The organism is Aeromonas sp. FDAARGOS 1407 (assembly GCF_019048725.1).
Classification (GTDB): Bacteria; Pseudomonadota; Gammaproteobacteria; order Enterobacterales; family Aeromonadaceae; genus Aeromonas; species Aeromonas enteropelogenes.
Genome location: NZ_CP077399.1, coordinates 3,839,305 through 4,299,280, shown reverse-complemented (window position 1 = coordinate 4,299,280; position 459,976 = coordinate 3,839,305). Strand labels below are relative to the sequence as shown.

Annotated in this window: 411 protein-coding genes, 1 other RNA gene and 8 pseudogenes (1 of these 420 cut by a window edge); 234 read left to right on the top strand and 186 right to left on the bottom strand. The window is 59.5% G+C overall.

All coding sequences use genetic code 11. The annotated features are described in order from the left end of the window. The first annotated feature begins 16 nt into the window (after nt 1–16). From fliO to I6L37_RS19960, 29 genes are all read left to right on the top strand, one after another. Complete coding sequence (gene fliO / locus I6L37_RS20100) at nt 17–400, top strand: flagellar biosynthetic protein FliO (RefSeq protein WP_042024823.1); 384 nt, start codon at nt 17–19, stop codon at nt 398–400. Then, nucleotides 387–1,136, top strand: coding sequence for a flagellar type III secretion system pore protein FliP (gene fliP, locus I6L37_RS20095; RefSeq protein ID WP_042024824.1), 750 nt, complete (start codon nt 387–389; stop codon nt 1,134–1,136). The genes fliO and fliP overlap by 14 nt, the downstream gene beginning before the upstream one ends. Nucleotides 1,137–1,163: 27 nt before the next feature. Further along, nucleotides 1,164–1,433: a flagellar biosynthesis protein FliQ gene (fliQ, locus tag I6L37_RS20090; RefSeq protein WP_042024825.1), complete on the top strand. Its 270-nt coding sequence runs from the start codon at nt 1,164–1,166 to the stop codon at nt 1,431–1,433. Further along, nucleotides 1,430–2,227 (top strand): flagellar biosynthetic protein FliR, encoded by a 798-nt coding sequence (gene fliR / locus I6L37_RS20085; RefSeq protein WP_201976925.1) that lies wholly within the window; start codon nt 1,430–1,432, stop codon nt 2,225–2,227. Before fliQ ends, fliR begins: the two co-directional genes overlap by 4 nt. Then, on the top strand, nt 2,220–3,350 hold the full coding sequence (gene flhB / locus I6L37_RS20080) for a flagellar biosynthesis protein FlhB (protein WP_026457795.1): 1,131 nt from the start codon (nt 2,220–2,222) through the stop codon (nt 3,348–3,350). Before fliR ends, flhB begins: the two co-directional genes overlap by 8 nt. A gap of 107 nt (nt 3,351–3,457) precedes the next feature. Next, nucleotides 3,458–5,560, top strand: coding sequence for a flagellar biosynthesis protein FlhA (gene flhA / locus I6L37_RS20075; protein WP_124240498.1), 2,103 nt, complete (start codon nt 3,458–3,460; stop codon nt 5,558–5,560). A gap of 16 nt (nt 5,561–5,576) precedes the next feature. After that, entirely contained in the window at nt 5,577–7,001 is a 1,425-nt protein-coding gene (flhF, locus tag I6L37_RS20070) for a flagellar biosynthesis protein FlhF (protein WP_216992790.1), read from the top strand. A gap of 1 nt (nt 7,002) precedes the next feature. Next, entirely contained in the window at nt 7,003–7,878 is an 876-nt protein-coding gene (locus I6L37_RS20065; protein WP_185378279.1) for a MinD/ParA family protein, read from the top strand. Then, nucleotides 7,871–8,590 (top strand): RNA polymerase sigma factor FliA, encoded by a 720-nt coding sequence (locus I6L37_RS20060; protein WP_042024829.1) that lies wholly within the window; start codon nt 7,871–7,873, stop codon nt 8,588–8,590. The genes I6L37_RS20065 and I6L37_RS20060 overlap by 8 nt, the downstream gene beginning before the upstream one ends. A 111-nt stretch (nt 8,591–8,701) precedes the next feature. Further along, nucleotides 8,702–9,085 (top strand): chemotaxis response regulator CheY, encoded by a 384-nt coding sequence (gene cheY, locus I6L37_RS20055; protein ID WP_026457229.1) that lies wholly within the window; start codon nt 8,702–8,704, stop codon nt 9,083–9,085. 12 nt (nt 9,086–9,097) lie between these two features. After that, nucleotides 9,098–9,838 carry a protein phosphatase CheZ gene (locus tag I6L37_RS20050; protein ID WP_026457228.1) on the top strand — a complete coding sequence of 247 codons (741 nt, stop codon included), beginning with the start codon at nt 9,098–9,100 and terminating at the stop codon, nt 9,836–9,838. Nucleotides 9,839–9,849: 11 nt separating this feature from the next. Further along, on the top strand, nt 9,850–12,060 hold the full coding sequence (locus I6L37_RS20045) for a chemotaxis protein CheA (RefSeq protein ID WP_216992789.1): 2,211 nt from the start codon (nt 9,850–9,852) through the stop codon (nt 12,058–12,060). 32 nt (nt 12,061–12,092) lie between these two features. Continuing rightward, nucleotides 12,093–13,211 (top strand): chemotaxis response regulator protein-glutamate methylesterase, encoded by a 1,119-nt coding sequence (locus I6L37_RS20040; protein ID WP_216992788.1) that lies wholly within the window; start codon nt 12,093–12,095, stop codon nt 13,209–13,211. A 2-nt stretch (nt 13,212–13,213) separates the two neighbouring features. Next, entirely contained in the window at nt 13,214–13,951 is a 738-nt protein-coding gene (locus I6L37_RS20035) for a flagellar motor protein (protein WP_042024832.1), read from the top strand. Between the two features lie 2 nt (nt 13,952–13,953). Then, nucleotides 13,954–14,871: a flagellar motor protein MotB gene (locus I6L37_RS20030; protein WP_216992787.1), complete on the top strand. Its 918-nt coding sequence runs from the start codon at nt 13,954–13,956 to the stop codon at nt 14,869–14,871. 4 nt (nt 14,872–14,875) lie between these two features. Next, nucleotides 14,876–15,670 carry a ParA family protein gene (locus I6L37_RS20025; RefSeq protein ID WP_026456541.1) on the top strand — a complete coding sequence of 265 codons (795 nt, stop codon included), beginning with the start codon at nt 14,876–14,878 and terminating at the stop codon, nt 15,668–15,670. Further along, nucleotides 15,667–16,533, top strand: coding sequence for a chemotaxis protein CheW (locus I6L37_RS20020; RefSeq protein ID WP_216992786.1), 867 nt, complete (start codon nt 15,667–15,669; stop codon nt 16,531–16,533). The genes I6L37_RS20025 and I6L37_RS20020 overlap by 4 nt, the downstream gene beginning before the upstream one ends. A gap of 69 nt (nt 16,534–16,602) precedes the next feature. After that, the gene (locus I6L37_RS20015; protein ID WP_026456542.1) at nt 16,603–17,091 is read left to right on the top strand and encodes a chemotaxis protein CheW; all 489 of its coding nucleotides are present in this window, start codon (nt 16,603–16,605) and stop codon (nt 17,089–17,091) included. Nucleotides 17,092–17,109: 18 nt separating this feature from the next. Continuing rightward, the gene (locus tag I6L37_RS20010) at nt 17,110–17,496 is read left to right on the top strand and encodes a DUF2802 domain-containing protein (RefSeq protein WP_026456543.1); all 387 of its coding nucleotides are present in this window, start codon (nt 17,110–17,112) and stop codon (nt 17,494–17,496) included. 165 nt (nt 17,497–17,661) lie between these two features. After that, nucleotides 17,662–18,297: a cytochrome c biogenesis heme-transporting ATPase CcmA gene (gene ccmA / locus I6L37_RS20005; protein WP_201976933.1), complete on the top strand. Its 636-nt coding sequence runs from the start codon at nt 17,662–17,664 to the stop codon at nt 18,295–18,297. Nucleotides 18,298–18,301: 4 nt separating this feature from the next. After that, complete coding sequence (gene ccmB, locus I6L37_RS20000; protein ID WP_026456545.1) at nt 18,302–18,970, top strand: heme exporter protein CcmB; 669 nt, start codon at nt 18,302–18,304, stop codon at nt 18,968–18,970. A gap of 170 nt (nt 18,971–19,140) precedes the next feature. Continuing rightward, nucleotides 19,141–19,881, top strand: a complete 741-nt coding sequence (locus tag I6L37_RS19995) for a heme ABC transporter permease (RefSeq protein ID WP_026456546.1) — start codon at nt 19,141–19,143, stop codon at nt 19,879–19,881. A 2-nt stretch (nt 19,882–19,883) separates the two neighbouring features. Further along, nucleotides 19,884–20,090 (top strand): heme exporter protein CcmD, encoded by a 207-nt coding sequence (gene ccmD, locus I6L37_RS19990; RefSeq protein ID WP_005298845.1) that lies wholly within the window; start codon nt 19,884–19,886, stop codon nt 20,088–20,090. Further along, nucleotides 20,087–20,578, top strand: a complete 492-nt coding sequence (gene ccmE, locus I6L37_RS19985) for a cytochrome c maturation protein CcmE (RefSeq protein ID WP_026456547.1) — start codon at nt 20,087–20,089, stop codon at nt 20,576–20,578. Before ccmD ends, ccmE begins: the two co-directional genes overlap by 4 nt. A 76-nt stretch (nt 20,579–20,654) precedes the next feature. Then, a complete protein-coding gene (locus I6L37_RS19980) occupies nt 20,655–22,610 on the top strand; it encodes a heme lyase CcmF/NrfE family subunit (RefSeq protein WP_216992785.1) in 1,956 nt (651 codons plus the stop codon). Then, nucleotides 22,607–23,137: a DsbE family thiol:disulfide interchange protein gene (locus I6L37_RS19975; protein WP_026458715.1), complete on the top strand. Its 531-nt coding sequence runs from the start codon at nt 22,607–22,609 to the stop codon at nt 23,135–23,137. The genes I6L37_RS19980 and I6L37_RS19975 overlap by 4 nt, the downstream gene beginning before the upstream one ends. Nucleotides 23,138–23,148: 11 nt before the next feature. Beyond that, the gene (locus tag I6L37_RS19970; protein WP_042072145.1) at nt 23,149–23,628 is read left to right on the top strand and encodes a cytochrome c-type biogenesis protein; all 480 of its coding nucleotides are present in this window, start codon (nt 23,149–23,151) and stop codon (nt 23,626–23,628) included. Then, a complete protein-coding gene (gene ccmI / locus I6L37_RS19965) occupies nt 23,625–24,890 on the top strand; it encodes a c-type cytochrome biogenesis protein CcmI (protein WP_026455808.1) in 1,266 nt (421 codons plus the stop codon). The genes I6L37_RS19970 and ccmI overlap by 4 nt, the downstream gene beginning before the upstream one ends. Before the next feature lie 83 nt (nt 24,891–24,973). Then, nucleotides 24,974–25,783: a VacJ family lipoprotein gene (locus I6L37_RS19960; protein WP_026455807.1), complete on the top strand. Its 810-nt coding sequence runs from the start codon at nt 24,974–24,976 to the stop codon at nt 25,781–25,783. A 122-nt stretch (nt 25,784–25,905) separates the two neighbouring features. On the opposite strand, the gene sodB is transcribed toward I6L37_RS19960, so the two are convergent. After that, nucleotides 25,906–26,490, bottom strand: a complete 585-nt coding sequence (gene sodB / locus I6L37_RS19955) for a superoxide dismutase [Fe] (protein ID WP_026455806.1) — start codon at nt 26,488–26,490, stop codon at nt 25,906–25,908. A 287-nt stretch (nt 26,491–26,777) separates the two neighbouring features. Here sodB and I6L37_RS19950 point away from each other — a divergent pair, with 287 nt between their 5' ends. Continuing rightward, nucleotides 26,778–27,122, top strand: coding sequence for a Grx4 family monothiol glutaredoxin (locus I6L37_RS19950; protein WP_026455805.1), 345 nt, complete (start codon nt 26,778–26,780; stop codon nt 27,120–27,122). A gap of 62 nt (nt 27,123–27,184) precedes the next feature. On the opposite strand, the gene I6L37_RS19945 is transcribed toward I6L37_RS19950, so the two are convergent. Further along, nucleotides 27,185–28,396, bottom strand: coding sequence for an RsmB/NOP family class I SAM-dependent RNA methyltransferase (locus tag I6L37_RS19945; RefSeq protein WP_026455804.1), 1,212 nt, complete (start codon nt 28,394–28,396; stop codon nt 27,185–27,187). Between the two features lie 210 nt (nt 28,397–28,606). On the opposite strand from I6L37_RS19945, the gene I6L37_RS19940 reads away from it, so the two are divergent. The 5 genes from I6L37_RS19940 (at nt 28,607) to I6L37_RS19920 (ending at nt 33,140) form a co-directional block, all read left to right on the top strand. Then, nucleotides 28,607–30,592 carry a reprolysin-like metallopeptidase gene (locus tag I6L37_RS19940; protein ID WP_216992784.1) on the top strand — a complete coding sequence of 662 codons (1,986 nt, stop codon included), beginning with the start codon at nt 28,607–28,609 and terminating at the stop codon, nt 30,590–30,592. Continuing rightward, nucleotides 30,589–30,918: a hypothetical protein gene (locus I6L37_RS19935; RefSeq protein WP_042072138.1), complete on the top strand. Its 330-nt coding sequence runs from the start codon at nt 30,589–30,591 to the stop codon at nt 30,916–30,918. Before I6L37_RS19940 ends, I6L37_RS19935 begins: the two co-directional genes overlap by 4 nt. A 156-nt stretch (nt 30,919–31,074) precedes the next feature. After that, nucleotides 31,075–31,713, top strand: a complete 639-nt coding sequence (pdxH, locus tag I6L37_RS19930; protein WP_216992783.1) for a pyridoxamine 5'-phosphate oxidase — start codon at nt 31,075–31,077, stop codon at nt 31,711–31,713. Nucleotides 31,714–31,755: 42 nt separating this feature from the next. Then, nucleotides 31,756–32,370 (top strand): glutathione S-transferase family protein, encoded by a 615-nt coding sequence (locus I6L37_RS19925; protein WP_216992782.1) that lies wholly within the window; start codon nt 31,756–31,758, stop codon nt 32,368–32,370. Between the two features lie 233 nt (nt 32,371–32,603). Then, a complete protein-coding gene (locus I6L37_RS19920; protein ID WP_216992781.1) occupies nt 32,604–33,140 on the top strand; it encodes a GNAT family N-acetyltransferase in 537 nt (178 codons plus the stop codon). A gap of 45 nt (nt 33,141–33,185) precedes the next feature. On the opposite strand, the gene I6L37_RS19915 is transcribed toward I6L37_RS19920, so the two are convergent. From I6L37_RS19915 to rimO, 12 genes are all read right to left on the bottom strand, one after another. Continuing rightward, nucleotides 33,186–33,593 carry a hypothetical protein gene (locus I6L37_RS19915; RefSeq protein WP_216992780.1) on the bottom strand — a complete coding sequence of 136 codons (408 nt, stop codon included), beginning with the start codon at nt 33,591–33,593 and terminating at the stop codon, nt 33,186–33,188. Nucleotides 33,594–33,837: 244 nt separating this feature from the next. After that, nucleotides 33,838–34,968: a cupin domain-containing protein gene (locus I6L37_RS19910; protein WP_216992779.1), complete on the bottom strand. Its 1,131-nt coding sequence runs from the start codon at nt 34,966–34,968 to the stop codon at nt 33,838–33,840. A 179-nt stretch (nt 34,969–35,147) separates the two neighbouring features. Continuing rightward, nucleotides 35,148–36,518: an adenylosuccinate lyase gene (purB, locus tag I6L37_RS19905; protein ID WP_216992778.1), complete on the bottom strand. Its 1,371-nt coding sequence runs from the start codon at nt 36,516–36,518 to the stop codon at nt 35,148–35,150. Between the two features lie 121 nt (nt 36,519–36,639). Further along, on the bottom strand, nt 36,640–37,251 hold the full coding sequence (gene hflD / locus I6L37_RS19900) for a high frequency lysogenization protein HflD (RefSeq protein ID WP_026455796.1): 612 nt from the start codon (nt 37,249–37,251) through the stop codon (nt 36,640–36,642). Nucleotides 37,252–37,422: 171 nt separating this feature from the next. Continuing rightward, nucleotides 37,423–38,529: a tRNA 2-thiouridine(34) synthase MnmA gene (gene mnmA, locus I6L37_RS19895; protein WP_026455795.1), complete on the bottom strand. Its 1,107-nt coding sequence runs from the start codon at nt 38,527–38,529 to the stop codon at nt 37,423–37,425. 157 nt (nt 38,530–38,686) lie between these two features. Further along, on the bottom strand, nt 38,687–39,154 hold the full coding sequence (locus I6L37_RS19890; protein WP_042024848.1) for an NUDIX hydrolase: 468 nt from the start codon (nt 39,152–39,154) through the stop codon (nt 38,687–38,689). 26 nt (nt 39,155–39,180) lie between these two features. Further along, nucleotides 39,181–40,017, bottom strand: a complete 837-nt coding sequence (gene rluE, locus I6L37_RS19885) for a 23S rRNA pseudouridine(2457) synthase RluE (protein ID WP_216992777.1) — start codon at nt 40,015–40,017, stop codon at nt 39,181–39,183. Nucleotides 40,018–40,093: 76 nt separating this feature from the next. Further along, the gene (locus tag I6L37_RS19880; protein WP_216992776.1) at nt 40,094–40,861 is read right to left on the bottom strand and encodes a PTS sugar transporter subunit IIA; all 768 of its coding nucleotides are present in this window, start codon (nt 40,859–40,861) and stop codon (nt 40,094–40,096) included. Beyond that, a complete protein-coding gene (locus I6L37_RS19875) occupies nt 40,861–41,166 on the bottom strand; it encodes a PTS fructose transporter subunit IIB (RefSeq protein WP_216992775.1) in 306 nt (101 codons plus the stop codon). Before I6L37_RS19875 ends, I6L37_RS19880 begins: the two co-directional genes overlap by 1 nt. A gap of 231 nt (nt 41,167–41,397) precedes the next feature. After that, nucleotides 41,398–42,804: a hexose-6-phosphate:phosphate antiporter gene (gene uhpT, locus I6L37_RS19870; RefSeq protein WP_124238625.1), complete on the bottom strand. Its 1,407-nt coding sequence runs from the start codon at nt 42,802–42,804 to the stop codon at nt 41,398–41,400. Nucleotides 42,805–43,263: 459 nt separating this feature from the next. Further along, on the bottom strand, nt 43,264–45,171 hold the full coding sequence (locus tag I6L37_RS19865) for a fructose-specific PTS transporter subunit EIIC (RefSeq protein ID WP_216992774.1): 1,908 nt from the start codon (nt 45,169–45,171) through the stop codon (nt 43,264–43,266). 666 nt (nt 45,172–45,837) lie between these two features. Beyond that, nucleotides 45,838–47,166 carry a 30S ribosomal protein S12 methylthiotransferase RimO gene (rimO, locus tag I6L37_RS19860; RefSeq protein ID WP_042072122.1) on the bottom strand — a complete coding sequence of 443 codons (1,329 nt, stop codon included), beginning with the start codon at nt 47,164–47,166 and terminating at the stop codon, nt 45,838–45,840. A gap of 244 nt (nt 47,167–47,410) precedes the next feature. Between rimO and I6L37_RS19855 the strand changes: the two genes are divergently transcribed. Next, on the top strand, nt 47,411–48,535 hold the full coding sequence (locus I6L37_RS19855; RefSeq protein WP_216992773.1) for an HD domain-containing phosphohydrolase: 1,125 nt from the start codon (nt 47,411–47,413) through the stop codon (nt 48,533–48,535). A 79-nt stretch (nt 48,536–48,614) separates the two neighbouring features. Here I6L37_RS19855 and I6L37_RS19850 read toward each other — a convergent pair whose 3' ends face one another. From I6L37_RS19850 to I6L37_RS19825, 6 genes are all read right to left on the bottom strand, one after another. After that, a complete protein-coding gene (locus I6L37_RS19850; protein ID WP_026457974.1) occupies nt 48,615–48,800 on the bottom strand; it encodes a hypothetical protein in 186 nt (61 codons plus the stop codon). After that, nucleotides 48,782–49,330: a NifB/NifX family molybdenum-iron cluster-binding protein gene (locus tag I6L37_RS19845; RefSeq protein WP_216992772.1), complete on the bottom strand. Its 549-nt coding sequence runs from the start codon at nt 49,328–49,330 to the stop codon at nt 48,782–48,784. The genes I6L37_RS19850 and I6L37_RS19845 overlap by 19 nt, the downstream gene beginning before the upstream one ends. Beyond that, a complete protein-coding gene (locus tag I6L37_RS19840; protein ID WP_216992771.1) occupies nt 49,320–49,640 on the bottom strand; it encodes a DUF134 domain-containing protein in 321 nt (106 codons plus the stop codon). Before I6L37_RS19840 ends, I6L37_RS19845 begins: the two co-directional genes overlap by 11 nt. A 186-nt stretch (nt 49,641–49,826) precedes the next feature. Next, nucleotides 49,827–51,008, bottom strand: a complete 1,182-nt coding sequence (locus I6L37_RS19835) for a dicarboxylate/amino acid:cation symporter (RefSeq protein WP_216992770.1) — start codon at nt 51,006–51,008, stop codon at nt 49,827–49,829. Between the two features lie 191 nt (nt 51,009–51,199). After that, entirely contained in the window at nt 51,200–51,679 is a 480-nt protein-coding gene (locus I6L37_RS19830; RefSeq protein ID WP_216994219.1) for a bifunctional 2-polyprenyl-6-hydroxyphenol methylase/3-demethylubiquinol 3-O-methyltransferase UbiG, read from the bottom strand. A 124-nt stretch (nt 51,680–51,803) separates the two neighbouring features. After that, on the bottom strand, nt 51,804–52,445 hold the full coding sequence (locus I6L37_RS19825; protein ID WP_216992769.1) for a TetR family transcriptional regulator: 642 nt from the start codon (nt 52,443–52,445) through the stop codon (nt 51,804–51,806). A 140-nt stretch (nt 52,446–52,585) separates the two neighbouring features. Here I6L37_RS19825 and I6L37_RS19820 point away from each other — a divergent pair, with 140 nt between their 5' ends. The 6 genes and pseudogenes from I6L37_RS19820 to I6L37_RS19795 all read left to right on the top strand — a co-directional run. After that, complete coding sequence (locus I6L37_RS19820; RefSeq protein ID WP_042024877.1) at nt 52,586–53,767, top strand: efflux RND transporter periplasmic adaptor subunit; 1,182 nt, start codon at nt 52,586–52,588, stop codon at nt 53,765–53,767. Between the two features lie 17 nt (nt 53,768–53,784). Further along, nucleotides 53,785–56,934 carry an efflux RND transporter permease subunit gene (locus I6L37_RS19815; protein ID WP_216992768.1) on the top strand — a complete coding sequence of 1,050 codons (3,150 nt, stop codon included), beginning with the start codon at nt 53,785–53,787 and terminating at the stop codon, nt 56,932–56,934. A gap of 606 nt (nt 56,935–57,540) precedes the next feature. Further along, a complete protein-coding gene (rfbB, locus tag I6L37_RS19810) occupies nt 57,541–58,611 on the top strand; it encodes a dTDP-glucose 4,6-dehydratase (RefSeq protein WP_216992767.1) in 1,071 nt (356 codons plus the stop codon). A gap of 108 nt (nt 58,612–58,719) precedes the next feature. Then, a complete protein-coding gene (locus I6L37_RS19805) occupies nt 58,720–60,072 on the top strand; it encodes a flippase (RefSeq protein WP_302056864.1) in 1,353 nt (450 codons plus the stop codon). Between the two features lie 126 nt (nt 60,073–60,198). Further along, a pseudogene (locus tag I6L37_RS19800) lies at nt 60,199–60,384 on the top strand (IS4 family transposase); the annotation flags it as partial. Nucleotides 60,385–60,800: 416 nt separating this feature from the next. After that, nucleotides 60,801–60,971, top strand: a pseudogene (locus I6L37_RS19795) (transposase family protein); the annotation flags it as partial. Between the two features lie 13 nt (nt 60,972–60,984). Here the strand turns inward: I6L37_RS19795 and I6L37_RS19790 are convergent. Further along, nucleotides 60,985–62,021: pseudogene (locus I6L37_RS19790) on the bottom strand (IS630 family transposase). Nucleotides 62,022–62,155: 134 nt separating this feature from the next. Between I6L37_RS19790 and I6L37_RS19785 the strand changes: the two are divergent. The 20 genes and pseudogenes from I6L37_RS19785 to I6L37_RS19695 all read left to right on the top strand — a co-directional run bounded on the left by I6L37_RS19785 (nt 62,156) and on the right by I6L37_RS19695 (nt 82,466). Then, nucleotides 62,156–62,434 (top strand): ISAs1 family transposase, encoded by a 279-nt coding sequence (locus I6L37_RS19785; protein ID WP_216992764.1) that lies wholly within the window; start codon nt 62,156–62,158, stop codon nt 62,432–62,434. Between the two features lie 425 nt (nt 62,435–62,859). Next, nucleotides 62,860–63,987 (top strand): ISAs1 family transposase, encoded by a 1,128-nt coding sequence (locus tag I6L37_RS19780; protein ID WP_216992763.1) that lies wholly within the window; start codon nt 62,860–62,862, stop codon nt 63,985–63,987. A gap of 21 nt (nt 63,988–64,008) precedes the next feature. Further along, nucleotides 64,009–64,212 (top strand): annotated as a pseudogene (locus I6L37_RS22115) (ISAs1 family transposase); the annotation flags it as partial. Nucleotides 64,213–64,289: 77 nt separating this feature from the next. Then, nucleotides 64,290–65,786 (top strand): hypothetical protein, encoded by a 1,497-nt coding sequence (locus I6L37_RS19775; protein WP_216992762.1) that lies wholly within the window; start codon nt 64,290–64,292, stop codon nt 65,784–65,786. Then, complete coding sequence (locus I6L37_RS19770) at nt 65,783–66,691, top strand: glycosyltransferase family 2 protein (protein WP_216992761.1); 909 nt, start codon at nt 65,783–65,785, stop codon at nt 66,689–66,691. Before I6L37_RS19775 ends, I6L37_RS19770 begins: the two co-directional genes overlap by 4 nt. Then, the gene (locus I6L37_RS19765; RefSeq protein WP_216992760.1) at nt 66,688–67,857 is read left to right on the top strand and encodes a polysaccharide pyruvyl transferase family protein; all 1,170 of its coding nucleotides are present in this window, start codon (nt 66,688–66,690) and stop codon (nt 67,855–67,857) included. Before I6L37_RS19770 ends, I6L37_RS19765 begins: the two co-directional genes overlap by 4 nt. Further along, a complete protein-coding gene (locus I6L37_RS19760) occupies nt 67,829–68,944 on the top strand; it encodes a glycosyltransferase (RefSeq protein ID WP_216992759.1) in 1,116 nt (371 codons plus the stop codon). The genes I6L37_RS19765 and I6L37_RS19760 overlap by 29 nt, the downstream gene beginning before the upstream one ends. Then, nucleotides 68,889–69,995 (top strand): GDP-mannose 4,6-dehydratase, encoded by a 1,107-nt coding sequence (gene gmd / locus I6L37_RS19755; protein ID WP_216992758.1) that lies wholly within the window; start codon nt 68,889–68,891, stop codon nt 69,993–69,995. The genes I6L37_RS19760 and gmd overlap by 56 nt, the downstream gene beginning before the upstream one ends. 4 nt (nt 69,996–69,999) lie before the next feature. After that, the gene (locus I6L37_RS19750) at nt 70,000–70,965 is read left to right on the top strand and encodes a GDP-L-fucose synthase (RefSeq protein ID WP_216992757.1); all 966 of its coding nucleotides are present in this window, start codon (nt 70,000–70,002) and stop codon (nt 70,963–70,965) included. After that, nucleotides 70,949–71,446, top strand: a complete 498-nt coding sequence (locus I6L37_RS19745) for a GDP-mannose mannosyl hydrolase (protein WP_216992756.1) — start codon at nt 70,949–70,951, stop codon at nt 71,444–71,446. The genes I6L37_RS19750 and I6L37_RS19745 overlap by 17 nt, the downstream gene beginning before the upstream one ends. A gap of 4 nt (nt 71,447–71,450) precedes the next feature. Continuing rightward, nucleotides 71,451–72,857, top strand: a complete 1,407-nt coding sequence (locus I6L37_RS19740) for a mannose-1-phosphate guanylyltransferase/mannose-6-phosphate isomerase (protein ID WP_216992755.1) — start codon at nt 71,451–71,453, stop codon at nt 72,855–72,857. Further along, nucleotides 72,857–73,612, top strand: a complete 756-nt coding sequence (locus tag I6L37_RS19735; RefSeq protein WP_254203516.1) for a glycosyltransferase family 2 protein — start codon at nt 72,857–72,859, stop codon at nt 73,610–73,612. The genes I6L37_RS19740 and I6L37_RS19735 overlap by 1 nt, the downstream gene beginning before the upstream one ends. Continuing rightward, the gene (locus I6L37_RS19730; protein ID WP_216992753.1) at nt 73,605–75,029 is read left to right on the top strand and encodes a phosphomannomutase; all 1,425 of its coding nucleotides are present in this window, start codon (nt 73,605–73,607) and stop codon (nt 75,027–75,029) included. The genes I6L37_RS19735 and I6L37_RS19730 overlap by 8 nt, the downstream gene beginning before the upstream one ends. A gap of 55 nt (nt 75,030–75,084) precedes the next feature. Next, nucleotides 75,085–76,146 (top strand): UDP-N-acetylglucosamine--undecaprenyl-phosphate N-acetylglucosaminephosphotransferase, encoded by a 1,062-nt coding sequence (gene wecA, locus I6L37_RS19725; RefSeq protein WP_216992752.1) that lies wholly within the window; start codon nt 75,085–75,087, stop codon nt 76,144–76,146. Then, complete coding sequence (rfbD, locus tag I6L37_RS19720) at nt 76,115–77,017, top strand: dTDP-4-dehydrorhamnose reductase (RefSeq protein WP_216992751.1); 903 nt, start codon at nt 76,115–76,117, stop codon at nt 77,015–77,017. Before wecA ends, rfbD begins: the two co-directional genes overlap by 32 nt. Next, the gene (rfbA, locus tag I6L37_RS19715; RefSeq protein ID WP_216992750.1) at nt 77,017–77,940 is read left to right on the top strand and encodes a glucose-1-phosphate thymidylyltransferase RfbA; all 924 of its coding nucleotides are present in this window, start codon (nt 77,017–77,019) and stop codon (nt 77,938–77,940) included. The genes rfbD and rfbA overlap by 1 nt, the downstream gene beginning before the upstream one ends. An 8-nt stretch (nt 77,941–77,948) precedes the next feature. Beyond that, the gene (gene rfbC / locus I6L37_RS19710) at nt 77,949–78,530 is read left to right on the top strand and encodes a dTDP-4-dehydrorhamnose 3,5-epimerase (protein WP_254203515.1); all 582 of its coding nucleotides are present in this window, start codon (nt 77,949–77,951) and stop codon (nt 78,528–78,530) included. Continuing rightward, nucleotides 78,523–79,593, top strand: coding sequence for an LPS O-antigen chain length determinant protein WzzB (locus I6L37_RS19705; RefSeq protein ID WP_216992749.1), 1,071 nt, complete (start codon nt 78,523–78,525; stop codon nt 79,591–79,593). Before rfbC ends, I6L37_RS19705 begins: the two co-directional genes overlap by 8 nt. Before the next feature lie 140 nt (nt 79,594–79,733). Then, nucleotides 79,734–81,452, top strand: coding sequence for a PglL family O-oligosaccharyltransferase (locus tag I6L37_RS19700; RefSeq protein WP_216994217.1), 1,719 nt, complete (start codon nt 79,734–79,736; stop codon nt 81,450–81,452). A gap of 606 nt (nt 81,453–82,058) precedes the next feature. Continuing rightward, a complete protein-coding gene (locus tag I6L37_RS19695; RefSeq protein ID WP_061475545.1) occupies nt 82,059–82,466 on the top strand; it encodes an H-NS family nucleoid-associated regulatory protein in 408 nt (135 codons plus the stop codon). A gap of 410 nt (nt 82,467–82,876) precedes the next feature. Here the strand turns inward: I6L37_RS19695 and I6L37_RS19690 are convergent, their stop codons facing one another. The 6 genes from I6L37_RS19690 to I6L37_RS19665 all read right to left on the bottom strand — a co-directional run bounded on the left by I6L37_RS19690 (nt 82,877) and on the right by I6L37_RS19665 (nt 91,797). Beyond that, a complete protein-coding gene (locus tag I6L37_RS19690; RefSeq protein ID WP_216992748.1) occupies nt 82,877–84,241 on the bottom strand; it encodes an efflux transporter outer membrane subunit in 1,365 nt (454 codons plus the stop codon). Between the two features lie 2 nt (nt 84,242–84,243). Next, nucleotides 84,244–86,202, bottom strand: a complete 1,959-nt coding sequence (locus I6L37_RS19685) for a MacB family efflux pump subunit (protein ID WP_216992747.1) — start codon at nt 86,200–86,202, stop codon at nt 84,244–84,246. Then, nucleotides 86,199–87,362 carry an efflux RND transporter periplasmic adaptor subunit gene (locus I6L37_RS19680; protein ID WP_216992746.1) on the bottom strand — a complete coding sequence of 388 codons (1,164 nt, stop codon included), beginning with the start codon at nt 87,360–87,362 and terminating at the stop codon, nt 86,199–86,201. Before I6L37_RS19680 ends, I6L37_RS19685 begins: the two co-directional genes overlap by 4 nt. Nucleotides 87,363–87,568: 206 nt before the next feature. Continuing rightward, a complete protein-coding gene (locus I6L37_RS19675) occupies nt 87,569–88,459 on the bottom strand; it encodes a manganese-dependent inorganic pyrophosphatase (protein ID WP_216992745.1) in 891 nt (296 codons plus the stop codon). A gap of 221 nt (nt 88,460–88,680) precedes the next feature. After that, complete coding sequence (gene recN / locus I6L37_RS19670) at nt 88,681–90,345, bottom strand: DNA repair protein RecN (RefSeq protein WP_216992744.1); 1,665 nt, start codon at nt 90,343–90,345, stop codon at nt 88,681–88,683. A gap of 138 nt (nt 90,346–90,483) precedes the next feature. Further along, on the bottom strand, nt 90,484–91,797 hold the full coding sequence (locus tag I6L37_RS19665; RefSeq protein WP_216992743.1) for a 6-phospho-beta-glucosidase: 1,314 nt from the start codon (nt 91,795–91,797) through the stop codon (nt 90,484–90,486). A gap of 162 nt (nt 91,798–91,959) precedes the next feature. On the opposite strand from I6L37_RS19665, the gene I6L37_RS19660 reads away from it, so the two are divergent. Then, nucleotides 91,960–92,892 carry a LysR substrate-binding domain-containing protein gene (locus tag I6L37_RS19660; protein ID WP_216992742.1) on the top strand — a complete coding sequence of 311 codons (933 nt, stop codon included), beginning with the start codon at nt 91,960–91,962 and terminating at the stop codon, nt 92,890–92,892. On the opposite strand, the gene nadK is transcribed toward I6L37_RS19660, so the two are convergent. Further along, entirely contained in the window at nt 92,889–93,773 is an 885-nt protein-coding gene (nadK, locus tag I6L37_RS19655; protein ID WP_216992741.1) for an NAD(+) kinase, read from the bottom strand. The two genes, I6L37_RS19660 and nadK, sit on opposite strands and share 4 nt — an antisense overlap. A 281-nt stretch (nt 93,774–94,054) precedes the next feature. On the opposite strand from nadK, the gene grpE reads away from it, so the two are divergent. From grpE to I6L37_RS19615, 8 genes are all read left to right on the top strand, one after another. Further along, a complete protein-coding gene (gene grpE / locus I6L37_RS19650) occupies nt 94,055–94,630 on the top strand; it encodes a nucleotide exchange factor GrpE (RefSeq protein ID WP_026457546.1) in 576 nt (191 codons plus the stop codon). A gap of 311 nt (nt 94,631–94,941) precedes the next feature. Then, nucleotides 94,942–96,870: a molecular chaperone DnaK gene (gene dnaK / locus I6L37_RS19645; RefSeq protein ID WP_201940254.1), complete on the top strand. Its 1,929-nt coding sequence runs from the start codon at nt 94,942–94,944 to the stop codon at nt 96,868–96,870. 106 nt (nt 96,871–96,976) lie between these two features. Next, a complete protein-coding gene (gene dnaJ / locus I6L37_RS19640) occupies nt 96,977–98,119 on the top strand; it encodes a molecular chaperone DnaJ (protein ID WP_042028402.1) in 1,143 nt (380 codons plus the stop codon). Nucleotides 98,120–98,383: 264 nt separating this feature from the next. Then, complete coding sequence (locus I6L37_RS19635; protein ID WP_216992740.1) at nt 98,384–99,874, top strand: carbohydrate porin; 1,491 nt, start codon at nt 98,384–98,386, stop codon at nt 99,872–99,874. A gap of 112 nt (nt 99,875–99,986) precedes the next feature. Then, the gene (locus tag I6L37_RS19630; protein ID WP_216992739.1) at nt 99,987–100,943 is read left to right on the top strand and encodes an aminoimidazole riboside kinase; all 957 of its coding nucleotides are present in this window, start codon (nt 99,987–99,989) and stop codon (nt 100,941–100,943) included. Between the two features lie 81 nt (nt 100,944–101,024). Further along, entirely contained in the window at nt 101,025–102,389 is a 1,365-nt protein-coding gene (locus I6L37_RS19625) for a sucrose-specific PTS transporter subunit IIBC (RefSeq protein WP_026456407.1), read from the top strand. Then, a complete protein-coding gene (locus tag I6L37_RS19620; protein ID WP_026456406.1) occupies nt 102,389–103,804 on the top strand; it encodes a sucrose-6-phosphate hydrolase in 1,416 nt (471 codons plus the stop codon). The genes I6L37_RS19625 and I6L37_RS19620 overlap by 1 nt, the downstream gene beginning before the upstream one ends. Before the next feature lie 27 nt (nt 103,805–103,831). Further along, nucleotides 103,832–104,860, top strand: a complete 1,029-nt coding sequence (locus tag I6L37_RS19615; RefSeq protein ID WP_061475539.1) for a substrate-binding domain-containing protein — start codon at nt 103,832–103,834, stop codon at nt 104,858–104,860. Nucleotides 104,861–104,947: 87 nt separating this feature from the next. Here the strand turns inward: I6L37_RS19615 and I6L37_RS19610 are convergent, their stop codons facing one another. The 3 genes from I6L37_RS19610 to I6L37_RS19600 all read right to left on the bottom strand — a co-directional run bounded on the left by I6L37_RS19610 (nt 104,948) and on the right by I6L37_RS19600 (nt 106,804). Beyond that, nucleotides 104,948–105,676, bottom strand: coding sequence for an MgtC/SapB family protein (locus tag I6L37_RS19610; protein ID WP_216992738.1), 729 nt, complete (start codon nt 105,674–105,676; stop codon nt 104,948–104,950). Between the two features lie 207 nt (nt 105,677–105,883). After that, on the bottom strand, nt 105,884–106,258 hold the full coding sequence (locus I6L37_RS19605) for a hypothetical protein (RefSeq protein ID WP_216992737.1): 375 nt from the start codon (nt 106,256–106,258) through the stop codon (nt 105,884–105,886). Between the two features lie 360 nt (nt 106,259–106,618). After that, nucleotides 106,619–106,804: a DUF2892 domain-containing protein gene (locus I6L37_RS19600; protein ID WP_124238345.1), complete on the bottom strand. Its 186-nt coding sequence runs from the start codon at nt 106,802–106,804 to the stop codon at nt 106,619–106,621. Between the two features lie 107 nt (nt 106,805–106,911). Here I6L37_RS19600 and I6L37_RS19595 point away from each other — a divergent pair, with 107 nt between their 5' ends. Genes I6L37_RS19595 through I6L37_RS19575 form a run of 5 tightly spaced genes read left to right on the top strand, consistent with a single transcriptional unit; the run spans nt 106,912 to nt 112,289 of the window. Further along, complete coding sequence (locus tag I6L37_RS19595) at nt 106,912–107,226, top strand: metalloregulator ArsR/SmtB family transcription factor (protein ID WP_042028406.1); 315 nt, start codon at nt 106,912–106,914, stop codon at nt 107,224–107,226. Further along, nucleotides 107,226–107,639 carry a YeeE/YedE family protein gene (locus tag I6L37_RS19590; RefSeq protein ID WP_201940246.1) on the top strand — a complete coding sequence of 138 codons (414 nt, stop codon included), beginning with the start codon at nt 107,226–107,228 and terminating at the stop codon, nt 107,637–107,639. Before I6L37_RS19595 ends, I6L37_RS19590 begins: the two co-directional genes overlap by 1 nt. A gap of 13 nt (nt 107,640–107,652) precedes the next feature. Next, nucleotides 107,653–108,087 carry a YeeE/YedE family protein gene (locus I6L37_RS19585; RefSeq protein ID WP_201940244.1) on the top strand — a complete coding sequence of 145 codons (435 nt, stop codon included), beginning with the start codon at nt 107,653–107,655 and terminating at the stop codon, nt 108,085–108,087. A gap of 40 nt (nt 108,088–108,127) precedes the next feature. Further along, nucleotides 108,128–109,153, top strand: a complete 1,026-nt coding sequence (locus tag I6L37_RS19580; protein ID WP_216992736.1) for an efflux RND transporter periplasmic adaptor subunit — start codon at nt 108,128–108,130, stop codon at nt 109,151–109,153. After that, nucleotides 109,116–112,289, top strand: coding sequence for an efflux RND transporter permease subunit (locus tag I6L37_RS19575; RefSeq protein ID WP_216992735.1), 3,174 nt, complete (start codon nt 109,116–109,118; stop codon nt 112,287–112,289). Before I6L37_RS19580 ends, I6L37_RS19575 begins: the two co-directional genes overlap by 38 nt. Nucleotides 112,290–112,363: 74 nt before the next feature. On the opposite strand, the gene I6L37_RS19570 is transcribed toward I6L37_RS19575, so the two are convergent. Then, nucleotides 112,364–114,847 carry a diguanylate cyclase gene (locus I6L37_RS19570; protein WP_216992734.1) on the bottom strand — a complete coding sequence of 828 codons (2,484 nt, stop codon included), beginning with the start codon at nt 114,845–114,847 and terminating at the stop codon, nt 112,364–112,366. Nucleotides 114,848–115,312: 465 nt separating this feature from the next. On the opposite strand from I6L37_RS19570, the gene I6L37_RS19565 reads away from it, so the two are divergent. Both I6L37_RS19565 and I6L37_RS19560 read left to right on the top strand, forming a co-directional pair. Continuing rightward, nucleotides 115,313–116,329 (top strand): lipoate--protein ligase A, encoded by a 1,017-nt coding sequence (locus I6L37_RS19565; RefSeq protein ID WP_216992733.1) that lies wholly within the window; start codon nt 115,313–115,315, stop codon nt 116,327–116,329. A 189-nt stretch (nt 116,330–116,518) separates the two neighbouring features. Beyond that, complete coding sequence (locus I6L37_RS19560) at nt 116,519–118,213, top strand: pyridoxal-dependent decarboxylase (protein WP_216992732.1); 1,695 nt, start codon at nt 116,519–116,521, stop codon at nt 118,211–118,213. 113 nt (nt 118,214–118,326) lie between these two features. On the opposite strand, the gene I6L37_RS19555 is transcribed toward I6L37_RS19560, so the two are convergent. The 4 genes and pseudogenes from I6L37_RS19555 to I6L37_RS19540 all read right to left on the bottom strand — a co-directional run bounded on the left by I6L37_RS19555 (nt 118,327) and on the right by I6L37_RS19540 (nt 121,604). Beyond that, nucleotides 118,327–118,956, bottom strand: coding sequence for an NAD(P)H-binding protein (locus tag I6L37_RS19555; RefSeq protein ID WP_216992731.1), 630 nt, complete (start codon nt 118,954–118,956; stop codon nt 118,327–118,329). Between the two features lie 65 nt (nt 118,957–119,021). After that, nucleotides 119,022–119,360, bottom strand: a complete 339-nt coding sequence (gene bamE, locus I6L37_RS19550) for an outer membrane protein assembly factor BamE (protein WP_026457574.1) — start codon at nt 119,358–119,360, stop codon at nt 119,022–119,024. Between the two features lie 144 nt (nt 119,361–119,504). Beyond that, a pseudogene (gene yiaY / locus I6L37_RS19545) lies at nt 119,505–120,569 on the bottom strand (L-threonine dehydrogenase); the annotation flags it as partial. Between the two features lie 240 nt (nt 120,570–120,809). Beyond that, entirely contained in the window at nt 120,810–121,604 is a 795-nt protein-coding gene (locus tag I6L37_RS19540; protein WP_234781335.1) for a helix-turn-helix transcriptional regulator, read from the bottom strand. Between the two features lie 432 nt (nt 121,605–122,036). Between I6L37_RS19540 and I6L37_RS19535 the strand changes: the two genes are divergently transcribed. From I6L37_RS19535 to I6L37_RS19340, 40 genes are all read left to right on the top strand, one after another. Then, nucleotides 122,037–124,250, top strand: a complete 2,214-nt coding sequence (locus tag I6L37_RS19535) for a DNA-binding protein (RefSeq protein ID WP_216992730.1) — start codon at nt 122,037–122,039, stop codon at nt 124,248–124,250. A 42-nt stretch (nt 124,251–124,292) separates the two neighbouring features. Continuing rightward, nucleotides 124,293–125,015, top strand: coding sequence for an AAA family ATPase (locus I6L37_RS19530; protein ID WP_058059563.1), 723 nt, complete (start codon nt 124,293–124,295; stop codon nt 125,013–125,015). A 45-nt stretch (nt 125,016–125,060) separates the two neighbouring features. Next, nucleotides 125,061–125,666 carry a hypothetical protein gene (locus tag I6L37_RS19525; RefSeq protein ID WP_216992729.1) on the top strand — a complete coding sequence of 202 codons (606 nt, stop codon included), beginning with the start codon at nt 125,061–125,063 and terminating at the stop codon, nt 125,664–125,666. Further along, nucleotides 125,650–126,201 (top strand): transcriptional regulator, encoded by a 552-nt coding sequence (locus tag I6L37_RS19520; RefSeq protein WP_216992728.1) that lies wholly within the window; start codon nt 125,650–125,652, stop codon nt 126,199–126,201. Before I6L37_RS19525 ends, I6L37_RS19520 begins: the two co-directional genes overlap by 17 nt. A gap of 64 nt (nt 126,202–126,265) precedes the next feature. Continuing rightward, nucleotides 126,266–126,508, top strand: coding sequence for a hypothetical protein (locus I6L37_RS19515; protein WP_016350110.1), 243 nt, complete (start codon nt 126,266–126,268; stop codon nt 126,506–126,508). 11 nt (nt 126,509–126,519) lie between these two features. Next, complete coding sequence (locus tag I6L37_RS19510) at nt 126,520–126,699, top strand: hypothetical protein (protein ID WP_103243497.1); 180 nt, start codon at nt 126,520–126,522, stop codon at nt 126,697–126,699. A 10-nt stretch (nt 126,700–126,709) separates the two neighbouring features. After that, on the top strand, nt 126,710–127,330 hold the full coding sequence (locus I6L37_RS19505) for a DUF3164 family protein (RefSeq protein WP_103243496.1): 621 nt from the start codon (nt 126,710–126,712) through the stop codon (nt 127,328–127,330). A 12-nt stretch (nt 127,331–127,342) separates the two neighbouring features. Further along, nucleotides 127,343–127,537, top strand: coding sequence for a hypothetical protein (locus I6L37_RS19500; protein ID WP_103243495.1), 195 nt, complete (start codon nt 127,343–127,345; stop codon nt 127,535–127,537). Nucleotides 127,538–127,544: 7 nt separating this feature from the next. Then, nucleotides 127,545–127,614: hammerhead ribozyme type II (locus tag I6L37_RS19495), an RNA gene on the top strand. Between the two features lie 44 nt (nt 127,615–127,658). Beyond that, complete coding sequence (locus I6L37_RS19490) at nt 127,659–127,895, top strand: hypothetical protein (RefSeq protein WP_103243494.1); 237 nt, start codon at nt 127,659–127,661, stop codon at nt 127,893–127,895. After that, nucleotides 127,882–128,052: a hypothetical protein gene (locus I6L37_RS19485; RefSeq protein WP_182721786.1), complete on the top strand. Its 171-nt coding sequence runs from the start codon at nt 127,882–127,884 to the stop codon at nt 128,050–128,052. Before I6L37_RS19490 ends, I6L37_RS19485 begins: the two co-directional genes overlap by 14 nt. Next, the gene (locus tag I6L37_RS19480) at nt 128,049–128,663 is read left to right on the top strand and encodes a gp16 family protein (protein WP_103243493.1); all 615 of its coding nucleotides are present in this window, start codon (nt 128,049–128,051) and stop codon (nt 128,661–128,663) included. The genes I6L37_RS19485 and I6L37_RS19480 overlap by 4 nt, the downstream gene beginning before the upstream one ends. Then, entirely contained in the window at nt 128,653–129,084 is a 432-nt protein-coding gene (locus I6L37_RS19475; protein ID WP_103243492.1) for a Mor transcription activator family protein, read from the top strand. Before I6L37_RS19480 ends, I6L37_RS19475 begins: the two co-directional genes overlap by 11 nt. A 145-nt stretch (nt 129,085–129,229) precedes the next feature. Next, nucleotides 129,230–130,414 (top strand): hypothetical protein, encoded by a 1,185-nt coding sequence (locus I6L37_RS19470; RefSeq protein WP_115545105.1) that lies wholly within the window; start codon nt 129,230–129,232, stop codon nt 130,412–130,414. 99 nt (nt 130,415–130,513) lie between these two features. Continuing rightward, on the top strand, nt 130,514–131,089 hold the full coding sequence (locus tag I6L37_RS19465; protein WP_216992727.1) for a glycoside hydrolase family 108 protein: 576 nt from the start codon (nt 130,514–130,516) through the stop codon (nt 131,087–131,089). Next, nucleotides 131,086–131,403, top strand: coding sequence for a hypothetical protein (locus I6L37_RS19460; protein ID WP_103243489.1), 318 nt, complete (start codon nt 131,086–131,088; stop codon nt 131,401–131,403). The genes I6L37_RS19465 and I6L37_RS19460 overlap by 4 nt, the downstream gene beginning before the upstream one ends. Then, entirely contained in the window at nt 131,396–131,617 is a 222-nt protein-coding gene (locus I6L37_RS19455; protein ID WP_103243488.1) for a hypothetical protein, read from the top strand. Before I6L37_RS19460 ends, I6L37_RS19455 begins: the two co-directional genes overlap by 8 nt. A gap of 21 nt (nt 131,618–131,638) precedes the next feature. Continuing rightward, on the top strand, nt 131,639–131,866 hold the full coding sequence (locus tag I6L37_RS19450; RefSeq protein ID WP_095592516.1) for a TraR/DksA C4-type zinc finger protein: 228 nt from the start codon (nt 131,639–131,641) through the stop codon (nt 131,864–131,866). After that, complete coding sequence (locus I6L37_RS19445; protein ID WP_005345918.1) at nt 131,847–132,161, top strand: DUF2730 family protein; 315 nt, start codon at nt 131,847–131,849, stop codon at nt 132,159–132,161. The genes I6L37_RS19450 and I6L37_RS19445 overlap by 20 nt, the downstream gene beginning before the upstream one ends. Then, nucleotides 132,158–132,454: a hypothetical protein gene (locus I6L37_RS19440; protein WP_005345917.1), complete on the top strand. Its 297-nt coding sequence runs from the start codon at nt 132,158–132,160 to the stop codon at nt 132,452–132,454. The genes I6L37_RS19445 and I6L37_RS19440 overlap by 4 nt, the downstream gene beginning before the upstream one ends. A gap of 2 nt (nt 132,455–132,456) precedes the next feature. Further along, nucleotides 132,457–133,032, top strand: a complete 576-nt coding sequence (locus tag I6L37_RS19435) for a DUF3486 family protein (protein WP_058059546.1) — start codon at nt 132,457–132,459, stop codon at nt 133,030–133,032. Beyond that, nucleotides 133,032–134,600 (top strand): terminase family protein, encoded by a 1,569-nt coding sequence (locus I6L37_RS19430; RefSeq protein ID WP_216992726.1) that lies wholly within the window; start codon nt 133,032–133,034, stop codon nt 134,598–134,600. The genes I6L37_RS19435 and I6L37_RS19430 overlap by 1 nt, the downstream gene beginning before the upstream one ends. After that, entirely contained in the window at nt 134,600–136,177 is a 1,578-nt protein-coding gene (locus I6L37_RS19425; RefSeq protein ID WP_216992725.1) for a DUF935 domain-containing protein, read from the top strand. Before I6L37_RS19430 ends, I6L37_RS19425 begins: the two co-directional genes overlap by 1 nt. Then, the gene (locus I6L37_RS19420; protein ID WP_216992724.1) at nt 136,177–137,646 is read left to right on the top strand and encodes a phage minor head protein; all 1,470 of its coding nucleotides are present in this window, start codon (nt 136,177–136,179) and stop codon (nt 137,644–137,646) included. Before I6L37_RS19425 ends, I6L37_RS19420 begins: the two co-directional genes overlap by 1 nt. A gap of 19 nt (nt 137,647–137,665) precedes the next feature. Continuing rightward, nucleotides 137,666–137,866: a hypothetical protein gene (locus I6L37_RS19415; protein WP_076495061.1), complete on the top strand. Its 201-nt coding sequence runs from the start codon at nt 137,666–137,668 to the stop codon at nt 137,864–137,866. Further along, nucleotides 137,866–138,312, top strand: a complete 447-nt coding sequence (locus I6L37_RS19410; protein WP_216992723.1) for a phage virion morphogenesis protein — start codon at nt 137,866–137,868, stop codon at nt 138,310–138,312. Before I6L37_RS19415 ends, I6L37_RS19410 begins: the two co-directional genes overlap by 1 nt. Nucleotides 138,313–138,535: 223 nt before the next feature. Then, complete coding sequence (locus I6L37_RS19405) at nt 138,536–139,672, top strand: phage protease (protein WP_216992722.1); 1,137 nt, start codon at nt 138,536–138,538, stop codon at nt 139,670–139,672. Nucleotides 139,673–139,716: 44 nt separating this feature from the next. After that, the gene (locus tag I6L37_RS19400; RefSeq protein WP_216992721.1) at nt 139,717–140,625 is read left to right on the top strand and encodes a Mu-like prophage major head subunit gpT family protein; all 909 of its coding nucleotides are present in this window, start codon (nt 139,717–139,719) and stop codon (nt 140,623–140,625) included. A gap of 103 nt (nt 140,626–140,728) precedes the next feature. After that, nucleotides 140,729–141,190 (top strand): Rho termination factor N-terminal domain-containing protein, encoded by a 462-nt coding sequence (locus tag I6L37_RS19395; RefSeq protein WP_216992720.1) that lies wholly within the window; start codon nt 140,729–140,731, stop codon nt 141,188–141,190. Then, nucleotides 141,156–141,605 (top strand): gp436 family protein, encoded by a 450-nt coding sequence (locus I6L37_RS19390; protein WP_254203514.1) that lies wholly within the window; start codon nt 141,156–141,158, stop codon nt 141,603–141,605. Before I6L37_RS19395 ends, I6L37_RS19390 begins: the two co-directional genes overlap by 35 nt. Next, complete coding sequence (locus I6L37_RS19385; protein ID WP_216992719.1) at nt 141,602–142,048, top strand: hypothetical protein; 447 nt, start codon at nt 141,602–141,604, stop codon at nt 142,046–142,048. Before I6L37_RS19390 ends, I6L37_RS19385 begins: the two co-directional genes overlap by 4 nt. Continuing rightward, a complete protein-coding gene (locus tag I6L37_RS19380) occupies nt 142,048–142,797 on the top strand; it encodes a hypothetical protein (protein ID WP_216994216.1) in 750 nt (249 codons plus the stop codon). Before I6L37_RS19385 ends, I6L37_RS19380 begins: the two co-directional genes overlap by 1 nt. Nucleotides 142,798–142,941: 144 nt before the next feature. After that, nucleotides 142,942–145,776 carry a tape measure protein gene (locus I6L37_RS19375; RefSeq protein ID WP_216992718.1) on the top strand — a complete coding sequence of 945 codons (2,835 nt, stop codon included), beginning with the start codon at nt 142,942–142,944 and terminating at the stop codon, nt 145,774–145,776. Beyond that, nucleotides 145,773–146,141 (top strand): hypothetical protein, encoded by a 369-nt coding sequence (locus I6L37_RS19370; RefSeq protein ID WP_216992717.1) that lies wholly within the window; start codon nt 145,773–145,775, stop codon nt 146,139–146,141. The genes I6L37_RS19375 and I6L37_RS19370 overlap by 4 nt, the downstream gene beginning before the upstream one ends. Continuing rightward, nucleotides 146,138–149,755 (top strand): curculin (mannose-binding) lectin protein, encoded by a 3,618-nt coding sequence (locus I6L37_RS19365; RefSeq protein WP_216992716.1) that lies wholly within the window; start codon nt 146,138–146,140, stop codon nt 149,753–149,755. The genes I6L37_RS19370 and I6L37_RS19365 overlap by 4 nt, the downstream gene beginning before the upstream one ends. 86 nt (nt 149,756–149,841) lie before the next feature. Then, the gene (locus I6L37_RS19360) at nt 149,842–151,053 is read left to right on the top strand and encodes a hypothetical protein (RefSeq protein WP_216992715.1); all 1,212 of its coding nucleotides are present in this window, start codon (nt 149,842–149,844) and stop codon (nt 151,051–151,053) included. A gap of 3 nt (nt 151,054–151,056) precedes the next feature. Further along, nucleotides 151,057–152,289, top strand: coding sequence for a LamG domain-containing protein (locus tag I6L37_RS19355; RefSeq protein WP_216992714.1), 1,233 nt, complete (start codon nt 151,057–151,059; stop codon nt 152,287–152,289). Between the two features lie 2 nt (nt 152,290–152,291). After that, nucleotides 152,292–152,696, top strand: coding sequence for a hypothetical protein (locus tag I6L37_RS19350; protein ID WP_216992713.1), 405 nt, complete (start codon nt 152,292–152,294; stop codon nt 152,694–152,696). A 12-nt stretch (nt 152,697–152,708) separates the two neighbouring features. After that, nucleotides 152,709–154,661, top strand: a complete 1,953-nt coding sequence (locus I6L37_RS19345; RefSeq protein ID WP_216992712.1) for a hypothetical protein — start codon at nt 152,709–152,711, stop codon at nt 154,659–154,661. Next, entirely contained in the window at nt 154,658–154,882 is a 225-nt protein-coding gene (locus tag I6L37_RS19340) for a hypothetical protein (protein WP_216992711.1), read from the top strand. The genes I6L37_RS19345 and I6L37_RS19340 overlap by 4 nt, the downstream gene beginning before the upstream one ends. Here the strand turns inward: I6L37_RS19340 and I6L37_RS19335 are convergent. Further along, nucleotides 154,879–155,100 carry a hypothetical protein gene (locus I6L37_RS19335; protein WP_216992710.1) on the bottom strand — a complete coding sequence of 74 codons (222 nt, stop codon included), beginning with the start codon at nt 155,098–155,100 and terminating at the stop codon, nt 154,879–154,881. The genes I6L37_RS19340 and I6L37_RS19335 overlap by 4 nt on opposite strands. Nucleotides 155,101–155,492: 392 nt before the next feature. Here I6L37_RS19335 and udp point away from each other — a divergent pair, with 392 nt between their 5' ends. Further along, entirely contained in the window at nt 155,493–156,248 is a 756-nt protein-coding gene (udp, locus tag I6L37_RS19330; protein ID WP_042072075.1) for a uridine phosphorylase, read from the top strand. Nucleotides 156,249–156,377: 129 nt separating this feature from the next. Here udp and I6L37_RS19325 read toward each other — a convergent pair whose 3' ends face one another. Continuing rightward, entirely contained in the window at nt 156,378–157,073 is a 696-nt protein-coding gene (locus tag I6L37_RS19325; protein ID WP_216992709.1) for an RluA family pseudouridine synthase, read from the bottom strand. Between the two features lie 198 nt (nt 157,074–157,271). Between I6L37_RS19325 and rihA the strand changes: the two genes are divergently transcribed. Together rihA and I6L37_RS19315 are read left to right on the top strand one after the other, a co-directional pair. Continuing rightward, nucleotides 157,272–158,207 (top strand): pyrimidine-specific ribonucleoside hydrolase RihA, encoded by a 936-nt coding sequence (gene rihA / locus I6L37_RS19320; RefSeq protein WP_216992708.1) that lies wholly within the window; start codon nt 157,272–157,274, stop codon nt 158,205–158,207. Between the two features lie 33 nt (nt 158,208–158,240). After that, on the top strand, nt 158,241–158,711 hold the full coding sequence (locus I6L37_RS19315; RefSeq protein WP_026456773.1) for a hypothetical protein: 471 nt from the start codon (nt 158,241–158,243) through the stop codon (nt 158,709–158,711). 86 nt (nt 158,712–158,797) lie between these two features. Here I6L37_RS19315 and I6L37_RS19310 read toward each other — a convergent pair whose 3' ends face one another. The 3 genes from I6L37_RS19310 to I6L37_RS19300 form a co-directional block, all read right to left on the bottom strand. Then, nucleotides 158,798–159,094, bottom strand: a complete 297-nt coding sequence (locus I6L37_RS19310; protein WP_026456774.1) for a helix-turn-helix domain-containing protein — start codon at nt 159,092–159,094, stop codon at nt 158,798–158,800. Then, complete coding sequence (locus I6L37_RS19305) at nt 159,091–159,621, bottom strand: DUF1523 family protein (protein WP_216992707.1); 531 nt, start codon at nt 159,619–159,621, stop codon at nt 159,091–159,093. The genes I6L37_RS19310 and I6L37_RS19305 overlap by 4 nt, the downstream gene beginning before the upstream one ends. 169 nt (nt 159,622–159,790) lie before the next feature. Further along, the gene (locus tag I6L37_RS19300) at nt 159,791–161,413 is read right to left on the bottom strand and encodes a methyl-accepting chemotaxis protein (protein WP_216992706.1); all 1,623 of its coding nucleotides are present in this window, start codon (nt 161,411–161,413) and stop codon (nt 159,791–159,793) included. 231 nt (nt 161,414–161,644) lie between these two features. Here I6L37_RS19300 and I6L37_RS19295 point away from each other — a divergent pair, with 231 nt between their 5' ends. Next, nucleotides 161,645–162,277, top strand: a complete 633-nt coding sequence (locus I6L37_RS19295; protein WP_216992705.1) for a LysE family translocator — start codon at nt 161,645–161,647, stop codon at nt 162,275–162,277. Between the two features lie 64 nt (nt 162,278–162,341). Here the strand turns inward: I6L37_RS19295 and I6L37_RS19290 are convergent, their stop codons facing one another. The 3 genes from I6L37_RS19290 to I6L37_RS19280 are packed head-to-tail and all read right to left on the bottom strand — an operon-like array spanning nt 162,342 to nt 166,463. After that, a complete protein-coding gene (locus I6L37_RS19290) occupies nt 162,342–163,553 on the bottom strand; it encodes a cation:proton antiporter (RefSeq protein ID WP_216992704.1) in 1,212 nt (403 codons plus the stop codon). A 39-nt stretch (nt 163,554–163,592) separates the two neighbouring features. Beyond that, complete coding sequence (locus I6L37_RS19285) at nt 163,593–164,696, bottom strand: beta-N-acetylglucosaminidase domain-containing protein (RefSeq protein ID WP_042028430.1); 1,104 nt, start codon at nt 164,694–164,696, stop codon at nt 163,593–163,595. A 39-nt stretch (nt 164,697–164,735) separates the two neighbouring features. Continuing rightward, nucleotides 164,736–166,463: a potassium/proton antiporter gene (locus I6L37_RS19280; protein ID WP_216992703.1), complete on the bottom strand. Its 1,728-nt coding sequence runs from the start codon at nt 166,461–166,463 to the stop codon at nt 164,736–164,738. A 354-nt stretch (nt 166,464–166,817) separates the two neighbouring features. Here I6L37_RS19280 and I6L37_RS19275 point away from each other — a divergent pair, with 354 nt between their 5' ends. Then, entirely contained in the window at nt 166,818–168,089 is a 1,272-nt protein-coding gene (locus I6L37_RS19275) for a GGDEF domain-containing protein (protein WP_216992702.1), read from the top strand. A 98-nt stretch (nt 168,090–168,187) separates the two neighbouring features. Here the strand turns inward: I6L37_RS19275 and I6L37_RS19270 are convergent, their stop codons facing one another. From I6L37_RS19270 to I6L37_RS19250, 5 genes are all read right to left on the bottom strand, one after another. Then, nucleotides 168,188–168,334, bottom strand: coding sequence for a hypothetical protein (locus I6L37_RS19270; protein WP_124240348.1), 147 nt, complete (start codon nt 168,332–168,334; stop codon nt 168,188–168,190). Then, nucleotides 168,331–169,020 (bottom strand): M15 family metallopeptidase, encoded by a 690-nt coding sequence (locus tag I6L37_RS19265; RefSeq protein ID WP_216992701.1) that lies wholly within the window; start codon nt 169,018–169,020, stop codon nt 168,331–168,333. The genes I6L37_RS19270 and I6L37_RS19265 overlap by 4 nt, the downstream gene beginning before the upstream one ends. Before the next feature lie 52 nt (nt 169,021–169,072). Next, nucleotides 169,073–170,200, bottom strand: a complete 1,128-nt coding sequence (gene dapE / locus I6L37_RS19260; protein ID WP_216992700.1) for a succinyl-diaminopimelate desuccinylase — start codon at nt 170,198–170,200, stop codon at nt 169,073–169,075. A 22-nt stretch (nt 170,201–170,222) separates the two neighbouring features. Beyond that, nucleotides 170,223–170,573 carry an ArsC family reductase gene (locus tag I6L37_RS19255; RefSeq protein ID WP_042028437.1) on the bottom strand — a complete coding sequence of 117 codons (351 nt, stop codon included), beginning with the start codon at nt 170,571–170,573 and terminating at the stop codon, nt 170,223–170,225. Between the two features lie 218 nt (nt 170,574–170,791). Next, the gene (locus I6L37_RS19250; RefSeq protein ID WP_042072059.1) at nt 170,792–171,106 is read right to left on the bottom strand and encodes a hypothetical protein; all 315 of its coding nucleotides are present in this window, start codon (nt 171,104–171,106) and stop codon (nt 170,792–170,794) included. A 285-nt stretch (nt 171,107–171,391) separates the two neighbouring features. Here I6L37_RS19250 and dcuC point away from each other — a divergent pair, with 285 nt between their 5' ends. Next, a complete protein-coding gene (gene dcuC, locus I6L37_RS19245) occupies nt 171,392–172,768 on the top strand; it encodes a C4-dicarboxylate transporter DcuC (protein ID WP_216994215.1) in 1,377 nt (458 codons plus the stop codon). Between the two features lie 104 nt (nt 172,769–172,872). Beyond that, nucleotides 172,873–174,012 (top strand): M20 family metallopeptidase, encoded by a 1,140-nt coding sequence (locus I6L37_RS19240; RefSeq protein ID WP_216994214.1) that lies wholly within the window; start codon nt 172,873–172,875, stop codon nt 174,010–174,012. 78 nt (nt 174,013–174,090) lie between these two features. Here I6L37_RS19240 and I6L37_RS19235 read toward each other — a convergent pair whose 3' ends face one another. The 3 genes from I6L37_RS19235 to asnS form a co-directional block, all read right to left on the bottom strand. Further along, a complete protein-coding gene (locus I6L37_RS19235; protein WP_216992699.1) occupies nt 174,091–174,747 on the bottom strand; it encodes an adenine nucleotide alpha hydrolase in 657 nt (218 codons plus the stop codon). A gap of 125 nt (nt 174,748–174,872) precedes the next feature. Continuing rightward, nucleotides 174,873–176,216, bottom strand: a complete 1,344-nt coding sequence (locus tag I6L37_RS19230) for an anaerobic C4-dicarboxylate transporter (RefSeq protein ID WP_042025567.1) — start codon at nt 176,214–176,216, stop codon at nt 174,873–174,875. A 366-nt stretch (nt 176,217–176,582) separates the two neighbouring features. After that, the gene (gene asnS, locus I6L37_RS19225) at nt 176,583–177,983 is read right to left on the bottom strand and encodes an asparagine--tRNA ligase (protein ID WP_216992698.1); all 1,401 of its coding nucleotides are present in this window, start codon (nt 177,981–177,983) and stop codon (nt 176,583–176,585) included. Nucleotides 177,984–178,171: 188 nt separating this feature from the next. Between asnS and I6L37_RS19220 the strand changes: the two genes are divergently transcribed. After that, nucleotides 178,172–178,516, top strand: coding sequence for a hypothetical protein (locus I6L37_RS19220; protein ID WP_042072055.1), 345 nt, complete (start codon nt 178,172–178,174; stop codon nt 178,514–178,516). On the opposite strand, the gene I6L37_RS19215 is transcribed toward I6L37_RS19220, so the two are convergent. Both I6L37_RS19215 and bioA read right to left on the bottom strand, forming a co-directional pair. After that, on the bottom strand, nt 178,513–179,328 hold the full coding sequence (locus tag I6L37_RS19215; protein ID WP_216992697.1) for a HAMP domain-containing protein: 816 nt from the start codon (nt 179,326–179,328) through the stop codon (nt 178,513–178,515). The two genes, I6L37_RS19220 and I6L37_RS19215, sit on opposite strands and share 4 nt — an antisense overlap. 142 nt (nt 179,329–179,470) lie before the next feature. Further along, nucleotides 179,471–180,745, bottom strand: a complete 1,275-nt coding sequence (gene bioA / locus I6L37_RS19210; protein WP_216992696.1) for an adenosylmethionine--8-amino-7-oxononanoate transaminase — start codon at nt 180,743–180,745, stop codon at nt 179,471–179,473. A gap of 187 nt (nt 180,746–180,932) precedes the next feature. Here bioA and bioB point away from each other — a divergent pair, with 187 nt between their 5' ends. From bioB to htpX, 5 genes are all read left to right on the top strand, one after another. Beyond that, complete coding sequence (gene bioB, locus I6L37_RS19205) at nt 180,933–182,030, top strand: biotin synthase BioB (RefSeq protein WP_216992695.1); 1,098 nt, start codon at nt 180,933–180,935, stop codon at nt 182,028–182,030. Next, nucleotides 182,027–183,223: an 8-amino-7-oxononanoate synthase gene (gene bioF, locus I6L37_RS19200; protein WP_216992694.1), complete on the top strand. Its 1,197-nt coding sequence runs from the start codon at nt 182,027–182,029 to the stop codon at nt 183,221–183,223. The genes bioB and bioF overlap by 4 nt, the downstream gene beginning before the upstream one ends. Further along, nucleotides 183,216–184,037, top strand: a complete 822-nt coding sequence (bioC, locus tag I6L37_RS19195; RefSeq protein ID WP_216992693.1) for a malonyl-ACP O-methyltransferase BioC — start codon at nt 183,216–183,218, stop codon at nt 184,035–184,037. The genes bioF and bioC overlap by 8 nt, the downstream gene beginning before the upstream one ends. 71 nt (nt 184,038–184,108) lie before the next feature. Then, entirely contained in the window at nt 184,109–184,786 is a 678-nt protein-coding gene (gene bioD / locus I6L37_RS19190; protein WP_124240368.1) for a dethiobiotin synthase, read from the top strand. 109 nt (nt 184,787–184,895) lie between these two features. Then, complete coding sequence (gene htpX / locus I6L37_RS19185; protein ID WP_042025577.1) at nt 184,896–185,768, top strand: protease HtpX; 873 nt, start codon at nt 184,896–184,898, stop codon at nt 185,766–185,768. 60 nt (nt 185,769–185,828) lie between these two features. Here htpX and I6L37_RS19180 read toward each other — a convergent pair whose 3' ends face one another. After that, complete coding sequence (locus I6L37_RS19180) at nt 185,829–187,541, bottom strand: methyl-accepting chemotaxis protein (protein WP_042072046.1); 1,713 nt, start codon at nt 187,539–187,541, stop codon at nt 185,829–185,831. Nucleotides 187,542–187,770: 229 nt separating this feature from the next. Continuing rightward, nucleotides 187,771–189,591, bottom strand: a complete 1,821-nt coding sequence (locus tag I6L37_RS19175) for an MOSC N-terminal beta barrel domain-containing protein (RefSeq protein WP_254203513.1) — start codon at nt 189,589–189,591, stop codon at nt 187,771–187,773. Between the two features lie 363 nt (nt 189,592–189,954). Between I6L37_RS19175 and I6L37_RS19170 the strand changes: the two genes are divergently transcribed. From I6L37_RS19170 to yciA, 5 genes are all read left to right on the top strand, one after another. Then, entirely contained in the window at nt 189,955–191,601 is a 1,647-nt protein-coding gene (locus I6L37_RS19170; protein ID WP_216992691.1) for an NAD(P)-binding protein, read from the top strand. Beyond that, nucleotides 191,598–195,173, top strand: a complete 3,576-nt coding sequence (gene nifJ, locus I6L37_RS19165) for a pyruvate:ferredoxin (flavodoxin) oxidoreductase (RefSeq protein ID WP_216992690.1) — start codon at nt 191,598–191,600, stop codon at nt 195,171–195,173. The genes I6L37_RS19170 and nifJ overlap by 4 nt, the downstream gene beginning before the upstream one ends. Nucleotides 195,174–195,403: 230 nt before the next feature. Then, complete coding sequence (locus I6L37_RS19160; RefSeq protein WP_216992689.1) at nt 195,404–196,738, top strand: P-loop NTPase fold protein; 1,335 nt, start codon at nt 195,404–195,406, stop codon at nt 196,736–196,738. A gap of 131 nt (nt 196,739–196,869) precedes the next feature. Beyond that, nucleotides 196,870–197,703 carry an NAD-dependent epimerase/dehydratase family protein gene (locus I6L37_RS19155; RefSeq protein ID WP_216992688.1) on the top strand — a complete coding sequence of 278 codons (834 nt, stop codon included), beginning with the start codon at nt 196,870–196,872 and terminating at the stop codon, nt 197,701–197,703. A gap of 60 nt (nt 197,704–197,763) precedes the next feature. Beyond that, nucleotides 197,764–198,168 carry an acyl-CoA thioester hydrolase YciA gene (gene yciA / locus I6L37_RS19150; protein WP_042025585.1) on the top strand — a complete coding sequence of 135 codons (405 nt, stop codon included), beginning with the start codon at nt 197,764–197,766 and terminating at the stop codon, nt 198,166–198,168. On the opposite strand, the gene I6L37_RS19145 is transcribed toward yciA, so the two are convergent. Beyond that, on the bottom strand, nt 198,169–198,393 hold the full coding sequence (locus I6L37_RS19145; RefSeq protein WP_026458683.1) for a hypothetical protein: 225 nt from the start codon (nt 198,391–198,393) through the stop codon (nt 198,169–198,171). A 96-nt stretch (nt 198,394–198,489) separates the two neighbouring features. Between I6L37_RS19145 and I6L37_RS19140 the strand changes: the two genes are divergently transcribed. Together I6L37_RS19140 and I6L37_RS19135 are read left to right on the top strand one after the other, a co-directional pair. Further along, nucleotides 198,490–199,335, top strand: coding sequence for an endonuclease/exonuclease/phosphatase family protein (locus tag I6L37_RS19140; RefSeq protein WP_216992687.1), 846 nt, complete (start codon nt 198,490–198,492; stop codon nt 199,333–199,335). Nucleotides 199,336–199,476: 141 nt separating this feature from the next. Continuing rightward, entirely contained in the window at nt 199,477–200,898 is a 1,422-nt protein-coding gene (locus I6L37_RS19135) for an IS66-like element ISKpn15 family transposase (RefSeq protein ID WP_032495448.1), read from the top strand. 83 nt (nt 200,899–200,981) lie between these two features. On the opposite strand, the gene I6L37_RS19130 is transcribed toward I6L37_RS19135, so the two are convergent. The 9 genes from I6L37_RS19130 to I6L37_RS19090 all read right to left on the bottom strand — a co-directional run bounded on the left by I6L37_RS19130 (nt 200,982) and on the right by I6L37_RS19090 (nt 212,077). Next, the gene (locus I6L37_RS19130; RefSeq protein WP_026456982.1) at nt 200,982–201,245 is read right to left on the bottom strand and encodes a GrxA family glutaredoxin; all 264 of its coding nucleotides are present in this window, start codon (nt 201,243–201,245) and stop codon (nt 200,982–200,984) included. Nucleotides 201,246–201,464: 219 nt separating this feature from the next. After that, the gene (dacB, locus tag I6L37_RS19125; RefSeq protein ID WP_216992686.1) at nt 201,465–202,898 is read right to left on the bottom strand and encodes a D-alanyl-D-alanine carboxypeptidase/D-alanyl-D-alanine-endopeptidase; all 1,434 of its coding nucleotides are present in this window, start codon (nt 202,896–202,898) and stop codon (nt 201,465–201,467) included. A gap of 87 nt (nt 202,899–202,985) precedes the next feature. After that, nucleotides 202,986–204,746, bottom strand: a complete 1,761-nt coding sequence (locus tag I6L37_RS19120) for a DEAD/DEAH box helicase (protein WP_216992685.1) — start codon at nt 204,744–204,746, stop codon at nt 202,986–202,988. Nucleotides 204,747–204,861: 115 nt separating this feature from the next. Beyond that, complete coding sequence (locus tag I6L37_RS19115; protein WP_216992684.1) at nt 204,862–205,899, bottom strand: HlyD family secretion protein; 1,038 nt, start codon at nt 205,897–205,899, stop codon at nt 204,862–204,864. Nucleotides 205,900–205,902: 3 nt separating this feature from the next. Continuing rightward, complete coding sequence (locus I6L37_RS19110; protein ID WP_026457466.1) at nt 205,903–206,241, bottom strand: DUF3302 domain-containing protein; 339 nt, start codon at nt 206,239–206,241, stop codon at nt 205,903–205,905. Between the two features lie 207 nt (nt 206,242–206,448). Further along, the gene (locus I6L37_RS19105; RefSeq protein WP_042072036.1) at nt 206,449–207,870 is read right to left on the bottom strand and encodes a carbon starvation protein A; all 1,422 of its coding nucleotides are present in this window, start codon (nt 207,868–207,870) and stop codon (nt 206,449–206,451) included. A 140-nt stretch (nt 207,871–208,010) separates the two neighbouring features. After that, a complete protein-coding gene (gene btsR, locus I6L37_RS19100; RefSeq protein WP_216992683.1) occupies nt 208,011–208,715 on the bottom strand; it encodes a two-component system response regulator BtsR in 705 nt (234 codons plus the stop codon). Between the two features lie 94 nt (nt 208,716–208,809). Continuing rightward, nucleotides 208,810–210,480 (bottom strand): sensor histidine kinase, encoded by a 1,671-nt coding sequence (locus I6L37_RS19095; RefSeq protein ID WP_216992682.1) that lies wholly within the window; start codon nt 210,478–210,480, stop codon nt 208,810–208,812. Between the two features lie 352 nt (nt 210,481–210,832). Next, nucleotides 210,833–212,077, bottom strand: a complete 1,245-nt coding sequence (locus I6L37_RS19090; RefSeq protein ID WP_201977025.1) for an HD-GYP domain-containing protein — start codon at nt 212,075–212,077, stop codon at nt 210,833–210,835. Between the two features lie 215 nt (nt 212,078–212,292). Here I6L37_RS19090 and I6L37_RS19085 point away from each other — a divergent pair, with 215 nt between their 5' ends. Next, nucleotides 212,293–213,909, top strand: coding sequence for a phosphoethanolamine transferase (locus I6L37_RS19085; RefSeq protein ID WP_216992681.1), 1,617 nt, complete (start codon nt 212,293–212,295; stop codon nt 213,907–213,909). An 83-nt stretch (nt 213,910–213,992) separates the two neighbouring features. Here I6L37_RS19085 and I6L37_RS19080 read toward each other — a convergent pair whose 3' ends face one another. From I6L37_RS19080 to nagB, 3 genes are read right to left on the bottom strand one after another with little or no spacing between them, the layout of a single operon-like run. Beyond that, nucleotides 213,993–215,207, bottom strand: a complete 1,215-nt coding sequence (locus tag I6L37_RS19080) for an ROK family protein (protein ID WP_042025596.1) — start codon at nt 215,205–215,207, stop codon at nt 213,993–213,995. A gap of 4 nt (nt 215,208–215,211) precedes the next feature. Continuing rightward, complete coding sequence (nagA, locus tag I6L37_RS19075) at nt 215,212–216,357, bottom strand: N-acetylglucosamine-6-phosphate deacetylase (RefSeq protein WP_216992680.1); 1,146 nt, start codon at nt 216,355–216,357, stop codon at nt 215,212–215,214. A gap of 9 nt (nt 216,358–216,366) precedes the next feature. Next, nucleotides 216,367–217,167: a glucosamine-6-phosphate deaminase gene (gene nagB / locus I6L37_RS19070; protein ID WP_026457909.1), complete on the bottom strand. Its 801-nt coding sequence runs from the start codon at nt 217,165–217,167 to the stop codon at nt 216,367–216,369. Between the two features lie 273 nt (nt 217,168–217,440). Between nagB and nagE the strand changes: the two genes are divergently transcribed. The 3 genes from nagE (at nt 217,441) to glnS (ending at nt 223,703) form a co-directional block, all read left to right on the top strand. Next, nucleotides 217,441–218,919 carry an N-acetylglucosamine-specific PTS transporter subunit IIBC gene (gene nagE / locus I6L37_RS19065; RefSeq protein ID WP_042025599.1) on the top strand — a complete coding sequence of 493 codons (1,479 nt, stop codon included), beginning with the start codon at nt 217,441–217,443 and terminating at the stop codon, nt 218,917–218,919. Between the two features lie 122 nt (nt 218,920–219,041). After that, on the top strand, nt 219,042–221,705 hold the full coding sequence (locus I6L37_RS19060) for a beta-N-acetylhexosaminidase (protein WP_216992679.1): 2,664 nt from the start codon (nt 219,042–219,044) through the stop codon (nt 221,703–221,705). Nucleotides 221,706–222,041: 336 nt separating this feature from the next. Then, on the top strand, nt 222,042–223,703 hold the full coding sequence (gene glnS / locus I6L37_RS19055; protein WP_026457718.1) for a glutamine--tRNA ligase: 1,662 nt from the start codon (nt 222,042–222,044) through the stop codon (nt 223,701–223,703). Between the two features lie 116 nt (nt 223,704–223,819). On the opposite strand, the gene fur is transcribed toward glnS, so the two are convergent. Further along, entirely contained in the window at nt 223,820–224,248 is a 429-nt protein-coding gene (gene fur / locus I6L37_RS19050) for a ferric iron uptake transcriptional regulator (protein WP_026457520.1), read from the bottom strand. Between the two features lie 240 nt (nt 224,249–224,488). On the opposite strand from fur, the gene I6L37_RS19045 reads away from it, so the two are divergent. Then, complete coding sequence (locus tag I6L37_RS19045; RefSeq protein WP_026457521.1) at nt 224,489–224,968, top strand: DUF4442 domain-containing protein; 480 nt, start codon at nt 224,489–224,491, stop codon at nt 224,966–224,968. Between the two features lie 69 nt (nt 224,969–225,037). Here I6L37_RS19045 and fldA read toward each other — a convergent pair whose 3' ends face one another. From fldA to I6L37_RS19025, 4 genes are read right to left on the bottom strand one after another with little or no spacing between them, the layout of a single operon-like run. Further along, nucleotides 225,038–225,562 (bottom strand): flavodoxin FldA, encoded by a 525-nt coding sequence (gene fldA / locus I6L37_RS19040; protein ID WP_026457522.1) that lies wholly within the window; start codon nt 225,560–225,562, stop codon nt 225,038–225,040. 39 nt (nt 225,563–225,601) lie between these two features. Continuing rightward, nucleotides 225,602–225,898 (bottom strand): LexA regulated protein, encoded by a 297-nt coding sequence (gene ybfE / locus I6L37_RS19035; RefSeq protein WP_026457523.1) that lies wholly within the window; start codon nt 225,896–225,898, stop codon nt 225,602–225,604. A 20-nt stretch (nt 225,899–225,918) separates the two neighbouring features. Then, nucleotides 225,919–226,140 (bottom strand): DUF2788 domain-containing protein, encoded by a 222-nt coding sequence (locus tag I6L37_RS19030; protein WP_005334296.1) that lies wholly within the window; start codon nt 226,138–226,140, stop codon nt 225,919–225,921. Between the two features lie 55 nt (nt 226,141–226,195). Continuing rightward, entirely contained in the window at nt 226,196–226,960 is a 765-nt protein-coding gene (locus I6L37_RS19025) for an alpha/beta fold hydrolase (RefSeq protein WP_216994213.1), read from the bottom strand. A gap of 292 nt (nt 226,961–227,252) precedes the next feature. On the opposite strand from I6L37_RS19025, the gene seqA reads away from it, so the two are divergent. Further along, complete coding sequence (seqA, locus tag I6L37_RS19020; protein WP_026457525.1) at nt 227,253–227,762, top strand: replication initiation negative regulator SeqA; 510 nt, start codon at nt 227,253–227,255, stop codon at nt 227,760–227,762. 57 nt (nt 227,763–227,819) lie between these two features. After that, complete coding sequence (pgm, locus tag I6L37_RS19015) at nt 227,820–229,469, top strand: phosphoglucomutase (alpha-D-glucose-1,6-bisphosphate-dependent) (protein ID WP_216992678.1); 1,650 nt, start codon at nt 227,820–227,822, stop codon at nt 229,467–229,469. A 124-nt stretch (nt 229,470–229,593) separates the two neighbouring features. On the opposite strand, the gene I6L37_RS19010 is transcribed toward pgm, so the two are convergent. Further along, nucleotides 229,594–230,172 carry a TetR/AcrR family transcriptional regulator gene (locus tag I6L37_RS19010; RefSeq protein WP_216992677.1) on the bottom strand — a complete coding sequence of 193 codons (579 nt, stop codon included), beginning with the start codon at nt 230,170–230,172 and terminating at the stop codon, nt 229,594–229,596. 112 nt (nt 230,173–230,284) lie between these two features. Here I6L37_RS19010 and I6L37_RS19005 point away from each other — a divergent pair, with 112 nt between their 5' ends. Next, nucleotides 230,285–230,950 carry a peroxiredoxin-like family protein gene (locus I6L37_RS19005; protein WP_216992676.1) on the top strand — a complete coding sequence of 222 codons (666 nt, stop codon included), beginning with the start codon at nt 230,285–230,287 and terminating at the stop codon, nt 230,948–230,950. Nucleotides 230,951–231,050: 100 nt separating this feature from the next. On the opposite strand, the gene mltB is transcribed toward I6L37_RS19005, so the two are convergent. From mltB to I6L37_RS18955, 10 genes are all read right to left on the bottom strand, one after another. Beyond that, nucleotides 231,051–232,142 carry a lytic murein transglycosylase B gene (mltB, locus tag I6L37_RS19000; RefSeq protein ID WP_201977034.1) on the bottom strand — a complete coding sequence of 364 codons (1,092 nt, stop codon included), beginning with the start codon at nt 232,140–232,142 and terminating at the stop codon, nt 231,051–231,053. An 85-nt stretch (nt 232,143–232,227) separates the two neighbouring features. Next, nucleotides 232,228–232,842 (bottom strand): CDP-alcohol phosphatidyltransferase family protein, encoded by a 615-nt coding sequence (locus tag I6L37_RS18995; protein WP_026457892.1) that lies wholly within the window; start codon nt 232,840–232,842, stop codon nt 232,228–232,230. A gap of 11 nt (nt 232,843–232,853) precedes the next feature. Further along, the gene (locus I6L37_RS18990; RefSeq protein ID WP_216992675.1) at nt 232,854–233,498 is read right to left on the bottom strand and encodes an ATP-binding cassette domain-containing protein; all 645 of its coding nucleotides are present in this window, start codon (nt 233,496–233,498) and stop codon (nt 232,854–232,856) included. 16 nt (nt 233,499–233,514) lie between these two features. Continuing rightward, nucleotides 233,515–235,188, bottom strand: coding sequence for an ABC transporter permease (locus I6L37_RS18985; RefSeq protein WP_216992674.1), 1,674 nt, complete (start codon nt 235,186–235,188; stop codon nt 233,515–233,517). Further along, nucleotides 235,188–236,372: an ABC transporter substrate-binding protein gene (locus I6L37_RS18980; RefSeq protein WP_216992673.1), complete on the bottom strand. Its 1,185-nt coding sequence runs from the start codon at nt 236,370–236,372 to the stop codon at nt 235,188–235,190. Before I6L37_RS18980 ends, I6L37_RS18985 begins: the two co-directional genes overlap by 1 nt. A gap of 17 nt (nt 236,373–236,389) precedes the next feature. Then, complete coding sequence (locus tag I6L37_RS18975; RefSeq protein ID WP_216992672.1) at nt 236,390–238,540, bottom strand: FAD-dependent oxidoreductase; 2,151 nt, start codon at nt 238,538–238,540, stop codon at nt 236,390–236,392. After that, nucleotides 238,537–239,124, bottom strand: coding sequence for a carboxymuconolactone decarboxylase family protein (locus tag I6L37_RS18970; RefSeq protein WP_201977039.1), 588 nt, complete (start codon nt 239,122–239,124; stop codon nt 238,537–238,539). The genes I6L37_RS18975 and I6L37_RS18970 overlap by 4 nt, the downstream gene beginning before the upstream one ends. A gap of 2 nt (nt 239,125–239,126) precedes the next feature. Continuing rightward, entirely contained in the window at nt 239,127–239,819 is a 693-nt protein-coding gene (locus I6L37_RS18965; RefSeq protein ID WP_216992671.1) for a DUF1499 domain-containing protein, read from the bottom strand. Between the two features lie 321 nt (nt 239,820–240,140). Next, a complete protein-coding gene (locus I6L37_RS18960; protein WP_216992670.1) occupies nt 240,141–241,139 on the bottom strand; it encodes a DASS family sodium-coupled anion symporter in 999 nt (332 codons plus the stop codon). 24 nt (nt 241,140–241,163) lie between these two features. Beyond that, nucleotides 241,164–242,081: an IS5 family transposase gene (locus I6L37_RS18955; protein WP_216991975.1), complete on the bottom strand. Its 918-nt coding sequence runs from the start codon at nt 242,079–242,081 to the stop codon at nt 241,164–241,166. A gap of 1,527 nt (nt 242,082–243,608) precedes the next feature. Between I6L37_RS18955 and tssB the strand changes: the two genes are divergently transcribed. From tssB to I6L37_RS18845, 22 genes are all read left to right on the top strand, one after another. After that, nucleotides 243,609–244,112 (top strand): type VI secretion system contractile sheath small subunit, encoded by a 504-nt coding sequence (tssB, locus tag I6L37_RS18950; protein ID WP_042028451.1) that lies wholly within the window; start codon nt 243,609–243,611, stop codon nt 244,110–244,112. 37 nt (nt 244,113–244,149) lie between these two features. Continuing rightward, entirely contained in the window at nt 244,150–245,631 is a 1,482-nt protein-coding gene (gene tssC / locus I6L37_RS18945) for a type VI secretion system contractile sheath large subunit (protein WP_026457012.1), read from the top strand. Between the two features lie 6 nt (nt 245,632–245,637). Next, nucleotides 245,638–246,069 carry a type VI secretion system baseplate subunit TssE gene (gene tssE, locus I6L37_RS18940; protein ID WP_042028453.1) on the top strand — a complete coding sequence of 144 codons (432 nt, stop codon included), beginning with the start codon at nt 245,638–245,640 and terminating at the stop codon, nt 246,067–246,069. A gap of 3 nt (nt 246,070–246,072) precedes the next feature. Then, a complete protein-coding gene (gene tssF / locus I6L37_RS18935; RefSeq protein WP_216992669.1) occupies nt 246,073–247,839 on the top strand; it encodes a type VI secretion system baseplate subunit TssF in 1,767 nt (588 codons plus the stop codon). After that, nucleotides 247,803–248,801 carry a type VI secretion system baseplate subunit TssG gene (tssG, locus tag I6L37_RS18930; RefSeq protein WP_026457015.1) on the top strand — a complete coding sequence of 333 codons (999 nt, stop codon included), beginning with the start codon at nt 247,803–247,805 and terminating at the stop codon, nt 248,799–248,801. Before tssF ends, tssG begins: the two co-directional genes overlap by 37 nt. Before the next feature lie 40 nt (nt 248,802–248,841). Continuing rightward, a complete protein-coding gene (gene tagH / locus I6L37_RS18925) occupies nt 248,842–250,077 on the top strand; it encodes a type VI secretion system-associated FHA domain protein TagH (protein WP_216992668.1) in 1,236 nt (411 codons plus the stop codon). Continuing rightward, a complete protein-coding gene (gene tssJ / locus I6L37_RS18920) occupies nt 250,077–250,592 on the top strand; it encodes a type VI secretion system lipoprotein TssJ (RefSeq protein WP_042028457.1) in 516 nt (171 codons plus the stop codon). The genes tagH and tssJ overlap by 1 nt, the downstream gene beginning before the upstream one ends. Nucleotides 250,593–250,594: 2 nt before the next feature. Then, the gene (gene tssK, locus I6L37_RS18915) at nt 250,595–251,929 is read left to right on the top strand and encodes a type VI secretion system baseplate subunit TssK (protein ID WP_026458012.1); all 1,335 of its coding nucleotides are present in this window, start codon (nt 250,595–250,597) and stop codon (nt 251,927–251,929) included. 23 nt (nt 251,930–251,952) lie between these two features. Beyond that, the gene (icmH, locus tag I6L37_RS18910) at nt 251,953–252,732 is read left to right on the top strand and encodes a type IVB secretion system protein IcmH/DotU (protein WP_042028462.1); all 780 of its coding nucleotides are present in this window, start codon (nt 251,953–251,955) and stop codon (nt 252,730–252,732) included. Nucleotides 252,733–252,753: 21 nt separating this feature from the next. Beyond that, nucleotides 252,754–255,390: a type VI secretion system ATPase TssH gene (gene tssH / locus I6L37_RS18905; RefSeq protein WP_216992667.1), complete on the top strand. Its 2,637-nt coding sequence runs from the start codon at nt 252,754–252,756 to the stop codon at nt 255,388–255,390. Between the two features lie 2 nt (nt 255,391–255,392). Beyond that, on the top strand, nt 255,393–256,931 hold the full coding sequence (locus tag I6L37_RS18900; protein ID WP_216992666.1) for a sigma-54-dependent Fis family transcriptional regulator: 1,539 nt from the start codon (nt 255,393–255,395) through the stop codon (nt 256,929–256,931). After that, entirely contained in the window at nt 256,931–257,530 is a 600-nt protein-coding gene (vasI, locus tag I6L37_RS18895; RefSeq protein WP_216992665.1) for a type VI secretion system-associated protein VasI, read from the top strand. Before I6L37_RS18900 ends, vasI begins: the two co-directional genes overlap by 1 nt. An 8-nt stretch (nt 257,531–257,538) precedes the next feature. Next, nucleotides 257,539–258,978 (top strand): type VI secretion system protein TssA, encoded by a 1,440-nt coding sequence (gene tssA, locus I6L37_RS18890; protein WP_216992664.1) that lies wholly within the window; start codon nt 257,539–257,541, stop codon nt 258,976–258,978. Between the two features lie 41 nt (nt 258,979–259,019). Beyond that, nucleotides 259,020–262,505, top strand: a complete 3,486-nt coding sequence (tssM, locus tag I6L37_RS18885) for a type VI secretion system membrane subunit TssM (protein WP_216992663.1) — start codon at nt 259,020–259,022, stop codon at nt 262,503–262,505. A 44-nt stretch (nt 262,506–262,549) separates the two neighbouring features. Then, complete coding sequence (locus tag I6L37_RS18880; protein WP_216992662.1) at nt 262,550–263,980, top strand: VasL domain-containing protein; 1,431 nt, start codon at nt 262,550–262,552, stop codon at nt 263,978–263,980. Nucleotides 263,981–264,269: 289 nt separating this feature from the next. Then, nucleotides 264,270–264,557 (top strand): type VI secretion system PAAR protein, encoded by a 288-nt coding sequence (locus I6L37_RS18875; RefSeq protein WP_042028472.1) that lies wholly within the window; start codon nt 264,270–264,272, stop codon nt 264,555–264,557. Nucleotides 264,558–264,567: 10 nt separating this feature from the next. Further along, on the top strand, nt 264,568–266,655 hold the full coding sequence (locus tag I6L37_RS18870; protein ID WP_367948770.1) for a type VI secretion system tip protein VgrG: 2,088 nt from the start codon (nt 264,568–264,570) through the stop codon (nt 266,653–266,655). Further along, nucleotides 266,631–267,440: a DUF4123 domain-containing protein gene (locus tag I6L37_RS18865; protein ID WP_216992661.1), complete on the top strand. Its 810-nt coding sequence runs from the start codon at nt 266,631–266,633 to the stop codon at nt 267,438–267,440. Before I6L37_RS18870 ends, I6L37_RS18865 begins: the two co-directional genes overlap by 25 nt. Further along, the gene (locus tag I6L37_RS18860; RefSeq protein WP_216992660.1) at nt 267,434–270,541 is read left to right on the top strand and encodes a hypothetical protein; all 3,108 of its coding nucleotides are present in this window, start codon (nt 267,434–267,436) and stop codon (nt 270,539–270,541) included. The genes I6L37_RS18865 and I6L37_RS18860 overlap by 7 nt, the downstream gene beginning before the upstream one ends. Continuing rightward, nucleotides 270,538–271,521: a tetratricopeptide repeat protein gene (locus I6L37_RS18855; protein WP_216992659.1), complete on the top strand. Its 984-nt coding sequence runs from the start codon at nt 270,538–270,540 to the stop codon at nt 271,519–271,521. The genes I6L37_RS18860 and I6L37_RS18855 overlap by 4 nt, the downstream gene beginning before the upstream one ends. A gap of 234 nt (nt 271,522–271,755) precedes the next feature. Further along, on the top strand, nt 271,756–273,123 hold the full coding sequence (locus I6L37_RS18850; RefSeq protein WP_216992658.1) for a tetratricopeptide repeat protein: 1,368 nt from the start codon (nt 271,756–271,758) through the stop codon (nt 273,121–273,123). 433 nt (nt 273,124–273,556) lie between these two features. After that, on the top strand, nt 273,557–277,372 hold the full coding sequence (locus tag I6L37_RS18845) for a DEAD/DEAH box helicase (RefSeq protein ID WP_216992657.1): 3,816 nt from the start codon (nt 273,557–273,559) through the stop codon (nt 277,370–277,372). Nucleotides 277,373–277,460: 88 nt separating this feature from the next. Here the strand turns inward: I6L37_RS18845 and I6L37_RS18840 are convergent, their stop codons facing one another. Next, nucleotides 277,461–278,354 (bottom strand): DNA replication terminus site-binding protein, encoded by an 894-nt coding sequence (locus I6L37_RS18840; RefSeq protein WP_201941043.1) that lies wholly within the window; start codon nt 278,352–278,354, stop codon nt 277,461–277,463. Between the two features lie 513 nt (nt 278,355–278,867). On the opposite strand from I6L37_RS18840, the gene I6L37_RS18835 reads away from it, so the two are divergent. Next, nucleotides 278,868–279,077, top strand: coding sequence for a DUF1127 domain-containing protein (locus tag I6L37_RS18835; protein WP_026458132.1), 210 nt, complete (start codon nt 278,868–278,870; stop codon nt 279,075–279,077). A gap of 253 nt (nt 279,078–279,330) precedes the next feature. Beyond that, nucleotides 279,331–280,356 carry a succinylglutamate desuccinylase gene (gene astE, locus I6L37_RS18830; RefSeq protein WP_216992656.1) on the top strand — a complete coding sequence of 342 codons (1,026 nt, stop codon included), beginning with the start codon at nt 279,331–279,333 and terminating at the stop codon, nt 280,354–280,356. Between the two features lie 79 nt (nt 280,357–280,435). Here the strand turns inward: astE and I6L37_RS18825 are convergent, their stop codons facing one another. Further along, entirely contained in the window at nt 280,436–281,992 is a 1,557-nt protein-coding gene (locus I6L37_RS18825; protein WP_216992655.1) for a LysM peptidoglycan-binding domain-containing protein, read from the bottom strand. Nucleotides 281,993–282,062: 70 nt separating this feature from the next. Further along, nucleotides 282,063–282,827, bottom strand: coding sequence for a hydroxyacylglutathione hydrolase (gene gloB, locus I6L37_RS18820; RefSeq protein WP_216992654.1), 765 nt, complete (start codon nt 282,825–282,827; stop codon nt 282,063–282,065). A gap of 72 nt (nt 282,828–282,899) precedes the next feature. Here gloB and I6L37_RS18815 point away from each other — a divergent pair, with 72 nt between their 5' ends. Next, nucleotides 282,900–283,622, top strand: a complete 723-nt coding sequence (locus I6L37_RS18815; RefSeq protein ID WP_216992653.1) for a methyltransferase domain-containing protein — start codon at nt 282,900–282,902, stop codon at nt 283,620–283,622. Here I6L37_RS18815 and rnhA read toward each other — a convergent pair. Next, nucleotides 283,610–284,074, bottom strand: coding sequence for a ribonuclease HI (rnhA, locus tag I6L37_RS18810; protein ID WP_042069971.1), 465 nt, complete (start codon nt 284,072–284,074; stop codon nt 283,610–283,612). The genes I6L37_RS18815 and rnhA overlap by 13 nt on opposite strands. A 75-nt stretch (nt 284,075–284,149) precedes the next feature. Here rnhA and dnaQ point away from each other — a divergent pair, with 75 nt between their 5' ends. Together dnaQ and I6L37_RS18800 are read left to right on the top strand one after the other, a co-directional pair. Next, the gene (dnaQ, locus tag I6L37_RS18805; RefSeq protein WP_216992652.1) at nt 284,150–284,884 is read left to right on the top strand and encodes a DNA polymerase III subunit epsilon; all 735 of its coding nucleotides are present in this window, start codon (nt 284,150–284,152) and stop codon (nt 284,882–284,884) included. After that, nucleotides 284,881–286,131 (top strand): TIGR03503 family protein, encoded by a 1,251-nt coding sequence (locus tag I6L37_RS18800; RefSeq protein ID WP_216992651.1) that lies wholly within the window; start codon nt 284,881–284,883, stop codon nt 286,129–286,131. Before dnaQ ends, I6L37_RS18800 begins: the two co-directional genes overlap by 4 nt. A gap of 96 nt (nt 286,132–286,227) precedes the next feature. Here I6L37_RS18800 and I6L37_RS18795 read toward each other — a convergent pair whose 3' ends face one another. Next, entirely contained in the window at nt 286,228–287,745 is a 1,518-nt protein-coding gene (locus tag I6L37_RS18795; RefSeq protein WP_216994212.1) for an HD domain-containing phosphohydrolase, read from the bottom strand. A 329-nt stretch (nt 287,746–288,074) separates the two neighbouring features. Between I6L37_RS18795 and I6L37_RS18790 the strand changes: the two genes are divergently transcribed. The 6 genes from I6L37_RS18790 (at nt 288,075) to I6L37_RS18765 (ending at nt 295,046) form a co-directional block, all read left to right on the top strand. Then, the gene (locus I6L37_RS18790; RefSeq protein ID WP_216992650.1) at nt 288,075–288,878 is read left to right on the top strand and encodes a siderophore-interacting protein; all 804 of its coding nucleotides are present in this window, start codon (nt 288,075–288,077) and stop codon (nt 288,876–288,878) included. 281 nt (nt 288,879–289,159) lie between these two features. Then, nucleotides 289,160–291,133, top strand: coding sequence for a TonB-dependent receptor (locus I6L37_RS18785; RefSeq protein WP_216994211.1), 1,974 nt, complete (start codon nt 289,160–289,162; stop codon nt 291,131–291,133). 71 nt (nt 291,134–291,204) lie between these two features. Beyond that, entirely contained in the window at nt 291,205–292,221 is a 1,017-nt protein-coding gene (locus I6L37_RS18780) for an iron ABC transporter permease (RefSeq protein ID WP_216992649.1), read from the top strand. Nucleotides 292,222–292,228: 7 nt separating this feature from the next. Beyond that, on the top strand, nt 292,229–293,266 hold the full coding sequence (locus I6L37_RS18775) for an iron chelate uptake ABC transporter family permease subunit (protein WP_216992648.1): 1,038 nt from the start codon (nt 292,229–292,231) through the stop codon (nt 293,264–293,266). After that, on the top strand, nt 293,266–294,069 hold the full coding sequence (locus I6L37_RS18770) for an ABC transporter ATP-binding protein (RefSeq protein WP_216992647.1): 804 nt from the start codon (nt 293,266–293,268) through the stop codon (nt 294,067–294,069). The genes I6L37_RS18775 and I6L37_RS18770 overlap by 1 nt, the downstream gene beginning before the upstream one ends. Nucleotides 294,070–294,128: 59 nt before the next feature. After that, entirely contained in the window at nt 294,129–295,046 is a 918-nt protein-coding gene (locus I6L37_RS18765; RefSeq protein ID WP_216994210.1) for an iron-siderophore ABC transporter substrate-binding protein, read from the top strand. A gap of 74 nt (nt 295,047–295,120) precedes the next feature. Here the strand turns inward: I6L37_RS18765 and I6L37_RS18760 are convergent, their stop codons facing one another. From I6L37_RS18760 to I6L37_RS18690, 15 genes are all read right to left on the bottom strand, one after another. After that, a complete protein-coding gene (locus tag I6L37_RS18760) occupies nt 295,121–295,483 on the bottom strand; it encodes a copper-binding protein (RefSeq protein WP_216992646.1) in 363 nt (120 codons plus the stop codon). A gap of 34 nt (nt 295,484–295,517) precedes the next feature. Beyond that, nucleotides 295,518–298,667: an efflux RND transporter permease subunit gene (locus I6L37_RS18755; protein WP_216992645.1), complete on the bottom strand. Its 3,150-nt coding sequence runs from the start codon at nt 298,665–298,667 to the stop codon at nt 295,518–295,520. 73 nt (nt 298,668–298,740) lie between these two features. After that, nucleotides 298,741–300,255 (bottom strand): efflux RND transporter periplasmic adaptor subunit, encoded by a 1,515-nt coding sequence (locus I6L37_RS18750; protein ID WP_216992644.1) that lies wholly within the window; start codon nt 300,253–300,255, stop codon nt 298,741–298,743. A 265-nt stretch (nt 300,256–300,520) separates the two neighbouring features. Further along, nucleotides 300,521–300,964, bottom strand: a complete 444-nt coding sequence (locus I6L37_RS18745) for a hypothetical protein (protein ID WP_225634514.1) — start codon at nt 300,962–300,964, stop codon at nt 300,521–300,523. 210 nt (nt 300,965–301,174) lie between these two features. Beyond that, nucleotides 301,175–304,285: an efflux RND transporter permease subunit gene (locus I6L37_RS18740; RefSeq protein WP_216992642.1), complete on the bottom strand. Its 3,111-nt coding sequence runs from the start codon at nt 304,283–304,285 to the stop codon at nt 301,175–301,177. Nucleotides 304,286–304,294: 9 nt separating this feature from the next. After that, on the bottom strand, nt 304,295–305,494 hold the full coding sequence (locus I6L37_RS18735; RefSeq protein WP_216994209.1) for an efflux RND transporter periplasmic adaptor subunit: 1,200 nt from the start codon (nt 305,492–305,494) through the stop codon (nt 304,295–304,297). 205 nt (nt 305,495–305,699) lie between these two features. Beyond that, nucleotides 305,700–306,452 (bottom strand): energy-coupling factor ABC transporter ATP-binding protein, encoded by a 753-nt coding sequence (locus I6L37_RS18730; protein WP_139473797.1) that lies wholly within the window; start codon nt 306,450–306,452, stop codon nt 305,700–305,702. Beyond that, nucleotides 306,439–307,257 (bottom strand): energy-coupling factor ABC transporter ATP-binding protein, encoded by an 819-nt coding sequence (locus I6L37_RS18725; protein ID WP_139473798.1) that lies wholly within the window; start codon nt 307,255–307,257, stop codon nt 306,439–306,441. Before I6L37_RS18725 ends, I6L37_RS18730 begins: the two co-directional genes overlap by 14 nt. Then, a complete protein-coding gene (locus I6L37_RS18720; protein ID WP_216992641.1) occupies nt 307,254–307,955 on the bottom strand; it encodes an energy-coupling factor transporter transmembrane component T in 702 nt (233 codons plus the stop codon). Before I6L37_RS18720 ends, I6L37_RS18725 begins: the two co-directional genes overlap by 4 nt. Then, nucleotides 307,955–308,533 carry an ECF transporter S component gene (locus I6L37_RS18715; protein WP_104014385.1) on the bottom strand — a complete coding sequence of 193 codons (579 nt, stop codon included), beginning with the start codon at nt 308,531–308,533 and terminating at the stop codon, nt 307,955–307,957. Before I6L37_RS18715 ends, I6L37_RS18720 begins: the two co-directional genes overlap by 1 nt. Nucleotides 308,534–308,541: 8 nt before the next feature. After that, on the bottom strand, nt 308,542–308,973 hold the full coding sequence (locus tag I6L37_RS18710) for a PPC domain-containing DNA-binding protein (RefSeq protein WP_075114411.1): 432 nt from the start codon (nt 308,971–308,973) through the stop codon (nt 308,542–308,544). A gap of 144 nt (nt 308,974–309,117) precedes the next feature. Beyond that, nucleotides 309,118–309,924 (bottom strand): exodeoxyribonuclease III, encoded by an 807-nt coding sequence (gene xthA / locus I6L37_RS18705; protein ID WP_005353222.1) that lies wholly within the window; start codon nt 309,922–309,924, stop codon nt 309,118–309,120. Between the two features lie 115 nt (nt 309,925–310,039). After that, the gene (locus I6L37_RS18700; RefSeq protein WP_005353221.1) at nt 310,040–311,002 is read right to left on the bottom strand and encodes an ion channel; all 963 of its coding nucleotides are present in this window, start codon (nt 311,000–311,002) and stop codon (nt 310,040–310,042) included. 66 nt (nt 311,003–311,068) lie between these two features. Further along, on the bottom strand, nt 311,069–312,715 hold the full coding sequence (locus I6L37_RS18695; protein ID WP_216992640.1) for a tetratricopeptide repeat-containing response regulator: 1,647 nt from the start codon (nt 312,713–312,715) through the stop codon (nt 311,069–311,071). Nucleotides 312,716–312,869: 154 nt separating this feature from the next. Continuing rightward, the gene (locus tag I6L37_RS18690) at nt 312,870–313,916 is read right to left on the bottom strand and encodes an FAD:protein FMN transferase (protein WP_197064526.1); all 1,047 of its coding nucleotides are present in this window, start codon (nt 313,914–313,916) and stop codon (nt 312,870–312,872) included. Between the two features lie 292 nt (nt 313,917–314,208). Here I6L37_RS18690 and azu point away from each other — a divergent pair, with 292 nt between their 5' ends. Next, nucleotides 314,209–314,649 carry an azurin gene (azu, locus tag I6L37_RS18685; protein ID WP_026457528.1) on the top strand — a complete coding sequence of 147 codons (441 nt, stop codon included), beginning with the start codon at nt 314,209–314,211 and terminating at the stop codon, nt 314,647–314,649. Between the two features lie 76 nt (nt 314,650–314,725). Here azu and I6L37_RS18680 read toward each other — a convergent pair whose 3' ends face one another. From I6L37_RS18680 to I6L37_RS18615, 14 genes are all read right to left on the bottom strand, one after another. Then, complete coding sequence (locus I6L37_RS18680; RefSeq protein ID WP_216992639.1) at nt 314,726–315,283, bottom strand: HutD family protein; 558 nt, start codon at nt 315,281–315,283, stop codon at nt 314,726–314,728. Nucleotides 315,284–315,364: 81 nt separating this feature from the next. After that, the gene (locus I6L37_RS18675) at nt 315,365–316,024 is read right to left on the bottom strand and encodes a YceH family protein (RefSeq protein ID WP_042069951.1); all 660 of its coding nucleotides are present in this window, start codon (nt 316,022–316,024) and stop codon (nt 315,365–315,367) included. A gap of 127 nt (nt 316,025–316,151) precedes the next feature. Further along, a complete protein-coding gene (locus I6L37_RS18670) occupies nt 316,152–318,290 on the bottom strand; it encodes a diguanylate cyclase (protein ID WP_042069950.1) in 2,139 nt (712 codons plus the stop codon). Then, complete coding sequence (locus I6L37_RS18665) at nt 318,287–319,480, bottom strand: extracellular solute-binding protein (protein ID WP_042070061.1); 1,194 nt, start codon at nt 319,478–319,480, stop codon at nt 318,287–318,289. Before I6L37_RS18665 ends, I6L37_RS18670 begins: the two co-directional genes overlap by 4 nt. A 162-nt stretch (nt 319,481–319,642) precedes the next feature. After that, the gene (locus I6L37_RS18660; RefSeq protein ID WP_026457390.1) at nt 319,643–319,861 is read right to left on the bottom strand and encodes a YdcH family protein; all 219 of its coding nucleotides are present in this window, start codon (nt 319,859–319,861) and stop codon (nt 319,643–319,645) included. A gap of 266 nt (nt 319,862–320,127) precedes the next feature. Next, nucleotides 320,128–320,739 carry a hypothetical protein gene (locus I6L37_RS18655; protein WP_042069949.1) on the bottom strand — a complete coding sequence of 204 codons (612 nt, stop codon included), beginning with the start codon at nt 320,737–320,739 and terminating at the stop codon, nt 320,128–320,130. Nucleotides 320,740–320,750: 11 nt separating this feature from the next. Further along, nucleotides 320,751–322,097, bottom strand: coding sequence for an MATE family efflux transporter (locus I6L37_RS18650; RefSeq protein ID WP_042069948.1), 1,347 nt, complete (start codon nt 322,095–322,097; stop codon nt 320,751–320,753). A 131-nt stretch (nt 322,098–322,228) separates the two neighbouring features. Continuing rightward, nucleotides 322,229–324,052 carry a SulP family inorganic anion transporter gene (locus tag I6L37_RS18645; protein WP_042069947.1) on the bottom strand — a complete coding sequence of 608 codons (1,824 nt, stop codon included), beginning with the start codon at nt 324,050–324,052 and terminating at the stop codon, nt 322,229–322,231. A gap of 70 nt (nt 324,053–324,122) precedes the next feature. Beyond that, nucleotides 324,123–324,713: a nucleotidyltransferase family protein gene (locus I6L37_RS18640; protein WP_042069946.1), complete on the bottom strand. Its 591-nt coding sequence runs from the start codon at nt 324,711–324,713 to the stop codon at nt 324,123–324,125. Next, the gene (locus I6L37_RS18635; RefSeq protein ID WP_026457815.1) at nt 324,700–324,960 is read right to left on the bottom strand and encodes a GNAT family N-acetyltransferase; all 261 of its coding nucleotides are present in this window, start codon (nt 324,958–324,960) and stop codon (nt 324,700–324,702) included. Before I6L37_RS18635 ends, I6L37_RS18640 begins: the two co-directional genes overlap by 14 nt. 144 nt (nt 324,961–325,104) lie before the next feature. After that, complete coding sequence (locus tag I6L37_RS18630) at nt 325,105–326,289, bottom strand: iron-containing alcohol dehydrogenase (RefSeq protein ID WP_201941063.1); 1,185 nt, start codon at nt 326,287–326,289, stop codon at nt 325,105–325,107. A 17-nt stretch (nt 326,290–326,306) separates the two neighbouring features. Then, nucleotides 326,307–326,825, bottom strand: a complete 519-nt coding sequence (locus I6L37_RS18625; protein WP_042069944.1) for a hypothetical protein — start codon at nt 326,823–326,825, stop codon at nt 326,307–326,309. After that, on the bottom strand, nt 326,806–327,396 hold the full coding sequence (locus I6L37_RS18620; RefSeq protein WP_042069942.1) for a TetR/AcrR family transcriptional regulator: 591 nt from the start codon (nt 327,394–327,396) through the stop codon (nt 326,806–326,808). Before I6L37_RS18620 ends, I6L37_RS18625 begins: the two co-directional genes overlap by 20 nt. Before the next feature lie 14 nt (nt 327,397–327,410). Next, nucleotides 327,411–328,853: a coniferyl aldehyde dehydrogenase gene (locus tag I6L37_RS18615; RefSeq protein WP_042069941.1), complete on the bottom strand. Its 1,443-nt coding sequence runs from the start codon at nt 328,851–328,853 to the stop codon at nt 327,411–327,413. 212 nt (nt 328,854–329,065) lie between these two features. Between I6L37_RS18615 and I6L37_RS18610 the strand changes: the two genes are divergently transcribed. Together I6L37_RS18610 and I6L37_RS18605 are read left to right on the top strand one after the other, a co-directional pair. Further along, the gene (locus I6L37_RS18610; RefSeq protein ID WP_026457877.1) at nt 329,066–329,359 is read left to right on the top strand and encodes a hypothetical protein; all 294 of its coding nucleotides are present in this window, start codon (nt 329,066–329,068) and stop codon (nt 329,357–329,359) included. Nucleotides 329,360–329,577: 218 nt separating this feature from the next. After that, the gene (locus I6L37_RS18605) at nt 329,578–330,552 is read left to right on the top strand and encodes a nucleoside hydrolase (protein ID WP_042070059.1); all 975 of its coding nucleotides are present in this window, start codon (nt 329,578–329,580) and stop codon (nt 330,550–330,552) included. 38 nt (nt 330,553–330,590) lie between these two features. Here I6L37_RS18605 and fliB read toward each other — a convergent pair whose 3' ends face one another. Next, on the bottom strand, nt 330,591–331,781 hold the full coding sequence (gene fliB, locus I6L37_RS18600; RefSeq protein ID WP_216992638.1) for a flagellin lysine-N-methylase: 1,191 nt from the start codon (nt 331,779–331,781) through the stop codon (nt 330,591–330,593). A 170-nt stretch (nt 331,782–331,951) separates the two neighbouring features. On the opposite strand from fliB, the gene I6L37_RS18595 reads away from it, so the two are divergent. Beyond that, entirely contained in the window at nt 331,952–332,287 is a 336-nt protein-coding gene (locus I6L37_RS18595) for a DUF3634 family protein (protein WP_026457869.1), read from the top strand. A 145-nt stretch (nt 332,288–332,432) separates the two neighbouring features. Continuing rightward, nucleotides 332,433–332,801: a DUF805 domain-containing protein gene (locus I6L37_RS18590; protein WP_201981346.1), complete on the top strand. Its 369-nt coding sequence runs from the start codon at nt 332,433–332,435 to the stop codon at nt 332,799–332,801. A gap of 62 nt (nt 332,802–332,863) precedes the next feature. Here I6L37_RS18590 and tauD read toward each other — a convergent pair whose 3' ends face one another. From tauD to I6L37_RS18545, 9 genes are all read right to left on the bottom strand, one after another. Then, nucleotides 332,864–333,715: a taurine dioxygenase gene (gene tauD / locus I6L37_RS18585; RefSeq protein ID WP_216992637.1), complete on the bottom strand. Its 852-nt coding sequence runs from the start codon at nt 333,713–333,715 to the stop codon at nt 332,864–332,866. After that, nucleotides 333,712–334,551, bottom strand: a complete 840-nt coding sequence (tauC, locus tag I6L37_RS18580; protein ID WP_216992636.1) for a taurine ABC transporter permease TauC — start codon at nt 334,549–334,551, stop codon at nt 333,712–333,714. Before tauC ends, tauD begins: the two co-directional genes overlap by 4 nt. Continuing rightward, nucleotides 334,548–335,315, bottom strand: coding sequence for a taurine ABC transporter ATP-binding subunit (gene tauB / locus I6L37_RS18575; RefSeq protein ID WP_216992635.1), 768 nt, complete (start codon nt 335,313–335,315; stop codon nt 334,548–334,550). The genes tauC and tauB overlap by 4 nt, the downstream gene beginning before the upstream one ends. Before the next feature lie 23 nt (nt 335,316–335,338). Continuing rightward, nucleotides 335,339–336,313, bottom strand: a complete 975-nt coding sequence (tauA, locus tag I6L37_RS18570; protein WP_216992634.1) for a taurine ABC transporter substrate-binding protein — start codon at nt 336,311–336,313, stop codon at nt 335,339–335,341. Between the two features lie 368 nt (nt 336,314–336,681). Then, complete coding sequence (locus I6L37_RS18565; protein WP_216992633.1) at nt 336,682–337,785, bottom strand: YdcF family protein; 1,104 nt, start codon at nt 337,783–337,785, stop codon at nt 336,682–336,684. Nucleotides 337,786–338,038: 253 nt separating this feature from the next. Then, nucleotides 338,039–338,791, bottom strand: a complete 753-nt coding sequence (locus I6L37_RS18560; protein ID WP_026456721.1) for a DNA/RNA non-specific endonuclease — start codon at nt 338,789–338,791, stop codon at nt 338,039–338,041. Nucleotides 338,792–339,031: 240 nt separating this feature from the next. Beyond that, nucleotides 339,032–340,738: a PTS fructose transporter subunit EIIC gene (locus I6L37_RS18555; protein ID WP_254203512.1), complete on the bottom strand. Its 1,707-nt coding sequence runs from the start codon at nt 340,736–340,738 to the stop codon at nt 339,032–339,034. A 41-nt stretch (nt 340,739–340,779) separates the two neighbouring features. Then, nucleotides 340,780–341,867 (bottom strand): IS3-like element ISAs22 family transposase gene (locus I6L37_RS18550; protein ID WP_088821966.1). Its coding sequence is split into 2 segments (ribosomal slippage): nt 340,780–341,615 and nt 341,615–341,867, totalling 1,089 coding nucleotides; the frame shifts between segments, so codons are not numbered across the junction. A 49-nt stretch (nt 341,868–341,916) separates the two neighbouring features. Then, nucleotides 341,917–342,123 carry a PTS sugar transporter subunit IIA gene (locus I6L37_RS18545; RefSeq protein WP_216992632.1) on the bottom strand — a complete coding sequence of 69 codons (207 nt, stop codon included), beginning with the start codon at nt 342,121–342,123 and terminating at the stop codon, nt 341,917–341,919. Nucleotides 342,124–342,643: 520 nt separating this feature from the next. Here I6L37_RS18545 and I6L37_RS18540 point away from each other — a divergent pair. Beyond that, nucleotides 342,644–342,793 carry a hypothetical protein gene (locus tag I6L37_RS18540; protein ID WP_167335316.1) on the top strand — a complete coding sequence of 50 codons (150 nt, stop codon included), beginning with the start codon at nt 342,644–342,646 and terminating at the stop codon, nt 342,791–342,793. Nucleotides 342,794–342,886: 93 nt separating this feature from the next. Here I6L37_RS18540 and I6L37_RS18535 read toward each other — a convergent pair whose 3' ends face one another. From I6L37_RS18535 to manA, 4 genes are all read right to left on the bottom strand, one after another. Beyond that, on the bottom strand, nt 342,887–343,405 hold the full coding sequence (locus tag I6L37_RS18535) for a hypothetical protein (RefSeq protein WP_254203511.1): 519 nt from the start codon (nt 343,403–343,405) through the stop codon (nt 342,887–342,889). Between the two features lie 51 nt (nt 343,406–343,456). Beyond that, nucleotides 343,457–343,828, bottom strand: a complete 372-nt coding sequence (locus I6L37_RS18530) for a hypothetical protein (RefSeq protein ID WP_052445706.1) — start codon at nt 343,826–343,828, stop codon at nt 343,457–343,459. A gap of 281 nt (nt 343,829–344,109) precedes the next feature. After that, nucleotides 344,110–346,788 (bottom strand): GH92 family glycosyl hydrolase, encoded by a 2,679-nt coding sequence (locus tag I6L37_RS18525; RefSeq protein ID WP_216992631.1) that lies wholly within the window; start codon nt 346,786–346,788, stop codon nt 344,110–344,112. A gap of 805 nt (nt 346,789–347,593) precedes the next feature. Further along, complete coding sequence (manA, locus tag I6L37_RS18520; protein ID WP_216992630.1) at nt 347,594–348,805, bottom strand: mannose-6-phosphate isomerase, class I; 1,212 nt, start codon at nt 348,803–348,805, stop codon at nt 347,594–347,596. A gap of 129 nt (nt 348,806–348,934) precedes the next feature. Here manA and I6L37_RS18515 point away from each other — a divergent pair, with 129 nt between their 5' ends. Continuing rightward, nucleotides 348,935–349,810, top strand: a complete 876-nt coding sequence (locus I6L37_RS18515) for an AraC family transcriptional regulator (RefSeq protein WP_042069926.1) — start codon at nt 348,935–348,937, stop codon at nt 349,808–349,810. 166 nt (nt 349,811–349,976) lie between these two features. Further along, nucleotides 349,977–351,230, top strand: a complete 1,254-nt coding sequence (gene icd, locus I6L37_RS18510; protein WP_042069925.1) for an NADP-dependent isocitrate dehydrogenase — start codon at nt 349,977–349,979, stop codon at nt 351,228–351,230. An 82-nt stretch (nt 351,231–351,312) separates the two neighbouring features. Here icd and I6L37_RS18505 read toward each other — a convergent pair whose 3' ends face one another. The 4 genes from I6L37_RS18505 to I6L37_RS18490 all read right to left on the bottom strand — a co-directional run bounded on the left by I6L37_RS18505 (nt 351,313) and on the right by I6L37_RS18490 (nt 355,158). Continuing rightward, nucleotides 351,313–352,767, bottom strand: coding sequence for a SulP family inorganic anion transporter (locus tag I6L37_RS18505; protein WP_042069923.1), 1,455 nt, complete (start codon nt 352,765–352,767; stop codon nt 351,313–351,315). A gap of 397 nt (nt 352,768–353,164) precedes the next feature. Beyond that, nucleotides 353,165–353,341 carry a hypothetical protein gene (locus I6L37_RS18500; protein ID WP_124240153.1) on the bottom strand — a complete coding sequence of 59 codons (177 nt, stop codon included), beginning with the start codon at nt 353,339–353,341 and terminating at the stop codon, nt 353,165–353,167. A 293-nt stretch (nt 353,342–353,634) separates the two neighbouring features. Then, nucleotides 353,635–354,087 carry a C40 family peptidase gene (locus tag I6L37_RS18495; RefSeq protein WP_042028559.1) on the bottom strand — a complete coding sequence of 151 codons (453 nt, stop codon included), beginning with the start codon at nt 354,085–354,087 and terminating at the stop codon, nt 353,635–353,637. A 162-nt stretch (nt 354,088–354,249) separates the two neighbouring features. Continuing rightward, nucleotides 354,250–355,158 carry a hydrogen peroxide-inducible genes activator gene (locus tag I6L37_RS18490; RefSeq protein WP_042028560.1) on the bottom strand — a complete coding sequence of 303 codons (909 nt, stop codon included), beginning with the start codon at nt 355,156–355,158 and terminating at the stop codon, nt 354,250–354,252. A 145-nt stretch (nt 355,159–355,303) separates the two neighbouring features. Here I6L37_RS18490 and I6L37_RS18485 point away from each other — a divergent pair, with 145 nt between their 5' ends. Next, on the top strand, nt 355,304–355,906 hold the full coding sequence (locus tag I6L37_RS18485) for a peroxiredoxin C (protein ID WP_026457190.1): 603 nt from the start codon (nt 355,304–355,306) through the stop codon (nt 355,904–355,906). 144 nt (nt 355,907–356,050) lie between these two features. Here the strand turns inward: I6L37_RS18485 and I6L37_RS18480 are convergent, their stop codons facing one another. The 6 genes from I6L37_RS18480 to I6L37_RS18455 form a co-directional block, all read right to left on the bottom strand. Next, nucleotides 356,051–357,016, bottom strand: coding sequence for an alpha-L-glutamate ligase-like protein (locus I6L37_RS18480; RefSeq protein ID WP_124240150.1), 966 nt, complete (start codon nt 357,014–357,016; stop codon nt 356,051–356,053). Nucleotides 357,017–357,019: 3 nt separating this feature from the next. Next, nucleotides 357,020–358,558, bottom strand: a complete 1,539-nt coding sequence (locus tag I6L37_RS18475; RefSeq protein ID WP_026457188.1) for an inactive transglutaminase family protein — start codon at nt 358,556–358,558, stop codon at nt 357,020–357,022. A 3-nt stretch (nt 358,559–358,561) separates the two neighbouring features. After that, nucleotides 358,562–359,320, bottom strand: coding sequence for an ATP-dependent zinc protease (locus I6L37_RS18470; RefSeq protein ID WP_026457187.1), 759 nt, complete (start codon nt 359,318–359,320; stop codon nt 358,562–358,564). A gap of 82 nt (nt 359,321–359,402) precedes the next feature. Further along, on the bottom strand, nt 359,403–360,380 hold the full coding sequence (cmoB, locus tag I6L37_RS18465; RefSeq protein WP_216992629.1) for a tRNA 5-methoxyuridine(34)/uridine 5-oxyacetic acid(34) synthase CmoB: 978 nt from the start codon (nt 360,378–360,380) through the stop codon (nt 359,403–359,405). Then, complete coding sequence (cmoA, locus tag I6L37_RS18460) at nt 360,377–361,126, bottom strand: carboxy-S-adenosyl-L-methionine synthase CmoA (protein ID WP_216992628.1); 750 nt, start codon at nt 361,124–361,126, stop codon at nt 360,377–360,379. Before cmoA ends, cmoB begins: the two co-directional genes overlap by 4 nt. Before the next feature lie 321 nt (nt 361,127–361,447). Further along, nucleotides 361,448–362,296 (bottom strand): DUF72 domain-containing protein, encoded by an 849-nt coding sequence (locus tag I6L37_RS18455; protein ID WP_201941079.1) that lies wholly within the window; start codon nt 362,294–362,296, stop codon nt 361,448–361,450. 163 nt (nt 362,297–362,459) lie between these two features. On the opposite strand from I6L37_RS18455, the gene I6L37_RS18450 reads away from it, so the two are divergent. The 3 genes from I6L37_RS18450 (at nt 362,460) to I6L37_RS18440 (ending at nt 365,341) form a co-directional block, all read left to right on the top strand. After that, nucleotides 362,460–362,711: an FmdB family zinc ribbon protein gene (locus tag I6L37_RS18450; protein ID WP_005337686.1), complete on the top strand. Its 252-nt coding sequence runs from the start codon at nt 362,460–362,462 to the stop codon at nt 362,709–362,711. Between the two features lie 32 nt (nt 362,712–362,743). Beyond that, nucleotides 362,744–364,510, top strand: coding sequence for an aspartate--tRNA ligase (gene aspS, locus I6L37_RS18445; RefSeq protein ID WP_201941080.1), 1,767 nt, complete (start codon nt 362,744–362,746; stop codon nt 364,508–364,510). A 90-nt stretch (nt 364,511–364,600) separates the two neighbouring features. Then, nucleotides 364,601–365,341, top strand: a complete 741-nt coding sequence (locus tag I6L37_RS18440; RefSeq protein ID WP_042069917.1) for a YebC/PmpR family DNA-binding transcriptional regulator — start codon at nt 364,601–364,603, stop codon at nt 365,339–365,341. A 376-nt stretch (nt 365,342–365,717) separates the two neighbouring features. On the opposite strand, the gene adhE is transcribed toward I6L37_RS18440, so the two are convergent. Further along, entirely contained in the window at nt 365,718–368,384 is a 2,667-nt protein-coding gene (gene adhE, locus I6L37_RS18435; RefSeq protein ID WP_216992627.1) for a bifunctional acetaldehyde-CoA/alcohol dehydrogenase, read from the bottom strand. A gap of 969 nt (nt 368,385–369,353) precedes the next feature. Between adhE and I6L37_RS18430 the strand changes: the two genes are divergently transcribed. The 7 genes from I6L37_RS18430 to I6L37_RS18400 all read left to right on the top strand — a co-directional run bounded on the left by I6L37_RS18430 (nt 369,354) and on the right by I6L37_RS18400 (nt 377,175). Beyond that, the gene (locus I6L37_RS18430) at nt 369,354–369,989 is read left to right on the top strand and encodes a YchE family NAAT transporter (RefSeq protein WP_042028570.1); all 636 of its coding nucleotides are present in this window, start codon (nt 369,354–369,356) and stop codon (nt 369,987–369,989) included. A gap of 280 nt (nt 369,990–370,269) precedes the next feature. Then, entirely contained in the window at nt 370,270–371,889 is a 1,620-nt protein-coding gene (locus I6L37_RS18425; protein ID WP_061476080.1) for an ABC transporter substrate-binding protein, read from the top strand. A gap of 101 nt (nt 371,890–371,990) precedes the next feature. Next, on the top strand, nt 371,991–372,911 hold the full coding sequence (oppB, locus tag I6L37_RS18420; protein ID WP_042028574.1) for an oligopeptide ABC transporter permease OppB: 921 nt from the start codon (nt 371,991–371,993) through the stop codon (nt 372,909–372,911). A gap of 14 nt (nt 372,912–372,925) precedes the next feature. After that, a complete protein-coding gene (gene oppC / locus I6L37_RS18415) occupies nt 372,926–373,837 on the top strand; it encodes an oligopeptide ABC transporter permease OppC (protein ID WP_216992626.1) in 912 nt (303 codons plus the stop codon). 118 nt (nt 373,838–373,955) lie between these two features. Beyond that, nucleotides 373,956–374,936, top strand: coding sequence for an ABC transporter ATP-binding protein (locus I6L37_RS18410; protein ID WP_042028576.1), 981 nt, complete (start codon nt 373,956–373,958; stop codon nt 374,934–374,936). After that, entirely contained in the window at nt 374,937–375,932 is a 996-nt protein-coding gene (oppF, locus tag I6L37_RS18405; RefSeq protein WP_216992625.1) for a murein tripeptide/oligopeptide ABC transporter ATP binding protein OppF, read from the top strand. A gap of 298 nt (nt 375,933–376,230) precedes the next feature. Further along, on the top strand, nt 376,231–377,175 hold the full coding sequence (locus tag I6L37_RS18400) for a TerC family protein (protein WP_061475733.1): 945 nt from the start codon (nt 376,231–376,233) through the stop codon (nt 377,173–377,175). Nucleotides 377,176–377,237: 62 nt separating this feature from the next. Here the strand turns inward: I6L37_RS18400 and alr are convergent, their stop codons facing one another. Further along, nucleotides 377,238–378,464 carry an alanine racemase gene (gene alr / locus I6L37_RS18395; RefSeq protein ID WP_042028580.1) on the bottom strand — a complete coding sequence of 409 codons (1,227 nt, stop codon included), beginning with the start codon at nt 378,462–378,464 and terminating at the stop codon, nt 377,238–377,240. 163 nt (nt 378,465–378,627) lie between these two features. Between alr and I6L37_RS18390 the strand changes: the two genes are divergently transcribed. Then, nucleotides 378,628–379,077 carry an isoprenylcysteine carboxylmethyltransferase family protein gene (locus tag I6L37_RS18390; protein WP_216992624.1) on the top strand — a complete coding sequence of 150 codons (450 nt, stop codon included), beginning with the start codon at nt 378,628–378,630 and terminating at the stop codon, nt 379,075–379,077. A gap of 70 nt (nt 379,078–379,147) precedes the next feature. On the opposite strand, the gene tapW is transcribed toward I6L37_RS18390, so the two are convergent. Then, a complete protein-coding gene (gene tapW / locus I6L37_RS18385) occupies nt 379,148–380,287 on the bottom strand; it encodes a type IVa pilus ATPase TapW (protein WP_216992623.1) in 1,140 nt (379 codons plus the stop codon). A gap of 59 nt (nt 380,288–380,346) precedes the next feature. Beyond that, nucleotides 380,347–380,703 (bottom strand): DMT family protein, encoded by a 357-nt coding sequence (locus I6L37_RS18380; RefSeq protein WP_005337656.1) that lies wholly within the window; start codon nt 380,701–380,703, stop codon nt 380,347–380,349. Between the two features lie 114 nt (nt 380,704–380,817). On the opposite strand from I6L37_RS18380, the pseudogene I6L37_RS18375 reads away from it, so the two are divergent. The 3 genes and pseudogenes from I6L37_RS18375 (at nt 380,818) to I6L37_RS18365 (ending at nt 383,427) form a co-directional block, all read left to right on the top strand. Then, a pseudogene (locus tag I6L37_RS18375) lies at nt 380,818–381,557 on the top strand (substrate-binding periplasmic protein). 102 nt (nt 381,558–381,659) lie between these two features. Further along, a complete protein-coding gene (gene btuC, locus I6L37_RS18370) occupies nt 381,660–382,667 on the top strand; it encodes a vitamin B12 ABC transporter permease BtuC (protein ID WP_216992622.1) in 1,008 nt (335 codons plus the stop codon). Then, complete coding sequence (locus I6L37_RS18365; protein WP_216994206.1) at nt 382,654–383,427, top strand: ATP-binding cassette domain-containing protein; 774 nt, start codon at nt 382,654–382,656, stop codon at nt 383,425–383,427. Before btuC ends, I6L37_RS18365 begins: the two co-directional genes overlap by 14 nt. 212 nt (nt 383,428–383,639) lie before the next feature. Here the strand turns inward: I6L37_RS18365 and I6L37_RS18360 are convergent, their stop codons facing one another. Further along, nucleotides 383,640–384,704 carry a 3-deoxy-7-phosphoheptulonate synthase gene (locus I6L37_RS18360; RefSeq protein WP_010675196.1) on the bottom strand — a complete coding sequence of 355 codons (1,065 nt, stop codon included), beginning with the start codon at nt 384,702–384,704 and terminating at the stop codon, nt 383,640–383,642. A 141-nt stretch (nt 384,705–384,845) separates the two neighbouring features. On the opposite strand from I6L37_RS18360, the gene I6L37_RS18355 reads away from it, so the two are divergent. After that, nucleotides 384,846–385,226: a diacylglycerol kinase gene (locus I6L37_RS18355; protein WP_052816484.1), complete on the top strand. Its 381-nt coding sequence runs from the start codon at nt 384,846–384,848 to the stop codon at nt 385,224–385,226. Nucleotides 385,227–385,304: 78 nt separating this feature from the next. On the opposite strand, the gene serA is transcribed toward I6L37_RS18355, so the two are convergent. From serA to I6L37_RS18335, 4 genes are all read right to left on the bottom strand, one after another. After that, a complete protein-coding gene (gene serA, locus I6L37_RS18350) occupies nt 385,305–386,537 on the bottom strand; it encodes a phosphoglycerate dehydrogenase (protein WP_039040384.1) in 1,233 nt (410 codons plus the stop codon). Nucleotides 386,538–386,802: 265 nt separating this feature from the next. Beyond that, nucleotides 386,803–387,456: a ribose-5-phosphate isomerase RpiA gene (gene rpiA, locus I6L37_RS18345; RefSeq protein ID WP_039040383.1), complete on the bottom strand. Its 654-nt coding sequence runs from the start codon at nt 387,454–387,456 to the stop codon at nt 386,803–386,805. A 143-nt stretch (nt 387,457–387,599) separates the two neighbouring features. Further along, nucleotides 387,600–388,196, bottom strand: a complete 597-nt coding sequence (locus I6L37_RS18340; protein WP_039040382.1) for a 5-formyltetrahydrofolate cyclo-ligase — start codon at nt 388,194–388,196, stop codon at nt 387,600–387,602. A gap of 104 nt (nt 388,197–388,300) precedes the next feature. Next, on the bottom strand, nt 388,301–389,647 hold the full coding sequence (locus I6L37_RS18335) for a Na+/H+ antiporter NhaC family protein (protein ID WP_216992621.1): 1,347 nt from the start codon (nt 389,645–389,647) through the stop codon (nt 388,301–388,303). Nucleotides 389,648–389,963: 316 nt separating this feature from the next. On the opposite strand from I6L37_RS18335, the gene dapB reads away from it, so the two are divergent. The 4 genes from dapB (at nt 389,964) to leuA (ending at nt 397,965) form a co-directional block, all read left to right on the top strand. Further along, nucleotides 389,964–390,776, top strand: a complete 813-nt coding sequence (gene dapB / locus I6L37_RS18330) for a 4-hydroxy-tetrahydrodipicolinate reductase (RefSeq protein WP_010675190.1) — start codon at nt 389,964–389,966, stop codon at nt 390,774–390,776. Between the two features lie 659 nt (nt 390,777–391,435). Continuing rightward, nucleotides 391,436–392,572, top strand: a complete 1,137-nt coding sequence (gene carA, locus I6L37_RS18325) for a glutamine-hydrolyzing carbamoyl-phosphate synthase small subunit (protein ID WP_216992620.1) — start codon at nt 391,436–391,438, stop codon at nt 392,570–392,572. 16 nt (nt 392,573–392,588) lie between these two features. After that, nucleotides 392,589–395,825: a carbamoyl-phosphate synthase large subunit gene (carB, locus tag I6L37_RS18320; RefSeq protein ID WP_216992619.1), complete on the top strand. Its 3,237-nt coding sequence runs from the start codon at nt 392,589–392,591 to the stop codon at nt 395,823–395,825. Nucleotides 395,826–396,306: 481 nt separating this feature from the next. Continuing rightward, nucleotides 396,307–397,965 (top strand): 2-isopropylmalate synthase, encoded by a 1,659-nt coding sequence (gene leuA / locus I6L37_RS18315; protein ID WP_216992618.1) that lies wholly within the window; start codon nt 396,307–396,309, stop codon nt 397,963–397,965. 65 nt (nt 397,966–398,030) lie between these two features. Here leuA and I6L37_RS18310 read toward each other — a convergent pair whose 3' ends face one another. Next, a complete protein-coding gene (locus tag I6L37_RS18310) occupies nt 398,031–399,059 on the bottom strand; it encodes a sterol desaturase family protein (RefSeq protein WP_042070054.1) in 1,029 nt (342 codons plus the stop codon). Nucleotides 399,060–399,300: 241 nt separating this feature from the next. Between I6L37_RS18310 and I6L37_RS18305 the strand changes: the two genes are divergently transcribed. Further along, nucleotides 399,301–400,461 carry a DUF1615 domain-containing protein gene (locus tag I6L37_RS18305; protein ID WP_216994205.1) on the top strand — a complete coding sequence of 387 codons (1,161 nt, stop codon included), beginning with the start codon at nt 399,301–399,303 and terminating at the stop codon, nt 400,459–400,461. A gap of 70 nt (nt 400,462–400,531) precedes the next feature. Here I6L37_RS18305 and I6L37_RS18300 read toward each other — a convergent pair whose 3' ends face one another. The 4 genes from I6L37_RS18300 to I6L37_RS18285 form a co-directional block, all read right to left on the bottom strand. Continuing rightward, a complete protein-coding gene (locus I6L37_RS18300; protein ID WP_216992617.1) occupies nt 400,532–401,149 on the bottom strand; it encodes a Type 1 glutamine amidotransferase-like domain-containing protein in 618 nt (205 codons plus the stop codon). A gap of 37 nt (nt 401,150–401,186) precedes the next feature. Continuing rightward, nucleotides 401,187–402,047, bottom strand: a complete 861-nt coding sequence (locus I6L37_RS18295; RefSeq protein ID WP_216992616.1) for a nuclease-related domain-containing protein — start codon at nt 402,045–402,047, stop codon at nt 401,187–401,189. A 39-nt stretch (nt 402,048–402,086) separates the two neighbouring features. Next, nucleotides 402,087–402,548: a hypothetical protein gene (locus tag I6L37_RS18290; RefSeq protein WP_026456558.1), complete on the bottom strand. Its 462-nt coding sequence runs from the start codon at nt 402,546–402,548 to the stop codon at nt 402,087–402,089. A 190-nt stretch (nt 402,549–402,738) separates the two neighbouring features. Continuing rightward, on the bottom strand, nt 402,739–403,692 hold the full coding sequence (locus I6L37_RS18285; protein WP_216992615.1) for a hypothetical protein: 954 nt from the start codon (nt 403,690–403,692) through the stop codon (nt 402,739–402,741). 280 nt (nt 403,693–403,972) lie between these two features. On the opposite strand from I6L37_RS18285, the gene I6L37_RS18280 reads away from it, so the two are divergent. Together I6L37_RS18280 and I6L37_RS18275 are read left to right on the top strand one after the other, a co-directional pair. Beyond that, nucleotides 403,973–405,946 (top strand): methyl-accepting chemotaxis protein, encoded by a 1,974-nt coding sequence (locus I6L37_RS18280; RefSeq protein ID WP_124238807.1) that lies wholly within the window; start codon nt 403,973–403,975, stop codon nt 405,944–405,946. A 69-nt stretch (nt 405,947–406,015) separates the two neighbouring features. Beyond that, entirely contained in the window at nt 406,016–406,891 is an 876-nt protein-coding gene (locus I6L37_RS18275) for an OmpA family protein (protein ID WP_185377951.1), read from the top strand. Nucleotides 406,892–406,954: 63 nt separating this feature from the next. Here I6L37_RS18275 and gloA read toward each other — a convergent pair whose 3' ends face one another. The 9 genes from gloA to I6L37_RS18230 form a co-directional block, all read right to left on the bottom strand. Continuing rightward, nucleotides 406,955–407,368, bottom strand: coding sequence for a lactoylglutathione lyase (gene gloA, locus I6L37_RS18270; protein WP_026458785.1), 414 nt, complete (start codon nt 407,366–407,368; stop codon nt 406,955–406,957). Nucleotides 407,369–407,518: 150 nt separating this feature from the next. Further along, on the bottom strand, nt 407,519–408,160 hold the full coding sequence (gene nth, locus I6L37_RS18265; protein ID WP_061475723.1) for an endonuclease III: 642 nt from the start codon (nt 408,158–408,160) through the stop codon (nt 407,519–407,521). Nucleotides 408,161–408,174: 14 nt separating this feature from the next. Further along, a complete protein-coding gene (locus I6L37_RS18260) occupies nt 408,175–408,927 on the bottom strand; it encodes an electron transport complex subunit E (RefSeq protein WP_216994204.1) in 753 nt (250 codons plus the stop codon). Nucleotides 408,928–408,953: 26 nt separating this feature from the next. After that, nucleotides 408,954–409,586: an electron transport complex subunit RsxG gene (rsxG, locus tag I6L37_RS18255; protein WP_216992614.1), complete on the bottom strand. Its 633-nt coding sequence runs from the start codon at nt 409,584–409,586 to the stop codon at nt 408,954–408,956. Nucleotides 409,587–409,626: 40 nt separating this feature from the next. Next, on the bottom strand, nt 409,627–410,679 hold the full coding sequence (gene rsxD, locus I6L37_RS18250; protein ID WP_042069891.1) for an electron transport complex subunit RsxD: 1,053 nt from the start codon (nt 410,677–410,679) through the stop codon (nt 409,627–409,629). A 29-nt stretch (nt 410,680–410,708) separates the two neighbouring features. Continuing rightward, nucleotides 410,709–413,378, bottom strand: coding sequence for an electron transport complex subunit RsxC (gene rsxC, locus I6L37_RS18245; RefSeq protein WP_216992613.1), 2,670 nt, complete (start codon nt 413,376–413,378; stop codon nt 410,709–410,711). A 2-nt stretch (nt 413,379–413,380) separates the two neighbouring features. Then, nucleotides 413,381–413,947 (bottom strand): electron transport complex subunit RsxB, encoded by a 567-nt coding sequence (gene rsxB / locus I6L37_RS18240; protein WP_026458166.1) that lies wholly within the window; start codon nt 413,945–413,947, stop codon nt 413,381–413,383. Between the two features lie 2 nt (nt 413,948–413,949). After that, the gene (rsxA, locus tag I6L37_RS18235; RefSeq protein ID WP_042028612.1) at nt 413,950–414,531 is read right to left on the bottom strand and encodes an electron transport complex subunit RsxA; all 582 of its coding nucleotides are present in this window, start codon (nt 414,529–414,531) and stop codon (nt 413,950–413,952) included. A 196-nt stretch (nt 414,532–414,727) separates the two neighbouring features. Further along, nucleotides 414,728–415,183, bottom strand: coding sequence for a very short patch repair endonuclease (locus I6L37_RS18230; protein WP_216992612.1), 456 nt, complete (start codon nt 415,181–415,183; stop codon nt 414,728–414,730). A 68-nt stretch (nt 415,184–415,251) separates the two neighbouring features. Between I6L37_RS18230 and I6L37_RS18225 the strand changes: the two genes are divergently transcribed. From I6L37_RS18225 to I6L37_RS18200, 6 genes are all read left to right on the top strand, one after another. After that, nucleotides 415,252–416,835 carry a DNA cytosine methyltransferase gene (locus I6L37_RS18225; protein ID WP_216992611.1) on the top strand — a complete coding sequence of 528 codons (1,584 nt, stop codon included), beginning with the start codon at nt 415,252–415,254 and terminating at the stop codon, nt 416,833–416,835. Between the two features lie 69 nt (nt 416,836–416,904). Next, nucleotides 416,905–418,383: an ATP-binding protein gene (locus I6L37_RS18220; protein ID WP_216992610.1), complete on the top strand. Its 1,479-nt coding sequence runs from the start codon at nt 416,905–416,907 to the stop codon at nt 418,381–418,383. Next, nucleotides 418,380–421,037 (top strand): Z1 domain-containing protein, encoded by a 2,658-nt coding sequence (locus I6L37_RS18215; protein ID WP_216992609.1) that lies wholly within the window; start codon nt 418,380–418,382, stop codon nt 421,035–421,037. Before I6L37_RS18220 ends, I6L37_RS18215 begins: the two co-directional genes overlap by 4 nt. After that, nucleotides 421,003–422,007: a PD-(D/E)XK motif protein gene (locus I6L37_RS18210; protein ID WP_254203510.1), complete on the top strand. Its 1,005-nt coding sequence runs from the start codon at nt 421,003–421,005 to the stop codon at nt 422,005–422,007. Before I6L37_RS18215 ends, I6L37_RS18210 begins: the two co-directional genes overlap by 35 nt. Beyond that, entirely contained in the window at nt 421,995–424,070 is a 2,076-nt protein-coding gene (locus tag I6L37_RS18205) for an AIPR family protein (RefSeq protein WP_216992608.1), read from the top strand. The genes I6L37_RS18210 and I6L37_RS18205 overlap by 13 nt, the downstream gene beginning before the upstream one ends. 259 nt (nt 424,071–424,329) lie before the next feature. Then, nucleotides 424,330–424,698, top strand: a complete 369-nt coding sequence (locus I6L37_RS18200) for a VOC family protein (protein ID WP_216992607.1) — start codon at nt 424,330–424,332, stop codon at nt 424,696–424,698. Between the two features lie 17 nt (nt 424,699–424,715). On the opposite strand, the gene I6L37_RS18195 is transcribed toward I6L37_RS18200, so the two are convergent. Beyond that, a complete protein-coding gene (locus tag I6L37_RS18195) occupies nt 424,716–424,925 on the bottom strand; it encodes a DUF3955 domain-containing protein (RefSeq protein ID WP_216992606.1) in 210 nt (69 codons plus the stop codon). A gap of 177 nt (nt 424,926–425,102) precedes the next feature. Continuing rightward, on the bottom strand, nt 425,103–426,449 hold the full coding sequence (gene gdhA, locus I6L37_RS18190; protein WP_216992605.1) for an NADP-specific glutamate dehydrogenase: 1,347 nt from the start codon (nt 426,447–426,449) through the stop codon (nt 425,103–425,105). 566 nt (nt 426,450–427,015) lie between these two features. Here gdhA and rluF point away from each other — a divergent pair. After that, nucleotides 427,016–428,056: pseudogene (gene rluF, locus I6L37_RS18185) on the top strand (23S rRNA pseudouridine(2604) synthase RluF); the annotation flags it as partial. A gap of 98 nt (nt 428,057–428,154) precedes the next feature. Here the strand turns inward: rluF and rsmS are convergent. The 4 genes from rsmS to I6L37_RS18165 form a co-directional block, all read right to left on the bottom strand. Next, entirely contained in the window at nt 428,155–428,310 is a 156-nt protein-coding gene (rsmS, locus tag I6L37_RS18180) for a pleiotropic regulatory protein RsmS (RefSeq protein WP_201941101.1), read from the bottom strand. A 61-nt stretch (nt 428,311–428,371) separates the two neighbouring features. Next, a complete protein-coding gene (locus tag I6L37_RS18175; protein WP_201941102.1) occupies nt 428,372–428,842 on the bottom strand; it encodes an acyl-CoA thioesterase in 471 nt (156 codons plus the stop codon). Between the two features lie 20 nt (nt 428,843–428,862). Beyond that, on the bottom strand, nt 428,863–429,162 hold the full coding sequence (locus I6L37_RS18170; protein WP_216992604.1) for a hypothetical protein: 300 nt from the start codon (nt 429,160–429,162) through the stop codon (nt 428,863–428,865). After that, nucleotides 429,159–430,010, bottom strand: a complete 852-nt coding sequence (locus tag I6L37_RS18165; RefSeq protein ID WP_216992603.1) for a DMT family transporter — start codon at nt 430,008–430,010, stop codon at nt 429,159–429,161. The genes I6L37_RS18170 and I6L37_RS18165 overlap by 4 nt, the downstream gene beginning before the upstream one ends. Before the next feature lie 62 nt (nt 430,011–430,072). Between I6L37_RS18165 and I6L37_RS18160 the strand changes: the two genes are divergently transcribed. Further along, nucleotides 430,073–430,723 (top strand): tellurite resistance TerB family protein, encoded by a 651-nt coding sequence (locus I6L37_RS18160; RefSeq protein ID WP_201941105.1) that lies wholly within the window; start codon nt 430,073–430,075, stop codon nt 430,721–430,723. Between the two features lie 36 nt (nt 430,724–430,759). On the opposite strand, the pseudogene I6L37_RS18155 reads toward I6L37_RS18160, so the two are convergent. Continuing rightward, nucleotides 430,760–431,062: pseudogene (locus tag I6L37_RS18155) on the bottom strand (PLP-dependent aminotransferase family protein); the annotation flags it as partial. A gap of 95 nt (nt 431,063–431,157) precedes the next feature. Beyond that, nucleotides 431,158–432,264, bottom strand: coding sequence for an MFS transporter (locus I6L37_RS18150; RefSeq protein WP_216992602.1), 1,107 nt, complete (start codon nt 432,262–432,264; stop codon nt 431,158–431,160). Nucleotides 432,265–432,569: 305 nt separating this feature from the next. Here I6L37_RS18150 and I6L37_RS18145 point away from each other — a divergent pair, with 305 nt between their 5' ends. Next, on the top strand, nt 432,570–433,577 hold the full coding sequence (locus I6L37_RS18145; RefSeq protein WP_216992601.1) for an HAD family phosphatase: 1,008 nt from the start codon (nt 432,570–432,572) through the stop codon (nt 433,575–433,577). A 121-nt stretch (nt 433,578–433,698) separates the two neighbouring features. Here the strand turns inward: I6L37_RS18145 and dkgB are convergent, their stop codons facing one another. The 7 genes from dkgB to I6L37_RS18110 form a co-directional block, all read right to left on the bottom strand. After that, entirely contained in the window at nt 433,699–434,505 is an 807-nt protein-coding gene (gene dkgB, locus I6L37_RS18140; RefSeq protein WP_216992600.1) for a 2,5-didehydrogluconate reductase DkgB, read from the bottom strand. A 96-nt stretch (nt 434,506–434,601) separates the two neighbouring features. Further along, nucleotides 434,602–434,898 (bottom strand): putative quinol monooxygenase, encoded by a 297-nt coding sequence (locus tag I6L37_RS18135; protein ID WP_216992599.1) that lies wholly within the window; start codon nt 434,896–434,898, stop codon nt 434,602–434,604. Nucleotides 434,899–435,054: 156 nt separating this feature from the next. Further along, a complete protein-coding gene (locus I6L37_RS18130; RefSeq protein ID WP_201941110.1) occupies nt 435,055–435,645 on the bottom strand; it encodes a HEPN domain-containing protein in 591 nt (196 codons plus the stop codon). Nucleotides 435,646–435,803: 158 nt separating this feature from the next. Further along, nucleotides 435,804–436,040: a hypothetical protein gene (locus tag I6L37_RS18125; RefSeq protein ID WP_216992598.1), complete on the bottom strand. Its 237-nt coding sequence runs from the start codon at nt 436,038–436,040 to the stop codon at nt 435,804–435,806. 41 nt (nt 436,041–436,081) lie between these two features. After that, nucleotides 436,082–436,444, bottom strand: a complete 363-nt coding sequence (locus tag I6L37_RS18120) for a VOC family protein (RefSeq protein ID WP_216992597.1) — start codon at nt 436,442–436,444, stop codon at nt 436,082–436,084. An 82-nt stretch (nt 436,445–436,526) separates the two neighbouring features. Further along, nucleotides 436,527–436,763 (bottom strand): hypothetical protein, encoded by a 237-nt coding sequence (locus I6L37_RS18115; protein WP_216992596.1) that lies wholly within the window; start codon nt 436,761–436,763, stop codon nt 436,527–436,529. Nucleotides 436,764–436,767: 4 nt separating this feature from the next. Further along, the gene (locus I6L37_RS18110) at nt 436,768–437,148 is read right to left on the bottom strand and encodes a DUF6404 family protein (protein ID WP_201941113.1); all 381 of its coding nucleotides are present in this window, start codon (nt 437,146–437,148) and stop codon (nt 436,768–436,770) included. A 195-nt stretch (nt 437,149–437,343) separates the two neighbouring features. Here I6L37_RS18110 and I6L37_RS18105 point away from each other — a divergent pair, with 195 nt between their 5' ends. After that, nucleotides 437,344–438,246: a LysR family transcriptional regulator gene (locus tag I6L37_RS18105; RefSeq protein ID WP_216992595.1), complete on the top strand. Its 903-nt coding sequence runs from the start codon at nt 437,344–437,346 to the stop codon at nt 438,244–438,246. Between the two features lie 203 nt (nt 438,247–438,449). On the opposite strand, the gene glpK is transcribed toward I6L37_RS18105, so the two are convergent. Both glpK and I6L37_RS18095 read right to left on the bottom strand, forming a co-directional pair. Continuing rightward, a complete protein-coding gene (gene glpK / locus I6L37_RS18100; RefSeq protein WP_042028651.1) occupies nt 438,450–439,952 on the bottom strand; it encodes a glycerol kinase GlpK in 1,503 nt (500 codons plus the stop codon). Between the two features lie 29 nt (nt 439,953–439,981). Next, nucleotides 439,982–440,836, bottom strand: a complete 855-nt coding sequence (locus tag I6L37_RS18095) for an MIP/aquaporin family protein (protein ID WP_042069858.1) — start codon at nt 440,834–440,836, stop codon at nt 439,982–439,984. Nucleotides 440,837–441,346: 510 nt separating this feature from the next. On the opposite strand from I6L37_RS18095, the gene glpT reads away from it, so the two are divergent. The 9 genes from glpT (at nt 441,347) to I6L37_RS18050 (ending at nt 451,226) form a co-directional block, all read left to right on the top strand. After that, nucleotides 441,347–442,702, top strand: a complete 1,356-nt coding sequence (gene glpT / locus I6L37_RS18090) for a glycerol-3-phosphate transporter (protein ID WP_042028653.1) — start codon at nt 441,347–441,349, stop codon at nt 442,700–442,702. Between the two features lie 102 nt (nt 442,703–442,804). Next, a complete protein-coding gene (locus I6L37_RS18085; RefSeq protein WP_026456932.1) occupies nt 442,805–443,563 on the top strand; it encodes a DeoR/GlpR family transcriptional regulator in 759 nt (252 codons plus the stop codon). 269 nt (nt 443,564–443,832) lie between these two features. Next, nucleotides 443,833–445,320, top strand: a complete 1,488-nt coding sequence (gene glpD, locus I6L37_RS18080) for a glycerol-3-phosphate dehydrogenase (protein WP_216992594.1) — start codon at nt 443,833–443,835, stop codon at nt 445,318–445,320. 93 nt (nt 445,321–445,413) lie between these two features. Continuing rightward, on the top strand, nt 445,414–446,502 hold the full coding sequence (gene glpQ, locus I6L37_RS18075; RefSeq protein WP_216992593.1) for a glycerophosphodiester phosphodiesterase: 1,089 nt from the start codon (nt 445,414–445,416) through the stop codon (nt 446,500–446,502). Between the two features lie 207 nt (nt 446,503–446,709). After that, nucleotides 446,710–447,192 (top strand): serine protease inhibitor ecotin, encoded by a 483-nt coding sequence (eco, locus tag I6L37_RS18070; protein WP_026457944.1) that lies wholly within the window; start codon nt 446,710–446,712, stop codon nt 447,190–447,192. Nucleotides 447,193–447,490: 298 nt separating this feature from the next. Further along, the gene (gene maoP / locus I6L37_RS18065) at nt 447,491–447,856 is read left to right on the top strand and encodes a DUF413 domain-containing protein (protein WP_042028657.1); all 366 of its coding nucleotides are present in this window, start codon (nt 447,491–447,493) and stop codon (nt 447,854–447,856) included. Further along, complete coding sequence (hdfR, locus tag I6L37_RS18060) at nt 447,856–448,731, top strand: HTH-type transcriptional regulator HdfR (RefSeq protein WP_216992592.1); 876 nt, start codon at nt 447,856–447,858, stop codon at nt 448,729–448,731. Before maoP ends, hdfR begins: the two co-directional genes overlap by 1 nt. A gap of 218 nt (nt 448,732–448,949) precedes the next feature. Further along, nucleotides 448,950–449,891, top strand: a complete 942-nt coding sequence (locus I6L37_RS18055) for a hypothetical protein (protein WP_216992591.1) — start codon at nt 448,950–448,952, stop codon at nt 449,889–449,891. Between the two features lie 144 nt (nt 449,892–450,035). After that, nucleotides 450,036–451,226 (top strand): amino acid aminotransferase, encoded by a 1,191-nt coding sequence (locus I6L37_RS18050; protein WP_216992590.1) that lies wholly within the window; start codon nt 450,036–450,038, stop codon nt 451,224–451,226. 86 nt (nt 451,227–451,312) lie between these two features. Here I6L37_RS18050 and I6L37_RS18045 read toward each other — a convergent pair whose 3' ends face one another. The 3 genes from I6L37_RS18045 to I6L37_RS18035 form a co-directional block, all read right to left on the bottom strand. Continuing rightward, entirely contained in the window at nt 451,313–452,821 is a 1,509-nt protein-coding gene (locus I6L37_RS18045; protein WP_216992589.1) for a helicase HerA-like domain-containing protein, read from the bottom strand. A gap of 126 nt (nt 452,822–452,947) precedes the next feature. Continuing rightward, nucleotides 452,948–453,442, bottom strand: a complete 495-nt coding sequence (locus I6L37_RS18040; RefSeq protein WP_216994202.1) for a DUF2062 domain-containing protein — start codon at nt 453,440–453,442, stop codon at nt 452,948–452,950. Continuing rightward, nucleotides 453,436–453,954 (bottom strand): DUF2062 domain-containing protein, encoded by a 519-nt coding sequence (locus I6L37_RS18035; RefSeq protein ID WP_026457808.1) that lies wholly within the window; start codon nt 453,952–453,954, stop codon nt 453,436–453,438. The genes I6L37_RS18040 and I6L37_RS18035 overlap by 7 nt, the downstream gene beginning before the upstream one ends. 27 nt (nt 453,955–453,981) lie before the next feature. Between I6L37_RS18035 and I6L37_RS18030 the strand changes: the two genes are divergently transcribed. The 5 genes from I6L37_RS18030 to kdsB all read left to right on the top strand — a co-directional run. Continuing rightward, the gene (locus I6L37_RS18030; RefSeq protein WP_216992588.1) at nt 453,982–456,183 is read left to right on the top strand and encodes a DNA internalization-related competence protein ComEC/Rec2; all 2,202 of its coding nucleotides are present in this window, start codon (nt 453,982–453,984) and stop codon (nt 456,181–456,183) included. 103 nt (nt 456,184–456,286) lie between these two features. Further along, nucleotides 456,287–458,056 carry a lipid A ABC transporter ATP-binding protein/permease MsbA gene (gene msbA, locus I6L37_RS18025; protein ID WP_216992587.1) on the top strand — a complete coding sequence of 590 codons (1,770 nt, stop codon included), beginning with the start codon at nt 456,287–456,289 and terminating at the stop codon, nt 458,054–458,056. Then, nucleotides 458,053–459,057, top strand: a complete 1,005-nt coding sequence (gene lpxK, locus I6L37_RS18020) for a tetraacyldisaccharide 4'-kinase (protein ID WP_216992586.1) — start codon at nt 458,053–458,055, stop codon at nt 459,055–459,057. Before msbA ends, lpxK begins: the two co-directional genes overlap by 4 nt. Before the next feature lie 128 nt (nt 459,058–459,185). Beyond that, complete coding sequence (locus I6L37_RS18015) at nt 459,186–459,374, top strand: Trm112 family protein (protein WP_026457119.1); 189 nt, start codon at nt 459,186–459,188, stop codon at nt 459,372–459,374. Beyond that, nucleotides 459,371–459,976: the 5' portion of a 3-deoxy-manno-octulosonate cytidylyltransferase gene (gene kdsB / locus I6L37_RS18010; RefSeq protein ID WP_042028670.1), read on the top strand. Its footprint extends 156 nt past the window's final position; 606 of the gene's 762 nt are visible here — the first part of the coding sequence; the start codon lies at nt 459,371–459,373; its stop codon lies off the right edge, out of view. Before I6L37_RS18015 ends, kdsB begins: the two co-directional genes overlap by 4 nt.

Here is a 459,976-nt window from a genome sequence, read left to right as displayed (position 1 = left end):
GGATCAAGAAACTCAAATGATGCGCCTGCTCCTGTTACTGCTGTTGCCCTTGCCCGCGCTGGCCGACGTCGGGGGGGCGGCCAATCCTCCCAGCCTGAGCTCCTGGCTGCTCTCCAGCCTGATGGTGATCGGCCTCATCCTGGTGCTGGGCTTTCTGCTCAAGAAGAGCAAGATTGCCAACGCCATGGGGGGCGGGCAGATGCGGGTCATCGCCAGCCTGCCGGTCGGCTACAAGGAGAAGCTGATGGTGGTCAAGGTGGGGGAGCAGCAGCTGCTGATCGGGGTCACCCCGCAGCAGGTCAATTTCCTCTATCGTCTGGAGGAGCCGCTGGACGAGAGCCAGCCCCAGGCGTTTTCCCAGCAGCTCGGCAAATTGATGGGCAAGCATGAACAAAGCTAACTGGATCTGGCTGCTGGTCGGCCTGCTGTCACCCCTTGCCATGGCCCAGGACGGCGGCATGTCGGCGGTGACCGTCAAGACCATGGCGGACGGCAGTCAGGAGTACAGCCTGACCCTGCAAGTGCTGGCCTTGATGACGGCGCTCTCTTTCCTGCCGGCCATGGTCATCATGATGACCTCCTTTACCCGCATCGTCGTCGTGCTCGGCATCCTGCGCCAGGCCATCGGTCTGCAGCAGAGCCCCTCCAACCAGGTGTTGATCGGCATCGCCCTGTTCATGTCGTTCTTCATCATGTCACCGGTGCTGGATCGCATCAACAACGAGGCGCTGCAGCCCTATCTGGCGGAGACCATCCAGGCCAAGGAGGCACTCGAGCGAGCTCAGTTGCCCATCCATCAGTTCATGCTGGCCCAGACCCGGGTCAAGGATCTCAATACCTTCATGGAGATCGCCAACGTCCAGGTGGCCAAACCCGCCGACGTGCCGCTGCGGGTGCTGATCCCGGCCTTCGTCACCAGCGAACTCAAGACTGCCTTCCAGATCGGCTTCATGCTGTTCCTGCCGTTTCTGGTCATCGACCTGGTGGTAGCCAGTATTCTGATGGCCATGGGTATGATGATGCTCTCCCCGATGATCGTCTCCCTGCCATTCAAGCTGATGCTGTTCGTCATGGTGGATGGCTGGAACCTCATTCTGGGATCGCTGGCCAACAGCTTCGGACTGGGTGCCGGCTAAGCCGGCCAAGCGCAAGGAGCCCTGCATATGAGTCCGGAAACCTTTGTCGACGTCTTTCGTGAGGCGCTTTGGCTGGTGAACATCATGGTGAGCGCCGTGATCCTGCCCAGCCTGTTCGTCGGCTTGATGGTGGCCATCTTTCAGGCTGCCACCTCCATCAACGAACAGACCCTGAGCTTCCTGCCCCGTCTCATCGTCACCCTGTTTGCCCTGGGAGCGGGGGCCCACTGGGGCCTGCAGAGCCTGATGGACTTCTTTACCCTGATGGTCAGCCAGATCCCCGAGGTGGTGGGATGACCTACACAACCGCTCTTATCATGGAGTGGTTGTCTTCCATCCTTTGGCCACTGGCGCGGGTGAGCAGCCTCCTGATGGTGATGGCGGTGTTCGGCAGTCGCCTGACGCCGGCGCGCGTGCGCATGGGGCTGGCGCTGGCCATCACCTTTCTGATCTCGCCGCTACTACCCAAGATGCCGCCGGTCGAGCTCTTCTCCGTCGGCAGTTTTCTGGTGCTGGCCCAGCAGCTGCTCATCGGTGTGGCGCTGGGTCTGATGACCCAGTTTCTGATGGAGAGTTTCGTGATGGCCGGCCAGGTCATCGCCATGCAGACCAGCCTGGGTTTTGCCACCCTGGTGGATCCCATGAATGGCCAGTCGGCCCCCGTAGTGGGCCAGTTTTATCTGATGCTGGCGACCCTGGTCTTTCTCGCGGTGGATGGTCATCTCATCATGCTGCGCCTGGTGATCTTGAGTTTCGAAACCCTGCCGGTGTCGGACACCGGGCTGTCGCTCCCCTCCATCCGGACCCTGATCGGTTTTCTCGGGGTCATGTATCAGGCCTCTCTGGTGATGGCGCTCTCCGCTATCGTCGCTCTGCTCCTTATCAACTTTGCGTTCGGCGTCATGACCCGGGCGGCCCCCCAGCTCAACATTTTCAGTATCGGCTTTGCGGTCAGCATGATGTCGGGTCTGCTGATCCTTTGGCTCACCATCGGCGGCTTCCTCGGTCATTTCGATACCATGTGGGAGAGGGTGCAGGAGGTCAGCTGCGAGCTGATCGGCACCCAGTGCTTCGGAGGCACCCATGGCTGATACCGATCAGGAACGTACCGAACAACCCACGGGCAAACGACTGCAACAAGCCCGTGAAAAAGGGCAGATTGCACGCTCCAAGGAGCTGGGGACCGCCAGTGTGCTGCTGGCGGCCGTGTTCGGATTGCTGATGATCAAGGCTTCCCTGGCGACCGCCATGATCAAGGTGCTCACCATGGGCTTCACCCTGGATCGGGATCAAGCCTTTGACCCTGCGGCCATGATCGCCATGGTGCCGGCCCTGTTGTCGGAATTGATACTTCCCTTGGGGATGCTGTTTGCGCTGGTGGCCATCGCCGCCTTCGTCGGCAATATCTTGATGGGGGGGATGAACTTCTCCACCGAGGCCATGATGCCCAAGTTCAGCAAGCTGAGCCCCATCAACGGCTTCAAGCGGATGTTCGGCGTGCAGTCTCTGATTGAATTGGTCAAGTCCATCGCCAAGGTGGTCTTCATCAGCCTGTTCGCCTGGTGGATGCTGTCGAGCCAGTTCAACCACCTGCTCAACCTCTCCCTGGAGGGCTTCCCCGGCGGCATCATAGATGCACTGGAGCTGTTTTTGTGGATGCTGATCATCCTCTGCTGCGCCCTCATTCCCATCGTGGCCATCGACGTGCCGTTCCAGCAGTGGAACCACATGCGCCAGCTCAAGATGACCAAGCAGGAGGTGAAGGACGAATTCAAGGACAGCGAGGGCAAGCCCGAGGTGAAGGGGCGGATCCGCCGCCTGCAGATGGAGATGGCGATGCGCCGCATGATGGGGGAGATCCCCAAGGCCGATGTGGTGATCACCAACCCGACCCACTATTCGGTAGCGCTCCAGTATGAGGCGGGCAAGCCCGGTGCGGCGCCCAAGGTGATCGCCAAGGGGACTGACGAGATCGCGATGAAGATCCGGGAAATCGCGCGGGAATATGAAATTCCCATCATGCCCTCTCCCGAACTGACCCGGGCCATCTATCACTCCACCGAGCTTGGGCGCGAGATCCCGGAAGGGTTGTTTGCCGCAGTGGCTCAAGTGCTGGCCTATGTCTTCCAGCTCAAGAAATTCCGTCGTGGCCAGGGGCGTCGTCCGCAACCTCTGGCCAAGGATCTCCCCATCCCACCTGAATATCGCAAATGACAAACTTCTGACGTCGTCAAAATAAAATCATTCAAAATCAATACATTGAATTGTTGGCTCAATGTTTGCTTTAATTTGCCATCTGCGAGTTGAAATTGAGAATGGCGATGGAATTCAAGGCATCATTGGGCCGCTTAAAAGAGTACAGAGGGCTGCTTGGCAAAGGGTTTGGCACCCCCTTGCTGGTACTGGCATCCCTTGGCATGGTGGTGCTGCCCATCCCGCCGCTGATGCTGGATATCCTCTTCTCCTTCAACATCGCCCTCTCCATCGTCGTGTTGCTGGTGGCCGTTTATACCCGGCGCCCCCTGGAATTTGCAGCCTTCCCGACCGTGTTGCTGGTGGCTACCCTGTTGCGACTGGCCCTCAACGTTGCCTCTACCCGGGTGGTGCTGCTGGAAGGTCATAACGGCAGCGCGGCGGCAGGCCATGTGATCGAGGCCTTCGGCAACGTGGTGATCGGTGGCAACTATGCGGTCGGCATCATCGTCTTCCTGATCCTGATGATCATCAACTTCGTGGTGGTCACCAAGGGTGCGGGACGGATTTCAGAAGTTAGCGCCCGCTTCACCCTGGATGCCATGCCCGGCAAGCAGATGGCCATTGATGCCGACTTGAACGCCGGCCTGATCAATCAGGAAGAGGCGAAGAAGCGCCGTCAGGAGGTCACCCAGGAAGCGGACTTCTACGGCTCCATGGACGGTGCCTCCAAGTTTGTGAAAGGGGATGCCATTGCGGGCATCATGATCCTCTTCATCAACATCCTGGGTGGTTTCATCATAGGGATGGCCCAGCACAATCTGACCTTCGGCGAATCGGCCGAAATCTATACCCTGCTCGCCATCGGTGATGGCCTGGTTGCCCAGATCCCTTCGCTGCTGCTCTCCATCGCCGCCGCCATTATCGTAACCCGCCAAAATACCGATCAGGACATGGGCACGGCCGTGCTGGGCCAGCTGTTCGATAATCCCAAGGCGCTGATCATCTCCGCCGCCATCCTGTTGATGATGGGTCTGGTGCCCGGTATGCCGCACTTTGCCTTCCTGAGCCTGGGCGGCCTGGCGGCGCTGGGGGCCTGGTGGCTGCTGCGCCGCGAGAAGCTGGCTGCGGCCAAGGCGGCCAAGGGCGAGCTGATGCCTGCTACCGCAGAGCAGCCCCACGAGCAGAAAGAGCTGAGTTGGGATGACGTAATGCCGGTGGACATCATCGGTCTCGAGGTGGGTTATCAGCTCATCCCGCTGGTGGATCGCAATCAGGGCGGGGAGCTGCTCAACAGGATCAAGGGGGTGCGCAAGAAGCTCTCCCAGGAGCTGGGCTTTCTGGTGCCGGCGGTACACATTCGCGACAACCTGGATCTGGCACCCAACCAGTATCGCATTACCCTGATGGGGGTCAGCACCGGCGAGGCCAATGTCTACTATGACAAGGAGATGGCCATCAACCCGGGTCAGGTCTTTGGTCAGGTGCAGGGGATTGCCACCCGGGATCCCGCCTTCGGGCTGGAAGCGGTCTGGGTCGCCAAGGAGCAGGTCTCCCATGCCCAGACCCTGGGCTATACGGTGGTGGATACCGCCACCGTGGTGGCGACGCATCTGAGCCAGATCCTCGCCAACCATGCGGCCCTGCTGCTGGGTCATGACGAGGTGCAACAGCTGCTCGACATGATCGGCAAGCATCAGAGCAAGCTGGTGGAAGGGTTGGTGCCTGAGGTGATCAGCATGGGCAACCTGGTGAAGGTATTGCAGAATTTGCTCAATGAGGGCGTGCCAATTCGCGACATGCGCACTATCCTGCAGACCCTGGTCGAATACGCGCCGCGCAGCCCAGATCCGGAAGTGCTCACGGCCGCCTGCCGGATTGCCCTGCGCCGCCTCATCGTCCAGGAGATTGCCGGTCCGGATCCCGAGCTGCCGGTGATCACCCTGGCTCCAGAGTTGGAACGTATATTGCATCAATCACTGCAGGCAGGTGGCGGCGATGGTGCAGGGATTGAACCTGGCTTGGCGGAGCGGATGCAGCGCTCGCTGGTGGAAGCAACACAACGGCAAGAGCTGGAAGGTCAGCCAGCCGTGCTTCTGACATCGGGGATCTTGCGCAATACCCTGGCCAAATTTGTCAAGAATGCCATTCCTGGATTACGTGTTCTGTCTTATCAGGAAGTGCCTGACGACAAGCAGATTCGCATCGTCAGTGCGGTGGGACAGAACTAGTTAGCGGAGACGACGGGTGAAGATTAAGCGGTTTTTTGCCAAGGACATGCGAACGGCTCTGGCCGAGGTCAAGGAGACTCTCGGGCCCGATGCCGTCATCATGTCCAACAAAAAGGTCACCGGTGGGGTGGAGATAGTCGCGGCTGTCGATTATCAGTCCCAGGTACCGGGGCCCAAAGATGCGCCAGTTCGCCGTCAGTTGAACGATGAGAGCGTCAATATTTCGTCTGCCGCGCGGCAGATGAATCGCCCCGAACCTGCCCAGCCTCAGGGGCAGAACGAACATTATGCCGATACCCTGGCCGCCCTGCTGGCCCGCCAGCAAAAGCTCAAACCGGCCAGCCAGGCACCTCTTGGTGGCCAGCAGTCCGCTGGTCTGGCGGCGGCCAGTAGTGCACCCAAAACCCTGGCCGAACAGGGACAGTGGGGGGCGGCTCCCGAGCCTGCCAGACCTAGGCCCCGAGTGGCGGCCGGTGGGCGTTCTTCTCAGCCTGCCCAGCGGGATCAGGAGATGGAAGGGATGCGCAAGGAGATGGCCAGCATCCGCAAACTGCTGGAGCACCAGATCTCCGGACTGATGTGGCAAGAAGTGGAGCGCCGCGAGCCGATGCGGGCCTTGCTCATCAAGGAGCTCAAGAAAATGGGCTTTGATGACGCTTTTGCTGATCAGCTGGCAGGCCTCATCCCGGAAGATATGCCCATTCATCAGGCGATGGCCCAGCTGGCCGAGGTGCTCACCGCCCAGCTCAAGATCAGCGAAGACGAGATCTTGCGCCAGGGCGGGGCCGTGGCCCTGCTTGGCCCGACCGGGGTGGGCAAGACCACCACCATCGCCAAACTGGCGGCCCGTTTTGCCATGAAGTATGGCGCTGAGCAGGTGGCGCTCATCACCACCGACAACTACCGGATCGGTGCCCATGAACAGCTGCAGACCTATGGCCGCATCATGGGCTGCCCGGTTCGCCAGGTGCGGGATGCCGAGGAGCTGGCCAATGCGCTCTATCAGTTCCGTCATCGTCGTCTGGTATTGATCGATACCGCCGGGGTTGGCCAGCGGGATGTGCGGTTGACCGAACAGCTCGATACCCTGGTCAAAAACGCCAAGGTACGGATCCGCAACTATCTGGTGATGTCGGCAACCTCACAGCGTCGGGTGATGCAGGAAGCGGTAGACCATTTCCGGCGGATCCCGCTCAGCGGCTGCATACTTACCAAATTGGATGAAAGTCTGAATCTGGGCGAAGTGATTAACGTGTGTATCCAGAACGCCTTGCCGATCAGTTACATCACTGATGGCCAGCGGGTTCCGGAAGATATTCAGGTTGCCGATGCGGCGCAGCTCGTCGGCGCGGCCATGGGTTCGCTGGAGCGAGAAACGCAAGAGCCCTATTTCTGGGGCGCGGGCTTTGGCGAAGCCGAAGATTCGGAGTTTTATGAGTAACATGTATATGGATCAGGCAAGTGGTCTGCGCAAAATGCGTCAAAACAATCGAGTGAAAGTGATCGCCGTGTCCGGCGGCAAGGGTGGCGTGGGTAAAACCAACGTGACACTGAACGTGGCGGGCGCCATGGCGGCACAAGGCAAGCGGGTGATGGTGCTGGATGCCGACCTGGGTCTTGCCAACGTCGACGTCATGCTGGGGCTGAGGGTGCATCGCAACCTCTCTCACGTATTGGCCGGCGAGTGCACCATAGACGACATCATCGTTGAGGGGCCCTACGGCATGATGATAGTGCCGGCGACCTCGGGTACCCAGTCCATGGTAGAGCTTACGCCGGTGCAGCATGCCGAGCTGATCCGTGCCTTCAGCGAGATGAAGACCCAGGTCGACGTGTTGCTGGTGGATACCGCAGCCGGTATCTCTGACATGGTGCTGAGTTTCACTCGTGCGGCCCAGGACATCATGGTAGTGGTGTGTGATGAACCCACCTCCATCACGGATGCCTACGCTCTCATCAAGATCCTCTCCAAGGAACACGGGGTGTTCCGCTTCAAGGTGGTCGCCAACATGGTGCGCAGCCTGCGGGAAGGACAGGAACTGTTCGCCAAGCTGACCCGGGTGACGGATCGCTTCCTGGATACCTCACTCGAGCTGGTGGCCTGCGTGCCTTATGACACCAACCTGCGGGCTGCAGTGCGCAAGCAGAAGCTGATTGTCGAGGCGTTTCCGAAGTCGCCGGCCGCCCTGGCCTTCCGGGCCCTTGCCAACAAGGCCGCCAGTTGGCCGGTGCCGAACCAGCCGGGCGGTCACCTGGAGTTTTTCCTGGAAAATCTGTTGCAAAAACCGGCCACCACACAGGAAGGTTCCCGTGAATAAAGCCCAAGCGTACTTGCGTCATCAGGATTCCTATGCGCTGGTGGAGCGTCACGCTCCCCTGGTCAAACGGATTGCCCAGCACTTGTTGGCTCGCCTGCCAAGCAGTGTCTTGCTGGATGACCTGATCCAGGCAGGTATGATTGGGCTGCTTGAAGCCTCCCGAAATTTTGACGGCAGCAAGGGCGCCAGTTTTGAAACCTATGCCGGGATCCGCATCCGCGGCGCCATGCTCGACGAGATCAGGCGTGGTGACTGGGTGCCTCGCTCCGTGCATCGCAACAGCCGGGCGATCGCCGAAGCCATCGAGAATGTGGAGCAGTCGCAGGGGCGGGATGCGCGTGATACCGATGTCGCGGCTCATATGGGGGTCTCGATCAACGAGTACCACGCCATGTTGCAGGATGTTTCTTGTGGAAAAATTATCGGTATCGAGGATCTCGGGGTCAGTGAAGACGTGATCGGGCAGCCCGATGATACTCCTGCCGGATCCGGATTCGATGAATTGGCCGCAGAACGATTTCAGATTGAATTATCCGAGCAAATTGGTCGCTTGCCAGAGAGAGAAGCCCTGGTTCTCTCTCTTTACTACGACGAAGAGCTGAATTTACGCGAGATTGGCGAGGTTTTGAGCGTCAGTGAGTCCCGGGTGAGCCAGATCCATAGTCAGGCAATGCACCGACTGCGCGCCCGTTTGCGAGATTGGCATCTATAAGTGTCTGTACTGGCTACACTGAGGTGAAACACTAAGGCATAATCCGCAGGACACAACCCGTTTTTAGCATCATGTAAGTGAGCCGCCGAGGCGGCTATTTAGGAGGGAATTTTGGACAAGAACATGAAAATCCTCATTGTTGATGACTTTTCAACGATGCGCCGGATTATCAAGAACTTGCTGCGCGATCTGGGATACAACAATACCCATGAGGCGGATGATGGCAATACCGCATTGCCGATGCTGAAAAATGGTGATTTCCAGTTTGTGGTAACCGACTGGAACATGCCCGGCATGCAAGGTATCGACCTGCTCAAGGCCATTCGTGTCGATGACAAACTCAAGCACCTGCCGGTATTGATGGTAACGGCGGAGGCCAAGCGTGAGCAGATCATCGAAGCCGCTCAGGCTGGGGTCAATGGCTATATCGTCAAGCCTTTCACTGCTGCGACGCTCAAGGAAAAGCTCGATAAAATTTTTGAACGCATTGGCTAAGGGGTGGCAGGGATGATGGCCAAAACGAGAGCAATGATTTCGCTCGACCAGGCAAGGATGCTTGTTGCTCATCTGGAGCAAGGCGAATTTGAGTTGGCCGACGATTTGCTTGCGCAAGTGTGTGCCCCCAATGCCTCCGATCTGTTCGACAAGGTCGGTCAGCTGACACGACAACTGCACAATTCCCTGCAAGAATTTCGTCTCGATCCCCGTATTCCCGATCTGGCTACTCACGAAATTCCGGATGCGCGCGAGCGCCTCAGTTACGTCATCGACATGACGGACAAGGCTGCCAACCGCACTATGGATGCCGTAGAAGCCAGTTTGCCGATAGCGGATCGCCTCAACGACAATATCCAGCTGGTGTTGCCAAACTGGAATGCATTGATGTCCCGTGACATGAGCGTGGGCCAGTTCAAGGCGTTATGTCACCAACTCGATGATTTTATTAAGGCTTCTGAGGCTGATGCCGATAAATTACGGCAACTGCTGACTGAAATTCTGATGGCACAAGATTTTCAGGATTTGACCGGGCAGATGATCCGCAAGGTCATCAAGCTTGTTCAGGAAGTTGAAACAAAATTAATAGAAATGCTGACCATGTTTGGTGAAGCCTCTGCCGAGCATTCAACTCGTAGCCTTCCTGTCAACGGGATTGAAGCAGAAGGTCCCATCATGAACCCGGAAGCGCGTTCCGATGTGGTTAATGGTCAGGATGATGTGGACGATCTGCTGTCTAGCCTGGGATTCTAATGGAGTGACGCATGGCCTTCGAAGTTGATGAAGACATACTGCAAGATTTTTTGGTCGAAGCCTCCGAAATATTGGAACAGTTGTCTGAGCAGCTGGTCGACTTGGAAAAACGGCCAGATGACAAAAACCTGTTAAATGCCATCTTCCGCGGTTTCCATACCGTGAAAGGGGGCGCCGGGTTCCTGTCGCTGGGAGAACTGGTTGACGTATGCCACGGTGCGGAAAACGTCTTTGATATTTTGCGCAACGGCAAACGTACCGTCACCGCAGAGCTGATGGATGTCATTCTGCAGGCACTGGATGCGATCAACGTTATGTTTGCCCAGGTCCAGAATCGCGAAGCACCAAGCCCTGCCTCCGACGATCTGCTCCATGACCTGCATGAGCTGTGCAAGCCTGAAGGGGAAGAGCAGTTGATCACTTCGGGTGGTGCTGCTGTGCCTGCTGTGGCAGAACCGGAACCCGTAGTAGAACCTGAGCCCGTTATGGCTTCAGAGCCTGACGTCGCGGCTCCCATGGTTGACGATAATGAACCCGCACCGGTCAATGGCGGTGGTTCAATAGATGAAATTTCTGCGGACGAATTCGAACGTCTGCTGGATGAGTTGCATGGTGTCGGCGGAGCACCGACCAAGGTCGTTTCGGCCTCGGCCCCCGCTCCCGTTGCCAGCGATTCCGGTGATATTACCGATGATGAGTTTGAAGCTCTGCTGGATCAGCTTCATGGCCAAGGCCAGCATATTGGGGCGCCAGACATCAATCCGTTGAAATCGGTTCAAAAGGAAGTCGATGAACTGATTGATGATGACGAGTTTGAGCGCCTGCTGGATGAGCTGCATGGCCGCGGCCAGGGGCCGCAGAGCACAATGGCATCTGCAGCCAAGACCTCTTCACCTGTAACATCATCGGCGGCGCCTGCACCTGCTGCACCGACACCTGCTCCAGTCGCCAAACCGACTCCAGCCGCTCCGGCGAAACCGGTCGAGACGCCCGCCAAAGCGGCACCTGCGCCTGCGAAGGCGGCTGCGCCGGCTGAAAACAGCGCGGTACAAAGCGATACCACGGTACGAGTCGACACCAAGACCCTAGACGTCATCATGAACATGGTGGGAGAACTGGTGCTGGTGCGCAACCGCCTGGTGAGCCTGGGGATTGCCAGCAATGATGAAGAGATGTCAAAGGCGGTCGCCAACCTTGATGTCGTGACTGCCGACTTGCAGGGGGCGGTCATGAAAACCCGCATGCAGCCCATCAAGAAGGTGTTTGGCCGCTTCCCCCGAGTTGTGCGCGATCTTGCCAGAACCCTCAAGAAAGAGATCGAACTGGTGATGGTCGGCGAAGATACCGACCTGGACAAAAACCTGGTTGAGGCGCTGGCGGATCCGCTGGTGCACCTGGTGCGCAACTCTTGCGATCACGGCGTCGAGATGCCGGATGTGCGCGAGAAAGCGGGCAAGCCGCGTCAGGGCACCATCACCCTGAGCGCTTCCCAGCAGGGAGATCATATCCTGCTGTGTATCGAAGATGATGGCGCAGGTATGGATCCCGAAAAACTCAAGTCCATCGCCATCAGTCGTGGTGTGCTTGATGCGGATACCGCAGCCCGCATGAGCGATAACGATGCCTATAACCTGATCTTTGCCCCCGGTTTCTCGACCAAGTCGGAGATTTCCGATATTTCCGGTCGTGGGGTCGGCATGGACGTGGTGAAGACCAGCATCGTCAGCCTCAATGGCTCCGTGCATATCGATTCCACCTGGGGCAAGGGCACCCGTCTTGAGATCAAGGTGCCACTGACACTGGCCATTCTGCCGACCTTGATGGTAGAGGTTGGGGAACAGACCTTTGCACTGCCCCTTGGTTGCGTGAACGAGATTTTCCATCTGGATCTGAACAAGGCCAACATGGTCGATGGCCAGCTCACCATCATAGTGCGCGAGAAAGCTATTCCGCTGTTCTACCTGCACAAATGGCTGGTGCGGGGGCCCAACAAGCGTTCCCGTCAGGATACCGGCCATGTAGTCATCGTCCAGATCGGTACCCAGCAGATCGGCTTTGTGGTCGACAGCCTGATTGGTCAGGAAGAGGTGGTCATCAAGCCGCTGGACAATCTGCTGCAGGGGACGCCGGGCATGGCAGGGGCTACCATCACCAGTGATGGCGGTATCGCCCTGATCCTGGACGTGCCGAGTCTGCTCAAGGCATATGCGCGTAGACATTAATCACCCAGCTCCGAGGAGTTAGAAAAATAACAATGGCAGTCAAGGTATTAGTTGTCGACGACTCGAGCTTCTTTCGCCGTCGAGTGAGCGAAATCATCGCTCAGGATCCCATGCTGACGGTGATCGACACGGCCCAGAATGGCCGTGAGGCGGTCGAGAAGGCGATGTCACTGCGTCCTGACGTGATCACCATGGACATCGAGATGCCCGTGATGGATGGCATCAGTGCGGTGCGGGAGATCATGGCCAAGTGCCCGACTCCCATTCTGATGTTCTCCTCACTGACCCATGAGGGTGCCAAGGCGACGCTTGATGCCCTGGATGCCGGTGCGCTCGATTTTCTACCGAAGAAATTTGAAGATATCGCCCGGGATAAAGATGAGGCGGTCAGGTTGCTGCAACAGCGGGTAAAAGAAATCTCCCGCAAGCGTTTCATGATGAGTTCGGCTGCTCGTCCCAAGGCTCCCGAGCCTGCGACTCGCAGTCCGCTGGGCGGGGTTGCTCCGACTCGTGGCATTGAACGTCAGGCGGAGCCGACCCGCGCAGCTCCCGCAGTGGCGTTCAAACGCAGTGGCAAGAGCTACCAGCTGGTGGCCATCGGCACCTCGACCGGCGGGCCCGTTGCTTTGCAAAATGTCCTGACCAAGTTGCCAAAGGATTTCCCTCATCCTATTTTGCTGATCCAGCATATGCCGGCGACCTTCACCGCCGCGTTTGCTGCTCGTCTCAATGGGTTGTGCCAGATTGGCGTCAAGGAAGCCGAAGATGGCGACGTACTCAAACCGGGACATGCCTATCTGGCGCCGGGTGGCCGACAGATGCTGCTGGAAGGCCGAGGTGCCGGCGCACGCATCCGGATTGTCGATGGCAATGACAAGGTCAACTACAAGCCTTGTGTCGATATCACCTTTGCCTCCGCCGCCAAAACCTATGCTGACAAGGTATTGGCCATCGTCCTGACCGGGATGGGTGCCGATGGCCGGGATGGCGCACGCCTGCTCAAAGAGCAGGGATCCACCATCTGGGCTCAGGATGAAGCGTCCTGCGTGGTGTATGGCATGCCCCAGGCCGTTGCCAAGGCAGGCATTGCCAGCGAATCACTCCCTCTGGACAAGGTGGCTCAGCGTATTCTGGTCGAGTTGGGGCGCTGATCATGGGCCTGCTCGGTCTGCTCCTTGCGCTGGGAGCCATTGCCATTGCCCAGGTTTGGCATGGTGGCTCCCTGCTCACTCTGGTTGACGGACCCGCGTTTCTCATCGTGGTGGGCGGCACAATCGGTGCCGTGACACTGCAGACTCCCGCAAAATACATCATGCTTGCCATCCGGCAGACGTTATGGATGTTTTCCCCGCCCCATCAGGATCTCGCAACCCAGGCCGAGCGGTTGCAATCCTGGGCTGCATTTGCTCGGCAACAGGGATTGTTGGCGCTTGAGAACCAAGCGGAGCAGGAAGAGGATGAATTTACCCGTCTGGGGCTCGGCATGATAGTCGATGGGGTCTCGACGGAAGATATCCGCATGTTGCTGGAGGCGGATATCGATATCGAACAGGAACGCAACGAGCATGCCGCCAGAGTGTTTGAAGCCATGGGGGGATACAGCCCGACTATCGGCATCATAGGTGCCGTCCTTGGGCTTATCCAGGCCATGTTTCATCTGGAAGAGCCGTCAGCGCTGGGGGCGGGCATCGCGGTTGCGTTCGTGGCGACCATCTATGGGGTGGGGTTTGCCAACCTGATTTATCTGCCGCTCGCCAACCGGCTACGGGCTTTTCATTATCATTACGCGCTGTTCCAGGAGCTGACCCTGGAGGGGTTGATTGCCATTGCCCATGGTGAAAACGGCCTGCAGGTTGAACGGCGCCTCAGGGCCTATCTGAAAGGAGAGTAGCCATGCGCAAGCGCTATCGGTTGCACTTGCAGGGGCGTGAACACCTCGATCGCTGGCTGGTCTCCTATGCCGATTACATGACGTTGATCTTTGCCCTGTTCGTGGTGCTCTACTCGGTCGCTCTGGTCAACAAGGACAAGTATCGCGCCGTCATCGATGGCATGAGCCAGGCATTCAGTGTCATGCAATCTCCCACAGATGGTTTGCTGGAAAGACAAGGGGATTCACTGCTCTCCAACCCCGTTTCTGCGGCCCCCTCCATTCTGGATGGCGCCACGGCGCCAGCTCCGTCGCTTGCGCCTGTCTCGGGTGTACCGATACTGCAGGATGGTACTACGCTGGCCAAGCTCGACCTGCAACTGCAGGAGAACATGGGCTCTCTGGTGGACGCGGGGATCGTCAAGCTGACTCAGGATGAAAACTGGCTGACCATCGAATTGAGTGCCGGGCTGCTGTTTGGCAGCGGTAGCGCCTTTTTGGGCACAAATGCGGCACCCGTCATCAATACCATCTCAAGTATTCTCAAACCGGTCGATAACTATGTGAGAGTCAGGGGTTATACAGATAACCAACAGATTCATAATGAAATTTTTCGTTCAAACTGGGCTCTCTCAGCCGCCAGGGCCGAAGCGGTACTCAATGGGCTGATTGCCAATGGCATCGCGCCCGAGCGGCTTGCTTTCGAGGCATATGGCGAGTTCTCACCGTTTGCCGACAATGGTAGCGAACAGGGGCGAGTGCAGAACCGCAAGGTGGTGGTGGCAGTATCCAAGTTTGCATGGGTACCGCCCGCACCGGCCAAGGTCTCGCCGAGGACCGTTGAACCCGTGCCAGAGGTTCAGAAGGCGGTGGATGCAGGAGAGGTCAGGGTGATCGCCTTGCCCGGTGGCGGCATACGTATAACAACAAGGCAGGATTGATACAGTGATTGTTTGGACGGTTGCCAACCAGAAAGGCGGGGTGGGAAAAACCACCACAGTGGTCTCGCTTGCCGGGATCCTGGCCCAACGTGGCCAACGAGTGCTGCTGATTGACACCGATCCGCACGCCTCACTGACATCTTATCTGGATTATGATTCCGATCGTCTGGATGGCACTCTCTATGAACTCTTCCAGTCGGTGAAGCCGACCGCCGAGCTGGTCAATAAACTGACACTCAGGACCAAGTTCGAGAATATCCACCTGTTGCCGGCCTCCATCACGCTGGCGACTCTGGACAGAGTCATGGGCAATCGGGAAGGGATGGGGCTGGTGCTAAAGCGGGCTTTGCTGCGCATTCAGGATCAATACGATTACGTGTTGATCGATTGCCCGCCCGTGCTGGGTGTCATGATGGTCAATGCGCTGGCGGCCTGCGATCGCATCCTGGTGCCGGTCCAGACCGAATTTCTTGCCCTCAAGGGGCTGGAGCGCATGATGAAGACATTCGAGATCATGCAGCGTTCCAAGCGGGACAAGTTCCGTTATACCGTGATCCCGACCATGTTTGACAAGCGTACCCGTGCCTCCCTGATGACCCTGAAATCGATCAAGGAGCAATACGGTGATGCGGTGTGGAACGCGGTGATCCCCATCGATACCAAATTCAGGGATGCCAGCTTGCTGCATATTCCGCCCTCCATCTATTCACCTGGCAGTCGGGGAACCTATGCCTACGAGACACTGCTCAACTATCTCGATGCCCTTGAACGGCAGCGGGCGCAGGAGGTGATGGCATGAGAGACACCATTCAAGTCCGTGCTATGGACGACTATTTCCACTCCCTGCTGCTGGATGAAGCCCTCTCGCTGGATGAGGCCGACGAGCCTGAGCTGGCTCCCGTGATGCAACTGCAGCGCCAGAGCGTGGTTGAACCACAGGTCGAGGCCGCTCCTTATCTGGAGGCGGATACCCGCCTGGCCCAGTTGAGTGAATTGCTGGCGCAAGTGGGTCAGGTGCAGTTCGAAATTGACGCCCTGTCCCATGAAGAACCCGCCAGCGAGCCGCTTGAAATCGTCGCCGAAGAGTCCTTGCTGCCCGTCGAGCCTGCCTGGCCTGAAGAGGTGGTGGAGGTCGCGGAACCTGTGACCACTGTCATCACCGAGACGGCGGTGGAGCTTGCCCCCGAGCCGGCCCCCGAGCCGGTCAGCTGGCAGAATATCGACAGCGGCAATGAGTTTCAGGCCCTGTTTTTCGAAGTTGCCGGGGTGACTTTTGCGGTTCCCCTGACCGATCTTGGCGGGATCCACCAACTGGGGGAGGTGACCTCCCTGTTTGGTCAGCCATCCTGGTACAAGGGGTTGATGACTTCCCGCGAGCAGAAGATGAATGTGGTCGATACGGCTCAATGGGTCATGCCGGGTCAGCATCTTGAGATGGACGAATACAAGTATTTGATTATGCTTGGACAATCCCCCTGGGGCCTCGCCTGTCATCATCTCAGGGGAACCGAGCTGCTGCACCGGGATCAGGTAAAATGGCGCCATCAGGCGGGCAAGCGCCCCTGGCTGGCGGGCATGGTCAAAGAGAAAATGTGTGCCCTGCTGCATGTCAGCGAATTGCTCCTCTTGCTGGAGCGCGGGGTCAACATAGAAGGTCGCTGATAACTTCTGCAGTCGAGTTGTTTTATTGCTAGTTTTTAGCAGTAGACGTTTATATAAAAGGAATAAAACATGACAGAAAAGCGCAATATTGCACAGAATCTGGCCGAAGATGAAGTGCTGCAATGGGTAACCTTCCAACTGGAAAACGAGACCTACGGCATCAACGTGATGCAGGTTCAGGAAGTGTTGCGCTATACCGAGATCGCGCCTGTGCCTGGGGCTCCGGATTATGTGCTCGGTATCATCAACCTGCGTGGCAACGTGGTGACTGTCATCGATACCCGTTCCCGCTTCGGTCTGCCGTCCGGGGATGTCAGTGAAAACTCCCGTATCGTCATCATCGAGGCTGAAAAGCAGGTGATCGGCATCATGGTGGACAGCGTGGCGGAAGTGGTTTATCTGCGTTCTTCCGAGATCGATGCCGCCCCGGCGGTAGGGACCGAAGAGAGCGCCAAGTTCATCCAGGGGGTGAGCAACCGTGATGGCCAGCTGCTGATCCTGGTCGATCTGAACAAGCTGCTCTCCGATGAAGAGTGGGACGAGATCGGTTCTCTCTAACAAGAAGGTGATGTTTTGATCATTGAGATTGTTGCCTTGGGGTTGTCCCTGATTGCACTGGCGTTTGCCTGTTTCATCTGGTTCAGGAGCAAACGAAGCAAGCAGGAGTCCGAGGCCAGCGTGGCGGCGCTGCAGGGCCAACTCGAGAGTCTGCGCAAGCAGATGATGGAGCTTCATACCGGGGCCATCGGCATGGGCCAGCGGTTGCAGTCGGTGGAAGGATCAATGCAGCAGATCAACGATCGTCAGCAGGAGCTGACCCTGCAGGATCCGGAACGTCGGCTTTACAGCCGTGCCGCCAAGATGGTCGAGCTGGGCGCCGATATCGACGAGGTCATGAGCGAGTGCGAATTGCCGAAGGCAGAAGCTGAGCTCCTGATTTCATTACGAAAAGGGCGCTCTTGATGAGTCAGGAAGGCAACTGCCTTCCTGATTTGTTTTGGCCGTTTTTCTAAGCGTTTGTGGCGCGATCTTCGCCACAAATCCTGCTGATTATTGGCATCTTTGAAAAGACCCCCTCCAATACTGTGTTAATATGCAGGCCGCTTCTTTCCACCTGACAACATCCTCATGCTGCTTCAAGTCAACAATCTGAGCTGCGTGCGTGAAGATCGCACCCTGTTTGAACATCTCTCCTTTACGGTAGCGCCTGGCGATCTGCTGCAAATCGAAGGTCCGAACGGAGTCGGCAAGACCAGCTTGTTGCGTCTGCTGACCGGGTTGTCACAGCCATTTGCAGGCGAGGTGTGCTGGAATGGAGAGAACATTCGCCACTGCCGCGATGAATATCATGCCAATCTGCTCTATCTGGGCCACCATGCTGGGGTCAAAGCGGCATTGACACCGTTTGAAAACCTCAAGTTCTATCAGCAGTTGCATCACCCTCAGCAACAGGACAGCGACCTGTGGCAGATCCTGGCCCGGGTGGGACTTGCCGGTTTCGAGGAGAATCCAACTGGCCAGCTCTCTGCCGGTCAGCAGCGTCGGGTCGCCCTGGCCCGCCTGTGGCTATGTGACAAGCCATCACTCTGGATCCTGGATGAGCCGTTTACCGCCATCGACAAGCAGGGGGTCAAGGTGCTTGAGCAACTGTTCCTGGCCCATGCGGAGCGGGGGGGCATGGTGATCCTGACCACCCACCAGGATCTCACCTTGATGCAGGGACGTTTGAAAACCCTGTCGCTGACCCCTCTGTTGCAGGAGTAAGCCCATGCTGCGCGCCGTTATGCACCTTATTCACCGTGAACTGCTGATAGCCTTGCGCCAGCGCTCCGATATTCTCAACCCGATCTGGTTTTTCCTGATCGTCATCACCCTCTTTCCCCTTGGCATAGGGCCGGAGCCCAAGTTGCTGGCCCGTATTGCCCCTGGGATCATCTGGGTGGCGGCCCTGCTGGCGGCCATGCTGTCGCTGGAGCGGCTGTTTCGCGATGATTTCAGCGATGGTTCGCTGGAGCAGATGATGTTGATGCCTCATCCACTCGGGCTGCTGGCGCTGGCCAAAGTGGTTGCTCACTGGCTGTTGACCGGCTTGCCCTTGCTGCTGATCTCCCCCTTGCTCGCCATCTTGTTGTCTCTGGACATGAACACCTATCTGGCGGTGGTGGCGACCCTGGCACTGGGTACTCCAGTACTGAGCCTGCTCGGCGCAGTCGGGGTAGCCCTGACTGTCGGTCTGCGCAAGGGCGGCGTCCTGCTCAGCCTGCTGATCCTGCCGCTCTATATTCCGGTACTGATCTTTGCAACATCGGCCATCGATGCGGCTGGAATGAGCTTGCCCTATGGCGGCCAGCTCGCTATTTTGGCCGCCATGCTGGTGGGGGCCCTGACCCTGACCCCGCTGGCGGTCTCGGCAGCCCTGCGGGTCAGCCTCAACTGACTTCACAGTTAGTCAGATTGCAGAAGTCCCGAATGGGACGCTGTTTGAAAAAATTAAGTTGCGGTGGATCAAGGAGAGGCTCGCTTATCGCTTTCGGGGTATTTGATGTAAACCCGTGACAGGTATGGTAGGCCTCGCCAAACGATTAATAACAAAAGGTTTTGTGAGCTATGTGGAAATGGTTGCACCCTTACGCCAAACCGGAGCGGGCCTACCAGCTGGCTGGTACCCTGTTGCCCTGGTTTGCGGTGATTAGTCTGCTCTCGTTTATCATCGGCACCATCTGGGGATTGGCATTTGCCCCCGCCGATTATCAGCAGGGGGATTCGTTCCGGATCATCTATATCCACGTGCCTTCCGCGATCCTCTCCATGGGGGCTTACTCCACCATGGCCGTCGCTGCCTTTATCGGACTGGTATGGCAGCTGCGCATGGCCGACATGACGGTGGCCGCCATCGCGCCGGTCGGGGCCGTGTTCACCTTCATCGCGCTCTTTACCGGTGCCGCCTGGGGCAAGCCCATGTGGGGCACCTGGTGGGTATGGGATGCTCGCCTCACCTCGGAGCTCATCCTGCTGTTCCTCTACCTTGGTGTCATCGCACTCTACAACGCCTTCAGCGACAAGGTGCTGGCAGGTCGCGCCGCCGGTATCCTGGCGCTGGTGGGGGTGATCAACCTGCCCATCATTCACTACTCGGTGGAGTGGTGGAACACCCTGCACCAGGGCGCCACCATCACCAAATTCGACAAGCCCTCCATTTCGGCCGAGATGCTGTGGCCCTTGCTCATCATGATCCTGGCATTTGCCACCTTCCTCGGGGCCTTGACCCTGATGCGTTTTCGTAACGAGCTCTTGATGCGGGAGTGGCATCGCCCCTGGGTCAAAGAGATTGCCGAACAGGAGAAGTAAGCATGCACTTTGCCTCTTTCAGTGACTTTCTGGCGATGGGCGGCTACGCCTTTTACGTCTGGCTCTCCTTCGGCCTGACCCTGCTTTGCCTGGTCGGTATCGTCATTTCTACCCGTATGAAAACCCGCAGCCTGCTCGGCGAATTGCGCAGCAAACAGGCACGCGAGGCCCGTCGCAAGGCGGCCCAGCAGATGGAGAACACCCTATGAACCCGAGACGCAAGAAACGCCTCACCATCATCCTCGCCATCACCCTGGGACTGGCGACCGTGAGCGGCCTGGTGCTCTATGCCCTCAGCCAGAATATCGATCTCTTCTATACCCCGAGCGAATTGGTTGAAGGGAAAGGACCGGACAAGATCAAGCCGGAAGAGGGGCAGCGTCTGCGCATCGGGGGCCTGGTGGTGCCCGGTTCGGTGAAGCGGGATCCCCAGAGCCTCAGAGTGGCCTTCCAGCTGGTGGACAACGGCGGCCATCTGGTGACGGTCGAATATGACGGCATCTTGCCGGACCTGTTTCGCGAGGGGCAGGGCATCGTCGCGCAGGGCACCCTCAAGGATGCCACCACGGTGGAAGCCTTCGAAGTGCTGGCCAAGCACGATGAAAACTACATGCCGCCGGAAGTGGCGGAAGCCACCAGCGGCATGCACTACAAGCCGGAATATACCGACGCGCAGTTGAAGGGCTCCAAGCAATGATCCCCGTCGCTTTCGTTTCATCGTTTCGTCTCCGTGCCCCTGTCAGGGGCACGGCTCACCAGAAAGGAACCCGTCCATGATCCCGGAATTAGGACAGTTTGCTCTGATCATGGCTTTTGCCACCGCCCTGCTGCTGGGGAGCTACCCGCTGCTTGGCGCAAAATGGGGCCGTCTTGGCATGATGTCGGCGGCTCGCCCGCTCGCCTATGCCCAATTTTTGCTATTGCTGTTGTCGTTCCTCTGCCTGACCTGGGCTTTTATCGACAATGATTTCACCGTGCAGTATGTGGCCACCAACTCCAACAGCCGCCTGCCTCTGGCTTATCGCATCTCCGCCGTGTGGGGCGCCCACGAGGGCTCCCTGCTGTTGTGGGTGCTGACCCTGGGGGGCTGGACCGCGGCCGTTGCCCTGTTCAGCCGCCGTCTGCCGCTGGATGCGGTGGCGCGTGTGCTCGGCGTGCTCGGCCTCATCTCGGTCGGCTTTACCGCCTTCGTGCTGTTCACCTCGGATCCCTTCACTCGCACGCTGCCCTACTTCCCGGTGGATGGGCGCGATCTCAACCCGCTGCTGCAGGATCCTGGTCTCATCTTCCATCCTCCCATGCTCTATATGGGATACGTGGGCTTCTCGGTCGCCTTCGCCTTCGCGATTGCCTCCCTGATGACCGGGCGCCTTGATGCTACCTGGGCCCGCTGGTCCCGTCCCTGGACCATGGCGGCCTGGGTTTTCCTGACGCTGGGTATCGTGCTCGGCTCCTGGTGGGCCTACTATGAGCTCGGCTGGGGTGGCTGGTGGTTCTGGGATCCGGTAGAAAACGCCTCCTTCATGCCCTGGCTGGCGGGGACCGCACTGCTCCATTCGCTGGCGGTGAGCGAAAAACGCGCCACCTTCAAGGCCTGGACCGTGCTGTTGGCCCTGTCGGCCTTCTCCCTGAGCCTGTTAGGTACCTTCCTGGTGCGCTCCGGCGTGCTGGTGTCGGTGCATGCGTTTGCCTCTGACCCGACCCGCGGCCTGTTCATTCTCGGCTTCCTGCTGGCGGTGATTGGTTCCTCCCTGCTGCTATTTGCCTTCAAGGGCTCCCATGTGAAGAGCCACGGCAAACACGAGCTGTGGAGCCGCGAGACCCTGCTGCTCGCCAACAACATCATGCTGGTGGCGGGTCTGCTCACCGTGCTGCTGGGCACCCTGTTGCCGCTGGTACACAAGGAGCTGGGGCTTGGCAGCATCTCCATCGGGACGCCCTTCTTCAACCACATCTACAGCTGGCTGATCATCCCGTTTGCCCTGCTGCTGGGGGTTGGCCCGCTGTTTCGCTGGCGCCGTCAGGAGCTTGGCGAGCTCAAGGGCAAGGTGATCCTGGCCCTGCTGCTGAGTCTGGCGGCCGCCTTGCTGTTGCCGCTCGCTTTTGCCGAGGCATTCAAGCCCTGGGCTGCTGTGGGCATTGGCCTGGGTGTCTGGATCATTGTCACCAGTGCCCAGGAAACCTGGGCCCGTGCCACCCATAAGCACAGCTTTGCAGTCGGTGTGCGCCGCCTTGGCAACAGCCACTGGGCCATGATCCTGGGTCACGTGGGCCTTGCGGTCAGCATCATCGGCATCGCCTGTACCCAGAACTACAGCATCGAGAAGGACCTGCGGATGCAGGCCGGAGACAAGGTGCAGTTTGCCGATTACGAGTTCGTCTTTACCGGCATTGCCGAAAAGAACGGCCCCAACTACGACGGCTTCAAGGGCGTGCTGGAAGTGCACAAGAACGGCAAGCATGTCGGTACCCTCAAGCCCGAGAAACGGGTCTATACGGTGAGCCGCATGCCGATGACCGAAGCCGCCATCGATGCCGGCGTGACCCGGGATCTCTATGCCGCGCTCGGCGAGCCCCTCGACAACGGGGCCTGGGCGGTACGCATTTACTACAAGCCATTCGTTCGCTGGATCTGGTTCGGTGGCGTCTTCATGGCCATCGGTGGCGTGCTGGCGATGCTCGACAAACGCTACCGCTTCGGCCGTCGTGAAGAGGAGGTGAAAGCATGACTCGCAAGACCTGGCTGTTTCTGATCCCCTTCGTGGTCTTCCTGTTGGGGGCTGTGTTCCTGTTCAAGGGGCTCTACTCCGATCCCACCAAGCTCGAATCCGTGATGGTGGGCAAGGAAGTGCCCGAATTTACCCTGCAGGACATCTACGATCTCGACAAACGGTACGATCGCAACATCTTCAAGGGGCGCCCCATGCTGCTCAATGTCTGGGCGACCTGGTGTCCGACCTGCTACGGTGAGCACACCTACCTCAAGCAGCTGGCGGGGCAGGGGATCACCATCGTCGGCATGAACTACAAGGATGAGCGGGACAAGGCGATCAAGTGGCTGGAAGAGCTCGGTAACCCCTACCAGATCAACCTGTATGATCCCGATGGCATGCTGGGGCTGGATCTGGGGGTGTATGGCGCGCCGGAAACCTTCTTCATCGACAGCCAGGGGATTATCCGCTACCGCCACGTGGGGGACATCAATCCCCAGAACTGGGCCTCGACCCTCAAACCCATCTTTGATGCCATGAAGTGAGGGCGCCCCGGATGAGAGTATTGATTGCATCCCTGTTGTTGCTGCTGGGTCTGGGCGTGCAAGCCCCGGCCATGGCCGCCATCGATGTCTACACCTTCGACAACGACAATCAGGAGCAGGTATTTCGCGAGCTGACCAAGGAGCTGCGCTGTCCCAAGTGCCAGAACCAGGACATCGCCGACTCCAACGCCGGGCTGGCCAAGGATCTGCGTGACAAGACCTACCAGATGGTGCGCGAGGGCAAGGACAAGGAGGAGATCGTGGACTACATGGTGGCCCGCTATGGCAACTTCATCCTCTACAACCCGCCGTTGATGGCCTCCACCCTGATCCTCTGGCTTGGCCCCCTGCTGGTCATCGTCATCGGCCTTGCCGTGGTGGTGATGCGCAGCCGCCGTCCCCCCGTGGCCGACAAGCAAGTGGATAATCACCTGAGCGAAGAGGAGCAGCGCCGCCTGGCCAAGCTGCTCAAAGAGGAAGAGAAACAATGACCGCCTTTTGGATAGTAATCGCGGCTCTGCTGGTGCTGACGAGTCTGGCGCTGGTACTGCCCCTGTGGCGCGGCGAGGGCAGGCAGAGCATCAGCCGTTCGGCCCTCAACAAGCAGCTTTATCGTCAGCGTCTGCTGGAAATTGGCGAAGAACGGGAACAGGGGGTATTGGCGGAGGAGCCGGACTCGCTGGTCGAACTGCAGCGCAGCCTGCTGGACGACATTCCCGATGTGGAGCAGACCGCCCGGGCTGGCAAGAGTCTGATCTGGATCCCCGGTGTGCTGGTGCTCCTTATCGTGAGCCTGGGACTTTACTACAAGCTGGGCGCCTGGCAGGAGGTAGCCCGCTGGCAGGATGCCAGCAGCCGCATCGGTGAGCTCAGCAATCGCATTCTGGTGGAGCGCAATGCCGAGGTGACCGAACAGGATCTGCTGGACTTCACCCTGGCCCTGCGCACCCGCTTGAAAGACGAGCCGAACGATTACCGCGGCTGGCTGCTGCTGGGTCGCCTGTCACTGGATGGCAACGATCCCGAGATGGCCCGTGAGGCGCTGGCCCATGCCTATGATCTGGCACCCCAGAAAGCCATGGTGGCGGTACCTTACGCTCAGGCCCTGATGATGACCGGGGACGAAGCCCAGGCTGATAGTCTGCTGAAGGCGGCTATTGCCGAGGAGCCGGGCAATATCGAGGCGCACTCCGTCTATGCCTTCATGGCGCTGCAAAAAGAGGATTTCCAGACCGCGCTGGCACGCTGGCAGGCCATGTTGCCGCTGATGGAAAAAGGGACGCCTCGCTATGTGATGGTGGAGCGCTCCATGGAATACGCCAGGGCGCAGCTCAAGGCGCGTGGTATCGCGGCGGCGCCAGTAGCCGAATCTGCCGGGCAGGCGCAGGCTTCCCAGAGCCAGGTGAAGGAGGGAGAGTTCCCCCTGCACATCACCCTGGCCGAGGGCATTCAGTTGCCGCCTGATGCCCATCTGTTCGTGTTTGCGGTAGTGCCCAACGGGCCGCCCATGCCCATCGCGGTGAAGCGTATCGCCGGCCCCTCTCTGCCTCTTACCCTCTCCCTCGGGGACGGGGATGCCATGATGGAGGGGAGCAAGCTGGAAGCCTATCCCGAGCTGCAATTCAAGGCGCGCCTCTCCCGTGGCGGCAACGTCATGAACAAGGAAGGGGCCTTTGAAGGGAGCTCTGCTCCGGTCAAAACGGCGACTATCCCATCAGCGCCGATTGACATCCGTATCGATCACGCCCTCTAATATACCTCTCTACCCGGCTCCCATCATGGGAGCCGGGTTGCCTATAATTCTGATTAATCAAAATAAAAATCTAGGACTTCCATATGTATCTGCGTTCAGGGGCCGTGCTGGCAGCCCTCTTGATAACAGGTTGCGCCGGCGGGCCGCCCAAGCCTGGCCCCGAGAGCCTGGATCTCAATCCCGGCATGAATGTGCCGGGGGCAACCAGTACGGCGGCCGATCCCCGCGACCCTTTCCAGGGGGCCAACCGGGCGATGTGGGCGGTCAACTACGACGTGCTTGAGCCTTATGTTGCCCGTCCCGTGGTGCATGCCTACGCCAACTATGTACCCGAGCCGGTCAAGGTTGGCATCGAAAACTTCGTGGAAAACTTCAACGAGCCGAGCAGCATGGTCAACCACCTGCTCTCGGGCGATCTGAAGGGGGCGGGCACCAACCTGGGACGCTTTACCCTCAACACCACAGTGGGTCTGTTGGGTATCTTCGATGTGGCCAAACACGCCGGGCTTGAGCGTGACAAGCTGGAGCTCTCCACCGTGTTTGGGCGCATGAACATTGGCGAAGGGGCCTATGTCATGGTGCCCGTCTATGGCCCCACCACCACCCGCGAGATAGTGGGGGATACCATAGACGTGCTCTACTTCCCCTACGCACTGCTCACCTTCCCGCTCAAGGTGGCCCACTGGGCGCTGGATGGGCTGGGTTCCCGTGCCAAGTTGATCGATCAGGAGCGGATCATCGACAATGCACTCGACCCTTACGCCCTGACCAAGGACTTCTATCTGCAATACAACGAAAACAAGGTCACGGGCAACCAAGGGGCTCCCAAGCAGAATGAAGCCAGTGGCGATGATGCCAATCTGGACGAGTATCTGGATGAAATAGATCAGTAACTGTACATACTTGAACACATGTACAAAAGAGGGCGCCTCCAAGCGCCCTCTGTGTTTTCATCGCTGGATGTCAGACATAAAAAAACGCCCTGCAATGCAGGGCGTTTTGGCAAGAGCGGCTATCAGGCAGCCAGATTCTTGGCCACGAATTCCCAGTTGACCAGGGCCCAGAAGGTTTCCATGTACTTCGGACGCAGGTTGCGGAAATCGATGTAGTAGGCGTGCTCCCACAGGTCGACGGTCAGCAGCGGGGTAGTACCGGCTTCGGTCAGCGGGCAACCGGCGTTGGAGGTGTTGACGATGGCCAGGGAGCCGTCAGCCTTCTTGACCAGCCAAGTCCAGCTGGAACCGAAGTTGCCGATGGCAGACTTGGTGAAGGCATCTTTGAACTCGGCGAAAGAGCCAAAGGATTTGGTAATGGCGTCGGCCAGGGCGCCAGTGGGCTCGCCACCGCCGTTCGGGGAGAGGCAGTGCCAGTAGAAGGTGTGGTTCCAGATCTGGGCTGCGTTATTGAAGATACCACCGCTGGAGGTCTTGATGATCTCTTCCAGAGACTTGCCTTCAAACTCGGTACCCGGCACCAGGTTGTTCAGGTTGACCACGTAGGTATTGTGGTGCTTGCCGTGGTGGTATTCCAGAGTTTCCTGGGAGATGTGCGGTTCCAGAGCATTGATTGCATAGGGCAGAGCGGGAAGTTCGAATGCCATTTTCTACTCTCCATTGGCTGGACCGTGCGAAAGCGACGGTTGCAAGACATTGCGTGCTCTTTTCTTATTTGAAAAGAGATGTTTATAAAATGATGAGGCAGGATAGCCCAAAGCCAAGGGATTGTAGCAGCATCAAAGATGGGCTAACAACTCCTGATTGGCGCCATGATCGCGATCAATGCAGGTGCAATTCTCTGTGCAATTCATATGCACATTTCCCTTTGTGAGTTTGTGCTCAGGCCAGATTGCAGTAGAATGGCCGCCGAAATCGCTCTAGTGAGGCATCTATGGAAACTATTGAAAAGATTAAGCAGCAGCTGGCTGACAACCCCATCATCATCTACATGAAAGGGTCTCCCAAGCTGCCCAGCTGTGGCTTCTCTGCCCAGGCCTCCCAGGCGCTGATGTCCTGTGGCGAGCCGTTTGCTTATGTCGATATCCTGCAAAACCCGGATATCCGTGCCGAATTGCCGAAATTCGCCAACTGGCCGACCTTCCCCCAGCTGTGGGTCGAAGGCGAGCTGATCGGCGGCTGCGACATCATGATCGAGATGTTCCAGGCCGGCGAGCTGCAGACCCTGATCAAGGAAACTGCCGCCAAGTACAAGAAAGATGACGCGGCCGCCGAATAAGGCTGCTTCAGTATCATGAAAAAGGGGAGCCAATGGCTCCCCTTTTTATTGTGGCGGTGCTATCAGGCGATCCGCTCGATACGCGCCATATAGAAGCCATCGAAACCAGTGGCGGCAGGGCTCACGGTGTGATCGTCACGCAGCCGGAAATTTTCGTTGGTGGCGAGGAACTTGTCCACCTGCTGGCGGTTCTCCTGGGGCAGGATGGAGCAGGTGGCATAGACCAGCAGACCGCCGACCTTCACCATCTGGCTGTAACGCTGCAGGATCTCTTCTTGCAGGGCCACCAGCACCGGCAGACGCTCGGCGGTGTCGCGCCACTTGGCATCCGGATTGCGCTTGAGTACGCCAAGACCGGAGCAGGGCACGTCGAGCAGGACGCGATCCGCGCTCTCTTTGAGGCGCTTGACTGTCTTGCTGCTGGTGATGACCCGGGTCTCCACGTTGTGAGCCCCGGCGCGGCGGGCGCGCTGCTTGAGGTTCTCCAGCTTCCACTCTTCCACATCCATCGCCAGCAGTCGGCCCTTGCCGTTCATCATGGCGGCCAGATGCAGGGTCTTGCCACCGGCACCGGCGCAGGCGTCGATGACGCGCATGCCCGGAGTGACCTCCAGGGCGGCAGCCACCAGCTGGGAGCCGGCATCCTGCTGCTCGAACCAGCCATCGGCGAAGGCGTTGGTGCGGAACAGGGCGGCATCCGAGGTGACCTGCAGGGCGCTCTCGACCCCTTCTACCGGGACTGTGGTGACATGTTCTTTCGCCAGTGCGGCCTGCAGCTCATCCTTGTTGCACTTGAGGGTGTTGACCCGCAGGTAGCGCTTGGGCATGGCGGTAAGGGCGGCACGCTCGGCAGGCCAAGCTTCGCCCAGTTGCTCGCTGCCGAGTTTTTCCAGCCAGCCAGGGCAACCATCCATCAACACCGGATTCTTCTTGGCCTCGGCCAGACGACGGCGAAACGCCTCTTCGTTGAAGCGATCCAGAGTCGGATGGTTGGGTTGGGCAATCTTGTGGAAGGCGTGCCAGCTGTGCAGCAGCGGCCAGACGTTCTTGGCGGCCTGACGGACCTGAATGCCGGTCAGGGCGCAGTAGAGACTGAGACGACGCAGCAGGTCGCCGGTGACCAGGGCAATCCTTGCCTGTTCTTGCGGTTTGAGATCGATGCCGGAGAAGTGACGGGCATAGGCGCGATCGAGGGTCAGGCCCTGCGCCAGTACATCGTCAACGATGGCAACGACCAGATCCCCGAAACGGGGCAACAGTGGGGATTTGAGCATGAGATTAACCTTGGCCAGATAAGGATGAACCGCCTTCTCGCGAGCGCGGTTCTAAAACGGATAAATCCGCGCAATGATAGGGGTTAGATCAAGTTGGTGCAACTCTCCCCGTTTGGGAAATATACTGGTCGCCAAACTGGTTCAATTGGGCCAGTGACAAAATAAACTAGATTTCAGTTCAGGCAGATGCATTTAAAAGGATTACAAAAGATGCAGTTGATAAGACATTCCTCCCTGGCGCTAATCGTCGCTACCCTGATGACGTCGACCAACCTGGTGGCCAAAGAATGGGACACGGTGGCGGCACGCGCCACCGCAGCAGATGGCTATGAAGTAAGGGCCAACCAGTTCCGGGTGGTCAAGGTTTCTCTTGATTACATTAGTGGGCTGGTTGCCGGGGAGCGCCAGCTGAAGTTGCCGTTGCCCGACGGGGGAGAGGTGACGTTCGTTCTGCAAGCCTACGATCTGTTGCCTGCGGACCTGGCGGCCAAATATCCCGATATCCAGACCTTCAAGGGACACAATCCTGCAGCGCCGCAAGAGACGGGGCGGTTTGACCTCGGTCCGCAAGGTTTCCATGCCATGTTCAGCCATCAGGGCAAGACGGTGTTTGTCGATCCGTTGCGCAATGCAGAAGGCTACGCCGTCTATTACCAGCAGGATGCCTATAGCCGCCTGGATGAAGAGGCAGACAAGGTGATTGGCGGGGAAGCCAGGAGCCTGGTGCGCAAGGTGCAAGTTGAGGGCAACGTGCGCAAGCATTACACCATCGCCATCTCGGCGGCGGGAGAGTATACCCAATACCACGGCGGTACGGTTGCGTCGGGTCTGGCTGCCATCGCGACCCTGCTCAACCGGGTGAACGAGGTGTATCAGCGTGACGTGGGGGCCGAATTTCAGCTCGCCAGTGGCAACGACACCATCATCTATACCGATCCGGCTAGCGATCCCTTTACCAATACCGATACTGATGTTGATATCAACGGTACGGTACAGACCAATGCGCAGAACTTGCCCAGCGGAGCCTTGGGACCATTCGACATCGGCCATATAGTCAATACAGGTGGCGGTGGATTGGCTGGTCTGGGTGTGCTCTGTACTGCAACCAAATCGGACGGCATGACCGGCTCACCCAACCCGGTGGGGGATGCCTTCTTTATCGACTATGTGGCACACGAGATCGGCCACCAGTTTGGCGCCGAACATACCTTCAACGGCACCACCGGCAGCTGTGGTGGCGGGAACCGGGCCGCCAGCCAGGCGTGGGAGCCCGGTAGCGGCAGCTCCATCATGGCCTATGCCGGGATCTGCGGGGAAGAGAATATTCAGGCTCACAGCGATCCCTACTTCCACAGCAAATCCATCGAACAGATGCGCGCGCACATGGCCACTGTGCCTGGTTGTGGCACCACGTTGAATCTCACCAACAATGCGCCGCAGGCAGTGGCCGGCGCCGACTACATCATTCCGGCCAATACACCGTTCATGCTCAAAGGCGCCGGTGCCGATCTGGACAATAACCCTCTCACTTACACCTGGGAGCAGATCGATCTGGGGAACGCGTCCAGTAGTGCGAGCGAAATGATCGACGACGGTACTCGTCCGCTGTTCAGGTTTGTTTCGCCGACCAGCTTGCCGGAGCGGATCCTGCCCAGTCTGGCATCCCTGTTTTCGGGGACTCTGGCCAAGGGCGAAGCCTGGCCAACCACCAACCGGGATCTCAACTTCCGGCTCACAGTGCGTGACGGGCAGGGCGGAGTCGCCAGTGACGACATGAAGGTACAGGTCGTCAACACGGGCACGGCTTTTCGCATCATCAGTCCGATAGGAACCCCGGTCACCGCGGGGGGCGTGCAAACGGTCAGATGGGAGGTGGCCGGTACGGATCAAGCCCCCATCAGCTGCCGCAAGGTGGATCTGCAACTGACCCGTGATGAGGGGGCCAGCTGGGTGAGTCTGGCCAGCGCTCAGCCCAATACGGGCTCGGCCAATGTCACATTGCCGGCCGGTGCCAGTGGCACAGCCCGTTTGAAGGTGGCCTGCAGTGACAACATCTTCTTTGCCATCAGTCCGTTCCGCTTATCCGTGGTACAAGGCGGTGAAAGCTCGGGTGGTAGCAGCGGTGGTGGCGGTGGTGCGCTCGGTTTCTGGACATTGGCGCTGGCCCTGCTGGGCTGGCAGCGGAGGCGCAGATGAGGATCAGCGGCTTGCTGTTATTAACCCTGCTTGGCGGATGTCAGGCCGATGCCGATACGCTGGAGCAGGCGATCAGTGCCAGTCTGGCCAAGCAGGATTATCGGCTGATAGTGCGGGCTGGGCGCGGTGAGGTGGCACCCGGCATTGCGGCCAGTGAGCAGGAGGCGGCCAAGGCGCGCTGTGGCGTGCGTTATCTGGATGGTCTGGGTGATGTTATCAAGCCAGAGCAGAAAGAGGTCCACGCCAAGCTGAGCGCCTATGCGGCCGAGTATAACCGGCGCATGCTGGTCCATTGTCCGCAAGTTCCGGCCGGTCACCAGCAATGACTGGTGGCTGTTGGTTTGTAAAAGGGAGGCTTGTGCCTCCCTTTTGTTTTCCCTGGGGCTAATTGACCTCTCCGAGACTTGTACCCATGGCGTGCTCGTCGCACAATGCCGCATGCATCGCCGCGTTCTGGCGGAAAGTACAGAAGGAAAATCAAGATGATGGATGTGGCTGATCTGCGCCGCGAATATACCCGGGGCGGATTGCACCGGGCCGATCTGCCGGCCGAACCACTGGCGTTGTTCGAGAAGTGGCTGGCTCAGGCCTGCGAGGCCAGATTGACGGATCCGACCGCCATGGTGGTGGCTACCGTGGATGCCGATGGCCAGCCCTGGCAGCGTACCGTACTGCTCAAGCACTACGACGCCCAGGGGATGGTGTTCTACACCAACATGGGCAGTCGCAAGGCACATCAGCTGGAGGGTAATCCCCGCATCAGCCTGCTCTTCCCCTGGCATCCCCTGGACAGGCAGGTGCACGTGACTGGCCGGGTGGAGAAGCTTGGCACCCTCGAGGTAATGAAGTATTTCCACAGCCGTCCCAAGGACAGCCAGATAGCCGCCTGGGTCTCCAAGCAGTCGACCCGCATCTCGGCACGCGGCGTGCTGGAAGCCAAGTTTCTCGAGCTCAAGCAAAAATTTGCCGGCGGTGAAGTGCCCCTGCCGAGTTTCTGGGGCGGCTACCGGGTGGTGATCGACACGGTCGAATTCTGGCAGGGGGGCGAGCATCGCCTGCACGATCGTTTCTACTACACCCGTGAGGGGGATGGCTGGCACATCGAGCGTCTGGCCCCCTGATTATTCAACCTGGTTTCAACCCCCGTTTCACAAGGAGTGTGTATGCGTCTGTATGGTGATTTGCGATCCGGCAACTGTTACAAGGCATGGCTGCTGGCCCGCTGGCTCGAGTTGCCCCTGACCTGGGTCAATGTGGATATTCAGGCGGGGGATACCCGAATTCCCGAGTTTCTGGCGCTCAATCCCAACGGCAAGATCCCGGTGCTGGCCATCGGTGAGGGGGACGCACTGGCCGAGTCCAATGCCATTCTCTTTTATCTGGCGCAGGGCTCCGCGCTCTGGCCATCGGATCCTCGCCAGCAGGCGGAAGTGCTCAAGTGGATGTTCTTCGAGCAGTACAGTCACGAGCCCTATATCGCGGTCGCCCGTTTCATCGTCCACTATCTGGGCCGACCGGAATCCCAGGAGGCGCGACTCGATGGCCTCAAGGCTGGCGGTGAGAAGGCACTGGCGGTGATGGAGCAGCAGCTTAAACAAAGCCCCTATCTGTGCGGCGAGGCGCCGACCATCGCCGATATCGCTCTCTACGCCTACACCCATGTGGCGGAGGAGGGGATTTTCTCCCTGCAGGGGTGGCCGGCCATTCGCGCCTGGATCGACCGTATCGAGTCACTCCCCCGCCATCTGAGCCTGCCGGCTGCCTGTCAGGCAGAGTAAGGCGAGTCTGACAAAACCATCGGGCGCACCCAGGGTACGCCCGGCATTTCTATCTCATCCCTTTGTGTGGAAGAGCCTGGCCACGGGTCGATCCGCGTTCACTTTCTCTCCCTCGTCAGAGGTATGCCAATCGTTTTCCTGAGTGCACACTCCCATTTCTGGATAAAGGCGCTCAGGCCGCTCGCCACTTGTGTGGAATAATGGCCGCTCCGCTGTACGAGGAGTAACGCTGTATGTTGAGAACCGAGCGCCCTGGCGACATGTTGCCGGTCTATGAGCTGGTGAGCGCCGCCTTTGGCCGTTGCGATGAGGCCGAGCTGGTCAACCGTCTGCGCGAATGCGGCGCCGCCGTGGTGACCATGGTCGAGGAGGAGGAGTACGAGTTCATGGGGCACCTGATGCTGAGCCCGATCACCATTGCGGGTGAGGAAGGTCCCTGGCTCGGGCTGGCTCCGGTGGCGGTACATCCCGACTGGCAGGGGCAGGGCATAGGTTCGGATCTGATCCGCGAAGGACTGGATACGGCGCTGGAGATGGACTGGAAGGCGGTGGTGGTGCTCGGTGACCCGGCCTATTACAGCCGCTTCGGGTTTCGTCCGGCCAGCGAGTTCGGCCTGCACTGCATCTACGAAGTGCCCGCCGACTGCTTCATGGCGATGGAGCTGCAACCGGGGGGCCTTGCGGGCGTTGCCGGGGAAGTGCTCTACCACCCCCTGTTTGATGAACTGCCTGATGACGTGGCGGAAAAACACCAGGAAGCGTGTGAATAGCAAAAAGCCCTCAATGAGGGCTTTTTTCATCTGCATTGATGGGGATCAGGCCATGATGTCGAGCAGGTTGCCCCGCTTGTCGCCTTGGCCGACCATCTCTCCCATCTGCTGGCCGAGGGGGCTCTGCCTGAACTGCAGGTAGTCGCCGAGCTGCTGTTGCTGCTGGTGGCGCTCTTCCATCCGGTAGATATCGGCGGCCGTCGGGGCGCTCTGCCCGTCGCTCTCCTGGCCGCTGGCTTGCAGATAATGATCCACCGCGGCTTTGTCCTGCTGCTGCTCGGTATAGGAGACGGCCAGAGTGCGGCGGGTAGTCTCCTTCTCCTCCTGCTTTGCCACATACTCATCTTTCTTGTCCAGTGCCTTGTCGCGGCCCTGGCTGATCTGCTCCGGGGTCAGCTTGGGATAGGCGTTGTCATAACCGGGCAACGGCATGGGACGAGTGCTGATCTGCATGGGATACCCTCTCTTCTAAACCTGTCTGCTTGAGCAATGACCGCATGATACGGGCTTTCACTTGTGCAAAAAAGCATCATCAGGTGCGCCGTCAAGAGTGGGTTCAGCTTCGAAAGTCGGTTGTGGAGCAGGCAAGAAGTGAAAAGAGCCGCTGGGTCGGCCTGGTTGGCAGCAGATGATGTGAAGTCGGTGACCACAGAGATAAAAAAGGCGCCCGAAGGCGCCTTTTGTCACAGCGAGAGGATCAGTTGAAGAACCAGTAACCGCGGTTGACCAGACGGGTCAGCAGCTGCAGGAAGCCGGCCTGATCGGCAAGTTCCACCATGTCGGCCTGGGTGACCATGTCCTTGTCGCACAAGAGCGAGATGGCCGCCGCATCCTCGCTCGGCAGGCTCCAGGCTTCGCCGTCGATGTAGCAGGTCTGGCTCTCGCCGCTGAACCAGACAGAGCGCAGCCCCGGCACCTTGATGGCGGGCTCGCCCTGGGTCAGCAGATCGGCCACCTCGTCGGCGCTGTAGTCCGGCTCCACCGGATTGACGTCCAGATCGTGCTTGGCCTCGGAGATCATGGTACCGAACCACTCCTTGAACAGGGTCTCGTCATCGAGGGCCTGTTGCATCAGCTCGCGCAGACGGTGCAGCTCAAAGGGCTGGATTTCGCCGTGGCGGGCGCGGGGCTTGAGGTCAGGATCACCGTAGCGCTCGGTACGCAGGTCGTTGTCGATCAGGTGATCGGCGAAGGAGGAGATAAGCGCCTTGGCGTCCGGTGCACGGAAGCCCACCGAGAAGTTCAGGGAGGGCTCAATGGCGTAGCCCTCGTGGGGGAATCCGGGCGGAATGTAGAGGATATCGCCCGGCTCCATGATGACGTCGATGATCGCCTCGAACGGCTCGCAGTGCAGCAGGGCGGCATGGGCGGCGAACTCATTGCGCGGTGTGGCATCGCCAACCCGCCAGTGGCGTTTGCCCTGACCCTGGGTGATGAAGACGTCGTAGTTGTCGATATGGGGGCCGACACCGCCATGGGGGGTGGAGAAGCTCACCATCACATCGTCAAAACGCCAGCCCGGGATGAACTGGAACGGCAGTGCCAGCTCGTTGACCTCGGGCGCCCAGTGGTTGCAGGCCTGCACCAGAATGGTCCAGTTCTCCTCACCCAGGTGATCGTAGGATTCGAAGGGGCCGTGGGCTGCCTCCCACTTGTTGTTGAAGCGGGTGACGAGGCGCGATTCAATCACCTCTTCCATGGCCAGACCCGCCAGCTCGTCCGGGCTGATGGGATCCTGAAAGTCGGTGAAGCCGCCCTTGATAAGGAGCGGGCGCTTCTGCCAGTAGTGCTCAAGGAAGTGAGCGATATCCAGATTGAGTTGGTACATGGTGCTTCTCGTATCTTGTGAGAGAGGGCTTGCCCAAGACGGGCTTGGGCAAGGCCACTCGGTTGAACATAACTACGTAGTTGAACATGGCTGCGTCGTTGAACAAAGTGACGCAGGTCGAAAATAACAGGGGCCCTGTGGCAGAGCATGCACAGGGCCCCTGTTCATTGGTTATCAGCTTATTTCAGCAGATCGACCAGACGCTGGGCGTCGCCGATATAGTTGGCCGGAGTGAGCTTCTTCAGCTCAACCTTGACTGCCTCGGGCAGTTCGAGGGTGTCGATAAAGGTACGCATGCCTTCGGCATCGACGCGGCGGCCACGGGTCAATTCTTTCAGCTTCTCATAGGGCTTCTCGATGCCGTAGCGGCGCATCACGGTCTGGATCGGCTCGGCCAGCACTTCCCAGTTGGCGTCCAGATCGGCAGCCATGGCGTCCGCGTTGGCTTCCAGCTTGGAGATGCCCTTCAGGGTCGCCTGATAGGCGATAAGCGAATAGCCCACCGCCACGCCCAGATTGCGCAGCACGGTCGAGTCGGTCAGATCACGCTGCCAGCGGGAGATGGGCAGTTTGCTCGCCAGGTGTTGGAACACGGCGTTGGCCAGCCCCAGGTTGCCTTCGGAGTTCTCGAAGTCAATGGGGTTGACCTTGTGCGGCATGGTGGAGGAGCCGATTTCGCCCGCGATGGTACGCTGCTTGAAGTGGCCCAGGGAGATGTAGCCCCACACATCGCGATCGAAGTCGATCAGGATGGTGTTGAAGCGCGCCATGGCGTCGAACAGCTCGGCGATGTAGTCGTGCGGCTCGATCTGGGTGGTGTAGGGGTTCCAGGTCAGGCCGAGGGAAGTGACGAACTCCTCGGAGAACTGGTGCCAGTCCACATCCGGATAGGCGCTGAGGTGGGCGTTGTAGTTGCCCACGGCGCCGTTGATCTTGCCAAGGATCTCGACTGCCATGATCTGCTTGAGCTGGCGCTCCAGACGGTAGGCAACGTTGGCCATCTCCTTGCCCATGGTGCTCGGGGTGGCCGGCTGACCGTGGGTGCGCGACAGCAGCGGCATATCGCGATACTCATGGGCCAGACGCTTGATCTCGCTGATGAGCTTCTCGCAGTAAGGCTTGATCACCTCTTCCCGGGCGGTTTTCAACATCAGGCCGTGGGAGTTGTTGTTGATGTCTTCGGAGGTGCAGGCGAAGTGGATGAACTCGCTGACGGTGGCGAGCTCAGGGTTCACTTCCACCTTCTCTTTCAGGAAGTACTCCACCGCTTTCACATCATGGTTGGTGGTGCGCTCGATCTGTTTGATGCGCGCGGCGTCGGCTTCGTTGAAGTTGCTGACAATACCGTCGAGCAGGGCACTGGCGGCCGCGCTCAGGGCAGGGACTTCCGGGATCCCGGCGTGGCTGGCCAGTTTCTGCAACCAGCGCACCTCGACTTCGACGCGAAAACGCAGCAGGCCGAATTCGGAGAAGATGGGACGCAGGGCATCGGCCTTGTCGCCATAACGACCGTCAATCGGGGAAACAGCAGTCAGCGCTGACAGCTCCATGTGGTGAACTCCTGATGTGTGTGGGGGATTCGAATCCACTCGCGCGCTTGCAGTGGTTATCAAGGCTGATGTGCGGCTGTTCACCTTGATGTCGACCTCTCTGCCCGGGCGCGAGCGATGATTAGTAACGTTTGGCCAGTTCGACCATCTTCTTGCGGGCGAAGATGATCTGGGTGCGGCTGCCGCCCAGCTGGCGCCACAGCACCACGGCGCGAATACCGGCCAGCAGCAGGGCGCGCACCTTGTGCTGCACCAGCGGCTGTTGCAGGAACAGCGGGGTGCCCGCTACCTGGATGCGCGGCCCGATGGGGCTGATAAGATCGCTGTAGATGCTCGCCATGTTGGCCAGGATCTGCTCGTCGAGCAGATCGAAATGCTGTTGCTGACGGCCAATCTGGCTGATCCGCTCGCCCAGCATATTGAGAATGTCCTTGCGCTTGGCCAGCTTGCGCTCCAGCGCAATCAGACTCACCACGTAGCGGGTCAGCTCGGCGTTCTTCTGGCTGCCGTCGGCGCCCAGCTGGTCGACCAGGGCGCGGTAGCCGTCGCGAATGGCCAGGTGATTGCCGAACACGTCCAGTGGCTGCTTGGGATCGGTAACCAGGATGCTTTGCAGGCTCTCGCGCAGGGAGGCCTCGTCGCAGGTACCGTCACGGGCCACCTTCTGTACCAGATAGGCGGCCTGGCAGATGCCGGCGAAGGCCATGGTTCTGTCTTGGAATTTGTCGCTCATAAGTTCACGGCCCTATTTCATTCGTTCACTGGCTGATACCGCAGCAGGCCATGATCCGGCCTTGGAATTTGTCGCTCACGTATGCTGCCTTCTATTTGTGCTGTTCAACCGGATGACGGGTTTCGGGGCGCTGGCGCCAGGCGCTTTGCCCCGAAACGGCAGTCTCATCCCTTAGACCGGATGGCTGAAACGTTGTTCGATAATGCCACCGCCCAGGCACACTTCCCCGTCGTAGAAGACGGCGGACTGGCCCGGGGTGACCGCTGCCTGCTTCTCGTCGAAGATCACCCGGATGGTCTCGTCGTCGATGGGCTGGATCAGGCAGGGGATATCCTGCTGGCGGTAACGGGTCTTGACGGTGCAGCGGCGCGGCTCGCGAATGGGGGTGCGATCGACCCAGTGCAGCTGGCTCGCGATGAGGCCGTCGGAGTAGAGACGGGGATGTTCGCCCTGGGCGACCACCAGCACATTGCGCTCCACCTCTTTGTCCACCACGTACCAGGCCTCTTCGGTGGCATCCTTGCGGCCACCGATGCCGAGCCCCTTGCGCTGGCCCAGGGTGTGGTACATCAGCCCCTGGTGGGTGCCGATCACCTTGCCATCCACGGTCTCGATGTCACCGGGCTGGGCAGGCAGGAACTTGGCCAGGAAGTCCTTGAACTTGCGCTCGCCGATAAAGCAGATACCGGTGGAGTCCTTCTTCTTGGCAGTAATGAGATCCAGCTGCTCGGCGATGCGGCGCACCTCCGGCTTCTCCAGATCGCCGACCGGGAACAGGCTTTGGCCCACCTGCTTTTCACTCAGGGTGTAGAGGAAGTAGCTCTGATCCTTGTTGGTGTCGAGACCGCGCAGCAGGCGCGGCCGGCCGGTGCTGTCGTCACGGCGCACATAGTGGCCAGTGGCGATGTAGGTGGCACCCAGCTCTTCGGCGGCAAACTCGAGGAACGCCTTGAACTTGATCTCCTTGTTGCACAGGATATCGGGGTTCGGCGTGCGGCCAGCCTTGTACTCTTCCAGGAAGTGCTCGAACACGTTGTCCCAGTACTCGGCGGCGAAGTTGATGGTGTGGAGTTTGATCCCCAGCTTGTCGCAGACGGCCTTGGCATCAGCCAAATCCTGGGCGGCAGAGCAGTACTCGTCCGTGTCGTCTTCTTCCCAGTTCTTCATGAACAAGCCTTCGACCTGATAGCCCTGCTGCTGGAGCAGGTAGGCCGAGACGGAAGAATCCACGCCGCCGGACATGCCGACGATCACCTTGATTTGGCTGTTGTCTGTCATTAGTCGAAGTTACCAGTTCGTTTAAACGGGGCGTATTCTACCAGAGTTTTGCGCCCCCGGTCACATCTCCATACCGCCGTTCCCATCAGGAACCGTGCAGTAGGAAATCGTTTTTCCCTCCATTGCCTCACGAGTCGGCAATCGGCGTCAAATGGCCTCAGATAAAGGCCTTGAGCGCAGAGAGGGGCAAGCGGGTGCCCGCCAGATAGTCCTGGATGCACTGCCACACCAGGGGGCTGCGCAAAGAGGATTTGCACTCGCCAAGCTCCTCTAGTGTCAACCAGTGGCAGGCCAGCACGTCGCCGTCGGGATCCTCTGGATGGTGCTGCCCCGGGGCTTTTTCAAGGTCGAACACCATTGCGATGCGCACATAGGTGGCCTCGCTGTCCGCCGGCTTGTAGAGATAGGTCCCCAGCCAGGCGGTGGGGCTGGCGATGAGCCCGGTCTCTTCCTTCAGCTCGCGGCAGGCCGCTTCAAGCAGGTTTTCCCCCGGCTCCACATGGCCGGCAGGCTGGTTGAAGCGTCGCTGACCCCTTATCTCCTCTTCTACCACCAGAAAACGGCCCTGCCAGTGCACCAGGGCGGCGACGGTGAGGCGGGTGGGCAGCGGTGGATGATCGCTCATAGGGACTCCTTGTCTCGTTGATTCATTCAGGATTGGCCGCCGCGGGCCGGTCGGCGCGCGGTGCCCCGGCCACCGCTGCGAGGCTTGTTGCCGGCAGGGGCCGGGTTTGTAGCTTGAGTTTGCCCGCCTGGTTTGCTGCCTGCGGGGCGCACTGCCCGGGGGTTATGCGGTTTGCCGGTCTGGCCGCTGCGACGGGGCGGTGGGTTAAGGGGAGCCAGCTCCGGCACCGGCAGGCTGCGGCTCTCGCCGGGTGCCAGATCATCGAGGGTCCAGTCGCCGATGGCGTAGCGGATAAGACGCAAGGTGGGGTGGCCGATATGGGCGGTCATGCGCCGTACCTGACGGTTGCGCCCCTCGATGATCTTGATCTCGAGCCAGCAGGTGGGGATCTCCTTGCGCTCGCGAATGGGCGGATTGCGTGGCCACACGTCGGGCTCATCCATGATGCGCGCCCCGGCGGGCAGGGTCATGCCGTCGTTAAGTTCCACACCGGCGCGCAGGGCCTTCAGTGCCGCTTCGCTCGGCACTCCTTCCACCTGCACCCAGTAGGTCTTGGGAGTCTTCTCCCCCGGCTGGGTGAGGCGTGCCTGCAGCTTGCCGTCATTGGTGAGCAGCAAGAGCCCCTCGCTGTCGCGGTCGAGCCGGCCTGCGGCATAGATGCCGGGCTCTTTGATGTAATCCTTGAGGGTCTCGCGGCCCGCCTCGTCGGTGAACTGACAGAGCACCATGTAGGGCTTGTTCAGCAGCAGCAGCTTGCGATCGGCCGGGGCCACCTGTGGCTTGCGAGGCGCGGAGGAGACTCGGTGCCCCTTGTCACGAGGTGGGCGCGCAGAGAGGGAGAGGCGGGAGCGGGCAGATTTCATCGGATACACACGTCAAACAAACAATGACAGCGAGTGTATCACAGGGGCTTGTCGGCGAGATGAACGGGGGCGCTTTTCAGCCGAGCAGGCTCTCGACGACGATGGCTTGGCGGGCAGGGGCTGAACTTGCTTTGAGCAGGGCGCTGGCGATGACGTCGTCCAGCATGGCGCGGGCCAGCCGGGTGAGGGGAAGCAGGGTCTCGCGCGGGCTACCGGCGGGGATCGCCAGCAGGATGAGGGTCTGCACCGGCCCTATCCGGGAGCCCCACTCGATGGGGGCCTTGCTGGCCAGTAGGGCCAGCGCGGGCCGGGTCACCCTTGCGCTCAACACATGGGGCATGGCCAGCCCCGGGCGTATGATGGTGGCGGCGATCTGTTCACGCGAGGCAATCTCGTCGGCCAGCCCGGCGCTGTCGGTGACCAGCTGCGCAGGCAGCAGATCGATAAGCTGCGAGAGGGCCTGGGCCTTGTCCAGCCCTGTCTGGCAGTGGCCAAGCTGGGCCAGGGTAAAGAAATAGTCGGGCAGGGCGCCAGCCAGGCGCTGCTCGGCCAGGGCGGCGGTTGCCGGGCGCACCAGTGGCTGGCCCAGCTCGCCGCACCAGCAGGTAAAGGCCATGTGGGCCAGCTCGGCGTCGTTCCCCTCTATCTGCAACTGGCAGAGATCCCCGGGCTGGATGGCCAGGGTGAGCAGGGAGAGCTGGTTGCTCACCGTCACGGTTTGGCGGCGGGTGAGATTGGCGCCGCGAATGCAGGATTTGAACATCCCCGCCAGCCGACTCAGTTGCTTGGCCTGGGTGACGCTCATGCCATGATGGCAGTAGAAGGTGATCTCGCGGGTCAGCATCAGGCCTGCAGCGGCAGCCCCCTGAGCACGGCCTGGGCATTGAGCAACACGGTCTCGAGGCGCACCTGATGGGTGCGACAGCCGAGAAAGCGCTCTTTTTGCTCGATCTCGATGTCCGAGGCGATCAGCACCAGTTCGGCGGCGGCGATGTCCCGGGCGGTCAACATATTCTCCATCCCCATGGCTCCCTGAGTCTCGACCTTGATCTTGAGACCAAGGGCGGTAGCGGCTTTTTGCAGGGCCTCGGCGGCCATGTAGGTGTGGGCGATGCCGGTGGGACAGGCGGTGACGGCGACGATCTTCATCAGCTCTCTGTTTTGTTGGCAAAAGGGTGCCACAAGATAGCGCCAACTCCGGACGCTTGCCAAAGGCGGGGGCTGAAAATGGGATCTGGAGTGGGACCTGACCTTGTGTCTGTACACGTAGTGTGCAGGGGCGGGGTCATTTGATGATGGCAAAGACTGATAAAAAAACGGCCCGTCAACTGGACGGGCCGGATGGACACAAGAGCGTGTATGGAGTAGGAACTTTGTCCCTTAGGCGGACTGGGTCGCCAGCTCGGCGGCTTTCAGCTCGCGCTTGAGGCGGCGGATCTTGCGCTCTTCCGCGATGGCCACGCAGGCCATCAGCACCAGACAGGCGGCTGCGGCCATGTCGAGCGCGGCGAAGGTGCCGCTCCAGCCGGTCAGGCCGAAGATGGGGGTACCGTCGGCGATCATGCCCAGACCCAGTTTGGCGAAGCTGTCACCGATGAGGTAGGCGAAGGTACCCTTGACGCCATCGGCCACACTGATCCCCTGCTTGGGTACGAAGCCCACGGCGGCCACGCCGATCAGCAGTTGCGGACCAAACACCAGGAAGCCCAGCAGGAACAGGGAGCCCAGGAACATGAACTGGGTGGTGGCGTGCTGGTAGAGCCCCAGGGTGGCGATGATGAGCGCCAGCGCCACGCAGGCCACCAGACCACGGCGACCGTTCGCCAGATCGGAGAGGTAACCCCACATCAGGGTGCCGACCAGAGCGCCCACTTCGAAGAAGGTAAAGCCCTGGATGGCCACGTCCTTGGAGAAGCCGAGCTCCTGGTGGGCATAGACGGTGGACCACTGGTCGATACCGATGCGCACCACGTAGAGGAAGATGTTGGCAAAGCAGAGCAGCCAGATCACCTTGTTCATCAGCACGTACTTGACGAAGATCTGCCACTTGGTCAGCTTCTGCTCTTCGGTGGCGACGTCCTCTTCGCTCGCCGCTTCGTCAAACAGCTCTTCCACCTTGCCAAGGCCGTAGGCTTCCGGTGAATCACTACCAAAGCGCAGGCCGATGAAGCCGACGATCAGCGCAATGATGGAGGGGAAGATGAACATGCCGAGCACGTTGCCATCGAACAGGTAGTTGGCACCAAACAGCGCCACACCGGCCGCACCGGCGCCACCCACGTTGTGGGAGAGGTTCCACATGCCCAGATAGGTGCCGCGCTTGTTGCGGGGGGTCCACTTGGTGATGGTGGAGTAGCTGCAGGAGCCGCCACAGCTCTGGAAGAAGCCGCTCAGGGCGTAGAAGAAGATCATCAGGTAGAGGCTAAAACCTGTGCCACCCATGCTGGCACTGAAGCCCAGCATGCACAGGGCGGAGAGGATCAGCATCAGCGGCAGGAACTGCTTGGTGTTCTTGCCATCGGCATAGTAGGAGAGGATGGTCTTGCCCACGCCGTAGGTGATGGAGAAGCCGAGGCCGATCATGCCAAGCTCGGTCATGGAGAGACCGTAGGTCTGGATCATGTCGTTCTGCGCAATGTTGAAGTTCTTGCGGATCAGATACATGGTCAGATAGCCGATGAATACAACCAGATAGGATTGCATAAACGGCTTGAACCAGAGTTTGCGCCGGGCTTCGACCGGCAGATCCAGGGTGGGCACCCGGACCTGTTGGAGCAGTTTCAACATCTTCGTTCATCCTCTGCGAGATAGACGCTATTTCCGCCGTGCCTCCCGCCTGTTTATTGGTCGTTGTTCAAGCGTTGGAAGAGGTCACGTCATGAAAAGGGGTGGCAAGCGAGGCGTTCGGCCGCCGCTTTGTCCATATGAACCCGGGCCTGCACGGGAGCTGCGGGGCTTTCGCCACGCGCTGTGCGGGTCACGACATCAGGTGAGCTGACTCTAGTCAGGGGGGAAATAAATGGCTTGAGAGCCATCCCTAGCAGGGGTAGGAAATTTTCCTAGTTTTGTCCGATTTCGCAATCAAGCGTGAAGAGGATCACATTGCGCCAAGGGCAATCGGAGCTGCGCGGGCCGGGATGAGTAGAGGGCGCAACCATTTTTGTTTGAGCCGTTTGTCCACTGACGCAAAGAGGCCACCCTGGGGTGGCCTCTTGTTATGACTGACGGTCACTGACGGGGGAGCGCTCAGGCCGCTTTGGCGAGCATGGCCTCGTCGCTCTTCTTCATGCGCAGTTTTTTCAGGGCAACCGCCACCACGCCGGTGACGATGGCGCCGCAGATCATGCAGAGCAGGGCCAAGAGCGGCTTGTTGATTGCACCCAGCAGGGCCACGATCGGGCCACCATGAGCGACGCTGTTGGTGATGCCAAACAGGAAGGCCATCACGGCGGCGGTCATGCTGCCCAGTACGTTGGCCGGAATGACGGCGAGCGGGTCGCGGGCGGCAAACGGGATGGCACCCTCGGAGATCCCCACCAGACCCATGGCACCGGCGGCCTTGCCCGCTTCGATTTCGGAGGCATCGAAGATGCCTAGCTTGCGACCGAGCACGGTGGCCAGCGACATGCCAAGGGGGGCGACCGGGATGGCGCAGGCCATGGCACCCATGAACTGGGTCTGGCCGGAGGCGATCATGCCCACCGAGAACAGGAAGGCTACCTTGTTGACCGGGCCACCCATGTCAAAGCCGGCCATGCCACCGAGCACAATCCCCAGCAATACCAGGCTGCCACCGCTCATGGAGAGCAGCATGGCGTTCAGACCCGTCATCATGTCGGCGATGGGGGCGCCGATGATGAAGATAAAGACGGCGGCGATAAAGAGCGATCCGACGATGGGGGCGATCAGGATCGGCACCAGCGGCTGCACCATCTTGTGGTACTGGCGGGTGGCAATCCAGCGCACCAGATAACCGACCAGGAGGCCCGCTATGATGGCGCCGATAAAACCGGTGCCGGCGTCGGCGCCGTAGAAGCTGCCGTTGTTGGCGATCCAGCCGCCGATAAAGCCAGGCGCCAGCGCCGGACGATCACCGATGGCGTAGGCGATATAGCCGGCCAGAATGGGGATCATCAGGGTAAAGGCGGCCACGCCCACGTTGAGGATCTGGTTCCACATGCTCCCTTCCGGGATCTGCATGCCGCTCGGGGTCGGGTTGCCGCCGATGGCGAGCGACAGGGCAATGAGCAAGCCCCCCGTGACTACAAACGGGATCATATGGGAGACGCCATTCATCAGATAGCGGTAGAGATCCGAACTGCCGCCGGCACTCTTCTCCTCGCTCTTGCGCTCATCCTTGTCCGCAACGAAGGCGGGGGCCTTCAGGGCCTGCTCGATCAGCCCTTTGCCATCCTTGATGGGCGCCTTGACGCCGGTTTTGATGAGCGGCTTGCCATTGAAGCGGGCCATGTCCACCTGCTTGTCGCAGGCCACCACGATGGCGCTGGCGCGGGCGATTTCGGCCGCAGTCGGGCTGTTCTTGACGCCGATGGAGCCGTTGGTCTCCACCTTTACCTCAAAGCCCAGCTCCTTGGCGGCGCGCTCCAGGGATTCTGCCGCCAGATAGGTGTGAGCGATGCCGGCCGGGCAGCCGGTGACGCCAATGATCAACCCCTTGCTGCTGGCCGTAGTGACGGCTTGCTCCTCTTTTTTCTCAAGCAGCAGCGCCAGTGCCTCGGCCGGACTCTTGGCCGCCAGCAATGCATCGATAAAGCCCTTTTCAATCAGCTTGGCGGAGAGCTCGGCCAGCACCTCGATATGGTGATTGGCGCCCCCGTCAGGGGAGGCGATCATGAAAAAGAGGTGGGAGGGCTTGCCATCCTCGGCGCCGTACTCGATGCCGGCGCGGCTGATGCCGATGGCCACCGCCGGGGTGCTCACCGCCGCGCTCTTGGCGTGGGGCAGGGCCACTCCTTCCTCGAAGCCGGTGTTACCGAGTTCCTCACGGGCCCACAAGTCCTTGATAAAGGCCTGCTGGTCGCTGACCTTGCCTTGCGCCGCCAGCAGGGCGGCCATCTCGTGGAAGACCCCCTCCTTGTGCGTCGCTTTCAAATCGAGATTGATCAGATGTTCATTGATCAGTGTGGTGATCATGGCGCTCTCCCCGCTTCCTTGATGGAGCTGTTGGTATGCCGCTCTTGTGCGGTCGGCATGCAGACAAAACTTGACCCCACCATTATCGCGCCGGGGAGTCAGTCACCCTATCGGACAAATGTGCGAATAACTGGATTTTTGTGCGGTTATGGCCTGAGTGTGACCCTGATCTCACCGCAGAGCAGCTGACAAAATGGGGCTGGATTGAATCGAAAGGACGATTTTTGTGATTAAAAATCAATATATTGTTGTTTTTATCATCAGCGCGTATCAGGCGTGGTGGGTGCTGTCACTTGGGGGATGGATAGTGCCTTTCTATAAATTTGTGAGGTAATAATGAGAGGTGTGGTGTGAGCCAACGCACATAAATGGAGGTGATGGGGGAGGTGAAATGGAAAACAAGATAGGGGAAAGGTGGAGAAATGGGTTGAGCCGTCGGAGCCTGACAGCTCACCACAACGCGTGAGTGAAACCACAGGTATGGGCGTCGTAGTCGTAGGGGGCAATGAACGAAGTGAATTGCACCGCTTGTTTGGGCAGGCAAATGGAGATATGAGAGGGGATTGCAGGAAAGATTGAGGTGATGACGCGAATGTCCGAATGAATCGCCACCGACAGCAGACAATAAAAAAGCGCCCTCGGGCGCTTTTTTATTGTGAGAGGGGGTTAGCCGATCAGGCTGGCCCACAGGTCATATTCGTCGGCTTCGTCGATGCGAACCTTGACCATGTCGCCGGGCTTGAGGCTGGTTTCACCGTTGAGGTAGACCAGACCGTCGATCTCGGGGGCATCGGCGGCGGAGCGGCCGGTGGCACCCTCTTCATCCACCTCGTCGATGATGATGGTCATCTCCTGGCCGACCTTGCGGGCGAGCTTGCGGATGGAGACCTGCTGTTGCAGCTCCATAAAGCGCTGGAAGCGCTCTTCCTGTACCTCTTCGGGCACGGGATCCGGCAGTTCGTTGGCCTTGGCCCCTTCCACCGGGCTGTATTTGAAGCAGCCGACCCGATCCAGTTCCGCTTTGTCGATAAAGTCGAGCAGCATCTGGAAATCTTCCTCGGTCTCGCCCGGGAAGCCGACGATAAAGGTGGAACGCAGGGTGATCTCGGGGCAGATCTCGCGCCACTTCTGGATCCGCTCCAGGGTGCGCTCGACGGTGCCGGGGCGCTTCATCAGCTTCAGGATGCGCGGGCTGGCGTGCTGCAGCGGGATATCGAGGTAGGGCAATACCTTGCCATCGCGCATCAGGGGGATGACGTCATCCACGTGCGGATAGGGGTAGACATAGTGCAGACGCACCCAGATATCGAGCTTGGCCAGCTCTTCGCACAGGGCGACCATGCTGGTCTTGACCGGCATGCCGTCGTAGAAGCCGGTGCGGTGTTTTACGTCGACCCCGTAGGCGGAGGTGTCCTGAGAGATCACCAGGATCTCCTTCACGCCGGCCTCTTTCAGGCGCTTGGCCTCGGCCAGTACCTCGCCGATGGGGCGGCTCACCAGATCCCCACGCATGGAGGGGATGATGCAGAAGGTGCAGCGGTGGTTGCAGCCTTCGGAAATCTTCAGGTAGGCGTAGTGACGGGGGGTCAGCTTGACGCCGTGGGCCGGCACCAGGCTGGTAAAGGGGTTGTGTTGCGGCTTCTCCACGTATTTGTGAACGTGGCCCAGCACCTCTTCATAGGCGTGGGGACCGGTGATCTCGAGCACCTTGGGGTGGATCTCGCGGATCTGGTTCTCTTTGGCGCCAAGGCAGCCGGTGACGATCACCTTGCCGTTTTCGGCTAGAGCTTCGCCGATGGCTTCCAGAGACTCCTGCACCGCGCTGTCGATAAAGCCGCAGGTGTTGACGACGACCAGCTCGGCATCGTCATAGCTGGGCACCACGTCGTACCCTTCGGTACGCAGCTGGGTCAGGATGCGCTCGGAATCGACCAGGTTTTTGGGGCAACCCAAGGAGACGAATCCTACTTTGGGGGCCTGTTTTGTGTTGGACATCGCTCAATCACTCTTAGGTGGCTTTACTTCAAGGGCGCGGATTTTACCTAAATGGCTAACCAAAAACTATACAGCTGACACACTGGAGCGGAACTATCTCTGTCATCCGGGGTGATAACGGCGCGGTGCGCGTTCCCCGTGATGACCCGGTGGCACAGATATCTTGTTGAGCCATATGTTATTTGAGCCGGGAGAGTAGAGTAGATTCACTATACTTCCAGCAGATAAAGGGATGGGGGAAGGAATGGACAACTCATTTGGTGATCGCATGCAGAGTATGCACGCCACCCTGCGCCAGCGTTTTGACAAGCTGAGCCGGGTGGCCATTGCGATCTATGATCAGCATACGGATCAGCTCAAGACATTCAGCCACAGCACCGACGGTCCTTCTCCCCTGATGCAGTACGAGATCAAGTTGAGCGACGTGCCCTCCCTGAATTATTTGGCCACTCATCAGCAATCCCGCGTACTCCATACCCTGGCATCCTTAAAAGGCTCCCCTGCGGAGCACAGCCGCAAGCTGCTGGAGGCGGGGTTTGCCTCCAGCTATACCGAGCCGCTGCTGTTCAATGACAGGCTGTTCGGCTTTCTGTTCTGCGATGCCAGGGAGCCGGATTATTTCAGTGTTCCCCTGTGCAACGAGCTGGCAGCTTATGCCCAGATGCTGGCGGCCATCATAGCGGTGGAGTTTTTCTCAATTCAGACCCTGAACGGGGCCCTGACCACGGCGCGGGAGTTCAGCCGCTATCGGGATGAGGAGACGGCCAACCACTTGCGGCGGATGTCGGCCTATGCCCGCCTGATCGCCAGGACCCTGGCCCCGAGCCATGGTCTTAACGATGAAGAGGTGGAGTTCATTCATCTCTTTTCGGAGCTGCACGACATCGGCAAGATTGCGGTGCCCGATGCCATCTTGCTCAAGCCGGGCAAGCTGACACCGGAGGAGTTTGCTGTCATGCAGACCCACACCCTCAAGGGGGAGGAGATGATAGCGCTGATGATCAAGGAGTTCGGCCTCGATGGCATTCATCACATCGACATGTTGAAGCACATCATCACCCATCATCATGAGCGTTTCGATGGCACGGGCTATCCCTATGGGCTGAGCGGCGAGGCCATCCCGCTGGCCGCACGGATAGTGACGGTGGCCGACGTGTTTGATGCCCTCACCAGCAGGCGCCCCTACAAGGATCCCTGGGATTTCGACACGGCCTTTCATTATCTGGAAGAGTATGCCGGCAGTCAGTTTGACCCGGCTTGCGTTGCGGCAGCGCTGCATAACAAAGCGGCCTTTCTTGCCATCCATCAGCAGTATCAGGATCCGGCCTTCACGCTCGGAAAAACGGTAGAGCAGGCCAATCCGGCATGATGAAAGGGGGCACTGTCAGGTGCCCCCTTCTCCTTTCTCTATACGGCCTGTGCCGGTTGCCCGATAACCTTTGGGGACATCAGGGTTTGGGCGGCGGTTCGCTTATCTGATGCAGGTGATCCGCGCAGGCGCTCGAGCAGCCGCAGGGGCGTACCTCTTTATCCCCCCGCTTTTGTGCCAGTTTGTACTGACGCCACCAGATGATGGTGCCCATGGCGACGATAAGGACAAATGAGGCGAGCAGGCTCAACAGCCAGATGGACATGATTTCTCCTCCCTGTGGTGGCAGCAGGGGTGATCAACTCCCCGGCCCTTGTTTTGAGTATTGCGGCAATGGCCATGCGCCGCCCCGCTATTTCGCTGGCAGGCGTGTCCCCCCGGCTGTTGACCGGTGGGACGGATCCCGTGGATGGCTGGTGCTGCTTGATGGTGTCGTGACGGGCGGCCCTGACTTGCCTCTGTCAGTTGCATCAAGTTGGCGGGAGCCAGCAATGCAGGCAGGGGCAAACGGCCCGAGCGACACTGCATGACCCGGATGCCGGCAGCCAGCAGGCGGCCCAGCATCTGTTGGCCGATGTTGCGTACTATCACCTGGTCGACGCCATGCTCGGCCAGCGTCGCCAGCAGCGCCTGTTTGCCGCCGCATCCGGCCGTGGCCGCCGGATTGGCCAGCGTAGTCAGTACGGCTCCATCAGGGCCCAGGATTTGCAACTGTTCGGCACGGCTGAAATGGCCGGCCAGCAGGCCCTGGCTCAGCATGATGGCACTGTTGCCGGGGGTTGTTTCATGGTTCATCACGATCTTCTCCACTGGTTTCGTGGTCGGGTTCGGCAGGCTGCATCATCAGCGCCTTGCCCAGGCTCAGACATTCCACCACCTTGTAACGGCCTTTTTTCAGGATATTGGCCAGGGTCTGGCGGGAGACGCCCATCACCTGCGCGGCCTCCTGTTGCTGCATTCCCTGCAGGTCGACCAGTCGCAGGGCCTCGAATTCATCGGCAGCCAGGGCGACTTGCTCCAGCTGGTGCATGGGGCGGCCATTGGGTTTGAAGCAGCTGTTGGCGGGGCGGCCACAGATCTGGCGGGCAATCTTGGGTCTTGGCATGACGGCTCCTAATTGGCATATGCCATTTATACGCCTGTAATTGGCATATGCCAATTATTTTGTCGGATTGCGTCATGGATGACGTCTTTGCGAAGAGGGAAGAGAGATGCATGAAGAGGGAGAAACAACACGGGCCCAAACCGAAGTTTGGGCCCGTGGGGGCATGTCGGGATTTTCGCCGCTTGCTTACGCGGCTTCAGATTGGCGAGTCACCCCGGTGGCTTCATTGCCATTGGCGAAACGGTCGGCCCACAGGGCAATGACGCCATCGCCGGTCACGTTGCAGGCGGTACCGAAGCTGTCTTGCGCCAAATAAAGGGCGATCATCAGGGCGACGGAGGCCTCACTAAAGCCGAGCATGGAGGTGAGCAGGCCCAGAGCCGACATCACGGCCCCCCCCGGTGCGCCCGGTGCGGCGATCATGATCACCCCCAGCATCATGATGAAAGGCAGCATGGTGCCATAGCCCGGGATCGCCAGATGCTCGGAGAGGAACATCACGGCGGTGGCGCAGGTCACCAGGGTGATGGTGGAGCCGCTCAGGTGAATGGTGGCGCACAGAGGTACGGTGAAGTTGGCGATCCCCTCGCTCACCCCGTTGTTCTTGCTTGAGCGCAGGGCGACCGGGATGGTGGCCGCGCTGGACATGGTGCCCAGGGCTGTGAAGTAGGCGGGCAGCATGTTCTTGATGAGGGTGAGCGGTGAGCGGCCAAGGGCCAGACCGGTACCGATGAAGAGTACGGAGAGCCAGATCCAGTGCATCAGGATGGCCATCACCAGCACCACGCCAAAGGTCTTCAGGGTGGCGAACACAGTGCCGACTACGGTCATTTCGGCGAAAACACCGGCGATGTAGATGGGCAGCAGCGGGATGATCACCTTGGCCAGCAGGCGGTCGATGATGTCTCGGCCCTGATCGACTACTTTACGCAGGTCGGTGGCCTGGGTAGCACTGATACCGATGCCGAACACAAAGGCGGCGACTAGAGCGGACATCACCCCGAAAAATGGCGGGATCTCCAGATTGAGGTAGGAGGCGAGCTCGGTAGCGGTTTCTGCCGTAGGCTCGGCGGCGTTGGTCAGCTGCGGGATCAGGTGGCTGGCCACGGTGAAGGCGAACAGACCCGCGAGTATGGTGGAGCCGTAGGAGAGGGCAACCGTCTTGCCCAGCAACTTGCCGGAGTTTTTCGGCAGGCTGGCGATGCCGCTCATGATGAAGAACAGGATGATGAGCGGGATGGTGAAGGTGATCAGCTGGCCAATGACTGTCTTGGCCGTGAACAGCACGCGTGCCACCCACTCAGGGGCATAAAGACCGAGCAAGAGACCGGCAAGGATGCCAGCAATGAGTTTGAGGACAAGTTTCATAAGCAAATCCGCCTGAATGTGTATTGTCTGATTTGTTATTTAATTTTGATATTAATCTCGGTTTTTAACATAGATTCCGTGCTATGTCTGCCATTGCCATCCAATTACCGAGTTAAATATTGCCAACGGTTCCAGATGCCGAGCGGAACGCTTTGGACTCGGTTGCCGGAAATGTGTGATGAATTAATCCGTTAGGGCATGGGTTGCAGGATCCGCTGCAGACAGAGGGTGGCAGCCTGCTGCCCGTCAGCAGAGAAGGGCAGATCCCGAAGCGGCAGGCCTGCTTGCTGAATGGCCATCTGCACCAGCCCCCTGGTGTGAGTCAGGGCATCTTGTGGCAAACGGATGCACAGCAGAGCCCCCGGTTTGAGCAGGCTTGCCAATCGCTGCAATTGGGTGGTAAGGGTGGAAACATGGTAGCCAAACTGGCCACTGATCCAGATGCCGTCATAGGGCAGCACAGAATGTATCTGCTCGATATGACAGACGCGTACCGCTTGTCCGATTTGTTGCGAGGCGAGCTTGGCTTGTACCAGTCTGGGCTCGCAGGCGGTCACCACATGGCCCAGTTGGCGAAAATGCGCCAGATCTTCGCCGCTGCCGCAATTGGCGTTGAGCAGGTGAGCCTGTTTGGGCAGGGCGGCGAGAAAGTGGGCGCACACCGTCTGCATTTGGGCAGAATATGGCGCCGACAAGGGGCTGACGGGGTGTGACACTGAGGGACCTCCAACAAAGGGGGGCATACTCTAGCAAACTTGGCTGTGACCAGCCAAAGGTTGTGGCGTCAGGGGAAGGTTATGGGCGGGTGCTGGCCGGGCCGTCAACCAGCTGCAACATGGCGAAGATACTGTCGAGCAGGAAGTCCGCTTCCTTTATAAGGTCAATTCTGGCCGGAAAGTGCAGCCAGTTGACTATGTAGCCATCCAGGGTGCAGTGCACCAGAGTGGCGGCCCGCTTCAGATCCAGGGTCGCCGGCAATTGCCCCTTGCGGATGGCATTGGTGAGGGCCGTCTCCAGATCCTGAAAGAAGTTGCCCGACTCGCTGCGGATGTGTTCGCGCAAAGAGAGCGTCTCGCCATCGAGCGATTCCAGATTGAACAGTATGGTGAACATCTGTTGGTGAGCCGGATCCGTGGTGATACGGACAAGGACCCCTTTGAGAAAAGTTCGCAGTTTGCCCAGGGGGTCGGGCTCCTGCTCGGAGATGCAGGCATCAAGTTGGTGGGAGAGCTGCTCGCACAGCTCTTTCCACAGTGAGAAGAAAAGCTCTTCCTTGTTCTTGAAGTGCCAGTAGATGGCACCGCGAGTCAGCCCGGCGGCCTTGGCGATATCGGTCAGGCTGGTTCTGGCCAATCCCTGGGCACAGAAGAGCGCCAGTGCGGTCTTCATGATATGGCAACGGGTCTGCTGCGCCTCTTCTTTGGTTCGTCTGGCCATGGGGTGATGCACCTCGATATAAGCAAAAAGCCACTTACATACATTTATGAATGTATGTATATTGCCTCATCTTCCGATTTTTTTCCAACGGGGCCGTCTGGCCCTGCCTGTTCATTGACTGGCTGAGATTAAGGTGTTTCATGCATAAACATATTCTTGCTCGTTCGGTGGGCCTTGCCTTGCTGGCAACGGGCCTGCTGGCAGGTTGTGGTGACAAGGACGGGATGCCGCAAGGGCAGGGGGGCATGCCTCCGGCTGCGGTCGATGTCGTCACGCTGCAAAGCGGGCCGCTGCAACTGACCACAGAATTGACCGGCCGCAGCGCAGCGCTGCGCATCGCCGAAGTTCGCCCCCAGGTGAGCGGTATACTGCTCAAGCGTCTCTTTACCGAAGGAAGCGACGTGAAGGCGGGCGATCTGCTTTATCAGATCGATCCGGCCATCTACCAGGCGGAAGTCGCCAGCGCCAAGGCCAACCTGGCCAAGGCCGAGGCCAATGAGCGCAGCGCCCGCCTCAAGGCCAAACGTTATCAGGAACTGCTCAAGGTCAAGTCCATCAGCCGTCAGGATTACGATGATGCCGATGCCAGCTGGAAGCAGGCCCAGGCCGAGATCATGGCGAGCAAGGCAGCCCTGCGCACCGCCGAGATCAATCTGGGCTACACCCGGATCACGGCGCCCATCAGCGGCCGCATCGGCAAGTCCGCAGTGACCGAAGGGGCCCTGGTGACTGCCCAGCAGGCCAGTGCACTGACCACCATCCAGCAGCTCGACCCCATGTATGTGGACGTGCGCCAGTCCACCGCCGATCTGCTGCGCCTCAAGCGGCTGGTGGCCGAGGGCAAGCTGACCCAGGACGAGCAGAAGGGAGCACGGGTAAATTTCCAGCTGGAGGATGGCTCCAGTTACGGGGAAGCAGGTTCACTGCAGTTCTCCGATGTGACCGTGGACGAGAGCACCGGCATGGTGACCCTGAGGGTTATAGTGCCCAATCCTCACCAGTTGCTGCTGCCAGGCATGTTCATGCGCGCCACCTTGCAGGAGGGTGAGCGGGCTCAGGGGCTGCTGGTGCCGCAGACTGCCGTCAGCCGTACCCCCAATGGCGGCGCGACCGTGCTGGTGGTAACAGCCGACAACAAGGTCGAGCTGCGCAATGTCCAGCTGAGCCGGGTCGTCGGCAGTAACTGGGTGGTGGAGTCCGGCCTCAAATCAGGCGAGAAGGTGATCGTCGCCGGTCTGCAGAAAGTGCGTCCGGGTGCCGAGGTCAACCCGACTGAGCAGGCGGCCACTGTGTCTGCCGCCCAGACTCCGGCCAACAAGTAGGATGGAGTAGTCACTTCATGGCTCGATTTTTTATAGACAGACCCATTTTTGCCTGGGTGATTGCGTTGGTGATCATGCTGGCGGGCAGCCTGGCCATCATCAAGTTGCCGGTGGCCCAGTACCCGAGCATAGCGCCACCGGCGGTGAGCATCTCCGCCAGCTACCCCGGCGCTTCCGCCAAGACGGTGGAAGATTCGGTGACCCAGATCATCGAACAGAACATGACAGGGCTGGATCACCTGCTCTACATGTCCTCCCAGTCTGACTCCGCCGGCCGGGTGTCGGTGACCCTGACGTTCCAGCCGGGTACCGATCCCGATATCGCCCAGGTGCAGGTGCAAAACAAGTTGCAACAGGCGATGTCACTGTTGCCACAAGAGGTGCAGCAGCAGGGGATCCGGGTCCAGAAGACCTCCAGCAGCTTCTGGATGGTGGCGGCGTTCATCTCCAGCGATGGCAGCATGAACAACGACGACCTGGCGGATTATGTGGTCTCCAACATCAAGGAGCCCCTGAGCCGTCTGGATGGTGTGGGCGAGATCACCCTGTTCGGTAGCCAATACTCCATGCGAGTCTGGCTCGACCCGCACAAGCTCAACCGGGTACAGATGACCCCGGGTGACGTGCAGGCCGCCATCAAGGCGCAAAACGCCCAGGTGGCCTTTGGCCAGCTGGGAGGCACCCCTGCGGTCAAGGATCAGCAGTTCACCGCCACCATCATGGGGCAGACCCGCCTTTCAACCCCCGAGCAGTTCAACAATATTCTGCTGCGGGTGAATCAGGATGGCTCCAAGGTTCGTCTGAAAGATGTGGCACGGGTCGAGTTGGCGGGTGAGAGCTATGATGCCGATGCGCTCTACAACGGTCAGCCGACCGCCGCCATCGCCATCAAGCTGGCGACCGGTGCCAACGCGCTGGATACCGCCGAGAAGGTGCAGGCCAAACTGGATGAGCTCTCCGAGTACTTCCCGGCCAACATGGAGATCGTCTATCCCTACGACACCACGCCGTTTGTGAAGATCTCCATCGAGGAGGTGGTGCAGACCCTGATCGAAGCGATCATCCTGGTGTTCTGCGTCATGTACCTGTTCCTGCAGAACTTCCGCGCCACCCTGATCCCGACTATTGCTGTGCCCGTGGTGCTGCTCGGTACCTTCGGCGTGATGGCAGCCTTCGGTTTCTCCATCAACACCCTGACCATGTTCGGCATGGTGCTGGCCATCGGCCTCTTGGTAGATGACGCCATCGTGGTGGTGGAGAACGTGGAACGCCTGATGAGCGAGGAGGATCTCTCACCGCTTGAGGCGACTCGCAAGTCGATGGATCAGATCACCGGCGCCCTGGTGGGGATTGCTCTGGTGCTGTCGGCGGTGTTCGTGCCCATGGCATTCTTCGGCGGGTCGACCGGTGCCATCTATCGCCAGTTCTCGCTCACCATCGTTTCGGCCATGGTGCTCTCGGTGCTGGTGGCCCTGATCCTGACGCCAGCTCTGTGTGCCACCCTGCTCAAGCCGCTGAAACATGGCGAGTTTGCGGCCCAGCGCGGCTTCTTCGGCTGGTTCAACCGGGCCTTTGATGCCAGTGCCAGCCGCTATCAGAACGGGGTACGCAAAGTGATCAAGCAGGGCGTACGCTACAGCCTCATCTATGGCGCCATGCTGGTGGTGCTGGGTGTGCTGTTTATGCGGATGCCCACCTCCTTCCTGCCTGAGGAGGATCAGGGGGTCGTCATGTCCATGGTGCAACTGCCGGTCGGTGCGACCAAGCAGCGTACCGAGGTGGTGCTGGCCCAGATGCGCGATTATTTCCTCGAGAACGAGAAGGACAATGTGGAGTCGGTGCTGACGGTGGCGGGTTTCAGCTTCGCCGGTAGCGGTCAGAACGCCGGCATGGCCTTTATCAAGCTCAAGGACTGGAGTGAGCGGGAGAGCCCGGATCGCAGCGCCAATGCCATCATTGGCCGCGCCATGGGGTATCTGTTCAGCATCAAGGAGGCGCAAGTTTTTGCCTTCAACCTGCCGTCGATCCCGGAGCTCGGAACGGCCACCGGTTTTGACTTCTATCTGCAAGATCGTGCGGGACTGGGCCACGAGAAGCTGATGGCGGCGCGTAATCAGCTGCTCGGCATGGCGGCGCAAGATCCGAACCTGGTGCGGGTACGCCCGAACGGGATGGAGGATACTCCCCAGCTCGATATCAAGCTCGACTATGAGAAGGCATTGGCGCAGGGGCTCTCCATTTCGGATATCAACAGCGCCCTGTCGACGGCCTGGGGCTCTTCCTATGTGAACGACTTTGTGGATCGCGGTCGGATCAAGAAGGTCTACATGCAGGCCGATGCCCCCTTCAGGATGAATCCGGAAGATCTCAAGCTGTGGTATGTGCGCAACAGCGCCGGCCAGATGGTGCCTTTCTCCGCCTTTGCCACGACGGAGTGGAGCTTTGGCTCGCCGCGCCTCGAGCGTTACAACGGTGTGCCGGCCATGGAGATCGTCGGTGAAGCAGCGCCCGGCAAGAGTACCGGTGATGCCATGGCGGCTATCGAACAGATGGTGAAACAGCTGCCGGAAGGGGTGGGTATCGAGTGGACCGGGCTCTCCTTCCAGGAGCGCCAGGCTGGTTCGCAGGCCCCTGCGCTCTATGCCATCTCCCTGCTGGTGGTGTTCCTCTGTCTCGCGGCCCTCTATGAGAGCTGGAGCATTCCGTTCTCGGTGATGCTGGTGGTGCCGCTCGGGGTACTGGGTGCCATTCTGGCGGCGACCCTGCGCGGGCTGGAGAACGACGTCTACTTCCAGGTGGGCCTGCTCACTACCATCGGCCTGTCGGCCAAGAATGCCATCCTGATCGTCGAGTTCGCCAAGGAGCTTTATGACAAGGGGATGGGGCTTGGTGAGGCGGTGGTGGAGGCGGCACGTCTGCGTCTGCGCCCCATCCTGATGACCTCTCTTGCCTTCATCCTCGGCGTATTGCCACTGGTGATCAGTACCGGTGCCGGCGCAAGCAGCCGTAACGCCATCGGAACCGGCGTGATGGGGGGGATGATCAGTGCTACTGTCCTGGCCATCTTCTTCGTGCCGTTGTTCTTCGTGCTGGTGATGCGCTACTTCACCAAACATTCTTCAAAAGAGGCGCGTTTGGCTGCGGTGGGTGAGACGAAACATGACTGATGGATGCTAGTTGGTTTGAACTGACAGGTGGCTAATAAATCACCATAACTGTCAGGTTTAATTGGTCTTTCAACAGGGCAACCTCAGGGTTGCCCTGTTTTTTGCTCTGATTAAGGTATCAATTGGTTATCAATCGCAGTTGTTTGTGGCATGTGCGTCAAGTTTGTTCAATTGAGCGTGTTCTCTATCGAATCCTTATTGAAAGCCCTCATAGTGAGTAGTTTTTACTGTTCAGTTTGGTCTGAAACGGGATAGAATCCGGACTCCAATCGGGCTGAGACTGTTGGGGATATTACATTCCTCATGAGAATCCTCTTGCACATACTCGAGGGGGGAGCGTACCGACAGTCAGTACAACAAGAGATGCTGGAGGACACGATGACCAACAGCAGACACAATCTGGTTAAAAGCAGCAAACTGGGGGCTGTAACTCAGGGGCGGTAGCCATCATTTTTTGTAATAAATACAATGAAATGAGTTGCTGGCGAGTATCGCCTGCTGTGGATATATTAATCCAAAATTGAGTGTTTATTACGCCGCATGGATACCTTCGGTTTGATTCAGTCCGCTTTTTTCGTCCAATTCCTCGCAAGAGATACCACATCTATGAAAATTCTCATCACCGGTGGCGCAGGCTTTATCGGGTCTGCCGTTGTGCGCCATATCATCCGTGATACTCAGGATGCCGTTATCAATCTTGATAAACTCACCTATGCTGGCAATCTGGAATCGTTGGCTGATGTATCGTCAAGCGAGCGTTATGCGTTTGAGCAAGTGGACATCTGCAATCGCGCCGAGCTGGATCGGGTGTTTGCCCTGCACCAGCCGGATGCGGTGATGCATCTGGCCGCCGAGAGCCATGTTGACCGCTCCATCACCGGCCCTGCTGACTTTATCGAGACCAATATTGTCGGCACCTATATGTTGCTGGAAGCAGCTCGCGCCTATTGGAACAGCCTTCCTGATCCGCGCAAGGCGGCCTTCCGCTTCCACCATATCTCCACCGATGAGGTGTATGGCGACCTGCCCCATCCGGATGAAGTGGCTGCTGGTGAGCCATTGCTACTCTTTACCGAAACCACCCCTTACGCCCCCAGCAGCCCCTATTCTGCCTCCAAGGCCTCCAGCGACCATCTGGTGCGTGCCTGGTGCCGTACTTATGGCCTGCCAACTATCGTCACCAACTGCTCCAACAACTACGGCCCGTACCATTTCCCCGAGAAGCTGATCCCGCTGGTCATTCTCAACGCGCTGGATGGCAAGCCGCTGCCGGTCTATGGTAAGGGCGACCAAATTCGTGATTGGCTTTATGTAGAAGATCACGCGCGCGCGCTCTACAAGGTGGTGACCACGGGCTTGGTCGGGGAGACCTACAACATCGGTGGCCACAACGAGAAGCAGAATCTTGATGTGGTGCATACCGTATGTGATCTGCTGGACGAGATGGTGCCCAAAGCGGGCTCTTATCGCGATCAAATCACCTATGTGGCGGATCGCCCTGGCCACGATCGCCGTTATGCCATCGATGCGACCAAGATGAGCCGTGAGCTCGCTTGGCAGCCGCAAGAAACTTTCGAGTCGGGCATTCGCAAAACCGTGCAGTGGTATCTGGATAACCAGCAGTGGGTCAAAATGGTCCAAAACGGGTGTGTATCAACAAGTGTGAATAAAAAGTGATTATTGCTTAGTTCATCAATGCTCTAATCAATAGTCATTTTAAAAATTGGGGTTTTAAGGATTAAATTAAAACTACAAAAACATTGCATTAAAATATAGGGAACTGTTTTGTCTGTTACACCTAGTTCACAACCAAGATGGCTCAAGATATTACCGACGAAGTTATCGCAACGACTATCTGGAAATCACAATCTGCTAACTGCTATTAATAACAGTAGTTGGTTGATGTTTGATAAATTAATTCGGTTACTGCTTAGTTTGTTAGTTAGTGCATGGGTTGCACGTTATCTTGGCTCTGCACAATACGGTGAACTGGCTTATGTGTTGGCGTATTTGGCATTCTTTCAAGTGGTGGCCGTGCTGGGGATGGATGGCATAATCGTTCGTGATATTGTCAAAGATAAAACCAATGCGGGTGAGATACTTGGCACCGCATTTATACTGAGACTTTCAGCAGGCCTCTGTTGTTGGTGCATCGCTATCACTAGCATGGGGTGGTTTAATGGTTGGCAAGATCGCAGTGTTTATATTACGTCTCTTGCCGGGGCAAGTTTAATATTTCAAGCGGCAGATACGATTGATCTATGGTTTCAGAGTCAGAGTCAAAGTCGGCGGACTGTGATGGCTAAACTGTTAGCATATATTATTGCTAATGGATTAAGAATATTGCTAATTGTTAATCAAGCACCACTACTTGCCTTTGCAGTGGTGATGTCTATAGAGTTTTTTTTGGCAGCCTTGGCGTTGGTATATGCATATCGAAAATTTACCTGTCAGCAACCGTGGCAAATATTTAAAATTCGAGTTGTTATTTTATTGAAAGAATCTTGGCCTTTTATATTAAGTGGCTTGTCGATCGTGGTATATATGCGCATCGATCAAATCATGATTAAAGAAATGTTAGGCGAAGCTGAATTGGGTATTTATGCTGCTGTTTTACCATTGGCCATGCTCTGGACATTTATTCCTATGACAATTTCCGTAAGCTTGGCACCTATGTTAGCAAGGGTTAAACAACAGAGTGAACAGGCATATTTGGTATATTTGAGTAATATATTCCGTGGTTTTGCATTGTTAGGTTGGGTAGTTTGCATTCCTGTCGCAACACTATCAAATTACGTGGTCGAGTTATTGTTTGGTAGTGAGTATGCCAGTGGCTCATCAGTGCTTGCTATCGTGGTGTTTTCCAATTTATTTATTAACATGGGGGTTGCTCAAAATCTGTGGATTTTAAATGAAGGCAAATCAAAAATCAGCTTATATAAAACGATTGTTGGAGCGGTGGTTTGTTTAATTGCAAATGTAATATTAATGCCTCGGTTAGGAATTATCGGTGCCGCAATCAGTGCTGTGCTGGCGCAATTCAGTTCGACGACATTGGCTAACATTATATTTTGTCGCCAAATTTTTATACTGCAAATAAAGAGTCTAGTTCTAATAAAACATATTTATGCCAAATGAGGCGCTATTCCAGAACCGTATTGGTGGCAAGAGCTATACTTTTTTCCTTAGCCATCCCCTCATATGAGCGAGGCGTGCGCGGCTTTCAGTGTATGATCGTCGGTATTAACCGAGCGACAGCCCACCATGTTCAATCACGACATGCATTCCAAGCACGCCTTATCACTGGCCAACGCTACACTCGGCGTTATCGAGTTTGGTTCGTTGGCTATTCATGCCATCGGTAATGGACTCTCGCTCGCCAATGGGCTGGAGCTAAATCATGCTGTCAAACAGGTAGATCGCCTGAATCTTGCGCTGAGCAAGTGGGCAGACGTCATAGCAATAACATGAAAACTCATTATTTTGCAGATACTTAGAGACTACATTTTGAAAAAACTTTCAATCATCCTTCAGTTGTGATCTAAAGCATTGCTTTGTCGATGAAGCAAAGACATGAACGCATCCAGTCTGTTTGAACACATTTCTATCATCCAAGACCCACGTCAGAGTTGGAAGGTTGAGCATAACCTCTTCGACATCTTATTGTTGACGGTCTGTACCGCAGGGCGAGAGCATGAGTAGATTATTTGTTAAAAAACAATACTCATATGCGTAAAGTAGCCCGCTTTCGGCAGATCTTTCATCGTATACCTTGTGTGTGATGTACGAAAAACAAACACCGAAAACTGTTAGAGCCGAGCTTAACTGTGAGCCAGTGTGGTGAAGTTAACATTTTCATAACTTATGATCTCGCCCTGGTCTGTACCGTGATTGCGGGTGCTGAAGGATGGGAAGATATCGAAGAATTTGGCAAAGAACGGCTTGATTGGCTCAGACAATATGGTGATTTTGCTAATGGTATCCCAGTGCATGGCACCATTGCTCGGGTGATGAGTCGGGTCAATCCCAAGCAATACTAAATAACTGATCCTAATTCCGCTCCAGTTGCATAAGCCCATGTCCGTTGCCAGGGAATGGCGCGGCATTATCCAGAAAGTAGCGCACTCGATGTAACAGCTCATCCAATGTTCGGCATTGGTGGTTCCGGGTGATGGTTTCATGGAGGGCATGCCACAGGCGCTCAATCCGGTTTACCCATGGTGAATACACCGGCTGGAATAGCACGATGAACTTCGGATTGCTTGCCAGCCAGCGCTGCGCTTTCTTGCTCTTGTGGATGATGTAGTTGTCCAAAATCAGCGTGATGCTCTTGGCGCGCCGATAGGTTCGTTTCAGCGTCTTGAGCAGTGACAAGAACAAGTCCGTGTCTTTGCTATCGCTCGCCACATAGGTTACGTTACCGGTTCCAGCATGCAGGGCACCGGCGATGTAATGCTTGCGATTTTGGCCCGGCGTCACCACTTTCTTCTGCTTTCCGCGAAGCATCCAGTCCGCACCCAGTTTGGGGTTGAGGTGGATATCCACCTCATCTTCATAAAACACTGGGTGGTCGATACTGCAACGTGCCAAGGCCTTGTTGATCTCCGTCATCTTGGCCTCTTTGTTTGGATCGCGAATGCGCAAAGTGGGCGCCGGTCGGCGCCAAACAATCCCGAGTCGGGGCAGCCAGTGCCGTATTGTCGAAGCATGCAATGACAGCTGCCAATTCCGCTTTAGTTCAAGCGCATCAGTTCGGTACTCCAACGGGAGCGCTGATACCCCAGCTCCTGTGGTGAGAACTGGACCAACAATCGCAACAGGCCAGCGATCTGCACGAATGGCAGCACGGGCTTACGGCCGCGAGGCTCACTTTCAAGGCCTTCCAGCCCGTACAGTGTGTACCAGTTAACCCAGCGGTTGATCGACGAACGGGCGGCGGCAGTGAGTCGGGAAACTGCCGAAACACTATGGCCATCGGCCAGTAGCAAGATGACGTTGAGTCGCCGGCAGTGCTCTTTATCTTTGGTCCGGTGTATCAAATTGATGATCCGGCGTCGCTCAGCTCGGTCGGGGAGTGTTAGCATCATTTCGGGCTCGGATCGTTTGTCGTTTGGTTGGTTTTGCGATTGATCAGATCGCACAAACGACGCCGAGTTCCCTTCTTCCCCGAACAAATGATCTACATTTCGGAACGGTTATTTAGCAAAGCACTCAAGCTTGGATGAGCAGTTGCCATGAAGCCACCCCAGGTGATGTCGTGGCAATAGAAGGTAAGACGGTACGGCGCTCGTTCGACAAAGGAAAGAAGCAAGGTGCGATACACATGGTGAGTGCTTTTGCCACGGCCAATCAGGTGGTGTTGGGCCAAGTGAAGATCGAGGCAAAATCTAACGAGATCACAGCCATCCCAGAGTTGCTTAAGCTATTGGAAATTAAGGGCTACATTGCCACCATAGATGCCATGGGGTGTCAGAAGGATATCGCAAAAGCGATATTATAACGCGAAGCAAACTATCTCTTGGCCGTAAAAGGTAATCAGGGACAGTTGGAGGCGGCATTTGACAAGCACTTTCCACTGTACAGCCTGAAGAACTATGAAGGTGATTACTACAACAGTGAGGACAAAGGCCGTGGCCAGATAGAGACGCGTTTGCACGTGGTCAGCGAAGTATTCGGTGATTTTTTCGATCTTAGTTTTGAGTAGCCTGAGTTGCAAACACTGGGCGTAGTGATTTCATTTAGGCAAGCATAGCGACCCGAGCGTGCACTATTACATCAGCTCAGCCAAGTTAACGGCCAAGTAGTTTGCTAATGCCATCCAGGCGCACTGGCAGGGCAAGATCATGAACGTTTTTTAAACAAATGCAGCATATTTTGACCTGGGGATCGGATTGTGATCTGATGCTCCCTTTTGGGAGCACGTTGATGCAACTCGATGCCTTTTCTGAAGTTTTCTCCGATCTCCACGACCCGCGCCAGTCGGCAAAAATTGCTTACCCCTTGTTCGACATCGTGTTCCTGACGGTGTGTGCCATCATAGGTGGTAGTGAAGGCTGGGAAGACATTGAAGACTTTGGGCAGGCTCATTGCCGCTGGTTCCAGGATAAAGGCTTGTTTCCCAATGGGCTTCCTGTTCACGACACCATTGCCAGAGTGATATCCCGGCTGGCGCCAGACGAATTTCAGACATGTTTCCTCAAATGGATGAAAGTCGTCCACGCGCACGCTAGCGGCGAGCTGGTTGCCATTGATGGCAAGGTTCTACGTAGTTCGTATAACCGGGAGGATCGGCAGTCCACCATTCACATGGTCAGCGCGTTTGCCAGCGCCAATGGTGTAGTGCTGGGACAGATCAAGACGGACGCTAAGTCCAATGAAATCACGGCCATTCCGGAGTTATTGGCGTTGTTGGATATCCGGGGCTGTTTGGTTTCCATTGATGCTATGGGCAGCCAAACCGAGATCGCCGGCAAAATAGTCGACAACGGGGGCAACTATCTACTGGCAGTCAAAGGCAACCAAGAAACCCTGTATAGCGCAGTACGTGAGGCCATGTCACCACAGGCACGGGAAGGGAGCCTCCAGGGCACGATAGAACGCTCACGAGGGCGAATAGAGATCCGTGAGTACCATGTCATGCCAGCGGGTGCGATAGTCGAGCAATTCCCGGCCTGGAAAGGCTTGTCCACCTTGGGGGTAGCCATCGGTTATCGGTGTGACAGCAAGGGGCATGAATCGCTGGAGTACCGTTACTACATCAGCTCGGCGGCCCTAACCGAAGAGCAATTCGCCAATGCGGTGTGCAGTCATTGGGGCATCGAAAATCAGCTGCATTGGGTTTTGGATGTCACCATGAAAGAGGACGCTTGTCCGATCTACAGGGGTGATGCTGCTGAGATACTGGCCACAGTGCGGCATATGGCCCTGAACATGCTCCGGGCGGAAGAAGGGAAACGAGCCAGCATCCGCCGCAAACAGAAGATAGCAGCTATGAATAGCGACTATCTGGAACAGGTGCTTTTGGCTGGAATTAGAGCGACGAACAAAAACTGAGCATTCATGCTCTTACCCTGGGCGCACTGGCAGATAGAAGCGCAATTGCACTGGAAGTTGGATATCGGTCTGCGAGAGGATGAGTGCAGGATCCGCCGAGGCGATGCGGCAGAAAACTTGGCAGGAGTGAGGCATATAGCGATGAATCTTTTGACGAACGAGAAGAGTCTGAAGGCGGGAATAAAGCGCAAGCAATTAAAGGCGGCGCTGAGTACTGAGTATTGAGTACCTGGGCAGAGTCCTTGCGGGATAAGGTTTTTTAATGGTCTTGCCCTGCATTTAATACATGGTTAATAGCAGTAATGCTCGATTGGCTGAAGAATAAATTTTCAAATATTATATGTCAGGCTAAATTTAACATGTTTATTAATTTTTTGAATAAAAAACCAGTAGATGCTAATGTATACCTTTTTTACAAGCTTATATTTACATCTTTGATTGTCGCAATATTATCTTCACTAAATAGCTATTTAGGAATAATATTCTTGTTTTTGATTGTATTGTTAAGTATAAATAAATTTAAATTTATTGCTTATCTATCGATACTATGTTCAGGGTTTCATGGCATTCTTCAGTTAAATGGATTGTCACCGATTTCTAGCGCTATTGATGTGGTGTTCACGATAATTCTTTACATGCAGTTGATGCTTTACCTTATAATAAAAAGACGTGTTGAAGTTATGCTGTCAAACAATGTGTATATGATTATAGGATTGTTGGCAACAATGACGTTTAGTGTGCTTTTATCAAAATATAATAATGACTACATATTCTTGCTTTTATATTTGAAAGATTTTTTTATACCATTGACTGCTTTCTTCTATTTCTACATACTTATTCGAGAGAAAATAATAGACTCAGAAGATGTAATCAAATTTTTATATTATGGCATATTGATAGTTTCAATTTTTTCTTTATTGCATTATATGTTCAATATAACTGATGTTTTTGATAGATATGTACCAAGACGTGGTTTAAAAGGTGATGAGTTTGGCTCAGTAAGAGTTGTAATGGGTGTATCAATTACTAGAATGAACTCATTATTTGTATTGTCGACGCAAGGTGCTTCATCTTGTCTGTATGCAATAGGCTTATATTTATCAATTTTTGAAAATAAATTTTTGAAAATTAAGAGGATAGTTGCATTGCTATATGCCACTATTTTCTTGCTGTGCGGTATTTTTGCGGTTTCATTTTCATTTGTTTTAACATTTATTATAATTACACTAACAAATGCAGTAACATCAAGTAGTGTTTATTTAAAATTAATTTCTGTGATAACTGGGAGCGGTGTTCTGCTTCTCGCGTCATTGTTTTTATCAGTTGATGATGGAAACCGTTCAGTTAGTTTAATTCCTTATGCTTGGGATGGATTTATTAGACCTGCTATCGGTGTCTTGGATAAAATGAGTTTTGGTGATTTTATTTTTGGTTTTGGTTTAATACCCAAGCTTTACTATAATGAGTATCTATCTTTAGATGCAAAAAACTTTTTAAGTAACGTTATTTATGATAATTGGCTCCTAGGGGCATTTTTGCAAGTGGGTTTTTTATATGTATTAATATCAATACTGTTGTTAGTGTTTGTTTTTCATCGATTAAATACAACAAAAAATAAATCAACTTTTTTATCGGCTTTGATTTTTCTCTCATTAATAGGATTCTCACATGGTTTTTTCTTATTAGATCGTTTGTTTATATTTAAAGCCACATTGTTATTGGCAATCATTTTTAATGATCATGTAAATGTAAAGTCAGATACGATGTTGAAATATATCAAAAGGAAGTTTTTTGGATGAACTATTCAATCATAATACCATCTTATATAAGACCAGTTGAGCTTGAAAGATGTATCAATACATTGATTGATATATTAAATGATAATCTAAGATTGGTTGTTATTTTAGATGGTAGCCCAAAGTTTATTTTTGATATGGTAAGAAGTTTTAAATCGAAATACATTCACCTTATAGAAGGTGATGGAAATCTATTCTGGGGGGGGGCTATCAACTTGGGTATGGCTTATTCCTTCGAACATTTGGCGGCAGAACGTGTGATTTGGCTAAATGACGATACTTTTTTTACTGCTGATAATGTTATAAGTTTTATTAATACTACTTATGAGAAACATGCTATAGTTGGTGCGAGGCTTATTGGTAGAAACGTTAATAAAAATATCTATGGAGTAGAAGAATATTCAAACTTAGTTCCAGTGAAATTTTTAAATGGAAATTTTACCTCTATTCCTCGTGAGGTTTATAACCACTTTGGTAATATTGACAATAATAAGTTCCCTCACTTTGCTGATGCCCCTTATTTAGAGAAAATTGTAAAAGATAATAGATTTAAACTATTTGTAAATAGTAACGTATCAGTCGACATTCATTATGATGTACTTCGTCATTTATCGGCTTATGAGCAATTTGCAATAAGGGACAAAAAAATAGAATTTATTCGATGGTCATTTTTCGATATTCGCTCCAAGTGGTATTTTATTTATCGAAAAAATTATTATTTAAACAAATTTGGAGTGGCAGGTTATCTATTTTTTTTGGTTGCTTTTTTTAGAGATTGGGCTCGTGTTATTTTTACCTGTCCATATATTTTCTTTTGTGAAAAAACAATAAAAACAAAAGTAATTAAAAGTTTGAAATATAGGTTGCCTGAACAAGAATTTAATAGCCTTTTGGATGAAATAAAATGAAAATAGTTGTTTCCAATGTATTTGGACCACTTAATCTAGGTGATTTTGAATTATTTAAGAAGCTTGTAAATATGATCGAATCTGATGCTGCCCAGATCACGGCTATTGCAAGAGAACCTGAGCTTTCCTCCTATCATTTCCCAAATATAGAGTTTTGTGAACAGCTGGGGAAAGCAAATACATGGTATTTGAGATTTATATATTTATTTTTTTCTTTTATCTATCTGTTTAGTCCCGCGTTAACAAAGATGGTTTTGCCTAAAAGTCAGTATCGTGCTTTGATGAATTTGCGTGATAGTGATATTACTATAGCTTGTCCTGGTGGTTTTTTAGAGGACTCTACATTTTCATTTTATGCACACTTAGTCCAAATTTTTTTGGCAAAAAAACTGTCAAAAAAAGTAGTTCTAGCACCAATGTCAATTGGACCAGCACGATCAAGGATTAATAAATTTTTTCTAAAGCGAGTACTCAACGAAATAGATAGGATATATGTTCGTGAATTAGTAAGTGCCAAACTCTGTGAGGAGTTAAATATAAATTATGTATTGAGTAATGATCTTGCTTTTGAGTTAAAAGTAGAATCTACCACTCAAGTCATTAAAACAAATAGAGCTTTATTTACAATTATTAATTGGAACTTCCCGACGAGTGATGATCCAGTTCATCAGCTGAACAATTACATTAATTCATTGGTAAATGCCGCCTTACATTTGCACTATCAATATGGATTTGATATTGGTGTAATACAACAGGTTGCTAGTGATAAACCTGCCATTGATAGATTTGTTCGCGAGTTGGCTAAAAAAAATATTCCAGTTACGATTGAAGGCGATGGTTATACACCAGAGAAAATAATGAACTTGATCGCATCTGTTAAAGTAGTGGTTGCATCCCGCTTTCATAGTGCAATATTTTCACTGAATGTTAAGACACCAGTTGTGCCTATAAGTTATTTACCAAAAACATCAGGGATGCTAGAATTGTATAATTGTAAAGACATATGTTTAGATATCGTAGATTTAGATAGTAATGAACTTGTTATGAAGCTCAACAAATTACTTGATGAGCCTGAATATTATGCCGAAGTTCTTAAAAGATTGAGCTCTGCGCTAAAAAATCATAAGGCATTCGAGAATGATAGTTTTAACTGTTGGTCCAAATAAAACGCCTGTTACGGGGCAATCAAAATGCTATAACCATTTTATAGAAAACACTAAGCATGAGGTTTTAAATATTTACTGTAACGGTTATAGTAAACTATACTTTTTCAAATACATCTATTTGATTGTTTATCATAGATTATTTTCTAAATATGAGGCAATTTATTTTACTTCCTCAAGAAGCAAGCTTGGTTTTATCAGAGATTTGGTTTTAGTTGCTGTTAACTACAATCGTAAAAACTGTTTGATAGTGAATCATCTCCATGGAGCTGATTTTAAAGAGTTTTATAATACATCTAATTTTTTTTTTAAAAAAATAGTTGATTTTGTTTATTTTAGAATTGATATATCTATTGTGCTAACTAAAGGAATGAAAGAACAATATTTAAGATACAAACATATGAAGTTGGAAGTGGTGGCAAATTATTATGATGATAGTGATATTGGTGCTATTAGGGAATTTAAAGTTAATGAGCCTTTAGAAATCCTTTTTCTTTCCAATTTAATACCATCAAAAGGTTATCAAGAGTTAATAAATACGGTCAATGTTATCAATTCCATGTATGACAGTCGGTGTTTATTACACTTGGCGGGGGCGGCTTTTGATGCAAACTCAAGACGTTTGATCTTAAATACTGATCTCGGTCACCATGTTAAGTATCATGGTGTTGTGTCTGGTGAAAAAAAAGTTGAACTACTAAATCGAGCTCATATATTGGCTTTGCCTACCTATTACCCAACCGAAGCTCAGCCGCTTTCTTTGATAGAGGGTATGGCATCTGGTTGCTATCTTATTACCACAGATCACAATTATCTTCCAGAATTTGTTGGTAGCAAAAATGGAAGCATTTTGAATGTCCAGAAGGATTCTTTTAATAAAATCGATGAAAGTCAGTTGTTGCTACATATAAAATCAGCTATTGAAGGGGATGTCATTTTAAACGATGTAATGAATTACAATTATCTCTATGCTAGAAAGCATTTTTCAAGTCTAGTGTATATTAGTAAAATTGATGAAATTCTTGAGGGTAAATATGAAAAAAGCACTCATCACCGGCATCACAGGCCAAGACGGTTCTTATCTAGCTGAGCTGTTGGTTGAAAAGGGTTATCAGGTTCACGGTTTAATCCGCCGCGCGTCTTCTTATAATACCAGCCGCATCGATCGCCTGCGCCAATTAAGTGACAATATCACTCTGCACTATGGTGACTTGTCCGACAGCTCCAACCTTAATCGATTGATCAAAGAGATAGCGCCTGATGAGGTGTATAACCTCGGAGCTATGTCCCATGTGGCAGTCTCTTTTGAATCTCCTGAATGTACAGCCGATGTCGATGCCCTCGGCACCCTGCGTATTCTTGAGGCGATTCGAGTGAATGGTCTGGCGCAAAAGACCCGTTTCTATCAAGCCTCTACCTCTGAGCTTTATGGTTTGGTGCAAGAGATCCCGCAGCGCGAGACTACCCCGTTCTACCCACGTTCTCCCTATGCGGTGGCCAAGATGTATGCCTACTGGATCACCGTTAACTACCGTGAATCCTATGGTATGTATGCCTGTAACGGTATTCTGTTTAACCACGAATCGCCACGTCGTGGCGAGACCTTTGTGACCCGCAAGATCACCCGTGCGATTGCCAATATTGCCCAAGGCCTCGAAAGTTGCCTGCATCTGGGCAATATGGATGCTCTGCGTGATTGGGGCCACGCCAAAGATTACGTACGTATGCAGTGGATGATGTTGCAACAAGAGCAGGCCGAGGATTTCGTCATCGCGACTGGCAAACAAATTTCGGTGCGTGAATTTGTGCGTATGTCAGCCCTTGAGGCCGGTATCGAGTTGGTCTTCAGCGGTGAGGGCGTGAATGAGATTGCAACCGTAACGGCAGTAAACGGTGACAATGCGCCGGGTGTGACGGTGGGTGATGTGATTGTTCGCGTCGATCCCCGCTACTTCCGTCCGGCTGAAGTTGAAACCTTGTTGGGCGATCCGGCCAAGGCCAAGGCCAAGCTGGGTTGGGTGCCGGAGATAACCGTCGAGGAGATGTGTGCCGAGATGGTAGCTGCGGACCTCGACAAGGCCAAACAGCATGCGCTACTCAAGGCCAATGGTTTCGATGTATCCCTGTCGGTTGAGAACTGATCCTATGAGCAAGAAACGTGTTTTTGTCGCAGGACACAGAGGGATGGTCGGCTCGGCCATCTGCCGTCAGTTAAGCCAGCGTGCGGATGTGGAACTCGTGATTCGCAGTCGCAGTGAGCTGGATTTAACCTCTCAGCAGGCAGTGACGGCGTTTTTCCAACACGAGCGCATCGATCAGGTCTATTTGGCTGCTGCCAAGGTGGGTGGTATTCACGCCAACAATAGTTATCCCGCCGAGTTTATATACGAGAACTTGATGATGGAGTGCAATATCGTCCACGCCGCGCACTTGGGGGGGGTACAAAAACTACTGTTTTTAGGTTCATCGTGCATTTACCCCAAGTTGGCGGAGCAACCGATGACCGAAGCGGCCCTGCTGACAGGCACGCTGGAAGCCACCAACGAGCCCTATGCGATTGCCAAGATCGCTGGTATCAAGTTGTGTGAATCCTATAACCGCCAATATGGTCGTGATTATCGCAGCGTGATGCCCACCAATCTGTATGGCGAAAACGACAACTTCCACCCGGAAAATTCCCATGTCATCCCGGCCTTGATGCATCGTTTCCACGAAGCCAAATTACGTGGTGATAGCCAAGTAGTGGTGTGGGGCAGCGGCACTCCAATGCGGGAGTTTTTGCATGTAGATGATATGGCCGCCGCCAGCATTCATGTGATGGAGCTGGCCGATGACATTTATCAGGCCAATACCGAGCCGATGCTGTCACATATCAACGTGGGCACCGGGGTGGATTGCACCATTCGTGAATTGGCAGAGACCCTGGCCAAGGTGGTCGGCTTTGCCGGCGCGGTGGTGTTTGATACCACCAAACCCGATGGCACGCCGCGTAAGTTGATGGATGTTAGCCGGTTGAATAATTTGGGTTGGCGTTACACCCACTCGTTAGCAGCAGGCTTGACCTTGACGTATCAGTGGTTCCTGGAGCACCAAGATGACTTTCGTAAATAAAGAAGTCGTGAGTCATCCGAGTCATTGGTTAGATAACGCACAATTTCAACAGGTAGTGGCGGCAACGCCACTTATCTCGATTGATCTGATTGTGCGAAATCAGCAAGGACAGATATTGCTTGGCCGACGGTTAAATCGTCCGGCGCAAGGTATCTGGTTTGTACCCGGTGGTCGGGTGCGCAAAGACGAGCGATTGAATGCAGCTTTTTTGCGTTTAACCCAAGAGGAGTTGGGCTTTGCTACGAGCCGCGAGCACGCCTCTTTCCTAGGCCCCTATGAACACTTTTATGCAGATAATTTCTCGGGTGAGAGTTTTTCAACTCATTACGTGGTACTGGGGTATGAACTGGCGTGGCAGGGGCAACATAATACGCTGCCGGTGAGCCAACACGACCAATATCGCTGGTTTGACGTGGATGAGTTGTTGCAAGAGAGCTGTGTGCATCAACACACCAAAGATTATTTTTTAGAAAGGACGTAATGCCATGTTATTGCCAGTAGTAATGGCCGGGGGCTCGGGCACTCGGCTTTGGCCTTTATCACGCACCCTGTTCCCCAAGCAGTTTTTATCGCTCACCAGCTCGGCTACTATGCTGCAAGAGACGTTGCTGCGCTTAAGCCCGTTGGCGCATCAGCCGGCTTTCATCATCTGCAATCAAGAGCACCGCTTCATCGTGGCTGAGCAGCTTCGCAAGGGTAATTTGCAGCACAGTGGCATCGCCCTTGAGCCATTTGGCCGTAACACGGCACCGGCAGTGGCTATTGCCGCCCTGCATGCTTGCGCACAAGGTGACGATCCCTTATTGCTGGTGCTGGCCGCAGACCATGTGATCGCCAAACCTGCGGCATTCTGCCAAGCGGTGCAAGCTGCTATTCCCTTGGCCGAACAGGGCAAGTTGGTCACCTTTGGCATAGTACCCACCGCGCCAGAAACAGGTTATGGCTATATCCAGCAGGGGCGTGACGTGGGCCACGGCGCCAGTATGGTCGCAGCATTTGTCGAAAAACCAGACTTGACCACCGCTCAGCAATATCTGATCGATGGTCGTTATCTGTGGAACAGTGGTATGTTCTTGTTTAAAGCCTCTGTATATCTGCAAGAGCTTAAACAGCATAACCCCGCCATGTTGGCGGCCTGTGAGCAAGCGCTGGCCCTAGCGCAAGATGATCTGGATTTTATCCGTCTTGATCAGGATTCTTTTGCCGCTTGCCCGGATGATTCCATCGACTATGCGGTGATGGAAAAAACCGCCAATGCAGTGGTGATGCCGCTGGATGCCAACTGGAGTGATGTCGGTTCTTGGTCTGCCCTGTGGGAAGTAAGTGACAAAGATGCGCAAGGCAATGTGCTGCACGGTGATGTATTGACCGAGCAGACTCACAACAGCTTTATCTATGCCCAACACCGCTTAACCGCTACGGTCGGCATTGATGATGTGGTGGTCATTGAAACCAAAGATGCGGTGTTAGTGGCGCATAAAGACCGAGTGCAAGAGATCAAAGGCATCGTCAATCAGTTAAAAGCAGCTAATCGTCCCGAACAATTGCAACACCGCGAAGTGTTTCGCCCTTGGGGTAGCCACGATGCAATTGCCGATGGGTTACGTTATCACGTTAAACAGTTGATGGTGAAACCCGGCCAAAAAACAGCGATGCAAATTCACCACCACCGCGCTGAACACTGGATTATTGTTTCTGGTACGGCACGGGTGACGCGAGGTGAAGAAAGCTTTTTGTTATCCGAAAACCAATCTACCTATATTCCACTTGGAGTGGCGCACGCCATTGAAAACCCAGGTAAAATCCCGCTTGAGATGATTGAAGTTCGTAGCGGCATTTATCTTGGGGAAGATGATATTGTGCGTATTCCATCTACCGGAGTGGGCTATTGATGAAGGTCAGTATTATTACTGCAACGTATAACAGTGCGGCCACCATTCATGATACTCTCACGTCATTAGAGAGCCAGACATATCCAGATATTGAATACATCATTGTCGATGGCGCCTCCAAAGATAATACCCTTGAGGTGATTAACAATAACTGCACCAGAGTAAGCAAAATCATCTCTGAGCCCGATCGTGGAATTTACGATGCGCTCAATAAAGGTATTGCAGCTGCAACCGGCGATATAGTGGGTTTTTTGCATTCGGATGATCTACTAGCTTATCCAGAAGCGATTGCAGATTTGGTTCATGTATTCAACGTCGGTGAGTATGATGCTGTCTATGCTGATCTTGAATATGTTCAGCAAAATGATATCAGTAAAGTGGTACGTCTTTGGCAAAGCGGTAATTATAAAAAGCAAAAACTAAAATATGGTTGGATGCCGGCTCACCCTACGTTTTATATGCGTCGCCGTTGCTATCAAAAATTTAATGATTTTGATTTAAGTTATAAAATCGCTGCTGATTATGATTCAATTTTACGCTATCTTTGGCGTGAAGATGTCCGAGCTGGTTACTTGCCTCAGGTGTTAATAAAGATGCGTGTAGGTGGCATCAGCAATCGTTCGCTAAGCAATATATTGCGCAAGATGCGTGAAGATATTCAAGCAATGCGCAACAATGGACTATTTTGGCCGGTGACGCTTGCATGGAAAAACCTGTCTAAAATCCCGCAATTTTTGGTTAAAAATAATGATTAATACTCAATCTATTATTTCACAAAGTGGTATTGCCTTTGGCACCAGTGGTGCCCGTGGCTTAGTAGTCGATTTCACGCCCGAAGTGTGCGCGGCTTTTACTCATGCTTTTGTTACCGTGTTACGCCAGGAATTCGCTCCTAAGCAGCTGGCGTTGGCAATCGATAACCGCCCGAGCAGTTATGCTATGGCTCAGGCGTGCGCTGCAGCCTTGCTGCAAGCGGGGGTTGAGCCGATCTATTACGGGGTGATCCCAACCCCCGCATTAGCCTATCAGGCGATGCAAGACAATATACCATGTATCATGGTGACCGGGAGCCATATTCCATTTGATCGTAACGGATTGAAATTCTATCGACCCAATGGCGAGATCACCAAGGCTGATGAATTGGCAATTTTGGCGGCTGAGGTTGAGTTTGACACCTTGTCCGTGTTGCCTGAGTTGATTGCCAGTCCGTGGGCGGCCGAAAGTTATTGTGCTCGTTACGCCTCTTTGTTTGCTGCCGATATGTTGGTGGGTAAGCGCATCGGTATTTATGAGCACTCCAGCGCCGGTCGTGAACTCTATGCCCCATTATTTAAATCTTTAGGGGCAGAGGTTGTACGTATCGAGCGTAGCGATCAGTTTGTGCCGATCGATACTGAAGCGGTAGGTGAAGAAGATAAAGCCAAGGCAAGGTTGTGGTCTGCCCAATACCAACTGGATGCAATCTTCTCTACAGATGGTGATGGTGATCGACCTTTGGTGGCCGATGAAAATGGCCAATGGTTGCGCGGCGATATTTTGGGTCTGTTGTGTGCCAGTGCTTTAAACATCGATGCCTTGGCGATTCCGGTTAGCTGTAATACCGTGATTGCCAGTTGTGGGCGCTTTAACAAGGTACAATTAACCAAAATTGGTTCTCCGTATGTGATCGCCGAGTTTGCTCAGTTAGCCAAGCAGTATTCCCGCGTAGCAGGCTTTGAGGCCAATGGTGGATTCTTGTTAGGCAGTGATATCGAGGTAAATGGCCAGTCACTGGCTGCCTTGCCAACCCGTGATGCGGTGTTGCCATTCTTAATGCTGCTTGCTTCAGCAGGTCATGATGCTATTTCTTCATTAGTATCTGCTCTTCCACAGCGTTTTACTCATTCTGATCGCATAAAAAATTTCCCTATAGAATTTAGTCATGCACTAATCTCTGAAGGAAAAGAGGACCTCGGTTTGCTGCTGAATAATCTGGGTTTATACGACAAATGTGCTGCTCATTCTGATTGCACAGATGGCCTTCGTTTATTTTTAACTGATGGCTGTATCGTTCATCTTCGTCCATCAGGTAATGCGCCAGAACTAAGGTGTTATGCAGAGGCCAATACATATGATGAGGCAAAAAAATTAGTGGATGTTTCACTGGAACGCATTTCTTTCTTAGCAGTATAAACATTTGATGTTTAGATTTTTCCTTGGTCGATTATAACTGATAATATGGTGTTATATGGAGTACTTGGTATTTTTTCTTACCGCGTTAATCATGTTGTTTATACTTCGCAAGGTGGCAAAGAAAATAAATTTGGTGGATCGCCCCAATGAGCGCAAGCAGCATCAAGGTCTGATCCCATTGGTGGGGGGCATCTCAATATATATTACTTTGATGTTGGCGCTCTGGGCGAAACCTGAACTGCTAGTTGGTTCTGACATCTACGTGCTATGTGCATCAGTGTTAGTACTTATGGGGGTTATCGATGACAAATATGATGTGGATTATAGAATTCGTCTTGTCATTCAAATCCTGATTTCTTGTGCGATGATCTTCGGCGCAGGGTTATCTCTTAAAAGCTTAGGGGGATTAGCTTTTGGTCATGAGTTAGTACTGGGACCGTTGGGTTACATTGTGACTGTTTTTGCAGTTTTGGGAGCTATTAACGCCTTTAATATGGTTGATGGGATTGATGGGCTGTTGGGTGGGCTCACCATAGCCACCTTTGGTGGGCTTGCGTATATCAACTATATTGATGAGCAGATGTGGTTGGCACGATTTTGCTTATTGATGATGATTGTTGTGCTCCCCTATATCATTCTCAACCTTGGTTTCCCCTTTGGTGTTCGTCGCAAAGTCTTTATGGGCGACGCGGGCAGTATGTTAATCGGTTTTACCGTGATATGGGTTTTGTTGCAAGGCACACAGGGGCCAAAAGCCCAGATGTATCCTGTTACTGCGTTGTGGCTTATTGCTATACCCTTGATGGATATGGTTACCATCATGGTTCGTCGCGTTCGTAAGGGGCTCTCACCTTTTAAACCTGATCGGGAACACCTTCACCATATCTGTCTGCGGGCTGGGTTGTCCTCTCGTCAAACCCTTTTCTTTATCTGTCTTTTGGCGATATTGCTTGCCGCAAGCGGGATAATGCTTGAGGCACTGAATGCTCCTGAAATAATTAGTTTGTTATTGTTTATGGTGGTTTTCTCGCTGTATTTCACTGGGGTGAACGCCATCTGGCGTATATTGGCCTGGTTGCGCAAACGTGGAGTTATTTCATCCTATGAGGCCACTTAACCTATTTTTTTATGGGGCGAGTGGTCAGCTTGGTCAAGGGTTTGAAAAAATCTTCACCTCGCGCCATCAGCGATACAAAGTGACACCAATACGTGCAGTTTTGGCTGAAACGAGTATCGTTCAGGCATCACATCGAACCCCTGCCGTCATCCTCAACGCCGCCGCATACACGGATGTGGCGGGTGCCGAGCTCGCACCCGCGCAGGCGATGCGGGTCAATGGCGAGGGGGTCGCTCGGTTGGCAGAATTGGCCAAGCAGCATAATGCCTTGCTGGTGCATTTTTCGACGGATTATGTTTTTGACGGCACTGGCAATCATCCCTGGAGGGAATCAGATAAACCTGCGCCATTAAATGTTTATGGACAGAGTAAATGGGCGGGGGAGCAGGCGATCATCGCCAGTGGCTGCCGTTATCTGATCATCCGCACCAGCTGGTTGCATAGTCCATGGCGCACTAATTTCCTCAAGACCATGTTGCAGCTCGCACACTCTCGTGACGAGCTGCAAGTGGTGTGTGATCAGATCGGTGCGCCTACCTCTGCGTCGGTGTTAGCCGAGGTGACATTGCAAGCGATAGAGAGCACCTTGGCAGCACCTGAGCTCGAAGGGCTCTACCATGTGACGGCGGCTGGCGCTGTCAGTTGGTTCGATTACGCCTGTTTTCTCTTGAAAAAGGCGAGAGCTATGGGGCTGATTGAACGGGTCCCCAGGGTTATTCCGGTTGTCAGCCACGACTATCCAAGCCATGTGCTACGTCCCTTGAATTCCAGACTCGATACACAGCTTTTTCAGCAGACGTTTGGTGTACGCTTGCCGGATTGGCGAGAGGGTGTCACATCAACGTTGCAGTCATTATTGGAGGAGCAATAATGACGCATCTATTGTGTGATCTCCCTTCTCGTAAAGGTGTTATTTTGGCTGGCGGAACGGCGACACGTCTTTATCCAGCTACGCTGGCCGTAAGCAAACAATTGTTGCCTGTCTATGATAAGCCGATGATCTATTACCCCTTGTCGGTGCTGATGTTGGCCGGGATCCGCGAGATTTTGATTATCAGTACGCCCGCCGATCTGCCTCGCTTTCGCCAGTTGTTGGGGGATGGCAGTCAATGGGGGTTAATGTTCTCTTATGCCGAGCAGCAGGTATCGGCGGGGGTGGCGCAGGCACTGCTGATTGCCGAGCCCTTTTTAGCAGGGGCGCCCGTCAGCTTGATCTTGGGTGACAACTTGTTTTATGGCGCCGAGTTGCCTGCGCAGTTACGTCAGGCGATGATGGATGATCAAGGGGCCAGGGTGTTTGCCTATCGGGTCGACGATCCGGCTCGTTATGGGGTATTAACGCTCGATGAACAGGGCAAGGCCTTGGCGATCACCGAGAAGCCTGCTCATCCCGCCAGCCATTATGCGGTGACCGGCCTCTATTTTTTTGATGCGCATGCCGTCGAGTTTGCCAAGCAGTTAACCCCTTCGGCTCGGGGCGAGTTGGAGATCACCGACATCAATCGTCGTTATTTGGTACAGGGGCAACTGCAAGTGACCTTTTTAGGCCGAGGTTGTGCATGGTTAGACACGGGCACTCCGGATAGCCTGCAAGAGGCTGGGCAGTTTATTCAGACGCTGGAAAAACGGCAGGGGTTAAAAGTGGCCTGTCCCGAAGAGATCGCCTGGCGTCAGGGATGGATTAATGATGAACAGCTGCGTGAGTTGGCCATATTATTAGCGAAAAATAGTTATGGACATTATCTACTCCGTTTACTTACCCCTCACTTTGGCACCACCCATCTCAACCGTTGAGCCTAACCGTGATTAAGAGCCGCAATGCGATGCGATATGAACCTTTGGCAATACCCGATGTGGTGCTGATCCACCATGCGCCTCATCTCGATGACCGAGGCATGTTTTTTGAAGCGTTTAGGAAGGCTGACTTTGCCCGTTATTGCAGCGAGGTAGCGTTTGTGCAACAAAACGTGAGCCATTCGCAGCAAGGGGTATTAAGGGGGTTGCATTACCAGCAGGTGAGACCGCAGGGTAAACTCATTCATGTGCTGGCGGGCACGTTGTTCGATGTGGTGGTCGATCTGCGCCCGCACAGCCAGGGCTATGGCTGTTGGCTGGGGCAGTGGCTCAGTGCGGAGCAACCCGCTGCCTTGTGGGTCCCGCCCGGTTTTGCCCACGGCTTTTATGTAACCAGTGAGTCGGCCACCCTGTTTTATCAATGCTCCGATTACTATTGCCCCGAATACGAGCGCACTATTCATTGGGCCGATCCCGCTCTGGCGATTGACTGGCCTTTGGTAGACAATATTCCGCCATTACTGTCAGACAAAGACCGTCAGGCCGCGTTTTTCGATTTCTCTCTCAACAAGCAGAAGCAATATGACTGACAACACTAACATTCCCCCCTCTACGCCGGTTCCGCAGGGCTGGCAAGCCGCGCCGCAAAACGAGATCGATTTGCGTGAACTGGTCTTGGTGCTGTGGCGACAAAAAATCGTGATCATGCTCGTGACCCTCGTCTTTGCACTGGCGGGCGTCGCTTATGCCTTGCTGGCGCCGCAGGTGTGGTCGGCCAAGGCGGTTATCATTGAGCCAAAGAGTGAAGATACGCTGCCGCTGCGGCAGGTAGCGTCGCGGGCCTCGGAGCTGGGGCTGGATGGTTTTCCTAATGGCAAAGCGCTTTATGATCAATTCTTGCTCAATTTTAACACGCTTGATAACCAGCGTGCTTATCTGCGGCAAACGCCGCAATTTAAGGCGGCAGTGCAAGAGCAGCAGCTGGATGCGCGAGGGCAAAGAATGTGGGTGAACGAGTGGAGCAAGCTGATTGCCGCTGCACCGGTCGATAAAAAAGGGGAAAAACCGGGCACTCAGCTGACCCTGTCGGCCTCTTCTGCCAGCGATTCGCTTGCGATGTTAAAGGGTTATATCGATGACCTTATTGCGATTCAGCGTGCCGAGTTAATTGCAAACTTTGAGAGTGAACGGGCGTTGAAGCTGTCGTCACTTCAGCAGCGCTATGACCTGTTGCTGGAAGATACCCAGCGCAGTATTGCACGGGAAATCACTACAACGAGCTTGTCCGATAGCTTGGCAAGGGCGGCCGGGGTAACGGCTCCGCTGGTTAACTATAACCAGAATGATGCTTTTCCAATCACGTTAGGGACCAAGGGTTTACAAGAGAAGCTGGCGTTGCTCAAGTCGATCGATGTGGCCGTCTATCAACCTAAATTGGCTGATATGAAGGTGCAGATGGCGCGTTTGCAGCAGGTGTCTCTGGATAAACTTGCGTTTCGCCCGTTCAGTTATATGGACGAACCTCATGAGCCGATGACTCGTGACAAGCCCAAGCGCCCTTTGGTGGTGGTTCTTGCGACCCTGCTTGGTGGTATGCTTGGGGTGGGGATCGTTTTGGTTCGCCATGCGTTTCGGCGGCCTGAAGACGTATAATGATGTGTGAATATGTAAAGGGGGCCGCTTGCCCCCTTTTTTGATCTGGGCCTTTCACCTCAGTGACCGGTTAACAAGGTCACAGGGGCGGCAGGCTGGGTAGTGTCATAGCAAGGAGCAGGGCAGTGACATTAACACGAATGATGATGGGATTAACTGCGCTTTACTGGTTAGGGGGCATGCATTTTTTTATGCACAATCCCGGTGGTGCCGGGCTCTATCTGCCCTTTAATGCATGGGGATGGGTTTTTGCCAGCCTGATGATTGGTATGGGGTTGTGGCAGGTGACTCTGCGTCAACATATCACTTTTTCTCCATTGCAGGCTGCACTATGGTTTGGGGCCTTGCTGCTGCTGTTGCCCATGGTTTACCCGGGATTTGAGCTGAAAGATTATGCCATTCCCCGTTTACTGGGGTTATATGCTGGCCTTCTGTTTCTATTTGGCCTTTACCAGTGGAGATTGACGCGCCCGCAGCGTGATAGCTTGCTCTATCTCATATTGATTGCCATAGCGATAGAGGCGCTGCTAGGGCTTGTTCAGTTTTATCTGCTGACACCCGGAAACTGGATTGGGTATGACACCAAGGTAAATCGTCCCTACGGTATTTTCCAGCAACCTAATGTGATGGCCAGTTTTATGGCAACGGGGATGGCTCTGGCGATCTGGTTGGAGTTACGAAGTGATGACTCACGAGTACTGATGGGTTTGCGTTATGGTGTCATATTCTCAACTGTATTGCTGTTGGTGGTGTTGCAATCTCGAGTAGGCCAGTTGGGTGGATTTTTGGCGCTGCTTATGTTGCTGCCACAACTTAGGCAACAACGAAAAATTAGACTCATATTGGGCCTTGTGTTCCTGGGCATTATTTTAGGCCTTTTATCCCAGTATTTGATGGCAGGCGTAAAGCGTGGGTTGGAGATCTACCAGTCTGGCGGAATGCGCTCTATTTACTGGCCCTACGCATTGAAGCTGGTGAGTGAACAACTTTGGACAGGATGGGGCTACGGTAGCTTCGAGTCCGTTTTTCTCCATCATTATATGGCCGATAAAGCAGTGAATCCGGCCATGGTACAAATTGAGTACAACCTGGATCATCCCCACAATGAATTCTTGTATTGGGCTGTGGAGGGAGGACTCGCTCCTATGCTCGGTATGCTGATAATGGGGGGAGCGTTGTTATGGCGTCTTTCGTGTGCACCGGGGAAAAATGCCATGGCCATGCTGGCTCTGGTGACTCCTATTTTGCTTCATTCCCAGACTGAATACCCCTTTTACCATGCCATCGTATTGTGGTGGTTGCTATTGACGCTTGTCTATTTAATTGATGTTGAAGTGGAAGAGGTGAATATAGCAACCAGAAGCCAAACAACTTGGTGGGAGTGGGCTTATCGGCCCTGGTTCTTGCTGCGTTTTGTGGCGATTACCATCCCTTTATTGATTGTTCCCTTTATGCTAACAGCTCTGCATACAGCCTGGGTGGTGACCAAGTATGAAAGAGGGGGCTATAAGGAACCGACTCTGCTGCTGGATATCGTCAATCCCATGGCGTGGTTGACTCGGGTCGAATTTGACGTCAATTCGGTGCGGTTGATGGTGGGTCTGCAAACCAATAACAAGGCTGAACTGGAGGCCTATCTGGAGTGGGGGCTGGCTTTTGTACGACATACGCCACGGGCCAATATTTACGCCAACATGGTGGTTGCCCTTAATGCCCTCGGGCGTACGGATCAAGCAAACACCATGCGTCGGGAAGCACTGCAACTCTATCCTGATGATCCTCTGCTCACAAAATCAGCGGCCAAGTCGGTGATCACCGGCGTTGATCAGCCTGCAGAAAGTGACGCCAGGGCTAAATAAAGTAATTGTTGAGCTACCAAAGCCTGCTTCTGTCAAGAGCAGGCTTTTTTTGTTGCCGTGCTTGAGGGGCGGCTGCCATATTCTTCTGGTTGGGATGGCTGTGTCGGGTAATGATGCTTGATGCCTGCCATTAATCGCAAAGGTTACCTCAAAAGGAGTGGGTGAGTATTCAACAGATTGATTTTAATCGGTTATTGCCAGGGTTTCATTTGGTTGCTATATATTAAGGCTCCGCCTCGCAATAGCGGCATGCAAATCAGAGATAAGCAAAACACAGGTGTTTAATATGCTGGTGATGTTAAAAAGGAGCTGTGTTATCTAGGGCGAATGATTGCCTGGCATCTGTTGTTACATTGCTTCAGCGCCCCTGTGGCTATGCTGAATGGAGTATTAATGGGGTATGTAATAGTGTGCTTTGCGATGAATCCGATGCTCATTTCTGATTGACGCCGAGCTTTTTTTTCTATGGTTTTGTTATCAATCGTGGTTGCTGTCGATAGACTATGGTAAAAATGGACTCTAATACAGAAAAACTGTATGTCGTTATGAATTGTCCATGCTATTCTGAAACTGTTATCCCTGTGATCGATTTTTTGTGAGGAAATAATGAACGAGTTTCTGAAAGTTCTGCTGAACATTCGCAGTCTGCGTGCCGCTATTCGTGAGCTGCCATTTGAGCAGCTGCTGGAAGCTAAAGAGAAGTTTGATCTGGTTTATCAAGAGCGCGCCGACTCTGTTGAGCAGGAGCGTGCCGAGCAGGAAGAGCGCCAGCGCAAACTGAATGAATTCACCGAAATGCTGCAGCAAGCAGGTATTGATCCCCGTGAATTGCTGGCTACTGCGGCTGCTCCGGCTGCTACTGGTACCACCAAGAGCAAGCGTGCTCCGCGTCCGGCCAAATACAAGTATGTAGAAGATGGCCAGGAAAAAACCTGGACTGGCCAGGGCCGTATGCCTAAAGCCATTGCAGCTGAAGTTGCACTGGGCAAAGATCTGAGCGAGTTTCTGATCTAATTCGTTGCGCCAAGCAATCTGATAATGCCGCCTTTGAGCGGCATTATTTTTGTGCGTTATTAATGTTAACCGATGTCTCTATTCGTTATTTGATTCTCTCTTGACTCCTCTGCATTCCTTTTCTTTCGGCTTTTCCTCCCCAAGATAAATATCTGTGTCGTGATTAATTTCATGATGCGTTCCGGTATCGGCGAACCATGTAGTTTTGCAGGAGACAAGAGAAGCTGTACATTCGTAGCCATTAGCGCTTGCGTCTATTGCACGTTATCTCTGACTTTTTTGATGGGGTTTGGTAGAAGAAAAAAGGATGGGATGTTGAAGAACCGGCACACTCGCCAAGGATAATGAGTAATGTGCGGGGGAGTGGCAATAATAAGGCCCCGATCTGGCAACAACGCGGGGCCTTATGTTTATTGGGCGAGTGGGGCGTCTGTGCCCCCAATGGCCTGGTAAATTCTGGTCATCACGTTGAGTAGCTCTTTTTGTTGGGCGAGCAGGCTCTGTTCTGCCTCCCACAAGCGATTCTGCTCATCCAGCCAGGTCTGCACACCGGTGGCGCCCGCCTCGAAGCGCGCTCGGGCCAGCCGTTCAGACTCGTTGGCATAACCCAGCTGTTCCTGGAGATAGGCGAGTCGTTGCTGGCCATGATGGCGGGCCGCCAGATTGTCTTCGACTTCGACCAGCGCCGTATAGAGCTGCTTGCGAAACTCGGTCTCGGCGATCTGGTAATCAAGAGCTGAGCTGTCGATAGCGAGCCGGGTGCGGTTGTACTCAAGGAAGGGAAGAGCCAGGCTTGCCCCTAGCGTCCCGACCGGATTTTGCAGCACCTGAGCCAGCCTGTCCGACGCCGTGCTGGCGTTGCTGGTCAGGGTCAGCGACGGGTAGAAGCTGGCGCGGATCTCATCCCCCTTTGCGAAGGTCTTGCGCAGTCGCAGCTCCGCCGCTCTCACATCCGGGCGACGGGCCAGCAGATCGGCGGGAATGCCGACAGCCAGTTCGGGGATAGGCTGAAGTGCAAGGCGGGTGGGGGCATACGCCAAGGGGCCGCTGTTACGCCCCAAGAGCAGCCTCAGGGCGTTGCTGGCCTGCTCTTGCTGGGTTTTCAGCGACGCCAATTCGGCGCGCTTGCCTGCAACCTGTTGACGAGTCTGGGCCAGATCGAGCCGGGTTATGGCGCCGGCGCGGTATTTGGCCTCGGTCAACCGTTCGGTGCGCACCAGGTTGGCCAGTTGCTGCTCGCCAAGGGCGATAGCCGAGCCGAGATAACCCAGTTGCCAGTATTGTTCCAGCGTCTTGCCAATCAGCATCAGACGGGTGCTGGCCAGATCCTGTTCGCTGGCGGCCGCCTCCCAGCTTGCCTGATCCCGCACCGATGCCAGCTTGCCCCACAGGTCTACCTCATAACTGAGGCCGAGAGCGGGCCCCAGTGTGCTGCTGGAACTCCCCGTCTTCAGGTTCTTGTTAGCGCTGGCATCAAGGCTGCCAGTGACCGAGGGGGTGAGGTTGGTATCTGCCTGCTCTGCGCCAAGCTGCGCGTTTTTGAGCTTGAGTGCGGCGACGTGCATATCCGGATTGGCGGCCAGCACGGCCTCGACCAGGCGGTCGAGCTGAGGGTCATGGAATCCCTGCCACCAGGCCCCTGATTGTGCCAACTGCTGGGTGTCATACGCCTGTTGCCACTGGGGCGCGATAGCCAGCTCGGGTCTTTGATAGCTGCTGTGCTGGCTGCAGCCGCCGAGGGCCACGCAGAGGGCCAACCAGGATAATTTGTACATTGTTATTCCCTCGCCAGTGCGACCACGGGGTCGAGCCGCGCCGCATTGCGCGCCGGCAGATAACCGAACAGGATCCCGATGAGTGACGAGCAGCCGAAGGCCATCAGGATGGAGAAGAGCGAAAACTGCATCTGTATGGTGTCGACCAGCAGGGAGAAGACCACACCAATGCCGAGCGCGAGCGCGACGCCGAAGATGCCCCCCAGTAGGCTGACCATCACGGCTTCGATCAGGAACTGCTGCAAGATGTCCGATTGACGTGCCCCCACGGCCATGCGAATGCCGATCTCGCGGGTGCGTTCCACCACGGAGACCAGCATGATGTTCATTACCCCCACACCGCCGACGATCAGCGAGATCACGGCGATGGCCGAGACCATCAGGGTCATGGTGGCCGTGGTTTTCTCCACCGACTTGATGATGCTGTCGCTGCTGAAGGTGAAGAAATCCTTCACTCCGTGGCGCTTGGTGATCAGCTCGATCACCGCCTGTTCGGCCAGCGCCGGCTGGATGCCATCCTTGACCCGTATGGTGATCTGGCTGAAGTGGCGCTGGGAGATGAGGCGGCTCATCACGGCGCTATAGGGGAGCCAGACATTGACCGACTGGCTGCTGGGGCCAAAGCCGGTCTCCTGGGTGACGACCCCAATGATGCGTACCGGCAGGGTGCCGACCAGTACCACCTTGCCGATGGGGTCATCCTTGCCGAGCAGGCTGGGAATGCTCTTCTGGTCGACCACGGCCACCGCCGAACGCTGTTGTATGTCTCGCCATTCCAGTAAGCGACCACTTACCAATGTCATGCCCTTGACCTTGAAGTAGTCGTTGCCGACCCCGGTTACGTTGCCGCTGCTGGTCTTGTTGCGATAGCGAAGTTGTCCCGAGCTGATGATCTCCGGGCTGGCACCTGCCAGATAAGGTTGTCCCAGCAAGGCATCGAGATCCCCCTGGTTGAGGGTCTGGATGCTGGCCATCTTTTCATCTCCCCACCCCTTGCCCGGGAAGATCTCTATGGTGTTGGTTCCCATCGCATTGATCTGCTCGATCACCTTGGTGCGGGCTCCCTGGCCGAGGGCCACCACGCTGACGACCGCCGCGATGCCGATGATGATGCCCAGCATGGTGAGAAAGGTGCGCATCCGGTGGGCCAGCATGGCATGCAGGGCCATCCGGCCAGCTTCCCGATAGCGATCACAGTCAAGGCTGGCTCCTCCCTGACTGGCAACGGGGAGGGGGATGGTCGATGGGGAAGCCTGTTCGCGCTGACCACTGTCCTGCTGAATGCAGCCATCCTTGAGGGTGATGATGCGATCCGCATGGTTGGCGACCCCCATGTCGTGGGTGACCAGTATGATGGTGTGGCCCAGGGCATGAAGCTCCTTGAGGATGGCCATCACCTCCTTGCCGCTCTGGCTGTCCAGCGCACCGGTCGGTTCATCGGCCAGGATCACCTCGCCACCATTGGCCAGCGCCCGGGCGATACTGACTCGCTGTTGCTGGCCGCCGGAGAGCTGTCCCGGGGTATGGTGGCGACGCTCGTCAAGACCCAGTCGCTCCAGCAGCTGCTTCGACCTGGCCTGACGAGCCTGACGTTCGGTGCCGGCATAGACGGCGGGGATCTCCACGTTGGCTGAGGCGTCCAGATGAGGCAGCAGGTGATAGCGCTGAAAGATAAAACCGAAGTGATGGCAGCGCAGGCGCGCCAGTGCCAGGGCATCCAGGGTCGCCGTGTCCTGGCCACGAAACAGGTACTGGCCGCTGCTGGGCCGGTCGAGACAGCCAAGCAGATTCATCAGGGTCGACTTGCCGGAGCCGGAGGCCCCGACGATGGCGATCATCTCGCCAGCCTGAATGGTCAAGTCGAGGGGATGGAGCACGGTAACTTCCTGCTCGCCGCTCTGGTAACGGCGTTCGACCCCTTTTAGCTGGATCAGGGGCGGCTGGTTCAGCGGCTCGCTCATAACATCATGCCTTCTTCTTTGTCCGCTACGGGCGCGCCGTGGTTGAGCTGCACTTCGTCCTGCTCCGTCAGCCCGCTTACCACCTCAATGCGGATCTCGTCCTTCATCCCGGTCTTGATGCGGCGAGTTTCACCGGGAGCGCCGTCCCTGACCAGGGTTACCTCATATTCGTCGTTAGCCACCTGCTTGCCGAGAGCAGTCTGCGGCAGAGTGAGCACCTGCTTGCGCTCGCCGAGCACTATGGTCACCTGGGTGGTCATGGCCACGCGCAGAGCATGATCCGGATTGGGCACATCAAACAGGGCGTAGTAGTAGACGGCGGCATTGCTGGTGGTACTGGTGGTGGTGGCCTGTTCGTTGATATTGGTGGGGGCCAGCTCCACGGCTCGCAGGGTGCCCTGATAGCGGGTGTCCGGATCGCCTATCAGGGTGAAATAGACCGGCATGCCCGCTTTCACCTTGGTAACGTCGGCTTCCGAGATCTGGGCCTTGACCGTCATGGTGTCGAGATTGGCCAGTTTCAGCAGGGTTGGCACCGTCTGGCTGGCGGCCAGGGTCTGACCCTGACGGGTGACTATGCTGATGACGGTGCCATCCATGGGGGCCAGGATCTTGGTGTAACCCAGCTCGGTCTGGGCTCGCTCCACCTTGATACGGGCACTGTCGATATTCGCCTGGCTGTTTTGCATCTCGGCGCGTGTGACGGCGAGTTGGGCTTCTGCACTCTCCAGATCGGCGCGAGAGCTGGCCTCCTGCCTGAACATCTCTACCTGACGGCGCCAGGCCAGCTCGTACTGTTTGAGCTGGGCTTGCTTGATCTTGAGTTGGGCGAGGTTGCTGGCGAGCTCGGCTTCGGCCGTTTTCAGATTGTTCTGGGCGATGAGAGGGTCAATCTCGGCCAGTAGATCTCCCTTGTTGACCAGAACGCCATCCTCGACGGCCAGGCGGGTCACCTGACCGGAAACCTGTGCCCCCACATCCACCTGCTCGATGGCCTGCAACACGCCGCTAGCCAGCACGGTTTGGCTAATGTCTTCCCGGGTGACTTTGGCGGTGAGCATCTCGGTGGCCGGTTGGCTTGGCCAAGCCAGCCAGCCGATGAGGGCCGCGGCGAACAGAGTAGAGAGCGCCAGGACTGTGCGCTTGGGACTTGGGGTCATGGATCACCTGACTGAAAACGGAATAAGAGAAGTGCCGCGAGTATCCTGCAGCAAAGCCTCGCCAATGAACAGCCAGAAATATGTAAGCAAAATTATGCGCTTATCTGTCAGTAAGCGAAGTAATTGGGAAGGGGAAGCTGATAGACGGGGATTGAAAGAAAAAAGCCCCGCCATCAGGCAGGGCTCGGGAGAGTTCAGGCTGTGGCTCAGGCCTTGGCCAGCAGCTCCATGACCCAGGGCAGGCCCTGCTTCTTGCGGCTGACGAAGCCCGGATGGAAGCAAGATTCGGTGGGGACCTTGGGATGGGCGGTAAAGTGAATGCGGCTGGCGGCAGCGGTAAGATCAGTCACCATCAATACGAAGAAGTCGAGCCCTTCGCTTGCCACGCGCGCGGCCATCTCTTGCTGCAGTGCCGGGAGATGTTCGGCCAGCTGCTGCTCACTGCCCACCTCGATCTGGCTCATGATGAAGCTGCAACCTTCGGCCTGGAACGCTTTCTCGTCCTGTTGCAGCAACTGAGCCGGAGTCAAGCCGCTCAAATCGGTCTTGGCTATCAGCAGCTGCTGGCCGAATTCGGCCAGAGAGACCTCGGCCAGCTCGGCCAGGCGCTCGCAGGCGACCTTGTCCTGCTCTGTGGTGGTGGGGGAGGTGAGGCAGAGGGTGTCACTCATGATGGCACCCAGCATCAGACGGGCCTGGCTGCGGGTCACCTGACCCTGTTGGCTCAGCAGCTCGAAGGCGATGGTGCAGGTGCAGCCCACGGCGCGGATCCAGGCATCCAGCGGCGACTGGGTGATCAGGGTGCCGAGGCGGTGGTGATCCACCAGGCCCAGTACGTTGGCCTGTGCCAGGGTCGCGGGGCCCTGTTCCAGATCACTGAAATCCACCAGCCAGACATCTTCACCGGCAAGATCCCGAGTCAGCAGTTCGGGTTCGGCAACGCCAGCCTGCTCCAGGATGAAACGGGTTTCGGTGCGCAGGTCGCCCAGGCGCCATGGGGTGGCTTGACGCCCCTGGGCTTTGAGCCAGTCGGCGATGACCAGGGCGCTGCAGATACTGTCGCTATCAGGATTCTTGTGACCAAAAACGTGGATCATAGACAAAGCCTCACAATGGGATACCCAAAAAGGGGGCGGGTACTATGCGAAATCCCGGAAATGAAGGCAACCTGAACCCCCTTGGATGTTGCTGCCTGCTTGGCCTTACTCGCACTTTCATTGATCTGGGTCGGTGATCCGGCGACTCAGGGTCGTTGTGAACAGGCACCATGACGCCCCTTGGCGCGGATTGTCATGGTGTAGGGAGGAGGAGAGCTGTGTCAGGCTCGCAACAACTCGCGCGCATTGGCCAGGGTAATGTCGGTGATCTGATCGCCCCCCAGCAGGCGGGCCAGTTCATTGAGGCGGGCCGACTGATCGAGGGCACACATCTGGGTTTCGGTGGTTTTGCCATCGGTATGCTTGCTCACCACCATGTGCTGGTGGCCATTGCCCGCTACCTGGGGCAGGTGCGTGACCACCATCACCTGGGTCGACTCGCCGAGCTGGCGCAACAGGCGCCCTACCACGGCGGCGGTCGGGCCGCTGATCCCCACGTCTACTTCATCGAAGATCAGGGTGGGAGTGGAGACCTTGCGGGCGCTGATCACCACGATGGCGAGGCTGATGCGCGACAGCTCGCCGCCGGAGGCCACCTTGCCAAGGGGCTGGATGGGCTGGCCCGGGTTGGTAGTGACCATGAACTCCACCCGATCGATCCCCAGAGGCGAGAGACTGCTCTGGGCATCGGGGCGCACCTCGATGGCGAAACGGCCATCTGGCATCGCCAACTCGTGAATGCTGGTGGTGACCTGGGCGGCCAGCTCCTGTGCGTAGCGCTGGCGGCTCTGGCTCAGGGCCTCGGCCGACTGCAGAAACGCCTGGCGGGCGGCGGCCAGTTCATCTTCCATCCCTTCCAGGCGCTCCTCATCGGAGTTGAGGCGGGCGAGATCGCAGGCCAGCTCCTGATGGTGCAGCGCCAGATCCGCCGGTTTGACATGATGCTTGCGGGCCAGGTTGATCGCTCTTGAGAGGCGGGTCTCCAGCTCGTTGAAGCGCTCGGGATCCAGCTCCAGCCGATCCAGATAGCTGCGTAGCTCGCTATGGCTCTCCTGCACCTGGATGAGAGCATTGTTCAGCATCTCCAGCACCGGATTGAGGCGGCTGTCCATGCCGACCAGCCCTTCAGCCTTGTCGACAGCGACCTGCAGCAGGCCTGCGATGGTGGTGTCATCGTTGTCATAGAGCAGATCAAGGCAGAAGCCGCACTCCTGCATCAGCTCGGTGCCGTTGGCCAGACGCTGGTGCTCTTCCTCTATCTCTTCAAACTCCCCCGGTTGCAGGGCAAATTCATCGAGCTCCTGCACCTGGTATTCGATGAGCTGGCGGCGGGCTTCCCGTTGCTGCTGCTCAGCTTTCAATCGGTTGAGCTCGTTTTGCAGCTGGCGCCATTGCTGGTAGTGCTGGCGCACCTCGTCGAGCAGCAGGTGATGGCCGGCGTAGCCATCCAGCAGGGCGAGCTGGTAGTCCGGCTTGAGCAGCAGCTGGTGGGCATGCTGGCCGTGCACGTTGACCAGCAGTTGGCCGAGGTTCTTGAGCTGGGTGAGGGGCACTGGCACCCCGTTGATGTAGCTGCGCGAGCGCCCCTCGGCGGAGATGACCCGGCGCACTATGCACTCCCCTTCGTTTTCCAGCTCGTTGGTGGCAAGCCAGGCGCGGGCGGCCGGGTTGCCATCGAGCTGGAAGCGGGCACTGACTTCGCTTTTGTCGCTCCCCGGGCGCACCATGCTGGCCTCGGCCCGCTCGCCAAGGCACAGGCCGAGGGCGTCGATGGCGATGGATTTGCCGGCGCCGGTCTCGCCTGTGATGCAGGTCATGCCCGGTTGCAGATCGAGTTCGAGAAACTTGACGATGGCGAAGTTGTTGACGGTCAGCTGGGTCAGCATGGTCTCATCCTGTATGGGTCAACATTACTGTTTATGCATCCAGTATATACTGGTCTTATATACAGTAAAGAGGCGTTGCCATTTTTAACAGGACAGGCCACCAGACGGGTGGCCTGCGGGATTGCAGAAAGGTGAAGATTAGTGGAAGGCTGACATCAAATCTGGGTGGGCTGCGATCACCTCGTCCAGTGCCTGTTCCAGTCGGTGGCCGCTGGTAATGAGGGGATTCAGTACCAAGGCACGCCAAGCCGTATGGCGATTGCCGGTGATGGCGGCCTCGATGGTGAGCTGCTCGAACTCCTTCATCAACTGCAGCAGGCGCAAGGTGTCTTGCGGGAAGGGGGGCACATTAAGCGGAAGCGGACCCGACTTGGTGATGAGAGAGCTCACTTCCACGGCACTCTCGTCCGGCAGACCGCCGATAGCGCCGTTGTTGCGGATGTTGACGTGCATGATGATACGCTTGTCGTTGTGGATGGCACTCATCAGCTCACACGCGGCCTCCGAGTAATACTGGCCGCCGCGTCCTTCCAGCGCTTTGGGCTTCTCGGTGAGATCCGGGTTGCGATAGAGCTCGAACAGCTGCTGTTCGATGGTCTTGACCACCTCACCCCGGGTGCCTTCGCCGCTGGCCTCCCCGAGCTCCTGTTTGAGGATATCGTCGCTCATGTAGTAGTAGCGCAGATAGGCACAGGGGATCATGCCCAGATTGGCCAGCAGATCCTTGGGCCAGGCAAAGGGGGGGATATTGCGCGGTACCAGCGGATCGTGCCCTTGTGCGATCCGGGCAATCACCTCGCCGAGTTTGTTCTCGCCCTGATGCTGAATCTGGCGCACGAAGATGAAATGGTTGAGTCCGGCCACCTGCATGATGAACTCCTGCTCGTCATGACTCTCCAGCAGAGTAGCGACCCCTTTTTGCATGATCACTGGCACGTTGCACAGCCCAACCGTCTTTATCTTGCTGTGGCGCAATACGGCTTCGGTCACCATGCCCGACGGGTTGGTGAAGTTGAGCAGCCAGGCATCGGGGCAGAGGCGTTCCATGTCGGCGGCGATCTGCAGAGCGATGGGGATAGTCCGGCAGGCGTTGGCAAAGCCGCCCAGTCCGTTGGTTTCCTGGCCGATCAGACCGTATTTCAACGAAATCCGCTCATCGCTGATGCGCGCTTCCAGGCAGCCGGCGCGAAACTGGGAGCAGACGTAGTCGGCGCCGTACAGTGCCTCTTCCCGATCCAGCCGGGTTTCAACCCGTACTGCCAGCCCAGCCTTGGCCAGCATGCGGCGGGTGAGGGCTGCGATGATCTCCATTTTCTCGCGGCCATCGTCGATGTCGACTAGCCAGAGTTCGTGCAGCGGTAACTCGTGCTGACGCTGGATCAACCCTTCGATCAGCTCCGGGGTGTAGCTAGAACCTGCACCTATGATCACAATCTTGAGTCCGTTTTTCATTGTTCACCTCATGAACAGGGATAGGGATGGACCCTATTAAAGGGGGAGCCTGGCGGGCGGACAAACGAAATAAGGGGTGGTATGGATTAGCCTGTTTAATGCATAAGGAGAAATGTCATACTGATGACCTGCGTCGCAACACGCGTCATTACGAGGTTATCCATGCTGGTACAACAGAATACCCTGGCCCTGCTGCACACTTTCGAGAGCACGGCCCGTTACCTCAGTTTCACTCGTGCCGCCGAGGAGATGAACCTCACGCAGGGGGCCATCAGCCACCGCATTCGCCATCTAGAAGGGTTGTTGGGTTTTCGTCTGTTTATTCGCCTGACCCGCAAGTTGGAGTTGACTGAAGAGGGGGCACGACTGCTGGCGACCCTGAGCCATTCTCTGCGCCAGATCAACGAAGAGATTGAAGATATCCGGGCTCAGGATCTGCGAGGGACGCTCCATGTCGGTGTTGCTCCGACGCTGGGGCTCAATTGGCTGATGCCAAGGCTACCCCGTTTCCAGCAGCGCTGGCCCGGGCTGAACGTGATGATGCGGGTTCGGGCCGGGGCGGTGGATTTCAACGAGGAGCGGGTGGATCTCGCCATCTACTACGGTGCGATCCGCTGCAGTGATCTGCACCGTGAGCTATTGATGGAGGAGCGTCTGGTACCCGTCTGCTCCCCTGCCTATGCCGAGCGGCTGGGGTTGCAGCAGGAACCGGCACGGTTGGCTGAGGCCTGTTTTATCCACGCCTCGGAATCGACCGATGTGCAGCAGCTCTTCTCGGAGTGGCGCCTCTGGTGCGATGGTTCTGGTATGACATTGCCCTACGATCAGTGTCACTACGGTTTCAATCACTATCAGATGGCTCTGCAGGCGGCGCAAGGTGGCATGGGGGTCGCTATGGGGAGGGAGGTACTGGTGCGCAACTTGCTGGAGCAGGGCGTGCTGGTGGCGGTAGGAGGCCCGGCGGTGGCTGCCGGGCGTAATTACGAGCTGATCTCTCCATTGGAGAACCGCGAGCGACCGCGCTTTCGTGCCTTTAGCGACTGGCTGCGCAGTGAAGTGGCGCTCAGCCAGTCAGCTCATGACCTTGCCCTTTAAAACAGCTTGCTGCCCCAGCCGAGCTTGTTGCGCAGTACGTGGAAGTAGCTGTAATCGAGAGGGTGCACCAGATGCAGCTGGTGGTGGCTCTTCTTGATGAGGATCTCGTCCCCCGGGTGCACCGCCAGGGTGACCTGGCCGTCGCAGCCCACCTGCATGGCGTCATCCTGATTGTCGGGCGAGACCAGCAGGCGCACCTCGCTGTCGGCGTCCAGTACGATGGGGCGGCTGCTCAGGGTGTGCGGGAACATCGGGACCAGCGTGATGGCGTTGAGCTTGGGGGTGAGGATGGCGCCACCGGCCGAGAGTGAATAGGCTGTGGAACCGGTTGGAGTGGCCACTATGATGCCATCCGAGCGCTGGCTGTACATGAAGCTGCCGTCGATATAGACCTCGAACTCGATCATGTGGGCGATCTTGCCCGGGTGCAGCACCGCCTCGTTCACCGCCAGGTTGCTCGACTTGCGCTCGCCGTGGCGATAGACGGACGCCTCCAGCAGGAAGCGGTGCTCGCTCTTGTAGTGACCGGAGAGCACCTGCTCGAGGGGCAGCAGGTAATCCTGGGGGGAAAGATCGGTCAGAAAGCCGAGGTTGCCCCGGTTTACCCCGATCACCGCCACATCGAAGCGAGACAAGACCCGGGCCGCCCCCAGCATGTTGCCGTCACCGCCGACCACGATGGCGAGATCCGCCTGCTGGCCCAGCTGTACCAGATCCATCACGTCCTCTTCGAGGATCGAGAGGGTTTGGGCGACCCGGCTCTCGACCAGCACCCGGAAACCGCGGGTCGTCAGGTATTGATGCAGGCCGGTCAGCGTCTGGTTGGCTCCTTCATGATGGGGTTTGCCAATCAGGGCGATGGTTTTGAACGGAGAATCCATAGTCTGTCTGATCCACAGGGGTATTGCGGGCCAGTATACAGTGGTTTGTCCCGCTTGTGAGCCGCCCATATGGGATGGCGGGTCTCTATCCCCTTGAACCAGATGGCGAAAGCGTGAACGGGGTCGCAAGGAAAGGCGCACATCCGGCGCCATGAATGACCTTTTTCCCTTGAAAGCCGGGGATCCATCCCCATAATAGCGCCAACATAGTCGGTCTGTTGCCGTCTGGTCGCTCAGCCAGAGGTCAGGCCCTCATAAGTAACCCCGCAATTGGAGATGTCATGAACCACGAAGAGCAAAAGGTTGAAGCGATGGAGCAAGTTGAAGCCCAGCCAGTCGAGCCGACCGATGTAGACAGTGAAGTGACAGCCGAGCAGGCACGTATTGCCGAACTGGAAGCGCAGCTGGAAGCGGCCCAGCAGGCCTCTGCCGAAGAGCGCGAGCGTGCCATTCGTGCCGTCGCCGAGATGGAAAACCTGCGTCGCCGCGCGGCCCAGGATGTCGAGAAGGCACACAAGTTTGCCCTCGAGAAGTTTGCTGGTGAACTGCTGCCGGTACTGGACAACCTGGAGCGCGCCATCGAGCTCGCCGACAAGGAAAACGACGCCCTCAAGCCGATGATCGAAGGTGTCGAGTTGACCCTCAAGTCCATGCAGAGCGGCGTGGCCAAGTTCGGTCTGGTGGCGCTGGATCCGACCAACCAGCCGTTTGACCCCAATGCTCACCAGGCCATGAGCATGGTGCCGAGTGCCGACGTGGCACCCAACACCGTCATCGCCGTGATGCAAAAAGGCTACGAGCTGAACGGTCGCGTCATCCGTCCGGCCATGGTGATGGTGTCCAAGTCTGCTGACTGATCATCGTATCCTCACCAAGCCCGCCGCTTGGCGGGCTTTTTGTTTGTCGCGACGCTGTTGCTGGTCGCCAAGGGTATCGGCAAGCCACCCCTGGCAACGAGCAAGGCGTTCACAGCGGATAAAGAGTACGGTTTTTTAGGGAGAGGGGCTTGAAGCGGCATCTGGCGACCCCATATAGGGAACAAGGCCACGGCGGCACAAAAAATTTGATGCCGGGAGCTTGAAAGCCGAATTGGCAGCCCCCACCTAGCCGTTAACGCATTGAGGCGAGTCTCTCGCCGGTTTATTCAAAGTATTTGGAGATTTCTCAAATGGGTAAAATCATCGGTATTGACCTGGGTACTACCAACTCCTGCGTCGCTATTCTGGATGGCGACACTGCTCGCGTGATCGAAAACGCAGAAGGTGATCGTACTACTCCGTCCATCATTGCCTATGCCGATGATGGCGAGATCCTGGTTGGTCAGCCGGCCAAGCGTCAGGCCATCACCAACCCGAAAAACACCCTGTTCGCCATCAAGCGTCTGATCGGCCGTCGTTTCGAAGATGACGAAGTACAGCGTGACCTGAAAATCATGCCTTATGCCATCGCCAAGGCCGACAACGGTGACGCCTGGGTCGAGGTGAAAGGCAAGAAGATGGCACCGCCGCAGATCTCTGCCGAAGTGCTGAAGAAAATGAAGAAGACCGCCGAGGACTACCTGGGCGAGCCGGTGACCGAAGCGGTCATCACTGTTCCAGCCTACTTCAACGACGCCCAGCGTCAGGCCACCAAGGATGCCGGTCGCATCGCGGGTCTGGACGTCAAGCGCATCATCAACGAGCCGACTGCGGCTGCGTTTGCCTACGGCGTGAACAAGGTCAAGGGCGAGCGCAAGGTTGCCGTATATGACCTGGGTGGCGGTACCTTCGATATCTCCATCATCGAGATCGACGAAGTCGAAGGAGAAACCACCTTCGAAGTACTGGCGACCAACGGTAACACCCACCTGGGTGGTGAAGACTTCGACAACCGCGTCATCAACTACCTGGTTGACGAGTTCAAGCGCGAGCAGGGTATCGATCTGCGTAACGACCAGCTGGCTCTGCAGCGTCTGAAAGATGCCGCCGAGAAAGCCAAGATCGAGCTCTCTTCTGCCCAGCAGACCGACGTGAACCTGCCGTACATCACCGCAGACGCCACCGGTCCGAAGCACATGAACATCAAGGTGACCCGCGCCAAGCTGGAATCCCTGGTGGAAGACATGGTGAAAGACTCCCTGGAGCCGGTTCGTGTCGCCCTGAAAGACGCCGGTCTGGCAGTTGGCGAGATCGACGACGTCATCCTGGTGGGCGGTCAGACCCGTATGCCGCTGGTTCAGAAGACCGTTGCCGAGTTCTTCGGCAAAGAGCCGCGCAAAGACGTCAACCCTGACGAAGCCGTGGCCATGGGTGCTGCCATCCAGGGTGCCGTACTGTCCGGTGACAAGACCGACGTACTGCTGCTGGACGTGACCCCGCTGTCTCTGGGTATCGAGACCATGGGTAGCGTGATGACTGCGCTGATCGAGAAGAACACCACCATCCCGACCAAGAAGTCCCAGGTGTTCTCTACTGCCGAAGACAACCAGTCTGCCGTGACCATTCACGTGCTGCAGGGTGAGCGCAAGCGCGCCAGCGACAACAAGTCCCTGGGCCAGTTCAACCTGGAAGGCATCCGTCCGGCACCGCGCGGTCTGCCGCAGATCGAAGTGACCTTCGACATCGATGCCAACGGTATCCTGCACGTCTCCGCGAAAGACAAGGAGACCAACAAGGAGCAGAAGATCACCATCCAGGCTTCTTCCGGTCTGTCTGATGAAGAGATCGAACGCATGGTACGCGAGGCCGAAGCCAACGCGGCCGAAGACAAGAAGTTCGAAGAGCTGGTGCAGACTCGCAACCAGGCTGACGGTCTGGTCCACTCCGTGCGCAAGCAGATCACCGAAGCCGGTGATGCCCTGCCTGCCGACGACAAGACCAAGATCGAAGCCGCGGTCAGCGAGCTGGAAGCTGCCCTCAAGGGTGACGACAAGGCTGCCATCGAAGCCAAACAGCAGGCTCTGCTGGAAGCGTCCCAGAAGCTGATGGAAATTGCCCAGCAGCAGGCTCAGGCACAAGGCGCCGCCGGTGCTGATGCCGGTCAGTCCTCCTCTTCTGCCAAGGCTGACGACGACGTGGTCGACGCCGAGTTCGAAGAAGTGAAAGACGACAAGAAGTAAGCCCTACCCAGATGGGCGAGGTCCGCTTCGCCCATCGGCTTAAGTCTATGAATTCACGGGCGTTGGGTGACCAACGCCCGTCTGCATAACTGCTAACAGGATGAGTATGTCGAAGCGCGATTTCTATGAAGTGCTGGGGGTATCGAAAGATGCCGACGAGCGCGAGATCAAGAAGGCGTACAAGCGTCTGGCCATGAAGTATCACCCTGACCGTAATCAGGGCGATGCCAATGCTGAAGAGAAATTCAAAGAGGTCAAGGAGGCTTACGAGGTCCTGACCGATGCCAACCTGCGTGCCCGTTACGATCAGTATGGTCATGCCGGTGTCGATCCGAGCCAGGGTGGCGGCGGCCACGGTGGTTTTGGCGGCGGCGCCGATTTCGGCGACATCTTTGGCGATGTGTTCGGTGACATCTTTGGTGGCAGCCGTGGCGGTGGTCGTCGCGGCCCGGCCCGTGGTGCCGACCTGCGCTACACCATGGAGCTGACCCTGGAAGAGGCGGTGCGCGGTGTCTCCAAAGAGATCAAGGTCCCGACTCTGGTCCACTGTGAGGTGTGTAACGGCTCCGGCGCCCACACCGGGAGCTCTGCCCAGACCTGCCCCACCTGCCACGGCTCCGGCCAGGTACAGATGCGTCAGGGTTTCTTTGCAGTGCAGCAACCCTGCCCGCACTGTCACGGTCGCGGCAAGATCATCAAGGATCCGTGCCGCAAGTGCCATGGCGAAGGGCGCTATCAGAAGACCAAAACCCTGTCGGTCAAGATCCCGGCTGGCGTCGATACCGGCGATCGCATCCGTCTCTCCGGCGAAGGGGAAGCGGGGGAAGCCGGCGCACCGGCTGGCGATCTGTATGTGCAGGTGCACGTCAAGGAGCACGAGATCTTCGTGCGTGACGGCAACAACCTCTACTGCGAAGTCCCCATCAGCTTCACTGCGGCAGCCCTGGGTGGCGAGATCGAAGTGCCGACCCTGGACGGCCGGGTCAAGCTCAAGGTCACCCCTGAGACCCAGACCGGCAAGATGTTCCGCATGCGTGGCAAGGGCGTCAAATCCGTGCGCTCCGGCCAGGTGGGGGATCTGATGTGCAAGGTGGTGGTCGAGACCCCGGTCAAGCTGACCGAGCAGCAAAAAGAGCTGCTGCGTCAGCTGGACGAGTCGTTTAGCGGTGCCGCCGCCAAGACCCACAAGCCGAAATCGGAAGGCTTCTTCGAAGGAGTGAAACGCTTCTTCGACGATCTGACCAGCTGATGTTCGCGACCCAGATATAAAGAGCCGGCCCTGTGCCGGCTCTTTTTTTGCCCCAGCTTTAGCAAGATCCCCGCTTATTGAGTGGATCCCGATGAGGGATCTTCCTCACAACTTCCACCTCTTCCTGCTGTGCAAATGTTATCCCGCTCACATTTGAGCTGAAACGGTTTAGCTGGCATATTGAGTTAGCTAAAGCGGTTTAGCTATGCTCAGCCCGTCGATAACAACAGCGCCCGGACGGGCGACACATGACAGGTGAGGAAGATGACGATGTTCAAGAGCAAGTTGGCGCTGGCCGTGGCGCTGGGATTGGGGATGAGCAGCCCGCTGTGGGCGGCGGATGGCGGTATCGAGGCCCGTCTGGCGGCGCTGGAGGCACGGGTGCAGGCGGCCGAGGCGCGCGCCACCGCGGCCGAAGCGAGGGCCGATGAGGCCCAGAGCAAGGCGAGCGAGGCCCACGAGACCGCCGCCGTGGCCAAGGCCCAGAGCGAGAAGGTGGACAAGCAGACCGCCGCGGCCCAGGGCTTCGAGTTCCACGGCTATGCCCGTTCGGGCCTCCTGGTCAACGGCAATGGCAACGGCGGTCGCGGCGGTCCCTACATCACCCCGGCCGGCTCGGTGGGGGGGGCCGTGGGGCGTCTTGGCAACGAGGACGACACCTACATGGAGGCCAACCTGTTGAAGACCCAGACCTTCGACGATGGCAGCTGGGCCCGCTACAAGCTGATGCTGGCGGACGGGGTGGAGACCAGCAACGACTGGACCGCCAGCGATTCCAGCCTCAACACCCGCCAGGTGTTTGCCGAGATCGGCGATCTGGCGAGCTTCGACGGCCCCTTCAAGCACGCGGTGCTCTGGGCGGGCAAGCGCTTTGACCGGGACAACTTCGACATCCATTGGCTCGACTCGGACGTGGTCTTCCTCGCCGGCACCGGCGGCGGCGTCTACGACGTGCAGCTGGCCGACAACTGGAAGGCGAACTTCTCCCTCTACGGGCGCGACTACGGTGACATCAGCGCGAGCGGCCTCTCGGACATCGAGAGCTACATCCTCACCATGAACAACCGCGTCGGCAACTGGCAGTGGATGCTGAACGGCCTGTCCGCCAAGGACAACGAGGAGCGCATCAACGACGGCGGCGCCGGCAGCGAGGCGGCAAACAAGGGCGCCCACACCCTGGTGGCCTACCACGCCGACAGCTTCTTCGGCCTCAACCCCGGCTTCTCCAAGGCGGCGCTGCTCTACGGCCATGGCCTCGGGGCCGAGCTCAAGGGGCTGGGTTCCGACAGCGAGCTGCTGGCGGACGCCGATGCGGTGCGAGTCGCCCTCTTTGGTGCCACCGATCTCAGCCCGGGCTGGCGCTTCGCCCCGGCCCTGCTGGCGGAGCAGAGCCAGGATCGCTACGTGAAGGGGGACGAGTACCGCTGGGCCACCCTCAACACCCGGTTTGCCCAGGTGCTGAGCCAGAACGTCGAGCTGGTCTACGAGGCCACCTGGCAGTACATGGACTTGGATCCCAAGGGCTACAAGGGACGCCAGGCGGTGAGCGGCGACTTCACCAAGCTCACCTTCGCCCCGACCTTCAAGGCGCAGACCGCCGGCTTCTTCGAGCGGCCCGAGTTGCGGGTATTCGCCACCTGGATGGACTGGTCCTCCGAGCTCGACCACTACGCCAGCACCGACGCCATGGGCCAGAACGACTTCACCGCCGGGGGCGAGTGGAACTTTGGCGTGCAGATGGAAACCTGGTTCTAGTTCGTTATCCCGATCACAAAAATGGCAGCCGGCGTCGGGATCTGTTGGTTAGCTAAAACGGTTTAGCTGATAATGCGAACCAAGAGATCAGGGCCCGGCTCTGGCAAATCCTGTGCAGCAGTGGAGTAGCAAGGTGACGAATCGTGTGTGGGTAATGGGGGATGCGGTGGTGGACTTGATCCCGGAAGGGGAGCAGCACTACCTCAGGTGTCCGGGGGGCGCGCCGGCCAACGTGGCGGTCGGGGTGGCCCGGCTTGGCGGTGAGTCGGCCTTCATCGGCCGGGTCGGCGCCGATCCCTTCGGCCGCTTTATGGCCGATACCCTGGCCAGCGAAGGAGTCGACATTCGCTACCTGACTCTGGACCCGGCCCATCGCACCAGCACAGTGCTGGTGGAGCTCGACGCCGAGGGCGAGCGCAGCTTCACCTTCATGGTGAGGCCCAGCGCGGATCAGTTCCTGACCCCCGCCGATCTGCCGGTCTTCCAGGCCGGGGAGTGGCTGCTGACCTGCTCCATCGCGCTCGCCAACGAGCCGGTGCGTGGCAGCTGCCTGCAAGCCATGGCGACCATCCGGGCCGTCGGGGGGCGGGTTTGCTTCGATCCGAACCTGAGGCCCGAGGTGTGGGGCAACCCCGCCGAGATGCTGCCCGTGGTGCGCGAGGCCATCGCCCTCGCGGACGTGGTCAAGCTCTCGGTGGAGGAGCTGCAACTGCTGAGCGGTCTGGACGATCTGGCGGCGGGGCTCGCCACCATTTCAGGCCCGGCCCTGGTGCTGGTGACCCGGGGGGCGGCCGGCGTGGTGGCTCGTCTCGGCGGCGAGCTGCTGGAGTGGGTGGGGCCCAAAGTGGTGCCCATCGACACCACGGGGGCGGGGGATGCCTTCGTTGCCGGTTTGCTGGCGGCCTTGGCCGAACGGACCTCGCTGCCCGCTCTGGATGAGCTGCCCGCCATCCTGGCCCGGGCCCACGGCTGCGGGGCGCTGGCTACCACCGCCAAGGGGGCGATGACGGCGCTGCCGAGTCGCACCGAACTGGATGCCTTTTTGCGATCAGGTGCAAGCGGCTGTTGATCCGCGGCTAGAGCCGCGGGTCGACAGACCCTACTCTCATGTGACAAGGGCCTGCCGATGGCGGGCCATAAGAGGAAGAATATGAATATCAGTGCGATAGCCAAGGATCTGGTGCCCCTGCTCGGGGGCAAGGAGAACATCGTCAGCGCCGCCCACTGCGCCACCCGGCTGCGGCTGGTGCTGGCGGACGACAGCAAGGTGAACAAGGCCGCCATCGACAAGCTGGACGGGGTCAAGGGGTGCTTCAGCAACGCCGGCCAGATCCAGGTGATCTTCGGCACCGGCCTGGTCAACAAGGTCCATGCAGAGTTCGTGGCCCTGACCGGAACCGGCACCGCCAGCAAGGCGGAGCTGACCGACCTGGCGACGGCCAAGCTCAACGTGGCCCAGCGCCTGGCACGGACGCTCTCCAACATCTTCGTGCCCATCATTCCGGCCATCGTCGCCTCCGGCCTGCTGATGGGGCTGCTCGGCATGGTGCGCACCTATGGCTGGGTCAACGCCGACAGCGCGCTGTTCATCATGCTGGACATGTTCAGCTCGGCGGCCTTTGTCATCCTGCCCATCCTCATCGGCTTCACCGCGGCGCGGGAATTCGGCGGCAACCCCTATCTGGGGGCGACCCTTGGGGGCATCCTCACTCACCCGGCCCTGACCAACGCCTGGGGCGTGGCGGGGGGCTTCAAGACCATGGACTTCTTCGGACTGGACGTGGCCATGATCGGTTATCAGGGCACCGTCTTCCCGGTGCTCTTGGCGGTCTGGTTCATGTCCCACCTGGAGAAGCAGCTGAGAAGGCGCGTCCCCGATGCCCTGGATCTCATCCTCACGCCGTTCCTGACCGTCATCATCACCGGCTTCGTGGCGCTGCTCTTCATCGGCCCCGCCGGGCGGGTGCTGGGGGATGGCATCTCGTTCGGCCTGAGTGCCCTCTATGAGCAGGCGGGCTGGCTGGCGGGTCTGGTGTTTGGCGGCACCTATTCGCTTATCGTCATCACCGGCATCCACCACAGCTTCCACGCCATCGAGGCGGGCCTGCTGGCGAACCCGGCCATCGGCGTCAACTTCCTGCTGCCCATCTGGGCCATGGCCAACGTGGCTCAGGGCGGCGCCTGTCTCGCGGTCTACTTCAAGACCCGGGACGTGAAGATCAAGGCCATCACGGTGCCGGCGGCCATGTCCTGCCTGCTCGGCATCACGGAGGCGGCCATCTTCGGGGTCAACCTGCGCTACATCAAACCCTTCCTGGCTGGTCTGTTCGGCGGGGCCTGCGGCGGCGCCTACGTGGTGGCGGCCAAGGTGGGCATGACGGCGGTGGGTCTGACCGGCATCCCGGGCATGGCCATCGTCCAGCCCATGAGCCTCATCCACTACGTCATCGGCCTGGTGATCGCCTTTGGCGCCGCCTTCGCCGCCTCCTACCTGCTCAAGTACAAGGTGGAGTGATGAAGGAAAGCCATCTCCTCAAACAGGTTGTCCGGTCCCTGCTGGCCGGCCAGCTCAAGGCGGCGGCCGATCCCCATCGGCCCCGCTGGCACCTGGCAGCCCCGGTGGGGCTGCTCAACGACCCCAACGGCTTTATCGAGCACGGCGGGCGCTATCACCTATTCTACCAGTGGAACCCGCTGGGTTGCGCACACGCCAACAAGGGCTGGGGCCACGTCACCTCCAGCGATCTGCTGCACTGGCAGCACGAGCTGCCGGCCCTGCTGCCGGTGGAGCCCTACGAGCAGAGCGGCTGCTACTCCGGCTCGGCGGTGAGCGACGAGCAGGGGCGCCTGACCCTCATCTACACCGGCAACGTCAAATACCCGGACGGTAGCCGTACCGCCTACCAGTGCCTGGCCCGCGCCGACGGCATGGGCGGCTTCGAGAAACTGGGGCCCGTGCTGGATCTGCCCGCAGGCTACAGCGGCCACGTGCGCGATCCCAAGGTGTGGCACGACGGTCGGCAGTGGCTGATGGTGCTGGGGGCCCGTACTTTGGACGATCGGGGGGCGGTGCTGCTCTATCGAGGTGACACCCTGGATGGCTGGACGCTGGTCGGCCCCATCGCTGGCAGCGGGCGCGGTGGGCTCGGGGAGTTCGGCCATATGTGGGAGTGCCCGGACCTCTTCCCTCTGGCGGACCGCCATGTGCTGATCAGCTGTCCCCAGGGCATAGACCCCCAAGGGGAGGATTATCTCAACCTCTACCAGTGCGGCTGGCTGGCGGGCGACTTCGATGGCACTCAGTTCGAGCACGGGGCCTTCCACGAGCTGGACCGAGGCTTCGAGTTTTACGCACCCCAGACCACCCAGGACAGCCAGGGGCGCCGCCTGCTGTTCGCCTGGCTGGGGCTGCCCGAAGAGAACGAGATGAGTCAGCCCACCGTCGGGCACGACTGGATCCACCAGATGAGCTGCCCGCGGGAGCTGTTCTGGCAAGGCGAGTGGCTCTGCCAGCGGCCGGTGGCGGAGATTTCAGCCCTCAAGGGGGAGCCGACCCGCTTCGAGGGGGCGTCGGGCGAGCTGCCTGCCCTGGCCATCGACTCGGCCTGGCTGGACCTTGCCTTGAGCGGGGAGGGGCGCCTCGGGTTCGGCGCCGTGGCTGAGTTGGTGTGGCAGCCGGGACGCCTTGTCCTGCGCCGCAAGAACTGGCAGAGCGGGGAGTGGGAGGAGCGATCCTGCCCCTGGCTGGGTGGCAAGGTCACCGTCTTGTGCGATCGATCCAGCCTGGAGTGTTTCGTGGATGGCGGTCGCCAGACCCTGTCTACCCGCTACTTCCCCGGTGAAAACCCAGTACTTTCCGCACGTTGTGACGGTGATGACAGCAAAATTTGCCTCGATCACTGGCCGCTGGCGGCCTGCCTTGTACAATAGCCCGGTGTCAGTTTGCCGGGAGGTCAGGTGGAGAAGAAGAAACGGATCACGATTGCCCAGATAGCCACGCTCGCGGGGGTCTCCAAGGCCACCGCCAGCCTGGTGCTCAACGGCAAGAGTGCGGAGTACCGCATCGCCGACGACACCCGCAAGCGGATCCAGGCGGTGGCGGACGAGTGCCACTACCAGCCGAGCATCCATGCCCGCTCCCTGCGGGCGGTGCGCAGTTACACCTGGGGACTGGTGATCCCCGACCTCACCAACTTCGGTTTCGCCAGCATCGCCCGCGCCCTCGAGGCCCACTGCCGGGAGGCGGGGATCCAGCTGCTCATCGCCTGCTCCGAGGATGACCCCACCCTGGAGCAGCGGGTGGTGGACAACCTTATCAGCCGCCAGGTGGACGGCCTCATTGTCGCCTCCAGTGGCCACAGCGACGACATCTATGCCCGCATCCACGACCGCCTGCCGGTGGTGCAGCTCGACCGCCACATCGGCGAGTCGCGCCTGCCCATGGTGATCTCGGATGCCTGCAAGGCCACCGCCGAGCTGGTGCAGGACATGGCGGCCGGCTGCGGGGAGGAGATCTACTACTTCGGCGGCCTGCTGGATCTCTCCCCCAGCCGCCACCGGCTGGCGGGCTACGAGCTGGGGTTGCACCGCGCCGGGCTGGAGGCCACATCAGACCGGGTTCGTCACCGCGACTACCAGCCAAGCTCGGGCTATCAGCTGATGGCCGAGCTGGTGGCCGAGCTCGGGGCGCCGCCGAAGGGGCTCTTCACCGCCTCTTTCACCCTGCTGGAGGGGGTGCTGCGCTACCTCAACGAGGCGGGGCTGATGGAGACTGGGATGCGGCTGTGCACCTTCGACGATCACGACCTGCTCGACTGCATCCCCATGCGCATCGACTCGGTGGCCCAGGATTGCCCGGCCCTGGCCCGCGCCGCCTTCGAGCTGATGCAGCGGCTGATTGCGGGCAATCCCCCCACCCAGACCGCCCAGGTGATCAATCCGCGCATACGCTGGCGAAGCCGCCGCCAGGCAAGCCACACTGCCTAGTCTGTGTCACTCGACTGGCGCCCAAGACACAAAAGCCCCGCCAATATTGGCGGGGCTTTTGTGTCTTGGGCGGTGGGACGGCCGGTGTCAATCTGCGGTGCTGGCATGCCAGAACACCTGCTTGATATGAGGGTGAATACTCAGCTTTTGCATCAGGGCATCGAGCTCGTCGCCGTCGATGGAGGTGGCGAGCAGCACCGCCGAGATCTCCAGGTCCCGCTCGCCGAACGGCGCTATATCCAGCTCGCTCAAGGGGTAGTCGGCCCGCTCCAGCATCTCTTCCAGCCAGTGCAGCACCTCTTTCTGGTGCTCGCGGGAGGTGAGCGCCGTCACCTTGCAGGTCACCTCGGTATCGAGATTGTCTACCGGGCGGCGGTTGATCTGGTTGACCAGAGGGCGCAGCAGGGTGTTGGCGGCCAGAACGAACAGGGCGCCGAGTACCGCCTCCATGGCGAGGCCGGCACCGCAGGCCGCCCCGACGGCGGCAACGCCCCACAGGGTGGCCGCCGTGTTGATGCCGCGGATGTTGCCCGATTCGCGCATGATGACGCCGGCGCCGAGAAAGCCGATGCCGGAGACGATATAGGCCACTACATGAACCACGCCATAAGTACCGCCATGCAGGTCGTGGATACGCTGGGCCAGGTTGACGAACAGGGCCGCGCCTACGGCGACCAGCACGTTGGTGCGAAGGCCGGCGGTACGCTGGCGATACTGGCGCTCCAGCCCCACCAGGCTGCCCAGCATAAAGGCCAGCAGCAGGCTGGCTAGGGTATCGCCCAGGGCGATCACATCGAGTTGTTGCCACATTCTCATGGTGTGTTCCTTTTGGTAGCGGATGGCCATGCCTGTTGGCAAGTGACTCTGTTGAGCGCTCTTATTACCAGCAGCTGGCCGTCTCGTGCGCCAGCGACCATGTCGTCGTGAAAAGGGCACACGGATACGAGACCTGCCCATGGAGGATGCAAGCGGGTCGTTGGAATGGATGGAAAGGGGCCGACAGGGCCGGCCCCGGATGTCAGGTCAACTGAACACGGTCTCGGAGTCGCGACGGGGACGCAGCTCCCAGCGAACCGGATGCTGAACCCCGACCTGATGCACGAACTGCACCAGATAACGACGCTGGGGCGGGGTGCAGTCGAGGCTCAGCACCAGCTCCCGGCTACCGCCGCGTCCCGGTCGCAGAGACTGCAAGGGATGCAGGCCCGCCGGTTGCAGGGTGTGATTGACCATGTCGAGCACCTGCTCCATATCGGCGCGATCCTGGCAGCGGATCTGCAGCCGGTAGTGATGCTGGCGCCCCTTGCCACGCAGCCAGAGCGGCAGCAAGCCGCGGCCCAGTCTGCTCAGCAGGGGGTGGATCCGGACGGTGACAGACGATGTTGAAACAAAACGCATAGCAGCCTCCTTGTGGGAAGCAGAAACTATGCAGGCAAGGTGTCCCGGCCTTGGCCCGGTCACCTGACGTCAAGTGTAAAAAGAGAAAGGGGAGTGGATTTCCGCTTCTCGCAGGGCTGCGAGCAAGCGGCAGAGGAAGACCTGCGGCTAGCTCGCGACCCGGGTGCCGACGACGAGGGTCGGTCTACAACTGTCACTTGATGAGTTGCCCACTGATGGTCTCCGCTATTGATAAGAGGCAGGGATCATAGCCAACTAACCAGGCCGGGTAAACCTTCAGGCTCTTTTGGCAACATCTTGCAACAAATCGGGCGTTGCCAGGGCCATGCCTGCCTCTTCATGCGGCACCTCGGATCCAGGCTATTTAAACCCCATTCGCTTGAGGATCATGGCCGCCGGGCAGAACCCGGTGAACGCGCTCTGGATCAGGTTGACTCCGACGAAGACGCTCAACCAGACAAAGCCCGGGTGAACCCAGTGGGTCAGTGCCAGCGACAGCAGTAGCATGCAGCCTGCGACTATCCTCACGCCATTGTCTACCGTCATGTGTTGCTCCTTTCCTTGGTGGTGGCTGAACATTAAATTAGGTATTGCTAATTTAGTTTTTATTTATAGAATAAAACCAAATATAAGCAACTACTAATTTACTGCTTATGACACAGTTCGATGAGATGACCCGCCACGCGAGCGCGGCGGCTGCGTTACTCAAGGCCCTGGCTCATCCGGAGCGGTTGATGGTGCTCTGTCAACTGGTGGAAGGGGAGAAAGGGGTCGGCGAACTGCTGGCCCACAGCCAGCTGGGGCAGTCGGCCTTCTCCCAGCAATTGTCGGTATTGAAGCGCCAGGGTCTTATCCGCTCGCGCAAGGTCTCCCAGCAGATCTACTACTCGCTGGTGAGCGAGGCCGCCGTCGATGTACTGGCGGCGTTGCAAACCCATTTTTGTCACTCTGAAAATAAGGAATCTTGATGATGGAAACGCAATGGCTGCTCTCCTTGGGCGGGGGCATGCTGGCCGGATTGGCCGCTCTGATCCTGTTGTTGTGCAACGGCCGGGTCGCCGGGATCAGCGGCATTCTGGCGGGAGCCCTGCAACAAAAGCAGGCCTGGCGCTGGCTCTTCTTGCTGGGACTGGGGGCGGGAGCCTGGCTGGCCCTGACCCTGGGGTGGGCCAAGATGCCCGACTTCACGGCCCTGCCTGGCTGGCCGCTGGTGCTGCTGGCGGGTCTGCTGGTCGGCGTCGGTTCCCGCCTTGGCAATGGCTGCACCAGTGGTCACGGCATCTGCGGCATGGGGCGCCTGTCCCGCCGCTCCATCGTGGCCACCGTCACCTTTATGACGACCGGCATAGTGACCGTGTTTTTGACTCACCATTTCTTCTAAGAGGCTGATTGCCATGAATTTGCTGACAAGTTTGCTCGCCGGTTTGCTGTTTGGTCTGGGGCTGGCTATCTCCGGCATGGTGGATCCGGCCCGGGTCACAGGGTTTCTCGACCTGGCGGGCAATTGGGATCCCAGCCTGGGATTTGTGATGGGGGGCGCCCTGCTGGTGTTTACTCCGGGTTATCTGCTGCTGGTCAAGCCGCGGCGCCTGAGCCTGCTGGGCAATCCCATCGCCGTGCTGCCCAAGCCGGTGCTGGATCGTCGTCTCATCGGCGGTTCGGCCCTGTTTGGTATCGGCTGGGGATTGGTGGGGATTTGTCCCGGGCCAGCCTTGAGTCTCATTTCCAGCGGCCAGCCCATGATATTGTTGTTCATTGCGGCCATGGTGGCCGGGATCTTGCTGGTCGACAAGGTATGGGTGAGGGCGAGCCAGCCTCGCATTGCCTGATGACATAGCGCGAATCACCATCCAGGGAAGGAGGATTATCATGGGCAACATCCGTTTGCTGGGGGCCGTACTGCTGGCCATGACATCTCCCCTGGCTGGGGCCGCCGAGGCTGGTAGCGCCGAGGTGCTGACCGTCTCTCCTCGCCAGATCAGCGACTGGCTGACGCTGGATGGCACCGTCAGCGCCATCAATCAGGGCACGGTGGCGGCCCAGACCAGCGGCCGTGTCTCCCGCATGCTGGTGGATGTGAACGATGAGGTGCAGGCCGGGCAGCCTCTGCTCGAGATCAGCGGCAAGGAGCAGTTTGCCGCCGTCACGGGTGCGCAGGCGCGACTGGCGCGGGCACAGGCCCAGCAGGTGGAGGCCGAGCGTCAGCTCGCCCGCTTCCAGGCCCTCATCGCCAAGGGAGTGATCACCCGCGCCCAGCTCGACACGGCCCAGGCCAGCGATCGCGCCGCCCGCGCCGAGGTGAATGCCGCCGAGGCGGCCCTCACCCAGGCCCGCGAGGCCTATGGTTATACCCGCATCCTGGCGCCCTACGCCGGGGTCGTCACCAAACGGTTGGTGGAGCTGGGGGAGACGGTGGCTCCCGGCACCCCGCTGCTCTCGGGCTTCTCCCTCGATGCCTTGCGAGTGGAACTGGAGCTGCCCCAGTCCGCCCTCGCTCTGGCCGGTCAACCTGTGGATGTGCAGGTATTGCTACCGGATGGCAAGGCCGTTACGCCCCTCAAGCTGACCCGCTTCAACTACGCCGACAACCAGAGCCACGCCTTTCGCCTGCGCCTCGATCTGCCGCCAAAAACCGCCGGGGTACTGCCCGGCATGTGGCTCAAGGTGCAGCTGAGGCGCGGTGAGCGCCAGGTGCTGCAGCTCCCGGCCCAGGCCCTGCTGCGCCAAGGGGAGTTCAATGGCGTCTACCTCAGGCAGGGAGAGGGCTGGGCCCTGACGCCGGTGCGGGTCGGCGATTGCTGGCAGGGGCAGTGCGAGATCCTGGCCGGCCTGCAAGGGGGTGATCGGGTCGCGGCAGATGCCTGGGCGCGCCAGCAGGAGGTTGCTCATGAGTGATCACAAGCTGGGACCGGCCGGGCGACTGGCGGCGCTGTTTCAGGGCTCGGCCATCACCCCGCTGCTGGCGCTGGTGGGGCTCTTGCTCGGCCTCTTTGCGGTGCTGGTGACTCCCAAGGAGGAGGAGCCGCAGATCGATGTCACCTTCGCCGATGTCTATATTCCCTTTCCGGGCGCTAGCCCCGCCGAGGTCGAATCCCTCGTCACCACCCCTGCCGAACAGGTTATTTCCCAGATAAAGGGGATAGACACCCTCTACTCCTTCTCCCGCCCCGACGGCGCCCTGCTGGTGGTGGTGTTCAAGGTGGGGGTGAGCCGCGAGCAGGCCATCGTCGATCTCAACAACCAGCTCGATTCCAACCGGGACTGGCTGCCCCAGGGGCTTGGCGTCGGTCAGCCGCTGGTCAAACCCAGGGGGATCGACGATGTGCCCATCGTCAGCCTGACGCTCTGGAGCAAGCAGCTGGGGGCCGCCGAGCTGACCCGGGTCGCCCACGAGCTGGAGAGCGAGCTCAAGCGCCTGCCCGGCACCCGCGATATCTACAGCCTGGGCAGCCAGCGCGCCGTGCTGGGGGTGATGCCGGATCCGGCCGCCCTCAGTGCCCATGGCATCAGCTGGGGGGAACTCAACCAGCGTCTTGCCGCCGCCAACCAGGTGGGTAGCGAGCAGGCCGTGGTGCAGGACAACCGGGAGATTAAGGTACAGGTGGGCCAGTTCCTGCAAAGCGAGCAGGAGGCCCGCGAGCTGGTGGTGGGGCTCCATGAAGGCAAACCTGTCTACCTCGGCAATGTGGCCCGAGTGTCGCTTGGGGAGGAGACCCCGACCCAGCGCAGCTGGATGGGGCAGGGGGATCGCAGCTATCCGGCAGTGACCCTGGCCATCGGCAAACAGCCCGGGCAGAACGCGGTCGAGGTGGCCAAGCGGGTGGAGGCCCGGGTCGATAGCCTCAAGAACCGGCTCATCCCGGCCGGGGTCGAGGTGACGGTGACCCGTGACTACGGTGTCACCGCCGAGACCAAATCCAACACCCTGATCGGCAAGCTCATCTTCGCCACCACCGCGGTGGTGCTGCTGGTGCTGGTGAGCATGGGCTGGCGCGAGGCGCTGGTGGTGGGCATCGCCATCGTTATCACCCTGGCGCTGACCCTGTTTGCCAGCTGGGCCTGGGGCTTTACCCTCAACCGGGTGTCGCTGTTTGCGCTGATCTTCTCCATCGGCATCCTGGTGGATGACGCCATCGTGGTGGTGGAGAACATCCACCGCCATCGCGGTCTTGGCAAGGGCTCCCTCAAAGCACTTATTCCGGGCGCGGTGGACGAGGTAGGGGGGCCGACCATTCTCGCCACCCTTACCGTCATCGCGGCCCTGCTGCCCATGGCCTTTGTCAGCGGTCTGATGGGCCCCTACATGAGCCCCATCCCCATCAATGCCAGCATGGGGATGCTTATCTCGCTGCTGGTGGCTTTTATCTTCTCCCCCTGGCTGGCGGGCCATCTGCTCAAGAGCGAGGGGCATGTCGCCCACGGCGAGGCCAGGGCCGGCCTCTTTCACCGACTGATGACCCCCTTCCTGATCGGTGACGGCGCCAGGAGCGCGAGACGCAAGCTCTGGCTGGTCATCCTGCTGCTGGTGGCGGGCGCCGCCACCATGCCCATGGTGCAGTGGGTGGTGCTCAAGATGCTCCCCTTCGACAACAAGTCGGAATTCCAGCTGGTGCTCGACATGCCGGAGGGGGTGACCCTGGAGCAGACCGAGCGTACCCTGCTGGCGGTGGGTCGGGAGCTTGCCAGGGTGCCGGAGGTGAAGGATTACCAGATCTACGCCGGCACCGCCGCCCCCATCAATTTCAATGGCCTGGTTCGCCACTACTTTATCCGCAGCGGCGCCAATGTGGGGGATATCCAGGTCAATCTGCTGAACAAGCATGAACGGGATCGCAGCAGCCACCAGATTGCCCGGTCGGTGCGGGCGCCGCTGCAGGCCATCGCATCCGCAGCTGGCGGCAACCTCAAGGTGGTGGAGGTGCCCCCCGGCCCGCCGGTCTGGTCACCCATCGTCGCCGAGGTGTATGGCCCCACTCCGGATCAGCGTGAGGCGGCGGCCCGCGCCGTAGAGGCCCGCTTCGTGGCGACGGCGGATCTGGTGGATGTGGACATCTATCTGACCAACCCTCAGCCCAAGTGGCGGCTGGTGGTGGATCGCAGCAAGGCGGCCCGCTTCGGGGTCAATCTCGGTGATCTGGTGGCCACCCTCAACGGCGGCGTGGGCTATCAGGATGCCAGCTGGCTGCACGATCAGGGGGCCAAGTACCCGGTACCGATCCGTGTCGAGCTCGCCCCCGGCGACAAGCGGGATCTGGCCGGCATCCTGGCGCTCAAGGTGCGCAGCCAGAGCGGCCAGCTCATCCGTGTCTCCGAGCTGGTGGGCCGCCGTGACGAGGTGGCGCCCAGCTACATCATGCACAAGAACATGCGGCCCATGGTGATGGTGGTGGCCGACATGGGGGGCCATGCCGACAGCCCGCTCTACGGCATGGTTGCCGCCGGAGCCGATATCACTCTGCCCCAGTATTACGTGCAGCAGCCGGATAAATTGGGGGAGGTGGCGCTGTTGTGGGACGGGGAGTGGAAGATCACCTACGAGACCTTCCGCGACATGGGCATTGCCTACGGAGTGGGGATGATCCTCATCTACCTGCTGGTGGTGGCCCAGTTCCGCTCCTATCTGGTGCCGCTTATCATCATGGCGCCCATCCCGCTCACCCTGATCGGGGTGATGCCGGGCCACGCCCAGCTGGGGGCCCAGTTCACCGCCACCTCGATGATCGGCATGATAGCCCTGGCCGGGATCATAGTGCGCAACAGCATACTGCTGGTGGATTTCATCGAGCAGCAGCGCAGCGCCGGTATGGCGTTCGAGCAGGCGGTGATCGGCGCCGCTCAGGTGCGGGCCAAGCCCATCCTGCTGACGGCGCTGGCGGCCATGATCGGTGCCCTGTTCATCCTCGATGACCCCATCTTCAACGGGCTGGCCATCAGCCTGATCTTCGGCATTCTGGTCTCCACCCTGCTCACCCTGGTGGTGATCCCGCTGCTCTACTACAGCCTGATGTCAGGTCGTCATCAGGAAACCTGAACAATCTGCAAACCGAGAGACGAAGGGAGGTCCCATGACCTCCCTTCGTCTCTCTTGCGCTTGCGCAGTCGGCATTACGGGGTGGCGAAGACCAGGGTATCGCCGTGCAGGTAGAGGTGCGCCTTGACCTGGGCGAAGTAGCTGCGATCCGTCTTGTTCATGTGGCCGACCACCAGTTCCTGCAGGATGAAGTTGAGGAAGGCGTGGTTGTCCAGCTCCTCCATCGATGCATCCGCCAGCGCCTGGGCCTGGGACAGCAGGCGTCTGTGCTCCTCCTTGTGCTGGACCTTGTCATGAAAATCGATGGCCTCGAGCAGTGTCTCTTCAAAGGCGAAGTGGCGGCGGGTGGCATCAAACAGCGCCTGCAGGGCCTGCCTGAATGCCTCCGGCTCCTGCTCGCGGGTTTTCATTCGCCTCAGCAGCCGGTTGGCCAGCACGAACAGCTGGTGGTGTTCGGCATCGATGCGGGGATGCCCGCACTGGTGGCTCGCATTCCACTGCAGGGCTCCCTGATCGAGCGCCAAATCCGGCGCATAGAGGCTCACCTGGCCGCGCCCGCCGTGCTTGGTCTGGTACATGGCCAAATCGGCGTGGTGCATCAGCTCCCTGGCCGTGCGGCCATGCTCGGGATAGAGGGCGATCCCTATGCTGTTCGAGATCCGCAGCTCCCGGCCGCAGCTCAGATAGTAGGGGGCGAGCAGATCTCGCTGGAGTTGCTCCGCCCGCGGCAACGCCTCGGCCCCCATGCCCGGCAGCATGATCACGAACTCGTCCCCGCCAAGGCGGGCCACGATTCCCCCCTTGCCGATAAGCCGGCTCATCCGCTCGGCCACCATGATCAGCAGCGCATCCCCCACCTCGTGGCCCAGGGTGTCGTTGATCGGCTTGAAGTGATCCAGATCGATAAAGAGCAGGGCCAATGGCTGGGCCCGATGCTCCGTCAGCGCCTGATTGAGCCGTTTGTGCAGCAGGCGGCGGTTGGGCAGGTTGGTGAGGGGATCGTAGAAGGCCAGACGCTCCATGGTCTGGGCGGCGGCGGCCTGCTCGGTGATGTCCCGGGTGACCCCTATGATGGCATCGGGCTCGCCCGCCTCGTTGCCATGCAGGGTGGTGACCGTTTCGGTCGTCAGGCTCTGCCCATCCTTGTGGTGAAGTTCGAGGCGGATGACGCGCCGGGTCTGGGCATGCTCCCCCCGCTGCCAGGCCGCCAGCGCCAGATCCAGCTCCTCGTCCAGGCGCTTGATCGACGCCTCCGGCATCACCTGTGGCAGAGAGAGGCTCATGGCCTCTTCCCGGTTCCAGCCACAGAGCTGGCTGATGGCCGGGCTCAGGTAGTTGAAGCGGCGGGAGCTCACCTCCATGGTCCAGATCACGTCGGCGCTGTGCTCCGCAACGAAGCGGTAGTGACGCTCGCGCTGCGCCAGTCGCTGGGTGAGTTGCTGGCGTTCACGGCTCTCCCGGCGCAGCCTCAGGTAGAGGTAGCAGAAGACGCTGACCAGGGTCAGCAGGGAGAAGCCGATCAGCAGGGCAAGGGAGATGCGCTGCTCCAGTTTGCGCAGTTGCCGGTTGTCCTGGGCCTTGTCCGGGTTATAGAGGAAACGGCCCAGATCAGGCTGGTTGGCGATAAGGCCGAGATTGAGATAGGTGTGGGCAATCTGCTGCCAGCGTCCCTTGTACATGTAGCCTATCTCCACCAGATTGGGCTGGAGCAGCCGTTCGGTTTCGTCGGCCTCGAAGGCAAGTTGCTCGCGACCTGAGCCGCTGGGATGGTGGCTGAGCAGCCAGTTGATCACCTCTTCCTGATGATCCATGGCGTAGCGCCATCCCTTAAGGCTGGCCTGATGAAAGGCCAGCACCCGATCCGGGTGCATCTGGAGTTCGCGCTCAGAGGTAAACAGGATATTGCCGTAGAAGTCGATCTCGCTGTCGATGGGACGCAGGAGGCGGTAGGGGAGCCCCTGGTGTTGCAGCTGGTAGGCATCGTCTGTGCCGTAAGTGGCGATGGCGTCAGCTTCCCCTTGCAGCAGGGCAGAGCTCCCCTTTTGGTAGGGCACCAGGGTGGGTGCGGCATCCGGATAGCGGGTGTGCAGATAGGCGATCAGTTCCCTGGACGAGGGATCCGGGCTCACGCGTTTTTGTGCCAGATCGGAGAGGTGCAGGATATTGCTGTCCGGCAGTGTCAGGATGGCCAAGGGGGAGTGCTGCATCATGGCCGCCAGGGCGACGACCGGTTTGCCGGCGACGCGGGCCAGCAAGAGATCGCTGTTGCCAATACCGTAACCGGCCTGGCCCGAGAGCACTGAGTCTGTGGTGTCCATGCCGGGCTCTCCTTCGCGCAGTTCGACCTGCAAACCGGCATCCCGATAGAAACCCTTGAACTGGGCGGCATAGTAACCGGCGAACTGGAACTGGTGATGTCCGTTGAGCTGCAGTGTGAGCTGTTCGGTGGCGAACAGTTGAGGGGAAAACAGGAGAAGAGTGGTGGATCCGAACAGCAGGCGGACAAACCGGGAACATCGATGCCAGGCAGGGAAAAGGAGGGCGTGGGCTCGAGTCATACAGGGGTCCCCTCGATAGCGGCTGCTATCGCCAGAGTAATCAATTCCATTGGGGGGGGATAGGGGGCAGGCGCACCTTTAGGAGCAAAATGAGACTGCCAATATGTCGTTTTTGTGTCGTTCATCACGATTGGAGTTGGAGTATCGTTATTATGGCTACAAACGGACCCCTTAAAGGCCCGATTGCAGGCCTCTTGTTGTTCAAGACTGGTGCGTTTGACCCTGATTTTGCGCTGACTTTGTACTGAATGACGCTTTTTTTCAAGTAATCCGTCAATAAATGAGCGAACGGGGCGAGATAGTCATTTGAGTGTTGTTTGCCTGTGTCTGGCATGTTGACCGAGTGTAGAAAAAATGGAGTGAAATGAGCCCGTAACGACACCGCAAGCCGGGACGGGATAGGGGGGCAAAGGAGAGGGGCCGGGTGGTATCATGGCCCTCTCTTTTTCGTTACGAGGCAACGGCATGGCTACTCTGCGTCTGCTTATCTCCGATTCCCACGATCCCCACTTCAACCTGGCGGTGGAGGAGTGCATCTTCCGCCAGATGGACCCGCACCAGCGGGTGCTTTTCCTGTGGCGCAACGCCAATACCGTGGTGATCGGCCGCGCCCAGAACCCCTGGAAGGAGTGCAACACCCGCCGGATGGAAGAGGACGGGGTGACCCTGGCCAGGCGCAGCAGCGGCGGTGGCGCCGTGTTCCACGACCTTGGCAACAGCTGCTTCACCTTCATGGCGGGCAAGCCCGGCTATGACAAGAGCATCTCCACTGCCATCGTGCTGGATGCACTCAAGCGGCTCGGGGTGAGCGCCTTTGCCTCCGGCCGTAACGATCTGCTGGTGGCCACCCCGGACGGGGATCGCAAGGTGTCGGGCTCGGCCTACCGGGAGACCCTGGATCGCGGTTTTCACCATGGCACCCTGCTGCTGGACGCCGATCTCGGCCGGCTTGCCAACTACCTCAATCCCGATCCCAAGAAGCTGGCGGCCAAGGGGATCACCTCGGTGCGCAGTCGGGTGGCCAACCTGAGCGAACTGCTCCCCGGCATCGACCATCAGCAGGTGAGCCAAGCCCTGTGCGAGGCGTTTTTCAGCCATTATGGTGAGCAGGTTCAGCCCGAGCACATCTCCCCCGAGCGGATGCCAGACTTGCCGGGGTTTGCCGAAACCTTCGCCCGCCAGCGCAGCTGGGAGTGGAACTTTGGTCACGCCCCGGCGTTTACCCATCTGCTGGAGGAACGCTTTGGCTGGGGTGGGGTGGAGCTGCATTTCGATGTGGAGAAGGGGGCCATCAGTCGTGCCCGGCTCTTTGGCGACATCCTGGACCCGGCCCCGTTCGAGCTGCTTGGCGAGCGTCTGATCGGCTGCCCCTATCAACCCGAGGCGCTGGAGGCGTGCCTGCAACCCTGGCTTGCGGCCTACCCGTCCCGGCACGATGAGTTGGCCGAGTTTGTCACCTGGTTGCGGACGGCGCTGCGTTGATCGACTTGTCAGCCAAAATGTGAGCCAGGTAACAAAACGTGAAGGGGTGCTCAAAAGGCCCCTTTCTGCCAGCCCCCGTCATCACTCATGCATGACAAAAAGTAGGGGAGCCCATTAGATATTGTCGCTGTTGATGGTGTGATCCGAGCGGTATAAGAACCGCACACTTGCAGTACTAATGGTATAAAAATGAGTGACCTGGTTTATCTGAAAGATGAAGGCGTCAACGCCGTTCCCCCCGATTTTGCTGCCCGTTTTGCCACCGTCAAAGCCAATTTTTTCTCACGTGATCCCGATCTCTGGCCTGTGTTCCGCGAACCCGGTTTTGCCACCCTCAATGAATTTCGTCGTCGCGGTCTGGCCCCCGATGCCCGCTTGAATGCCTGGCCGGACGGCCGCGCCCGCCTCGCCGATCTGTGCGAGACCATGCCGGTGCCGGCGGCCATGCGCACCCCGGGCGAGCCCATGGCCGAACTGCTGTTTGCCGGCGCACTGTCCAAAGACTGGGAGAACCCCTCGAGCGTCGAGAACGTCATCACCATGTCGGCGGATCCCGCCATCTACGGTGCCCAGATGGGCATCCTCGCCAACCCCAACCTGGTCTACTCCGAGTACGCCGGGGTGGCCGAGGAGCTGGAGAAGAAGGTGGTGCGCCAAATCGCGCTGCTGGCGGGTTACGATTCCGAGCGCGCCACCGGCATCTTCACCCAGGGGGGAACCTTCTGTAACCTCTACGGCTACCTGCTAGGCATTCGCAAGAGCCTGCCCGAGGCCAAGCACAAGGGGCTCGGCCACTATCAGGACTACCGCATCATCAACTCCCAGGGCGGCCACTACTCCAACATCACCAACCTATCCCTGCTCGGGGTGGACATCGAGAACAAGACCATCCGCATCCAGGTCGGCGAGAACAACGACATCGATCTGGTCGATCTCGAGCGTACCCTGACCGCCTGTTTTGCCTTGAAGCACGTGGTGCCCACCATCATGCTCACCATGGGCACCACCGACACCTTCGGGGTGGATCAGGTCAAACCCGTGGTGGACCTGCGGGATCGCCTGTGCGAGCGCTTCGAGGTGGCGGTCAAGCCCCACATCCATGTGGACGCCGCCATCGGCTGGTCGATGATCTTCTTCCTCGATTACGATTTTGCCGCCAACCCGCTGGCCATCAACGCCGCGACCCTGGCAGGGATCGAACGCAACGTGGCACGCTTTGCCGAGCTCAAATACGCCGACTCCTTCACCGTCGACTTCCAGAAGTGGGGCTATGTGCCCTATACCTCGAGCCTGGTGATGATCAAGGAGCAGGATGATCTCAAGGCGATGGAGAACGACCCTGAGAACTTCTCCTATTTCGAGCGCGACATCCAGGGTCACACCCACCTGCAGTCCACCATAGAGTGCTCCCGCGGGGCGAGCGGCCTGTTCGGCGCCTACGCGGCCCTCAACTACCTGGGGGTCGAGGGGTATCGCACCGTGCTGGCCCACTGCCTGCAAAATGCCAACTACTTCCGCTTCCGTCTGAGCCAGCTTGGCAACGTCAAGCTGGTGGCCCAGGAGAACCAGGGACCGAGCGTGGGCTTCAAGATCTACAACCCCGAGTGGGTGCAGGATCCGGAGGCCGAGTTCGCCTTCGAGCTGGCGCGCAGCACGGACCCTGCCTACAAGGCGCGGCTGGCGCGCAACACCGACTGGCACCGCCAGATCTTCAAGGGGCGCGGCAAGGTGGGGCTCTACACCAACTGGGTCGAGGCGGTGGCCCGCTCCGATTACGACGCGCGTGGGCGTTACTCCTACATTGCCGGGGAAAAGGCGGTCTTTATGAACCCGGCCTGCGGCCGCGAGCAGATCGACGCCTTTATCGAACACCTTCGCGGTTAAGCAGGGGGCGTTATTGCTGGTCACACTGGCTGGCAGCGGGCTGCGTCGAAAACGCGCCAAGTAAAAAAGGGCAAGCCAGTGGCTTGCCCTTTTACATTGTCGTAGTGCCGGGATCAGAGGGCCAGCAGCCGCTCGTTTTCGACGATCTCGATCCCTGCTGGTTGGCGGGCGAGCATGAGCATGGCGTGAGCCACCTGATGGGCCTCGATGGCGCGCCAGCGGGTCAGTTTGCCCCGCAGCAGCGGGCGAAACAGCGGGTAGATAGCCTGAAAGCACTGCTCCGAGAGGCGGGGAGGGGAGCGATGGCCGAGCAGCATGGCGGGGCGCACGATGGCAAGCCGCTGCCAGGGCAGGGCTAGCAGGGCCTGCTCCATCTGTCCCTTGGTGCGCGGATAGAGGGCCGGGGAGTCTGGATTGGCTCCCAGGCTCGAGACCACCACAAGACGCTGACAGCCGTGGCGACGGGCTAGATCGGCAAATGCCAACACATAGTCGAGATCGACCCGGCGAAACGCCTCGGCAGAGCCTGCCGCCTTGCGGGTCGTGCCCAGGGCGCAGAAGGCGAGATCCACCGGTTGGGGCAGGGTCACTTCGGCCAGCTTGTCGAAGTCCACCGGCAACCAGTGGTGGGGGGCCTCCCCCGGTTTGCGACAGAGCAGGGTCAGCTCATGCTCGACGGGCATCTGCTTTACCAGCTCGCGGCCGATCAATCCGCTGGCCCCGGCTATCAGAATACGGCTCATGGCGTTCTCCCTGGCATCATGCCTTCACTAAAACAAAACCGGCGCGAGGCCGGTTTTGCGATATATCAGAGCGGGGTATTGAAGGCTGCGGGCAGCGGGAAGTCTCCCGTCACCGTGGTGAGCCTGTCATTGGCGAAGGTCAGAGTGAGCTCCTTGCGCTCTTTCTCGCCGCGCCCCGGCTGGAATTCATAGAGATAGTACCAGGTGTTGGGATCGAAGCCGTCGCGCAGCATGGGGGTTCCCAGTACATAGCTGACCTGCTCGCGGGTCATGCCCTGGCGCAGTTTGTCGACCTGTTTTTGTTCCACATAGTTGCCCTGGGGAATATCGATACGATAGACCAGGCTGCAACCGGAGAGGGTGAGGGCGGTCAGGGCCGCGGCAATCAGGTGTTTCATCCGCATATCGAGTTCAGATCATCCATACAGTCTTTTTTGGCTCGGCAAATCATACCGACTCCCTCCACGGAAGTAAAAAGCCATTGATCCATCAGCCAATAAAAAGGGCCGCATTGCGACCCTTGATGGCATGGCGCAGTGATGGCCCGGTTACATGGCGGCACGGAAGATGGCGACGATCTCCTCGTGGCTCGCCTGTTTCGGGTTGGTGAAGCCGCAGGCATCTTTCAGGGCGTTGTTGGTCAGGGTGTCGAAGTCATCGACCTTGACGCCGAGCTGTTCGAGGCCGGCCGGGATCTTGACATCACGGGCCAGGGCCTTGATCGCCTCGATGGCGGCGGCAGCGCCCTGCTCGTCGCTCATGGCGCTCACATCCACACCCATGAAACCGGCCACATCCTTCAGACGGGCGGCGCTCACCTGGGCGTTGTAGGCCTGAACATGAGGCAGCAGCACGGCGTTGCAGACCCCGTGTGGCAGGTCGTAGAAGCCGCCGAGCTGGTGGGCCATGGCGTGCACGTAGCCAAGGCTTGCGTTGTTGAACGCCATGCCGGCCAGGAACTGGGCATAGGCCATCTGCTCGCGGGCGTGCAGATCATCGCCCTGGTTGACGGCGGTGCGCAGGTGCTTGGCAATCAGCTGGATCGCCATGACGGCGCTGGCATCGGTCACCGGGGTAGCGATGGTGGAGACATACGCCTCGATGGCGTGGGTCAGGGCATCCATGCCGGTGGCTGCGGTGAGGCCAGCGGGCTTGGCCAGCATCAGCTCGGGGTCGTTGACCGACATCAGCGGGGTGACGTGCTTGTCGATGATGGCCATCTTCACGTGACGGGCCTCGTCGGTGATGATGCAAAAACGGGTCATTTCGGAGGCGGTGCCGGCCGTGGTGTTGATGGCAATCAGCGGCAGTTGCGGCTTGGCGGAGCGATCCACCCCTTCGTAGTCCTTGATGTTGCCGCCGTTGGCCGCCACCAGGGCGATCCCCTTGGCGCAGTCATGGGGGGAGCCGCCGCCCAGAGAGATGACACAGTCGCAGCCATTGGCCTTGATCATCGCCAGACCCGCTTCCACGTTGGTGGTGGTGGGGTTGGGCTTGGTCTCGTCAAATACCACGCTGTCGATGCCGTTTTGTGCCAGCAGGGCGGTGAGCTTGGTCACTACGCCGATTTGGTTGAGGATCTTGTCGGTGACGATCAGTGCCTTGCTGTAACCCACCACCAAGAATGAAAAACCGGGAGCAGCCGAAAGTAAGTGGGAGTTCGTGGGACAAACTCAAGGATGAACAAGGGTTAGACGGCGATCGGAGGGTACCAGGCGCGCGCGGCGCCAAAATGAAAGATTGCGCACGACTCAAAGAAACAATGCGCCAAAAATGAAAACTAGAGGTGGGGTCTCGGCAACGCATTTTGGGGTTTAATCTGGTGTTTAAACCCCAAAATGAAGCGGGGGTGGTTAAAAAAAATCATGCCCGAGCCAAACCACCTTGCCAATGATGCTCAACGAGTCCAGCTCGTTCGGCATAACCGCCAGGGTGTCGTATCCGGTTTTATTGTCGCTGATGATGTTCACCCCGCCATCAACCCGCTTCTGCAGCCGCTTGGCATAGAGCTCATCCCCCAGACGAAGCACGAACAGGCCGCCATCCTGGATCTGGTTGCGGCTTATATCCACCAGGATAGAGTCGCCAGAATGGATGGTTGGCTCCATGCTGTCCCCCTTGGCAAACACCACTACCAGGTTATCTGGGTTCAACTGGCGGTATTTGAGCCACTTACGGCGGAACGCCAGCCTGCGTTTAACACTATGGTCATCATTAAACGCGCCATGCCCGGCACTCACCGAGATGTGGTAGCCGTCGATCAGCACATACTCTTCATCAAACTCCTCCCATTTGTAGCAAATAGAGGGCTCTGATATCACCTTGATATTGTTGTCTTTTTTATATTCTTCGTTGAGCGTGTGAGTCGAGGGATTAGCTGATGCTGGCTCATCGGCTGAGCTACCTGACAGCAACCAAACCAAATCCACGCCTTTTGCCCGCGCGATGGCGAGAGCGTCATCAGCTCTGGGAATGCGGCCTTTTAAAAAGGTGCGGACAGCGCCCTCTGAGAGTCCGATCTCTTCTGCGAATGAGCGCACGCTTTGGGTACCAATGACCTCAGTTAAACGCTCAGGGAAGGATCCGATCCCACTCCTAAGAAACGGATCTGCATTTCCGATCTGGTTCTCGTTTTCCGATTCCATCATATCCCTTTTAAATCAAGCAGTTAAAAGCGCATCTCATTATGCGTACATTTGTGAGTGTCGGAAACGTACATTTATCATTTCTAGTGATTGACGTGCGTACGAAACGGATCAATAATCACGAATGTTCGCAGTGCGTATAAATGTAAAGTGTACGCAATGCGAATAACCAACGGATATTAACACGGAATGAACCGATGGAAATACGAAGCGCGAAACACATACATGCACACCTTGTAGCCAAAGGCTCAAGCTGTCGTGCATGGGCCCTGTCTCGTGATTACAACCCACGAACAGTCCAGCTGTATGTTCAAATGTACGCGCCTGACACTAACCGGTTACCACGGGATGGATCCCTTGCCGACAGGATCATGAAAGAGCTGTATGAGTTCATTGGTTACCAGCAAGGGGCCGAGTCAGGTGAGGAGCATGACCATGAGTGAGTGGTTTACTTCGATTAAACTGGCCGGTTTGCCTGGTCTGCCTGCAACAGATCGCGCAATTCGGATCCGGGCTAGCAAAGAGAATTGGAAATCCAGGCCAAGGGAAGTAGGTAAAGGCAGCGAGTTCCACATCAGTTCACTGCCAGCAGAAACCCGTCGTTATCTGGCGGAGCAGGCTGTGGCTGAGCAAGGTCAGGCCGTGACCGATCACAGTGCTGGCGGCAAGGCGATGGCCAAGCTATTGGAGCGGGAGCGCCCGGTCAAGCCTGATGCTGGCCGCAAACTGCTGACCCTGAGCGAAGCCCCACGCAAAAAAGTAGATGCCAGACTGCTGATTTTGCAGGCCGCCGATATCTTTCTGGCGCCCTATCACGCCTGCCAGCAAGGGGAGGTTGGTCGCCGGATCTTTATCGAGGCATACCGTACCCGCAGCCTGCAGTTGCCAGCCAGCGTCTATGAGCGGCAAAAACCGTTCAGCCTGATCACGTTGCGCCGTTGGCAAAGCTCGCTGGCTAATGAAGGCCCAGCCGCACTGGCTGGCAATTATCAGCGTGAACGGCCCTCAACCGTTGAGCAAAGCCCTGAGTTGGCCCAGTTCCTCACTGCATTGGTGACGGCCAAGCCACACCTGGCCAACAAGTGGGGCGCTCTGCATGAGCTTGCCACCGAGTACAACGAGATGAACAAGCTGGGATGGCATATCCCCAGCCAGTCATCCCTGCGCCGCTGGATGGTCAAGTGGTTGGCTGAAAACAAAGTGGCCTTTACCTATGCCACCAACCCGGATGCCTACAACAACAAATACCGCACAGCCATCGAGGAAATGTATCCCTGGATGGGTCAGCCGAACGATGTGTGGGAGTTCGACAGCACTCCCGTCGATGCCATGTTGGTGGATGGCCGTCACAGCATTATCGCGGTGATCGACGTGTATACCCGTCGCGTTCGTCTGCTGGTGGCCAAGAGCTCATCCAGTGAGGGGATCTGCCTGTTGCTGCGCAAGACCTTGTTGGCCTGGGGCACCCTCAACGACAACGGTGTGATGCGTACCGATAACGGCTCTGACTACGTGAGTCAGCGTGTCATGTCGATCTGCACCCTGCTGGATATCAATGTCAGCCGCTCCAATGCCTATTCGGGTTGGGAAAAGCCCTTTATCGAGCGATTTTTCCGCACCCTGAGCCACGGTCTGATCGAGTTGTTGCCCTCCTATATAGGCCACTGCGTGGCTGACCGGCAGGTGATTGAAGCCCGCAAGAGCTTTGCCCAGCGGTTGGAAGAAAAGCGCAAACCGGATGCGGAAAAAGAAATTTATGAGTTGGCGATGACTGCCCAAGAGCTGCAGACCCTGCTCGATAACTGGCTGGATGCCCGTTACCACAATAAAAAGCACAGCTCACTGGGGATGACCCCAAACGAGAAGTACCAGAGCGCCCGTTATCAGCGCCGGGCCATTACCGATGAGTCTGCGTTGGATCTGCTGCTCAACCATATCGGTGAGGCGACCGTTTCCAAAGGCTTTATCAAGGCCGGTAGCCTGAAATACAGCGCCCCTGAACTGTTGGAGCATACCTGGAAGGGCCAGCGGGTCAGCGTGTTTCTCGATCCGAACGATGTGGGTCGCGCCACCTTGTACCGCACCGGAGATTGGGGAGAGCGAGTGGAGGCAATCAATACCGAACTGCTCGGCAATGGCATCAGTCCAGACGCATTCCGTGCCGCCAAGCGTGAGGATGCCAAGGTGCTGGCCCGCTTCCGCCGCGAGATGCGCAATGTGGCCAAGACATTTGGCATCGACCAGCTGCACCAGGATGTGGTCACTCACTTTGTTGAGCAGGCCAAGGATGTGGCCCAATTCAAGCGCTCGGATCTGAACCTCGACAACCCGGCGCTTGCCGCCCTGACAGGGGTTGCGGCATCCAGTGATCCGGTCGGGTTCAGCGCGGCAGAATTGGCCGCCATCGAAGCAAGACGCGAGGAGAAAGCCAAGCGAGTAGAAGCCACGGCAGGGCAGGAGTCTCGGGCGCTAAAAACCGAATACGAACAGGCCATCCATTTGGCCGAAAAAGAATTGGATTCACCGCTGACCGAGCGGGAGAAGGAGTGGCTGACCAAGTATCTCTACAGCCACAAGCTGATGGCAAAACGGATAAATCGCCATCTGGATGAAGTGAGGGCCACACGTCAGAACCAAGCCAATGGATAACGTGCAGCCCTGTTTAAACCATAGATAAAGGACATAAACACTATGAAACACAAGATCGTTGAAGTCAAAAACATGATCAAGACCGAGCAACTGCTCGATAACTTGCTCAACCGCTCCAGCATCGTGCCGGGCATTGGCCTGATCCACGGCCCCTCCGGCTTTGGCAAGACCACAGCCGTGGAGTGGCTGTTCAACCAGGACGAAGTAAACGGCATCTATGTCCGCTGCTACAAGGCCGACACGGTGACCAGCCTGCTGGAGCAGATCGCCAAAGAGATTGGCATTCCCCAGCGCCATAACCTGCGGGCCCAGGTCGATAGCATTGTCGAAGCCGTGCGAGCCGAAGAGTTGGCCATCTTCGTGGACGAGGCTGATTACGTGGTCGGCAATGCCCGCATCATGGAGACCCTGCGCGATATCTACGATGCCACCGAACAACCGCTGATCCTGGTCGGGATGGAAGAGATTGCCCGCCGTATCAGCCAGCGCAAGCAGCTGTTTAACCGTATCTCCCAGTGGATCGAATTCAAACCGGCTGATCTCGATGATGTGTCCCTGATTGCCAGCGAAATGCTGGAGGTGGATGTGGAAATTGATGATGCCTTGCTGGATCTCATCCGCAAACGTTCCAACGGGGTGGTTCGTACCATCGTCTCAGCCCTCGACAAGATCGAGAAGATGGCCATGGCCTCTGACGCTCGCATCATCCGCCTGGAGGATGTAGACGCCAGCGAACTGCTGCATGACGTGCGCCGCAGCCGTTAGCTGCCAGATATACCCCAATAACAACAAAGCACGGGAGGGATACCAGTGGTTGATATGAGTGGTAAATCCAAGACGGAAGAGGCTTGGTTGTGGATGTGTAAGCAGGACTCTTTCGATCTTCGTGAGTTGTTGGCCGCGACGGAAATAAAGCAGGCGAATGTTTACGCCTTAATGCGTCGCTGGCTGGCTAGTGGGCATATTCATTGTGTCGTTGAGGGGAAATTACGTCAAAGGGAGGTCTTTGGCTGCAATCGTTATCAAGTTTTGGATCTGAGTAATTCACCGAAATTTGGAACCAACCAAAGCCCTGTTAAATCTCGCGTGAAGCGGAAAAGTCGGCGTAAAACCACTCAGCAGAAGATGTGGAACACCATGAAGATTAGCCGCGCATTTACGTTGAATGAGCTGGCTATGACATCAAATTCAACCAGCAACCATGCCGCGATATATACCAAGGCACTGACTAAAGCGGGTTATGTGAAAGTGCTGGCGAAGGCAATGCCCCACCTTGGGGAGGTTGCCAAATACCGGTTGCTAAGAGATACCGGCCGCCACGCCCCAATTGTTCGCAGAAATGGCTGTTGGGATCAGAACCAGCAACGGCTTTATCCGTTCCTGGTTGAGGAGGGTGAACATGGAAACGTGGCTTGAGGTGTTAAAGGCAGAGGTCGCCGCCACTTCACTGGCGGTGGTGGCTGAAAAGCTCGGCTTGTCGCGCACCCTTATCAGCCAGGTGTGTAACGAGAAATACCCAGGCGATTTGGCGCGGGTGCAGATGCTGGTTGAGGGCAACCTGATGGGTCAAAAGGTGATTTGCCCAATTCTTGGCGCGATCCCTGTTCATCAGTGCCTTGCCCATCAGCGCCGTGGCCCCAGTGACGTGGGCAGCAGCCCGATGGATATCAAGCTCTGGAAGGCTTGCCGCTCAGGTTGTCCCCATAGCCAGCTGACGGAGGAGCAACAACTGCGCCGCCCGATGCGGTTATCGGTAGAGCAGGGCAAAGGGTCACAGAAAACGGCTCGCTATGACGCCGAGGCCACCCTCTCCAGGTTACGCCGTCAGGCCAAGAGCGATGGCGAGAATGCCAGTTCGTCGCTACGCATCCTGAGTGAGCTGCTGGCGGAAGAACTGAAAATCATGGGTATCAAATACAACCGACTGCTCGACAAGCAAGAAGGCAAATAACGGTTGGCAGGGGTTGGGCTCGGAATAAGCAGTGGGCCCGGTGATGAATCACAAGGAGAACGGGATGAAAAAGAATCTGCGCAGCAATTTGCACAAGACTGCCGAACAGCTCAGCCACTGGTTGACGGCCAGAGGATATGAAGTCCGCACCAGCCAGGTGCGCCACACCCCGCTGCTGGCCGTCACTGGCCCTCTGCCACAAGCAATGAAGGCCCGCGCCGTATTAAGCCGCGAATGCCTGGCTGGCGTGGTTCGGGAGGTCGCCCTGGTGCGCTTTGGCGGCTGCCTGCTGCACTGGCGCCAATAAGGAGAATGGAGATGGCCAAGATAGAGCTCGATATCGAAGACGAAGCACTGGCCAAGGTCGTGCTGCGTCAATTACCCAAGTTCCTCGAATTTTGCCGTGCGACTCACATGGAAGAGCAGGTACTCGGCCCAGTGAAACAGCAGGCTGCCGCCGTGTGCTATCAGATGCCCGGCAGCAACAAGATCCATTAAGGAGAAGCCCATGCAAGAAGCACAAACCAGCAGTACAACCCCGATGCGCCAGAACGCCCAGGGGCACTGGGTACCGGAAAACCTGATCGCCCCGGCTGACAAGCTGCGCGATGAAGTGGTGATGGGTGTCATTGCTGCTGCCCGTGAGCAGCGTTCGCAGCTGGCCGCCTTCAAGATTAGCGCCATGCAGCAGATCAACGACTTTATTGACCTGTCATCCGAGCAGTACGGCGTGGCGTGGGGCGGTACCAAGGGCAACGTGACCCTGCTCAGTTTTGATGGTCGTTACAAGCTCATTCGGGCGGTGGGGGAGCACCGCAAATTTGATGAACGGATCCAGGCCGCCAAGGTACTGATTGACCAGTGCATCGCGCGCTGGAGCGATGGGGCTGATGCCAAGCTGCGGGCCCTGGTTGACCACGCTTTTCGGGTCTCCAAGGCGGGTCATATCGACGTGAACCAAGTGCTCTCCCTTCGTCAGCTCAACATCGAAGACGCCGACTGGGAGCAGGCCATGCAGGCGATCGCCGATGCCATTCAGGTGACCGGTACCAGCCAATATCTGCGGCTCTATGAGCGTGACGCCCAGGGGCGTTACATCCAGATGAGCCTGGATCTGGCCAAGGTATAGGGAGGAGGTGTGATGGAAATCAACGTGGAAAAAGCCGAAGAGCAACTGCTGCTCTGTGATCAAATCACCGAAACCGAGGGTACCTGCTACCCCGACGACACCTATGAGGATGGCATCAAGGCCGCCTTGCTCTGGGCGCTGGGGCTGGGGCCTGCGCCCCTCAATGCCGAGGAGCATCAAGAGGTGACGCCACTGCAGTTCGAGTAATAGCCCGATGCGAAACAGGGCGGCACTGCCGCCCTGTCTATCCGGTGTGGTGGCCGGGTACTGATGAGCAACCAAACGATCTGGGCCCAGGTCTTCACCGCCTCGATAAAGGAGCACGGCGATGACTAAAACAGAGATGGATATTCGGCTTACCAAGATATTCAGCACCGCAGCCATTGCACTGGAGGCCGCTGAAAAACGGGCTGTGTGCAAACAGCTCAAACAGTTTATTAGAGAGGCCCGCGCCCAGGGGTTATTTGCCCTGGCGGGGGAAGCAAGCCAGATGCGCTGGCAACTGGTGGCTGAGCTGCAGCAAGCCAGAACGGCGGCGCTGGAGGTCAGCCATGGCCATGTCTAACTGGCAACGACTGCTGGCCTACGTAATGAAGTTTGGCAACCTGAGCCAGCAGCAGGCTGAGCAGTGGCTCGATAGCCATTGTCCTCAGTGGCGCAGTGGGCCGGATGTGGTGGCTGCTGGGCAAATCTGGATGAAAAAGACGGGGAGGGGGAATTGAACACCTTAGCTAACAATCAGCCAAATGCTGCGCAGAGTGGTGATCGTACCCGCCTGATCCGTCTGGTTCAGGTTGGCAGGCGCACCCTGGGGCTCGATGAGGAGACCTATAGGGCGTTGCTTGAGCTGCAGAGCGGCAAGCGTTCGGCGGCCGAGTTGACAATCCAGGAGCTGGACAAGGTGCTGCTGGCCATGAAGGGGGCAGGGTTTAAACCGACGGTTAAACGCCCTGTTAAAGCGGGAGGGATCAAGCGTTTAAGCCCAGCCCGTGGGGCCCATGCCAAAACCGCCGAGATAAATGTGATCAGGGCAGTATGGATCACCATGCACCGCCACGGCCTGCTGCGCGATGGCAGCGAGACGGCCTTGAATCACTATGTTGAGCGGCAAACAGTACGGCTTAACAACGGCATCGGCGTTGCAGAGGTGGCCTGGCTCACCGATGGGTTGGCTTACCAGGTGCTTGAGTCGCTGAAAAACTGGCACAAGCGGGAGATGGTTGCCCGGCTTGTCGCGGCCAAGAAAACCGTCCCCACCAATGGGAAGTCCGGGCGAGTGGCCGGGTATCAGGCCGTTGTGGCGGCGTTTGAGGAGATGAGTGATGGACGTTAACGCTGAGAATCTGGACTTGTTCGCCGATGATCATGAGTCGCTGGGGCAGCTTGTCGATCGCCTGGATCAGATCCCGACCACCGAACTGACGGCCAAATGGCCAAAAGCCCTGAGTGAGCTGGTCGATGTGCTGACCTGCGAATTGGTCAGAGGGGGGATGGAGCCGGATCTGGCCAAGGCTCAGGCCCGCAAGTTGGCGCTGGTACAGGCCCATTACATGGGGGGGCGTGCCTACTACATCCCCACCGGGGATCATCTCAAGGCCGCGCTGCGTGATCGGGCCATCTGGGATGAGTTTAACGGTCGCAATATCGACCAGCTGGCGCGCAAGCATGGCCTGTCGGTGCCGCAGACCTATGCGGTGGTGGCGGAACAGCGGCAACTGACTCGACTGCGATATCAGCCAGACCTGTTTAGGTAACTGAGGTGGCTGTCAGTAAATTGCGTACTTCATCACAGATATGAAAGGACCTCATTTGATGAGGTTCATTTTTATGGCTGGCTTATCAGTGTTCGGATGCCGTATGGATTAAGTTACTCTCCGTACAAGAGTTGATGATTAGTAAATGAATCAGGTATTAGGGGATGCAATGCTTAAAAAAACTCAGATAGCATTATTGGTGTGTTCAATATTTATCCTTCCAGCTTGTAATGAGCAAAGAACTTTGACCCCACAAGAGCAAGAGTTAGTCAATCAGCTTAAACAGGAAAGGGGTGAGTTGGAGCAAGAAATCGAGACTGTTACTGGCGAAATTGCACAGTACAACGGTGGACTGATTAAGACCATCAAGCAGGTTCGAGAAGAAACACTGAAGTTGAGCAGAGACATAGTTAACCAGCGCATTCAAGCTATTGAAACTGGTGCAAAGGTGACAGTCATTGCACCTACCAGTCAACCTGACCCAGGACGTGCTCAGTCACTGCAAAGTGAAATTGAGCAGGTAAAACAGCAATTGGTTGAGGCTAAGGCGAAAGCGGCCATGTATAGCGGTGGTCTTATTGCAGCAATTAGTCAGTCTACGGTCGCAACTCAAGAACAGACATTGGCGATGTTAGAGCAGCAACATTTGGTTGCGAAATATGGATTATCAATGACTATCGGAACCTCCGTGGAGTCAGCACCAGCAACTAAACCTATTGAGACCACTACAGCAACCCAAACTAATACAGTAGTGTCAGCACCAGCACCGGAGTCAATAGCTGATGATAATCCAATGCTTGTTGCCGACGGCCCATTTGGCTTGGCCATGGGTATGACAACGGAGATGTTTAAAGGGCAGCTTAAACCGGCCGGTAAAGGGGTTTATCTGTTTGATAATCCACCCAAACCTCACCCTCAATTTGAACAGTATGCAGTGAAAATATCTGACAAATCAGGACTCTGCTGGGTTAAAGGGATTGGAAAAGATATCATGGCAAATGGTCACGGCGTTCAATTAAAGAGCCAATATGATGATTTTGAAAAAAAATTAGATGAAAGATATGGCTCCCACAAGAGAACTGACTTTTTAGTCGCTGGTTCAATATGGAAGGAGCCTCAGGATTGGATGATGGGTTTACATAAAGAGGATCGTTACCTCTTCAGTGTTTGGGAGGGAGGGAAGAAGTCATTGCCAAATGATCTATCTCAAGTCGCCCTTGTGGCCAATGCAACCAATGGACAAGAAGGGTATTTGTCGCTCGAATATAGCTTCTCCAATAAAAATATCTGTGACGAAGAAATTAAAGAACATAATGATGCTGGACTTTAAGAAGCACCATTCACACTAACTTGAAGTAACCCACCATAAACCCCAGCCATAGAGGCCCCTCGGTACGCTGCTGATAACGCAGTTCACCGAGGGGCCTTTATGTTATCACTCGCTCTTAAATGGCTGCTCCGTCCCGATGTGGAAGGGGGCGAAGTCAACCATCCCGCCGACCGTGGTGGTCATACCAAGTACGGCATTGCCGATGCCGCCGATGGCAAGAAGGACGGCATGGCCGACCTCGATCGGGATGGGGTACCCGATATCGCTATCGGTGATCTGACCCCCGCCCATACCGAGCCATTTTACCGCCAGAACTACTGGGCTCCCGCCAGCTGTGACCTGATTGCCAGCTTAAGCCCGGCCCTTTCTATCGCCGTGTTTGATGCAGCGGTGCATCACGGGCCGAAACGCGCCATCCAACAGCTGCAGCAGGTCTTGGGGGTGATGGCAGATGGCCGCTTTGGCCCAGTGTCGATTGGTAGGCTCAAGCAGCAACTGGGCGCCAAGGGCGAAGGCCAGTTGTTGCTGGCGCTGATGATGCAGCGGGCCAGCTTCATGCACGGAATTGTGCGCAAAGACCCGAGTCAATGGGCCAATGCCGATGGCTGGATCAACCGGCTGCTGCGTCTGCAGAGCTACCTCCTTTCCGACGTGGTTGGCGAGGTGGTGGCATGAGCGTGCTGTCCATCAAGCAACAGAAGGTGGCGGTCGCGATCCAGGCTGCGGGCTACTTTGGCATTCCTGAGCTCAAGAACCCCCGCTATCTCGCTTGCTTCAAGGATGGGCGCAAAGCCCATCTCAAGGCCGCCTTGGCCAATCAGATCGCTGACCCGAAGGCGATCCCGCTCTATAGCCACCACCAGACCCTTCAATCCCTGTTCGAGAAAGGGTGGCGTTCGGTGACCGAACTGGATCGCCTGCGGGCCCGTGCCCGTCATTGCCAACCTCCGTTATTTCACCCCAAAAAGAAGGAAGTCCATCATGCCTGATTCCCTGTTACCTCAAACGAAATCTGCCTTCAAAAGCCGCACCGTGATCGGTGGTGTGATTGCCGTGGGGGCCGGTATTGCGGGCCTGTTCGGTGTGCCGGTCGATGCGGGTACCCAAGCCAGCTTGGCATCCACCCTGGTGGATCTGGCCAGTGCGGTGGGTGGCCTGCTCGCCATCTGGGGCCGCATCAAGGCGACACATACCGTCCGTTAGTAGCCATACGAGAGAGGTCATGTGACAAACCTCATAGACCGCGCCCAGCAGGCCGATGCCGATCGGACTGGGCGCATTATCGAAGCCCACCAGAACAGGGCAAGGCCACACGGTGATGGTATCTGCTGCGATTGTGACGAAGCCATCCCGCCCTCCCGCCTTGCCGCCGAGCCTGGTGCCGAGCGCTGTATTGAGTGCCAGACCCTGTATGAGCGCAAGGAGGCGACCCGTGTGGGATTTCATCGTTAAGAACTGGGGCCCGCTCTATGCGTTGGCCAGCCTGGTGGGTCTGGTGGTCATCATCTTGCTCTCCAAAACCTACGCCAAGCGCGAAGACCTCACTGCCCTGGTGCAGAGAGTCCAGCGGGTGGAGCAGGTACTGGCTGATCTGCCGAGCGAGCGTGAGCTGCACAAGCTGCAGTTGGAGATCAGCGAGTTGCGGGGGGAGTTGCGGGAGGTGAAGCCGGAGCTGCGCCAAGCCCGTCGCCTTGCCGATCTGCTGTTGGAAAATGAGCTCGCCGCCGTACAGAAGGAGAAGCCATGAGCATTCAACAAATATTGGACGCCCAGCAGCGGCTGGTGATCCTGCGCTCCCTGCTGGATATCGGTGGTGCCGCCAACGAGTCAATCCTCAATGACTGCCTCGACCAGCTGGGTACCGGCCGGGTGACGCGGGATCGGGTGAAGACCCTGCTGGCCTGGCTGGAAGAGCAGGGGCTGGTGCGCATCGAGCGACTGGCCACGGTGCAGGTGGCTCACTTGACCGGTCGTGGGCAGGACGCGGCAGAGGGCCGTGCAACGGTGCCCGGCGTCAAGAAGCCCCGAGCGGAGGATTAAGCATGGCCGAGAAACCGACCCGAGGCCGCGCCAGCAAGGTGTGGCTGCTGCCTGAGTCTATCCGCAACGCGCTCAACGAGATGCTGCGGGACAAAGGCAACAGTCAGGCCGCCATCCTGGATGAAATCAACGGTCTGATCGAGGAGGCGGGGTTGCCCGATGATCTCAAGCTTTCCCGCTCCGGGTTAAGCCGTCATGCCAGCCAGGTTGAACAGGTCGGCCAGCACCTGCGGGATTTGCGTGAAACCACGGCCGCCTTGACCTCTCAGCTTGGCGACAAGCCGATGGGGGAGACCACCAAGCTCATTCTGGAGCTGGGCCGTTCCCAGTTGTTCAAGGCGATGCTGGCTCAGGTACAGAACCCGGAGGAGGCGGTGGATATCGACATGCTGAAAAACGCCATGCTGGCGGCTCAGCGGCTCGAATCCACAGCCATGCAGAGTCATAAGCGGGAGAAAGAGATCCGCCAGGCATTTGCCGAAGAGATCGCCGCCAAGACTGAAGCCATCGTAACTCAGGCGGGCTTGAGCGGTGAAGCCGCCGCCGAGATACGCCGCGAAATCCTGGGGATTGCCTGATGACCGCCATTGCTCAGACCCCTATCGCCCAGCAGTTAGCCCAGACCCTGGGTACCGAATACAACTCCGACGAGGTGTTGCTGCCGTACCAACGGATCTGGATTGCCGACGAGAGCCCGCTCAAGATTGCCGAGAAGAGCCGCCGTACCGGTATCACCTGGGCTGAGGCGGCCGACGCTGCCCTGACGGCCTCCAAGACCAAGACGGCCGGGGGTTGCCACCACTTTTATGTGGGCAGCAACAAGGAGATGGCCCGCGAGTTTATCGATGCGGTGGCGATGTGGGCCAAGGCGTACAACAAGGCGGCCGGTGAGATCCAGGAGGAGGTGTTCACCGACGATGAGGATAAAGCGATCCTCACCTTCGTGGTCTATTTCGCCTCTGGCTTCAAGGTGCAGGCGCTCTCCAGCAACCCCTCCAACCTGCGGGGGATGCAGGGCAATGTGACCATCGACGAGGCTGCTTTCCACGACCGACTGGCCGAGGTGTTGAAGGCCGCCATGGCGCTGACCATGTGGGGCGCCAAGGTGCGCTTGATCAGTACCCATAACGGCGTCGATAACCTGTTTAACCAGCTCATCAACGACAGCCGAGCGGGCCGCAAAGAGTATTCCATCCATACCATCAGCCTGGACGATGCTTGCCGCCAGGGGCTCTATCGCCGGATCTGCCAGGTCAAGGACGGCCTTTGGACACAGGAAGCAGAGGACGCCTGGAAGGCGGGGCTGCTCAAGGCCACCGCCACCGAAGAGGATGCCCTTGAGGAGTATTTCTGCGTACCCAAGCAGAGCAGCGGCGTCTATATCAAGCGCACCCTGATCGAGCGGGCGATGCAACCGGATATCCCCATCCTGCGCTTTACCGCCCCCAAAGACTTCGAGCTCTCGAGCGAGGAGACCCGCAAAGCAGTGGTGGATATTTGGTGCGAGGAGAACCTCAAGCCCTGTCTGGAAGCGCTCGATCGCAATTGTCGCCATGCGTTTGGAGAGGACTTCGCCCGCAAGGGGGATTTGTCGGTGTTTGTGCCGCTCTCCCTCTCCACCAACTTGCGCAAACGGGTGCCCTTTGTGGTGGAGCTGGTCAATGCCCCCTATGAGAGCCAGCGCCAGATCCTGTTTTATTTGCTGATTGGGCTGCACCGTTTCACGGCGGCAGCCTTCGATGCTACCGGTAACGGCGGCTATCTGGCAGAGGCTGCCAGACTGCGCTGGGGCGCCAGCATGATCGAGTGCGTGATGCTCAATGACCCTTGGTATCGGGAGTGGATGCCCAAGCTCAAGGCAGAATTTGAGGATGGCAACCTGACCATCCCGCGCCATGCAGATGTGCAGGATGACTTGGGGAAAATCCAGGTCATCAACGGCATCCCCAAGATCGACAAGGGCAAGAACACCGGCCAAGGGGGCCAACAGCGCCACGGTGACTTTGCGGTGGCCTTGGCCATGGCGGTGCGGGCCAGTTGGATGGAGGGGGGCGCCATCGAGTTCACACCACTACCAGGTAAACGTGATGACCATGGCAGCGACAACAACGATGACTATCACAGATATGAGCGAGGAGCCTGGTAATGGGCAGGATCATTGATATCCATGGCAAAGCCATGAGCCTGGAAAAAGAGCCGCAGACCGAGAACGATGCCAAGTTGGCCCAGCTGCGCCGTCACTACAGCGATCACCCGACCATCGGGCTGACCCCAGGCAAAGCGGCTGCTGCGTTGAAAGAGGCCGAGGAAGGGGGTCTGATCGCTCAGTGCGAGCTGGCCGAAGACATGGAGGAGAAGGATGCCCACCTGCAGAGCGAGCTCGGCAAACGCCGCCGAGCCCTGCTTGGGGTGAGCTGGACAATCGAGCCGCCCCGCAATGCCACCCCAGCCGAGAAGCGCGATGCCGAGCTTATCCGGGAACTGCTAGAGGACTTCACCTGGTTGGATGATGCCATCTTTGACGCCACTGACGGGATCCTCAAGGGGTTCAGTGCCCAGGAGTTCAGCGGCTGGGAGATGGTCGAGGGGCTGCAGATCCCCAAGGGTATCATCTGGCGCGATCCCGCCTGGTTTCAGACCCACCCGGACGATCGCAACCAGCTGCGGTTGCGTGATAACAGCCATGAAGGGGTAGCACTCAACCCGTTTGGTTGGCTGTTGCACAAGGCCAAGTCAAAATCGGGGTATCTGGCCCGCACCGGCCTTGTCCGCACCCTGGTCTGGCCGTTCCTGTTCAAGAACTACAGTGTGCGGGATCTTGCCGAGTTTCTGGAAATCTACGGCCTGCCGGTGCGGCTGGGCAAATACCCGGAAGGCGCGACCGAGAAAGAGAAGGCCACCCTGCTGCAGGCGGTGCTCTCCATCGGTCATAACGCCGGGGGCATTATCCCGCGCGGGATGGAGATTGAGTTCCAGAACGCCGCCAGTGGTCAGGCTGATCCCTTCGTGGTGATGATGGATTGGTGCGAGCGTTCCATGAGCAAGGCCATTCTGGGGGGCACTTTGACCTCACAAGCCGATGGTAAGAGCTCGACCAATGCCCTGGGCAATGTCCATAACGAGGTGCGCCAGGAGGTACGGGATGCCGACCTGCGCCAGTTGGCCGCTACCCTGACCCGAGATCTGGTCTATCCGCTCTATGCCCTGAATGGCAAGAGCTACCAGGGCCCGCGCCGCTGCCCCCGGTTGGAGTTTGATGTGACCGAGCCGGAGGATATGCGCGATTTGGCCTATCCGCTGCGGGCCCTGGTGGGGATGGGAATGCAGATCCCGGCGCAGTGGGTGCGGGATAAGTTGCAGATCCCGGCCCCCAAGGAGGGGGAGCAGGTACTGATCATCGTGGACAAGCAGGCCGGGCAGGGAGAGGCCGCGCTTAAAGCAAAGGGACTGGCCGCGCTGGTTGCAAGTAAAGGTGAGGCCGACAAGGGGGATAACAACGATGCCCAGTTGGCCAGGCTGCAGGCCGAGGCGGCCCCTCTGCTGGCGGGGATGACCGATGCTGTCCAGGCACTGGTGATGCAAGCCACTACCCTGGAAGAGATCCGGGATGGCTTGTTGGCGCTGGAACCAGAGCTCAGCCATGACGAACTGGGTGCGCTGATGGCGCAAGCCATCGCCGCCAGCGAGCTGCTCGGGATGCTTGAGATGGAGGAGGGCCGCTGATGCCCGTTCGCTATGGTTCCTTGCCCTTTGCCGAGGCGATCGCCTTCTTTCGCCAGAAGCTCGATATGCCGAGCGAACGCTGGGCCGATGTGTGGCGCGATGCCCATAACCGCGCCTTTATGGTGGCGGGGGCCACCAAGACGGATCTGCTGGCTGACCTGCGCGGGGCGGTAGACAAGGCGATCAGTGAAGGTCAATCCATCGGGGCCTTTCAGAAGGCGTTCAAGGAGATTGTGGCCCGCCACGGTTGGGAGCATACCGGCCCGGCGTCGTGGCGTTCCCGCGTCATCTTCGAGACCAACCTGCGCCAGAGCTATAACGCCGGGCGTGAGGAACAGATCCAGCGAATCAAGCACAAACGCCCCTATGCGCTCTATCGTCATGGGGACTCCGAGCACCCCAGGGAGTTGCACCTCAAGTGGAACAACCTAGTGCTGCCGGTGGATCACCCCTGGTGGGAGACGCACAGCCCCAGCAATGGCTATGGCTGCAAGTGCAAGAAGTTTCTGCTCTCCGAGGCAGACCTCAAGCGGCGTGGCTTGGTGGTCGGCAAGGCCCCGGACGATGGCGAATATGAGTGGGTGGACAAGGCCACCGGGGAGTTGCACAAGATCCCCCGAGGTATCGACCCCGGCTTTGATTATCGGCCCCAGACCCCGGCCGACCTGACCAAGGTGGTGACCAAGCGCGAAGCGGCCAAGCCTGCGTTGGCCGAGCGCCTGCCAGAGCGGATAGTGGAGAGCGCCTTCTCCAGCGTCAAAGGTGTCACCGCCCAAGGTTTGAGTGATCTGCTGACCCAGTTGCCAGCTCCCCAGCGCGAACCCTTGGCGGCGTTCCTCAAGGCACATCCGGTCAAAACGCTGTTTATCAAGCAGGCCGAGATGGGGAAGGGGGCGGCCAGCCTGAAGGTAGCGCCAGCGATAGGTGAATATCTGGGGATGGATCCTAACAGTGTCAGGGCTTGGTATACCTTGCGTGGAGCAACCAAGACCAACGGCTTTACCTTTGCTCAGGCCGACCATGTGGTGATTAAAGTGGCTGCCAGAGACAAGCTGGGTGGTGTGGATATGCAGGCAGTACAGGCGGCGGTTGCTCAAGTTATCTCGGATGCCAAGGCTAACCAGGGCCCACGAACCTGGCAGCCACGCGGTAGCAGTGGGGACTCGTTCCGCTTACACTGGAGTATATCGTCTAATGTTGGTGACACCCTAGGGCCCGCTGCCCAGCGCATCTCTACCTGGTTGCATGAGCTTGGCCATCAAGTTCACTTTTGGGCAGGAGAGCCGGATCTTAGCAGGCTGGGATTGCTGACTGAATATGGCGCCAAGAGTCGCCGTGAAAAGGCTGCAGAAGCATTTGCCGCGTGGGTTCTGGCCAGAGAGCAGTTGATGGAGCACTACCCAGAGCTGGCAGCACAAGTCGAAGCCATGCTGACAAAGGCCGCCCAGGCTACCACCAAATCCAAATGACGATGGCAAGGAGTGAACAATGAAGCTATTGGAGCAAGCAAACGCCTTGTTTGAGTCGGGTGATCTGCTAACGCTGGATGATGTCAAAACGCTGGCATCGCTTTGTGCCAAGGCATCTGGCAAAGAGGCAGAGTATCTGGGGGATCTCTGGTCTGCTGCGTTGCTCAATGCCGATGAACAGGCATTCGCCTACATGATAGGGATGGAGGATGATGCCTGATGGCCGGTAGCTTTATTGCCATCAGCCACCATGGGGTGGCTGATGCCCACGAACTGCTGGCCAAGCTCTACCAGCAAACCGGTGATCTCAGTGAGCCGCTGGCCGATATTGGCGAAGGTCTGCAGCTGTCGCACCGGGATCGCTGGGATGCCCAAGAGAGCCCGGAAGGGGAGCCCTGGGCCCCGCTCTCGGAGAAGTACCGTGCCCGCAAGCCGCGTCATGCCGATGAGATACTGCGTCTGAACGACGATCTGCGCGATACCCTCGACTATCAGGTGGATCCCCGAGCCCTCTACTTTGGTTCGCCCATGGAATATGGTGCCGCCCACCAGTTCGGCAGGGAGGAGACCCACCTGCCTGAGCGACCCTATCTGGGGCTGTCAGAAGAGGATAAACAGAGCGTGCTGGAGACGCTGGAGGGATATTTAGTCATCGAGGCTCCGTGAGCTTCTGGGCGCTTCTGGTGCCCCCTTGCGGCTACGATGGCATGTCTACCCTCTGAACAGGTCAGGAAAATGGCGTTTAAACACCATTAAACAGTATCGCCGCCCCCCAGCTTACCCTCCGATCCATCCCGTGATGCAGTAACCCACCATAAACCCCACCCAATTCTCAGTTCGATGACACTGGCCGCAATGAGGTTTGCTGTGACCAGCCGGAGTGAGAGTGATGCCCAAATCAGCCATTGCCGTGGCCATCTTGAATGCAAGACCAACCGCCCTGGGGTTGGCAGTGCTCGATGCAGCCCTTGGCCCGAGCGACGACGGTTGGCACCAGTTGCTGCCGGTCGGCCCGTTCAAGGCCCGCGATGGCCGCCCATTTGATGTTCCTGGTGGTCACTGGCAGCTCGACAAGAGCATCGCCACCACCCTGATCAATCGAGCCAAAGCGCTCGGGCAAGACATCCTGATCGACTACGACCACCAGACCCTCCATATCGAAAAAACTGGCAAGGAGGCCCCGGCCGCCGGTTGGTTCAGCGGTGACGAGATCAAATGGCGCGAGGGGCAGGGCCTCTTTATCAAACCGCGCTGGACGGATCGTGCCGCTGCCATGGTGGCTGCCAAAGAGTACCGATTCCTTTCTGCCGTCTTTCCCTATGACGCCCAGGGCCGCCCGCTGGAACTGCGGATGGCCGCCATCACCAATGATCCCGGTGTGGTGGGTATGCAGGCTCTGGCGGCGCTCAGTGCGCTACCCGCTTCCCAACCTGGCCAGCTGGCCAACCCCTCCAAGGAGACATCCATGAATGAACTGCTGAAAAAGCTGCTGGCCAAGCTCGGCATCGAGCTGACCGGCGATCCCACTGACGAGCAACTGCAGAAGGCGCTCGCCGAGCTCGACAGCCTGCAGGCCAGCGCCAAGAAAGCACCGGAGCTGGAGGCGGCACTCACTGCCGAGAAGGCATCGCTGGCCGCGCTCAAGGCTCTACCTAGTGGCCAGATTGACCTGGCCAAGTACGTACCGGTGGAGACCTATAACGCCCTGGTAACTCAGGTGGCGAGCTTAAGCGCCAAGGTCGAGACCACGGATGCCGCGACCCTGATCAAGGATGCCCGTGCCCAGGGCAAGGTGGTGGCCGCAGAAGAGGAGTATTTGACCGCCTATGCCGCCCAGAAAGGGGTGGCTGCTCTCAAGGCGTTGCTGGAGCCCCGTCCGGCGATTGCCGCACTGGCTGCCAGCCAGACCACTCAGGTGACCCTGCCCGATCGAGCGGGGAATGCGGTGCTCTCGGCGGATGACAAGTATGCCGCCGACCAGCTCGGTATCAGCCACGAGGAGTTTGCCAAGGCCAAGCAGGCTTAAACGCAGACCCTACCACGCCATTTATCCAGAGAAGGAACACCCGTATGGCCATGATTACACCCGCGCTGTTGCAGGCCCTCTTCACCGGCTTCAAGAAGAACTTTGAAGACGCCAAGAGTGAAGCGCCAGCCCAGTACACCAAGATCGCTACCGTGATCAAATCGACCACCAAGTCCAACACCTATGGCTGGTTGGGCAAGTTCCCCAATCTGCGCAAGTGGGTCGGTGATCGGGTGATCGAGTCGATGAAGGCGCACGGTTACCAGATCGTCAACGAAGACTTCGAGGCCACCGTCGGCGTCGATCGCAACGATATCGAAGATGACGAGCTGGGTATCTACGCGCCGATGTTTGCCGAGATGGGCCGTTCGGCGGGTATTCACCCCGATGAGCTCTGCTTTGGTCTGCTCGGTGCTGGCTTCACCACGCCTTGCTATGACGGCCAGTATTTCTTCGACACCGATCACCCGGTCTATCCCAAGGCCGATGGCACAGGTACCCCTGTCTTGACTGCCAACGTGGTGGTGGATGCCGGTTATCAGGGGGAGCCCTGGTTCCTGCTCGATACCAGCCGCGCCCTCAAGCCGGTCATCTTCCAGGATCGCAAGTCACCGCAGCTGATTGCCATGACCAAGGTCGATGACGAGGCGGTATTCACCCGCAAGGAGTTCCGTTACGGGGTCGATTGCCGTGATGCCGCAGGCTTTGGCTTCTGGCAACTGGCCTTTGCCAACAAGCGGGCGTTGACCCCCGACAACCTGTGGGATTCTTTCTCCAAGATGCGGGAGTTTCAAGCCGATGGTGGCCGCAAGCTTGGGGTGAAAGCGACTCTGCTGGTGGTACCGCCCTCTCTTGAGAAGTTGGCGACCCAGATGCTGGAGCGAGAGCTGGATAGCAGCAGTAGCAACGAGCTGAAAGGCAAGTTGGAGCTGGTGGTGGCTGACTACCTCTAACCCTGCGTTATGCCTGTTTAAAGCGGGGTTAAACAGCTGCCATGCACTGTTTAACCCCCGGTTTAAACAGCCTCTCTATCAGATACGACGAGGAAAACATGAGATGGAACAAGAGATGGAACTGGCTATTCGAGTGGGGATTACGTCAACAGTTCGTCAGGTCTATTTTCGCGCGGGCCTGCCGATTGTACCGGGCAAGTCTGAGATGGTTGTGTCGCCTGAGCAGTGCGCGACCTTGGAGAACGACCCGCGTCTGGTGGTCGTCCGGTTGGTTGAAGACGCCAGCCTTCAGGCAGGTGATGCACCATCGGCGCCTGGGGATCTGGACGCAACACTGGGCGTCCTGACCGGTTCGGGAAATCTGGAGGGAGTCGCTACCCTGGCGGGCAAGGTCACGCCGCTGGCCGAGATGAAGGTCGATGACCTGCGCTCGCTGGCGGTGCAGATGGGTATCCCGGATGCGGCCAAGCTCAAGAAGGCCGAACTGGTGACGGCGATCGCAGCGACCGAAGTGCAATACCAGGTCAAGGATGAGCAGTCATCTGGCCAGAGCGGAGAGCAGTGATATGTATGCCAGCGTCAATGACATGGTGATCCGCTTTGGCGAGGCCGAGTTGCTGCGCCTGGCCATGACGCCGACCGGTGAGCTGGATCAGGCGGCCATCACCATCGCCCTGCAGGATGCAGGCGCCTTGATCGATGGCTATCTGGCGGGTCGCTATCCCTTGCCGCTGGCCCATATCCCGAGTGCCCTGGTACCTATCTGCGCCGATATCGCCCGTCACCGTCTCTATGGTGAACAGGCCCCGGAGCAGATAGCCAAGCGTAATGAGGCGGCCCTGGCCTTTCTGAAATCGGTTGGCAAGGGGGAGCTGGCGCTGGGGTTGGCATCCGATGGCGCCACCCTGGAGAGCCAGAATCTGGCTCAACTGCAGTCGGATGGGCGGGTGTTCGGGCGGGATAAGGGGGGCTTTCTATGAGCCAACCCGCCAACCAGTCTGGCACCGAACTCGACTACCTGCAGGCGGGTGAACGGCTGCGTGAGTTGCTGGCCCCCCTCAAACCTGCGGGGCTCAAGGAGGTGTTTGTGGCCACCGATGTGGCAGCCATCGCCAATCTGGGCCAGCACAGTCCGGCGGTGCATGTGGTCTATCAGGGCGAACGTGAGAGCGAAGGCACCCAGTCAGGCCGGGCCAGCAGCTTTGATCAGCTCTGGTTGCTGGTGCTGGTGCATCGCGCCAGCCCCAGGGAGGTCAGTGCCGGAGTGTGGCTTGCCCGCATCCTGCAGGCCGTCAGTGGGCGAGCATGTGGTGACAGTACCTTTCGCCGCGAAACCCCACCGGTCAAACCCAGTTACAGCGGCGGTGCGGCTTATTTGCCGCTTGCCTTTACTACCCGAGTGAAATTCAAAGGAGAGCGATGATGAGCGAAACACTGCACCTGGAAGGGGATCTCTTTATCGAGACCTTTACCAACGGGGTCTCGGCCGGGGTGATTGGCCCCATCGATGTGGATAGCCTGGAAGTGAAACCCGACAGCCAGAAGATCTCGATTCCCAGCAAGCGCAAGGGGCAATACGGTCAGGCGCGGGAGAACTACCACATTCCCAAGCCTGCCATGGTCACCATCAAGACCACCGAGATCCCGCCCGTGCTGCTGGCCGCTGCCTTTATGGGTCTGGAGAGCCCCATCAATCAGGGGGCCGGGACGCTGACAGATCTGCCGGTCGTGCTGCCCGCCTGGCCGAAGTGGGCCCAGCTGGGCAAGAGCAATATTGCCTCGACTGGCCTGGCCATCAAGGAAGGGGTCACCGCGCTGGTGGTGGGTACCGATATCGAGGTCAACTATGCGCTCGGGCTGGTACGGGCGATCAAGGAGGGCTCGGTAGCGGATGGCGGTAGCCTGACGGTCAGCGGTACCTATAACGCGGTGACCGGTACCCGCATCGCGGGCAACATCCAGCCGGAGATCAAGGCGCGGCTGCTGCTCGATGGCCGCAGTATCGTCAGCGGCGAGGCCATCAAACTGACGGTGCCCCGTGCCAGCTTGTCCCCCAAGAAGGCGGTGGACTTTATGAGCGATAAGCCCATCGAGATCGAGCTGGAGGGGGAACTGCTGGCCGTGGATGGCGAGACCGCCCCCTTCTATGTGGATCGACCGGTCACCGTTTAACCCCTGCTTGTTGTTCAACCGACGCAAAGGCCCCGATCTCTCGAGGCCTTTGCTTATGACTAATCCGCCATAAACCCGCCCCTCCCTGCCCATCCTGCACCATATGGCAATCGGCCCAGTAGCCTTATGAGCGCAGGAAATCTGATGAGCACCAACACCACCCTCAAACTTGCCCTGGAGCTGGCGGCTAAAGTCACCGGTCGGGAAGACCTGGCCGCGTTGGCGGGTGAGGTGCAGGAGCTGGGCCCTATCTCGGACGAGACGGCCGCTGAGACGACACGGCTGGCTGAAACCCTCGAATCGCTAAGCAGCCAGCAGGCGCTGATCCAGCAGTTCAATGACTCCAAAGCCGCCCTGACCCAGCTCGAACTGGCGACAGTGCTCAGCCGTGACAAGCTGGAGCAGTTGCGCCGTGAGCAGCAAGCAGGCGCCGGTGATGCCAAGGCGCTGGCCGAACAAGAGCGGTTGCTGGCTTCCGAGGTCAAGCAACTGGAGCGCCAGCTGGTCGCTCAGTCCGCCAGTCATACCCGCCTGCACGCAGGGCTCAAGCAGTCCGGGCTCGATACCAAGAACCTTGCCCAGGAACAGCAGCGCCTGCAGCGTGAGCTGAGCAAGAGCGTCGCCCAGACCGAGCGGCTGGGGCGCGAACTGAGCCAGGGCAGCCAGCAGGCTGGTGGCTTTCAGGGGGCTATCGGTAGCCTGACTGGGCGCCTGGTGGCGCTGGCGGGTACCTGGTTCGGTATTCAGACCCTTACCACTCAGCTCACGGCTATGTTCCAGACCGGCGATCAGGCCGAGCGCCTCGATGTGCAGCTCAAGGCGGTGATGGGGTCGATTGCCGGTGGCAAAGAGGCGTCAGCCTGGATCCAGGATTTTGCCAAGAACACCCCCCTGCAGCTTGATGAGGTGACCCAGGTATTTGTGCGCCTCAAGGCGTTCGGCATCGACCCCATGGCGGGGGCCATGCAGGGCATTGTCGATCAGGCGTTCAAACTGGGTGGCAGCTTTGAAGAGGTGCAGGGCATCTCCCTTGCCCTTGGCCAAGCCTGGGCCAAGCAGAAACTGCAGGGCGAGGAGATCCTGCAGTTGATTGAGCGCGGTGTGCCGGTGTGGCAATTGCTGGAGCAGGTCACCGGCAAGACCACCGCCCAGTTGCAGAAGTTGTCCGAAACGGGTCAGTTGGGCCGCGACACCATTGCCGCCCTGATGAACGAGATCGCCGCCCAGTCTGCCGGGGCTGCCGCCGACAATATGAGCCTGCTCTCCGGGCTTATCTCCAATGCCCAGGACAACCTCGCCAAGTTCTACCGGATGGTGGCCGAAAGCGGGGCTCTGGCTTGGCTGAAAGACCAGCTGGCCAGCCTGAACGCCGAGTTTGAACGGATGGCCAATGATGGCCGTTTGCAGGCATGGGCCCAGCGCCTTTCCGATGGCTTTATCGCCATGGGGGAAACCCTCAAGTCGCTGATCCAGACCCTCTATGAGTGGCGTACTGCGCTGACCGTGTTGGCCCAGGCTTGGATCGGCCTGAAAATCGCGGGTTGGATTGGTGATCTGCGCAGTCTCTACGCCCAGTTTATTGCCATGCCAGTGGCGACAGCGACAGCGGCAGGCGGCATGACCACTGCTGGAACTGCAGCGGCAGCGGCCTCGATCGGTGTTAGGGCCCTGGGCTTGGCCATCAAAGGCTTGCTGGCCGCCGTGACGGTTGAATCGATATTCCAGATCATCCGTCTGGCCACTGCCCTCAAGGAGTGGATGCAGGCCGAACTGGCACTCCGAGAGTCCCAGGCTCTGCGCGCGCAAACGCAAGCCCAGCTCAATGGCCAATTGGCAGCCCTTTCTGCGCAACTGGGTATTGCCATTACCAGTGTGGAGGACATGGATAAGGCGATCGCAGATGGCAAGGTGCATTACGACGAAGCCACCGGAAGCTACCAGCGCGGTGCTGCGGCCCTCAAGGATATGGGAGAGCAGGCCAAGAGCACCCGTGACTATCTGGCCGAGATTAATGCTGTGGCCAAGCAAACGGCGACAGATGGTCCGGCCAAGTTGGCCAAGGCGTTTGAAGAGTTAGGGCTCGATTTCGAACGGGCCAATGGCCGTATCGGTGCGGGCTTTCAGAAGACCCTCGGCGCCCTGGATGTGCTGGTGGCGCACACCGGCGCAAGTAGTGCCGCCATCGAGGAGGCGCTGGCCGCCGCCTACAACAGCGCCAAGACCACCGCAGAGATCGATGCGGTGATCGAGCGCCAGAAGCAACTGGCCGCCCAGGGCAAGATCACCGGGGATGCGCTGGCCCGCTCCATGGCTATCGCCGCCGATGCCATGGCCAAGGTCAAAGGGGGGAGCGGCGATACCAAGCAGGCAGTCGCGGCCATTGGTGATGGTTTTGACGAAGCGGCAGCGCGGGCCAAAGGGGCCACAGATGCGATGCGGGCTAATCTGCGCGGCGTGCAGGATGAGGCCAAGCAGACCCAGGCCAGCCTTGCCAGTAGCGGCGGGGGCGGTGGTCGAGGCGATATCACTCGCACCGTGAATGCCGGTTCTTTCTACTACAAAACCGTGGATATCAATAGCCTGCGCGGTAATGCCGATGCCCTGGCCAACACGCTTGCGGGGGTGGAAGAGGAGCTGGCCAGCTACAGCCAGAAGGTCAGGGACATTCCAGCTTACAGCGAGTGGAGCAAGTATTACGGTGAGAAGTTCCAGAAAGAGATGGAGGCCATGCAAGCCCGTCTCAAAGAGGAACTGAGTAAAGCCCAGGCCAAGGAGGCAACCAAGGGTAACGCCACTGAACCACCGCCTCCTGCAGAACAACCCACAAGAGGTTCCTCCGCTTCGGGAATACGCCACCCCATAGCCGAGCGGATCATCATCGAACTCAAAGGGGCGGGGGGCTCGGCCGAACTGCAGGCCGATGAAGCCAATGCCAACGCCTTTATCAACCTTCTTAAACAGCAAGGACTGCGGCAATGAACGTGACCTTAAACAGCGTGCTGCTGCCAGATGATCTGGTCTGGCGCGATGAATTCGAGTGGGCGCCGGTCGAGCAGGTGGTGACTCCGACCCTGAGCGGCGCCCTGCTGGTAGAGGAGACAGCCAAGCCCGAGGGGCGGCCGCTGACCCTGAGTGGGCATTGCTCCCGCGCCAAGGTGCAGGAAATCAAAGTGCTGGAGGCTCAGGTGGCCCAGCTGATGACGTTGACCCTGCTCGACGGGGTGGCTCGAACAGTGGTCTGGCGCCGCCCTGGCGTGGTAGCCACGCCCTTGTATGAGTTGGCTGACCCAGACGGTGATCACCCTTACGCCCTGACCCTGAATTTGACCGAGGTAACCCCATGACCATTCTATCTGGCGATATCAAGCTGATGGCCAGTCAGCGGATGACCGACACCGAGGATGGTGGCGGGCGCATCACCGGCAAGGAGATCGTCAGCGGTGAACATAACAGCATGTTTCCCGATGTCAGCGATCTGGATCGGGCCTATGGGGTGGTCAACCTGCGCAAGGCGTTTCTGGCCGTGCAGACCGACGCCACTGACACCTACTATGGCGCCAATGCCACCGTGCTGTTGCCGCCAGCAGACCAGAACGTGGGCCTGTGCCTGATGACCACCAAGGATCATCACGACACCCGCAGCGATGCCCGCGACGTGGTGGAGCGCTATCTGGCCCGTGGCCCGAAGTGGCAGGGCTTTCTCTACGATACCCAGCTTGAGGGACAAAGAGCAATCCGCTTCTTCCAGCGGGTCGAGGCCCGCCTGCCGGAAGTGGGGGAGACCATGGTGCTGGTCGGCAACGAGAACAAGGCCGGGGAGTTCGAGCAGTATGTGCGGGTACTGGACGTGACCCAGAAGCTGACCAAGTTCCAGATCCCTGGTGTCCCCGAGTTCACCCGCAACGTGGTCACCGCCACCCTGGCCGACCCCTTGCGCTACACCTTCGAGGGGGAGCAGCCGACCCCCTATGACGTGGTAACCAACCCCAAGACGGCGCTGCGGGAAACCGTGGTGGCCGATGCGGCCAACTACTACGCCACCACCAAGTTGGCCGACGATGCCACCTTTGGCGCAATGCAGGTTCGGGCCAAGACCATTTTCACCCAGCTGGTGCCCGCAGCCCGCAGCGAAACCCCGGCGGTGGATCTCACCGCTGCCGGTGAGCTGGCCGCCCTGGTCGATTCGGGGCACGGTCTGGTCACCATCAACACGGCGGCAGTGATCGCCCCCAGTCGCGGCCTGTTCCTGGGCAGCGGGGCCAAGCCTGGCACCGTGGCCATCACCATCGGCGCGGCGGTGATCACCGATAAGGGTGGCGAGTTGGTTGTGGCCGGTTCCGTGGTCGGCTCCATCGACTATGGCCGTGGTCAGCTGGAGTTCAATGCCCAGTGCCCGAACTACGGCACCCAGAGCAAGACGGTGGCGTTTTGGCCTGCGGCCAGACCAGCCCGCATCGCCGACACGGCGCGGATCGAGGTCAAGGCCAATAACCGGGGCTATGCCTACACCATCACCCTGCACCCGACCCCGGCGCCAGGCACCACCACCATCAGCTTTATGGCACAGGGGAAATGGTACGACCTGAAAGACAACGGGCGCGGGGAGCTGCTGGGGCTGGATCGTTCTTATGGCTCTGGCACCATCAACCTGGCCACCGGGTCGGTCATGCTGACCCTGGGCGCCCTGCCGGATGTGGATACCGCCATCATGTTCAGCTGGGCCACCCCGGTGAACTACACCAACCGCAGCGGACAGGCCATCAGCATCGGCAAGAGCGCCTGGCAGCTTCCCCACACCGGGATCACCCCCAAGAGCCTGATCCTGACCTGGGGGGATGGCAAGCAGGCCACCGATGCGGCTGGGGATGGCAAGATCCGAGGCGATATCACCGGCATCATCAACTATGCCGATGGGATCATCGACCTGGAGCACGTCACCCTGCCAGCCCTTGGCCAGGAGTACGCCGCCCAGTACCAGTATGGCGAGCCGGTGACCGAGCACCATATCGAGCCCAACCGCCTGACCGGCGCCGGGGTCGAGGGGCACCTGTCCATCGTGCTCGATGGCAAGGATGGCGGCGGCGCCCATAACCTGACGCCGGGATCGGTACGGGTCAAGTTCAACGCCCTCTATCACAAGTTCGACGTGGACGATCAGCAGCTGGTGATCCAGACCCGCGATCCCATCATCACCCTGCGCGATGACGGACTGGGCAAGCTGATCGACGCCAGCGGCAACGTGCTGGGGGCCATCGACTACGCGGCAGGCACCCTGCACTTTATGCCGGATGGCTCCAGCCCCCTGCCCAAGCCGAAATATGCCTGGGTGACCGTGGGCACCCGCTGGGAGGGTAACAGCGAGATCGCCACCCAGCGCTGGACGATGACCGGCATCGAGTACCACAACACCGCCTATACCTTCCCTGACGGCGAGCAGGGATGGGTGGATGTGACCTACCGCAACAACAACAGCGCCGAGGCCCAGAATGCCACCCTGACCGCTCAGGCGCTGCGTATCGACGTGACCCCAGGCTTTGCCGAGGCAATCCTGGAGGGGTCGCTGCGCTTCACCCTGGGGGGCTCTACCTACGTTGACCGGCAGGGCCTGATCTACCGCAACCCGGATCCCGAGACCGGGGCGGGCATTCAGGCGGGCACCATCGACTACTCCAACGGGGTGGCAGTGCTGGCCGACTGGGCGGCGGGGGCGAGCGCCCAGCCATCGCTCCAGAGCCTGGCCACCTCGTTCAGCGCCCAGTCGGTGGATGCCGTGACGTTCCGCACCCCCGGCGCCCCGCTGGCACCGGGCAGCCTCTACATCAGCGCCAACACCGCGAGCGGACGGCGTATCGAGGCCACGGCGGACGGGGACGGCTTTTTCACCACCACCGACATGGATGGCAAGGTGAATTACCAGACAGGCATCGTCACCGTGCGCTTTGGCCGCAAGGTCACGGCGGCAGGCAACGAAACCCAGCCCTGGTATGACGCCGAGCAGGTGGGGGAGGATGGCAAGATCTGGAAGCCGACCAGCGTGGTGGCGGACTCCATCCGCTTCAACTGCGTGGTGTTCAGCTATCTGCCGCTCGATGCCGACATTATCGGGCTGGATCCGGTGCGCCTGCCGTCTGATGGCCGGGTGCCCTTCATCCGCAAGGGGCAGATCGTGGTGGTGCATAGTACCCAGCGCGGCGCCTACCCGATGGGGGTGACGGCTGGCCAGCAGTTCAACACCGGGCGCCAGCGACTGGCTTACTGCCATGTGGAGGACAAGAACGGCAAGCGGCTCGATCCCGCGCTCTACAGCGCCAATCTGGATAGCGGCGTGGTCACTATGGCCACCCCGTTGAACCTGACCGGCTATGCGGAGCCGCTGACGGTGGTGAACCGGATTGAGGATATGAGCCTGGTCACCGATGTGGAGATTTCTGGCCGCCTGGTGCTGGCCCGCCCCCTGTCTCACGCCTATGACGCCGCCGACACCCTGGTATCGTCGGCCCTGATCATGGGTGACCTGTGGGCGCGTTACACCAACCTGTTTGACCAGCGCACCTGGACGAACAAATGGCAGGACTTTGTAGACGGTGACCAGTCAACCGCCCAATACAACGATACCGATTTCCCCATCGTGGTGACCAACCGCGCCACCCTGGAGGAGCGCTGGTCCATCATCTTCCAGTCGAGCACCAGCTTTGTGCTGGTCGGGGAGCATGTCGGCCAGATCGCCCTGGGGGACGTGAATACCGACTTTGCCCCGATCAACCCCAACAACGGCCAGCCCTATTTTCGGCTGGACAAGCGCGGGTGGGGGGCCGGTTGGGCGAACGGCAACGTGCTGCGGTTCAACACCAAGGCAGCCAATTACCCGATCTGGGCGATCCGTACCGTGCTGCAATCGGTGGCGGCCAGCGAAAGCGACCGCTTTGAGCTGCAACTGCGCGGCAACGTCAACCGCTAACCGGGTGGGGCACCGTGCCCCACCCCATTTAATTTTCGTGGGGCACTCTTTTTAAGAGCGGCGCCCCGCTAATGGAGAGCTATCAGATGGCTGTTTATCCGGTGAAGTGGTACGCAAGCGAAATGCAAGGCGCCCCGAGCCTGGGCGATACCGCAGACGGCGCCCTGGCTGCGCTGCTCAAGGCGGTGCTGGTGACCGGCTTTGGCACCCTCAGTATCAATGCCCTGTCGTTCGATGCCGCCAAGGGCTGGGCGGTGGCCACGTTCAGTGGCGGCCATGCCTATCTGCAAGATTCGGTGATCCAGGTTGAGGGGGTATCGCCTGCCGCCTACAACGGCGAACACCGTGTGATGCAGGTCAGCCCCACCCAAGTCTGGTTTGAGCTGGATGGCGGCAATCCGGGGGCGGCGGGCAGTGGCGCGGCCATGACCATGAAGGTGGCGCCGCTGGGCTGGACGATTACCCACGAAAGCGCAGACGGCAAGGTGTTTATCGTGCGCCCGACCAATGTCAGCGAGTCGGGTAACGTATCGTGGCGGATTGATAACAGCGCGTTTAGTGGCTGGACTGGCACTAATGCATATGGTGTTCCATCCTATCTGGCCAAGATCTCCATGGTAGAGGATGTGGTGGATATCAATACCTATACCACCATTTATGAACACCGTTGGCCAGCGACCCAACGATACGCATCAAAAGTCTGGGATCTGATAGGTGACCAGCAGATGCTTTACTGGTTGCCAGCGATTGGAAACCTCAGCTATCAAGCCGTTTATTGCGCGGGCTATATCCGCTCCATCAGACCCGGTGATCGTTATCATGCTGTACTCTGTCACTATGCATCAACCAGCGCTGCTGATAACAACATACGATGGGATACCAGAGAAGGTGTAAGCCCAAATAACTGGGGTACGCCACTCACTGCCTTCGACCAGACTGCGCAGCGAGCGATAGCCCGCCCCTATCATCAGCTATTTGGTTCAACATCTTGGTTGTTAAAAGGGCTGTTTGGGCGATTTGGGGCTGGTTTGTTAGTCCCTAATGGCCCTGACAATGGATTCTACTTGTCCACCGACCCCTGCATGGTGTTGGAAAACGGCCCCCATCTGCGCGGTTATATGCCGGGGTTTATTGTCCCATACGGTGACACTACCGCTTGGCACCGTAAAAACTTTGGTGACTTGCCAGCACTGCCTGGCAAAAAGGTGCGTTTTATCCGTGGCCTGTATCAGGCAAACGTCTACAACGCCGATCCGCGCTCACTGATTGGGTTCGATATCACTGGGCCGTGGAGGTAAATCATGGATCCCCTGGCTGATAAGGTAAAACTATATTGCTCATTTGACACTAGCAGCACACCACCTGGTCTCATGCCAATTGATAACCGTGTGGTCAATCAAATTACTTCGGTGGATCTGGCCAGTGTAGGGCTGTCCGCCCCGTTATTTGATTCAGCTACCAAGTGGAAGGGGTCAGCGGCTCTTGATGCAACATTTCCACCCAACGGGCGGATTGTTGACCAGGATTCAGCTGCTTATGGGTTAACGCCAGCAAACCCAAAATTAACGGTTGAATTTTGGGCATATCGAAAAACTGCCGCCGCCACACTGACGATAGGTAAGTCAGGTAAAGGCAACGTTTCATATACAAACTGGGGCATCGGGTTCAAAAACAATGGCGCGGTATATGTCAGCCTGGGGATATCTGGCTACATGTACGGCACCTCCCTTGGTGGGCTTGAATCGGCAGCTAACATAGTGCCAATAGGGGCATGGACACATATTGCCTTGGTCATGGATGGCCCCAATGCCAAGATTTATATTGGCGGGGTATTGGCGGTAAATTACACCGCTGGTCAGCACCCTGGGGATAATTACCCATTGCCATTTTATATCGGTTGCGAAGATGCCCAAACAAGCTCCTTTACGGGTTATCTGATAGATGACCTGCGGATCACGGCAGCAGTGCGATATACCGGGCCATTTACCCCGGCAGATTACAGCGTGGACTATCCGCCATTTATTGGCGGTGGAGTAGCTGCCAAGTTACACCAGAACACTGCAATTGCTGCCAACCAGGAGCCCCGCAGCCAGTTCCAACCGCAAGATGTGGTCTGGCGCGGCACCCCGCCGATGTATGCGGGGCCGGTCAATCTCCAGCAACAGACCCAGTACCCGCTCTGCAAGGGGCGGGATTACTATTGGTGGCGTGATGGGGTGCGCAATGTGGAACAGGGCTATATCGAGAGCACGGTGACCATCAGCGGGGTGGGGGTGCGGCGCCGGGTGCTCTGCTTTACCCAGGATGGCGAACTGGTTGGCGAGACCTACAGCCGCGCATCGGATGGGGTCTATCGGTTCGATCTGCTGTGGCTGAACAAGCGTTATATGCTGGTCGCCCAGGACGATCCCGCCTTTGGCCCCGCCGACTATAACGCCGTGGCCGCCGACTACCAGGCACCGAAACCCTACCCGCCTGGCGGGGGTGTGGCCCCTGCGCCGTTCCCCATGCTGGCCCCGCTCAAGAGGAAATAGCCATGCTCACCTATGTGGACACGCTGCGCACCAGCCGCGCCCAGCTGCTGGCAATGGCCATCGACACCGGCAGCGGCCCCAGCGCCACCCTGACCGTCTACACCGGCACCAGACCGGCGCCGGGGGCGGCCATCACCGACCAGCTGGCTCTGGTGGTGCTCAAGTTTACCCACCCCTGTGCCAAGACGGTCAGCGGCGGGGTGCTGACCCTGAAACCCCTGGCCGAGCAGATGGCCACCGCCAGCGGCGCCCCCACCTGGGGGCGCATTGTTGACCGGGATGGAACATTCGTGGCGGATCTCGATGTGGGGGTGCCAGGCAGTGGCGCCGATCTGGAGATACCGGCCAGCGAGTTTTTTGCCGGAGCCCTGATCCGCATCAACAACGCCACCATCACCGAACCGTAACCGGGGGGCCATATGGCCAGAAAGGATGCGAGCTTAGAGCTGCGCAAGGCCCGCAGCACCACCGGCCAGCTGGAGCTGAACCAGGCCGAGGTGGTGCGCTATGAGGCGGTGCTGCGTGGCGCCGCCATGCCGCCGAGCCTGGCCGTCTCCCCCGACCTGCTGACCCTGCCAGCAAGCTGGGCCAGCCAGCCAAACCGCCCCATAGCCGCGCTGGGCGCTGCCGTGGTGCTGGAGGGGAGTCTCGCCAGTACCACCGCACCAGATTGCGCCATGGTGGGCGCATTCGTCATTGAGTGCGGCATGACGGTGCAGGCTCAACAGCCGATCCCGGTACTGGCCGGGGAGTACGATATCAACGTATTCCGAGGCCCGAGCCATGACGCCGCCAGCGACTGGGATCGCGCTGGTCTGGTCACCAGCGGGGTAGAGAGCAGCTGGCAGCGGCCCGATCTGGTTCGCGCCGTCAATGAGGGGGATTGGCAGGAGGCCGCCCCCGCCAGTGTCGAGTTGGTCGAGCATGGCGCCATCATGCCAAGGCGCTATGAAGTGGCGGCATCCCGGTTTGAGGAGGGGGCCGCCGTTGGCCACCACCACGGCCAGCAGGTCGAACACCTGGCCCCTGGCCATGCCGTGACCCGCACCCTGTGGGTCGAGGGGCAACAGGCCAGCGCCTGGCAGGTGAGCGGCTATCGCAACCCGCCGCGCTTTGACCAGGTTTGGCAGGCCGACCAGTGGCAACAAGGGGATGCCATTGGCCGCACTCTGACCGGCCAGCGCTGGCACCCTGGCTTGCCGCTGTGGAAAGGGTGGCGGGATCATTGGGAGGAGGGGGCGCAACCCGCTCCAGGTGAAAGCCCGGATCCCAAGCCGCCGATCATCCCGGAGCGCCCAGACAAGCGCACCCTGCGCCTGGAGTTTGGCCGCAAGCGCGGCGATGCGGCGCTGGAGTTCGTGTGGCAAGGCAGTGAGGCAGCAATCGTCATTCCAACCAAGAGGGTTTATCTGGTGAGCAATACAGCAAGTATCGTGCGGGTACGGGATGGGCTCGATATTCCTGCCACGGCGGTAAGTATCGAGCTCGATACCGACTCCTGGGCATGGCAGTTCAGCGCCCAGATCCCCCGTATCGCGGCGGCTGCACTGACCGATGAGGAAGAGGTCAGCATTCATATCAACGGTCAGCAATGGGACTGCGTGTGCGATGGTTGGCAATCGAGCCAGAGCTTTGGCCGCGAGTCGGCAACGCTGACGGGACGCTCTCGCACCGCTTACTTGTCACCGACCCATGTATTGGCGCAGGCGGTAAGCGAGCCTGCTGCCGCGACCATGGCCCAGCTGGCTGCTGCCGTATTGCCGGTGGGTTGGACGCTGGATTGGCAAGCGGCTGACTGGTTGGTGCCTGCCGGGTTCTTTAGCCTGGATAACCAGACCCCGATCGAGGTGGTCAGGTACCTGGCCGAGGCGGCCGGTGGCTTTGTGCTGCCACACCAGCGCAACCGCCATCTGGTCATCAAACCGCGTTACCCCACAGTGCCATGGCAGCTTGATACTGCAGAGGCCGATGTGGCGATCCCCCGCGCCATCATCACGACGCTGGGCAGTGACTTCCAGCCGGGTCATGCCGCCAACGGGATCTGGGTAAGCGGTGGCCATCAGGGCATCAGTGCGCGGGTGGTGCGTCAGGGGACGGCTGGCGAGCAACAAGCGCCGACCATCACCCACCCGTTGGTGTGTGATGTGACGGCTGCCCGTGCCCAGGGTGTGGTGGGGCTGGCCAAGACCATGCCCAAGCGTACCCAGACCATTGAACTGCCGTTGTCAGCTGATACCGGCTTGATCCTGCCGGGTGCGCTGCTCGCCGTGGACGGTTGGAAGGGTTACAACCGGGGCGTCAGGGTATCTGCTGCGCTGCAGAACAGGGCCATGACGGTGCGCCAGCAACTGAGTGTGGAGCGATTTGTATGAACCTGTTTAAGCGATTCCTTGAGCTGGTACCGGGTGCTGATCCCTTGTTGGTTGGTACCGTGACCGCAGTAGGTACCACGACCACCACTCTCAGCGCGTTGGCGGGTGGAACAGTCACAGTACGTGGCACAGGGATAGCTATCGGCAAGAAGGCGTTTTACAGGGGAGGGGAGCTGGCAGGAGAGGCGCCGGATTTACCGACCTATGAGATAGAGGTTTAATGCCGGTTTAACTGGCTTATCAAACTCAGTGATTCCGTGCCATCAAGTTTGATAAATTTACCGGCCGGTAGTTTTTCGTTTTCGGTGAACATCTTTTTCATTTTCGGCGGCGGGCTACACTTGCGGTAGCCGTAACCCTTGATGTCGGCCGCAGCCTCTTGCAGACAGCCTGCGCCCATCAGGTTGATCGCGGGGATATAGAACTTGAATGTTGCCATGATGGAATTCCTGTCGTTAGCCATTAAGTGGTATGCGGGCTTCAACATAGCACCCAGAGAGGGGATGGAAAGGGGTCAATGGTATCTGTTTTACAACTTTATGGACTCGATCACGTACTGGCGAAACGGGGTACGACAGGGATTGACAAGGGGGAGAGACAAATGGCGACGCGAAAAACGTTTTCTAATTAATTCATCAAGTTAGCAAACGTTTTGCGCGCAATTTGCGGCTGTCAATGCATGGAAGTGTGAGGCGCTTCAAGGAATTGGCAGACGCTTTCGCCCATAGTTGGCCCTTCCCCGAACAGGGGAGCAGGCTTGAAACCTATTATTAAGAATCATCTTATCGTGCGCCCGGACCATGTTTGGCAGGGGGCAACCAGGAGTCCACTATGTCTGATGTTTTTCACTTGGGTTTGAAAAAGGCTGATCTGCAAGGCGCCACCCTGGCGATCGTCCCCGGTGATCCCGAGCGCGTGAAGCGCATCGCCGAGCTGATGGACAACCCTGTGCTGCTGGCCAGCCACCGTGAATTCACCACCTGGCGCGGCGAGATGGACGGCAAGGCCGTCATCGTCTGCTCCACCGGCATCGGTGGCCCGTCCACCTCCATCGCCGTGGAAGAGCTGGCCCAACTGGGGATCCGCACCTTCCTGCGCATCGGCACCACCGGCGCCATCCAACCGCACCTGAACGTAGGCGATGTGATCGTCACCACCGGCTCCGTGCGTCTCGACGGTGCCAGCCTGCACTTCGCCCCGATGGAATTCCCGGCCGTCGCCGACTTCGAGTGCACCACTGCACTGGTCGAGACCGCCAAGGAGCTGGGCTCCAAGCTGCATGTGGGCGTCACTGCTTCTTCTGACACCTTCTACCCAGGTCAGGAGCGTTACGACACCTTCTCCGGTCGCGTGGTACAACGCTTCCAGGGCTCCATGAAGGAGTGGCAATCCATGGGCGTGCTGAACTTCGAGATGGAGTCAGCCACCCTGCTGACCATGTGTGCCAGCCAGGGCCTGCGAGCGGGCATGGTGGCCGGTATCATAGTGAACCGCACCCAGCAGGAGATCCCGAACGCCGAAACCATGGCGAAGACCGAATCTGATGCCATCAAGATCGTGCTGGGCGCTGCCCGCAAGCTGATCTGATCGCCCTCTTTGTAACGAAGAGTACCGAGTGGGGGGTGGGGGCCGTTGCGAAAGCGCGGCCCCTATCTTTATCCGCCGTTTCCCTGTTCTCCCGTCCGCTCGCCGTTCACCTTCCCATCCACTCGCTTGTCAGAAGGGGCAGGCACACCTAGCCGCCATGGGCTCACCGCTCACAGGGTGGACAAAATCGAGTTCGCTGGCGTGCAGCATCAGCCTTGGCGCCGTTTGTGTGCCGGGTCGTTCCATGCCGCCATAGAGATCGCAGCCGAGGATAGGGTGGCCCAGCCACTGGCTGTGAATGCGCAGCTGGTGGGTGCGACCCGTCTCCGGTACCAGTCTGACCCGGGTCAGGGGAATGGCGCCCTGCTCCCCCTGGCGCACCAGGCGCTCCACTACCTGAAAGCGGGAGCGGGCCGGTTTGCCGCTGTTATCGCAGATCGTCATCAGGGGAAAGAGCGCCGGATCCTTGGTGATGGGGGCTTCGATCACCCCCTCGTCTGCCGCCAGATGGCCGCACAGCAGGGCATGATAGGCCTTGCTTACGGCGCGCTGGCTGAACTGGTGGCAGAGTGCGGCATTGATAGCCTTGTTCCTGGCCACCACCATGATGCCCGAAGTGCCAAAGTCTAGGCGGTGCACCAGGGTACAGCCGGGATACGCCTGCACCAGCCGATGGTGGACCGAGTCGAGGTTCTGCGGGTTCTTGCCCGAAAGGCTCAGCAGGCCGCTCGGTTTGTTGATGAGCAGCAGGTGCTCGTCTGCAAACAGGATCTCGATGGCAGCCTCGCAGGGCGGGGCGATAAAGGTATCGACGATAACGGACATAAGGGATGCAGGCAGGAAAAGGGGGAGGGCATCATACCCGAACGGACGGCGTGCGGCGAATCGGGGCGGGCACACGCTAGATCACGATGCTAACTGCTTGATTAGTCGGGAGGGAGCCATTTTGTGACTCCCTCCCGAGTTAATCCGGCCGCCGCTTGTTAAGGTATGGCTCCCTGTCATGTTGTAAGGAGTCTGTCCATGGCGTTGCCCGTTATTCTCGATTGTGATCCCGGCCACGATGATGCCATCGCCCTCATTCTGGCGCTGGCGAGCCCCGAGCTGAAGGTGCTGGCGGTGACCACCAGCGCCGGCAACCAGACGCCGGACAAGACCCTCAACAACGCCTTGCGCATCCTCACCTTGCTGGGCCGCCACGACATTCCGGTGGCGGCGGGGGCGCCAAAGCCTTTGGCCCGCGAGCTCATCATCGCCGACAACGTGCACGGGGAGTCGGGCCTGGATGGCCCGAAATTGCCGGATCCCGCCTTTGCCCCACAGGCGATGACGGCACTCGAATTGATGGCCAGGTGCCTGCGCAAGAGTCCCGAGCCCGTGACCCTGGTGCCGACCGGACCGCTCACCAACATAGCCCTGCTGCTGGCGGCCCACCCCGAACTCAAGCCCAAAATAGCCCGCATCGTGCTGATGGGGGGCGCGACCGGACCGGGCAACTGGACCCCGGCGGCGGAATTCAATATTTATGTGGACCCAGAAGCGGCCGATATGGTGTTCAACTCAGGGATCCCCATCACCATGTGCGGCCTCGATGTGACTCACGAGGCGCAGGTGATGGACGAGGATATCGAACGGGTGCGCGCTATCGCCAATCCGGTGGCCCAGTGCGTGGCCGGTCTGCTCGATTTCTTCATGATTTACCACCGGGATCCCAAGTGGGGATTTGCCGGTGCCCCGCTGCATGATCCCTGCACCATCGCCTGGCTGCTGGCCCCCGAGCTGTTTCATGGCATCGAATGCCGGGTCGATATCGAGACGCAGGGGGCACATACTAGCGGCATGACGGTGGTGGATCGCTACTGTCTCACCGGCAAGCCGGCCAATGCGCTGGTGCTGCTGGGGCTGGATCGCCCGGGCTTTATCGACTTGCTGGTCACGCGGCTGCGCGCTTTTGACTGAGCACAGACTCACTCTCAACAGAAGGGACAGGGAATGTGGAAGACAGGGTTGGCACTGTTGGCCGGGTTGCAACTGACCGGCTGTGCGTCGCCGTTCGAGCGGATGTGGCAGGGACTGGCCACCTGCGATCTCGCCGAGCTCTATGTCGATGGCGAGACCGGGCAGGCGGCCAATGCGCAGCTCAGGAAGTACATCCCCTACAAGGTGAGCGACGGCTTTGCCTGGTACAAGCTGCATGAAGAGTTGCACGGCTTGCCGGTGGTCGGTTTTATCGTGCCGGCTTCCACCTTCGAGGTGCACGCCCTCTTTATCGATACCCCCATCGCCAACGCGCGGCGGCTGACCCACAACGCCTATGGCAGCGAGTTTGCCGATGAAACTCTGCACGACGAGGGCAAGGCTCCCCTGCTGCTGCGCGACCCCAACAACCCCAAACGCACCATCATCGACTGCACCCGTGGTGAGTCGGAAGGGGAGCAGGGGGATGCGACCCTGCCAGAATAGGGGCAATTCGGCGCACAAATCCGGCGTACAAAAAAAGAGGGGCCAGCCCATCCGGCTGGCCCCTCTTGTTATCTTTTAGCCCAAGCTCAGGGATAGCTCAGGGTCTCCTTGATGACCGGCAACCTCGCGGCAATCCACTCGGGATTGATGGGGCCCCAGTCGCTGATGCGGTAGTGCCCCTGCAGATGGCGGGCCCCCTCGGTTTGCTCGAAGCCGCAGCAGATATCGAGATCCGCCAGCGCCGCCAGGGTGTCCTGGGCAGTGCGCCGCGGCATGCCGGTGGCCGCCATGATGGCGGGGACAGTATCCGTGCCCTGGCTGATCAGCCAGGCCACGTAGAGGCGGCGGTAGAAGCTGGTGCGGGTCTTGCTCGATTCCGTCATATCTTGTCCTCGAGGCGATCGAAGTAGCGCCAGGTGGCCAGCGCCGCCTTGCCCATCACCAGGGCCCAGACACCGAACCAGAACCAGCGGAAGAAGCTCCAGGTGGAGGCGTCGGGCTCTGTGCTCTCAATCTTGGTGACATTGGGGAACATGGAGAACATGTTCACGCGCCAGCCGTAGGAAGTAATGATGGCCAGGCGCTTTTCGAACTCCATGGATTTGGCCTTGGCCTGGACGTCGGCGGCGTTGAACTTGAAGTAGAAGGGCCAGCCCCACTCGGTATCTTCGTTGCGGAACACCCGGATCTGCTCACCGGGACGCTCGGTGTAGATGTAGTAGACGTCGGTGGTGGGGCCATCGGCCGGGTTCTTCTTGCTGATGGGGCCATCCTTGTCGGTACGTTTCACCTCGACCCCGGTGATGGTGGCGATGGTGTGCTCCGGCAGGTAGTAGTCGAGCCAGGTGGCAGAGAGCAGGGCGATCAGGCCCAGCAGAATAAAGGCGGGTTTCTTGAATTTCAGGCTCATGGATGTGCTCGCGTGAGGGGGAGTAACGTGCCTCTACCATACTCACATTTGGCGGAGCGGCCTAGCCCCTTATGGCACCACAAGCCAAAAAATGGCGTTTAAAACAGAAACAAACCCTTCACCTTGGCAACAAAAAAGGCCCTTGCGGGCCTTTGAAAACGGATGGCTATTACAGTTGGAATTGGGCAAGTTGCCTGCGCTGCTGCTCGGCCAGCTGGGAGAGCTCCTGGCTGGCGCTGGCGCTCTGGCTGATCCCGGCAGAGCTCTGGCTCACTATCTCGTGAATGTTGGAGATGTTGCGGCTGATGTCCGCAGTGACGCAGGACTGTTCCTCGGCGGCGGTGGCCACCTGGGCGTTGGCGTCATTGATTTGCTGCACCGCGCCGGTGATCCCGCCAAGCAGGCTCTGTACCTCGGCCGCGAGACGCTGGTTGTGCTCGAGGATGGTCAGGGTCTCCTGCACCCCCTGGTTGGCAGAGAGGGACTGGCTCTGCAACTGCTCTATGATGCCCTGGATCTCCTTGGTTGACTCCTGGGTGCGGGCTGCCAGCATCCGCACCTCGTCGGCTACCACCGCGAAGCCGCGACCGGTTTCCCCGGCGCGGGCGGCCTCGATGGCGGCGTTGAGGGCCAGCAGGTTGGTCTGCTCCGAGATGCCCTGAATGACTTCAATCACCTTGCCGATCTGCTCGGACTGGGACTTGAGCCGGGCCACTACGGCGGCGGCGCTCTCCAGACTGCCCGCCATGCGATCGTTGGCGGTTACGCTCTCGCCAAAGAGAGTGAGCCCCTGCTCGACCCGGCTGTTGGCATCGCGGGCCAGATCGTCGGCCACGGCGGCGTTGTGGTTGACGTTGTCGGCGGTGCTGGAGAGTTCGGTGACCGCCGAGGCAACCTGCTCGATCTCGCCACGTTGCTGCTGGGCGTTCGCCTCGGCCTGGGTCATCACGGCGGCGAGCTCGGTGGCGGCGGAGGCCACATTCTGGCTGATGCCGGTCAGGGTCTGGATGGTGTTGCCGAGCTGGCTCAGGGTGAGGTTGATGTCCCGCGCCAGGTGGGTCACTTCGTTGTTGCCCTCTTCATTGGCACGGACGTTGAAGCGGCCCTGGGCCATGGCGCGCATCACCCCCTGCAGCTGGCTGATAGGTTGCACGATATGGCCTGACAGCCACCAGCCGCAGGCCAGGGCCGCGATCAGGGCGGCGGCCGTCAGCAGCAGGGCATGAAACAGCGCCTCATCATAGTGTTTCTGCTCCCGGACCAGTTCACCCTGGATCAGCTGGTTGATGTGGGCGGACATGCCGTCGATTTCCTTGTTCAGCTGCTCGCCCAGCTGGCGGAAATGGAGGCGGGCCGCCTCAAAGGCAACCGGATCCGCATTGCCCTGATGTTGCAGTGCCAGCAGCGGCATCATCTTGCCGCGCAGATGATCCAGATAGGCTTGCAGTGCCGCCATTACCTGGCGGTTATCCTGTTCGGCCCCCTCGATCACCAGACGGGCGAGAATGCCCCGGATCTCTTGCTCGGCTGCGTTGAGACTGGCGGGCAGCTCGGCGAATTGCTTGGCGTCGTAGAGGCCGTAGATGGCATTGGTGCGCATCCGGTAGGCGGCATGGATCAGGGTGGCAATGTCATCCTTGTGGCGGATCACGCTGGCGGTGGTGTCATTTATCTCCCGAATGGCGTTGTCGACTTCCTGTTTGCTGAATCCGGCGGTGATGACCATCAGCAGACTGGCAAGGAGTAATGGAACGAGAACTTGAAGGCGAATTGATAGATTATTCAATGACATAAAAGGCTCTAATCGGAAGAATGGCAAAGTTTGGCATCTTACACAGACGCGACAAGGATTGTCACAGACTTTATTGCCGACGTTGGAGGTAGTTACAGTTTTTTCTTGTGGTAAAAGAGCGAGATAGACGACACTATCTGGCCAACTTGGTATCAGTTCGACCAATCCGATTGGATTGGGTCTGTCAGTTCCCGTTTTGTCCCTGTTCTATGCGTTCCATGGAGGTGTTGTGTGTCCAGCTGGATTGATCCGGCCATTCTGGCGTTGTTTATTCCCACTTTTTTCTTTGTCTCCGTGACCCCCGGCATGTGCATGACCCTGGCGATGACCCTGGGCATGAGCCTGGGGGTGCGCCGGGCCCTGCACATGATGTGGGGGGAGCTTATCGGGGTGGGGCTGGTCTCGGTGCTGTCGGTGATCGGGGTGGCGGCCATCATGCTCAACTACCCGGGGATCTTTGCCGCGTTCAAATACGTGGGGGGCGCCTATCTGATGTGGCTTGGCATCCAGATGTGGCAGGCCAGGGGCAAGATGGCCATTCCGGCGGATCTCTCGGCGGGCCAGCAGAGCAGCGCCATGGGGCTGGCCATGCAGGGCTTCGTGACTGCCATCGCCAACCCCAAGGGGTGGGCCTTCATGATCTCCCTGCTGCCTCCCTTTATCTCGGCCAGCAAGCCGATGGCGCCGCAGATCTCGGCGCTGGTGGCCCTTATTCTGCTCATCGAGTTCTCCTGCCTGCTGCTCTACGCAAGCGGTGGCCGCACCCTGCGCCACTTTCTCGCCAGGAGTGGCAACGTCACCCTGATGAACCGCATCGCAGGCACCTTGATGCTGGGGGTCGGCGTCTGGCTGGCGCTGGGCTGATAGAGATGTCATGAAAAATGCCCTCCTCTTTGGCAAAAAGAGGGGGGCATTTTTGTGGGGTGCGTCAGGCCTTGCGGGTGAAGCGTCTGACCCAGGGATTGGCGCTCACCCCGTGCAGAATGACGCTCAAGATGATGGTGCAGAGCACGGTGGCGATGACGGGTAACTGGCCCGTCAGGGCCGGCTGATGCTGCAGCACCATGACGGCGAAGACGATGCTGGCCAGCCCCCTTGGCCCGAACCAGCCGATAAAGAGTTTGAGTTCCAGGGATTGACCCGTGCCCAGCAGGCTCAGCCAGACCGGCACCATGCGCAGCAAGGTGAGGCTGGCGGCGCCATAGAGCCAGTACTGCCATTGCAGCAGGATGGGCAGCAGCGGCATCATGATGGCGCCAAATACCATCCAGATCACCACCGAGAGCAGATCTCCGTACCCTTCACAGCTGTCCATGTAGGCGTGCTTGTGCTCTCCCAAGCGATGGCCGATCAGCAGTCCCCCGACAAAGGCGGCGATAAAGCCGCTGCCACCCAGAGTCTGGGCCAGGGCAAAACAGAGCAGGGCCAGCCCCGGCATGGTGAGCTGGCGCCACAGCGGCAACTGCCAGCCATTGAGATAGGAGAGTTTGAGCAATCGGATGGTCAGGGTGCTGAGCAAGAAGGCCACCAGCACCCCTATGCCTATCTCTTCCAATAACAGGGTCACGGCCAGGGTGGCGGTGCCTGCGTGTTGTTCGGTGGGGGCGATCAGGGCGAGCAGCAGAAGCAGAACCGGTACACAGATGCCGTCGTTGAGGCCGCTCTCCTGATTGAGCCCCTCCCGCACCGCTGCCGGTACCGCCGGATTGCTCACCACCGCCTTGCCGAGCGCCGCATCGGTTGGAGCCAGTATGGTGGCGAGGATCGCCACCTCCAGCAGTGGCAGTTCGGGAAACAGCAGGCGGCCGAACAGGGTACCCGTCAGCAGGGTCAGGGGCAGGCCGATGAGCAGCAACCGGACGGGGAGCTGGCGGTTGGCCAGCAGCACCTGCCAGTTGGTGTTGGCAGCGTCGTTGAACAGCACTATGACCAGGGCCAACTCGGCCAGCAGTTTGAGCCCTTCACTGTCGATATCGAGAGAGAGCAGGCCCAGGCCGCCGGTACCCAGCACGCCGCCCACCAGCAGAAACAGCAGGGGGCCGTTGATGAGCTTTGACTCGAAGCGTCCGGCAATCAGGCTGTAGAGCAGTAAAAAGGCGGCGAGCACTGCCAGGTTCTGGTAGATCACAGACGCTTCCATGGGCTCTCCTCCTCGTTACTCCCTGCCATCATAGGGACGTCAATCGGTCAGGCAGTCCGGATCGAACACATATTTCCCCTCCAGCCAGCCCACGATCTCGTCGACGCAGGCCTGGTCGCGAAACGGCAGATAGCGCGCCTTGAGGTGGCTTATTTGTTCCGGGGTGAGCTGGGCCAGGCCTATATCCTGGAAAAGCGGCAAGTCGGCGTCGATCATCGCCGAGATCTGCGGACCGCAGGTGGCGTTGAGGGAGGCGTGCAGCGCCTTGTCCGGATCATACTGCTTGCCGAGCCGATAGCTCATGGGCAGGGTGGCGAGCGGCAGGGCCGAGAGGGCGGCCTGCTTCATGGGATTGACCGCATGACCGCTGACCAGATCCGCAAGCTCCGCGGGGCGGTTTTCGAAGGCGCGCAGATGCAGGAAGTTGCTCGCCTTGCTGCCATCGTTGACCGGGTAGTTGTCCCACAGGAAGGGCTTGCGCCCGAGCAGCCCGGTCACCTGTTTAAGGTGCGCCGCCGGGTATTCGCTCGAGCAGACCCTGGGGCCGGTCCAGAAGATCTCGAAGCGGCGGTCGAGCTGCTCGCCGATATCTTCCAGATAGCGGGGAGGCATGGCGCCAAACACCTTCTCCAGCACGGGATCGGTCGAGTAGTAGCTGGGGCAGAAGATGAGCCGGCCCGCCTTGCTGTGAGCCGCGATGTCGTGGGCGATGGTGAGCTGATGATGGGCGAGATCCGGGGTATCCCCCTTCATGTCATCAAACAGCACCGCCAGAATGTCGGGCTGGAGTGTCTCTTCGATGAGGCGCACCTTCTCGAGCAGCGCGGGACGCTTTCGCTCGTAATCGTGGTGGGCCCCCATGGGGCTCAGGCCCACCCCGAAGGCGAGACCGTTGTCACGGCACTGCTGGGCGAGGCGGGCCAGGTCTGCCAGATGTTGCTCTGGCCAGGGCTGGGCCCAGTGCTTGCGCAGATAGCCATCCTCTTTCGGGGCATAGATATAGAAGCCGTAACCGTGGCGAGGCAGCCACTGGGCATAACGGGCGCGTGCCTGCCAGCTCCATCCCTTGCCAAAGAAGCCTTCGATCACCCCCAGATTGGGGAAGGGGGCTTGGGGGCCGGACAGCATGTTTTGATATGGCATAACTTCTCTCCCTTCTCGTTTGGAGGTCGGGACCCGGGGTTACACCGGATCTTCTTCCTGGAAACGCACCCCGATTTTGCTCGGCACGCTCTCATCCATCTCGGCCACGGTCCAGATCAGGCCCTGCCATTCGATGTTGTCACCGACCACCAGATTATCGCCCAACAGGGAGGCAATAAAATCCCCCAGCGTCTGATCCGCCACCTCGCTCACATCCAGCCCGTAGAGGGGGGCAAGATCGATGAGGCGGGCGGAGGCTTCCAGCAGGAAGTCACCGAAGAAGCGCGGGCCCAGATCCTGCTCCGGCGCCTGGCTGAACAGCTGGCCGAGGGCAGGGAGATCGTGCTCGTGACCGATGACGCAGAGGATGTCATCGGCTAGCAGGCAGGTACTGCCCGAGGGGTGCAGCAATTCGCGGCCGCGAAACAGGGCGCTGACCCGGGTGCCGGCGGGCATCTTGAGATCCCTCAGCGGCGAGCCGATGCACCACTTCTCGGCTCCCAGCCGGTAGACGAAGGTCTCCCACTGGCTGTCGAGGTCGATCTCGAGGCCGGAGCGGTTGATGGGGGACGGGGGCGCCGGCACCTCGACTCGTGCCAGCCTGGAGGCCAGCGGCAGGGAGCTGCCCTGCAGGATGAGGGAGACCAGCACCACGAAGAAGGCCACATTGAAATAGAGCTGGGCATTGGGCAGCCCCGCCATCATGGGGAAGACCGCCAGAATGATGGGCACGGCGCCGCGCAGCCCCACCCAGGAGATGAACCAGCGCTCGCGGGGGGCAAAGTTCTTGAACGGCAGCAGACCAACCCAGACCGAGACGGGGCGGGCAAACAGGATCATCCACATCGCCAGCGCCAGGGCCGGCAGGGCGATGGGCAGCAGCTTGTGGGGGGAGGCGAGCAACCCCAGCACCAAGAACATGCCGATTTGGCTGAGCCAGGTCAGGCCGTCCAGCACCGACAGCGTAGTGCTGCGACTGCGCAGGGCGAGGTTGCCGAGCAGCAGACCGGTGAGGTAGATGGCGAGGATGCCACTGCCCCCCACCGCCGTGGTGAGAGCGAAGATCAAGAGGCCACCGCTGACGGTGAGCAGGGGATAGAGGCCGGGAGCCAGTTTGGCGTTGTTGATGAGCTTCCACAACAGCCAGCCGCCGGCCAGGCCGATGCCGGCCCCCATGCCAAATTGCTGGAGCAGTTGCAGCAGCAGGAAACCGGCATCCAGCCCCTGCTGGGCGGTGGCCAGCACCTCGATCAGGGTGACGGTGAGAAACACCGCCATGGGATCGTTGCTGCCCGACTCTATCTCCAGGGTCGCGCTGACCCGCTCGTTGAGGCTGCGCCCGCCAAGCAGGGAGAAGACTGCCGCCGCATCGGTGGAACCGACGATGGCGCCGATCAGCATCCCTTGCAGCAGATTGAGGTCAAACAGCCAGGCGGCAGCGAGGCCCGTCAGGCCCGTGGTGATGGCAACGCCCACGGTGGCAAGCGACAGAGCGGGCCAGAGTGCCACCCGAAACGAGGAGACCCGGGTGCGCATGCCGCCGTCGAGCAATATGATGGCCAGCGCCAGGTTGCCCACCAGATAGGCGACCGAGTAGTCGGCGAACTGGATGCCACCGGGTCCATCTTCCCCCGCCAGCATGCCGACGGCGAGAAAGATCACCAGGATGGGGATGCCGAGGCGGGAAGAGAGAGCACTCAGCAAGACGCTGGCTCCCACCAACAGGGCACCGATGAAGAAGAAACTGTTGATGGCGACGGCATCCAAGGGCGAACTCCTTCCTGGCTGGTGTAAAGTAGGCACATTATATGCAGCAAATGTGACAATGTGGCGATTTTGTGTCTCGAATTTGCAATTCATTACATTTCTCCGCCTCTGGCCGGACGCAGTCTGTCGGTATGCCTATGAATCCCTTTCCTCGACCCCGCCGACATCCTGCCATCCCGGAAGCGGTTTTTGTCCTATTTCTTTCCCCTCTCAATTCGCGTCGTCCGCCCGATATGTGCCCCCCGTCCGGTTTTCGAGATGACTACTGCTTGAAGTGTTAATAAAAAACCGTTTTCTCAACGAACTGAGGTATATTCCGGCCATGATGCAATTGACGCTTGGATCGGAATAATAATGTTACAACTCAGACGGTTATGGTGGCTCCTAGCCCTCTTGATGGTGACCTCGCTGCTCCTGGTCGCACTGTTTGAGTGGGGCCCCAGACGCCATCTGGTGATAGTGCCGAGTGACAAGTGGGAGGTCGCTACCATCGACGATCGCCCCACGGGGGGCGACTCGGTAGCAACTCTGGCGGCGCAAGGCACCGGGATGACGTGCGAGCTGGGGAGCCAATACCGCTGGCCCTACTGCGAACTGGCGATCACCCTCACCGCCCCCGAACAGGGGATCGATCTCTCCGATTTCGATAACCTGATCCTGCAGCTGGAAGGAGAGGGTCCGAGTGACGCCGCCTGGCGTATCTATCTGCGCAACTACCACCCCGACTATTCCCGGGCCGGGGATCCCGTCTCCCACAAGGTCAACGCCATCCTGTTCGACCCCAAGCAGTACCCGGGGCGGGTCGAGATCCCCCTCAAGCTCTTTACCCCCACCACCTGGTGGCTGACCGACTACGACATTCCCCTGATGCAGCAGGGCCAGGATCTGAGCCGGGTCTTCGCCATCGAACTGGCGACCGGCTCGGGAGCGGCGCCGGGCCACTATCAACTCAAGGTGGAGACGCTGATCTTCGAGGGGCCCTGGATGTCGCCCACCCTCTTTTATCGGGCCCTCTTCATCGGCTGGAGCCTGTCGGTGATCTCCCTGCTGCTGATGGATTATCTCGGGATGCGGCGGCGCCTGGCGAAGTTAAGCAGGCAAGCCAGGCAGACCATGGCGCGCAACCGGGATCTCGAGCTGGAGTACCGGATGGCCAGCAACCAGGTGCGATATGACCCCCTGACCGGGGCATTGAGTCGCTATGAGGGGGAGTCCAGGCTGGTGCACCACGGTGGCGAGATGACTCTGGTGTTTATCGATATCGACCACTTCAAGCAGATCAACGACAGTCATGGTCATCCGGTGGGTGACGAGGTGCTCAAGTGCCTGGTGAGCGAGTTGCTGCTGCAACTGGAGGATGGGGACATGCTCTGTCGCTGGGGTGGGGAGGAGTTCGTATTGCTGCTGCCCGGGCGCTCATTGGCCTGGGGCCGGGCCCTGGCCGAGCGCCTGCGTCTGGCGATGGTCGAGAGTCGCAACTGGCCGCTTGGGGTGGCAGTCACTGCCTCGTTCGGGGTGGCAAGCCGCCGGCCTGACGAGCCGCTGCTCAAGACGTTGCAGCGCGCCGACATGGCGCTCTATCGCGCCAAGGGGGCGGGGCGCAACCGGGTAGAGGTCGCCGACTGAGGCGGATAAAAAGCGGCGGCCAGTCTCTGCTGGCCGCCTGTGAAGCGTGGTTGTGGCCCGGGATGCCGCCATCCATCGGACCGGGTTTATACGCGAAGTCAGTCGTCCTCGTCATCCTTCACTTCGCGGATCTTGTCCTTGTACTTGGGCAACTGCTTTTCCAGCTGTTTCATGTCCTTGATGGCATTGAGAAACAGCCCGAGCAGGAAGAGCAGTGGCAAGCCTATCCAGAGCCATAAATTCATAATGTCGTCCTCTCGTCACTCTCGATAGTCACATAACGGGCCAGGATCTCGTCGAGATGGGCCAGTATGGTCTCCTTGCCTTCAATATCCGCCTGTTGCAGGCAAAGTGCCAGCGCATCCGGTTCGAGGCGCAGCTCCCGCGATTCGGGGGCAAAACTCAGATGCCAGGGTTCATAGGCAACGCCCTGGCCAGCCCCGACCGGTTTGTCATACGGCAGGAAGAAGCCAAAATCGTTCATCCGTTCGCCGAGCCATTCGCTCAGGTCGGCAAACCAGCCCCCCTCCTCGTACTCCCAGGGCTCCAGCGCCAGCTTGGTATTGGCGGGCAGGCAGTCCGGATCGTAGATATCGAGATCCGTGCCCCAGTGATGGCGGCTGGTGCCCGGCAGGGCGCTCCAGCGCAGGATGGCGTGCAGCCGCTCCTCGTCGCTCAGTTGCAGGGCGTCGATGGGCTGGCTGGCGGCATCCAGCAGCGGCCGCTCGCCGCGCCACTTGCCGTTCCAGATGGCGAGCTGGCGCTCGAAGCTGCGCCAGCTGGAGGCCGCCTGCAGGTTGAAGCCGTCGTGGGCCGCTGCCACCTGCATGTCGTTGAAGGCCGCCGCGGTGGCGGCGGTCAGGCGATGGGGCCCGCGCCCCATCAGGATAAGATGGCTCTCGTCGAGCCCCAGCAGTTGATCCTGGGTCATATCACAGTCCCTCCGATGGGTCTTGGAAGAGAAAAGCGTTGCTGGTCCGGGTTCACGCCAGCAACCGCGTCAGTACCCCTTGATACATGTCCGCCAGGAGATCCAGATCTTCGGCCTTCACGCACTCGTTCACCTTGTGGATGGTGGCGTTGACCGGACCCAGCTCAATGACTTCCGCCCCGGTGGGGGCGATAAAGCGCCCATCGGACGTTCCCCCCGTGGTGAGCAGAGTCGGCTGCTGGCCGTTGACCTGCTCGATGGCGCCCACGGTCGCCTCAAGCAGCGCACCGGTGTCGGTGAGGAAGGGCTGGCCGGAGAGGGTCCACGTGAGCTGGTAGTCGAGGCCGTGTCGGTCCAGCAGCGCTTCGACCCGCTCGCGGATATCCGTGTCGGAGAGTTCGGTGCTGAAGCGGAAGTTGAACTGGACGTGCAGCTCTCCCGGAATGACGTTGGAGGCGCCGGTGCCGGCCTGGATGTTGGCGATCTGGAAGCTGGTGGGGGGGAAGTAGGCGTTGCCCTCATCCCACACGGTGGCGGCAAGTTCCGCCAGCGCCGGCGCTGTCTTGTGGATCGGGTTGTCCGCCAGATGGGGGTAGGCCACGTGACCCTGCACCCCGCGCACCAGCAGATCGCCGGTGATGGAGCCGCGCCGGCCATTTTTCACCACGTCGCCCACCTGATTGGTGGAGGAGGGCTCGCCGACGATGCACCAGGTGATCTTCTCCTGGCGCGCCTCCAGGGTGTCGATTACCCGGGTAGTGCCGTTGATAAAGGGCCCCTCTTCATCGGAGGTGATGAGAAAGGCAATCGACCCCTGGTGATCCGGATGTTCGGCCACGAAGCGCTCGGTGGCCACCACCATGGCGGCCAGTGACCCCTTCATGTCGGCGGCGCCGCGCCCGTACAGCACACCATCTTGAATGGTCGGCTCGAACGGCGGGGTGTGCCATTTATCGAGCGGCCCGGCCGGCACCACGTCGGTGTGACCGGCAAAACAGAATAGCGGCCCTTCGCTGCCACGTCGTGCCCACAGGTTGGTGGTGTCCTCGAACACCATGGGTTCGATGACAAAACCAAGACGAGCGAGGCGCTCGCTCATCAGGGTTTGGCACCCTTCATCCAGCGGGGTAACGGAGGGGCGGCGGATCAGATCCTTGGCCAGTGCGATGACGTCCGACATCGGTGTTCCTTAAAAGCAGAGGTTAACGAGAGAAGAGGGATTGGTAGTGGTCAGCCTTGAACCCCAGGGTCAGTTCGCCGTCGCAGTCCAGCAACGGACGCTTGATCATCGCCGGGTGCGCCAGCAGCAGGGCACGGGCCTTGTCGTTGTCGAGCCCCTGCTTCTCCTCTTCCGGCAGGGCGCGGAAGGTGGTGCCACGGGTGTTGAGCAGGGCTTCCCAGCCGAGTTTGGCGAGCCAGCCATCCAGCGCAGCCGGATCCAGGCCATCGGCCCTGTGGTCGTGAAAGCGGTAGTCGACACCAGCCTCATCCAGCCACTTGCGGGCTTTCTTGATGGTGTCGCAGTTTTTGATGCCATAGAGGGTGGTGGCCATGGGGAGTCCTTGTCTGCGGGCACGGGCCCTGAAATCGGAAACTTGAGATCGATACGGGAAATCAAGGAGAGGCACGATTCTGGCATTGTGGCGATCCCAAGGCAATCACTGGGGCGCGTCAGTTGGCCGTTGCAGAGGGGAAAATGGCGGGTAGCCAGGGGGCTGATAGCCAAAACGCGCCTTCGGGCGCGTTTTGGAGGAGGGAAGGAGCGGCAGGATCAGTGCAGCGTGGTCCACTCGTGATCAAAAACCCGGGCACGTTCCCAGGGAGCATCCGGCAGACTGGAGGAGAGGCCGGTATATTTGCCCACATCGTCCACCACGATGGCGGAGAGGATCGGCAGATTGTTTTCGGTGCAGTACATGCGAATACGCTGCAGCAGGGTGCGCAGCTCGTCCTGGCACTGTTCCAGCCCGGCCTGTCTGGCCAGTTTGGAGTAGCGAATGGTGGTGCGTTCCCTTGCAGACTCGATGAGGATGTCCCACAGCTTGTAGTCGCAGCTTGAAGTCTCTGCGGTGGCTTGGCTTGTCATAACTCTCTCCGGTGCGAAATGGTCGCTAGGTGTCGATGCGCATCTTGGCGGCTTCAGGGCTCTCTGATGTTGATCCAACGCAAAAAAGAGACCAGTTATGTCGCACGATTCGTGAATAATCTCAGGCAATATGCATGAATCAGTTTAAATATCGAAATTTTGTTAACTGACCGACATATTATGCTGCTAAATGGCGGCGAGTTCACCTTTATTGATGGGGATCAAAGGCTGCTGGCAGAGGGCACACTAGATTTCGCTTTTCGATAAATCTGTCAGGAGTCTGTGTTGGAACTTCTATTCGTCCTGTTCGTCCTGGTGGCCGTGGTTTACGGCATCATCAAGGATTACAACCCGCAAGCCGTGCTGGCGCTGGCGGGCATGGCCATTTTCACCCTGGCCTACTGGCTGGGACTGCACCCCATACTGCCTGCCGACAAGAGCACAGGCTTCGCCCTGTTCGACCTGTTCGAGGTGTTCAAGGGGATCTTCTCCTACCGCGCGGCGGGCCTCGGTCTCACCATCATGGCGGTAGCCGGCTTTGCCACCTACATGTCCCATATCGGCGCCTCCCAGGCGCTGGTGCGGGTGGCGGTCAAACCGGTGGCGGGCATTCAGTCCAGCTACCTGATGCTGACCATCTGCTACCTGGTGGCGGTGTTCGTCTCCCTGTTCGTCACCTCGGCGACCGGCCTTGGCCTGCTCTTGATGGTCACCATGTACCCGGTGATGCGCAACCTCGGCATCAGCCCGGCCTCCGCCTGCGGCGTCATCGCCACTTCCCAGGCGTTCGAGATTGGCCCGACCCAGACCAACGCCATCTTCTCGGCCGGCCAGTCTGGCATGGATCCCACCAGCTACTTCGTCGACTACCAGATCTGGCTAGTGGCCCCCATGCTGCTGGTGACCATGGTGCTGCACTTCTTCTGGCAGCGTCACTGCGATCGTAAAGATGGCTGGGATCCTGCCTTGCATCGCGGCGAGCACGCCGAGCTGGACGAGAAGGGCACGGACGAGGTCAAGGCGCCGACCTGGTATGCCCTGCTGCCCATCATCCCCTTTGTGCTGATGATGACCTTCTCCAAGCTGCTGGTGAGCGACATCAAGATGAGCGTGGAAGTGGCTATGCTGCTGTCGGTCTTCATCGGCATGCTGTGCGAGCTGCTGCGCTCGCGCTCGGTGCGTACCTCCTTCGCCGGCCTGTCGAGCTTCCTCGACGGCATGGGCAAGGTGTTCGGCCCGGTGGTGGCGCTCATCGTCTGCGCCGAGCTGTTTGCCGAGTCCCTCAAGGCCATCGGTGCCATCGACACCTTGCTGCATTCGGCCAGCGACGCCGGCATCGGCAGCGGTTTGATGACCCTCGTTATGGTGGGCCTCATCATGGTGGCAGCCGTCATCATGGGCTCCGGCAACGCGGCCTTCCTGAGCTTCTCGACCCTGGCTCCCGCGGTGGCGGCCAAGTTTGGCGTGCCGGCGGTGACCATGTTGCTGCCGATGCAGCTGGCCTCCAGTATCGGGCGCAGCATCTCCCCCATCGCGGCCGTGGTGATCGCCTGTGCCGGCATCGCCAAGGTGTCGCCCTTCGTGGTGGTGAAGCGCACCAGTGTGCCCATGGCGGGGGCGCTGATCACCGCCCTGACACTCAACTACCTGTTGTTTATGTAATGGTTTTTTGACGGTATTGGCGAGGCGGGCAGCCAGGCTGCCCGCCTCTTTCACTCTGTTGCCGACGATGACCCCCTCATGGGGGTCGTTGCATGGAGAAGATGATGACCGATGTAAAAACACCCTTTTCCCTTGAGACCTATCTGGCGGATCTGGCCCCCCTCATCAACCTGGATTGCGGCACCCGCACCCCGGCCGGGGTGGCCAGGGTCGCCGACATCATGACCGAGAAATTCGAGTCCATCGGTTGGCAAGTGCGCCGTCACCGGTTCGCCGCCGAATGTGGCCCCTGTCTCGAGATCACCAATGTGCCGGGCGCCGATCACTACGATGTGATGCTGATTGGTCACATGGATACCGTCTTCCCCGAGGGGACGGCGGCCAAGCGGCCGCTGAAAATCGAAGGCAACCAGGCCTTTGGTCCCGGGGTATCGGACATGAAGAGCGGCCTGCTCTCCCTCTGGTATGCCCTCAAGGGGATGGACCCGGCTGTATTGGCCAAGCTCAGGGTGCTGGTCTGCTGCAACTGCGATGAGGAGATTGGTTCACCCTGGTCGAAAGAGTGGCTGGTGGAGAGGGCTCGTCAGAGCGCCTGCGTGCTGGTGGCCGAGGCGGCGCGCCCGAACGGGGATCTCATCAGCGCCCGCAAGGGCAATGCCAAGTACCGGATCACCTTCCATGGCAAGGCCTCCCACGCGGGTTCTGCACTGGCGGAAGGGATCTCGGCCATCACCGAGCTCGCCAACTGGGTGCTTGCCATCAACCAGCAGGTCAACATGGAGACGGGCACCACCATGAACGTCGGGGTGGTACAGGGGGGCACCGGGGTCAATGTGGTGCCGGATTATGCCGAGGCCATCGTCGACCTGCGTTTCTGGAGCAATGAAGAGGCGGCCGCCGTGCACGACAGGCTCGGCTTTATGGCCAAGAACCCCTTCCTGCCAGGTTGCCGGGTCGAGGTGGATCGCCAGACCTTCAAGCCGGCGATGCGCCCAAGTGGCGACACCCAGGCGCTAATGGCACTGGTGGAGGCGGCGGCCAAAGAGGAGGGGATCCCCTTCAACTGGCTGGAGGCGGGCGGCGGATCGGATGCCAACTTTACCGCCGCGGCCGGAGTGCCGTCGCTGGATGGCTTTGGCCCCATGGGCGGCGGTTTTCACTCAGAGGCCGAGTTTTTGCTGCTCGATAGCATAGAGCCGCGCATTCGCCTGCTGCAGCGGGTGCTGGGCAAGCTGGCCAAATAGCCCTGCGCAAGGACCATGAAAACGGGAGGCGGATGCCTCCCGTTTTTTATCTCTGCGATTGGCCAAGAGGGGCGTGGCTCACGTCTCCTCTTCGGCCAGATAGGCGAGGTTTCCCTCCTGCGCCACCTGCCAGCGACCGAGCCGCACGGGGGTGCTGAACCCGGGGCCATCGGTCACCATGGTATGAAACTCCCCCTGTTCGCCGCAGGCGTCGAAGCCTTGGCTTGCGGCCAGTTGCTGCAATTCGGCGATGATTTCACCATCGAGTACCCGGCCGACCCAGTCGGGCGTCAGGAAGCGGGTATCGACGCAGGAGAGGTGAGCGACGATGCCGCGTGCCAGCAGATCCGCCAGCAAGTCGTCGCGGGATTGTTGCCAGAGCGGGGTATGAACCGTTATCCCGAGCGGGCGGCAGCGCTCGCGGATCCAGTTGCTGGCGCCCCCCACGCTGTCGATATCGCCGGTGACCACCCCATCGATGGCCCACTCCCGGCGCAACTGGGCCAGCGCATTCTCATAGCCTCGCTCGAACGGCGCTTCGATGGTGACCAGCCGGTGGGGGAGCGCGAGGGCGGCCGCCTGGCGGCGAATCTGATGCAGTGGATGGGCGAGAAAGCGGGGTTCGGGCGGCGCAAAGGTCACCAGTGCCGCCACCTGATGGCCCTGTTCACGGGCATGGCAGAGGGCCTGCATGGCATCTTTGCCGCCGCTCCAGAGCAGGATGACGCGAGACATGGGGTTCCATTTTTGTGAAAAAAGAGAGGAAGCATGCTACTAGGGCGTCGACTGCTTGGCAAAGCAGCACGGGCCCAAAATGACAAGCCCCCGATGACGGGGGCTTGCGGGATGGGAGTGTCCGGTTACAGCAGTATGCTGGTCAGGATATAGCCCAGGGTACAGGAGGTGATCACCCCGATAAGACCCGGGATGATGAAGCTGTGGTTGATGATGAACTTGCCGATGCGGGTGGTGCCGGAGCGGTCGAAGCCGATACAGGCCAGATCGCTCGGATAGGTCGGCAGCACGAAGTAGCCGTAGCTCGCCGGCAGGAAAGCGATCAGCAGCTTGGGCTCGACACCCAGCGCCAGACCCATGGGGGCGATGGCGGTGAGGGCTGCGGCCTGGCTGTTCACCAGCTTGGAGATGAGGAACAGCACCAGGGCGTAGGTCCAGGGCTGGGCCTGCACCACGTGGGCCAGGGTCTCCTTGAGCAGCGGCATGTGGGCCTGGAAGAAGGTTTCGCTCATCCAGGCAACCCCGAATACGGAGAAGATGGCGACCATGCCGGCCTTGAACACGGCACCGTTGGAGATCTCGCCCGGCTTGACCTTGCAGACCATCAGGATGAAGGCGCCGGCGATCAGCATCATCATCTGGATCACCAGGTTCATGGAGAGGGGACCAGTCTTCTCCTTGATGGTGAAGACGGGACGCAGACCCTCATAGGCACCCAGCATCACCACGGCTGCGATGGCGGCGAAGAAGATCCAGGTCGACCAGTAGGCCTGTTTCGGGAACTTGGTATTGAGCAGGGTTTCACCGCCGCCATAGATGAAGGCGCGCTGTTCCGGATCCTGGATCTTGGCCTGGAACTCCTCGTCCTTGTCCAGATCCTTGCCGCGACGCAGGCTCCAGAGGGCGGCGACGATGACACCGGTCAGGGAGGAGGGAATGGCGACCATCAGGATGTCCAGCAGACCGTATGCCTGGCCGATGCCGTGGGCCGCCGCCAGGATGGAGACCATGGAGACCACGGCCACCGAGACCGGCGAGGCGCAGATGGCCATCTGGGAGGCAACGGAAGCGACTGCCATCGGACGCTCGGGGCGGATGTTCTTCTGCAGCGCGATGTCGGCGATGATGGGGAACATGGTGTAGACCACGTGGCCGGTACCGCACAGGAAGGTGAGGGTCCAGGTGGTGAGCGGAGCCAGTATGGTGATGTATTGCGGGTGACGGCGCAGCAGGCGCTCTGCCACCTGCATCATCAGGTTGAGACCGCCGGCGGTCTGCAGGGTGGCGGCACAACCGATCACCGCCAGAATGGTCAGCATCACCTGCACCGGCGGCTCGCCCGGCACCAGACCGAACACGAAGGTCAGCAGGAACAGACCGATACCACTGATGAGACCGAGTCCCATGCCCCCAAAGCGGGTACCCAGCAGCAAACAGCCGAGTACTACCAAAAATTCCATCAAGATCATTCCATTACCTCGTGTAATTGAATCCATGCCTGAGTTGTGTCGGGCCTCATGGATCTGAATTGCCCGTTTTTTATTTAGCCCTAAAGGGTTAGTCGGTATTTTGCCCGCCGGAAAAGGGCAAAAAATTGAGATACTTCAATAAGTCGACGTTTTCTGATTTAACGCCTTAAAAACCACGTATTAACTTAATTGTCATTTTGCTGTGCCGGGGCCGGTACGTATGACCCTTGTGGTCTGGTGGAACGTGGATAAATACCGTGCGACATTGCAAAACCCAAGGACAGGATGGGGTCAACGGCCGGGTAGGGGAGAAGCAGATAGCAAAAAGCCGACCCTGGGGTCGGCTTTGTCGGCAAAGGCCTGTAATCAGAACTCTGCGGTGCGCGGGGTACGCGGGAAGGGGATCACGTCGCGCACGTTGCCCATGCCGGTCACGTAGACCACCAGACGCTCGAAGCCGAGACCAAAGCCGGAGTGTGGCACGGTACCGTAGCGGCGCAGGTCGCGATACCACCAGTAGTCTTCCTTGTTCAGACCCATCTCGGCCAGGCGGGCATCCAGCACGTCCAGACGCTCTTCACGCTGGGAACCACCGATGATCTCGCCGATGCCCGGGGCCAGTACGTCCATGGCGGCAACTGTCTTGCCGTCGTCGTTGAGACGCATGTAGAAGGCCTTGATGTCTTTCGGGTAGTTCTTCACCACCACCGGAGACTTGAAGTGCTCCTCGGCCAGATAGCGCTCGTGCTCGGAGGAGAGATCGATACCCCAGGAGACCGGGAACTCGAACTTCTTGCCGCAGTTTTTCAGCACTTCGATGGCATCGGTGTAGTCGATCTGGGCGAAGTCGGAGGCGACGAAGCGCTCCAGACGGCCGATGGCGTCCTTGTCAACGTGCTGGGCGAAGAACTCCAGATCGTCGCGGCGCTCGGTCAGCACGGCGTTGAAGACATACTTCAGCATGGCTTCGGCCAGGGCGGCGTTATCTTCCAGATCGTTGAACGCCACTTCCGGCTCGACCATCCAGAACTCGGCCAGGTGACGGCTGGTGTTGGAGTTTTCGGCGCGGAAGGTCGGCCCGAAGGTGTAGACCTTGGAGAGGGCGCAGGCATAGGTTTCGGCGTTCAGCTGGCCGGATACGGTCAGGAAGGCCTCTTTGCCGAAGAAATCTTCGTTGTAGTCCACCTTGCCGGCGTCGGTACGCGGCAGGTTTTCCAGATCCAGGGTGGAGACGCGGAACATCTCGCCGGCACCTTCGGTGTCGGAGGCGGTGATGAGCGGCGTGGCAACCCAGACGAAGCCCTGCTCGTGGAAGAAGCGATGGATGGCTTGTGCCAGGCTGTTACGCACCCGGGTCACAGCGCCAACGATGTTGGTGCGCGGACGCAGGTGGGCTTGCTCGCGCAGGTACTCGATGCTGTGGCGCTTGGCGGCCATCGGGTAGGTGTCCGGGTCTTCGACCCAGCCGACCACCTTGACCTCGGTGGCCTGCAGCTCGAAGGCCTGGCCGCTGCCCTGGGATTCGGCAACGACGCCGGTCACTTCCACGGAGCAGGCGGTGGTCAGACGCAGCACTTCATTCTCGTAATTGGCCAGGGTATTGGGGACGACGGCCTGTACCGGATGGAAACAGGAGCCATCGGAAATGGCCAAAAATGAGATCCCCGCCTTGGAATCACGGCGAGTCCGGATCCACCCTCGTACAGTCAGGGTGGTGCCAACCGCATGTTTACCGGTCAGCACATCTACTACGGATGCGTGCGTCATCGAAATATTGTCTCCAGCTTGTTCTTGCAGCGCTATGGGTCTGGCCCGGGCATTCAAGGGCCCATCATGGCAGACTAAGCCGTTAATCTTACCCGTGCAGGTTTGATAAACAAGCAAAAATGTCGGACTCTGCTGGGGTTTGCAGCATGTTTTGCGCGAGACGAGAGCCATCAACGCAGGAGAGGCGGGTGAAAGAGCGACGACGTGGACCGGATTGGCTGACCAGGGTATTGCGAGGGCTGGTGGTGCTCTGCTGGGGGGGCTTTATCGTGCTGCTCTCCCTCTATCACTATGCTCGCCCCGAGATAGCCTACGGCTTTTTGGTCTATGGCGGCATTGAAGTGCGAAACTACTGGGAGCCGGCGTTGACCCCCTGGCTGGTGTACGGATTGTGGGGATGTTGCGCCCTCACCCTAGGGGTCTTGCTGCTGGAGCGCAAGCGCAGCCGGCGTCGGGACGATGCCCGTCATATCAATCTGGCCATCCTGCTGCTGATTTTGCTGGCCAGCCTGCTTTTTTATTACGTCGGTTAGCCTGCTGCCCGGTCGTTCTCTTCGTCCGGCTTCTTGGGGCGCTTGCCCAGCTGGCGCTCCACGCTGTCGAGCATCTGGTTGTAGGCGAGCGCCACCCGGCCAATCTCGTCACCGTCGTCCCCCTCCAGGCGGTGGCCAAAGTCGTGCAGATCGGTAGCCTCCTCCATGGAGCGGGTCAGCTGGTTGAGGGGGCGAACGATCCAGGTGCGAATGACCCAGAGGGTGAGCAAGAGCCCCAGGCCGAAGATGACTGTGAGGCTCAGGGCCGAGGTGAGGATGTTCTGCTCGACCCGGGTAAAGAGGGAGTCGAGGGAGTAGTCAAAGCGCACCGCCCCCAGCACGCTGTTTTCCGCCACCTGGTGGCAACTGGTACAGTCGGTGCCGCGAAAATCCTTTCTGGCCAGCAGCGGCTGGGTCACCACCAGCCGGCTGTGCATGCCGTCGTGTACCACCTCCAGACTGCCTTTCCCCGCCAGTGCCAGCTCATCGAACCTGTCTTTGGGGTGCTCGCTCTCGAAGCCGGGGCCATACTGCTTGCTCACCCCCTCGCCGCGTACGATGCGGGCATCCTCCACATGGGCGTGCTCCAGAAACTTGGTGCGTAGGGTATCGCGGGCATCCATCTTTCCGGTCAGCATCAGCATGTTGAGGCCGTCGAAATAGGCTTCGGTTTGCTCGCGGCTCTGCTCCTTGATCAGGGTCAGGATGAGGTCGCGCTCGCGCACCGCCTGATAGGCCGCGGAAAAGACCAGCACCATGGAGAAGATGAACAGCAGGAAGAAGTTGATTTTGGCAGCAATGGAGAGGCGCATGGAGAGTCGATCTGTATGGTAAAACCGCTACAGTCTACCCTCCCGTGCGCCTCAGGTCTGGTGTTTTGCTCACATTCTGGCTAATGGACCCAGATTAAGTTGCCATTGCAATGCAACAAATGGCGATGCTCGTCCGTCAGCCTCAATACTCACCCTGATGGATGGCCTCATGAATGGCGCGGGTCAGCACGCCGAGCTCTTCAGGAGTGATGACAAAGGGCGGCATCAGGTAGATGAGCTTGCTAAAGGGGCGGATCCAGGCCCCAAGTGACACGAACTTGCGCTGGATGCGCGCCACGTCCACCCGCTCCTTCATCTCCACCACGCCGATGGCGCCGAGTACCCGCACGTCCGCCACCGCCGGGTGCAGGGTCAGTTCCACCAGTTCGGTGCGCAGTTGGTGCTCGATGGCGCGCACTCGCTCCTGCCAAGGCGAGGCCAGCAGCAGCTCGATGGAGGCATTGGCGACCGCACACGCTAATGGATTGCCCATAAAGGTGGGGCCGTGCATAAAGATCCCCGCTTTCCCGTCGCAGATAGTGCGGGCGACATGTTCGGTGGTCAGGGTCGCCGACAGGGTGAGGTAGCCCCCGGTGAGCGCCTTGCCCAGACACATGATGTCGGGGCTGATGCCGGCCCAGTCGCAGGCAAACAGTTGGCCGGTGCGGCCAAAGCCGGTGGCAATCTCGTCGGCAATCAAGAGCACGCCGAACTCGTCGCACAGGGCGCGCACCCACTGCAGATAGCGCGGGTGGTAGAAGCGCATGCCGCCCGCCCCCTGGACGATGGGTTCGAGCACGATGGCGGCGATTTCCTCATGGGTGTCTGCCATAAGCGTCGCCAGCTCCACCACGCACTGCTCGTCCCACTCGGCGTGAAAGCGACAGCTGGGGGCTTCCACGAAATAGTGCTCGGGCAGGAAGCCCTGATAGAGCTCGTGCATGCCGCCACCCGGATCGCACACGCTCATGGCGCCGAAGGTGTCGCCGTGATAGCCACCGCGCAGGGCGACAAATTTGGCCCTGGGCGTCCCTTTGGCGTGCCAGTACTGCTGCGCCATCTTGAGCGCCACCTCCACTGCCACCGAGCCTGAGTCCGCCAGAAACACCCGATCCAGCCCCTTTGGGGTGATTTCCACCAGCTTGCGGCAGAGCTCCACCGCCGGAGCATGGGTCAGGCCGCCAAACATCACGTGGGACATCTTGCCGAGCTGGGCAGTGGCGGCGGCGTCGAGCTCCGGCACCTGATAGCCGTGGACGCAGGCCCACCAGGAGCTCATGCCGTCCACCAGTTCACGGCCATCCGTCAGGGTAAGGGTCACTCCCCTGGCACTGGCCACTTCATAGCAGGGCAGGGGATGGGTGAGGGAGGTATAGGGGTGCCACACATGGTGCAGGTCGAATTCCTGGTTGGTCATTTGTTGTTCTATTGTCAATTTGTTTGATCTGGTCGGTGTTGACAGTCTACGCCTGCTCTCTACACTAGCCAACAATTTCAGCTACTTGGCCCTGCGCGCACTTTTGCTCGCCCGGGCCCGGTGGCGGATTTTGCACGCACTCTAGGGAGGCGCGCAGGATCCCACCAATAACAACCGGAAGCCATGTATGAATGCTCTCACCCGGGGCGGCCACGCCCTTCGTCACGACTGGACCCTCGCCGAGGTTCAGGCCCTGTTTGCCCTGCCATTCAACGATCTGCTGTTCCAGGCCCAGACGGTGCACCGCGCCCATTTCGATCCCAACGAGGTGCAGGTGAGCACCCTGCTCTCCATCAAGACCGGCGCCTGCCCGGAGGATTGCAAATATTGCCCCCAGAGCGCCCGCTATCACACCGGGCTTGAGGCCGAGCGGCTGATGGAGGTGGAGAAGGTGCTGGAGCGGGCCCGCGAAGCCAAGGCCAACGGGTCGTCGCGTTTTTGCATGGGGGCGGCTTGGCGCAACCCCAAAGAGAAGGACATGCCCTATATCTTGCGGATGATCGAGGAGGTGCGCGGGCTCGGCATGGAGACCTGCATGACCTTGGGCATGCTCACCGCCGATCAGGCGGCGCGCCTCGGCGCCGCCGGCCTTGATTACTACAACCACAACCTCGACACCTCACCGGAGTTTTACGGCGACATCATCACCACCCGAACCTATCAGGACAGACTCGATACCCTGGAGCACGTGCGCAGCGCCGGCATGAAGGTCTGCTCCGGCGGCATCGTCGGCATGGGGGAGCAGGCCAAGGATCGGGCGGGCCTCTTGATGGCGCTGGCCAACCTGCCGCGCCACCCGGAGAGTGTACCCATCAACATGCTGGTCAAGGTGAAGGGGACGCCGCTGGAGAACCAGGAAAACCTGGATCCGTTCGAATTTATCCGCACCATCGCCGTGGCGCGCATCATGATGCCGGCCTCCCATGTGCGCCTCTCAGCCGGACGGGAGAAGATGAACGAGCAGATGCAGGCCATGTGCTTTATGGCGGGGGCAAATTCGATTTTTTATGGCTGCAAGCTGCTGACCACCCCGAACCCGGACGAAAACAGCGACATGCAGCTCTTCAAGCGGCTCGGCATCCGCCCCGCCCAGCGGGCCCAGAAGCCGGATCAGGTACAGGAAGAAGAACTGCTGGCCGAGGTGAGTCGCCAGAGCGAGCCAAGGGATCTCTTCTATGACGCCACCAAAACGAAGACCCCCAGTACCAGCGGCGTTCGCTCATGAACGCCCCCGTGGTAAATAGCCCCTTTGCGCTAGGAGAGGTGCTGGCAACGCGTGAGCAGGCCGCCCTGCTACGCAGCCGCGTTGCCACCGACGGGGCGAGCGGTGGGCGACTCAGGGTGGCGGGGCGAGAGTACCTCAACTTCTCCGCCAACGACTATCTGGGGCTTGCCGGTCACTCCGCCATCAAGGCTACCTTCAAAGAGGGAATTGAGCGTTATGGCGCGGGCGCGGGCGCCTCGCCGCTGGTGACCGGCTACAGCCGCGCTCATCAGCAGCTGGAAGAGACGCTGGCTGACTGGCTTGGGCTGGAGGCGGTACTGCTCTTCAACTGCGGCTTTTCCGCCAATCAGGCGGTGCTGAAAGCCTTGCTCGGCAAGGATCATCTGCTGTGGCAAGACAGGCTAAACCACGCCTCCCTGCAGGAGATGGGCAGCCAGCTTCCCTGCAGGATGAAGCGCTTTGGCCACAACGATATGGCGGCCCTTGAACGTCAACTTGAGCCAAACCGTGGGCTCATCGTCTCGGAAGGAGTGTTCAGCATGGACGGGGATCAGGGACCCTGGCGCGAGCTCGCAGCCCTGGCCACCCAAAGCGGCAACTGGCTGATGATTGACGACGCTCACGGCCTCGGCGTGCTGGGCCCAGAGGGGCGCGGCACCCTGGCGGCGCAGGGGGTGGATCCTGCCCGTGTGCACATCCAGATGGGGACCTTCGGCAAGGCGCTCGGGGTGGCCGGCGCCTTTGTCGGCGGTAGTCGTGAGCTGGTGGAGTATCTGGTCAACTTCGCGCGCCACTATGTCTACAGCACCCATATGCCGGCCGCCCAGGCCTGCGCCGTGAGCCAGAGCATCGAGCTGGTGCGCGGGGCCGATGAGTCCCGTACCCATCTTGCCCGCCTTATTGCTCGTTTTCGGCAGGGAGCGCAGGCATTGGGCTGGCAGCTTGGCGCGAGCGATACCCCCATCCAGCCGCTGCTGGTGGGGGAGAGCGGTGCTGCCCTGCGACTAGCCGAGCGGCTGCGGGGGTGCGGCGTCTGGGCCGGTGCCATCCGTCCGCCCACTGTGCCGGTCGGTACGGCGCGTCTTCGCATCACCTTGAGCGCCGCTCACAGGGATGAGGATATCGATCGGCTGCTTGATGCTCTTGGTTCTTGCCCCTTTGTCTACAGCGCGGGAGGCACCCAGGATGCATGAGCGTTTTCAGTCGGTCGACAAGGCCCGCCTCGCCCGCCGCTTCGGCGCCGCCGCCCGACACTACGATGCCCACGCCCGCTTTCAGCAGGAGGTGGGGCAGGCGCTGCTGGGGTTGATGCCGCAGGGGGCTACCAGTCTGGTTGGCTGTGATGTGGCCTGCGCCGGGCTGGATCTCGGCTGCGGCACCGGATATTTTCTGCCCGCACTCGCCGATCGCTGTCAGAGCCTGGTGGGGCTGGATCTCGCCCCCGGCATGCTGGCCCGGGCCGCGGAGCGCGGCAGCGGCGCCCGCCTGGTGTGTGGCGATGCCGAGCAGTTGCCTTTTGCCGACAACGCCTTTGACTGGGTCTTTTCCAGTTTGGCGTTGCAATGGTGCGAGCGGCCGGCCCAGGCCTTTGGCGAGCTGATGCGGGTGCTCAGACCCGGTGGCCAGCTCTTTTTCTCCATCCTGCTGGACGAGTCGCTCTGGCAACTGCGCACCGCCTGGCAACAGGTGGACGGCCGTGCCCATGTCAATCGCTTCCTCAGCCTGCCACAATTGGAGCAGGCGCTGGCGGCGGCCGGGGTCACCGCTCCCCGCTTGCAGTGTCAGACCTGGGATCTTGCCTATCTTGACGTGACGCAGTTGCTGCGCGATCTCAAGGGGATCGGCGCCAATGAGGTCAACGACAACCAGGTCAACAGCGGCGTGGGTCTGAGCGGCCGCGCCCGCTTGCAGCGTCTTGGCCAGGCCTACGAGGCCTTTCGCCAGCCGGATGGCCAGCTGGTCGCCAGCTATCGGGTCTGTCTTGGCCGGATCGACAAACCGGTCTGACGTGAAGCGGATGTTGGAATTGCGGCGTGGCAGGGGCAGTGAGCTCGCTGTCACGCCAGGGAGAGAAGAAGATGAAATCATTTTTTATTACCGGCACCGATACCGACGTGGGCAAGACCCTGGTGGCCCGGACCCTGCTTAGGGAGTTCAGCGCCCAAGGGATCCGTTGTGCAGGCTACAAGCCGGTGTCGGCGGGTTGTGCCCGCACCCCGGACGGGCTGCGCAATCTCGACGCCGTGCTCTTGCAGGAGGCGGCGAGCCTTGCGCTGCCTTACGATCTGGTCAATCCGTTTGCCTATGAGCCCCCCATCGCCCCCCATATCGCCGCCAGCGAGGTGCGCCAGCCCATCGACATGCAGGGGATCAGCGAGGGGCTGCGCAAGATTGAACAGGCCGGGGCCGAGCTGACCGTGGTGGAAGGGGCGGGAGGCTGGTATCTGCCGCTGGATCGCCAGCATCTGATGTCGGACTGGGTGAAGCAGGAGAACATGGCGGTGATCATGGTGGTGGGAGCCAAGCTGGGCTGTCTCAACCATGCGCTGCTCACTTTTGCCGCCATTCGCAACGACAACTTGCCGGTGGCGGGCTGGGTTATCAACCGGCTGCATGGCGCCATGAGTCACTATCAGGAAAATCTGGACACCTTGAGAGGCTTGATACCTGCTCCGTTTTTGGGTGAAATCCCCTTTGTAAACAATCCACTTGAAGCGAATTTGCAGGGACGGCTGGATATCTCCCCACTGCTGTGACGACACATTCAGCGAACATTCATCGAATTTTCCTAGAATGTGGGCATTAACATGGGCAGGAGAGATCCGTTTTCCCCGCCCGTGTCCCTTATTTTCACAAGGAGTCTATATGAAGCGAATAATGCTATTCCTGGTGACCAACCTGGCCGTCATGCTGGTGCTGGGGGTGGTACTCAACATCCTGTTCTCGGTTCTGGGGATCAACAAGTCCAGCATTTCCGGTCTGTTGGTATTCTGTGCCGTGTTCGGTTTTGGGGGCTCCTTCATCTCCTTGCTGATGTCCAAGTGGATGGCCAAGCGCAGCTATGGCGTCCAGGTCATCGAACAGCCCCGCAACGAGACCGAGCACTGGCTGGTGAGCACGGTGGCCCGTCAGGCCCGTGAAGCCGGCATCAAGATGCCGGAAGTGGGTATCTACGACTCCCCCGAGATGAACGCGTTCGCCACTGGCGCCCGTCGTGACGACTCGCTTGTCGCTGTTTCGTCCGGCTTGCTCTACAGCATGAGCCGTGACGAGGCGGAAGCCGTGCTGGCCCACGAGGTGAGCCACGTGGCCAACGGCGACATGGTGACCCTGACCCTGATCCAGGGGGTGGTGAACACCTTCGTGATGTTCTTCGCCCGCATCGTGGCGGGTGTCATCAGCAACTTCTTCAGCTCCAACAATGAGGAAGAGAGCAGCAGCACCGGCGGTTTTGCCTACATGATCACCGTGTTCGTGCTGGAGATGGTATTCGGCGTGCTGGCCTCCATGATCGTCATGTGGTTCAGCCGTCAGCGTGAGTTCCGCGCCGATGCCGGCGCCGCCAAACTGGCCGGCCGTGACAAGATGATCGCCGCCCTCGAGCGCCTCTCCCGCGGTGCCGAGCCGCAAATGGAAGGCGCCATGATGGCCTTCGGTATCAACGGCAAGCGCTCCATGAGCGAGCTGTTCATGAGCCACCCGCCCATCGAGCAGCGCATCGCCGCCCTGCGCGGTTAAGCGACCCTGCCATGAAAAACGGCTGCCCTCGGGCAGCCGTTTTTCTTTTAGGCCCTGGGCTCAGAGCTTGAAGTGGGCCATCTCCTGGCGCAGCAGCCGTGACAGCTGCTTGAGCTTGGCCGCCTCCTGGGAGACGTGGCGTGCCGCCTCGCCCGACTGTTCGGAGAGGGAGGTGATATTGCCCACGGTGGAGACCACCTCGTTGGCGGCGGTAGATTGCTCGCGCAGGGTGTGGCTGATCTCCCCCATCAGTCCGGTCAGGTTGGCGGCGTGGCTCTGGATGCTGGCGATGGCTTCACCGGTCTGGTTGGCCAGGCTTACCCCGCGCGAGACGTTGTTGACCGTGAGCTCCATGCTGCGGATGGAGGTGTCCGCCCCGCTCTGGATCTTGCCTATCATGCCGGTGATCTGCTGGGTCGATGCCGCCGAACGGCTGGCGAGGTTGCGCACCTCGTCGGCCACCACGGCAAAACCGCGCCCCTGCTCCCCGGCCCGGGCCGCCTCGATGGCGGCATTGAGGGCCAGCAGGTTGGTCTGATCGGCGATGCCGCGGATCACCTCTATGATGTCGGAGATCTGCTGGGTATGGTTGTTGAGGTCGGCAAGACTGCTGGCCGCATCCCCCACCGTGCTCGAGATGTTCTCTATGCTGTCTAGGGTCTGTTTGATGACGCCGGCGCCCTGTTCCAGGGTATCGGCGGAGACCTTGCTCAGCTCGTCGGCGTGGGTGGCGTTGTCGGAGAGGTGGCTGATGCTCACCACCAGCTCTTCAATGGCGGCCGCCATGGTCTGGGTGCTGCTTTGCTGGGAGGTGGCGAAGTGGGCTGTCTGCTCGGCAATCTGGGCAATGCTGTCGGCCGACTCCGACAGCTCGCCGCTGGAGTGGGAGACCTGGGCAATGATCCCCTTGAGGGTGGTCTGCATGCCGGCCAGCAGCGCGATCAGGCTATCTTTGGCCCCATTCGGTACCTTGATCGGGCGGGAGAAATCCCCCTGTGCCAGGTTGTTCAACTCGCTTCTGAGCTGATCGACCGAGGTGCCGACCAGATCGAGCAGCGCCTTGTAGGTTCGCCACAGGAAGAACATCAACACCAGACCCAGGGCGATGAAGAGGTAGCGCAACATGGTCGCGAGGCTTGCCGCGTCATCCACCGCCTGCTGGGTGCGGGTCTCCATCAAGACGTAGAAGTCGTCGATGGGAGACATGATGCGCCCCTTGTTCTGGTGATAGGCCTTGTCATGCATCATGGCGATCGCCTGTTGCTGGTTGGCGGCCAGATCCCCATCCTGTTGCTGCACCAGCTTGAAGGCGGCCACCTCGGTGTTGACCAGGGCATCGGAGTTGTTTTTGGCCTCGTTGAGTTTGGCCATCTCCTCTTCGGTAAAGCCGGTGTCCTTCATCAGATCGATGAGGCTGCGGCGAAGCCCGCTGTCGGGGCGCGGGTTCTGGCCCGTGGCGGCGACAAAATCCCAATAGATGCGGTTGTAGCCTTGCGGCCGGTTCTGCTCCCCGTTGCGAATGGCCAGGATCCGCATGTACTGCTGTTCGTAGGCGGGATCCTTGGTGATCACATAGGTGCGGGCCAGCCGGGTCAGATCGTCGGAGGATTGCCGCAGCTCGTCGGCCAGCAGATAGGATTGGTAGCGTTGTTGATAGTTGTGTTCGAGCCTGCTTTCCGACCAGCTGTAGGCAAAAAATACCAGTGACAGCAGGATCAGGGTGACAACCGACAGCAGCAGGTTGAGCTGAAAGGCGGGTCTGTTTTGTTCCATGGTCTGAGCGTTCCTTATTCGCGCCAAAGATACCCCCTTGGGCAGACGGCAGAACCCGCTGTCTTGATGGGGTTTTATTTTTGTTGTGAGTATAGGTGGCTGGTCGGACGGAGCAGGGCGCAGGCCAAGAAAAGCGATGTGACGCCGAGAGAGAGATTACGAAGCAGGGAGATAAAGAGGGAACGCAAGCGGAACAAGGGGGCCGGGAGCCAGGCTCCCGGCCTTGTAATTAACGGGGGCCGATCACCAGATCGGTGAGCGGCACGGCGCAGCAGGTGAGGATCTTGCCTTCGGCCCGCTCGGCGGCCGTGATGGCGGGGGCATCCGGGTGCTCCACCTCGCCCTCGATCAGGGTCTGCTTGCAGCTGCCGCAGATCCCTGCGCGGCAGCTCCAGGGCAGCTCCACTCCCTGCTTATGGGCCTGATCCAGCACGGTCCCCTGATTGTTGCCGGCAAAGGCGCGCTCGCCGATGCGCAGCTGCACCGCCTGATGGGGGCGAGCGACCGAGAGAATGGCGCCACCAAAGCTCTCCTGCTTGATGCGTTCGGCGGCAACGCCCAACTCCTGCAGGCGAGCCGTGGCATCGGTCATAAAGCCGTGGGGACCGCAGACAAAGACGTCGCGTCCTGCCAGTTCTTTCACCTGTTTGAGGTGTTCATCGGCAAGCCGTCCCTTGAGCCCCTGCCAGTGCTCATCGGGTTGGCTCAGGATCAGGGTGAGGGTCATCCCCTGGCGCGCCATGGCGTGCAACTCGTGGGCGGCCGGAATGTCCGCCTCGTTGCGGCACAGGTGCATAAAGTGAACATCCCCAAGCTCCCCGCGCAAGCCTAAGGTACGGGCGATGGAGAGCATGGGAGTGACCCCCGAGCCTGCCGAGAGCAGCAAGAGATTGCGATCCCGGCCCAGATGAAATTCGCCGGCGGGGTTGGCGGCCAGCAGACGGTCACCCACCTGCAACTGCTGGTGCAGCCAGTGGGAGATGCGGCCGCCCCCCACCTTCTTGACGCTGATGCTGTAACGCTCCGGCTGCTCCGGGGTGGAGCTCAGGGTATAGCGACGCTGCAGGCGCTCGCGCCGCAGACCCAGGCCAATATCCAGGCTGATGGGCAGGTGCTGGCCAGGCAGATAGTCGGGCAGGGGCTCACCATCGGCCGCCTCGAACCAGAAGGTCTCCAGATCCCGTGCCAGCGGCTCGCGGGCCACGCACACCAGCTCCCTTTTTTTCGGGGCCGCGTTGGGGTAGACAGGTGCGCGGGCGCGCTCCAGCACCTCTATCTCGCTGCCCGCCTCGATCCAGCCCTCGTTCAGGGCCACCAGGTTCTGACCGAAGTAGACCTCGCCATCCTCGCCGCGCCGGTAGCGGGTGAGGGTGGCTAGCGGCTCTTTCAGGGCATTGAAGCGATCCGTGCCCGGCTCCACCGTGGTCATGATGCAGCGGCTGCAGGGCTTGGCCACCAAGAACTCCACCTCGCCGATGCGGATCCGCTTCCAGCCGTCCTCCTCGAAGGGGAGGGTGCCGCTTGCCACCAGGTTGGTGCGAAACTGGCTCATCTGGTGCAGGGCATCGGATCTCAGGTTGAGATCTTCCAAAGACGCCTGGCTTATCAGCAGCAGGGGGTAACCATCGGCAAAGCTGACCCGGGTGCCGGTCTTCTCCCGAAAGCGGTTGGACTCTTCGCCGAGCCAGAGCAGCTGCACCCTTTCCCCTGCCACCCGGCTTAGCCATGCATCGGCCAGGGCGTGGGTATGCAGGGCATTGAAGTTGTCCTTCCAGACGCCGGTGGCCTGCGGAGTCAGGCTGAACTCGGTCTCCAGCAGGGTGAGCGGCTCGAACCCCGGATAGCGCAGCAACAGGCCGCCATCAATGGGGGTGGCCTGCACTTGTTGCAGCTGGGGGTGGGTGCGGGCGGTGATGAAGGTGCCGTCCGGTTTTACCACCATGTAGCGGCGATCCCCCAGCAGACCCTCCTCGGTGACCAGGGCGCGGGTCAGCGCCATGCCTGCGGTCGATTTGACGGGATAGAGATGAATGCTGTCGAGGGTTGGCATGTCCGGCTCCTTGTGACGTGGCTGCGTTGCCCGGGAAGAGGGCAACATAACGGTTTATGGCGTGAGCGGCAATTGCGGCAGGTTGCGGATTTTGGGGCTGGCGATGGCAGGCCGCTGGTGCGTTCACGATGACGACCCGTTTGCATGGGTGCTACATGGGTCACAATTCGGATGCGATTGCCCATAAAATGCAACATTTTTTGATCCCGATCGGCCAAGGCGTACAAAAAACAGTCCACTATCGGGTCAGCTTCCAGTTTCTGACGCTTTCGCTTCTTCCCCCTCCGGCCACCGTCTGCCCAGGCAAAACGGTATCAAGCGCATTCGGATGGGGCCTGTCCCACAACAAGAAGAAAGCAATGTATGAGCAAACAACTGGATATGACCCCATTGCCGGATCTCTCCCTGAAAACGGGAACAGGCCCGGTGCGTACCCGGCTACCCGTTTGGCGGCCGGCCCTGCCACCCTGCAATCACGCCTGCCCGGCCGGTGAAAACATTCAAGCCTGGCTCTCCCTGGCTCAGGCCGGGCGCTTTGAAGCGGCCTGGCAGACCCTCATCGAAGAAAATCCTCTGCCTGCAGTCCATGGCCGGGTCTGTTATCACCCCTGCGAGAGCGCCTGCAACCGCGCCCAAGTGGATGAAGCCGTCTCCATTCACGCCATCGAACGCTTTCTCGGTGACGAGGCGCTGGCCCGGGGCTGGCAGCCTGCGCCCCCCGCGCCCGCCAGCGGCAAGAAGGTATTGATCATAGGCGCGGGCCCCTCCGGGCTTTCTTGCGCCTGGCACCTCAATCGGCTCGGTCATCAGGTGGAGATCCGCGAGGCGGGCCCGCTCGCCGGCGGCATGCTGCGCTTTGGCATTCCCGCCTATCGATTGCCCCGCGACGTGCTGGATCGGGAAGTTGCCCGCATCCTGGCCGCCGGGGTGACGCTGACCCTCAACCACAAGGTGGAGGATGTGCTGCGTGAGCGCGACGAGGGGGGCTTTGACGCCGTTTTTATGGCCATCGGCGCCCATCTGGCCAAGCGGGTCGATATTCCGGCCCGGGAGGCGGGCAAGATCCTCGATGCGGTGAGCTTTCTCGAGCAGGCGAGCCTGGCCGAAGAGCAGGGGCTGCCGCTTCCCAAGCTGGGGCGGCGGGTAGCCATCTATGGTGGCGGCAACACAGCCATGGATGCGGCCCGCACCGCCCGCCGGCTCGGGGTGGAGGAGGCGATGATCATCTATCGCCGCGATCGGGATCATATGCCGGCCCACGCCTTCGAGGCTGACGAGGCCGAGGAGGAGGGGATCAAGATCAACTGGCTGCGCACCATTCGCCAGCTCGACAACACCAACATAGAGGTGGAGGTGATGGCGCTGGATGCAGAGGGCAAGCCGGTGCCCACCGGCCAGTTCGAGACCTTGGAGGCGGACTCCCTCATTCTGGCGCTGGGTCAGGAGGTAGATCTCTCCGTGCTGGAGAGCATCCCGGGCGTGCGGGTCAACCGGGATGGGGTGGTGCAGGTGAGCGAGAGCCTGATGACCGACGTACCGGGCCTCTTTGCCGGCGGCGACATGGTGCCCTCCGAGCGCACCGTCACCATTGCCACCGGCCACGGCAAGAAGGCGGCGCGCCACATGGATGCCTGGCTGCGGGGGCGCCACTACCAGAAGATGCTCTCCTATCCGCTGGTGGGGCCAGAGCAGTTGCAGCTCTGGTTCCAGACCCATGCGCCCGCCAGCAGCCAGCCGGTGAAACCGACCTGGGCGCGGGACGACTTTGGCGAGATCATCGGCGGACTGGACGAAACGGCGGTCCGCTACGAGGCGGCGCGCTGCTACTCCTGCGGCAACTGCTTCGAGTGTGACGGTTGCTACGGCAGTTGCCCCGAGCAGGCCATCGAGAAACTGGGGCCGGGCCACGGTTATCGGGTGGATGCCGAGCGCTGCACCGGCTGTGGCGCCTGCCACGACCAGTGTCCCTGCCACGCCATCGAGTTGCGCCAACCGGAGGAGTCCCTATGAAACACGAACTGATCATGGTCGATGGCAACGAGGCCGCGGCCCGGGTGGCGTATCAGCTGAGCGAAGTGTGTGCCATCTATCCCATCACCCCGAGCTCGACCATGGCCGAACTGGCCGATGCCTGGGCGGCCGAGGGGCAGACCAACCTCTGGGGCAACATCCCTACCGTGGTGGAGATGCAGAGCGAAGGGGGAGCGGCCGGCACGGTACACGGCGCCCTGCAGGCGGGGGCGCTCGCCACCACCTTCACCGCGAGCCAGGGGCTGATGCTGATGCTGCCCAACATGTACAAGATCGCAGGCGAATTGACCTCGGCGGTGTTCCATGTGGCGGCCCGATCCTTGGCGGCCCAGGGGCTCTCCATCTTCGGTGACCATCAGGATGTGATGGCGGCGCGCAGCACAGGTTTTGCCATGCTCGCCTCCGGCTCGGTACAGGAGGCGCAGGACCTGGCCTTGATTGCCCACAGCGTCACCCTGCAGTGCCGGGTGCCTTTCGTCCACTTCTTCGACGGTTTTCGTACCTCCCACGAGGTGAACAAGATCACCGCGCTGCACAAGGATGAAATTCGGGCGCTGATCGACAACGACTGGGTGCGTGCCCACCGTGCCCGGGCGCTCAACCCGGATCATCCGGTGATGCGCGGCACCGCCCAGAACCCCGACACCTATTTCCAGTCCCGCGAGAGCGTCAACCCCTTCTACGAGGCGGTGCCGGCGCGGGTGCAGCAGTGCATGGATCGGCTCGGCGAGCTGACTGGCCGCCACTACCGGCTGGTGGAGTATCACGGCGCCCCCGATGCCACCGACGTTATCGTGCTGATGGGCTCGGGAGCGGCCACCGCTCGCACCACTGTGGATTGGTTAAACCAGCAGGATCGCAAGACCGGGGTCCTGGTGGTGCGCCTATATCGCCCCTTCCCGGTGCAGGCACTGCTCGATGCCTTGCCCGAGAGCGTGCGCCGCATCGCCGTGCTGGATCGCACCAAGGAGCCGGGCGCTGGCGGCGAGCCCCTGCTGCTGGATGTGCAAAGTGCGATTATCGATGGCTTGCAACGAGGCCTTGTCAAGCGGCTGCCCTGGCTCAGTGGCGGTCGCTATGGTTTGTCTTCCAAAGAGTTCACTCCCGCCATGTGCGCCGCCGTGTTTGAGGAGCTCTCCTCCGATGCGCCGCGCCCGCGCTTTACCGTGGGCATAGTGGATGACGTCTCCGGTCTCAGTCTGGCCTGGCACCCCATCGGCGATCTGGAGCCCGCGAGCCGGGTGCGGGCGCTCTTCTTCGGCCTCGGCGCCGATGGCACGGTCGGCGCCAACAAGAACAGCATCAAGATCATCGGTGAGCTGGAGGGCTTCCACGCCCAGGGCTACTTCGTCTACGACTCCAAGAAGTCGGGCTCGCGCACCGTCTCCCACCTGCGCTTTGGTCCCGAACCCATCGACGCCCCCTGGCTTATCGAACAGGCGAGTTTTATCGGCTGTCACCAGTGGGGCTTTGTCGAATCGGTAGACTTGCTGGAGTTCGCCGCCGAAGGGGCGACCCTGCTGATCAACGCCCCCTATGAGCCCGACCGGGTCTGGGCCGAGCTGCCCGAGCGGCTGCGCGCCCGCATCCGGGCTCTCGATATCCGCCTCTACTGCATCGACGGCGATCGGGTGGCCGAGCGCAACGGCATGGGCAATCGCATCAACACCATCATGCAGACCTGCTTCTTCGCCCTGGCCGGCATCTTGCCGCGGGACGAGGCGATTGCGCTTATCAAGGAGAGCATCGAGAAGAGCTATGCCCGCAAGGGGCCCGAGGTAGTCGAGCGCAACTTCGCGGCGGTGGATGACACCCTGGCCCACCTCCATCAGGTGGTCATCCCGGCTGGTGAGGAGCAGATCAGCGACTATCCGCTGCCACTGGCTCCCGGCGGCAGCGAGTTTGTCCAGCGGGTCACAGGTGAGATGCTGGCAGGGCGCGGCGATTTGATCCCCGTCTCCATGCTGCCGGTGGACGGCACTTACCCCACCGCCACCAGCCGCTTCGAGAAGCGGGATATCGCCCGCGAGATCCCGATCTGGAATTCGGACATCTGCATCCAGTGCGGCAACTGCGTCTTTGTCTGCCCCCACGCGGCGCTGCGGGCCAAGTTCTATCACCAGGACTGGCTGGCGAGCGCCCCCGAGGCGGCCCAGTCGGTGCCGGTGACCGCGAGGGGCTTTCCCGACAGCCGCTACACCTTGCAGCTCTATCCGGAGGATTGCACTGGTTGCGGCCAGTGCGTGCAGGCCTGCCCGGTGCGGGCCGGGGCTGATGAAGAGCACGAAGGCGAGCGCGCCATCGTCATGATGGACAAGGCGCCGCATCTGGCTGGCCAGAAGCAGGCGCTGCACTGGTTCGAAAGCCTGCCCTGGCCTGCCCGCGAGCGGGTGGATTTTTCCACGGTGCGCGGCATCCAGTTCCTCGAGCCCCTGTTCGAGTTCTCCGGCGCCTGCGCGGGCTGTGGCGAGACGCCCTATCTGAAGCTGCTGACCCAGCTGTTTGGCGATCGCATGCTGGTGGCCAACGCCACCGGCTGCTCCTCCATCTATGGCGGCAACTTGCCGACTACTCCCTGGGCCAAGAATGGCGAAGGCAAGGGGCCGGCCTGGTCCAACTCCCTGTTTGAGGACAACGCCGAGTTTGGCTTTGGCTTCCGTCTCACCGCCGATCAGCACCACGCCCAGGCGGTGGCGGCGCTGCAGACCATGAAGGGGGATCTCGGTGAGGCACTGGTCGACACCCTCATCAACGCCCCACAGCGGCTGGAGTCGGAGATCCGCGCCCAGCGGGGCCGGGTGGCGCAGGTGCGCGAGCGACTGGAGGAGGTGCGATCAAGCCGGGCCCAGGAGCTGCTCTCGCTCATCGATCAGCTGGTGCGCCGCTCGGTCTGGATCATCGGCGGTGATGGCTGGGCCTATGACATCGGCTCGGCAGGGCTCGATCACGTGCTCGCCTCCGGGCGGGATGTGAACGTGCTGGTGATGGATACCGAGGTCTACTCCAACACCGGCGGCCAGATGTCGAAATCGACGCCGCTCGGTGCCGTCGCCAAGTTCGCGGCGGGGGGCAAGACGTTGGCCAAAAAGGATGTGGCATTGCAGGCCATCTCCTACGGCAACGTCTATGTTGCCCGCATCGCCTTTGGCGCCAACCCGCAGCAGGCGCTGCAGGCCTTGCGCGAGGCCGAGGCCTATCCCGGCCCATCCCTTATCATCGCCTACAGCCACTGCATCGCCCACGGCATCGATATGGAGCAGGGGCTCACCCAGCAAAAACGCGCCGTGGCCTCCGGTCACTGGCCGCTGATGCGCTACAACCCTGTGTTGCGCAGTGCGGGGCAGAACCCCTTCAGCCTCGACAGCCTGCGCCCCTCCATTCCGCTTGCCGACTACCGGGCCGAGGAGACCCGTTACCGGGTGCTGGCCCAGAGCCACCCGGAAGAGGCGCAGCGGCTGATGCAGGTGGCACAACAGGTGGCGTGGCAGAAATGGGCCACCTACGAGGAGATGGCCACCCGCGAGGCCAGTCATTTCCATCCGCCGGTGTGAGGATTGGGTTAACTCTGCATAAAACGAAGCGGGCCACTGGCCCGCTTTTATGTATTGGAAATTCACGAATGGTTCACAGGGAAAACGCTTCTTGTTCGATGGAAAGTACAGTTAGGGAGCCATCAATATATTGATGTAACTAACAAAATTATTGATGTGAGCGATCGAAGTGGGCATTATGTGGCGTTAAATAATTTTAATGTATTTATGATTTTATTCGGGGGAAGTTTATGAAATTAACAGTTCCAGAGCTAATAATTAGTGAAGAGGACGGATTCTCTAAAGATAAAGACCTGTTCAATCGAAAGCAGTTTGGTGATAGACTTTATAACTTGATTGTTAATTCTGATGAGAATTTGGTGTTGGCATTGGATGCGCAATGGGGGGAAGGTAAAAGCACATTTATAAAAATGTGGTCTGGTGAGAACAAATATAAGCAAAACCCTCCTCTTGAAACAATATATTTTGATGCATTTGAAAATGATTATCAAAAAGAACCATTCTTAGCTCTCGCCTCAGAAATATATGAGTTGCTAGAGGACAAGGATGAAAATAAGAAAGTAGAGTTCAAGCAAAAAGCAGCTCAAGTTTTTAAAACTTTTAGTCGAGGGGTGATTAAAGCTGGCATTCGGATAGGTACTGCTGGTCTACTTGATGGGCCGATACTCGGACAAGCTGAAAGTGATATTTCTACATTGGTTTCTGAGCAAGTAGATTCAGTTATTGCCTCAAAGTTTGAGAGTTCTAAAGCAGACAAATTAGCATTGAGCAATTTCAGAGAATTTTTATCAGACATAGCGATCCATAATACACCGGGAAAACGTATAGTTTTCGTTATTGATGAACTCGACCGTTGCAGACCTGACTTTGCATTAGATCTACTGGAAAATATTAAACACTTATTTTCAGTGTCAGGTATCACATTCTTGCTTGTTATGAATAGAAAACAATTGGAGGAATCGGTCAAATGTCGATATGGTGATGGAATTGACTCTGTCACATACCTACAGAAATTTATTAATGTTTGGCTCTCGCTGCCGCGAGCGACTGGTAAATATCATCAAGATGATGGCGTCAAATATCTAGTGACAGCTTTTAAGTTAATGAGTGATGGGAGTTCTATAAATAATGATGAGGCTGTAGAAACACTAAAATTATTAGTTGAGCATTTAAAACCTTCATTACGTGATATAGAGCGAATGTTAACCTACTTCGCGATCATTGAGAATTCTCTTAGCACAAGCATGGAGAGTTATTATCAAGATGTAATGGCAACAATTTGTTTTATGAATGTTGCTAATCCAAGACTGCTGGATGCAGTGATTAGTAAACGTGCAGGCAGTCAAGAGTTATTGGAGTTTCTCCAAATGTCTGAAAGTTCAAATTACTCTGAAAAGTATGCTATTGAGCACTTGGCTGCAGTGATAGAGTTTGATCTTGCTTCGGAAGAACGTAGGCAGGTCATGCAGGATACCAGATTGGTAGAGTTCAGATTCGGACGATTGCCGAGTCAAGTATTCGACTATTTCTATCGGCTCTTAAATAACATTCAACCTGTGCGATGAGTTACACAGTTAGTAATTCAAGATATGTCGTTTAGAAGGAAAATAGTTTTAGACATTTACGGCCTTAGCTTTCTTTTCCTACCAAGGCAGGTAAGCTGCGGGCCAAATATCGTCAAGCAGGAGAAGGGACGATGACAGAGCAACATATCGCCGGGACGATCGGCATTCTGGGTGCGGGCTGGCTCGGGCTGCCGCTGGCGCGGGCCCTGCTGGCAGCTGGCAAACAGGTGGCGGTGACGGTGAGCTCGGCCGAGAAGGCAGCCCGTCTGCAGGGGGAGGGAATCCATGCCCATCCGCTGACGATTTCTGCCGAGATGTCTGTCGCTGATAAAAAAGAGCAGTGGCCCATCCCCTGCGAGACCCTGGTGATCTGCGTACCGCCCAGCAAGACCGACGACTATCCGCAAGCGGTGGCGCGGGCCTGCGCACTTGCCAAAGCAAGCGGCACCCGGCGAGTGCTATTTGTCAGTGCCACCTCGGTATGGGGCGCAGGCCAAGCGGAGGGGGAGCAACCCAAGCCGCGTCATGCCCGCGGCGAGCGGATGCTGGCGGCGGAGCAGGCGGTGCAGGCGGCCGGTTTTGAGTGCGTGATGATAGTGCGCCCCTCTGGTCTTTATGGCCCCGATCGCCATCCGGGGCGCTTTTTGGCCGGCAAGACCCTGGAGGGAGGCGCCCAGGCGGTCAATCTGGTGCATCTGGACGATGTGGTGGCCGCCTGCCTGCTGCTGCTTGAACGGGGCAAGGATGGGGATGCCTACAATCTGAGCGCGCCGGTTCATCCGCGCCGCGAGCAGTTCTACCCCTTTGCCGCGCGCCAGCTGGGGTTGCCCGCGCCGCTGTTTATCGAGCCTGCCGGGGAGTTTTTGCCCATCGACGGGCTGCGCATCTGCGAGCAACTGGGATTCAACTATCGCTGGCCCGATCCGGCCCACTGGTTCGCCGAGCTGGCGACCCGTGGCAATTGAGGTTTGCCAAGGGACAGATCGCCCCCTATCATGCCGCCCATCCATGAGAGAGAGGCAGTAATGATGGTAGATACACAACGTCACCCCGATGGGGAGCTGTTGCTGAGAACTCTGGCGATGCCAGCCGATACCAACCCCAATGGCGACATCTTTGGTGGCTGGATCATGTCCCAGATGGATATAGGTGGGGGCATCATGGCCAAGGAGCTGGCAAAGGGACGTATTTGTACCGTATCCGTCGAGGGCATGACCTTTCACAGCCCGGTTAAAGTAGGGGACGTGGTCTGCTGCTACGGCCGCTGCATGAAGATCGGCCGCAGCTCCATGAAGCTCAAGCTGGAAGTGTGGGTCAAGCCGGTGCTGCGTGAAAACGACGCCCAGCGTTACTGCGTGACCGAGGGGGTCTTTACCTACGTCGCCATCGACGAAAACGGCAAATCCCGCCCGGTTCCGGTGAGCGAGTGATCAGAGCAACCGGGCATTGATGATGGATATTTCCTGCTCAAGCCCGGTTTTTTGCCGTATCATGCGTTCCAGCATCTCTTCCGACCCGACGTACTGCAGGGTGTCAAACAGGCAGAGATCGCACTGCGGGTCCCGTCTGATCTGGTAGACGGTGGCAAGTTCCACTTGATGACAATTTCCTTGTTGATCATAAAACGTCACGTTGTACCTGAGTTCTTTCGCCATAGGGACGTCTCCTCCTGGTTGAGCGGAACGGGAACTTATCAGCTTAGTCGGCACTCATGACGTTTGTGATGGTCACAGCACAATGCAAAGTAGCCAATGAAAAATAGTTATCGCATTCTGGGTACCTCTCTGCTGACCCTGGGGTTGGTGGGCTGTTTCGACGTGCCGGATCAGAACCATCTGGTGACCGCGCAAGGAATCGTGCCGGATCTCGATTGCCAGCGCCCGCCATTGGTGGCGCTGGCGACCACGGCGCTGCCGCGCGAATTCGGCATTACCGTGTGGAATCTCTACAAGGGGCAGCGCAAGAACTGGCGCGAGGGGATGGACCAGTACGCCAAGGGGCAGGATCTGGTGCTCTTGCAAGAGTCGGCGACCCGCCCCGAGATGCTCGACTGGCTGCGCGCCGGGAATTTCCAGTGGCAGCAGTTGCAGGCCTTTACCCAGGGTTCCGTTTCGTTTGGCGTGATGACGGTGGCCAAGACCCCGCAGGCGTTCGTCTGTGGCGTGCGCTCTCCCGAGCCGCTGCTGCGTATCCCCAAATCCGGGCTGGTGAGCCTCTATCCGCTGCAGGGCGATCCTGATGGCGTGCTGGTGATCAACCTCCATGCGGTCAACTTCGAGCTGGGGATGGCCACCTTCCGCGAGCAGCTCAACGATCTGACCGCTCTGGTGCGCCGCCATCAGGGGCCGGTGATCCTGGCCGGGGATTTCAACACCTGGAGCGACAAGCGCCAGTTCTGGCTAAACAAGCTGGTGGACGAGCTGGGCCTGCAGGAGGCCGTGCCCGTGCCCGACTTGCGCCGCACCGCCTTCGGCCGTCCGCTCGATCACCTCTACTACCGCAATCTGGATCTGGTGGAGGTGAGCTCGCCCGCGACCGATTCCTCCGATCACAATCCCATCGTTGCACGCTTCGCGGCCCAGTCGCTGATCCCCTGACAAGGGATGATGTGCGAGTTTTGCCCATAAAAAATCCGTAAGTATTCACCGGAACAGTATTGACACAGGAAAAATGAGACGATCGTCTCTTGATCCCACTTTCCTGCTTGCTTGATCCTGCTCCTTAGATACGCTCCCCCCATGAGCAAAAACACCATGCATTCCGCGGGAATGCCCACCACTCTGGAGCAGGCCAACGAGCTGATTTATAAGCTCCTCGACCGCATCGCCGAGCTGGAGGACCGCCTCAATCAGCACAGCGGCAACTCCTCCAAGCCGCCTTCCAGCGACGGCCCCGGTGCACCGCCGCCGGCCCGCAAGCGTCCGGCGTCCGGCAAGCAACGGGGGGCGCAGCCCGGTCACAAGGGACATCGCCGCGAGCGGCATCCGCTTGATGCCCGCCTGACCCTGGTCCCGCATTACCCTGCCGCCGATTGCGCTTGCTGTGGCGGGGACATGGTGGCCCATGCCAAACCCTATCAGGTTCATCAGGTGTTCGAGCTGCCCGAGGTGAGCTATCTCGTCACCGAACACCAACTGTATCGTGCGACCTGCTCACGGTGTATCGGCACGACCCAGGCCGCACTGCCAGACAACGTCAGCAGCAGCCAGATGGGGGCCAATCTGCTCAGCTACATCGCGCTGCAAAGCGGCCAGTTTCACCAGAGCGTCAGCCAGATACAGCAGCAGCTCAAACAGCATTTCGGCCTGAGTTTTAGCCGGGGCGCCATCAGTGAGGCGCAGGGGCGGGTGAGTGCCATGCTCACCCCGACCTACCAGGCCATCAAGCAGCAGGTGCAGACGGCCACCCACGTTCATGCCGATGAGACCCGGCATCAGCGGGGTGGAGAGCGCCGCTGGATGTGGCTGGCGCTGAGCAAGATAGCCGTCTGCTTCATGACGGCCTATGGCCGTGGTCAGGAGGCGGCCAAGCGGCTGCTGGGCGCCGAGTTTGACGGGGTGCTGGTGACCGACCAGTACGCCGGCTACCGGTTTATCGACGCCGACCAGCGGCAACTGTGCTGGGCCCACGTGGCCCGCAATCTCGTGGCCATCGCCGAGAGTAGCGAGCAGTGCAACCAGCCCATCGGTGCCCGGTTGGTCTTGCTGGCGGATGCGGTGTTTCGTACCCGGCACCGTTGGGAAAGCGGTGCGTTGAGCAAGCAGAAATACCTGCGCAGGCTCGCGCGTTACCGGCAAAGCTGGCGAAGCCAGTTGGAGCGCGGCGCCCTGTTGTGCAGCAAACGCTACCGTGGACGATGCCAGTTGCTGCTGCGGGATGACGAGATGCTGTGGCGGTTTATGACTGACGACGAAATAGCGCTGACCAACAACGAGGCGGAGCGGGCGCTGCGTGGCTATGTGCTCTGGCGCAAGGGTAGCTACGGCGTGTGGTCTCACCGGGGCGAGCTGTTTCGCCAGCGCATCCTGTCGTTGGTGGAGACCGGCAAGCGATTGGGCCGCTGCCCACAGGAGTGGTTGAGGGCCGTGGTCAGGGCGTGCATCGAGAAGACAGATTATCCCATCCCGGCAGAACTGATGCCGTCAACCCCGTCCTGGTGAATAGATACAAAAATCCGGCGCCATTGGCGCCGGATTTTTTATGGGCTGCTGGCGGCTTGCCAGCACGGGATGACCCGCAGGAATTACTGGTAGAGGCCCAGATGCTCTTTGGCGTAGGCTTCGAAATCGGTGCAGCCACCGATGTGCTGCTCGTCCAGGAAGATCTGCGGCACTGTATTGACCGGCTTGCCGGCGCTCTTGGCCAGATCTTCCTTGGTGATGCCTTCTGCATGGATATCCACGTAGCGGAATTTGAAATCGTCGCGCTGCTCGACCAGCTGCTCGGCGATCTGCTTGGCGCGGACACAATAGGGGCAACCCGGGCGACCAAAAATCACTGCAAACATTTTATCTCTCCGTTATGGGGTCGTTAATTGAGGCTGGGCCCAGCATAGCCTCGCCTCGTGCTGACTTAAAGCTGAAATTGTCGATACCCTGCTGCGAGTGGCTCTATCGGCTCAACCCTGTGTGGCGAGCCATCGAGAAGCGCTTTGGCTCGCCGTATCAAGCCGGGCTGGGTGTTATCGGGACAGCCTGACCGCTGCCCCCTGTTGTGACTGGGTCTGTTACTGGGCGGCAATCTGGATGGGTTGCTGCTGATAGATGCTCTCCAGCACGCCTTTTTCGAACAGGGTCCAGGGCCAGGGTGCCTTGCTGGCACGATAGCGCTCGTGGGTGGCCGGATCCTGCGACAGGCCGCGCTGGAAGATGACGAAAGCCTTGCGTTGGCCACCGGCGGTGTCGATAAAGCCCGCCAGGTTGGAGGTGCCCGTGATGGTGCCGGTCTTGGCATGGACCTTGTTTTTCATCATGGGGGCAGTGACGCTGCGTCGCCAGGCCAGGGTGCCATCGACCTGGGAGCTTGGCAGCAGCTTGATGAAGTCGAGCTCGGCATCATTTTTCTGGATGAAGTTCAGCACCGACAGCATCTGGCGGGCGCTGATGAGATTGTGAGCAGAGAGGCCGGAGCCGTCGGCCAGGGTGGCGTTGCCAAGGTCAATGCCGTGCTTGGTGAGGATGGCGCGCACCGCCATGGTGCCGCTGCGATAGCTGCCCGGCTTGTTGTAGTAGTGGCGGCCAACGGTTTTCAGGAAGGTGTCGGCGTAGAGGTTGTCCGATTTCTTCAGCATCTTGGCCAGCATGATGGGCAGGGAGACCGAGTAGTGGGTCGCCAGGGTCTGGGCACCGACCGGTGCCTTGTGGGTGATCCGCAGCAGACCGTCGTGCTTGATGCTTGCCCTGTCCATGGCCCAGCGGATGTTGTCCCAGCCCCAGGCCTCCACGTCATGGATGGCAAAGCGCAGCCCCTGCGGCTCCTTGTTCGGGGTGATGCAGCCCTTGAGCTCATAGAAGTTGCCCTTGGCCATGTCCACCTCCAGAGCGCAGAACTGGCGTGCCATGTCGCCATAGCTCATCACCTCCACGTTGTCGGCCCCGACGCCGATGGCGACGCCTTTGGCGACATTGCCCACCGCCGGCTTGCCGATCTGGGTGGCGGTGATGGTGGCGTAGGCGCAGTTCTTGTCGATGATGACGGAGGAGACAGGCGCTGCGAAGCAGAGGGTCTGATCCCCCCACGACCAGCCATTGCCGCGCTCGTAGCCGTTGTAGGCGCCGGTGTTGACGTAGACGTTGCCATTGATGCGGTTGATGCCGAGCTGCTTGAACAGGGCCAGCAGATCCATTTTCGACAGGGTGGGGTCGCCGACGAAGTTGATCCAGATATCGCCGTTGATGGCATTGCCCTGTTTGGCACCGGGCTCGGCCTGGATATCGGTGGCGAAGCGGAAGTCGGCGCCCAGCTCCAGGCGGGCGGCCAGGGCGGTCAGCACCTTCATGGTGGAGGCGGGGGCAATCATGTCATCCGCGTTGCGGGCAAACTCAATGCCGTTGTTGCCCTGCACTATAATGGCGTACTGGCCACCCTTGGGCGGGGTGAGCGGGGTGGCGTGAACCGCCATGGAAACGAGGGCGCAAAAACCAATCAACAGCCGCAGCATAGGATCCTCAAACTTGATGAAGGGCGTCGGCAGTGGAGTACCGACTCTGATAATCGACGATGTTCATCTGCCGACCGGCGCTCGTCCTCAATAGAGGGCGTTGGCAGTTCGATACCGGCCGTCATAATCAAAAATTTTCTCTTTCACCCGCCAAAAACGTCCTGACTTGCGCGCGATGACGAAATCCGGGTGACGGAACTGGCCGGATACGGCCAGCACGCTCTCCAGGGTGGCAAATTCGGGCTCCAGTCCCGGGGCGGGCCAATGATGACGCACAAAGCGCTGTTGAAACAAGCGCCGTGCGCCGGTGGAGTGAAAAGCGAAGTATTCGCAGAGGGTGAGGCCATCCTCGTCGTGATAGGTCACCTCCAGTCGCTCCCCCTGTTTGCCACGGCCAGCGGCCAGAGTGAGGCCGGCGCAGCGGATCACCATGCAGTCCTTGAGATTGAGCGCCTCTTTAAGCTTGTCGTCCGGATCCACCAGCAGCTGATCGCAGCTCTGGCAGCGGCGGGCGGCGATGTCGTTTTCGGCGCCGCAGGCAGGGCAGATCTTGGCACGAAAGCGGTAGTCACACTCCTCGCGGTGGCCCTCGTCATCTTCAAACAACCCCTGACAGCGGCGGCCGTAGTGCTCGATGACCTTGCCCTCTTCGTCTGTCTTGCCCCAGAAGGTGTTGGCAAAGCCGCAGGCGGGGCAGGGCACCTGCACCGGCTCGGTGCCGGCGTGGGGCCTGGGTTCCCCCACTTCGGGGGCAAACAGGTTGAAGTTGTTGCCGGCATAATCGAGCACCAGGCAATCGGTCTTGCCCGGTGACAGGCGCAGGCCGCGCCCCACTATCTGCTGGTAGAGCGATACCGACTCGGTGGGCCTGAGCATCACGATAAGATCGACATGGGGGGCGTCAAAGCCGGTGGTGAGCACCGCCACGTTGACCAGAAACTTGAGTTCGCGGGCCTTGAAAGCGCTGATGAGGGCATCGCGTTCCGGCCCCGGGGTGTCACCTGTGATGAGGGCCGCCTGTTCTCCTCTGGCACCCAGCAGGCCGTGAATTTCACGGGCGTGTTCGACGGTGGCGGCGAAGATCATCACCCCCTGGCGTTCGGTGGCATACTCCAGTACCTGGCTCAGGATATGGGGGGTGACCCGCTCCTGGCGCTTGAGCTCGCCGTTGAGATCCGCCTCGCTGAACAGGCCGTTTTCCCGCGGTACCAGCTTGCTGAAGTCGTAGTGGACTATGGGGGCATCAATCAGGCGCGGCGGGGTCAGGTAGCCGTTTTTCACCATGAAACGCAGGGGCAGCTCGAACACGCAGTCGCCAAACAGCCGATCCCCGTGGCTGCGCACCATGCCGTGGTAGTGACGCCGGTAAATCCAGCCAAGGCCGAGCCGGTAAGGGGTAGCGGTGAGACCCAATATCTTGAGTGCCGGGTTGGCAGCCTTGAGATGGTCGATCACCTGATGGTACTGACTCTCGTCATCGAGCGACACCCGGTGGCACTCGTCGATGATAAGCAGGGAAAACGCGCCATCGAAGGCGTCCAGATTGCGCGCCACCGACTGCACCGAGCCGAACACCACCTGGGCGCTGGCCTCCTTGCGAGACAGTCCGGCGGCGAAGATGTCGGCCTTGAGCCCCCAGGCCTCGTACTTGGCGTGGTTCTGCTCCACCAGCTCCTTGACGTGGGCCAGTACCAGCACCCGGCCGCGGGCTATTCGCGCCAGTTCGGCGATCACCAGACTCTTGCCGGCCCCGGTGGGCAGCACGATGACGGCGGGATCCGGATGTTTGCGAAAGTGGCTGATGACGGCGTTGACGGCGTCGGTTTGATAGGGTCTGAGAACGAACATGGGGAGACTGGCTGCTGCAAGATGGCGCCATTATAGGGATTCGGTTTTTAAATGTCTGGCTTAAAAACAGAGGGCCGGCAAGCGCGGCCCTCTGGACAGGAGGTGGCAACGAAGCTTAGTGGAAGGGGAACAGGTAGTTGAGCCAGCTCGCCATCCGCAGCAGCACTTTGCGCATGATGGAAACATGGTGGAAGTGGTGGGTGTTGATGGCCGCCTGGCCGCTGGCACCGGCGATCACCTGATACTTGGACCACTCGGGGTCGGTGATCTTGATGGTGACCGGCAAGCGGCCCGGGCGCTGGGCCGTGCTCTGGTCCAGCAGACCGGAGTTGGCCTGTACGTTACCGGCGGCGATGGCGGGCACCACGACAGTGACTTCGCCCTTGAAGATCTTGCCGGGAATGCCGTCGATCACCACTTCGGCCTCGTCGCCGACTTCCAGTCGCTGCATGCTGTTTTGCCAGAACCAGCCCACGTAGTAGTTCTCGCTCTGGTGCACGAAGGTCATGACGGGACGATAGAGGTAGGGGGTGGCAATCATGCCCGGGCGCAGCGCCAGTTGCAGCACGAAGCCGTCGGAGGGGGCAAGCACCACCGTCTGCTCGAGGTCATAGCGGGCCTTTTCCAGCTGGGCCTGTACGTCGTTGACCAGGGCGCGCTGCTGATCGAGCTGGGAGACCAGATCGTCGACATTGGCCTGGCTCACGTCGAGATCCCGCTGCTTGCCGATGCCGCGGCGCAGCAGCTCCTGGGCGCGGTCACGATCCAGCCGGGCGGAGCGCAGGCGTGCGTCGATGGACTTGATGTGATCCTGGTTTGACTGCAGGCGGGCCTGCAGGCTGGCAACCTGCTGCTTGAACGGCGTGTCGTCGATGCGAAACAGCACGTCCCCCTGTTTGACCTGCTGGTTCGGTTTGACGGGCACCTCCACGACGCGCCCCTTCACCAGCGGCACTATAGGGGTGGAGATATAGTAGTTGCGCGCCATTTCGGAGTAGGGGTGGTTGTAGTTCATCAGCATGATCAGGGTGCCGATGATCAACACGCCCCCGAGTACCGCCGTCGGTACTGTCCACTTGTTGAGCGGGATACGGAAGATTTTGAAGATGGCCACACAGATGGCCGTGTAGGTCAGGATCAGTAGCAGGTCCATGGCTTATCCCTTTTGTTCGCTCTGTTCGATATGGTTGAGGCGGTTCTTCAGCTCGGCCAGCTCCTCCCTGAGGGCGGCGAGTTCCTCTTCATCCTTTGCCAGACGCTTGTTGAAGCCCCAGCCGCGATCGGGGCGGTAGAGGGTTGCCCAGATCCAGAGAAAGGGCCAGAGGACATGGAGGGTGAAGAGGCTGACCCAACCGGCGACATGAATGGCGTCCTGATGGGGGTGGTCGCGGTGCTTGGCTATCTCGTAGGGAATATCGTGGATCACGATAATGCCGTAGAAGATGACCAACCCGACAAACACGAGCAGACCGAGTGCAAAGTAATCAAGGGACATGTAGACCTCCGGCGGCTTGAGCACCCATTGATAATTGGTTTTTGTTGCCACTAAAGCAATTAATAATCACATCGTTAACGTGATATCGTCCGCCATCATAATGCGGAAAGCCTGATTTTGGATGGGGTTTTCAAGGAAGGGCGTTAATATTGTTTTCATCAAAAAGGGGGCCGCACGGGCCCCCTTTTGATTCAGGTGTTATTTGCGTCAACTTTCGCTGGTCTGGCTCACCAGTGGCTGGCGGAACTTGATCAGGAAGGTGGCGGTGATCACGGCGGTGGCGACCAGACCGATGATGGTGGAGATACCCATCTCCAGACCAAAACCGATGGGGGCGTTGGCCAGGTAGGTGAACACCACGGCAGTCATGAACATGGCCGGGATGGTGCATACCCAGTGCAGCTTGCCCTCCTTGATGAGGTAGGCGGCAGCGGCCCACAGCATGATGACGGCAGTGGTCTGGTTGGCCCAGCCGAAGTAGCGCCAGATCACCCCGAACTCGGCCTTGGAGATGATGAAACCAAGGACAAACATGGGGATGGCGATCAGCAGACGCTTGGCCATCGGCTTCTGGGTCAGGTTCAGGAAATCCGCCACGATGAGGCGGGCGCTGCGAAACGCGGTGTCACCCGAGGTGATGGGCAGGATCACCACGCCGAGGATGGCCAGGATGCCGCCAACGGTGCCGAGCAGGCTGGTGGAGACTTCGTGTACCACGGCAGAGGGACCGCCGCTTGCCAGAGTGGCGTTGAGCGCTTCAGTGCTGTCGTAGAAGGAGAGACCCAGGGTGCACCAGATGAGGGCGATGATGCCTTCACCGATCATGGCTCCGTAGAAAATGAAGCGGCCGGATTTTTCGTTCTGCATGCAGCGCGCCATCAGCGGGGACTGGGTGGCGTGGAAGCCGGACACAGCACCACAAGCGATGGTGATGAAGAGCAGCGGCCACAGGGGCAGATCGGTCGGGTGCAGGTTGGAGAAGTCCATCCCTGTGTTGTAGAAGCCCTTGCCGGAGACGATGAGGCCGATGATGAGGCCGACCGACATGAATACCAGCAGTGCGCCGAAGATGGGGTAGAAGCGGCCGATGATCTTGTCGATGGGCACTATGGTCGCCAGGATGTAGTAGGCGAAGATGGCCATGATCCAGTAGACCAGATCGGTGGAGGTCAGGTTGGCCAGCAGGCCCGCCGGGCTCAGCACGAACACCACGCCCACCAGCATCAACAGGACTACAGCGAACAGGTTCATGAAGTGCTTGGCGGCGTTGCCCAGGTGCTCACCGACCACGGTCGGCACCGAGGCGCCCTTGGCGCGCACCGACAGCATGCCGGAGAAGTAGTCGTGTACCGCACCGGCGAAGATGCAGCCAAACACGATCCACAGCATGGCGACCGGACCATACAGGGCACCCAGGATGGGGCCGAAGATGGGGCCGACGCCGGCGATGTTGAGCAGTTGTACCAGATAGACTTTCTTGTCCGACATGGGGACATAGTCAACCCCGTCCGCCATGGTGATGGCGGGGGTTTTCAGCTCGGGTTTCGGGCCAAATATCCGTTCGATGAATTTGCCGTATACGAAATAGCCGGCTACGAGCAAGCCGACGCATAGGAAGAACCAGACCATTGTTACGCTCCTGCATTGTTATTCTTTGATGTGCATGAGCAGTCTAGCGGGGATGGGCGCTGCCGGCAGTGGAAACGAGGCGAGCGGCGCCATGGCGCTGCGAGTGGTTGGCGCTTGTGATCAGGCGCACACAAACGGCCTTACTCCAGACCCAGCCTATCCTTCAACTCCTTGAGGTAGCGGCGGCTCACCGGCACCCGGGCGCCGCTCGGCGTGACTATTTCCGCCAGCTGGTTTTCCAGCAGCTGGATCTCGAAGATGGCCTCGGGGGCGATCAGATACTGGCGGTGACAACGCAGCAGCGGGCTCTTCTCCTCCAGGGATTTGAGGGTGAGCTGGGTATGAAACAACTCACCCTGGCAAGCCACATGGACGCCGCCGAGATCGGAGAAGGCATACTCCACCTGATTGATGGGCAAGAGGCGCACCCGGTTGTGCAGATAACCCGGAATGTGGTGAATGGCGGGGGCCAGCGTCTCAATCGGTTGCGGGCTGATGTCCTGGCGCAGGCGGGCGATGGTCTTGGCCAGCCGGGCGGGTTCCACCGGTTTGAGCAGGTAGTCGAAGGCGTTCTCCTCGAACGCCTGGATGGCGTACTCGTCGAAGGCGGTGACAAACACGATGCGGGGCAGGGGATCGAGCATGGCCACCAGCTCCATGCCGCTGAGCTTGGGCATCTGGATATCGAGAAACACCACTTGTGGCTTGAGCTGCTGGATAAGCGGCAGCGCCTCGATGGCGTTGGCCGCCGTGCTCAGGATCTCGATGTCGGGATAGCCGGCCAATTGCTGGGCCAGCTCTTCACGGGCGTAGGGCTCGTCATCGACAAGCAGGGCGCGGATCATGATTTCCTCCTATCAAACATGAATGGGTGCATGGGGTCGGGCACAGGGCCGGCGCTATCTCCTGCTGACGCCAGAACAGAGATAACGGCCTGCATCAGGGAGCCACTTTTGGAATGGTGCAGGAGACCCGGGTCCACTGCTCCGGCTCGCACGCAACGCTCACCCCGTAGCGCTCGCCAAAGGCGCTCTTGAGGCGCCTGTCCACTATGGTCATGCCCAGGCCATCGCCAGCCGGCTGGGGTTGCCAGGTGCCGGCGTTGTCCTCGACGTGGATGGTCACGCTGTCAGCGTGCTCCTCGGTATAGAGGCGGATCCGCCCCTGCTCCAGCAGGGTCGAGATGCCGTGCTTGATGGCATTTTCAATCAGCGGCTGCAGGGTGAAGCTCGGCAGCTGCAGGTCGGCCAGGTGGGCCGGTATCTCGTTGATCACCGTCAGGCGATCGCCAAAGCGGGCGAGCTCTATCTCCAGATAGGATTGACAGTGCTCTTGCTCCTCCTGCAGGGTGCTGAGGCCGCTGTGGCGCTTGAGGTTCTTGCGAAAGAACAGGGATAGGTGCAGCAATAGCTCGCGCGCCTTGTCCGGATCCCGCCGGGTGATGGCACTGATGGTGTTGAGGGTGTTGAACAGGAAATGGGGGTTGATCTGGGCCTGAATAAGCTTGAGCTCGGATTGCACCAGCAGCCGCTGCTGCTGCTCCAGCCGACCGGCCAGCAGCTGTTGCGACAGCAGGTTGGCAATCCCCTCGCCCAGGGTGTGGTTGATCTTGAGGAACAGCCGCTTCTTCGGCTCGTAGAGCTTGATGGTGCCGATCACCCCCTTGTCCCCCTGCAGCGGGATCACCAGCACAGAGCCGAGCTGGCACTGGGGCGAGATGCTGCAGCGGTAGGGCTGGCTGTTGCCATCGGCAAACAGCACCTTGTTCTGGGCAATGGCCTCCATGGTGGTGGCCGAGGTGATGGGGGTACCCGGCTTGTGGTGATCCTCCCCGATCCCGATAAAGGCGAGGATCTTGTCGGTGTCCGTGATGGCGACGGCGCCGACCCCGGTCTCTTCCTGAATAATTTTGGCGATTTTACTGCTCGCCTCCGGGGTGAAGCCCTGGCTCATGATCCCCACGGTGCGGTTGGCGATGTTGAGCGCCTTGGCGGAGAAGACCCGGGAAAACTTCTCGTACATCAATTGCTGGTCGCGGATCATGCTGATGAAGAGCGCCGCCCCGCAGGAGTTGGCCAGGATCATCGGGGTAGCGATGGTGCGCACCAGCAGCAGCGCCTTGTCGAAGGGGGCGGCCACCAGCAAGATGATGACCATCTGCAGCATTTCGGCGTAAAGGGTGGTGAAGAAGGCAACCTTGGGTTCAAACAGCGCGCCCATCCGGCCGGACCGCATCAGTCGCCAGTGCACCAGACCGCCCAGCAGCCCCTCGCAGGTGGTGGAGATGGCGCAGGCCAGATCGGTAAATCCCCCCAGGGTATAGCGGTGCAATCCACCGGTCAGTCCCACCAGAAAGCCCACCAGCGGCCCCCCCAGCAGGCCCCCCAGCACGGCGCCGACCGCCCGGGTATTGGCGATGGCATCATCGATATCGAGGCCCACATAGGTGCCAAGGATGCAGAAAGCAGAAAAAATAATGTATATCAGTATTTTGTGTGGCAGCCTGACGGAGTAGTTGGCCAGCGGGCGCAGTAGAGGACTTTTTGAGAAGAGATAGGCGATCACCAGGCTGACGCTCATCTGTTGCAGCAAGGAGAGAACCAACTGCATAAAAAACGCTCCTCAAGGGAAAGGTTAAAAAACAGCCTGTGTCTGAACAAGTGTGATCAGGATCTTGTTCTGGGGGGCCAATTTTGCGACACGGGCTGCCAGTTTGCCAGAACGTGCGGATAAAACCATATTAAATCAGCATGTTAAATTGATATTTGTGTAAGCGAGCCGGGGTTGCTATTGGTGGATGGAGCATAAATCTATCCGCTGGATAGGCTACATGGAGGTAGCATGCTCCGCCCGGCCACTGGCTGGGCGTTTTTTATACATGGCCGGATGGCAACTTTCCGGTGGGTATTCGAGTGATTATTCCGGTTTGTCCAATGAGTTATCCCCAGCTTCTGGGGATAACTCAAAAAGCGAAGTAATAACAGAAGCGGCGAGTCAGATTGAAGAACTGGCGCTGCCCCTCATCCAGATCCTCCTGTCTGATACAGCCCGTGATGGTGCGCTCGTCTTCCCGCAGATCGATCATGGTGACGGCTTCCGGGCGCTGGGCCTTGATATAGGGGAGCAACTTGGGTTTGAGGGGCATGGTGGGCTCGGTGGAGAGCACCAGCCCTATGCTGTCGTCAGACATTTTGACCAGAGAACCCGGTGGATACACCCCCAGGACCTTGATCAGCAATTTGACCAGATTCTGGTCAAATTTTTTCTGGGACAGCTTGTAGAGCTGGCTGATGGCCTGGCTCGGGGCAGCGGCACTGGCGCTGCTGCGGGGGTGAAGCAGCTCGTCATAATAGTCCACCAGCCCGATGAGACGGGCCAGCGGTGGTATATCCCCTCCCTTGAGCCCCAGTGGATATCCGCTGCCATCGAGTCGCTCGTGATGCAGATGAGCCACCTGGCGGATCTTGGGTTCGAAGGCGTTGAGCTGGGTCAGCATGTCCAGCCCGTATTGGGGATGCATGTTGAGAAAGTTCTGCTCGGCCTTGTTCAATTCTCCCCGCTTCAAGGTGATCTGGGTCGGTACCTTCAGCTCGCCGATGTCGTGGATAAGTCCTGCCAGCCCCGCCTCTTCCAGTGCGACCGGGTTCATCCCCAGCTCGCGTCCCATCAGCATGGCGATGAAGGCGACGTTGAGGCTGTGCTGCAACAGAACATCGGTATGGGGGCTGCGGATCAGATGCAGGCCGAGGGGGCCTTCGTGTTCGCTCAGACGGGCGGCGGTATTGCGCACCAGCTGGGCGGCGTTGGCCAAGCCTTCGTCGGGTTTGAGGTTGAGGGCACCCAGGGCGTCGCGAAGCTCCGACATCGACTGGCCAAAGGCCTTGTCGGCGGCGCGCATGGAACGGCGAAAGGCTTTCTCATCGAAGGGGGGAGGGCCGGAATCTGTCGGCTCTTCTGTGGCATCCAGCTCGTCAAGATCGGGGCCAGCATCCGGTACATCCCCGCGCAGCAAGGGTTCGACGGGGAGATCGCTCTTGTCCGGGTCAACCATCAGAAGGTGGAGATCGAGGTGGCGAATGATGTCGAGTTGCTGCTGGTCTTTGATCTTGAAGGTATTAAACATAAAAGGGTGGTTGGTCCATCCGGTTGGCAGATGGATGAAGTGGCCTACCTTCAACTGTTCTATCGAAACCTGGATCAGTGCCATTGGAATGCCTGCATTTCTTGAATGCCTCTCAAACAAGCTAGCAAAATCCGATGGATAGACAACTAAAAATCCGTTTAGCACCCTTGGAGAAGGGCCAGGTTGTGACCTCTTTCTCTCTTAATTCACTCTTAAGTTTCGCCGATTAGTCTGACGCCATGGTTTTAGTCAGTTAATCCGGGTCAATCATAGGCTGACCCGTTCGCTAGGAGTTGTTAATGCGTATTGCGCTCGGTGTGCTGAAGGCGAATTTGCTGCTGGTACTGTTTTTTGCGCTGGTGCTGAACTGGCCGATCTTTTTGCATTTCTACAAGGTGCTCAGCGGTCTGGAGCATGTCAAAACCGGATTCGTACTCTCCATTCCCCTGGTGTTGGTAGCGGCGCTCAATGCCGTCTTTATTCCTTTTACCTTCCGCTTTGTCCTCAAACCCTTCTTTACCCTGCTGATCCTGACCGGCTCCATCGTCAGCTACGCCATGCTCAAATATGGCGTTGTCTTCGATGCCGGCATGATGCAAAACATAGTGGAGACCAACAGTAGGGAAGCCACCTCCTATCTGAACGGGTCGGTCGCTCTCTGGTTCTTGCTGACCGGCATACTGCCGACCCTGGGGCTCTGGTCGCTGAAGATCCGCTATCCCGCCACCTGGTACAAGGGACTGGCGCTGCGCGCCGGTTCGCTGGCGCTCTCCCTGCTGGTGGTGGGCAGCATAGCCGCCCTCTATTACCAGGATTACGCCTCGGTCGGGCGCAACAACAAGTCCCTTGGCAAGGAGATAGTGCCCGCCAACTATGTTAACGGGCTCTACAAATATGCCCGTGATGTGGTCTTCGCGACTCCGATCCCCTACCAGCAGATCGGCACCGATGCCAAGCTGATCGCCAAGGATGCCAAGCCGACGTTGATGTTCCTGGTCGTGGGGGAGACGGCGCGCAGCCAGAATTACTCCCTCAACGGTTATGCCAAGGCGACCAACAGCTTTACCGCGAAAGAGGCGGGGATAGTGTCGTTTCGGGATGTGCGTTCATGCGGCACGGCGACAGCTGTCTCGGTGCCCTGCATGTTCTCCAACCTGACCCGCCGCGGCTACGATGATCAGCTGGCCGGCTCCCGTGATGGGTTGCTGGATGTGCTGCAACATGCCGGTGTCTCCGTGCTCTGGAAAGAGAATGACGGGGGCTGCAAAGGGGTGTGCCGCAATGTGCCGACCATAGAAATAGCCCCCAGGGATTATCCGGCCCTTTGCAAAGGTGGCTCCTGCTATGACGAGGTGCTGCTGGAAGGATTGGATCAGCAGATCGCCGCCATGAAGGGCAACAAGCTGGTGGCGTTTCACCTGATGGGCAGCCATGGACCCACTTATTTCCGTCGCTATCCCGCCAGCGAGCGTACCTTCGTGCCGGACTGCCCGCGCAGCGACATCGAAAACTGCACCAATGAAGAGCTGGTGAACACCTATGACAACACCATCCGTTACACCGACAAGGTGGTGGCCCGGCTCATCGACAAGCTGAAATCTTTGGAGAGTCAGTACAACGTAGGGCTGGTCTACCTCTCGGATCATGGCGAATCCCTCGGTGCCATGGGCCTCTATCTGCACGGTACGCCCTACAAGTTCGCGCCGGATGATCAGACCCGGGTACCGCTGCTGACCTGGTTCTCTCCTCAGTTGCAGACGGATCGTCAGCTGAATATGGATTGTCTGCAGCAGGAGGCGGGCAGCAAGCGCTTCTCCCACGACAACCTGTTCCACTCCATGCTGGGGATCATGGATGTGCAAACCAAGGTCTACAACGGAGCGCTGGACCTGTTCAAGCCGTGCCGGGCGGGGTAGGAGCCTAACTCCAGGCAAACAAGCAAAACAAAACGGCAGCCCGAGGGCTGCCGTTTGTCATTATGGGCCTTGCGTCGCAAAGGCTACTTCTGCTCCATGATGATCTGCAGCAGATCCCCTTCCAGCAGGGCACGTTTAACCAGGGCAAAGCCGCCGATGGTGGGTTGGTTCTGGAAGCGCGCCTTCACGATGGGCAGGCCACGGTGGAAGCTTGGCAGCGACTGGTGTTCGACACAGCGGCGGATGGCCGGGAACAGGATCTCTTCGGCGGCGGTGATTTCGCCGGCGATCAGCACCTTCTGCGGGTTGAACAGGTTGACCGTGATGGCCACCGCCCGCCCCAGATGCTCCCCCACGTTCTCGATCACGCTGTGAGCCAGTTCATCCCCCGCTTGCGCAGCCTTGCACACCTCCTGGATGGTGATGTGTTTTTCTTGCAGCGAGCTCTGGTGGCCGCGGCTGATGAGCTCCTTCACCTTGTCGACGATGGCCTCGTTGGAGGCGATGGTCTCGAGGCAGCCGAAGTTGCCGCAGTGGCAGCGCTTGCCGAGCGGTTCGACCTGGATGTGGCCGATCTCGCCCACGTTGCGATTCTGGCCTAAGAACACCTGCCCCTTGGTGATGATCCCCGACCCCGTCCCCTGGTGCACGCTCACCAGGATTGAGTCCATGCAGTCGCGGGACTCGCCGAAGAAGTGTTCGGCCAGCGCCAGCGAGCGGGTGTCGTTGCCCACGTAGCAGGGAAGGTTGAAATGATTCTCCAGGAGCTTCGCCAACGGCAGGTTGCGGATCTGGTACTTGGGGGTGTAGATGACCATGCCGGATTCGGGGTTGACCAGACCCGGCATGGTCAGCGCGATGCTGATGAGATTGCGGCTGCGTTCGCTGTTGGCATCGATAAAGGCGCCAATCTCCCGCAGCAACATGTCGACCACGGGTTGCTGGTCGATCTCGGCCACCTGGGTAATGTGCTGGTCGAGCTCCTTGCCATCGAGATCATAGAGACTCAGGTGCAGGTAGCCACGGCCCAGCTTGGCAGAGACAAATTGAAAGCGATGCTTGATGGTGGTCAGGGAGATGGCACGCCGTCCGCCGGTGGAGGCTTGCGGCGAGGTCTCCTTGATCAGGCCATGCTCGATCAGTTGCCGGGTGATCTTGGTCACGCTGGCCGGGGCCAGGTGACTCAGTTCGGCAATTTTGACCCGGGAGATGGGCCCTTGCAGGTCGATGAGCCGATACACGGCCGCACTGTTGACCTGCTTGATAAGATCTACGTTTGCTATTTGTCCGCCAGTCATGATGTCACTGTTGTGTGTAGTGTCCGTTAACCACGGTCCCGCGGACCGTGAAGTCCTGATCGAATACAGTGAGGTTGGCAATCTTGCCGACCTGGATACTACCGAGACGTGAGTCCCATCCAATGGCGCGTGCCGGGTAGAGGCTGGCCATTCTCAGTGCTTCATCAAGCGGTAATCCGACCTGTTTGACCAGATTCTCCACCCCTTCAATCATGGTGAGGGAAGAGCCGCCGAGTGTACCATTCTCGTCAATGCACTGACCATCGCGTAAAAACACGGTCGTGCCACAAAAATCAAATTTCTCAAAGCCTTCCGGCGCACCTGCCGCCGCGGTGGCATCGGTGACCAGCACCAGGCGCTCGCCGAGGATCTTGTGGGCCAGGCGCACGTTGGCGTAGTGCACGTGGTGACCGTCGACGATGACGCCGGTGTAGACATCCTTGCGATCGTAGATGGCACCGACCACGCCAGGCTCGCGGCCGTTCAGGGTCGGGGTCATGGCGTTGTAGAGGTGGGTGGCAAAGCGGATGCCATTGTCAAAGCCCGCCATCGCCTGATCGTAACTGGCGGCGGTGTGGCCGGCGGAGACCAGGATGCCGGCTTCCACCAGACGGCGGATATGGGCCGGATCGTTGCGCTCGGGGGCCAGGGTGATCTTGGCGATGGCATCGGCGTTGGCACAGAAGAAGTCGATCATCTCGTCCGCCGGCTGGCGGATCTGGGCAGCAGGGTGGATCCCCTTGCGCTTGAGATTGGTGTAAGGGCCTTCCAGATGTACCCCCAGCACCTCGTTGGGGTGCGCCGCCATGTAGTCGCGGGTGACGGCGACGGCCTGCTTCATGTCTGCATCCGGACTGGTGATCAGGGTCGGCAGGAAGCTGGTTGTACCGGATTTGAGGTTGGCCGCCTGCATGGTGGCCAGGGTCTCCACCTTGATGTCGGTGTTGAACATCACGCCGCCACAGCCGTTGAGCTGGACGTCGATGAAACCGGCGGTCAGGTTGGCGCCTTCAAGATCGAATCGCTCGATCCCCTCGGGCAACTCATCCAGATGGGAGATGGCGACAATCTTGTCGCCCTCGATGACGACCCCGTAACCGGTCAGCACACAGCTGCCGGTGTAGAGGGTGCAGTTGGTCAATGCGTACATGTTCACTCCTTACAGACGGCCGATATTGGCGGCTTCCAGCTGCTGGAAGTAACGCACCGTCTTGACCTTGAGCTCCATGGTGGAGGGCTCGTCACATACCATCATGCCTTTCGGGTGCAGTTGCAGGGTGGAGATGGTCCACATGTGGTTGACGCTGCCTTCCACGGCGGCCTGCAGGGCCAGCGCCTTGCTGTGGCCAGTCACCAGGATCATGATCTCTTCGGCATCCATCAGGGTACCGACACCCACGGTCAGCGCCAGCTTGGGCACTTGCTCGGTGTCGCCGCCGAAGAAGCGGGAGTTGGCGATACGGGTGTCTTCGGTCAGGGTCTTGACCCGGGTGCGGGAGGAGAGGGAGGAGGCCGGCTCGTTGAACGCGATGTGGCCGTCATTGCCCACACCGCCCATGAACAGGTGGATCTTGCCGTAGGACTTGATCTTGTCCTCGTAACGCTTGCACTCGGCGACCAGATCCTCGGCGTTGCCGTTGAGGATGTTGATGTTTTCCGGGCGAATGTCCACGTGGTTGAAGAAGTTGTTGTACATGAAGCTGTGGTAGCTCTCCGGATGATCTTCCGGCAGGCCCACGTACTCGTCCATGTTGAAGGTGACCACGTGCTCGAAGCTCACTTCGCCGGCCTTGTGCAGTTCGATCAGGCGCTTGTAGGTGTTGAGCGGGGTGCCGCCGGTGGGCAGACCGAGCACGAAGGGACGATCAGCGGTCGGCTTGAACGCATTGATACGGTCAACGATATAACGGGCTGACCAGAGGCCGACTTGGCTGGCAGATTTCAACGGGATCAGACGCATGTTGGATTCCTCGGTGTCGGTTTGCGACCGCTTGGACGGTGGCAATGGGCTAAGATGGATTCAAGTTGTTTTATAGCGTAAATAAAGATTGCGAACTAAGCCACATCTATCCGCTACCTTTATCTTGTTTGGGTGATAATGATCACGATTATCGGTTTATTAATTTGCGCAGCGAAATAAAACCCCTAGACTGCCAATCAAGCCTTGATGGCTTATGCGTCAAACGTGATAAGCACTTAATTTCTAGAAATACATTAACTAAGGAGAGGAACCGTGAACATTCTCGGTTATTTACAAAAGATCGGCCGTGCCCTGATGGTGCCGGTAGCGGTGTTGCCTGCCGCTGCGATCCTGATGGGGGTTGGCTACTGGATTGACCCGAATGGTTGGGGTGGTGACAGCGCGCTGGCTGCCTTCCTGATCAAGGCGGGCGCCGCCATTATCGACAACATGTCCGTGCTGTTTGCGGTCGGTGTCGCCTATGGTATGTCCAAAGATAAAGACGGTTCTGCCGCACTGGCCGGTCTGGTCGGTTTCCTGGTAGTGACCACTCTGCTGAGCCCGGGCGCGGTTGCCCAGATCAAGAGCATCCCGCTGGAAGAAGTTCCGGCCGCGTTTGGCAAGATCAACAACCAGTTCGTGGGTATCCTGTGTGGTGTCATCGCCGCTGAGCTCTATAACCGCTTCAGCAGCGTCGAGCTGCACAAGGCACTCTCCTTCTTCTCCGGCCGTCGTCTGGTACCGATCGTGACCTCAGTGGTGATGATCATCGTATCCTTCATCCTGATGGCCGTATGGCCTGCCATCTATGGCGGTCTGGTCGGTTTCGGTGAGTCCATCGTGAGCTTGGGCTCCACTGGTGCCGGTATCTACGCCTTCTTCAACCGTCTGCTGATCCCGATCGGTCTGCACCACGCCCTGAACTCCGTGTTCTGGTTCAACGTGGCCGGTATCAACGACATCCCGAACTTCCTGGGTGGTCAGGCTACCATCGATGCCGCTCTGGCCGCTGGCAAGAGCCTGGATCAGGTGAAAGGCGTGGTCGGTATGTACCAGGCTGGCTTCTTCCCCATCATGATGTTCGGTCTGCCGGGTGCCGCGCTGGCCATCTACCACTCCGCCAAGAAAGAGAACAAAGAGAAAGTTGCGTCCATCATGATCGCCGCCGCTTTCGCCTCCTTCTTCACTGGTGTAACCGAGCCGCTCGAGTTCTCCTTCATGTTCGTGGCGCCGGTGCTGTATGTCATCCACGCCGTGCTGACCGGTATCTCCGTGTTCATCGCCGCCTCCATGCACTGGATGGCCGGTTTCGGCTTCAGTGCCGGTCTGGTGGATATGGTGCTCTCCAGCCGCAACCCGCTGGCAACCAACTGGTACATGCTGATTGCTCAGGGTCTGGTGTTCTTCGGTCTGTACTACGTGGTCTTCCGCGCCGTCATCGCCAAGCTGAATCTGAAGACCCCGGGTCGTGAAGAGGAAGAGGAGAGCGCTCCGGCGGTTGCTCAGACTACTGACCGTACCGAACTGGCCAAGCAGTACCTGGAAGTGCTGGGTGGTCATGACAACCTGGTCACCATCGATGCCTGCATCACCCGTCTGCGTCTGACCCTGAAAGATCGCAGCATCGTGGATGAGCGCAAGCTCAAAGCCTTGGGCGCGGCCGGTGTGGTCAAGCTCGGTGAGCAGAACCTGCAGGTGATTCTGGGCCCATTGGCCGAAATCATCGCCGGTGAAATGAAGGCCCTGCGTTAATCGGGCGCCAAGCTCGCCTCAAGTCTAAGTCCATTGTTGACATAACTAAGGGCCCCGCTTAGGGGCCCAATATAAAAAAAGCCAAGAAATTCCAACCTTTACTTCAAATGAGAGCAGCAGTTATGAACTTGAAACATTCTCTGTTAGCCATTGCCATGTCTACCGTTTTTGCCACCCAGGTACAGGCAGCCGATGCCGCCAAGCAAGCCGTGGTCGATTCCCTCGCCAATAACCTGGTGGTCAAGTATGAAGTGGTCACCAACGACGGTGCCGGTGCCGGTCTCGATTGTCAGGCGCTGGGCTCCGAGTGGGCGAGCTGTGGCGTTGCCAAGCTGCACCTGACCAACACCGGTGCCGATGTGACCTCCAAGGACTGGAGTCTGTATGTCTCCTCCATCCGCCGCATCCAGCGGGTGGACAACGACCAGTTCACCATTACCCACCTCACTGGCGACCTCTATCGTTTGACGCCGACCGAGAAGTTCCAGGGGTTTGCCAAGGATGCGACCGTGGAAGTGCCGCTGGTCGTGGAGTACTGGGTATTGTTCGAATCTGACATCATGCCGAACTGGTATGTGGCCAGCGAAGGGGCCGAGCCGAAAGTGCTGGCCAGCATGAGCAACATCAATGATGCCACCACCTACGAGAAGCCGATGCCGGCCGATGGCTGGAAGCGCACCAAGGATGACAACAACATCCTGATGAACAGCGAGACCCGTTTTGCTGCCAACCAGACCAGCACTCTGCTGCCGGCGGGCAAGATCGACAACCAGATCCTGCCGACCCCGATGAAGCAGGTAGTGAAAGCCGGTCCGCAGGTCGACTTCTCCACCATCAAGCTCAACGCCCTGGATCTGCCGACCGATCGCGCCGAGACCCTGAAGGCTCAACTGACCAAGCTGGGTGTTACCCTCTCCGACACCGGCTATCCAGTGACCATCAAACTTGGCAGCAAGGTCAAGCAGGCCGAAGGCTACGACATGACTATCGGCCAGAAGGGTACAGTCATCCAGGGCCATGACATTGCGGGTGCCTTCTGGGGCGCGCAATCCCTGGTCTCCCTGCTGGGCGTCGATGACAAGCTGGTCTCCCCGATGAGTGTCGAGGATGCGCCGCGCTTCGAATACCGTGGCATGCAGACCGACGTGGCCCGTCACTTCCGCAGCCTGGATACCATGAAGAAGCTGGTTGACCAGATGTCCGCCACCAAGCTCAACGTACTGCACCTGGGTCTGACCAACGATGAAGGCTGGCGTATCGAGATCCCGGGCCTGCCGGAGTTGACCGATGTCGGCAGCAAGCGTTGCCACGATCTCTCCGAGACCCAGTGCCTGCTGCCGCAGCTCGGCTCCGGCCCCACCAGCGACAACATGGGTACCGGTTTCTACAGCAAGGCTGACTACGTCGAGCTGGTGCGTTATGCCAAGGCTCGCGGCGTGACCGTTATCCCCGAGATCAACATGCCGGCCCACGCCCGTGCCGCCGTGGTCTCCATGGAAGCGCGCTACAAGCGTCTGATGGCAGAAGGCAAAGAGGCCGAAGCTAACCAGTTCCGTCTGACTGACCCGGCGGATACCTCCAACGTCACCTCGGTGCAGTTCTACGACAAGATGTCCTTTATCAACCCCTGCCAGCCGGGTGCCGCCACCTTCGTGGCCAAGGTGATGGATGAAGTGGCCAAGATGCACGAGGCCGCCGGCCAGCCGCTGACCGCCTGGCACTACGGTGGTGACGAAGCGAAGAACATCATGCTGGGTGGTGGTTATCAAGACCCGAACGTCACCAAACCGGAAGAGCTGGTGGGTTGGCGCGGCAACACCGACTGGAGCAAGCAGGACAAGCCGTTCGGCAAGTCCCCCATGTGCCAGAAGATGATCGAGGATGGCAAGATCAAGGACGTGGCCGAGCTGCCTGTCTACTTCGCCAAGGAAGTGAGCGAGATGGTCAAGGGCCACGGCTTCTCCACCTTGCAGGCGTGGGAAGATGGTCTGAAGTACGCCAAGGATGCCAGCGTGTTCGCCACCGACAAGACCCGTGTCAACTTCTGGGAGACCCTCTACTGGGGTGGCTTCAACGAAGCGATGAAGTGGGCTCACAACGGTTATGACGTGGTGCTCTCCAACCCGGATTACCTCTACTTCGACTTCCCGAACGAGGTGCACCCGGCCGAGCGTGGCTACTACTGGGCAACCCGTTTCAACGACACCCGCAAGGTGTTCGCCTTCGCCCCGGAAAACCTGCCGCAGAACGCCGAGACCTCGGTTGACCGCGACGGCAACGCCTTCGTGGCCAAGGGTGACCAGGAGCCGGTCAAGTTCAAGGGGATCTCCGGTCAGCAGTGGAGCGAAACCGTGCGCACCGACGCCCAGTATGAATACATGGTTTACCCCCGTGTTTTCTCCGTGGCCGAGCGTGCCTGGCACAAGGGTGGCTTCGAGCTGGATTACGTGAAAGGCCGCGAGTTCTCCGGTGAGACCAAGCACGTCAACAAGGCCACTCTGAACAAAGAGTGGAACCAGTTTGCCAACCTGCTGGGTCAGCGCGTACTGCCCAAGCTCGACCAGGCCGGTGTCGAATACCGCCTCTCCGTACCGGGCGCCAAGGTAGTGAACGGTGTGCTGGAAGCGAACGTGGATCTGCCGGGCCTGCCCATCCAGTACAGCCTGGATGGCACCACCTGGACTGCCTACGACGCTGCGGCCAAGCCGAGCGTGACTGGCAAGGTCTACCTGCGCACCGTCAGCTTCGATGGCAAGCGTACCAGCCGTGTGACCGAGCTGAACTGATAGCGCTCAATCCATAACGCAAGGTGGGTCGCAAGACCCGCCTTTCCCAAGACCGGTGGTCATCGGTCTTGGGAAAGGTTGACTATGCGTGTGAGCCTTTGTTGTGTGTATTGTCTGTTTTTCATCACCTTCTGCCCCGCCTCGTGCGGGGCTTTTTTTGTGCTTTTTGCTGGAGTTCTTCCCCTGGGCGCTATTTTTGGCGCGTCAATGGCATGGAACGGCCAAATTCAGGTTGAGGCAGGGCGCGTAATGAGGGATCATATCCGGCTTGACGGCGGGGGGATGAGGGTGCCAGCCGGCACAACTTCCGCCAGTGACGCTTTTTTGAGGTGAGCCATGAGTCAGGCGAACAGCCCAACTAACTTTATCCGTCAGATCATTGATGAGGATCTGGCCAGTGGTAAGCACGACCGCGTGCATACCCGTTTTCCGCCCGAGCCGAACGGTTATCTTCACATCGGCCACGCCAAGTCCATCTGCCTGAACTTTGGTATCGCCCGTGACTACCAGGGCCAGTGCAACCTGCGTTTCGATGATACCAACCCGGTCAAAGAAGACATCGAGTATGTCGAGTCCATCAAGCAGGACGTGCAGTGGCTGGGCTTCCAGTGGAATGGCGAGATCTGCTACTCCTCCGACTATTTCGACAAGCTGCACGGCTACGCCGTTGAGCTTATCGAAAAAGGGCTGGCCTATGTGGACGAGCTGACCCCCGAGCAGATGCGCGAATACCGCGGCACTCTGACCGCCCCGGGCAAGAACAGCCCGTTCCGCGATCGCTCCGTGGAAGAGAACCTGGCGCTGTTCGAGAAGATGAAGAATGGCGAGTTTGCCGAAGGCACCGCCTGCCTGCGCGCCAAGATCGACATGGCCTCTCCTTTCATGGTGATGCGTGACCCCGTCATCTATCGCATCAAGTTTGCCCACCACCACCAGACCGGTGACAAGTGGTGCATCTATCCGATGTATGACTTCACTCACTGCATCTCGGACGCCCTGGAGGGGATCACCCACTCCATCTGTACCCTGGAGTTCCAGGACAACCGTCGTCTCTATGACTGGGTGCTGGACAACATCACCATCGACTGCCACCCGCGCCAGTACGAGTTCTCCCGTCTGAACCTCGAATACACCGTTATGTCCAAGCGCAAGCTGAACCTGCTGGTGACCGAGAAGCACGTGGATGGTTGGGACGATCCGCGCATGCTGACCGTCTCCGGTCTGCGTCGCCGTGGCTATACCCCGGCCTCCATTCGCGAGTTCTGCAAGCGCATCGGTGTGACCAAGCAGGACAACATCGTCGAGATGAGCATGTTGGAAGCCTGCATCCGAGAAGATCTCAACGAGAATGCCCCGCGCGCCATGGCCGTGCTGAATCCGGTGAAGGTCGTCATCGAGAACCTGGCGGCCGACGAAGTGCTGACCGCGCCGGCTCACCCGAGCAAGGCCGAGATGGGTACCCGCGAGCTGAATTTCACCCGCGAGATCTTCATCGACGAGGCTGACTTCAAAGAGGAAGCCAACAAGCAGTTCAAGCGTCTGGTGCTGGGCAAGGAAGTGCGTCTGCGCAACGCCTATGTCATCAAGGCTGAACGGGTCGAGAAGGATGCGGACGGCAAGGTCACCTGCATCTACTGCAGCTACGACGCCGACACCCTGGGCAAGGATCCGGCCGATGGCCGCAAGGTGAAAGGGGTGATCCACTGGGTCAGCGCTACTCACTCCCTGCCTGCCGAAGTGCGTCTCTATGACCGCCTGTTCAAGGTGCCAAATCCGGGTGCCGAAGAGGACTTCGAAGCCGCACTCAACCCGGACTCCCTAGTGATCGTCCAGGGGGCCCGCGTCGAGGCTTCTCTCAAGAACGCCCAGCCGGAGCAGGCTTACCAGTTTGAGCGCGAAGGCTACTTCTGCGCCGACAACAAGCTCTCCAGCCCGGAGCACCTGGTGTTCAACCGCACCGTGGCCCTGCGTGACTCCTGGGGCAAGGTAGAAGGCTAAGCGAGCAGGGCAGGGGAAACCCTGCCCTCTGTTTGGCAATCAGCGTTGCCCAGGACAATAAAAAAGCCAGCATCAGCTGGCTTTTTTATTGTCCGTCATTCAGTGTGTCTGGCGGCTCAGTCGTCGTGCTTGCACTCGCCTGCGGCGCAGTGGCCATAGAGATAGAGGCTGTGGTTGGTGAGACGAATGTTGTGCTTCTTGGCGATGTCGCGCTGGCGCTCTTCGATCACCTCGTCGGAAAACTCGATCACCTTGCCGCAGTCGAGGCAGACCAGATGGTCGTGGTGCTCCTGGGTAGCCAGCTCGAACACCGACTTGCCCCCCTCGAAGTGGTGGCGGGTGACGATGCCGGCATCATCAAACTGGTTGAGAACACGGTAGACGGTGGCAAGACCGATCTCTTCGCCAAGATCGATAAGTCGCTTATAGAGATCTTCGGCGCTGGTGTGTTGGCAGTCCGGTTGTTGCAGGATTTCCAGAATTTTGACTCGGGGCAAGGTGATCTTGAGCCCGGCCTTTTTTAACGCTTGGTTGTTGTCTGCCATATTCTACTTATTCGCATTCTCGAAGGTGGGTTTATTCTGAGGGACTGCCGCGGGAATGGCAACCTTGAACTCGCTTGGCCTGTCATTATAGGGCGGCATCCCCAAAAATAAACCCGCTAATTCAAAGGGTTTAGCCAAGGATCCCACTCTGTATCGAAAAAATCTATCGTGAGGTTCGGCTTGTCGACAGCCAGTATGTTGATAAAATGTAACTTCTGTATATCTGGTCGGATGAGATTCATGGATTGGCTTTTTGACAAGGCAGCGCGAGTGCGCCGCGCCCTCAATGCCTGGCCCCCCTTCTGGGGCGCCGGCATCAAGATAGAGACCCTGAGCGATGACTTTCGTTATTGCAGGGTGACCCTCAAGTCCCGCTGGTGGAACAAGAACGCCAACCGCACCCAGTTCGGTGGCAGCATGTTTGCCATGACGGACCCCATCTATCCACTGATGCTGATGGGACACTTCAAGAATCGTTACTACGTGTGGGACAAGGCGGGCAGCATCAATTACATCAAGCCCGGCAAGGGTAAGCTGGTGGCCGAGTTCACCCTGACCGAGGGCAAGCTGGCATCGATCGTGGCGGCAACGGCTGCGGGGGACAAGCACTTCCCCGAGTTTGAAGTGACGGTGCAGGACAGCCGGGGCGAGCTGGTCGCTCAGGTCAAGCGCACCCTCTACGTGCGGGCACGGCCGGAACACAGAAATGGTGCAGAATGACGCTTGTACAAAAACAACAAGGGCCCCGACGGGGCCCTTGTTGTGTTCAGAGAAGATGCAGGGGCGGGATCACTCCAGCTCGGCCAGACACATCTCTTCATGCAGCTGTTTGCACCAGCCCTTGACGCGCTCGGCAGTCAGCTCCGGTTGGCGATCCTCGTCGATGCCCAGACCGACGAAGTGCTTGTCGTCCACCAGTGCCTTGGAGGCTTCAAACTCGTAACCGGCAGTCGGCCAGTGGCCGATGATGATGGCGCCTTTGGCTTCGACGATGTCGCGCAGGGTGCCCATGGCGTCGAGGAAATATTCGGCATAGTCTTCCTGATCGCCGCATCCGAAGATGGCGACCAGCTTGTTGTTGAAGTCGATTTCGCCCAAGTCAGGGAAGAAGTCATCCCAGTCGGCCTGGGCTTCACCGTAGTACCAAGTCGGGATACCGAACATCAGCAGATCGAAGTTCTCGATGTCGGCCTTGCTGCTCTTGGCGATGTCACGGACTTCAATCAGTTGCTTGCCCAGTTCTTTCTGGATCATCTTGGCGACAGCTTCGGTATTACCGGTATCGCTGCCGAAAAACAGACCTACACTTGCCATAGTGTTTAGTTACCCGTGTTTGGTGTTAATGCTTAACGCTCAGACTGCAATGTCCACCGGATAGGCGGACTCAATCTGTTGTTTCAGGATAGATTGGATCAGCTCGGCTCGGCTGATGTTCTGTTGTAACGCAAGTTGGTTCAGGCGCTCCAGCAACTCGGCCTCCACCTTTAACTCTACCCGCTTCAGCCCATTTTCCCGATCGCGTTTAAGCTGGTTACGCTTGTTGATCTTGAGCTGGGTCTCGCGGGGGAGTGGGTTGGTCTTTGGCCTGCCGGGGCGCTTCTCATTTGCGAACAGATCCAGTGTTGTTCGATCAGTTTGCTGTTTGGCCATACATCACAGACGAAAAAAAGTTAGCCGAGACCTGAGCCTTCCCAGCCCAGTTCAATCAGCCCCTTGGCGACAAAACCTGCGCAACCCAGAAACAGCACCAACCAGACGATGAAACGACCGAAACGGGGCACGTTGCCGCGTTTGAGGACGTCCTGAATGGCAAGGCCAATCAATATGAAGATGGCCACAAAGAATAACTTCAGGCCCAAACTTTCGATCAGGTCGATATGTTCACTTAGCATGGATTGCGCACACTCCTTATGACCGGCGCACTATATCACAAAGGATTTGAAACTGTTAACCGCCTGTCGACAGGAAATCCACAACCAGTTTGTTGAACAAAACCGGCTTTTCAGCATGCAGCCAGTGACCGGTTCCGGCAATGACCCGCACTTTTGCCGCCGGAAACTGGGCAAGCGCCATTTCGCTGTACCGGGGTTTCATATAGTCCGAGTCGCCTCCCTTTATGAAGAGCACGGGCCCCTCGAAGCGGCGATTATCCTCAGGCCAGCCCATGATGTTGGCGTAGTTTTGCTCAAGGGCCGGCACGTTGAAACGCCAGCCCCAGCCCGCCTCGGTTTTGGCAAAGGATTTGAGCAGGAACTGGCGAACGCCCGGGATCTCTATGTACTGGGCCAGCAGTGCTTCCGCTTCGCTGCGGCTTTGCGGGGGCGTGGCCAGGGTGGCGTTGAGGCCGGCAAACACATTCTGGTGGCGGGAGTGGGGATAGGCCACCGGCGCCATGTCGGCAACGACCAGCTTGGTGACCCGCGCTGGCGCCAGTTTGGCAACCTGCATCCCCACCTTGCCGCCCATGGAGTGGCCGATGAGCGTCGCCTCAGGGATGGCCAGTTGATCCATCAACGCCAGGATATCGGCGGCCTGGGCGGGGTAGTCCATCTCGTCCGAGTGAAAGGAGGCGCCGTGGTTGCGCAGATCGACGCTGATGACCCGATAGTGTTCACTCAGGGCACGAGCCAGCAATCCCAGGTTGTCGAGGCTGCCGAACAGGCCGTGGATCAGGATGACGGCCGGCCCCTGGCCCTGCTCCTTGAAGTTCAATTCGTGATTATGTTGCAAAATAACACCTTCCCGCTCATGAGTTCGAATGGTGATATGGCTTAACGCACTGGAAAGAAAAGCTTTTCATATCCTGGATAGAGATTTTGTGTGGTTTTTTTTCTAAAAAATCCCATCCAAATTGGCTATCAGTGCGGCCGATCACACACTTGGCCCGCCATTATGCCGTATTCTCGATGAGATTCATGTACATCTGCCAGCCCCTGGCTTGGGCTGTCGGGTCTGCCTATGTATAATCGCCGCATCCGAATTTCGACGAGTCCAGCGCATCCCTATGAAAACCATCGAGCTTGATGACGATCTCTACTTCTATATCGCCAGCCAGACCCGGCACATTGGCGAGAGTGCCTCCGATATTCTGCGCCGTCTGCTGGAACAGCCTGTCCAGGTGACGGCGCCCGTGACTGAGCCAGTCACGGCACCGCAGCCCGTTGCGGCGCGCAGCAACCAGGGAGTGCAGGCGCTGCTCGATTCCGGTGAGCTGCAAAAAGAAGAGAAGTCCATCAACCGCTTCATGCAGGTGCTCAGTACCCTCTACCGGGATGATCCGGCCGGGTTCACTCAGGCTACCGAAATCAAGGGGCGCAAGCGTGTCTATTTTTCGCGGGATCCCGACGCTCTGCGTGCCAGTGGCAGCACCACCAAGCCCAAGCCGGTGCCACAGACCCCGTTCTGGGTGATCACCAATACCAACACCAGCCGCAAGCAGAACATGGTGGCCCAGCTGATGAGCAGCATGGGGTATGACGACGAGGTGATCGCACAGGTGTGCGGCGCAATTTAACGGTTCATCAGACTCAGGCCTTGGTCATCAAGGCCGCCATTACGCAAGGACAACACCATGGCTCAGCATGCTCACGCCGGTCAGCCGGCCCGTTTAAGTGATCTGACCAACATCCCTCGTCTGGTCAGCGCCTACTACCTCAACAAGCCGGACATGAGCCGCCCCGAACAACGCGTGGCGTTTGGTACCTCCGGCCATCGTGGCAGCGCCTTGCACAGCGCCTTTACCGAATCCCACATCCTGGCGGTGACCCAGGCGCTGGTGGAGTACCGCCAGCAGGCCGGTATCACGGGCCCGCTGTTTGTTGGCATGGACACCCATGCTCTCTCCGAATCCGCCTTTGCCAGTGCGGTGGAAGTGCTGGCGGCCAACGGTGTCGAGACCCGCATCCAGGCTGGTCTCGGCTTTACCCCGACCCCGGTCATCTCCCACGCCATTTTGCGCCACAATGCCAGCAAGCCTGCTGCGCGTGCCGACGGCGTGGTGATCACCCCGTCTCACAACCCGCCGGAAGACGGTGGCTTCAAGTACAACCCGCCCCACGGTGGTCCCGCGGAAGGGGAGATCACCAAGTGGGTGGAAGACCGCGCCAACGCCATTCTCGAAGCTGGGCTGGCCGGCGTGAAACGCATGCCGTTCGCCGATGCGCTCAAGAGCCCGTTCGTGGTCGAACACGACTATGTCACCCCCTATGTGGATGATCTGAAGAACGTGCTGGATCTGGATGCCATCAAGCAGGCCGGCATCAAGATTGGCGTGGATCCCCTGGGTGGCTCAGGTGTCGCCTACTGGGATGTCATCGCCAAGACCTATGATCTCGACATCGAAGTGGTCAACTATCGCGTCGATCCGACCTTCTCCTTCATGACCCTGGACAAGGACGGCAAGATCCGGATGGACTGCTCCAGCCCGTTCGCCATGGCGAGCCTGATTGCCCTCAAAGACAAGTTCGACATCGCTCTTGGCAACGACCCCGATTACGACCGTCACGGCATCGTCACCAAGGCGGGCCTGATGAACCCGAACCACTATCTGGCGGTGGCCATCCAGTATCTGTTCACCCACAGAACCGGCTGGTCCAGGGATGCTGCCGTCGGCAAGACGCTGGTCTCCTCCTCGATGATTGACCGGGTTGCCGGCGAGATTGGCCGCACCCTGAAAGAGGTGCCGGTCGGCTTCAAGTGGTTCGTGGATGGTCTCTACAGCGGCGAGTTCGGCTTTGGCGGCGAGGAGAGCGCGGGCGCCTCCTTCCTGCGCAAGGATGGCACCGTCTGGACCACCGACAAGGATGGCTTCATCCTGGCGCTGTTGGCTGCCGAAATTCTGGCAGTCACCGGCAAGGATCCCCAGGCGCACTACGACGCGTTGGAGGCCAAGTTCGGCCGCTCCAGCTACCGCCGCATCGACGCACCGGCCAACAGCGCGCAAAAAGCGGTACTCTCCAAGCTGGATCCGGCGCTGGTTGAAGCCTCCACCCTGGCCGGCGAGCCTATCGTTGCCAAGCTGACCAAGGCGCCCGGCAACGACGCCGCCATCGGTGGCCTCAAGGTGGTGACCGAAAACGGCTGGTTCGCGGCGCGCCCCTCCGGCACCGAGTCCATCTACAAGATCTACATGGAAAGCTTCAAGGGCGAGGAACACCTGGATCTTATCCAGCAGGAAGCCCAGCAGATCGTCTCCGCGGCCCTGGCCAAGGCTGGCGTCTAGGCAAGGCCTAACGCCGGAGCCTGAATTCCCCGGGCCGACATGCAACGAGAAAGAGGAGCCATCACGGCTCCTCTTTTTTGTCTGTGCAGACGATGACTGCTGCCCGCGGCAGGCGGTCAGTGGCTTACAGACAGGCCTGCATCTGTGCCAGCACGATCTGAACCTTGGCGGGGTCCGGATGGGTGCGTCCCAGCACGCGCAAGCCCCACAGCATGGTCATCAGCAGGGCGGCGGTCGCCGGCACATCTCTATCCGGCGCCAGTTCCCCCTGCGCCTGTGCCTGTTGCAGCGCCTGCGTCACCAGTTGCTCGACCTCGGCGAGGTGCGCGCTGACTGCCGCCTGTATGGTGTCGTGGTGGCGCCCCACCTCCAGCAAGGTATTGACCAGCAGGCAGCCGCGATGGGCCTCGCAGGCGATGGCATCCCGCGCCACGGCATCGAGCAGCGCCCGCACGCCAGCCAGGGGAGAATCCTCCGACGCCAGCAGCGCGCGGATCTGTTCCAGGCTCTTGGCAGAATAACGCTGCAACACCTCGATGAAGAGCCCCTCCTTGGAGGAGAAGGCCCCGTATAGGCTGCTGGGCTTGAGCCCCATCTTCTCGACCAGCGCCGCTATGCCGGTGTTGCTGAATCCCGTGTCCCAGAAGGCGTCGAGGGCGATGTCCAGGATGTTGTCTCTGTCAAATGATGCGGGTCTTGCCATGGTGTCACCTGCCGTGAGGAGATTGTTTTTTAGTGATCGCTACAAAATAAGCTTGACCGACTGCCGGCCCCTGATTGATATTGTAGCGACCACTACAAAAAGGATGACAATCATGCAGACTCTGGAACAAAAAATCAAAGCCTACGACGAGATCAAGCAGAGCAAGGTCCCGGCTCATATTCTGGCGGTGATGGATCAGGCGACCGAGCAGCTCAGGGAAACCCCCCTCGAACAGGGGGCGCTCACCACTGGCGCGCAGATCCCCGATTTCGCGCTGCCGGATCAGCATGGGGTGACCCGTCCGCTCTCCCACTACCTCGCGCAGGGGCCGGTCGTGCTCAATATCTACCGCGGCGGTTGGTGCCCCTACTGCAATCTGGAGATGCAGGCCCTCAACGCCGTGCTGCCGGAGTTCAGGGCTCGCGGTGTCAACCTCATCGGACTGACTCCGGAGAAACCGAGCTCGGCCCAGGATACCCTCACCGCCAACGGGCTGGCGATCACCGTGCTCAGCGACGAAGGCAACCGGGTGTCGGCCTCCCTGGGACTGGTATTCACGCTTGCCGAGGAGCTGCGCCCCATCTATGAGAGTTTTGGCATCGACATTCCGGCGAGCAACGGGGATGACAGCTTCACCTTGCCGGTGCCGGCTACTTACGTGATTGGCCAGGATGGCACCGTGCTCTATCACTTCGTCAACGTGGACTACACCAAGCGGGTCGAGCCCGCGGCGCTGGTGGCCGTGCTGGACGAGCAGGCTGCGGCGGGGAAAATCTAAAAAAGCAGCGCCGGCTTGCCGGCGCTGCTGCTCTTTGTATTCAGGTAGAGAAGACACCCGGCATGGCACTCCCTGCCGGGTTGTCTTTTTGGCGGGTGTATCAGTATCCGCCGCGGGCGCTCTTGACCGCCAGCCCCAGCTGCCACACCGCCATGGCGTAGTGGGTGCTGTGGTTGTAGCGGGTGATGGTGTAGAAGTTGGGCAGTCCGTACCAGTATTGGTAGCCGGTGCCGACATCCAGACGCAGTAGACTCGCCTCGCTGTGATTGCCAAGGCTGCTGGTGGGGGTGAGACCGGCGCGACGCAAGGAAGCGATGGGGTAGCGAGTCTGGAAACCATGTTCGTAGCCGGGCATCTGGCCCTGACCACGCACGGCCACCGGTTGCCCCTTCTCCCAGCCATGAGCCTTGAAGTAGTTGGCCACGCTGCCGATGGCATCCACCGGATCCCAGAGGTTGGTGTGGCCATTGTTGTTGAAGTCCACCGCATAGCGCTGGAAGCTGGACGGCATAAATTGGCCATAACCCATGGCCCCTGCGTAGGAGCCTGTCGGCGCGGTGGGGTCCATCCCCTCATCCCGGGTCATCACCAGGAAGGATTCCAGTTCGCCGGTGAAAAATTCCGCCCGGCGCGGGTAGTCAAATGCCAGGGTGGCCAGCGCATCCAGGATGCGGGTCTTGCCCATCACCCGACCCCAGCGGGTTTCCACGCCGATGATGCCGACGATGATCTCGGGCGGCACCCCATAGAGTTGCTGGGCGCGGTTGAGCTCGCTCTCGTACTCGCGCCAGAACGCGACGCCATTTTGCACATTGTCCGGGGTGATGAACTTGGCGCGGTAGCGATTCCAGGCACCGGTCGGGCCTGTGGGCTTGCTGCTGCTCGGCCCCTGGGCATCCATCAGGCGGATGATCCAGTCATAACGCTCGGCCTGGGCCAGCACCTGATGAAGGTGGGCACTGTCAAAACCATGCTTGTCGACCATCCGCTGTACGAACCTGTCCACGTTGGGGCGATTGGCGAAGTCTCCCTTGCTGATCCCCTGTGAATAGACGGGTTTGCTCGGCGGCGTCTGGTTGATAAAGGCGCTATTGGGCTGGGGTTTGACCACGGGCTTGGCTTCAGGCGTGCTGCTGCAGCCGCCGATCAAGGGGAATACGGAGAGAGTGAGTAGACAGACAAGGCGACGCATAGGGTTCTCATGAGCCTGAAAAAGAGTGCCGACATGGTAAAACATTGCCATCCATGCGCAAGTGCCAGTGCAGTGTGGCTGGCGCTTATTTTGTTCCCTGACGCAGGGTATGGTAGCCGCTCCAGAGCCGGGTCAGGGTGGTGATGAGGCAGAGCAGGGCAAAGCCGTAAGCGAGTGACGCAAAACCGGCGGGCCACAGACACATCAGCACGAACAGGGCGATGGTTTCGCTCCCCTCGGTCAACCCTCCGAGGTAATAGAGCGACTTGTGGTGATAGACGGGGTTATCGATCCCCCGCTTGCCCGCCATGATGGCGAAGGCGAGAAAACTCGAGCCCGTGCCCATGAAGGCAAACAGCAGGGTGGCGGCGGGCAGGGCGTTGGCGGGGTCGCTCAGGGCGAACCCCAGCACCACGGCGGCGTAAAAGATGAAGTCGAGGGTGATGTCGAGAAAACCGCCGCAGTCGGTGATCCCCGTCTCCCGTGCCACGGCGCCATCCAGTCCGTCCAGCATGCGATTGAGCAGGATGGCGAGCAGTGCCCAGAGATAAAGGTCAAAGGCCAACAACGGCAGCGCCAGCATGCCGATGGCAAAGCCGGTGAGACTCACCTGGTTGGCGCTGATCCCCATGCGGCACAAGGGCTTGGCCAGCCGGGTGAGGGGGCTGCGAATGACGGGGATGAGGTAGCGATCGAACAAGGTCAGGATCCTCAGCAAACAGGGATGGAAAGGGTGAGGTCGAGGATGGTGCCGGGCGCATCCTCTTCATCGTGAGTGACCAGGATGGCGGGGATTGCCAGCATCCTTATCTGCTCGAACACCAGGGCGCGAAATGCCGCCCGCAGCGGCTTGTCGAGGCGGGAGAAGGGCTCGTCCAGCAGCAGGGCTTGCGGTTCGGCCAGCAGAGCCCGCAGCAGGCTGACGCGTGCCTTCTGGCCGCCGGAGAGCGCCCCCGGCAGCTTGTCTGCCTGATCCGCCAGCGCCACCTGTGCCAGGGCCTCCAGCGCTTTCGCCCGCCGGGCTCCGCCTCCCTTGAGGGAGGCGGGCATGCCGAACATCAGGTTCTCGGCCACCGTCAGGTGGGCAAACAGCAGGTCATCCTGAAACAGCATGCCGATGCGCCTCGCCTGCGGGGGCAGGGGGGTGAGCCGTCGCTCACCGAGCCGGATCTCCCCCTCCAGCCGAAGGGGTCCCTTGGGGGGCAGGACGCCCGCCAGCGCCGCCAGCAGCGAGCTCTTGCCACAACCACTGGGGCCCATCAGGGTCAGCACCTCGCCGGGGGCGATGGCGAGCGCGGGTAACGACAGCAAGGGATCTTGCCCAAGGTAGAGGTGAAGGGGCGTGGTGCTTAGCATCGAGACGTTCCCGTGTTTATCGGGCGCCCTTGAGCGCCGGGTTGAGGCGACCTGGCAGCCAGAGCGCCAGCAGATAGATTGCCAGTGGCACTAGCAGTTGCAACAGGCCGTAGAGCCCGGCCAGTCGCCGGTTGAGGCCGCTGCCGATGGCCACCGCTTCCGTGGTGATGGTGACCACCCGACCTGCGCCAAACAGCAGGGTCGGCAGATATTGGGCGAGGCTCACTGCCGCTCCCACCGCGAACGAGAAAAGCAGCGGACGGGCCAGCAAGGGTCCCTTCACCCGCCACCAGGTGCGCCAGGGGCTGGCGCCGAGCAGGAGCGCCGTCTGGGTGAGACGGGGATCGAACTGGCGATAGGGGCCGTGCAAACAGAGATAGACGTAGGGAAACACGAACAGCAGCTGGCTCCAGAGCACCCAGCCCCAGCCAATCCCGCCGCCCAGCCAGTCGAGCCCGAGCCGGATGCCAAACAGCAGGCTGGCCTGGGGCAGCAGCAACGGCAGGCAGATGAGCCAGAGCGGCCAGGGGCGACGCCCCTGCTGCGCCTCCAGACTCAATACCACCAACAACAGGGCCAGCGCCGCGCCCGCCAGGGCCAGCAGGGCACTGTCGACGAGCAGGGGCATCAGATCCGGCAGCAGCACTAGCCAGTGCTGGCTGCTCCACTGGCTTGGCCACAGCTCCGGGAAGGACCAGCGCCGCGCCAGCGACCAGATCAGCAGGGCCGCCAGCACCGCCAGATTGATGGCAAACATGGCGGCCACACAGAGGCCGGCCAGCCTGGCCGCCAGGGGGCGCGATCCGCGGCGCTGTCCGTCGAGCCAGGTCTGCTTGCCATACCACTGATGAGCCCACTCCAGCAAGCGCAGCGTCGCCAGCAGCAACAGGCTGATGGCCAGCAGCAGCAGGGCGCCGCTGGTGGTGACGCCGCGCCAGCCAAGATCCGGATCTTGATACCAGAGCCACAGCCTGACCGCCAGCGGAGCGGGGGCATCCGGGCCCAGCAGCTGGGCGAGATCTACCACCGCCACCCCGTAGGCGGCGACCGCATAGAGGGGCAGGCGCAGGGCGGGCCAGAGGGCGGGCAGCAGCAGGCGCCACCAGATCTGCGGGGCGCTGAAGCCCAGGCTCGCCCCGAGCCACTGCTGGCGCGCCAGTTTGGCGGGCTCCAGCGCCGCCAGCGCCATCAACAGCAGAAACGGCGTCTCCTTCATGATGAGCGCCAGGATCAGGCCAAGCCCCCAGGGATCCCGGATGGTCTGCCAATCGGGGGGAAACTCGAACCCGGTCAGGGAGGGAGAGACGAGGCGCAGCAGCCAGCCGGAGGGGGCGAGCAGAAAGGCAAAGCCGATGGCGAAGGCGACGTGGGGCAGGGCCAGCAGGGGGGAGAGCAGGCGGCGCAGCCAGCGAAAACAGGGGTGCTCGTCACCCTGCTGACCGCTTTGTGCCAGCAGCAGGGCGGTCAGCAGCAGGCTGCCGAGGGGCGAGGCCGTGCCAATCCACAGGCTCAGGGCCGCCGAGTGCCAGAGTCCGGGCTGGACCAACAGGCGATGAAGGTTTAGTTGGTTCAGCCCGCTGCCCAGCAGTTGCCACAACCCCACCAGCACGGGCGCCGCCAGCAGGAGGGCGCAAGCGCAGGTGAAGAGGGGACGCCAGCCTGGCAGCCGGTTGTCGGTGGTTGATGGCATCAGTGGCCGTAACGTTCGGCCCAGGCTTCTTCAAGCCTGAGCTGCCAGCTGGGGTGGGGTTCTGCCACCGCCTTGAAGCGAAGAGCCGGCGTCTGGCTGGCCGAGGCGGGCAGGGCGTCGGCCCGCAGCACGCTGGGATCGCCCCAGAAGGCGGGATCGGCCTTGCGCGCCTGGGCTGCCGGGCTTAGCAGAAAATTGGCCGCCACCTTGGCGCCGGCACGGGCGCTGGCGTTGAACGGGATGGCGAGAAAGTGGCTGTTGGTGAGCGCCCCCTTTGCCATGGCCACCGCAACCACGCCAGGTGGCAGGGCACCATTTTGCACCGCGCTCTGGGCCTCTCCCGGATTGAAGCTGATGGCCATGGCCAGCTCACCGTCATCCAGCAGCTGGCGGGTCTCGGCGGCGCTGGCAGGAAACAGCTTGCCCTTGCGCCAGAGCGCCGGATGCAGCGCATCGAGCCAGACCCAGAGGGGCGCCGTCAGACGCTCAAACTCGGCATCGGTCGCTTCCCGATAGAGGGGGGCGGGATCCGGGGTGAGCTCCAGCAGAATTTGCTTGAGAAAGCTCGAGCCGTGGAACTGGGGCGGCTTGGGATAGCTGAAGCGGCCAGGGTTGGCCTTGGCCCAGGCGAGCAGGGCGGCGGCCGAGGTGGGGGGCGTGGTGACCTCCTCTCCGTTGACCATCAGGTTGAGCTGGCCTATGCCCCAGGGGGCCTCGAGCCCCGCTACCGGCACAGTGAAGTCCTCACTCACCGGCAGATTCATATCCACCAGAGCCATGTTGGGCAGCTCCCCGGTGAAAGGGGCCCCCAGCAGTTCCCGTTCTTTCATCGCCTTGAAGTTCTCGCCATTGACCCAGAGCAGATCGATGGGGCCACCGGTGTTCTTGCCCGCCTGTTTATTGGCAAGCAGCTGGCTGACGCTCGGGGCTATGTCATCCACCTTGACCTGCACCAGCTTGACCCCGTACTGGCGCTCGAGCTCCTGCCCGGCCCACACCAGATAGCCGTTGATCTCCGGGCTGCCGCCCCAGGCGTTGAAGTAAACAGTCTGGCCTTTGGCCTCATCCAGCGTCTGCTGCCAGCGGGCATCGGGGGCCGGGTTCTCGCCGGCAAGCAGGGCGCCGCTTGCCAGCAGGGGCAGGGCGCAGACCAGGGTTTTGAGCAGGGGCAGGGTCTTGAACATGAGTGTCACCTAAGGGATCAGGCGCCGCGGCGCCAGTTGTGATAACGGGCCAGCAGGGCCAGGATGCGGGTGGGCTGGTGGGCCCGTTTCCACTCGCCGGCCACGTATTTGTTCCCCTCCATCAGGGTGGGATAGGCGTGGATGGTGGCGAGGATCTTGCCAAGCCCCAGCTTGTGACGCATGGCGAGGACGAACTCGGCAATCCGCTCGCCGGCGTGAGTGCCCACTATGGTGGCACCCAGGATCTTGTCCTTGCCCGGCACGGTCAGCACCTCGACAAAGCCCTCACGCTCACCGTCGGCGATGGCGCGATCGAGCTCGGCCAAATCGAAGCGGGTCGCCTCGAATGCAATGCCCTGCGCCTCGGCCTCCTTGCGATTGAGGCCCACCCGGGCAATTTCTGGCGTGGTGTAGGTAGCCGCCGGGATAACCCGGTAGTCGGCGCGAAAGCGCTTGAACTGGCCGAACAGGGCGTTGACGGCGGCATACCAGGCCTGATGAGCGGCAAAGTGGGTGAACTGATAGGGGCCTGCCACGTCCCCCACCGCCAGAATGCTGGGGTAGTTGGTGGCCAGAAAGCCGTCTACTGCTACTGTGCCGCGCGGCGCCAGCGTCACCCCCAGCTCTTCCAGCCCGAAACCGCTCACGTTGGCGACCCGGCCCAGCGCCAGCAGCAGCTGATCCCCTTCGATCACTTGGGTCTCGTCACCCCGGCGCAGGTGCAGCCGGATGGGCAGCCCATCCTCTATGGCTTGGTATTGCGCCCGCTCGGCGCGCCAGCCGGTGAGAAGGGTGACGCCATCCCGCTCCATCTGGTGGCGCAGTGCCTCGGCCACCTCCCGCTCCTCTCGTGGCAACAGCTGATCGGCCAGCTCCACCAGGGTGACGGGGATGCCGAGCAGAGCGAAGCTCTGGGCCAGCTCGCAGCCGATGGGGCCGCCGCCGAGTACCAGCAGGCGGCGCGGCGGGGTGCGCAGCTGCCACAGGGTGTCCGAGGTGAGGTAGGGCACCTCATCAAGTCCCGGTAAATCGGGCACCAGCGGCCTGGCACCAGTGGCGATGACCACATGGCGGGTGGTGAGGCGCCGGCCGTTGACGTCGACCTCCCAGGGGGAGACCAGTCGCGCCGCCCCCTCGATGCACTCCACCCCCAGTCCCTGGTAACGCTCGACGGAGTCGTGAGGCTCGACCTCCCTGATCACCTGCGCGACCTGCGCCATCACGGCGGCAAAATCGGCCTCGCTCTGGCTCGGGCTAAAGCCGAGCTCGCCCGCCTTGCGCTGCTCGGCAGCAAAGCGGGCAGCGCGGATCAGCGCCTTGGAGGGGACGCAGCCGGTGTTGAGGCAATCTCCCCCCATCCTGTGCTTTTCGATCAGGGCTACTTTGGCCTTCACCGCCGCGGCGATATAGCTGGTGACCAGGCCGCCGGCGCCGGCGCCGATCACCACCAGGTTGTAGTCGTAGCGGATCGGTTTTTGATAGGGAGCGTGCAGGCGGCGCAGGGCGAGGGTCTGCCCCAGTTTTTTCATCAGCCAGGGCATCAGCCCCAAGAGGGTCAGCGCCACCATCAGGCCGGGGGAGAGAATATTGCCGGTGCTGGTGAGGGTCGCCAGCTCGCTCCCTGCCAGCACGAAGACGAAGGTGCCGGGCAGCATGCCAAGCTGGCTCACCCAGTAGTAGGTACTGACTCTGATGGGCGTCAGCCCCATCAGCAGGTTGACCAGAAAGAAGGGGAAGATGGGGATGAGGCGCAGGCTCAGCAGATAGAAGGCGCCATCTTTTGCCATCCCCGACTGGAAGGTGGCCAGCTTGTCGCCAAAGCGGGCGCTCACCCAGTCGCGCAGCAGGAAGCGGGCACTGAGAAACGCCAGGGTGGCCCCCAGGGAGCTGGCAAACGAGACCAGCAGCAACCCCCACGCCACGCCAAAGACAGCGCTGCCCGCCAGGGTGAGCAGGCTGGCGCCCGGCAGGGAGAGGGCGGTGCTGAGCACATAGATCACCAGAAACAGCAGGCTGGCCGCGACAAAATGGCGGTCGACCCACAGCGCCAGGCTCTCCTGGCGAGCCTGCAACTGGGAGAGGCTCAGATAGTGGCCGAGATCAAGTGCGAAAAAGGCGCCGATGAGGCACCCCATCACCAGCAGAAGCAGCAAACGGGCTCGCGTCATTTGGCGTCCTTGTCGACGTTGGCATCGGTCGGGCGCGCTGGCTGCACCGGTAGCTGGCAGAAGCCCTGGGGAGCGATGTCGAGGGCCGCATTGAACTTGGCCGACATGTTCTGGAAGGCGATGAGGCCGGTCAGCTCCACCATGGCGTCGTCATCGAACCACGGCTTGAGACGGGCAGCCTGCTCGTCGCTCACACCATCCAGCCCTGTCATCGCCTCTGTGTAGTCGAGCACGGCCCGCTCCCGCTCGTCGAACAAGGGGCTTTCGCGCCACTCGGCCAGGGCTTCCACCTTCTCGCTGGAGCCGGCCCGCTTGATAAGGGTCATGGCATTGATGTCGACGCAGAAACGGCACCAGTTGAGCTGGGAGACCCGCACCGTCACCAGGGAGCGCAGCACGGGATCGATGGGAGAGCGTTTGCGGTTGATGACGCCATAGAGGGTCGCCACGGCGGCAAACAGCCTGGGGGAGCGGCCCCAGCACTTGCCCGGGATCAGCACCTGGCCGTAGTTGCGTTTTTGCAGCCAGAAAAAGGGGCGGATAAACCAGGCATACTCCTGATCCGGTTTGACCTCGACGCGCATTGCTACTCCTCTTCTTTGTTCTTCTTCATCATCTTGGGTTTGTAGGCCCCACCCAACCGTTCATTGAGCCGATCCAGAAAGCAGTTGATCCGTGCCCGGTTGGTGCCAAGGTCACTGCGTCCCTGACGGGAGGCGGAGCGCATGTCGATGCGGGTCTCCTTGGGGCCGGCAAAGACCCGCAGCGCCACATCATCCTGAAAGCCGAACCAGGAGGTGGTGACAACGGCATCGAGCCCGTGGGGGCTCGGACGTACCTGCCAGCCCAGCTCTGTCATCAGTGCGTTGGCCTCGGCGATCACCTCGGCCCCGGAGGCTCGGGTATAGAGAGGACCGGGGTTGCCGGCAAAAACTTTCAGGGGAGGCGCATTGACGGGCAGATCCGCCGGGGTTCTGAGTTCGCTGGCCCAGCTCAGGGCGGGGGGATGATAGGGATCCGTGCTGACATCGTTGGTCAGTGGCATGCGCCACGCCTGCACCAGGAACAGCAGGGGCAACAGCAGCGGGATGGCCCCCCACAGGTTGGATGCCTTGTTTCGGCTCCAGGGCAAACGTACCAGCAGGAAGAGAGAGAGCAACGCCCCGGCCAGACAGAGGGTAAAACCCAGCCACCAGGGCCAGAGATGGATACGGCTACCGAGGACCCCTACCAGAGGAACGAACCAGGCCAGCAGTGGCCACAAGATGGTGCTGGGCATAGCGCGGGATCCATGGATTGAGTGGGCAATGCCGAGAAGGATAAACCTAATAGCCTGATAACGTTAGCAAATTGAAGCCTGTTCGGCGATTTTTTGGCCACGACGACAAGATTGCTCGTTCGGAGCATGCGCTCCCATAGTTGCCTTGCGAAAGCGGGGGTGACAGCCCTGCAGGATAGGGCGGGGAGACCTGATGTGGAGCGGGGAGGCTATCAGCCAGGCGCAGTCTGCAGCGTGGCACCCGTTGAGCTGAGATGTGGTGAGTACCACCGGGTTGCGATACCCGGTGGTATATCACCTGCGAGAAGTGTATCGACCGGATCACCAGAATCCGATCAGGTTCATCCAGGCTCCACCAAGCACGACCCAGATGGTGAGAGAGACAAGGGAGACCAGGAAGCTGACACCCCACCATTGCCCTGTGGTGTTGTATCCGGACCCGAACAGCGCCGGACCGGGGCCGCCAGAGTATTGGGTCAAGCCCATCGACAGGTTCGAGGTATAACCCAGTACCAGAGCTGCAAACAATGGGGGGGTCCCCACCGAAATGGCGACGGCCAGGAAGGCCAGATACATGGCCGAAATATGGGCCATGGCCGAGGCAAAGAAATAACGGGTATAGAAATACACCAGCACCAGAATGGCGAAGACGGTCAACCAGTCAAAATGATCGACATAGCTGACGATATGCTCCGATATCCAACCGATCATGCCATATTTATTGAGGGCGTTGGCCATCATCACCAATACGGCAAACCAGAACATGGTGTCCCAGGCCGTTTTTTCTTCAATAATGTTTTTCCATGACATGATATTGGAGACGAGCAGGATCGCCAGGCCAATAAATGCCGAGAGTGTTGCCGGGATCGAGAAAACAATGTCGCCCAGGGTCCATAACAGGATCAACAGGACAAAATCGAAGGCCAATATTTTTTCTGCAAGAGACATGGGGCCCATTTTTTGCAATTGTTCACGGGCCAGCCCAGAGATCTCCGGTGTTTTTTTCAATTCTGGCGGGTAAAAGAAATAGAGTGCCAGTGGCAGCAAGATCAGCGCAGCGAGACCGGGCACGATGGCGCCGACAAACCAAGTTGTCCAGCTAATCTCCACCCCCTGACTTCTGGCCAATTCGGCAACCAGTGGATTCCCCGCCATAGCTGTCAGGAACATGGTACAGACGATGGCATCTATCTGGGAGACGCATAGCATCAGGAAGGCGCCGGCCCTTCTCGCTGTCGGACCTGGTTCGGATTGATATGCGGTAGCGATGGATTGGGTGATGGGGTACGGCGTTGTTTCCCAAATTAGCCAGAAAGTCATGACTTCGCCTGCCCTGGGTGACCGCTACACTCGGGGCTGTCTGACAGGTAGTTCCAAGGTATTCAGTTTGTTTATGGCGCTGACATACGCCATGACTTCTCCCACCTGACCATTGTAGTTACGCAGACTGATTTTCCCCGTCAGCAACTGCTTGAACCGATACATCGCCGTCTCTGCCAGTGAGCGACGGTGATACCCCGATATCTTCTTCCAGTGCGCCAGCCCTTCCTTGCGTATCACCAGCACAACGTCATTTCTTGGATGTCCTTTTTTCCATAACCCCGCGCTCTTGCGAGGCGGGATACAGGCTGTCGCCCCTTTGCGCGAGATAAGCTGATGGCTGGCTTTGCTGTCATAGGCGCCATCTGCATAAACTCGTCCCAGCTTGCGCCGCAGTGGATTGAGCAAGGTCGGCAACACCTCGGCATCATGGACATTTTCTAATGACACCTCCGCCGCCACGATATCGTGGGTTACCGGGTCTACTGCCAGATGCAACTTGCGCCAGACTCGCCGTTTTTCGGCGCCGTGTTTTCTGACCTTCCACTCGCCTTCACCAAACACCTTCAGCCCGGTTGAGTCGATAACCAAGTCGGTAATGCGTCCCTTTGGGGGCTGTCGATAGGCCACTGTCACCGTACGTGCTCGCTTGCTGACACAGCTATAGTCCGGTGCACACAACGGCACATTCATCAACTCGAACAGGGAGTCTAGTAGTCCCTGGGTTGCCCGCAGAGTGAGGTTGAACATCCCCTTGAGCATCAGGAAGGTGGCGATGGTTTGGTCGGTGTAGAGCTGGCTACGGCCCCGCCGTCCATGATGGTCGTGGTGAAACCAGTTGCTCATGGCCTCGGCATCAACCCAGAAGGTGAGTGAACCACGATTAATCAAAGACTTGTTGTATTTAGGCCAGTTGGTGATGGGGTGAAGCGACGTGCCCATAATGCAGACTTGAAGAGGATGGTGATGATCAGATCACCGAGTCCTCAGTTAGTTCCACTCAAGCTTCATCGATTTGGGCAACAACGCCGAGCAAAACTCAACATATCTTATTCCTTTGCCTCACTCCATTAAAGGTTGTGAGCGAGCAACAGACGCTCACAGCAACAAAAAATTCATGAGCGGTATCAATAACTGCGTAGCAAACAAGCTCAGAATCCAAAGTACATAAATTAACCTCGTTCTACTGTTCTACTGGTAGTGAAGATGAAAGATTGCCCAATTCGATCTCTATTCGAGTCTATTTTTGTGATCATTTCATCGATACTATCCTTCCATCTTTTGCATTATGTCTGATGCTGCCTGGAGTGATAACGGATACAGAGCCTTTGTTGGGTTAAAAATTGACCATATATATGGCAATGTGCTTGGTGGCGAGATCATCCATCCTTAACTCGACAAGTCTCGAACAGCCCCTTGTCCTACTTGATTCGTTCAAAAACTGAGTAGTGGTGCCTGCCTAGGGGTGAGAGATGCAGCCAATCGCGCTTCCTCAAAAATCCTCTCTCACTCACCACTATGAGTGGCTTCATTGTGATCCCTTTTGGGTTGAGCAGTTTCCAGATACAGATCTTCCTTCCTGACACGAAGCAAGCTACTCCACCATGATCTGGATGGACCTCGGATGAGGCACTGTTCTTGGGTGATCTTCTGGATTACTCACCGCGACTTTTTTGAGCGGCCACAGAAATAAAGAAGGGATATAGACGGGCTGAAAATGACATGGATATGTCAAGTCTGTGAAGGTCGTTGGATGTCTGATAACAACCCCATGGGATACTGAGATTGTTATGATGGCAGATGATTTTATCATCTTGTCAATAAAGCGATATGGCGTTGAATAATGCGTTATCCAGGGTGGAATATAAGTGCAGTGAAGTAATCATTTATCATCATGAATGGTAAGCTCCACAACCTTATTGTGTTATCAATTTGTTGTTGGCGCTCAGCGTTACTGCGTCCACTCTTGTCGCAATGATGATGATAGTTATATGACAGTTACCTTTATTGACGTTTAAATCGGCAAAATCACTCAATATTTGTGTGCAATTAGTAGATTTTAATTGATCGTGATTATTTATTTTTAATTTGCTGTGTGGTGTTATAAGTATTTGTTTTATAAGTATTTTATGTGAACGGCTTTTGCTGGTCACTGCATCGTCAATAAATAATCAATTGACTGCAAATAATGCATGCATATACCATGCGGCGCAAATGGCTCTTGTGCCTAATGACCTCTAACACAGAATAGAGGCGTAATCGGGTTGTTGTTATAGATAACAAGAAAGATATTGCATTTTCGATATTTAGAGCATTTGCTTTAGTGTGTCGAAAATGCACCGTCGGCCAATGAATCTTTCGTCGGTTATATCGGCGTGGCCGTCAACTGTCATATCTTACAGTTGATGGGGAGGATGTTGGCTATAAGCTTTAGGGCCTTGATGTGACCCTTAACTTGGTATTTAGAGCATGGGAAAAGGAATTGATGGCGCCACTGTCGCGCCCAAAGAGCGTATTAATATCAAATATGTGCCGGCAACCGGTGGTCAGCAAGCGGAAATAGAACTTCCGTTGACCATGATGGTGGTCGGTAATATGAAAGGGCGTACCGAAGACACTCCCATCGAGGAGCGCCAAACCGTCTCAATCGACAAGAATAACTTCTCTTCCGTCATGAAAGAGTCCGCACTGGAGCTGAAGTTTGCCGTTCCCAACCGCCTGGAGGAGAACAGCCAGGACGAACTGCCGGTGTCGATCAAGATCCAGTCTCTGGAAGACTTCACCCCTGACAGCGTGGCCCAGCAGGTTCCCGAGCTGCGCAAGCTGCTGGAACTGCGCGAGGCACTGGTTGCCCTGAAAGGGCCGCTGGGAAATATTCCTGCCTTCCGCAATCGTTTGCAGGATCTGCTGTCCAGTGATGAGGCTCGTGAGCAACTGCTCAAGGAGCTGGATTTGATTAAGCCAGCCGAGTGATCGGCGGGTTGTATTGATTGACGAGAAAGGAATAAACATGTCTTTGGTCGAAGAACAGGTTCAAGCGGGGGCGAGTGCCGCCTCCTCGTCCTCCCTGCTGGACGAAATCATGGCGCAGGCTCGTATCACCCCGGTTGACGAGGGATACAGTGTTGCCAAACAAGGCGTCGCCGCCCTGATCGCCAACATTCTGGACAGTGGTAGCACGGCTGAGCCGGTCAACAAGGCGCTGGTCGACAGCATGATTGTCGAGCTCGACAAGAAGCTGAGCAAGCAGATGGACGTTATCCTGCATGCCAAGGAGCTGCAGGAGATGGAGTCCTCTTGGCGTTCGCTGAAATTGCTGGTGGATCGCACCGATTTTCGTGAAAACATCAAGATCCAGGTGCTTCATGCGACCAAGGAAGAGCTGCTGGAAGATTTCGAATTTTCACCCGAAATCACTCAATCCGGTCTCTACAAGCATGTTTACTCCACTGGCTATGGCCAGTTTGGTGGTCAGCCCATCGGGGCCGTGATCGGCGATTATGCCTTTACCCACAGCTCGCCCGATATCAAGCTGATGCAGTATGTCAGCGCCGTCGGTGCCATGGCCCATGCGCCTTTCATCTCCTCCGTTGCGCCTGCCTTCTTCGGTGTCGACAGCTTCACCGATCTGCCCTCCATCAAGGATCTCAAGTCGGTCTTCGAAGGCCCGGCCTACACCAAGTGGCGTTCACTGCGTGAATCCGAAGATGCCCGTTATCTGGGGCTGACCGCTCCGCGCTTCCTGGCGCGTCTGCCGTATGATCCGACCGAGAACCCCATCAAGGGCTTCAACTACCGGGAAGATATCAGCTCGGATCACGATCACTATTTGTGGGGCAACACCGCCTACCTGATGGGCACTTCCCTGACCGACAGTTTCGCCAAGTATCGCTGGTGCCCGAACATCATCGGTCCCCAGAGTGGTGGTGCCATCCATGATCTGCCGGTGCATGTCTATGAGGCCATGGGTCAGCTGCAAGCCAAGATCCCGACCGAAGTGCTGATCACCGACCGCCGCGAGTATGAGCTGTCGGAAGAGGGTTTCATCACCCTGACCATGCGCAAAGACAGCGACAATGCCGCTTTCTTCTCCGCCAACTCGGTGCAAAAGCCCAAGGTCTTCCCGAACACCAAGGAAGGCAAAGAGGCCGAGACCAACTACAAGCTGGGTACCCAGCTGCCTTACATGTTCATCATCAACCGTCTGGCGCACTACATCAAAGTGCTGCAGCGCGAGCAGATCGGCTCCTGGAAGGAGCGTCAGGATCTGGAGCGCGAGCTCAATGGCTGGATCAAGCAGTACGTTGCCGATCAGGAGAACCCGCCGGCAGACGTACGCAGCCGTCGCCCGCTGCGTGCCGCCCAGATCAAGGTGCTGGACGTGGAAGGGGAACCGGGCTGGTATCAGGTCGCCATGGCCGTGCGCCCGCACTTCAAGTACATGGGAGCCAGCTTCGAGCTGTCTCTGGTAGGTCGACTGGACAAGGAATAATGCCCGATGCCGCATCTCTCTTCCTGGGATAGAGGAAATGCGGCCAGTCTGTTTGATCGTATCCGGGGGGAGGGGCTGGTCTCTTCCCCCCGTTCGGAAGCGGATGAGCTGGTCGAGTCTGTCAAACGGCAGCTCGAACAGATCCTCAATACCCGTCCCGGCAATTGCCGCAGTGCTCCCGATCTGGGTGTCATCGATCTCAATGACGCGACCCAGGGCAGTGCGGATATCAAGGGGCGGATCCGCGAGGCGATCCGGCAGTGCATCCGCCGTTATGAACCGCGGATCATTCATGTGGATGTCCGTTCACCCGACTATCAGGCGACTCCGCTTGAGATGTCGTTTCAGGTGACGGCCCACGTGAGGCTGGAGCATATCGAGCAGGTTACCTCGTTCAACGTCCATATGGACAGTCACCGTCACTACCGCATGGTCTGATCAATGTCGCTGGAACATTACTTCAGGGATGAGTTGGCATTTTTGCGCCTGCAAGGGCGCGAATTTGCAGATAGCCATCCCGAGCTCACCCGCTTTCTGTCGGAGCAAAATTCCGATCCGGATGTGGAGCGCCTGCTGGAAGGCTTCGCGTTTCTCACCGGCAATCTGCGCGCCAAGATAGAGGATGAGTTTCCCGAGCTGACCCATGGTCTGCTCAATATGCTCTGGCCCAACTATTTGCGTCCCGTGCCCAGCATGACCATCATGCAGTTTTCGGTCATTCCGGGCGCCATTGCCCAGCCTGCGCTGGTCAAGCAGGGATGCCAGCTCGACAGTCTGCCTCTGGACGAGGTGACCTGTCATTTCCGTACCTGTCACGATACCTGGGTCTATCCGGCGGATATTCGTCATATCGCGGCCCAAAGCGGCAACGATCTCTCCACCATCTCGCTGGACATCTCCCTGCATGCCCCCTTGCCGCTGAGCGAGCTGCAACTGGACAAGTTGCGCCTGTACCTCGGTGGTGACAGCTACACCGCCTATGAGCTCTACTTCTGGCTCTCCAACCAGCTTTCCCACATTGAGCTCGAGATCGACGGAAAGCGCTTTCGCCAGGAGGCCAGTGCGCTTAAACCGGTCGGCTTCGAGCGCGACGATGCGCTGTTGCCTTATCCGAACAACGTCTACTCCGGCTACCGGATCCTGCAGGAGTATTTCTGCTTCCCGGAAAGCTTTCTGTTCTTCGAACTCGCCGGTGGCGACTGGCCGAAACAGCCGTTGCCAGTGAGCGAATTCAAACTTCACTTCTGCTTCGATCGGCCCCTGCCGGCGGAGCTCAAGATCCGTCCCGACTCCTTCATGCTCAACTGTGTGCCGGCCATCAACCTGTTCCAGCACGACAGCGAACCGGTCAACCTCAATGGGCGTCAGGCGGAGTATCCGCTCAAGGCGAGCTATCGCCATGCGGACAGCTTCGAGATCTTCTCGGTCGACGACGTCGAGGGGTGGGTCGAGGGCAACCAGGGTCGCTCGCGCGGTACGCCGCGCATCTATCAACCGTTCGAGAGCTTCCAGCACCAGATTGAGCGGGCCAAGCAACGACTGGCACTTTACTACCGGGTACGGGTCAAGGAGTCGGTGAGCGGGGATGGCTTCGATCACTATCTGTCGTTCGTGCGCGGGGACGAGACGGTTACCCACGAGCTTGACGAGTCGATCTCGGTCACCCTGACCTGTACCAACCGCTCTCGTGCCGCGCGGCTCAAGGTGGGCAGCATCTGTGTGCCGACCGGCAGTTCACCCTCGTTTGCAACCTTCCGCAATCTCATCAGGCCGACCCGGCCACTGCGTCCGGCCCTCGACGGCAGTTTGCACTGGACCCTCATCTCCAACCTGTCGCTGAACTATGTCTCCCTGCTGCGGCGCGATGCGCTGGTGCAGGTGCTGCGCACCTATGACTTTCCCGCGCTGCACGACAAGCAGGCGGAGCAGGCGTCGCGCAAGCGTCTGGCGGGGATCGAGGAGATCAAGACCAATCCGGTTGACCGTCTGGTGCGCGGCATGCCGGTGCGCGGGCTCAAGTCACAGCTCTCAATTCGCCAGTCCGCCTTTGGCAGCGAAGGGGAGCTTTATCTCTTCAGTACCGTGCTGGCCCACTTTTTCTCGCTGTATGCCAGCGTCAATGCCTTCCACCTGCTTGAGGTGGTCAATCTCGACAACAAGGAGCGTTACCAGTGGCCAGTCCAGATCGGTCAACACTCCCTGATGTGACGTCCGGCAAGGACGCACCGCGTTTCAATTTCTTCCAGCTGGTGGAGTTGCTCAACCGGCTGGATGGTGCCGATCAGGAGCGAGGGCTCGACTATCTGCCGGGGAACGAGAACATCCGTTTCAAGGCGACTGCCTCCCTAGGCTTTCCCACCAGCGACGTGTTGCAGATTGGCCAGGACGCACAGGGACGCCACGAGCTTGAAGTGGCGTTTCTCGGTCTGCACGGCAGCCAGTCTCCCATGCCCGGCTACTACCTGGATTCCCTGGCGTGGGAATACGCCCAAGGGGAGCAGAAGCTCGGCCTGTTTCTGGATTTTTTCCACCACCGCCTGCTGACCCTGCTGCACCGCCTCTGGCGCAAGTATCGCTACCACGTGCGCTTTCAGGACAACGGGGAGGATGGTTTTTCCCGCCTGATGTTCGCCCTGGTGGGGCTCGGTAATGAGGCCGTCTGCCGCAGCCTGCCGGTCAACCGCGCCAAGATGCTCTCCTATGCAGGGCTCCTGGCCAGCCCCAGCCGCTCCCCCGAAGTGGTAGCTGGTTTGGTGGCCCACTGTTTCGATCTGGCGGACGTGGAGGTGAGTGCCTGGCAGTGGCGCAAGGTGCCCATCCATCCGGATCAGCAAAACCGGCTGGGCCAGGCCTGCGCCACCCTGGGAGGGGATTTCGTCATCGGCGACAAGGTGAACGATTGTGCTGGCAAGTTTTTATTGAAGATCAACGATTTGAGTTTTAGCCAGTTTCTCGGGTTTCTCCCGAACGGGGAGCACTTCCATGCCCTGGTGACCTTTGTTTCCTTCATCCTGCGAGACCAGTTGGCCTGGGATCTGCGACTTGGCTTCGGCCAGGAACAGGCCAGGGGATTGCGTCTGGGGGAGGAGCAGAGCGCGCGCCTGGGGTGGAGTACCTTTCTCGGTCAGCCACCGAGTGATCCGTTCGTGACCATCTGTGTACAGGAATAAGCGCAGGAAATTAAGTGTAGGAACAAGTGCAGGAGTGAATGTGGACGATTTTAACCAGCAACTATCCCTGGTGGTGCTCAACAGCGAACAGCTCGACGGCAGCCAGCAGGTGCAGTACCGCTTCGACGAGACGGGGGGCACCCTGGGAGCCTCCGAGCAGGATGACTGGCAGCTGCGGGACAGACTGGGGGCCGTGTTGCCGGCCCATGCCCGGATCGAACTGCATGACGGTCGCTTCTGCCTGTGTGATCTGAGCGGACAGACCTATATCAATGGTGCCACCTCGCCCATCGGGTGGGCCCGCAAGGTACACCTCGAACAGGGCGACGAGCTGATCGTCGGCCCGTTCCGGTTGCGAGCCTATCTGGGCGCCGTTTCTCCCGAACAGAGCCTGCAGCAGGTGCTGGGCACTCGCCCCGCCGAGCAGCTCGACGAGTGGCTGGCCGGGGATGAACCCGCCCGGACCATGGACGATCCACGCACCCTGGCTGCCGATCCCTTGCTGGCATTGCAGCAGGAGCGCGCAGCCTCGGCCCCGCTGGCGGATGCCCGCCTGCAGGCGCAGTTGCACTCCCAACCGGATACGGATCCCGTATCCCTGGCCCCCTTTTCTGCCGTCGAGAACACCATGAACCAAGAATTTCTGGATATGCCGAACATCGAGACCCATCCCGACTATCAGCCCTCCCTGGATGGTGTTGACCATGTGGCCCTGACGCCGCTGATGCGCGGTTTGGGTCAATCCCTGCAACTGCAGGACACCCAACAGGCCCACGACATGCTCGAAGAGATGGGCAAGACGGTGCGGGCCATGGTGGAGGGGTTGCTGCAGTTGCAAACCGAACAGGCGGCGCTGGCAGACAAGCACCTGCGCCCCATCGAGGACAACCCGCTGCGCCTGGGCCTTGACTATGACGAGACCCTGGCGGTGCTGTTTGCCGAGCAGAAGAGCCCGGTCCACCTGAGTGCGCCGGCGGCGGTGGCCGAGAGTCTGCACAATGTGCGCATCCACCACGTGGCAAACCAGCAGGCCATCGGCGCGGCGCTGGACAGCATTCTGCAAGCCTTCTCGCCCCAGGCGCTGCTCGGCCGGTTCGAACACTACCGCCGCAGCGGCGCGCCGGGCATGGCCGACGAGGGCTGGGCCTGGAACATGTACCAGCACTACTACCGCGAACTCACTTCTGCCCGTCAGCAGGGGTTCGACAAGCTGTTCCACCAGGTTTATGCCCAGGCCTATGACCAGGCCGTGCGTCAGCAACAGGGACTGATTTGATGATACGCGCGCTGATGCTGGGGGCGGCTCTGCTGGCCCTGGCGGGCTGTACCACCATGGGCAAGATGGCCGACGTGGCCATGAACCCGGACATCCAGGTGGGCAGCAATGATGATCAACCTTCCACCCTGGGGCTGAGCCTGCTGGCGGAGCCGGACGTCAACCCCAACGAGAGCGGGGAGGCGGCGCCCATCGAGTTTCAGGTGGTGGTGCTGGCGGAAGACTCCAAGCTGCTCGCCACCGATTACGACCAGGTGACCGAGGACGTGGAGAAGGCCCTTGGCAAGAACTACCTGGACCATCAGGACTACACCCTGCTGCCGGGCCAGTTCAAATACCTGCCTCCCGTCAAGCTTGACGAGAAGGTGCGTTACATCGGGGTGATTGCCCGCTACGCCGATCCGGACAGCGCCGAGTGGCGCAAGGTCATCAAGGTCAAGAGCAAGGGGCGCGCCTATCAAATCCTGGTGCATCTGCGTCTGGATGAAGTGGAACTGAAGAAAGAAGAAGAATAATTATGTCGAGTCGAAATCGGGTTATCTGGCGTGAGGGGCTCTTCATCAAGCCCCAGCACTTCCAGCAACAGCAAAGACATTCGGATTACGCGCTGCACGCCAGGTTGAGCGCGCTGTCTGACTATTTCTACGGGCTGCAGTCGCTCGCCATCAACGAGGATTACCTCGGCTTTGGCCGCATCGCCCTGGTGGGGGCCACCGGCATACTGCCAGACGGTACCGTGTTTAACATCCCCAACGACGATGTGCTGCCGACGCCGCTGGAAGTCACCGATGCCTCGGTGGCCAACCAGAAGGTCTATCTGGCGCTGCCGCTTTCGGTGAGCGGCGTCAACGAGGTGGGGCAGGGCGGTCAGGTGGCTACCCGGCTGCAGGCCCATCGCCATGATGTGCGCGACCTGCACAGCGAAGGGGGAGACGTGGTCTCCCTCGAAGTGGGTCGGGTCAGCCTGCGCCTGATGCTGGAGCGCGAAGATCGCAGTGCCTACGCCTCCTTGGCCATCGCCCGCATTCTGGACAAACGCCCCGATGGCGGTCTGGTGCTGGATCCCAACTTCATGCCCTGCAGCATCAGCGTGTCGGCCATTCCGGCCCTCAAACGCTTCCTCGGCGAGTCGGCGGGTTTGGTGGCGGAGCGGGCGCGCAGCCTCTCCCAGCGCATCGCCGCGCCCGGCCAGCAAGGGGTGGCCGATGTGGCCGAGTTCATGATGTTGCAGCTCCTGAACCGGGCCCAGCCCCAGCTTTCGCATCTGGCGCGCCTTGGCACCCTGCATCCGGAGCGGTTGCACGAGGCCCTGGTGCAACTTTGTGGCGAGCTGATGACTTTCACCGACGAGTCTCGCCTGCCGCCGGAGTTCCCGGCCTATCGGCACGACGATCAACAGGTGAGCTTCGAGCCGGTAATGCTGGCCCTGCGTCAGGCGCTGAGCACAGTGCTGTCACCGCGCGCCGTCTCCATCCAGCTGCGCAAGCACCAGTACGGCATAGTGGTGGCCATGGTGAACGAGAGTGAGCTGATGCAGAGCGCCGATTTTGTATTGGCGGTGCGTGCCCGCATGCCCCAGGAGCAACTGCGCAAACAGCTGCTGCAACAGACCAAGGTGGCCTCCAGCGACAAGATCCGCGAGCTCATCAGCCTGCAGTTGCCCGGCATTCCGCTGCTGCCGCTGCCGGTGGCGCCGCGCCAGCTGCCCTATCACGCCGGTTACAGCTACTTCCAGCTCGACAGGCAGAGCCCGGCCTGGCAGATGCTGGCGGTCAGCAACACGCTCGCCTTCCACATTGCCGGCGACTTCCCCGAGCTCGACATGCAGCTTTGGGCCATCCGCAGCCAATGATCGCATCAAAGGAATAAGCAGAGATGACGACGGACATTATCAAGAACGAGCAACTCAGCGACCTGCTGTTCGATCATGCCGAGCAGCTGGACATGGATTCGGACTATTGGTTCCGCCTGCGCGGCCAGAGCATCAATCCCATGATCGATGCGGTGACCCCCTTGTTGGGGCTGGTGCAGCGAGTGCGCCTGCTGTCACGCTACGATCGGGTGCCCGAGCTCTACCAGCGGGTGGTGACCGAGATCCAGGCCATTGAGCAGGAGCTGATGGCCCAGGGCTACGAGAACGGTGTAGTGCTCTCGTTTCGCTACATCCTCTGTACCTTCATCGACGAGGCCGTGATGGGCCGCGACTGGGGCAGCCAGAGCGAATGGTCCCAGCACTCCCTGCTGGCCCGTTTCCATAACGAGACCTGGGGTGGCGAGAAGGTGTTCGTGCTGCTCGCCCGCCTGCAGGAAGACCCCGAGCGCTATCGCGACATCCTGGAGTTCATCTACCTGTGCCTCTGCCTCGGCTTCGAAGGGCGTTACAAAGTGATGAACAAGGGGCAAGGGGAGTTCGAACGCATCGTCCGGCAGTTGCACAGACAACTGGCCCCCGAGAGCGCCGCCGAAGCCCCCAGCGTGTTTCACCTGGACCTCGGCCGGCAGGCCTCCCGCTATCAGCTGCGCAAGCAGATCTCCCTGCGCAGCCTGTTCATGGGGGGAGCCCTGATCCTGGCCATCATCTTTGGTCTCTATCACTACCAACTCAATAACCAGACCCAGGACGTGCTGCGTCAACTGGGCGAATTATTAAAATAATTTTCTTAAGGAGAGCACGCCTTGATTCGTATAGAGCTACCGGTACTGGTGGAAAGACTCAACCCCATCTGCCGTCACATGCTGGAGGAGGCTGCGGCCCTCTGCGTCAACCATCAGGGAGCCGAGATCCGCATCGAGCACCTGCTGCTCAAGATGCTGGAAACGCCCCTGTGCGATGTACGCCAGATCCTGAAAATGGCCGGGGTGGAGGTCGAGGAGCTCAAGACCCTGCTGCAACCCTCCGCGGCTGACAATGGCTATGGTCAGGGTTATCCTTCCTTCTCGCCACTGCTGGTCGAGTGGCTGCAAGACAGTTGGTTGCTCGCCTCTGCCGAGTTGCACCATGGTCAGCTTCGCAGCGGCGTCATGCTGCTGGTGCTCCTGATGACCCCGCAGCGCTACCTGCCCGGCTCCGTGACTCGCCTCTTGGCCAACGTCAACCGCGAGCTGTTGCGCCAGCAGTTTGACGAGTGGGTCAAGGAATCTGCCGAGACCCAGGTGGCGGCTGCCAGTGGCAGTGCCGCCAAGAGTGCGACCGGGGCCGCCCTGCCGGCCGATGCCAGCCTGCTGGCCCGCTTCACCGTCAACGTGACCGAGCAGGCCCGTCAGGGCAGCCTGGATCCCGTGCTCTGCCGGGATCACGAAATCGACCTGATGATCGACATCCTCTCCCGCCGTCGCAAGAACAACCCCATCGTGGTTGGCGAGGCCGGTGTCGGTAAAAGCGCCCTGATCGAGGGGCTGGCCCTGCGCATGGTGGCGGGACAGGTGCCCGAGAAGCTGCGCGAGGTGGAGCTGATGACGCTCGATCTCGGCGCCATGCAGGCCGGTGCCTCGGTCAAGGGGGAGTTCGAGAAGCGCTTCAAGGGAGTGATGCAGGAGGTCAAGGACTCAGTGCGTCCTGTCATCCTCTTCATCGACGAGGCTCACACCCTGATCGGTGCCGGCAACCAGGCCGGTGGGATGGATGTCTCCAACCTCATCAAGCCGGCGTTGGCCCGGGGTGAGCTGCGTACCATCGCCGCCACCACCTGGAGTGAATACAAGAAGTACGTGGAAAAAGACGCCGCCCTGTCGCGCCGTTTCCAGCTGGTCAAGGTGAGCGAGCCTAATGCTGACGAGGCCACCGTGATCCTGCGCGGCCTGCGCAGCATCTACGAGAAAGCCCATGGGGTGCTCATTGATGAAGAGGCGCTGCAAGCCGCCGCCCAGCTCTCCGCCCGCTACATCTCCGGGCGTCAGCTGCCGGACAAGGCGATCGATGTGCTCGATACCGCTTGTGCCCGGGTGGCCATTAACCTGACCACGCCGCCACGCGCCGTCAGCCACCTGCAAAACGAGCTGCGCCAGCGCGAGCTGGAGATCCGCCAGTTGGAGCGCCAGAGCCTGATCGGGCTCGGTGACAACGAAGAGCGACTGGTCGAGCTGCAGGCCGAGCAGCAGCGTTGCCGTGATGCCCTGCGCGAGCAGGAGTCCCGGTGGCAGCAGCAGCAGGCGTTGGTCCACCAGATCGTCGAGCTGCGTGCGGCTCTCCTGGCCGACGAGCAGGGGGAAGCCCTGGACCTGGCAGATGCCCCGCTCGATCCCCAGGCCGCTGCCGAGATGCTGGCCGGGCTCGAGTACGAGCTTTCCACCTTGCAGCAGGGGGAAGTGCTGGTCTCCGCCCACGTCGACAAGAAGCAGATTGCGGCGGTGATCGCCGAGTGGACCGGAGTGCCGCTCAATCGCATCTCCCAGGGGGAACTCGACGTGGTGACCAGGCTGCCCGAGTACCTCGGGGATCTCATCAAGGGGCAGGATGTGGCGGTGACCCACCTGCACAAACACCTGCTGACTGCCCGCGCCGATCTGCGTCGCCCGGGCCGACCGCTGGGGGCCTTCCTGCTGGTGGGGCCGAGCGGGGTCGGCAAGACCGAAACCGTGCTGCAGATTGCCGAACTGATGTTTGGCGGGCGCCAGTATCTGACCACCATCAACATGTCCGAGTATCAGGAGAAGCACACTGTCTCCCGCCTGATCGGCTCGCCCCCCGGCTACGTTGGTTTCGGCGAGGGGGGCATACTGACCGAAGCGATTCGTCAGAAGCCCTACTCTGTGGTGCTGCTGGATGAGGTGGAAAAGGCCCATCCGGACGTGCTCAACCTCTTCTATCAGGCGTTCGACAAGGGCGAACTGGCGGACGGGGAAGGGCGCATCATCGACTGCAAGAACGTGGTCTTCTTCCTCACCTCCAACCTCGGCTTCCAGACCATCGTCGATTACGCCGAGCGGCCGGACGAGCTGCAGGATGCTATCTATCCGGAGCTTGCCGCCTTCTTCAAGCCGGCGCTGCTGGCGCGGATGGAAGTGATCCCTTACTTGCCGCTCGGCCACGACACCCTGGTGCAGATCGTAGGGGGCAAACTCAACCGTCTGGTCAAGCTGCTCAAGGAGCGTTTCGGGGCCGAGGTGGTGCTGGAAGAGGCCGTGGCCGAAGAGATACTGCTGCGCGCCAATCGCAGCGAGAACGGTGCCCGCATGCTCGAATCCGTCATCGATGGCGCCCTGCTGCCGCCGGTCTCCCTGCAGTTGCTGCAGCGTCTCTCGGCCGGTGAACCCATCAACCGGGTTCGTTTTTCCGTGGCCGATCACCAGTTTGTCGCCGAGGTGGAGGGCTGACCATGGAACAAGCCCTCGCATTTGCCCTTGCGTTGACCGAGCAGCGGGACGAGCAGCATCTGTGCCACTGGTGGACATCGACCCTCGAGGCCAGCTTCCAGCCCAAGGGGATCCTGCTTGGCATGCTGGATGTGAGTGGTCGCCAGCTCGAATGCAAAGGCTGGGTCAAGGGGCGGGAAGTGTCCCTGGCGCTGGCGGTGGATGATTTCTCCCATCCCCTTGCCTATGTGCTGCACAAGGCGCAGTCCCGTACCTGGGACTCTCTCTACGGCGGTGCGCGCATCGAGCACGCAGGGTTTCGGGCCCTGCTGGCCAACCTCGGCCAACAGTGCGGCCTGCACGCCTTTCCCCTCAAGGATGCCAATGGCAAGCCGTTTGCCGTGCTGGCCATGATGGATGATGGCGACGTGTTGCAGCAGTGGGCGGAACGTACCGAACTGGCCCAGCTCTCCCAGGTGTTTTGCAACCAGCTCACCCTTATCCGCGATCTGGGGCGTAGCCGTCGGGATCAAACGGTATTGCGCGACTCCCTGCGCCAGATGAAGGGGGAAGGGGAGCTGCTGCGTCAGCACGAGAAGCTGCTTGGCGATCAGCTGGTCGGCCAGTCGGCGGTGATCCGCGGGCTGCGCGAGCAGATAAGCCAGGCCGGTCGCCACAAGCTGACCGTGCTCATCCAGGGGGAGACCGGCAGTGGCAAGGAGGTGGTCGCCCGCCTGGTGCACCAGTGCTCCGAGCGCGCCGCCAAGCCGTTCGTGGCCATCAACTGCGCCGCCATTCCGGAGAACCTCATCGAGAGCGAACTGTTTGGTTACCAGAAGGGAGCCTTCTCCGGCGCACTCTCCAACAAGGTCGGGCTGGTGGCCCAGGCCAATGGCGGCACCCTGTTCCTGGACGAGGTGGGCGACATGCCCGCCACCATGCAGGCCAAGTTGCTGCGGGTGCTCGAAACCCGCAGCTACCGGCCCCTGGGTTCCGAGCAGGAGTGTCACTCCGATTTTCGCCTCATCGCCGCGACCCATCAGCCGCTCACCCGTCATGTGGAGGAGGGGGTATTTCGTGCCGACCTCTACCACCGTCTCTGTCAGTGTCTGCTGCTGATCGCCCCCTTGCGCGAGCACATGGAAGACATCCCCATGCTGTGCCAGCACTTCATGGCCCAGTTTGCCGCTCAGGATGGCAAGGCGCTCGCCGGGTTGCATCGCAAGTTCCTCAAACAGCTGCAAAGTTATGACTTCCCCGGCAACGTGCGCGAGCTGCGCAACCTGTTGGAGGTGGCCTGTGCCCACTCCCGCCACGGTGAAGAGGTGATGCTGGAGGCATTGCCGCCCGAACTGCGCGAGCGGATCTGCGCCCTGCTGCCCAGCATGCTGGATGATTACAACCACATCCGGGATCTGCGCCGGGCCATGCAGCAGTACGAGGCCTCCGTCATTGAGGCGCGCCTGCGCTACTTCCAGGGCAACCGCATGCTGGTGGCCGAGAGCCTGAACATTCCCAAACGCACCCTGGATCACAAGTGCCAGAAACTGGAGGTGAACTGATGAGCGTCATCGCCCTATTGCCCCTGTTGCTGGCCAGCGGTGCCGCGGCGCCGGACATGGCGGCCTGGCAGACGTGCCGGCAGGAACCCTCGCCGCTGGTGCGTCTCGCCTGCTATGACGCTATCGGCAGCGATCAGGCGCCGACCAATGAGAAGGGCGCCGCCCGCTCCCCCGCCTGGCAGGCCATCTGGGCGCAGGAGCAGGCTCGCACTCCGCAAACCCCTCCTTTCTTGCTGGTGCAGGATGAGGGGCAGGGCAGTGTCACCCTGACCCGTCCGGCCCTGCGCGGGGCGACCCTGGCCATCGGTTGCGTCGACAGCATCACTCACGTCAGGCTGCGACTGGACACCCCCTGGGTCGGGGAGCGGGTGCAGATTGAACTCGATGGTCAACCGAGCCGCGCCTCCCAAAGCTGGTTCGTGCGGGATCAGGGGCTGCTGCTCGAATATGGTCGCGGCCTGCCCGCCATCGAGGAACTCAAACGCTGGTTTGGGGCTCGCGAGTTGCAGGTGCGGGCCGACAACGGTGCCCTGCTGCGCATCGATCTGAGCGGTTTGAAAGAGGCGCTGGTTCCCCTGCGCCAGCAGTGTCGCTGGTAGGGGGCCCGATGAGCTATCAACACCCCTGGTGTGAACGCCTGCTTGCCAGCTTGCCGGATGAACAGATCAAGGGCCAGGTACAGGCCGACGAGCCGCGCTGGGACTATGTAGAGAGCGAGCTGGTCAAGCTGGGATCCTTGGCCCACAGCCAAGTGGATCTCAATGCGGTGGCTGACGCTTGTCTCTTCCTGCTGGAGAACCGCACCAAGGACATGCGGGTGCTGGCCCAGCTGCTGCGCTGTCTGCAGCATCCGGCCAAGGCGACGCCTTTCGGCGCCGCCCTCAGCCTGCTGGAAGCCTGGATCGGCAGCTACTGGCTGCTGGCCTGGCCCGGCAATGCCACCCAGAAGCAGCGCTTGATGGTGCAGATCGTCAAGCGCTTCGAGGGGGCGCTGCCAAGGGTCTGCGAAAGCGCCTCGGCAGCCGAGCTGGCCCAGTTGCTGGTGCAGGCCGAACAGCTGGAAACAGGCTGGTTGGCCCAGTGTCCCGACAAGGGAGAGCTGCTCGATCCGCTGTTGACGGGGCTGAAGCGAGCCCAGCGCCAGCAGGCCACACAAGCTCAGGCCGATGCCGCCCAACAGCCGCAGCAAGGCACGCCGGCGGCCGCGAGTGCAACGGCCTCGTCAGCCAGCACGGCGGCAACCATGGTGCTGAGCGGCGGTGGCGGCGGCAGTGCCGGTGTCGAGATCGACAGTTCCAATGATCGCGCCTGGCGCCAGACCCAGCTCAAGGTCGCCGAGCTGTTGATCGAGCGCCAGCCGGAGGCGCCAGTGGGTTATCGCCTGCGCCGCCACGCCATCTGGGCCGGGATCACCACGCCGCCCATGACGAGCCGGGACAACAAAACCCAGCTGGCCCCCATGTCGGTGGACATGGTGGATGAGTATCGCGCCGCCATGAGCTCGCCGGATCTGGCGCTCTGGCAGCGTATCGAGCAGAGCCTGACCCTGGCCCCCTACTGGTTCGAGGGGCATCGCCTCTCCGCTGAGGTGGCACAGAAGCTGGGATTTGCTGCCGTCGCCCAGGCCATCATGCAGGAGCTCGACGGCTTCTTGCAGCGTCTGCCGGCCCTGCGGGAGCTCACCTTCAGCGATGGCTCTGCGTTCCTCTCCCCCGAGTGCAGCCGCTGGCTGCAGCCGGCCAAGGGAGGAAGCGGCAGCGAAGGGGGATCCTCTTTGGCCGAAGAGGTGGCCCAGCGCCATGGGGAGCAGGGAGTGGCTGCGGCCCTGGCCCTGCTCGACGAGCGAATGGCACAGCTGAAAGAGCCAAGAGACCGTTTCCATGCCCAGTTGGTGCAGGCGGAGCTGTTGGCGCAGGAAGGCATGGAGGCGCTTGCGCGCCAGCACTATCAACACTTGTGGCAAGAGGCAACCCGGCTGGGGTTGGCGCAATGGGAACCGGGACTGGTCAGCCGCCTGGAAAGCCATGTGGCCCCGTTGTCGAAATGAATGCCGAAATGAGTCATTGAGTCGGAGTTGGATCACATTTTATGTTCAAAACCATCTTTACCTTTCTGCGGCAACAGCTGCCGAAATTGAAGCCCTCCTGGCCCCTGCTCGGTGTGGTGCTCTGGGCCGTCGCCCTCATCCTGGCCTGGTGGCTGGGACCCCGTCTCGAGTTCCGCGAAGCCAAGCCGCTTGAGCCGCTGTGGGGACGGGTCGTGTTCACCCTGCTCTGGCTCTGGCTGCTGCTGGGGGTCATCTCCTGGCGAGTGTGGCGCAAGATGCAGCAGCTCAAGGCCGAGCGCAAAACCGAGGTCCTGCTGGAGCAGGATCCGGTCAAGGGGATCATCGACCGGCAGGCATTGTTTCTGGACCGCTGGCTGCAGGCGCTGAATGACCATCTGGGCAAGGGGGCACTCTACGCCATGCCCTGGTATCTGGTGCTGGGGCTGCCCGGCAGCGGCAAGAGCAGCCTGATCCATCGCGCCAACCCGGCCAACAAACTCAACCCCAGGCTCGACACCGAACTGCGCGACGTGGCGCAGGATCAGCTGATCGACTGCTGGCTGGGGGAGCAGGCGGTGATGCTGGATCCCGCCGGTGAACTCCTGTCCCAATCCGAACCCGAGCTAGACCCTCTGGCCCGCAAGCATGAGCGGCTCTGGCTGCATCTGCTGAACTGGCTCAATGAACATCGTCGTCGCCAGCCCCTCAACGGTCTGGTACTGACCGTGGATCTGGCCTGGCTTTCCCATGCCAGCGTGGCCGAGCGCAAGGCTTATGCCCAGCTGATGCGCTCCCGCCTGCAGGAGGTGTCGGCCACCATGAACACCCGGTTGCCGCTCTATGTCACCTTCACCAAGCTCGATCTGCTGCGTGGCTTCGATGTGGTATATGAGCAGCTCGACAAGGAGGCCCGTGAGGCTGTGCTGGGGGTGACCTTCAAGCCGGGCGCTGACTGGCAGCAGGATCTGGCCCTGTTCTGGGATCAGTGGGTGGACAACCTCAACAGCAATCTGCCCGAGCTGATGCTGGCCAGGCTCGATGCCGCCCAGCGTAACGCCCTGTTTTCCTTCGTGCGCCAGCTGGCGGGCCTCAAGGATTATGTGACCAGCCTGCTCGATGAAACCCTGGCTATTGAAGAGAGCAAGCCGCTGCTGGTGCGGGGGGTCTACATCAGCTCCGTCTATCAGCAGGGGGTACCGTTCGATGCGTTTGCCCAGGCGGCTTCCCGCCGCTACAACCTGCCGGAGCCCATCCACTCGGCCCTGCGCGGGGAGTCCAACACCTACTTCGTGCGCCAGCTGTTCTCCGGCATCATTTTCCCCGAGGCCCATCTGGCCGGGGAGAACCGGTTGCACACCCTTTACCGCCGTCGCCGTATGGCCATCGGCCTTGGCTGCCTGTCGCTTTTCTCGGCAGCCCTGATCGGCGGTTGGCACTACTTCTATCGTGTGAACGAAGAGGCGGGGCGCAACGTGCTGACCAAGGCCCAGGCCTTTATGGAAACCAACGAGGTGGCCGACGAACACGCCTTCGGTGTGAGCCAGCTGCCGCGACTCAACCTCATTCGTGAGGCGACCCTCTCCTTTGGCAACTACCGTGAGCGCATGCCGCTGGTGGCCGACCTTGGCCTCTATCAGGGGGACGAGATTGGCCCCTATGTGGAAGGATCCTATCTGCAACTGCTGAGCCTGCGCTTCCTGCCGGCCCAGATGCAGGGCTTGCTGACGGATCTCAACCAGGCGCCGGCCGGCAGCGAGGAGAAACTCGCCATCCTGCGGGTGATGCGGATGCTCGACGATGCCTCCGGTCGCAACAAGGCGCTGGTGGAGCAGTATATGGCGAGCCGCTGGCAGCAGGCCTTCCCGGGGCAGGGTGCGGTGCAGGAGCAATTGATGGGGCACCTCGAATACGCCCTCGATCACACCAACTGGTATGCGGCCCGGGCAGCCCGCGATCAGGCGGCCATCACAGCATTCGTTCCCTTCAAGGAGCCTATCTATGGCGCCCAGCGCGAGCTTGGCAAACTGCCCATGTATCAGCGGGTCTACCAGAACCTGGTGGTGAAGGCGGACGATGTGCTGGCGCCGGATCTCAACGTGCGCGACGAGGTGGGGCCGACCTTCGACACCGTCTTTGCCCTGCGCAATGAAGAGGCGGGCCTGCTGCCCCGCTTGCTGACCTGGCCCGGTTTCAGCGACTTTTTCCTCAAGCAAGACAAGGCGCTGATCGACCTCACTGCCATGGACGCCTGGGTGCTGGGCCAGCGCAAGCTGAGCCAGCTGAGCGATGCCGATCGCAAGGAGATCACCCGTCAGGTCAACGACCGCTACGTCACCGACTACGTCAACCAGTGGCAAAAACTGTTGAACAACCTGGACGTGCAGACCCTGGCCAGTCCCGAGCAGGCGCTGGACGTGCTGGCGGCCATTACGGGCAACGATCAGCCGTTCCAGCGGGTGCTGGCGACCCTCGATGACAACACCCGTATCCGCAAGATCTCCGATGTGGAGGGGGATCCGGCCCAGGCCATCACCTCCCGCATCGGGCGTCCCTTCATGGCGGCCAATGCCACCCTGAGCGGTCGCGGCGAACAGGGACCACTCATCCAGGAGGTGAACCAGAAACTGATGGAGCTGCAGCACTATCTGGAGCTCATCGTCAACGCCACCGAGCCTGGTCAGTCGGCCCTCAAGGCAGTGCAGCTGCGCATGACCAACAAGTACGCAGACCCGGTGTTTGCGCTGCAACAGTACGCCCGCGGCCTGCCGGCGCCACTCGATCGCTGGGTGGGGCAACTGGCGGATCAGAGCTCGCGACTGGTGATCGATCTTGCCATGTCCTCCCTCAACCAGGAGTGGCAGGACAAGGTACTGACCCCGTTCAACAGCCAGCTGGCCGATCGCTATCCGTTCAATCCAGGCTCTGCCAAGGATGTGCCCCTCTCCGAGATGGAGCGCTTCTTTGCTCCCAACGGGACTCTCGACAGCTTCTATCAGGTCAACCTCAAACCCATGGTGGAGAGCGGCCTGATGGAAGGGGAGTTCAGCTCCCCGGTGCAGGCCGAGCTGGTCAAGCAGCTGGACAGAGCCGCGCGCATCCGCCAGATCTTCTTCAGCCAGCAAGGCAATCTGGAGGTGCAGTTTGCCGTCGAGCCCATCGAGCTCACCGCCAACAAGCGGCGCAGCGTGCTGAATCTGGATGGCCAGCTGCTGGAGTACGCCCATGGCCGGCGCACCAAGATCCCGTTGGTATGGCCCAACACCATGCGTGACGGTGCCGAGAGCAAGATCACCCTGGTGCCGGCCGCTCGCGAGCGTTCACCGCGCAGCGAAGGCTTCATCGGCCCCTGGGCCATGTTCCGCTTGATGGACAAGGGGGAGCTGACCCAGGTGAGCGAGGCGACCTTCGATGTGCGCTTCCCGGTGGATCAGGGGGCCATGACCTATCGCGTCTATACCGACAGCGTGCAGAACCCCTTCACCGGTGGCCTGTTCAGCCAGTTCAGATTGCCTGAATCCCTCTATTGATAAAGCGGGGGCACCCGGTGCCCCCACAAGCTGTGGAAGTCGACATGTCACAAAATCAACAAGGCCAGCAGGCGCTCAAGGTGGGACGGGATCCCCGGATGCTGCCGGAATATGAAGCGCTGCGCGCCGAAATCAACAAGCTCAGTCACGCCTCCCGACCCGAGGTGGACTGGCTCAAGATCCATCAGCTTGCCAGCCAGATCTTCGAGAAACACGGGGTGGATCTGCAAACTGCCATCTATTTCACCCTGGCGCGCTCCCGTCTGCAGGGCTTGAGCGGCTTCACCGAAGGATGCGAGTTTCTCGCCAACCTGATCGTGACCCAGTGGGAGAGTTTCTGGCCGCCGGTGCATCAGGAGCGGGCCCGTGTCGAGATGCTGGACTGGTTCATCGCCCGTATCAGCGACGTGATCCGCCAGTACCAGATCAGCCACGAAGACAAGCGGCTGGTCTATCGCTGCGAGCGGGCACTGCAACTCATCAGTGAAAAGCTGCACAACGCGGGCCTGAGCCGCATTCCCCGGGTCGAGAATCTGGTGCACTTCATCGAGGGGTATACCCACCTGTTCGATGAGACCGAGATCGTCATCGTCTCCGATGAACCCGGCCTCAAGGAGGATCTGCAGATCCCGCCCATGGTGTTTTTCAAGCCGGATATGGAGCACGACACCGGCCCCTCATCGGCATCCGCCACGCCGCACCTGCCCCAGGGCAGCATACTGGTGGGCCGGGAGAAGGGTCAGGTCAAGCCGACTGTGCTCAAGATTGAGCAGCACCGCAAGCCCCGTCCGGCCTGGTTCTGGTTTGGCTGTGGCCTGCTCAGCTGCGCCCTGCCGGTGATGGGGTGGCTGGGCTGGCAGCACCAGCAGCAGGAAAAAATAGTGGCAGCCGAGCGGTTGCAGCAGCCGGCCACCGAGCTGCCAAGGGCACTCAGCTACGACGATATCCGCCAGGCACGCATCGTCCTTGGTGAGCAGACCCTGCAAGGGATGGAGGGCGAGCTGGTGGCCCGCTACCAGGCCCAGCTGAGCCGGCTGGAGCAGACCTCGCCGCTCTATTGGTATCGCTACGGGGAAGGATTGCGCAGCTCGCTGCAGATGCTCTACCCCGACTCGCTGGCGGTCAAGGCGCTGGACAAGCAGTGGCAAAACGCCTTGGCCAGCCAGGATGTGAACAACAACAGGGTACCGACCTATCTCGATGCCCGGGCCGGGGTGGATGCCCTGCTCGATCAACTGCTGGAGCTCGAACGCCAGCGCAAGACGGTGACCATCTCCTACCTCAAGTCCCAGCTCTACGAGGTGCAGAAGAACCTGATGCAGGACATTCCATTCAGCCTGCGCCTGAGTGAACTGGAGGCGCGAAAAGCATCGCAAGAGCCCATTACCGCCGCCGAGTTGAAAGGGCTGGAAAATGACCTCAAAACGCTCAATATCCGGCTCTATCAGCTACAGCAGGCACAAACTGGCAGCTGATTATTCTGTGTTGAGCAATTTTTTGCGTGCCCATTGGTGAGATTCACTGTTAGGGCAAGCTCTTGCAGAGTTGTGGCCGGTTTTGCGCAAGACCTTGCGAGTTATTGCCTGATGGCTCGCAATATTTTATTTAATGCATTGTTTTTATTGATAAATATCAGGTTTGTTTGAGTGGCATGGTCTGTGCTGTGGCCCACTCTGCATGTTTTAGGCCCCGTGATTGTCACTGCTGCAAAGGGGCGTGGGGATACGTAATGACTGCGTTTTCCCGCTCATATGGAGAATAACTATGTGCCCCGCTATCGCACTGCTCGGTGACATTGGCACCGACCACGACGGATTCCATCCCTCTCCGGTGATTGCCGCCAGCCCCGATGTCTTTCTCGATGGCAAGCCGGTGGCTCGCCAGGGCGACCCGCTGGCCCCTCACGACAAACCCAACAACCCGCCTCATCCACGCAGCATCTCGGGCGGGGTCGGCTCAGTGCTGGTCAACGGCAAGCCCATTGCCGTGACGGGCACTGCCGTCGGTTGTGGCGGCGTGGTGATTGGATCTGGCAGCGGACAGGCAGGATAAGGAGCCCGTGATGGCAGACAGCACAGGATTACAATTTACCGTCAAGGTGGGGGCGCTGCCCGAGGGAACCTTCGTGGTGGCCGAGTTTGCCCTGGAAGAAGGGCTGAACGGCCCGTTCCAGCTGCGCCTTGAGTTGGCAAGCCCCCAGTCGGACATCGATTTTGCCGCCGTACTGGATCAGCCGTGCGAGTTGCTGGTGTGGTATAACGGCGAGCTGCAGCGCCGGGTATGCGGGGTGGTCAGTGATTTTGCCCTGGGGGATAGCGGTTTTCGTCGCACCCGCTATCAACTGCTGGTGCAACCGGCGCTGTGGCGACTGGGGCTTCGCCACAACTCGCGTATCTTCCAGGCGCAAAAGCCCGACGAAATCCTCAGCATCCTGTTGCAGGAGCACGGCATTACCGACTATGCCTTTGCCCTCAAAAATGAACATGCCCAGCGCGAGTATTGTGTCCAGTATCGCGAGACCGACCTCGACTTCCTCAATCGCCTTGCCGCCGAAGAGGGGATGTTCTACTTCTTTGAGTTTGAGCAAGGCAAACACCGTCTCGTGTTTGCCGACGACGCGGCGGCCCTGACTGCCGGTCCCGAGCTTTTCTTTAACCTCGGCAACCGTTCGCTGGAGCAAGGCCCCTACGTGCGCCAGTTCCACTATCGCGAGGCGGTACGCACCTCGGATGTAGAGCTCAAAGACTACAGCTTCAAGACCCCGGCCTATGGGCTTTCCCACAAGAAGCTGGGGGCCGAACTCGAGCATCAGCGCCAGAACTACCAGTACTTCGACTACCCGGGCCGCTACAAGCAGGACCCGAGCGGCAAGGCGTTTGCCCAACATAGACTCGATGCGCTGCGCAATGACGCCGTAACAGGCCAAGGCAAATCCAACAGTGCGGCCCTGCTGCCGGGGCAGTATTTCTCCCTGACCGAACACCCGAATGCCAGCCTCAACAGCGATTGGCAAATCGTCCATATCCGTCACACCGGCCAGCAGCCGCAGGCGCTGGAAGAGGAGGGGGGCAGCGGCCAGACCGTCTACCACAACGAATTTGGCGTGGTGAAGGCGAGCAGCACCTGGCGGGCCCGTATTGGCAGCCCGCAAGCGCCGCACAAACCCATGGTGGATGGCCCGCAGATTGCCATGGTGGTGGGCCCGGAAGGGGAAGAGATTTACTGCGACGAACACGGCCGGGTCAAGCTGCAGTTCCCCTGGGACAGATATGGCAGCTCCAATGACCAGAGCTCCTGCTGGGTGCGGGTGAGCCAGGGCTGGGCCGGTGGTCAGTACGGCATGATGGCCATTCCGCGTATCGGCCATGAGGTCATCGTCTCATTTCTGGAAGGAGACCCGGACCAGCCCATCGTCACCGGGCGCACCTACCACGCCACCAACCGGCCACCCTATGAGCTACCGGCCAACAAGACCCGCACCGTGCTGCGCACCGAGACCCACCAGGGGGAGGGGTTCAACGAGCTGCGTTTTGAAGACCAGGCGGGGCAGGAAGAGATTTACATCCACGGTCAGAAAGACCTGAACGTACTCATCGAAAATGATGCTGCCTGGCATATCAAGCACGATGAGCATCGGGATATCGACAACGAGCGGGTGACCCGTATCAAGGCCAACGACCACCTGACGGTAGAAGGTGAGAAGCGGGACCATATCAAGGCGGACCATTCGCTCACGGTGGATGCCAGCATGCATCAGAAGCTGGGGCAATCCCTGCTGGTTGAGGCGGGCAGCGAAGTACACCACAAGGCGGGCATGAAGATAGTAATGGAGGCAGGCGCCGAGCTGACCCTCAAGGTGGGGGGCAGTTTTGTCAAAATCGACCCAAGCGGCGTCACCCTCTCCGGTGGCTCCATCAAGATGAACTCGGGCGGCAGCCCCGGCTCCGGCTCCGGTTGGGGGGGGAAGATGCCTGGTTTACCTATGGGGGTCGAGGTTGCGCCATATCTGGCCCCTCCAGAACCCGAGATGACCAAGGCGTTACTGACTTCTGCCAAGGCGGGAGTTGTGTCCATCCCTATGTGTGGCAAAAAAAGCGATGGTAGTTGTGGTCGAGGAGATTGCCCGTGCAAATCGAATGGCAACGCCTGAATGAAGAGGGCATCCTCTGGCAAGAGTGCGGACAGATGACACACTTGCTGATTGATCAAGGACGCTGGCTCGATATCCAGAAATTTCTCTATGAGTGCCTTGAACGCCCCGAGTTTGCCCTGCTTTTTGCCACGACACATCACCAGCCTCTGTTGGATGCGTCTCCTTTGCTTGTGCTGTTGCCGGCGGACGAGTCTGCTCGCGAACAACTGATATCCGAAACCAGTCAGAGATGTGCCGGAGTGGGGTTGCGCAGCGATCTCTCGCTGGTTGAATTGGCGACGCACTTTCGGGCCTTTTTGACTGTGCCTGATGGGGCGGGGGAGAGTTATCTTCGCTTCTACGATCCCGCCATCTTGGCAGCTCTGTGGTTGAGCAAGATGTGCTCGGCATTGGGGCGAGGGGTGGACCAATGGTGGTTGCCTGACTGGGGCAAAGCGGGGTGGCGCGTCTTTTCATCCTCAACAACCGGAAACGATATGGCGCCTCGCATCACGCCAGAGCTTGAGGAGCACGCCATGTTCGTCCGTCTGCTTTACCTGCTTCCCCCACAGTCATTTGTTCATCATGCCTGGTTGGCGCTCTGTACCATGCAGGTGATCAAAGGGGGACTGACCGAGCATTGGGAATGGTATCCCTGGTATCAGGCGTTGGCCAGGCAGCTAGATAATTTGCCGGCTATTTGGCCCGGTTTGACTGGGGATCTCGTGTCGCGGTCAGATCCTGACGAAGCGTTGGCCGAGTTATTAAACGAACCTCTTGTTATCGAAAAGGCAGTGTGCTGATGAGCTCTTTCACTTCTCCTGTCAATGTGTTGGTTGACACCCGTCTTTGCAACGAGCCGATAGTCCTGGAGTGCGCCCAGCCTGTAGAGGCTATTCCAGCCGACTCTTTTGCCAAGGCTGCTCACCCCTGTCAGCCCAAAGAGTTTAAAGACATCTTCTATGTCAGCGGCAGCAACTGTTTCTGGCTGGTTCCCGAGAAAGCCTTCAAGAAAATCAAGCAGGCCGTACAGATTTTCGAGAGCAAGGTACTCAAGGCCAGCAACAAGCTGGCAGCCTTGTCACTGCAGGATATCCAGCTCGACAGCCTGATGGTCAGCCCATCGTTCACTCATTTTTTTACCCCGGAGCAAAAGGCCGAGTGGCAGCAACTTCAGCATAAAATGCAGTTTCTTGCCGATGATCCCGACTGTTATCAAGTTCCTATCGATTTTGTGATGGCCGTGAATGAAAAAGAACGGATGGCCATACGTATGAAGGCACTTAAAGAGCAAGCGATAAAGCAGGCGAAAGAGCAGAAATATGAAGTCGATGCAGCCGGGCGCTTCTACGACCCTCGTCAGTCAAAGATTAAATCTCTGCTTGCTCGCTACAAGAAAGCCCGGGCCGCCTTTGTCGATACCTCCCCACCTGCCGACCAGATAGAAGCCCTGCGAAAGGAGCTCCAGCAGATCCAGGTCCTGATGCAAGAGCAGAGCATGAATCTGGTATGGCCGGCCCCCAGCCATTTCGAAGAGAAACGGCAGCGGCTGGCGCAAATGGAAAAAAGCCTGAATGCACTCGTGGCCGTCATTGCAGAACTGGCTGTGCTGGGGATTGCAGTGCCCGAATGGGCGCTGACCGGGCAGAGTGGTTGTGTCGACGGGGCCAGTTGCTATGCCAACTGGTTCGCCTATTTGAAAGAAAAGGCGGAAGCGGAGGCTGAACTTAAACGTACCATAGAGGCGTTCTTGACTGCCTTGGGCAGTGGGTATGCCTCGACAAAAAACGAGCAGACCCCCAAGCCCCCGCGCGAAGTATTCAAGCCCGCGTTGGCAGCCATTGAGCGGGCCGAGCAACATGCCGCCACTATTCAGCAACAGGCCCAGCAAGCGGCATCCCGCCTTGTTCCTCCCCGAGTATTAGCTTGGGAAGGTGAGTATGAACCCCAACCCATGGATGCACTGACCAAGGGGGATTACCCATTGCGGGAGATCTGCTCGGCGGCTCTCTCTGACGAACGTTTCTCCTATTTCAGCCTGTGGCAACTGCCGGTGGAACAGACAGATCGAGGGGGCAATCTGCTCAAGCTGGATAAGGATCCAGTGCTGCTCTCCCTGCTGGAGCAAGACGGTATCGTCTGTCTCCCTTTTGAGTCCAGCTGGTTTATCAAGGAGAGCGGTATCCTGCGCTTTGAAAAGGTGGAAGAGGCGCTGGAGAAGCGTGACTGGAAAGTCGAGTCTTTGCAATCGAACCGTTCCCGCTTCGAGAAACACCTTTCCACCATGTTGCTGCGCCTGGAAGGAAAGAGCCCGACCGGGCTGTTGGATGAGAGTCCCCAGGCCCAGCTGATGCGGTTGATGAGTTATTCCACCTGGTCTGGCAAGTTGAGCAGCAAGGCGGGAGTGGAGCATGAGGCCCTGACCCTGAATGTGGGCAATACCGAGGTGACGGGCACCTCCTCTTCGCTCTCTACCTCACGTTCGCTGGCGGGGGGGGAGGCTACAGATAACAAGGTCGCTCAACGTGCGGTCGCATCTGTCTCTGTGGATGCGGAGTATTACCCCCTGCGCGGCGAGATAGATCTATTCCGAGTGAAGCTGCCCCCGGCGCCGACCGAGCTGAAGGTCAAGGTGAAGGGACAACGCAGTGGCAAGCTCTACGATTTCAATCTGGGGGCCTGGTCACTGCTGCTGCATGCCAAGGCATGGGGCAAAGCGGGGGCCATGATGTCGGCAGGGCGCGAGATCAGCCTCAATCACACCCTGGGGGGAGTGAGCCTGAGTGGGGTCGATTGGGTTAGCAAGGTCGAAGAGAAAGGAAAGTTCGAAGGAGAAATTGGTGTTGAAGTGGGCACCAGCGTCAGCGGTGCACTTCATTGGCGACCTTCGGCAGTGACTTGCCAACAGTTAGCCATTGCCGATGAGGCACGTCTGCCGTTGCAGCTCTGCAAGGCAACTACAGGCCTGAGAGCCGAGATCAAGAAATCATTCGAGTCGCCGATTGTGGTGAGCTGGCGTGGCAAATGGCTGCGTCTCGGCATTCGTGCTGGTTGCTTCGGTGGCGCGGCTTCGGCCAAGGCCTATCTGGAGTTCGAGCTGGATTGGCAGGGAGCCGGTTATGTGGTGGCCATGTTCCAACAACTGCTACGCGACTGCCAGTATGAGCGGGTTGACTTGTTTGCCGATGACGAGAGTTACCAGAGACTCTCCAAGGCCAGCCAGCTTGCTTTGGTACTCGGGTTGGAGATGGGGCAGGTGGTGGCCACCGGCAAGGACTTTGTCGATAAGGTCTATGGCCAACTGAATCAGAGTAAAAATGCAGGGCTGATCGCTTGGACCCTCTCAGGTCATCGGTTGCCCCGTAGTGATAATCCGGCGGCCAACGTAGGAGCCCTCTCACCGGGCGAAGCCCTGGAGCTGGAGTCCAAGCTGCAGGCCTGGGCCGAGCAGTTGCTACCGGAGGCGTTGGGCTCCTTGCTGGAAACTATGGTGGCAAGGCCATCAAGATTATTTATGGATAGATTAAATGTCAGGCTGGATGAGCAGCAGGTCCATTCGCTTCAACAGATCACTATTGCCCGTCTACTGGTGTGGTTAAATCGTAAGGATAATGCCACTGCTCTGCAGCGCAATCGGCATAAATTTACCGAGGCAGTTGTTCGGATGCATTCGCTGACCGTAAGCGATAAAATCGCCGCCTATCAGAGCAATATCAAGGAGTTGGATAACTTTATGAATCAGGCAGCGATGGATCAGCAGGCCTTGAAAGATGAGCTGGTTCGCTATCGGCTTGCCCGTCAGGCGCTGCTAAATCGCGGCTATGAATTTGCCACTCCAATTATGGAACAGAGTGGTCAAGATTATCCAAAAGTAGTGCGCACAGGCTGGAGTAAACCGAAATGAGAGCTGTATTTTTAAGTGCCCTGTTGTTAACAACGTCGGTTTTGGCCAACCAAGAGTCCGCTCAGAGTCTATATGACCAAGCAGTTATCCCTTGGGAACAAGGTAAAAAAGAGGGGTGGAGTGCAATGCTGGAAGCTGCAGATGCAGGCAATGTTGAAGCGCTTTGCACGATTGCGCGTGCTTATCAGGGTACTTCATTGATTGTTTCAGAAAAGGCTAATCAATATTTTGAGAGGGCCGCCAAACTTAATGGTTTATGCGGTATGTTGGCGCTTTCCAATCTTGGTAGTGGACCTATTTTGAACAGCGATTTAGGTTCAGTAAAAGAACATACAGATTGGCGGCAGAGAGTGACCGATATTGCCAAGTCTCAGGCAGAACAGGGCGATATTTATGCAATCAAGACCTATGCCTTTATTCAGGGGGCCAAAGGTAGCGAAAGTGGCTATTGTGAATGGATGGAAAAGGCGGCAAAGTTGGGTGATGCCGATGCCATGAGTCAGTTGGCCTCAGCAATAAGAGATGGTTGTGGTTGGTATTTAATCCCCGGCTCTCGTAAAAAAGCCGTTTATTATTGGACAGAGCAAGCAGCCAATCATGGCAACCCTAGGGCCATGGAGAAGATGGCTAGATTTGCCTACGATGATGGTGACTTTAAAGGGATGCTGGAATGGTTTGATAAGGCGATAGCCACGGGCAATGAAAATAGCCTGGCCATGGCGGGTTCTATTTTAATGGGGCATGTTAGTTCGCTTATGCCGCTTCCTGAGCAGTATCAAGACCCCGTAAAAGCCTACGCCCTTAACTATATCCTGCGGCAATATAATCCAGATGATAATGACGAATACTCTTCGCCATATAGTCGTTTCAAAGAACTCGATAAAAAGTTGACTAAGGCAGAAAAAGAGCAGGCCATAGCATGGGCCGAAGAGTGGATGAAAAACCATCAGGTGCGCACCTACGGGCTGGTTTTTAATTGATCATATGCTGTGTTGAAATAAATGAGAAATTGAAAGTTTCCAAATTGATTTTAATAAATGGTGGCGGGATATCTATCAGGCAAGTCTGATAGATATCCCGACTGACAAGGCTAATTGTTAGAAGGGGGGGCACATCAGCTTTATGCTTATCAGATGGAGTGAGCATGTCGCGAGACATCTGATAAAGGATGATGGGTTGCCTTCAATTTTCTTCCATTACACGAAAGCAGAACTATGAATCACAAGACCTTGTGGCTGGCGCTGGCGACCAGCTGGCTGACCGCTTGCACGACAACCCCGTCACTCACTGAGGCCGAACTCGCCCAGGCCGCAAGGCAGGGGGATGGCAAGGCCCAGTACGAGCTGGCCCAGCGGCTTGCCGCCAAGCCGGATTATCCCAATGCCATGCACTGGATGCAGCAGGTGGCCCGGGAGAGCGGTACTTTGGCTGCTGATCGGCAGACCCGTGCCAGCGCCGCCTGGCAAGTAGGGGAGTGGTATCAGGCCGGATTGGGCGAGCCCAAGGATCCGGCGCAGGCGACTCTGTGGTGGCAGCGTTCGGCGCGCCTTGGCAATACCAATGCCAGCTATCAGCTGGGGCTGGCGTGTCGGGAACAGCATCAGGGCAAGCTGGTGAGCGAGTGCCTCGACTGGTTCGAGCAGGCCGCCAAGGGGGATCATGCCGAGGCGCAGCTGGTCCTGGGTCAGTGGTATGCCACGCAGCGCGGTGCCGACGAAGATGTCATCAAGTGGCTTGAAAAAGCAGCCGATCTTGGCAACCGCGATGCCCAGTACCAACTTGGCTTGCGCTATGAGCAGGGCAAGGGGGTAGCCAAGCGACCGGATCTGGCGCAGCGCTGGTATGACAAGGCGGCGGCCCAGCAGCAGCCGGATGCCTTGCTGTGGCAGGCGAAGCAGGCTGCGCCTGCCAACGCGTTTGCGGCCTATCAAGGCGCCGCCAATGCCGGTTCCGCCGAGGCCGAGCTTTGGCTGGGCATGGCCTATCTGGCGGGTGAGCACGTCACAGCGGATCCGGCCCTTGGTCGCTACTGGCTGGAGCTGGCGGCCGGCCACGGCAATCACGAGGCGCAATATCAGCTGAGCTTGCAACAGACTGCGCCGGGCGATCGCATCCAGCTGCTGACTCAGGCGGCACAAGGGGGCGTGACCAAGGCCTGGTTCGAGTTGGCTCAGTTGCAACAGGAACATGGGGAGCTGGAGCAAGCCAGGGCCAGCTATGGCAAGGCCGCACAGCAGGGGCATACCCAGGCACAATACGCCTATGGGGAGATGTTGCGTCTGGGCCAGGGGGGCCAGGAAGATTATGCCCTGGCGCTCAAGCAGTATCGTCTGGCTGCGATGAAGAACAATCGGATGGCGCAATACCGCATGGGCGCCCTGCGTGAAGAGGGGCTGGGTGCGCCGCGCAACCGGATCCATGCCTATGCCTGGTTGTCGCTGGCGGCGACCGAAGGAATGCCCGAGGCGGCGCAGGCACGGGATGAGCTGGAAGCGGCGATGACCAAGCCGGAAGTCAAAAAGGCTCAAAAATTGTCGGAGCACTGGTTCGGGAAGATGACGACAGAGGCTCAAGGTAGCTAGACCAAAGGCCGCGCCTGACCAGACTGTTTTTGATTCTGTGTCACGAAGGACGGTGATTGAATCGTCAGAGATGGGATGGCCCGGCAGGGGCTATCCCATCGTCTTTTTGATGTGTCAGAACGCCCATATATCTGGCTCCATTTAGCTATTTTTGCGGGTCAAAAGTGAAAGCGTTTTCAGAAATCCTTTTCAACTGTGATCCGCTTCAAAGCTTTTTCGTGCGTCAACCTCTAGCATTGGCACCACGAATTAGGGGCTAACGCTCCCGATTTTCCCGCTGTGGGAGGTAACTGGTGAATCCAGCTATTTCCTTCGTTACTTTCGACGGTCATCAATGGATGGCCGTTTTTTTTTGCGTTATTTCGTTGTCAAGGGTCGAGCCGTTGGCGCTTTACCGTTAAAATTCCGCTTTTGCACCTGCCCGTGAGTCTTGATGTCTGTTTCCACTCTCTCTTCGGATAGCTATGCCCTGCTCACCGCGTTGCAACTGCAGCGCATTGCCAGTACCCGCCTGCTGCAAGAGCAGCTGGGGCTGGGTCACTCCCTGCCTAGCGACCTACTCCGGCTGCAAGATGCCGGACTGGTGAGGCTGCGCGGGGAGCAGCAGTGGAGCCTGACGGCCGAGGGAACGCTGGCGCTGATCCTGGGCGTGCGTGGCGGGTTTTGTCCCGCGCCGGACTGGCACAAGGTCTCCTCCCTGACCGGTCAGGATCTCGCCCACGCCCTGGTGCGCGAGCTGTGTCGCGGCAAGGCGGGGGAGGTTCCGGCCTACTTCTCGGCCAGCGAACTGCTGACCCTGCTCGACACGCCGGATGCCTACCAACTGCTGGCAGGCTCCAGCCCCGCTTGGCAACAGTTGCTGCTGGAGCACTTCTCCCTGCAACTGCTGCTCGATGCTCCTTATGAAGCGCAGTGGCCGCTGGCTGGCCAGCTGCATCGCTGCGCCCCCGAGGTGCAACCCCTCGCCCGGGCATTCGAGGCTGAGTGGCGCTGGCTCTGTGGTGACGACGACGGGGTGAGCACCGACTGGCCCGCCTTGCAGGCGCTGGCCATAGAGTCGCAGGGGCCGCTTGGTGAGCGCCTGCTGACCGCCCTTGGCCAGTGGCAAGGGAGTCATGAGGCCGGGCAGTGGCCCCGTTCGTTCAGCGCCTTGCTCTGGCTGGGCTGGTTGCAGCAGGCCGATCCCGTGGTGGCGAGCGAGCAGCGCAAGAAGTGGCAGCGCAGCCTGGCGGGCCAGTTCCCCTTGCTGGGTGACCTGCTCAGCCAATGGGCGGGGGAGCGCCACGGCCAGGCGGTCGGCTTGTTCGATACCCTGCAACTGCCGGTGGAGGAGTTGCACTGGGGTTACCTCTGGCTCGATCTCTGCGCCCTGGCTCGCCACGGCATCCAGAGTCCCCAGGTGGCCATGCTGCACAAGTGGGATCTCACCCACCTGCTGGATGCCGAGCCCCATCACAGGCTGATGGGTTTTTGTCAGGATCTGCTGCGCCTGCTGCTGGAGGAGACGGTCAAGGGGGCGCCCCTGTGCCAGCTGCAGGAGGGCGATGAGGATGACGACGAGAGCGACGAGGAGAAGACGGCGGCGTCCGCCAACTGGCTCAACTGGTTGCAGGGGCTGGGGCGCGCTAGCGGGGTGCGCAAGCCCCAGGAGCGGCTGGTGTGGCTGCTCCACGCCGACGGCCCCGAGCTCGAGTGCAAGATCCAGAAACTCAGCACCAAGGGGGAGTGGACTGCCGGTCGCCGAGTCGATCCCACCCTGCTCTCCACCCAGTATGCGGCCCTGCTCGATGAGCACGACTGGGCGCTGGTGCGTACTCTGCCCCGGGTGATGAGCCGCTTGCCCCGGGATGTGTGGGCGCCCCTTGCCAATCACCCGCGGCTGTTCAATGCCAGGGGGCAGAAGCTGCAGCTGGCGCTGACCGCGCCCCTGCTGCAGATAGTGGCGGTGGAGCAGGGGATGAGCGCCCGCCTCATCCCGGCCGCTGCCGCGCGCGGGGCCCATATCATGCCGCTGGCGCAGGACTTGTGGCAGCTTATTCTCACCCCCCAGCCTCTGCTCGATCGCCTGCCGGCCCTCGAGGCCATCCCCCTGCTGCCCGCCGAAGGGCTGGCAGAGCTGCAACAGACCCTGGATGCCATCCCGGATCTGCCCTGGCACAGCCAGGTGGCCGGTTTGCAGGGCAATGCCGAACTGGCCCCCTGGCCTGGGATCCCGTCGGTCCAACTGGACTGGCAGGATGGCCAGCTCTCGGTCAGGCTGGTGACCCGCTTCGATGACGTGCCCCCCCAACCTCTTGGCAAGGGGGAGGCCATCGTGCGCCAGGGGATCCAGGAGTATTGCTACTGGCAACGGGATCTGGCGGCCGAGAAGGAGCAGGCCCAAGCGCTTCGCGCCGCCCTGCCCATCGGCCTGCCCGGCACCGAGTGGCGACTCGAGGGGGAGCAGGCGCTGGCGCTGGTCAACGCCCTGCCCGAGCTGGTGGATAACGGCGTGGTCATCCATTGGCATCAGGACAGCGCTCGCCTCAAGAGTCTGGACGAGGCGGCCCTGAGTCTTCGTATCGAGCGGCGCCAGGACTGGTTCCAGGTGGAGGGGGCCTTGTCCCTCGATGAGCACCAGATCCTCGATCTGCGCCTCATCCTGCGCCAGATGACCCCGGGTCAGCGCACCGTTCAGCTCGACGAGAAGACCAGCCTGATGCTGAGCGACAAGCTGGTAGAGCGCCTCACCATGCTGGGGGCCATGCTGGACGAAGATCAGCGGATCAACAACAAGCTGGCCTATCCTCTGACCCGGCTGCTCTCCGTCATCACCACCGAAGGGGATGCGGCCTGGCAGAACCTGCAGCAGGAGTGGCAACAGGAGGTCGAGTGCCCGGCCGAGCTGCTCGAGGCGCTGCGGGATTACCAGAAGGATGGTGTGCGCTGGCTTGCGACCCTGGCTCATCACGGCTTCGGCGCCTGTCTTGCTGACGACATGGGTCTTGGCAAGACGTTGCAGGCCCTCATCGTGCTGCGCATGCGCCAGCATCTGGGCCCTGCGCTGGTGGTGGTGCCAAAATCTGTGGTCACCAACTGGCAGGAGGAGGTGGCCCGCTTCGCCCCCGAGCTGGAGGTCGTGACCGTCGATAATCCTGCCGAGCGGGAAGGGGTGATCCGCGAGGCCAAAGCGGGCCAGGTGATCCTGCTCAACTACGGTATGCTCGGCGGCCTGTCGGCGGCGCTCAAATCCCGCCGCTGGCCCTCCATCGTGCTGGATGAGGCGCAGCAGATCAAAAACGCCGGCACCCAGCGGGCCAAGCTGTTGTTCCAGCTCGAGGGGGATTTTCGTCTCGCCCTTTCCGGCACCCCCATCGAAAACCATCTGGGGGAGCTGTGGAGCCTGTTTACCTTCATCAACCCGGGCCTGCTCGGGAGCCTCGGCGAGTTCAAGCGCCGCTTTGGCAAGGCGGTGAAGGATCCCCAGCACATGGCGCTGCTGCGGGCGGTGATCAGCCCCTTCATCCTGCGGCGTCTCAAGCAGGAGGTGCTGACCGAGCTGCCGGACAAGACCGAGATCATCCATCACATCAGCCTCTCTCCCGAGGAGCGCCAGCTCTACGAGGCGACCCGGCGCGAGGTAGTGCAGCAGGTGCAAAGTGCCGACGGCCGAGCCCTGATGCACGTGTTGAGTGGTCTGACCCGGCTGCGCCGACTCTGCTGCTCCCCCGAGCTGGTGATGCCGGAGTGGTCCCAGACCAGCAGCAAGCTGGACGAGGCGATGGCGCTGCTGGAGGAGGCCATCGACGGCGGCCACCGGGTGCTGGTGTTCAGCCAGTTTGTCGATCTGCTGAGCCTGCTGCGCGCGCGGATCGAGCAGCGAGAGTGGGACTACTGCTACCTGGATGGAGCCTGCTCGGCCAAGGCCCGTCAGGACTCCATCCTGCGTTTTCGCAGCGAGTCCGTGCCGCTGTTTCTCATCAGTCTCAAGGCGGGGGGCACAGGGCTCAACCTGACCCAGGCCGATACCGTGCTGCACCTGGACCCCTGGTGGAATCCGGCGGTGGAGGATCAGGCGAGCGATCGGGCGCACCGGATGGGGCAGACCCAGCCGGTCACTGTCTATCGCCTGGTGTGCGAGCAGACGGTGGAGGAGAAGATAGTCGCCCTGCACGACGAGAAGCGGGCGCTGGCCGATGGCCTGCTGAGCGGTCAATCCGAGGTGCGTGGCCTCGATGTGGAGAGCCTGCGGGCCCTGCTGATGAGCTAAGAGCGCGCCGTCAAGGGTAAAAGAGAGGGGAACATCCGCGGATGCTCCCCTCTTTTCTTTGGTCAATCTGCACAGGGTCGGGCGCCGCTTACCCCTGATAGAGGTAGAGGTGGAGCCGCTCTATGATGGGCTCCCCGCCAATCTTGCGGTCCCGCCGCGCCTGTCGGCTCTTGGGCGGGTAGTGGCCAAGATGGGTTACTGCGGGGGAGCTGTCTGCGCAGAGCAGCAGGGGCAGGCTCGCCTTGATCTGCTGCTTGCGGGGCGTGCGCGCCTGCCACAACAGGTTGATCATGGGGTGGGTCTTGACCGGGCGGCGGATCCGCAGCTCTGCATCCGCCGGCAGGCGACGGATGTCGTACACCTCCTGATCCACCATCTTGCTCCACTCCTCGTTGTTGGAGAGGGCCGGCACGTAGCGGCGGCTGCGCTCCAGCATCTCCAGCACCTGCTCCCGGCTGAGGCGGTTGATGGTCTGCTTGTCGGCCCAGGTAAATCCCAATGATTGCAGCTCTCCATCCAGCAGGGTCAGCTTGCGATAGACCTGCAGGGTGATGACGCCGGGCAGAGCGGTGTGGACCAGCTCGAACTTCTCGTCCCGCCCGCCCGCCTGCTGCACCAGCCCCTTGAACTCGAGCTTGTGGCGGTTGATCTCCTCAATCAGGGGGGCCAGCAGGGGGGCGGTGGCGGCCGGGAAGCGCAGCCAGCCGGGCAGGCGATGAGTCGCCTTGGTAGAGCAGCCCGGGCGGGCGCTGTGATCCTGATAGGCGGCCAGGGTGGCGGCGAGCGCCTCCTCTCCACATAGATAGCCCACTTCGATCCGCTCAATGGGATCGTGCTCTTCCCCCTGCGGGACCGGGGGCAGGGGGTAGACATGGGCCTCTTTCAGTTCGAGCTGGCGCAGCAGCGCGGCCAGCCGGGCCAGTGAATCTTCAATCGCCTCCATCTTTTGGCGCAGGGCGGCGGTAGGGGTAAAGGTGTCCATCGATGATCCTGTTGTCGCATCCGGCCCTGGAGCGGGCTCGGTGATAGGCAAACCACTGTATAAATAACCATACCAGCATGGCGGCGAGGCGCCAAGTCGTGGATGGCTGCTGGCCTCATGCATGGGAAAGAGACGGCGCCAGCCAGGTTTCTTTTGTGTGTCATTGGGTTAAATAACGATCAATCAAAGATCAATAAATTAACAAAATGCTGTAAAGACGAGGTGATCGGCGCAGGGGAGGCATGCTGCGAGTGCATAGGATGAGTGCTGAATTGCATATATAGAGGGCTTCTGCCCAGCACAATATGCTGTGGCAGCATACGGCTGCTGTTCGTGTTTTATTAATCCTTTATATTCAATGAGTTAAATTTAAATCGTTGCACATTTAACCATTAGTTTTGCTAATGTTATGTATCAAAATTCGTCAATTGAGACGGATCCGGCCCCTGACTAAGCTTTGCGCATCATCTTCAAGCCCAGTGCGCAAACATCAGAACCCGGAGGAGCCATACCATGGCCAACATGACCTATACCCAAGCCGGTTATCACCACGACAGCGAGCTGAACCTGATCGCTCGTGCCAAGATGACCGTATTGACCTGGCTGGAGCGCAGCCGCAGCCGTCGCCAGCTCTCCGAGCTGCCCGAGTACCTGCTCAAGGACATCGGTCTGAGCGAAGCCGATCGCTATCAGGAAACCACCAAGCCGTTCTGGCGTGGTTAATCGACCGGGCATGGATGCCTCGTTGTTCTGCTGATCTCCATTCCCCTTGCCAGCCAGTGATCGAGCGGCTGCACCACGCTGTTTTTCCCCGCCAGCAACCCTTTAACGGTTGCCCTTGACCTTATTGGTTTCTGCGCCAGCCTGTTCGCCAACTTGTATCATTAATGTTTGAATTTGTTTAAAAAACGGATTTTAAGCCGCGTCGCCTTGCGTATAATCCACCCTAGTGTTTCAGACCAAGAGGGTGAGATGGATGATTCCCCAGCATGATTTTTTGGCCTTGACCCGCAGCCATGAGTGGCAGCTCGAGCCCTTTTCCTATGCGTTGGCCAATGGCGACAGGGTGAGTGTCTGGGATACCGGCGTGCTCTGCCTCGAGCCCGCCTCCGGGGCCGGTGATCAACCGGGCGGGCGCAAGGATATCGTGCTCTCCTGTGGCATTCACGGCAACGAGACGGCCCCCATCGAGATCTGCAACCAGCTGCTGACCCGATTGCTTGAGGGGGAGTTGCAGGCCCGTCACCGGATCCTGTTCCTGTTTGGCAATCCGGCCGCCATGAACCTCGGGGTGCGGGAGGTGGAGGAGAACATGAACCGCCTCTTCTCTGGCGCCCACAGCAAGGGGGAGGGGCTGTGCAACCGGGAGCGGATCCGCGCCATGCGCCTCGAGCAGTATGTGAGCCGCTTCTTCGTCGATCCGGCCCGCCCGCGCTATCACTACGATCTGCACACCGCCATTCGCGGCTCGCGCCACGAGAAGTTTGCCGTCTATCCCTTCCCCCACGAGCGCCCCCACTGCCGGGAGCAGGTTCAGTTTCTCGGGGCCTGCGGAGTGAGGACCATCTTGCTCTCCGGTGGCCCCACCACCACTTTCAGCTATTACAGCTCGCACCAGCACGGAGCCCACGCCTTCACGGTGGAGCTTGGCAAGGTGCGCCCGTTTGGCGAGAACGACATGACCCGCTTCATCGAGACCAAGGTCGCGTTGCAGGAGCTGGTGACCCGGGACGAGGTGGCACTGGAGCCCTGGCGCGCCGAGGACTTCACCCTGTTTGCCATCGATCGGGTGATCAACAAGCGATCCGAGCAGTTTCGCTTCCTGTTCGCCAGCGACGTGGACAACTTTACCGAATTCCCCCAGGGGTTCGTGCTGGCTGAGGATGGTGATCTGAGATACACGGTCGAGAAGCCGCGCGAGGCCATCGTCTTCCCCAATGCCAACGTGGAGGTGGGGCAGCGCACTGTGCTGCTGGTGGTGCCGACCCGGCTATGGGACTAGTCGCTATCGCATTGAAAAGAAACGGGGCCAGTCAGTTGACTGGCCCCGTTTTTGTATCGGGTCAAGGCGTGGGTCGCGCTTAGCTGTTGTTGTTCACAAACAGGGTCAGCTCCTGGCCCGGCTTGAGGTAGTCCCCCTTGTCGAGCTGGTTCCAGCGCATCACATCGTTGATGGCCACCTGGAAGCGGGCCGCGATGGAGGAGAGGGAATCGCCGCGGCGAACCTGATAGACCACCGACTTGTTGCTCTTCCCCTGCTTGGGATAGACCACCAGATTCATGCCCGGCTTGAGGGCCGACTTGGCATTCAGACCGTTCCACTTGGCCAGCTCGTTGTGAGAGACGCCGTGGATCTTGCTGATGCTCCACAGGGTATCGCCGGAGCGCACCTTGTAGCTCACCTTGTTCTTCGACGTGCTCCCACGACTCGCCAGCTGCTGCGGCTTGCTGGCAACCGTGGCCTGGCTGCTGACCACTGCCTTGCCGCCAAGGGGGATCACCAGCTGCTGGCCACGGCGCAGGTTGTTGCTGCGCAGATTGTTGGCCAGTTTCAGCTCGCTCACGCTGACACCATGGTTCTGAGCGATGCGCGACAGTGTGTCTCCGCTGACCACCTGATAGGAGCGGGTACGGATACGCTCGCTCTTGGGCAGATCCGCCAGCGCCAGCTCCAGAGTATCGGCGTATTCGACCGGTACCAGCAGCCGGTAGGGGCCACGGGGGGACATCACGCCACGACTCAGGGCCGGGTTGACCTCCTTGAGATGGGAGACGCGCAGGCCTGCCAGCTGGGCAGCCACGTTCAGATCGATCTGGCTGCCAGTCTCGACAACCCGCAACTTGGGCTGGTTGGCAAGCACCGGCAACTTGATGTTGTACTTGTCCGCATTGCTGAGCATGTCTGCCATGGCCAGGATCTTGGGCACGTACATCTGGGTTTCCCGCGGCAGATCGAGGGACCAGTAGTCAGTCGGGCGACCGGCACGCTGGTTGCGCACGATGGCGTTGCGAACCCGCCCTTCACCGGCATTGTAGGCGGCCAGGGTTTGCAGCCAGTCGCCATCAAAGAAGCGGTTCAGATATTCCAGATAGTCGAGCGCCGCATTGGTGGACGCCAGTACATCCCGGCGACCGTCATACCAGTTGTCGTGACGCAGGCCGAAGTTTCGGCCGGTGGCGGGCACAAACTGCCACAGACCGACCGCATTGCTGCGGGAGCGAGCACGAGGATTGAACATGCTCTCGATCATCGGAACAGTAATAAGCTCCATTGGCAGCTCACGCCGTTCTATTTCCTCCACCATCAGATATAGGTAGGGTTCAGCCCGGCTGGCAATGGTCGCCAGATGCTTGTCGTTGCGCAGCAACCACTCGCGTTGCTTCCTGATACGGGGGTTATCCGGGGTATCCAGTTGCATATCATCGCTGATACGCACCCACAGATTGTCCGTATCTTCCATTTCGTCCAGCTGTTCATCGCCGAAAACGAAACGTGAAGCATGTTTTTTATTCGCTTTTTTATTGACCTGGGGGGACTTGAGCGGCTCGATTGCCGTTAGCGCCCGGTCACCCTGATGGCTCAGGTTTTGGCAGCCGCTGAGCAACAGCGCTGCCAATAAGGCCGTTCGTACCTTCATCTCGTTCCGGTCATTTGTAACAAAAACAGCCCGCATCATAAGGGGCAACGTCCCCCTGATCAAGGTTTGCTCAAAAAACGTCCTTCCATTGGCGCAGGATGGTGAAGGTATCTACCGGATTTTCCACGCATTTTAGAGCGTGTTTTTCAGCAGAAAATCTTACCGAGTCCGCCTCGCAACGCAGAAAAACGTTGAATGACTTTTCGTCTCCGAGCCGGCTGGGCAGGCTGGGCAGCCCCTGTTGGCGCCGTTTGCTGATCAGCCCGATCTGGCGCTGGATCGCCGGGTTGTCCGGCTCGACTGCATAGGCAAAGCGCAGGTTGGACAGGGTGTACTCATGGGCGCAATAGATGAGGGTGTCGTCGGGCAGGGCGGCGAGCCGCTCTAGCGAGCGATACATCTGCTCCGCCGTCCCTTCGAACAGGCGACCACAACCAGCGGAGAAGAGGGTGTCACCGCAAAACAGCATACCTTTGCCGTAATAGGCGATGTGGCCACGGGTATGGCCGGGTACATGGATCACCTCAAGGGCGAGACCATGCCAGTTGATCTGATCGCCATCCTCCAGCCATTGGCCGTGGTGATCCGGCATGGGGTCCAGTTTGGGCCCATACAGCTTGGCGTGGGGGAAGTGGCCGAGCAGTTCGCCAACGCCGCCGACATGATCGTGATGGTGATGGGTCAGCAAGATGGCATCGAGCTGCAACTCCAGTGCGGCCAGCCGCTCCAGCACCGGAGCCGCGTCGCCCGGGTCGACGACCAGGCAATGATTTTCGTGTCGGATCAACCAGATGTAGTTGTCGTTAAAGGCTGGAACTGTGATCACTGGATACATGAGTCTGCTTCTCTTTAGGGAGGGTATCTTATATAACAGGATGGCGTTCGAAACCCCGAGTTGAGCCCTATTATGCAGGTGGCACGTACCGAACAACAAATCGAGATCCCGACCAGCTGGTCCGCATTGCCCATGGGGGACTGGGTGGCGGGTGAAATTCAGGAGCGGCTCGACAACTGGTGCCCAAACCTGTTTGGCTATCATCTGTTGAAAATAGGTGCCCTGAGCGCCGAGCTCTCCTGCAAATGCTCCTCCATTCGCCACCAAATTGGTGTCGCCCCCGAAGGTCGGCTGCTCGACATGTACGGCGATCCGCTGGACTTGCCGGTGCGTACCGGCAGCGTCGATGCCTGTCTGCTGGCCCACTGTCTCGATTTCTCTGCTGATCCCCATCAGGTATTGCGCGAAGCCGAACGGGTGTTGACCGACGATGGCTGGCTGATCGTCAGCGGCTACAACCCGCTGAGTCTGGTCGGGATCGGGCACTACATGCCGGTGTCGCGGCGCAAGTTGCCTTGGTCAGCACGGATGTTTACCCCGGGACGGGTCACGGACTGGCTGCAGTTGCTGGGGTGCGAGGTGATGTTCGATGAACGCTTTGGCTACTCGTTCATGGGGCGACAAAGCTGGCATAGCTGGTGGCGGGAGAGCCTGGGACGGGATTATTGCCGGGGATTTGCCTCTGTCTATGTGATTGCCGCCCGCAAGCGGCGTTTTCCACTCATCCCGGTGCGACGCCGCTGGCAGTTGCCAAAATCGCTGGCCACACCGGGAATGGCGCGTCAGGGCTGGTAGCCGGTATCCTCGGCCAACTGCTTGCCGCAGGCAGCTTCTCTGGCCAGCTCGTCACAGCGTTCGTTCTCCGGATGGCCGGAGTGCCCTTTGACCCAGAGCCACTCGATCTGGTGGCGGCTCACTTCCGCATCCAGCGCCTGCCACAGGTCGACATTCTTGACCGGCTGGCGATTGGCCGTCATCCACCCTTTTTTCTTCCAGCCGATGATCCACTGGGTGATCCCCTGGCGCACATACTGGCTGTCGGTGGTGAGGCGAACCTGGCAGGGCTCGTTCAGGGTGCGCAGGCCCATGATGGCGGCCATCAGCTCCATCCGGTTATTGGTGGTGAGCCGAAAACCGGCGCTGATCTCTTTGCGATGCTTGCCATAAACCATGACGGCACCGTAACCGCCCGGGCCCGGATTGCCGAGGCAGGAGCCATCCGTGAATAAATCAATCTGTTTTAACATGAGTAATCAATCTGTTTTAGCCGAAGGCTTGGGGTAAACTAGCGGGTAAAGCCGAAGTTTGACATAGATTGGATCATGAACACACCCCAACTGAATCGCCAGATTATTCTGGATACTGAAACCACAGGTATGAACACAGGTGGCGGCCCCGTCTATCTGGGTCACCGAATCATCGAAATCGGCTGTGTGGAGGTGATCAACCGCAAGCTGACTGGCAACCATTACCACGTTTATATCAAGCCGGATCGGCTGGTGGACCCGGAAGCGGTGCAAGTGCACGGCATTACCGACGCCTTCCTGGCCGACAAGCCCTCCTTTAACCAGATCGCCGACGAGTTCATCGAGTTTATCCGCGGTGCCGAGCTCATCGCCCACAACGCACCGTTTGACGTCAGCTTCATGGACTACGAGTTCAGCAAGCTTGGACTCGATTTCAAGACCGCCGATATCTGCAGCATCACGGATACTCTGGCGATGGCGCGGGACCTCTTCCCGGGCAAGCGCAACAACCTGGATGTGCTCTGTGATCGCTACGGCATAGACAACTCCCACCGGACCCTGCACGGGGCCTTGCTCGATGCGGAGATCCTGGCGGACGTCTACCTGTTGATGACGGGTGGCCAGACCAAGTTGAATCTGGCGAGCGAAAGCAGCGAGAGCGAGAGCAGCCAGGACACCAGCATTCGCCGGCTTGAGAGCCATCGTCCTGCTTTGAAAGTGGTGCGGGCCAGCGCCGAGGTGCAGGCGCTGCACGAGGCGAGGCTGGATCTGGTGCAAAAGAAGGGAGGAAGCTGTCTGTGGCGGCAATGAGCAGGTGGTTGGCTTCTCTCCTGTTGCTCTGTTCGCTGGGGGCGGCGGCGACCGAGGTGTTTGCGCCTTCCGACATCCCCTTGCTGGATAACCGCTTTCGCATCGACTACGGGGTGAAGGAGATCACCTTCATCATCAAGCGCAAGGCGGGCACCCCGTCGGTGATCCTGGTGCGACCCGATGGCAGCAAGCTTTATGTGGGCCGGGTCAAGCCTGCCGATGTGGGTTGGCTGGCGTTGCCAGAATATGATCTCATCACCCTGCGCAATCCCATGCCGGGTCCCTGGCAGGCGATAGGGGAAGTGGATCCGGACAACCGGGTGCGCATCCTCTCCGATATCAAGCTGGATATCGAGGCGCTGCCGATGCAGCTCTATCAGGGAGAGGTGATCAAGCTCAAATCCTGGTTGCAGATAGCGGGGGAGCAGCCTGCAGACAACTACTATCTCTCCGAGCTGGGGATGACCGTCAGGTTGCAGTCGTACAGCGATGACAAGCAACAGGAGGTGGTGCTGGACAAGGTGCTCGGCCAGTATCATGACGATGGCAAGGGGCTTGACGAGGAGCCGGGGGATGGGGTCATGACCGCCGAAGCGGTCTTGGAAGATATCCCGACGGGCAAGTACCGCGCCATGTTCAGCACGGGTAATCAAGTGTTTGAACGTGCCCGTTATCAGGATATGCTGCTCTACCCCTATCCGTTCAGTTATAACCTGGAGCCGCCTTCTGACGTGCAAGGGGCCAAGATGGCATTCCTCATCGATCGGGATGAACTGGATCCGGCCTCCGTGGTGATCCAGGGCAAGGTGACGAGCAAAGAGGGGGGAAGTTATCCCTTTAGCCAGACGGGGGCCGCCCCAAGGCTGAATATCGACCTGTCGATGATCAAGGACCCAGGGCAGTACGAGGTACAAGCCACGCTCTATGGCACCAACTTGCTGGGGCGCGAAGTGAAGATCCTGTTGCCCGGCAAGAGTTTCAACATATTCCCTCCGCCCCCGCCGGTTGAGGTGGCGCCTGTCGTCTCCAGCGCGCAGCCCGTTGAAGCGCCGCAGGAAGAGGAGATGGGCTGGCTGGTCTGGGTGCTGGTCGGGGGAGGCGTGTTGCTGCTGGTGCTCGGTGGAGTCGGGTTTGTGGTGTTGCAAAAACGCCGGGCCCTGAAGCGGGCGCTGGCGGCAGTACAGGCTAAGAGTCCGGAGTCCGCTGACACGAGTACCAAGCTGGATCTCAACTTGCCGGAGCAGTGACACAGGCCATCGGGATAAAAAAACCGCCCTCCATGGGCGGTTTTTTTATCTGGCACCTTGCTGTGTCTGTCGCAGGCCAATGTGGGAAGGGGACGGCTAGTGCTCGCCGATATAGACATCCTTGTACTGCTCGCGGATCCCGAGGAACTTGTCCAGATTGGCCATCATCAGCTCGACCAGGCTGGGATCGAAATGCTCCCCTTTCTCCTCTTCTATCAGGGCCAGCACCTTGTCCAGTGGCCACGCCTTCTTGTAGCAGCGATCCGAGCCGAGAGCATCGAACACGTCGGCGAGAGCCACGATGCGCCCCTCCAGCGGAATATTCTCCCCTGTCAGACCGCGGGGGTAGCCGCTGCCATTCCATTTTTCATGGTGGTTGCCGGCGATAGTGGCCCCAATCTGGAACAGCGCCAGATCGCTGCCGGAGAGCATGTCCTGACCGAGCTGGGCGTGGGTTTTCATGATCTCCCACTCCTCCGGGGTCAACTTGCCCGGTTTGTGCAGGATGGAGTCCGGGATCCCCACTTTGCCTATGTCATGCAGGGGCGATGCGCGCTTGATAAGCTCGCTCTGCTCCTCGCTCATGCCAAGCAGCAGGCAGAACAATTCGGTATAGAGCGCGACCCGTTTGACATGTAGTCCCGACTCCTTTGAGCGGGTCTCGACCAGTTCACCGATGCGATAGATGATCTCCCGCTGGTTGTCGGCGATCACCTCGTTGAGCCGGATATTCTCCAACGCCACTATGATGTTTTCGGTGAACAGGGTGAGCAGACCCGTGTCCATCTGGCTGAGCTGGCGAAAGGTCTCGATATGAAACAGCAGATGGTGGCGCGGATTCTGGCAGTAAAGCACCATCTGCTCCGGGGCGTAGACGTTGGCTCGGCTGGCCATGGCCTGGCGCAATATCTCGGGGGCGTCACTCAATCGCAGCGGGGGCAAGCCGGGCAGCAGGGGTTCGAGTATCTGATCCCGCACTTCATAGGCCGACTGCTTGAGATCATAGATCTGGGTTTCTCCCAGATGAAGCAGGGCCGTCAGCTGGGCCTGTGCCCCTTCGACAAACTGGCGCAGGGCCCGCTTTTCAAAGATCCCCTTGGAGGCCTCGATGACCTTTTCCAGCCCCTGGCGATTGCTCTCCAGAGTGCGGATATCCCGATAGGAACGCAGGCTGGCACGCAGCAGGGTACGAAGCTTCTGGGAGGTAAGCTCGGTTTTGTCCTTGTAGTCGTTGATGTCGTAGTTGGTGACCACGTCATCTTCCGGGGCCTGGCCGGGTTGCCCGGTACGCAGCACGATGCGCACCATCTTGTTTTGCAGCTCGTCGCGAACAAACTTCACTACATCCAGGCCGGCATGATCGAACTCCATCACCACATCCAGCAGCAGCAGGGCGACATCAGGTGTTGTGGCGAGCAGCTGTTTGGCCTCGGCAGCGGAGTAGGCATGCAGAAACTCGATGGGACGATTGTCAAACTCGAATTTGTTCAGGGTGATCTTGGTGATGCGATGAACTTCGGGCTCATCATCCACGATCATCACCTTCCAGCCAGCCTGTTGGCTATCGGGAAGGACGATATCGTCATCATCAATAATCAGGATCTGGTCATCCATCATACAATCCTGTTTGGCATCTTGTGCTTACATTAACTGCTTCACTAAGGATAGGAAACTTATTGAGAAATAAAATTTGATCGCGAAAAACTGTGGTCGGGCGCCGTGGCATGGCGACCTGCCCAGGCTCTCTCAAAACCGCCGTACAGCCATGAACAGGGGCCGGCTAGCAGGGGGAAATCCCCCTTCGTCATGGCGCCGCGAGCCTGGTTCCAGTGACTATGATGGCACACTCCTGATACAAACCGATGAAACGGGAATAAATCGTATTTGATACTGATTCTTGTTTGCGTGTAGCATGGGTAATCTACTGTAAGAGGAATTCATCTGTGTCCCCAACTCTGCCTCCCAACCGTCCCCGTCTGTTGAGTGTCAAAGCCGTTACCCAAATTACCCCCAATCTGCGCCGGATCTGTTTTACCGGCAGTGAGCTGGCCGACTACCCCTACACCTGCGGCGGTGCCCACATCAAGGTGATGCTGGCACAGCCCAACCAGGCAGAGCCCGTGCTGCCGACCATGACGCCAAACGGTCCGCGCTGGCCGCAGCCGGCAGACAAGCCCATCATCCGCACCTACACATTGCGAGCCTTTCGCCGCGAGTCCCTGGAGCTCGACATCGACTTCGTGCTGCACGGTGATGACGGGCCTGCCAGCGCCTTTGCCTGTCAGGCCAAACCGGGGGACAAGGCGATCCTCTCTGCGCCCGGTGGCCCCAATCCCATGCTGCCAGCGGCAGATCACTACTGTCTGGTGGGGGATCTGACCGCCTTGCCTGCCATCATGGCGATGTGCGAAGTGATGCCTGCCGATGCCAGAGGGGAGATCGCCATTCTGGTACCCGATCAGGCCGACGCCCTGCCGCTTTCCCTGCCCAGCGGGGTGCGTTGCCACTGGTTTGTCGGCGAGCCTGAAGCAAGCGGCCTGCTGGAGCATGTCATGGGCTTGCCCCTTGAACGGGAAGGAGGCTTCTTCTGGCTGGCAGGGGAAGAGGCGCTGGTGTTGCCGCTGCGTCGCCATGTACGCGGAACTCTGGGGGTCGATCGCCAGGCCATTTATGCGGTGCCTTACTGGCGCAGAGGCAAGAGCGAGGAGGCTTACCATCAGGCGCGTCACGAAGTGATGGATAATTAAGCGGACGCGAAAGAATACCCGATTCATTTCTTGCAAATAAAAATGATTTGCATTTAGTATTGCGCCGTTCCGAAATCGGTCGGTACGGCGCCTTCATATAGAGAAGGAACCGCCCTGGATGGCCAGGCTGTTTTCTGCCCGAGCCGACTGATATCAGGGCGAAGAAGCATGGGCCTGTGCTCGTGCCATAAGCAGCCCAATCACTCAGCGCCGGGTCTGGCAAGGTCAGACAGGGATGTCGGTGGTGTTGGCCTTTTCCTGTTCTATGTGGAGTGTTGATGATGCGTACATCATCCCGACTATTTGCAGTGCATCCTCTGGTGTTGTCCCTTTTTGCCTTGCCGGCCGTGGCACAAGTACAAACCGGCGCGGCCGATCCCGCCCATGAAACCCTGGTGGTCACCGCGACCAAGACTCGCCACAGTGAACTGACGGCGCCCGCCAGCGTCTCGGTCGTGACCCGTGCCGAGCTCGACAAGCTCAACGTCAATGACCTGACCGGGGCCCTGAAACAGCTGCCCGGGGTCAACATCAATCCGGCCACCAGCTATGGCCGCAGCGAGATCAAACTGCGCGGGCTGGAGGGGGATTACACCCTGCTGCTGGTCAATGGGCGGCGCATCAGCTCCCGAGATGCCCTGACTTCCGGTTACGGCAACGACTTCGATCTCTCCGCCATCCCCATGGCCGCCATCGAGCGCATCGAGGTGATCCGCGGTCCCATCTCCTCCCTCTACGGGGCCGATGCCCTGGGGGGCGTGGTCAACGTCATCCTGCGCCAGCCCAAGGAGCAGACCGAGGCGGCTGCAACTTACACCTTCAGCGATCCGACCGATGGTCACGGCGGGGACGTCAACAAGGCGAGCGCCTATGTGGGCGGCGCGCTCATCGACAACAAGCTGCTGGCCAACTTCGTGGTGGAAGGCAACCACAGGGATGCCTGGCAGAGCGAGCAGAGCATCAACCCCAAGGCCGATGCCATCGAGCAGCGCGAGAAGCTCGGCATGCTCTCCAACGTCAAGTGGCTCATCGACGAGCAGCAGGATCTGGATGTCGGCATGAACTATGCCAAGGACGATCGGGAGGCGCACTGGAACAACTACGGCCAGACGCCGCGCAACATCCAGCAGATGGAACGCCTGGGGCTCAATGCGACCCACGTCGGGCGCTGGGATCTGTTCGACAGCCGGGTTGGCTACGCCTTCGAGCAGGTCGACCTGTTCGATGACTCCGAGCTGATGAGGGGCCTGACCAAACAGAGCGGCGATGTGACCCAGACCAACCACACCTTCGACGGCCAGCTGAGCGGCAACCTTGGCAGCCACCTGTTGACCGGCGGCGCCGAATACCGCATCACCGAGCTCAAGCACAACGTCAGCCTCAAGGGGAGTGATGTCAGCGTCGATCAGAGCGCCCTCTATCTGCAGGACGAGTTTGGCTTCGGCGATCTGGCCCTGACCCTCAGCGGCCGGGTCGATCACCACGAGACCTATGGCACCGAGTTCAGCCCGCGCGGTTATGCCCTCTACAGCCTGACCGACAACTGGGTGGTCAAGGGGGGGATTGGCAAGGCGTTCAAGGCACCGACCATCGCCCAGTCCAACGCCGATTACGGGGTCGCTGCCTGTCGCGGTCGCTGCGCCGTGGTGGGCAACCCGGACCTGAAACCCGAAACCGCCGTCAGCTATGAACTGGGCACCACCTATGATGCCACCGTGTGGGGGGCCGGGGTGACCGCCTTCCACAACGACATCAAGGACAAGATCCAGAGCGAGGGGTGGACCTCCACTTGGCGCCCTTCCGTGATGACCTATCGCAACGTCAGCAAGGCCCGCATCAAGGGACTGGAGCTGAGCGGCTGGTTCGATATCACGGATGCGCTGAGCCTCTCCGGCAACTTCACCCTGATCGACGGGGAAGACAAGACCACCGGCAAGGATCTCTACAAGACGCCGGAGCACACCGCCAACGCCACCCTGGAGTGGCAGGTGATCGACACCCTGAGCACCCGGCTTGGCTGGAACTACACCGGCAGCCAGATCCTGCCCGTGCCACGTCTGAGCGGCACCATCTATGAAAACACGGCGGGCTTCCACACCCTGGATGCCGGCGTCGTGTGGAGCGCCACCCGGGCGCTGGATGTGAAGTTCGGCCTCAACAACCTGACCAACACCAAGCGTGACTGGGTCGCGACCGAGGCGGATCAGATCCTCGAGGGGCGCACCGTCTACGCCGGCGTGGCTTACAAGTTGTGATGCGTTCGGGGAGCCCGCGGGCTCCCCTTGTTCCCTGTTTCAACCACACATATCAACAAAAGGAGCCAAGGGTGCTTAGACACCAGACGTATCTGCTCTGGCTGGGATTGTTCCTCCTGTTCATGCTGCTTTGCCTCTCCCTGGCCACTGGTGCCGGGGTGTATGGCGCCTGTGAAGTGATGGGTTATCTGGCGGGGGATCCCCGCTTTGCCGGCGACGAGAAGCTGGCCATGGTGCTCAATACCCTGCGCCTGCCCCGCACCCTGTGCGCCATGGTGGTGGGCGTTTCTCTCTCGCTTGCCGCCTCCTTGCTGCAAAGCGCCACTCGCAACCCGCTGGCCGAACCCGGTTTGCTCGGGGTCAATGCCGGCGCCGTCTTCGCCCTGGTGATTGGGCTCACCTGGTTCGGGGTCGAGTCCGCCTACGGTTATCTGCTCTGGGCCGGGCTCGGTGCCCTGCTTGGCAACCTCATCGTGCTGGGGCTCGGCATGATGATAGGCCTCTCCAATCCCCTCAAGCTCATCCTGGTAGGGGTGGCGCTGTCTGCCACCTTCGGCGGCCTCTCCAGCTTCTTGCTGCTCTCCAACAAGATGGTGCTGGAGCAGTACCGTTTCTGGAATCTGGGCTCCCTCGCGGGGGCCGATATGGACGCCATCATCGCCGTGCTGCCGTTCGTGCTGCTCGCTTTCGCCCTCACCCTGCTGCTCTGCCGCCAGCTGACCCTGATGCAGATGGGGGACAGCCAGGCCCAGGCGCTGGGCATTCGGCCGACCCGGGTGCGGATCGGCGTGCTGCTGGCCGCCACCCTGCTGACCGCCAGCGCCATTGCCATCGCCGGCCCCATCGGTTTCGTCGGCTTCCTCGCGGCCTACTGCGGCCGCCTGGTGGAGCCGGTGAAGCTGTCGGTGCAGGTCTGTTTCTCCGCCCTGTTCGGCATGTTGTTCCTGCTGGTGGCCGACATTCTGGCGCGCTGGTTGATCCAGCCGTTCGAGCTGCCCAACGGGGTCATCCTGGCATTGATCGGCGCCCCCGTGCTGATCGCCATCGTGCGTCGCGGGGGCTTTCGTACCCTGCTGACCGTCAAGTGAGGCGCTGATGCTTACACCGACCGATATGCTCTGCCTGCGGGCGAGCGAACGTTCCATCCTGCTGCATCTGCCGAGCTGGCGCTGGCTGACGCTGCTGGCCCTGGCCCTGGCAGCCTTGATGCTGCTGGCCTTGAGTGTCGGCAGCGGCAAGCTGGGTTTTGCCGGCGTGCTCAACACCTTGCTGGGGGAGGGCTCGCGCCTCGATGGGATCACCCTGTTCAAGATCCGGCTGCCCCGCATTCTGGGGGTGATAGTGGCGGGGGCGGCCATGGGGCTTTCGGGCTGTCTGGTACAGACCCTGATCCGCAACCGGCTGGCAACTCCTGACATGGTGGGGGTCAATAATGGCGCCTCCCTTGGCATCATCATCTTCTCCCTCTACCTGACCCTGGGCAGCTGGCCCTGGTGGGCTGCGCCGCTCGGCGCCATCTTCGCGGCGCTGGTGCTCTATGCCCTCTGCCGCAAACCCGGTGAACAGGGTTACCTGTTCGTGGTGATCGGCATTGGTCTGTCCGAGATGCTCGAGGCCTTCGGCCAGTTCGTGATGTCCACCAAGGCGCTGCTGCACTTGAGCTCCCTCTACCTGTGGAACATGGGCAGTTTCATCGCGGTGAGTTACAACACCATCACCCCCATCGTCATCTTGTTGCTGCTGCTCTGCCCCTGGATCATCTACCTCTCCCGCTCCCTGGCAGTGCTGCGTTTTGGCCCCGAGATGGCGCGCTCCCTCGGGGTCAATGGCGACAAGGTGCAGTTGGGGATCCTGGCTCAGGCCATTCTGGTGGCAGCCCTTGGCACCGCCATCGGCGGTCCCGTGGTCTTTATCGCCATGGCGGCGCCCATCCTCGCTTCCTGGCTGGTGAAGGACAGAGTCGTGCCGCTCTGGCTGGCGGCGCTGAGTGGCGCCCTGCTGCTGCTCGCCAGCGACACCCTGGTTCGAGTGCTGGCCAGTCCCCACGAGGTGGCGACCGGCATCATGACCCGCATTCTCGGCGGCCTCTTGCTGCTGTTTCTCCTTGTTCACGATCGCCAGAGGGCCGACTGATGACGCTCACCGTAAACCGACTCCATTTCGCCTATCAGCAGACCACCATCTTGCGCGATATCTCCTTCAGCGTGCCCAAGGGCAAGCTGGTGGGGATCGTCGGCCCCAACGGCTGCGGCAAATCGACCCTGCTCAAGCTGCTTTGTGGGCAGATGGCCCCACAGAGCGGGGAGATATTGCTCAAGGGCAAGCCCCTGGCCAGTTATCCCATGAAGGGGTTGGCGCGTGAGCTCGCCTATCTGCCCCAGCGGCCGACCCTGCCCGCCGGCATCCTGGTGGAACAGCTGGTGCAGTACGGCCGCCACCCCCATCAGGGCTGGTTCAATCAGTGGAACGAGGAAGATGCGCGCATGGTGCGATCGGCCTGCGAGCGGATGCAGCTGGAGGGGATCTGGCACCAGAGCGCCTCGTCGCTTTCCGGCGGTCAGGCGCAGCGGGCCTGGCTGGCGATGATCCTGGCCCAGGACAGCGACATGGTGCTGCTCGACGAGCCCACCAGCGCCCTCGATATCGGCCACCAGACCGAGGTGATGGAGGCGATTCACCGCATCACCGCCGAGGGCAAGACGGTGCTGCTGGTGATCCACGATTTGGCGATGGCGGCCCGTTATTGCGACGAACTGATCGCCATCGGTGACGGGGAGATAGCTGCCATGGGCCCGGCCCGCGAAGTGGTGACCAAGCCCCTTATCGATCGCCTCTACCAGACCAGCGTCGATATCCTCCATGCCCCCGGCGATGGTGCCCCCATCATAGTGCCGCGTCGTCACTATGCAGATGATGCCGTGCGCCGGGCGAGTTGAAGCCATGACCCTGAATACCGTTTATACCAACGCAGTACCTCAAGAGAAGGAGTGAGATGATGAAGCGTTTTGCCTCCCTGGCCGCCACTATCCTGATGCTGGCCGCGCCTCTGGTTCAGGCGCAGGAGATGCGTCAGGTGACTGATGCGTTTGGCCAGAGCGTCCAGGTACCGGCCAATCCCCAGCGGGTGGTGACCTTGAGCGAGATCGATCTCGACAGCGCCCTCACTCTGGGGGTCAAGCCGGTTGGCGCCGTCAATGGTCGCGGTCAGCCGACCCTGCCGCGCTATCTGTTGGACAAGGTGGGAGAGGGGATCCCCGTGGTCGGGGATCTTGGCAGCCCCAACCTGGAGACCCTGATCACCCTGGAGCCGGATCTGATCCTGACCGGCCCCACCACACCAGAGCAGCTGGCGTTGCTGCGGGAGATTGCCCCGACCGTGGTGACCGGCCAGTGGACCGACGGTTGGCAGCCGTTGCTGCGCCGTGTCGCCAGCGCCCTCAACCGTGAACAGGAGGGGGAGGCATTCTTGCAACAATACGAGGCTCGCCTGCAGCAGGCGCGCACCACCCTGGCCGGGCATCAGGGGGAGAGCATCAGCATAGTGCGCTGGAATCCCAAGGGGCCGAGCTTCATGTATCCGGGCACCTTCGCCAGCAGCGTGGTGGAGTCGATGGGGTTGATGCGCCCGGCCCAGCAGCAGGGCAAGGGGGCGCCCCACTCCCCGGCCCTGAGTCTGGAGTCTCTCAATCTGCTGGATGCAGACTGGCTGGTGATCGGCACCCTGAGTGCCAGCGGCGATGCGGTGGAAGCGATGCGCCAGGCCGAGCAGACCCCGGCCTACCAGCAGCTGCCGGTGATCAGGGAGAAGCGTTTTGGCGCCGTGGATGGCTCACTCTGGACTTCGTCCGGCGGCCCCCAGGCGGCGCTCAAGGTAATCGCGGACGTGGAGACCCTGCTGCAAAAGCGTGGCTGACGAATCCATCCCGAGCCGATGAAACGAAAGAGGGAGGCTTGCGCCTCCCTCTGTTTATGGTCGTTGTTGACGGTTTATTGCGGCTGGATCTTGGTCAGCAGCAGCTTGCCACCTTGCATCTCGGCATGGAAGCTGACAGCGTCACCCACCTTCATCCCCTTGAGCTGGGCCGGCTCGACCAGGGTGAACACCATGGTCATGGCGGGCATCTTGAGGTTCTCGATATCCTCGTGCTTGATCCCCACCTTGCCATTTGCCTCGTCGATGCGGGTGATGACCCCCTTGGTCATCACCATCTCCTTCATGCCCTCCATCTGCTGCATGTCACCCATCTGGCTCATGTCGTGCCCTTCGTGGTTCATCATCTCTTCGGCTTGTGCGCTGGTGTGGGTGGCAAGGCCAAGCAGCAGGGTCAGTGTCAATGTCTTGTAGTTCATGATGTTTCCTTGTTTGTCAGTGTTGTCTGATTGATCAGGGCGCAGCCTGAGTATCTGTCTGCGCAGGAGCGTGTTCCAGTCGTTTCAGGGTGCGGACGCGCCACAGGTAGTAGGCCGCCGGCAGTACCAGCAGGGTCAGTACCAGCGCCGTCACCATGCCGCCAACCATGGGGGCGGCGATGCGCTGCATCACCTCGGAGCCGGTACCCTGGCTCCACATGATGGGCAGCAGGCCCGCGATGATGGTGACCACCGTCATCATCTTGGGACGCAGACGCAGGGCGGCGCCGTGAATGACCGCCTGGTGCAGGCCGGCCTGGTCCGGTTTGCCACTGGCCACCAGATCGTCCCAGGCGTGGTTGAGGTAGACCAGCATCAGTACCCCGGTCTCCACTGCCACCCCAGCGAGGGCGATAAAGCCGACCCCCACCGCCACCGAGAGATTGAAGTCGAGCAGCCAGACGGTCCAGATCCCCCCGACCACCGCCAGTGGCAGGGTAGTGAGGATGAGCAGCACCTCCTGGAAGCGGCGAAATGCCAGGTAGAGCAGCAGTACGATAATGGCGACGGTGAGCGGCACCACGTAGGCGAGGCGTGCCTTGGCCCGCTCCATGTATTCGTACTGACCGGACCAGCTGAGGGCGTAGCCGGCCGGCAACACCAGCTGCTTACCCACCTCGGCTTTGGCTTCGTCGACGAAGGAGCCGATGTCGCGGCCACGGATATCCACATAGACCCAGCCGTTCAGGCGCGCGTTTTCACTGCGCAGCATGGGCGCCTCGTCACTGATGTAGACCCGGGCCACGTCCGCCAGGGCGATCCGCTCACCCTTGGGGGTGACCAGGGGCAGCAGCTCCATGCTCGCCACCGAGTCGCGATAGCTCTGGGGATAGCGCAGGTTGATGGGGTAACGTTCGCGCCCCTCTATGGTCTGGCCCACGTCCATGCCGCCCACCGCGGTGGCGAGTACCGCCTGCACGTCGGCGATGTTGAGGCCGTAGCGGGCCGCCTTGAGCCGATCGATATCCACCTTCACATAGCGTCCGCCCGCCACCCGCTCGGCGTAGACGGAAGAGGCCCCCTCCACCTTGCCGATGATCTGCTCAAGCTCTTGGCCTATCTGCTGGACCACCTTGAGATCGGGGCCGGCAATCTTGATCCCCACCGGGGTCTTGATGCCGGTGGCCAGCATGTCGATGCGGGTCTTGATGGGGGGCACCCAGGCGTTGGTGAGACCGGGGAAGCGGATAAGGGAATCCAACTCTTCTTTCAGCTTCTCCGGTGTCATGCCGGGGCGCCACTGGTCGCGGGGTTTGAGCTGGATGCTGGTCTCCATCATCACCAGATCGGCGGGGTCGGTGGCGCTCTCGGCGCGTCCCGCCTTGCCGAACACATTCTGTACCTCGGGCACGGTGCGGATGAGCTTGTCGGTCTGCTGCAGGATCTCTCGCGCCTTGCCCACCGAGATGTTGGCCGCAGTGGTGGGCATGTACATGATGTCCCCCTCATCGAGCGGCGGTATGAACTCGGAGCCCAGATACTTGAGCGGCCAGAAGCCGATCACGGTGACCGCCAGCGCCACCGCCAGGGTGGTTTTGGGGCGAGCCAGCACGGCGTTGAGCAGCGGGATATAGGCCTGGCTCAGGCCACGGTTGAGGGGGTTGGCCTGCTCGGGTAACACCTTGCCGCGGATGAAATAGCCCATGATCACCGGTACCAGCGTGATGGCGAGCGCGGCGGCGGCGGCCATGGCGTAGGTCTTGGTGAAGGCCAGCGGATGGAACATGCGCCCCTCCTGCGCCTCCAGGGCAAACACCGGCAAGAAGCTCATGGTGATGATGAGCAGGGAGAAGAAGATGGCGGGGCCGACTTCGATGCTCGCCTCGGTGATGATCCGCCAGCGGTTCTTGTCGGTAAGCTCCTCCCGCTCCATGTGTTTGTGGACGTTCTCTATCATCACGATGGCACCGTCCACCATGGCGCCGATGGCGATGGCGATGCCCCCCAGCGACATGATGTTGGCGTTGATCCCCTGCAGGTGCATCACGATAAAGGCGGTCAAAATCGCGATAGGGAGGGTGATGACCACCACCAGCGACGAGCGCAGGTGGAACAGGAATGCCAGACACACCAGCACCACCACGGCGAACTCCTCCACCAGCTTGCCGGAGAGGTTGTCGATGGCGCGCTGGATAAGGTCGGAGCGATCATAGACGGTGACGATCTCCACCCCTTCCGGCAGGCTGGATTTCAGCTCGGCCAGGCGCGCCTTGACCCCGTCTATGGTGTGCTGGGCATTTTCGCCGTAACGCATGACGATGATGCCGCCCACCACTTCCCCTTCGCCGTTGAGCTCGGCGATGCCGCGCCGCATCTGGGGACCGGTGACTACGTCCGCCACGTCACCCAGCAGCAGGGGGGCGCCGCGCACATTGGTGCCGAGGGGGATCTGTTTCAGATCTTCGATGCTCTTGAGGTAGCCGTTGGAGCGCACCATGTACTCCGCCTCTGCCATCTCGATGACGGAGGCGCCGGTCTCCTGGTTGCCCTGTTCGATAGCGGTCTGGATGAGCGACAGCGGGATGCCGTAGGCACGCAGCTTGTCCGGATCGACCCGCACCTGGTACTGGCGCACCATGCCGCCGACGGTGGCCACTTCGGAGACGCCGTTCACCGTCTGCAGCTCGTATTTGAGGAACCAGTTCTGCAGCGACGTGAGTTCGCTCAAGTCGTGCTTGCCGGTCTTGTCCACCAGGGCGTACTGATAGACCCAGCCCACCCCGGTGGCGTCCGGCCCGAGCTGGGGCTGGGCTTCGGCAGGCAGATTGGGGGCAACCTGACTCAGGTACTCCAGCACCCGGGCGCGGGCCCAATAGAGGTCTGTGCTGTCATCAAACAGCACATAGACGAAGGAGTCGCCGAAGAAGGAGTAGCCGCGCACCGTGGTGGCGCCCGGCACCGCCAGCATGGCGGTGGTGAGCGGGTAGGTGACCTGATCTTCCACCACCTGGGGCGCCTGGCCCGGGTAGGAGGTCTTGATGATCACCTGCACGTCGGAGAGATCCGGCAGGGCGTCCACCGGGGTTTGCTTGACCGACCAGAGGCCCCAAGCGGTGAGCATGACAGTCAGCAGCAACACCAAAAAGCGGTTGCCGACGGACCAGCGAATGATGGCAGGGATCATGGTTTGACTCCTCCCTCTTGGTGCGGGATCGGCCGCTGGGTGTGGTGACTGCCAAAGCGAATGATGGCGGGGATCATGATTTATCCCCCATCTGGTGTTGGCTGTGATCCATGCCCTCCATGCCTGGCATCTCGCCCTTGGCCTCTTTCATCGGTTCATCTGCTGCCGGTTTGTCTTCCACATGGATCTGGATGATGCGGTACTCGTCCCCCTCCTGCTCCACTTGCAGGTGCAGGGTCTGATCCGGTTTCAGTTGGCTGATGTCCACGCCGTCGGCCACGGTGAAGTCCATCTCCATGGCGGGCCACTGCCACTCGGGGATGGGCTGGTGGGAGATGCCGAGGGTGCGCCCGGCAAGATCGATGTTTTGCACCTGGCCCTGGGTCCAGACCTGCATGGGGCGCACTGCCGTCATGCGCTGGAAGTCCGAATCGATGGCAGATTCGGAGTCGAGCAGGAACTGGGCAGAGCTGACGATGCTGTCACCGGCTTCGACCCCTTCATCGATGGCGACCTTGTCACCAAACTGGGGGCCCAGAGTGACGGCCACCGACTTGAAGTTGCCGTCCCCCAGCGCCAGCACCAGCCTGTCCTGGCTGCCGGTGCGGATCACCGCTTCGCTCGGCACCACCAGGCGGGGTTCCCCCTTGCCGGTGCTGATGCTCACCTTGGCGAACATATTGGGTTTCAAAAACTCGTCCGGATTGTCAAAGCGCAGGCGTACCCGCAGGGTGCGGGTGCTGGCATCGAGCGTCGGGTAGAGGTAGTCCACCCGGCCTTGCCAGCTGCGGCCCGGGGCATAGTCCAGGGTCATGGTGACCGGATCGCCGACCCTGATCTGGGCGGCCTGGCGCTCGAACACCTCAGCGCTCACCCACACCTGCTTGAGGGTGCTGATGTTGAACAGGGGCGCGGCGGGCTCCACATACTGGCCTTCACGCACCTTGAGCTCGGAGACATAGCCGCTGCTCGGGGCATAGATGCGCACCGTCTCCTGCACCTTGCGAGTGCGCTTGAGGGCCGCTATCTGATCCGCCGGTACCTGCAGGGACTTGAGCTTGCCCTCGGCGGCGCGCAGCAGCAGGGGATTGGTGGTGTTAAGCGCCAGCAGGTATTCGTGCTGGGCGTTCACCAGATCCGGGGCGTAGAGATCGTAGATAAAGCTGCCCTTGGTCACCTGCTGCCCCTCGTTCTTGATGGCGAGGTTGCGGATCCAGCCCGCCATCCGGGAGTTGATGGCTTCGAGGCGCTCCTCGTCATAACCCACATAGCCCACCGTCTCGATCTGCTGGTGGATGGGCAGTTTTTCCACCTTGGCCAGCCGCACCCCCAGGTTCTGCTGGATCTCGGGGCTGATGGTGACGGTGCCGGGGGAGCCGCCCTGCTTCTCTTCATAGACGGGGATGAAGTCCATCCCCATGTTGTCCTTGGCGGGGGCATCGCGCTTGTCGCGGGGATCCATGGGGTTGACCCAGTAGAGCGGTGTCTTCTCCTTGGCAACCGCGGTGACTGTCTGTTTGGCCGCCCAGTAACCGCCGCCGGCCCCGAGGGCGAGCAGCAGGGCGGAGACGAGCAATTTCTGGCTCATAGGAAACCTCCCAGGCGCAGGGAAAGGAGGGCAAGGGCGCACGGATGCGCGACTGCGTATTCGTTAAATCGGACTGATGACATGGACCATCTTCTCTTCTGTCGGATCGCCGGGCCGGTGACGAATAAGGGATAAGCGTCACAGGGTTTGCCCGGCCAACGGGGCGTCAGGGACGCCCGTTCTCCTGCGCGGGTGGCGCAGGCTCAGGCAAGGAGCGCAGCCAGGACAGGGTGACCCCTGATCAGGCACGCAAGAGACGGTCTTTCTAGTGGCGCAGCACCGACAGCATCAGATGCCGGCGGGGCCAGGAGGGCGGGTGAGTACCGCGGGTTCTAAGGAAGGGGTCACGCAGCCAGAGATCCAGCAAGCGGGGCAGGGTCCCCTGCGGCAGCAGCAACAGGGGGAGCAGTAGAGCCGAGAGCAGCATGCCGAGCAGAGGCAGGGCATTGGCGGCGCCAGACAGCCCGGTCTGCATCTGGCACTCATCTCCCGTCACGGTCGATTCGCTTCCGGCACTGGCGTGGCAGGAGAGAGTCACGGAAGCGTTCTCCTGATCCAGCGCCATGGTGCGTGGGCCCGCGTCATCCCCATGGGACGGGATCATGGCGTCAGGCAGTGTTTGCGGCGTGAAGAGGGAGATAGAGGCACTCGTGGTGGCCAGAGAGGCGCCGTGCCAGCTGATGCAGAGGGTCAGATTGCAGATGAGCATCAGCGCCAGCAACAGCCGGGCCAAGGCAACAGAGGGCAATCTTGCAGCAAGCTGGGTGAGTGACAATCCGGATATCCTTCGAGATCAGATGGTTGGACTGTAAACCTTACCTTGAGGAGAAGGTCAAGGCATGGCGCCTGGCGTGGCCGGTGAGGATAAAAAAACACCCCCGCAATGGCGGGGGTGTCGGGCAGTCAGGAAGTGACAGGATTACTGCTTGGCCCGTTTCTCCGAGCCCTTCATGATGAGGCGGAAGAAGAGCGGGATGAAGAAGATGGCGATGAAGGTCGCCGCCAGCATGCCGCCGATGACTGGCCAGCCGAGGGCGTGGCGGCTCGCCGCACCCGCGCCGCTGGAGGTGACCAGGGGCACACAACCCAGGATGAAAGCGAGGGAGGTCATGACGATGGGACGGAAACGCAAACGCGCCGCCTCAAGGGCCGACTCGATGAGAGTCATCCCTTCTTCATGCTTCATGACCGCGAACTCCACGATCAGGATGGCGTTCTTCGCCGCCAGACCCACCAGCGTCACCAGGCCTATCTGGAAGTAGACGTTGTTGGTGAGCCCCACGGCCCAGGTGGCGAGCAGGGCGCCGAACAGGGCGAACGGCACGGCGGTGATCACCGCAAACGGCAGGCTCCAGCGTTCATACTGGGCGGCCAGGATGAGGAAGATCATCACGATACCGAAGCCAAACGCCATGGCGGCGCTGCCGGCTGCCGCTTTTTCCTGGTAGGCGGCACCGGTCCACTCCAGCTTGGCGTCGTTGCCGAGGGTCTGGGCGGCGACCTCTTCCAGGGCTTTGATCGCCTGGCCCGAGCTCACACCCGGCGCCGGTTGAGCCATGATCTTGGCGGCCGGGAAGATGTTGAAACGCTCGACCAGCTCGGGGCCGGTGGCATCGCGCACCGTCACCAGACTGGTGAGGGGGATCATCTCGCCGGTATTGGAGCGGACATAGACGTTGCGAATGTCATCCTTCTTGGCGCGGTAGTCCGCCTCGGACTGCAACTGGACCCGGTAGGTACGACCGAACTGGTTGAAGTCGTTGACATAGACCTGGCCGAAGGTGGCCTGCATGGTGTCAAACACGGCGTTGATGGGCAGCCCCAGCGCCTTGGCCTTCTCGCGGTCGAGATCCAGGAAGACCTGGGGCACGTTGGCGCGGAAGGTGGTGGTCACGCTGGCAAACTCAGGACGCTCCTTGGCCGCGTCGAGCAGGCGCTGTACCTCGCCCGCGAAGGCGTGCACGTCGCCGGTACCCCGGTTCTGCAGATAGCCTTCGAGGCCCCCTGTGGTGGACATGCCGGTGATGGGAGGCGGGTTGAAGGTGGCGGTGAAGCCATCGGCCAGTCCCATCAGGCTCAGCCCCTGGAAGGTCTTGGCCAGGGAGAAGGAGTCTTGCCCTTCCCCTTGACGCTCTTTCCAGTCTTTGAGGGTCACGAAGGTGAGACCGCGGTTGCTGATGATGGAGCCGGACAGGATGTCAAAGCCCGAGAAAGTGACCACGTCCTTCACGTTGGGGTTGGCCATGGCGATCTTGTCGAAGTCGCTCGCGACCGCCTGGGTACGGGTCAGGGCGGCGGCATCGGGCAGCATCACGGAGCCGATGAGGTAGCCCTGGTCTTCATCAGGCACCAGGGCGCCCGGTACTTTCTGGAACAGGGCATAGCTGCTGACCAAGATAATGGCGATGATGCCAAAGGCGACGCCGACGCGGCGGTTGAGGAAGGCCACCCCGCGCACATAGCGGCGGGTCAGCTGATCAAACGCGTTGTTGAACCAGACGAAGAAGCGGGCCGGCTGGTGGTGACCTTCTTTGAGCAAGATGGCGCACAGGGCCGGTGACAGGGTGAGTGCCACCAGGCCGGAGATGGCCACCGACACGGCGATAGTGATGGCGAACTGCTTGTACATCACCCCCGTCATGCCGCCCATAAAGGCGACCGGCAGGAACACGGCGCAGAGCACCAGCACGATGGCGACCACCGGGCCGGAGACCTCCTGCATGGCGAGGATGGCAGCCTCTTTGGGCGAACACTTCTTCTCGCTCATGATCCGCTCGACGTTTTCGAGCACCACGATGGCGTCATCCACCACGATACCGATGGCAAGCACCATGCCGAACAGGGTTAGCAGGTTGATGGAGAAACCGAGCACCAGCATGCCGGCGAAGGTCCCGATGAGCGACACCGGCACCGCGATACAGGGGATCAGGGTGGCGCGGAAGTTTTGCAGGAACAGATAGACCACCACGAATACCAGTACGATCGCCTCGAACAGGGTGTGGACCACCTCTTCGATGGAGATCTTCACGAACTCGGTGGTGTCGTAGGGGATCTGGTACTCCACGTCTTGGGGGAAACGACCCTGCAGGCGTTCCATGGTGGCGCGCACCTGATCGGCCACGGCGACCGCGTTGGCGCCCGGTTGCAGATAGGTGGCGATACCGATGGCCGGTTTGCCGTTGGCGCGGGCGACCAGATCATAATCCTTGCCCCCCAGCTCGACCCGGGCGACATCGCGGACCCGGATCTTGGAACCATCGGGCATGGAGCGGACGATGATGTTCTGGAACTCCTTCACATCCTCAAGGCGTCCCTTGGTCTGCACCGTGTAGGTGAAGTCGATGGGGGCCGTAGTGGGCTGGGCACCGATCTTGCCTGCCGCGAACTGGGTGTTCTGCTCGCGAATGGCGCCGATCACGTCGCTCGGGGTGAGCTCGAGCTGGGCCAGTCGATCCGGCCGCAACCAGATACGCATGGCGTAGTCGGTACCGCCAAACAGAGTGGTATCACCGATGCCGGGAATCCGCTTGAGCTCGTCGATGATGTTGAGCAGGGCGTAGTTCGACAGATAGGTGGTATCAAACGAGCCGTTCGGTGACTGGAGGGTGACCACCTGCAGGATGGAGGTCGATTTCTTCTTGACCGTCACTCCCTGCTTTTTCACCTCTTCCGGTAGCTGGGCCATGGCGGCCGAGACCCGGTTGTTGACGTTGATGGTGGCCTGATCCGGATCGGTGCCGATCTCGAAGTAGACGTTGAGGTTCATCTGGCCGTTGGAGGCCGACCCCGACTGCATGTAGATCATCCGCTCGACGCCGTTGATCTGCTGCTCCAGCGGCGCTGCCACGGTCTGGGAGATCACCTCCGGGGTTGCGCCCGGATAAAACGCCGTGACCGAGACCACCGGCGGGGTGATCTGGGGATATTGCTCGATGGGGAGCGCCCGCATCGCCGCCAACCCGCCCAGCACGATAATGATCGAAATCACGCTGGCGAAGATGGGGCGTTCTATGAAGAACTTGGAAAACATACGGGCTCCTTACTTGGCCGCAGACTGGCTGACCACCTTGCCGGTGATCACCTTCATCTCGTCGGCAGAGACAGGTTTTACCACGGCGCCGGGGCGAGCCTTCATCAAGCCTTCGACGATATAGCGCTCACCTGCCTGCAGGCCGCTCTCGATCAGCACGCCGGAGTCGACTGCCGCGCCCAGGGTCACCGGACGGGGCACTACCTTGTTGTCGGCATCGACCACCATCACCATGCGGTCAGCCTGGGACTGGACGATGGCGCGCGGCGGCACCACGATGGCGTTTTTGCGGGTGCCCAGATCGATGGTCATGCGGACAAACTGGCCCGGCAGCAGTACGCCGTCCTTGTTGTCGAAGATGGCGCGGGCACGGATGGTGCCGGTCTGGGGATCGACCCGATTGTCGGAGAAGTTGAGCTTGCCCGCCTCGGGATAGAGGGAGCCATCGGCCAGACGAATATGGGTGCGCCAAGTGGTGGCATCCTTCGCCTCAATCACCCCTTTCTTTACCGAGTTTTCGAAGTTGAGGCGATCCTGCTCCGAGTAGGAGAAGTTGACGTAGAGCGGATCAAACTGGGTGATGGTAGTGAGCAGGCCGTTGTCGCCGCTGGTGGAGATAAGGCTCCCCTCGGACTGGGAGCTCTTGCTCGCCATGCCGTTGATGGGGGCGGTCACCTGGGTGTAGCTGAGGTTGAGCTCCGCCTCTTTCACCTTGGCCTGAGCGGCCTGATGGCTGGCGATGGCCGCTTCGTAGTTGGCGATGGTGTCGTCATAGTCCTTGCGACTGACCACCTGACGCTTGAAGAGGGGAATGATGCGATCCCGATCGGCACGGGCCTTGTTGAGACGGGCCTGCTCCTGAGCCAAAGTCCCTTTGGCCTGCTCCAGTGCCACTTTGTAGGGGGCCGGGTCAATCAGAAACAGCTCCTGACCGGCGGTGACCGGCTGGCCTTCCACATAAGTGCGCTTGAGCAGGATGCCACTGACCCGGGAGCGCACATCAATCTCGCGAAAACCGGCGGTCTCTCCCACCATCTCGGTGGTGAGCGGCACATCGGTCAGCTTGACCTCGGCGACCACCACAGGGACGGCTGGCATGGTCTGGGCCGTCTGGGTCGTCTCGCCGCCACAGGCACTCAGACCGCTGATCAGCGCCAGGGTCAGCAAGCTGCGTTTGTAAACCTCTCTTCCGGCATTGGACACCTTCATCATCACACTCCTGTTGGATCGATTTCGGCTGCTGCGTTCAGCATGTTTCTCCATACACATCATTAACTTCATGATTAAAAAAACAACTTCTTTATGATTGGAATGGGAGATGATAGGGCGGCAACCTTGAACACAACCTTCTCAAAGTGGCAATTAGGGTTGCCGATTGACGAAAAAAGTCTGACTTTTCCGATTTGGGCGGGACTCATCTGGGATGTTCAGCCCGGGCCATGGCAGCCAACAGCAAGGCACTGCTCTTCTCGTCTTGGTGATAGCCATTGAGGGCAGAAAGTCGCTCGCAGGTGTGGCCGTGGCCAACCAGACGCCCTGCTTTCAGCTCGATCAGGGTGGTGAAGTTGCGTCTGACAAATTCGGCGTCGTGACTGATGGCCACTATGGTGGTGCCCTTCGCCCGCTCGCTGGCCAGCCAGCGTTCCAGAATGGCCAGCCAGCAGGGATCGAAATCCCGGCTCGGCTCGTCGAGCAGCAGCAAGGCGGGCTGCATGGCATGGAGGCAGGCCACCGCCACCATGCGCCGCTGACCGGCATCGAGATCGAGCGGATGGGAGGCCGCCCACTTTGTCAGCTCGCACTGTTCCAGCGCGGTAGCGACCCGCAGCCTGATCTCCTCGCGCGGCAGTTTCTGCAGGCGCAGGCCAAAGGCGATTTCATCCTCGACCCGGCAGTGAAACAGCTGATGCTCTGACTCCTGAAACAGAAAGCCGATCTGACTGGCACGGGCCAGCGCCCGCTGCTCGCAGAGCGCCTGTTGTTGCCAGCTCACCGTGCCCGAGGTGGGGGCCAGCAGACCCGCCGCCAGTCGCAGCAGGGTTGACTTGCCTGCGCCGTTATCCCCGACGATGGCGACCTGTTCCCCACTGGCAATTTGCAATGTGATGTCGTGCAGGCAGGGATTGTCCGGTGCCCATGAGAAGCAGAGGTGATCAAAGCTCAGCATAAAACTCCCGCAACATGGCCAAGGGGTAGGGGTGATGGCGCGGGTCGCGCACCTGTAGCGTCTCGCGCAGGGAGTCCGGCAGGATCACCCGCCCGGGCAGATGGGGCAGCACCTCGCCCAGCTCACCGCAGACCAGCTGGCGGCCATGGTCGAGCAGCAGGAATCGCTCGCAGAAGTGAGCGGCCGGAAAAAGCCGCTGCTCCAGCAAGATGACGCTGCAGACTCTTTCCTCGCTGTAGCGGCGGATCTGCCGCAGCATGGTTTGGGTTGCCGCCGGGGTCAGACGGCTGAAGGCCTGATCGAGGATCAACAGCTTGGGAGCCATCGCCAGGGCACAGGCCAGCACCACGCGCTGTGCCTCGCCTCCCGACAGGTCGAGGGGATGGAGGGCTGCCAGCGCCTCGCAGTGGCAGAGCGCCATGGCATCGGATACCCGCCGGCTGACCTCATCGGGTGGCAATCCGAGATTGGCCGGGCCAAACGCCACCTCGTCGACGACCGAAAAGCAGCAGCCGGAAAATTGCACATAAGGGGATTGCTGTACCCACTGGCGCGTAGCCGCATGGTGATTGAGCTGGCCGCTATCATGGGGCTGCCCGAGAATAACGCCCTCTCCCGCCAGCGTGTCGAGGTGCAGCTGGTACCAGCCTCCCGCCAGCAGCTGGGCCAGCAGGGATTTGCCTGCCCCGTTGCCACCCAGGATGGCCAGCCATTCGCCCTCTTGCAGCTCGATATCGAGCGGGCCCAGTTGAAAGTGGTCAGGGTGGGCTGCATGGCCGATGGTCAACCCTTGCAGCGAGATCATGGCCACCACCTCCAGACAATCTCCAGCACTACCAGCAACAGCAACAGATAGCGCAGTAGCGGCTCATAACGTTGCTGCGGGATCTCCGTCATGCGGGTGCGAGTCGGTTGGCTGCGAAAGCCGCGCAGATCCAGTGCCATGCTGCGGGTGGCCAGCTCGCTCAATGCCTGCCCGACCAGCGGCGAGAGCAGCGGGAGCGTAGCCTTTAGCCGGGCTAGCGGATTGCCGTCAAAGGGTACGCCGCGGGCTAGCTGGGCCTCCCTGATAGTGCGCAGCTGGTGGCCGAGCTGCTCTTTGAGCAGCAGCGGGCCGCAGCAGAGGTAGGAGAGGGCAATGGGCAGCCGGCTGGCAAAGAGCGCATGAACAAACCGCTCGGTCGAGACCGCCCAGAGCCAGAGCTGGGCGCTGGCCAGACAGGCGAGCAGCCGGCACCAGAGGGGCAGAATGGGAAACGCTTCGCTGGCTGGAACCGCTGGTATGCCGAGCAGGATCCGCAACCAGGGGCCGTGTACCAGATAGAGCCCCAGTCCCAGCGGCAGCATTACCGCCAGCACCAGCTTGAGCCGGGCGCGGGCACCCGGCAGCAGCACCAATGCGAGCAGCGGCAGCAGGCTCCACCCCCAGAGCCAGGGGGGCGGCAGCACGCTGGCCGTGACCGAAAACCAGAGCCAGAGTGCGAGGGAGGTGAACGGGTGCATCAGCGCACGGCGGCCATCTGCGGGAAGTGGCGCAGGGTGCGCTGCGGCAGGCGGCGTACCAGCCCCCAGGCGATCAGCACGGTCAGCAGCTTGTCCAGCAGGTTGGTACCCAGCACTGTGACGGCGACCGACTCCTGCAGATCGCTCCCCATGGCGTGCAGGTAGGCAACCACAAAATCAGCACCGCTGCCGGTGGCGCCACCAAACAGGTAGGAGCGGATGGGTATGGCCACCAGGGTGAGCGCCAGGGTGATCACCACGCTGCTCACTACCACCTTGGGCAGATTGTTGAACCAGCCGGCCCGAGCCAGCAGACCGGCACTGAGGCCAATCATCATGGCGACCGGGGCAAAGGCCGCTGCGATGGGGCCGGTGAGCAGGCCCCACAGCAGGTTGGTGAGCAGACCGGTGGCGACTGCCATCCAGGGGCCCGCCAGAATGGCGCAGAGCACAGTCCCGATGGAGTCGAGGAAGATGGGTAGCTTGAGCATGGAGACGGCCTGTCCCGCCACCATGTTGATGGCGATGCAGATGACCATAAAAGCCAGGTTGTAGCTGGAGAGTTTACTGACGGACATAGTGATCCTCACAAGGTTCTGGGGGTAATGAGCAGCTCTTCATAACCGGATTGGGGGCAGGGGGCACGGCCAAAACGGTACGCCTCCAGCTCTCCGACTACCAGCTCGAGGGTGGTGCGCACCCGGCAACCGGGCAGCACGTGGCCGCCGCGCATCAATCCCTGCTCGTCAGAGATGGAGAGATGCAGGTGTTCGCACTCCGGATCCAGGGTGCCGCCGAGGGCGATTACCTCGAAGGCCCCCTCCAGCAGGGTGCCATCGGGCTGGGCGGCATAGCGCAGGTTGGCGTGGGTCAGGCTGCCGACCGCCCCGGCGATCCAGGCCGCCTGCAGGCCATGTCGGACCATATGGGCGCGCAATCCGGCGATAAGATCCTCCCCGGGCAACAGGCGCAGGGCCAGAAAACGGGCGGGGGAGAGAGGAAGGTGAGTTGGGGTCACTGCTGGCACTCCTTGCTGCAAAAAATAAGGTGCCATAAGGCACTTTTTCTGGATGGGTTTTTTACGCCCTTTTATCGCGGGCAACCGCGAGCCGCTTCACAGTTTACGAATTCGTCGCGGCTCATCGGTTAATCTTGCGCCGCATCAGGCGAAGCAGGCCCAGATGGGGGCGTGGTCGGAGGGTTTCTCGATGCCGCGCAGCTCGTAGTCGATACCGGTCTCGGTCACGCTGTCCTTGAGGGCGTCCGAGGCCATGATGAGGTCGATGCGCAGGCCGCGGTTCTCGTCAAAGCCCTTGGAGCGGTAGTCAAACCAGGAGAAACGCTCGCACTCGGTGGGGTTGGCGGCGCGGAAGGTGTCGGTGAGGCCAAACCCTTTCAGTCGCTCCATCCATTCGCGCTCGATGGGCAGGAAGGAGCATTTGCCATCCCGCAGCCAGCGCTTGCGGTTTGCTTCGCCGATGCCGATGTCGAGATCGGTGGGGGAGATATTCATATCCCCGATCAGCACCAGCTGGTCGTCCGGGGTGTGGTTGGTCTCGAGGTAGTGCTGCAGATCCTCGTAGAACTTCTGCTTGGCCGGGAACTTGGTCTCGTGATCCTGACTTTCACCCTGCGGGAAGTAGCCATTCATCACCTTGATGAGGGAGCCGTCTTCGCGCTCGAAGGTGGCCATGATCATCCGGCGCTGGGCCTCTTCATCATCGGTGGGGAAGCCTTTCTCCACCTTGACCGGCTTCTGCTTGCTCATGATGGCGACCCCGTAGTGGGCCTTCTGGCCGTGAAACTCCACGTGATAGCCCATGGCCTCCACATCGGCCAGCGGGAATGCTTCATCGTGCACCTTGATCTCCTGCAGGCCGATCACATCGGGCTGGTGCTTGTCGATGATGGCTTGCAGCTGGTGCAGACGGGCGCGCAGGCCGTTGATATTGAAAGAGATGATCTTCATGTCCGGGGTGCTCATGTCATTATTATAAGTGGCTATTGGACTAGGAATCGGCTGTGGATGCAAGTTTGGCCGCGGGCCTGTGTCAGTGGCAGGCACCGCGGGGTGGGCAGAGGTGTCAGCGGGTCATCTTTTTGACGAATACCACCACAAACAGCGCCAGCGTAAAGCTGCCGGTGAAGGCTTCGAAGGCGGCGAAGATCCTGGAGAGGCCGACCGGAGTGAAGTCGCCGTACCCCAATGTGGTGAAGGTGACCACGCTGTAGTAGAGGCATTCGAGCAGGAAGATGGCATTTTGCTCGAGCGGGGCACCGGGTTGGTAGATGAGGTGCTCGCCCTGAAAATGCAGTCCGCAGAAGAAGTAAAAAATGCTGCAGATAAAGATGAGCAGCAACGAGAAGAGCACCACCCGCATCGGGGCCTCGCCATAGCCGCAGAAGAGATCGACCACCCAGGAGGTAAAACGCTGGGTCGACCAGAACGGCAGTTGCAGGCGGCGCATGGTGAGCTCCTGCTGGATATAGTTGCCGGACATGGTGAAGATCCCCTGTGCCTCGGAGGCTTTGCGCAGATCCCGGTAGGTCTCTTCTGCCTCCTTGAACCAGATGCGCGCCTGTTTGGGATCCCGTTCGCGGCGCCCCTTGCGATCCTGCATCACCCGTTTGCCGGTCTGCATGTTGTCGAGCCGGGTGTTGTGCCAGCGGATGCCGAGCAGGTTGACGTCATCGAGGGTGGCGCACTGGAGGTTGGCATCACTGAGATCGGCCTTCATCAGGCTGCCTCCCTTCATGCGCAGGCCGTAGAGGTGACCACCGCGCAGGTTGGCGCGATAGAGGTTGCACTGCTCCAGCAAAAATCCCTGATCGGACTCCTTGTTGACCAGATTGAGGCCCGCCAGATTGGCCCGTGACAGCTGCAGGCCGTGGCAGAGTCCGCCAGCGCGAACGTACTGTTCAAGCGCCTCGGCGGTGTGGGCTTCCTGATGGGTATGGTGGGGATCATGCCAGTGGCAGAGATCGTGCTCGCCAGCCTCTTCACTGCAGTGGCGGCCATCGGCCACCAGATAACGACACATCGCCATCTTCGTTTCCCTCGCATTGCCGAACTGGTTTCAGCATAGGCGGGGAAAAGGGGGCGTGGCGGCGTCTTAGCTGAACTGGTTGAACTCCTGACGCAGCTTGCGAAAACGCTCCTGCTGGGCCGGGTTGAGGGGGATGCCGTCGAGCACGTCCAGGGTGTCTTTGCACTCGGCACCAAATTCCGGGCTCTTGCGGTTTTTCTGCATCAGTTGCAGCAGCACCTGGATCTTGTTGAGAGCCGCACCGGTATTGGCGGGGGCGCGGCGCAGGGCCTCGCGAAAATGGCCGAGGGCCTGCTCCAGCTCGCCACTCTGATAGGCCTTGATCCCCAGATCGTTGAGCTGCTGGTAGCGCTGACGCCGCTCCAGCACCGTCTTGTCATCCCGGGTTGCCTGGATGCAGGTGGTGAGCAGCCGATCGCCATCTTCCGCCAGCAGGCTCTGCAGGCTCTCGGCATATTCGAACTCGCCAAGCTGGTAGAGGGCGAGGATGGTCTCCCCGAGCAGGGCCGGCGGCATGGTGGCCGGCTCGTCGAGCCAGTTCTGGTTGGCGCGATAGAGCATCTTCTTGCCCTTGAGCAGCTCCCCCAGGGCGATCTGCACCCTGGCCTGGCAGATCTGCTCGAATACCGGGTAGTTGAACTCCGACATCATCAGGGAGTCGCGAATGCGCGACAGGGCGCTGTTCACCTGTTTTTGCAGGTTGGCGATGTGGTAGCTGTCGTTGCTGTTGAGGGCGTAGAGGGTCAGGGTCTGGATATAGGCCCCCAGGTAGTGGGGGGTGCGGTGGATGGAGTTGCGCGAGAGATCGATGAGCGAGAGCAACACATCCTTGGCCTGGGCGTAGTCGTGGCGCTGCAGGCACACCTCCGCGAGCCGGCGCGAGAGCGGCACCGACTGGGGGGAAATATCCACTGCCCGCCTGAGCTCCTGCTGGGCCTGTTCATCCTTGCCCAGCGCCAGCAGGGATTCCGCCAGCCAGCGATGGGCCTCCACCATCAGGGGCGTATTCTTGAGGGTCGCCTGCAGGTGGCTGACCGCTTCTTCATGAAGCCCCAGGGTATTGCATGCCTTGCCCAGGGTCAGCCGGGCCCAGCTGTTGTCCTGCCCGGCCAGCAGCTGGCGCATCAGGGTTCGGGCCTCCTGGGCCTGGCCCAGCTTGAGCTGGGTGTCGGCCTGCAGGCAGCGGCAATAGTTGGCAAAGCGGGGCACGGCTTCGGCCCGTTCGGCACAGGCGGTGAGCAGGGCGGGCAGATTGTTGTCGGCCAGGGCAGAGAAGATGCTGGAGAGGGCCTGACGGCGGGCCAGTGCGCGTTTCAAGCGAAACGAGAACTGCTCCTGGGAAAAGGGCTTCATCAGGTATTCGTCGGGCTCGGCCTCGAGGGCGCTTAGCACCATGGCGCGGGAGCTGTCGCCGCTCACCATGATCACCACGCTTTTGGGAGGGATCAGGTTCTGATCCCGCAGGCTTTCGAGCAGCTGGCGGCCATTCTCGCCGACCCCGAGATCGTAATCGATGAGGTAGATGTCGTAGCTGCCCTTCTGGCAGCGGCGGCGCGCCTCCTCGGCGTTGTTGCAGAAGGTGATGTCGCTGATGCCGATGTTGATCAGCATCGCCTTCATCATCACCTGGAATGTGCGTTGCTCGTTGACCATCAGAATGCGCTGGGGCTTGGGCGCGGTTTTCTTTTCAGGCTCTTTTTCCGGTGTCTGCATCTGTCAGGGTCGAGGCGCTGCGGGCTGATGGGGGCAGTGTGCCACCAAAGGGCCCGCAGAGGCAATTGGCCCGCAGCGATTGGATGGGGCGGACAAGGGGGGGCATTTAGCCCCGGTCAAATGAGCCTTGTCAGGCTCTTGTCGTTTCTGGCGGTCAGGATTTCTCCCGGGCCAGATAGGGGGCAAACTGGGGGGTGTACTGCGCCTTGAAGCCGTCACCACTCTTGACGATGAGATAGACCGCCAGCTGGTGCGCCTTGGCGAAGGCCATCGCCTGTTCGGGTCCCATCACCATGAGGGCGGTGTCGAGGGCATCGGCCTCGAGCGCGGTCGGGGTGATCACGCTGGCGGAGACCAGCTTGTGGGTGATCGGCTGACCGGTGGCGGGGTCGATGATGTGGGAGTAACGCTTGCCATCAAGCTCGTAATAGTTGCGATAGCTGCCGGCGGTGCTGAGGGCCATGCCGTTCGGGCTCACCACGTCCGAGAAGGCGCCAGGCTGATCGGAAGGCTCGACGATGGCCACTTTCCACGGCTTGCCCTTGCTGTTGTTGCCCTTGCTGCGCACCGCTCCCGCCACCTCGATCAGGTAGTTGTTGACCCCCTTGCCTTCGAGCAGGGCGGCAATCTCGTCGGAGGCTGCCCCTTCCCCCAGGGTGGAGAGGTCGAGATAGAGGTCCGGAATGGACTTGCCGAGCAGGAAGTGATCCCCCTGGGGGAGCAGGGTCAGCTTGTCGATCCCGACCCTCTGGCGGGCATCATTGATGGCCTGTGCATCCGGTCGTTTGACCGGTCGCTTGTCCGGGCCAAAGCCCCACAGATTCACCAGTGGGCCCACGGTCACATCCAGCTTGCCGCCGGTGAGGTGACCGGCGTCGATCCCCTGCTGCACTATCCTGGCCATGGCGGTTGGAATGGCCATGGGGGCATTGGCGGGGCCTTGATTGAAGCGGGAGATGAGGGAGGCGGGATCGTAGGTGGAGATCTCCTTGTTCATCCGGGCCAGCAGGCGCTCCACCTCTTCTTTCAGCGCCGGCTCCCCCCCCGGGAAGGGATCGCTCAGGGTCACCACATAGTAGGTGCCCATGGTCTTGCCCTGAATACGGGTCTGGGCGGGTGGCGTGGGCTGGCAGCCGGTCAGGGCCAGCAACAGGACAAACAGCAGACCACGCAGGGCCGGCAGAGGGGAAATCGGCATCATGGGAAGGCGTCTCGCACAGAGGTTGCATCATCGGGGCGCTAGCTTAGCCAAGGGGAGGGCGGCAAGCACCGGAAAATGACCGGAAAAATTAAACAGCCCGGGTCACTTGCCGGTGAAAGGGAAGGGAAATATTGCCTGTCGGGTGAGCTGGCCCGCACCTTTGCGCTAAAGTCATCGCCGATTGAAGACAATCGGGTAAGATGAAGGTCGATTTTGACGACATCTTTGCTGGCCTCTTCCTGTTGTGCCAAGCGAACCTGTTGTCATCCATTGCTCATCCAAGGAGAAGATGATGAAAAAGGCGATTACCCTGCTGTTTCTGACTACCCTGGCCGCTCCGGTGCTGGCTGACGAGTGCGCACTGGTTATCGAAGGCAATGATGCCATGCAGTTCAATCTCAAGGAGATGACGGTACCCGCCACCTGCAAGGAGGTGACGGTGACCCTGAATCATACCGGCAAGCTGCCGGTGACCGGCATGGGCCACAACTGGGTATTGTCTCCCACCGCCGATTACCAGGCCGTGGCCACCGCAGGCATGAGCGCCGGTGCCGAGAATGACTATCTGCCCAAGGACGATCCGCGGGTGCTGGCCCACACCAAGCTGATCGGCGGCGGCGAGAGCAGCAGCGTCACCTTCAAGACCGAGGGGCTGGCCGGTAAAGACCTCACCTTCTTCTGCTCCTTCCCGGGTCACTTCGCCATGATGAAAGGCACCTTCAAGGTCGGTTAATCGCCCTTGTAGCAACCAGCAAAAAGCCGGGATGATCCCGGCTTTTTTGTCTTCGTCATCTGCCAGATGAAGCGAGTCATTTATGTTGCAGGGTAAAGAAGGCGATGGTGGTTTTTTTCCCGCACTCGAAGTGGATGCTCTGTTCGCCGTTGATCACCAGAGTCTCGTTGGGCGCGACGCTTTGGCCCTGCACGGTGAGCTGGCCCTCCAGCAGGTGGCAGAGGTAGTGCTTGTCTGCCTCCAGGGTGAGAGCGAGCGGGAAGGGGAGGGTCAGCACCCGCACGTTGGCGCTGATGCGATCCGGATGGTAGATAAGCCCGAGATCCGTCACCTCTTTTTTCAGCAACTCGCAGTGGGTTTCGTCGTCGCCGCTGAAGTGGGCCGCCTCGAAGGTGGCGTAGGGGTGGCGGTTAAGCACGAAGCCGGCGCCGCTCACGGGCAACAGGATGCGCTGATAGCCGGGGAAGCGGGAAAAGGTGCCCGCCCCCTTGATGGGGGCCGAACTCAGCCGGTAGTCAAAGTCGAGCCCATCTAGGGTTGCGCCCTTGGGGGAGATGAGGATCTGGGCTGTGGTGCCCTGCTTGTTCTTCCAGGGCATCTTCTGGTGGTCAGACTCTTTGATCAGGGTGATCACGGCATTTCCTCATAATCGGTCAATAGACAGGGAGCCGGGCTTGCCGCCCCGGCTCCCTGATAGGGCATGGGGATGATGGCGTCAGCCCTGACCATCCAGCGCTGCCAGGCGGGCCTCCATGGCGGCCAACCGGTTCTTAAGTTCGCTCACCTCAAGCTCCAGCTCGCTCAGGCGATCCGCGGCAGGGGAGGCATAGGCGGCCGCCGGGGCCGACTCCATCAGGGCCTGGATATCCACCTCGCCGCTGAACAGGTGGGCGTAGCGGGATTCCCGCTTGCCCGGCTCGCGGGGCAGCTTGACCACGTAGGGGCCGCGTTCGATCAGGGTATTGAGCACCCCATCCACCTGGGTGACGTCGTCGAAGCTGCACAGGCGGTTGGTGCGCGAGCGCAGCTCCCCCGGGGTTTGCGGGCCGCGCAGCAGCAGCTCGCAGATGATGCCAAGCTCGCGGGCATCGAACTTCAGCTCGCCGAACTCGGTGTTGCAGAATCTGTGCTGGTAGCGGGGCACCCGGGCGTTGAAACCTGCGGTGTTGACCACCAGACGCTTTCTGATCAGCTCGTCCACCACGGCGCGGATATCGAGCTCGGAGAGCTCCAGCACCGGCTCGCGGTTGCTCTTCTGGTTGCAGGCGTTGACCAGGGCGTTGAGGGAGAGGGGATATTGATCCGGGGTGCAGATCTCTTTTTCAATCAGGCAGCCGATGACGCGGGCTTCCAGTGGGCCAAGTACTAACTCCATTTCCTACTCCCTTCTGAATCGATATAAGCAAGTGCCCCTATCTTAGTCATGGCCCGGATGGCGTCCAGCGTGGCGCCCCATTTTTGCGAAGCCGCCGCGGCCTTGGCGAAAGGCTCGCCAACCGGGCTCAGGGGCGCTCGCGATAGAAACGGGCCTTGTCGGTATACATGGCGTCGTCCGCCACCCGGCTGAGGTTGGCCAGCGGGGTCTGTTCGCTGCAGCTCCAGCCGATGGCAAAGCGCAGGGGGAAGTGTTGCTCCCCATGGTACGCCATGGCGCTTTGCTGGCTCTCCTTGAGCCGGGCCGCGAGCCGTTGGCAGCCCGCCTCATCCGCCTCGGCCAGCAGCACGAACTCATCCCCGCCGATGCGGAAGATCTGCTCGTCCTGGCGGCAGTGGGTGAGCAGCAACTGGGCCATGCCATTGAGCAGGGCATCACCGGCCTCGTGGCCATAGTGATCATTGGTGTGTTTGAGTCCGTTGAGATCCAGCATGAAGAGGGAGAGAGGACGCTCGGGATGGCGGGCATGCACCGCCTGATAGTGGGCAAACGCCTCCTCGAAGGCCTGACGGTTGGGCAGGCCGGTCAGGTTGTCGGTGCGGGCCACCCGGGCCAGCTCATCGGTGAAGAGCCGCCCCTCGATCCCAGTCGCCAGCTGTTTGGCAAACAGGTGGAGGATGGCGTCATCGTCAGGCTCCAGCCCTTCGGCGCTCACCATCAGGTAGCCAAACAGCACGCCACCCTGGCTGCCGGGCAGGGGCAGCACCCGCCAGATCTCATCGTGCCACGGGTATGGGCTTGGGGGGACATCTTCCGCCACCAGTCGGGTCAGCTTGGCGGTCAGCCGTGCACGCTCGGGGGCCGCCAGCTCCTGGGTCAGCACATAGGGCTCCTGCCCCTCGCGCCGGATCACCAGCCCCCAGCGATGGCCATGGTAGAGCTGGGAGAGCTGATGCAAGGCGGAAGTGGCCAGCTGGGAGATGTTCACGTCCAACTGCTGGTGCAGGGCGAATTGCAGCCAGGATTGCAGTATGTGACGGCTGCGCTCTACCCGGCTCAGGGCCGAACGCAGCGCCGTGGTCTGGGTGGCCACTTCCAGCTCCAGCTTGTCGTTGAAGTCGCGTAGTTGCTGGTTGAAGGCCTCCTTCTCCCGGTTGGCCAGCTGCAACTGCTCGTTTTGCTGGTGCAGCGCCATCACCTGCGCCGAGATGGTGCGGGCCATCTCCTGCAGCAGGCGGCGCACCTCGTCGTATTCCACGAAGCGCAGCGGGGCGAGCTGTTGCTGGTAATCGCCCCGGCCGTAGCCACGCACCATGGCCGCCAGGGCGACCAGGGGCCTGCTGAGCCAGCGGGTGAGCCAGATGCACACCAGCACCACCAGCACCAGCATGACGACGATGGACCAGGTGAAGATGCGCTGGGAGTTGTTCAGTTCCTGCACCCGGTCGTTGTTGTAGCTGGAGAGGGTGATGGTCGCCTGCAATCCATCGCTCAGCAGGGGCCAGTCGATGGACATGGGGTGTTCCATCTCCAGCGACATGTCCGGATCGAGGGCGAGATCGGTGGGGACCGGACTCTGGTAGAGCAGCGTCTGATCATGGGTGATGCTCAGTGACTCCCGCCCCTTGAGGTAGGGCTCCAGCACCCGGGCGATGTTCTTCCAGGGGAGGATCGCCAGCACGAAGCCGGAAGGTGTCTGCAACACGCCGGCTCGCTGGTAGTTGCGATAGACGGGGGCCACCAGGGCGATGCCGCCGCTCCCTTGTCCGCCCGGCATGGCGCTCAAGGCGGGATCGCTGACGGGAAGCAGCAGGTGTTTGCCCTGGCGGGCTTCCCGGGTCTTGCTCCAGGTCAGCAAGGGTGCGATGAGATCGCTCGATTCCAGCATGGTGGCACGGCCGTTGACGTACTCGACCACCTGACCAGACTTGTCGAGCAGGTAGGCGGCGTGGATCAGATCGTTGCCCTTGACGAAGCTGGCGAGGATCAGGCGAGCGTGGCTCGAGAAGAGGAAATTGTCGATAGCCTGGTGGAGCACTCTGTCGTGGCTGAGCTGGTTGAGCTGGGTACCGATGAGTTCGCTGCGAAAGCGCACATCCCGGGCCATGCTGGCAAGGGCACGTTCGAGCTGATCCTGCTCGCTCTGGGCGATGATCTCGTGCTGCCGGGTCAGCAGCACCCCGCTGGCCAGCAGGGTGGGCAGCAGGGCGACGGCGAACAGGATGACCACCAGGGTCGGTCCCAGGCGAAAGGTGCGGGTACTCATGGTGCATTGACCTGAAGATGCTGGCGATCCGCCAGCTGTTGCATGTAACGGGCTGTGTCGGTCGCACTGCCTCCCTCCCGGGCCCGTTCAAAACCGGTGGCCATCGCCTGCCAGGCGACCGCCATGGCGCTCCCGGAAGGCATGGGGGCGCTGCGGGTGAACTGTTCAAGCAGCACGCGGGCACGGGGATCCGGGCTCTGGCCGATGGCGGCAAAGGCATCCCGATTGACTGGCAGCAGGGCGCCGCGGCGGTAGATGAAATCCTGGGTATCGCTGCGCTGGATAAAAGCCATCAGGGCCTGGATGACGGGACGGCGATCCTCATCCTCCATGGCGGATGCCGCAACGCCAATCACATAGGCGCCGCTCATGGAGCTCATGGGACGTGTCTGCCAGGCGGGCAGCAGAGCCACCCCCAGTCTCTCGCCCATGTTTTTCGTCAGATCGCTGAAGGCCCAATCCCCGTTGATGAGATAGGCGCTCCTACCCGTGCTGAAGCGGGAGAGAGCTGCGTCATAGTCGCCATCGGGATCGACCCAGCCCTGACGGGCCACGGTACGGTAGGCCTCCAGTGCCTGCACCATGGCAGGGGTATCGAGGGTGATGCGCCCGTCAGTCACCGGGGAGCCCCCGAAGGTGCGCAGGAAGGCGGCAAGATAATACATATCCTCATAGGGCCAGCTGATGGGCATTATGCCCCTGGCCGTCAGGTCGGGGGCGATCTGTGCAAACTGTTGCCACTCGGTCACCGGGGTGGAGACCAGCTCTTTGTTGTAGAACAGCATCAGGTGGTTGCCCTGCATCATGGGCATGCCCCAGCGCTGCCGATCGAGGGTGACATAGGAGAGCGTCTCGGCCATCAACTCGTTGGAGAACCAGTCTGCCGGCAGGGGGGCGAGCTTCATCTGACGGTAAAGCCCGAGAAAATCGGAGGGGATCAGCATCAGATCCGGCAGCCCTCTGGACTGGGCCGCCAGCAGGATATCCCCCTTGATCTTGCTGGGCTCTATCTGCAGTACGCACACCCGCTGATCCTGTTCCCGGTTGAAGCGGGCGATCACCTCGTCGATGACGTAGCCGGCCTGTTGGGAGTGCCATAGCTCCAGCGCGGGGCCGCGGGCCTGCAGGGGAGAGGTGAAGCAGAACAGAGCAAGCAGCAACAGCACATGGAAGGGGAATGTCATATTCATATTATTGTCGGCGTTAGCCATTGAATCACAAGGGAAAAATTTAACAAATAACCACCTTGGCAGGTAGCGCTATTGTCCCGCTAATTGACATAAATAGCAAAAAGCCCGGCACGGAAGCCGGGCTGAGGGATAAATTGCTTATCCGGATATTCGTTGAGGCATCTATTGCTGTGGATGTTGCTTGAGGATCTCGTATATCTCCTCTTTCAGTTTCAGTTTCTGTTTTTTCAGATCCTTCACCTCGGAGCTGTAATCGCTGGCATGGTGTTTTTCCAGCTTCCTTATCTCCTCATCCAAGTCGTTGTGCAAGTCAAACATCTTCTGGAAATGGACATCACTGCTCTTCAGTTTCGAGATGAGTTCTCTGTACTCTGGGAACATGTAATGGAGCCTCCTTGGTTTCGTTTGATTGTGCCTGTGAATCCAAGCTACCCCTTCGCCGTGGTGAGGAATGTGATCCCGATCGAATTTGATGCCATTCGTTGGGTTCTGCTAGCGGAACATTTTTAACTAATTGAATTTAAATAAAATAATAAAATAATCAATGATGGCGATGCGACGAATTTGTGCGCACCTTCACAGAAGTCGGCCAACGCAGCGGCAAACAAAAAGGGACCCCAAGGTCCCCTCAATGACGGTCGGCAGTCTTACTCCCTGGTCTTGTCCACCGGCTCTTTCTTCTTGCTCTTCTCAGGCAGCGGCTTGCCACCGCGGGCGATCACCTTGCCGGCCTCGAAGCCAATCTGGGCGGCCAGCTCCTCGAGATCCGGTGCCTTGGCCTGATCGCCAATGGCATAACGGTAGTTGGCGATGGAGAGCTTCTCTGCCACCGGGGTACCGGGGACGATGGGCTCGCGCCAGCCCTGGCCGATATGGGCTACCAGGGTACCGTTCATGAGGAGTTCGCCAACGATCTCCTGGGTCGGGGTACCCTTGCCGTAGGTGAGGCCCTGCGGATGCTTCTTGCCCACCAGCGGGGCGTCGCTGGCTGGGATCAGCTTGGTGCGGATCAGCCACTTGGGATCCTTGGTGTTACCCACCGCCTTGCCGGTCTGGTACTCGTTGATCTTGATGGTCTTGATCATCTGGGCCATGAAGTCCTTGGTCAGCGCCTTCTGGGCTTCGCTGGTCTCATCGATGGCGATGGGGGCCACATACCAGGTCTGGGGCGCCACTGCCTTGGGGGTGGAGGGGGCGGTTTGCGCCAGTGTCAGCGGGCTGAGCAACAGGGCAGCGAGCAAGAGTCCTATCTTCTTCATTGTGATTCCACTTATGTTTCAACCAGAATTTTGTTTTGCCAGCGGCGACTGCGCCAGCGCCAGAACATGGCCAGACCGCGTACCCACTCGTCGCAGGCAAGGGCCAACCAGATGCCGACCAGTCCATAGCCCAGCATGATACCAAGGAAATAGGAAAGGGGTACGGCAATTCCCCACATGGAGATGAGCGCCATGTAGAGCGGGAAACGGGCATCCCCGGTAGCACGCAGGGCGTTGATCACCACCAGGTTGAAGGTGCGGCCGGGTTCGAGGATGAGGCTGATCAAAAACAGCTGCGCCACCTGAGTGATGATGTCGGCATCATCGGTGAAGAGCGAGATGATGGAGCGGCCGTTGATGGCGGCGGCCAGCGCGATGATGCAGGTGACGAGGAGGCCGAGTTTGAGGCTTTTCATCAGTTGCTGGTAGGCGCGATCGAACTGCCTGGCCCCCGCCAGGTGGCCGATGATGATCTCGTTGCCAAGGCCGATGGAGAGGCCGAACAGCAGGATGAACAGACAGATCTGGAAGAAGTAGGACTGGGTGGCCAGCGCCTTGTCACCGAGCAGGCCGACAAACGCGGTCACCACCATGAACTGCAGCATCCAGGAGAGGTTCTCCCCGGCGGCGGGCAGGCCGATGTGCAGCACCTTGCCCAGCATCTCGCGGCTGGGATGCACAATATCGCACGCCTTGAGGTGGATGCCGGTCTTTTTGGCCACCAGCCACACCAGCAGCACCACCCCTACCAGACGTCCTGCCACCGTGCTGATGGCGACCCCGGCCACTCCAAGTTGGGGCAGGCCGAACCAGCCGTAGAGCAGCAGCAGGTTGCCGACGAAGGTGATGAGGTTGACGATAAGCGTCACGTACATGGCCTGACGGGTGTGACCGTGGGCGCGCAGGGTCGCGGCCAGACAGAGCGCCGCCGCCTCCGGCAGCAGGCACAGACCGATGATCTGCAGGTAGAGGGTGGCGTCACTCATCAGGTGAGCGGGCAGGTTCATCAGCGTCAGCATGGTGCCGGCCCCGGCCATGACCCCGATGGCGGCGATGAGGCCGATCAGCAGGTTGAAGCCGATGGCTGTGTGGATCACCACCCGGCTCTTCTCCTTGTCGCCGGCCCCCAGATACTGGGTGATCACCACGCTGGTGCCGATGCTGACGAAGCTGAACAGGGTGATGGCGAGATCGAATACCTGGTTGCCGACCGCCAGCGCCGCCACCCCCTGATAGGAGACATGGCCCACCATGAAGGTATTAAGGGCGCCGGTCAGAAAGTGCAGGGCGAGATCGATAAATAGCGGCCAGGTGAGCGCGAACAGCGTACCCGGACCTGCGTGGGATTGAGTTTGCATGGTGTGTCCAACGGCTGGTGGCACGCGAACGGTGCCATCTGGTCGGGCATTTAACACCAAGAGGCTGGCGGGTGCAATCACCGGCCCGCGCTGTGCGCCGGCCGGTGATCCGGATCGGTAGGGTCTTGGGATCAGGCCGGGGTGGCGCCGGCTTCCTGTTCGCTTGGCAGGGTGAGGCGCGCCGAGTCGGGCAGGGCGTCGTCCTGGGGCCAGCGGGAGAGGAGGGCATCCGTGGTGCTCTCGGTGACCTCGTCATCCTTGAACACCGGCTCGCGGTAACAGCGGGTCATGCGCAGGGCCTGATACATGTCGGGGCAGAGGATGATCCCTTCATCTCCTACCCGAACCCCGGCCTGTTTGAGCCAGTGGGTCATCTGGCCGTGGCGGCCCGCCATCACCATGTGGATACCGCGCCGTTTCAGCTCCTTGTGCAGCTCCCCCACCATGCTCATGACGCTGATGTCCTGATGGGTGAAGCAGGCCACCGCATCGATCACCAGGCACTGGGGACTCAGGGGATCCTGCACCAGCAGTGCCAGCACCCGCCGTTTGAAGTAGGGGGCATTGAAGTAGGTCAGCGGCGAGTTGAAGCGATAGACCAGGATGCCGGGAATGGCTTTGGCCTGCTCGTTGTCCCCCAGGGTGCGCACCACCCCCTCGTCGTCCATGCCGAGCAGCTGATCGGTGGGGCGCATCACGTTGCGCAGGAACTGGAACAGGCCGAGCAAGACCGCGAGGGTGATCCCCGGAATAACCCCCATGGTCAGCACGCTGATAAAGGTGATCAGCGCCAGCCAAAACGCCGAGCGATCTGAGTGGCGCAGAGCCCACAAGCCGCGAAAATCGGTCAGCGACAGGGAGGCCATCACCAATACCACCCCGAGCGCCGCGGTGGGAATGTATTGCAGCGGGCCGGTCAGATAAAAGGTGATGATGGCGATGACGGCTGCGGCGATGATGGAGACCAGCTGGCTCTTGCCGCCATTGGCGTCGTTGACTGCGGTGCGCGAATCGGCCCCGCTGATGGCAAAGCCCTGGGAGGCGGCGGCCGCCAGGTTGGCCATGCCCAGTGCCCTGAACTCCTTGTCCGCGTCGATTTCGTAACCGTTCTTGGCGGCGAAGCTGCGGGCGGTGAGCATCATGGAGACGAAGCTCACCATGGCGAGGTTAAGCGCCGGCAGCACCAGTTCGCGCATCAGGCCGGGGGGAAACTCCGGTATCTGGAACGCGGGCAGGCCGGAGCCGACGCTCCCCAGGGTGGCGATATGGAACTGGTCAAGATCCAGCGCCCACACCAGGGCCGCCGTCACCACCATGGCCACCATGGAGGAGGGCCAGGCAGGCTTGTAGCGCTTGGCCAGCAGCAGGGTAAGCAGGGCGATCAGGCTCATGGCCAGGGTCGGCAGATGGGTCTGGGTGATGTAGTTGGCGCCGCTGGCGATCCGCTCGATGAGGTAGCGTTCGTCGAAGGTGAAACCGAAAATTTTGGAGAGCTGGCCCACTATGATGGTGATGGCCACCCCGTTGAGCAGCCCCATCAGGATTGGGCGGGAGAGAAAGTCCGCCAGCACCCCCAGCTTGAAGCGGCTGGCGATGAGGCACCAAAAGCCCGTCATGGCTGTCATGGTCATCACCAGCTGCCAGTGACGGGTGGGATCCCCCGCCGCCAGCGGTGTCACCACGGCGGCGATGACGGCACAGGTGGCGGCATCCGGTCCGACGATCAGCTGGCGGGAGGTGCCGAACAGGGCGTAGACCATCATGGGCAGGATGCAGGAATAAAGGCCGACGATGGCACCGACCCCGGTGAGTTCGGCATAGGCGATGGCCACGGGCAGGGCCACGGCGGCCACCGAGAATCCGGCGCGAAGGTCCGGCATCAGCCAGGCGCGCTGGTATTGCAGCAGGGCGGCGAGGCCCGGTAGCCAGCGTTCGAGTGAGAAAAATTCGCGCATTATTTAACCCATTGAGTAACTTGGAGCTTTTTCATAGTCTGCCCAAGGTTATCGAAAGATTGCAATCCGGTTATGGCCAGTTGATCACAAGGTCAGGCCAGATGGTTTGCCAGTCTTTTTCCTGAATGCGGCGAGTGAAGACCTGGCTCTCCTGGCGGCAGTGGGGGTTGGCACTCACTTGCAGCGACCAGTTGTGGGCAAAGCCGTAGGGGGCCAGCCATTCGAACTGACCATTCCCGTTCAGGCGCACGCCGATGCAGGTGGGCACCTCGACCCAGTGGGTGAGGGCCTCCAGGCTGCTGGTGAAGGGCTCGACCCGTTGGCGTGTGTGCATGCGGGTCTGGTTGCGCGCTTCCCAGCGAAGGCCCGGTACCCTTGCGCTCAGCCAGGCTTCGTGATCCGGCTCGGCCAGCCCCGCCGGATCGCGTTCGTCCAGATAGATGAGATCGATGTCGTTCAGCGGGGTCGGTGTCGACTTGTGGTGCAGGTGATCCCAGATAAGGTTGCGGATAAAGCCGGCGCCGATGGCCCAGTCGGGCAGTGCCAGCTCGGCGGCGGCCGCCAGGCAGGCCATGCGAAGGGGATCTGCCCGCAGCAGGGCTTCGGTACGGGTTTGCAGGTGGCGTTCGTTGACAGACGGTGAAAGCTCAACTGTTGGCATGGCGGCGTAACCAGACATCGATGTAACTGCAGGTGGGCACTATAGTGAGCCCCTGTGCCTGGGTCCAGTCATAGAAAGCCTGGGCCAGCTGATCGGCGATCCCCTGCACCCGCAGCTCCGGCGGGACGAAAGTGCTGTAGGCATCGATGGTCTTGGCATCGAGGCGGCGGTAGCGCAGCCGTGACTCCTTGCCGTCTACCACACAGATGAACTGCTGCTGGTTGGCCTGATGAATGATCTCGTTCATGGTGTCACCTCTGATGCTAAAGGGCTGCCTGGACAGGATAAGGGTTAGCCAAGGTATAGAACAGATCATCGTGGCCCGTGGCCAATATCCTGCAGAACACCTGCCGGGGAGCGCGGCCCCCGCGCTCCCCGATGTGCGCTTTCGTTACGCCCAGGCCCGCTCCAGCAGGGTGAGCAATTGCTCACGATCGGCATCCTTGCGATTGAACAGCATGGCACCGTCGTTGATGGCCAGATCGCGGATCTCGGTCAGCAGCGAGCGATCGCTCACTCCTGCCTCATTCAGGGTGCGAGGCAGCTTGACCTCCTGCCACAGGGTATCGCGCAGGGCGCGAATGGCCGCTATGGTTGCCTCGGCCCGCTGGTGGGCGGGGGTGGCGGCAAAGCGCTCCGCCCCCACCAGCGGCAGCAGCAAACGGGCCAGCTCGCCATCCACCTCGGGGCGGTTGTAGTCGAGCACTGTGGGCAGAAAGAGGTTCATGCACAGGCCATGGGGCAGATGGCAGCGTGCCCCCAGGCTGTGGCCGAGGGCATGGACCAGCCCCACCATGGAGTTGGAAAATGCCATGCCCGCCAGGGTCGACCCTTCCGCCAGCTGCAGCCGCAGCTGGCGGTTTTGCGGATCCTTGACGATGAGGGGCAGGGCGCCGGCAATCTTTTCCACCGCCATCAGGGCCAGGGCGTCGCTGACCGGATTCTTGGCGGTGCCGATAAAGGCCTCGATGGCGTGGGTCATGGCATCCATGGCGGTGGCGGCGGTGATGTTGAGGGGCAGCCCCTGGGTGAGGCGCGGATCGAGCACCGCCAGCTGTGGCAGCAGGAAGGGGGAGGTGAAGGGGACCTTGCGCCCGCTCGCCTCATCCTTGATCACCGCCACCAGTGTCACTTCGGAGCCGGTCCCCGCCGTGGTGGGCACCACCGCCAGAGGCTTGAGGGGGCGGGTGAGGCAGCCTGCCCCCGCGTAGTCGAGCAGATGTTCTCCCCCAAGGCTGGCGAGGATGTTGACCGCCTTGGCGGTGTCGATGACCGAGCCGCCCCCCAGCGCCACCAGGCTGTCACAGCCAAGCTCTGCGTAGCGTTTGGCGATCCGTTCCACCACGGCGGTGGAGGAGTCGGCCGGGATCTCGTCCCAGATGGCGGCGACCGGCAGCTCCCCCTCGGCCAGCACATTGGCCAGCAGGGTGGCAAGGCCGGTGCCATTGACCCCCTTGTCGGTGAGCAGCAGGGGACGGCGTGCCCCCAGGCTCGCCAGTTCGCTGGCCAGCTGCTCCAGCGCCTGTTCGCCGGCCATCAGCTTGACCGGGCAGAAGAAATCGTAATAGCGGCTCATTGAGTGGCTCCTTGTTCTCAGCCGGTCACCAGACCCAGATAAATGTTGCAGGCCCGGCCGAGCTTGTTGGCCGGGGCCGGATAGTGGCGCAGCAATGGCCGCGCGATGAAGGCGGGCAGGATCAGGGACTGCAACTGCTCAAGCCCCCGCACCAGGTGCATGGCACAGGTGAGGTCCCCCTCCACCAGCAGCCGGTTTTCACTGAACGCCTGATTGACCCCGAGCCGGAAACTCAAGGCGCGAAACGCGATATTGGGGTGCTTGAAGCGCACCCGCAGCGGGTGGATGCAGGCGTGAGGGGCCGCCGGCGGGCCAGCCAGCCAGCGACCGCCCTGCTTGTGGATCTGCATGGCATAGGGGAGGCCACCCACCTCAAGGCGAATGGCCAGCCCGTCTGGCAGGGGGGCGAGTTCGCGGCGCACCGCCTCATCGACGCGGGCAGCGCGGCAGAGGGTACGGCCCACCACCCACAAGAGGAGGGTGATCCAGAGGTGGCGGCCCCGGTTGGCCAGGGATTCAAGGGCTGGGTGTGTCATCAAGGTTGGCTCCTGAGATGGCGGACCAGAACAGGGCGAAGGCACTGGCTTGCCAGTGGGCATCCTGCCCGAGCTCGGGTTGATCGACGAACAGGGAGGCGCAGGCCAGAAACTGCCCCTGGCACACCTCCAGCATCAGGGGGGCGGGGGCCTGCATCAGCTCGCCGCTCGCCTGACCCTGGGCCAGCAGGGCTGGCAGAAAACGCAGGGCATCGTTCAGCACCTTGCTGCGGGTCTCTCTGGCCAGCATGGGGGAGTGAAAGAAGCCCAGTACGAACTTGAGTTCATTGGGGTGCGCCAGCATCCACGCCATGGCCAGCTGCCAGTAGTGGCGGGTCTGCTCGCGCAGGGAGAGAGCGGGATCGGCCTCGCAGATGGCGGCCCCCATGCGCTGCTTGACGTCCTGATAGAGCTGCAGGATCAACGCCTCCTTGCTCGGAAAATGGTGGAACAGGGTGCCGTTGGCCACCCCGGCTGCCTTGGCGATGCGGGCGGTGGCGGCCCCTTGCAGGCCATCCTCGGCGCACAGGGCCAGGGCGGCGTCCAGGATTTGGCGACGCTTGTCGGTCATGGCGAACTCCTCGATCAGCGCAGGAAGAAAGCCAGCATCAGCTTCTGGATCCAGCCCTTGTAGGGCGGGTGGATCAAAGAGCCGGTAGTGAACTTGCCGCGGGTCAGCACGGTTTTCGCCTTGGAGAAGGTGAGGAATCCCTCGTGACCGTGGTAGTGCCCCATGCCGGAGGCGCCTATGCCACCAAACGGCACATCGTCGGCCGCCACCTGGAACAGGCTCTCGTTGATGGCCATGCCGCCGGAGTGGCTCTCCCGGGTCACTTTGGCCTGCAGCTCGGGATCGAAGCTCATCAGGTAGAGCGCCAGTGGGCGGGGCCGCTCGGCCACGTAGGCGAGGGCTTCTTCCAGGGTGTCGTAGGGGATGAGCGGCAGCAGGGGGCCGAAGATCTCCTGCTGCATCACCTGACAGCGTCCTGGCACCTCGGTCAGCAGGTGGGGGGCCAGCAGGCGTTGGCTGTCATCCCGTGCGGGCGAGGCGCAGGGGTGCAGCTGGGCGCCCGCCTGTTCGGCTTCCTCCAGCCAGCCAACCAGGCGCTGGTACTGGCGATCGTTGATGATGGCGCCGTAATCCGGGCTGGCCAGCCCCTTGGGATAGAGCCTGGCAAAGCGGGCGCGATAGGCGGCGATGAAGTTATCCACCTCGGCGCGGGGCAGCAGCACATAGTCGGGGGCGACGCAGATCTGCCCGGCATTGAGGCTCTTGCCGAAGATCATCCGCTCCACTGCGGTGGCCACCGGCATGTCGGGGGCGATCAGGCAGGGGCTCTTGCCGCCCAGCTCCAGGGTAAGGGGAGTGAGCTGGGGCGCGGCGGCGGCCATCACCAGCTTGCCCACCTGGGTGGAGCCGGTAAACAGCAGGTGATCGAAGGGCAGAGAGCTGAAGGCTGCCGCCATCTGGGCATCCCCTTCGATGATCACCAGCTCATTGTCGTCAAACACGCTGGTGAGCAGGGTGCGCAGTACGGCATTGGTGTGGGGGGTGAACTCGGAGAGCTTGAGCATGGCACGGTTGCCGGCGGCGATGGCGGTGATGAGAGGGCCGAGGCTCAGCATCACCGGGAAATTCCATGGCACTATGATGCCAACCACCCCGAGGGGCTGGAAGTGCACCTCCACCCTGGCGGGGGCCAGCAGCAGGCCCGCGTGGCGGCGATGGGGCTGCATCCAGCGCTTGAGGCGCTTTTGGGTGTAGTTGATCTGCATGATGCAGGGCAGCACGTCGGCGATCAGGCTGTCGTAGTGACTGCGCTGGCCGTAATCCTCTGCCAGCGCCTTGCACAGGGGCTGTTTGTGCGCCAGCAAGGCCTGTTTCAGCTTGCCCAATTGCGCCTTGCGCTCGGCCAGGGTAGGCATGGGATGGGCCATATAGGCCTGTTTAAGCCGGGCCAGCTGATCCGGCAGGGAGAGTTTGATGGCCTGGGTATCCTCAGGATGGTGAAACAGTGCCGCGCCCATGATCTTCTCCGCATAAAAAACAACCGACTGATTGGTCGGTCTAAATCTAGCGATTTGTTGCGCAGATGTAAAGCTGGCATGCTGAGGCCTCGCCACTGTGGGCTGGAGGCAAGAGAGAACTGTGTTATACCCCACACTTTTGCGGTTTGTTGATTGGTGACTTATCCAATAAGGGGTAGTTTTCAACTATTCATCTACACGGAGAGAGCATTATGACCAGGGAACTGAACAGCTTGTTGGCCCGGCTTGAAGATGTGGTCGAGCGGATGCCGGACTGTTTCAACACCTATGAATTTGCCCAGAAGCTGGCGCTGCAATATCAGCCGGAATATTTTGCCGCCGGCCACTCCCTGGCCGAACACGAGGGCAAGGTGCTGCGGGTGCTGCACCAGAAGATTGCCGAGGCGCTGGCGGTCAGTGACGTGGTGATAGAGGGAGCCCTGCTGCCCTGCGTCACCCCCTGGGGGGAGAAGGCCACCTCTCCGCGCTGGCATCGCAAGCACTAAGCCATAGGGGTCTGTGCTCGCGGCTTGTCCCGACGAGTGGCAGATGCGGATAATGCAAAGAAAAGGGGCGCGGCGCCGGCAAGGGGCCGCGCCCCTTGCATCTTCATCGCCAGACCCGGTTGTGACGGGTTCTGTGATCCCCTGCCGGGATTGGTTGCGACGGGCCGGGTAGACTCTCCCCTTTGTCGCTGTAGGGAGGCCCCATGACTAACAACACCCTGACTCACAAGATTATTCTCGATACCGATCCGGGCATCGACGATGCCATGGCTATCCTGTTTGCCGAGGCGCACCCCGCCATCGACCTGCTCGCCATCACTACCGTCTTTGGCAACGCCACCATCGACAACGGTACTCGCAACGCCCTCTGGCTCAAGCAAAAATATGGCATGAAGGCGGATGTGGCCAGGGGCGCAGCGGGGCCGCTGCTGCGCGAACCGGTCGGCCCCACGACTGTGGTGCACGGCCCAAGCGGCTTTGGCGATCTGGAAGCGGGGGAGGTCACCATAGCCCCGGATCCCCGTCCGGCCTGGCAATATATCGTCGAGGCGGTGAAGGCGGCGCCCGGCGAGATCACGGTCGTGACCATAGGGCCGCTCACCAATCTGGCGCTGGCGCTGCAGCATGCCCCCGAGATCACCAAACTGGTGAAGCAGGTGGTGGTGATGGGGGGCGCCTTTGGCGTCAACGGTCATCGCGGCAATGTGACCCCCTATGCCGAGGCCAACATCCACGATGACCCCGATGCTGCCGACCAGGTCTTTACTGCGAACTGGCCTCTGGTGATCATCGGGCTGGACGTGACCCAGCAGAGCTTTTTCAGCAGCGCCTATCTCGATGCCCTGCGCGACGAGGCGGGGGAGCCGGGCCGCTTCCTGTGGGAGGTGAGCCGCTTTTATCTCAGGTTTTACTCCGATCGCATCGGCCTGGATGGTTGCCATGTGCACGACCCCTCCGCCATCGCCTATGTGATAGATCCGACCCTGTTCACCCTGCGCGAGGGGCCGGTGCGGGTCATCACCCATGGCCCCGCCATCGGCCATACCCTGCAAAAGTTTGATGGCAAATCCCATCCCCATGACGAGTGGGCCACTTGCCCTGCCCAGCGGGTCGGGGTGGCGGTGCGGGACGAAGCGCTGCTCGCCCTCTATCGCGAAACCCTGGTGTCCTGGGGCGCCGGGCGCGGCGCATAACCCCTGGTGTGGCGGGCCACTCACCCGCCACACTCTCTTCACATGGCGCTATCCGGCGCGACGGCCGTCTGCAACAGCGCGTAGAGGGCGACATCGTTGTGCTCGCCCCCTTCGCTCAGCACCCTGGCGATGGCCGCTTCATAGTCGCCGTTGTGCTGGCGCAGGCTGTGGTAGCTGTAGAAGAGATCCACGATATCCTGTTCGCTCAGCTTGTTCTCCATGGCCAGCAGGCAGAGGTAGCTGCGCAGCAGAAAGTAGTCGGCGATCAGCAGCTGATAGCACTGCTGCGGGGTGCGCTCCGGGTGGTAGGGAAAATTGTGGTGATAGACGTAATAGACCAGATAGTTGTGCAGGATATGGGGGCGCGCCGCCAGAAACGGGGCGACCTGGTGGTGCCAGACTTCGTGTAGCTGAGCCAGCTGCCCGGTATTGAAGTCCCCGCTCAGCAGCCGCTGGATCTGCTCCAGACATCGCTGCATGGTGGCCAGTCCCCGTCCGGCTCTCGCCCCGGCATTCACCACCTGCAGGCAGGTCAGGTGATGCAGGGCTGACCACTGTACTTGGCTGATGAAGGGAAGCTGGGCAAAGGCGGCTGAGAGCTGACCGGCTGCCACCAGCTGCCCAATCTGGGCCAGAAAGGCGTCATGGGAGAGGGGGGTGGGATCCCGGTGGATCAGCAGGCCAATGACCCAGAGTTTCTCCTCCACACACATCCCGCTGGCCAGCAGCACGTCGAGAATATGGCTGTGCAGTTGCTCGATCAGGGGCGGCAGGATCTGCTCCTTGTAATAGCCGTTGAAGGGGGTGACCTCCATCACCATGGCGGCGGGGTCGAGCAGTACCTGGCGGCACGCCTCGGGGCAGGAGAGGGCCAGACTCAGCTTGTGATGGTTGCCCAGGCGGCTTGAGACCCTGGGGTAGCTCTGGCAGGTGAGGCTCAGATCCTGCGCCCCGGCCCGCTTGTGGATCTGGCACAGCCCCTCGCTCAGGAAGGGGCAGTGCCCGGTGTCGTCAAGGTCGATGCTGGCCCACTCCTCGTTCGAGCGTCTGATCTGGGTCAGGGAATCTGCGGCGATGTGCTGGATCAGCGGATCCGGGTGCGCGAGGTAGTGACGGTAAGTCTTCTTGTCGATGTTGATGTGCCAGCCATGGCAGCAATTGTCTTCACACTGATCGCCAATACATTGAAATTGAGCATAAAACCTGGGGGTGAACTGGTGCGCAGTCATGAGGTCTCCGTCAAAGATTGGTCGTTTTATTAAAAGGTCTACCCGCAAGCAAGATGGGTGCCTGTTTGCCAATTGGAAAACGTTGACCCCCGGGGTGTGAGCTCGGCCCCATAAAAGGCACTCTCTTGGTGGTTATACTGCCAGATATCAAGACGTTGGGAGGGAACGACATGGCCTGGTTATCCTTGGGAGTGGCACTTGCCCTTATCTGGTGGCTGATGAAGTTGGGGCGTGGCGCCCTGTTCGAGATCCGGCTGCAACCTGGCAAGGTGGTGGTCAAGGAGGGCAAGGTGCCTCCCGCGTTTCTTGAGCAGATCAAGCAGATACTGCGTCACGAGACGGTGCGCGGGCGGATCCTCGGCCAGCTTGATGGCGACAGGGTGAGGCTGGTGTTCTCCCGCTCCATTCCCGAGCCGGTCGCCCAGCGTTTTCGCAATGTCTTCCCCTATGGCGATTACCATCAGCCTGTGGCGCGACGGCCCGGCCCCCAGGCGCGCAAGAGATAGCGGCCCCAAAGAGTATTGCCAGAGTGCTCAACCTGGTCTGATAGACAGGCAGGCGTTGCGGCGGGTCTTTTTGCTCGCACCCCGCCTGCGAACTCGTTAAGCTCTGGCCCTATGCATTCTGTTTTCACTTGAGCCTGGAGGCGCAATGAACTGGTATCTTGCCGTACTCAAAAAATATGCCGTATTCAGCGGGCGGGCCCACCGCACCGAATACTGGATGTTCGTGCTGTTCAACCTGCTGGCCGTGCTGCTGATGAAGACGCTGGACAAGGTGCTGGGCAGCAACGAACTGCTCAGCGGCATTTACTCCCTGGCCGTATTGCTGCCGGCCCTGGCGGTGGCGGCCCGCCGCCTGCACGACACTGACCGTACCGGCTGGTGGTTGCTTATCGGCCTCATTCCCGTGGTGGGCACCCTGGTGCTGATCTACTTCCTGGTCTGTCAGGGGAATAGCGGCCCCAACCGCTTCGGGGACGATCCCAAGGCGCCTGCGCCCCAGGGGTTTATCAGCTAGGGAATGTAGCCATTAGTCATGAGATGAGGGAGGCCGATGCCTCCCTCTTTCGTTGCCGGACGTCAAGAGGCGCGCCAGAAAGGCTTGTCACCGAGCACGGTCGCCCTGTGCATGATGCGCCGGGCCGGCAGATAGTCGGCGTTGGCGTAATGCTGGGTGACCCGGTTGTCCCAGATGGCGATGTCGTTCTCCCGCCAGCGCCAGCGCACCTGATACTCGGGCCTGGCGATATGGCGAAACAGGAAGGCGAGCAGTGCCTCGCTCTCTTGCACCGGCAAGTCTGGCAGGCGAGTGGTGAAGCCCTCGTTAACGAACAGCGCCTGGCGACCGCTAAGAGGATGGGTGCGGACTACAGGGTGGCGCAGCGGTGGGTGGCGGGCCGCCGCCTCCTGCCAGCGCAGGTATTCTGCCGGGCTGGCGTTATGGCGATGGGCCGGGAACGACTTGGTGAAGTCGTGTTCGGCCTCCAGCCCTGCCAACAATTGTTGCAACTGGGGGGAGAGCCCCTCGAAGGCGGCGATGCCGCTGGCCCACAGGGTATCGCCCCCTACCGGCGGCAGCTGCTTGGCGGCCAGAATGGCCAGTGCTGGCGGCGTCTCGATGAAGGTGACGTCGGTGTGCCAGTTGTCATTGTCCGGCGGGTTGTCGTGGTGGGTGTCGAGCACGATGATCTCCTCGGCCTCCGGCGCATGGGGGTACACGGGGTGAATGTGCAGATCGCCGAAGCGGTGGGCCAGCGCCCGCTGTGATAGCGGGGTGATGGGCTGCTCTCGAAAGAACAGCACCTGATGGGTCAGCAGGGCTTGCTGGATCAGTTCGAACAGCTGCCCGCTCAGGGGCTCGGCCAGGGTGAGACCGCTTATCTCGGCACCGATATGGGGGCCGAGGGGGGTGATGCGCAGGGAATTGCTCATAGTCCTTCTCCATGCCACGGCGTCAGGCGACGCTGCAGCGCACGTAAACCAAGTTCCAGAATGAAGGCGATCAGGGCGATCACCAGAATGCCCGCCAGCACCACGTCGGTGGCGAGAAACTCGCCGGCGGATTGCACCATGAAGCCCACGCCACGGGTGGCGGCGATGAGCTCGGCCGCCACCAGAGTGGACCAGCCGACCCCGAGCCCGATGCGCAGCCCGGTGAGGATCTCCGGCAGGGCGCCGGGCACAGTGACGTGCAACAGTACCTGCCAGCGGTTGGCACCCAGCGCCCGGGCGGCCCGCGCTCGCACCTGTTTGGCGCCCTGTACTCCCGCCAGGGTCGCCATGGCGATCGGCGCGAAGATGGCCAGATAGATAAGCAGCACCTTGGCGGTTTCGCCGATGCCAAACCAGATCACCATGAGCGGCAGGTAGGCGAGCGGTGGCACCGGTCGGTAGAGCTCGATCAGCGGGTCGAGCATGGCGCGCAGGGTGGGGTTGAGCCCCATGGCCATGCCCACCGTCACGCCGCACAGGGTGGCGGCCACGAGGGCGATGAGGATGCGCTGCAGACTGGCGGCGAGGTGTTGCCAGAGGGTGGCATCCATGAAGCCCTGCGGCCCTGCGATGGTGAGCAGCTGCTGCAGCACCTGGCCCGGGGGCGGCAGAAACAGCGGGCTGATCCAGCCAAGGCGCGCTACCAGCCACCAGAGGGTCAGCAGGGCGCCGAGGGTAAGCAGGCTCACCCCAAGCCGGCGCGGCAGCGGCCAGCGAAGTCTGCGGCGCAGGGCATGGCGGGCCGGGTTCAGGGAACGGGAGAGGGCAAGGCTCATGCAAACACCTCCCGCTCGGCGAAGACCCGGCCGAGCACGTACTCGCGCCGCTCGATAAAGGCGGGATCCGACTTGATGCTGCGGCAGGGCTCGCCGGCGGCGAAGCGGCGGCCAAAATCCAGGGTCAGCCGCTCCATCACCCGCCCCGGTGAGGGGGAGAGCAGCACCAGTTCGGTGGCCATGAACACCGCCTCCTCGATGTCGTGGGTGATGAGCAGCACCTGGCGGCGCTGCTCGTGCCACAGGCGCAGCAACAGGGTCTGCATCTGCTCGCGGGTAAAGGCGTCGAGGGCGCCGAAGGGCTCGTCGAGCAGCAGCAGTTGTGGTTGGTTGGCCAGCGCCCGGGCGATGCCGACCCGCTGGCGCTGGCCGCCGGAGAGCTGCCAGATGAATGCGTGACTGGCTTCTTCCAGCCCCACCTTGCGCAGCATGGCCAGCGCCCTGGCCTCGCGCTCGCGGCGCGGCACGCCGGCCAGTTGCAGCCCGAAAGCCACGTTGTCCAGCACGTTGCGCCAGGGCAGCAGCCCCTCGTGCTGAAAGACCACCCCCCGCTCGGCGCCGGGGCCGGTCACCGGTTTACCGTGCAGGGTTATTTTCCCCTGCTGATGGGGCTGAAATCCGGCGATGAGATTGAGCAGGGTGGTCTTGCCGCAGCCGGAGGGGCCAAGCACCACCATCAGCTCCCCCGCATCCAGGGTCAGGTTGATGTTGTCGAGGACTCTGCGCCCGTCGTAGTCGGCGCACAGGTGAGTGAGCTGCAGCATGGCTACCTCCTTGTGATGCAGGGTCAGTGGGGTTGTGCCTTGACGAAACGGTCGGTCACGTAATCGCGATAGTCGCTGCCGGCGCTTCGCACCTTGCCTTGTTCCTTGAGAAAGCGGCTGGTGTCGATGATGGTCTGGTTTACCAGCTTGCCCAGCTCTGCACTCTGCTGGCTGGCGCTCAGGTAGGTGTTGCCGCGAACCAGGCCGGGTACGTCCGCCTCGGGCACGCCGCTCAAGGCTGACAGCTTGGCGAGGTTGTCCGGCTTTGCCAGCCAGCCGTCGGGGTTGGCCAGGTAGTCGCGCTGGGCCGCCAGGGTGCTGTCGACGAAAGCCTGCACCACCTCGGGATGGGCCTTGGCAAACTCTTTTCGCACCACCCACACATCCAGGGTGGGGGCCCCCCACTTGCCCACCTGAGCCGAGTCGGTCAGCACCTTGCCCTCCTTGCTCAGCTCGTTGAGGGCTGGAGCCCAGACATAGGCGCCATCGATGTCGCCCCGCTGCCAGGCGGCGATGATGGCCGGCGGCTGCAGGTTGATGATCTGCAGGCTGGTTGGATCCACTCCCCAATGCCTGAGCGCCGCCAGCAGGCTGTAGTGGGTGGTGGAGGTAAAGGGGACGGCGATGCGCTTGCCGGCCAGGGCGGTGGGGGAGGGAAGATCCTGTTTGACCACCAGCGCCTCCGAGCTGCCGAGCTGGGAGGCGAGCAAGAACACCTCGATGGGCACGTTTTGGCTTGCCGCCACCGCCAGTGGGCTGGAGCCTATGTTGCCGATCTGCACGTCGCCGGAGGCGAGCGCCCGTACCACACTGGCGCCGCTGTCGAACTTGAGCCATTGCACCGTGGCGCCGCTGGCGCGGGCGAAGGTGCCGTCGGCCTGGGCCACCTTGGCGGGTTCGGCGGAAGTTTGGTAGGCCACTGTTACCTCGATGGCGTTGGCCTGCAGGCTGATGATGGCGAGGGCCGCCAGCCAGAGAGAATATCCTTTCCTTGTCATGATGCTATTCCGTTATCAGGAGAGTGGAACAGCTGTTTTCCCATTTATCTGACTGACAATGAAAGAACGAAAATATTGTTAGGGCGAGTAATAGTTCTTAGAAAAAGAACGGTAATTCAATGTGTTTATTTATATATATCAATAATCGAAGTCGATATTTATCAAGCGGGAAACAGCGTCTGAATATATTTCCCGGCGTGGGATAGAACGTCCGATAAATTGAGGAGTGGCCACTTCGCTTTATCAGACAAGAGATGGTTCAATGAGCGATAGCGGCAAAAAGAGAGCCCTCTTTTGGCAATAATAAAACCCGCCAAAGGGGCGGGTTTTATTGTCCATCACGGATGGTTCGCCTTGAAGCCGGGGGATCAGCGCTCCAGCAGGGGGGCGGAGCGGTAGCTCCACATGCCGTAGGTACGCAGGGCGTCGCGGTAGATGCCAAGCAGCTCGCTCTCGCTCGGGGTGGCCAGGTCCTTGAGGGGCTTGTCCGGGTAGCTGACACTCACCACCTTGATCCCGGCCGGGCCAATCTGATCGCAGGCGATCTCGAGCAGGGTCTGGCCACGGCGCACATGGCTCGCCGAGCTGACCAGCACGGCCTGGTCAATCTGGTGACGGGCCAGGGCATAGGCGCTGTAGAGGGCGTTGTCCACCGTGCTGGTGGCGTAGTTCTCCTCAATGAGGCGGCTGCGGTCGATGCCGTGCTTCACCAGCCAGTCGGCCATCAGCTTGCCCTCGGTCTGACGATTCTGCGGCACCCCGCCGGTCAGGATGATGAGGGCATCCGGATCCGCCTTGGCCAGCTCCAGGGTGGTCTGCAAGCGGCCCAGCAGGATCTTGTCCATGCTGCCGTCCGGGTTCAGGGCATAGCCCAGGGTGACGATGGCCCGTTTGCCCTCTTTGGCCGCCTTGATCTGATCGTCCGTCAGTTTGGTCTGCAGCGGCGTGGTGGTCACCCGTTGCACCCGGGCGATGATTTCCTCCAGATCGGCGGCGCGTCCGCCGTTGCGATTGGCCACCCTGGCCAGATAGGTGCGCGATGCCTCCTTGTTGCCCTTCACCAGTTGCCAGATGGCGAGATAGGAGTTGATGTCGAGATCGTCGGGTGCCACCGCCTGGGCCTGTTCGAACAGGGCGATGGCCCGGGTCAGGTTGCCGTTGTAAATCTGGGCATTGGCCGCCGAGATCAGCAGATCGGTACGATAGGGCTCCAGCTGATAGGCGGCCAGCAGCCGCTCGGTCACCAGCTCCATGTTGCTCGGCATCTTGGCGGTAAAGCCGGCGTGGGAGATCTTGGCCGGGGACTTGTAGATTTGCAGCGCCTCGCCGAGCAGCATGTCCACCGCCTGGCGTTTGCTGACCAGGGTATTGAGATCGCTCTCCATCTGCATCGTACTGTCGGCCGCAAGCAGGGGGAGGGGGGAGAGGGCCAGCAAGCCGCCTAACGTCAGGGCAATCAGGGTCTGTTTCATCTGTGATTCCTCTGTGTGGGCGCCATCAGGCGCCATATTTGCTATCAGATGCCGTGTGCTGCTTATAAATGCGTGATAATTCATCGGCTTATCAATAAACCTTGGCATTAAAAGCAAAGTGAGAAATATAACAGGAAAGGGGAGAGCAAACTGTGAGACAGGCCGGCAAGGCCGGGGATTGAACTCGCCCCCGGGAAGGGCGGAAGTGCAGGCTAGCCAGATGGCATGGCCTGCGTGAGCGCATCGGTAGCCGTCAGTTCCACATGGGGGATACCCTGGCCTCCAGCGTCTCCTGCTGCTCGTAGGGCATGTCGCTGAAGAAGTCGAGCTGGGTCTGCTCTTCCACCTCGCGCACCGAGACGCGATAGTTGGCGATCTGGCTGGTGGGGATATCCTCTTGCGGCATGATGAAGGCGATGGCCTGCAGCCTGGCCGGGTCCATCACTATCTTGTAGTAGGCGCTCGGGATCATCACCCCGTTGCCGATGTACTCTTCCGAGTGGGTGAAGACGGGGCCGGTGATCACTTGCACATCCTCGCGTGCGATGGCCCACTGGCGCACCTTCTCCTCCAGAATGCGCCAGGCCTTCTGGTTCAGGGCCGGCAGTTGCGGCGTCATGTTGGTCAACAGGAAGCTCTGCTTCATGGTCACCTCGGTGGCGGCCATGTCGGCTGCCGGAGCCTGGTGGCCACGGTCATAGCCGGAACGCTTGTAGTCAGCCAGGGTGGCGCGAAAGGCGACCGGCACCTCCTTGTCTTCGGCAAAGGCATCCTTGCGTTTGACCTTGCCCTGAGCGCTCTCGGCCGTCATCCGGTAGGAGACCCAGTTCGCCACCTTGTAGTCGTAGTTGTAGCCCGCCGCGTACCCCTGACGGCACAACTCCTGATCCGAGCCGGCCGGGGTGCCGAAGCGCACGTGATCGCCGCAGACAAAGCCAGCGGCAAAGCCGGGTGCGGCACCGAGGGTGAGGGTAACAGCCAGAACCAATTTATTGATTTTTATCATTTTTGTGATGCTCCAGTTTAGTAGGCGGAGCCATTTGACATGAGTTCTGACCAGCTATTCAATTGCTGTTTTTTTACACGAAGCGGATTTGTGACGGCGCGCCGGGATTTGGGGGAAGGGTAGTTAATGTGTTTTAAATCAGTGGCTTGCCATATGAGATGATGAAAAGTTGGCCGCCGCTAACAGAGCAGGGGCCCGTAATGGGCCCCTGCTGCTGGTGGCAAAGCATGTCACGATGGATCAGGCCGCATCTTGCCCCGTGCTTGCCCGGGTGCGAGCCAGCAGCCCGTCCGGGTCGTGGATCGCCTCCCGGATCTTGGTGTCGATCACCTCGATATCCTTGAAGCGCTCGCGGTACTTGATGGCCACGTCGTGGGCCAGGATGACGCAGCGGGCGTTGGCCACATCTTTGGCGGTGATGCGGTTGATGATGCCGTTGGCGCCCTGGGTCTCCACCTTGAGCTTGATCCCCGCCTTGGCGGCTGCCTTCTGCAGGCTCTTGGCGGCGAGGAAGGTGTGGGCCACGCCGGAGGGGCAGGCGGTGATGGCGAGTACGTCCGCTTCTCCTTCCGCCTCGATGGCCTGGTAGTCATCTGCTGTGCTCGTTTCCTCTTCCTCCTCGGTCACCGGCTTTTTCAGCAGGTTGACTATGATGGCGGTGGTCAGGGCACCGAGCAGGGTTCCGACGATATAGCCTATCTTGCCCTCGACCACCGGCAGTACGATCCAGCCCCCCCAGGGGGCATGGTTGATGCTGTTCATCATGAAGCCGGTGACGTTGCCGACTATGCCCCCCGCGACGATGGCCGGAATGACCCGTACCGGATCGGCAGCAGCAAACGGAATGGCCCCCTCGCTGATGCCGATCATCCCCATGATGGCGGCTGCCTTGCCCGATTCACGCTCCTCTTTCTTGTATCTTTTTGGGGACATCAGGGTGGCCAGCGCCATGCCGAGTGGCGGCACGCAGATGGCGATGCCGACGCCGCCCATCAGCCAGGGCTGGGTATCGACCTGGGTCTGGGCGAACAGGGTCGCTACCTTGTTGACTGGGCCGCCCATGTCAAAGGCGGTCATGCCCCCCAAAATGGTGCCCAGCATCACCTTGCCGGAGCCCGCCATGCCGGAGAGCCACTGGTTCATCGACTCCATCATGGCGGCAATCGGTGCACCAATTACCCACATGACGATGCCGCATACCAGGAAGGTGCCGATCAGCGGATAGATAAAGATGGAGCCGAGGGAACTCATGGAGTCAGGCAGCTTGATCCGCTTGAGCTGGTTGACCACGAAGCCGGCGATAAAGCCCACCAGGATGGCCCCAAGAAAACCGGTCTGATAGTGCTGTACCGCCACCCAGGAGCCGATCATGCCGGGGGCCAGGCCCGGTTTGTCGGCCAGCGAATAGGCGATATAGCCACCGAGCACGGCAGTAAAGAGAGTGAGTCCGGCGATCCCCATGGTCGCCATGTCCTTGAGAAAACCTGTCTCTGGCACGGCTCCTTTACCGCTCATCATCACGGAGAGGGACAGCAGCACGCCCCCCGCCACGATAAAGGGGATCATGTGGGAGGTACCAAACAGCAGGTGCTGTTTCAGGGTCGCGAGCCGCTCCTTGAAGCCACGCTCCCTGGCAGGTTCTTCTTCGGTGGGGAGGGCCGCCTTGGCGGGGTGTTGCGCGCAGGATCCTGCCGAGAGCAGCGACAGCACCTCATCGACTTTGGTGGCTGCCTTCATCTGCTCGATAAAACCCGGCGCCAGCAGGCGGGTGGAGAGCTCGGCCAACACCTCGATATGGTGGTTGGCCCCGCCCTCGGGGGAGGCGATCATGAAAAACAGCTGGGCGGGCTGGCCATCTTCGGAGCCGTATTCGATCCCCTGCTGGCTGATCCCGATGGCGATGGCCGGGCGGCGCACCGCGCCGCTCTTGGCATGGGGCAGGGCCACGCGGTAATCCCCCCATTTTTTGGAGCACTCAAAAGTAGAGGTCATGCGGCCTGTGCCAAGCGCTGTTTCGGCGTGTAGCCGCCCAGCGCCATATTGGGCCGCTCATGGTTATAAACCCACAGCCAGTTCGTGGCAAATTCCTGTAACTCATTCAGTGACTCAAACAGGTAATGGCCCAACCAGTCGTAACGCACAGTGCGGTTAAATCGCTCTATGTAGGCATTCTGCTGCGGGTTGCCTGGCTGGATATACCTCAGCGCAATCCTCTTCTGCTGCGCCCATTGCTTGAGCTCTTCGCTGATGTATTCCGGACCATTATCACAGCGGATTGCGGCTGGTTTGCCCCGCCACTCGATAACCTGCTCCAGCACCCGTTTGACTCGCGAGGCAGGCAAGGAAAAATCCACCTCGATGCACAGTGCTTCGCGATTGAAGTCATCGATCACATTAAACAACCGCACCGAACGACCATCGCTGAGCTGGTCATGCATAAAGTCCATCGACCAACAGTGATTCGGTTGGTCAGGGACTGCCAACGGCTCCGGCTTGGCCCGCACTAGCCGCTTCTTGGGTTTTATCCGCAGATTGAGCTCTAGCGCCCGATAGATCCGGTAGACCCGCTTGTGGTTCCAGCCAAAGCCTTTGACGTTACGCAGGTACAGGAAGCACAGTCCGAAACCCCAGTTGCGCTGGTTGGCGGTGAGGCGCAGCAGCCAGTCGGCAATTTCCTGGTTTTCATCAGCCAGCACGGGCTGATAACGGTAGCAACCCTCGCTCACCTTGAACACCTGGCAAGCCAGACGGATAGAAATGGCGTAATGAGCCACAGCCTTGGTCGCCATCTCCCTGCGGGCAGATGGCGTCACCACTTTTTTGCCATCGCCTCGGAGATGATCTCAGCCTTTAGGCGCTCCTCGGCATACATCTTCTTAAGGCGACGATTTTCCTCTTCCAGCTCTTTGAGGCGCGCCATGAGAGAGGCATCCATGCCACCGAATTTGGAGCGCCACTTGTAGAAGGTGGCGGAGCTGATGCCATGCTCACGGCAGAGCTCAGGGACGGGTGAACCAGACTCGGCCTGCTTGAGGATGGCGATGATCTGTGCATCGCTAAAGCGTGATGTTTTCATGTAGAACCTCCTGCGTTCAAGATACGAGAAAATTCTACTTATGAGCACCTCAGTTTTTCGGGGGGATTACCACGCCCTGCTCGAAGCCGGTGCAGTCCAGCTGCTCCCGGGCCCAGAGATCGCTGATAAATTGTTGCCGATCCGACACGGCGCCATCGCGCACCAGCAGCTCGGCCATCTCGTCAAACAGGGCATCCTTGCTGGTTGCCCGCAATGCCAGGCAGATGAGTCCGTCATTAGTCATGGTGGGTAACATTTCACTCTCCTTGCTCTTCCCGAGCGTCATGAGGTGGGGTCAGTTGTCCCGAATATTGTTCTCCCCTTGCCGGCCTGCCGAAATCGGACAAATGTGCCGTTCACTGGATTTTTGTGCGCCATGCCCCGCCCTGTGACCCTGCTCGCACTTTTTTTGCACCGGTTAATGTTCATTTATTTTAATTAATTGCATTTAAAAACAGATGGTTGAAGGCAGATTCTATAGATGGGGAACCAACTGCTGAGCAATGATTCAATTGGGATAAAAACACGGGATGGAGAATTGTGTGATGGCCAAGGCGTGAGCGAAATGTGAGCGGATAGACAGAAATCGGCAGTAGCCATGAGTGAGCCAAGTGGGCTCATGTGGAAAGTGAAACAAAATTTTAGATTGGTTTTACCACAATCAATCGTTTATTTCGTTGGGCAGTTGCGCGATTCCGGATGTCAGAATAGGGGAGAGCAGGTTGGCCAAGTGCCGTCAGCCAGTGTGTAACTCTATGAATGAAGGAGACATTCTGATGGAAAAACTAGACCAAGAGATCGACACCATGCGTCAGGAGCTGGAGCTGCAGGGTCTGAAACAGGCCCACGACAAGTGGCAAGCCCGGGTTGATGAACTGGAGCGCATCCGCTCCTCTGAGCCTCACTCTGAAGAGGCCGAGTATTAGCCCGCTCTGATGGTCGCAGTCCGTTTTTCTGACATAGAGAAAGGATCGCCAGAATAACCCAACCCCCACCGCCCAGCGGGCCGTGGGGGTTAATTATTGTGGCCCGGCACCGTTTTGTGTCTGCCACTGCTGCAGGCGCCGTTTCAGTGAACCCTCGCCCGGGCTGATAAAATCATCCAGCAGGAAACAGCGGCGGTCGCCGACAGTTTTAAATTGAAAGAGGACGGCCCTTGGCTCTTGCCGGGTCTCCGAGAGCATAAAGCGATAATCCATGCTGACCGAGACGATGCCATCCTGCTGGCCAGCCAGGCGGAAAGTGATGGGCCCGGTGACCTCGCCATCTTGCGCACTGATCCAGGGATCGGCATCGATGGCGCACACTTCCCCTTCGCCATTACACTTGGCTTCCTCGCTCAGCACGGCAAAAAATGCCGGTGTCAGCAGCGCTTTCACCTTTGCCGGTTCTGCGTAATAGAAGTCCCTGTGTTCACTCCAAAAAGCCTTGGCCAGCTTGACCGCGGCTGCATTGTCACAGGCGGCGTAACCTGGGCCAATTAATAATGAATAAATTAAAGCTGATAGTCCAAAATATAAACGCATATGATATCCCATGCTATATTGCTTTCTTTTTAAAAAAGAGCATATGGTTTTTAATTTGAAGTGTTACTCTTCACGATGATGAGTGGTATTACGAAGTAAAATCTCTCTCAATTCCTTTCTTCTAGTTGAGCTACTCTGAGTTTCTGCCGCATGAGCTTGCATTTTGATATATTGTGTTTGTTCATTTAACTCATTGCCTTGTCTAGCCATTTCATTTTTAGTCATAATTAAGGCTTCAGTATTCAAATGTAGTTCCTTACGTTGTAATATGTACCCAATAATAAGCCATAAGAATGTAATTGGTGCAGTCATTCCTGCTAGAAAATCACCCCATTCATTAAGAGACATACTTACAGCACTTTCCCATTTCAACCAAATCAATATCACTATCATTAAGCACCAGAAAAAGGTAATTAGCAGACCTATTTTTTCCATCTGAAACTCCTGTTTATATATATTGGCCTAGTTTTATCTATGTTTTTATTGTTGATGAGTCAGTACGACTTTGAGCCTTTTGGCTGTATTTTGACACTATATGACAAGATTAAGCAAGGTAGTATGATATTGTGGTTTGATTTTTTGATTTCAGTTTTTTACATGAAAAATAATACAATTATATTTGTGTGTTTTTTTGAACTAAAAAATGTTTTTTGAAGAGGAAAATCGGGAGGTGTCATTAGAAAGGGGGAATTCTTCTTCCCCCCGTGAAAACTGGATCAACGGGATCCTTCGGGCATATCGCTTTCGTGCAGGAAGGTACCGATGCCTTGTGCCGGTGGCAGATCTTCGGGTTGGGCTCCCCACTCCTTGTTGGGGGTATCTCCCATCACAAATTCAAGCTCACCGCCATTCATGATGTCGTCATGGGTCAGATAGGTACGCGTGAAGTCGCTGCCATTGAGTCGTGCCGACTGGATAAAAATATTGTCGCGGCTGACATTTTGCGCCTTGACTGTGAATCTCTTGCCATTGCCTACATCAATGGACGCCGTTTCGAACATGGGCGTCCCTATTTCGTAGATGCCGGACGATGCATTGACCGGGAAGAAACCCAGCGCACGGAACACGAACCAGGCTGACAGCGTGCCGAAGTCATCGTTGCCACAAATACCGTCAGGGGTGTTTTTGTAACAGACGTTGGTTGTGTCGACGATGACGGCCTGGGTTTTCCAGGGCTGGCCAACGTAGTTGTAGAGATAGGGCACGTGGATATCCGGCTCGTTGCCCTGCACATGCTGACCCACATTGCCCGTATTGAAGATGGGGAACTGGTTGTCCGCGGCGTTGCGATCCGGGTAGGTGGTCCAGTATTCGTCCAGCCGCTTGGCAAACAAGTCGCCACGTTTCGCCGAAGGGTCCTGCTTCTGGTCGAAGCGGGTCATCAGGTCGATCAGGCCTGAAATATCGTGCTGGACGCTGAACGAATATTGCCAGCCGTTGGACTCGGTAAATGCCCAGTTGAACATCTCCGGACGCCAGTTTTTGCCGACTTCCCGTCCCGTTTTCGGGTCTACCCAGTTGGCGTCAATAAAGTTGCCAGCATAATCGCGGGCCTTGAACCAGCCTTTGTATTGGCCACCAAAGTCAAATTGCGCTTGCCAGTTATTGGAGCGATCCGCGAACTCTTGATAGCGAGGATCATCTTCACCAAATACGGTCTTGACGGATTGGGCGATGGCCCAGTCGTTCATGGAGTACTCCAGCGAATAGGATGCAGTCCAGGAGTCTTTGAAGGGAGAATGGGCCGCCCAGGGGTCAGAGGGGGGTTGATCGTGAAGCTGGGCCGGCACATAGCCCTGCTCCTCATACTCCTTGATCCACGCCACTCCCTGGCTGATCGAGGCGCACGCATCGGTCACCATGGCATTCACGAGGCGTTCCTTGATCTGCTGGCGCTCTGTATCATTAAAACCAAGGTCAATCATGCGTTTATCAAGGGAGCCCTTGGATAAAACGTCATGGATGACAGGGGTCGAATGCATGCCCATCATCATGCCGGTCTCATTGCCTTTGAGAGTCCATTCTGGCAAGCGCCCTTTACGCATGTTGCCCTCATCGTCGATCCACTCCTCTTCTGCATAGGAGAGCATGGAGAGGACGACATCCGCGAGACGATCCGGTTCCAGGATGGAGGAGAGAGGTTGCACAGCGCGATAGGTGTCCCAGAGGGAGAAGGTGTCATAGCGGGTAAAGTCGGCTTTACCGTCTCTGTTGGCATCGGCGGTACGAACTGACTCTTTCAGCGTCTCGGTCAGCTTTCCGTCTTGGGTGTTGCCATCGGGATTTGCGCTGCTTCCCTGATGCACCTGGCGGTAGCGACCATCCAAATCGGAGTAGATAGTCTGGCCGAGGTAGGCATGATAGAGCGCCGTGTAGAAGGTCTGTTTGTACTCTTCATCACCGCTAACCCGGATTTTTCCCAGCTCGTTTTCCCATTTCCGGGTGGTGGCTTGCCGGACATCATCAAATGTCATGCCTGCCACTTTGGTCATGTTGAGCGAGGCGCCTGATTTGCCCTCCTTGCCTATCTCGACGCTGGAGAGGGCCACCTTGGCCTCAACGGTCAAGCCCGTCGTCGAGGTATCAAATTCCACATAGGCGCGGACAGGCTGATAATTATCGATCGCCTCGTTGGCCATTTCCGTGGTGCTTTGCCTCGCGTCGATATAGCGATCCCGTTCTCTGTCGTAGTAGGCAAACCGGATGTTTTTGATTGGCTGATTAAACTCCATCACGAAGAACTCTTTCTGGCTGGGGGCCCAGCCATAAGAGAAGCGATAGCCTTCGATGCGGTTATTCTCCTTGTCCCACTTCATCTCTGTTCCTGATGTGCCGTCGATAAAACTGACACCCAGGTTAATCACTATTTCGGATCTCTCATCGCGAGGGAAGGTATAACGATGGACACCGACGCGATCGCCTGCAGTCAATTCAGCCTTGATGCCGTAATCGAGCAGATCCACCTTGTAGTAGCCCGCCGTCGCCTGTTGATCCTTGTGACGATAACGGGATGCTTCGAGATTGCCCCCCTTCTCTATCTTGTAATCGGATCGCGAGTTGATGGGCATCACCAGAATATCATTCAAGTCGGTGGCACCCGCCCCAGAGAGATGGGTATGAGAGAAACCGGCGATGCGTCTGTCGTGATAGTAATAGCCGGACGTATATTCCCAGCCAACAGCCCCATTATTCGGGGAGAGCTGGATCATGCCGTGAGGGGTGGTTGCGCCAGGATAGGTATTGCCGAGGTTACCCGTACCGATTAATGGATTGACGTAGCGGGTGACACCCGCGTCAGGAGGGCTGACAGGATCTTGCGTGTCCTCCTTGCATCCGGCAATGACCATCAGCCCGGCGAGGGTCGTACAAGCGAGCAGGAGAGGAGCCTGTTTCATAATAAACTCCGTTATATTGTGATTGGTGTGTGATGGAAAATAGAGGGGCTGAAAACTTTTTTCAGATGCAGGGTATAGGAGTCAGATAGTATTTGGTTGCGAGTAGGATCACACTCTATTTAAAACAAATAAAGGTGTAATCTATGTCTTTGATTATCGCCTCCAGTCATTATTATCATAACAACTACAAATATTGATTTTAATGCGACAAATGGATAGAGAGGATTTTTTCATGCAATTGCATCGTGCAGCTATATATTTCTTCCTTTTTTGCGGAATTTTTATATTGGTATTCATATTATTTCCCGACATAACGCATTGTTCTATCTTGATTTTTAATAGATGGGTTTATTAAATCATGAGTTTTTATGAGAGTTATATTGGATGGAGTTTTATTCTGATTGGAAATAATTAAATGTCGCATGCTGTCGATACGTTGAAGTCGAAAGCGTGAGCCGGATCTTATAAAGACGCGGCAGGAAAAGTATGGATTAACGGGAACTGTCTGTTATTAACTAACGTATTATTTTACGTCGTAGTCATGGATAGGATCATCATTAGATGTCGCTTGGCAGAAATGGCGATATCCCGGTTCAAGACGCTGACAGTTAATGGCCGCTGGTTGATCCAGAAAATAGTCCCGCCAGTATCTAAACATGGGTCAAAAGACGACCCTTCCTGTGTGGTTGATGGGGCGAGGGCGTATCAGTTAAGTCAGGTGAACAGTAACGCAGAGAACAACAGCAAGGGCCATCCATGATGGCCCTTGTGCGTGTATCGGCTCTTGAACTCGCCGGTTTGCGCCTTAGTAGCGGTTGCCTGCGCGGGCGACCCGGCCCTCGGCCAGCAGTTGATAACTGCCGGTGGCGGCCGGGATAAAGGCGGATTGTCCCTTCTCGAGACGCAGTGTGTCATCACCGCGCTTGAGGATGACGGGGCCGTCGATGGCAAACAGGATCTCGGCGCTGGCGGTGGTGAGCTGATGCTCACCCGCCGGATAGACGCTGAAGGTAAAGTCCGGTACCGGCACCTCGAAGTGCTGTACCGCACCCTCGCGGCGGGGGGCCAGCAGGATCTGGTCATCCGGCTTGGGCAGGCAGCGGGTGCAATCCAGGAGCTCGGCCACATCGATGTATTTGGGGGTGAGGCCGGCGCGCAGCACGTTGTCGGAGTTGGCCATGATCTCAAGGCCGGTACCGCGCACATAGGCGTGGGGGGTGCAGGCATCGAGGAACATCGCCTGACCGGGCTGGAGGGTCACCACGTTGAGCAGCAGCGGCGAGAAGAGCCCCACATCCCCCGGGTACTGGACGGCGAGGGAGGTGATCAGGGCAAAGGTCTCCTCGTCCTGATGCTCATTGGCGTAAGCCAGCAGATCGATCAGCGCAGCCTCTTTGCGTACCCCTTCCAGCATCAACAGCTGCTGGAAGAAGTGTTGCAACCCGGCTTCGCCCTGATTGGCTGCGTGAGCGGCGGCAAGGGCCCCGGTCAGATCGGCGATAGCCGCCAGTTTGACCCGCTCGAACAGCGCCAGGATGGCGGGAATGGAGCGAAAGCCGTTCATCGCCTGATACGGGGTGAGCGCGAACACCAGTTCCGGCTTGTGGTTGGGATCCTTGTAGTTGCGATTGGCTGCCTTGGGATCGATACCGGCGGCCTCTTCCTTGGCAAAACCGGCTTCGGCCTGCGCCTTGCTTGGGTGCACCTGGATGGAGAGAGCCTTCTCGGCGCACAGCACCTTGAACAGGAATGGCAGGCTGCCAAAGCGAGCGAGGGTTGCCTCACCCAGCACGGCGGCCGGGGCGCTATCGATCAGGGTGGAGAGCTTTTGTACCTGATCGCCGCAGGTGATCTCGGAGCAGCCGTTGGGGTGTGCCCCCATCCACAGCTCGGCCTGGGGTTTGCCCTCCGGATTGGGGATCCCGAACAGGGTGGTGAGGGAGTCATGACTGCCCCAGTCGTAGCCTTGAATCGGGTTTTGCATCAACAGAAAGGAGGGCAAGACGCTACTGCTCATAAGAATGCCTCATTTTAAGATGAAGAGGAGCGGGTGAAGAAAAGGGTGGCATTGATAGTCCGAGCCGGACTATAACATGGGCCATTGCGTGCGCCGCAACCGCTTGCCTCTCTCTTGATCAGGATCAGCATGTCACTCATTTTCAGCCAGTTGTTTGATGGTGCCCTTGGTGAACAGGTTCCTTTCGACCAAATCTGGTTCGCCAGTGAACAGGGTCTGCCCCCAAGCTTCAGCTATCAGGTCAACTTTCCCCGCCTCGAGCTGGTGTTCAGCGGTGAATACCTCAATCAGGTGTGGGACAGGGAGGCTGGCAGCAAGGAGATTGGTGTGCAGCCCGGGCAGGCGCTCTATATCCCTCCCAACGGCTGGAACAAGCCGCTCTGGACCACTGACTGCTCCGTATTGAGCCTGCTGTTTGGCAAGCGCCAGATAGGGTTCAGCTTGGTGAGCAAACGCCGGGAAGAGCCCGATTTCTTTGACGTGCAAAAACACAGCATCATGGCCCGGGCGGGTCATGTGACAGAGCATATTCTGGGAGCGCTCAATGTGCTGGCCGAGGATCCCGGTCGTGCGCCCACTGACGATCTGCTGCTGCAGGCGCTGCTCACCAGTACGCGTCAGTTGCTGGCGGAGTCCGCCGTTGACAGGCCGCGGGGGGCGGATCTGTTCCACGGCATCTGCATCTATATCCAGGAAAATTTTCACCGCCCCATTACCCGCGACTCCATCGCTCACCGCTTCAATGTCTCCGCCAGCCATCTCTCCCACCTGTTTCGTGAGCAGGGCCATATGCGCCTGGCCGATTACATCAGCTGGGTGCGCATCGACCGGGCCAAATTCATGCTGAAAAAGTACCGTTTCCGCTTGGAGGAGGTAGCCAGCCGTTGTGGTTACACCGATGTAAATTACTTCTGTCGGGTGTTCAAGCAGAAGACGGGATTGACGCCGTCCCAATACCGCGCTCTGAGCCAGCCCCAGACATTGGCCTGCGAGGCCGAAGGATAGCGACTGGCGCCAGAGCCGCGGCCGGGGCGGGATTGTGACCCGGATCGCCCGGGGGCTACCTCTTTGGTCTGACATGGGTGATCGCCATTTTATTATGAAAATGAATGGGCTAAGATGGCCGCGCGCAACGATCAGATTGATAACAAACGGAAGTTAGGAGATGCCGATGGAAAGCAAAGTAGTTATCCCGACCCAGGGCCAGAAAATCACAGTCGATGCCAACGGCAAGCTGCAGGTTCCCCACAATCCCATCATTCCGTTTATCGAAGGGGATGGTATCGGTGTGGACGTGACCCCGGCCATGTTGAATGTGGTAAATGCCGCGGTCGAGAAAGCCTACAAAGGCGAGCGCAAGATCGCCTGGATGGAGATCTATACCGGCGAGAAATCGACTCATGTCTATGGCGAAGGTGCCTGGCTGCCGGCCGAAACCCTGGATTTCATTCGTGAATACTGCGTGGCCATCAAGGGCCCCCTGACCACCCCGGTCGGTGGCGGTATTCGCTCTCTCAACGTGGCCCTGCGCCAGGAGCTGGATCTCTACGTCTGCCTGCGCCCGGTACGCTACTACGAAGGCACTCCGAGCCCGGTCAAGCGTCCTGATCTGACCGACATGGTGATCTTCCGCGAGAACGCCGAAGACATCTACGCCGGCATCGAGTGGAAGGCCGACAGCGACGAAGCCAAGAAGGTGATTTCCTTCCTGCAAAACGAGATGGGCGTGAAGAAGATTCGCTTCCCCGAGTCCTGCGGCATCGGCATCAAGCCCATGTCCAAGGCCGGTACCGAGCGTCTGGTCCGTGCCGCCATCGAGTACGCCATCGACAACGACCGTGACTCCGTGACCTTGGTGCACAAGGGCAACATCATGAAGTTCACCGAAGGTGCCTTCAAGGATTGGGGTTACGCCCTGGCCCAGAAAGAGTACGACGCCCAGCTTATCGACGGCGGCCCCTGGTGCTCCTTCAAGAACCCGAAAACCGGCAAGACCATCGTGGTCAAGGACGTCATCGCCGACGCCTTCCTGCAACAGATCCTGCTGCGCCCGGCCGAGTATGACGTCATCGCCTGTATGAACCTCAACGGTGACTACATCTCCGACGCGCTGGCGGCCCAGGTGGGCGGCATCGGCATCGCACCTGGTGCCAACATCGGCGACGGCGTGGCCCTGTTCGAAGCAACCCACGGTACCGCGCCGAAATACGCCGGTCAGGACAAGGTCAACCCGGGCTCCCTCATCCTCTCCGCCGAGATGATGCTGCGTCACATGGGCTGGACCGAAGCGGCCGACCTCATCATCAAGGGGATGGAAGCGGCGATCCGCAACAAGACCGTCACCTATGACTTCGAGCGCCTGATGGAAGGCGCTACCCTGCGCTCCTGCTCCCAGTTCGCCCAGGACATGGTCGACCAGATGTAAGCGCTGCCTCGGCAACGCAAAAGGCCAGCCCCAGGGGGCTGGCCTTTTTTTATGGGCGTTTGGTTCCAGAAGCGGCGTTCGGTCAGGTCGCCGGGGCGAAGCGGCCGAGCAGGGCGGCGCTGGCGTCGCTCACCCCCGTCAGCTGCACCTCGGTGCCGGCAGCCTCGAAGCGGCGGCGCACTTTGGTCAGGGCCTCGGCGGCGCTGAGATCCCAGAAATGGGCGTCACTTAAATCGATCACCACCCGCTCGAGGGATTCGCCGGTGTCAAAGCCGGCACAGAACTGCTCGGTGCTGGCGAAGAAGACCTGGCCGTGCACCCGGTAGGTGCGGGTGGCGCCGTGACGCTCGCTGTCGCTGTGTACCAGCAGGGTGCGCGCCACCTTGTGGGCGAAGAAGAGGCAGGCCAGCAGCACGCCGGTCAGTACCCCGAGGGCCAGGTTGTGGGTCACAACCACCACGGCCACCGTGCTCAGCATCACCAGATTGGTGGCCAGCGGCGTCTTGTGCATGCGCAGCACTGAGCCCCAGGAGAAGGTGCCGATGGATACCATGATCATCACCGCCACCAGGGCCGCCATGGGGATCTGGCGGATCCACTCATCCAGGAATACCACCATGACGATGAGCAGGGCCCCCGCCACCAGGGTGGAGAGGCGGCCGCGGCCACCGGATTTCACGTTGATGACCGACTGGCCGATCATGGCGCAGCCCGCCATGCCGCCCATCAGGCCGGCGGCGATGTTGGCCAGCCCCTGGCCCTTGCACTCACGGTGGCGATCGCTGCGGGTGCCGGTCATCTCGTCGACGATGGCGGCGGTCATCAGGGATTCGAGCAGCCCCACCACGGCCAGGGCGGCGGAGTAGGGGAAGATGATGGCCAGGGTCTCGAGATTGAGGGGTACGTCGGGCCACATGAAGACCGGCAGGGTGTCCGGCAGGGCGCCCATGTCGCCGACCGTGCGCACCTCGAGGCCGAGGCCGACGCTCACCGCGGTAAGCAGCACGATGCACAGCAGCGGCGAGGGGAGCAAAGTGCCGATGCGCGGCAGGCGCGGGAACAGGTAGATGATGCCAAGCCCGGCTGCGGTCATGGCGTAGACCTGCCAGCTGACGTTGGTCAGCTCCGGCAACTGGGCCATGAAGATGAGGATGGCCAGAGCGTTGACAAAGCCGGTCACCACCGAGCGCGAGACGAAGCGCATCAGGGCGCCGAGGCGCAGGTAGCCGGCCAGGATCTGCAGCAGGCCGGTGAGCAGGGTAGCGGCCATCAGGTATTGCAGCCCGTGCTCGCGCACCAGGGTCACCATCAGCAGGGCCATGGCGCCGGTGGCGGCGGAGATCATGGCCGGGCGGCCGCCGGTGAAGGCGATGATGACGGCGATGCAGAAGGAGGCGTAGAGCCCCACCTTGGGATCGACGCCGGCGATGATGGAGAAGGCGATGGCCTCCGGGATCAGGGCCAGGGCCACGACCGTGCCCGACAGCAGATCCCCCCTGACGTTGCCAAACCACTCTTGTCTGATGCGCTCACGCATGGATTGTTCTCGCTCGTTGCTGGCGCCCTGGGCGCTCATTGTTTTTGTGGGCGCGGTCGCCGCGCGGCGCGCGACTCTAACAAAGGGGAGTGGCAGGGGCAAGGCGGAAGTGGGGTGATGTGGCGGCGTATCGCTCATTTCAATCGTGCTTGGGTAGTTGAACCGTTGAGGCGACATGCCGCAGGAGAGGCGAAAGAGAGTTTTATGGCTGTATGCGTTGGCTATGCAAGGGCTAGAACCGTGGTTTCTGTCGTCTGGTGCGAACTGATGGCACAGGGATGACATCGACATCAGGTTGCCGCGATTGGCAACAAAACGGAGATAAAGAGGGGAGCTGGAAAGGGTAAACAAAAGAAAGCCTTGCAGCTCGGGTGCTGCAAGGCAAGGAATCGGATGATTAAGTGGTTCTTTCCAGATGGTGCTGGTAGATCTGCTGCCACTTGTCCAGCTCGGCCTCATCTCCTTGCTGCTGCCAGAACTCGCAGATGGAGCTGGCCAGCTCGGAAGCCATGGCATGGTCACCGTCACGACGGCTCATCAGGTATTGTCCCAACCAGCTTTGATATTGCTTCATTGCACGATCTCCTTATCAAATTGACGATTGAAACCCGTGTTGTGTGGCCAGTCGCTCGTCCCGCGCTGACGCTGCGTGGCTGCTCCTGCCACACCACAGCTGTTGCGTTTGCCTGTCTGGGGCATTGTTTTCATACGAAGAGAAACCCGGCGCAACAGGGCTATGCCTGAAAAAGGGTCACCACTTTATCACAAAATGAGCAGAAACGCAGGTTTTGGGTTCAATTGGGTTATAAGCAATGGTCCATGACTCTTCACGGGAAGATGAAAGGACAGGTAAGTGGGCTTGGTGCCTTATTGGGTCAGGCGGCGAGCCTGCCAGTAGCGGCTGTTCCAGTAGACATTGTCGAGACGGGAGCGGATCACCCCCTTGCTGGTGGAGGCGTGGATAAACTCCCCCGATCCCGTGTAGACCCCGACGTGGTACTGGCGCCAGCCGGTCTTGAAGAAGACCAGATCCCCGTGTTGCAGCCGATAACGTTCGACCGGTGTGCCGAGGGTGGCCTGGGATTCTGTGGTTCTGGGCAGGGAAAACCCCATTACCTGCTGGTAGGCCAGCTGGGTGAAGGCGGAGCAGTCGAGGCCGGCCCGGGTCGAGCCCCCCATGCGATAGGGTACGCCGCGCCACTGCTGGTAGAAGCCGTCGAAGGCACTGCTCTGGCGAGGGGCGGGTGGCGTGGGTTCGGGAGTACTGGAGCAGGCAGCCAGCAGCAGGGTCAGTATGGATAGCAGCAAGAAACGATACATCGGTGCTCTCTCTACAGATCAGGCTTGGACACCGGCGTCAGAAGATGACCGGCACGACAACTTTTCCATCATAAACAGGGATCTGGCCCAAGACCTAGTCTCAAATGGCAAAAATGCGTGGCTGCGTAAAAAAAACGCCAGCCGGAGGGCTGGCGTTTGAGCTTATTTGGCCGGGCTGATCAGCGGGGTGAGCAGCTCGGCCAGCTTGTAGAAGGTCTGCACCCGGGTGGTGCTGGGACGCCATACCAGGCCTATCTCACGATAGGATTTTTCGCCGGGCAGCGGGATGGCCACCAGATCCGAGTTGTCGAGAATGCCGGCATCTATGGCCATCTGGGGCAGGAAGGTGGTGCCCAGGCCCGCCTCTACCATCTGCACCAGGGTGTGCAGGCTGGTGGCCGCGAACGGGTTGATCTTGCTCTTGTCCCGCAGGCGACAGGCGCTGACCGCATGCTCGGTGAGGCAGTGCTCCCGCTCCAGCAGGAAGATGCTCTGGTTGGGCAGCTCCTTGTAGTCGAACGGGGTGTGCAGCCCGGCCGCCATGCTGGCAGGCATCACCATGTGAAAGGGATCCTGACCGACGGTCTTGCAGTGAAAGCCGCCGATCTCGATGGGCAGCGCTAGGATCAGCAGATCGAGCTGACCCTGCTCCAGCTGTTTGAGCAGATTGCTGGTGGTGTCTTCACGCAGCAACAATTCGAGGTCAGGATAGGTCTTGCTGCACACCTTCAGCAGCTTGCTGAGCAGGAAGGGGGCAATGGTGGGGATGCAGCCGAGGCGCACTGTCCCCTGCATGACTCCCCCCTGATGTTGACCGAGTTCCATCAGATCCCGCGCGTCGGAGAGCAAATTGCGAGCCCGCTCGACGATTTCCATGCCGACCGGGGTCATAATGAAGCTCTTGTGGTCCCGCTCCACCAGTTGCAGGTTCATCATGTCCTCCAGCGTCTGGATCCCGGTACTCAGGGTCGACTGGCTGACATGGCAAGCCTTGGCGGCGCGGTTGAAGTTTTTGTGCTCGTCGAGAGCAACCAGATATTGCAGCTGTTTGAGGCTGGGCCAACGTTGCATAGAAAAACCCGATTAATGCTATCTATTTAATTTGATTTGACTAATCTACCACCGGGCCTATAGTTTGTCGCTTGAATTAGATGGACCAGGCCCAAGGTGGCCCAATCCTGAGCGGATTGTTCACTTCACAAAAGAGGAATTGAATATGGTATTGGTAGGCCGTCCCGCACCCGATTTTACTGCCGCAGCCGTTCTGGGTAATGGCGAAATCGTTGACTCTTTCAACCTGTCATCCCACATCAAAGGCAAAGCCGCCGTTGTCTTCTTTTATCCCCTCGACTTCACTTTCGTCTGCCCGTCCGAGCTGATCGCCTTCGATCATCGCTATGAAGAGTTCCAGAAGCGTGGCGTGGAAGTGATCGGTGTTTCCATCGATTCCCAGTTCTCCCACAACGCCTGGCGCAACACCAAGGTGGAAGATGGCGGCATCGGCCAGGTCAAGTACCCGCTGATCGCCGACGTGAAGCACGAGATCTGCAAGGCGTATGACGTCGAGCATCCGGAAGCCGGTGTTGCCTTCCGTGGCTCCTTCCTGATCGACAAGAACGGCGTGGTTCGTCATCAGGTGGTGAACGATCTGCCGCTGGGTCGCAACATCGACGAAATGTTGCGCATGGTCGACGCCCTGCAATTCCACGAAGAGCACGGCGAAGTGTGCCCGGCTCAGTGGGAAAAGGGTAAGAAAGGCATGCAGGCCTCTCCGGATGGCGTAGCCAAATACCTGTCCGAGAACGCCGACGCCCTGTAATGGGTTGATGCGAAGTAAAAAACCGGTGCCAAGGCGCCGGTTTTTTTATGCCTGTTATTTGGATGGTGGATGCAGTAACAGCTTGTAGGGCAGGTATAAAAAAGCGCGCCATGGGCGCGCTTTTGGCATCGGGTAGCAACCGGATTATTCGTCGAAGATCCCGAAGTGATCCTTGGCGAAGTTGACCCGCTGCTCCACGTTCATCTTGACCTGGCCCAGCTTCTCAATGGTCTTGAGGTTGGGCACCAGGCCGCGGCCGTTGGCGATCTGGATGGCAAGGCCCGGACGGGCGTTGAGTTCCAGCAACATGGGGCCGCGGAACTTGTCCAGCACCATGTCGGTCCCGATATAGCCGAGCCCCGACATCTCGTAGCAGGAGGCGGCCAGGGTCAGCAGGGTATCCCAGTGGGGCACCCTGAGATCGTAGAGGTCGAGTCCCGTATCCGGATGGTGGCGGATGGGTGAGCCAAACTGTACCGCCCGCAGGGCGCGACCGGTTCGCAGGCACAAACCCACTCCCACGGCGCCTTGGTGCAGGTTCGCTTTGCCGTCGGAGGCAGAAGTGGAGAGGCGCATCATGGCCATCACCGGGAAGCCCTTGAAGATGATGACCCGGGAGTCGGGCACCCCTTCAAACGAGTAGCCGTCGAACACGTCATCGAAGTTGATGAGCCCTTCTACCAGCGCCACGTCCGGCTTGCCCCCCAGAGAGTAGAGCCCCGCCAGGATGTTGGAGACATGGCGCTCCAGATCCTGGCCATTGCAGGCACTGCCGTTGGGTTTGTAGAAGAGGCCATCTTCCTGACGCAGGATCACCAGGATCCCCTTGCCGCCGGAACCCCGGGCCGGCTTGATGCAGAAGCCCGGCCACTCTTTCACCAGCTCGGTGATCTGTCCCACCCCGTGCTGCTCGCGGATGGTGCCGATGAGATCCGGCACCGTCACGCCTGCATCCAGCGCGATGCGCTTGGTCTGCAGCTTGTCATCCACCAGTGGGTAGAGACGGCGCGGGTTGTAGCGGCTGATGTAGGAGTGGTTGCGCTTGTTCATGCCGAGGATGCCTGACTGAGACAGGCTCCACGGGGTGGTGTACTTTTCCCAGAACCACATCTGTTACTTGTCCTTACCCGGCGTGGCGCCAGACTTCATCTCGTCCACCAGCGGCTTGAAGCGCTTGAGCTCGCTCAGCTTGTAACCGGTGTAGTTACCCATCAGCAGCACGGTCGCCATCAGCACCAGTTGCAGACCGAGGAAGTTGAAGGTGAGGTGACGGATCAGTTCGTTATCCATGGCCAGGTAGGCGATGACGGCCACCAGCAGGGAACCGCCGCCCTGGCGGAACACCTCTTTCGGACCCTCTTCTTCCCACAGGATGGACATCCGCTCTATGGTCCAGGAGAGGATGATCATCGGGAAGAAGGTGATCTTCATGCCGTCGGTCAGCCCCAGCTTGAAGGCGAATGCAGAGAAGATGCCGATCATCGAGATCACCATGATAATGATCGCCGATATCCTAGCTACCAGCAGCAGGTTGAGCCTTGAGAGGTAAGACCGGATGATAAGGCCGGTGCCCACGATAAGCAGGAAACCAATGAGACCGGTCACCAGGGAGGTCTGGATGAAGGCGACCGCGATTAGCACCGGCATGAAGGTGCCCGAAGTCTTGATCCCTACCAGTACCCGCAGGAACACCACCATCAGCACGCCGATAGGAATGAGCAGCAGGCCTTTGAACAGGGCTTGCTCTTCCAGCGGCAGGCTGTGGATGGAGAAGTTCAACATCTCGGATTTTTCGAACTTCTGGGCCAGCGCGACGCTCACCGGTTGCTCCTGCTCGATCATCGAGAAGGTGACGCGGGAGTTGTGACCGCCGGTCACGTCCAGCAGGGCGCCCGAGTTGTACTCCCACAGCAGCAGGTTGGCCGGGCGGCCCTGTTCACCGGTCTGCGGGTTGAACAGCTTGTAGTCGGTCGGGCTGTTGAAGACTTGCAGGTAATCCACCAGCTCCTGGCGACGGCGACCGTCTTCCAGATTGAGGGCATGGACTACACGGGCCGGAATGTCGGCGTTGTTGAGCAGCTCGGCGATCAGGTTGGCACGAGACTTGTTCTTTTTCAGCAGCTCGGCGTTCTGTTCCTGCTTCTCGATCTCTTTGATGATCTCGCGAGTCAGGGTATAGCCGTCGGCGGAGCGCTCCTGGGCACGTTCCAGGATCTGCTTCATCGCGGTGGCATAGGGCTCGCTCTCGATCTGCTTCTCGATGGCGGGCGGCTGCGGGTTGGCAGCCGGCTTGGCGTGAGCATCCGCCATCATGTCGACGCGGTAGTAGAGCTCCTGACGGCCGGAAGCAGTGCGAATTGACCACTCGGCACGGGCATCGCCATCTTTTTCAACAAACGAAAGACCGTAGCCCGGGCTCGCGGCATTCTCGTTCATCAGGGTGAAACCGGGCTGGGTGCCAGGAATAGCCAGGGAAGCGATCACCGGCTCACCGGTGGCATCGAACTCCAGTTTGGCCTCAATGGACCAAATCTGGCGCTTTTCACCCGGCGTCAGTGGCACGTCCAGAGCGATGTGGTGATAGAGGGTCATCCCCAGGCCGACAATGTACAGCAGGGCAACCAGCAAATAGAACGGCTTGCGAGAAACCATGGATTATTTCACATCCTTGAGCTTGGGTTTGGGCTGGATATATTCGCGGGCCACGTCGACCACGGCGATATCCTTGAGGAACTCACGACCCAGCAGCACGGGGAAGGTCATGTCGCTGCGGTCTTTCAGGGTAAACTCGGCTTTCTCGGTCATATCGCCGATACGCACTGCCAGGCGAACCACGGGGCGACGGTCCAGATCGTCAGCGGAGGCCTGACGCACCCGCACGTGACGCACCAGCGGCGCCTCGATCTGGATCTTGTCGTCCATCTCCTGATGGCTCAGGAAGAAGCGCACCCAGTTCTTGCCGTTGCGCTCGAAAATGGTGATCTCCTGGGCGCTGATGGAGGAGGTGGTGGCGCCGGTATCGACCCGAGCCTGGAAGGCGTCGTTGGCGGCATCGACCCAGATCCACTCCGCTTCACCCACCAGCAGTTTGCCATCTATGGTGTGGCCCTGATCCGGGGCGGGGCATTTTGCCGCCGGAATTGGCAGGGGTTTGGGCGGTTCGGTCGGGAGGCTCGCGAGCTTGTGATCTACGTGCTTGACGGACTCTTTCATCTTGGTGACATCGGTGTTGAGCTGAACCAGCAGATGCTGTTGCTGGGCATACTGCTTCTGCTGCTGTTCCATGGCTGTTTGCAGGCGCTGTTCACTCTGGCTGAGCTCGCTACGCAGCTCGGCCAGGGTCAGAGCGGGGACCTGGGGAGGTTTTTCCATATTGACACACCCGCCGAGACTAAGCAGGGAGAGCAGGGTCATTCCTTTTAATTTGCTTTTCATGTCATTCATTTAACTGTGCTTCCTGGAATTTGGTCAGTGTAACGTCCACAGCAGCCATCGGCTAGTCTTTGGCCTTGCGCGCAATCAGTACGGCCCGCTTGGGAGCCGGGTGTCCTTCTACCGTGAGCGCCGGATTGTCCGGATCCAGATAATCACTCAGGGATTCATTAATCATCCAGTCGGTACGACGCTGTTCGTCGGTGCTGGTCATATTCTCGTCGACGATCCGCACATCGGTAAAACCGCAGCGTTCAACCCAGAGCTTGAGTGCTGCGCTGGACGGGATGAACCAGACATTGCGCATCTTGCCGTAGCGGTCGGTAGGCATCAGCACGTCATTGACGCCGCCGTCGATCACCAGGGTCTCCAGCACCAGCTCGCCATCGTCTTTGAGCTGGTTGCGCAGCTGCTCGATGTGCTCGATGGGGGATTTGCGGTGATAGAGCACCCCCATGGAGAAGACGGTATCGAAGGCGCGCAGCTCCGGCAGCTCCTGGATGCCAAGGGGCAGCAGGTGGGCTCGCTGGTCATTGCCTGCGAAGTGGCGAATGGCCTCGAACTGGCAGAGGAACAGCGGGCTCGGATCGATGCCGACCGCCAGCTTGGCCCCTTCACCCACCATGCGCCAGAGGTGATAGCCGCTGCCGCAGCCGACATCCAGCACGTAACGTCCCGCCAGCGGGCTGATGTGGGGCAGCACTCGATCCCACTTCCAGTCGGAACGCCATTCGGTGTCGATGTGGATGCCGTGCACGGTGAAGGGCCCTTTGCGCCAAGGCATGAAGTGGCGCAGCAGGCTCTCCACCTTCTTGCGCTCGCCTTCCCCCAGGCTCTCGGCCGAGCCGATTTCGACCCGGCTGGTCAGCTCGACGTGGCCGGGAGCCACCAGCGGCAGCTTGTTGAGGGCACGGTTCCAGCGCGGCAGATCCCCGTGCTGGTTGTCATGTTGCCAGGCGTGTAGCTGGGCGGGCAGGGTATGCAGCCAGTGGCTCAGCCGGTTCTTGGCGATCAGCTGATAGAAGTTGGCAAAGTCGATCATGGTTGGGCAGGCTCGCTCGATTTGATGGCGATCATGGAGCCGAAGTTGAAGCACTGGAACCAGAGATCCTGATGGACGAAGCCGGCCTCCCGCAGGCGGGCCTGATGTACCGGCAGGCTGTCGGTGCGCATCACGTTCTCAAGGGCGGTGCGCTTCTGGCTGATCTCGAGCTCGCTGTAGCCGTTGGCCCGCTTGAAGTCGAGGTGCAGGTCGATGAGCAGCTCGTTGACCGGTTCGTCCTCGAAACGAAACTTCTCGCTGAGGATCAGGATGCCGCCCGGGCGCAGGCCGTCGTGAATGCGCTGGATGAGGGCGGCCCGCTTTTCGGGATCCACGAACTGCAGGGTGAAGTTGAGCACCACCACGGAGGCGTTCTCGATCTCGATGTCGCAGATGTCCGCCTCCACCAGCTCCACCGGCACCTCGGATTTGAAGCCCGATAGGTGGGCGCGGGCCCGCTCGATCATGGGATGCGAGAGATCGACCGCCGTGATGCGACAACCCGGTTGATTGACATGGCGGCGCATCGCCTGGGTGGCGGCCCCGAGGGAGCAGCCGAGATCGTAGAGTCGGCTCTCGGGCTGGGCGTAGCGGGCGGCCATCATGCCGATGGCGGAGATGATGTTGCTGTAACCCGGCACCGATCGCTGGATCATGTCGGGAAAGACGTCGACGACCTGCTCGTCAAAACAGAAATCCCCCAGTCGGGCGATGGGGGCGGCAAAAATTTGATCTTTGGTATGCATGCTGGCGCAACCTGACCGTCGTTGAATAAACCGACGGCATTGTTCAATTGAGTCGTTGAGTGATAGCCATCAGAGTTGATATATCACCTGCTTTACGAACGGGTGACGGGTCATGAGCTCCCTGGACCGGCCCTGTTCGTACGGGTCATGTTCCGGACCCTTGAACCGGAGCCCTATCGTCGGTTGCAACGGATTGCAATGCGAAACATTCGGGCCCCTCGCTTGGGGCGCTAGTGTAGAGGATTGCAGGCCATTTGTCTTGGCGCCAGGCCCCGCCAGACCAGAAAAATACGGCTTTTTTTACGCGTCAGCCGATGGCGCTCAAAAGGGCAGCACTCCCTGGCGCGCGCGATCGTTTTCCCCCGGCCAGGAGGCCATCTCCTGACCAAGCAGATGGCTGATCTGGCGAGCCAGTTCAGGGGCTCTGGCATTGTCGGCTGTGTGGATGAACAGGTAGAGATCCTTGCCCTCGGCGAGCCACTGCTGCCAGTGGGGGAGCCAGCCCGGCAAGAAGGGGTGATTGGCCGCCGGATCTGGCAGGCCGATAAGGCGCACCACGGGGGCCTGGGCGGTGGCCAGCAGATGCACTGGCAGCCTGGGCTTCTTGCCCTGGGCATCGATCATGGCAGCTGTGGTGGCCGGTACCGAGAAGAGCGGTCGGCTGTCCAGCATGATGCGGTTGATGCCCTTCTCCATCAACATCCTGTTCAGGGCGCGTTCGGCCTCACCCTTGGCGAAGAAATCGGGATGGCGTACCTCAAGGGCATAACGAAATTCGCCCGGCAACCGGTTGAAAAAGGCCTGCAGGCGGGGCAGCCCCTCGGGGCCGAAGCGGGCGGGCAGCTGCAGGGTGAGCAGCCCCAGCTTGTCGTGCAGCGGGGCGAGCAGCGCGATAAAGTCCGCGACCTGCTTGTCCACGCTCACCAGATCGCTCTGGTGGCTGATGGTTTGCGGAAACTTGAAGTTGAAGCGAAAACGGGCTGGCACCGCATCGGCCCAGCGCTGCACCGTCTCGGGTGTCGGTAGGGCGTAGAAGGTGGTGTTTCCTTCCACCGAGTCGAACACGCTGGCGTAGTGGGCGAGGTGCTCGGCGGGTTTGGCGCCCAGGCCAAGCAGTTGCCCCGGCCAGGCGGGGTGGGACCATTGCGGCAGGCCCAGATAGAGGCTCATGCTGGTTGTTTGCTCCGCTCATGGAGAAGGTGCGACGTTTTTTTGGCCGAGTTTAGGCATCGGAGGCAAAAAAACTGGGCAAAGGGGGTTGCTGGCCATTTTACCCAAATGGGGGTTTTCCTCTATAATGCCAGCCCTTTTGTTTTTCAATTTCTTGTGACCCATGCCTATCTACGAATATCGTTGCGACGTCTGTGGCCATGAATTGGCAAAACTGCAAAAGCTTTCCGATGCCCCCCTGACCGACTGCCCGGCCTGTAGCAAGCCGAATCTGGTCAAGCTGATATCGGCGGCAGGCTTCCGGCTCAAGGGAACCGGATGGTACGAGACTGATTTCAAACCGGGTAAGAAAAAGAATCTGGCCAGCTGTGAGACAGACGGTGCTTGCCAGTCGTGCCCGGCGGCCCAAGGTTAACCGTCTCTCTACAATTTCGAAGGAAGAAGTCCATGCGCTCTATCTATTGCGGACAGGTCAATGAGGCCCATGAAGGGCAGACCATTACATTGTGCGGTTGGGTCCACCGTCGTCGTGATCTCGGCGGTCTGATCTTTATCGACATGCGCGATCGCGAAGGGATCGTGCAGGTGTTCTTCGATCCGGACAAGCCGGAAGCGTTCGCTCTGGCCTCCGAGCTGCGTGGCGAGTTCTGCATCCAGGTGACAGGCGTGGTGCGCACCCGTCCGGAGTCCCAGCGCAACAGCGACATGGCCACCGGTGCCATCGAGGTGTTCGCCCACGAGCTCACCATCATCAACCGCGCCGAGCCGCTGCCCCTTGACTTCAACCAGGTCAACAGCGAAGAGATCAGCCTCAAGTACCGCTACCTGGACTTGCGTCGCCCCGAGATGGCCAAGTACCTGAAGACCCGCGCCAAGGCCAGTGCCTTCGTGCGCCGCTTCATGGACGAGCACGGCTTCCTCGACATCGAGACCCCGATGCTGACCAAGGCCACCCCGGAAGGGGCCCGTGACTACCTGGTGCCGAGCCGTGTGCACAAGGGCAAGTTCTACGCCCTGCCGCAGTCCCCGCAGCTGTTCAAGCAGTTGCTGATGATGTCCGGCTTCGACCGCTACTACCAGATCGTCAAGTGCTTCCGCGACGAAGACCTGCGTGCCGACCGTCAGCCGGAATTCACCCAGATCGACGTGGAGACCTCCTTCATGACCGCACCGCAAGTGCGTGAGGTGATGGAAGAGATGATCCGCAAACTGTGGCTGCATATCCTGAACGTGGATCTGGGCGACTTCCCCATCATGACCTTCGACGAGGCGATGCGCCGCTTTGGCTCCGACAAGCCGGATCTGCGTCTGCCGATGGAACTGGTGGATGTGGCAGATCTGCTGACCGCCGTCGAGTTCGCCGTGTTTGCCGGCCCTGCCAACGATCCGAAAGGCCGTGTGGCTGCCCTGAAAGTACCGGGCGGCGCCGAGCTCTCCCGCAAGCAGATCGACGAGTACACCAAGTTCGTCGGCATCTACGGTGCCAAGGGCCTGGCCTGGATGAAGGTCAACGAGGCCGGGAGCGGCATCGAAGGCGTACAGTCCCCGGTGGCCAAGTTCCTCTCTGACGAGATCGTGCGCGAGATCTTGGCCCGTACCGGCGCGGCCGATGGCGACATCATCTTCTTTGGCGCCGACTCCAAGAAAGTTGTGTGCGACGCCATGGGGGCCCTGCGCCTGAAAGTGGGCCGCGATCTGGGTCTGCTGGAGAACAGCTGGAAGCCCCTGTGGGTCATCGACTTCCCGATGTTCGAGGAAGATGGCGAAGGCGGTCTGGCTGCCATGCACCACCCCTTCACCGCGCCGAGCAACCTGAGCCCGGAACAGCTGAAAGCCAATCCGCTGGGTGCTTACGCCAACGCCTACGACATGGTGATCAACGGCTACGAAGTAGGTGGCGGCTCCGTGCGTATCCATAACAGCGAAATGCAGGCCACCGTGTTCGACATCCTGGGTATTACCCCGGACGAACAGCGCCTGAAGTTCGGCTTCCTGCTGGATGCCCTGAAATACGGTACCCCGCCCCACGCCGGTCTGGCCTTTGGCCTGGACCGCCTCAGCATGCTGCTGACCGGTACCGACAACATTCGGGACGTGATTGCCTTCCCGAAAACCACCGCGGCCGCCTGTCTGATGACAGACGCCCCCAGCTTCGCCAACCCGGCCCAACTGGGTGAATTGGCGATTGCGACCACCGTCAAGGGTGATGAATAAGCCGTAATCCGGCACCAAAGGCCGCAGCAATGCGGCCTTTCACGTTTCCCCTTGTGTTACTGAAAGTTAAAAATATAACGGAGAGTCCCTATGGCAGGTCACAGTAAATGGGCCAACATCAAACACCGCAAGGCCGCTCAGGATGCCAAGCGTGGCAAGATCTTCACCAAGCTGATCCGCGAAATCACCACCTCCGCGCGTCTCGGTGATGCGGATCCGGCCAACAACCCGCGTCTGCGTGCGGCGGTGACGGCAGCCCTGACCAACAACATGACTCGCGATACCATCAACCGCGCCATCCAGCGTGGCGCTGGCGGTGGTGACGGCGAGCAGCTCGAGACTATCGTGTACGAAGGCTACGGCCCGGCCGGTACCGCCGTCATGGTGGAGTGCCTGACCGACAACCGTAACCGTACCGTCTCCGAAGTGCGTCACGCCTTCAGCAAGAGCGGTGGCAACCTGGGTACCGACGGTTCCGTCTCCTACCTCTTCACCAAGAAGGGCCTGCTGACCTTCGTGGGCGTCGATGAAGATGCCCTGATGGATGCTGCCCTGGAAGCGGGTGCTGACGACGTGGTGACCGAAGAGGATGGTTCCATCGAGGTGTACACCACCCCGAACGATTTCGGTACCGTGCTCGACGGTCTGGAAGCCGCCGGCTTCAAGGCCCAGAGCGCCGAAGTGACCATGATCCCTTCCACTGAAGCCGAACTGGATGCCGAGACCGCGCCCAAGCTGATGCGCCTCATCGACATGCTGGAAGATCTGGACGACGTGCAGGAGGTGTACCACAACGGTTCCATTTCCGACGAAGTGGCCGCGACCCTCTGATCGCCCGCTCATGCTCTCCCGATGGCAGCCAGATGGCTGCCATTTTTTTATCCCGTCGGTAAAACCTGCTCTCTTTTTTCTTATCCTCGCTTAACGCTCCAGTCCTACTGACTCTTCTTGTCCGCTGGCGGTAGATGCGCTCGCCGTGGTTGTGCCTTCGCCTTCGTCTGATTGAGAGGGGGAAAATGCTGTGACTTGTCTGTGGGGGACGGGCTGCACTTGGCACTGATTGCGGATGTCATAGCGAACAATGGGAGCATACGGCTGGCAATGCGGGGGGAGGGGAGGTTCTGTTGTCCGGTAAAGAAGGTGCAGGCTTTCAGGCAAAGAAAAGCCCGCGCAGTGGCGCGGGCTTTTTTAATCTCGGGACCGCTTATCAGGCCTTGGATTTTTTCTTGCTGGTTTCGGCTTTCACTTCCACCTTGTCAGCTACCTGGGCTTCTTCGGAGAAGGGACGGCCGTAGTAGGTATCCAGCAGGATGGCTTTCAGCTCGCTGATCAGCGGGTAGCGCGGGTTGGCACCGGTGCACTGGTCATCGAAGGCTTCAACGGCCAGCTGGTCAACCTTGGCCAGGAAGTCGGCTTCGGCGACACCTGCGTCACGGATGGAGGCCGGGATCCCTAAGGTCGCTTTCAGCTCGTCCAGCCAGGCCAGCAGCTTCTCGATCTTGGCGGCGGTACGGTCACCGGCGGCAGTCAGACCCAGGTGGTCAGCCACTTCGGCGTAGCGACGACGAGCCTGCGGACGGTCGTACTGGGAGAACGCGGTCTGCTTGGTCGGGTTGTCGTTCGCGTTGTAGCGGATGACGTTGCTGATCAGCAGGGCGTTGGCCAGGCCGTGCGGGATGTGGAACTCGGCACCCAGTTTGTGGGCCATGGAGTGGCACACACCCAGGAAGGCGTTGGCGAATGCGATACCGGCGATGGTGGCAGCGTTGTGCACCTTCTCGCGGGCAACCGGGTCGTTGGCCCCGTTCTGGTAGCTGGAGGGCAGGTAGTCCTTCAGCAGTTTCAGGGCTTGCAGTGCCTGGCCGTCGGAGTACTCGTTGGCCAGCACGGAAACATAGGCTTCCATGGCGTGAGTCACGGCGTCGATACCACCGAAGGCGCACAGGGATTTCGGCATGCCCATCACCAGGTTGGCGTCAACGATGGCCATGTTCGGGGTCAGCTCGTAGTCGGCCAGCGGGTATTTCACGCCGGTGGCGTCGTCGGTCACGACCGCAAACGGGGTCACTTCAGAACCGGTACCGGAAGTGGTGGTGATGCAGACCAGCTCGGCCTTCACGCCCATTTTCGGGAACTTGTAGATACGCTTGCGGATGTCCATGAAGCGCATGGCCAGATCTTCGAACGCGGTGTCCGGATGCTCGTACATCACCCACATGATCTTGGCAGCATCCATCGGTGAACCACCGCCCAGGGCGACGATCACGTCCGGCTTGAAGGAGTTGGCCATCTCGGCACCCTTGCGTACCACGGTCAGGGTCGGGTCGGCTTCTACTTCGTAGAACACTTCCACTTCCATCTTCAGACCCTTGAGCAGACGAACCACTTCGTCGGCGTAGCCGTTGTTGAACAGGAAGCGGTCGGTCACGATCATGGCGCGCTTCTTACCTTCCAGGTCGCTCAGGGCGATCGGCAGGGAACCACGACGGAAGTAGATGGATTTCGGAAGTTTGTGCCACAGCATGTTTTCTGCCCGTTTTGCGACTGTCTTCTTGTTGATCAGGTGCTTGGGACCCACGTTTTCGGAGATGGAGTTGCCACCCCAGGAACCGCAACCCAGGGTCAGGGACGGTGCCATCGCGAAGTTGTACAAGTCACCGATACCACCCTGGGTGGTCGGGGTGTTGATCAGGATACGGGCAGTCTTCATCTTGTCGCCGAAGTACTTGATGCGGTCGGCGTTGCGGTCCTGGTCGGTGTACAGACCGGAGGTGTGGCCGATACCGCCCAGGTTGACCATGTCACAGGCCATTTCAACGGCTTCTTCAAAGTTCTTGGCACGGAACAGACCCAGAGTCGGGGAGAGCTTCTCGTGAGCGAACTCTTCCTCTTCACAGATCTTCACGCCTTCGCCGATCAGGATCTTGGTGTTGGCAGGCACGGTGACACCGGCCATTTCGGCGATCTTGACCGCAGGCTGGCCCACGATGTTGGCGTTCATGGCGCCGTTGATCAGGATGACTTTACGAACCTTGTCAGCTTCGTCCTTGCTCAGCACATAGCCGTTGTGAGTGGCGAAACGCTCTTTGACCTGGTCATAGATGGAGTCAACCACGATGGCGGCTTGCTCGGAGGCACAGACCACGCCGTTGTCGAAGGTCTTGGACATCAGGATGGAGGCGACGGCACGCTTCACATCGGCGGTTTCGTCGATGACCACCGGTACGTTACCGGCACCCACGCCGATGGCGGGCTTGCCGGAGGAGTAGGCGGCTTTCACCATGCCCGGGCCACCGGTGGCCAGGATCAGGTTGATGTCGTTGTGCTTCATCAGGGCGTTGGAGAGTTCAACAGACGGTTGATCGATCCAGCCGATGATGTCTTTCGGCGCACCGGCGGCAACGGCTGCATCCAGTACCAGCTTGGCTGCGGTATTGGTGGAGTTTTTGGCGCGGGGGTGCGGGGAGAAGATGATGGCGTTGCGGGTCTTCAGGGAGATCAGGGATTTGAAGATCGCGGTGGAGGTCGGGTTGGTGGTCGGTACGATACCGCAGATGATGCCTACCGGCTCGGCGATGGTGATGGTACCCATCTCGTCATCTTCGCTGAGGATGCCGCAGGTCTTCTCTTCTTTGTACTTGTTGTAGATGTATTCGGAGGCGAAGTGGTTCTTGATAACCTTGTCTTCGATGATACCCATACCGGACTCTTCGACGGCCATCTGGGCCAGAGGGATACGGGCGTTGTTGGCGGCCAGGGCGGCGGCACGGAAGATCTTGTCTACCTGCTCTTGGGAGAAGCTGGCGAATTCACGCTGTGCTTCCTTAACGCGGGCGACCAGTGCATCCAGTTCTGCCAAATTGGTTACTGCCATGTTTATCTCCTGATTATTTGAAAACTGTTTAGTAAGACGTTGGCAATGCCCGGCAATTATAGTTGGCCTGTCAAGGCGACAATTACTGCAACAGGGGTATTTACATGCCTTACTAAATTGTTTTCCGAGTCGATTATAGAGCGGGGTAGACCCAGAAAAACTTGATCTCGATCAAGTGTTGCAAAAGAACAAAAGAAATTTTATTTCACAATTTTTTTCTGGTCGGATGTTATCAAGTTGTGGAGTTGAACAAATCCTTTATGAACCCTGAATGAACGGTTTTAGTCCAGATTTTTCATCAAGTTAAGGCTTGATAAACAATTTGGAGGAAACCGCTGCATGACAGCCATCACACAGCCATTGTGATCAAACTTAACCTTTGACACTCGAGTGGTGGCAGATTTTCCACTGTCTGTTATCGATTTGTGTATTTTGACCGTTTGGTTTGCCGTTTCTCCCCACCGTTTTTGGCGCTTTTTTACACGCAATTTCGCATTTCCCTTACCTTGGATAGAGGGGGAAGAGGTATGACCCGTTAGGAGCTCGTTATTGCCTTTAGCGTGGTACAAGGTGATCGGAATGCCCTTCCTTGCCGGGCTTCTGCAAAGGTGGTTTAGGCGCTGGCAGGCGGGCTGTGGCTGGCAGCTGGCATCTGATAGGCAATCATGACCCTCGGTTCCTGGTGTTGAACGCCGCGTCAGGAAAACGTCGGAACAAGAGCCGGAAAAACAGCCGCGGCGACAGGGGGTGTACCTGGGCCACAGATTGGATGAGGTAGCGACTTGCGCCGCGGAGATCGTTTCGCACTGGCTTATCTGTTGGGAAGAGGGGAAATCATTAGCGGAACTAACTAAAAAACCCCGATATTGGTGAGATTATTTAATTGGTGCGGATCCTGGCTATGGTGTAAATTTACGCACGCATTGATATGGAGTAGCCCGCGGGCTTGCACACTATTGGAAGGGGTCTATGGCGGCAATTGACGTCTCTTTATATCTGAAGTTTTTTGTCGGTTTGTTTGCGATCATCAACCCGCTTGGTCTGTTGCCGGTGTTTGTCAGTCTGACCAGTCACCATACCCCGGCCGAAAGAATGAAGACCAACACGACCGCCAATATCGCCGTGATGGTGATCCTGCTGGTCTCCATGACCATGGGGCAGCTGATCCTGGACGGTTTTGGTATTTCGCTGGCGTCGTTTCGCATCGCCGGCGGTTCGCTTATCACCCTGATCGCCTGGTCCATGCTGCAAGGCAAGCTGGGTGAGGTGAAGCACAACAAGCAGGAGAAAGGGGAGTTGGCGGTGCGCGAATCCATCGCGGTCGTGCCGCTGGCGCTGCCACTGATGGCGGGACCGGGGGCCATCTCGTCGGTCATCGTCTACGCCAGCCAGAGCCACTGGCAGCAGATGCTCGGCATGTCGCTGGTGGTGGTGGTGTTCTCGTTCTGCTCCTGGCTAATCTTTCGCGCCGCCCCCTTGCTGTTCAAGATCATGGGCAATACCGGCATCAACGTGGTGACCCGTATCATGGGTCTTATCATGATGTCGCTGGGTATCGAGATCATGGTGGCCGGGATCAAGGGTGTCTTCCCCAGCCTGATGTGAGCCAGATCCGTTTTATGAAAGCCGGTCCTCGTGACCGGCTTTTTATTGGTTGCTTTTTGAATGCCATTTTCTAGAATCGAGCGATTTGTATAAAAAAGCGTCGGTTACGGGGCGTTTAAATACTGAAATTCTTGTCAAAAGCTGTTTTTTTGACCATGGATGGCCGTTGCTCCTGATAATATCTATTGCATCATCACAATAAGCAGGGAATTATGCTGGGAGCGGGTTGTTACCCCGTCATTGAAAAAATTGCATGGAATGTTCTTGTTGGAGTATGGAAATGACTCATAAAAAAACAATGATTAACACCCTCCTGGTGGCCGCGCTGTTTGGTGGCGCCACAATGGCACAAGCCGCCGATGTACCCGCCGGTACCAAGCTGGCCGAGGTGCAGCAGCTGGTCAAAGGCAACGGCTCCGAGCCCGCCACCCTGGACCCGCACAAGACCGAAGGAACGGTCGAATCCAATATCCTGCGCGATCTGTTCGAAGGTCTGGTCGCCTCCGGTCCCAAGGGCGAAGTGCTGCCCGGCGTGGCCGAGTCCTGGGAAACCGCGGACAACAAAAAATATGTGTTCCACCTGCGTAAAGACGCCAAGTGGTCCAACGGTGATCCGGTCACCGCTCACGATTTCGAATTTGCTTTCAAGCGTGCCGTCGACCCCAAAACCGCCTCTCCCTACTCCTGGTATCTGGAGATCCCGACCATCGTCAACGCCTCCGACATCATCGCTGGCAAGAAGCCTGCCGACACCTTGGGTGTGAAGGCGGTCGATGACTATACCTTCGAGGTGCAACTGGAGAAGGCGATCCCTTACTTTGTCAGCATGCTCTCCCACACCACCACCTACCCGGTGCCGAAAAAAGTGGTCGAGAAGTTTGGTGACAAGTGGACCCAGCCCGGCAACATGGTGTCCAACGGTGCCTATGTGCTGAAAGACTGGGTGGTGAACGAGCGCGTCGATGTGGAGCGCAACAAAAACTACTGGAACGACGCCAAGACCGTTATCAACAAGGTGACCTATCTGCCAATCCAGTCCACCAACGCCGAGTTGAACCGCTACCTGGCCGGTGAAGTGGACATGACCTACCAGATGCCCATCGAGCGCTTCAAGCAGATGAAGAAGGAGAAGCCGGACGAGCTGAAAGTGACCGGTTATGTGGGCACCTACTACTACCAGTACAACGTCAAGCGCAAGCCGTTTGACGATGTGCGCGTGCGTACCGCGCTCTCCTACGCCATCGATCGCAACGTGATCGCCGACAAGGTGATGGGCCAGGGCCAGACCCCGGGTTACACCCTGGTGCCTGATTTCGTGGACGGCTTCAAGCCGGTGGCGCCCGAGTGGTCCAAGATGACCCAGGCCGAGCGCGATGCCAAGGCGAAAGCCTTGCTGGCCGAAGCCGGTTTCGATGCCAGCAAGCCGCTGAAGTTCGAGCTGCTCTACAACACCGACGACAACCACAAAAAAGTGGCCGTGGCCGTCGCCTCCATGTGGAAGAAGCTTGGCGTGCAGGTGAGCCTGGTCAACCAGGAGTGGAAGACCTACCTCGAGACCAAGAAACAGGGTCAGTTTGACGTGGGCCGTGCCGGCTGGATCGCCGACTACAACGAAGCCTCCTCCATGCTGGATCTGATGCAGACCACCCACGGCAACAACGACGGCAAGTACTCCAACCCGGCGTTTGACAAGCTGATGAACGAGTCCCGCGATCAGGTGGATGTGGAAGCCCGCAACAAGCTCTATGTCCAGGCCGAAGAGATCCTGGCCAAGGACATGCCGATCGCCCCCATCTACCAGTACGTGACTGCCCGCATGGTGAAACCCTATGTGGGTGGCTACCCGGCCAACCCGCTGGACAACCTCTACAGCAAGGACATGTACATCGTCGCCCACTGATGATGTAAAGCAACAAGTCGCATAACAAGCAGGGCCCGCCAGACGGCGGGCCTTTATTACAACCGCGACCATTTGGAAGCAGTACAGGACAGGAATTGTCTATGTTGAAATTTATTCTAAAACGTCTACTGGAAGCGATCCCGACTCTGCTGGTCTTGATCACCGTCTCCTTCTTCATGATGCGTTTCGCCCCGGGTAACCCCTTCACCAGCGAACGCTCGCTCCCCCCCGAAGTCATTGCCAATATCGAAGCCAAGTACGGCCTCGACAAGCCCATCGGCATGCAATACCTCACCTATCTGGGCAACCTGGTACAGGGGGATCTGGGGCCCTCTTTCAAATACAAGGACTTTACCGTCAACGATCTGGTGAGCCAGGCCCTGCCGGTCTCGGCCAAGATAGGCTCCTTCGCCTTTCTGTTCGCGGTGACGCTGGGGGTGACGTTCGGCACCATAGCAGCCTTGAAACAGAACACTATTATCGATTACCTGCTGATGTCGTCGGCCATGGCGGGGGTGGTGATACCCGGCTTTGTGCTGGCGCCCCTCCTGGTGCTCTTCTTCAGCATCTATCTGGGCTGGTTCCCGGCCGGTGGCTGGCAGGGGGGCGGCATCCAGTTCATGGTGCTGCCGGTGTTCGGCATGATGATGTACTACATCTCGGCCATCTCGCGCATCATGCGCGGCAGCATGATCGAGACCATGAACTCCAACTTCATCCGCACCGCTCGCGCCAAGGGCTTGCCCCTGCGCCACATCATCCTCAAACACGCCCTGCGCCCGGCCATGCTGCCGGTGGTCTCCTACCTGGGGCCGGCGTTTGTGGGCATCATCACGGGTTCCGTGGTGATCGAGACCATCTTCGGTCTGCCGGGGATAGGTCAGTTGTTCGTCAACGGAGCGCTGAACCGTGACTACTCCATGGTGCTCGGCCTGACCATTCTGGTCGGTGCCCTCACCATCACCTTTAACGCCGTGGTCGATATTCTCTATGCCTTTATCGATCCGAAAATCCGTTATTAATCAGGGAGTAGACCATGGTTGTTTCAACTGAAAAACGCGAGGCCGTCGAGGCCTTCGCCCAGAAAGTGGACGTGGTGGAAGGGCGTTCCCTGTGGAAGGATGCCCGCCGCCGTTTCCTGCGCAACAAGGCGGCGCTCACCAGCCTCATCATCCTGAGCCTGATTGGCCTGGCGGTGATCTTCGGGCCGCACCTGTCCCAGTACACCTTCGACGATCCGGACTGGGGCGCCATGCAGACCGGTCCCGACATGGAGACCGGCCACTGGTTCGGCACCGACAGTCTGGGGCGCGATCTGTTCGTGCGCACCCTGCTCGGCGGGCGCATTTCGCTGATGGTCGGCATCATGGGGGCCATGGTGGCCGTCATCATCGGCACCTTGTATGGCGCCGCCTCCGGTTTTATCGGCGGTCGGGTCGACAGCCTGATGATGCGGGTACTCGAGATCCTCAACGCCTTCCCCTTCATGTTCTTCGTGATCATGCTGGTGACCTTCTTCGGCCGCAATCTGGCGCTTATCTTTATCGCCATCGGGGCGGTGAGTTGGCTCGACATGGCGCGGATCGTCCGTGGCCAGACCCTGAGCCTCAAGAGCAAGGAGTTCATCGAGGCGGCCCATGTCTGCGGCGTCTCCAAGTGGAAGATCATCACCCGCCACATAGTGCCAAACGTGCTCGGTATCGTGGCGGTCTACGCCACCCTGCTGGTGCCGGGGATGATCATGTTTGAATCCTTCCTGAGCTTCCTGGGCCTTGGTGTCCAGGAGCCCATGACCAGCTGGGGTGCCCTGCTGGATGAAGGCTCCAAGTCGATGGAAGTGGCCATCTGGCAACTCCTGTTCCCCGCCGGTTTCATGGTGGTGACCCTGTTCTGTTTCAACTTCCTCGGGGATGGTCTGCGTGACGCCCTCGATCCGAAGGATCGCTAAAAAAGCGCCGAAGGAGCGCTGGAACAACGCGCCGAGGGGCCGCACAGTGCGGCTCAATCTGGCGGATAGCGCATCGGATCGACAGGAATACGTCACGAAAGATCGATAAGGAGTTTTTATGAAGTTACTGGATGTAAAAGATCTGCGGGTCGAATTCAAGACCCCGGACGGCAATGTGGTGGCGGTCAACGACCTCAACTTTTCACTGGCGGCGGGCGAGACCCTGGGCATCGTCGGCGAGTCCGGCTCGGGCAAATCACAGACCGCGTTTGCCATCATGGGGCTGCTCGCCAAGAACGGTGTCATCACCGGCTCTGCCAAGTTTCAGGGCGACGAGATCCTCAACCTGCCGGAGGCCAAGCTCAACAAGATCCGCGCCGAGAAGATCGCCATGATCTTCCAGGACCCCATGACCTCGCTGAACCCCTACATGAAGGTGCAGGATCAGCTGATGGAAGTGCTGATGCTGCACAAAGGGGTGAGCAAGGCCGAGGCGTTTGAAGAGTCGGTGCGCATGCTGGATGCGGTGAAGATCCCCGAGGCGCGCAAGCGCATGGGCATGTACCCGCACGAGTTCTCCGGCGGCATGCGCCAGCGGGTGATGATCGCCATGGCGCTCTTGTGCCGGCCCCAGCTGCTGATCGCCGACGAGCCGACCACGGCACTCGACGTGACGGTGCAGGCCCAGATCATGACTCTGATGAACGAACTCAAGCGCGAGTTCAACACCGCCATCATCATGATCACCCACGATCTGGGGGTAGTTGCCGGCATCTGTGACAAGGTGCTGGTGATGTACGCCGGTCGCACCATGGAGTACGGCAAGGTGGACGATATCTTCTATCGCCCGAGCCACCCCTATACCGAAGGTCTGCTGCGCGCTATTCCCCGCCTCGATACCGAAGGGGAAGAGCTGCCCACTATCCCGGGCAATCCGCCCAACCTGCTGCGTCTGCCCACCGGCTGCCCCTTCCAGGAGCGCTGCCATCGGGTGAGCGAGATTTGCGGCCAGCAATCACCCATCCTGACCCCGTTCAACAACGGGCGGGAGCGGGCTTGCCACTGGGTTTCGGATGCCATCATCAAGGGAGTGAACTAAATGGGTACTGACAAGAAACTGCTGCTGGAAGTGTCCGACCTCAAGGTTCACTTCAGCATCAAGAGCGGCAAGGCCTGGCCCTGGGCCAAACCCTCGGCCCTGAAGGCGGTGGACGGGGTGACCCTGCGCCTGTACGAAGGGGAGACCCTGGGGGTGGTTGGGGAGTCGGGCTGCGGCAAGTCCACCTTCGCTCGCGCCATCATCGGCCTGGTGCCGGCCACCGACGGCAAGGTGGTGTGGCTTGGCAACGATCTGACCAAGCTCGACCAGAAGGCGCTGCGGGAGAAGCGTAAAGAGATCCAGATGATCTTCCAGGACCCGCTGGCCTCCCTCAACCCGCGCATGACCATAGGCGACATCATCGCCGAACCCCTTATCACCTTTTATCCAAATCTTGCGAAGGAGGAGGTGAAGGAGCGGATGCGCGCCATGATGAGCAAGGTGGGCCTGTTGCCAAACTTGGTAAACCGCTACCCCCACGAGTTTTCCGGCGGCCAGTGCCAGCGCATCGGTATCGCTCGGGCCCTGATCCTGGAGCCCAAGATGATCATCTGTGACGAGCCGGTCTCGGCGCTCGACGTCTCGATCCAGGCCCAGGTGGTGAACCTGCTCAAATCCTTGCAAAAGGAGATGGGACTGTCGCTCATCTTCATCGCCCACGATCTGTCGGTGGTCAAACACATCTCGGATCGGGTGCTGGTGATGTATCTGGGCAACGCGGTGGAGCTGGGAACCCGCAAGGAGATCTTCGCCAATCCGCTGCACCCTTACACCAAGGCACTGATGTCGGCGGTGCCCGTCCCTGACCCGGATCTGGAGCGGAGCAAGACCATCCAGATCCTGGAGGGGGATCTGCCGTCTCCCATGAACCCGCCGTCCGGCTGTGTGTTCCGCACCCGCTGCCCGGTGGCGGGTCCCGAGTGTGCCAAGACCCGGCCCCAGCTTGAAGGCAATTTTGATCACGCGGTCTCCTGCCTCAAGGTGGATCCGCTCTGATTGAAGCATGAGAAGAGGGCGCCCATGTGGCGCCCTTTTTATTTTTTGTGTGGGGGGTGAAGATGCCTCTTGGCGTTACCTTTCGAGGCTGTTACTATCCGCCGCAACAAGGGGAGTAACTTCTCGCCGGTTTGTCGTCATTACGGTGCACACCTTTTCCTGCAGTGCACCCGGCAGCCGGGCAGTCGATGCAAATTGGCTGTAAGTGAGACCTTGCCGAGAGGCAAGGTGTATCTGCTCCAGACGCAAACCCACTGCCTCCCGGCCGTGGGTTTTGTCGTTTTGGGGAGAAGTGAACATGGGTGAATGGTGGATGTGGACCGGTTTCTTCAGCATAGTGCTGGTCCTGTTATGGATTGACATTCGTTTTGTCGGCGGCGGCAAGGCACACAAGGTGTCGCTCAAAGAGGCGGGTATCTGGTCCCTCGTCTGGGTGAGCGTGGCGCTCCTCTTCAACCTGGCCATCTGGCTCTGGCTGGATCACAGTGCCGGGCGCGAAATCGCCAACCAGAAGGGGCTGGAGTTTCTCACCGGTTACCTTATCGAGAAGGCGCTGGCGGTGGACAACGTCTTCGTCTGGCTGATGCTGTTTGGCTACTTTGCCATTCCGGCCGAACTGCAGCGCCGGGTACTGCTCTACGGGGTACTGGGTGCCATCGTCATGCGCGCCGGCATGGTATTCGCGGGCAGCTGGCTCATCGAGCAGTTCCACTGGATCCTCTATCTGTTCGGTGCCTTCCTGCTGCTGACCGGTGCCAAGATGTTGTGGGCCGCCGACAAGGAGCCGGATCTCGAGAATAACGCCCTGCTCGGCTGGATGCGCCGCCGCTTCAAGGTGACCGAAACCCTGGAAGGGGAGAACTTCTTTGTCTGGCGTGACGGCGTGCGTTACGCTACGCCGCTCCTGCTTATCCTGGTGCTGGTGGAGGTGAGCGATCTCATCTTTGCAGTGGACAGCATTCCGGCCATCTTCGCGGTGACCACGGATCCTTTCATCGTGCTCACCTCCAACATCTTCGCCATCATGGGGCTGCGCGCCATGTACTTCCTGCTGGCCGGTGTCGCCGAGCGCTTCGCCCTGCTCAAATATGGCCTGGCGCTGATCCTGATGTTTATCGGGGTCAAGATGCTGCTGCTGGATGTGTTCAAAATCCCGACCGGTATTGCACTGGGTGTCGTGGCCCTGATCCTGCTGGCTTCCATGGGACTGAGCCTCTGGGTGACCCGCAAGAAGACGGCGTAAGGTACATCAAAAGGCACAAGTAAAAAGGGCTCCCGAGGGAGCCCTTGTTTTAAGGTCGATACTTACTGCTTGATCTTCTTGGGATTGGTGTAACCCCAGACGGTGTACATGTCCGCCAGCAGGGCGCCGTTGTACTCCTCGAGATCCGCCTGTTTCACCTCGGCATCACCCTGGCGGCCAAACAGCACTACCTCGTCACCGGGTTTGACCCCTTTCAGATCGGTCACGTCCACCATGATGGTGTTCATGGAGGTCTTGCCGACGACCGGTACCTTCTGGCCCTGGATCAGTACATAGGCCTTGTTGCTGAGCGCACGGCGGTAGCCGTCGGAGTAACCCAGCGGCAGGTTGGCGAGCAGGGAGTCGCGCTTGAGGGTGAAGGTGCGGTCATAGCCGACGGTGTTGCCCGCCGGGTAGTGGTTGACGGAGGCAACCTGGGTCTTGAACGCCATCACCTTCTTGTACTCGGTGTAGGAGGGGATGGTGTCGCCATAGATGATGCCGCCCGGGCGCACCATGTCAAAGTAGGCTTCCGGCACTTCCAGGGTGGCGAAGGAGTTGGCGGCGTGGATGGTGAGTTTGCTGCGATCCAGTTTGCCGGCGTCGATCAGCCACTGGTAGTCCAGCTTGAACTGGGCCAGCCCCAGCTTGACGTCCTCTTTCTCTTCCACCGGGAAGTGAGTCATGATGCCGACCGGGGTGATCCCCTTGAGCTTGAGCATGGCCAGCGCATCTTCCTTGGAATCTGCCAGACGCAGGTCGATGCCGTTGCGGCTCATGCCGGCGGAGTTCAGACCGATATGCACCGGAATGTTGGTGTTGTGGCGCTTGGCGATGTCGGCGATCCCCTGGGCACTGGCCAGGCTGCCAACCAGCTCTTCCATCTTGTAGGGCAGGGCCTGCTCAACCTCATCCGGGGTGGCGGCACGGACCCGCATCAGACGACCCTCGAAGCCCTTCTCGCGGGCCACGCGGGCCTCTTCGTTGCTGGCGATGCCGATGCAGGGGATGCCCGCCTTGACCACGGAGGGCACCAGCAGATCGATGCCGTGACCGTAGGCGTCGGCCTTCATGATGGCGCAGATCTGCGGGCCCTTGTCACCCAGGCGCTCTTTGAGGGTCTGGATGTTGTGCTCGAAGGCGGCCAGATCCACTTCCAGCCAGGCATTGGCTGCGGTCTGCTCCTGACCGTTGCGATGGTCATTGGCAAGAGGGAGATAGGGGGCTGCGACGGCTTGACCAGCCAGCAGACCGAAGATCAGGGTAGCGAGCAGGGTTTTCTTGTGCATAGACGTTCCTTTTTTATTCGAGTTGGGATAGTGCCGATACTAGCGTAGCGGTTTAGCGACAACTTGTTGTTATTATTATGATCTTGGCGACGGCTCGGCGATTGCCGAGTGATGGAGAGTCTATCGCAACCGAGCGTCGTGCGACACTTGTCAGAGGAATAAAATGGTCAATTTGGAGTTACGTCTGCCACCCCCGCTGATCTTTACCCTATCTGCTGCTGCCATGTGGGGAATGCGCGGTGGTGGGGAGCCTGCGGGCTGGCAATGGGGCTTGGGGGCCCTGCTGGTAGCGTTGGGCGCCTTGTCTGGATTCGGGGCCCTGCAGCGCTTTCACCACCACCAGACCACCGTCAGCCCGACCCGGCCACACCACACCCGCCATCTGGTCACCTGCGGTGTCTATCGCATCAGCCGCAATCCCATGTACCTGGGGCTGCTCTGCTGGCTGCTGGCCTGGGGTTGTTATCTGGGGGGCGTCTGGGTTTGGCTGGGACCGGTATTGCTGGTGGCCTGGTTGACCCGCTTCCAGATCATCCCGGAAGAGCGGTTGTTGCAGGCTCGCTTCGGGGATGAGTATGCCCAGTACTGCCAGCGGGTGCGGCGCTGGTGCTAGGGCGGCGGTGACAGAAGAGGAAAGAAGCACAACCCCTTGGTTGACGGGGCTGTGCTTGAACGGCGCTGGATCAGAAGAGGTCGTCTTTCTCATCCTTGGTGGGTTCGAGGCTCCAGCCGGTGGCATCGCTGCTGCTGGCGATCTGGCCCTTCTCCCGCCACAACTTGATCTTGAGGCGCAGGTTATTGGCCGAGTCGGCGTTTTTCACCGCTTCTTCTTCATCGATCACCCCTTCCACCACCAGATCGAACAGGGCGCTGTCGAAGGTGACCATGCCGAGGGCCCTGGATTTCTCCATCACCTCCTTCAGACCGCCAAATTCACCCCGTTTGACCATGTCACGTATGGTGTGAGTGCCAAGCATGATCTCCACCGCCGCCCGGCGACCGCCGTCCGTGGTCTTCACCAGCCGTTGGGAGACAAATGCCTTGAGGTTGTTGCCGAGATCGTTGAGCAGTTGCGGGCGTCGCTCTTCCGGGAAGAAGTTGATGATGCGGTCCAGCGCCTGGTTGGCGTTGTTGGCGTGCAGGGTGGAGATGGCGAGGTGACCGGTTTCCGAGAAGGCCAGGGCGTGCTCCATGGTCTCGCGATCGCGAATTTCGCCGATGAGGATCACGTCCGGCGCCTGGCGCAGAGTGTTTTTCAGGGCGGCGTGGAAGCTGCGGGTATCCACCCCCACTTCGCGCTGATTGATGATGCTCTTGCGGTGGCGGTGAACGAACTCTACCGGATCCTCAATGGTGATGATGTGGCCGCCGCTGTTGCGGTTGCGGTGATCGATAAGGGCCGCCAGCGAGGTGGATTTGCCCGAGCCGGTACCCCCGACGAACAGCACCAGGCCCCGTTTTTCCATGATGGTGTCGAGCAGCACGGGGGGGAGTTTGAGATCTTCAAAGCGCGGGATCTCGGTCTTGATGTTGCGTGCCACCAGGGAGACTTCGTTGCGCTGCTTGAAGATGTTGATCCGAAAGCGGCCTACCTGGGGCAGGGAGATGGCGAGGTTCATCTCCAGCTCCCGCTCGAACTGCTCCTTCTGCTCCTTGTCCATGATGGCGTCGGCGATGTTCGCCACATCTCCCGGATTGAGGGGCGTCTCGGTCAGCGGGCGCAACACCCCGTTGAACTTGGCGCAGGGGGGGGCGCCGGTTGACAGATAAAGGTCTGAGCCATCCTGCTTGGCCAGGATCTGTAGCATGTCTCGCAATTCCATTGTTTTGCCTCGTCTATCAAGGAGATGCCGTTAACGGGGATGTTATTGAGTGTACAGCGTCAGGCGCCGGTGAGTTTCTCGCGAAAAACAAAAAAGACCGCCCCCAGGATGCACAGCCCGGCCCAGAGGTAGTCCCATTTCAGATCTTCCTTGAGATAGAAGATGGAGAAGGGGACGAATACGGTGAGGGTGATCACCTCCTGCAGGATCTTGAGCTGCCCCACGCTCATGACGGTATGGCCGATGCGGTTGGCGGGCACTTGCAACAGGTATTCAAACAGGGCGATGCCCCAGCTTACCAGCGCCGCAATGATCCAGGGTTTGTGGTTCATACTCTTGAGGTGGGCGTACCAGGCAAAGGTCATGAAAACGTTGCTGCACAGCAACAGACCGATACTGGTAAAGATTGGGTTCATTAGGTTCTCCTTTAAAATCAATTGCATTTTATCTCTGAACCATGGGTTTTCATAAGTGGGCGGTCAGGGTATTTTTAGTCAATCATGGATAGCGCAACACAAGGATCCAACCGAATGGGCAAGACAAGCTGGGGTGTGCTTGGTCTGCTGTTTGCCTGCCTGCCTGCCTGGCTCAAGGTGCTCCGACCCTGACGGTCGCCACCGATCTCTGGCCCCCTTTTCGGATCCTGCAACCGGATGGCGAGTTGCAAGGACTCGATGTGGAGATCCTGCAGCGTCTGCAGAAGGAGAGCGGCATCCAGTTGCAGATCCGGCGCATGCCCTGGGGCAGGGCTCTCAAGCAGATGGAATCCGGCCAGGTCGATCTCATGATTGGTCTGGCTCACACCGCCGAACGCGCCGCCTTCATCGATTATCTGCAACCCGCCTATTACCAGTGCTGGCCCGCCTTTTATGGCAAGCCCGCCACGGTGGCCGGTATCCGCCAGTATCGGGATCTGGCAGGAATGGAGGTGGGTTATGTGCTCAAGTCCGCCTACTTCGAACCCTTTGACTCCGATCCCGCACTCAACAAGCACGGGGTGCCGACCGAGGATCAGCTGCTGCGCATGGTGCAGCGGGGCCACCTGCCGCTGATGATAGGCACCGATTGCCAGGTTGATTACGCCCTGCGCCAGGGGGACGGGAAGCCCCTTGGCAAGGCGGACTACCGCCCGGACAGTCCGGTGACCCTCTACCTTGGCATGAGCAAGCGCTCACCCCATCAGGCGCAAAAGTCCGCCCTGAGCGCCGCCTTGCAGCGTCTGGTGGAGAGCGGCGACATAAAGCAGATGGCCAGTCACTACCAGCCTTGACCTTGGGTGGCAAGCCACTGTTATCATGCCCTTTTCCTGCAACCTTGCCCTGTCTGGCCGACAGCGGTGGCAAGGTTGTGCCTTCATGTTCGGGGATCTTGCGTGTACCTCTCTTTGCTCGCCCGCCAGCAACGCTGGCAGCGGCGCTGGCTCTTTGGCCTCGCCCTGCTGACCCTGTTGCTCTTTGTCTGTTCCCTCGCCTGGGGGGAGTTTGTGCTGCTGCCCTGGCAACCCCTTGGCGAGCTGGAGCAGCGCATCCTGCTGGAGCTGCGCCTGCCGCGCGCCCTGCTGGCCCTGCTGGCGGGAGCCGCGCTCGCCTGTGGCGGCGCCGTGCTGCAGGTGATGCTGCACAATCCGGTGGCGGAACCCGGCCTGCTCGGCGTCTCGAGTGGCGCTGGGCTGGCCGCCATGGTGGCGATGGCGGTGGCCAAGGGGCTCGGGCTCTATCTGCCGGGCTGGGGGCTGTCGCTGGCGGCCTTTGGCGGCGCCCTGGTGGTGACCATGCTGCTCATCCGTCTCGCACGCCGGGCACGGCTCGGCCATGGGCGGCTGCTGCTGTTCGGGGTCGCCATCGGCATCCTTACCAATGCGGCCATGACCTGGCTGATGTATTTCGCCGACGACGGCGCCTTGCGGGAATTCATGTTCTGGATGATGGGCAGCCTCGCCTACGGCAGCCAGCAGCTCGCCTGGTGGTGGCTGGTGCTGCCCCTCACCCTCGGCTGGCTCTGCTGGCAGGGGCGGGCACTGCAACAACTGCTGCTTGGGGAGACCCAGGCCCGCCTTATGGGGCTGAACGTGGACAGCATGCGGGTACGCCTGGTGCTGGCGGTCTGCCTGCTCACCGGGGTGGCGGTCTCCCTGTGCGGCGTCATCGGCTTCGTCGGCCTGGTGGTGCCTCACCTGCTGCGCCTGTGCGGTGGCAGCGATCAGCGCTTCCTGCTGCCCGCCTCGGCGCTGGGGGGGGGCGCCCTGCTGCTCGGGGCCGATCTGGTGGCCCGCTCGGCGCTGCACGCCGGTGAACTGCCCATCGGGGTCATCACCGCCTCGGTGGGCGCCCCGCTCTTTATCTATCTGCTGCTGAGGCAAGATGCCGATGTGTCCCGCTGATCCCGCCCTTTGGCGGCTGGAGGCCCGCGCCCTGGCCATCCCCCATCGCCTCGCCCCCCTGGATCTCGCCTGGCCCGGTGGTCAGCTGGTGGCCCTGCTCGGCCCCAATGGCAGTGGCAAGTCCTCCCTGCTCGGGGCCCTGGCGGGCCTGCTGCCCGCCGATGGCGCCGTCTTGCTGGGAGGAGAGGTCATCACGACCCTGAGCTGGCCCGAGCTTGCAACGCGGCGCGCCATGCTGCCCCAGCGCCAGCCCCAGCTGTTCCACATCCCGGTGTTCCAGGTGCTGAGCCTGGGGCTGGAGGAGGGGGGCCCCGATGCCCAGGCGCAGGCGGTGGCGGATGTGTGCGACGCCCTGGAATTGGCGCCCCTGCTGGCACGGGACTTCAGCCGCTTGTCCGGGGGGGAGCAGCAGCGGGTGCTGATCGCCCGCACCCTGTTGCAACTGTGGCCAAGCCTCAATCCGACCGGGCGGGTGCTGCTGCTGGACGAACCCCTGGCGGGGCTGGATCTGCATCACCAGATGGCGCTGCTGCGGCTGCTCAAGCAACTGGCCGCGCAGGGATTGCTGGTGGTGGCGGCCATCCACGACATCAATCTGGCCATCGACTGGGCGGATCGCGTGCTCTGCCTGCAACAGGGCCGCGTGGTGGGGGAAGGGGACGTCGGGATCATCGACGAGGCGCTGCTGGAGCGGGTGTTCCAGATCCGCACCGATCGTATCGAGGCGGCCGGCCGCACCTGGTTTATGCCGAGTCTGTGAGGCGGTCTTCCCCCTCATCCCCAGCCCTTCTCCCATTCTTTTGAAACAAGTGGGAGAAGGGAGCTGCTCCGTCGACTACGGATACAGCATTGAAAACCTGCAGAGGCGGAGTGAAGCCAAGGGGAGCGAGTGAATCACTGTGGAAATGAAAAGAGCCAGGCATCCGTGATACCTGGCTCTTTGAATTGGTAGAGAGAGTGTTGAGCGGTTGCTCAGGCTTTCTGCTTGTCCAGCCGCACCTGGGCGGCTTCTGCCAGCATGGCCAGCAGGGTTTCGGTGTCACTCCACGACAGACAGGCATCGGTGATGCTCTGGCCGAAGGTGGCGGCACAGCCGTTCTCCACGTCCTGACGCCCTTCCACCAGGAAGCTCTCGGCCATGATGCCGGCGATGCCGGTGCGGCCGCGGCGCAGCTGATCGCAGATATCCTGGGCCACCAGCAGTTGGCGGCGGTGATCCTTCATGCTGTTGCCGTGGCTGAAGTCCACCACCAGGCGCTCCGGCAGGCCCACCTGGGCCAGAGCCTCGCACGCCTCGTCGATGCTGGCGGTGTCGTAGTTGGGCCTGTGGCCGCCGCGCAGGATCACGTGGCCGTAGGGGTTGCCGGCGGTGCGGTAGATGGTCATCTTGCCGTCCTTGTCCGGGGAGTAGAAGATGTGGCTGTGACGGGCGGCGCGCACCGCATCGATGGCGATGCGGGTGTTGCCGTCGGTGCCGTTCTTGAACCCCACCGGGCAGGAGAGGGCGGAGGCCATCTCGCGGTGAACCTGGGACTCGGTGGTGCGCGCGCCGATGGCGCCCCAGGTGATGAGATCGCTGATGTACTGGCCGGTCACCATGTCGAGGAACTCGGTGGCGGTGGGCATGCCGGTCTCGTTGATGTCCACCAGCAGCTTGCGGGCCAGTTTGAGCCCTTCATTGACGTCGAAACTGCCGTCCAGGCGCGGATCATTGATGAGCCCCTTCCAGCCGACGATGGTGCGCGGCTTTTCGAAGTAGGTGCGCATCACGATGCACAGGCTCTCTTTGTACTCTTCACGCAGGGTGTTCAGACGCAGAGCGTATTCGTGGGCGGCGGCAGGATCGTGGATGGAGCAGGGGCCGACGATGACCAGCAGGCGCTGATCTTCACCGGACAGAATGGCTTCCACTTGGCGGCGGGCATCCAGCAGGTTCTGGGCGATGGTGTCGGTTAACGGGAAGGCGTGCGCCAGCTCGCTGGGGGTGATCAGGGCCTCCAGGCGACGGGTGCGCAATTCATCGGTGTGAATGGACATACGACTCAATTCTCGAGTGGATAAGGTGGGCGGGATGCCAAAATGCAAGGGAATAAAATAAAGCAAAAGTCACCCGATGGAAACCTTGGGCGGCTCTGATAGGATGTGAACCCAAAAGCCATTTCAAATGAGGTAGTTATCGTGGCAAAGCCAGGCGCGACCGGGATCACCCGCATCATCAACGCAACCGGTTACAGCATGAAAGGTCTCAAATCGGCCTGGGTCAACGAGGCCGCCTTCCGTCAGGAGCTGCTGCTCATCCTGCTGCTGATGCCGCTGGCATTCTGGATAGGTGACTCCCTCAACGAGATCCTGCTGCTCGTCTGCATCAGCTGGTTGGTGGTGATCGTCGAGGTGCTCAATTCCGCCGTGGAGGCGGTGGTGGATCGCATCGGCTCCGAGCATCACGAACTCTCGGGCCGCGCCAAGGATCTGGGCTCCGCCGCCGTCTTCATCGCCCTGGCCCTCAATGCCCTGGTGTGGGGCGCCCTGGTGGGCCGCAACCTGCTGGGCTGGTGGTAGGTTGCGAGAGCAACCTTTCTCCTGACATAAAAAAGCCCGTCATCACGACGGGCTTTTTGCTGCGCAGATAAGGGCTTATCAGTGCAGGATCCGGGCACGGATGGTGCCATTGATCTCTTTGAGACGGGCCAGGGCCTTCTCGCTGTGCTCGGTTTCGACGTCGATGACCACGTAACCGATCTCGCTGCTGGTCTGCAGGTACTGACCGGCGATGTTGATCCCCTCGTCGGCGAAGATCTGGTTGATCTGGTTCATCACGCCGGGCTGGTTGCGGTGAATGTGCAACAGGCGGCTGGAGCCCTTGTGGCCGGGCAGGGAGACTTCCGGGAAGTTGACCGCGGAGAGGGTGGAGCCGTTGTCGGAGTATTTGACCAGCTTGTTGGCCACTTCCAGACCGATGTTCTCCTGGGCTTCCTGGGTGGAGCCGCCGATGTGGGGGGTCAGGATCACGTTGTCCAGGCCGCGCAGCGGGGTGAGGAACTCCTCGTCGTTGGACTTGGGCTCCACCGGGAAGACGTCGATGGCGGCGCCGGAGAGGTGGCCGCTCTTGATGACGTCGGCCAGGGCGTCGATGTCCACCACGGTGCCGCGGGAGGCGTTGATGAAGATGGCGCCCGGTTTCATCATGCGCAGTTGCTCTGCACCGATGAGATCCTTGGTGGAGGCGGTTTCCGGTACGTGCAGGCTGATGACGTCAGACATGTTGAGCAGCTCCACCAAGTTTGGCACCTGGATGGCGTTGCCAAGGGAAAGCTTGTTCTCGATGTCGTAGTAGTAGACCTTCATGCCGATCATCTCGGCGATGATGCCAAGCTGGGTGCCGATGTGGCCGTAGCCGATGATGCCGAGCTTCTTGCCGCGGGCTTCGACGCTGCGGTTGGCCAGCTTCTCCCAGACGCCGCGATGGCACTTGGCGTTCTTCTCGGGAATGCCGCGCAGCAGCAGCAGGATCTCCCCCAGTACCAGTTCGGCCACGGAGCGGGTGTTGGAGAAGGGGGCGTTGAAGACGGGGATGCCGCGCACGTGGGCGGCGTCGAGGGAGACCTGGTTGGTGCCGATGCAGAAGCAGCCGATGGCCACCAGCTTGGTTGCAGCATCCAGCACCTTCTCGGTGATCTGGGTGCGTGAACGCAGGCCCACGAAATGCACGTCACGAATGCGCTCGATCAACTCCTCTTCCGACAGGGACGTCTTCAGATATTCCACATTGGTGTAGCCGGCTGCCCGAAAGGTCTCCACCGTGTTGGGATGGACTCCCTCCAGCAGCAGTACCTTGATCTTATCCTTGTCCAGCGAAAACTTGGCTGTCATGACGTTCCCTCTATTGTTTTGAAAAATGCGTTCAGGCTTGCAGTGTGAAGAAAACCGTAAAGTAGCAAAAACGTTTGGGAGAGGGAATATTTGTGACGAAAGTCAAATTCTTTGAAGTTATCAACGATTGTTGCAGATGTGCTGCTACAAGCCATTGAGGGATAACCAGAAACGGCGCCATGAGGCGCCGTTGTCCATTTGGGGCAGTCAGATTGACTGACCCGGGCGGGGGCTTGCCCGGAGGGGGAGGTCCGGGGAGCAGGCCTTAGTTGGTGATCACACCCTCGGGGGTGCCGATCAGCACAACGTCGGCGCCACGGTGGGCGAACAGGCCGTTGGTGACCACACCCACGATGCTGTTGAGGCGGGTTTCCAGAGCCTTGGCATCGGTGATGGCCATGCCCTTGACGTCCAGGATGATGTTGCCGTTGTCGGTCACCACCCCTTCACGCCACACCGGGTTGCCGCCAAGGGCGCGGATCTCGCGGGCCACGTATTCGCGGGCCATGGGGATCACTTCCACCGGCAGGGGGAAGGTGCCCAGCACGTCGACGGTCTTGGTATTGTCGATGATGCAGATGAACTGGTCGGCCACGGCGGCGACGATCTTCTCGCGGGTCAAGGCGGCGCCGCCGCCCTTGATCATGTCGCGGCTGGCGTTGATCTCGTCGGCACCATCCACGTAGACGGAGAGGGCATCAATGTCGTTGAGATCAAACACCGGGATGCCGAGACCCTTGAGGCGTTCGGTGGAGGCGATGGAGCTCGACACCGCGCCCTTGATCTGGTCTTTCATGGTCGCCAGTGCGTCGATGAAGTGATTGACGGTAGAGCCGGTGCCCACCCCGACGATGGTGCCGGGTACCACGTATTTGAGCGCAGCCCAACCGGCCGCCTTCTTCATTTCATCTTGAGTCATGATGGATCCTTATGGAAAAAGCGGGCGCATTATATCCAAGCATCCCCCCCAGAGCGACCATGGTGCTCACGTTCCGGCGCAAAAATCCCCAAGATGTAAATCGTTTGCCTGTTTATTGAACCGAAGGGGGCGCCCCCGCCTGATCAGGCAAAGTGCCAGCTGCGGCTGGGGGTGATGATCTGGGGGAGCGGCACGTCCCACTGTTCCCGGGGGACGGCATCCACCTGCTGGCAGTCGTGGGCGAGCCCCAGGGGTCTTGGGCCGAGCTGGTGCTCGTGCCAGCAGGCGAGGGTGCGATCGTAGTAGCCGCCCCCCATGCCGAGGCGGTTGCCAGCCTCATCGAAGGCCACCAGCGGGGTGCAGATGATGTCCAGCATGCTGTGGGGCAGCACCTGCTGCACGTCGAGCTCGGGCTCGGCGATGCCGTAGCGGTTGCGGGTCATGGGGGTGGTGGCGGTGTAGCGCAAGAAGAGCAGGTGACCCGGGGTGAAGGGGTGCAGCACCGGCAGGTAGACCTCCTTTTGCCGGGCCCACAGCCAGTGAATGGCGGGCAGGGGATCGAGCTCCCCATCGTTGGCCAGATAGAGGGCGATGCGCCTAGCCGCGAGGATGCCGGGGTGTTCCTGGAAGCGCTCGACCAGCTGCTGGGCCGCCGCCTGCTGCTCGGCCTGGCTAAGGCTTTTTCTGCGCTGGCGAATGAGCTGGCGCAGGTTCTGGCGTTCGGGTTGGGTATCCGGCATGGGGACTCCTGGGCAAAGGTGGGCTGGCGCTACCTTAGCAAGGGGCCGACGGGATGAAAAGCCGATGGCGGGGCCGCCAGCCGGGCGGCCCCTGAGGTCGGGCGTCAGGAACGGTGGGGGGCGGGAGCCACTGCGCCCATCTGGTGCTTGAGGAAAACGGCCACGATGGCGGCCAGGGCCAGCGCCATGGGGTAGAAGCTCATGCTCACGACCAGGATCGGCGAGAGGGCGAAGATGGAACCCAGCAGCAGCGCCTGGGCGCCCCAGGGAATCAGCCCCTGTACCACGCAGGAGAAGATGTCCAGCATGGAGGCGGCGCGGCGCGGGGTGACCCCGTGATGGTCCGCCAGATCCCTGGCCACCTTGCTCGCGACTATGATGGCCACGGTGTTGTTGGCGGTGCACAGGTTGGTGAGGCTCACCACGCCGGCGATGCCGAGCTCGGCCGCCTTTTCGTTCTGCTCGCCATCGTGGTGGCGGGTGAAGCGGGCAATCAGGGCGGCGATGCGCTCACTTATCCATGCGAGCCCCCCCTGGCGTTCCATCAGGGCACCCAGACCGCCGATGAGCATGGAGAGCAGGAAGATCTCCTGCATGCTGGTAAAGCCCTGATAGATGTCCTTGCTGAACTGGCCGAGGGAGTAGGTGCCAAGCAGCCCCACGCCACCGGCCGCCAGGATGCCGAGCCCCAGTACCATGAAGACGTTCATGCCAGAGAGGGCCAGCACCAGGATCAGCAGATAGGGGGCGACCTTGAGCAAGTCCGCCCCGGCGGTGGGGGCCGGCGCTTCACCGGTGGAGCCCAGCACCAGATAGAGCAGGATCACCAGCACGGCGGCGGGGGCGGCAATCTTGATGTTCTCGCGAAACTTGTCCTTCATCTCGCAGCCCTGGCTGCGGGTGGCGGCGATGGTGGTGTCTGAGATGATGGAGAGGTTGTCCCCGAACATGGCGCCGGAGAGGATGGTCCCCGCCATCAGCATCGGATCGATGCCGGCGGCCTGGGCGACGCCCAGCGCCACCGGTGCCACGGCGCCGATGGTGCCCATGGAGGTACCCATGGCGGTGGCAATGAAGGCAGAGATGAAGAAGAGCCCCGGCAGCAGGCACCAGCCCGGAATGAGGGAGAGGCCGAGGGCGACCGTGGCATCCACCCCACCGGTGGCCTTGGCCACGGTGGCGAAGGCGCCCGCCAGCAAATAGATGAGGCACATAGCCATGATGTTGCTCTCGCCCACCCCCTTGAAGAAGGTCTCGAGGTTCTTGTTGAACCCCTCGCGTCCCATCAGCAGGGCCAGCATGACGGCAGGCAGGGCGGCAACGGGGGCGGGGAGCTGGTAGAAGGCAAACTCGACCCCCTGCAGGGTCAGCCAGGTACCGGTTCCGATGAAGAGGGCAAGAAAGACCAGAAGGGGCAGCAGGGCTCTGGCACGGGGTTGGGTCTGGATCATGTGTTCCTCGAAACTTGAACAATGACCTCCTGTCGTTGCCTGTCGCGCCTCCGGGGCGGGCACAGGGCGGGCATCCTGCCACCATGGGGGGCCAACAGTAGTGAGTCGGCCCGCCCGGGTCAAGATAGCCGTCCAGATGGATAGGGCTTTTTGCTTCGTGATTCTGACTTGTCTGGTTATTCCGTTATTTATTCTGTTTTTAATGAATTTATCGTTTAAATATCGGGGTGGTTTGGCGGGCCAGATCGGGCTTTTCAAAGGGGGCGCGGGCTGGTAAAACGGTCTCTTTCCATAATAAAGAGATGAGAGGGTGGAGATGGACAATCCGATCCGTGTGGCCGTGATGGGCTGTAATGGTCGTATGGGCAAGGTGCTGCTGGAGGCTATCGCCAACGCCGAGGGCGTGGTGGTGGGAGCGGCGCTGGAACGACCGGGCTCTGCCGTGATCGGTCTGGATGCGGGTGAACTCAACGGCCTGGGGCGCCTTGGCGTCATCATCAGCGACAGTCTGGAGAAGGTGAAGGACGAATTCGATCTCATCATCGACTTCACCCGCCCCGAGGTGACCCTGGCGAACCTCGCCTTTGCACTGGCGCATGGCAAGCAGATGGTGATCGGCACCACCGGCTTTGACGAGGCGGGCAAGGCGGCCCTGCACGAGGCTGGCAAGCAGATCGGCATCGTCTTCGCCTCCAACTACTCGGTCGGGGTCAACCTGGTGTTCAAGCTGCTGGAGCAGGCGGCCAGGGTGATGGGGGAGTACACCGACATCGAGATCATCGAGGGGCACCACAGACACAAGGTGGATGCTCCGTCCGGCACTGCGCTCTCCATGGGAGAAGTGGTGGCGAAAACCCTGGGCCGGGATCTCAAAGAGTGCGCCGTCTATGGCCGTGAGGGGATCACCGGTGAGCGGGATCGGAACACCATCGGCTTTGCCACCATCCGCGCCGGAGATCTGGTGGGGGAGCACACCGTCATGTTTGCCGACATCGGCGAGCGGGTCGAGATCAGCCACAAGGCTTCCAGCCGTCTGACCTTCGCCAACGGTGCAGTGCGGGCGGGCAAGTGGCTCGGCCAGCAAGGGGCCGGTCTCTATGACATGCAGGATGTGCTCGGTCTGAAATAAACCGTCTTCAGGGGGAGTGCAGACTCCCGTACTGGTTGCCAAACCCCGGTCCGCCGGGGTTTTTTGTCATTTTTTTGTAGAAATAAGCCTTAATCATCACTTTTTGAGTGAACCTCGCTAAATCCTGCCATTCTTACAAGCCTGCCACCCTCTTGCGACAAAAATGTCATCAAGGGGTAACGGCTTTGGGTCTCAATATTCCCCCGCGGGGGGCATTTTGCCCTGATGTGAAATAGACTAAAAATGCAATCAAAGAAAAACGTTTTCTATTCTTGGCGTTCACTTTTCTGGCTTCAAATGGTGTTTTTGCTGTTGTGTTGTTTATTTTTTAATTTTCTATCTTGCTGTTTATTAAGTGGTAAATCTAGTTTTTTGTACGTTGCATGGCATCGGGTGCCGCTTTGTGGTCTGTGTTTGGCTTTTCTTTTTGAAGAGGGGGTTGCAAAGCAATTGAGTGCATAGATAATGGGTAATGTTGCTTGTTTATTGAATTTAGATGCATTTCAAACGAGAAAAGACGTTGAAATGAGATCGTTTTTAAGTAGAATGCGCCCAATTTGCCAGAAATCTGCCGGGTTCGAGTCCTGTCAAAGACCGGAACCGAGCCCGCAACACCCAGGTAAATTGCTGAATTTAAAGCTAAATAACTGGAGGTTGTCTTGAATCACACTGCATTGCTAGTGCTGGAAGATGGAACTGTGTTCAAAGGCGTGTCGATAGGCGCCGAGGGATGTTCCGTTGGTGAAGTGGTTTTCAACACGTCGATGACGGGTTATCAGGAAATCCTCACAGATCCCTCCTATTCCCGTCAGATCGTTACCCTCACTTACCCCCATATAGGCAACACCGGCACCAACAGCGAAGATGAAGAGTCCAGTCAGGTCCATGCTCAGGGCCTCATCATCCGGGACCTTCCGATACTGGCCTCCAACTTCCGCAATCAGCAATCCCTCTCCGATTACCTCAAGTCCCACAACATCGTTGGCATCGCCGACATCGACACCCGCAAGCTGACCCGCATCCTGCGTGAAAAAGGCGCCCAGGCCGGTTGCATCCTGGCCGGCAAGCAGCTCGATGAAGCCCATGCCCTCGAACAGGCCCGCGCCTTCCCCGGTTTGAAGGGGATGGACCTGGCCAAGGAAGTGACCGTGAGCGAATCCTACAGCTGGACTGAAGGCAGCTGGCAGCTCGGCAAGGGTCACGTCACCCCGGCGGCCGATGAGTTGAAATACCACGTGGTGGCCTACGACTTCGGCGTGAAGCGCAACATCCTGCGCATGCTGGTGGACCGTGGCTGCCGCCTGACCGTGGTGCCGGCCAAGACCCCGGCCGCCGAGGTACTGGCGATGAACCCGGATGGCATCTTCCTCTCCAACGGCCCCGGCGACCCCGAGCCGTGCGACTACGCCATCGAAGCTATCAAGGCTTTCCTTAATACCAGCACCCCGGTGTTCGGTATCTGCCTGGGCCACCAGTTGCTGGGGCTGGCCTCCGGCGCCAAGACCATCAAGATGAAGTTCGGCCACCACGGTGCCAACCACCCGGTGAAGAGTCTGGACGACAACACAGTCATGATCACCGCCCAGAACCACGGATTTGCGGTGGACGAGCAGACCCTGCCCGAGTGCCTGCGTGCCACCCACGTCTCCCTGTTCGATGGGTCGCTCCAGGGCATCCATCGCACCGACCGTCCGGCCTTCAGCTTCCAGGGTCACCCCGAAGCGAGCCCGGGCCCGCACGATTGTGCCGGTCTGTTCGACCACTTTATTGAATTGATTAAGCAGTATCGCGCCTAAGAGGATAAAGAGAGCCATGCCAAAACGTAACGACCTACAGAGCATCCTGATCCTCGGCGCCGGCCCCATCGTCATCGGTCAGGCCTGCGAATTCGACTACTCCGGCGCCCAGGCGTGCAAGGCCCTGAAAGAAGAGGGCTACCGCGTCATCCTGGTGAACTCCAACCCGGCCACCATCATGACCGACCCGGAGATGGCCGACGCCACCTACATCGAGCCCATCACCTGGGAAGTGGTGCGCGAGATCATCAAGAAAGAGCGCCCGGACGCCATCCTGCCCACCATGGGGGGTCAGACTGCGCTGAACTGCGCCCTGGCGCTGGAGCAGCATGGCGTGCTCAAGGAGTTCGGTGTCGAGATGATCGGCGCCACCGCCGACGCCATCGACAAGGCCGAAGATCGCTCCCGCTTTGACAAGGCCATGCGCAGCATCGGTCTCGAGTGCCCCCGTGCCGGCATCGCCCACAACATGGAAGAGGCCTGGGGCGTGCAGCAGATGGTCGGCTTCCCCTGCATCATCCGTCCTTCCTTTACCATGGGTGGCTCGGGCGGCGGCATCGCCTACAACACCGAAGAGTTCGTGGAGATCTGCGAGCGCGGTCTGGATCTCTCCCCGACCAAGGAACTGCTCATCGACGAGTCGCTCATCGGCTGGAAAGAGTACGAGATGGAAGTGGTGCGGGATCGCAACGACAACTGCATCATCGTCTGCGCCATCGAAAACTTCGACCCCATGGGCATCCACACCGGTGACTCCATCACGGTCGCGCCAGCCCAGACGCTGACCGACAAGGAGTACCAGATCATGCGCAACGCCTCCATGGCGGTGCTGCGCGAGATCGGTGTCGAGACCGGCGGCTCCAACGTCCAGTTCGGCATCAACCCCAAAGACGGTCGCATGGTCATCATCGAGATGAACCCGCGGGTGTCGCGCTCCTCTGCGCTGGCCTCCAAGGCGACCGGCTTCCCCATCGCCAAGATCGCCGCCAAGCTCGCCATCGGTTACACCCTGGACGAGCTGATGAACGACATCACCGGCGGTCGCACCCCGGCCTCCTTCGAGCCGGCCATCGACTACGTGGTGACCAAGGTGCCGCGCTTCAACTTCGAGAAGTTCGCCGGCGCCAACGACCGTCTGACCACCCAGATGAAGTCCGTGGGTGAAGTGATGGCCATCGGCCGCAACTTCCAGGAGTCCCTGCACAAGGCCCTGCGTGGTCTCGAGACCGGCAAGACCGGCTTCGACCCCATGGTTGACCTGAACGCCCCCGACTCCCTGACCCGCATCCGTCACGAGCTGCAGGATGCCGGTGCCGAGCGCATCTTCTACATCGCCGACGCCTTCCGCGCCGGTCTCTCCATGGACGGCGTGTTCAAGCTGACCAAGATTGACCCCTGGTTCCTGGTGCAGATTGAAGAGCTGGTGAAACTGGAAGAGCAGGTGAAAGAACGCGGCATGGCCGGTCTCGACGCCGACTTCCTGCGCGCCCTCAAGCGCAAAGGCTTTGCCGACGCCCGTCTGGCCAAGATCCTGGGCGTGGCCGAAGGTGAAGTGCGTAAATTGCGTGCCCGCCACAACATCTTCCCGGTCTACAAGCGGGTCGACACCTGCGCGGCCGAGTTCGCCACCAACACCGCCTACATGTACTCCAGCTACGACGAGGAGTGCGAGGCCAACCCCACCAACCGCGACAAGATCATGGTCATCGGTGGCGGCCCGAACCGTATCGGTCAGGGCATCGAGTTCGATTACTGCTGTGTGCACGCGGCCCTGGCCCTGCGCGAAGACGGTTACGAGACCATCATGGTCAACTGCAACCCGGAAACCGTCTCCACCGACTACGATACCTCCGACCGTCTCTACTTCGAGCCGGTGACCCTGGAAGACGTGCTGGAAATCGTGCGGGTCGAGCAGCCCAAGGGCGTCATCGTCCAGTACGGCGGCCAGACTCCGCTGAAGCTGGCGCGGGCATTGGAAGCCAACGGCGTGCCGGTCATCGGGACCAGCCCGGATGCCATCGACCGCGCGGAAGATCGCGAGCGCTTCCAGTCCGCCGTCGAGCGCCTGGGGCTCAAGCAGCCGGAAAACGGCACCGTCACCGCCCTGGAGCAGGCCGTGCAACTGGCCACGCGCATCACCTACCCGCTGGTGGTTCGCCCCTCCTACGTGCTGGGTGGCCGCGCCATGGAAATCGTCTATGACGAGCAGGACCTGCGCCGCTACTTCGCCGAGGCAGTGAGCGTCTCCAACGAGTCGCCTGTGCTGCTGGACCGCTTCCTGGACGACGCCACCGAGGTGGACGTGGACGCCATCTGCGACGGCGTTGACGTGGTTATCGGCGGCATCATGGAGCACATCGAACAGGCCGGCATTCACTCCGGTGACTCCGCCTGCTCCCTGCCGCCCTACACCCTGTCCAAGGCGATTCAGGACGAGATGCGCGAGCAGGTGCGCAAACTGGCGCTGGAACTTGGCGTAGTCGGTCTGATGAACGTGCAGTTCGCGGTGAAAGACAACGAGATTTACCTCATCGAGGTGAACCCCCGTGCCGCCCGTACCGTGCCGTTCGTCTCCAAGGCCACCGGCGCACCGCTGGCGAAGATCGCCGCCCGCGTCATGGCCGGTCAGAGCCTGAAAGAACAGGGCTTCACCACCGAGATCATCCCGCCCTACTACTCGGTGAAGGAAGTGGTACTGCCGTTCGCCAAGTTCCCGGGTGTGGACCCGCTGCTGGGGCCGGAAATGCGCTCCACTGGCGAAGTCATGGGGGTGGGCAGCAGCTTCGCCGAGGCCTATGCCAAGGCGCAGCTGGGTGCCGGTCACCAGGTACCGAGCGAAGGTCGCGCCCTCTTGTCCGTGCGCCACGGCGACAAGGAGCGGGTGGTGAACCTGGCCGCCAAGCTGCTGGAGCTGGGCTATGACCTCGACGCCACCCACGGCACCGCCGTGACCTTGGGCGAGGCGAGCATCAACCCGCGTCTGGTCAACAAGGTGCACGAGGGGCGTCCGCACATTCTGGATCGCATCAAGAATGGCGAGTACACCTACATCGTCAACACCGCCGAGGGTCGTCAGGCCATCCAGGATTCCAAGCAGCTGCGCCGCGGCGCCCTGCAGCACAAGGTGGCCTACACCACCACGCTGCACGCGGCCTTCGCCACCTGCATGGCCATCAGCGTGGATGCCACCGCCAACGTCAACTCGGTGCAGGAGCTGCACCAGAAGGTCGAGAGCCAGCTGAAAAGCCGCTAAGACCGCGTGATGAAGGAGAGACGCCTCCTTCGTGACCCGATAAAACCCCGCCAGCGATGGCGGGGTTTTTTATTGGCCGAAGGCTGCGGGACAGAGGGGAAAATGCCTGGTCAGGGAACCTGAGGGAGATAGTCACTCAATAATTAGATAAAACATCACAATGATTGTGCAATAGATGTATTTGACAGCGTTCTTTGCAATCTCTCGCCCGCGTTGCCTCTCTATACTGGGTCCTCGTCACAGGAGCCAACGGATCAGGTCGTCTGCACCTGCCGATGCAGGGGCGAACAGATCGGGCCCGCAGCCTTATCGGGTTGTGCGGCCGGCCCTTCTTACCGGGAAGGGCCACAGGATACCGGGCGTGGGGTTACCGCCGCGCGACTCGTCAGGGCCGGCGTTACCGCGCCAACCCGCTTCCCCTCCTTGCCCCGCCCGTTGTCCGTCGCCCGGCGCCTCGCATATCAGCCAAGGGAATCAGAATATGAGCTTCGATCATCGCAAATACCGCCGTGCCCCCGTGATCAACCTGGCGGATCGCCAGTGGCCCAACCGGGTGCTGGAGCGGGCGCCGCTCTGGTGCGCCGTGGACCTGCGCGATGGCAACCAGGCGTTGGTCGAGCCCATGACGGTGGCCCAGAAGCTGCAGATGTGGGCGCTGATGACCCACATCGGCTTCAAGCACATCGAGGTGGGCTTCCCGGCGGCCTCCCAGCCCGACTTCGATTTTGTGCGCGAACTTATCGATCGCAACCTGATCCCCGATGGCGTTACCATCCAGGTGCTGGTGCAGGCCCGGGAAGATCTCATCGCCCGAACTTTCGAGGCCCTCAAGGGGGCGAAGCGGGCCATCGTCCACGTCTACAACTCGGTCAACCCGACCCAGCGCAACTATGTGTTCAACACAGATCGCGACGGGGTCAAGGCTATCGCCGTGCAGGGGGCGCGCTGGGTGCGGGAGTACGCGGCCCGCAACCCGGGGACCGAGTGGAGCTTTCAGTACTCGCCGGAGAGCTTCAGCAGCACCGAGGTGGAGTTTGCCGTCGAGGTGTGTGACTCCGTCATCGACGAGTGGCGCCCGGCGGCTCGCCCCATGATCCTGAACCTGCCGGCCACGGTGGAGGTGAGCACCCCCAACGTGTTTGCGGATCAGGTGGAGTGGTTCTGCCGCCACCTGAAGGCGCGCCCCGAGGTGAGCATCTCCATCCACACCCACAACGATCGGGGCTGCGGGGTGGCCGCCGCCGAGCTGGCGGTGCTGGCGGGGGCGGATCGCATCGAGGGCACCCTGCTCGGCAACGGGGAGCGCACCGGCAACATGGACATCGTCACCATGGCCATGAACCTCTACAGCCAGGGGATCGATCCCGAACTCAACCTCTCCGACATGGATGCCATCGTCGCCACCGTGGGGGCCTGCACCCAGATTGCCCTGCACCCGCGCCACCCCTATGCCGGCGAGCTGGTCTACACCGCGTTTTCCGGCAGCCACCAGGATGCCATCCGCAAGTCTCTGGCGGCGGAGAAGCCGGATCACTACTGGGACGTGGCTTACCTGCCCATAGACCCCGCAGACTTGGGGCGCAGCTACGAGGCGGTGATCCGCATCAACAGCCAGTCCGGCAAGGGAGGCGTCACCTACCTGCTGGAGCGCGACCTCGGCCTGCAACTGCCGCGCTGGCTGCAAATTGACTTCAGCCGCCGGGTCCAGGCCGAGGCGGAGGCCAGCAGCAGCGAAATCAGCCCGGAGCAGATCCGAGCCCTGTTCGAGCGCCACTATCTGGCGCCCGCCCACGGCTACCGGGTGGGCCGCTTCCAGCTCGGCCACGACAGCCAGGAGAGCCTGCGCCTGGAGTTGCAGACCCCGGCGGGCACCCTGCAGCTGTGCGGTGAGGGGGAGGGGGCCATCACGGCCCTGGTTAACGGCTGGCAGCGCCACACCGGCATGCACATCGACGTGCTCGACTACTCCGAGCATGCTCTCACCGCCGGCACCGAGTCCCGTGCCGCCGCCTATGTGCTGCTGAGCGTCGAGGGTATCCGCATGTGCGGGGTGGCCGTGGGTCGCGACGTGGTCAATGCCTCTTTGCAGGCGGTGATCAACGGCGCCGCCCAGCACCAGGCCCTGCGCCGGAGTGCCTGAGCCAGCACGCCTCTTCGCCCATAAAAAACGCCACCGCAAGGTGGCGTTTTTTATGGCTGTCCGGCTCAATCGGCCAGGGCATTGCGCCCGCGCGGGCGGGGCAGGGCACGCCACAGCTTGCGCGCCGTCACCAGGAAGGGGCGCAGGATGAGCACGCTCAGGCGGCTGTAGCGCTCGTTGTCCCTGGGGCCGACCCCGAAGGAGAGGGGCTCGGGCTGGCTGCTGGTCACATAGAGGGTGCCAAACCACCAGTCCCAGAGCGAGAGGTTGGTGCCGAAGTTGTGGTTGAAGTGGCGGGGATCCCGGCTGTGGTGGATCTGGTGCTGGGCCGGGCTGTTGAAGATGTGCTCGAGCACGGGACCAAACGAGAGCCAGACATGGGTGTGGCGCAGGTTGGCGGCCAGGGAGTTGAACACCAGCACCAGGTAGCTCACCCCGAACAGGGTGTAGGGGCGCACGGTGCCGCCACACAACCAGTAGAAGGCGCCGGCGTAGAGGGCGAGACAGCTCCCCTTGACCAGCATCTCGCACAGCTTTTCCACCAGATGGATGCGGCTTGCCGTCGGCGGCACCATCACGGTCGCGCTGTGGTGCACCTTGTGAAACTCCCAGAGCCAGCGACTGTGGAAGGCGCGGTGCAGCCAGTAATGCACCAGATCGCTGATGAGGAAGACGCCCAGGCCATAGAGCATCATCAGCCAGCTCGCCTGGGCCAGCCGGGGGCGTTCACCCCAGAGCCGGGTCAGGGCCGATTGGACATCCTCCGCCTGCAGCAGCCAGGGGTGAAGCAGGGCCAGGATCGGCAGGATCAGCGCCACATGGAGCAGTGCCCGCACCAGATAGTATTGGTAGTCGAGCAGAGCCGAGGGGTGCAGCCAGACGGCCTGCCCCCCGAGAAAACCGGCAAAGCTGCGGACGTCGGGATCCCCCTGGCGACGGCGATGGCGATAGAGCAGATAGGCGATCGTGCCCGAGACCAGCAGGAAGGGGGCCCCCAGGCGCCCGTTGAAGTCGAGCAATCCGGTGAGGCAGTGCCAGAGCGGCGTGATCAGCCACTGCTGCACGGGGTCAAAGAGAAGGGTCAGTCTGTCCATGGGGTCCATACCGTGAGCGTCCGGGCGGCGGCATTCTAAATGTAAATCACTCTCGATAAAAGTTTATCAATGGGCCTTTGTCATCCTGGTTTGCGAGGGGATGACGGCAGGGGCTGTCAGGCGCAATAGAACGCCGCGGCCATCGGGCTTTAGCCTTGTGGATCAATCCTCTACAATGAGCGACTATTTGCGCGCCCGCCACTGGCCGGGTCTGCGCCCAGCCTCAGTACCGGATGCCTCGATGACGTTTTCACTCTCCTCAAGCTCTTTTGCCGTGCGCGCGTTGCCGCTGTTTGTCACCCTGTTCCTTGCGGGCTGCGCCAGCGATCCGGGAGCCCCTGCGCAGGATGCGGCGGCCATCGCCAAGTTGCCCAAGGCGATGCAGCCGCGCAAGCCGGCCGACATGAAGACCCGCATCGTGCGCTTTCTGCCAAGACAGGTGCCGGACAAGCAGGGGTGGGCCAACGACGTGGTGACGGCCCTCACCAGCCAGGGACTCACAGTCAGTGATCACAACGTCTGCTCAGTGCTGGCGGTGGCGGAGCAGGAAGCCACTTACCAGGCCGATCCCGTAGTACCCAATTTAAGCAAGATCGCCTGGAAGGAGATCAACGCTCGCGCCGGCAAGCTGCTGATCCCGGAGTTTGTGGTGCGCACGGCCCTTTCGATCAACTCTCCTACCGGCAAGACCTATGCCGAGCGCATCGATCGGGTGCGCACCGAGCGGGAGATGAGCGAGATCTTTGAAGACATGATCGGGGAAGTGCCGATGGGCAAGCAGCTCTTTGGCAACATGAACCCGGTGCGCACCGGCGGCCCCATGCAGGTGAGCATCGCCTTTGCCGAGGCCAATGCCCGTGGCTATCCCTATCCCGTCAAGGACAGCATCCGCCACGAAGTCTTTACCCGTCGCGGCGGCATCTGGTTCGGCACCAAGCACATCTTCGGCTACCCGGCCGACTACCCCGACACCCTCTATCGCTTCGCCGATTTCAATGCGGGCTGGTACGCAAGCCGCAATGCCGCCTTCCAGGCCGCGGTCAGCCGCCTGAGCGGCAAGAGCCTGGCGCTTGACGGGGATCTTATTCGCTACAACTCCGACAAGCCCGGCAATACCGAGCTGGCAGTTTACAGCCTCGCCAGCCGGGTCAATATGAGCAAAAAGGCCATCAGCCAGAGCCTGCGTCTGGGGGATAGCAGCGACTTTGCCAAGAGCGATCTCTACCACAGGGTCTTCGCCCTGGCAGACAAGCAGGCGGGCAAGCGGCTGCCCCGCGCCATCCTGCCGGGCATCCAGCTAAAGAGCCCCAAGATCACCCGCAACCTCACCACCGCCTGGTTTGCCAAGTGGGTGGATGACAGGGAGCAAGCCTGCGTCAGAAAGATGGCGACGATCCGCTAGTCGCACCATCAGGATGCTTGTTCGGCCGCTATTTACACGAGTCATGAGGCTTGGTGTGATGGAGGCTGATTTATTGCCCCCATATTTCAACCTTGTCTTCGTTGATGGCAATGACTTGGGTATTGCTGATAGGGCAAAGCGCAATTTTGTCGGACAGGGTTGAAATGATATTGTCTACCGTCTCTTTGAATGGCGCATTTGTATGATGTGGCAGGGGGTAAATTGGAACCAATCCCAATGAGGAAAGTGACCTCAAGTCAGGAGCCGCATCCATATCATCCATCGTTCTCACATAGCCGATGTCAGGTGAGAGCACGATAGAACCCGCCGATTCGCCTATATAGAGTTTTCCCGCCTTGACTTGTTGGACAATGATGTTGTCCGCTCCCGTTCTTTTCAGCTCTTGCAGCAAGAAAAAGGTATTGCCACCAGAGACATAGATGTAGTCATTGCTCTCGATTCTGGCTGATATCTCTTGCGGCATGGCCGTTGAGATATCCAGTACATCTATGCTCATTCCCATCGCCTGAAGAGATTTTTTCGCGTCTTCTACATAGAAATTGATTGTTTCATGGATGCTTGCTGTCGGAATGAAAGTCACCGTTTTGCCTTTGCATGATCCCTTCGTGAACAGAGGGAATAAATCAGCCACGTCTGCGAAAGAGGAAGTCAAAAATAAACGTTTCATTTTTCAGCCCTTGTCATGAAGCGATATGACCCAGCCATTATTTGGCGGGTGAGCAAAGGGGAATGATCTGTCTGCATTGCGGATACCCATGGCATCCCCAAAACTGATTTCCTTTATTTTCCCCCCGATTGGCGGTGCGCAGCACCATGGTGTTGCCGCATCTGGGGCAAGTCGGCACCTCAACCCTGTTTGCCTGAGCGGTAGTGGGTGGCGTGGAAGGGGGTGGGCGAGTCGGCTCACTGGCGGGCACAGGCTGGGCGAAAGCCCCGTGGCGTGCCTTGAGTTGTGCCACATGTTGTCTGTGAGTCTGCCAGTTGGCGGCCAGTCTCCCCTGCTGGATGGTATCGACCACCTGAGTAACGTCGGCCTGGGTCAATACCGGCGTGGTTTTATCCTTGATATAGCGAATGATCCCGCGGTTCATCACGTTGTCCGGCATGGGGGTTTTGAAAGTGCAGTCGCCAATAAAATAGATGACGGAGTGAAGCTGGTGGTCCGCCAGCCCCAGCAGGGATCTGAGGGTCATCACATGCAGATGGTTCTGGCGCAGGGGATTTTGAAAGCTGTGCCTGCGGCGATAGATCTGCTGGGTCCAGGTTTTATGGGCAGGATTGCCGAATATCCATCCCTTCATGTTTTTGGTCTCTATCACGAATATTCCGAAGCGGGAGACGATCACATGATCAATCTGGGTCGTGCCCTGCGGGGTGGGCAGGGTCACGTCCTTGAGCAGGTGGTATTCCCGCTTGTCGAGAAAGAGCCGGATACCGAGGTTGAGCAAGCCTTCCCCCATCATCCCCTTGAACCAGGGGGTCTTGATCAGGGCGGCAATCAGCAGCAGGGGCAGCAGATACCAAAGCTGGGCCAACAGAGGGGCAATGATGGGAGTGAAGTCCATTTCAACTCGCTTGTCAGGATTGAGAGGTAGCTGCGGGGATCACATCCCGGCAGGTCGGTAAACGCAGTCACTCAAGTTGCCCAGCACAGTCTTGGTGCTCTGTGGAGTGGGAGCGAAGCTGGCCATCTTCTTGTCATCGACATAGACGTCGAACGCGCTGGCCTTGGTAATGACCTCAAGGAAAGAGGCCCAGGCATTGTCACCATTGCGCCAGCCCAGTTTTTCCGGCAGCCAGTAGCCGTTGCCATCGATCAGCAGTTCGACCTTGCGGTTATCGGCGGGGGAGAGATCCTGCCCGTTTGCCAGCGCAAAGCTGACGCCGGTGAGGTCACCATTTTCCGAATAACCCACGTCGCAGCTGAGGGTGAAGGTATCTCCTTGCTCATTTTTGATGACGTGCTCCGCCACCCCCTGACCGAAGCCGCCGCTCCAGACATTGGGAATGGCCAATGCGGCCGGGGTCAGCAGGCTGGTGGCCAGCAGCAAGATAATGGAACGCATGGTCTCTCCTGTTCAGATGGGGGGGGATGCCCAATTGAACCATCTTAACGATTTCATCAGGATGAATATGTGATTGATTGCACTAACTCGGTGACGAGATTGGAGGATGGCAGGGAAAAAGAAGGCAGTGATCCGAGGGAAGGGGAGAGAGCACAAGCCCCGCAACAGGGCTTGTGATGAGACGAAAGAGTTAGAAACTCATGGCCAGCCCGACGGAATAACCGCTGGTATGGCGGCTGAACATGTATCTGGCCACCAGGCGGGTGCGGGTGACGAAGATATCGTACTTGCTGCTATCTAGCTCCAGCCCCAGCCCCAACGAGTTGAGGGAGTTGAAGCCGAGCTGACCGCGCTGATCCCCGAGATATTCGGTGCGGGCCCCTTCCAGTACATAGCGCAGGGGGCGATCTAGCAGAGTCCAGTCCAGCAGGGGGGCGCGGCGGCGCAGATAGAGCCCGAGGTTTTCCGCCTCGGCAGACCCGCGCACGCTGTGGGAGGTGCCGCCAAAGCTTTGCAGGTGCTGGTAGGAGTAGCGCAGCTCGGCATCGATATCCTGGGCGGGAGAGAAGAGCTCGTAATCGAGCATCATGGAGCCCCCCAGACCATAGACGTTGAGCTGGCCACCATCGAGAAAGTCCAGTGAATAGCCCCGGGTACGCTCCAACAGCCAGCTGCCGATCCGCAGATCGCTGGCCACCACGCCAAGAGAGACGTTGGCGATGGGGCGAAGTACCCAGTGTCCCCCTTGTTCATCCCGGTGCAGGGAAAAATCCCAGCCGACGCCCCCCGAGGCGGTCAGGCTGTTCCAGCGGGTCGGAATGGTGCGGCTCTCGGTGCCATTGCTCATGACGAACTGGGGATCGTAACGACTGAATCCTATTGCCCCCTCCAGATAGACGGGGATCTGGTCGCTCATGGTTGAGCCACCGCCAAACTGGGTCATGGCGAGGGCTGCCGACTGGTTGGTGCCGCTGCCGATATTGAGATCGCTGGCGGTGATATCCGGCACGACCGTGTAGGTCATCAGGGCGATCACCGCATTGGCGCGTTCCTGCGCCCGAGCGGGATCCAGCTGGCCTGCATTGGCGGATAGGGTGGGAAGCGCCAGTAAAAGCGGCAGCAGCCAGAGAGGGGAAATATGCATGATGAGGTTCCGATCCGAGACATCCTGTCTTTTGCCTACTGTAACGGGCCTGTGGCCAATGTCACCAGTGGCGAGCTTGCCAATATTTTGATGGTTATCGAATGAGGCTGTTTTATTCTCTCGAATCAGCATTCAAGAAGTGCCTGGTCATCGCGTCCGTGGCGGCAAGAGCCCTTATCCTGACCCAGGTCAAGGGAGTGGAAAATAGTTGGGTGGGCGCCGGAAAAAGAGAGAGAAGTGAATATAATCAATCAATTGATAGAGAAAACAGGAGCGCGTGATGAACAGACTGGGACTGGCTGGCAAGATGTTGCTGGCAATTTGCCTGCCATTATTGGCGCTGGTGTTTTTCGCTGGCCACTACGTGTACGACCGTTATCGGGTGTCGCAGGAGATGGAGCAGGCCCAGCAGATGCTGGTGCTCGTCAAGAGCAGTGCCCAGCTGGTTCATGAGCTGCAAAAAGAGCGGGGCATGTCGGCGGGGTTTATCGGCTCGGCTGGCAGCAAGTTTGCCGATGCCCTGCCACAACAGCGGGCGGCGGTGGATGAGGCCATCGCCAGATTTCGGGCCGAGGATCAGGGGATCGCCCATGAGCAGGCGGATCAGGGGCTGGCCCAGCTGGCCGGGATCCGCGATCAGGTCAGTCAGTTGACCATAGAAGCGCCTCGTCAGGTGGCCTTCTATAGCCAGTTGATCGCCTCCCTGCTGGGGGTGGTAGACGAGATCAGCCTGCGCAGCCGGGATGCAGGCATCGCCCTGCAGACCAACGCCTATGCCGCCTTCCTGCAAAACAAGGAGCGCATGGGGATGGAGCGGGCAACCCTGAGCAACGTGTTTGCCAAAGACAGCTTCACGCCCGCCGCCCTGCAGCAGTTCATGTCGCTGCTCGCTTCCCAGCAGAGCTATCTCGAGCGTTTTCGGGCGGTTGCCACGGATGAACAGATAGGGTTGCTCGATACCCTGCTGCAGTCTCCCGTGATGGGGGAGGTCAGCAAGCTGGAGCAGGTTGCACTCGAAAAAATGGCGCAAGGGGGTTTTGGCGTTGATCCCGAACAGTGGTTTGCGGTCAGTACCAAGAAGATCGATCTGCTCAAACAGGGTGAAGATCAGCTCTACCAGCAACTCTTTGAGCGGGTAGCGCAGATGCAGATCAGCAGCCAGCACAACTTCTGGTGGGGTACCCTGGCGGTGCTGGTCTGTTTGCTGTTGACCTGTCTCATCAGCTGGAAGGTACTGCGGGATCTGCATCTGGGCTTTGTCGCCCTGCACCGCACCTTCTCCCGTCTGGTCAATGAAAATGATCTGACGGTGCGGGTGAACTGGCAGTCCGGCGACGAGCTGGGAGCGCTTTCCCGGGATCTGAACCAGTTCCTGCAACACCTCGAAGGCTTGCTGTGCGAAGTGCGCCGCTCCTGCGATGTGCTGACGCGCAGTGCTTTTGCCTCCAACGAGGTGATCGCCGAAGTCAACGAGGGGGTCGAGCGCGGGGTGGGGCAGGTAGATCTGGTGGCAACCGCTGCTACTGAAATGGCGTCCACCGTGGCCGAGATTGCCCGCAATGCGACCCAGACCTCCCAGGCAACCCAGCAGGCCATCGGCCGTGCCCGCCAGGGGGACAAGGAGGTGGATCAGACCATCGCCGCCATCGCCCAGGTGGCCGATACCCTCACCCAGACCCGCCAGCTGGTCAACAACCTGCATCAGGATACCGAGTCGGCAGTGGAGGCCCTGAGCCTTATCAAGCAGATCTCCGATCGCACCAACCTGCTGGCTCTCAATGCGGCTATCGAGGCAGCGCGGGCCGGGGAGTCCGGGCGAGGCTTTGCAGTGGTGGCCGACGAGGTGCGCACCCTGGCCAACCGTACCCAGCAGGCGGCCGATGATATCGAACAGATGCTCTCCCGCCTGCGTTCTGGCGCCAGTCAGGCGGTCGTGGCCATGCAGTCGGGCAGCGAACAGGCGGCGCTCAGCGTCACCGAAGCGAAACGGGCTGGCAGCGAGCTGACCGATATAGTGGACGAGGTGCGTAAGGTAAGCGAGATGACAGCTCAGGTGGCCACCGCCACCGAGGAGCAGCGCTACGTCACCGACGATATCCAGAACAACATGCTGACCATTCGCGAGGTGTACGAGGCGCATCGCCAGCACTCCGCTACCCTGCAAAAAAACAGCACAGAGCTGGATCAGCTGGCCCGCGAGCTGGCGGGGCGTATCGCCTGTTTCCGGCTGATGGAGCCCCCCGCTTCCCACTGAGCCATTAATACCTAAAGCTTGGCCTGCCCTTGCCGATATCTGAAAAGAGATCGCGTGGAGGGCAGGCAATTGAACGCTTGGGTGTTAGGGTTGGTCAGCATATCAGTGAGTATGCAGTTGCAGGCGGGGGTCACCGAATTCGGTGCCGGCTTGGATCAATCCGTCTGGCGTTTGACCTCTGACAGCCAGATCGAGTGCCGTCTCGAACATCCCATTCCCAACTGGGGCACGGGGGCTTTCGTCAGCCGTGCCGGCCGCAAGATCAACCTCGATTTCGAGCTAAAAGGAAAGCGTCCCCAAGCCCAGACCCAGACGGTGAGCCTCGGCATCATGCCGCCCATGTGGCGCCCCGGCATCGCCGGGCGGGAAGTGAGCCAGCTGCGTTTCTTCAAGCAGTTCGATGGACTGGTCGACGGGCAGACCGCCTGGACCATGCTGGACGAGCTGGAAGGGGGGCGCATGCCGACCTTTCAATATCGGGACTGGTATCGCCAGAACCGGGCGGTGCGGGTCTCCCTCTCTTCAGTCAATTTCCGGGTCAAGTACCAGGCATTCCTCGACTGCCTGAGCGGCTTGCTGCCCTACAGCTTCAACGACATCGCCTTTAGCGTGCTCACTTACGACAAGAACAGCGATCAGCTCTCCATCTCCTCCAAGCGGCGGCTGGCGATGATCAGCGAGTTCATCAAGGCGGACAAGAGCATCGACGTGGTGGTGATCGACGCCTACAGCGACAGCTACGGTGGTCGCTGGCCGAACCAGAAGCTCTCGGAGAAGCGGGCCGACGCCATCAAAAAGGTGTTTGTCGATCTGGGGCTGGATCCCGGCAAGATCTCGGTAGAGGGGCACGGCGAGAAGCAGCACGTCGCCTCCAACGAGACCGAGCAGGGCCGCGCCAAGAACCGGCGGGTGGTGATCAGCATGGGCCGCAATGGCGAGATTTGAGCACTGCCACAGACATAAAAAAGAGCGCCAGGGCGCTCTTTTTTATCTTCTGCGGATTGGGTATCAGTGGCTGTCGCCCAGTCCCATGCCGGCGTCTTTCTTGGCGATCAGCTCAATCTTGTAACCGTCCGGATCTTCGACGAAGGCGATGACGGTGGTGCCGCCCTTGACCGGGCCCGGCTCGCGAGTGATCTTGGCGCCGGCGGCGCGCAGGGCATCACAGGTGGCATAGATGTCGTCCGCTTCCAGGGCGATGTGGCCATAGGCAGTGCCCAGTTCATACTCGCTCACCCCCCAGTTGTAGGTGAGCTCGATGACGGCTTCATCCTTCTCGTCACCGTAACCGACGAAGGCCAGGGTGTACTTGTACTCGCTGTTCTCGCTCTGGCGCAGCAGCTTCATGCCAAGTACGCGAGTGTAGAAGTCGATGGAGCGTTGCAGATCGCCCACACGCAACATGGTATGCAGAATTCTCATTGCTCAGTTCTCCGGGTAGTTTTCTCTTTGTATTCACACAGGGCTTCGATACGCGAGAAGCCGCTGCCGCAGATGTTCGCGAGCGAGGCCGGTATGGCTGAAGGGCGCAGGAGCCCTGCGGTTCAGCTCACCTTGTTCAGGTCACCGGGCTCAGCTCTCCGGGTAGACCTTTTCTTTGTACTCGCACAAGTCTTCGATGATACAGGAGCCGCAGCGCGGTTTGCGAGCCAGACAGGTGTAGCGTCCGTGCAGGATCAGCCAGTGGTGCACGTCCAGCTTGAACTCGGCAGGGACCACCTTGAGCAGCTTCTCTTCCACCTGATCCACGTTCTTGCCCACCGCAAAACCGGTGCGGTTCGACACGCGAAAGATATGGGTGTCGACGGCGATGGTGGGCCAGCCAAAGGCGGTATTGAGCACCACATTGGCCGTCTTGCGACCCACCCCAGGCAGGGCCTCCAGCGCCTCGCGATTTTCCGGCACCTCGCCGCCGTGACGCTCGAGCAGTATGGTGCAGGTCTTGATGACGTTCTCGGCCTTGGTGTTAAAGAGGCCAATGGTCTTGATGTACTCCTTCACCCCGTCCACCCCGAGGGCCAGCATGGCCGCCGGGGTATTGGCCACGGCGTAGAGCTTGTCGGTCGCCTTGTTGACGCTCACATCGGTCGCCTGGGCCGAGAGCAGCACGGCGATCAGGAGCTCAAACGGCGAGTTGAAGTTGAGCTCGGTCGTGGGGTGGGGATTGTGCTCCCGCAGCCGCTCCAGGATCTGGCGGCGTTTCTGGTTGTTCATGGCTCCCTCTTGTCTCAGAGCTGGGTTGCCCGCGCTCTGGCGGGGGGCACGCTGCAGTGGGCGACGGTGGCCGACTGCTTTTCGTGGCGCCAGTCGTTGATGGCATTCTTGGCGGCGATAAGCAGCCCCAGACCGATGAAGCCGCCCGGCGGCAAAATGGCCAGCAGCAGGCTGGCATCGGCGTGGAACAGCTCGATGCGCAGGGATTTGGCCCAGTCGCCGAGCAGCAGTTCGGCACCATCAAACAGGGTGCCCATGCCGATGATCTCGCGCATCGCCCCCAGCAGCAGCAACACCAGGGTGAAGCCCAACCCCATCATGAAGCCGTCGATGACGGCCAGCAGCGGCGGGTTCTTGGAGGCATAGGCCTCGGCCCGGCCGATGATGACGCAGTTGGTGACGATGAGCGCGATAAAGATGCCGAGCGCCTGATAGAGCCCGTAGGTGTAGGCGTTCATCAGCAGCTGCACGCTGGTCACCAGGGAGGCGATGATCATCACGTAGACCGGGATGCGGATATCTTTCGGCACCCAGTTGCGCACCAGGGAGACGGCGAGGTTTGAGCCGATCAATACCGCCATGGTGGCCAGCCCCAGCCCCAGGGCGTTGGTAAAGGTGGAGGAGACGGCGAGGGTCGGGCACAAGCCCAGCACCTGCACCAGAGAGGGGTTGTTCTTCCACAGCCCCTGCACCATCAGCTCCTTGAATTCGTGTTTGCGGTTGTCCGGCTCGGCTGTCGGGACCGTGCCCGTTTCAATCTGTTCCATCTGTGTCATGACGGGATCGACTCCGGTTATTGGGCCGCCGGACAGGCCGGGGCGTTGCTTAGCCATTCGGGATGCTTTTGTTGCAGCGTCAGCAGGTTCTTCACCGCCTTGACCACGGCGCGCGGCGTGATGGTGGCGCCGGTGAAGGCATCGAACTCGCCGCCATCCTTGGTCACCGCCCAGCTGGCCTCGTTGTCCGCACTCAGGAACTTGCCGGCGAAGCTGTTGATCCAGCCCGATTTTTTCAGCTCAATCTTGTCGCCAAGGCCAGGGGTCTCCTTGTGCTCGAGCACCCGCACCGCGCTGATCGTGCCTTTGGCATCGATGCCGACAATCAGGCGGATGGCTCCACTGTAACCGTCCGGCGCTATGGTCTCCAGTGCATAGCCGGTGGCGATGCCCCCCTTGGTGGCGGTATAGAGGGCCTGGGGTTGATCGCTGCCCAGGTATTTGCGGCTGGTCACCAGCTTGCAGCTGGCCACCAGATCGTTGTCATAACTTCCCTCAGGCAGCAGGGCCGAGAGGGTTTGCAACTTTTCCCGCTGCTGCTGCTGGGCCACTTTCTCTTTGGTCAATTCGTGGGTCAGCACCACCAGTGCGGTGCAGCCCAGCGCGAACAGGGCCAGGATCAGGCCGTTTTTTCGCATGCTCTTTAACATGACAGGGCTCCGGCGGCGGTGACAAGAGGACGAAGAGAGATCATTTGCGACGGGCTCCATACACTTTCGGGCGAGTCAGGCTGTCGATCAGCGGGACGCAGAGGTTGGCCAGAAGCACGGCAAAGGCAAAGGCATCCGGGTAGCCGCCAAAGCGACGAATAATGTAGACCAGCACGCCGATCAGCACCCCGTAAGCCAGGCGGCCACGGGGCGTGGTGCTGGCCGTCACCGGGTCGGTTGCGATAAAGAAGGCCCCCAGCATGGTGGCGCCGCTGAACAGATGGAAGATGGGGGTGCCGGTGGCATCCGGGCTCAGCAGATAGCCGAGGGTGGCAGAGACCAGCAGGGCGCCGAGCACAGCCACCGTAATGCGCCAGTTGATCACCTTCTGTTGCAGCAGGAACAGGCCCCCCAGCAGGTAGCCCAGGTTTACCCAGCTCCAGCCGATGCCGCCCCAGCCTTCAAACAGCGGGCCGCTCAGAATTTCGCTGGTGGTCAGCCCCTGGGTCAGGCCCGTCTTCAGGGTATCGAGCGGGGTGGCCATGGTGAGGCCATCCACCCCTTGTTTGAGCTGGGCCATGCTGTAGCCGTCGAGGCTAAAACCGGTGAAGATCACCGACAGGGCGTCGCCAAGACCCAGGTCATAGGCCCGCACGCTCTCTGGCGGCAACCAGCTGGTCATCTGCACCGGGAAGGAGACCAGCAGCAGCACATAGGCCACCATGGCCGGGTTGAACAGGTTCTGGCCAAGGCCACCATAGAGGTGCTTGGCGATGATGACGGCAAACGCCGTGCCCACCACCAGCATCCACCAGGGCAGCAGTGGCGGCAGGGAGAGGCCGATCAGCACGGCGGTCAGTGCCGCGCTGCCATCCAGCAGGGTGGGCTTGATGGCCCGGCCACGCAGCTTGAGCACCAGCGCCTCACAGCCCAGCGCGGTCACCAGCGCCAGCAGGATCTGGATAAGGGTGCCCCAGCCGAAGAACCAGGTCTGGGCCAGAAAACCCGGCACGCAGGCGAGGATCACCAGCAGCATCAGGGTTCGGGTCTGTTTGCGGTTATGGGCAAACGGCGCAGTCGCGATATTGAACATGGAGAAGTCGGTTACCTCTGTTGTAACGATCAGTGTGGCGATGAGCCTTCGCTCGGCGACGTTTCAGTGGCACTGGCACCGGTATTGGCCGCCGCTTGTGCCGCCAGCTTCTTGGCCTTGGCCCGGGCCACGGCGGCGGCAATGGCCGCCTTCTTGGGGTCGACCTCTGTGCTGGCCGGCTCGGCTGGGGCCTCGCTTGCTTCAGGGGCCGGCGTCGCCTCTACCTGATTGCCTTCGCCGTTTTGGGCCAGCTTCTTGGCTTTGGCACGAGCGATGGCGGCGGCAATGGCCGCCTTCTTGGGGTCGACCTCGGTGCCTGCCGGCTCGGCCGGGGTCTCGCTTGCTTCAGGGGCTGGTGCTGCCTCTAGCTTATTGCCTTCGCCGCTTTGAACCAGCTTCTTGGCCTTGGCACGAGCGATGGCGGCGGCAATGGCTGCCTTCTTGGGGTCGACCTCGGGGCTTGCCGGTTCGGCTGGGGCCTCGTTTGCTTCAGCGATTGGTGCAGCCTCTACCTGAACACCTTCCCCGCTTTGGGCCAGCTTCTTGGCCTTGGCGCGAGCGATGGCGGCGGCAATGGCTGCCTTTTTGGGGTCAACCTCGGTGCTGGCCGGCTCGGCCGGGGCTTCGCTTGCCTCAATGATTGGTGCAGCATCTACCTGATTGTCCTCACCGCCTTGGGCCAGCTTCTTGGCCTTGGCACGAGCGATGGCCGCGGCAATGGCTGCCTTCTTGGGATCGACCTCGGTGCTGGCCGGTTCAGCCTGAGCCACTTTGTTGTCAGCGGTTGGTTCGGTGGCATCAGCCTCATCGCCAGCCTGGGCTTTCTTGGCCTTGGCACGGGCAATGGCCGCCGCGATGGCGGCTTTTTTCGGATCGCTATCGGCCTCGGTGCTCACAGGCGCATCTGATGTTGCGGTCTGCGCAGCCTCGGCGTCACCGCTATGGGCGGTTTTCCTGGCTTTGGCCCGCGCCAGTGCAGCGGCGATGGCCGCTTTTTTCGGATCCGCCTCGGCAGTGGCTGTGGTGTCACTCGCTGCGGCAACCGACGCTTCGGCCGCCTTGGCGGCGCGGCGCGCTTCTGCCTCCCGTTTGCGAGCCTCGCGGGCGGCGATCACTGCGCTGTTGTCGGGCAAGCCTTGTGCGGTGGCGGCAACGGCCGTGACAGGGGCCTCCTGCTTGGCCTTGATGCGGGCAAGGGCCGCAGCCACCGGGTCTTCACCCCCGGCGGCCGTCATGGCCTGACGGCGCTGGGCGGCGGCTTCGGCGTGGCGAGCCTCGCGGGCCGCTTTTTCCCGCTCGAAACGGGCCTGCTTGGCCTCGAAGCGTTGCTTGGCACGCTCGGCTTTCTCGGCTTCGGCACGCGCCTCGCGAATATCGTCCTTGGCAATCTTGTAGTACTGCACCAGCGGGATTTCGCTCGGGCAAACCCAGGCGCAGGCACCGCATTCGATGCAGTCGAACAGGTTGAGCTGCTCGGCCTTGTCGTATTCCTTGGCCCGGCTGTACCAGTAGAGCTCCTGGGGCAGCAGGGTGGCCGGACAGGCATCGGCACAGGCGCTGCAACGGATGCAGGCCTGTTCCGGACCGGGGAAGGGCAGTTCGGCACGGGTCGGCGCCAGCAGGCAGTTGGTCGCCTTGACCACGGGCACCATGGCGTGGGGCAGGGTAAAGCCCATCATGGGGCCCCCCATGATGACCCGCTGGTCCGCCTCGGGTTGCAGCTCGAAGCGTTGCAGCAGCCAGCGCACCGGCGTGCCCAGGCGTACCCAGGCGTTGCCGGGCTGTTTGAAGCTGTCGCCGGTGAGAGTGACGATCCGTTCGATCAGCGGCTCGCCGTCGATGATGGCGCGCTTGATGGCAAACACGGTGGCGACATTGAGCACCATGATGCCAATATCGACCGCCCGGCCCCCCTTGGGCACCTGACGACCGGTGAGCAGTTCAATGGTCTGTTTGGCACCGCCCGAGGGGTACTTGGTGGGCACCGTTTTGACCAGCACGTCCTCGTCGGTGGCGTGGCGGGTCAGCTGGTCGATGGCTTCCGGCTTGTTGTCTTCCACCCCGATCAGGGTGAGCTTGGGTTTGAGCAGGTGCTTGAGTACCCGGATGCCATCCATGATTTCGTCGGCATATTGCTGCATCAGCCGATCGTCGGTGGTGATGTAGGGCTCGCACTCCAACCCGTTGACGATCAGGATCTCGGTGAGCTGGCCGCGACCGTCAAGCTTGCTGTGGGTGGGGAAGACGGCGCCCCCGAGGCCCGCGATGCCCGCCTGCTGGATGCGCTCGAGCAGCTCGCCCCGCTCCAGATTCCAGTAGTCGGGTTTGCCATTGCGCTCGCCCCAGGCATCCTCGCCATCCGGGGTGAGGGTGATGCAGAGATCGTCGAGGCCGGAGGGGTGGGCAACCGTGTGGTTGCCAATCTCGGTGATGGTGCCCGAGGTGGGGGCATGAACCGGCACGATCCGCCCCTTGGCATAACGGGTCAGGGGCTGGCCCTTCTTGACCCGATCACCCACCTGCACCAGCAGATCGCCAGCCAGGCCTGCGTGCTGGCGCACCGGAATGATGAGTTGTGGCGGCAGACCTGCGTTTACTACCGGGGTCTGGCTCGACTGACGTTTGTTGTCGGCCGGATGAATGCCGCCGTGAAAATCCCACAAGGTGCCGGCTTTGATATGTTCGAGTAAGGACTGCATGGTTACTCCACTACCTTGACCGGGATGATGACGTTGTTGAGATCCCACTTCCAGTTATCGACCGTGGTCGGCACCGGGATCATCTCGATGCAATCGGTGGGGCAGGGGTCGACACAGAGATCGCAGCCGGTACATTCGCTGGCGATCACGGTGTGCATCGCCTTGGTGGCGCCGACGATGGCGTCTACCGGGCAGGCCTGGATGCACTTGGTGCAACCGATGCACTGATCTTCGTGGATAAAGGCGACCTTCTTGACCGGCACGGCGGCCTCGTCCCCCCCGCCGAGCGGCTGGGGCTCGACCCCCATCAGATCGGCAATCTTGCGCATGGTGGCGTCACCACCGGGCACGCACTTGTTGATGGCGTCGCCACCTGCAACCGCCTCGGCGTAGGGTTTGCAGCCCGGGTAGCCGCACTGGCCGCACTGGGTCTGGGGAAGCAGGGCGTCGAGCTGATCGACGACGGGATCCTCCTCCACATGAAACTTGACGGCGGCAAAGCCCAGGATAATCCCGAACGCCAGCGCCAGCAGGGTGAGCACCAGAATGGCAAAGAGAATATGGATCATGGTTATATCTTGATTAGGCCGGTAAAGCCCATAAAGGCCAGCGACATCAGGCCGGCAGTGATCATGGCAATCGAGACCCCGCGAAAGGGGGCGGGCACATCGGCGGCCACCAGTCGCTCGCGCATGGCGGCAAACAGGATCAGCACCAGCGAGAAGCCAAGCGCCGCGCCAAAGCCGTAAATCACGCTCTGGATAAAATTGTGGCGCTCATTGATGCTCAGCAGCGCCACCCCGAGTACGGCGCAGTTGGTGGTGATGAGGGGCAGGAAGATCCCCAGCAGGCGATAGAGGGTGGGGCTGCTCTTGCGCACCACCATCTCGGTAAATTGCACCACCACGGCGATCACCAGGATAAAGGCGAGGGTGCGCAGGTAGACGATATCCAGCGGCAGCAGGATATAGTGCTCCACCAGATAGGAGCTGGCACTGGCGAGGGTCATCACGAAGGTGGTGGCGAGCCCCATGCCGATGGCGGTTTCCAGCTTGCCGGAGACCCCCATGAAGGGGCACAGGCCGAGGAATTTCACCAGCACGAAGTTGTTAACCAGCACGGTGCCGATCAATAAAAGCAGGTACTCAGTCATCGAATGTCGGGTTATCCGGTTTGAAGGCGGGCGGTATTATCTGATTTTAGGGCACGTTAAACAACCGCAAGGGGGCAGGGTTATTATGCAACCGGATAATTTGCCCGCGGTTTTGCTCAAGATGACGGCAGGGACGTGATCAGTTCGAACATGATGGTCGATTGAGGTTCAGAATCATGTTACGAGATCTCTAATCTTAAAGCTGGCCGACATTGGTGTCAGGCCAGTTCAGATACCTGGTTTTCCCCCTGATGGCCACTGGCAGCCACCCCAGAGCATTGTCGTTGGTTTGCTTGAGGCCACATTCCCAGATTTTGAATACTCTCCAGCCAGCTTCGTACAGCAGAGCATCAACCTTTGCATCGCGAGTAGTGTTTGCCGCAAATTTCTGCAGCCAGAATTTGGTATTGCTCTTGGGTGTTGCAGCAAAAGAACAGCCTGGATGGCGATGCCAGAAGCATCCATGCACGAAGATGCAAAGCCTATAGCGGGGAAGAACGATATCAGGTTTGCCGGGAAGATCTTTCACATGCAGTCTGAAACGAAATCCCCGAGCGTGGAGGTATTTGCGCAACAGAATTTCGGGGCGGGTATTTTTACTCCTGATACCGGACATCATCGCTGAACGGGTTTTTGTATCAACAACATCCACGCTTTTACTTCCCGCTTATTGAGCTTCCTGGTATCTTTACGGCCTGATCAAAAACACAGTAATTTGCCATGAACAATTTTTCATCATCCATCCCCGTCGTCGATTTGTTTGCCGGTCCCGGTGGGTTGGGTGAGGGCTTCTCCTCTCTCAATGATGGCAGGGCATTTGAGATTCAGGTTTCCGCAGAGAGAGATCCCGTCGCCCATCAGACATTGAAACTTCGTGCGTTTTACCGATTGCTCAAGAGTCACAAGCCCGAGTTTATTCAAGACTACTACCAGTTTTGCAATGGCTATGCCGAGAGTCCGTTCACAGAAAACACCATTGATCTTTGGGAAAAAGCGGAAAAAGAGGCGTTGTGCCTAGAGATTGGCAGTGAATCAGGCAACCAAGAGCTTGACCAAGCTATAGCCAGAGCGCTTGGAAGAAAGAGTGAATCACAACCATGGGTTCTGATCGGGGGCCCTCCCTGCCAAGCTTATTCCATTGCCGGACGTTCAAGGAACAAAGGGAAATCGGGTTACAAGCCGGAAGAAGACCATCGTCATTTTCTCTATAAAGAGTATCTGCGAATCATTCAAAAGAATCGCCCAGATATTTTTGTCATGGAAAATGTCAAGGGGATTTTGTCTTCAAAAATAAATGGAGATTTTATTTTCCATCAGATTCTTCGTGACTTGGCCAATCCAAATGCTGCTCTGAGCATGCCTGATGATGAGTTGCGTTACCATATAGTTTCCTTGGTAAGTGACGAAGTATTCAAGGATGGTGATGATCCCAAATCGCTCGATGCCAAGAAGTTCATCATTCAGGCCGAGGAGTATGGAATTCCGCAGGCCCGTCACCGTGTGATTCTTCTGGGTATTCGCAGTGATCGTGTTTGTACCGAATTGCCGAAACTGCCAAAGCTGTCAAAGTCAGATGCTGTGACTGTCAAACAGGTCATCGGGAATATGCCTGCATTGCGAAGCAAGCTCAGCAAGCAAAGTGATTCATATGTAAACTGGGAGTCTTCGGTAAGAGACCAGTTGATGTCCCTTAGCGTGTTTGCACAAATGGGACCGGAGCAGATAGCACCTCTTTCGGCAAGATTGATTGCAGCTGCAGAACACTTGAATGCACAAGAAACAGGCGGGTTGCGCTGGACTAAATCTGATGAACTGGAAGGTGCTACAGGAATTAGTGAGTTAGATCGTTGGTATTCGGATTACAATCTGAAAATCTGGTTGAATCATGAAACTAGAGGACATCGCATCGACGATCTGGCACGTTACGGGTTTGCCGCATGTTTTGCCGAAGAGCATTCTCGTTCACCAAAAGGCCACACTGATTTTTGCCTGCCAGGACTCGCTCCGGATCACAAGAATTGGGAATCAGGTCAGTTCTCTGACAGGTTCAGGGTGCAAGTGGCTGATGCGCCATCCACGACAATTACCAGTCATATATCCAAGGATGGTCATTACTTTATCCACTACGATCCGACACAATGCCGTAGTTTAACAGTAAGAGAAGCTGCACGTTTACAGACATTTCCTGACAATTACTTCTTTCATGGAGGAAGAACACAGCAGTACCATCAAGTCGGTAATGCAGTTCCACCATTGTTGGCACGTAAAATAGCAAAAATAGTATTTAAAATACTTAAAAGTTAAAGATGATGAACAATTTGGCTGAAGTTTAAGGCCGGATGATGCATAGAATAGGGGAGCAAAGACTATCTAATGGCAAGTGAAAGAAGACACCCACCAAGTGCAGCTTGTCTATCTGCTTCTATGAGAGATATTGGATATTCACTTGAAACAGCTATTGCAGATTTGATAGACAACAGTATTTCTGCTGGAGCCAGCAAAATCGAGATTATTTGCGATGTAGCATCAATATCTCCCGCCTTGGTCATTTTCGATAATGGCAGAGGTATGACAGAAGATGAGCTGTTCATAGCCATGCGTCATGGAACGGATAGTCCCGGTCGGCGACGCTCATCACATGATCTTGGCCGCTTTGGTTTGGGCTTGAAAACAGCTTCTTTTTCACAGTGCCGTTCTCTCACCGTAGTTAGCATCAAGCAAGGGATTATATGTGGTGCGGAATGGAATCTGGACCGTATTGATGCATCGGATGACTGGCTTCTATCAATTCTGGAGCCTGTTGATATTGAAGTATTGCCTCATGTTGGGTCACTTGGAGCGAATGGTACCGCTGTCATTTGGCGTGAGCTGGATAGATTGATGGAAGATGAAGTCGGAGTTCATCGGGATGAAATCGTCAACGAAAAACTTGATGTTGTAGGCAGGCATCTTTCCTTGGTATTCCATCGTTTCCTCTCTGGGGAGCTTAAAGGTTATTCCAAGCTTTCAATCAGCATAAATGGTCATCCGATAACTGCATTTGATCCTTTTTGCAGAAAAAATCCTGCCACTCAGATTCTTCCTGAGGAGGTTGTTCACATTGGCGATGCTCAAGTTCGCCTTCAGCCTTTCATTTTGCCGCATCATAGTCGCTTGTCAGCTTCTGAATATGATTACTACCAGGATCGTAGCGATTTTATCTCCAACCAAGGTTGTTATGTCTATCGAAATGGACGCCTGATGGCATGGGGAGATTGGTTCCGTATCGTACCAAAGGGAGAAGCCACGAAACTGGCACGGGTGCAAATCGACTTCCCAAACAGTCTTGATGAAGACTGGACTATTGATATTAAGAAGTCGCGTGCTCGTCCTCCACATGCGGTACGTGAACGCTTACGTCAGATCCTCACTAAAGTTACTGCACGTAGTGTGATCGTTCACCGAGGGCGTGGGCAAAAGTTGTTTCAGGATAACCAAGCGCCATTTTGGGAACGTTATGCAGAGCACGATGGTATTCGGTTTTCTATCAACGATCAGCATCCTATTATTACCTCACTGGCTGGAAAACTTTCACCAGAGGATGCAAAACTATTTCGAACTCTACTTGACTCTATTTCTGCATCATTGCCAATTGAAATGATTTATTCTGACTATTCAACGCACCCACGTGAAATACGTTCCCAAAAAATAGATGAAAATGAAGTCATGGAAAGGCTAAGGAATCTACGTCAGATTTTGTACGGGGATGGGCCGGTTGATGCGAAGGCTTTTCTACAAATTGTTCGTTCCACACATCTCTTCGACGATCAGGTCGACATTGCTGAAAAATTTATCAGTGAGGCTTTTACATGAGCATTACAGGTATAATGCAAGAAAGGAATATCACCAACGCTCTAATCTCTGGGCTTGCCAATATGACGGAAACGCCAACACGTGAGCAAGTGGAGGATAAGGCTAGACAGATAGCTGCAGTTTTTGGTTACTCTGGAGATCTTAGAAATGTTGTTACTGAAGCTATGGAGTCTGTGGTAACCCGTATGGGGGCAGGGATATCACTGGTTGATACCAACGCGAAGCATGATGACCAATGGGTTCACAAGCGGAGTGATGTCAGCTGGACCTATGCTAACGCATATGAGGAATTCCTCCGGAATGAGGGTTGGCCTCCACAAATGGTTCAGTCACTGAGTGATGTGACTAACCGGATCTTGGGCCATCTTCAGGATCCACTTAGTGAAGGGACAACTTGGAACCGCCGTGGTCTCGTCATTGGTCATGTGCAGTCTGGAAAAACTGCCAACTATACTGGCGTGATAGCACGAGCAGCCGATGCTGGTTACAAATTCATCATTGTTATTGCTGGGATTCATAATAATTTACGGAAGCAGACGCAGCAGCGAATTGATGAGGCTTTCATCGGTCAGTCGAGTGACCCGAATGATCGCCGATACATAGGTGTGGGGACAATGCCAAATTATCCTCATCCAGGTACGCTTACAAATATTCATGAAGATTTTAATAAGAACACGGCTGATAAAAGTGGGTTAAAAATAAGTAGATATAGTGCACCTATCATTTTGGTTATAAAGAAAAATGTCACAACATTAACGGCCTTGCACAAGTGGTTGAAAGAATTGAATACTGCTGGTGATGGTCAGATTCGTGATGTGCCAATGTTGCTGATAGATGATGAAGCCGATAATGCATCGATTAACACAAACAAGGAGGATTTGGATCCGACTAGGACGAATGCCATGATTCGCAGTATTTTGGGGTTGTTTGCTAAGTCTTGCTATGTTGGGTATACAGCCACCCCATTTGCCAATATTTTCATCAATCCAGATGCTTATAGTGATGAAGTTAGGGAGGAGTTATTTCCTCGCGATTTTATTTATTGCTTAGATGCACCAACAACATATTTTGGTGCAGAAAAAATATTTTTGGATGAGTTAAAAAGCGAGTCGGTCGTCATTCCAATCGATGACTGTGAAGATTTTATTCCCTATTCACATAAGCGTGACGCACCTATTCAAGAGTTACCACCAAGCCTATACCGTGCACTTGACGAGTTCATCATTGCACGAGCTATTCGAAATCTACGTGGGCAGGTTGCCAAACATTGCTCGATGATGGTTAATGTGTCACGTTACGTACCGGTGCAAAAGGCTGTGCGTGACTTCCTGAGTCTCAGAGAGAAGAGAATCAGGGAGGCGGTTTTGGCCAATTACGCGATGCCAGAAGACGTCTCCTCAAGAAATATTTATATGAGAGGTTTGAGGAGTGCTTTTGATGCTGAGTACAGCGATGTTGGATTTACATGGGAAGAAGTAAAGTCAGTCCTTAATACTGTTTTCGATCACCTTCACCTTTATGTCATCAACAGCAAAAGCGATGAAGTTCTTGATTACGCCCGATATCAAAAAGAAGGCATTGGACTAACGGCGATAGCTATCGGTGGATTGAGCCTCTCGCGAGGCCTGACTATCGAGGGGCTAACTATTAGTTATATGTATCGGAATACTAAGATGTACGACACGCTGATGCAGATGGGACGATGGTTCGGTTATCGCCTTGGATTTGAGGATCTCTGTCGCGTTCATCTCTCGCGTGATTCGATCAACTGGTACTCCCACATAGCCGATGCATCCGAAGAACTTGTCCAGCAAGTTAAACGCATGCGGCGAGATCGCCTTAGCCCAAAGGAATTTGGATTTTATGTCCGCGCACATCCAGACCGCTTGCTGATTACTGCGGCAAACAAGATGCGTTCTGGAAAAAAAGAAACCGTCGAACAGAGTTTTAGTGGGCGGATGCGTGAAAGTTACATCGTCTCCATCGACCCTGACGTCAATAAGAGGAACTTTGCTCTACTCTCCGAATATTGGCGAGGTGGATTCGGCGGGCGGCCAGAAGAGAAGACTGAGAAGGGGTTTATATTCAGGGATGTGCCAATTGATGTTATCGACGACTTTCTCATCAGATTTGAATGTCATTCGGCCTTTTCAGGACAGAAGTCAGATGTGGTGAGTTATTTGGAACGGATTTCGAAGAAGCACCCTTTAGCCGATGTTCTGCTGATTTCTCCTCCAAAAGGTTCGGGTGGAGAAAGCTCATTCACCCTCAGGAATCAAGAACGTGTTGTAGGGAAAGATCAGCCGGATGGAACCTCATGGCGTTTGAACAAAGACAGGGTTGCTTCACGTGGTGATGAAGGTCTCGGTCTTGATGATTTGCGCATTGAGGCGAGGAAGATAGCTGAGGGTGACGATGGTTGTGGAACAGTATCAGACACACATTATCGAATGGTGAGAAATAAACCTCTTCTCATGATTCATAGCTTGGAACCCAAGGGTGATAATGTGTCTGGGCCAATAGCTGCCTTCGGCATCAGTTTCCCATATGGTGATTATTCAACGACTATCAATGTTGTCGTGAACAAGGTTTGGCTCCAGCAGATGGTTGGATATGCGGATGATCCTGCTGAGGAAGAAGACCAAAATGATTAATTTTTCACCATGGGATGATATTCCCGTTCCTAAAACGGGCTTAAATGTTATTCAGGTTTCAGTAGCAACAGCTGTGCCTTGTTTCTGGGGGCGTGATACCAACGGTTCTTGCCTGTTCATTCTGGAACTTCAAGGAGATCATGTATCCCAGTATCGACAGAATATTGTAACGGTAAATGGCATTGATATAGATCTTCGGGCTAACGAGCAAGGCCGACAATACCTAATGCTTACTCTTGAGCGACATGTTGATCGCGACCTCTTTGAAGGGTTGTGTCAAACCCTTGCTTTTGTTCTTCAACACGCAACTGATTCGGCCAGTGCTATGACCATATCACTTGCACATATCCGCCGCTGGAAGACTTTTCTTACGGGGCGGAACCAACGATTGTCTGCAGAAGAGGTCCAGGGGCTCTTTGCCGAAATTACCTTTCTTGTGGAGCTGCTCGATAAAGAAATGCCGAGTAATACCGCAGTTGAATCCTGGCTTGGCCCGGATCGGTCGCATCAGGATTTCATCTTTGGCAACAGGGGGATCGAAGTAAAATCGCTATCGGGCAGAGAGCGGAGCTGCATCCGGATTTCGTCGGAAGATCAACTTGAATCCTTAAATGACTCACTCTTTCTACGAATCTATCGATTGAACAGCCTTACGGACGCTGGAGGGGGTCGCTCTCTCAACGAGGTCATTGCGGAAGTCCAGTCACGACTTAATGAGGCTGCGGCTTTAGAGGCTTTTGAACTGAAATTGGCTGCATATGGCTATGCGCCTTTCCCTGACTACGATGAGCCACGTTTTGTTGTCAATAGTGTGTGTAGCTACCTAATTGCGGACGATTTTCCGCGCTTAATAAGGTCGCAACTACCGGTAGGGATTGCCAAGGTAGCTTATGACATCAGACTGGAAGCGATCTCTCAGTACGAGTGCGAGGGGGATGTCGTTTTCGGAGGACAATCATGGCGCAAATAATAGTAGAAGAATTCTTCCATGATTTTCGGCAAGAGCTGCTGGCCGGAGCTGAAGCCAATGGCCGGTTTCAGCTTGAAGAATTCATGGAAACTGTCGCGACTGAGCTGGTCGATACAGGTTTTACGGAAGGTTTCGAGCTCTGTCATTACCGTGCACAACGTGGCATGCGTGTGGACGGCTACTGGTTCAATGATGAAGGTGTTCTAGACCTGTTTATTGCCGACTTCGATTCAAGAAATGAACTGACAACGCTCAACAAAGCGGATGTTGTCGCGACATTCAAACGAATCTCTAATTTCTTCGAAGCTAGTGCCAAAAGGCATTTGGCTGGAGAGTTGGAGGTGACATCTCCGGAGTATGGCCTCGCCAAGCAAATTGAGGATAGAAAGGACACTCTTCGGCAAATCAATTTGATCCTTTTTTCCGAACGGATGCTTAGTGATAAAATCCAGACTATGTCTGACACGGTGGTAGCAGATATAACAACGGTACATCACATTTGGGATATATCGCGCCTGCATCGTCAGAGAAGTTCTCGAAACCATAAGGAAGCGCTAGATCTCGATTTCATGCAGATGTTCGGCAAAGGTATCCCAAGCCTCCCGGCACATTTGGAGACTGATGCTTATCAATCTCATCTCATGGTGATCCCAGCAGATGTGCTGGCAACCTTGTACGAAAAATTTGGTGCTCGTTTGCTTGAACAGAACGTGCGAACGTTCCTGCAGGCTCGTGGCAACGTGAATAAAGGGATCAGAGCCACGATTTTGAATGAACCCAATATGTTCTTTGCCTACAACAATGGGATAACCGCAACAGCACAAGAAGTTGAAACAGCAATGACCGCGTCTGGCCCCGTGATTACGAGAGTTGTTGACCTTCAGATTGTCAATGGTGGCCAGACTACGGCATCGCTGTTTCATACACGCAAGCGTGACAAGGCTGATTTGTCTCAGATATTTGTTCAAATGAAGTTGTCCGTCATCGATAGTCTTCAAAGCGAGGTGGTCGTTCCAAAAATATCGGAGTATGCCAATACCCAGAATAAGGTAAATGCAGCCGACTTTTTCTCAAATCACCCTTTCCATGTTCGAATGGAAGAGTTTTCACGCCGTATATGGGCTCCAGCACAGCAAGGAGCGCAACGTGAGACCCGCTGGTTCTACGAGCGAGCACGAGGTCAATATGCTGATGCGCAGTCGAAACTTACCCTAATGGAACGGCGCAAGTTTACAGCTGAGCATCCGAAGCAACAAATGTTCACTAAAACCGATCTAGCGAAATTCGAGAATGTCTGGGATGACCATCCAAAGTGGGTAAATCTTGGTTCTCAGAAGAATTTTGCGCGCTATGCTGTTCGAATAGGATGTGAATGGGAAAAATCATCCGATGAGTTCAATGAGTTTTACTTCAAGAGGGCTATCGCTCGAGCTTTGATATTCCGTGCTACTGAGCGTATCGTTTCTGCACAGCCGTGGTACAACGGTGGATATCGTGCAAATATCGTAATCTATACATTGGCACTAATCAGTTATATTACGAATGCTCGAAAAGTAAATATAGATTTTTTGGGTATCTGGAATATGCAGAAAGTTTCCCCTGTACTGGAAAACACACTCACTATAGTATCGAAAGCCGTAAACGACGATATCATCAACCCACCGCAAGGTATTTCTAACATATCCGAGTGGTGCAAGAAGGATGCATGCTGGACAAGAATACAGAACCGTGCTGAAGCTGTAGCCAACCAGATCTCATCGGAATTTTACGAACGGCTGCTTTCACTTGATGAACAGTCAGCCAACATGCGGTATGCAAAGCAAACCCAGAGAATAGATAACGGCATTGAAGCTCAGAAAAAGGTGCTTGCAGTGCCCGCAACCGAATGGGCTCGTATCTATCAGTCGCTGTTAGAGAATGGCCTCCTCAACCCAAAGCAGGACAGTGCGTTGAGAGTGGCCATGCAGATCCCCTCCAAGTGTCCGACCGAGAAACAAAGTGCTACTTTGTTGGAAATTCTTGAAAACAAAAGTTTGGAAGGGATGATTGTACATAACAGCTGAATATGTCACCGAATCCTATAGCTAGAGTCTTTGAAAAGTTCTAGTCCGTAAAAAGCCAACTACCTCATGGACCCCAGTGTGAGCAGACGTGTTGTGCTCGGCGGTGAGGCCAACTCTTCTTTCACTCAGCGTCTGTTTTGCGCGACCATCCTTGCGCCGTGCGGCACAGTTGCTTGGTGTGCAATTGGATATGGTAAAAGTGCCGGAGGGTCAGTCCGTAAAGCCAGCTGCATTGACACATATCTGCATTGGAGGGTACATGATCAGCCATATCGACCATCTGGTATTGACAGTCAGCGATATCGAACGCTCGGTGGGGTTTTACAGCACAGTGCTCAATATGGAGGCCGTTACCTTTGGCGAGGGGCGCCGCGCCCTGTGCTTTGGCAACCAGAAGATCAATTTGCAGCTCTTTGGGCAGGAGCCGCGCAACCGGGCGCAGGTAGGCTCGGGGGATCTCTGCCTCATTACCCGCTGGCCTCTGGATCAGGTGCTGGCCCAGCTTGCGAGCCAGGGTGTCGAGATAGTGGAGGGGCCTGTGATAAAGAGCGGTGCCTGCGGGCCCATCGAGTCGGTTTATCTCCTCGACCCGGATCGGAACCTCATCGAAATAAGCCGTTATCGCTGACCTCTTGGTGCCTTGCCTCATTCCCCCTTGGCGGCGCGTCTGCGCAGTACCGAGTGCAGCGGAACAAGGGCTAACACAGCGCCTGCAAAGAGCAGCAGATAGCCCAGAGGGATCAGGGCGAATGGCTCATGGAGGACTCCCTGAGTATCCAGAGTGGCGCCTATCTGATGAAAGGCCAGAAAACAGCAGAGCCCTGCCAGAATGAGCAGGATGCCGAATCTTGTCATAGGGTGCTCCTTGTTCGCGACATGCGGTGAGAAAGGGAGAGTGCGCAGCCTGCCATGCTTGGGTGAAGTAACGGTGAAGTGGAGCAGAGAGATAACAACGGCAGCCATGGGCTGCCGTTGTTATTGGCGGGAGAGGGCGCTCGTTCAGGCTACCCCCTCGAGATGGGACGAGCGGGCTTAGCAGACCCCCTGCGCCAGCATGGCATCGGCCACCTTGACGAAACCGGCGATATTGGCGCCGCTTTCGTAGTTCACATGACCCTCCTCATCCTGGCCGTAACGTACGCAGGTGGCGTGGATGCTGGTCATGATCCCCTTGAGGCGGGCATCCACCTCTTCCCGGCTCCAACCAAGGCGCTGGGCATTCTGGCTCATCTCAAGGCCCGAGGTGGCCACCCCGCCGGCATTGGCCGCCTTGCCCGGGGCAAACAGCACCTTGGCCTCGTGAAACAGCGCGATGGCCTCGGCGCTGCTCGGCATATTGGCGCCCTCGGCCACCAATTGCACCCCATGGGCGATAAGCTCGCGGGCATCTTCCTCCAGCAGTTCGTTCTGGGTGGCGCAGGGCAGGGCGACCTGGGTGGCGATATGCCAGGGGGTGCGGCCGCTGTAATACTCGAGCCCCAGTTCATAGGCGTAATCGGCGATGCGCTTGCGCTGCTCGTTCTTGAGTGACATCAACCGGGCCAGCTTCTCGGGGGTAAAGCCGTCGGGATCGTACACGGTACCGCCGGAGTCGGAGGCGGTGATGACGCGGGCCCCCAGCTCCATCGCTTTCTCGATGGCGTACTGGGCCACGTTGCCCGAGCCCGACACTGACACCGTCATGCCAGCCAGCGACTGGCCGCGATGGGCCAGCATGGCCTGGGCGAAATAGAGCAGGCCGTAGCCGGTGGCCTCCGGGCGAATGAGACTGCCGCCAAAGGAGAGCCCCTTGCCGGTAAAGACGCACTCGGCGCTGTTGGTGAGTTTCTTCATCATGCCGGTCATGTAGCTCACCTCGCGCCCGCCGACGCCGATGTCACCGGCCGGCACGTCGGTGTTGGCCCCCAGATGGCGATGGAGCTCCAGCATCAACGCCTGGCAAAAACGCATCACCTCTCCTTCGCTCTTGCCCTTGGGGTCGAAATCGCTGCCCCCCTTGCCACCGCCCATGGGCAGGGTGGTGAGGGCATTCTTGAAGGTCTGCTCGAAGGCGAGAAACTTGAGCACAGAGAGATCCACCGAGGGGTGAAAGCGCATCCCCCCCTTGAAGGGGCCGATGGCGGAGCTGTGCTGGACGCGGTAGCCGCGGTTTACCTGTACCTGGCCCTGATCGTCCACCCAGCTGATGCGAAACTGGATCAGCCGCTCCGGCTCTACCAGTCGCTCCAGCAGGCCATGTTGCAGATAGCGGGGATGGCGCTCGACATAGGGCCAGATGGAGGCAAGCACCTCGCTGACCGCCTGGATAAACTCCGGCTGGTGGGGATTGCGGCTGGCGACCTGCGCCAGGAAGTCCGCCCGGGATAGGGAATGACTCATCTGTAACTCCTGTAGTGAAGGGTGAAATTGGCCTCTTGCCAGAGAAAAGCACATGCCCTGCATCCAAATTTTTGAGGTTATAAGTCGCTTGGACGCAGACAAAGATCCGACTTAATGACGGGCTTGCCGCCGATTATTGTGCCAATCGTCGAAAACTACCGAGAGTCAGGGCGACGGGCACAAGATAATTCGTGTTGAGGAAAATCTTTTTATGCATTTTTGATTAATAAATAGCAAGAAATTATTAGCTCCGTATGGCGCAGAAACGGAGCCTGTGCATAACAACCAAATAACGATGAACAGGTGTAACGGGAGGGAGAGGCGTGACCCCTGGCGCATTTTGGCCGGCAGAGGGGCGCCGCGAGCAAGTATCCGGCGTGTTAAAGCTGGCAATATGCTACTGTGTCGCCATTTTTGACGGATAAGCTGGCCTTTGTCCTTTTTAAGATGGAAAACTATGCAAAAACTTGATGCGGTGACGCGGTTGATGCCGCTGGCCGAGCCTTCGCTGGCAAACGATACCAGAGTTCAACGAGGCGAGGCTTCTGCCCGCAGGCAGGTGACCCATGCTGGCCGATGAATCCATGCGCCTGAACAAGTACATCAGCGAGAGCGGCATCTGTTCGCGCCGCGAGGCCGACCGTTTTATCGAGCAGGGCCACGTCTTTATCAACGGCAAGCGTGCCGGGGTGGGGGATCAGGTGTTTGCCGGGGATCTGGTCAAGGTCAACGGCCAGGTGATCGAGCCGCGCGAGGCTGACAGCCTGGTGTTTATCGCGCTGAACAAGCCGGTGGGCATCGTCAGTACCACGGAGGCGGGTGAGAAGGACAACATCGTCGACTTCGTCAACCACAGCACCCGCATCTTCCCCATCGGCCGGCTCGACAAGGACTCCCAGGGCCTTATTTTTCTCACCAACCACGGCGATCTGGTCAACAAGATCCTGCGGGCAGGCAACGATCACGAGAAAGAGTATCTGGTGACCGTCGACAAGCCGGTGACCGACGACTTTATCAAAGGGATGGCGGCCGGGGTGCCGATCCTCGGTACCGTCACCAAGAAGTGCAAGGTGAAAAAAGAGGCGCCGTTCGTGTTTCGCATCACCCTGGTGCAGGGGCTGAACCGCCAGATCCGCCGCATGTGCGAGCACTTTGGCTTCGAGGTAACCAAGCTTGAGCGCATTCGCATCATGAACGTCAGCCTCAAGGGGCTGCCGGTGGGTGAGTGGCGTGACCTCGACGGTGATGAGCTCATTGAGCTGTTCAAGCTGATTGAGGACTCCTCCTCCGAGGTGAAACCGGCCAAGGGCAAGCAGAACGCAACCCCGCAGGGCAACAAGGGGGCTGGCAATCAGGGGCAAGGGGGCAAGCCTGGACAGGGCAAAAAACCGCGCCGGGATGATGACCACGAAATTGGCGGACGCCCCAATGTGCCGGGTCCGGAGGCATTCGAGAAGAAAACCCCGGTCGGCAAGGGCGGCGCCGGTAAAGGTGCAGGGAAAGCGGCCGCAGGCAAAGGCGGTGCCGGCAAAGGAACTCCGAACAAGGGGGGCAAACCCGCTGCGGGCAAACCGCGCGCCGGTCAGGGGGGGGCGGCAGAAGAAGGGGCGCTAGGGCGCCTTGTCTGCTCGCGCTGTTGTCATCGACTCACTCGCATATACACCGGCCATCAGGCCGGTGTATTGCTTTGGGAAAGAGGTTGGGGTCAGTGATCCCGCCCCTCTTCCAGCTTGCGTTGATAATCCTGCTGGACGATGGCGAGCGCCGCGAGAGCAAGGGCCGGATCGATCCGGTTGGTTTCCAGCAGTTCGATGAGATCCACCGCGAGCTGGATCTCGGGGGGGGCATTTTCCAGTGACATGGGGGGCTCCGGTAAGGGGAAAGCGCCATTATACACGGGGCACCGTCTCGACAGACTGGGGTTAGAGGTGCTGGCGCATCTCCTTGTCTATCTCCTCGCGCAGGGCCATCAATTTTTTGGCATAGAGCTGCAACTGCAGATCGGCGGCCGAGACCGGCTGCCACTGGGGTACCGGGGTCGGTTTGCCTTGCTCGTCCATGGCAACGAAGATGATGATGCAGTGGGTGGTCTTGTGACGCTGGGCCTCAGTGGGGTGGCGGCTGTAGACATCTACCGCCAGGTGCATGCTGGTGGTACCTGTGTGGATCACCTGGGCGTGTACCTCCACCAGCTGGCCTATCTGGATGGGGCGCAAAAAGCGGATCCCCCCCACATAGACGGTGACCGCATAGCCGCTGCACCAGCCTGCGGCGCAGGCGTAGCCCGCCTGATCGATCCACTTCATCACCATGCCGCCGTGCACCTTGCCACCGAAATTCACGTCGGCAGGCTCGGCCAGAAATTGCAGGGTCAACTCGCGGGGTGGGGTCATGTTCTCTCCTTGGTCCGGGTTCATTGCCGGTAACTCTTGCGGTAGGTTTCTGCCTGCTGGCAGGGGGGCAGGTCGCCAAGGGCGGGGCGCTTGTTGCCCTCCCGCTGGCCGAAGCTGGCGAACTCCTGCTGACACTTGGCGGCCTTGCCCCCTTCCTTGATGCAGGCGTCGATCCGCTGCTGCTTGCCCTGTTCAATCAATTGCTGCTGGGCTTGCTGGCAGGCGGCATCCAGCTTGGCCTGTTTGGCATCTCTGTCCTCCACTGCGGCCAGCAGGGGGAGCGAGAGGGTACAACCGAGCAGCAATACGAGCATCTTCATGATGATTTTTCTCCTGACGGGGGGCGTCCGGCAATCACCAGGGCAATCCCCCCCAAGATGCCCAGGGTCGACAATATCAAGCGCAGCGACCAGGACTCATCCAACCAGATGAGCCCGGCCAGGGCGGCGAGCAGAGGCACCAGCAGCTGGACGCTGGCGGCCAGGGTGCGGCCAAGATGGGGCAGCACCAGATACCAGAGTGCATAACCAAGGCCGGAGGCCAGCGCCCCCGAGGCCAGGGCATAACCGATGGCGGCGGGGCTGGTCTGCAACTGCCCGAGCAGCAGATAGAGCAGGGCCGCCGGCAGGCTGGCGCGTAGAAAATGGCCGGCGTTGGCGGCGACCGGGTCGGCAAAGCGCGAGGCCCGCAGGGTATAGCCGGCCCAGGCGATGCCGGCCACTATCATCAGGGCTGCCCCCAGCGGATCCGGCGCACTGAGGCCGGGCAGCAGCAAGACCACCAGGCCTGCCATGGCGAGCAGCAGGCCGAGCCACTGGCGCCGGGGCAGGGCCTCTCCGCGCAGCAGAGGCGGTGCCAGCATGCTGATCTGCACGGCGGCAAATAGCAGCAGGGCGCCGGTGCCCGTGGTCAGGGTGAGGTAGGAAAATGAAAACGCCGCGCCATAAATGACAAGAGCCAGGGCACCGCCCCAGTCCCCCTGACGGGGGGATTTATGGCGCGCGCCGCACAGCAGCACCAGTACCAGGGCGCCACTGGTCAGGCGCAGCAGGGTGAAGAGGGCGGGATCCATCCGCTCTTCAAACAGAGCCAGCCGACAGAGCACCGAGTTGGCGGCGAACGCCATCAGGGTCAGCAGAGTCAGTAACAACAGGCGGGGCAGTGGCATCCATTCACCTTGAGTTCAGTGGGGCAGGTTCAGCATGGTTCACCATCCAACGAGGAGGTCCCATGAAACAAATGCTGGAGCAATTGATGGGAGCTGGCAAGGGCTGGCTCAATGAAGGCGGCGACAGCCGCAAGGCGCAGATGAAGGGGATGGCTCAGGGTGGCCTCGCCGCCGGTGCCATGGCCCTGCTGCTTGGCAACAAGAAGATGCGCAAATATGGTGGCAAGGTGGCGGCGGTCGGTGGGGCGGCGGCCCTCGGCGGTCTGGCCTACAAGCTCTATCAGGATTGGCAGGCACAGCAGGGCAGCCCGGCGCAGCCGACCCAGCCCATCGGCACCTTGCAGGGCAACGCGCTGGATGCCCGCGCAGCTCTCTTGGTGCGGGCCATGGTGGCGGCGGCCCGGGCCGATGGCCATATCGATAACGACGAGCGTCAGAAGATCCAGCAATATCTGACCGAACAGGGCCAGAGCGATGCGGCGCGCTGGATCGATGCCGAACTGGCCCGCCCGCTCGATCCCCACGCCCTGGCGCGGGAAGTGACCGACATGGAGCTGGCGACCGAGGTCTATCTTGCCTCCCTGCTTGCCATCGACGTGGATCACTTTATGGAACGCGGTTATCTCGACGAGCTGGCGCGCGCCCTCAAGCTCGATGAAAATCTCAAAGGCAGCATTGAGCGTCAGGTGGCCCAGCTGGATGCCCCCGCCTGATCCCCGGTTAGTACATGGATTGTCGATAAGGCCCCGTTACGGGGCCTTGTTGTTTTTTGGGGGAATGGCGTCCAGCTGCTGGTGGATAAGCTCTGCCAGCCGGGTGAGAGCCCCCTCCAACTGCTCGCTCCAGGGATGGGAGCTGTTGAGCCGCAGGCAGTGGTTGTGCAGCCCCTTGCTGGAGAAGAGGGCGCCGGAGGCCAGCGAGAAACCGCTGGACAGCGCCCGGGCGTGCAGGGCGCGGCTGTCGAGGCGCGAGTCAAATTCGAGCCAGAGAAAATAGCCGCCATCGGGGGAGGAGATGCTTACTTCCACCGGTAGCAGGCGCAGCAGGGCCGCCGATGAGGATCTCAAGGAGTCTTGAGCCATTGCTATCTTGCCAATGAAAAAGGCCGACACAGGATGTCGGCCTTCTCGTTCTGTTGCGTGGCGGACTAGATTGCCAGCGCCAGTCTGGCTTCACGCTTCTCGCTGATATGGGTGAGACCATAGGCCAAGAGCACGATAAGGGCACCAATCCAGGGGGTGTGCATCAGGCCGAGGTGCTCCACCACCAGGCCGCCGACCACGGAGCCCAGCGCGATACCGACATTGAAGGCGGCGATGTTGAGGCCGGAGGCAACGTCCACCGCCTTGGGGGTGTGTTGCTCGGCCTGTTTCACCACCAGCACCGGGTGCGGCGCGGTGAAGGTGAGCACCAGCAGCACCATGGCGAGACCTGCAAACAGCAGCTTCAGCGCAGGCAGCGGGCCCATGCGATCGGCCAGCTTGCCGCCCCAGATATTGCCGACGGCGACCGAGACCCCGTATACCAGCAAAATGAGGCTCACCGAGCCGGCGCTAAAACCGCTCACCTGCTGCAGGATGGGGGCGAGAAAGGTAAAGGCCGTGAAGGCGCCGCCGTAACCGAGCGCTGTCTTGGCGTAGACCAGCAGCAGCGGCTTTTTGGTCAGCACCGAGAGCTGCTCGCGGATGGTCGAGGCCGCCCCCTTGGGCAGGTTATTGGGGATCAGCAGCAGGCTGCCCACCATGGCGACCAGCCCCAGCAGGCTCACCACCAGAAAGGTCTCGCGCCAGCCGAAGACCTGACCAATCCAGGTGCCGAGTGGCACGCCGGTCACCAGCGCGATGGTGAGCCCGCTGAACATGATGGCGATGGCGCTCGCCGCTTTTTCCTTGGCTACCAGCCCGGTGGCGATGGTGCTGCCCACCGAGAAGAAGACCCCATGAGCCAGCCCAGTCAGGATGCGGGCCACAATCAGGCTCTCGTAACCGGGCGCCTGCCAGGCCAGCAGGTTGCCGGCGGTGAAGAGTGCCATCAGCCCCACCAGCAGCCACTTGCGCGGCACCTTGCCGGTCAGCGCCGTGAGCACGGGGGCGCCGATGGCCACCCCCAGGGCATAGAGGCTGACCAAGAGGCCCGCCGAGGGGAGCGAGACATTGAGCTGGTCGGCGATGGTGGGGATGAGCCCCACGATCACGAATTCGGTGGTGCCGATCGCAAAGGCACTTAAGGTGAGGGCAAATAACGCCAGTGGCATAACAACTCCTTGGATAGGGACTCCCGACGGGAGAATGGCGCCAGTATGCCGAGGCAGTTTGTTGGCAAAAATGACGGCATATTCAAATGACTTTTGACCAATTCGCATCAATCTGGCCATTAATCGCCTTCTTCCCCCTGGCTTGTTGTGGCTATTGGCAGTGGTGTCATATTGCACTCGTTGGGCGTTGGGGTAAGCTCCGGTAGATGGTTTAGGCGCTGGTGCAGGAGTGGCCCGGATACATGACGGGGGATGTCGCTCAGGGCTGCCAGTCATGGCTTTTCCCTTGCAAAACAGGACACAAGATGAAACTGACCGGACTATCCTCCTTTCTTTTGCTGTGCGGTGCCTTTGCCGCCCAGGCCGCCCCGCAAGATCCCCTCTTCGCCTGGAATGACACAACCGCCAAGCAGGCGATCATCAAATGGGTGGCCGATGCCACGGATCAGCAAAAAGCCACCTTTATCCCGGAAGATAAGCGCTTTGTAGTGTTTGATAATGATGGCACCCTGTGGCCTGAGGCGCCCCTGACGTTTCAGCTGCAGTTTGCGATAGACGAGATCAAGCGTCTGGCGCCAGACCACCCTGAGTGGAAAAAAGAGCCCGTCGTCGCCGCTGTGCTGAACGATGATCTCAAGACCCTGGCCAGGATGGGGGAGAAGGGGCTTGTGCAACTGGTGGCCCTGACGCACAGCGGCATGACCACCACGGAATTTGCCAAGCGGGTGAACAACTGGGTGAGCAGCAAAAAAGATCCCCGCTATGGTTGCCACTACAACCAGCTTGGCTATCTGCCGATGAAGCAGTTGCTCACCTATCTGCGGGAGAACGGCTTCAAGACCTGGATTGTCTCCGGCGGTGGCGCCGACTTTATCCGGGAGCTGGCGGAGCCTATGTATGGCATACCGCCGCAGCAGGTGGTGGGGTCGTTTGCGCAAGGGGAGTTTGCCCTGACGGAGGATGGGTCAGCGATCCGCAAGACCATGAAGGGGGCCTACTATGACGATGGCAAGGCCAAACCGGCGGCCATCCACCTCTTTATGGGACAGCGCCCGGTGGCGGCCTTTGGCAATAGCGATGGCGATGTGCCCATGCTGCAGTACACCTCGACCAACCCCGACTACCGTACCTTTGGTCTGCTGGTTCACCACACGGACGCCAAGCGGGAATATGCCTATGACAGTCACCCTCCGGCCAGCGGCAAGCTGGTCGATGGGTTGGCTCAGGCGAAGGCGCGGGGCTGGGTGGTGGTCGACATGAAGTCGGACTGGAACCAAGTGTTTGATCCTGCGCTCTGCTCAAATGCCCCCTGACGGGAGGAAATTGACGGGGCGTGATAAAGCAGCAAGCGGGGTTTGCTCCCGCAGATCCGGGCGAAGGCGGGAGCGCCTTCGCCCGGCTTGTTTTTGGCTGCCAGGGACGTTACATCCCGGCTTAGTTATCCCAGGCGGGGGCGAAATCCGGGTTGGCGCAGCGTTCGCCTCGATCCAGGGTGGCGATGGCGGCCATCTCATCGCTGCTGAGCGTCACCTTAAGGGCGGCCAGATTGGCGGTCAGGTTCTCCCGCCTGGTGGAGCTCGGGATCACCGCCATGCCCTGCGCCAGCAGCCAGGCGAGCGACACTTGGGCCGCAGAGACGCCGTGGCGCTGGCCGATCTCCATCAACAGCGGCTCGCTTAACACCTTGCCGTAGGCGAGCGGCATATAGGCGGTGACGGCGATGCCCTGTGCCTGGCAGAACTCCACCACCTTGCGGTTTTGCAGCAGGGGGTGAACCTCCACCTGCTGGTGGGCGATGGAGCCTGGCCCCAGAATGTCGATGGCTTCTTTAAGCTGGGCCACGGTGAAGTTGGAGACCCCGATCTCGCGGGTCAGCCCCCGCGCTTTGGCCTCGGCCAGCTGTGTCAGATAGACCGCCATCGGCACCTCATCCTTGGGGGAAGGCCAGTGGATCAGCGCCAGATCCAGATAGTCGGTGCCCAGTTTTTCGAGACTCACCTCCAGGCTCGGGATCACCTTGCCCTGGCCAAACTCGCTGGTCCACACCTTGGTGGTCAGGTAGATATCCTGGCGGGGCACGCCGCTCTCGGCCATCAGCTGGCCCACTTCGGCCTCGTTGGCGTAGATCTGGGCGGTGTCGATATGGCGGTAGCCAAGCTCAAGCCCCTGCAGCAGGGAGTCACGCAGGGGTTGCCCGGTCAGGCGGAAGGTTCCAAGACCCAGGTTGGGCATCTTCATCATGCTATTCCTCAAATTGGTTGGCCCCTCTTTACAGATCAAAGGGCAGGGCGAAAGGGCAAGGCTGTGCTTTGTGTCGTCGTCAGGGATACGAGCCATTCAGGTACCCAGCGGCTGATAACGACGAATGGTGCTGCCGGCAAACCAGGGCCCGGTCTTGGCGAGAAACTCGATAAAGTGGGGTTGGCTCTGGTGAGTGGTGAGGGCGGCTTCACTCTCCCACACCTCGTAGAGCATCCAGCTGTGGGGATGGTCCAGATCCTGATGCAGTTGATAGTGCAGGCAGCCCGACTCCTGCAAGGTGGCCGCGATCAAGGGGCCCAAGGCGGCGCGAAACCGGGTGGCAAATTCGGGTTTGGCCTCAAGCTGGGCAATCACAATTACGGGCGATGACATCTGAACCTCCTTGCAAAATGAAGGTTCAGTATGAATGCGACGGTGGCAAGTAAACAGGGAGCGTATTGCAATAGTGAATTGAGGGGAGCGCAGCAATGAGGCGAAATAAATACACCGGCAGAGCCGGTGTCGAGCGATCATTAAATTTGTACCGCGTTAGCTTGATAACTGATGCTGTCTTTCGAAAACGGAAGCATGATGTTGATCTATTTTTTCATTGACGTAATTGTCTGTTGCCTTCACCAAGTCTTTGATAAAACGGATCACCTTTTCGAGTTCATCGCGCTTGATAAGATGTGCCGACGGGATACCGGTGCTGATAGGCTTTGAGCGGTGAGCTGCATCCCCACGCTTTTTAATCCACTGATTTAGCGTGCATCTGGCTTTCTCTGGCTCATAGTTGGACCATCGCCATCCTTCTGTAACATCAAATCCCAAATAGTCTTGAAATATTCTCTTGGTCTTGTCAGAACTCGGATTATGGAATGATTTCAAATCGGTATGCAGTTTTTTCAAGATGAAGTCGCCAAGATAGCTGCCTTGTACAATGGCGAGTTTTTTATGCATCTCTTCGACCAGACGATCTTCTACGTAGGTTTCCCAAGCGGTAAGTGCCATGACAAGACCTGCGCGTTTGAGAACTTCGCTATTGGCTGGTGGTGGGTTGGCATTGATGCTATCAAAATGGGCAAGTAATTCCTCCGCATCCTTTATGGCGTATTCAAATCCTTGAATTGCTTTTGACATATTATTTTCCTGATAGGGATTTATTTCGTTTTACCAATTAGATCAGAGCGCACAAAGTCTGCAACTTATCAGATATGTTTAAAAATATAAAAGAGATAACGCTTGTATTGATGGATAGTGGGGCCATTGTTCTTTCAGCCCTGTTGTCATAAGTGAGGTTATTTGAACTCTTCCCCCTGATTTTCCAGCGTCTCCAGACCGCATTGTTCACACACCACATAACGGTCTAGCAGTTCAAGCGCCGCAATGCCGTGGCCCCCAATTCCGGAGAAAAAGCCGCTGAGAAAGGCCCTGAATTGCCCACGCTTTGTGTCGGGATAGGGGGAGGGTTTTTGTCTGATCTTCTCTCTGTGTTCGGTATCCATTTCGCAGCGAGGGCAAAACTGTTTGCTCATCTGGCTTCCTCTTGTGTGGATAATTGGCCGGCCTGTGACTATCAGGCGCTGGCCGGCTCCGACCAGACGGCAAATTCATTACCGCTGGGCTCGGTAAAGTGAAAGCGGCGGCCACCGGGAAAGTCAAAGAGCGGCCGTACTATGCTGCCGCCAGCGCTGGCCACCTTGGCCTGAGTCGCTTCAATATTGGCGCTGTAAAACACCAGGAGAGCCCCGCCTTGCGCGCTCTGGCTGCAGAGATCGGCGCGATAGAAACCGCCGTCGAGCCCTTCCCCGGCAAAGGCACAGTAGTCAGGGCCGTAATCGGCAAACTGCCAGCCAAAGGCGGTCTGAAAGAAGGCCTTGGTGGCGGCGAGATCCCTGGCGGCAAACTCCACATAGTTCAGTTTTTCATGGGCTTTCATCTGGGTTGCTCCCTGCTGGTCGATGGTTCGCCGGCTTATCCGCGCGGTGTCGATGAGTTGATGATGGCAGAAGAAAGCTTGCCTATTGAAACTCCTCGCCCTGATTGGCCAGGGTATCGAGCCCGCATCTGGTGCAGACCAGATAGCGGTCGACCTGATCCATGGCGGCGATGCCGCTCATGCTTGAGCCGGAAAAAAGACCGCTGAGAAAGGCCTTGAGGACCCCGCAGGGAGACTCCTCGTGGTGCTGAATCTTGGGCAGGATCCGCTCGCGGTGATCGGTCTCAACCCCGCAGCGGGGACAAAATTGGTTGAACATGGGGTCACTCATGGATGGTGGGGGTCGTTGTCGTGGGGGCCAGCTGCTCCCACGGGGTCAATTTCAGCTGTTTGCGCCTTATTCCTATGCTGCTTGCCATCAGCAGACCGAAGAGGGCAGCAAACAGGGCTGTCTGGCGCAGGGCGTCAACGGGTTCCATTTCAGTGCCATGCCAGCTGAACAGCCACATTAACAGACCCCAGATCAGCCCGGCGCTGATGCCAAATCCCAGCAGGTTGGCAAGCCAGCTCTGATAGTGGGGTGGCTTGACCGGATAACCGAGCCTGCGCAGCAGTCTGAACAGGAGAGGAGCGTAATGGGATTGCCATACGCCCCTGCTGGCAAGCTCCTGATGGGCGGCGGCCAGTCGCTCTTCGAATGTCATGGGATATTTCCTTGTGAGCATGCATGGCGCCATACGATGCCTGATGGCGAGCATTCTACCCATAAGCCCGATGGATAGATGGGTTGGCCATCACGTTATTGGCGAGGATTTTGCGGCTGGTGGCGTCCCGCTGGCCTTGCCAGTGCATGGCCAATGCGCCTATAAAGGCCCATTACTCTTGCCGGAATAACATCAATGAAGACCCATTCTGATGAACTGACCCTGTTTGTGGCCGTGGTGGAGGCGGGCAGTTTTCGCCAGGCGGCGGAGAACCTCGGCATGGACAACTCGGTGGTGAGCCGCGGCATCAAGCGGCTCGAAGAGAAGCTCGCTACCGTGCTGCTCAATCGCACCACCCGGCGGGTCAGCCTGACCGAGGAGGGGAGCTGGTTCTATCAGCGGGCGGTGAAGATCCTGACCGAGATGAGCGAGGCGGAGGGGCTGCTGCTGATGCGGCGCGAACAGCCGGAGGGGATCTTGCGGGTCGATGCCGCTACCCCCTTTATCCTGCATCGACTGGTGCCCATTATCGGCGAGTTTCGCCGCCGTTATCCGGGGATAGAGCTGCAACTGCACAGCTCCGAGGGCTTTATCAACCTGATGGAGCGGCGGGTGGACATGGCCATTCGCATCGGCGAGCTGAGCGACTCCTCCCTGCGCGCCCTGCCGCTCGGACGATCCAGATTGCGGCTGCTGGCCTCTCCCGACTATCTGAAGGCGCGCGGCACCCCGCGCCAGCCGGCGGATCTGCTGACGGGCCACGAACTGCTCGGCTTTTTGCATCCCGATCACCTCAATCACTGGCCGCTACTGAGTGAAGAGCAGGGGGATCGCTTTCCCATTAACCCGACCCTGCGTGCCAGCAGTGGCGAGACCTTGCGCCAGCTGGCGCTGGCGGGGCAGGGGATTGTCTGCCTGTCGGACTTTATGACCGGGCCGGATCGGGCGAGCGGCGCCCTGGTGGAGGTACTGGCGCGCAGCAACAGCGGCGCTTCGCGCCCCATCAATGCGGTCTTCTATTCAGATGCCCAGCGGGATATCCGGCTGCGGGTCTGGCTCGATTTTTTAAAGGAGCAATTAGGCTGCCACACCCTCTAAGGGCTGAACAGGGCTGGACGGGATACTGGCGCCAACCCATTCCCGGCCTCTGGCCGGGCAGAGGTGAGCATGGATGGCTTGATGGTTCAATGACGCAGGTGGTCATCAAGGCTGAACACGCACAGAGCGCGAGATAAAAAAGAGGCCGACATCGCTGTCGGCCTCTTGGCATGTTTGTTTCCAAAAAGATGTCGGCTAGCCGATCAATCCTCTTCGGCCCAGCGGCGGGAACGCTCGACGGCCTTCTTCCAGCCATTGTAGCGCTTGGCGCGCTCGTCACGGTCCATCTGCGGGATAAACTCTCTGTCCACGCTGAACTTGTCTTCCAGCTCGTCCGAGCTCTTCCAGAAGCCGACGGCGAGGCCGGCCAGGAAGGCGGCACCCATGGCGGTGGTCTCGATACGGGTCGGACGGACTACCGGGGTGTGCATCATGTCGGACTGGAACTGCATCAGGAAGTCGTTGGCGACCGCGCCACCGTCCACTTTCAGGGCTGCCAGCTTGATGCCGGAGTCCTGCTGCATCGCATCCAGCACGTCGCGGCTCTGGTAGGCGATGGATTCCAGTGCGGCACGGATGATGTGGTTGCGGTTGGCGCCACGGGTCAGGCCGACCATGGTGCCGCGAGCATACGGATCCCAGTAGGGGGCGCCCAGGCCCACGAAGGCCGGCACCAGATAGACGCCGTTGGTGTCGCCCACCTTGCTCGCGAAGTAGTCGGTGTCGCGGGCATCGTGGATGATCTTGAGCTCGTCACGCAGCCACTGGATGGTGGCGCCGCCCATAAACACGGCCCCTTCCAGCGCGTAGTTCACTTCCCCTTTCGGGCCAATGGCGACCGTGGTCAGCAGGCCGTTGTTGGAGCGAACCGGTTCGGTGCCTGTGTTCATCAGCATGAAGCAGCCGGTGCCGTAGGTGTTCTTGGCCATCCCTTTTTCGAAGCAGAGCTGGCCGAACAGGGCAGACTGCTGGTCACCGGCGATACCGGCGATGGGGATGCGGGAGCCACCGCCACGGGTGGTGTAGCCATAGACCTCGGAGGAGGGTTTCACTTCCGGCAGCATGGACATGGGGATGCCCAGCTCGTCCAGCATGCGCTGATCCCACTTCAGATCGCGGATGTTGTAGAGCATGGTGCGCGAGGCGTTGGTCGGGTCGGTGACATGCACTTCACCGTTGGTCATCTTCCACACCAGCCAGGTGTCGATGGTGCCGAACAAGAGCTCGCCGTTCATCGCCTTCTCGCGGGCCCCTTCCACGTTGTCGAGGATCCACTTCACCTTGGTGCCGGAGAAGTAGGCGTCCAGCACCAGACCGGTGTTTTCGCGCACGTACTCTTCGAGACCACGGGCTTTTAGCTCTTCACAGATGGCCGCGGTGCGGCGGCACTGCCAGACGATGGCGTTGTAGATGGGTTTGCCGGTGGCCTTTTCCCACACCACTGTGGTTTCACGCTGGTTGGTGATGCCGATGGCGGCGATCTCTTCGCTGCGAAGGCCGGTCTTGGCCAGTACTTCGGTAAAGACGGAGGATTGGGTCGCCCAGATCTCCATCGGGTCGTGCTCTACCCAGCCCGCTTTCGGGTAGTGCTGGGTGAATTCGCGCTGGGAGGTGCCGACGATGTTGGCATCCTGATCGAAGACGATGGCGCGGGAGGAGGTGGTACCCTGGTCCAGAGCGACGACATATTTCTTTTCAGCAGACATGATGTTCTCCACGTTTTATGGGGCCGCTCTTACGCGGCGGCCTCTTCTTTGGCTTTGGCGGTTTGGGTGGCTTGCTCGGTGGTGGCAACACGGTTGCCCGGCACACAGGGGGCCAATACTTTCACATAGAGGGCGGCACCAATCTGGGCACCGACGATGGGGCCGAGGATGGGTACCCAGAAGTAGGGGTTGTCACGACCACCGGTCAGGGCCACATCACCCCAGCCAGCGAAGAAGGCAAACAGCTTGGGACCGAAGTCACGGGCCGGGTTCATGGCAAAACCGGTTAACGGGCCAAGGGAGGCGCCGATCACCGCGATCAGGATACCGATCAGCAGGGCGGCGGCGAAACCTTTGGGGGCACCGTTATTGTTGTCGCACAGCGCCAGAATGCCCAGCATCAGCACGGCGGTGATCACCAGCTCGACCGCGAAGGCCTGCAGGTTGGAGATCAGGGCATTGGGGTAGGTAGAGAAGATGCCGGCGGTGCCGAGGCTCTCGATGCTGCCGCGTGCCACGTTATGGGTGACTTCCCACTGGGTGAAAAGGTTACCATACAGGAAGTAGACAAGGGCGGCGAAGCAGAAGGCACCTGCCATCTGGGCGATGATGAAGGGCACCACCTTGCGTTTGTCAAAGCCGGCGAAGGTCATCAGCGCCAGGGTGACGGCCGGGTTCAGGTGGGCACCTGAAATACCGCCGGTCACATAGATGGCAATGGCCACGCCAAGGCCCCAGGTAATGGAAATTTCCCACTGACCAAAATTGGCGCCTGCCAGCACCAGGGCGGCCACACATCCTACGCCGAAGAAGATCAGCAGGCCGGTGCCGATAAACTCGGCGATGCACTCACCAAGCAGGGTATTGGGTCTTTGTATGCTCATATCTGTATTCCTCGTATCCACCCGTAGTAGAGGTTTGATGTTCTGTTATTGTCGATGTTCCGTTTTATCGTTTTTCTATCTATCTGTTGCGTCCGGAAACGTTTCCCTGTTTTTTCTCACCTTACGCAAACGTTATGCTCGTTTTTGTTCGTTATCGGACGTGTGAGAAAATAACCCGTCCCGCCGAATTCACCATCCCCCCGCCATGGGAAATGTGGGCAAGATCCCACTCATTGCTAAGAAAATGTGACGTAAAGCAACCTGATAACGGCCAATTACCCCCAAGGTGGTAGCCTCTGTCCCTTGCCGTACAAGGGGTTGCGCTTGATGATTGATTTCTCATTTGAGGCTTTTTGTTTGTAATAAATCTGCAATATTTGAGCATGTGTCACAGAACTTGTGAGCGTTTATGCGCACAATTGGCTCGCTTTCGAATTTGAGGACTCACTCGATTCGTCAGCTTGGTCAGGGCATCCTCAACCGCCCATAACAACAATAAGGAAGCAGAACATGCTTAGTCTCTTCAGGCCTGCACCGCACATCGACAGGCTTCCGGCTGACAAGGTCGACCCCTTCTATAAACGCATGCGTTGGCAAGTATTCATCGGGATCTTTTTCGGTTACGCAGGTTACTACCTGGTCCGGAAAAACTTCAGTCTGGCCATGCCCTATCTGGTGGAGCAGGGCTTCTCCCGCGGGGATCTCGGCTTTGCCCTGTCCGGGGTCTCCATCGCCTATGGCCTTTCCAAGTTTTTGATGGGCAACGTGTCGGATCGCTCCAACGCCCGTTACTTCCTCTCCGCCGGTCTGCTGCTGTCGGCCGGCATCATGTTCATGATGGGGACAATGCACTGGGCCACCTCCAGCATCGCCATCATGTTCGTGCTCCTGTTCCTGAACGGCTGGGTGCAGGGCATGGGCTGGCCCCCCTGCGGTCGCACCATGGTGCACTGGTGGTCACAGAAGGAGCGGGGCGAGATCGTTTCGGTCTGGAACGTGGCTCACAACGTGGGTGGTGGCATGATAGGTCCGCTGTTCATTCTGGGGATGGGCTGGTTCAATGACTGGCGCAGTGCCTTCTATGTGCCGGCTGCGGCCGCCGCTGCCATCGCGGTCATCGCCTTCTTCGTGATGCGTGATACCCCGCAATCGGTTGGTCTGCCCCCCATCGAGGAGTACAAGAACGACTATCCGAAGGATTACAACGAGAGCCACGAGCAGGAGTTTTCCGCCAAGGAGATCTTCGTCAAGTACGTGCTGCACAACAAGCTCTTGTGGTACATCGCCATCGCCAACGCCTTCGTTTACCTCATTCGTTACGGCGTGCTGGACTGGGCCCCGACCTATCTGAAAGAGGCCAAGGACTTCTCTGTCGACAAATCCTCCTGGGCTTACTTCCTCTATGAGTGGGCCGGTATCCCGGGCACCCTGCTGTGTGGCTGGATCTCCGACAAGATGTTCCAGGGCCGCCGCGCCCCGGCCGGCATCCTGTTCATGGTGCTGGTGACCCTGTTCGTGCTGGTCTACTGGCTCAACCCGGCGGGCAACCCCACCGTCGACATGCTGGCGCTGGTGGCCATCGGCTTCCTCATCTACGGTCCCGTCATGCTGATCGGTCTCTATGCCCTGGAGCTGGCACCGAAGAAGGCGGCCGGTACCGCGGCAGGCTTCACCGGTCTGTTTGGTTACCTGGGTGGTGCGGTCGCGGCCAACGCCATGCTGGGCTACACTGTTGACCACTTTGGCTGGGATGGCGGCTTCGTGGTGCTGACCGCATCCTGCGTGCTCTCCATCATCCTGCTGGCGATGACCCTCAAGCACGAGAACATCGCCGTTGCAGCCAAGGCGGCGGCCAATAAGGCATAAAACGTGATCCCCAGCTTATTGATCCCAAAGGGGATCAGGTAAACTGCCAGAAGGCCCCGCATCTGCCGGGGCCTTTTTTCGTTTCATCATCGGAGTGAAAGCGTGAAACAAACCCAACGACATCTGGAGATCCTGGAGGTCCTGACGCGGCAGGGATTTGTCTCGACCGACGATCTGGTGAGCCATTTTGACGTCAGTCCCCAGACCATTCGCCGGGATCTGAACGATCTCGCCGAACAGAACAAGATCCGGCGCCATCACGGTGGTGCCTCTTTGCATTCGAGCACGGTCAATACTGCCTACAGCGCCCGCAAGGTGATGCAGCTCAAGGAGAAAGAGCGTATCGCCCGGGAAGTCGCGGCCAATATTCCCGACGGCTCCTCCCTCTTTATCGACATCGGCACGACCACCGAGGCCATTGCCCGCGCCCTGCTCGATCACCGTGAGCTGCGCATCGTCACCAACAACCTCAACGTGGCCAGCATACTGACCGCCAAGGATGACTTCACCGTCATCATCGCCGGGGGCGAGATCCGCAACCGGGACGGCGGCATAGTGGGGGAGGCGACCCGCGACTTCATCGGCCAGTTTCGCATGGATTATGGCGTCATCGGCATTTCGGGCATCGACAGCGACGGCTCCCTGCTCGATTTCGACTATCACGAGGTGAAGATTGCCCAGGCTATCATCGCCCACTCCCGCCAGGTCTTTCTGGCCGCCGACCACACCAAGTTCGGTCGCAACGCCATGGTCAACCTCGGCAACCTCAGCCAGGTTCACGCCCTCTTCACCGATCAGGAGCCGCCGGAGAAGCTGGTGCGGCTGATGGCGCAGCACCAGATCGCCTGCCATATCTGCTGATCATCGTCGGCAGATATCACTATAAGCCGCCTATCCGGGCGGCTTTTCTATTTTCATATCCCTTAATGGCTAGTTTTCACCTGGGCTGCGCTACCCCCTGTCCGGCAGCGCATCGCTGGTGAGCGTGCCATGCCATATTTGCTGCTTTCCGTGGGATGGTGCGATCACACTTTCGCCATAAAATGTTCGTTTGTTGGTTTTTCATGTTCTAAAATGAGCGAAATCAAACATTGCTGCCATAGCAATCATAAAAATGAAAGTAGGTGAACATGAGCGAACATTATGATCTGGTCGTCGTCGGCGGCGGCATCAACGGTGTCGGCATCGCGGCCGATGCGGCGGGGCGTGGGCTGAAGGTGGCGCTGTTTGAAGCGCAGGATCTCGCCTCGGCCACCTCCTCCAACTCCAGCAAGCTGATCCACGGCGGCCTGCGTTATCTCGAACATTATGAATTCCGGCTGGTGAAAGAGGCGCTGGCGGAGCGGGAGGTGCTGCTCGGCATGGCGCCCCATATCGCGCGCCCCATGCGTTTTCGCCTGCCCCATCGCCCGCACCTGCGCCCGGCCTGGATGATCCGTGCCGGCCTCTTCCTCTATGACAATCTGGCCAAGCGCGACAAGCTCAAAGGCAGTTGCGGCGTGCGCTTCCTGCCGCAAGATGGTCTGACCGCCGGCATCAGCAAGGGGTTTGAATATTCCGACGCCTGGGTCGATGACGCCCGCCTGGTGGTGCTCAATGCCATGATGGCCCGGGACAAGGGCGCCGACGTGCAGACCCGTACCCGCTGCGTCAAGGCGGTGCGCGGATCCAAACACTGGACCCTGACCCTGGAGCGGGAAGGGGGCGAGCAGTTCACCGTCTCCTGTCGCGGTCTGGTCAATGCGGCCGGTCCCTGGGTCAAGACCTTCTATGACGAGAGCCTGCACGAGACATCCCCGCGCGGTATTCGCCTCATCAAGGGCAGCCATATCGTGGTACCGCGCATCCATGAGCGCGAAGAGGCCTACATCCTGCAAAACGAGGACAACCGCATCGTCTTCGTCATTCCCTACCAGCAGGATTACTCCCTGATCGGCACCACGGACGTGGAGCACCACGGCAGTCCGCGCGAGGCCAGGATCAGCGACGCCGAAGTCAACTATCTGTGCAAGGTGGTCAACGCCCACTTCACCCGCCAGATCGCCCCGAAAGATGTGATCTGGACCTATGCCGGGGTGCGCCCGCTGTGCGATGACGAATCCGACTCGCCCCAGGCGGTGACCCGCGACTACACGCTGGAGCTCTCCGGTGAATCCGATGGCGCGCCGCTGCTCTCGGTGTTTGGTGGCAAGCTCACCACCTATCGCAAGCTGGCCCAGGCTGCCTGCAACAAGCTCAAGCCCTGGTTCAGCCAGATGGGCGACGACTGGACCGCCAGCAGCCGGCTGCCGGGGGGCGAGTTTGACTGCACCACCACAGAGCTGGCCCGTGCCTACATGCTCGAATTCGACTGGCTCGATGATCGCAGTGCCCTGCGCATCGCCGAAGCCTATGGCAGCCATGCCCGCCTCTGGCTGAAAGAGGAGCGTGGCCAGCACTTTGGTGCCGGATTGTATGAATCCGAGGTGCGCTATCTCATCGAGCGCGAGTGGGCCTTTACCCTGGAAGATATCCTGTGGCGCCGCAGCAAGCTGGGGCTGCGCCTCTCCGACGCCGAACAGCAGCAACTGCAAGCCTGGTTGGCGCAACATCATCACGCCTTGCCCAAGGCAAGCTGATGAAAAAGCGGGCTGCTGCCAGGCAGCCCGCCCTAAAACTGCAATAAACCTCTGATAGAACAACTACCTACACAATAATAAAGAGCATCACATATGAAAAAATTCGCTATTTCCCTCATTGCGTTGGGCCTTGGGGCCTCCCTGTCATTGCCTGCGCTGGCCGTCGATGAAGGCAAGGTGGTGATCGCTCACCGCGGCGCCTCCGGTTACCTGCCCGAACACACCCTGGCGTCCAAGGCCATGGCCTACGCCATGGGGGTGGACTACCTCGAGCAGGATCTGGTGATGACCAAGGATGACCAGCTGGTGGTGATGCACGATCACTTCCTGGACGGCATCACAGACGTGGCCGAGCGCTTCCCCGGCCGGGCCCGCCCGGATGGCCGCTACTATGTAGTGGACTTCACTCTGGACGAGGTGCGCTCCCTGCGCATGACCGAGCCGTTCCAGCTGGTGGATGGCAAGCAGGTCCCCGTTTATCCCGCCCGCTTCCCACTCTGGAAGTCCAACTTCAAGATCCACACCTTCCAGGAAGAGATCGAGATGATCCAGGGCATGAACAAGAGCACCGGCAAGAACGTCGGCATCTATCCGGAGATCAAGGCCCCCTGGCTGTTTCGCCATGAAGGCAAGGACATCTCCAAGGCGGTGCTGAAGGTGCTCAAGGAGTACGGCTACACCACCAAGGATGACAAGGTCTATCTGCAATGCTTCGATGCCAACGAGCTCAAGCGCATCAACAGCGAGCTGATGCCCGCCATGGGGATGGATCTCAAGCTGGTGCAGCTGATGGCCGAAACCGACTGGAACGAGACCATGGTCTACGACACCAAGGGCAAGGCGACCCCCTATGACTACGACTGGATGTTCAAGCCGGGCGCCATGAAGACCATCGCCTCCTATGCCGAAGGGATTGGCCCCTGGAAGCCGATGGTGGTGACCGAGCCGGGTACTCCTGGCAAGCCGGTCTTCACCAACATGGTGAAAGAGGCCCATGCCGCCGGTCTCAAGGTGCATCCTTATACCTTCCGTCAGGATGAGGGACAGATCCCCGCCTATGCCAAGGACTTCACCGATCTCCTGAACATCTTCCTTTATCAGGCGGATGTGGACGGGGTGTTCAGCGACTTCCCGGACAAGGCGGTGGCCGTCATCCAGGCCCATGAGACGGCTAAAAAATAGTGAAAAAAGAGTAAGTTGGTGCATGGCGAGGTCAGTTGGCCTCGCCTTTTTCATGACATTCCCGCAACGGGCGTGTGCACCATGTCAGAAAATAACCAGATAGCGTCATTGTGTGCCGGTTCCTGCGAGATTTGCGGCGCAGAGCGCTGGCATGAAATCGGCAGAGCGGTTAGTCTAGCGGCGTTGAACCAACCCCAAGAGGTACAGATGAAAACCGTACTGCGTTTTAGCCTGCTGGGCGCCTTGTTGCTGGGCGGCCATGCCGTCGCTGCCGAGCCGAAAAAATTTGATATCAGCATGTTCCCAGCCGCTGACGTGAATCAGGAACGTGTGGTGATCCGCCTGCCCGAAGTCGAAAAAGAAGCCGACATGATGGTCGAGCTGCAGGTTGGCAAGAAGATGATGGTGGATTGCAACGTGCCACGTTTTGCCGGCAATCTGGAACAGCACAGCGTCAAGGGCTGGGGCTACAACTACCTGGTGCTGGGCAAGGTGTCCGACCCCATCAGCACCCTGATGGCCTGCCCGGATGGACAGAAGAAGGAGTCTTTCGTTCAGGTATATGGCCAGGGCTTCTTTGTGAACTACAACTCCAAGCTGCCGTTCGTCATCTATGTACCCCAGGAATATGAAGTGCGCTATCGTCTGTGGCGTGCCGACAACCTGGCGCAACCGGCCATGATTGAGTAACTCGCTCTGCAGCCCTGCGACACGAGTTGACTCGCGATAAAAACAAAGCGCCATATGGCGCTTTGTTTTTATCTGTCGCGGTGACAAACCGGCCTGTCAGGATGACATCGTTTTGGCATAAGCCCGTTATTTATCAATGATTTTTTCTTGTTTTGAGACGAAATCATCAATAGGGTCGGGATAAATCGACATCAATAAAAATTTTTTATTAACATAGTGAAAAAATTGATTTTGCACTCGGCGATGGCCTGATGATACTTGCCCGCAAAGGTCAAACTAACCAGAAAAAAAGAGCACTATGAGCTTCGAATCAGACAAGCGTTTCAACGACTTCAAACATTTTCCCCGTGGCCTGCGTCGCAGTGGTGAATTCACTGTGGCCGAAGCGGACAGTCTGGAAAAGTACGGTACCGCCATGCTGGCACTCTATCAGGGCAACCTGGCTCCTCGTGACGAGGTTGAGTCTGCCTTCATCGAGCAGGTCAAATCCGGCGCTGCCGGTGCCAACCCCCATGCCAAGGTGTGGTTCAAGTACCTCAAGGTGATCGGTCCCAAGCGTGTTCATCGTCTCTGCACTGTCGTGGGTGGTGCCAGCGAAGAGAGCAGCGGTGGTGGCAGCTTTGACGTGGGCGGCGGCGGTGGCAGTGACGAGTCCATCGATTAATGGATACCGAGCTGCTTCGGACCTTCATTGAGGTAAGCAAGACCCGGCACTTTGGCCGGGCTGCCGAAAATCTTTACCTGACCCAGTCGGCGGTGAGTTTCAGGATCCGCCAACTCGAACAGCAACTGGGTGTCAGCCTGTTTGCCCGCCATCGCAACAATATTCGTCTGACCGCCTCCGGTGAGCGTCTGCTGCCTTATGCAGACGCCATCTTGCATACCCTGGGTCGTGCCAAGCAGGATGTGGCCCTCTCCCCCGGATTCAGTCAGCAGCTGGCTATAGGGGCGCCTGCGGTGTTCTGGGAGCTCGACTTCAACGACTGGCTCAACCACATCTATGCCCTGGCCCCCGGGCTCGCAGTGCGTCTGGAAACGGCTTCGCGCGAGCACCTCTGCCGGCAGCTGCTGGAGCGCTCCCTCGATCTGGCGCTGCTCTCCGAGCCCACCAAGATCGACGAGATCGCCCTGCATCCCATCGGCGAGCTGGTATTCGAGCTGGTGAGCCGGGATCCGGCCGCCAATGCCGACAACCTGATCCAGATGCCTCATATTCATCTGGATTGGGGCACCAGTTTCGAGCCGCAGCCGAGCCGTCTGCAGAGTCTGCAAAAGACGCCTGTGCTGCATTCGAGCTCCGCCAGCATGGCGCTGCAGTTCGTGCTGGCCAATGGTGGCGCTGCCTATCTGCCGCGGCGGATGGTGAGCCCCTATCTGGAGAAAGGGGCCCTGCATCTGGTGGAAGAGGCGCAGCCCCTGAGCCGCCCCCTCTATCTCGCCTACCTGGAAAAATCCGATCGGCGGGAGCTGATCGATCAGCTGCTGGCGCTGCCGCTTGGCTGGCATGAAGCCGATCTGCGCCTGAACGAACCTCAATAAGCCCGTCGAACTCATAAAAAACCCGCCTGCAGGCGGGTTTTTTATTTGGATCAGGAGTTGCCGGCTTCCTGGGTGGGGAGGGCGGCGCCGAGCCCATTCTTGCTGCCAGCCTTCCCTTGTTCATGCGCTGAGTCACGAATTGCCCCGACCGGGCTTGGCCGGGGCTCACAAGATCAGTTAATTTCCGGCTCTCGTTGCGACACAGGGATGGAGTGCAAGTGATCGATTTTCGTCACCCCGAATGGCGGGAGCTGGCCCGGCAGCTGCTGGAACACTCGCCCTTGGCGATCCGGGGCCGCCAATGGCAGCCGTTGGTGGGCCTGCTTAGGGACAACCAGCTGTTGCTGGCCCTCGGCAATCACCACTATGAGCTGACGCCGGCGGGGCGACGCTACCTGACCCGTGAGCTGATGCTGGCGGAGATCGCCACGGCGCCACCGGCCCCCGAGGAGTGGCTGCACGCCCAGGGGTGGCAGCTGGGGGAGCTGGTCAACGAGCAGGTGCTGGCGGCGCTATATCGCAAGTCTGGGACGGGGTTCAGTCCGGTCGAGCAGATCGACTTCGAGGACAAGGGGATCCGGCTTTGCGGCGATCAGCTGCTGCGCCTGCGCGCCTCTGCCCCCTTCAGCCTGTTTTTCAGTGGCGGTACCCTGCTCGATGCGGCGCCCTGGTTGCAGACCCTGGGGGAGGTGGCCCTGCCGGAGCGCACCCTCGCCGGGCTTGGCAAGATCCTGTGGGGGGAGGGGGAGCTCTTGCGGGTGATCAGCACGGATTGCATCGGCGCTTTTGCCGAACTTCCCCTCGCGGATGGCACTTTGCTGGTGTGGGCGCCGGCCACGGCTCACTCGACCCTGCAACAAATCGTGGCGGCCCTGCCGCCCAATGTGCAGTGGAGCCATCTCACCGCCCTCGACCCCGCCGGGGTGGATCGGGTCCAGGCGCTGGCCCAGCGTCTCGGGCGTCCGGCCAGCTGGTGGTTGCCCGTTTCCCTCTCTCCCATCATGGCCGCCTATGGCCAGCCGCTGACGGAGAGCCGGCCCTGGGAGACGAGCCGTCTGCCCAAATCTTTGTTGGCAGTTTGTAGCGCTTTGGTTGAATCCAATGGTGGTTTGTCTGCCGAAGTGTGCGCGCTGGCCTCCAGCTGGCATGCCGTCGGCTGAAATCGCCGCACGGATGGGCTAAAAAGCGGTTTTCCCTCCTTGAACGCAGTGATATAAAGAGCTGACGAAGCGCTCGCAGGATGGGCGCTTTTGTTTGCCACCATGCTTTGCCATCCAAGCCATCAACGGAATACAGGGAATACCATGTTTGAAAAGGTTGTTGCCGCCCCAGCGGATCCGATCCTGGGCCTGACCGAAGCCTTCCGCACTGACACTCGCAGCCACAAGATCAATCTGGGCGTAGGGATCTACAAGGATGAGACCGGTGCCACCCCTATCCTTCATTGCGTCAAGCGAGCCGAACAGAAGCTCTTGACCGACGAGAAGACCAAGAATTACCTCGGTATTGAAGGCAATATCGAGTACGGTCGCATCGTGCAGCAGCTGCTGTTCGGGCAGGACTCCCCTCTGGTCAACAGTGGCCGTGCCAAGACTGCCCAAGCGCCGGGTGGTACCGGTGCCCTGCGCATCGCCGCCGAGTTCGTGGTGCGCAACAATCTCGCCAAGACCGTCTGGATCTCCGATCCCACCTGGGCCAACCACGTCAGCGTGTTCCAGGCCGCCGGCCTGACTGTCAAGTGGTACAAGTACTACGATGCAGCGACCAAGGGACTGGATTTTGCCGCCATGCAGGCGTCTCTCTCCGAGGCGCAAGCCGGCGATCTGGTATTGCTGCACGGCTGCTGCCACAACCCGACCGGTATCGACCCGACCGCTGATCAGTGGCGCGTACTGGCCAGGCAGAGTGCCGCCGCCGGCTGGCTGCCGCTGTTTGACTTTGCCTATCAGGGTTTTGCCCGCGGTATCGAGGAGGACGCCGAGGGTCTGCGCATCTTCGCCGAGTGCCACGACGAGCTGCTGGTGGCGAGCTCCTTCTCCAAGAACTTCGGCCTCTACAACGAGCGGGTTGGCGCTTTCACCCTGGTCAGCGCGACCAAGGAGATCGCCGAGGTGGCCTTCACCCAGGTCAAGACCGTCATTCGTGCCAACTACTCCAACCCGCCGTCACACGGTGCGGCCGTGGTCACCGCTGTGGTGAGCGATCCGGCCCTCTATGCCGAGTGGGTGGAAGAAGTGGCCGCCATGCGGGTGCGCATTCGTGAGATGCGCGAGCTGCTGGTGGAAAAACTGGCCGCCCGTGGCGTGAACCAGGACTTCGGTTTCATTCGTGAGCAGAATGGCATGTTCTCCTTCTCCGGCCTCAACAAGGATCAGGTTGAGCGCCTCAAGAGCGAGTTCGCCATCTACATCGTTGGCTCCGGCCGGATCAGCGTGGCCGGGATCACCCGTGCCAACATCGATCCCCTGTGCGATGCCATCGCCAAGGTGCTGTGACAAGTTAGTCGTGATGGCGCCAGGCCAGACAAAAGCCCGCCGGGGAGACCCGGCGGGCTTTTTTGTATCCGTCGCTTTTGGCTGCGTCAGCGTCGCCGTTTGCTGCCCCCCAAGAGAGAGCCGAGCACCCCGCGTACCAGCTGGCGTCCCACTTCGTTGCCTATGGTGCGGGCCACGCTCTTGGCGGCGGTCTGTACCACGCCGTCATGCTGGCCACCACGAGGACCGGTGCGGCCAAACAACATCTCGTTCAGGGCATCGAGCAGCCCGCCTTCCCCATTGGATGACGGCTCGCTGCCTTGTTCGCTTGTGGTTATCGCCTTGCCCCCGTTGAGACGCTCGAAGGCGGATTCGCGATCCTCCGGCGTCTCGTAGCGGCCATGCAGCAATGAGCCATGGATCAGGTTCTGTCGCTCTGCCTCGCTCAGGGGCCCGATCCGGCTGGCAGGCGGGGCAATAAAGGCGCGCTCCACCACGCCGGGGCGCCCCTTCTCGTCGAGCAGGGAGATGAGTGCCTCGCCGACCCCGAGTTCGGTGATGACGCCGGCGGCATCGAAGGCCGGATTGGCGCGCAGGGTGTTGGCGGCGATGCGCACCGCCTTCTGATCGCTCGGGGTAAAGGCGCGCAGGGCGTGCTGCACCCGGTTGCCAAGCTGCCCCAGCACGCTGTCGGGGATGTCGGCCGGGCTCTGGGTGACGAAATAGACGCCCACTCCTTTCGAGCGGATGAGCCGCACCACCAACTCGATCTTCTCCAGCAGCGCCCTGGGGGCATCGTTGAACAGCAGGTGAGCCTCATCGAAGAAAAAGACCAGCACCGGCTTGTCCGGATCGCCCACTTCCGGCAACAGCTCGAACAGCTCCGAGAGCAGCCAGAGCAGGAAGCAGGCATAGAGGCGGCTGGAGTGGGTCAGCTTGCCCGCCGCCAGCACATTGATATGACCGTGACCCGCCTCGTCGGTCTGCAGCAGATCCTGAATGTCCAGCATGGGTTCGCCGAAGAAATGATCGCCACCGGCGCTCTCCAGGGTCAGCAGGTTGCGCAAAATGGCCCCGATGGAGGCGGTGGAGACGTTGCCGTAACGAGTAGTGAGGGATTTGGCATTCTCCCCGGCAAACTGAACCATGGCTCGCAAGTCCTTGAGATCGAGCAGCAGCAGCCCCTCGTCGTCCGCCACCTTGAACACCAGCTCCAGCACCCCGCTCTGGGTATCGTTGAGACCGAGCAGGCGGGAGAGCAGCAAAGGCCCCATGTCGGAGACGGTGGCCCGCACCGGGTGCCCCTGCAGGGCAAACAGATCCCAGAACAGGGTCGGACTCGCGGCAAAGTTGGGGGCTGGAATGCCGAGCTGGGCCAGCCTGGCATCCAGCTTGGCCGAGCCAGCACCGGCGGCGCCCAAGCCGCTCAAATCCCCCTTCACATCGGCGAGAAACACCGGTACCCCGAGGCGGGAGAAGCCCTCCGCCAGCACTTGCAGGGTGACCGTCTTGCCGGTGCCGGTGGCGCCGGTGATGAGGCCGTGGCGATTGGCCATGGCGGGCAGCAGGGTGAGGGGCTTGCCATCGGCATAGGCCAGGATCAGCGTGTCGGCCATGGTGGCCTCCTTGTTTCGGATTGTGTGCAGGAAACAACGGCTTACAAGGAGTGTGGCGGGAGAGTCAGATGAAGGCAAGACGGGCCATGGCGACCCGTCTTTGGCACCGAATGACGGCGGCTGGTGCTAGCGCTGAGCCAACTTCTGTTTCAGTTGCAGTACCAGCAGGGTCAGCAGGCCCCCGAGCAGGGCGGTGATGATGGCCAGCAGCAGGCTGCCGAGCAGGAAGGGAGGGACCAGAGTGGCCGCCTCCTGCTCCAGCCAGTGGAGCGTCCAGGTGAGGTGGAAGGGCTCCGGCGGCTGGCTTAGCACCAGACAGCCGGTACGATAGGCGTAAAGATACATGAAGGGCAGGGTCAACGGATTGTTGAACCAGACTGCCAGCAAGGCCAGCGGCAGATTGAGGCGAAAGGCCAGCGCCAGCGCGACGGCGATCAGCGAATGCATGGGGATGGGAAACCAGCAGGCAAAGATGCCTGCGGCCACGGCGCCGGCGAGGGCCCGGGGCTGGGTCTGCCAGAGCGCCGGGTTGAGCAGGTGCTCACCAAACAGGGCAAACCACTTCTGCTGGCGCAGGGTGTCCGGGTTTATCTTGAGGCGTTCAAGCCAGCCGCTCAGCATGCTCGCGCCACCTTGCGTTTTTGCCACTGGCGCACCGTGCTGATCCGCCAGAAGGTGCGGATCAGGGCGTAACCAATCAGGGAGCTCAGCAGTGCCAGCACCAGGGAACCCAGCAGCAGCGGCGGGGCCACGGTTTCAAAGACCGAGACCAGCCAGGCCCAGGTGAATTCGATGTCGATGGGTTGGGCGTGCTGACCCAGCAATTGGCAGCCGGTCAGGTAGGCGCCATAAAACAGTGGCGGCATGGTAATGGGATTGGAGAGCCAGACCAGCGCCACCGAGAGGGGCAGGTTGACCCGAAACAGGATGGCGCCCCCGGCGGCCAGCAGCATCTGGCAGGGGAGGGGCACCCAGGCCATGAAGAGGCCCACCGCAAAGGCCCCCGCGGCAGAGCGCCGGTTGAGATGCCAGAGGTTGGCATCAAGCAGCAGCTTGCCAAACAGGCGCAAGTGCTTGTGTTCTTTCAGGCTTTGCTGATCGGGCATCCAGCGCTGTATGAGTCGTTTGGGCATATCGTAACCTTGCTAAATACTTGCTCCATGGATCTGCGTCTGTTGTCGTTTGCCCTGGGGGCAAGCTCCTCACTGCTCTGGCCATGGTTACCTTCATTCGCATGGGGGGGACTCTTGCTGTCCTTGCTGCTTCCCCTTGCATATTATCGTGCCTGGCGGCTGCTGTTTCTCCTGTTCGGCATCCTCTGGATGCAGGCCAATCTGTCGTATCGACTGGCCTGGCTGAACCAGCTGGGAGATCAGGCGAGCCACATCATAACCGCACAGCTGAAAAGTGCAGAGCCCGAGGGCGATAAATTTGTGCGCCTGCAACTGCAGGTGGAGCAACTCGACGGCCAACCGCTCTGGCCCGCGCCTCTGGTGAGAGTCAATGCCTACCAGGCGCTGCCTGCGTTGACAACAGGCAGTCGGCTGACCCTGGTCAGCTCCCTCAAACCGGCACACGGGCTTGCCAATGAGGCGGGGATGGACGGTCGTCGCCTGCTGCTGGGCAAGGGGATCACCGCCACCGGCAACTTGCGACGGATCATCGACATTCAGCCGGTGGCACCGGGTTGGCGCGAACGCTGGCTGGCGGCGGCCGAGGCAAGTTGGCGCCCGCTCACCCATGGCCCCCTGCTGGCGGCGCTCACCTTTGGCGAACAAGGCGGGATTACGGATGAGCAGTGGACCCTGTTTCGCGGCAGCGGCATCACTCACATCATCGCCATCTCGGGTCAGCATATCGCTCTGGTGGCCGTGCTGGGCTGGTGGCTTGGCCGCCTGTTCGGGCTGCGCGGCGCCATCCTCACGTCATTGCTGTTTGCGGCGACTTACAGCTGGCTGGCGGGCTTTGCGGTGGCGACCGAGCGGGCACTCATCATGGTGTTGGTGTGGAGCCTGCTGCGTTGGTGCCGGCGGGAGTGGCCCGCCTATCGCATCTGGTTGTGGGCCTTTGTAGTGCTGGTGTTGTGGGATCCCTTCGCCCTCTACTCGGCGGGGTTTTGGCTCTCGTTTCTGGCGGTGGCCATCTTGCTGCTGGTGGGCTATTGCCATGCCCGCCCCGGGCTTTGGCTGATCCAGCTCTGGTTGCTGCTCGGTCTGCTACCCCTGCAGTTGGCGCTGTTTGAGGGCATAGCGCCGCTGGCCATGGTGATCAACTTGCTGGCGGTGCCGCTCTTTTGCATCGCCATCATACCGTTGGCCCTGATCGGGGTGCTGCTTGCGCCGCTTGCTGCCCCATTGGCTTACGGGCTGTTCTGGCTGGAGGATCTTGGGCTGGGGTGGGTGCTGAGTCTGCTGGCCTGGCTGGCGGCCCGGTTGCAGCTATGGTGGCCGCTGCCCCACTGGTGGTTGCCCCTGTGCTCTCTGCTGCTCTTGCTCTGGGCGGGTTGGCGATGGCTGCCGGCCCGCTGGCTCTGGTTGCCCGGTGTACTGGCCATGGTGCTCGCGCTCTGGCCCACCGAAGCGCGCTGGCAGTTGCGGGTGCTGGACGTGGGACAGGGGCTGGCGGTGCTGATCAGCAAGGGGGATCGGGCCATCCTCTATGACACCGGCGATCGTTACCCGGGCGGTTACAACATGGCGGACGCGGTGATCCTGCCCCAGCTGAGCCGGCTCGGGATCCGGGTCATCGATCGCCTCATTCTCAGCCACAAGGACAGGGATCATGCCGGTAACCGCCAGCGATTGCTTACCACCCTGATGGTGCGCGGCGAGCTCTCTTCCCATCGGTTTGACGAACGAACGTCGCTTTGCCAGCGGGGGCAGCAGTGGCGCTGGCAGGGGCTCGATTTCTCTGTGCTCTGGCCCGAACATCCCGGGGGCGGGCGCAACAATGATGGCTGCGTGGTGCGTATCAGCGACGGGCACGCCAGCGTGCTGCTGAGCGCGGACATTGAACGCCAGGCGGAGCAGCGGCTGGTAGCGCTGGAAGGGGAGGGGCTTGCCAGCACCCTGCTGGTGAGTCCGCACCATGGCAGCCGCACCTCTTCCACGCCGCCCTTTGTCGCGGTGGTCGCTCCTCGCTACGTCGTGCACAGCGCAGGCTTCATGAACCAGTGGGGGTTTCCCCGCCCCGAAGTTGTGGCGCGCTATCGGGCCGCCCGCCAGTGGGTTACGGGGCTGCATGGTGCCATCCTGATCCAGCCTGAGGGAGAAGGCTTGATGGTCAGTGCCGAGCGCAGCCGGGGCCCCTGGTATCGGCGTGATGGCGCCTGGTGGCGACCCGGGCTCTGGCCTGCGCCCTGATCCGCTTTTTATCGTGCCAGGCCCTTTATCGAGATGGGGATGCTTGGTGGAAGCCCAAGCTTTGGCTAGAATAGCCCGTCATTTCCATTACTAACGGCTATTCATGCAACAAGAAACCTCACAAGAGAGCTGGCCAGTATTCAAACGCCTGCTCGGCTATGTTCGAGATCGCAAGCTGGGCCTCATTGGCGGCATCATCGGCATGCTGGGTTATGCCGCGGTCGATACCACCTTCGTCTACTCCATCAAGCCGCTTATCGATCAGGGGATTAATGGCAACGATGCCACCGTGCTGAAATGGATGCCCTTCTTCGTGCTCGGCATCGTCGCCCTGCGCGGTCTCGCCAACTTTCTCTCCAACTACTGTATGGCCTGGGTCGGCAACCACGTGGTAATGCGCCTGCAGCAGCAGGTGTTCAATCACATGGTGGCGATGCCGATGAGCTTCTTCGACCGGCAGAACACCGGTCACCTGCTCTCCAAAGTGACCTATGACGCGAGCCAGGTCTCCTCGGCGGCCAGTACCACGCTGGTGACTCTGGTGCGGGAAGGGGCGACCGTCATTGGCCTGCTCGGCCTGATGTTCTATCACTCCTGGCAGCTGTCGGTGATCTTCCTGGTGGTGGGGCCGCTGGTGGGCATCATCATCGGCCTCATCAGCCGTCGTTTTCGCAAGATCAGCCGCCATATCCAGCAGGCGGTCGGAGACATCACCACCTCCACCGAGCAGATGCTCAAGGGGCATAAAGAGGTGCTGATGTTCGGTGGCCAGAAGGTGGAGGAGAAACGCTTCTTCCAGGTCAGCAACAACATGCGCCAGCAGACCATGAAGATGGTGGCGGCGGATGCCATCGGCAGCCCCATTGTCCAGATGGTTGCTTCCATCGCCCTGGCCGCCTTCCTCTATGTGGCCACCATCGACAGCGTGCGCAGCGAGCTGACCGCCGGTACCTTTACCGTCATGATCACCTCCATGATGATGCTGCTCAAGCCGCTGAAAAGCCTGACCGACGTCAACAACCAGTTCCAGCGCGCCATCACCGCCTGCCACAGCCTGTTTGGCCTGCTCGATACCGAGCCGGAGCAAGACTCCGGCACCCGTACTCTGGAGCGTGCCCGCGGCGAAATCGAGTTTCGCAACGTCACCTTTACCTATCCGACCAAGGAGACCCCGGCGCTGCACAACGTCAGCTTCAAGGTGGAGGCGGGTAAATCCGTGGCCCTGGTGGGGCGCTCCGGCTCCGGCAAGAGCACCATTGCCAGCCTGCTGACCCGCTTCTATGACATCGAGCAGGGGGAGATCCTGCTGGACGGCATCAACATCCGCGAGTATCGCCTGAGTGAGCTGCGCAAGCAGTACGCCCTGGTCTCCCAGCATGTTCACCTGTTCAACGACTCGGTGGCCAACAACATCGCCTACGCGGCGGAGGACCGCTACAGCAGCGACGAGATCCGCCAGGCGGCCCGCATCGCCCACGCCGACGAGTTTGTCAGCAAGATGCCGCAAGGTTACGACACTGTGGTCGGTGAGAACGGTGCGTCCCTCTCCGGCGGCCAGCGTCAGCGTATCGCCATCGCCCGCGCCCTGTTGCGCGATGCTCCGGTATTGCTGCTGGACGAGGCGACCTCGGCCCTCGATACCGAATCCGAACGCCATATCCAGGCCGCCATCGACGAGCTGTGCAAGGCGCGCACTTCCCTGGTGATCGCCCACCGCCTCTCCACTATCGAGAAGGCGGACGAGATCCTGGTGATCGACGAGGGTCATATCGTCGAGCGCGGCAACCACGATGCCCTGATGGCCCAGCAAGGCACCTATGCCCAGCTGCGCGCCATCCAGTTTGGCAACCAGGCTGCGGGTCACAAGGAGTGATGGAGCAACTCTGGTATGGCAAAAGCGGTTGGCGCTGGTGGCTGGCTCCTTTTGCCCTGCTGTTTGCCATCATCAGCGGTGCCCGCCGCTACGCCTACCGACGGGGCTGGCGCAAGGCCTATCGGGCCGGCGTTCCCGTCATCGTGGTGGGCAATATATCTGTGGGGGGCAACGGCAAGACCCCGGTGGTGATCTGGCTGGTGGAACAGTTGCAGGCGCGCGGTTTCAAGCCAGGGGTGGTGAGTCGCGGTTATGGCGGCAAGGCGTCCCATTACCCCTACCGGCTCGATGCTGCCAGCACCACGGCGCAGGCTGGCGATGAGCCTGTCCTGATTGCCCGGCGCTGTGGCTGCCCCGTGGTGGTGGCCCCCAAGCGGGCCGATGCGGTCAGGCTGCTCGAGCAAAGTGGCGAGGTGGACATCATCATCACCGATGATGGCCTGCAGCACTATGCGTTGGCCCGCGACATTGAGCTGGTGGTGGTGGATGGCGCGCGCCGATTTGGCAATCGCTGCCTGCTGCCCATGGGGCCGCTGCGCGAACCGGTGACCCGCTTGAAGCGTGTGGATGCCATCATCTGCAATGGTGGCGAGCCGGGCAAAGGGGAGTATCCCATGAGCCTGATCGCCGATGGGCCGCGGCGAGTGCGCGACGATGCCCCGCTTGCCGAGCCCCTGCCGCGCACCGTGGATGCCCTGGCGGGTATCGGCCATCCCCCCCGTTTTTTTGCGACCCTGACCGGGCTTGGCTATGAGCTGCAGCAAAGCGTCGGCTATGCGGATCACCATCCGTTTGATCGCGATGAACTTGTCGCCCGTTTTGGTCAACGCCCCCTGTTGATGACGGAAAAAGATGCGGTCAAATGCCGCCCGTTTGCCCGGGACAACTGGTGGTATCTGCCAGTCAGCGCCCAACTGCCCGCCTCCTTGCTGGACACCTTGCTGCAAAAGCTGGCTCAGGCCAAGTCGGCAACAGTCGCCGCTGCCGGCGCCAGAGAATAAACGGCAGACTTGCTCTGCCCCTGAATGGATTATCACCTTGTCCGGCATCTTCCCTTGCCGGGCAAGGCGCTTGCTCGACACATTGTTTGCCGGGCCTATCTGCTCGACATTGTTGAAGGAGTATCGTTTTGGCATTGGATATCAAATTGCTCGACATCATTGCTTGCCCTGTCTGCAAGGGGAAACTGCAATACAACAAGGCTGTCCATGAGCTGGTCTGTCGCTTCGACAAGCTGGCTTATCCGCTGGAGGAGGGGATCCCCGTGCTGCTGGAAAACCGCGCCCGTCCCCTCAACAGCGACGAGCTGCCATCATGAGCTTCGTGGTCGTGATCCCTGCCCGCTACGCCTCGACCCGCTTGCCGGGCAAGCCGCTGGCGGATATCCATGGCAAGCCCATGGTGCAACATGTGGTGGAGAAGGCGCTGCAATCCGGCGCCGAGCGGGTGATCGTCGCCACCGATGACGAGCGGGTGGCACAGGCGCTGGCACCTGTCGCGGCAGGCATGGGCGCCGAAGTGTGCATGACCTCACCGGATCATCAGTCCGGTACCGAGCGCCTCGCCGAGGTGTGCCGCCACTACGGTTTTGCTGCCGATACCATCATCGTCAACGTTCAGGGGGATGAGCCGCTCATCCCGCCCGCCATCATCCGTCAGGTGGCTGATAACCTGGCCGCTGCGACGGCGCCGATGGCGACCCTCTCCGTGCCCATCAAGGATGCGGAGGAGGCATTCAACCCCAATGCGGTCAAGGTGGTCACCGACAAGGATGGCTACGCCCTCTACTTCAGCCGGGCCAGCATTCCCTGGGATCGGGACCGTTTCGCCCAAAGTCACGAGCAGATTGGTCCGCACTATCAGCGCCACATCGGCATCTACGCCTATCGCGCCGGTTTCATTCAGCGTTATGTGGACTGG

What these genes read in the sequence shown, in the direction of transcription:
- I6L37_RS18800 (WP_216992651.1), top strand. Translation starts at nt 284,881, where the DNA reads ATGAGCAGGTGGTTGGCTTCTCTCCTGTTGCTCTGTTCGCTGGGGGCG.
- fldA (WP_026457522.1), bottom strand. Translation starts at nt 225,562, where the DNA reads ATGGCAAGTGTAGGTCTGTTTTTCGGCAGCGATACCGGTAATACCGAA.
- I6L37_RS18965 (WP_216992671.1), bottom strand. Translation starts at nt 239,819, where the DNA reads ATGCCCAGCACCATCTTGTGGCCACTGCTGGCCTGGTTCGTTCCTCTG.
- I6L37_RS18655 (WP_042069949.1), bottom strand. Translation starts at nt 320,739, where the DNA reads ATGAAGAAGATAGGACTCTTGCTCGCTGCCCTGTTGCTCAGCCCGCTG.
- I6L37_RS18475 (WP_026457188.1), bottom strand. Translation starts at nt 358,558, where the DNA reads ATGGTTTCTCGCAAGCCGTTCTATTTGCTGGTTGCCCTGCTGTACATT.
- I6L37_RS19170 (WP_216992691.1), top strand. Translation starts at nt 189,955, where the DNA reads ATGAGCAAACAACTGGATATGACCCCATTGCCGGATCTCTCCCTGAAA.
- mnmA (WP_026455795.1), bottom strand. Translation starts at nt 38,529, where the DNA reads ATGACAGACAACAGCCAAATCAAGGTGATCGTCGGCATGTCCGGCGGC.
- I6L37_RS18840 (WP_201941043.1), bottom strand. Translation starts at nt 278,354, where the DNA reads ATGGACACCTTTACCCCTACCGCCGCCCTGCGCCAAAAGATGGAGGCG.
- I6L37_RS18535 (WP_254203511.1), bottom strand. Translation starts at nt 343,405, where the DNA reads ATGGGATATCATATGCGTTTATATTTTGGACTATCAGCTTTAATTTAT.
- I6L37_RS18145 (WP_216992601.1), top strand. Translation starts at nt 432,570, where the DNA reads ATGAAACTGACCGGACTATCCTCCTTTCTTTTGCTGTGCGGTGCCTTT.
- I6L37_RS19085 (WP_216992681.1), top strand. Translation starts at nt 212,293, where the DNA reads ATGCGTATTGCGCTCGGTGTGCTGAAGGCGAATTTGCTGCTGGTACTG.
- rluE (WP_216992777.1), bottom strand. Translation starts at nt 40,017, where the DNA reads ATGAAATCTGCCCGCTCCCGCCTCTCCCTCTCTGCGCGCCCACCTCGT.
- I6L37_RS19555 (WP_216992731.1), bottom strand. Translation starts at nt 118,956, where the DNA reads ATGAGCCGTATTCTGATAGCCGGGGCCAGCGGATTGATCGGCCGCGAG.
- pdxH (WP_216992783.1), top strand. Translation starts at nt 31,075, where the DNA reads ATGATGGATGTGGCTGATCTGCGCCGCGAATATACCCGGGGCGGATTG.
- I6L37_RS18545 (WP_216992632.1), bottom strand. Translation starts at nt 342,123, where the DNA reads ATGTTACCCACCATGACTAATGACGGACTCATCTGCCTGGCATTGCGG.
- fliB (WP_216992638.1), bottom strand. Translation starts at nt 331,781, where the DNA reads ATGACTGCGCACCAGTTCACCCCCAGGTTTTATGCTCAATTTCAATGT.
- I6L37_RS19625 (WP_026456407.1), top strand. Translation starts at nt 101,025, where the DNA reads ATGAATATCAGTGCGATAGCCAAGGATCTGGTGCCCCTGCTCGGGGGC.
- I6L37_RS18740 (WP_216992642.1), bottom strand. Translation starts at nt 304,285, where the DNA reads ATGTTTTCCAAGTTCTTCATAGAACGCCCCATCTTCGCCAGCGTGATT.
- I6L37_RS18825 (WP_216992655.1), bottom strand. Translation starts at nt 281,992, where the DNA reads ATGAAGGTACGAACGGCCTTATTGGCAGCGCTGTTGCTCAGCGGCTGC.
- I6L37_RS18495 (WP_042028559.1), bottom strand. Translation starts at nt 354,087, where the DNA reads ATGTATCGTTTCTTGCTGCTATCCATACTGACCCTGCTGCTGGCTGCC.
- I6L37_RS18490 (WP_042028560.1), bottom strand. Translation starts at nt 355,158, where the DNA reads ATGCAACGTTGGCCCAGCCTCAAACAGCTGCAATATCTGGTTGCTCTC.
- I6L37_RS19140 (WP_216992687.1), top strand. Translation starts at nt 198,490, where the DNA reads ATGAAAAATAGTTATCGCATTCTGGGTACCTCTCTGCTGACCCTGGGG.
- I6L37_RS19310 (WP_026456774.1), bottom strand. Translation starts at nt 159,094, where the DNA reads ATGACGGAATCGAGCAAGACCCGCACCAGCTTCTACCGCCGCCTCTAC.
- vasI (WP_216992665.1), top strand. Translation starts at nt 256,931, where the DNA reads ATGAGCGTCATCGCCCTATTGCCCCTGTTGCTGGCCAGCGGTGCCGCG.
- I6L37_RS19580 (WP_216992736.1), top strand. Translation starts at nt 108,128, where the DNA reads ATGGGCAACATCCGTTTGCTGGGGGCCGTACTGCTGGCCATGACATCT.
- I6L37_RS19530 (WP_058059563.1), top strand. Translation starts at nt 124,293, where the DNA reads ATGAAACACAAGATCGTTGAAGTCAAAAACATGATCAAGACCGAGCAA.
- I6L37_RS19350 (WP_216992713.1), top strand. Translation starts at nt 152,292, where the DNA reads ATGCTCACCTATGTGGACACGCTGCGCACCAGCCGCGCCCAGCTGCTG.
- I6L37_RS19665 (WP_216992743.1), bottom strand. Translation starts at nt 91,797, where the DNA reads ATGAAAAACGGACTCAAGATTGTGATCATAGGTGCAGGTTCTAGCTAC.
- I6L37_RS18210 (WP_254203510.1), top strand. Translation starts at nt 421,003, where the DNA reads ATGATCCTGCTGAGGAAGAAGACCAAAATGATTAATTTTTCACCATGG.
- ccmI (WP_026455808.1), top strand. Translation starts at nt 23,625, where the DNA reads ATGACCGCCTTTTGGATAGTAATCGCGGCTCTGCTGGTGCTGACGAGT.
- I6L37_RS19010 (WP_216992677.1), bottom strand. Translation starts at nt 230,172, where the DNA reads ATGGCAAGACCCGCATCATTTGACAGAGACAACATCCTGGACATCGCC.
- I6L37_RS20040 (WP_216992788.1), top strand. Translation starts at nt 12,093, where the DNA reads ATGGCAGTCAAGGTATTAGTTGTCGACGACTCGAGCTTCTTTCGCCGT.
- I6L37_RS19390 (WP_254203514.1), top strand. Translation starts at nt 141,156, where the DNA reads ATGAGCAGTCATCTGGCCAGAGCGGAGAGCAGTGATATGTATGCCAGC.
- I6L37_RS19315 (WP_026456773.1), top strand. Translation starts at nt 158,241, where the DNA reads ATGTGGAAGACAGGGTTGGCACTGTTGGCCGGGTTGCAACTGACCGGC.
- oppB (WP_042028574.1), top strand. Translation starts at nt 371,991, where the DNA reads ATGTTGAAATTTATTCTAAAACGTCTACTGGAAGCGATCCCGACTCTG.
- I6L37_RS19360 (WP_216992715.1), top strand. Translation starts at nt 149,842, where the DNA reads ATGGCTGTTTATCCGGTGAAGTGGTACGCAAGCGAAATGCAAGGCGCC.
- I6L37_RS18120 (WP_216992597.1), bottom strand. Translation starts at nt 436,444, where the DNA reads ATGAAAGCCCATGAAAAACTGAACTATGTGGAGTTTGCCGCCAGGGAT.
- tssF (WP_216992669.1), top strand. Translation starts at nt 246,073, where the DNA reads ATGTCGCTGGAACATTACTTCAGGGATGAGTTGGCATTTTTGCGCCTG.
- I6L37_RS19675 (WP_216992745.1), bottom strand. Translation starts at nt 88,459, where the DNA reads ATGATCCACGTTTTTGGTCACAAGAATCCTGATAGCGACAGTATCTGC.
- I6L37_RS18525 (WP_216992631.1), bottom strand. Translation starts at nt 346,788, where the DNA reads ATGAAACAGGCTCCTCTCCTGCTCGCTTGTACGACCCTCGCCGGGCTG.
- rsxG (WP_216992614.1), bottom strand. Translation starts at nt 409,586, where the DNA reads ATGTTAAAGAGCATGCGAAAAAACGGCCTGATCCTGGCCCTGTTCGCG.
- I6L37_RS19335 (WP_216992710.1), bottom strand. Translation starts at nt 155,100, where the DNA reads ATGGCAACATTCAAGTTCTATATCCCCGCGATCAACCTGATGGGCGCA.
- I6L37_RS19705 (WP_216992749.1), top strand. Translation starts at nt 78,523, where the DNA reads ATGACTGACAACACTAACATTCCCCCCTCTACGCCGGTTCCGCAGGGC.
- I6L37_RS19285 (WP_042028430.1), bottom strand. Translation starts at nt 164,696, where the DNA reads ATGCCATATCAAAACATGCTGTCCGGCCCCCAAGCCCCCTTCCCCAAT.
- I6L37_RS18225 (WP_216992611.1), top strand. Translation starts at nt 415,252, where the DNA reads ATGAACAATTTTTCATCATCCATCCCCGTCGTCGATTTGTTTGCCGGT.
- dnaQ (WP_216992652.1), top strand. Translation starts at nt 284,150, where the DNA reads ATGAACACACCCCAACTGAATCGCCAGATTATTCTGGATACTGAAACC.
- I6L37_RS19455 (WP_103243488.1), top strand. Translation starts at nt 131,396, where the DNA reads ATGCCTGATTCCCTGTTACCTCAAACGAAATCTGCCTTCAAAAGCCGC.
- I6L37_RS18850 (WP_216992658.1), top strand. Translation starts at nt 271,756, where the DNA reads ATGAATCACAAGACCTTGTGGCTGGCGCTGGCGACCAGCTGGCTGACC.
- I6L37_RS19865 (WP_216992774.1), bottom strand. Translation starts at nt 45,171, where the DNA reads ATGATCACCACACTGATCAATGAACATCTGATCAATCTCGATTTGAAA.
- I6L37_RS18030 (WP_216992588.1), top strand. Translation starts at nt 453,982, where the DNA reads ATGGATCTGCGTCTGTTGTCGTTTGCCCTGGGGGCAAGCTCCTCACTG.
- I6L37_RS19160 (WP_216992689.1), top strand. Translation starts at nt 195,404, where the DNA reads ATGAAATTAACAGTTCCAGAGCTAATAATTAGTGAAGAGGACGGATTC.
- I6L37_RS19590 (WP_201940246.1), top strand. Translation starts at nt 107,226, where the DNA reads ATGATGGAAACGCAATGGCTGCTCTCCTTGGGCGGGGGCATGCTGGCC.
- I6L37_RS19825 (WP_216992769.1), bottom strand. Translation starts at nt 52,445, where the DNA reads ATGGCCAGACGAACCAAAGAAGAGGCGCAGCAGACCCGTTGCCATATC.
- I6L37_RS18635 (WP_026457815.1), bottom strand. Translation starts at nt 324,960, where the DNA reads ATGAACGAGATCATTCATCAGGCCAACCAGCAGCAGTTCATCTGTGTG.
- I6L37_RS19380 (WP_216994216.1), top strand. Translation starts at nt 142,048, where the DNA reads ATGAGCGAAACACTGCACCTGGAAGGGGATCTCTTTATCGAGACCTTT.
- I6L37_RS19375 (WP_216992718.1), top strand. Translation starts at nt 142,942, where the DNA reads ATGAGCACCAACACCACCCTCAAACTTGCCCTGGAGCTGGCGGCTAAA.
- udp (WP_042072075.1), top strand. Translation starts at nt 155,493, where the DNA reads ATGTCTGATGTTTTTCACTTGGGTTTGAAAAAGGCTGATCTGCAAGGC.
- I6L37_RS19745 (WP_216992756.1), top strand. Translation starts at nt 70,949, where the DNA reads ATGACTTTCGTAAATAAAGAAGTCGTGAGTCATCCGAGTCATTGGTTA.
- I6L37_RS18775 (WP_216992648.1), top strand. Translation starts at nt 292,229, where the DNA reads ATGCTTACACCGACCGATATGCTCTGCCTGCGGGCGAGCGAACGTTCC.
- bamE (WP_026457574.1), bottom strand. Translation starts at nt 119,360, where the DNA reads ATGCGGATGAAACACCTGATTGCCGCGGCCCTGACCGCCCTCACCCTC.
- flhA (WP_124240498.1), top strand. Translation starts at nt 3,458, where the DNA reads ATGGAATTCAAGGCATCATTGGGCCGCTTAAAAGAGTACAGAGGGCTG.
- I6L37_RS19500 (WP_103243495.1), top strand. Translation starts at nt 127,343, where the DNA reads ATGGAAATCAACGTGGAAAAAGCCGAAGAGCAACTGCTGCTCTGTGAT.
- I6L37_RS19305 (WP_216992707.1), bottom strand. Translation starts at nt 159,621, where the DNA reads ATGAGCCTGAAATTCAAGAAACCCGCCTTTATTCTGCTGGGCCTGATC.
- I6L37_RS18150 (WP_216992602.1), bottom strand. Translation starts at nt 432,264, where the DNA reads ATGCCACTGGCGTTATTTGCCCTCACCTTAAGTGCCTTTGCGATCGGC.
- I6L37_RS19840 (WP_216992771.1), bottom strand. Translation starts at nt 49,640, where the DNA reads ATGCCAAGACCCAAGATTGCCCGCCAGATCTGTGGCCGCCCCGCCAAC.
- tauC (WP_216992636.1), bottom strand. Translation starts at nt 334,551, where the DNA reads ATGAGCCTTGCCCTCTCCCGTTCCCTGAACCCGGCCCGCCATGCCCTG.
- I6L37_RS19690 (WP_216992748.1), bottom strand. Translation starts at nt 84,241, where the DNA reads ATGTACAAATTATCCTGGTTGGCCCTCTGCGTGGCCCTCGGCGGCTGC.
- I6L37_RS19420 (WP_216992724.1), top strand. Translation starts at nt 136,177, where the DNA reads ATGCCCGTTCGCTATGGTTCCTTGCCCTTTGCCGAGGCGATCGCCTTC.
- I6L37_RS19740 (WP_216992755.1), top strand. Translation starts at nt 71,451, where the DNA reads ATGTTATTGCCAGTAGTAATGGCCGGGGGCTCGGGCACTCGGCTTTGG.
- alr (WP_042028580.1), bottom strand. Translation starts at nt 378,464, where the DNA reads ATGCACAAGAAAACCCTGCTCGCTACCCTGATCTTCGGTCTGCTGGCT.
- msbA (WP_216992587.1), top strand. Translation starts at nt 456,287, where the DNA reads ATGCAACAAGAAACCTCACAAGAGAGCTGGCCAGTATTCAAACGCCTG.
- I6L37_RS19095 (WP_216992682.1), bottom strand. Translation starts at nt 210,480, where the DNA reads ATGCAGTTGGTTCTCTCCTTGCTGCAACAGATGAGCGTCAGCCTGGTG.
- I6L37_RS19460 (WP_103243489.1), top strand. Translation starts at nt 131,086, where the DNA reads ATGAGCGTGCTGTCCATCAAGCAACAGAAGGTGGCGGTCGCGATCCAG.
- I6L37_RS18715 (WP_104014385.1), bottom strand. Translation starts at nt 308,533, where the DNA reads ATGTCCGTCAGTAAACTCTCCAGCTACAACCTGGCTTTTATGGTCATC.
- I6L37_RS18455 (WP_201941079.1), bottom strand. Translation starts at nt 362,296, where the DNA reads ATGAGCCTCTATCTGGGCCTGCCGCAATGGTCCCACCCCGCCTGGCCG.
- I6L37_RS19540 (WP_234781335.1), bottom strand. Translation starts at nt 121,604, where the DNA reads ATGATGGAATCGGAAAACGAGAACCAGATCGGAAATGCAGATCCGTTT.
- I6L37_RS18400 (WP_061475733.1), top strand. Translation starts at nt 376,231, where the DNA reads ATGGGTGAATGGTGGATGTGGACCGGTTTCTTCAGCATAGTGCTGGTC.
- I6L37_RS18470 (WP_026457187.1), bottom strand. Translation starts at nt 359,320, where the DNA reads ATGACCCTGCTCTCCCTGCTTAGTCTCGGCGGGTGTGTCAATATGGAA.
- tauA (WP_216992634.1), bottom strand. Translation starts at nt 336,313, where the DNA reads ATGACAAGGAAAGGATATTCTCTCTGGCTGGCGGCCCTCGCCATCATC.
- serA (WP_039040384.1), bottom strand. Translation starts at nt 386,537, where the DNA reads ATGACAGCCAAGTTTTCGCTGGACAAGGATAAGATCAAGGTACTGCTG.
- I6L37_RS19765 (WP_216992760.1), top strand. Translation starts at nt 66,688, where the DNA reads ATGAAAATAGTTGTTTCCAATGTATTTGGACCACTTAATCTAGGTGAT.
- rfbB (WP_216992767.1), top strand. Translation starts at nt 57,541, where the DNA reads ATGAAAATTCTCATCACCGGTGGCGCAGGCTTTATCGGGTCTGCCGTT.
- bioD (WP_124240368.1), top strand. Translation starts at nt 184,109, where the DNA reads ATGAAATCATTTTTTATTACCGGCACCGATACCGACGTGGGCAAGACC.
- I6L37_RS19300 (WP_216992706.1), bottom strand. Translation starts at nt 161,413, where the DNA reads ATGTCATTGAATAATCTATCAATTCGCCTTCAAGTTCTCGTTCCATTA.
- I6L37_RS18880 (WP_216992662.1), top strand. Translation starts at nt 262,550, where the DNA reads ATGTCACAAAATCAACAAGGCCAGCAGGCGCTCAAGGTGGGACGGGAT.
- I6L37_RS19785 (WP_216992764.1), top strand. Translation starts at nt 62,156, where the DNA reads ATGAGCAGTTGCCATGAAGCCACCCCAGGTGATGTCGTGGCAATAGAA.
- tssB (WP_042028451.1), top strand. Translation starts at nt 243,609, where the DNA reads ATGGGAAAAGGAATTGATGGCGCCACTGTCGCGCCCAAAGAGCGTATT.
- I6L37_RS18695 (WP_216992640.1), bottom strand. Translation starts at nt 312,715, where the DNA reads ATGCAGACACCGGAAAAAGAGCCTGAAAAGAAAACCGCGCCCAAGCCC.
- I6L37_RS19560 (WP_216992732.1), top strand. Translation starts at nt 116,519, where the DNA reads ATGAGTGACCTGGTTTATCTGAAAGATGAAGGCGTCAACGCCGTTCCC.
- I6L37_RS19520 (WP_216992728.1), top strand. Translation starts at nt 125,650, where the DNA reads ATGGAAACGTGGCTTGAGGTGTTAAAGGCAGAGGTCGCCGCCACTTCA.
- I6L37_RS18170 (WP_216992604.1), bottom strand. Translation starts at nt 429,162, where the DNA reads ATGAAGATGCTCGTATTGCTGCTCGGTTGTACCCTCTCGCTCCCCCTG.
- nifJ (WP_216992690.1), top strand. Translation starts at nt 191,598, where the DNA reads ATGAAACACGAACTGATCATGGTCGATGGCAACGAGGCCGCGGCCCGG.
- ccmE (WP_026456547.1), top strand. Translation starts at nt 20,087, where the DNA reads ATGAACCCGAGACGCAAGAAACGCCTCACCATCATCCTCGCCATCACC.
- I6L37_RS18390 (WP_216992624.1), top strand. Translation starts at nt 378,628, where the DNA reads ATGGTCAATTTGGAGTTACGTCTGCCACCCCCGCTGATCTTTACCCTA.
- I6L37_RS18260 (WP_216994204.1), bottom strand. Translation starts at nt 408,927, where the DNA reads ATGGAACAGATTGAAACGGGCACGGTCCCGACAGCCGAGCCGGACAAC.
- I6L37_RS19155 (WP_216992688.1), top strand. Translation starts at nt 196,870, where the DNA reads ATGACAGAGCAACATATCGCCGGGACGATCGGCATTCTGGGTGCGGGC.
- hdfR (WP_216992592.1), top strand. Translation starts at nt 447,856, where the DNA reads ATGGATACCGAGCTGCTTCGGACCTTCATTGAGGTAAGCAAGACCCGG.
- I6L37_RS18410 (WP_042028576.1), top strand. Translation starts at nt 373,956, where the DNA reads ATGAAGTTACTGGATGTAAAAGATCTGCGGGTCGAATTCAAGACCCCG.
- I6L37_RS19925 (WP_216992782.1), top strand. Translation starts at nt 31,756, where the DNA reads ATGCGTCTGTATGGTGATTTGCGATCCGGCAACTGTTACAAGGCATGG.
- I6L37_RS18125 (WP_216992598.1), bottom strand. Translation starts at nt 436,040, where the DNA reads ATGAGCAAACAGTTTTGCCCTCGCTGCGAAATGGATACCGAACACAGA.
- I6L37_RS19365 (WP_216992716.1), top strand. Translation starts at nt 146,138, where the DNA reads ATGACCATTCTATCTGGCGATATCAAGCTGATGGCCAGTCAGCGGATG.
- xthA (WP_005353222.1), bottom strand. Translation starts at nt 309,924, where the DNA reads ATGAAGATCATCTCTTTCAATATCAACGGCCTGCGCGCCCGTCTGCAC.
- I6L37_RS18285 (WP_216992615.1), bottom strand. Translation starts at nt 403,692, where the DNA reads ATGCATATTTCCCCTCTCTGGCTGCTGCCGCTTTTACTGGCGCTTCCC.
- I6L37_RS19135 (WP_032495448.1), top strand. Translation starts at nt 199,477, where the DNA reads ATGAGCAAAAACACCATGCATTCCGCGGGAATGCCCACCACTCTGGAG.
- rsxD (WP_042069891.1), bottom strand. Translation starts at nt 410,679, where the DNA reads ATGTTCAATATCGCGACTGCGCCGTTTGCCCATAACCGCAAACAGACC.
- cmoA (WP_216992628.1), bottom strand. Translation starts at nt 361,126, where the DNA reads ATGCATACCAAAGATCAAATTTTTGCCGCCCCCATCGCCCGACTGGGG.
- dacB (WP_216992686.1), bottom strand. Translation starts at nt 202,898, where the DNA reads ATGCTGCGGCTGTTGATTGGTTTTTGCGCCCTCGTTTCCATGGCGGTT.
- I6L37_RS18485 (WP_026457190.1), top strand. Translation starts at nt 355,304, where the DNA reads ATGGTATTGGTAGGCCGTCCCGCACCCGATTTTACTGCCGCAGCCGTT.
- rsmS (WP_201941101.1), bottom strand. Translation starts at nt 428,310, where the DNA reads ATGTCACTGGAAAATGCCCCCCCCGAGATCCAGCTCGCGGTGGATCTC.
- I6L37_RS18560 (WP_026456721.1), bottom strand. Translation starts at nt 338,791, where the DNA reads ATGATAAAAATCAATAAATTGGTTCTGGCTGTTACCCTCACCCTCGGT.
- I6L37_RS19695 (WP_061475545.1), top strand. Translation starts at nt 82,059, where the DNA reads ATGAACGAGTTTCTGAAAGTTCTGCTGAACATTCGCAGTCTGCGTGCC.
- I6L37_RS19680 (WP_216992746.1), bottom strand. Translation starts at nt 87,362, where the DNA reads ATGACCCCAAGTCCCAAGCGCACAGTCCTGGCGCTCTCTACTCTGTTC.
- rsxA (WP_042028612.1), bottom strand. Translation starts at nt 414,531, where the DNA reads ATGACTGAGTACCTGCTTTTATTGATCGGCACCGTGCTGGTTAACAAC.
- I6L37_RS19470 (WP_115545105.1), top strand. Translation starts at nt 129,230, where the DNA reads ATGAATCAGGTATTAGGGGATGCAATGCTTAAAAAAACTCAGATAGCA.
- I6L37_RS19045 (WP_026457521.1), top strand. Translation starts at nt 224,489, where the DNA reads ATGGATTGGCTTTTTGACAAGGCAGCGCGAGTGCGCCGCGCCCTCAAT.
- I6L37_RS19565 (WP_216992733.1), top strand. Translation starts at nt 115,313, where the DNA reads ATGGCTACTCTGCGTCTGCTTATCTCCGATTCCCACGATCCCCACTTC.
- I6L37_RS18115 (WP_216992596.1), bottom strand. Translation starts at nt 436,763, where the DNA reads ATGTTCAACCAATTTTGTCCCCGCTGCGGGGTTGAGACCGATCACCGC.
- fliO (WP_042024823.1), top strand. Translation starts at nt 17, where the DNA reads ATGATGCGCCTGCTCCTGTTACTGCTGTTGCCCTTGCCCGCGCTGGCC.
- glpD (WP_216992594.1), top strand. Translation starts at nt 443,833, where the DNA reads ATGAGCGAACATTATGATCTGGTCGTCGTCGGCGGCGGCATCAACGGT.
- ccmB (WP_026456545.1), top strand. Translation starts at nt 18,302, where the DNA reads ATGCTGCGCGCCGTTATGCACCTTATTCACCGTGAACTGCTGATAGCC.
- icd (WP_042069925.1), top strand. Translation starts at nt 349,977, where the DNA reads ATGGAAAGCAAAGTAGTTATCCCGACCCAGGGCCAGAAAATCACAGTC.
- purB (WP_216992778.1), bottom strand. Translation starts at nt 36,518, where the DNA reads ATGGAGCTGTCAGCGCTGACTGCTGTTTCCCCGATTGACGGTCGTTAT.
- I6L37_RS19130 (WP_026456982.1), bottom strand. Translation starts at nt 201,245, where the DNA reads ATGTTTGCAGTGATTTTTGGTCGCCCGGGTTGCCCCTATTGTGTCCGC.
- htpX (WP_042025577.1), top strand. Translation starts at nt 184,896, where the DNA reads ATGAAGCGAATAATGCTATTCCTGGTGACCAACCTGGCCGTCATGCTG.
- rfbA (WP_216992750.1), top strand. Translation starts at nt 77,017, where the DNA reads ATGACGCATCTATTGTGTGATCTCCCTTCTCGTAAAGGTGTTATTTTG.
- I6L37_RS18515 (WP_042069926.1), top strand. Translation starts at nt 348,935, where the DNA reads ATGTCACTCATTTTCAGCCAGTTGTTTGATGGTGCCCTTGGTGAACAG.
- I6L37_RS18135 (WP_216992599.1), bottom strand. Translation starts at nt 434,898, where the DNA reads ATGTCATCGCCCGTAATTGTGATTGCCCAGCTTGAGGCCAAACCCGAA.
- I6L37_RS19735 (WP_254203516.1), top strand. Translation starts at nt 72,857, where the DNA reads ATGAAGGTCAGTATTATTACTGCAACGTATAACAGTGCGGCCACCATT.
- I6L37_RS18620 (WP_042069942.1), bottom strand. Translation starts at nt 327,396, where the DNA reads ATGACCGACAAGCGTCGCCAAATCCTGGACGCCGCCCTGGCCCTGTGC.
- manA (WP_216992630.1), bottom strand. Translation starts at nt 348,805, where the DNA reads ATGAGCAGTAGCGTCTTGCCCTCCTTTCTGTTGATGCAAAACCCGATT.
- I6L37_RS18340 (WP_039040382.1), bottom strand. Translation starts at nt 388,196, where the DNA reads ATGCCGGATACCCAACCCGAACGCCAGAACCTGCGCCAGCTCATTCGC.
- I6L37_RS19750 (WP_216992757.1), top strand. Translation starts at nt 70,000, where the DNA reads ATGAGCAAGAAACGTGTTTTTGTCGCAGGACACAGAGGGATGGTCGGC.
- I6L37_RS18310 (WP_042070054.1), bottom strand. Translation starts at nt 399,059, where the DNA reads ATGGACAGACTGACCCTTCTCTTTGACCCCGTGCAGCAGTGGCTGATC.
- I6L37_RS18665 (WP_042070061.1), bottom strand. Translation starts at nt 319,480, where the DNA reads ATGAATATGACATTCCCCTTCCATGTGCTGTTGCTGCTTGCTCTGTTC.
- azu (WP_026457528.1), top strand. Translation starts at nt 314,209, where the DNA reads ATGAAAAAGGCGATTACCCTGCTGTTTCTGACTACCCTGGCCGCTCCG.
- I6L37_RS18305 (WP_216994205.1), top strand. Translation starts at nt 399,301, where the DNA reads ATGACGTTTTCACTCTCCTCAAGCTCTTTTGCCGTGCGCGCGTTGCCG.
- tssM (WP_216992663.1), top strand. Translation starts at nt 259,020, where the DNA reads ATGTTCAAAACCATCTTTACCTTTCTGCGGCAACAGCTGCCGAAATTG.
- I6L37_RS18745 (WP_225634514.1), bottom strand. Translation starts at nt 300,964, where the DNA reads ATGCTCATCTGCAATCTGACCCTCTGCATCAGCTGGCACGGCGCCTCT.
- I6L37_RS19325 (WP_216992709.1), bottom strand. Translation starts at nt 157,073, where the DNA reads ATGTCCGTTATCGTCGATACCTTTATCGCCCCGCCCTGCGAGGCTGCC.
- I6L37_RS18160 (WP_201941105.1), top strand. Translation starts at nt 430,073, where the DNA reads ATGAAACAAATGCTGGAGCAATTGATGGGAGCTGGCAAGGGCTGGCTC.
- I6L37_RS19820 (WP_042024877.1), top strand. Translation starts at nt 52,586, where the DNA reads ATGCATAAACATATTCTTGCTCGTTCGGTGGGCCTTGCCTTGCTGGCA.
- tauD (WP_216992637.1), bottom strand. Translation starts at nt 333,715, where the DNA reads ATGAGCAATTCCCTGCGCATCACCCCCCTCGGCCCCCATATCGGTGCC.
- nadK (WP_216992741.1), bottom strand. Translation starts at nt 93,773, where the DNA reads ATGGATTCTCCGTTCAAAACCATCGCCCTGATTGGCAAACCCCATCAT.
- I6L37_RS19610 (WP_216992738.1), bottom strand. Translation starts at nt 105,676, where the DNA reads ATGAGAATGTGGCAACAACTCGATGTGATCGCCCTGGGCGATACCCTA.
- I6L37_RS18990 (WP_216992675.1), bottom strand. Translation starts at nt 233,498, where the DNA reads ATGCTAAGCACCACGCCCCTTCACCTCTACCTTGGGCAAGATCCCTTG.
- I6L37_RS18645 (WP_042069947.1), bottom strand. Translation starts at nt 324,052, where the DNA reads ATGCGCGAATTTTTCTCACTCGAACGCTGGCTACCGGGCCTCGCCGCC.
- I6L37_RS19910 (WP_216992779.1), bottom strand. Translation starts at nt 34,968, where the DNA reads ATGTACCAACTCAATCTGGATATCGCTCACTTCCTTGAGCACTACTGG.
- yciA (WP_042025585.1), top strand. Translation starts at nt 197,764, where the DNA reads ATGATGGTAGATACACAACGTCACCCCGATGGGGAGCTGTTGCTGAGA.
- I6L37_RS18430 (WP_042028570.1), top strand. Translation starts at nt 369,354, where the DNA reads ATGGCGGCAATTGACGTCTCTTTATATCTGAAGTTTTTTGTCGGTTTG.
- I6L37_RS19440 (WP_005345917.1), top strand. Translation starts at nt 132,158, where the DNA reads ATGAGCATTCAACAAATATTGGACGCCCAGCAGCGGCTGGTGATCCTG.
- I6L37_RS18205 (WP_216992608.1), top strand. Translation starts at nt 421,995, where the DNA reads ATGGCGCAAATAATAGTAGAAGAATTCTTCCATGATTTTCGGCAAGAG.
- I6L37_RS18730 (WP_139473797.1), bottom strand. Translation starts at nt 306,452, where the DNA reads ATGCTGAGCTTTGATCACCTCTGCTTCTCATGGGCACCGGACAATCCC.
- I6L37_RS19835 (WP_216992770.1), bottom strand. Translation starts at nt 51,008, where the DNA reads ATGAAACTTGTCCTCAAACTCATTGCTGGCATCCTTGCCGGTCTCTTG.
- leuA (WP_216992618.1), top strand. Translation starts at nt 396,307, where the DNA reads ATGAGCTTCGATCATCGCAAATACCGCCGTGCCCCCGTGATCAACCTG.
- I6L37_RS18870 (WP_367948770.1), top strand. Translation starts at nt 264,568, where the DNA reads ATGGCAGACAGCACAGGATTACAATTTACCGTCAAGGTGGGGGCGCTG.
- I6L37_RS20015 (WP_026456542.1), top strand. Translation starts at nt 16,603, where the DNA reads ATGACAGAAAAGCGCAATATTGCACAGAATCTGGCCGAAGATGAAGTG.
- I6L37_RS19430 (WP_216992726.1), top strand. Translation starts at nt 133,032, where the DNA reads ATGACCGCCATTGCTCAGACCCCTATCGCCCAGCAGTTAGCCCAGACC.
- bioC (WP_216992693.1), top strand. Translation starts at nt 183,216, where the DNA reads ATGCATGAGCGTTTTCAGTCGGTCGACAAGGCCCGCCTCGCCCGCCGC.
- I6L37_RS18835 (WP_026458132.1), top strand. Translation starts at nt 278,868, where the DNA reads ATGGCCAACATGACCTATACCCAAGCCGGTTATCACCACGACAGCGAG.
- I6L37_RS18675 (WP_042069951.1), bottom strand. Translation starts at nt 316,024, where the DNA reads ATGGAGTTAGTACTTGGCCCACTGGAAGCCCGCGTCATCGGCTGCCTG.
- ybfE (WP_026457523.1), bottom strand. Translation starts at nt 225,898, where the DNA reads ATGGCCAAACAGCAAACTGATCGAACAACACTGGATCTGTTCGCAAAT.
- glnS (WP_026457718.1), top strand. Translation starts at nt 222,042, where the DNA reads ATGAGTCAGGCGAACAGCCCAACTAACTTTATCCGTCAGATCATTGAT.
- I6L37_RS19370 (WP_216992717.1), top strand. Translation starts at nt 145,773, where the DNA reads ATGAACGTGACCTTAAACAGCGTGCTGCTGCCAGATGATCTGGTCTGG.
- I6L37_RS19290 (WP_216992704.1), bottom strand. Translation starts at nt 163,553, where the DNA reads ATGGAAGCGTCTGTGATCTACCAGAACCTGGCAGTGCTCGCCGCCTTT.
- I6L37_RS18700 (WP_005353221.1), bottom strand. Translation starts at nt 311,002, where the DNA reads ATGGCGATGTGTCGTTATCTGGTGGCCGATGGCCGCCACTGCAGTGAA.
- grpE (WP_026457546.1), top strand. Translation starts at nt 94,055, where the DNA reads ATGAACCACGAAGAGCAAAAGGTTGAAGCGATGGAGCAAGTTGAAGCC.
- I6L37_RS18175 (WP_201941102.1), bottom strand. Translation starts at nt 428,842, where the DNA reads ATGACCCCACCCCGCGAGTTGACCCTGCAATTTCTGGCCGAGCCTGCC.
- I6L37_RS18335 (WP_216992621.1), bottom strand. Translation starts at nt 389,647, where the DNA reads ATGATCCAGACCCAACCCCGTGCCAGAGCCCTGCTGCCCCTTCTGGTC.
- I6L37_RS19960 (WP_026455807.1), top strand. Translation starts at nt 24,974, where the DNA reads ATGTATCTGCGTTCAGGGGCCGTGCTGGCAGCCCTCTTGATAACAGGT.
- I6L37_RS20020 (WP_216992786.1), top strand. Translation starts at nt 15,667, where the DNA reads ATGAGAGACACCATTCAAGTCCGTGCTATGGACGACTATTTCCACTCC.
- I6L37_RS19730 (WP_216992753.1), top strand. Translation starts at nt 73,605, where the DNA reads ATGATTAATACTCAATCTATTATTTCACAAAGTGGTATTGCCTTTGGC.
- I6L37_RS18875 (WP_042028472.1), top strand. Translation starts at nt 264,270, where the DNA reads ATGTGCCCCGCTATCGCACTGCTCGGTGACATTGGCACCGACCACGAC.
- recN (WP_216992744.1), bottom strand. Translation starts at nt 90,345, where the DNA reads ATGCTGACCCAGCTGACCGTCAACAACTTCGCCATCGTCAAGTTTCTC.
- I6L37_RS18360 (WP_010675196.1), bottom strand. Translation starts at nt 384,704, where the DNA reads ATGTCCATTCACACCGATGAATTGCGCACCCGTCGCCTGGAGGCCCTG.
- adhE (WP_216992627.1), bottom strand. Translation starts at nt 368,384, where the DNA reads ATGGCAGTAACCAATTTGGCAGAACTGGATGCACTGGTCGCCCGCGTT.
- I6L37_RS18985 (WP_216992674.1), bottom strand. Translation starts at nt 235,188, where the DNA reads ATGCCATCAACCACCGACAACCGGCTGCCAGGCTGGCGTCCCCTCTTC.
- I6L37_RS18595 (WP_026457869.1), top strand. Translation starts at nt 331,952, where the DNA reads ATGGCCTGGTTATCCTTGGGAGTGGCACTTGCCCTTATCTGGTGGCTG.
- I6L37_RS18755 (WP_216992645.1), bottom strand. Translation starts at nt 298,667, where the DNA reads ATGATCCCTGCCATCATTCGCTGGTCCGTCGGCAACCGCTTTTTGGTG.
- I6L37_RS19340 (WP_216992711.1), top strand. Translation starts at nt 154,658, where the DNA reads ATGAACCTGTTTAAGCGATTCCTTGAGCTGGTACCGGGTGCTGATCCC.
- I6L37_RS19995 (WP_026456546.1), top strand. Translation starts at nt 19,141, where the DNA reads ATGTGGAAATGGTTGCACCCTTACGCCAAACCGGAGCGGGCCTACCAG.
- I6L37_RS18110 (WP_201941113.1), bottom strand. Translation starts at nt 437,148, where the DNA reads ATGACATTCGAAGAGCGACTGGCCGCCGCCCATCAGGAGCTTGCCAGC.
- I6L37_RS19535 (WP_216992730.1), top strand. Translation starts at nt 122,037, where the DNA reads ATGAGTGAGTGGTTTACTTCGATTAAACTGGCCGGTTTGCCTGGTCTG.
- I6L37_RS19215 (WP_216992697.1), bottom strand. Translation starts at nt 179,328, where the DNA reads ATGCGCCTCTCCATTGCTGCCAAAATCAACTTCTTCCTGCTGTTCATC.
- I6L37_RS19700 (WP_216994217.1), top strand. Translation starts at nt 79,734, where the DNA reads ATGATGATGGGATTAACTGCGCTTTACTGGTTAGGGGGCATGCATTTT.
- I6L37_RS18760 (WP_216992646.1), bottom strand. Translation starts at nt 295,483, where the DNA reads ATGAACTACAAGACATTGACACTGACCCTGCTGCTTGGCCTTGCCACC.
- bioA (WP_216992696.1), bottom strand. Translation starts at nt 180,745, where the DNA reads ATGACCAACCAGGAATTCGACCTGCACCATGTGTGGCACCCCTATACC.
- nagB (WP_026457909.1), bottom strand. Translation starts at nt 217,167, where the DNA reads ATGCGTCTGATCCCGTTGAAATCTGCCAGCCAAGTCGGCCTCTGGTCA.
- nagA (WP_216992680.1), bottom strand. Translation starts at nt 216,357, where the DNA reads ATGTACGCATTGACCAACTGCACCCTCTACACCGGCAGCTGTGTGCTG.
- I6L37_RS18540 (WP_167335316.1), top strand. Translation starts at nt 342,644, where the DNA reads ATGGAAAAACTAGACCAAGAGATCGACACCATGCGTCAGGAGCTGGAG.
- I6L37_RS19355 (WP_216992714.1), top strand. Translation starts at nt 151,057, where the DNA reads ATGGATCCCCTGGCTGATAAGGTAAAACTATATTGCTCATTTGACACT.
- I6L37_RS18530 (WP_052445706.1), bottom strand. Translation starts at nt 343,828, where the DNA reads ATGGAAAAAATAGGTCTGCTAATTACCTTTTTCTGGTGCTTAATGATA.
- I6L37_RS19110 (WP_026457466.1), bottom strand. Translation starts at nt 206,241, where the DNA reads ATGTCCCTTGATTACTTTGCACTCGGTCTGCTCGTGTTTGTCGGGTTG.
- tauB (WP_216992635.1), bottom strand. Translation starts at nt 335,315, where the DNA reads ATGCTGCAGCTCACTCACCTGTGCGCCGACTACGACGGGCGCAGAGTC.
- I6L37_RS18735 (WP_216994209.1), bottom strand. Translation starts at nt 305,494, where the DNA reads ATGAAGGTGTCCAATGCCGGAAGAGAGGTTTACAAACGCAGCTTGCTG.
- sodB (WP_026455806.1), bottom strand. Translation starts at nt 26,490, where the DNA reads ATGGCATTCGAACTTCCCGCTCTGCCCTATGCAATCAATGCTCTGGAA.
- I6L37_RS19945 (WP_026455804.1), bottom strand. Translation starts at nt 28,396, where the DNA reads ATGCTCAAATCCCCACTGTTGCCCCGTTTCGGGGATCTGGTCGTTGCC.
- nth (WP_061475723.1), bottom strand. Translation starts at nt 408,160, where the DNA reads ATGAACAACCAGAAACGCCGCCAGATCCTGGAGCGGCTGCGGGAGCAC.
- tssC (WP_026457012.1), top strand. Translation starts at nt 244,150, where the DNA reads ATGTCTTTGGTCGAAGAACAGGTTCAAGCGGGGGCGAGTGCCGCCTCC.
- I6L37_RS18750 (WP_216992644.1), bottom strand. Translation starts at nt 300,255, where the DNA reads ATGAGCCAGAAATTGCTCGTCTCCGCCCTGCTGCTCGCCCTCGGGGCC.
- I6L37_RS18280 (WP_124238807.1), top strand. Translation starts at nt 403,973, where the DNA reads ATGAACAGACTGGGACTGGCTGGCAAGATGTTGCTGGCAATTTGCCTG.
- I6L37_RS20065 (WP_185378279.1), top strand. Translation starts at nt 7,003, where the DNA reads ATGTATATGGATCAGGCAAGTGGTCTGCGCAAAATGCGTCAAAACAAT.
- I6L37_RS20035 (WP_042024832.1), top strand. Translation starts at nt 13,214, where the DNA reads ATGGGCCTGCTCGGTCTGCTCCTTGCGCTGGGAGCCATTGCCATTGCC.
- I6L37_RS19515 (WP_016350110.1), top strand. Translation starts at nt 126,266, where the DNA reads ATGAAAAAGAATCTGCGCAGCAATTTGCACAAGACTGCCGAACAGCTC.
- I6L37_RS19105 (WP_042072036.1), bottom strand. Translation starts at nt 207,870, where the DNA reads ATGGTCTGGTTCTTCCTATGCGTCGGCTTGCTCGTAGCCGGCTATTTC.
- carB (WP_216992619.1), top strand. Translation starts at nt 392,589, where the DNA reads ATGCCAAAACGTAACGACCTACAGAGCATCCTGATCCTCGGCGCCGGC.
- btsR (WP_216992683.1), bottom strand. Translation starts at nt 208,715, where the DNA reads ATGATCCGCGCCCTGCTTGTCGATGACGAGCCCTACGCCCGTGAAGAG.
- fliR (WP_201976925.1), top strand. Translation starts at nt 1,430, where the DNA reads ATGACCTACACAACCGCTCTTATCATGGAGTGGTTGTCTTCCATCCTT.
- I6L37_RS19780 (WP_216992763.1), top strand. Translation starts at nt 62,860, where the DNA reads ATGCAACTCGATGCCTTTTCTGAAGTTTTCTCCGATCTCCACGACCCG.
- I6L37_RS19855 (WP_216992773.1), top strand. Translation starts at nt 47,411, where the DNA reads ATGGACAACTCATTTGGTGATCGCATGCAGAGTATGCACGCCACCCTG.
- I6L37_RS19060 (WP_216992679.1), top strand. Translation starts at nt 219,042, where the DNA reads ATGAACTTGAAACATTCTCTGTTAGCCATTGCCATGTCTACCGTTTTT.
- tapW (WP_216992623.1), bottom strand. Translation starts at nt 380,287, where the DNA reads ATGGAATTGCGAGACATGCTACAGATCCTGGCCAAGCAGGATGGCTCA.
- I6L37_RS18590 (WP_201981346.1), top strand. Translation starts at nt 332,433, where the DNA reads ATGAACTGGTATCTTGCCGTACTCAAAAAATATGCCGTATTCAGCGGG.
- I6L37_RS18165 (WP_216992603.1), bottom strand. Translation starts at nt 430,010, where the DNA reads ATGCCACTGCCCCGCCTGTTGTTACTGACTCTGCTGACCCTGATGGCG.
- dnaJ (WP_042028402.1), top strand. Translation starts at nt 96,977, where the DNA reads ATGTCGAAGCGCGATTTCTATGAAGTGCTGGGGGTATCGAAAGATGCC.
- I6L37_RS19275 (WP_216992702.1), top strand. Translation starts at nt 166,818, where the DNA reads ATGTTACAACTCAGACGGTTATGGTGGCTCCTAGCCCTCTTGATGGTG.
- glpK (WP_042028651.1), bottom strand. Translation starts at nt 439,952, where the DNA reads ATGTCTGCTGAAAAGAAATATGTCGTCGCTCTGGACCAGGGTACCACC.
- I6L37_RS20050 (WP_026457228.1), top strand. Translation starts at nt 9,098, where the DNA reads ATGATGGCCAAAACGAGAGCAATGATTTCGCTCGACCAGGCAAGGATG.
- dnaK (WP_201940254.1), top strand. Translation starts at nt 94,942, where the DNA reads ATGGGTAAAATCATCGGTATTGACCTGGGTACTACCAACTCCTGCGTC.
- I6L37_RS19935 (WP_042072138.1), top strand. Translation starts at nt 30,589, where the DNA reads ATGAGGATCAGCGGCTTGCTGTTATTAACCCTGCTTGGCGGATGTCAG.
- I6L37_RS19585 (WP_201940244.1), top strand. Translation starts at nt 107,653, where the DNA reads ATGAATTTGCTGACAAGTTTGCTCGCCGGTTTGCTGTTTGGTCTGGGG.
- I6L37_RS19005 (WP_216992676.1), top strand. Translation starts at nt 230,285, where the DNA reads ATGCAGACTCTGGAACAAAAAATCAAAGCCTACGACGAGATCAAGCAG.
- I6L37_RS19435 (WP_058059546.1), top strand. Translation starts at nt 132,457, where the DNA reads ATGGCCGAGAAACCGACCCGAGGCCGCGCCAGCAAGGTGTGGCTGCTG.
- I6L37_RS18660 (WP_026457390.1), bottom strand. Translation starts at nt 319,861, where the DNA reads ATGTTCCCAGAGTACAGAGAACTCATCTCGAAACTGAAGAGCAGTGAT.
- I6L37_RS19510 (WP_103243497.1), top strand. Translation starts at nt 126,520, where the DNA reads ATGGCCAAGATAGAGCTCGATATCGAAGACGAAGCACTGGCCAAGGTC.
- I6L37_RS19620 (WP_026456406.1), top strand. Translation starts at nt 102,389, where the DNA reads ATGAAGGAAAGCCATCTCCTCAAACAGGTTGTCCGGTCCCTGCTGGCC.
- I6L37_RS18670 (WP_042069950.1), bottom strand. Translation starts at nt 318,290, where the DNA reads ATGAGTACCCGCACCTTTCGCCTGGGACCGACCCTGGTGGTCATCCTG.
- I6L37_RS19770 (WP_216992761.1), top strand. Translation starts at nt 65,783, where the DNA reads ATGAACTATTCAATCATAATACCATCTTATATAAGACCAGTTGAGCTT.
- I6L37_RS19115 (WP_216992684.1), bottom strand. Translation starts at nt 205,899, where the DNA reads ATGGACCTGCTACTGATCCTGACCTACACGGCCATCTGTGTGGCCATC.
- I6L37_RS18220 (WP_216992610.1), top strand. Translation starts at nt 416,905, where the DNA reads ATGGCAAGTGAAAGAAGACACCCACCAAGTGCAGCTTGTCTATCTGCT.
- I6L37_RS19255 (WP_042028437.1), bottom strand. Translation starts at nt 170,573, where the DNA reads ATGGCCACCACCCTCTATGGCATCAAAAACTGCGACACCATCAAGAAA.
- rsxC (WP_216992613.1), bottom strand. Translation starts at nt 413,378, where the DNA reads ATGCAGTCCTTACTCGAACATATCAAAGCCGGCACCTTGTGGGATTTT.
- I6L37_RS18295 (WP_216992616.1), bottom strand. Translation starts at nt 402,047, where the DNA reads ATGGACTTCACTCCCATCATTGCCCCTCTGTTGGCCCAGCTTTGGTAT.
- tssA (WP_216992664.1), top strand. Translation starts at nt 257,539, where the DNA reads ATGAGCTATCAACACCCCTGGTGTGAACGCCTGCTTGCCAGCTTGCCG.
- wecA (WP_216992752.1), top strand. Translation starts at nt 75,085, where the DNA reads ATGGAGTACTTGGTATTTTTTCTTACCGCGTTAATCATGTTGTTTATA.
- I6L37_RS18380 (WP_005337656.1), bottom strand. Translation starts at nt 380,703, where the DNA reads ATGAACCCAATCTTTACCAGTATCGGTCTGTTGCTGTGCAGCAACGTT.
- I6L37_RS19845 (WP_216992772.1), bottom strand. Translation starts at nt 49,330, where the DNA reads ATGAACCATGAAACAACCCCCGGCAACAGTGCCATCATGCTGAGCCAG.
- I6L37_RS19475 (WP_103243492.1), top strand. Translation starts at nt 128,653, where the DNA reads ATGGACGTTAACGCTGAGAATCTGGACTTGTTCGCCGATGATCATGAG.
- I6L37_RS19235 (WP_216992699.1), bottom strand. Translation starts at nt 174,747, where the DNA reads ATGTCTCGCGTCATCCTGCTCTGGAGCGGCGGCAAAGATGCCATGCAG.
- I6L37_RS19595 (WP_042028406.1), top strand. Translation starts at nt 106,912, where the DNA reads ATGACACAGTTCGATGAGATGACCCGCCACGCGAGCGCGGCGGCTGCG.
- rnhA (WP_042069971.1), bottom strand. Translation starts at nt 284,074, where the DNA reads ATGTTAAAACAGATTGATTTATTCACGGATGGCTCCTGCCTCGGCAAT.
- gdhA (WP_216992605.1), bottom strand. Translation starts at nt 426,449, where the DNA reads ATGAGTCATTCCCTATCCCGGGCGGACTTCCTGGCGCAGGTCGCCAGC.
- I6L37_RS18900 (WP_216992666.1), top strand. Translation starts at nt 255,393, where the DNA reads ATGGAACAAGCCCTCGCATTTGCCCTTGCGTTGACCGAGCAGCGGGAC.
- rimO (WP_042072122.1), bottom strand. Translation starts at nt 47,166, where the DNA reads ATGTCCAACACAAAACAGGCCCCCAAAGTAGGATTCGTCTCCTTGGGT.
- glpT (WP_042028653.1), top strand. Translation starts at nt 441,347, where the DNA reads ATGCTTAGTCTCTTCAGGCCTGCACCGCACATCGACAGGCTTCCGGCT.
- I6L37_RS19270 (WP_124240348.1), bottom strand. Translation starts at nt 168,334, where the DNA reads ATGAATTTATGGCTCTGGATAGGCTTGCCACTGCTCTTCCTGCTCGGG.
- I6L37_RS18300 (WP_216992617.1), bottom strand. Translation starts at nt 401,149, where the DNA reads ATGAAACGTTTATTTTTGACTTCCTCTTTCGCAGACGTGGCTGATTTA.
- I6L37_RS19265 (WP_216992701.1), bottom strand. Translation starts at nt 169,020, where the DNA reads ATGACCCAGGATCAACTGCTGGGGCTCGACGAGAGCCATCTTATCCTG.
- I6L37_RS18725 (WP_139473798.1), bottom strand. Translation starts at nt 307,257, where the DNA reads ATGATCTCGCTGCAAGGGTTGACCATCGGCCATGCAGCCCACCCTGAC.
- I6L37_RS19120 (WP_216992685.1), bottom strand. Translation starts at nt 204,746, where the DNA reads ATGTTCGTTCTCAGACCCTATCAAACCGACGCCGTCAACGCCGTCATC.
- tssK (WP_026458012.1), top strand. Translation starts at nt 250,595, where the DNA reads ATGTCGAGTCGAAATCGGGTTATCTGGCGTGAGGGGCTCTTCATCAAG.
- oppF (WP_216992625.1), top strand. Translation starts at nt 374,937, where the DNA reads ATGGGTACTGACAAGAAACTGCTGCTGGAAGTGTCCGACCTCAAGGTT.
- I6L37_RS18855 (WP_216992659.1), top strand. Translation starts at nt 270,538, where the DNA reads ATGAGAGCTGTATTTTTAAGTGCCCTGTTGTTAACAACGTCGGTTTTG.
- fur (WP_026457520.1), bottom strand. Translation starts at nt 224,248, where the DNA reads ATGGCAGACAACAACCAAGCGTTAAAAAAGGCCGGGCTCAAGATCACC.
- I6L37_RS18975 (WP_216992672.1), bottom strand. Translation starts at nt 238,540, where the DNA reads ATGACGCGAGCCCGTTTGCTGCTTCTGCTGGTGATGGGGTGCCTCATC.
- I6L37_RS19635 (WP_216992740.1), top strand. Translation starts at nt 98,384, where the DNA reads ATGACGATGTTCAAGAGCAAGTTGGCGCTGGCCGTGGCGCTGGGATTG.
- I6L37_RS19880 (WP_216992776.1), bottom strand. Translation starts at nt 40,861, where the DNA reads ATGCTGACCCGCGAGATCACCTTCTACTGCCATCATGGCATGAGCGTC.
- bioB (WP_216992695.1), top strand. Translation starts at nt 180,933, where the DNA reads ATGAATGCTCTCACCCGGGGCGGCCACGCCCTTCGTCACGACTGGACC.
- I6L37_RS18200 (WP_216992607.1), top strand. Translation starts at nt 424,330, where the DNA reads ATGATCAGCCATATCGACCATCTGGTATTGACAGTCAGCGATATCGAA.
- dapB (WP_010675190.1), top strand. Translation starts at nt 389,964, where the DNA reads ATGGACAATCCGATCCGTGTGGCCGTGATGGGCTGTAATGGTCGTATG.
- I6L37_RS19180 (WP_042072046.1), bottom strand. Translation starts at nt 187,541, where the DNA reads ATGGAACAAAACAGACCCGCCTTTCAGCTCAACCTGCTGCTGTCGGTT.
- I6L37_RS18105 (WP_216992595.1), top strand. Translation starts at nt 437,344, where the DNA reads ATGAAGACCCATTCTGATGAACTGACCCTGTTTGTGGCCGTGGTGGAG.
- I6L37_RS20045 (WP_216992789.1), top strand. Translation starts at nt 9,850, where the DNA reads ATGGCCTTCGAAGTTGATGAAGACATACTGCAAGATTTTTTGGTCGAA.
- I6L37_RS18960 (WP_216992670.1), bottom strand. Translation starts at nt 241,139, where the DNA reads ATGACTTTCTGGCTAATTTGGGAAACAACGCCGTACCCCATCACCCAA.
- icmH (WP_042028462.1), top strand. Translation starts at nt 251,953, where the DNA reads ATGACGACGGACATTATCAAGAACGAGCAACTCAGCGACCTGCTGTTC.
- I6L37_RS19600 (WP_124238345.1), bottom strand. Translation starts at nt 106,804, where the DNA reads ATGACGGTAGACAATGGCGTGAGGATAGTCGCAGGCTGCATGCTACTG.
- I6L37_RS19395 (WP_216992720.1), top strand. Translation starts at nt 140,729, where the DNA reads ATGGAACAAGAGATGGAACTGGCTATTCGAGTGGGGATTACGTCAACA.
- I6L37_RS19465 (WP_216992727.1), top strand. Translation starts at nt 130,514, where the DNA reads ATGTTATCACTCGCTCTTAAATGGCTGCTCCGTCCCGATGTGGAAGGG.
- dapE (WP_216992700.1), bottom strand. Translation starts at nt 170,200, where the DNA reads ATGTCGGACGTCATCGCACTGGCCAAGGATCTGATCCGCCGCCCCTCC.
- eco (WP_026457944.1), top strand. Translation starts at nt 446,710, where the DNA reads ATGAAAACCGTACTGCGTTTTAGCCTGCTGGGCGCCTTGTTGCTGGGC.
- ccmA (WP_201976933.1), top strand. Translation starts at nt 17,662, where the DNA reads ATGCTGCTTCAAGTCAACAATCTGAGCTGCGTGCGTGAAGATCGCACC.
- I6L37_RS18130 (WP_201941110.1), bottom strand. Translation starts at nt 435,645, where the DNA reads ATGTCAAAAGCAATTCAAGGATTTGAATACGCCATAAAGGATGCGGAG.
- fliP (WP_042024824.1), top strand. Translation starts at nt 387, where the DNA reads ATGAACAAAGCTAACTGGATCTGGCTGCTGGTCGGCCTGCTGTCACCC.
- I6L37_RS18440 (WP_042069917.1), top strand. Translation starts at nt 364,601, where the DNA reads ATGGCAGGTCACAGTAAATGGGCCAACATCAAACACCGCAAGGCCGCT.
- I6L37_RS18480 (WP_124240150.1), bottom strand. Translation starts at nt 357,016, where the DNA reads ATGTGGTTCTGGGAAAAGTACACCACCCCGTGGAGCCTGTCTCAGTCA.
- mltB (WP_201977034.1), bottom strand. Translation starts at nt 232,142, where the DNA reads ATGCGTCGCCTTGTCTGTCTACTCACTCTCTCCGTATTCCCCTTGATC.
- I6L37_RS18690 (WP_197064526.1), bottom strand. Translation starts at nt 313,916, where the DNA reads ATGATGCCGATTTCCCCTCTGCCGGCCCTGCGTGGTCTGCTGTTTGTC.
- rihA (WP_216992708.1), top strand. Translation starts at nt 157,272, where the DNA reads ATGGCGTTGCCCGTTATTCTCGATTGTGATCCCGGCCACGATGATGCC.
- I6L37_RS19030 (WP_005334296.1), bottom strand. Translation starts at nt 226,140, where the DNA reads ATGCTAAGTGAACATATCGACCTGATCGAAAGTTTGGGCCTGAAGTTA.
- glpQ (WP_216992593.1), top strand. Translation starts at nt 445,414, where the DNA reads ATGAAAAAATTCGCTATTTCCCTCATTGCGTTGGGCCTTGGGGCCTCC.
- I6L37_RS19405 (WP_216992722.1), top strand. Translation starts at nt 138,536, where the DNA reads ATGCCCAAATCAGCCATTGCCGTGGCCATCTTGAATGCAAGACCAACC.
- I6L37_RS18045 (WP_216992589.1), bottom strand. Translation starts at nt 452,821, where the DNA reads ATGGCCGACACGCTGATCCTGGCCTATGCCGATGGCAAGCCCCTCACC.
- I6L37_RS19145 (WP_026458683.1), bottom strand. Translation starts at nt 198,393, where the DNA reads ATGGCGAAAGAACTCAGGTACAACGTGACGTTTTATGATCAACAAGGA.
- I6L37_RS18980 (WP_216992673.1), bottom strand. Translation starts at nt 236,372, where the DNA reads ATGTTCAAGACCCTGCCCCTGCTCAAAACCCTGGTCTGCGCCCTGCCC.
- I6L37_RS19490 (WP_103243494.1), top strand. Translation starts at nt 127,659, where the DNA reads ATGACTAAAACAGAGATGGATATTCGGCTTACCAAGATATTCAGCACC.
- I6L37_RS19575 (WP_216992735.1), top strand. Translation starts at nt 109,116, where the DNA reads ATGCCTGGGCGCGCCAGCAGGAGGTTGCTCATGAGTGATCACAAGCTG.
- I6L37_RS18815 (WP_216992653.1), top strand. Translation starts at nt 282,900, where the DNA reads ATGCAGGTGGCACGTACCGAACAACAAATCGAGATCCCGACCAGCTGG.
- gloB (WP_216992654.1), bottom strand. Translation starts at nt 282,827, where the DNA reads ATGTATCCAGTGATCACAGTTCCAGCCTTTAACGACAACTACATCTGG.
- I6L37_RS19970 (WP_042072145.1), top strand. Translation starts at nt 23,149, where the DNA reads ATGAGAGTATTGATTGCATCCCTGTTGTTGCTGCTGGGTCTGGGCGTG.
- I6L37_RS19345 (WP_216992712.1), top strand. Translation starts at nt 152,709, where the DNA reads ATGGCCAGAAAGGATGCGAGCTTAGAGCTGCGCAAGGCCCGCAGCACC.
- I6L37_RS19920 (WP_216992781.1), top strand. Translation starts at nt 32,604, where the DNA reads ATGTTGAGAACCGAGCGCCCTGGCGACATGTTGCCGGTCTATGAGCTG.
- I6L37_RS19570 (WP_216992734.1), bottom strand. Translation starts at nt 114,847, where the DNA reads ATGACTCGAGCCCACGCCCTCCTTTTCCCTGCCTGGCATCGATGTTCC.
- I6L37_RS18845 (WP_216992657.1), top strand. Translation starts at nt 273,557, where the DNA reads ATGTCTGTTTCCACTCTCTCTTCGGATAGCTATGCCCTGCTCACCGCG.
- I6L37_RS19240 (WP_216994214.1), top strand. Translation starts at nt 172,873, where the DNA reads ATGACCGATGTAAAAACACCCTTTTCCCTTGAGACCTATCTGGCGGAT.
- I6L37_RS19175 (WP_254203513.1), bottom strand. Translation starts at nt 189,591, where the DNA reads ATGCCAACCCTCGACAGCATTCATCTCTATCCCGTCAAATCGACCGCA.
- I6L37_RS19875 (WP_216992775.1), bottom strand. Translation starts at nt 41,166, where the DNA reads ATGAAGATCGTCGCCGTCACCGCCTGTCCCACCGGCATCGCCCACACC.
- I6L37_RS18195 (WP_216992606.1), bottom strand. Translation starts at nt 424,925, where the DNA reads ATGACAAGATTCGGCATCCTGCTCATTCTGGCAGGGCTCTGCTGTTTT.
- I6L37_RS20030 (WP_216992787.1), top strand. Translation starts at nt 13,954, where the DNA reads ATGCGCAAGCGCTATCGGTTGCACTTGCAGGGGCGTGAACACCTCGAT.
- I6L37_RS18050 (WP_216992590.1), top strand. Translation starts at nt 450,036, where the DNA reads ATGTTTGAAAAGGTTGTTGCCGCCCCAGCGGATCCGATCCTGGGCCTG.
- I6L37_RS19830 (WP_216994219.1), bottom strand. Translation starts at nt 51,679, where the DNA reads ATGCAGACGGTGTGCGCCCACTTTCTCGCCGCCCTGCCCAAACAGGCT.
- ccmD (WP_005298845.1), top strand. Translation starts at nt 19,884, where the DNA reads ATGCACTTTGCCTCTTTCAGTGACTTTCTGGCGATGGGCGGCTACGCC.
- tssE (WP_042028453.1), top strand. Translation starts at nt 245,638, where the DNA reads ATGCCGCATCTCTCTTCCTGGGATAGAGGAAATGCGGCCAGTCTGTTT.
- I6L37_RS19760 (WP_216992759.1), top strand. Translation starts at nt 67,829, where the DNA reads ATGATAGTTTTAACTGTTGGTCCAAATAAAACGCCTGTTACGGGGCAA.
- I6L37_RS19660 (WP_216992742.1), top strand. Translation starts at nt 91,960, where the DNA reads ATGCTGGTACAACAGAATACCCTGGCCCTGCTGCACACTTTCGAGAGC.
- I6L37_RS18565 (WP_216992633.1), bottom strand. Translation starts at nt 337,785, where the DNA reads ATGAAACAGACCCTGATTGCCCTGACGTTAGGCGGCTTGCTGGCCCTC.
- I6L37_RS19415 (WP_076495061.1), top strand. Translation starts at nt 137,666, where the DNA reads ATGAAGCTATTGGAGCAAGCAAACGCCTTGTTTGAGTCGGGTGATCTG.
- I6L37_RS18035 (WP_026457808.1), bottom strand. Translation starts at nt 453,954, where the DNA reads ATGCCCAAACGACTCATACAGCGCTGGATGCCCGATCAGCAAAGCCTG.
- I6L37_RS19485 (WP_182721786.1), top strand. Translation starts at nt 127,882, where the DNA reads ATGGCCATGTCTAACTGGCAACGACTGCTGGCCTACGTAATGAAGTTT.
- I6L37_RS18630 (WP_201941063.1), bottom strand. Translation starts at nt 326,289, where the DNA reads ATGAGCCGCTATTACGATTTCTTCTGCCCGGTCAAGCTGATGGCCGGC.
- I6L37_RS19505 (WP_103243496.1), top strand. Translation starts at nt 126,710, where the DNA reads ATGCAAGAAGCACAAACCAGCAGTACAACCCCGATGCGCCAGAACGCC.
- gloA (WP_026458785.1), bottom strand. Translation starts at nt 407,368, where the DNA reads ATGAGAATTCTGCATACCATGTTGCGTGTGGGCGATCTGCAACGCTCC.
- I6L37_RS19975 (WP_026458715.1), top strand. Translation starts at nt 22,607, where the DNA reads ATGACTCGCAAGACCTGGCTGTTTCTGATCCCCTTCGTGGTCTTCCTG.
- asnS (WP_216992698.1), bottom strand. Translation starts at nt 177,983, where the DNA reads ATGACGCACGCATCCGTAGTAGATGTGCTGACCGGTAAACATGCGGTT.
- I6L37_RS18500 (WP_124240153.1), bottom strand. Translation starts at nt 353,341, where the DNA reads ATGAAGCAATATCAAAGCTGGTTGGGACAATACCTGATGAGCCGTCGT.
- I6L37_RS18650 (WP_042069948.1), bottom strand. Translation starts at nt 322,097, where the DNA reads ATGCAAACTCAATCCCACGCAGGTCCGGGTACGCTGTTCGCGCTCACC.
- I6L37_RS18095 (WP_042069858.1), bottom strand. Translation starts at nt 440,836, where the DNA reads ATGAGCATACAAAGACCCAATACCCTGCTTGGTGAGTGCATCGCCGAG.
- rsxB (WP_026458166.1), bottom strand. Translation starts at nt 413,947, where the DNA reads ATGATCCATATTCTCTTTGCCATTCTGGTGCTCACCCTGCTGGCGCTG.
- I6L37_RS18720 (WP_216992641.1), bottom strand. Translation starts at nt 307,955, where the DNA reads ATGCACCCGTTCACCTCCCTCGCACTCTGGCTCTGGTTTTCGGTCACG.
- I6L37_RS19230 (WP_042025567.1), bottom strand. Translation starts at nt 176,216, where the DNA reads ATGATCTTGATGGAATTTTTGGTAGTACTCGGCTGTTTGCTGCTGGGT.
- I6L37_RS18215 (WP_216992609.1), top strand. Translation starts at nt 418,380, where the DNA reads ATGAGCATTACAGGTATAATGCAAGAAAGGAATATCACCAACGCTCTA.
- I6L37_RS19080 (WP_042025596.1), bottom strand. Translation starts at nt 215,207, where the DNA reads ATGACTGGCGGACAAATAGCAAACGTAGATCTTATCAAGCAGGTCAAC.
- oppC (WP_216992626.1), top strand. Translation starts at nt 372,926, where the DNA reads ATGGTTGTTTCAACTGAAAAACGCGAGGCCGTCGAGGCCTTCGCCCAG.
- I6L37_RS19950 (WP_026455805.1), top strand. Translation starts at nt 26,778, where the DNA reads ATGGAAACTATTGAAAAGATTAAGCAGCAGCTGGCTGACAACCCCATC.
- I6L37_RS19685 (WP_216992747.1), bottom strand. Translation starts at nt 86,202, where the DNA reads ATGAGCGAGCCGCTGAACCAGCCGCCCCTGATCCAGCTAAAAGGGGTC.
- I6L37_RS19605 (WP_216992737.1), bottom strand. Translation starts at nt 106,258, where the DNA reads ATGCGTTTTGTTTCAACATCGTCTGTCACCGTCCGGATCCACCCCCTG.
- cmoB (WP_216992629.1), bottom strand. Translation starts at nt 360,380, where the DNA reads ATGATCGACTTTGCCAACTTCTATCAGCTGATCGCCAAGAACCGGCTG.
- I6L37_RS18625 (WP_042069944.1), bottom strand. Translation starts at nt 326,825, where the DNA reads ATGACACACCCAGCCCTTGAATCCCTGGCCAACCGGGGCCGCCACCTC.
- pgm (WP_216992678.1), top strand. Translation starts at nt 227,820, where the DNA reads ATGGCTCAGCATGCTCACGCCGGTCAGCCGGCCCGTTTAAGTGATCTG.
- I6L37_RS19890 (WP_042024848.1), bottom strand. Translation starts at nt 39,154, where the DNA reads ATGAGCGATCATCCACCGCTGCCCACCCGCCTCACCGTCGCCGCCCTG.
- I6L37_RS19250 (WP_042072059.1), bottom strand. Translation starts at nt 171,106, where the DNA reads ATGACAAGCCAAGCCACCGCAGAGACTTCAAGCTGCGACTACAAGCTG.
- I6L37_RS18040 (WP_216994202.1), bottom strand. Translation starts at nt 453,442, where the DNA reads ATGCTGAGCGGCTGGCTTGAACGCCTCAAGATAAACCCGGACACCCTG.
- bioF (WP_216992694.1), top strand. Translation starts at nt 182,027, where the DNA reads ATGAACGCCCCCGTGGTAAATAGCCCCTTTGCGCTAGGAGAGGTGCTG.
- I6L37_RS19410 (WP_216992723.1), top strand. Translation starts at nt 137,866, where the DNA reads ATGGCCGGTAGCTTTATTGCCATCAGCCACCATGGGGTGGCTGATGCC.
- dkgB (WP_216992600.1), bottom strand. Translation starts at nt 434,505, where the DNA reads ATGATGAAGATGCCCAACCTGGGTCTTGGAACCTTCCGCCTGACCGGG.
- I6L37_RS18970 (WP_201977039.1), bottom strand. Translation starts at nt 239,124, where the DNA reads ATGCGCGTCGAGGTCAAACCGGATCAGGAGTATGCCTGGTTTATCCGC.
- tssJ (WP_042028457.1), top strand. Translation starts at nt 250,077, where the DNA reads ATGATACGCGCGCTGATGCTGGGGGCGGCTCTGCTGGCCCTGGCGGGC.
- gmd (WP_216992758.1), top strand. Translation starts at nt 68,889, where the DNA reads ATGAAAAAAGCACTCATCACCGGCATCACAGGCCAAGACGGTTCTTAT.
- hflD (WP_026455796.1), bottom strand. Translation starts at nt 37,251, where the DNA reads ATGAGCGACAAATTCCAAGACAGAACCATGGCCTTCGCCGGCATCTGC.
- I6L37_RS18795 (WP_216994212.1), bottom strand. Translation starts at nt 287,745, where the DNA reads ATGGATGACCAGATCCTGATTATTGATGATGACGATATCGTCCTTCCC.
- I6L37_RS19940 (WP_216992784.1), top strand. Translation starts at nt 28,607, where the DNA reads ATGCAGTTGATAAGACATTCCTCCCTGGCGCTAATCGTCGCTACCCTG.
- I6L37_RS19980 (WP_216992785.1), top strand. Translation starts at nt 20,655, where the DNA reads ATGATCCCGGAATTAGGACAGTTTGCTCTGATCATGGCTTTTGCCACC.
- I6L37_RS18450 (WP_005337686.1), top strand. Translation starts at nt 362,460, where the DNA reads ATGCCTATCTACGAATATCGTTGCGACGTCTGTGGCCATGAATTGGCA.
- I6L37_RS18955 (WP_216991975.1), bottom strand. Translation starts at nt 242,081, where the DNA reads ATGGGCACGTCGCTTCACCCCATCACCAACTGGCCTAAATACAACAAG.
- I6L37_RS19090 (WP_201977025.1), bottom strand. Translation starts at nt 212,077, where the DNA reads ATGGCACTGATCCAGGTTTCGATAGAACAGTTGAAGGTAGGCCACTTC.
- aspS (WP_201941080.1), top strand. Translation starts at nt 362,744, where the DNA reads ATGCGCTCTATCTATTGCGGACAGGTCAATGAGGCCCATGAAGGGCAG.
- I6L37_RS18770 (WP_216992647.1), top strand. Translation starts at nt 293,266, where the DNA reads ATGACGCTCACCGTAAACCGACTCCATTTCGCCTATCAGCAGACCACC.
- I6L37_RS18610 (WP_026457877.1), top strand. Translation starts at nt 329,066, where the DNA reads ATGACCAGGGAACTGAACAGCTTGTTGGCCCGGCTTGAAGATGTGGTC.
- I6L37_RS19385 (WP_216992719.1), top strand. Translation starts at nt 141,602, where the DNA reads ATGAGCCAACCCGCCAACCAGTCTGGCACCGAACTCGACTACCTGCAG.
- I6L37_RS18505 (WP_042069923.1), bottom strand. Translation starts at nt 352,767, where the DNA reads ATGCGTGAGCGCATCAGACAAGAGTGGTTTGGCAACGTCAGGGGGGAT.
- fliQ (WP_042024825.1), top strand. Translation starts at nt 1,164, where the DNA reads ATGAGTCCGGAAACCTTTGTCGACGTCTTTCGTGAGGCGCTTTGGCTG.
- I6L37_RS19850 (WP_026457974.1), bottom strand. Translation starts at nt 48,800, where the DNA reads ATGTCCATCTGGCTGTTGAGCCTGCTCGCCTCATTTGTCCTTATCGTC.
- astE (WP_216992656.1), top strand. Translation starts at nt 279,331, where the DNA reads ATGATTCCCCAGCATGATTTTTTGGCCTTGACCCGCAGCCATGAGTGG.
- I6L37_RS19815 (WP_216992768.1), top strand. Translation starts at nt 53,785, where the DNA reads ATGGCTCGATTTTTTATAGACAGACCCATTTTTGCCTGGGTGATTGCG.
- seqA (WP_026457525.1), top strand. Translation starts at nt 227,253, where the DNA reads ATGAAAACCATCGAGCTTGATGACGATCTCTACTTCTATATCGCCAGC.
- I6L37_RS18785 (WP_216994211.1), top strand. Translation starts at nt 289,160, where the DNA reads ATGCGTACATCATCCCGACTATTTGCAGTGCATCCTCTGGTGTTGTCC.
- flhB (WP_026457795.1), top strand. Translation starts at nt 2,220, where the DNA reads ATGGCTGATACCGATCAGGAACGTACCGAACAACCCACGGGCAAACGA.
- maoP (WP_042028657.1), top strand. Translation starts at nt 447,491, where the DNA reads ATGAGCTTCGAATCAGACAAGCGTTTCAACGACTTCAAACATTTTCCC.
- I6L37_RS18615 (WP_042069941.1), bottom strand. Translation starts at nt 328,853, where the DNA reads ATGGGCGCGGCACTGTTTCACCATCCTGAGGATACCCAGGCCATCAAA.
- I6L37_RS19400 (WP_216992721.1), top strand. Translation starts at nt 139,717, where the DNA reads ATGGCCATGATTACACCCGCGCTGTTGCAGGCCCTCTTCACCGGCTTC.
- uhpT (WP_124238625.1), bottom strand. Translation starts at nt 42,804, where the DNA reads ATGTTGAAACTGCTCCAACAGGTCCGGGTGCCCACCCTGGATCTGCCG.
- I6L37_RS19425 (WP_216992725.1), top strand. Translation starts at nt 134,600, where the DNA reads ATGGGCAGGATCATTGATATCCATGGCAAAGCCATGAGCCTGGAAAAA.
- I6L37_RS18765 (WP_216994210.1), top strand. Translation starts at nt 294,129, where the DNA reads ATGAAGCGTTTTGCCTCCCTGGCCGCCACTATCCTGATGCTGGCCGCG.
- rpiA (WP_039040383.1), bottom strand. Translation starts at nt 387,456, where the DNA reads ATGACTCAAGATGAAATGAAGAAGGCGGCCGGTTGGGCTGCGCTCAAA.
- I6L37_RS18425 (WP_061476080.1), top strand. Translation starts at nt 370,270, where the DNA reads ATGACTCATAAAAAAACAATGATTAACACCCTCCTGGTGGCCGCGCTG.
- I6L37_RS19775 (WP_216992762.1), top strand. Translation starts at nt 64,290, where the DNA reads ATGCTCGATTGGCTGAAGAATAAATTTTCAAATATTATATGTCAGGCT.
- I6L37_RS18640 (WP_042069946.1), bottom strand. Translation starts at nt 324,713, where the DNA reads ATGCCAACAGTTGAGCTTTCACCGTCTGTCAACGAACGCCACCTGCAA.
- I6L37_RS19915 (WP_216992780.1), bottom strand. Translation starts at nt 33,593, where the DNA reads ATGCAGATCAGCACTCGTCCCATGCCGTTGCCCGGTTATGACAACGCC.
- I6L37_RS18365 (WP_216994206.1), top strand. Translation starts at nt 382,654, where the DNA reads ATGTGTCCCGCTGATCCCGCCCTTTGGCGGCTGGAGGCCCGCGCCCTG.
- I6L37_RS18290 (WP_026456558.1), bottom strand. Translation starts at nt 402,548, where the DNA reads ATGCGTTCCATTATCTTGCTGCTGGCCACCAGCCTGCTGACCCCGGCC.